This is a genomic window from Stutzerimonas stutzeri, assembly GCF_000590475.1.
Lineage (GTDB): Bacteria > Pseudomonadota > Gammaproteobacteria > Pseudomonadales > Pseudomonadaceae > Stutzerimonas > Stutzerimonas stutzeri_D.
The window spans coordinates 2582370-3043742 of sequence record NZ_CP007441.1 but is presented as its reverse complement, the minus strand read 5'-3'; the positions used below and the strand labels follow the sequence as shown (position 1 = coordinate 3043742).

The window sequence follows — 461373 nt, the reverse complement described above, 5'->3', positions numbered from 1 at the left end:
CGGCTGGTGGTTCTGGGATCCGGTGGAAAATGCCTCCTTCATGCCTTGGCTGGTGGGCACCGCTTTGATTCATTCGCTGGCGGTGACGGAGAAACGCGGGGTCTTCAAGAGCTGGACGGTGCTGTTGGCCATCGCAGCCTTTTCGCTCAGTCTGCTGGGCACTTTCCTGGTTCGCTCCGGCGTGCTGACTTCGGTGCATGCCTTTGCGACCGACCCGGCGCGTGGTGTTTTCATCCTGGCCTTCCTGCTGATTGTCATCGGCGGTTCGCTGACCCTGTTCGCGCTGCGTGCGCCGGTGGTGAAAAGCCAGATCGGCTTTGGTCTGTGGTCGCGTGAGACGCTGCTGCTGGTCAATAACCTGTTGCTGGTCGTTGCCACCTCGATGATCCTGCTGGGCACCTTGTACCCGTTGCTGCTCGATGCGATTTCTAATACCAAGCTCTCGGTCGGCCCCCCTTATTTCAATGCGATGTTCCTGCCGCTCATCGGCGCGCTGATGCTCGCGCTCGCCGTGGGTGTGCTAGTGCGCTGGAAGGACACGCCGGTGCAATGGCTGATCGGCATGCTGACCCCGGTGCTGATCACCAGCGCCGTCCTCGGTGGGTTGGGCTCGATGCTGTTCGGTGATTTCCACTGGGCCGTATTGGCAGTGTGTCTGCTGGCTGCCTGGGTGGTAACCGCCGGGGTGCGCGACATACTCGACAAGACCCGTCACAAGGGGCTGATGAAGGGGATCAGAAGCCTGGCGCCGAGCTACTGGGGAATGCAGCTGGCGCATTTCGGTCTGGTGGTCTGTGCGCTGGGCGTGGTGCTGACGAGCCAACAGAGCGACGAGCGTGATCTACGTCTGGCACCCGGGGAGTCGCTGCAGTTGGGTGGTTACAGTTTCGTTTTCGACGGCGCCGAGCATTTCGAAGGTCCCAACTTCACCTCCGATAAGGGCACCATTCGCGTTTTCGAGGGCGATGAGCAGGTAGCGACGCTGCATCCGGAGAAGCGCCTTTACACGGTGCAGCAAATGCCGATGACCGAGGCGGGCATCGATGCCGGCTTCACTCGCGATATCTATGTGGCCCTCGGTGAGCCGCTGGATAACGGTGCCTGGGCAGTGAGGGTGCATATCAAACCGTTCGTGCGCTGGATCTGGATGGGCGCATTACTGATGTCGCTGGGTGGCGTGCTTTCGGTCAGCGACAAGCGCTACCGGGTGAAAGTCAGATCCCGCGTCCGCGACGCGCTCGGCTTGGCCCGGCAAGGAGCCTGAAATGAAACGAGTATTGATGCTGCTGCCGTTGGCGATCTTTCTACTGGTCGCCGTGTTTCTCTATCGCGGACTGTTCCTCGACCCGACCGAGCTGCCGTCGGCACTGATCGGCAAACCGCTACCGTCGTTCTCGCTGCCTTCGGTCGAGGACCCACAGCGGCTGGTCAGCGCTGAGAACCTCAAGGGCAAGCCGGCGCTGGTCAATGTATGGGCGACCTGGTGCGTGGCATGCAAGGTCGAACATCCAGTGCTCAACAAGCTGGCGAAACAGGGCGTGAACATTTATGGCGTTAATTACAAGGACGACAACGCGGCGGCGCAGAAATGGCTGCGGGATTTCCACGATCCTTATCAGCTGAACATTCGTGACGAGCAGGGCAGCCTGGGCCTGGACCTGGGCGTATATGGCGCGCCCGAAACTTTCATCGTCGACAAGCAGGGCGTCATTCGCCACAAGTATGTTGGCGTTATCGATGAGCGCGTCTGGCGCGAGCAACTCGCGGCGCTGTATCAAGAACTGGTGGACGAATGAAACAGCTGATCCAGGGGATTGTGCTGGCGTTGTGTCTGGTAGGTGGCGTGCAGGCGGCGATCGACGCCTACGAATTCAAGACCGATGCCGAGCGGGAGCGTTACCGCACATTGGTCGAGGAACTGCGTTGTCCCAAGTGCCAGAACCAGAACATTGCCGATTCCAACGCGCCGATCGCCATGGACCTGCGTCGTGAAATCTATCGCATGGTGGAAGAAGGGCAGAGTAACGAGCAGGTCGTCGACTATCTCGTCGCCCGTTACGGCGACTTCGTGCGCTACAAGCCGCCCGTCAATGCCAAGACGTTAGTGCTCTGGTACGGCCCTTTTGCCTTGCTGGTACTCGGGTTCGGTGTGCTGGCGTTCATCTTGATCCGCCGTCGTCGAAGCGCTGCTGGCGTGGCGTCGAACACTCTTTCCGAGGCCGAGCGCGCGCGCCTTGCCATGTTGCTGGATAAAAAAGAACCATGATCGATTTCTGGATAGGTGCAGGCCTGCTGTTGTTGGTCGCCCTGGCGTTCCTGCTGCTTCCCCTGGCTCGGGGGCGTCGTGTACAGGCGGAAGAGGACCGGACGGCATTGAATGTCGCACTCTACGAGGAGCGGCTCGCTGAACTGGCCGCACAACAGTCGGCAGGGACGCTCACCCCGGAACAGTTCGAGGCGGGACGAGCCGACGCGGCGCGTGAGCTGCTAGACGACACCGAGGGTGACGATACCTCTCGGCGCAGCAACCTGGGCCGAGCGGTACCGTTGATCGCGGCTATTCTCATGCCGTTGCTTGGGTTCGGGCTGTACATGCATTGGGGAGCGAGCGACAAGCTGGAGCTGGCGCGCGAGTTCGCTGAACAACCTCGAACCATGGAAGAAATGACGACGAGGCTGGAGCGCGCAGTGAAGGCACAGCCCGAGTCCACCGAGGCCTGGTATTTTCTGGCCAGAACCTATATGCGCCAGGACCGACCAGTGGACGCAGCCGCGGCCTATGAGCAGCTCATCAAGCGGGCGGGCCGCCAGCCGGAGCTTCTGGGCCAATGGGCACAGGCGCTCTATTTTGCCGAAGGCCGCCAATGGTCGACGCAGATGCAGCAGCTGACCGACGAGGCACTCAAGGGGGATCCCCGCGAAGTCACCAGCCTCGGGCTGCTGGGCATTGTCGCCTATGAAGAGCAGCGTTTCGACGAAGCGATCGGATTCTGGGAGAGACTGGTCGCAACGCTGCCAGCCGAAGATCCCTCGCGAGAAGCCATTCAGAGCGGCATTGTCCGCGCCCGAGAACAACTTGGTGAGCCGGCTTCGCCAAGTGCGGAGAAACCTGCGAGCGAAACGGCTGGGGTTGTCGGCCCTGAGCTGACGGTCGATGTGCAACTGGGTGCCGCGCTGAACGATGAGGTGCGGCCTACTGATACGGTATTCGTCTTTGCTCGCGCGCTATCCGGTCCGCCGATGCCGTTGGCGGTGAAACGCCTGACGGTGGCCGATCTGCCTGCTACGGTCAGTTTGAGCGACGCCGATGCAATGACTCCGCAGCTTCGCTTGTCCAACTTCAAGCAGGTCAAATTGTTTGCCCGTATCTCCAGAGATGGAAATGCCACACACGGTGAGTGGCAGGGCAGCAGCGAGCCGCTGGCGCCGAGCACCGGCGGCTCGGTCAAGCTGACCATCGATCAACCTGAAGCGCCTTGATCGCAAAGCCTCAGGAGGCCAGTGACATGACGGATTTAGTTTCGACAGCGGTATATCGCCTGCCTCGGGTTGGCGGCGTAGTGATGCTGGCATTGCTGCTGGGAGCCTGTGCGGGCAATCCCTATGAGACATCTGAACCGACACGCGGACCAACCCCGCCAGTGTCAGATCCTAGCGAACCGGTTGTGAGCCCTCCGCCGGTGCGTACGCCCCCGGCTCCGCGCCCACCTCCTACACAAAAAAGCCATCCACGTTACGCACCGCCGCCGCATGCCGCTGCGCACTGGGACAATCGCTTGGGCGTCTATGTCGTTGAAGGGCAGGATATGTTCTACCGCGAGCGTCTCTACTACCGCTGGGACGGCGACTGGTATTGTGCTGGCCGGCCCGACGGTCCCTGGGAGCCGGTCGCGCCTCCAAGCGTTCCTACCGGCCTGCGCAGTTTGCACTGACGCGGCAAAGCCCGATTTTTTCCGTGAGAGCGTTAAAGACGATTTGAAGGTTGCCGATAAAGGTTCAGACACCGCCAGCAGTGCCGTGTGGCCGCTTAGGTTCGGCCTTGTAACCAGTTCATCCGGAGCGGATCCATGAGTGCAGCAGTCAAACGTCTTGAGGAAACCGGCAGCGCGCTACGCGATGCGATGGCGCAGCAGGACTGGACGGCGATTAGTGTCCTGGATCTGCAATGTCGCCAGGTCGTAGAGGCCGTAATGGTTGAGCCTCGTGAGGACGAGCCGGCACTCCGGCAACGCCTGCAGGAACTGGTGAATCTCTATCATGAGCTGGTCACGACCTGTCAGGCCGAGCAACAGCGCTTCGCGGACGAGTTGCTTCAGCTCAATCAATCCCAGCGCAATGCCAACGTTTATAAGCTTTTTGGCTGATATCGAGGCGATATCTGTTTATCGGGACCCTGAGCTCGATAGCTCGCGGTCAGCGTGACAGCATATGCCCGAATCCTATCCGAAGGGCCGTCTCGGCGCTGTGCCCGCCGCAACGCATACTTGCTTGGTTCTATGGGCTAGGCTGACAAGGTGCCGATAGTCTGTATGTCTGCAGTCGCTGCATTCCCCGCCCAACGCCGCCCTAGATCAGTCGGCAGCCAGTCGTTTTTTAGTCTTTTGTCGTTGAATCACGTCATAAATTTGACTCGAGGCGTTTTTTTTAATTAACTACTGGCTATCTGCCGATGGCGTAAGTGTTTCTATCGAGACGAGCGCGGCCCCTCCTTTCAGCCTCTAGAGCTATAAACAAGATGTGGCGTGAAACCAAAATTTTGTTGATAGATGACGATCAGGATCGCCGCCGGGATTTGGCGGTCATTTTCAATTTTCTGAGTGAGGATCATCTGGCCTGCGCCAGTAGCGAATGGCAGAGCATGGTCGATGCGTTGGAGTCGAGTCGTAGCATTCTCGGTGTGATGCTCGGTGACGTTTCAGCCAAGGGCGGTGCGGTGGAGTTACTCAAGCAGCTCAGCAAGTGGGACGAAAACCTGCCGTTGATGTTGATTGGCGAGCCTGTACCGACGGACTGGCCGGACGAAATCCGCCGGCGCGTACTGACCAGCCTCGAGATGCCGCCGAGCTATAACAAGCTGCTCGATTCGCTTCACCGGGCTCAGGTCTATCGGGAAATGTATGACCAGGCCAAGTCGCGGGGACGGCAACGCGAGCCCAACCTGTTCCGCAGCCTGGTTGGCACCAGCCGTGCAGTACAGCATGTTCGGCAAATGATGCAGCAGGTTGCCGATACTGAAGCGAGCGTGCTGATCCTCGGTGAGTCCGGAACCGGCAAAGAGGTCGTTGCGCGTAACCTGCATTACCATTCCAAGCGCCGCAGTGGACCTTTCGTTCCGGTCAACTGCGGGGCGATTCCGGCCGAGCTGCTGGAAAGCGAACTGTTTGGCCATGAAAAGGGCGCGTTCACCGGAGCGATCTCTTCCCGTGCCGGTCGTTTTGAACTGGCCGAGGGCGGGACGCTGTTTCTCGACGAAATCGGTGACATGCCGTTGCCTATGCAGGTCAAGTTGCTGCGGGTCCTGCAAGAGCGCACCTTCGAGCGCGTGGGCAGCAACCGTACGCAAAATGCCGATGTCCGAATAATTGCGGCGACCCACAAGGATCTGGAAAAGATGATTGTGGACGGCAGTTTCCGCGAGGATCTGTATTACCGCCTCAATGTTTTTCCCATCGAAATGGCTCCGCTGCGCGAACGCATCGAGGACATTCCGCTGTTAATGAACGAGCTGATCTCGCGTATGGAGCACGAGAAACGTGGCTCCATTCGCTTCAACTCGGCGGCAATCATGTCGCTCTGCCGTCACGATTGGCCGGGCAACGTGCGAGAGCTCGCCAATCTCGTCGAGCGCATGGCGATCATGCATCCATACGGTGTGATCGGTGTGATGGAACTGCCGAAGAAATTCCGCCACGTCGATGATGATGATGAGCAGTATGCCATCAGCGTGCATGACGAAATGGAGGAGCGTGCTGCGATCAATGCGCCAATTGTCGCTGCCGACGCGCACGCCATGCTTCCGGTGGAAGGCCTCGATCTGAAGGATTATTTGGGTAATCTGGAGCAGGGGCTCATCCAGCAGGCGCTCGAGGATGCGGGCGGAGTAGTTGCACGGGCTGCCGAACGCCTGCGTATTCGACGAACGACTCTAGTCGAAAAAATGCGCAAGTACGGCATGAATCGTCGCGACGATGACCTGGACGAATGAACGCTCCTCTATGCCGCTGATCTAGTCGGCGTGGATATCCCCTCCGGTCCTTTTCCTCTATCACTAGGGTTTGTTCCCGTTTTGCTGCTCGCCGCGACGTGGCGGGAACAAGATCCTAGGCATGATCCTTGCTGTCGTCACTTCACCGACCATCTTTTGACGGATACGAGTGCCAGTGCCTTCAGCGTCCTCTTCATCAGCGATAAATCAGCGCCTGACCAAGATCTCGGCAAGCAGTGAGCTTGCCCAGTCGCTCGAGCTGTTTACCCGCATGTCAGGTCGGCTGGGTGCGTCCCAGCAGTTTCTGCAGACGCGTGTAGCTGAATTGAAGGACCAGCTGGCCGAAACCAGCGCACAGCGCCGACGCGAGTTCGACGAGAAGGAGCGCCTGGCCAATCGTCTGCAGAGTCTGCTGGACCTGTTGCCAGGCGGCGTAATCGTCATCGACGGGCAGGGTGTAGTCCGCGAAGCCAATCCGGTTGCGTTGGAGCTGCTTGGCGGGCCGCTCGAAGGAGCGCTCTGGCGCGAGGTGATCGCTCGTAGCTTTGCGCCGCGCAAGGATGATGGCCATGAGATCTCGCTGAAAGATGGACGTCGCGTTTCCATCGCTACGCGTTCGTTGAATGGTGAGCCAGGACAGCTGGTGTTACTGACCGATCTGACCGAGACGCGGCTGCTGCAGGGGCAACTGGCCCGCCACGAGCGTTTGTCCGCGCTGGGACGGATGGTGGCTTCGTTGGCTCATCAGATCCGCACGCCGCTATCCACAGCATTGCTTTATGCCAGCCACCTGGAGCAGGGCGGCCTGGCCGCCGAGCAGCAGAAGCGCTTCGCCGGGCGCCTGAAGGACCGCCTGAATGAACTGGAGCACCAGGTCCGCGACATGCTGGTGTTTGCTCGCGGCGACTTGCCATTGGAGGATCGGCTGGCCCCGGCCGAACTGCTGGCTGGGTTGCGTGCTGCGGCCGAGACGAAAGTGGAGGGTGTCGCCGTTCGTTGGCAATGCGATGTTCCAGCCGGTGGGCTGCTGTGTAACCGCGACACGCTGGTGGGTGCACTGCTCAACCTGATCGAGAATGCGCTTCAGGCTGCCAGCAGCGACCCAAGGCTGAAAGTGCATGTCTACACACGAGATTCAATGTTGCGTATCAGCATCAGCGACAACGGCGCTGGGATGGATGCGGCAACCCTGGCTCGACTCGGAGAGCCCTTTTTCACCACCAGGGCGACCGGGACCGGCCTGGGCCTGGCCGTTGTCAAATCGGTGGCGCGCGCGCACTCCGGTGCGCTCGAGTTGCGTTCTCGGCCGGGCCGAGGGACTTGCGCCACCCTTCAATTGCCGCTGCTTCCGGCGTCCTTGCCGGCAATTTCGGAGTGAGGCCCATGGCTGCGAAAATTCTGCTCGTCGAAGACGACCGTGCATTACGCGAGGCGCTAGGCGATACGCTCGACCTTGGCGGTTATTCCTATCGTGCGGTCGATAGCGCCGAGGCCGCATTGCTGGCGCTGGGGCGGGAGGACTTCGGTCTGGTGGTCAGTGACGTGAATATGCCGGGCATGGACGGTCATGCCTTGCAAGTGCTGATCCGCCAGCGATACCCGCAGGTACCGGTCCTGCTGATGACGGCATTCGGTGCCGTTGAACGAGCGGTCGAGGCGATGCGTCAGGGAGCGGTAGACTATCTGGTCAAGCCATTCGAGCCGAACGTCTTGCTCGGGCTGGTTGCTCGGCATGCCTGCGGCCAGCTTGGTGCAGCCAGCGAGGAAGGTCCGGTTGCCGTCGAACCGGCAAGTCAACAACTGTTGGCACTGGCGGCTCGAGTCGCGCGCAGCGATTCGACCGTATTGGTCTCCGGCGAGTCCGGCACCGGCAAAGAGGTGCTGGCCCGCTATATTCACCAGCAATCAGCGCGCGCCGAAAAGCCGTTCATTGCGATCAACTGCGCGGCTATACCGGACAACATGCTCGAGGCGACCCTGTTCGGCCACGAGAAGGGTGCTTTCACCGGCGCCATCGCAACGCAGCCGGGCAAGTTCGAGCAGGCCGAAGGCGGCACGCTGTTGCTTGACGAGATTTCCGAGATGCCGCTGGGCCTCCAGGCCAAGTTGCTGCGTGTGCTGCAGGAGCGCGAGGTCGAGCGTGTCGGCGGTCGTAAACCCATCCCGCTGGATATTCGCATCGTTGCCACTACCAACCGTGATCTGGCCGAGGAGGTTCGAAGCGGGCGGTTCCGAGAGGACCTCTTCTATCGCCTCTCCGTGTTTCCGCTCGCCTGGCCGGCGTTGCGCGATCGACCTGCGGACATCGTGCCTCTGGCCGAACGACTGCTGGCCAATCATGCATTGAAGATGCGCCAGCCTAGCGCCACGCTCACGGCCGGGGCCCGTGATTGTTTGCTCGGTCACGCCTGGCCGGGCAATGTTCGTGAACTGGATAACGCGATCCAGCGCGCCTTGATTCTGCAGCAAGGCGGCTTGATCCGGCCGGACGATCTCTGTCTGAGCTCCACGGCTGGCTTCGCCTCGTTGGCGCGAAGCGCTGCGGCTGACCCCGCACCGGTGCGGTCAACGCCCGTATCTCCAGCGCCTGCCGAGGCCGCTGGAGCATTGGGTGACGACCTGCGCCGTCGTGAGTTCGAAGTGATTCTCGAAACTTTGCGAGCAGAGCGCGGCCGCCGAAAGCAGACTGCCGATCGGCTAGGGATCAGCGCACGTACCCTGCGCTACAAATTGGCGCAGATGCGTGATGCCGGCATGGACCCGGAAACGGTCTTGCATGCAGGCTGAACCGCCTAGAGGCGATCGCTACCGGTAGCTCTGATAAGCTCTGGCCGTCATCGCTCATGAGGGTCTGGATATGGATGAAGGGTTCTGGAAACGACGCTGGGCACGCAATGAGATCGGTTTTCACCTGAACGATGTCAATCCTTATCTTCGTCGCTATTGGCCGGATTTACAGCTGGCCAAAGGCGCACGTGTACTGGTGCCGCTGTGTGGCAAGAGCCTCGACATGGCCTGGTTGTCAGAACAGGGTTTTGCGGTGCTTGGCATCGAGCTGAGCGAGCGCGCGGTCGAAGATTTTTTCGCCGGGCGGCATTTGGCAGCCGAGGTAAGTGCCCAGGGTGAGTTCAAGGTCTATCGAGCCGGTGCGCTGGAAATCTTCTGTGGCGATTTCTTCGCTCTGACCCACCGCGACGTGGCTGACTGTCAAGGGCTCTACGATCGTGCTGCGCTGATTGCCTTGCCCCCAGATATGCGTCAGCGCTACGTCGCACATCTGATGAACATTCTTGCACCGAACTGCAAGGGCTTGCTGATCACTCTGGATTACGAGCAGGAGCAAATGGCCGGTCCGCCATTTGCGGTGAGTGACACCGAAATTCGGCAGTCCTTGGGCTCGAGTTGGCATCTCGAAATACTGGAGCGGGCAAACGTGCTGGACGACGACGGCAACTGGAAGTTTCTCCAGCGTGGTCTGACGCGTCTGGATGAAAGCTGCTATCGACTCGATGGCCGCTGGTAGAGCGGCCCCCGCTACGCTGGCGAAGTGTGTTCTAGAGCGCCTCGAAGAGAGGCTTTTGGGGTGTCGAGAACTTCGGGTCAACGTTCCCGTCTCAGCTTGCGCCTAGGCGCGATCTGGGCTGATGAGCGTCGAGGTTCGGGGCGTCGCTTTTGCATGTCAGGGCTGAGGGCGGCCGACACCGCCCTCGTGTTTGATCGCGCTTAACCGCGTTGGCGCAGGGCCTCGATGCGGTCTTCCAGCGATGGGTGCGTCATCAGCAGGCCCGCCAGGCCGTTACGCAGGGATCCGTTGATGCTGAAGGCCTTGAGACTGTCCGGCATATCCACCGGCACGCCCTGTTCCGTGCGCAACCGCTGCAGGGCACCGATCATCGCGCTGGTGCCGGCCAGTTGGGCGCCCGCTTCGTCGGCGCGGAACTCACGTTTGCGCGAGAACCACATGACGATGATGCTGGCGAGAATGCCTAGCACCAGTTCCGCAAAGATGGTCGCGACGAAGTAGCCGATACCATGGCCGTCTTCGTTTTTCAGGATCGCGCGATCGACGAAGCTGCCGAAGATCCGGGCAAAGAACATGACGAAGGTGTTCACCACGCCCTGGATCAGCGCCAGGGTCACCATGTCGCCGTTGGACACATGACCGATCTCATGAGCCAGTACGGCCTTGACCTCATCCGGCGAAAAACGCTCGAGCAAGCCTTGGCTGACGGCGACGAGCGCATCGTTTTTGTTCCAGCCGGTGGCGAACGCGTTGGCTTCGTAGGCGGGGAAGATACCCACTTCCGGCATCTTGATGCCGGCGTCGCGGGAAAGCTGCTCGACCGTTTGCAGCAGCCATTGCTCATGGCGCGTGCGGGGTTGGCTGATAATTTCTGTGCGTGTACTCATTTTCGCCATCCACTTGGAGATGAACAGCGAAACCAGTGCGCCTGCGAACCCGAAGACGGCACAGAACACCAGCAGGCTGCCGTAGTTCTGACCCGTGTAACGATCCACTCCGAGTAGCTTCAGGGTGATGCTGGCAACAACCAATACAGCCAGGTTAGTGGCCAGGAACAAGAAAATGCGCATCATGTTGCGGCAGACTCCAAGGGGAACAATAAAGAACGATAGGCTATATAAGGGGCGGGCCGGCGCGATTCAACCGGGCGACTATTTCAAGCTATGTCGCCTGTATCGCCGATGGGCTCAGGACTGGCTGGATAGGGTGCTGGCGAACAGCTGTCGAGTCAGCCGCGCGAGCCGTTCGCCATGACCTTCCTGTAACGCCTGGCGAAGCTGGTTAGCCAGGCTCGAGTGCACCCGGCGTACGCTGGGCGGTAGGGATTCGACGCCGTTCGGGATTTCGTCGAGCGTACGGGTCAGGCGCAGGAATGCCTTCTCGGTCAGCACAGCCTGATCGACGGCGAGAAATTGAATGGTGCTTTCGAAGCGCAGATAGCCTTCTTCGGCCAGCCACAGCAGCGCGCCGAGACAACTCTGGTGTCGCTTGCTGGGCAGGCCGAACTCGTCCGGCTCTTCATGGCCGATGAGGTCTTCTACATACAGGGTGATCTTCCGTGGAAACGCCTGATAGAGCATCAGCAGGCTTGCCGCGGCGTCCCGGTAGAAGTCATCGATCTGCAAATCCATCTAACTACTGACTGTAGGTCTTGAGAAAGCTGCCGATGCGGCCGATCGCCTGCTCGAGATCATCCACCCGGGGCAGGGTGACCACGCGGAAGTGGTCCGGCCATGGCCAATTGAAGGCGGTACCCTGGACAATCAGCAGCTTTTCGGACAACAACAGGTCGAGCACGAACTTCTCGTCGTTGTGGATCGGGCAGATCTTCGGATCGATTCGTGGGAACGCGTAGAGGGCGCCCATCGGTTTCACACAGCTGACGCCGGGAATGTCGTTAAGCAATTCCCAGGTGCGGTTGCGTTGCTCGAGCAGTCGGCCCGGCGGAAGCACCAGGTCGTTGATGCTCTGATAGCCGCCGAGGGCCGTCTGGATGGCATGCTGCGACGGCACGTTGGCGCACAGGCGCATGTTGGCAAGTATGTCGATCCCTTCGATATAGCTCTGCGCCTTGTGCTTGGGGCCAGAGATCATCACCCAGCCGGAGCGGAAGCCGGCGACCCGGTAGGACTTGGACAGGCCGTTGAACGTCAGGCAGAGCACGTCAGGGGCGAGAGATGCCGTGCACACGTGCACTGCATCGTCGTAGAGAATCTTGTCGTAGATCTCGTCGGAGAACAGCACCAGCTTGTGCTGACGGGCCAGTTCGACCATGCCTTCCAGTACTTCTCGCGGATAGACGGCGCCGGTCGGGTTGTTCGGATTGATCAGTACCAGCGCCTTGGTGTTGGGCGTGATCTTGGCCTTGATGTCCGCCAGATCCGGCCACCAGTTGGCCTGCTCATCACACAGGTAGTGCACCGGCTTGCCGCCGGCCAGGCTCACCGCGGCGGTCCAGAGTGGATAATCCGGTGCTGGAATCAAGACCTCGTCGCCGTTGTTGAGCAGCGCCTGCATGGACATCACGATCAGCTCGGACACGCCGTTGCCGAGGTAGATGTCCTCGATGGTCACGCCTTCTACCTGCTTCTGCTGGTAGTACTGCATGATGGCTTTGCGCGCGCTGAACAAACCTTTGGAATCGCTGTAACCTTGTGCCGTAGGCAGGTTGCGGATCACGTCCTGAAGGATTTCCTCCGGCGCTTCGAAACCGAACGGCGCCGGGTTGCCGATGTTCAGCTTGAGGATGCGATGGCCTTCCTCTTCCAGGCGTTTGGCGTGCTTGAGCACTGGCCCACGGATGTCGTAGCAGACATTGGCGAGCTTGTTCGATTTGCTGACCTGCATGATCCTGAATGTCCCGAAGTGAAGACGCGCCTGGCTTGTCGAAGGCTGGCGGCGTTTGGCATGAACCCGGGCGCCTTGGCAGCTTGAAAGCCCGCTGCCAGACTAGGCGTCTAAGAGCAACGCATCATACGTGCGGCCCGACCACCGGAAAAGGTACAGATCCGCCTTTTTTAACATCACGAGGTGTACCGATGGACAAGCTAGAAAAACCGCTCGAAACCTGGCGTGAAGAGCTCTCCGACGAGCAGTTTCAGGTCTGCCGGCTGGGCGCGACCGAGCGCCCTTTCACTGGCAAGTACAACGACACCAAGGTGCCCGGTATTTATCACTGCGCCTGTTGCGATACGCCGTTGTTCGACTCGGACGCCAAGTTCGATTCCGGCTGTGGCTGGCCGAGTTATTTCCAGCCCGTCAGCGACACAGCCATCACCAGCGTCGACGACTTCACTCACGGCATGCATCGTATCGAAGTTAAATGCGCTCGCTGTGATGCCCATCTGGGCCATGTATTCCCGGACGGCCCAGCGCCGACCGGTCTGCGCTACTGCATCAATTCAGCATCCCTCAATCACAAGCCGCGCGACGCCTGAAGGCACTTCGCAACGCGTCAACAGGATACCGCCATGCGCGATCCTCTGTTTGACATCCCCTGCGTCACCATTGACGGCCAGCAGAAGACTCTTGCCGACTTCGATGCAAAGGTTCTGCTGGTGGTCAATACGGCCAGCGAGTGTGGATTCACGCCCCAGTACAAAGGGCTGGAGGCACTCTGGAGGCGCTATCAGCAGCAGGGGCTGGTGGTGCTTGGGTTTCCCTGTGACCAGTTCGGCCATCAGGAACCGGGCGAGGAGGGGCAGATCGCGACCTTCTGCGAGCGCAATTTCGGCGTCAGTTTCCCCCTGTTTGCCAAGATCCAGGTCAACGGTGGGGACGCCCACCCGTTGTTCGTGCAACTGAAGAAGCGCGCCCCGGGCTTGCTTGGTAGCAAGGCGATCAAGTGGAACTTCACCAAGTTTCTGATCGCTGACGACGGGCGTTCGGTTGAGCGTTTCTCTTCGCGCACTCATCCGGAGGCGCTAGCAGCGCACATCGAAGCTCATTTGTAACCCATCGCAGCAGTGCCTGAAAGGGCGTGTGCATGCTCATCATGGAGTCGTTTAATGGATGCCGAGTTGAAAGCCTTTCTGCAACGCGCCGATGCACTGATGGCGCGTCTTGAACCTTTGCTTCCGGCGCCACGTGGTCCAATGGATTGGAGCCGTAGTTTGGCGGCGCGCTGGCACCGCGAGGGGCAGGGCGGCTATTTGCAGCCGCTGAACGTGTCGCTCGACCTGAACCTGGCGGATCTGATCGGTATCGATCGGCAGCGCGAGCTGTTGTCGAACAATACCCGCCAGTTCGTTTCCGGCTTGCCGGCGAACCACGTCTTGCTCTGGGGCGCGCGCGGGACAGGTAAGTCTTCGCTGATCCGCGCGCTACTGGCTGAGCATGCGCCTGCAGGCCTGCGCCTGATCGAAATCGAGCGCGACCATCTGGCAGATCTGCCAAAAGTCGTCGATCAGCTTGCCGGCCAGTCGCAGCATTTCGTGGTGTTTTGTGATGATCTTTCATTCGAGGCGGGAGAGGGCGACTACCGCGTTCTGAAAAGCGTGCTGGACGGCTCTCTAGAGCGTGCCCCGGAAAACGTTCTGCTGTACGCCACATCGAATCGCCGGCATCTGGTGCCTGAGCGTCAGAGTGATAACGAGAACTGGCAGATGATCGACGGCGAACTGCATCCCAACGAAGCGGTGGAAGACAAGATTGCCCTGTCGGATCGCTTCGGCCTTTGGCTGTCGTTCTATCCGTTCAGTCAGGAGCACTATCTGAACGTGGTGCGGCACTGGATTGGCTCTTTGGCCGAGCAGGCCGGGCTGAGTTGGCATTGGGATGATGCGTTAGAGAAGGACGCGATTCGCTGGGCTACCGCGCGGGGCAACCGCAACGGCCGCTGCGCCTATCAATTTGCTCGGCAGTGGGTGGGCATTCGCCTGCTTTAAATGGGCTAGGGCTCGCTGGTGTCTGGCATGCAGCCGCGCAGGGTGCCCTTGATCAGGTTCGGTCCCTGCATAAAGCTATTCGCCGCAGGGCGGCGCACCTCAGATCCAGTGCGCGTCCGCTGTCTTTGGAAGAGGCAGCCCGGGTGAAGCTCTTGCTTTCCGCTAACGCAGGCCCAGCGAAGTCAGTCGGGCTGCATCGCCTTCTTGCCCATTTCAATGAGCTTGGCAGTCATTCGCTGTTCGCTGGGAAGCAGGCTTTGCACCGAGGCGATTGCTTTCACCCGTGCAAAATGTCCTGCCAGCTTCGGCCAGCGATCGGCGTCGATGAGCTCGCCGCCATACTCCATGTTGATCAACTGGCAGGTGAAGGCGATGTCCGCCATCGAGAGTTGATCGCCAACAAAATAAGGTCGCTCGCCCAGCTGCTGTTCGAGATAGTCGAAGTGCGGTGGCAGTTTTTGGTTCAGCGCGGTTTGCACGCCTTCTTCATTGCACGGATGGCCGGCGCTCGGTTTCAGCACGCGGTTGCGGAAAACGCCGAAGGTAGTCAGAGGCGCGAGCTCGTAATCGGCGTATTTCTCCAGCCAGCGAATCCTTGCACGTGCCACTGAGGTGTTTCCGTACAGTCGCGTGGTCTGTTCGTAGGTCTCTTCAAGGTATTGGCAGATCACGCTGGAGTCGGCCAAGCACAACTCTCCGTCCTTCATGGCCGGAATGCGGCCAAGTGGGTTGAGTTGCAGATACCACTCGGGTGGGGTAAACGGCATGACGACTTCGAGCTGATAGTCCAAACCTTTCTCCAGCAGGCAAAGGCGGACTTTGCGAACGAATGGCGACAGGGGGGCACCGAATACGGTCAATGACATTGAGATTCTCCACGACAGGGGCAGCGGGCCGGGTGCGAGGATCAGCATTGCGTGGTTGTATGCAAGATCGCTGGTGCGTCTTGCTGCTTAGGCCACTGCCTGGCTACGTCCCGGCACACGCCTAGTAAATATTGTTCTTTTTCCAGTCATCTTCGCTTTCGAGATTTTTCAAACCATCGGTCAGCTCGCTGGGGTCGTCAAGCTTCGGTTGCTGCTGGGTCTGCTCCAGCTTATTGGCGTGGGCGTAGCTCGCTTCGAGCTGCGCCAACTGGGCCTGATAATCAACCGGGTTAGGTTGCTTGCGCACGTGCTGAATACCCCGTTCGAAGGCCAGACGCGCCTTGTGCGCACTGCCTTGCTGCAGGGCTTGCTGTCCGAGATTGGAGAAATACTCGATGTGCAGCATCACCATCATCCGTTGGATCTGCTGCATCCAGCGTTTGGCAGCTGCCGTATCCAGCTGATTCTGCTTGTTGGCCCAGATGATCTGAGCATGCAGGTCTTCCAGCAGTAAACGTATTTCCTTGGCTTGGGCCTCGGTGACCACCTTTACCGGCGCGTTCTGTAACGGAATTTCCTCGCCCTGGGCAACGGCTCCGCGCAGCGAGTCGACACGAGCGCTGACGGCCGCGTTCTTCTTGTCCAGGGGCAACAGCCGTTCGCCCAGATGTAGTTCCAGGCGCGTCAGCAGCAACTTGAGCGCGGGTGTCATCATCTGGCCAGGAAAACTCTCGGAGAGATTGGCACAGCGGCGCATACGATCAGTGAGCTCGGCTCGCAGGCGAGCCTTTTCCAGATTGTTTTTCTCAACGATCTGGTTGATAACGCCAATTGCTGTTAGTACGAACAGGCCAGCGATGACCAACCCTGCAATCAGAACTGGGGACACGAGACGCACCTCTCTCCGGCGGTTTTATGGCGAGTGTAGAGCGTTAGATGTCAACCTGATAGCTCAATGCGGTTTGCGGATTCAACTCTGAAATTTTTTTCAAATGGCGCTTGACGGCCCTACTTGGGCTCCATAGAATGCGCGCCACTTGCAGCGTGAAGCACATCGCAGACGCTGGAAGCCGGAATGAAAGCTGTAGTTTCCGGGCTGCGTCCCCTTCGTCTAGTGGCCTAGGACACCGCCCTTTCACGGCGGTAACAGGGGTTCGAGTCCCCTAGGGGACGCCATTTTTGTTGTAGATAGCGCGGGAATAGCTCAGTTGGTAGAGCACGACCTTGCCAAGGTCGGGGTCGCGAGTTCGAGTCTCGTTTCCCGCTCCAAATTTGCAGGCGAGAGGCTTAGGCCGATCGCAGGCACAAAAAAAGCGACCTTGAGTCGCTTTTTTTGTGCCTGAAATTCCTGTTCGCTGCCGTTCCATGCGCCCTGAGCCAGCCCCATCTGCAGCATCACTGCCGCTCCGTCCAGGGCCGGCATCCCATTGGACTCGAAGCGATGCATCGGCCGACGCCCCGCATCCAAACTCGGCGAGTCGGTTACGGTCCTATCCATAAGACGCTCGTCGTGCCTTGCGCATAGTGGTGTCCGCGGGCCGCTCGCAGTTTGGCCGCCCGTGCTCTCCATTGATTGCAGCAGGCGACAAAGACATCATTATCGGGGCCTTCATCATGGCAAGCACTCAAAGCGCGGCAGCGACGCTACGCTCGACATGGATCGCGCATGCACAGGCAAAGCCCGTTGTTACATTCGGCTTGGTAGGCACACTTCTAGTCGTACTGTTGTTGTCGATTGCAAGTGGCTATAACGCCTTCCAGAACGGCAACGAGAGTAACGTCCGCTACGCATTGCTCGGTGGTACGGCGGGCTTCGTTGCTACGGCGCTAGGTGCGCTGATGGCAATTGTGCTGAGCAATATATCTACGCGTACCCAGGACAGCATGCTGGGCTTCGCTGCCGGCATGATGCTCGCCGCCAGTTCGTTCTCGCTGATTCTCCCGGGCCTGGCCGCCGCCAGGGAGCTGTTCGGCAGCGGGCCCGCCGCCGCGTTAACCGTGGTGGTGGGGCTCGGCATTGGCGTGCTGCTCATGCTAGGGCTGGATTATTTCACGCCACACGAGCATGAAAGTGCGGGTGCCTTCGGGCCCAATCACCAGCGCATAAGCCGAGTGTGGTTATTCGTGTTTGCCATCATTCTGCACAACATTCCGGAAGGCATGGCAATCGGAGTGAGTTTTGCCAACGGCGACTTGAACGTCGGTTTGCCGCTCACCACCGCGATTGCCATACAAGATATTCCCGAGGGTCTGGCCATTGCGCTGGCCTTGCGAACCACGGGTCTCTCCGCCGGACGCTCGATATTGGTCGCTGCAGCATCTGGCTTGATGGAGCCGTTCGGCTCGTTGGTGGGGCTGGGAATATCCAGTGGTCTGGCCGTCGCTTACCCGATCAGTCTCGGACTGGCTGCCGGTGCGATGATCTTCGTGGTTTCGCACGAGGTGATTCCTGAAACCCACCGCAACGGCCATCAGACCCCGGCAACGGTCGGTCTGATGGGGGGTTTCGCGGTCATGATGTTTCTCGATACCGCGTTGGGCTAGGCTCGGCTCGATATGGTCCTTGAACAGGTTGGTATTATTGCGACGTAGTGATTGTCCCCGGGCCGTCGCTCTTTGGTCGACGGCCTGGGTCGGAACATCTGTCTGCTATAGCTGCTCGAGCAGCCGCCGCGCGGCTTCCTGGCCGCTGAGCCAGGCCCCTTCGACGCGCCCCGAGAGACACCAGTCGCCGCAGGCATACAGCCCAAGGTGGGCGTCGGCCAGCGCGCCCCATTCATGAGACTGGCTCGGGCGTGCGTAGAGCCAGCGATGGGCAAGGGTGAATTCCGGAGCGGGTACCACGCAGTCGATCAGTTCGGCAAACGCGCCGTGTAGATGTTCAATCACCGATTCCCTGGCCATGTCGAGGTGTTGCCGGCTCCAGGCACTACTGGCGTGCAATACCCACAGGTCGAGCGGGTCGTCACGTCCGGGTCTGCTGTGATGGCGGGCCAGCCAGTCGAGCGAGTCGTCCTGAACGAAACAAGCCTCGAGGCTGGTTTCGAGCGGCTTTGCGAAGCCCAGGGCGACGGACCAGGTGGGTTCCATTGCAACACTGGCGGCGACGGCAGCCAGCTTCGGTGCCGAAGCCAATAGCGTGCTGGCCTGGGGCGCCGGAATGGCGACGATCACCTGACTGAACGGACCATGGTTGTTTCCTTCGGCGTCGACGAGCTTCCAATATTCCTCGCCTCGAAAGGCTTCTGTTATACGGCAGTTAAGCTTGACCGGCAGATCGCCAAGCAGCCCGGCGGCAATCGCGCTCATGCGAGGGACGCCTACCCAGCGCAATTGTTCATCCGTCGAAAGCGACAACTGCCCGCTGCGGGACTGGTATAGGTTGGGGGACCATTCGGCGACCCAGCCCTGGGTCTGCCACTGGCGTACGGCCTCGGTGAAGCGCCGGTCGCGTGCGGTGAAATACTGAGTACCGAGGTCCAGATGGCCGGCGTCGCTACGCTTGCTGGCCATGCGTCCGCCCAGGCCGCGGCTCTTATCAAACAGCTGTACGGGTTGTCCGGCCGCATGCAGGGCTTGTGCGGCGGAAAGCCCTGCAATGCCGGTGCCGACGATGGCAATGGGAGCTTTGCTCATGCTTACCTCTTTCGATAGCGCCGCCAGTCTCCGCTGCGCGACAACTGCGCTGGTTCGTTCGGTCCTGGTGCCGTTTCGAGAGCAAACGGCAACGCTGATGCGTTCCCTATCCTCAAACAGACCGTTGGTTTTGCATAGGGGTTCGAGTCGATAGAGGACACATGGCGCGTATATTTTCCTTCGGGCTGACGGGCGGTGGCGAGGCGGGCGGCAACGGTCTGGTTGACGCTGCTCTGGAAGTGAAGGTGCTTCAAGCAGCACCGGGCTATGACTCCCATTCCGGCCGTGCGGTGATGTTCATCGAAAACTGCAGGCTGGTTTTTCGCCGATCTTTCCCGCTGCTTCATTCGCGATGGCGAGCCGCGGCTGTGCCGCGTTGTTCGTCGTGGGTAGAGGCGCTGATCCGGTGCGTTCGTTATGCCTGGCGACTCGATGCGTTAGCGCCTGCATGGATGGTTGTAAGTTGAGAATAAGCCGGTACAATGGCGCCGCTCGCCGCCAGGCGGGCTTTGTTATGGTGGGCCCTGCCGGTCCCCCCGCAACGATCAGCCGTGAACCCGGTCAGGCCTGGAAGGGAGCAGCCGCAGCGGTGACATTGTGTGCCGGGGTGTGGCTGGTAGGGTTCACCTCCATAACGCTATCTATCCCCATCGCCATTATCGCCCTGGTGTCTCATTGGCTCCGGCGAACGCTAGTGCCCGCCGTTTGCGCTCGTGCGGCCACTGAGCCTGTATTCTGCCCCTCAGAGTGCACATCAAAACGCGGTCCGGGCGTTCCTCGCTAAGGAGTAATGGGTTTGTCGGTCAGAGCCAGCTGGGACATCTTCTGCGTCGTCGTAGACAACTACGGCGACATCGGCGTGACCTGGCGCCTGGCGCGGCAGCTGGTCGTCGAGCACGGCCAGCGGGTGCGGCTGTGGGTCGACGACCTGGATACCTTCGCCCGGCTCTGTCCGGGTACCAGCGCTACAGCCAGCCAGCAATGGCACGAAGGCGTCGACGTGCGGCACTGGGCGCCGGACTGGCCGGGCGCCGAGCCTGCGGACGTGGTGATCGAGGCCTTCGCCTGCCAGCTGCCAGCTGCTTATATAGAGGCGATGGCCCGCAACGAACGTCGTGTCCTCTGGCTCAACTTGGAATATCTCAGCGCTGAAGACTGGGTGGTGGGCTGCCATGCGCTGCCGTCGATGCAGCCAGATGGCCTGCACAAGTACTTTTTCTTTCCAGGCTTCGAGCAGGGTACCGGTGGCTTGATTCGCGAAGGCGATCTGTTGGCGCGGCGGGAGGCGTTCCAGAAAGATTCGACGCTGCGTGAAGCCTTTCTGCAGAGCTTCGAGCTGGTCGTGCAACCCGGGGCGCGGTTGATTTCGTTGTTCGCTTACGAAAACCAGGCCGTTGCGCAGTGGCTCGATGCGTTGGCTGCCGATGCACGTGCAACGCAGTTGCTGGTGCCGGAGGGTCGGGTTCTCCGAGATGTTGCGCGCTGGCTGGGTCTGGAAAAGCTGCAAGCTGGTGACCGCCATGCCCGGGGTTCCCTGCAGGTCGCGGTGCTACCGTTCATGACGCAGAACCAGTACGACATGCTCCTCTGGTGCTGCGATTTCAACGCCGTACGCGGCGAGGAATCCTTCATTCGCGCGCAATGGGCGGGTCGCCCGCTGGTCTGGCATATCTATCCCCAGGAGGAAGATGCGCACTGGGACAAGCTCAATGCGTTTTTGGATCTTTATGTCCTCGATCTGTCTCCGCAGGCTACGGTTGCATTGCGTGAATTCTGGCGGGGCTGGAACGATGGCGTTGGCAGTGGCCCCGCTTGGAGCGGCCTGCTGGCACACGAGGCGGAGCTGAAGGCGCACGCAGACAGATGGACCCACAAGCAGGTCGCCAACGGCGACCTGGCCGGAAAGCTGGTGTTTTTTTACACAGATTGGCTATGATACGCGGCCTGTTTTTTGTCTCTAATTCCATTCGGATGTTCGTATGAAAACCGCACAAGAGTTCCGTGCCGGCCAAGTGGCCGTTATCAACGGCGCACCCTGGATTATCCAGAAAGCCGAGTTCAACAAGTCCGGTCGCAACAGTGCCGTGGTCAAGATGAAGCTGAAGAACCTGCTCAACGGTTCTGCGACCGAAACCGTGTACAAGGCTGATGACAAGCTGGAGCCGGTAATTCTCGAGCGCAAGGAAGTAACCTATTCCTACTTCGCTGACCCGCTTTACGTCTTCATGGACGAAGAATTCAACCAGTACGAGATCGAGAAAGACGACCTCGAAGGCGTGATGACCTTCATCGAAGACGGCATGACCGACGTCTGCGAAGCCACTTTTTACAACGACAAGGTGATTTCGGTCGAGCTGCCGAACACTATCGTTCGTGAAATCGTCTACACCGAGCCGTCCGTGCGTGGCGACACCTCCGGCAAAGTCATGAAGACCGCTCGCCTGAAGAACGGTGCCGAGCTGCAGGTTTCCGCCTTCTGCGAAATCGGTGACTCGATCGAGATCGATACCCGTACCGGCGAGTACAAGTCCCGTATCAAGGCCTGATTCAGCCTGCACGGATAACCCGGCCTGACGCCGGGTGACTCGATGACGAACCCCGCCTTGTGCGGGGTTTCGTGTTTCTGAGATGTGAATTTCTTCGGGGCCCGCATCGGTGAACCTTGCTCTTGGTTGCCCGAAAGTTTGCTGTTGCTGCGAGAAGCGCCTCCTGCTGGGCCGGCTAGCACGCCCGCAGCTGTTGTGGGAGGCCCGCCCCCGGGCCGAAGCTTTTTGATCGTTTCGCAGCCCCGGACGCAGGCGTCAAGTGCTGGCGGCTGCGGCGCTTCAACCGCCCCAAATCCATCCCACCAGTAAATAGCAGAGCAATGTAACCAGCACGACCCCGAACAGGTTCAAGGCGAATCCCGCCTGGATCATGGCCTGGATCGGTACTTGACCGGTGCCGAACACGATGGCGTTGGGAGGTGTCGCCACGGGCATCATGAAGGCGCAGCTGGCGGCAACGGCAGCGGGGATCGCCAACATTTCAGGCGACATGCCCTGTGCAACCGCCAGTGCGCCCAGCAAGGGCAGGAAGGCCGCGGCGGTTGCAGTGTTGGAGGTGATCTCCGTAAGAAAGATGATCACCAGCGCGACGAGCCCGATCATCAAGATCAGTGGCAAGGCCTCGAAGGCGCCGAGGCTTCCCGCGATCCATTCGGCCAAACCCGATGCACCAATCACGCCGGCCAGCGACAGGCCTCCACCGAACAGCAGCAACACGCCCCACGGCGCCTTGTTCGCCTGCTCCCAGTCCATCAGAAAGACCCGCTCGCGCAGGTTTACCGGGATCAGGAACAGCACTAGAGCCGCCGCGATGGCGATGCTGGTGTCGTTGACACCCTCTACATAGTCCGCAAGAAACGGCTGCAGGATCCACGCGGCTGCGGCCAGGGTGAACACGATGGCGACCAGTTTCTCCGCTCTAGACATCGGGCCCAGCTCGGCCATCTCCTTTTCCAGCAGACCACGGCTGTCGCCGCCGGCCAGCTTGAAGCCACCGCGCGTCAGCCACCACCAGATGAACATCAGCATACCGATGCTCAGCGGTAGCCCCAGCAGCATCCATTGACCAAAGCCGATCTGCACGTCGTAGTTCTCGCGCATGAATGCTGCCAACAGCGCGTTGGGCGGTGTGCCGATCAGCGTCGCGATGCCGCCCACGCTGGCGGCGTAGGCGATTCCCAGGAGCAGCGCGATGGCAAAACGGCCGCCTTCCTTTTCGTCGCTGCCGGCCACCAGCAGGCCGATGACCGACAGGCCGATGGGCAGCATCATGATGCTTGTCGCGGTGTTGCTGACCCACATGCTGATAAAGGCAGTGGCGATCATGAATCCGGCAATCTGTCGGCTGGGCTGGTTGCCCACGGCCAGCAGTGTCGCTAGTGCGATCCGCCGATGCAGATTCCAGTGCTGCATGGCCAGGCCGAGTACGAAGCCGCCGAAGAACAGGAAGATTGTCGGATTGGCATAGGGCGCAGTGGCCTTGGCCAGTGTGTCGATCCCCAGTAGCGGGATGAGCAGGATTGGCAGCAACGACGTTGCCGGGATCGGGATAGCCTCGGTGGACCACCATATCGCCATCAGGCCGGCCAGGCCCACCGTCAGCCAGGCTTCGTTCGACAGCCCGCCGGGAGGCTCGGTGAGCAGACAGACAAGCAACAGCAAGGGGCCGAGCGCTAGCCCGATCCACGCGGCCAGGGCGGCACCTTTGCTCTGAGATGATTCGGTCATGGCAGGCAATTCCTCTACGACACCGGCGATGAACATCGAGCCGCGCCCCTAATGCGCTCGGCTTCTATAACCGGACCAGGCCCAGAGCCGTTTGTTCGACATGCTACTCAACGCCAACGGACGAGGCGCCCGTACGCTGGGCCGGGCGGCGTACCGCTTCAGCCCATCATTTTCCTGGGCCACGCATTCAGCCCGTAGGGTGGGCTTCAGCCCACATATGTTCAAGCTCACCCATCTTTCGGAACAATACCCGGTGGGCTGAAGCCCACCCTACGGAGGGTAAAGGCTCCGGCGATCACGTCGTCGTGCAACATGAGGTTCTGGCCCTGGCTCATCGATCGAACCGCGTAGGCCGGGCCGGGCGGCGTACCGCTTCAGCCCAGCGTTTTTTCCGGGCTACAGCGCAGCGTAGTAACCATCAGTTCGGCCGCACCTGCTTCAGCGTCTCGGCGATCAAAAATGCCATTTCCAGTGACTGATCGGCGTTGAGCCGCGGATCGCAGTGTGTGTGATAGCGATCGGACAGGCCATCCTCGGTGATCGGGCGCGACCCCCCGATACACTCGGTGACGTTCTGCCCGGTCATTTCGATATGAATACCGCCCGGATAGCTGCCTTCGGCGCGGTGCACCTCGAAAAACTGCCGCACCTCGGCCAGCACCCGTGCGAAATCTCGCGTCTTGTAGCCGCTGGACGCTTTCATGGTATTGCCGTGCATCGGATCGGAGCTCCACAACACCTGACGGCCTTCGCCCTGTACGGTCTGGATCAGGCGTGGCAGCCCTTCCTGGACCTTGTCGGCGCCCATCCGCACGATGAGGTTCAAGCGACCCGGATCGTTATCCGGATTGAGGACGTCGATCAGGCGGATCAGCTCTTCGCTGTCCATGCTCGGCCCGACCTTCACGCCGATCGGGTTACCCACGCCGCGCAGGAATTCCACGTGGGCGCCGTCGAGCTGCCGCGTACGATCGCCGATCCACAGCATGTGCGCGGAGCAGTCGTACCAGCCGCCGCTGAGGCTGTCCTGGCGCACGAAAGCCTGCTCATAATTCAGCAGCAGTGCCTCGTGAGCAGTGAAGAAGTTGGTCTCGCGCAGTTGTGGCGCGTTGTCCATGCCACAGGCACGCATGAATTTCAGCGCCTGATCGATCCGCGCACCCAATTGGTGGTACTTCTCGGCCATCTGCGAATTGGCGATGAAGTCGAGGTTCCATTGATGCACCTGATGCAGGTCGGCAAAACCGCCCTGGGCGAAGGCGCGTAGCAGGTTCAGGCTGGACGTGGACTGGTGATAGGCCTGCAGCAGGCGCTCCGGGTCCGGTACACGGCTTTTTTCATCGAAGCCGATGCCGTTGACGATATCGCCGCGGTAAGCGGGCAGGGTGACACCGTCAATGGTCTCGTTGCCGGAAGAACGCGGCTTGGCGAACTGCCCGGCCATGCGGCCAACCTTGATCACCGGGCAGCCCGCAGCAAAGGTCATCACCACCGCCATCTGCAACAGTACCTTGAAGGTATCGCGGATCTTCGGTGCGGAGAACTCGGCAAAGCTTTCCGCGCAATCGCCGCCCTGCAGCAAGAACGCACGACCCTGGGTGACCTCGGCGAATTGCCGGCGCAGTTCCCGTGCCTCGCCGGCGAACACCAGCGGCGGCAGGCTCGCCAGCGTTTCCTCGACGCGCTGCAGATGCGCGGCGTCCGGGTATTCGGGCTGCTGCTGGATGGGTTTGGTTCTCCAGCTGGTGGGGCTCCAGGCATGGCTCATCGAAGTCGTATCCGTGGCGAAAAAGTGCGTCGATTTTACCTGATGCGCTGCCTCGACGCTGATTGGCCTTGCCAATCAGGCTGGTAAGATGCGCCGATCGGTTTGGAGTGAGCGCAATGGACAAGCAGGAAGTGTTGCTGGCCGAAGTGAAAGACGCGTTCGGTCTGATCCGTGTGCTTGAAGTGGGGGAGTACCGGTTTCTGGAATTCGGCGCGGCGGTCGAGCAGAGCTGTGTCTTTACCCGGGACCCCAGCTGGCTGGAGTACGACTATACGCGCGCCATGCTGATGGGCGGCCTGCTGCACGCGGTGCCGGAAACCGCACTGTTTCTCGGCCTGGGCGCCGGCACTTTGACCCAGGCGTGCCTGCAGTTCCTGCCCCTGGAGGACGTCGAGGCTATTGAGTTGCGTCCGGACGTTCCGGAGCTGGCGATGCGTTACCTGGGCTTGCAGAACGACTCGCGGCTCTATATCCGCATTGGCGATGCGGTGGAACTACTCGATTCGGCCGAAACCGCCGATTTGATCTTCGTCGACCTCTATACGGACGTTGGCCCGGCGGCAGCGCATCTGGCGTGGCGCTTTCTTGAGCGCTGTCAGCAGAAGCTGAATCCGGACGGCTGGCTGATCATCAACCAGTGGGGGACCGACGAAGACAAACCGCTCGGAGCAGCGCTGCTGCGTGGGCTGTTTCATCGCCACTATTGGGAATGCCCGGTGAAAGAGGGCAATGTCGTGCTGTTCGTGCCCGCCGATCTGGAACAGCCCCTTGATTTCGCCGGCTTGCGCGAACGCGCTGCCACCCTGGCGCCGCGCCTGGGTTATTCGCTGGACTCACTCATCGACGCGCTACGCCCGGCGAGCTGAGTGCCAGACCATCTTCTGCATCCCAGCAGCCAAAAGCATCGCCACGGGTCGGGACTCCCACGAAAGGCAGCGGTGCATCCCCGAAACAGCGATGCACCCTGAAACCCGGGGAGGTGCGCCCCGCTGCGAACGGTGCCTGCCTGGCAGCCCAGCAGCCAGAAGCATCGCCCTAGACCGGGCCAGAACAGCCCCCAGCCAAGCAGACGAGCGGGTCCTCACAAAACAGCTCTCCGCCGGTCTCCGAACTTAACCCGCAAGACAAATTACACGCACAGCTTCACAGAATTCCGGTATAGTACGCGCCGGCTGAAACTCAGCCTGCGTTAGGTACTGCAACACACGAAGCGCTGCTTCGGCTGCTGTCCGCTTCTCGCGGCTGTCCTTGACGATTCATCATTCATTACGTTTTCGCAAACCCCGCCGACCAGGCTGCCAGGGTGACCTTCGGGTTTTACATGGCATGCGCAGCCTCGGAACATGGGTCTTTGCGGAGCATCAGGAAAAGACCCATGACCCAGGAAATCGGCGGCTTTGCCGCACTCGGTATTCATCCATCCGTCCTCGCTGCAGTCATCGCAGTGGGCTACGAAGAGCCTTCGGCGATCCAGAGCCAGGCTATCCCGGTAATCCTCGGCGGCCACGACATGATCGGCCAGGCCCAGACCGGCACCGGTAAGACCGCAGCATTCGCGCTGCCCATTCTGTCCAAGATCGACCCGGCCAAGCGTGAGCCACAGGCGCTGATCCTCGCGCCGACTCGCGAACTGGCGCTGCAGGTCGCCACCGCGTTCGAAACCTACTCCAAGCAGATGCCAGGCGTTGGCGTTGTCGCCGTTTACGGTGGCGCGCCGATGGGCCCGCAGCTCAAGGCCATCCGTCAGGGCGCGCAAATCATCGTCGCCACTCCGGGTCGTCTGGTTGACCACCTGAGCCGCAACAGCGCGCTGCTGTCGACCATTCAGTATCTGGTTCTCGACGAAGCTGACGAAATGCTCAAGTTGGGCTTCATGGATGACCTCGAAGTCATCTTCGAGGCCATGCCGGAAAGCCGTCAGAGCGTACTGTTCTCCGCGACCCTGCCGCATTCGATTCGCGCAATCGCCGAAAAGCACCTGCGCGAGCCGCAGCATATCAAAGTCGCCACCAAGACCCAGACCGTCGCCCGTATCGAGCAGGCACACCTGATGGTCCATGCCGACCAGAAGATTGCAGCTGTGCTGCGCCTGCTGGAAGTCGAAGACTTCGACGCGCTGATCGCTTTCGTGCGTACCAAGCAGGCGACGCTGGATCTGGCCGCCGCATTGGAAGCCAAGGGCTACAAAGCCGCTGCACTGAACGGTGACATCGCCCAGAACCAGCGCGAGCGCGTCATCGAGTCGCTCAAGGATGGTCGTCTGGACATCGTCGTCGCTACTGACGTCGCTGCCCGCGGCCTCGACGTTTCGCGTATCACCCACGTATTCAACGTAGACATGCCATACGATCCGGAGTCCTACGTGCACCGTATCGGCCGTACCGGTCGTGCCGGTCGTGAAGGCCGTGCGTTGCTACTGGTTACGCCGCGTGAGCGCCGTATGCTGCAGGTCATCGAACGCGTTACCAACCAGAAGGTTGCCGAAGCTCGCCTGCCGAATGCTCAGCAAGTGCTGGATGCGCGCATCAAGAAGCTCACCAACAGCCTCGCGCCGTTGGTAGCTGATGCAGAAGCCAGCCATGGCGAACTGCTCGACAAGCTGGTAGCTGACATTGGTTGCTCCCCCCGCGCCCTGGCTGCCGCACTGCTGCGTAAAGCCACCAACGGTCAGGCGTTGACCCTGGCGGAAGTCGAAAAAGAGCAACCGCTGGTCCCGACCAGCAGTCCGCGTGAGCGCTCCGATCGTCCCGAGCGCAGCGGCGATCGTGAGCGTCGTGCCCCGATCCCGTTGGCTGAAGGCCGCGCCCGTTGCCGTACCGCGCTGGGTGCCCGTGACGGCATCGCTGCGCGCAACCTGCTCGGCGCCATCCTCAACGAAGGCGGCCTGGCTCGTGAAGACATCGGTCGCATTCAGGTGCGTGACAGCTTCAGCCTGGTCGAGCTGCCGGAAGAAGGGCTGGAACGCCTGCTGGGCAAGCTCAAGGACACCCGCGTCGGCGGCAAGCAGCTCAAGCTGCGCCGCTATCGCGAGGATTGATGCTTTAACCGCAGCGGTACGCGATGAGGCAAAGCCTCGTCAGTTATAAAAAGGGTGGACTTCGGTCCACCCTTTTTTGTATCTGCTATCTGCCAGAACGGTAGGGTGGATCACGCTTCCACCAAGCACGTCGGTCCCGCCGCTGCGGCTTATGGTGGATGAAAAAAGCGTCATCCACCCTACGGTAGTTGCCTGCTTATGCGGTTGGTTGGGCCACGCAAATGAAACCCATCGTCCTCGTAGCCGTACGCGCCGATGACGGAACGGTAGGGGTGGATCGCGTTTCAACGATTCACCAGCACACAGCTAAACGTCCAGAGCCTGCACCAAATCCAAAAACCTGACCCAAACGTTCAGGCTGTTCAAACTCTGAACAACATGCTACAAACGACCGCAACCCAAATGATCTAGCCGCTTGAAAACGAAGGGAAAACCATGACCAAGTCGGAGTTGATCGAGCGTATCGTTACCCAACAAGGGCTGCTTTCGTCCAAGGATGTGGAGCTGGCAATCAAAACCATGCTTGAGCAAATGGCCCAGGCTCTGGCAACCGGGGATCGCATCGAAATTCGTGGGTTCGGTAGTTTTTCCCTCCATTACCGCGCCCCACGCGTCGGCCGAAATCCCAAGACCGGCCAATCCGTCCCTCTCGACGGCAAGTTCGTCCCGCATTTCAAACCGGGGAAGGAGTTGCGGGATCGAGTGAATGAAGACGATTGAGGCGTCGCTCGTTCTTTTTGCTGAATAAGTAAGCCCCCGCCTGCGCCGGCCCAAACACTTCGTTTAAAAAGCCCTTCAACGATTGTTTATTTTTAGGCCCTTACTTGGAGTGGCGGTAAGTGCGTGGCAGAATGCCGGCCTTTTTGCGACCGCATCACATTTCCAGGTTAAAGGACTAACCGATGCTATTCCCGAATATCGTTCATCACGGAGCCGTCAACGGTGTGACCGGCTCGTGCCATGAACTGCATGCTGACGCCGCCAACAGCTATCTGATTGACTGTGGCCTGTTTCAAGGCGCCGATACTTCCAAAGGGGGGCAGGCAGGGCAAGGCAGTCTGAATATCGAGTTTTCCCTGGCTTCCGTGCGTGCATTGATCGCAACGCACGTTCACATCGATCACGTCGGTCGTATCCCTTATCTCCTCGCCGCTGGTTTCGAAGGCCCCATCCTCTGTAGCGAACCTTCAGCCAAGTTGCTGCCAATTGTGCTGGAAGATGCGTTTAAGCTGGGTGTCAGCCGTGACCAGAAGCAGGTTGAGCGCTATATAAAACTGATCGAGCAGCGCATCATCGCTTTGCCATACAAGGCCTGGTTCACGCTGCATGATTCAGACGACCTCGTATGTCGCATTCGCTTGCAGCGGGCGGGCCACATTCTCGGCTCGGCCTATGTTGAGTTCGATCTGGCCTATCCCAAAACAGGGGTAAAAAAGCGCGTCGTCTTTTCTGGTGACCTAGGCGCGCCACATGCGCCATTGCTGCCAGCTCCGAAACCGCCTCATTGCGCAGACATCCTGGTTATCGAAAGCACCTACGGTGATCGTCAGCACGAGAATCGTCGCACCCGGCGGCAGCGACTCGAGAGTGTCATCGAGCAAGCCCTTGAAGACAGCGGCACGGTGCTCATCCCGGCTTTCAGTATCGGTCGCACCCAGGAATTGCTATACGAACTCGAAGAGATCATCCACAACGCGAAAATCAAGTCCGCTCGCAAGGGGGGAAGGTTCAGTCGGGAGGATGAAAGCACTGCACGGCCCGAATTAGAAACCAATTGGCCGGAGCTCCCCATTATCCTCGACTCGCCATTGGCCAGCCGCTTCACTGCAGCCTATCGAGAACTCCAGCCCTTCTGGAATCAGGAGGCCCTCAAGCGTGTACAATCCGGCCGCCGTCCACTGGGCTTTGAACAGTTAATAACGGTAGATAGCCACAGTGACCACCTGCGCATGGTCCAGCACCTCGCACGCACCGCTCGTCCGGCTATCGTAGTTGCTGGCAATGGCATGTGCTCAAGTGGCCGTATCGTCAACTACCTGAAGGCTATGTTGAGCGATTCGAGGCACAACGTACTGTTCGTAGGCTACCAGGCGGCGGGAACGCCTGGTCGGGCCATTCAGTCCTATGGCCCGCAAGGCGGTTATATCGATCTCGAAGGTGAGCGGTTGGACATAAGGGCTGGCATTTCGAGCATTGGCGGCTATTCCGCACATGCCGACCAGGAAGGGTTGGTGACATTTGTAACCGGCATGCGCCGAAGGCCATCTCACATACGCATCGTTCACGGCGAAGAAAAAGCAAAACAAGCACTGGCCGCAAGGCTCGACGCTATTTATCAGAGCAAGCAACAACCGTTGCACCTAGAAATCCCGTAATAAGGCCCTCGCTCCGGCTCAAACTATGGATATGGTATGACAGTCAAAACCCTTTGCGTCTTCGGGACACGGCCGGAAGCGATCAAAATGGCCCCGTTGGCCCTCGCTCTGAATGCCGACCCGCGTTTTGACGCAAAGGTCTGTGTTACCGGGCAGCATAGGCAGATGCTTGATCAGGTACTCGACCTGTTCGATCTGATCCCAGATTTCGATCTGAACATCATGAAGCCCGGCCAGGACCTGTCGGATATCACTAGCGCGATTCTTAAGGGCATGAAGCATGTTTTTTCCGACTTCAAGCCCGATGTGGTGCTGGTCCATGGCGATACCGCCACGACTTTTGCCAGCACGCTTGCCGCTTACTATCACCAGATACCTGTTGCGCATGTCGAGGCTGGGCTGCGAACTGGCAACATGTATTCGCCCTGGCCGGAAGAGGGCAACCGCAAGCTAACAGGCGCGCTCGCCACGCTGCATTTCGCACCCACCGAAACCTCCCGCGAAAATCTGCTGCGCGAGGGCATCACGAATGGCATCGAGGTAACAGGCAATACCGTCATCGATGCGCTGTTGCAGGTGGTGACGAAGCTGCAGAAGGACGTGTTATTGCAGCAGAGCCTCGGTCGGCAATTCGACTTTATTCGCCCCGACAGCCGATTGGTTTTGGTCACCGGGCACCGACGCGAAAGCTTCGGTGGTGGCTTCGAGCGAATCTGCCAAGCGTTGGCCGAGACGGCGACGCATTTTCCGGATATCGAGATTGTCTACCCGGTCCACCTGAATCCGAACGTGAGAGAGCCGGTCAATCGGCTACTCGCAGGCGTCGACAATATCCATTTGATCGATCCGCTGGACTACCTGCCTTTCGTCTACCTGATGAACCGCGCCTATCTGATTCTTACCGATTCAGGTGGCATACAAGAAGAAGCCCCCTCGCTGGGCAAGCCTGTTCTGGTCATGCGTGACACCACTGAACGACCCGAAGCGGTCGAAGCCGGTACCGTAAAGCTTGTGGGTACGGATATAGCAGCGATCACAGGCGGGTTACGTACCCTGCTCACCGATGAGCGCACATATCAGTCCATGGCCTACGCTCATAACCCGTACGGGGATGGCAAGGCGTGCTTGCGGATCATCGACACACTCAATTCCGTGATTAAGAGACAGTAAATGACTTTTGGCACCATTGCCGTAGTCGGGCTTGGCTATATCGGCCTGCCCACGGCAGCTGTATTCGCGTCCCGCAAGCGTAAGGTGATTGGCATCGACGTCAACACCCACGCTGTTGAGACGATAAACCGAGGAGAAGTGCATATCGTCGAGCCTGACCTCGACATGCTTGTGCACGCCGCTGTTAACGAAGGATATTTGCGCGCCACGTCGGTGGCAGAACCCGCGGATGCATTCCTAATCGCAGTACCGACACCGTTTAAGACCAACCACGAGCCCGACCTGTCCTACATCGAATCGGCCAGCAAGGCGATCGCCCCAGTACTTAAGCGGGGGGATCTGGTGGTGCTGGAGTCCACTTCTCCAGTGGGCGCCACCGAGCAGATGGCGGCGTGGCTCGCTGAAGCTCGTCCTGATCTGACCTTTCCGCAAAGCGTAGGTGAAGCCTCGGATATCCGGATTGCTCATTGTCCAGAGCGCGTGTTGCCCGGGCGTGTGCTGAGCGAGCTAGTGCACAATGACAGAGTGATTGGAGGGATGACGTCGCGCTGCTCTGAAGTCGCGGCCAGTCTCTACAAAATATTTGTGGAGGGTGAATGCGTAGTCACAAATGCGCGTACAGCCGAAATGTGCAAGCTGACCGAGAACAGCTTTCGGGACGTGAACATTGCGTTTGCTAATGAACTGTCCATGATCTGCGACAGGCTGGACGTGGACGTTTGGGAGCTGATCCGACTAGCAAACCGGCATCCTCGCGTGGATATATTGCAACCTGGGCCAGGAGTTGGTGGGCACTGTATCGCCGTCGATCCGTGGTTCATCGTCAGCCAGGCGCCGGAGCAGTCACGCCTGATCCGAACGGCGCGAGAGGTAAATGATCATAAGCCCGCCTGGGTGCTCGCCAAGGTAAGAAGTCTCATCGACGATCTGACAGCCTGCACAGGAAAAAAACGCAGCTCCGTCCGCATCGCCTGCCTGGGACTGGCATTCAAGGCGAACATAGATGACCTTCGTGAAAGCCCGGCGTTGGCCATCACGCTGGAACTGGGCCGCCTATATCCGGGCCAAGTCGTCGCTGTTGAGCCCCACAGTGCTTCAAGCCCTGCTCCTCTGCTTGCCGTTGATATTCCACTCGTAGAACTGTCAGTTGCGCTTGAGGCTGACGTACTCGTCTTGCTTGTCGACCATAAAGTTTTTGCAGCCCAAACTCTTCAACTGCGTCAGGACCAGCGTCTGCTGGATACCCGCGGGTTTTTTGGCTGTGCCATATTTTCCTGACCTTACCTCGCATTTGCGCGGGCACACTCACTAGGAGTAAAAAATGAAGCAACAGCTTCTGGATAAGCTAAACAACAAAGATGCCGTCATCGGTATTGTTGGTCTCGGATACGTCGGTCTGCCCCTGGTTCTGCGCTACGCCGAGGTGGGTTACAAAGTCGTCGGATTCGATATTGATCAGTCAAAGATTGACCACATCGCGCAGGGAAAAAGCTACATCGAACACATTCCGGCTTCGGCAATCAGTGCCGCAGTGGATAGAGGTTTCGAAGCAACAACTGACTTCACTCGGGCAAGTGATGTCGACGCGCTTATTCTTTGCGTACCTACTCCGCTGAACAAATACCGCGAGCCTGACCTCAGCTTCGTTCTCGATACGACGGATTCGCTGGTGCCTTACCTGCGTCCAGGCCAGGTCATGTCTCTGGAAAGTACAACTTACCCTGGAACCACTGACGAAGAACTGCTCCCCCGCATCGAGTCTCGTGGCTTCAAGGTGGGGGAGGACGTATTCCTTGTTTATTCACCTGAGCGTGAAGATCCGGGCAACCCGAACTTCACCACTCGTACTATTCCAAAGGTATGCGGTGGTCATACGCCGGCCTGCCAAGAAATCGGAATAGCGCTCTACGGCCAAGTCATCGACCGCGTCGTTCCAGTCTCCAGCACTCGCGCCGCTGAAATGACCAAGTTACTGGAAAATATCCACCGCGCGGTGAATATCGGCTTGGTCAATGAAATGAAGATCGTTGCCGACAAGATGGGCATCGACATTCACGAAGTTATCCGTGCAGCTGCTACCAAGCCCTTCGGCTTCGTTCCGTACTACCCGGGCCCGGGTCTCGGAGGTCATTGTATTCCGATCGATCCCTTCTACTTGACCTGGAAGGCACGTGAGTACGGTCTGCATACGCGCTTTATCGAACTTGCCGGTGAAGTCAACTCCGCCATGCCAGATTACGTGGTCAGCAAGCTGGCCGCAGCGCTCAACCAGCGCAAGAAATCGGTTAACGGCAGCCGGATCCTTGTGCTTGGTATCGCCTACAAGAAGAACGTTGATGACATGCGTGAATCTCCCTCCGTATTCATCATGGAGCGCCTCCGCGATCTGGGTGCGGATGTCCAGTACAGCGACTCCCATGTGCCGGTATTTCCGAAGATGCGTGAACATCAGTTCGACCTGAGCAGCGTTGAACTGAGGGCAGAATCCATTGCCAGCTTCGATGCAGTCCTTATCGCGACGGACCACGATAGTGTTGATTACGAGATGCTGAAGGCAAATGCGCAGCTTATTGTGGATTCGCGTGGGCGCTATCTAGAGCCGGCTGAGACTATTGTCAAAGCCTAAACGAAGTCGATCAGCCCGCGCCTGTATAGTCGTGGGCTTTTGTTTTAACCAGAGGCGTTTCGATGGCAAGTCAGGATCTGATTACGCAGATCGGCGAATTACGCAACTCCCTTCGCAAGGACATGGGTGATTCGGTAAATGACATTCGGCTGAATGCGTTATACCAGAACGTAGAAGACGCGCTACGAAGTGCTCAGCAAGACCAGAATGAAGAACTGGTGCGATCTTTGATCGATTTATTTTGCCATGTGCGGGAGTGCAGTCTTGACGAAGCGAAGTTAAGAAATGCTGGAGTGGATGACAGATGCAAAGCTTTTGGAAAAGAAGCTTGTTCGCTAAAACAGGATCGTGCTTCTGAGCGGCTGCGCTGGTCAGAGCGAAACCAGCTTCTGGAGGCCGGTAACAACGAGCTAACGTTGGAGCTGGAGAGGCTGCAGGGACAGCTGGAGCAGACAGCCCGCGAGCGCGATGCTTTGAGGGTCGAGCTAAGGGGCTTATCCAAGGAATATGCGTCTGTTTACAAATCGTTGGTGTACCAGCTTGGCTTAGCAACTTACCGTCAGACTCGTAGCATTACCGGTTGGATAAAACTTCCACTTGCAATTAAACGGGTCTTGCGTCGTCACGCAGCCAGCGGCAACCACGATGTAATTGAGTACCAGACCCATCCTTCGCAGCGCGTCATGTGGGCGGGAAGTTCAAAAACTGTAGGTTCGCGACAGGCGAAGCCTACCGGTTTTTTTGCTCGCTCTGGCGCACTGCTGAAAACATTCCGACGCGGGAAAAGTGATTCTGTACTCTGGGCGGCCTCGAAGCTAGTCGACGAGGATGGATATCAAGCCGCTATACGGTTCGCGGAAAAGAATGCCGATCACACCCAGCGCCCTGCAATAAACATTCTGCGTGCGAACGCAAGCATGGGCTCTGAAAAGGACTGGATCAAATACATTAACAATTACTTAAAGTCTTTCGGGGTAGCCCCCGTCGATTTGGCTGCAAGTGCAGAATCACGCTTTTTACGTTTGAAGGTCGCTGCCCAACTGGCCTCGGTAGAAGGTTGTCTTGTCACTGTAATTATGCCTTCGTTCAATGCGGAGGCTACTCTCAAGCATGCCGCTGAGTCTATTCTTCAGCAGACCTGGCGTAACGTTGAGTTGATTATTGTTGATGATTGCAGCAGTGATAGCACCTTGGCCCTGGCAGGGGAAATTGCAAAGCGTGATAGTCGAGTTAAAGTTCTTCATAATCCAATTAACGTCGGTCCCTATGTGTCTAAGAACTTGGCTCTTCGGATATCTAGTGGCAGATATATCACTGGACATGATGCAGATGACTGGGCACACCCGGAGCGCCTAGCCAGGCATATGAAGGCTATTTATTCAGATCCGGAGGCACCTAAAGCGAGCCTTTCGGGAATGATTCGAGTTAACGAGTTCGGTGCTGTTACCCGGTTCTCGAAGTTAAGCCCAAATACGCAAGATGGGGTGCTGTCTAGCGCGTTTATCTCTTGCATGTTTGAAGCAAGGTTTCTGAAAGAAGTATTAGGTAGTTGGGAGGAGGTTAAATTTGCGGGCGACAGCGAGCTCATTAGACGGGCCGAGGCTATATTGGGTGGCCAGATTCCACGTTATAACTTTCTAGGCATGATTTGTCTGGATCAAGAGGGTAGCTTGACCAATGATCCTGAGCATGGGCATTCACCGGTCACTGGGGTTTCGCAGTCCCGACTAGCTTTTCGAAAAGAATTTAGTGCGAGGAATGCGAAGGCCACAATAGAAGAGTTGTTTCTCCCGTTTCCTCAGTCGCAGCGGATTCTTGATATACCAACAGCGGTAAGAGTTCCTGCTGAATCAGTGGCGGAGGTAATGAAATACCATGATGATCATTATGGAACGCGAAAGCTGATTTGCGATGTGTGCATAGTGACCGATTTACGCTTCCCCGGCGGAAATGCTTCATCGACTTTGGATGAGGTGAAGTTTTTCACATCAAAAGGAATGGCTGTACGATTAATTCACTGTCCGTCTCTGGTTAGCCAGGGTAAGGAAATCTCTGCGCGTTACGATCAATGGACAGGCCTGATTGATTATTTTCATGCGGTCACTAGCGTAGATGCACATTATCTGATAGTTCGTCACCCTACTGTCGTCTGCTCAGCTGGTTTTGAACAGTTGTTACCTAGACTTAAGGCCGGCTCGGCCATCGTGGTAATTAATAACTCGGTATCAAGGATTAGCGGGAGGGCCGTATATTCTTTCCAGACTTTGAGCGAGAGGGTTCGGTCGTTGAATGCAGGCGTAGTAAAGGTTTTTCCGCTCAGTCCTGCGATTCGTAAAGAGTTGAAGGGTGCTCTGAGCGAAGATCTCCTTGCTGATACTGATTGGAGTCCAAGTTTTGATGCGTCACAGTTCGCGTTCTCTCCGAGGCAAAGCTTTTCTAAGCCTTTTTTGATTGGTCGGCATGGCAGGGATGGCCATGAAAAATGGATTGAGTCTAAGCAGGAGATGAGTTTAGCCTACCCGGAGGATGGAGCCTTTAACATTAGGGTTCTTGGAGGTGCGGATAATGCTTATAAGGTTGTTGGATATAAGCCATCAAACTGGGAAGTATTTTCGTTCGGTGAGATTCCGCCAGAAAAATATCTAGCTGGTATTGATGTCTTTGTTTACTTTCCGCATACGCAACTTAACGAGGCTTTCGGAAGAACGATCATTGAGGCTATTTTTGTTGGGGTGCCGTGTATATTGCCCGAGCGTTTCAGTGAAGTTTTTTCGGAGATGGCGTTTTATTGCCCGCCTGAAAGCGTCCGTTTTCTAGTGGCGCGGTTGGCAGAAAGCCCCGGACATAGGCTTCTTTTTTTATCGGCTGTAAGGGATATTGCGGTCAATAAGTACGAGACAAGCGTGCTGGCAAAACGGCTCGTGGAGGTTGGGCGTGACTCCGCGAGCACATTGAGTCTTAATAGCGTATTGCTTCAATACAAACGATGGGTTGAGACGGGCGAGGGGGAAGGTTTCGAGTAGTTTGTAAATATTTTTATATGTCGAGTTGCATTTTGATTGTTAGTGCGGGCAGTATCTATTCCAGCTACAACTTGATCAATATTCCCTTGCGTTGCGTGCCGCTAGGAGTAAAAAGAAACCCAGCTTCTGGATAAATTGATCAGCAAAAGCTCTGTCATTGGTATTAGATGCTAGTCCTGCTTTCGGTATATCCCAAGATGCGTGAGCACTACTTCGATCTGGCCAGTGTCGAAATGCTGCAGAATCCATTACCAGCTTCATGCGTTCCTTATGGCGGTGGATCACTATGCTGGCGGCGGATGCGCAGCTCGTTTGGGATAGGCGTAACCTTATCTAGCGTAGTCGAGGAATTTTGTTAGAGCTTGAGCTGTAAAGGCCTGCCTTCCTTTGCGAAGAAAGGTCGCTCTTCGTATTGGTGCCAAGCGCTCTTTAATAATATGCGTGTTGGCTCGCCGTGTTATCGCTAAAGGGTTTGGGAATGGCTGTCGTAATATTGCTGACACGATATAGTGTTAAGAATGATTCGCTTGTTGCAAGTATTCGGGAGGATCTGCCCGAAACAATGCAACCTAACTGGCAACAGCTTGCTGATAATGTTAATTACAACAAGGCAGCTGGGGGCTTACGCGAGGGGGACCGTATTGATTGGCTTGTGGAGCGAAGCGAGTATTTTAAAGAATGCTCTCTTAGCTCGGTGTTAAGGCAGGAGCGTCGACCTGATTTCTGGTTTTTATTGTTTTCAAGTGGGGACGAATGGGCGGCCGCACATGTACTTCCAGAAGACGAACACTGGATTAAGCCAATTTTTTTAGCCCCCGGCCAGTCATATGAGAGCGCTATCTCTGAGGCCATTATTGGAGCTGTATATAGCAAGGACGATGACGCGATAATTGTTAGTAGGATGGATAACGATGATGCCCTTTCTCCATCCTATTTTTCTAAGCTTGAAGAGACAATAGAGAGTGCTGATTTTCAAACCGAGCCAGGGGCTATTTTATTCCCTGTTGGTGTAAGGTGGGATGGTCTCCAGGGGGAGGTGATTCAGTACCGATATGGGCCGTTCCTTAACTTTGTATATAGCCGTAAAACGATCTTGATGGGAACGTTTATTACGCCCTTGGACGTAAATCATGCCGCGGTGAGAGGGCTTGAGCATGTTTTTGTATCGCATGATTCGCCACTTTGGCTGCAGGTTATCCATGGGGGAAATGTTTCTAATAAAATGCACGTCATCAAGGCTCGGGAAATTCTCACTAGTGAAGCGGTCACGGAGATTTTTGGGGTTGGTGAAATTCGCTCCTTCAAAGTTTCACAGCTAGGTGCGGCGTTAAGTACTGTTCAAGAAAGACTTGATAAAGAACAGCGCTCTGTTACCGAGCTGCAGGAGCGTATTGGTTTCTGCGAGTCTCAGCTTGACGATGGTGCGCGGCGCCTCAGCGAGGCAAGAGAGCAACTCGAATTACAGACTAAGCTCACGGAGCTGAATGAACAGCGCTATTGTTCATCGCTTGACCATAGTGCACGACGTCTTAGCGAGGCAAGGGAACGGCTCAGGCTGCAGTGTCAGCTTACAAAGCTAAGCGAACAATGCTATCGATCATCGCTTAGCCAGCAATTAGCTATAGCGGTAGCGAAGCTGCTTCGCAGGCCCCTAGGAATACTCAAAATTCCGCTTGCGGTCTATCGTATTCTCCGTCGTCATCACCAAGGACGAGTTAAGCGTGTTGCTTTATTGGCAATGCGGCAGAATACTCGAAAAAAGCTAAAGAAAGCGATGCAACCTATCGTTGAGCAACGAAAGGGCCTTAAAGAGAGTTCGAGCTTACATAGTGCTACGCCGATTCCAATAACTAATCCATCCAGAGCCTGGGGCGCGGTCGAGGATATCTGCAAGCTCTCTGAGAGAAAAGCTAGTTTAGCGCTTTACAAAACGGTATTAAGAACCGGGTCGCTACAAGGTCGTGAGCTCATAGCCCATATCGCATCTAAGGGAAATTGCGATATGCAAAGGATCTATCGGGCCATTGAGGCCTACCGGGACCCCTCACTAAAGGATAAGGGGGAGGAGGTTCTGCGGTTATTGTCGCTGCCCAGCGCGAGACAGTTAGCCAGCGTCATGGCAGGGCAGTGCTACGAGCAGGATGATGAAATTAATGCACTTACCCTATTATCGGCAATGCGGGATATGTATGGGGAAAAAAAGCTTGGCATAGCCAGTTTAGAACTGCTGGGTGCATTAGCCGTTAATACGAACCAGCCAGAGCTATTAACCTCCGTGCTCCCGGATCTCGATAGAAACCGTCTAGCAGGCAGGTTTCTACACATAGATTCGCTGCACCCTGTATTTGGCAGCAATGAAGAGATCTGGTTGGGCGAGATTAACCAGCTATTCCAAAGCTATGCGCTCGAGCCAATCTTTTTTTCAAAGCCCGGCTCTTTGGCGTTTTCAAATTTAACCTGTAAGGCCACAAGTCTTGTCGCCGCCGGTCCATTGGTTTCAGTGATTGTGACCGCTTGGGAGCCAGACGAAGGATTGTTGCTGGCAGTTAAGTCTTTGTTGCAGCAAAGCTGGGTTAATCTTGAGGTCATCATTGTAGACGACGCTTCTTCATTAAGTTGTGCCGAGATTTTTAATGCGTGCATGACAATGGATAGCCGAGTTAAGGTAATCCGGCAGCCTGTAAATCTAGGTACATACTGCGCTCGTAACGTAGGCTTAAGAGAGGCGCGTGGCGTGTATGTAACATTTCAGGATTCCGATGACTGGAGCCATCCCCGCAGGATAGAGCTTCAGGTGCGGGCGCTAGAGGGCGATTCCCGGTTTGTGTCCTGTCATAGCTATTGCCTTCGTGTTTCAGAAAATCTTATGCTTTCGAAGCCAGAGCGGCCAGTTTTTTATAATAATGCATCTTCGCTCATGTTTGAACGGGAGCCCGTTGTTTCCCGGGTTGGATATATGGATGCTGTGCGGAAAGGGGCTGATACCGAGTATGCCTTAAGAATTGCTCTAATATTTGGGGATGATAGTTGCTGCCGAATAGAAAAGCCGCTGGCTTTTGTACGGCTGGGTGAAGGTTCATTGTCTCGCGATGAATTCAAGTTGGGATGGCAGCATCCGGCTCGATTAGCGTATAAAAATATATATAGATTTTGGCACGGTTTGATTCGAAAAGGGGAGGCTAGTCCTTATCTTGATGGATCTATAGAGGAGCGACAGTTCCCTGCTCCACTTCGCTTTCAGGTCGATAGGAATAAATCTCGGGAATTTATATACGACGTAGTATTTATTGGGGACTGGCGTAGTTTTGGTGGGCCTCAAAAATCGATGATCGAAGAAATAAAAGCTCTTCATCAACGGGGTTTGAAAATAGGTATCTGCGCGCTGGAGGCATATCGATTCATGGTTCCCTCCATAAGGGATCTGTGCGAACCGGTAACCGACCTGATCTACAGGCGTGTTGTCGATCAAGTGGTAATAGACGATGCCATTACTGTGCGGCTAGCTATCTTACGATATCCGCCTATTCTTCAGTGGATTCCGCATCAGCCCTTTACTTGGAGTATAGGTGAGATGTGGATTACTGCTAATCAGGCACCTCACGAACTGGATGGGCGCGACATTCGGTATCACGTGTCTGATTGCATCCGTAACGCTCAACAGCTTTTTGGACGAAATCCGTTGTGGGTGCCTCAAGGGCCCCAGGTCAGAAAAGCATTACTCCCATTGTTGCCTGCGAAATTGCTCGCGCCATTCGACAATCCCGGAATCATCAAAACAGAAGAGTGGGTTGTTAAACGCGAAGATCAATGTGGGCGGATCCCCGTCGTTGGTCGTTATTCGCGTGACAATCCCATGAAGTTTCCGTCAACTCTTCATGAGGCTTCTCTTGCGTACATGGCGGGAAAGGAGATCGATGTTAAAATTATGGGTGGAACGAAATCCCTAGCTGCTCTTCTTTCAGGGGCGCCAGTTCCAAAAAATTGGGATATATTGCCTTACGGTTCTATGCCTGTGGCAGAGTTCCTTTCGAATATAGATTTCTTTGTTTATTTTGATAATGAGCTCATTGTGGAGGCTTTTGGTAGATCTATTCTAGAGGCTATCACTGCAGGCGTTGTGGTTATTTTACCGCCTCATTTTCGTGAGGTTTTTGGGGATGCTGCGATTTATTGTAAGGCTGAAGAAGTTTTCGACCATGTTCTGCGGTATTTTAGCGATTGTGAGATGTATAAGAAGCAAGTTGAAATGGCGTCGCGCTATGTGCTGGAGAGTTTTAGTTATGATGCATTTTATGGTCGGGTGGCTGACGCACTGCTGGTTGCGGACACAAGGCGGGGCGGGAAATGACCGCCAATAAGAAAAGTTCCCCTTCTATGCTGCTGGAAATTCAGGGGCTTCGAGCGCTAGCAGTATTGGTCGTGCTGATCTTTCATGTGTGGCCCTCTTCCCTGGCAGGAGGTTACGTTGGAGTAGATGTTTTTTTCGTTATATCCGGCTATTTGATTACCGGTCTTCTGCTCAAAGAGGCGCAGCGTAGCGGTACAATCTCTTTGCTGGATTTTTATGGCAGGCGAGTTCGTCGATTGCTGCCTGCTTCCACCGTGGTGGTCGTAGCTGTCGCTGCTTCGGTGACGCTGCTGCCAACAGTGCAATGGGCGGACACCGCTAAGGAGATTTTGGCAAGCACGTTTTACGTTCAGAACTGGTGGCTGGCTTCGCAAGCTGTAGACTATCTGGCGGAAGATAACGCGCCCGGCCTGCTGCGACATTATTGGTCGCTATCCATCGAGGAACAGTATTACATCGTCTGGCCTTTGATCTTTATCGGACTGAGCGCAGTTATTCATAAGGCGAAAGCGCGACCTAGGCTGGTTTTCGGTGCGATAATTGGCTTAGTCGCCGTTTCCTCGCTGGCTTACTCAGTTTATTTAACAGATGCCAACCCAGGGCTGGCCTATTTTGCGACCACGACGCGGGCTTGGGAACTTGCTTTAGGCGGATTGTTGGCCGTTTGGCTGCAGGGCAGGGAAAGGAACTATGGAGTTTGGTCGCCGTTGCTGGGGTGGGCCGGGGTTATTGCGATAGCGCTGGCCTGTTTGGCTTTCAATGAAGCGACAAGCTTTCCAGGTTATGCAGCGCTGTTACCGACAGTTGGTGCTGCGCTGGTCATCGTGGCAGGGCAGTCGAATTTTTGGTGGTCTGCCTATCGATTGCTGGCTACCAGGCCGATGCAATATATAGGGGACATTTCCTACTCTTTATACCTTTGGCATTGGCCTGTTGTGGTCCTTTATGGCCTTCAGGTTGAAGGGCCGTTAAGCGTTTCAGATGGGCTCGCAGTAATTGGTATTTCGCTAGTTCTGGCGCACTTAACCAAGGTTCTCGTAGAAGATCCTTTCCGCCAAAAGACTTGGCGAAAGTTCGCAAGCGTCAATCAGCCTCTCTCAACAGGTGCATTGAGTTTTGCGATAGCGCTAATCGCGGCCAACTATATCTGGGTGTTGAACAGCCAGGCGTCGGATAATGATCCTAGCGCACTAACTGCTGGAGCGAATACGAAAGCATTGCTTATGCGAGCCTACGATCCGTCGCGCCCGACTATTCCAGCGGTGATAGACGCGAGGCGGGACAATCCAGACGTTTATCGTCTTAAGTGCCACGTCAATCAGATCAGTAGCGAGCCATCAAGGTGCGAGTTTGGTAGTGGCGATGCCAAGTATCATGTAGTGCTGGTAGGAGACTCCCACGCTGCGCAGTGGCTGCCAAGTCTGCAAGGCCTACTGGAAACCCGACAGTCGTGGCGCATTACAACCTTCACCAAATCGGCCTGTGCGTTCAACGCGTCCCCGGTGGCGCTGGGCAAGGACCGAGCGGAATATAAGTCGTGCACTGAGTGGAACCAGCGAGTAATGACCGAGTTGGCTGAAATCAAGCCTGATGTGGTTGTTACCAGTCAGTCCAGCGGACACCGGGCATTTGGCACTCGCGATAAGGCTGATAGCCAAAGGATGCTGGCAACGGGCTTGGTTACACGCTGGCATGAGTTGCGAGAGCTAGGATCCAAAGTGGTAGTGGTACGCGACACACCTTGGATGAACAAAAATCCGGTGGAGTGTATGTCCACTAAAAACGCTTCGCCCATCAAGTGTGCGACCAAAGCATCCAAAGCTTTTAAGCAGGATTCTATCCTCTTGGCTATGGAGCACAAGCCGGACGTTGCGCTGCTCGATCTAAGCGAGAAGATTTGCGAAACCGATCTCTGTGTACCGGTCAAGGGACAGATACTGGTTTGGCGCGACCGCCATCATCTCACTGCAACTTTTGCCAGGGCGTTGTCGCAAGAATTCAGAGAAATAATTAAGATGGTCGAGTAAACTGTGTCGATAAGAAATCTAGTTATTCGCTTTATTCGCTGGGCCTGGATTAGTTCCGGGGCGTTACTGCCTGGGATAATAGGGTTAAAAAAAGATTGCTATCTCTTTTTACCCATAAATGGCGCTGGCCTTGGGCATGTTAGCCGTGCTCTTGCCGTCGCAAAGGAACTGCGTACGCAGAAACCAGAAGCTCATATTGTTTTTCTAACTACCAGTATTGCAGTGCATCTGGTTTACCGCGAAGGCTTTGTTTGTCATCACGTTCCGCCTGCCGCTCTGCTTGAGGGATTGGGGGCGGTCCGTTGGAACGCTCACTTCTATCGTTGTGTCTCGGAGGCGGTCACGCTTCATCATCCAAGCGTTCTGGTCTTCGATGGAAGTGCTCCCTATATCGGGCTCCAGCGAGTTATGAGGCGGTTTAAGGCCGTGCGCTATGTCTGGGTAAAGCGCGGCCTTTACAAGGCGTCGGTTGACCAGGACCGCGTGGACGACCAGTTGCGGTGCTTCCAGAGTGTGATCGTTCCCGCTGAATTTGGTGACCCTGGCCAGACGGTGGCAACGCGAGCTCGGGTTTCGCTTGTTGCACCCATCGTTGGCATGGGGGCTGACGGTTTATTGTCCCCTCTGGATGCCTGTGCCCGTTTGCGCCTCGACCCGGCTCGCCCTCGGGTCTACGTACAGCTGGGCGCGGGCAATATCAATGGGATCGCAGATGTGCAGGTGCGCGTGGTGTGCACTCTGCAGCAGCGAGGCTATCAGGTAGTGGTTGGGCAGTCTCCAATCTCGCTGCGGCCGGTGCCTAGTGATGAAGCAGACAGGGAAATTGTGGACTATCCCAATAGCCGATATTTCGCCGCTTTCGATTTCGCCGTGTTGGCCGCCGGTTACAACTCGGTATGCGAGGCGGTAGCGTTGAACTTGCCAGCAATCTTTTTACCCAACCATGCAACGCAGGCGGATGATCAAACCCTTCGCGCGTCCATGGCTGCCCGCATGGGGCCGTGTGAGGTGGTCCCTGATTTCTCCGAAGCTGCCTTGCTAGAAGCCATCCAGAAGCTGCAGCAGCGAATTGAAGCGGGGGAGGTTTTTTCGGTGCCTGACGCTAACGGTGCGGCCCAGGCCGCGGCTTTGTTGATCGGTAGACGCTCTTGATTGCATTTGAAGGAGGCTCGCGTGGCGATGCTGAATGAATTTCGGTCCGCGATGCGCTGGATTGTCAGCTTGAGCCACCGTCTGCTTAATGTCGTGCCCTGGTTTACGGTCTCCAGTGTGGCGTCGACGCTTGTGAGCCAGCTTGCGCTATTGCTCGCTTTTGTCCTCCCGCTTAAGGTCATTCTACTGCTGGGGTCGGAGGGGGTTCCGCATTATTTTCCCGAGCAATTCAAGACATTCGACAGGCAAACCTTGATTCTCGGTTTAAGCGGCCTGGCTATAGCGCTTTTCTTTGTGCATTTGCTTGCGGAGCGATTCATCGAGGCTTCCGTCGCTGGCGGTTCGCGCAAGTTATTGCTGCACAGCCGGAAGATGGAGTTGTTTGAAAATCAGGACGAAATCGCAGCCAGAGCCTATCAGCGCTTCTCGCGGGGGTTCGCTAGCCTCGTTTTCCTATCCTTGTTCGGCCCTTTGCTGTTTGCATTGAGCCCATATTTGGGCATGTTGTTCTTTGGCTATGTTCTCGCGGCAACTGCAGGTTGCCTATTGCTTGCTGCATTCAATGACGAATTCCGAGCGAGATTGGGAAGTGGTGGAACAAACCTTCCGACACTTCTTGCAGGTGTTGGTTTTCTGTTGTGCTTTAGCTACATGGTGGCTGAGTTCCTCTGGCTCAAGGCTCCTAGCGTGCTGGTGGCGGTTATCTGCCTGCTGTTAACGCGTCAGTTGTTGAGGCACGTTGTAAATGTCGTCAACCATACTGTCGCTGTCGTTGAGCGTCGCCGTCAGTTATCCGCGCTCTTTTTTCACGGCCATCGGTTGATGGAGCCGCCTCGACATGGTCTGGAAGGGGTCTGGATGCTAGCAGAGCCCGAGGCCCGTGGGCGCTGGTTGCACCAGGCCTTGGCTGAATTGCTTGGTGGCCCGGTTAGCATACGCTCAGCTCAGTGGCTTCAACTCGGTATCAGCGATGTGCTTGTTTATCGCGTGGGTGCCACGTATGGGGCAGCAGAGCGTATGTTCATCGTTAAGGTCTTTGAGCGCAATCGGCGCTCAGCAGCCAAGCATGAGGCGACATTGCTGGTTAATCAGGCGGGTCTTCCGGCATTGGAGTTTATCGGCGTGACTGACTTGGCAGATCAGTTCCACTGCCATGTGTTTGCTTTTGACGATATGCACTCTGTCACTGGGGCCAAGCTTGCCGGCTGCTGCGAATCCGCACGGTCGGAATTACTCGCGTGTGATCCTGATCGCGAGCTCAAAGCCATCTATGTACGCTCAAAATCGACGTTGGCTCAGCGTCTTGGGCGGGACGTACTGGAGCGCTTGTATCATCTTATTGACCGTCCAGATCAATGCTTGGCGTTGAAACGGTTTGACGAGACATTCGACGACATCAAAGCTTTGCTCGGTACGCTCCCGTTGGGGTATGTAAATCCAGATATTCGTCGAGGACCGCTCTTTCGTGATGGGAAGGGGCAGGTTTTTGTAGGTCATTGGGTGCGCTGGTCGCTTGAGCCAGTTGGTTGTGGGTGGCCGGTTGACAAGCGCGGTCTCAATTCGCTTCTAGAAGCACACGTATCGACTGTTGCGCGGCGAGCTGACATGGCGGAGATCTCTGCCCCTCACTTAAAACTTGCAGCGCAGTTGTTTGCCTTCGAAAAAAGCTGCAAGCAACAGAACTATCAGGATGCTGCGGAGTTGCTCGCCGGCATCAATGAGGCCTTCGACGAAATACAAGTGCAACTAGTCGGCCAGCGCAAAACAGAACTCAGTAGTTAACTGCAAGCGAACTTAGAAATAACTTAGCTGGGAGCTGGCGTGATCAACATTGCTATGGTTGTCTGGAATGACTTCCGAAACGACGCACGGGTTCTGAAAGAGGCAGAGAGCCTTACGGCTGCAGGGTATTGCGTCACGGTTTTCGCTGTGCACAGCCCTGGTTTAACCCCATTACGGGAGCGGGTTTCCAATGGTGTTGCGGTCGTCCGTGTTCCTCGGCACCCGCTCTGGCGGATTCACGCATCACGAGGACGCACAGCCAACGTGGCGACGCCGGTCCAGCGGGGCGCGGTCGGCTTGGCCATGCTGGTTTTGAGTCGCGTTTGGGCTCACCTGATGTTGCTCTGGATGATTGCCAAACAGCGTGCGGATGTTATCCATGCTCATGATGTGAATACCCTACCCACGGGCTGGTTAGCTGCAAAGCTATCGGGCGCCAAGATGGTGTACGACGCCCACGAGATCAGCACCAGCCGCGAGGGATATTCCAAGGTACGCAGGCTGGTGGGCTGGATCGAGCGTACTTTGATGCCGCGTGTGCAAGGCACCATTACCACTACCGAGGCGCGGGCAAAGTATTTCGCACGCGCTTACGGCGTCGCGCGGCCAGTAGTGCTGCAGAATAGGCCGAGGGAACAGCAGGCGATGCGGTCCGACCGGATTCGTGCAGAACTCGAGCTGGACCAGCCTTGGCCAATCATTCTTTATCAGGGCGGCGTGCAGCAGGGGAGGGGCTTGGAGCGTCTGGCTCGCATAGCCGCTGATGTTCCGAATGCCTACTTCGTTTTCATCGGCGGCGGAAGGCTCGATGGCAGTTTGCGCCGCATTGTTGAAGAGCTGCAGTTGGAGCAGCGGGTTCGTTTCATCCCGACTGTGGCTTTGGCCGAGTTACCAAGCTATACGGCTTCGGCAGATATCGGCGTTCAGCCCATCGAGAACACCTGTCTAAACCACTACACAACCGACTCCAACAAACTGTTCGAGTACGTTCAGGCAGGCCTGCCGGTCGTTGCGTCTGATTTACCAGAGATACGTCGTGTTGTACGAGAACATGACCTGGGTGTGCTCGTGCCTGAAGGTGACAGCGTGGCGCTGGCTGCGGCCTTACGTGATCTCGTGGGCGATGAGAGTAAGCGCCGTTACTACGCAGCGCAGTCGCGGAAGGCTGCAAGCGTTCTTAACTGGGAAAGCCAGGAGCATGAACTGCTCGCATTGTATGGGCGGGTGTTGTCCAATCGCGCCTCGACCTGATCCGTGCTCCTGATGCGTAAACGAATTCTGCTGCTTAGCTTTTTCTATCCTCCTGATCTCTCCGCTGGCTCTTTTCGCGCCGAGGCATTGGTTGATGCGCTTTGTGAGCGGGCCGCCGGTGAGGTAGATATTGACGTGCTGACCACGCAGCCCAACCGGTATCACTCCCACGCCAGTGAAGCGTTAGCGGTCGACGTACAAGGTTGCGCACGCATCCGACGCGTCCAGTTACCGGTGCATAAGAGCGGTTTTGTCGATCAGGCAAAGGCGTTCGCTACGTTCGCCTTGCAGGCTAATCGTGTCGCTAGCGAAGGTCACTATGACGTTGTGGTGGCGACCTCATCGAGGTTGATGACGGCCGTATTGGGGGGCTGGATTGCTCGTCGCCAGCGCGCAAGATTGTACTTGGACATCCGCGACATCTTTGTAGAAAACCTGGGCGAGCTGTTCCCCTCGGCAATTGGCAGGTCCCTTGCCTTGTTTTTCGGGGTGCTGGAGCGATGGTCCATCAGGCGTGCGGACAAAGTGAACTTGGTAGCTGCCGGGTTCTTGGGTTATTTCCAGCCGAAATATCCCCAACAGCATTTTTCGCTTCACTCAAACGGTGTCGATGATGATTTTGCGAATATCCCGTTAACCTCATCTACTGATCGTTTTTGTCGGCCGCTGCGGATCCTTTATGCAGGAAATATCGGGGACGGGCAGGGATTGCATTTGATTGTCCCGGCGCTTGCGCAACGCCTCGGCCCTCGGGTGCATTTCTGTATCGTGGGTGCAGGGGGGCGCTTGCAGGCGCTGCGAGACGCAGTAGCCGAAAGTGGCGTAGGTACCGTGGATCTGGTTGCGCCGGTTGCGCGCGACCGATTGCTCGCTATCTATCAACAGGCGGATGTTTTGTTTTTGCATCTCAATGATTTCAAAGCCTTTCGGCGGGTTTTGCCATCCAAGTTGTTTGAGTATGCAGCTACTGGAAAGCCCATTCTTGCGGGCGTTGCCGGGTATGCTTCCGATTTTGTCAAAGCGGAGATCACCAACGCGTCCGTTTTTGCGCCCTGCGATATAGAGGGTGCAGTCGATGCGTTGGCTCAGTTGAGTCTCGAGCAGGTTCCGCGTCCGGTATTCGTAGAGCGTTTCGCTCGTAAGCGGATCATGCACTCCATGGCAGATGATGTGCTTGAACTTGTCCGGGAAGCGATTTGATGCGCGTACTTGTCACCGGTGCGGATGGCTTCGTAGGGCGGGCTTTGGTAACTCGGGTGGCGATGCACCCGGAATGTTCCGTTGTTGCGGCGGTAAGACAACGTTCATGTGCCGAGCGGGGCCCTGCTGACATTGAGGGCGCCGAAGCTGCCGTGCAGTGGATGGAAGTGGGCGACCTCGCAACGGCTCAGCTAAAGCCTGATCTACTCAGCGGAGTGGATGTGGTCGTCCATTGCGCGGCCCGGGTTCATGTGATGGATGAAATCCACCCTGACCCGCTTGCTGCCTTTCGGGCAGTAAACGTCAACGGCACGCTGAACCTGGCTCGCACCGCGGCGCGCTCAGGCGCCAAGCGCTTCGTTTTCCTTAGCTCGGTGAAAGTGCATGGTGAGTCCACTTCGTGCGGGCCGCCCTTCACGGACGATGATGCGCTATGTCCGGTCGATCCTTATGCCGTATCCAAGATGGAGGCCGAAAGGGCACTGCTGGCGCTCTCGGAGAAGACAGGATTGGAGGTGGTCATCATTCGACCGCCGTTGGTATACGGGCCGGGAGTGAAAGCGAATTTCTATAGCATGATGAGATGGTTGGATAAGGGGATCCCGCTTCCGCTCGGTGCAATACGAAACCGCCGCAGTCTTGTCGCACTAGATAATTTGGCCGATTTGATCATGTCGTGCCTGGCTCACCCCAATGCTGCCGGACAGGCATTTTTAGTCAGCGATGGCGAAGATCTTTCAACTACCGAACTGCTTCGGCGGCTCGGGGAGGCGCTTGGTAAGCCGGCTCGGCTAATCCCTGTTCCACCTCGGTTATTGGAGCGGGCAGGTGCTTTGCTTGGCAAGCGGGCCGTGATGGAGCGTATATGTGGTTCGCTGCAAGTGGATATTGAAAAATCTAGATTGCTGTTGGGGTGGGTACCGCCGGTAAGCGTGGACAGCGCAATTGCTTCGACGGCTGCTGCGTTTGTGGCGGAGCACTCCGCTGAAACCTCTAGGACGTGAGGCTGGGGCTAGTGATGATTGCGGTGTTCTGGCTGTCGGCCTTAGTGTTCTGCGCGTCGTTTATTCTGACGTGGGCGTTGCGGCGCTATGCGTTACACCGTGACCTTATCGATATTCCCAATGCTCGCAGCTCCCATGTGGAACCGACGCCGCGAGGAGGCGGGGTCGCGATTGTCGTCAGTTTGCTGGCCGCTTTGCCGCTCATCTCCTGGCTGGGGCTCATTCCTTGGCCTGCGATGTGGGGCTTATGGGGCGCTGGTTGCGGGGTGGCGATAGTCGGGTTCTTGGATGACCATGGCCATATCCCGGCGCGTTGGCGCCTACTCGGGCATTTCCTGGCTGCAGCGTGGGTTCTGTTCTGGCTCGGTGGGTTCCCGTCGCTGGAATTGTTTGGGCTTACTCTGGATCTAGGTTGGTGGGGCCATACCCTGGCGGCGATCTGGCTTGCCTGGCATCTCAATCTTTATAACTTCATGGATGGCATAGACGGTATCGCTGGTGTCGAAGCGATGACTGCTTGTCTTGGTGCCGCGATGATTTATGCCTTGTTGGGATTATCCGGCGATACGCTGGTGCCTGTTTTGTTGGCCGCCAGCGTTGCCGGCTTTCTGATTTGGAATTTCCCTACGGCGCGAATATTCATGGGGGATGCGGGCAGCGGATTCCTTGGTATCACGCTCGGCGCGTTCACTATTCAGGCTGCTTGGGTGGCGCCGCAGTTGTTGTGGTGTTGGTTGATCCTGCTAGGAGTCTTTATCGTGGATGCGACCTGGACTCTGATGCGGCGTCTATCGCGCGGCGTCAAGGTATACGAGGCTCATCGCAGTCACGCGTACCAAATCGCCTCACGACGCTTGGGCGCGCATTTGCCCGTGACCCTTGGTGTTTTGGCTGTGAACGTCATGTGGTTGTTGCCCATCGCACTGGCAGTAGGTCTGAACTGGCTGGATGGCACAGTGGGGCTGGCGATCGCCTATGCTCCACTGGTTTGGGTTGTTGTAAGACTCAAAGCTGGTCAGCCTGAGGATCTGCTGTCCAACGCTGGCTGACAGACCTTTGAATAATTCTGCTTTTTGTTGATCGTGTTTTTGGCAGATAAGAAAAAATTGAGGTGTTGCTGTGTTGAGATTGGCCGAGGAGCTGCGTGGGCGCCTTGTGAGATTGCCCCGGCAATATAAACGGCTCATCCAGGTGTCGACCGATATCGTGCTGGTGTGGGTCGCTTTATGGCTAGCGTTCGTGGTCCGCCTGGGCGACGCGAAGACTATCGATCCGTTCGGTGTGCATGCGTGGCTGTTCGCTGTCGCCCCGTTGATTGCGATTCCGTTGTTTATTCGTATCGGTATGTACCGTGCGGTAATGCGTTATTTCGGCAACGATGCGCTGATCGCAATCGCCAGAGCTGTGACGCTCTCAGCCTTGATGCTGGCGCTGGTCGTGTATTGGTATCAGGACGCACCCAAGGTCATTCCGCGTTCCTTGGTCTTGAACTATTGGTGGCTGAGCTTGGTACTGATTGGCGGGCTTCGGCTGGTCATGCGCCAATACTTCATGGGGCACTGGTTTGCGGCAGGGCAAACGCTGAACTTCAGGCGTCCAGATACTGGTCTGACGCGGGTGGCTATCTACGGCGCCGGCGCGGCAGGCAATCAGCTGGTTGCAGCTTTACGAATGGGCCGGACGATGCGCCCAGTCGCGTTCATTGATGATGATCCGAATATTGCCAATCGGATTATCTCGGGCCTAAGAGTTTACAAGCCAAAGCATATCCAGCAGCTGATCAACGAAACAGCTGCTCAACAAATTCTCCTGGCCATTCCTTCTACTTCTCGTGCTCGACGGCGCGAGGTGCTGGAAAGCCTGGAGCCATTCCCGCTTCACGTTCGAAGTGTTCCGGCTGTTATGGATTTGGCCAGCGGGCGAGTGAAGGTAGAGGACCTTCAAGAAGTCGATATCGCCGACTTGCTCGGGCGTGATGCGGTGCCTGCGCGCCAGGAGCTATTCGAGCGCTGCATTCGCGATCAGGTCGTGATGGTAACCGGCGCTGGGGGATCGATCGGCAGTGAGCTATGTCGTCAAATCATCCCCACTAAACCACGAACCTTGCTGCTATTCGAGCACAGCGAATTCAATCTTTATCGTATACATAGCGAGCTGGAGAGCCGAATCGAACGTGAATCGCTACCGGTGCGGTTGGTGCCGATTCTTGGCTCGATCCGAAACGGCGCTCGTATGGTTGAAATCATGCGCACCTGGAAGGTCAACTCCGTATATCACGCTGCTGCTTACAAACATGTCCCGATGGTCGAGCACAACATTGCGGAAGGGGTGCTGAACAATACGTTTGGAACGGTCTATACGGCGCAGGCAGCGATTCAGGCTGGCGTCTCGAACTTCGTGCTTATTTCGACTGATAAGGCGGTTCGGCCCACCAATGTAATGGGCAGTACCAAGCGTGTCGCCGAAATGATTTTGCAGGCGCTGAGTCGAGAGACTGCACCGGTTCTTTTCTCTGCTGAAGCAGGGGTCCACCACGTCAACAAGACCCGTTTTACCATGGTTCGCTTTGGCAATGTCCTGGGTTCGTCTGGTTCAGTAATCCCAAGGTTTTACGAGCAGATTCGGGCTGGTGGCCCGGTGACGGTTACCCATCCCAAGATCACACGCTACTTTATGACGATACCGGAAGCCGCCCAATTGGTGATCCAAGCGGGCTCCATGGGGCAGGGCGGTGATGTATTCGTGCTGGACATGGGGCAGCCGGTGCTGATTGCTCAGCTGGCTGAAAAGCTGATCCGCCTGTCAGGCCTGAGCATCCGCTCGGAGAAGTGCCCGCATGGTGATATCGCAGTTGAGTTCACCGGGCTGCGTCCGGGCGAGAAGCTGTATGAAGAGCTGCTGATCGGCGACAACGTGAGCCCGACCGAGCACCCAATGATCATGCGGGCCGATGAAGAGTACTTCACCTGGGACGTGCTGCGGGGTGTGCTTGCGAAGCTGCTCAAGGCTGTGGAGCAGGATGATTACCCTCAGGTTAGGGTGTTGCTGCGGGAAGTGGTGAGTGGTTATGTGCCGGAAGGAGAAATCGTCGATCTGATCTACCAGCAGCGGCGGGCGGGCCCTTCGGAGTAGTTATATCTTTGCACCGGCTCGCGCCTGAATTCGCCGCGGGGCGCGACTCCCACAAGAGCAGCCGTGTGGCGTGCTATCGCGAGGCTAAGTGATACATACCCGGTACGATTTCAGGTGAAGCGCTTGATCGAAGGGGTGCGTTAGTCCGTTGCCCTGTAAAACATCCTTCCGACTCTGGCGATGTGATCAAGTAGCTGCGGGTTGTCGAGCTGGTGATGTAAGGATAAATCGATCTTGTAGGGCAGGAGCAGGTCATCCAGTGCCAGCTCGATGTCGAGTAGCTCGTGGTGTGTGAGTTCATCGCCCTTGAGGGTCAAGTCGATATCAGAGCCGGGGCGGTAGTTTCCTTTCGCGCGGGAGCCGTAAAGGATCGCTTCGCTAATGTTGGGAAAACGTCGAAGGGTGTCACGGATAGATTGGACATCTTTTTCGGATAAACCGACGTTCTCCAGCGTCATGGGGTTAGCTCGGCCCTGCTGCGCATCGTGTTCTCAAGTTTCTTGAGTAGAGTGTGGTGCTGCAATCGGATATTGGCCAGGATCGCCTCGGCCGTTTCTTCATTGTATGTGTGAGAAGTACGGTTTCGGTCCGTGAGCATTTGCATCCAGGCATGACCATCGCCGATGAGCCCTTGGCTGAACGCTTCTCGAATGGTGTCGCGGGAGCCCACGATGCCGTCGATGCCCTGCCAGACGAGAAAGTCTTTCAGCGTATTCCAGCCAAGTTCATAGCAATATTCGAAGCGCTGGATGACGCCTTGTTTTTCCAGTTTCGATAGTTCGCGCTGCTGCATGAGCTCTATCGCTCCATCGAGCTGTAACAGAACCTTATGGAAGCTGCTCAGGCGCCGCTGCCAGTGCACGTCGATGTTGTCCATTAGCGAAGCCCTAGGTCGAGTCGGCAAATGCTACAACGTCTCTGCCGGCAGGGCCTATCGGGCGGCTTCCTGTTCCATCCACTTCGGCTTCGGGTACTGACGGTCCGCTTTACCGGCCTTGAGCACGGCACCTGGCACTTCATGCCCGACCAGTTCGGGCAGGCTGGCAGCGCACTGCAGCAGTTTGTCGAGATCGACGCCTGTATCCAGGCCCATGCGCTGGAACATGTGCACCAGGTCCTCGGTGCAGATGTTGCCGCTGGCGCCGGGTGCGTAGGGGCAACCGCCGAGTCCGCCGAGGGAGGCGTCGAAGCGGTCGATGCCGGCGTTCAGTGCGGCCAGGGCGTTAGCCAGTCCCATTCCTCGAGTGTTGTGGAAGTGCGCGGTGAACACCGCTTCGGGCCATTGGGTCACCGCGTGGCGGCAGATGCGTTCGACCTGGGCCGGATCGGCCATGCCGGTGGTGTCGCAAAGGGTGACGCCTTGAACGCCGATATCCAACAGGCGCTGCACCAGTTCATACACGCGTGGTTCGGGGATCTCACCTTCGAATGGGCAGCCGAAGGTGGTCGATAGTGAGGCGTTTATGAACACGTCGCTGCCGCGCGTCACCTCGATGATCTCGCGGAACTGCACCAGTGATTGCTCGGGTGTCATCCGCAAATTAGCCAGGCCGTGCGTGTCGCTGGCAGACATCACCAGGTTGATCTCGTCGACGTCACAGGAAAGTGCGCGCTCGCATCCCTTCACGTTGGGTACAAGTACGGTGTATTCGACGCCTGCTACGCGGCGGATACCGCGCATTACTTCTTCGGCGTCGCGCAGGTTCGGGATGGCCTTTGGCGAGGTGAAGGACGTGACCTCTATTTTTGCCAGCCCGGTGTCGGAGAGGCTGTCGATCAGCGTGATTTTGTCTTCAGTTGGGATGAAGTTGGGTTCGATCTGGAAGCCGTCGCGTGTCGCGACGTCTTGAATGTAGAGGCGTTTGGTCATGGATGTCTCCGGTCAGGCAGGCGCTGCGTTGTTGAGGAGGTAGGAGCCAAAAGTTCGCTTTGAGGGGCTCCGACAGAAAAAATCAAAGAGCGGATTCGTACCGAGCTGCTTTTGTTGGAAGAAGCGGATCTCCTGGCAGTCTGTAGGGTGCATGGCGCTCCACCCATCCACCGCTAACCGGTGTCGCGGTGGATGAGAAAAGCGCATCCACCCTACGAAGGCCGCAGCGCTCAGATGATTCCCCGTTCACGCAGCCCCTGGCGCTGCTCTTCGGTCAAGCCGAGCCCGGCCAGTACATCTTCGGTGTGCTCACCCAGCTGCGGACCGCCGGCACCGATGCGGCCGGGCGTGCGGCTGAGTTTGGGAAGCACGCCCGGGACCTTGAGCGGCCCGGCGAAGGTCTCTACCTGCTCAATCATCTGTCGCGCCAGGTAGTGCGGATCCTTGACGATGTCGGCGGCGGTGTAGGGGTAGCCGGCCGGAACGCGGGCTTCTTTCAACGCCTCGATCACTTCGTCGCGGCTGTGCTGCACGGTCCATTCGCCAATCGCGGCGTCGATCAGCTCGGCGTGCTGCGCGCGGCCATCGTTATGCGCGAAACGCGGGTCGTCGGCCAAGTCCTGGCGCCCCATCAGGGTCATCAATCGTTTGTAGATGCTGTCGCCATTGCCGGCGATCAGCACGTAGGCGCCGTCGCTGCACAGGTAGGAGTTGGACGGCGTGATGCCGGGCAAGGCGCTGCCGGCCGGCTCGCGCACATAGCCGAAGGCATCGTATTCAGGCACCAGGCTTTCCATCATGGCGAACACCGACTCGTAAAGCGCGACGTCGATTTCCTGGCCCTTGCCGCTGCGGTTGCGCTCCTGCAAGGCGAGCAGCACGCCGATGACGCCGTACAGCGACGACAGCGAATCACCGATGCTGATGCCCACGCGTACCGGTGGCTGGCCCGGATAGCCGGACAGGTGACGCAACCCGCCCATGGCCTCGCCGATCACGCCGAAGCCGGGCAGGTCGCGATAGGGGCCGGTCTGACCGTAGCCGGAAATACGCAGCATGATCAGGCGCGGGTTGAGCTTCGACAGTTCGTCCCAGCCCAGGCCCCAGGCTTCGAGCGTGCCAGGGCGAAAGTTTTCCACCAGCACATCGGCCTCGGCGACCAGTTGACGGACGATCTGCTGACCTTCGGAGGCCTTCAGATCGAGCGTGACGGATTGCTTGTTGCGTGACTGCACGTGCCACCAGAGCGAGGTGCCGTCCTTGAGTTTGCGCCATTTGCGCAGTGGGTCACCAACCCGTGGCGGCTCGATCTTGATCACTTCGGCGCCAAATTCACCGAGCATCTTGCTGGCGAAGGGGCCGGCGATCAGCTGGCCCATCTCGATGACCTTGAGGCCTTGCAACGGCAAGCTGGTTTCATTTTGTTTGTTCATCACCACACCTGTGCCGGGTCGATTCATGTACGGAGGATGACCGAGCGCCGCGCAGCGGACAATTGCTGAATAGCCAAGGATGGTTTCGTCAGCCACGAAGGCAACTTGCTGGTGCCTTTCTGGGCGTGCGGGTTTATGGTGATCGCTTCGTCAGTTGCGAATACGGAGTCAACCATGCGGCGTGTCGATTTCGTTACCCTGCGCCTCTTCGTTGCCGTTGCCGACGAGCGCAGCCTGACTCGCGCAGCGGAGCGTGAGCACTTGGCCCTCGCGGCTGTCAGCAAGCGTATCAGCGACCTGGAAGGCCAGCTCGGTGTCAGCCTGTTGTACCGCCAACCCAAAGGCGTGGAGCTGACGCCGGCCGGCCATGCATTGCTGCATCACGCGCGCAATCTGCTCGACGGTTTGCAGCAGATGGATGCCGACCTCAGCGAGTTCAGCCAAGGCGTGAAGGGGCATGTGCGCATTCATGCCAATACATCATCGGTGATCGAGTTTCTGCCTGAAGACCTGAGCGCCTTTGCGCGCCTGCATCCGGAAGTGAAGATCGATCTGGAGGAGCGAGTCAGCAACGATACGCTGCGCGCCCTGCGGGAAGGGTTGACCGACATCGGTGTCTTCGCGGGTCACATGCCGGCCGAGGATCTTCAAGTGTTCGGCTATCGCGAGGACTCGCTCGTGCTGGTCACGCCACGGGAGCACCCCTTGGCGGCGCTGAAGAGCATTGCGCTGCGCGATGCCGCCGGCTTCGATTTCATCGGTCTGCAGCAGGACGCCTCCTTGCATGTGTTGCTGCATCAATCGGCCCAACAGATGGGCATGCCCTTGCGATTGCGGATTCAGGTGCGCAGCTTCGAGGCGATCTGCCGGATGATTCACACCGGCATGGGCATTGGGGTTCTGCCAGAGCAGGTGGTGCGCAATTATTTGCCGGCGCTGGATGTCGCGATCATTCCCCTCGTAGATCCCTGGGCACGACGCGAACTGAAAATTGGCGTGCGCAGCCTGGAAAGCCTCTCGGTCACCGCGCGACAGTTGCTGGAGCACCTCACCACTCGCGAAGGCAATCGCTGAAAACAGGCTGAACTCCGCATGGTTTCGTAGATGCCTTCGCGAGGAGCGAAGGCTTGCTTGCTCAAATATGAATGTCAGTGGGAAACGGTGACGGCTAGAGTTCGGGTCAGCTACATGGCTCACACAACTACAAAACGGAGCTTCTCCATGGCACGACTCACCCGTGGTATCACCCATTTGCTCGCCGCGTCGGCCTTGTTCAGCGTATTCGCCGCTCAGGCGGCCGATCCGATTCTGATCAAGTTCTCCCACATTACCGCCGACAGCACACCCAAGGGGCAGGGTGCGCTGATGTTCAAAAAGCTGGTCGAAGAGCGACTGCCGGACCAGGTCGAGGTGCAGGTTTACCCCAACTCTTCGCTGTACGGCGACGGCAAGGAGATGGAAGCGCTGCTGCTCAACGAAGTCCAGATGCTCGCACCGGCGCCGTCAAAGCTGGAGCAGTACACCAAGCAATTGCAGCTGTTCGATCTGATGTTCCTGTTCGATGACGTGGCGGCGGCGCAACGTTTCCAGCAATCGGACAAGGGCAAGGCGATGCTCAAGTCCATGGAAGACAAGGGCATCACCGGGCTGGCCTACTGGCTCAACGGCATGCGTCAGTTCACCGCCAACAAGCCGCTGCGTGAACCTGCCGACGCGCGCGGGCTGAAATTCCGCGTGCAGCCTTCGGATCTGCAGGCCGCTCAGTACACCGCACTGCGCGCCGTGCCGCGCAAGATGGCGTTCGCCGAGATCTACCAGGGGCTGCAAACCGGCGTGGTCAATGCGCAGGACAATCCCTGGTCGAACATCTACAGCCAGAAGTATTACGAAGTGCAGAAGTACATGACCGAGTCCAATCATGGGATCGGCAACTATCTACTCATCACCAATACCCAGTTCTGGAATGGCTTGCCGGCACCGGTGCGGACCGAGCTCGAACAGATCATCGAGGAAGTCACTGCCGAGGTGAATCGCCAGGCCGAGGCGCTGAACGAGAAGGCCAAGCAGAACATCATCGATACCGGCAAGAGCGAGATCCTGGTGCTGACCGAAGAACAGCGCGACGCCTGGCGTGATGCTGTGCGGCCCGCCTGGAAGAAGTTCGAAGCGGAGATCGGCCCCGATCTGATCGAGGCTGCCGAAGCGGCGAACCAAGCGGAATAAGTTCCAACGCTACGCGCCTTCGCAAACCGGCGCGAAATGCTTTAGTGGGAGGTGCGCCCCGCGGCGAACGCGCACCTTCTGCCCGCTCAAAAACAATAAGCTTCGCCCCGGGGCGGGCCTTCCACAGGAAACGAAGACAGCTTTGCCCAGCGGCGCGAGGTGGCGTTCACGACTGGGCTTGCGACTGACGCTGCCGATCTACGGACAGGAGCGCTACGGCAGTCTGTGCGCTCTGGAATTTCGCCAGCCGCTCGAGTTCTTCGTTCACCGCCCGACGGTCGCGCGGGTTCTCCACCTTCGCGTCGGCTTCGTTGCGCAGGGCGAGGATTTCTTCATGGAAGGCGTCGAGCTGTGCTTCGCTCGGGTCGCCGTGCAAGGCATTCTTCAGGCACCGCAACAGCGTGATCAACACCTGCGGATCATGGCCGGCGTAGATGCGGATCGGTGCTATCACGTTCTGCAGCACACGCTGCATATCCGGTTGCGGATAAAAGAGGCGAGGTCGTCTGTTGTCGATGCAACCAATGTCGTAAGGCGGTATGCCGCTGAGCCTTTTCAACAATACGCCGATCAGATTGACCGCCCGCATTGCAGTGCCGGGGTCGTTGATGGCCGGGCTGATGGCCTTGACCGCTATCTCCGAGATCTGGCGCATGCCGTAGGAGACGTTGGAACCGGCGAACTCCCTGTCATGGAAATCGAAGCAATCCAGTACGTCACTTGCATCGTCTTCGCTCAGGGGCTCGCTGAGCTTGATCAACGGGTGACCTTCGATCAAGAAGAACCCTGGCTCTACCTGGATCACGGCCTGCAGGTCGTGTTTGCGCAGTATCTTGCCCAGGCGACGCTCATTCACCTCGCGCAGGTAGCCAGGCCGAGCTGCAGGCAGGCACCACCAATCGGCTGCGTCCGGAATCTCGGTGATGCCGGCGATCCGCTGCCTGCGCTTGTTCAGATTGGCCAAAGCGTCGCTGTAGAGCTGACTGAGTATCCAGTCGACCTGAATCGATTGTGATACCGAACGAATGAACACAACGAACAGGGCCATGCACAGCATGCCGAACAGCAGCGCCAACGGCTGAGAGAGCGTTGGAACGCTTTGCGGTTCGTTCTTGTTCAGGGTGCCGATCATCAGCAGGAAATAGACGATGCTGCCCAGGTAGATTCCGAGAATCACCTGGTTGCGCGTGTCGCTGACCAGCCCAGGCAGCACGCGCGGTGACAGGCGGGACGCTGCGCCGTTGAGCACGACCATCACCATGGAGAAGCTGAACACGGTAAGGGAAATGGCGCCGGTGATCAGTGTTCCAAGAATTTCACGGCTGTTATCGGCGTCTACCAGACCGGGTGGTAGATCGTCGCGTAATGCTGTGGCAAGGGAGGTCGACTCGAATGCCCAGACCAGAACGGCCACGACGACGTAAAAGACAGGAATCAGCACCGGGTAGAAGGCGATGCTTTCCCTGATGCGTTGAATGACACGAAAGAACATGTTCGCTGGATCTGACATCCTCGAATACCAACCTGGCAGGCTTTGGCCCTGGCATCTTTATGACCACGAGGGGAGATGAAGTGCGCCTTGGCCGAACCGTCTATGCTCTACGGAGAACGGCGTTTTTTCGACGACTAGCAAGCTAGCGGAACGCTTCGACCTCACATTGCTCGAACCTGAAGCCTTCCAAGCGCTTGGATTGATTTGTATGGTTTGCCTGTGAAGCACCGCTAGTCGAAACGATAACAAGACCAACGAGTTAGGAGTTTGCCCATGAGTGCTGCGTCCCTGTACCCCGTGAAACCGGAAGTTGCGGCTCGGTCGCTGACCGACGAGGCCGCCTACAAAGCCATGTACCAACAGTCGGTGGTCAATCCTGACGGCTTCTGGCGCGAGCAGGCGGAGCGCATCGACTGGATCAAACCCTTTTCGCGAGTCAAACAGACCTCCTTCGATGATCATCATGTCGATATCAAATGGTTTGCCGACGGCACGCTGAACGTATCGGCCAATTGCCTAGACCGCCACCTCGAAACGCGAGGTGACGAAGTTGCGATCATCTGGGAGGGAGACGATCCGTCCGAACAGCGCACCATCACCTATCGTGAGCTGCATCACGAGGTCTGTAAGTTCGCCAACGCGCTGCGTGGCCAGGATGTGCATCGGGGGGATGTAGTCACTATCTACATGCCGATGATTCCCGAGGTAGCGGTGGCGATGTTGGCGTGTGCACGCATCGGCGCGATTCATTCGGTGGTGTTCGGTGGTTTCTCACCCGAGGCCTTGGCAGGCCGCATCATCGATGGCAGCTCAAAAGTAGTCATTACGGCGGATGAAGGGCTGCGCGGCGGCAGGAAGATACCGCTAAAGTCCAATGTCGACGAGGCGCTGACCAACCCGCAGACCAGCTGCGTACAGAAAATCATCGTGGTGCGCCGCACCGGTGGCGAGATCAGATGGCACCAGCATCGCGATATCTGGTACGACGATCTGATGCGCGTGGCCGGCGACGTGTGCGCACCCAAGGAGATGGGCGCAGAGGAGCCGTTGTTCATCCTCTACACCTCCGGGTCCACCGGCAAGCCCAAGGGCGTGATGCACACCACGGGCGGCTATCTGCTCTACGCCGCGCTGACCCACGAGCGGGTCTTTGATTATCGACCCGGCGAAATTTACTGGTGTACAGCCGACGTGGGCTGGATTACCGGCCACAGCTACATTGTCTACGGGCCCTTGGCCAACGGCGCGACCACGCTGATGTTCGAAGGTGTGCCCAATTATCCCGACGTGACCCGGATCGGCAAGATCATCGACAAGCACAAGGTCAACGTGCTCTATACCGCGCCCACTGCAATCCGCTCGATGATGGCCGAGGGTGGCGCGGCGATGGAAGGCGCCGATGGCTCGAGCCTGCGCCTGCTCGGTTCAGTGGGCGAGCCGATCAACCCTGAAGCCTGGCATTGGTACTACGAGACGATGGGCAAGTCGCGCTGCCCGATCGTGGATACATGGTGGCAGACCGAGACGGGTGGCATCCTGATCAGCCCTCTGCCCGGTGCCACCGCATTGAAGCCGGGGTCTGCGACGCGGCCGTTCTTCGGCGTGGTGCCCGGCCTGGTGGACAACCTCGGCAACCTGCTCGAAGGCGCCACCGAGGGCAATCTGGTCATCCTCGACTCCTGGCCGGGGCAGATGCGCAGCATCTATGGCGACCACGATCGCTTCGTCGACACCTATTTCAAAACTTTCCGCGGGATGTATTTCACCGGTGACGGCGCCCGCCGCGACGAGGACGGCTACTACTGGATCACCGGTCGGGTGGACGACGTATTGAACGTTTCCGGCCATCGCATGGGCACGGCGGAAATCGAAAGCGCAATGGTGGCGCACCGCAAGGTGGCCGAAGCGGCGGTGGTGGGTGTGCCGCATCCGCTCAAGGGGCAAGGAATCTACGTATACGTGACGCTGCTGGCGGGCGAGGAGCCGTCCGATCAGTTGCGTCAGGAGCTGCAGCAGTGGGTGCGCAAAGAGATCGGGCCGATAGCCGTGCCGGACGTGATTCAGTGGGCGCCGGGCTTACCGAAGACCCGCTCGGGCAAGATCATGCGACGCATCCTGCGCAAGATCGCCACCGACGAGTACGACGCCCTGGGCGATATCTCGACGCTGGCTGACCCGGGTGTAGTGCCGCAGCTGATCGAAACCCACAAGCAGATGCGCCTGCGTTGAGTTGAGCGAGTGACGGCGCCGGTCGTTGTGGCCGTCGCCGTCGCCGCTGTCACCCGTTCGGCAGCGCGCTTTGGGCTTCCTGGTTGGCCGCAGGCGTTTCCTTCGGTAGCCCGGCGACGGTCAGCTCGGGGAAGCTGCCGCCAATGAACTCGACACTGCGGGTCGGGAAGGCGAACTGCAAGCCCATCTCGCGAATGCCATCGAGTAGCTGCAAATTGATTTCCTGCTGAGTGTCCATGTATGCGTTGTAGTCCGACACCTGCATGATGTAGACGACCTCGAACGTGAGCTGGCTGTCGTCGAAGGCGAGGAAGTGCGCACGGTCGAACTTGGCGTTATCCAGCCCGTCGATGATTTGCTTTACCAGCGCGGACACCTCGCGCACCTTGTCTGAAGGCGTGTTGTAGGTAATCCCGAACTTGAACACGATGCGCCGCGTGTTCATGCGCTTGTAGTTGTGCAGTATCTGCGTGAGCAGCTCGGAGTTGGCGCAGACGATCTGCTCGCCGCTCAATGCTCGGATGCGCGTTGTCCTGAGGCCGATGTGTTCGATGTTCCCGGCTACTTCACCGAATACCACGAAATCCCCGATCTCGAAGGGCTTATCCACGCCGATGGACAGCGATGCGAAGACGTCGCTGAGCAAAGTCTGCACCGCCAACGCGATGGCGATACCGCCGACGCCCAGGCTGGCGACCATGGCGGTGATATCCACGCCCAGATTGGACAGAATCGAGAGCAGCATCATCGTCCAGATGACGATGCGGATCATGATGCCGATGATCGTCGTGGTGACCGGGTTTCGTGCTTTGCCGTCACGATTCAGACTTTCCATCCACAGCCGAACGGCGGTATCCATCCACAACGCGATCTGAAAGGCGAGGGCGATGAACCAACCGTGGGACATCGCCGACTCCCAGCGATCTGGCAGTTTGACAACCTTCAATGCGATCAGCAGCGAAAGGGCTATCAACAGCAAATGGCTGGTGCGGCTGAGCATCTCCGCCGCAATGGCGACGAAGCCGCTCCTGGACCCTTTGCTCATCTTTCGCAGACGGTTGGTAATAATCCGCAGAATGGTCTGCAGGACGAGGTAGCTGACAATCGTGACGCCAGCGATTATGGCGATGTTGATCCAAAGCCTTTCGTTCAACATCACGTCCCAATTCATCGGTTGGAATCCTCCAGGTATGCGCGACCAAGCGCTGAAACAGTGGCTCCTTTTTCAGTAAGCCACTGTTGCGTATTAGTTCCCGCAAAAAATGAAGAGGAGGTGACTGTAGGGGGGCAGGCGAAGGGCGGTACTGGGCGTTGCGGCGAACCCTATGGCGCTGTCAGCGAGGCGGCACGACGGCTTTCAAGTCTTGATAACCGCCAGCGTTAATGACTTGGCTATAACCCAGTTCACGAAGCAGATCTTGCGCGCCAGATGAGCGACGGCCGCTGCGGCAGTAGAGTACGACCGGAGCGTCCTTGTCGGGCGCTACACTGGTAATGCGTTCGGCGAGATACTGGGTCTCGATTCGCGTTGCGCCGGGCAGGGCACCTTCGGCGTACTCCTTTTCGGTGCGAACGTCGAGCAGAACGACGTCAGCGCGTTGCAGTGCCATCAGCGCGGCCGGCTGATCGACTTCTCCGCCAAATACAGGTCCGGTCATCGCCATCAGCAACCAAAACATGCGATGCATAAGCGTATCTCCGCCGTTCCGTGCCGGTAGTCAACTGATTAAACGGGTCAGATTCGGCAGGATCAGAATGACTGCGGTGGCCAGCAGGATCATTGTCGCTTGCCTGATTTTCTTGTGCTTAAACATGGTAGCGGCCTTGTATTTTTTATTCAGACGCAGACTTCGGGAGTCCGAGTGCCATCGCACCTTAATGAAAGGGTTTGCGTCCTAGGTGTTGAAGTGTGCTGCACGGAAATAAACGAGGTGGCAAAGATCTGTTCCGCTTTACAGACTTGCTCAGCCTAACGCTTGCTTCTCCAGTGTCAGGAAGTTAACTAAGCAATTTGCGGACCAGGAGCATTCTTTAATAGGGCTGTGCCCCGCTGAGTTGCGTGTATGCCGCGCATAGCTTTGCTTTTTCCGTTGTCTATTAGGGTGAACTTCAAAACTGGAGACTCACCCATGAACAAGCTTGGCGTTCCGGCATTGCTGTTGACCCTGACCGTCTCAGGAGGGGTAGCTGCCGAAGAAGAGAACATGACGTTGCAGCAAGAGCGCGATCAGATTGGTGCCAACATGGAAGAGAATCGGCAACAGATCGGGCGCGATATCAATGCTGCGCGGGAGCCTGGCAATGCTGCCGATTCGAATACTGGTCTCGGTTCAGCAGGAGCAAACCCGCCGAACACTGCGATCGGTAATCGCTCGACGCAACCCAATCAGGCTCCGGTTGGTAATGACGCCACGTCGGGTGTCGCGCCACCGAACAACAATCGCGCACCCATCACTACCACTGGTCCAGGAAGCTCTACGGTGGAGCCCGGTCGCTCAACAACTACCGGCACTCCAGTACAACCGATCCCTAATAATGGTGCCAATGGAAACGCCACACCCAGCGGCGGAACGTCTTCGGGTGGAATCGGAACATCCGGCAGTAACGGCCGTGGTGCCGGCATTGGAGCAGGAAGTTCGGGAGGAGCTGCCGCCGGTGCGGGAAATTGAGCAGCAGGTCAGCTATCAATTGGATAGGGTCTGCTGTAAGCGCCTACATTGAGTGTTCTGATCACTGAACAGCGATGTGGTGGCCTGAAACGACAAAGCCCCGATAATCGGGGCTTTGTGTTCGATCTGGCGGTGAGGGTGGGATTCGAACCCACGATACGATTTCTCGTATACACACTTTCCAGGCGTGCTCCTTCAACCGCTCGGACACCTCACCGGATCTCGACGGGGTTTGATGTCTGTCGAGGCGCGCTAATGTAGCCGAAGAGCTTGCGGATGGCAAAAAGTTTTTTAGTTTTTTCATGTGGTTAAGGCGTCGTTGGAATACTGGTTAAGCGGTAGTGGCGATGAACCTATCGTTTCATTAGGGTTCCAACGCCTATGGCTTCGGTGCCAGCTTCAACGCAATCAAACTTAATGAATATGAAGAGCCAGGAAAGGCTTGATGAAGTTATTCAAAAGCAGGCGTAAGCGGCCCGACGTAGTGGAGGTCGCCACAAAGCGCCGTCTGCACGTCAGTCATCTGGAACTCGGCATGTACATCTGCGAGCTGGATAGACCTTGGCGTCAAACGGATTTTCTGTTCCAGGGTTTTCCCCTGCTCAAGTTCGAACACATCCAGGCGGTGCGCGAGCGCTGCGACTATGTGTTCGTCGATGACACCCGTCGAATGCTGGTCGACCAAGGCCAGGTAATCGCACCATCGGCAACACCGCTCCGGGTGAAACGTACGATGCCCCGTATTCCGCTCTCGCTGGAGGTTCACGAAGCGCGTGAGGCCTATCGCAGCAGCGCACTATTATTGGACCAGGTGCTGTTGGATGTTCAGCAGGGACGCGCGATCGACACCAAGGCTTGCCAGGCTCTGGTCAAGCGCAATCTTGAAAGCATGCTGCGTAACGAAAGTGCCATGCTTTGGCTGACGCGCTTGAAGTCACAGGATGTGTATACCAGCCTGCACTGTCTATCCGTTTCCATTCTGGCGATGGGCTTCGGTACCCATCTGGGACTGCCTGACGACAAAATAGAAATGCTGGGCATCGCCGGGCTGTTACACGATGTCGGCAAGATGAAGATTGATCCTGCCATTCTCAATAAGCCGGGCAAACTCACCCAGGAAGAATTCGATCACATCAAGCTCCACCCGGAATTCGGGTATCAGGCGCTGTGCAACCAGGATGACATACCCGCCGTAGCGGTCCAGGCTGCTTATGGCCACCATGAGCGCTTGGATGGCCGGGGCTATCCGCAAGGGCTCGCGCAGTATCAGATCCCGTTCATGACACGGGTTATTACCATTGTCGATGCCTTCGATGCGATCACCAGCCACCGCGCCTATGACGATGCGCGACCAATTCAGGCTGCCTACGACGTGCTTCGCAGCGGTTCCGGCCTACAATTCGACGAAAGCCTGGTACAGGAATTCATTCGTTGGCTAGGCGTCTTCCCCGTAGGGACGCTGGTTGAACTGCACACGGGTGAAGTCGCGCTGGTGCTAGAGAAGCATCAGCAGCTCCATCTCCGGCCCAAGGTAGTTGTCATGCGTGACGCGGATAAGAATCCATGTGAGCCACGTTATCTTGATCTTTCTCAGCTGACCGTCGATGCCGACGGAACGCCCTATCGGATTAGCAGCGGTATTTCTGATGGATCCTACGGTCTGTTCATCGCCGATCCGCAGTTGCAGACTATTTTGCACCCTGAGCTGCTTGCCGTGCTCGAACTCGAGCCCGAGCCAGCTGATAACTGAGCCAGCGCTCCCTGTACGCCGGCTTTCTCGCACATCTCAGTCTGCAATCCATGACTTGCCAGTCAGTCACGGCGCTTTACCTCGCGGGTCGCGCTGAGTAACGTCTGCGGACTTCTAACAAGGAATATTCGTCATGAGTGATCTGGTTTCTTACGAACTCGAAGACGGCATCGCCACGCTGGCCCTGAACAACGGCAAGGTCAACGCGTTGTCTCCCGCTGTATTCGACGCGCTCAATGCCGCATTCGATCGCGCCGAGCAGGACCGCGCCGTGATGATTCTCACCGGCCAGCCGGGGATTCTGTCCGGCGGCTATGACCTCAAGGTGATGACCTCGAGCCCGGAAAACGCGATCGCCCTGGTGTCCGTCGGTTCGACGTTCAGCCGACGGATGCTCGCTCACCCGTTCCCTATCATCGTTGCCTGTCCAGGCCACGCTATCGCCAAGGGTGCGTTTCTCCTGCTCTCGGCCGATTACCGCATTGGCGTCGAAGGTGCGTTCAATATTGGCCTCAACGAAGTCCAGATCGGTATGACGATGCATCATTCAGGCATCGAAATCGCACGGGATCGCCTGACCAAACCCGCGTTCCAGCGTTCGGTAATCAACGGCGAAATTTTCAATCCGCAGGCAGCGCTCGAGGCAGGTTTCCTCGACAAAATCGTGCCGGCCGGTGAACTGATCGACGTGGCCAAGGCGATCGCCGTTCAGTTGAAAAAGATCAACATGACGGCGCACAAGAATACCAAGCTAAAGGCGCGCAAGGCCTTGCTCGAAACTCTGGATCGGGCAATCGAGCTGGACCAGCAGCACTCGGTCGCGCCCTGAAGAGAATTTTCACCGGACCGCCCATTCCCGGCGGGCTGCGTTTAAACTGCGAATGCAACGCCCCGCCATGGTGGGGCGTTTTATTTCCTATTCGTGTCGCATCGCAGGAGAGTCCTGATGTCCGCCCCGCACACCCCGGTAGAACGCGCTGATTTCGACCAGGTCATTGTTCCCACTTTCGCACCCGCCGCTTTCATCCCCGTGCGCGGCGAGGGTTCGCGAGTATGGGATCAAAGCGGGCGAGAGCTGATCGACTTCACCGGTGGCATTGCCGTCAATGTGCTCGGCCACGCTCATCCGGCATTGGTGGCCGCGCTGACCGAACAGGCTGGCAAGCTTTGGCACATCTCCAATATTTTTACCAATGAGCCGGCGCTGCGTCTGGCAAAGAAGCTCACGGCCGCAACCTTCGCCGACCGGGCGTTTTTCTGCAACTCTGGCGCCGAAGCCAACGAAGCGGCTTTCAAGCTGGCTCGCCGCTATGCTCACGACAACCATGGGCCGGAAAAAAACGAGATCATCTCGGCGGTTAATAGTTTTCACGGCCGCACGTTATTTACGGTGACCGTAGGTGGCCAGCCGAAATATTCCGACGGCTTCGGGCCGAAAATTCAAGGCATCAGCCACGTTCCGTACAACGATCTCGATGCGCTCTCTGCTGCGATTTCGGACAAAACCTGTGCCGTGGTGCTGGAGCCGATCCAGGGTGAAAGCGGCGTTCTGCCGGCTGAGCAGGCGTATTTGGAAGGTGCACGCAAGCTGTGCGACCAGCACAACGCCTTGCTGATCTTCGATGAGGTTCAGACAGGCATGGGTCGCACCGGTGAGCTGTTTGCCTACATGAACTATGGTGTCACGCCAGACATCCTGACCAACGCCAAGAGCCTCGGTGGTGGGTTTCCGATCGGCTTGATGCTGACCACCGATGAGATTGCAGCCCATTTTAGCGTTGGCACCCACGGCACCACTTACGGCGGTAACCCGCTGGCGTGCGCCGTGGCTGAAGCAGTGGTCGATATCGTCAATACGCCCGAGGTGCTGAACGGGGTCAAGGACCGGCACGAACGTTTCAAGCACGGGCTGCTGGAAATCGGGCAGCGTTACGGGCTGTTCGGTCAAGTGCGCGGCATGGGCATGCTGATTGGCTGCGTGCTGGACGATGCATGGAAAGGGCGCGCGCGAGAGATCTTCGATGCGGCTGAACGAGAAGCCCTGATGATTTTGCAGGCCGGACCCGATGTGATCCGTCTGGCGCCGAGCCTGATCATTGAAGAAGCTGACATTGCGGAAGGCCTTGCACGCTTCGAGCATGCTGCTGCAAAACTGGCCCAGGCCTGAGGCGCAGGCCTTACTCTCGGCAGGGCAGTTGCCTGTCCTGCTTACTTTATTCATTAGGAATCTGACATGAGCGATAGTCTGCAACTGATCCTGGAAGACGTAGACGGCACCCAGCTGGAGACGTCCTGCACCCGTTTTGCCGTGATGTGGCAGGGCCGGGAAGTCTGGATACAACAGGTCGGCAACAACCAGCTGATGATCGGAGTCGATGTAGAAGATGGCGACACCGAATACGCCAACCTGCTGCTGCGTCCGCTGGCCACCAACCTCGTTAGTCTGGAGCTGGAGATGGAGCCGGTCGAGTCCGCCGATGATGATCACGTACACGGGCCGGACTGCGACCACGAGCATTAACGGCTCCGACGTGCTGACGCTGGGTCGCCTGCTCGAGCTGACACTGGCCGGACGTGAGCCGCTGGAAAAGATCCAATTCACCGCCGACGGTGCCAAGCTGCAATGGCTGGGCGAAGGCGTGCTTGAGGTCACGCCGGCGGACGGTCAAGACGCGGGGCTGGATCTCGTGTTTTCCGCCGGCGTGCACGGCTGCGAGGTCGTCCCGATCGAACTGCTCGATCGTCTGACACAAGCGATCGGATGCGGCGAAATCCGCCCTCGTGCCCGGCTGTTGCTGCTGTTCTGTAATCCGCCCGCGATGCGTCAGGGCGTGCGCCGGGCCGGTCAGGATCTGAATCGGCTTTTCTGTGGCAAACATGCTAACGGCTCCACTGACGAGGCTCGCCGTGCATCGCAGCTCGAAGCACTGGTGGCGGGATTCTTCCGCGAGCCGGGTCGTCGCCGCTGGCACTACGACCTGCACTCGGCCATGCGTGCTTCGAAGCTGCTGCAATTCGCGATCTGCCCGTGGGTGGCCGACAGAAAAGTTTCTCCTGAAAGCCTGATGCGTCTTCAGTACTCGGCGGTCGATGCGGTGCTGCTGCAAGAACAATCCTCCGCTACCTTCAGCGCCCACACCGCAACTTGTCACGGTGCCGAGGCTTTCACCGTAGAGTTGGCCGAGGCGCCTGGCAGCGTCTGGCCTGATTGTCTTGGTGACTTTCTGCGGGCCGCCCGGCATTGGATCGAGGCGACTGAGCCTGTGCAGACAAAGCCGCCACGACCCTTGATGAAGTTTCGGCTGGTGCGGGAGATCATCAAACGCAGCGAACAGTTCGTCCTGCGCCTACCGACCGATATCGAGAATTTCACCGCGTTACCACTCGGTACGCTGCTGGCAGAAGACGAAGGCGGTGTTCGCTGGGTCGTCGAAGAGGCGGGCGCGCATATCCTGTTTCCACTGGCCGACGTCTCGATCGGCGAGCGCGCCGGGCTGATTGTAGTGCCCCGCGGCTGAATGGGTTTGCTGCGTTGCTGTAGAAGGCCCGCCGGGCGGAGCTTTGGCTTTGGCTTTTTGAGAGGCCCGCTTCGAGGCGAAGCCTTTGCTTTGAGGCTATCGACGGTCCATTTCGCCGCGGGTCGCGCCTCCTACGAAAGCGGCTCGGTGTCAGCCTTGGCTTTTGGAAGGCCCGCCCCAGGGCGAAGCTTGCTTCGAGGTTGTCCGTCAGTCCGTTTCGTCGCGAAACATGTCTTCGCAGAGGCGGGGTCGCTGCGATTTAGTTGCCTAGCGAACGCTCGATCAGACGCCGGCTGGTGGGTTGTTGAGCGAGTCGTTACCGGTCACGGTAGCCGTGCCGGTGGCCGCCTGGGCGTTTGCTTTCAGGCGCGCATCGTCGGCTTCACTGCGCTCAAGTGGCATGCTTCGGGAGTTGCCTTCGGCCATATTGGCTTGCTCGCTCACTTCGCAGAGCACGCGCTTGGCTTCGCAGTGTCCGGTGAAGCCGCGCGTCAGGGCCATGCCTCCCATCGCCAGCTGAACCAGCCCGCCTAAGCCGCCCCGGCCGAGGCCTTTGCCGACGAAGTACAGCCCGCCGATGATCGATGCGGCGCGCTCCCAGCCATGCACGTTCTGCGATGTCCTGTTCATGCGTTATCACTCCAAACAGTGGTATGAGAAGTGACCGCGGCACGCAGGTGCCGTTCCGACCGCAAGTCGGCGAACGGCACCCGCGCCTGGATGTTCATCGGCTACGCCAGAACGAGCAGCCCGCCTATCGATCTGCCATGCCGAAGACTTTGAGGACGAACGCGTACTCCAGCGCAACATCCTTAAGCGCCTGGTAACGGCCGCTCATACCGCCGTGCCCGGCACCGAATTCGGTCTTGAGCAGCAGGAGCTTGTCGTCAGTCTTGCTGGCGCGCAGCTTGGCCACCCACTTGGCGGCTTCCCAGTACTGTACGCGGCTGTCGTTGTAGCCGGCCACAGCGAGAATTGCCGGGTAAGGCTGAGGACGCACGTTTTCATAGGGTGCGTAAGCCTTGATGCGCGCATGCACGTCGGGCTGGTTCGGATCGCCCCATTCGTCGTATTCGGTCACCGTCAGCGGCAGGTCGGCGTTGAGCATGGTGTTCAGCACGTCGACGAAGGGCACTTCGGCGACCGCGGCGCCAAACAGGTCCGGCCGTAGGTTGAGCACGGCACCGATCAGCAGGCCGCCAGCACTGCCGCCGCTGACGGCGAGTCGGGCCGGCTCGGTATGGCCGTCGGCAACCAGCTTTTCGGCGCAGGCGATGAAGTCGTTGAAGGTGTTCGGTTTGTGCTCCAGTTTGCCGGCGCGGTACCAGGCCTCGCCAAGGTCGCCGCCGCCGCGTACGTGGGCGATGGCGAAGATGAAGCCTCGGTCTAGCAGTGATAGGCGTGCATGAGAGAACCAGGGGTCGAGACTATGGCCGTAGGCGCCGTAGCCGTACAGGTAGAGCGGCGCGGGCTTGCCGAAGCTCTCATGACGACCGACCAGACTGATCGGCACCTGTGCACCGGCGGCAGCGATTGCCCAGATACGTCGGCTCTCATAGGCATCAGCATCGAAGGGACCTTCAACCGGCGTTTCCTTGAGGACCTTCTGTTCGCCGTTGGCCAGGTTCAACTGGCGAATCTGCGCGGGGCGATTCAGCGCTTCGTAGCGCAGGCGGATCACCGGGCTGTCGAACTCGAGCGTGTTATGCACGTGCAAGCTGTAGGCGGCGTCGGGCAGCTGCAACCGGTAGGGCGCGCCAGCTGTTGGGCGCACCTCAATGATCGGTAACCCAGCTTCACGCAGGCTCAGTGTGACTGCACTGGCGTTCAGGCTGACGTCTTCGAGCATCACCGCGTCGCGATGGCCGATCAGCTCCTGCCAGTGGTCGCGCTGCGGCGTGTGCTCGGGGGCCTGGTAAAGCGCGAAATTGATGCCGGCCTGGTTGCTGCGTATCAGCCAACACCATTGTCCGTCGAGCAGTCCATGATCGGGAAAGTATTCGTGATCGTCCTGACGCGGCGCCAAGCAGATCCATTCGCCCTTAGGCTCGTCGGCCGACAGCACCCAGGCTTCGCTGGTGGTCTTGCTGTTGGACAGGATCACCAGTTGGCGTTCCGAACTGGCGCGGTAGCAGTGGACGAAATAGCGGCCGTCCGGGTCGTGATAGACCTCGCTGCGGTCGCTACTACCCAGGCAGTGGCGGTAGATCTTGTGCGGTCGGTGGGTGTCGTCGAGTTCGCCGAAAAACAGGGTCTGGTTGTCGTTAGCCCACGTCATGCTGCCATCGCAGTTCTCGAAGAGCAGGGCAGTCACCTCACCCGTGGTCAGGTCTTTGACGAATAGTCGGTAAATCTCGTCGCCCTGGGTGTCGAGACTGTAGGCCAACTTGCTGTGGTCCTGGCTGACGCTGAAGGCGCCGAGCGACAAGAACCCGCCCGCGGCCAGTTCATTAGGGTCGAGTAGCAGTTGCTCGGCATTGTCATCCGCCATGAACGAGCCATCCGTCGGCCGCGGGCATCGGTAATGACGAGGGTATTCATCTCCTGCTGTGGTGCGCTGGTAGTAGAGCCAGGGCCCCCAGGGCGAAGGCAGCGACAGGTCTGTCTCGCGGATGCGTCCCTTAATCTCCTGGAAGAGCGTTTCGCGCAACCCGGCCTGATCCGCCAGTTGCTGGTCCAGATAAGCATTTTCCGCTTTCAGGTAATCGAGCACCTCGGAGGCGTCACGGTTCTCCAGCCATTTATAAGGATCCTGGCCTGTAGCGACACGGGCAATCGGGGCAGACATGCATAACTCCTGAGGCCGCGATCTGGCGCAGCTGAACGAGGTTGGGGGCAGGCGCCGATTGTACAAGGTGCCTCGTCAGTGTGTGACGGTGCAGGGCGGCATGGGTTCATCGGCCACGTGGCGGCAATCATCAGGCTGAATGGTTGTCGATGAATAAATTCGAGACCTCTGAGCGCAACATCGCGGTGCTTGGCTAGGCTTATCGGTCTCGTCGCGAGTGAGCGCCGCTATCCGATTGGTCAGCCGATTGACAACCGGTCGCTTTTCGATGAAGGTGTGCTCACCCAAATCAAACGGGCGTATGAATCGAGCGTTTGCCACGCAAATGCCGTCAGCCCGGTTTATCGTGTCGGTGGGTGTCGTTTCACCAATTGGTGACGGTCTTCGGGCCGGTGACGTGACACGTAACGTTCAGCTTCCATACCGTGGAGATCAGTTGATGATTTACGAAGGTAAAGCCATCACGGTTAAGGCTCTTGAGAGCGGCATCGTCGAATTGAATTTCGACCTCAAGGGTGAGTCCGTCAACAAGTTCAATCGCCTCACCCTCAACGACCTGCGCCAGGCCGTCGACGCCATCAAGGCCGACGCTTCGGTCAAGGGCGTCATCGTTACCAGCGGCAAGGACGTGTTCATCGTCGGCGCCGACATCACCGAGTTCGTCGACAACTTCAAGCTGTCCGACGAGGAGCTGGTAGCCGGCAACCTCGAAGCCAACAAGATCTTCAGTGATTTCGAAGACCTCGGCGTCCCGACCGTCGCTGCCATCAATGGCATCGCCCTCGGTGGTGGCTTCGAGATGTGCATGGCCGCTGATTACCGCGTCATGTCCACCGTCGCCAAGGTCGGCCTGCCGGAAGTCAAACTGGGAATCTACCCGGGCTTCGGTGGCACCGTCCGTCTGCCGCGCCTGATCGGCGTTGATAACGCCGTCGAGTGGATTGCATCAGGTAAGGAAAACCGCGCCGAAGACGCGCTCAAGGTTCGCGCCGTCGATGCCGTGGTTGCTCCTGATCAGCTGCAGGCCGCTGCGCTGGATCTGGTCAAACGCGCCATCGCTGGCGAGCTGGACTACAAGGCCAAGCGTCAGCCGAAGCTGGACAAGCTCAAGCTCAACGCTATCGAGCAGATGATGGCGTTCGAAACCGCCAAGGGTTTCGTGGCCGGTCAGGCAGGCCCGAACTACCCGGCCCCGGTCGAAGCGATCAAGACCATTCAGAAGGCCGCCAACTTCGGTCGCGACAAGGCCATCGAAGTCGAGGCCGCCGGCTTCGTCAAGCTGGCCAAGACCTCCGTGGCGCAGAGCCTGGTCGGTCTGTTCCTGAGCGATCAGGAGCTGAAGAAGAAGTCCAAGGCCTACGACAAGCAGGCTCGTGACGTGAAGCTGGCTGCTGTGCTCGGTGCAGGCATCATGGGCGGCGGCATTGCCTATCAGTCGGCCGTCAAAGGCACGCCGATCCTGATGAAGGATATCCGTGAAGACGGCATCCAGATGGGCCTGAACGAGGCCTCCAAGCTGCTCGGCAAGCGTGTCGAGAAGGGCCGCCTGACCCCGGCGAAAATGGCTGAAGCGCTGAATGCCATTCGCCCAACCATGTCCTACGGTGACTTCGGTCACGTCGACATCGTGGTCGAGGCGGTGGTCGAGAACCCGAAAATCAAGCAGTCAGTGCTGGCGGAAGTCGAAGGCCTGGTGCGTGATGACACGATCATCGCCTCCAACACTTCGACCATTTCCATCAGCCATTTGGCCCAGGCGCTCAAGCGCCCGGAAAACTTCTGCGGCATGCACTTCTTCAACCCGGTGCACATGATGCCGCTGGTGGAAGTGATTCGCGGTGAGAAAACCAGCGAAACCGCGATTGCTACCACCGTCGCCTACGCCAAGAAGATGGGCAAGAGCCCGGTCGTCGTCAATGACTGCCCAGGCTTCCTGGTTAACCGCGTGCTGTTCCCTTACTTCGGCGGCTTCGCCCGGGCCATCGCCCATGGTGTCGATTTCGTTCGCGCCGACAAGGTGATGGAGAAGTTCGGCTGGCCGATGGGCCCGGCCTACCTGATGGACGTCGTTGGCATGGACACTGGCCACCACGGCCGTGACGTCATGGCCGAAGGCTTCCCGGATCGCATGAAGGACGACACCCGTACGGCCGTCGATGTCATGTATGACGCCAACCGCCTCGGTCAGAAGAACGGCAAAGGCTTCTACGTCTATGAGATGGACAACAAGGGCAAGCCGAAGAAGGTGGTCGATCCGCAGTCCTACGAGCTGCTCAAGCCTGTCGTCAGCGAGACCCGCGAGCTGTCCGACGAGGACATCATCAACTACATGATGATCCCGCTGTGCCTGGAAACCGTCCGCTGCCTTGAAGACAACATTGTCGAAACCGCTGCCGAGGCCGATATGGGCCTGATCTACGGCATCGGCTTCCCACCTTTCCGCGGTGGTGCGCTGCGCTACATCGATTCGATCGGTGTTGCCGAGTTCGTGGCCATGGCCGACAAGTATGCCGACCTGGGTCCGCTGTACCACCCGACTGCGAAGCTGCGTGATATGGCTGCCAACGGCCAGCGCTTCTACGGTTAATTGAGGGAAAAGAGAATATGAGCCTTAATCCGAGAGACGTCGTCATTGTCGACTTCGGCCGTACCCCGATGGGTCGTTCCAAGGGCGGCATGCACCGTAATACCCGCGCCGAGAGCATGTCTGCGCATTTGATCGATGGCTTGCTGGCACGCAACTCCAAGGTCGACCCGGCCGAAGTGGAAGATGTTATCTGGGGCTGCGTAAACCAGACCCTGGAACAGGGCTGGAACGTCGCCCGCATGGCATCCCTGATGACCCGTATCCCCCACACCAGTGCCGCGCAGACCGTCAGCCGCCTGTGTGGTTCGTCGATGAGCGCGCTGCATACTGCCGCGCAGGCGATCATGACCGGCAACGGTGATGTGTTCGTCGTTGGTGGTGTCGAGCACATGGGCCACGTCGGCATGATGCACGGGGTCGATCCGAACCCGCAGCTGTCGCTGTATGCCGCCAAGGCGTCCGGCATGATGGGCCTGACCGCCGAAATGCTGGGCAAGATGCATGGCATCACTCGCGAGCAGCAGGATGCCTTCGGTGAGCGTTCGCATCGTCTGGCGCACAAGGCGACCGTTGATGGCCTGTTCAAGGATGAAATCATCCCGATGGAAGGGTACGACGAGAACGGTTTCCTCAAGGTCTTCGACTTCGACGAAACCATTCGCTCGGAAACCACGCTCGAGAGCCTGGCGGCGCTGAAGCCGGCATTCAACCCCAAGGGCGGCACCGTGACGGCGGGTACTTCCTCGCAGATCACCGATGGTGCCTCCTGCATGATCGTCATGTCGGCGCAGCGGGCTCAGGACCTGGGCATTCAGCCGATGGCTGTGATCCGTTCCATGGCCTTAGCTGGCGTCGATCCGGCAATCATGGGCTACGGTCCGGTGCCTGCGACCCAGAAAGCGCTCAAGCGTGCCGGTCTGACCATGGATGACATCGACTATGTCGAGCTCAACGAAGCCTTCGCTGCTCAGGCACTGCCGGTGTTGAAGGATCTCAAGCTGCTCGACAAGATGGAGCAGAAGGTCAATTTGCATGGCGGCGCCATCGCGTTGGGTCATCCGTTCGGTTGCTCTGGAGCTCGTATTTCCGGCACTCTGCTGAATGTGATGAAGCAGAACGGCGGTACCCTGGGCGTGGCCACGATGTGCATCGGTCTGGGTCAAGGTATCTCTACGGTGTTCGAACGCGTCTAAGCTGTTCGGTGACACGGAAACCGGGGCCACGTGCCCCGGTTTTCATTTTGATGGGTACGAACTTTTTTAGGGGCAGTCGAGATGCAGGTCACGCCAGGCCGTTATCGTCACTACAAAGGACCCGAATATCGGGTATATGCGGTTGCCCGCCATTCCGAAACGGAAGAGCAGGTGGTCTTCTACCAGGCGTTGTACGGGGATCTCGGGCTTTGGGTGCGTCCGCTCTCGATGTTTACCGAAACGGTTGAGGTCGACGGCGAAACCCTTCCCCGTTTCGCCCTGATCGAAGCCGAACCCAGTCGTTTTTGAGCGTTCTCCGGGCACGCTGGCTTAACCCTTGCGCTTGACCTCGGCTCTGTCGCCACTATATATAGCGGTGCTTTCGGACCGAGTGAAAGGGATTGCATTTGGGTCCGGACATAAAAACCTGCGCATGCAAACAGGTCGCTGCGTGGGGTATGAAAGTTTTCCGGAGCAATTGAATGCTCTTTGCAGTCCGGTAAAAGGGCTGCTTCGCTACTCTCTGGCAGATTGAGCGTCGTTTGTGGCGCTCGGCTACTGTCAGTTCACTATTTCTCAGTTCATCTCTCGATTCAGGAACTCTCCTCTCCATGGGTAAATCGCTGGTCATCGTGGAATCACCGGCCAAGGCCAAGACAATCAACAAGTATTTGGGCAACCAGTACGTGGTGAAGTCGAGTATCGGCCATATCCGCGACCTTCCTACCAGCGGTTCCGCAGCTCGCGAGCCGGCTAAGCGTGGCAAGGCGGTGGCGGCTGAAGCGCCTGCGCTTTCGCCGAAGGAAAAGGCCAAGCGTCAGCTCTTCACCCGTATGGGTATCGACCCCGAGCACGGCTGGAAGGCTAAGTACGAGATTCTGCCGGGCAAGGAAAAGGTCATCGACGAATTACGTCGTCTGGCCAAGGAAGCCGACACCATCTATCTCGCGACCGACTTGGACAGAGAGGGGGAGGCCATCGCCTGGCACCTGCGTGAATCCATTGGTGGTGACGACAGCCGCTACAAGCGCGTGGTGTTCAACGAAATCACCAAGAAGGCAATCCAGGAAGCGTTTTCCAAGCCAGGCGAGCTGGACATCAACCGAGTCAATGCGCAGCAGGCGCGGCGCTTTCTCGATCGGGTCGTGGGTTACATGGTCTCGCCGCTGCTGTGGCAGAAGATCGCCCGCGGTTTGTCCGCCGGCCGTGTGCAGTCGGTTGCGGTGAAACTGGTCGTCGAGCGTGAGCGGGAAATCCGCGCCTTCGTTCCAGAAGAATACTGGGAAGTCCATGCGGACCTCGCCACTGCCGAGAAGGCCAAGGTGCGCTTCGAGGTAGCGCGCGAGAATGGCGAGGCGTTCAAACCGCTGAATGAAGGCCATGCCATGGCCGCGCTGGAGCAGCTAAAGGACGCCAGCTACAGCGTGACCAAGCGCGAGGACAAGCCGACCAGCAGCAAACCCTCGGCTCCTTTCATCACGTCGACCCTGCAGCAGGCGGCGAGCAATCGTCTTGGCTTCGGCGTGAAGAAGACCATGATGATGGCCCAGCGACTCTACGAGGCCGGCTACATCACCTACATGCGTACCGACTCGACCAACCTCTCGGCCGATGCTTTGAGCATGGTGCGCGGCTTCATCGAAGATGAATTCGGCAACAAGTACCTGCCGGAGAAGCCCAACTTCTATTCGAGCAAAGAGGGCGCCCAGGAGGCTCACGAGGCGATTCGCCCGTCCGACGTCAATCTGCGCCCGACGCAGCTGTCCGGCATGGAGCGCGATGCTGAGCGTCTTTACGATCTCATCTGGCGCCAGTTCGTGGCCTGCCAGATGCCTCCGGCGCAGTATCTATCTACCAGCGTGACCGTCACCGCAGGCAGCTTCGAGCTGCGCGCCAAGGGTCGCATCCTCAAGTTCGATGGTTACACCAAAGTCATGCCGCAGCAGAGCAAGAGCGGTGAGGATGACGTGCTGCCCGAGATGAACAAGGGCGACGGGATGAAGTTGATCAAGCTCGATCCGAGCCAGCACTTCACCAAGCCGCCGGCGCGCTACTCCGAAGCGAGCCTGGTCAAGGAAATGGAAAAACGCGGTATCGGTCGCCCGTCGACCTACGCGGCAATCATTTCCACGATCCAGGATCGTGGCTACGTTTCCCTGCACAACCGCCGGTTCTATTCGGAGAAGATGGGCGACATCGTCACCGAACGTCTCTCGGAAAGCTTCAACAACCTGATGGACTATGGCTTCACCGCTGGCATGGAAGAAAACCTCGACGACGTCGCTCAAGGCGAGCGCGAGTGGAAACACGTGCTCGACGAGTTCTATGGCGACTTCAGGAAGAAGCTCGACGTTGCCGAGGCCAGCGACAACGGCATGCGCGCCAATCAGCCGACCTTGACCGATATTCCCTGCAAGGTCTGCGGTCGGCCGATGATGATTCGTACAGCCTCCACGGGCGTGTTCCTTGGGTGCTCCGGTTACAGCCTGCCGCCGAAAGAGCGCTGCAAGTCCACCGTAAACCTAATTCCCGGCGACGAGATTGCCGCTGACGACGAGGGTGAGTCCGAATCACGCGTGCTGCTTGGCAAGCATCGCTGCCCCATCTGCAGCACGGCGATGGACGCTTATCTGTTGGACGAAACTCGCAAACTCCACATCTGCGGCAACAACCCGGATTGCAGCGGCTATGAGATCGAAGAAGGTCAATACCGCATCAAGGGTTATGAAGGCCCGAGCCTGGAGTGCGACAAGTGTGGCAGTGAAATGCAATTGAAGACTGGCCGTTTCGGCAAGTTCTTCGGCTGTACAAACGCCGAGTGCAAGAACACACGCAAGCTCCTCAGGAGCGGCGAGGCAGCGCCGCCAAAGATGGACGCGGTGAAAATGCCCGAGCTCAAGTGCGAAAAGGTCGACGACACTTATGTGTTGCGCGACGGTGCATCCGGACTGTTTCTGGCCGCCAGCCAGTTTCCGAAGAATCGCGAGACTCGTGCGCCGCTGGTGCAGGAACTGATTCCGCACAAGGATGAGATCGATCCGAAATATCACTTCCTGTTGAGTGCACCGCAGAAAGATACAGAGGGCCGTCCAGCCGTGATCCGCTTCAGTCGAAAGACTAAGGAGCAGTACGTGCAGACCGAGATCAACGGTAAACCGACCGGCTGGAAAGCCTTCTTCGACGGCGGCAAATGGAAGGTCGAAGACAAGAGCACCGGTAAGTAAGCGCAGCGTTGGGTCGGAGCCGGACGGCTCTGATCCGTCACGTTCAACGCCTGGGAGAGCATCGCCATGGCTCATGAGCTGTACACCCGAACCAACCAGAAGATTTATTTCGCAGGTCTAGCGCTCGAGAGCTGGCGACGGGCCGAGGAAAAAGGCGCGATGAATGCGCCGGGCCTGATCCAGGCAGAGCGAGAGGCCTGCCTTTTTCATCTCTACGGCGCGTTGCTGGGGTTATGCCACGAAATTGCCGGTTATTACCGATTGCCCGGCGCCAGTGCACCTCGGGTGGAGATGCTGCTGGTGCGTTCGCCGAACAGCGCATCGCCGAGCCCGGAGTTAGCCGAGCTGATCGAACTGGCCGAGCACTCGGAAACCTGGCTTGCCCAGTTACTGAAGGCCTATGCCGCGCTGTTCGAGCCGCCACGTGCGCCGGCCAAGGCCAAGACCGATCCAACCATGGCCTTAATCGAGGCGGTCAGCGTGGAAGAAGAGGTGCCCGCGCTGGCGCGCGATGAGGTGGAGGCCTGGCGAGGCAACCTGAAGGAGCTGGCTTTACGCTTTCGCGAGTCGCTTACCGAGTGGTAGGCGACTAGCCGGCAGCATGCTGGGCTTGGCATTCACGCCCGGTGCTTGTACCGCAAGACCAGGGCAATGCCGCCCAGGATTGCGACCCCGACCAGTATCAATCTGCCTGTCAAGGTTTCGCCCAGCAGCAGGCTTCCTGCCAGCGCGGTGAGAAGCGGTACGCTCAGTTGCACGCTGGCCGCCTGTATGGCGGCCAGTCCGGGCATTGCCGCATACCAGATGGCGTAGCCGATACCAGAGGTGAGTCCTCCGGATAACAGTGCATACAGCACGCCGGCGCTGTCCCACTCGAGCGAGCCTAACGCCAGCAGGCACAGCATGACCACGATGGGCAACGTTCGGATGAAATTACCGGCAGTCGCGGCGAGCGGATCGGGCGTTCCTTTTCCCAGTAGCGAATACGCGCCCCAGGCGATGCCTGCCAGCACCATTAGAAAAGACGCCGACAGTGACGGTATGCTCGTGCCAGGTAGGAGAAGGGCGACCAGCCCTGCCGCCGCCAGCACCAGACCGACCCACTGCAAGCGATGCAAGCGTTCCCCCCTGATCAGCCCCCAGGTGACCATGCTCAATTGCACGGCGCCGAACAGCAGCAGCGCGCCAGCGCCAGCATCGAGGTGCAAATAGGCGTAGGAGAATGCCGCGGCATATATAAAAAGGGAGAGGGCGCCGGCCCAGTTGCCACCCACGGTGGCGGACCGCTTGCGTGTAAGCAGCAGCAACCACAACACCAGCGCGCCAGCGAACAGGCGCAGCGCAGTGAAACTGGCGGGATCGATCTGGCTGTCGCGCAACGCCGCCCGGCAAAGCAGCGAATTACCCGCGAAGGCGAGCATGGCCAGCGCTGTCAGTAGCAGGGTTCTTGCGGTCATTCTGCTGCCGGGTCCGGGATAGATGGCGCATCGTACTGTGCCATTACCGCATGCTGCCACCCTTCGCTGTGCGACGCAGTCCTTGCCTGGAAATGCCAAGGCTGCCTACGGGGCAGTCGGCTGGTACAATGCGCCGTTTAACGGGGAGCAGATTCATGCCAACGTCTTTTTTGGAAATCGTCGAGCTACCCGACGGCAGTATCGTTTTGCGCCGTGCTGAGGATGAAGGCGTACTGGTCACGTTGGACTTCTCGGACGATGCCAAGGTATTCCTGCAAGGTCAGCATGTAGAAATTGCCAAGGCGATGTTCAACATCGGTGTGCAGATGGCGGGGCGAGTGTCGGAGGGAGAGTTCGAGCGGGAAGAGGAAGGTCCACGCGTACTGCATTGAGGGGCGGGGTGTTCAATGGTTTGCGGCGTTGGGTGGGTTTCGGCACATCCATATGCCGAGTGGTTCGGGATTGCTTAGCCCAGCCGTATGTTCAAGCTTTGGGCGTTACCCTGAGCGGCCGCCACGCGAAGCTTCAGCCGACTGGCCTTGTCGAGGCGTGGGAACCAGGTGATCACCGTATGGCTGCAGCCTGACATCAGCGCTTTGCACGCCAATTCAAGGGTGGCCTGCGTCTCGCGGGCCTGTAATAAAAGAATGCGGTCACGGTTGAGTCCGGCTTCTCGTAGCCAGCTTTGCGAAAGCGAGGCAGGTGGAGCAATCAGAGTCAGCCAGCGCGTATCGACCGCCTCGCTGAATTCGCGCAGGATCGGCGCAAGCAGCAGGCGGCAGTGATCGCCACTGCCGCTCAGCGTCATTTCGCTCAGGCAATCTTCGGCGGGTTGCGGGGTGCTGGCCATATTTGCAAATGGTGCCAGACGATGCGCAATCAGCCCTTCGAACAACGAAAGCTGGGGTGCCTGGCCTGCGATGGGTTGGGGTTGGTACTGCATAAACCTCTCCTTAGCAGGCTGAAAGACTACCTGCGTTACCAATTCGTTAAAAACAGCTTGGTCTTACCTGCCTTACCCACGTATGCAGCGGCCTGTTAGCGGCGAATCACGCCGACGCTCAGACCCTCGATAATCAGTTCTTGCTGCTCAAGGTCGATTTCAATCGGAGCGAATTCCGGATTCTCGGCAAGTAACCAGACCTTGCTACCTTCACGTTTGAAGCGCTTTACCGTGACCTCATCATCGATGCGTGCCACCACCACCTGCCCGTTGCGCGCCTCACGTGTGGTATGCACCGCAAGCAAGTCGCCATCGAATATGCCGATGTCCTTCATGCTCATTCCTCGAACGCGCAATAGGTAATCGGCCTTGGGCTGAAAGAATGAAGGGTTGATCTGGCAAGACTCTTCGACATGTTGTTGCGCAAGAATCGGCGCGCCGGCAGCGACTCGACCGATAACAGGCAGGCCACTTTCTTCGGCTGCCGGTTCGAAACCGGGAATACGTATCCCGCGCGAAGCGCCGGGCGTCATCTCAATAGCGCCTTTACGGGACAGCGCCTTGAGGTGCTCTTCGGCAGCATTGGGCGATTTGAAACCCAGCTCCTGAGCAATCTCCGCACGGGTCGGCGGATAGCCGTTGTCTTCCAGGCAGCGCTTGATGAAAGCGAGAATTTCCGACTGGCGTGGGGTCAGCTTGATCATGAGCGGTCTCTGTTCTTTTATACAGTGACTGGGATTATATACAGTGCTTAGTGCTTGGCAATCTTTGTTTGGTTGAGGGCTGGGCCAGCTTGGTGCAAGCTTTGGGAGAGCCAAAAGAGCGTCCAGCCACTTTGTTGGTTGACTTGAGTTAGGTTGAAACGTAAGTTTCAAACGAGTGTTTGTCAGGGGAGGTGGCATGGCGCAGTCTGAAACAGTGGAGCGTATTCTTGATGCAGCAGAACAGCTGTTCGCTGAGAAAGGCTTCGCCGAGACTTCGTTGCGCTTGATCACCAGCAAGGCCGGGGTGAATCTGGCAGCGGTGAACTATCACTTCGGTTCGAAAAAAGCGCTTATCCAGGCGGTCTTCTCGCGGTTTCTCGGGCCGTTCTGCATAAGCCTCGAGCGTGAGCTGGACAGGCGCGAGGCCGAGTCCGACAGAAAGGAGAATCTCGAGGAACTGCTGGAGATTCTGGTTGAACAGGCGCTCGCTGTAACGCCACGCAGCGGTGACGACCTATCGATCTTCATGCGCCTGTTGGGCCTTTCCTTCAGCCAGAGCCAGGGCCACCTGCGTCGTTATCTTGAAGACATGTACGGCAAGGTCTTCCGCCGTTACATGCTTCGGGTGCATGAGGCCGCCCCGTCCATTCCCCCGATCGAGTTGTTCTGGCGTGTGCACTTCATGCTCGGCGCCGCAGCGTTCAGCATGTCGGGCATCAAGGCGCTGCGGGCCATCGCCGAAAACGATTTCGGGGCCAAAACCTCTATCGAACAGGTCATGCGTATGATGGTCCCGTTTCTCGCGGCTGGTATGCGGGCCGATTCGGGCGTGGAGGATCCGGGCCTGGTGAAGGCGCATCCGATCGCCCGACGTAACGCGTTAGCAATGCCCGCCAAGGGTTGAGGTGCATGGTCAGGGGTTGATCGGCTAAGCTTGCCGTCTATGCTCAATCTCGATTTCATCCATATTTCCATTGCCGACCAGCTGCTCTACGGGTTCTCCGGTGACAGGCTGTGCGTCCGGCTGCCGATCTCAACCGCTCGTAACGGTGTCGGTGAGCGCAACGGATCCGGCTGCACACCACGTGGCCGCCACCAGGTACGCGCGCGTATAGGCGAGGGATTGCCGTGCGGGGCCGTTCTGCGGGGCCGTCGATGGACCGGCGAAGTCTGGACCCAGGAATTACACGACCGGTTTCCCGGTCGCGACTGGATCCTGAGCCGAATTCTCTGGCTCAGCGGCTGCGAGCCTGGATTCAACCGCATGGGTGCGGTTGACACTTTCCGTCGTTATATCTATTTGCATGGCACGCCTGATCCAGAGCCCATGGGCGAGCCGCTTTCCCATGGCTGTATCAGGCTGCGTAATGCCGACTTGCTCGATCTTTTCCCGCGGGTGGCGGCTGGCTGCGCCGTGCAGATAGGCGAAGCGGCCTGTCCGGATTGGTCGAGCGCAACGCTGAATTAAGGATCTGCTCACTATCATGCAAGGTTCATTGATGCTGGACATCGCCGGCACCTGGCTGACCGCCGAGGATCGTCAGTTGCTGCGGCAGCCGGAAGTTGGCGGGCTGATTCTGTTTGCTCGCAATATCGAAAACCTGCGGCAGGTGGAAGAACTGTGTCGCGCGATCCGGGCCGTACGCCCCGACATCTTGCTGGCAGTCGATCAGGAGGGCGGACGCGTTCAGCGGCTGCGGCGCGACTTCATTCGCTTGCCGGCGATGCGCGAATTCGCGTTGCGCGCTGATGCGCAGGCGCTGGCAGAAGCCTGCGGCTGGGTGATGGCCACGGAAGTGTTGGCGGTTGGACTGGATTTCAGCTTCGCGCCGGTGCTCGACCTCGATCACCAGCGCAGCGCCGTGGTGGGCACCCGCGCGTTCGAAGGGGACCCACAGCGAGCCACCGAGCTGGCCGGGGCATTTATCAAAGGCATGCACCGCGCCGGGATGGCTGCAACCGGCAAGCACTTCCCAGGCCACGGCTGGGCCGAGGCGGATTCCCATGTAGCGATCCCCGTCGATGAGCGCGGGCTGGACGAGCTACGTCGTGGTGACCTGGTTCCGTTCCAGCGTCTGGCGAGCGAGCTCGATGCGGTAATGCCTGCGCATGTGATTTACCCCCAGGTGGATGACAAGCCGGCCGGCTTCTCTCGACGCTGGCTGCAGGACATTCTGCGTAAGGAACTGGCCTTTCGCGGCTTGATCTTCAGCGATGACCTGTCGATGGCCGGCGCGCATGTCGCTGGCGATGCGGCAAGCCGGATCGAGGCTGCGTTGATCGCCGGCTGCGATATGGGCTTGGTATGCAACGACAGAGGAGCGGCCGAGTTGGCGCTGTCAGCGCTGCAGCGACTCAACGCACAGCCATCACCGGCGCTGGCGAAGATGCGCCGCCGTGCGTCGGGCTCGCTGGAATACAAGCAGGATCCGCGCTGGCGCACATCTGTCGCTGCCCTCAAAGCCGCCGATTTGATCGTTTGACCAAGGAAACCAAAATGACTGTCCACGCCATTATCGGCGGCACCGGGCTCACGGAGCTGCCTGGGCTCACCCTGGATGAAGCGGTGCCGATGGAAACGCCCTATGGCGCGCCGTCGGCAGACATTCTGCGCGGCACCTATGCGGGTCGAGAGGTGCTGTTTCTCGCCCGTCACGGCCATCCGCACCGCATCCCGCCGCACCAGGTGAACTATCGTGCCAACCTGTGGGCGCTGAAGAAGGCCGGCGCGCAGGCGATTATCGCTGTGAATGCGGTCGGCGGCATTCATTCGGCGATGGGCGCTGGCCACCTGTGTGTACCGCACCAGCTGATCGATTACACCCACGGTCGCGAGCACACCTTCTTCGAAGGCGACATCGAGCATGTCACCCATGTCGACTTCAGCTACCCCTACGACGAAACGCTGCGCAAACGCCTGATTGCCGGCCTGGCAGCCGAAGGTTATCTGTTCAGCAGTCATGGCGTTTATGGCTGCACCCAGGGACCGAGGCTGGAGACAGTCGCCGAGATCGCCAGGATGGAGCGCGATGGCTGCGATATTGTCGGAATGACCGGCATGCCCGAGGCGGTCCTCGCCCGCGAACTCGAGCTGCCGTATGCCTGCCTGGCGTTGGTGGTCAACCCGGCCGCCGGTAAAACCTCAGGCATCATCACCATGGCGGAAATCGAGGCCGCGCTGGCTGAAGGAATCGTCAAGACACGGGCGGTGCTGGCGCGTGCGCTTGCAGGTTGAGAAAAAGCGGACGCGGTTCGCTGCGGCTCGGCAAAGCGATGCCGCTGCGATGGGAAGGCGCTAGCAGTTTCCGTGGGCCGCAATGAGAGCGGTCGCAAAGACGTAGCAGGGACGCGTTAATTTCGCCAAACAACCCATTGCAGGCAATCTGCCGCTTGCTACACTTGGCCGTCCTTTGGAGTACCGGAATGCTTTGCCACGCACCTATAAGAAGAATATCGAGAGCAGTGGTTTTGCTGGGGTTGCTGTCTGGCCTTGCGGGTTGTTCGACCTGGTTCAGCAGTGATTTCCAGGATCCTGGCGTCCGGCTCACCGATGTCGAGATCATCAAGGCGAGGCTCCTCGAACAGCAGTTTATGCTGCGTTTTCGCATCGACAATCCCAATGAGCAGAGTTTGCCGGTGCGCGGCCTCGTTTATACCGTCCACCTCAACGACATCGAGCTGGCGAGTGGTGAGTCCAGTGGTTGGACAACCGTCCCGGCGCATGGCTTCGAGTATTACGAAGTGCCGGTTTACACCAACCTGTGGCGGCATATGAAGTACATCGTGCGTTTGCTGGAAAAGCCGGACCGTCCGATTGCCTATCGTCTGGAAGGCGAGCTGAAAACGGGCCTGATGCTGGGGCGACGCGTGCACATTGCTACCAATGGCGAGATAATCCCCGGCAACTTTATCCCGGAGTGAGCGACATCGATGAACCAAGACACCCATGTGCACGGCCCTGATTGCAGTCACGACCACGATCACGACCATGCCCCTCATGTACACGGACCGCACTGCAATCATAGCCACGACCCGGTTCGAAATCCGCTGAAGGATGTCGGCCGCAACGACCCGTGCCCGTGCGGAAGCCAGAAAAAATTCAAGAAGTGCCACGGAGCCTGATCCGCTCATGACGCCCCTCGCCATAACGTTGCTGGTTGCCGCTCTGCTGCTGATCGCCGCATTGGCTGGATACGCGCTGCATCTATGGCGTCGGGTTTGGCGAAGGGAGCAGCAACTCGCCGATATGCAGGCGCAGCAGCATGCCGCGCTTGCGGCGGATCTGCGAGTGCTCGCTGGCAGCCTCCTCGACGAGCAGGTATCGCTGATCGAGGGCGCGATTCGGATCAAGGTGCTACTGGATAATTACGACTCGAAGCTTGGCCAGGATCCGCGCTGCCAGGTTTTCCAGTTACTGTTCGAGGCGACCGAGCAGGTGCCGACACACACCGCCTGGAAGGCGCTGGACAAAACCGAGCGGCGCCGCCACGAGGCCAACTTCAGTGCGCTCGAATTGCAGCACAAGGCCGAGGCTCGCCGGTCCGCCCGCTGGTTGCTCGATGAAGTCTTGCCAAAAAACCGCGAAGCTGCCTGAACGCGACGTCATCGCGTACCACACCCATCTATCCTTCTGTTCTGTAGTGCCCTGTCTGTAAGGAGCCGTTGATGTCGCTGCGTCTGCCGTTTGTTCTGGCCCGTCTGACCTTGGGCGTTGTGTTGGGAGCCGGTGGCCTTGGCGGCTGCCAGGCGTATCTGGATAGCCGCTACAGCGACAGCCTGCCGCCCGCGCACGGCGTCCAGGCGATCACCGGACTGGATAAAAGCGTGAGCATCAGACGCAACTCGTTGGGCATGCCTTTGATCGAGACGGCGACCTTTCACGATGCGCTGTTCGGTCTCGGCTACGTGCATGCCACCGATCGTCTGAGCCAGATGATCAGCTTGCGGCTCATGGCCGAAGGGCGCTTGGCGGAGATGGCTGGGCCGGGCGTGCTTGAGATCGACCGCTTCATGCGGGCGGTAAATCTTCGGCAAAGCGCCGCCGTGCTGTATCGAGAAAGCTCGCCGCGGATGAAGCGGTTTTTTGAGGTCTACGCCCGCGGTGTCAATGCCTACCTGTTCCGCCATCGAGACAAGTTGCCAATGGATCTGGCCGCTGCGGGTTACACCCCGGAGTACTGGAAAGCCGAGGACTCGGTACTGGTCTTCTGTCTGTTGAACTTCGGCCTGGCGGTCAATCTGCAGGAAGAAATCGCCTCGCTGGTCATGACACAGAAGGTAGGCAGCGAGAAGGTCGCCTGGCTGCTGCCGACCTATCCCGACGAGCCGCTACCCTTCGATGAAGCCGACAAGCTGAAGGGGTTGAAGCTGAGCGGCGAGATACCAGGGCTCGCCGCGCTCGACAGCGCCGCCTCAGAGGTGGCCGCGCTGAACATGTTGGGTGTCGCCGCCTCCAACAACTGGGCGATATCCGCCAGCCACACCCGCAGCGGCAAACCACTGATGGCCAACGACACGCATCTGCCATTATCGATGCCTTCGTACTGGAATTTCGTGCAGATCCGCTCGCCGAAATTCCAGGCCGCCGGGGTAACGATCGCGGGCGTCCCCGCGGTAATTGCGGGTTTCAACGGCAAACTGGGCTGGGGCATGACCATGGTCATGGGCGATACCCAGGACCTGTTTCTGGAACAGGTGCGTCGCGAAGGGGGGCGCTTGCTGTACCTCGCCGACGGTAAATGGGTGCCGGCGCGCGAGCGCCATGAGACGTTCTTCATCAAGGGCGAGCGGCCAATTCGCGAAACCCTTTATGAAACCCGCAACGGGCCGTTGCTGAACAGCGTACTTGGCGAGCGCAAGCACCCGTTACAACCGCTGCAGTTGAATAGCGGCTACGGACTCGCGCTGAAAACGACGCAGTTCGAGGCTGACCATTCGCTGGATGCGTTTTTTGACCTGACCCGCGCGCAATCGGTGGATCAGGCCTTCGAAGCAACTCGCGACATCCGCGCGGCTGCGCTCAATGTCGTGTTTGCCGACGAGCAGAGTACGGGTTGGCAAGTGACCGGCCGCTATCCGAATCGCCGTGAAGGCCTGGGCCTTATGCCGTCTCCGGGTTGGGACGGGCGTTACGACTGGGATGGCTTCGCCGATCCCATGTTGCATCCCTATGACCAGGATCCGCCGCAAGGCTGGCTGGCGACAGCCAATCAACGCACCGTGCCCAAGGGCTACGGTATGCAGCTGTCCAACTCCTGGTATTACCCCGAGCGGGCCGAGCGCATGGCCGAGCTGCTTGGGCAAGGTAAGCAGGACAGCCGCAGCGTGATCGCGATGCAATACGATCAGACGACGACTTTCGCCGCCAAGTTGCAGGTCATGTTTCAGGCGCCGGGAATGGCGGAGCCGCTGAAAGCCGCCATCAATGCGCTCGCTGAACCTGAGCGGGGCAGGGCGCGCGAGGCGCTTTCGCGATTGCTGAGCTTCGATGGCAAGCTCGCCGCGGACTCAGCCGATGCCGCTCTGTATGAAACCTTCCTGATGGAATCGGCGCGACAGACGTTTCTGGACGAACTGGGGCCGGAAAGCAGTGCTGCGTGGAAGGCACTGGTCGAAACCGCGAACGCCTCCTACTCAGCGCAGGCGGATCATCTGCTGGGCCGCGACGACAGCCCGTTCTGGGATGACCTGAACACGCCACGCCAGGAAGACAAACCTGCGATTCTGGCGCGCTCTCTGGCGGCGGCGGTCAGCCGTATGGAAGCCGCACAGGGGCCGGATCGCAATGCCTGGCGTTGGGGGCAGCTGCACACCTACACCTGGCGCACAGGTACGACACAGCTGGCGCCGTACATGTCCGCTAGCCAGCGTGGCGGTATCAATGCCATCAGTGGCTATCTGGATCGCGGCCCGTTCGCGGCGGGTGGCGATCACAGCACCCTGAACGTTTCGGCCTATCGTTGGGGGGAAAACTTCGACACCTGGCTGATACCAGCCATGCGCATCATCGTCGATTTCGGGCGCGACGAGCCGATGATCGGACTGAACAGTTCCGGGCAGTCCGGCAACCCGGCCAGTCCTCACTATGCCGACGGAATCGAGGCCTGGCTGAAAGGGGGGTACATGAGCTTCCCGTTCAAGTCTGAGAACCTGGACAAGGTCTACGGCACCGAACGGCTGCTGCTGACGCCGGCGCGCCAGTAGCCTTGCGGTGCCCAGCGTTACACCCGCACCACGTCCACGACCGTGATGGAGCTCGGGTCCGGGTAGTGCCAGCGTACCTCGACATCCCATAGCCGAGTGCCGTAGCGGCGCTCCGGTGACGGCGTCTGATAGGCCGGTCGCGGATCCTGCGCCAGGCATTGCTCGATCAGCGCCTGTAACGGTTCACCCAGCCGCAGCGCCTCGCTACAGGCCTGTTGCAGGCTGGTTGCGGTCCAGTTCACGGCGATGAGCGCCGGGGCGTTGTTGGCCAGGCCGTTACGCGCGTCGTCGATGACATCGGCGTAAGGGACGTAAGGCTTGATGTCCAATACCGGCGTGCCGTCCAGCAGGTCGATCCCTGATAGATGAAGACGTCCGGGCTCGATCCGCTCGAGTCTGACCACCGACTGGCCGATGCCATTGGGGCGGTGCGTCGAGCGGGTCGCAAAAACGCCGACCATGCGATTGCCGCCTAGGCGCGGCGGGCGGACCCGCAGGCGGGGCTCGGTCTCGAGCGACTGATGGAAAAGAAACAACAGCCAGACATGACTGACCTGTTCGAGCCCTTCGAGGGCATGTGCCTGATCGAAAGGCGGGTGCAACTCCAGCACGCCCCGCGCCGCCGGTGCCAGCTGTGGCTGCCGCGGGATGGCGAATTTTTCCTTGAAACAGGAACGAACGACGCCGATGGGCGTGACGGAATAAGACATGTCGAGGCTGCGGTGTAAAACGTGGGCAGCCATCTTACCTCCTCTCGTGGCAGGTGCAGCGCCGAGCCCACGTTCAAGGCACAGGAGGCGTCCGCCGAGAAGCGGTGCAGCGCCGGGAACGGTGCGCGTCTACAGCCTGCTACGAGCAACCATAGAATGGTCGCCCTTTTTTGGAATAGGCTATTTTCTGAGGTATCGCTGTTCCTCTCCCCCTTTCATGGGCCGCGCGCCTAACCCGGCAGACCCTGGCGTGCCGCAACGTAGGCCGTTTTTCAGACCGTCGTAGCGCTCTCCTTGCGACCATCCACATAGCCTGACGCTATTCATCGCGCTGCGATGTCAAAAAGGCCAGAACCAGTTCAGGAGATAGAACCGATGAACGAGGCTGAGCGCTCACCCGGAAACCCCGACGCATCCCACGACCGCATCAATCCAGTCGTGTTCTACAGCTCGGCCGTCGCCATCGTGCTCTTCGCGATCTGGGCCATGTTTTTCAATGAGTCGTCGCTCTCGGTCATCAACGCCGTGCTGGGCTGGATATCGAATTCTTTCGGTTGGTTCTACTTTCTTGCTGTGCTGGTGTATTTGCTGTTCGTGATCGTGATCGCCACCAGCCGTTACGGCAAGATCAGGCTTGGCCCCGATCATTCCAAGCCCGAGTTCAACGTGATCACCTGGGCGGCGATGCTGTTCTCGGCGGGCATCGGCATCGACCTGCTGTTCTTTTGCATCGCCGAACCCATCACCCAGTTTCTCGAGCCGCCCGTGGGCGAGGGCAGCACTGTGCAGGCGGCGCGCCATGCGATGGAGCTGACCTTTCTTCATTGGGGCCTGTCCGGTTGGGGCGTATATACGCTGGTAGGCATGTCGTTGGCGTACTTCAGCTTTCGTCAGGGGCTACCGCTTTCGATTCGCTCGTCGCTCTACCCGATCTTCGGTAAAGGCATCTACGGGCCTATTGGTCACACCGTGGACACGGCCGCGGTGCTGGGCACGGTGTTTGGCATCGCCACCAGCCTCGGCATTGGCATCATCCAGCTGAACTTCGGCCTGAACTACATCTTCGGGGTACCGGAGGGCACACTGACCCAGGCGGTGTTGGTGGTTTTGATCGTCGTGTTCTCGGCGATATCGGCCGCGACAGGGGTGGAGCGTGGGATCCGCCGGCTGTCCGAGTTCAATATGCTGCTGGCGTTCGTGCTGTTGCTGTTCGTGCTGTTCGCCGGCAAGACAACCTTTTTGCTCAACGCGCTGGTGATGAACATCGGAGATTATTTCTCCAACTTCATCAGCCTGTCGTTCGATACCTACGCTTACGACCAGCCCACCGACTGGCTGAACGCCTGGACCGTGTTTTTCTGGGCATGGTGGATCGCGTGGGGCCCCTTTGTCGGGCTGTTCCTGGCGCGAATTTCACGCGGTCGGACCATCCGCGAGTTCGTCGTCGGCACCTTGCTGCTGCCCCTGGCCTTCATGATGGCCTGGATGTCGATCATGGGTAACGGTGCCATCGACATGGTGATGAACGGTGCAGTGGAGTTCGGCGCGCAGGCTGTGAGCAATCCCGGTTCTTCCATCTATCTGTTTCTGCAAAGTATGCCCTGGGCCGGGCTGACCACAGCTGTGGCGACGGTTCTTGCCATTGTGTTCTTCGTGACTTCAGGCGACTCGGGCTCGCTGGTTTTGTCAAACTTCACGTCGATTCTGAAGGACGTCAACAGTGACGCGCCGGTATGGATGCGCGTGCTTTGGGCCGCGATCATCGGCGTACTGACGCTGGCACTGCTGGTCGCCGGTGGCCTGACTGCGCTGCAGGGGACCGTGGTGATCATGGGGCTGCCGTTCTCCATTGTCCTGCTGTTCATGATGTTCGGCCTGTTCAAGGCGTTGCACGTCGAGGGCGTGATGGCCGACAGCTACCAGAAAAGTCTTTCCGGCCAGCTGTCTGGCCGGGCCACGCTGGAGCATGCGCACATGAACTGGAGCCAGCGGCTTTCACGTGCAATGAGCTTCCCAAGCCTGCCGCAAATTCGCCGCTACCTGCAGGAGGTCTGCAAGCCCGCCATGGAGGAGATTCGCCAGGCGCTCGGCGAAAAGGGCGTTCCGGTAGAAATCATCGAAGGCGAGGAGGGCAACGAGCATCTGATGCTCAACGTCAATTTCGGCAGCGAGCAGGATTTCACCTATCAGATTTGGCCGGTGCGCAGCGCCATGCCGTCGTTTGCGGTGCGGACCCAGAGCAGCCGTGCTCACTACTATCGTCTCGAAGTGCATCTGCGCCAGGGCAGCCTTGGTTACGACCTGATGGGTTACTCGAAGCGCCAACTGATCGAAGACATTCTCGATCACTACGAACATCACATGCAGTTCCTGCATCTGCAGCGAGAGAAGGGCAGCGTTGCCGACGGCGCGTCTGAACCAGGCGCCGTACCCGGCACCAGCTGATCCGATGGCGCGGACCTACAGGTCCGCCATGTCTCGCCCAACCCGTGGCAGCGGCCCAATCGGCTACTGCCACCCGGATATTGAAAGAGGTAGATCATGGCCCGTTTTCCACGGCAACAGCTCTATATCGACGGCACCTATGTCGATGCCAGCGGTGGCGATGTATTCGAAAGCATCAACCCGGCCAACGGAGAGGTCCTCGCTGAAGTAGCCCAGGCGACTCGCGCCGACCTCGAACGCGCGGTGACTAGCGCCGAGAAAGGTCAGAAGATCTGGGCGGCGTTTACTGGCATGGAGCGTTCGCGCGTCATGCGCAAGGCGGTCGACCTGTTGCGCGAGCGCAACGATGAGCTGGCCCTGCTGGAAACCCTGGACACCGGCAAACCACTGATGGAAACCCGCAGTGTGGATATTGTCACCGGTGCCGACGTGCTCGAGTATTACGCGGGCCTCGCACCCGCCATTGAAGGCGAGCAGATCCCGCTGCGCGACACCAGCTTCGTCTATACCCGGCGCGAGCCGCTCGGCGTGGTGGCCGGAATTGGCGCGTGGAACTACCCGATCCAGATTGCGCTATGGAAGGCCGCACCGGCGCTGGCGGCTGGTAACGCAATGATCTTCAAACCGAGTGAAGTGACGTCGCTAAGTGCGCTCAAGCTTGCCGAAATTTTCACGGAGGCAGGGTTACCGGCCGGCGTGTTCAACGTGTTGACCGGCATTGGCGGGGAGATTGGCGCCATGCTTACCGAGCATCCGCGTATCGCCAAGGTGTCCTTCACCGGCGGCGTGGCCACGGGCAAGAAGGTCATGGCCAGCGCTGCCAGTTCATCGCTGAAGGACGTGACGATGGAGCTCGGTGGCAAATCGCCGCTGATCGTCTGTGATGATGCCGACCTGGACCGGGCGGCGGATATCGCCGTGATGGCCAACTTCTTCAGTTCCGGGCAGGTCTGTACCAATGGTACCCGCGTCTTCGTGCCGCGCAATCTGCTGAGCGAGTTCGAGGCCAAACTGTTGGAGCGGGTCAAGCGCATTCGCATGGGCGATCCGCAGGATGAGCAGACCACGTTCGGGCCCATGGTCAGCTTCAGCCATATGCAAAACGTGCTGGGCTACATCGCCAAAGGTAAGGCGCAGGGCGCCCGCCTGCTGTGCGGCGGTGAGCGGGTGACCAGCGGCGAATTCGGACGAGGTGCCTACATCGAGCCGACCATCTTCAGCGACTGCACCGACGACATGATCGTCGCCCGTGAGGAAATCTTCGGTCCGGTACTGAGCCTGCTGGCCTACGACGATGAAGAGGAAGCGGTGCGCCGCGCCAACGACAGCGACTATGGACTGGCCGCTGGCGTGGTGACGCGCGATCTGACGCGCGCCCACCGCATCATTCATCAGATGGAGGCCGGCATCTGCTGGATTAACACCTGGGGCGAATCGGCGGCGCAAATGCCGGTTGGTGGCTACAAGCAATCCGGCATTGGCCGCGAGAACGGTATTTCCTCGCTCGCCCATTACACCCGGTTGAAATCCGTGCAGGTGGAACTGGGCGAATTCGCCTCGGTTTTCTGAGCCGTCCGAAGATGCTCGGGTCAGCGCTGCGTTAGTACTGGCCCGCGCGACAGGAGGAATCATGGAATACGACTACATCATCATTGGCGCCGGCTCGGCCGGAAATACGTTGGCGGCGCGCCTCACCGAAGACGGGGACGTCAGCGTCCTGTTGCTCGAAGCCGGAGGCCCCGATTACCGCCTGGATTTCCGCACCCAGATGCCCGCCGCGCTGGCTTACCCACTGCAAGGCACGCGCTACAACTGGGCGTACAAAACCGATCCGGAACCGCACATGAACAACCGCCGCATGGACTGCGGTCGCGGCAAGGGGCTGGGTGGCTCCTCGCTGATCAACGGCATGTGCTACATCCGTGGCAATGCGTTGGATTACGACAATTGGGCAACCATGCCGGGCCTGGAGGATTGGACCTACCTCGATTGCTTGCCGTATTTCCGTAAAGCTGAAACGCGTGACATCGGCCCCAACGATTACCACGGTGGCGACGGACCGGTCAGCGTGACCACGCCCAAGCCGGGCAACAATGTGCTGTTCAATGCGATGGTCGAGGCGGGCGTGCAGGCCGGCTACCCGAAGACCGAGGACCTTAATGGTTATCAGCAGGAAGGTTTCGGGCCAATGGACCGCACCGTCACGCCAAACGGCCGTCGCGCCAGCACCGCCCGCGGCTATCTCGATCAGGCCAAGGACCGTCCGAACCTGACCATCGTTACGCACGCTGTGACGGACCGCGTGCTGTTCGAGAACAAACGTGCCGTTGGCGTTAAATATCTGCGTGGACGTGAACAGCCAACGGTTGCCCGGGCGCGCCGCGAAGTGCTGTTGTGCGGCGGCGCCATTGCCTCTCCCCAGGTACTACAGCGTTCGGGCGTCGGGCCGGCAGCTCTGCTCAAGCAACTGAATATCGAGATCGTGCACGACCTGCCAGGGGTTGGACAAAATCTGCAGGACCATCTGGAGATGTACCTGCAATACGAATGTATCCAGCCGGTCTCGTTGTCTCCCGCGTTGAAGTGGTGGAACCAGCCGGCCATCGGTGCGCAATGGCTGTTTCTGGGTTCGGGAGTCGGTGCCAGTAACCAGTTCGAGGCCGGTGGCTTCATTCGCAGCCGCGACGAGTTCGAATGGCCAAACATCCAGTTCCACTTCCTGCCGGTCGCGGTCAACTACAACGGCAGCAACGCCTATGACGGCCACAGCTTCCAGGCGCACGTCGGCTCGATGCGCTCACCCAGCCGTGGGCGTGTCCAGATCCGCTCGACGGACCCGAAAGTCGATCCAAGCATTCTGTTCAATTACATGTCACACGAGCAGGACTGGCAGGAATTCCGCGACGGTATCCGCCTGACGCGAGAAATCATCGGTCAACCTGCGCTCGATCCTTATCGCGGCAAGGAGCTCAGCCCAGGGGCGCACGCGCAGAGCGATGCCGAGCTGGACGCCTTTGTCCGCGAACATGGCGAGACGGCCTATCACCCCTCATGCTCTTGCAAGATGGGCACGGACGAGATGTCGGTGGTCGATGGGCAGGGCCGCGTGCATGGCGTCGAAGGGTTACGTGTAGTGGATGCTTCGATCATGCCGCAGATCATCACCGGCAACCTCAACGCCACCACCATCATGATCGCTGAAAAAATCGCCGACCGAATTCGCGGTCGGCAGCCGTTGCCGCGCAGTACAGCGGCTTATTACGTAGCCAATGGCGCTCCGGTGCGGCAATCGCCTCAGCGTAGCTGAGGCCAGCAATCGGAGCGTCTCATCCCGAGCGTCAAGTCCTGGCGGGAAAGCGCTTTACCCGCCAGTTCCGTCATCCTGATGGCCAGACGATATCCACTTTCTTTGCCCGATCATTCACGCTTCCCCGAGTCAGCGGTCGGTTCGCGTCATGGCAGGAATTAGCTTTAAAAAGTCGGCGGCTTCAGCATGCCTCAGCCACACGAGCCGCTGAAGAACGGCGTGCCAGTAGTCTGCATCGCACACTGAGCGACCCTGCCATCCCGCTGCTTTCCCAGTTGCTCCAATGATGGATTGGCCCGACAGACATTGTCGGTATTTTCCAAGGCAGCTTTCTCTACACGCTCTGCTGCACACCGAGACGGACAGTTGCGTTGACCACTGGTGATGCCGAACTTTTTGGCGTTAGGCGAAGCATCTTCTAGCTTTAAACGGATAAAAGCTCGCGCCGATAGGCGTAGGTTTCGGCAAAACGCGAAAGCATATAGGCGCTGCAACTAGTGTCCGAATATTTGGCTGGGTTGTCCGGCCCCTGGCAGCCGGGCAGACAGCTGATGACCGTATCGGGATTCGGCTCGGCGAAAAACGGCATCGAATAGCGATCCACGCCGAGCGGGCTGATAACCCGGTGTGGCGTGGACTTGTACCGGTCGTTACTCCAGCGAGCCATCATGTCGCCGATGTTGACGACATAGGTCCCCTCGATCGGCGGTGCGTCTATCCATTCGCCGCGCACATCCTGCACCTGCAGCCCGCCGGCCTGATCCTGGTAGAGCAGCGTGATGCAACCGTAGTCGGTATGCGCGCCGGCACCCTGTTGTTCGGGCGCGGTGGCGTTCTGCCGTGGCGGGTAATGGATCATGCGGAACACGCTGATGGGCTCGATGAAGCGCGTGTCGAAAAAGTCCCGCTCGATCCCGAGCGCCACGGTGATGGCCCGCAGCAGCGTGCAGGAGAGGGCATGCATATCCCGGTAATGCTGTTCGAACAAGGCTTTCCAGCCCTCGATGGCCGGATGCCGGTTGGGACCGCGCAGCGGCTTGCTGGCGAGAACATCCGGGTGATCGGCTGGCATATGGAAGCCCATGTCGAACGTTTCTTTCAGGTCACTCGGTTTGCTCGGGTCGAGCTGCTCGGTGGCGATCGCCCCGTAGCCGCGGTGGTGCTGGCTACGGGTAATGTCGATGGGGAGTTTTTCCTCGGTCGGTAAACCAAAGAAGGTTTCCGCACGATCCTTCAACTGGGCGATGCGTGTCGCGCTGATCGGGTGGTTGCGGATGTAGAAAAAGCCCCAGTCGCGGCAGGCCGCGTCGATCTCTTGGGCCACGGCTTGCCAACCGTTTTCATCGGAAGCATAGAGAGGGGCGATGTCGATGATAGGCAATTGAGTCATTCAAGTTATCTCGCTATCGGAGCCTGAAGCCTGAAGCCTGAAGCCTGAAGCCTGAAGCCTGAAGCCTGAAGCCTGAAGCCTGAAGCCGGTATGCCTCCGGCTTTCGCTTCGAGCCTCCGGCTTCACGCTTGCTTGTCTACTACTTCGGCAGCTCGGCGGTAATGCCCTGCACGTAGTAGTCCATCGAAGCCAGTTCACCGTTGCTGGCGGTTGCGCCTTCGGCGATGCGCACGGTGCCGGACTGGTCTTTGATCGGGCCGGTAAACGGGTGGAAATCGCCGCTGCGGATGTTGGCGATGATCTGTTCCGCCTCGCTCTTCACGTCCGCCGGCACCAGATCGCTGATCGGCAGGCTAATCGTGTCTTCGGCCAGGCCACCCCAGAAGTCTTGCGGTTTCCAGCTACCGTCGACTACTGCTTTTGCCGACTTCGCGTAATGCGGGCCCCAATCGTTGACGATGGACGTCAGCACAGCTTTCGGTCCGAAGTGAGCCATGTCCGATGCGTAGCCGACCGAATAGACGCCACGACGTTCAGCCGCCTGGATCGGCGCCGGGCTGTCGGTGTGCTGGAACACCACGTCGACACCCTGGTCGATCAGCGCATTGGCGGCATCGGCTTCCTTGCCCGGATCGAACCAGGAGTTCACCCATACCACCTTGATCTCGGTGCCGGGGTTGTATTTGTCCAATGCCAGCTGGATGGCGTTGATATCGCGGATCACCTCGGGAATCGGGAAGGAGGCGATGTAGCCGACCTTTTTGCTCTTGGTCATCTTCGCTGCGAGGAACCCCCCCACGTAGCGTCCCTCGTAGGAGCGAGACAGATAGGTGCCGAGATTCTTGTCCTGCTTGTAGCCGGTCGCATGTTCGAAGGTGACCTTGGGGAACTGTTTCGCCACCTTGAGCGTCGGGTTCATATAACCGAAGGAAGTGGTGAAGATCAGGTCATACCCGCCCTTGGCCATGTTGCGGATCACCCGCTCGGCGTCGGCGCCCTCGGCGACATTCTCGACGAAGGTGGTTTCGACCTGATCGCCGAGCTCCTTTTCCAGGTACTGACGACCCATTTCGTGCTGATAGGTCCAGCCGTGGTCGCCGATCGGGCCCACGTAAACGAAGCCGACCTTCAGCGGGTCGGCTGCCGCGGTGGTAAGGATGGTGCTGAAACCAATCGCCGCGGCGAGACCGCGAAGCAGGGTTGTCCGAGTGTTCTTCTTCTGCATGGGTGTTGCTCCTGGTAGCAAATCTTTTGCGTATCCGCCATGAGGCTGTGGTTTGGTTAGCAAAAAATTGACCAACTGGACAGTTACGCTCAATCGCTCATTGCCAGGCGCTCTTTCGGGCACCCACGTTCCGCCGTCGATCCGGCAAGGTGCAGCGTCAGGGATATTTGCAACCCTTTGGTGCGTCCGACTATCAGCCCCTTAAGAGATTGCAGAATGTTTCAGGTCGTTAAACAAGAAGTGTTCCTCATTGCTGCGCTGCTGATGGCGGCGCTCGCTTATGCCGTCGAAGGCAGCCTGTTGCATGGCGGACGTGCTGTTGCGCTGGTTGCTACGGGGGTCTTGGTTCTGACGATCATCCTGGCATCGGTAAGGGTGGCGCACCATGCGGAAGTCCTCGCTGAAAAGGTCGGCGATCCTTACGGCACCATGATCCTCACGCTGTCCGCCGTATTGGTGGAGGTCGTCATTCTGGCCATCATGATGTCTCATGAGCCCTCGGCCACGCTGGTACGCGACACCATCTACGCGGCTGTAATGCTCGACCTTAACGGCATTCTCGGCCTCGCCGCGTTAATGGGCGGACTGCGCCACGGTGAGCAGTCCTACAATGACGATTCGGCGCGTACCTACAGCGTGATGATCCTCACCGCGATGAGCGTTTCGATGGTTGTGCCCGAGTTCATTCCACGGGAGGACTGGCGGCTGTATTCGGGCTTCACCATCGGTGCCATGGTGCTGCTGTATGGCGTTTTTCTGCGTATGCAGGTTGGCGCGCACAGCTACTTCTTCAGCTACAGCTACCCGGAAAAGCGCCGTCGCAAGGGCCTGCCTGAAGCGCCACACGCGTCGGGCAGCCGTGGCCTTTCGATCGCCTTGCTGTGCGTCGGGGTAGTCATCATTGGCGCGCTGGCCGAGGTGATGTCGCAAACGATGAATGTCGGTCTCAAGGGCACAGGTGCACCGCCAATGCTGGCGGCCCTGCTGGTCGCGGCAATCTCGGCAAGCCCGGAAATCCTCACCGCATTGCGGGCCGCACTGGCCAACCGCATGCAGTCGGTGGTCAACATTGCGCTGGGTGCCTCGTTGTCGACGGTGATCCTTACCGTCCCGGTCATGGAAGCGCTGGCGCTGTATAGTGGCCAGCCGTTCCAGATGGCGATGACGCCGGTGCAGACGTTGATGGTGTTCATCACGCTGATCGTGGCCGCCATCAACCTGAACGATGGCGAGACCAACGCGATCGAGGGCATGACCCACTTCGTTCTGTTCGCCACCTTCATCATGCTTTCGCTGATCGGGCTCTGATGCCCGCCAACCAGACGGACCCTCATGGACGTACGAATCTACCTCGCCGGTCCCGGCGTATTTCGCACCGATGCGCTCGAGCATGGCGAGCGACTCAAGGCGCTCTGCGCCGACTTCGGCTTCATTGGGTTGTATCCGCTGGATAAGCAGGTGCCGCCTCACATCACCGACGCCCGCGAGCAGGCGGCCTGGATCTACCAGGCCAATCTGGACCTGCTCGACCAGGCCGACGCGGTGATTGCCGATCTGAACTTCTTTCGCGGCGGTGAGCCTGACAGCGGCACAAGTTTCGAAGTCGGCTTCGCGGTGGCGCGTGGCAAACCGGTGGTGGCTTACCTGGACGGCGATGGCAGCTATGCCGAGCGGTTGCACCGGCAGCATCCGAACCTGTGTGGGCAGCCGGGGTTCGATTGCGATGGCTTGCACCTGGAAGCCTTCGATCTGCCCATGAACCTGATGCTGGCCGTGCCTGCCCACGTGGTTACGGGCGGTCCGCATGAAGCGTTGCAGCGCTTGAGCGGTTTGCTTTCACGTTGAGGTTCGCCCTATAGCCGTACCGGTATTACCACGGCAGCTCATTGCCCTCGTAATCCAGATACCGATGCCCGCCTTGGCCGATGGCGTGGATCACCTGTTGCACCATGCCCCGGCAACTGGTTTCCACGTCCAGCGGAGCCTGATCCCCGCCCATCTCGGTGCGCACCCAGCCGGGGTGCATCAGCAGCACGGTGGGGCCATTCTCGAGCGCTTTGGCAAAGCTGTTCACCAGATGATTGAGGGCAGCCTTGCTGGCCCCGTACAACGGCATGCCCATGCCGGAGCCGGTCTCGACGCTGCCCATGATCGAGCTCATGAAGGTGAGCACGCCACCGGGCTTGACGTTATCCAGCAGGCGTTCGGCCAGACGCACCGGGGCGACGCTGTTGGTGATGAACAACGCAGCAACATCCGAGTCGGACGCGGCGCTGGCGCGGTCTACGCGAGGACCTGAAATGCCGGCGTTGACGAACACGACGTCAAACTGGCGGCCGCTAAGGCGACCAGCCAAGGCGTCGACACTGCCACCATCGGTAATGTCCAGGGTTTCGATCTCGACGTGCGGCACGGAATGCAGCGCTTCGGCGCCTTGACTGCGCACCGTCGCCGTGACGCTCCAGCCTTGCGCTGCAAACGCATTGGCCAAGCCCAGGCCAAGGCCACGTGAGGCACCGATGATGAGGACGGATTGGGTGGTCATGCGTTGTGCTCCTGTCGATGAGGTGCGCAAAGTCTGGACCCTGATGGGCTCGCGCGCGAATCGGTGGTGACAAAGCTGCTTATCGATACGGTTGATAACCGCTGGGATGATGGGGCGGTAGGGCGAAGTGCATGGCCACGGTGAGGCGATCGCAGGCAATGCCTGCCTTTAGCACGAGCAACGCGACTACGACGGGTATCGGCCCCATCGCAGTCATGATTGCCGGCGGTAAGAATCTGCTTTCCGCAGGCCCAAACGTTTATCTGCAGCGGAGCAAGATCAGTGGCCCGCCTTCCACGGCTGACCGAGTGAGACTGGCGCGTACAACCGTGTGCGGATAGCGTCGCGTGACAGCAGCACCAGCACGATGATGGTCGCGACGTAGGGCAGCATTGCCAGCAGGTTGCCAGGGATCGACAGGCCGATCCCCTGGGCGACCAGGTGCAGAATGCTCGCGAGACCAAACAGGTAGGCGCCCAGCAGAACGCGGCCCACCCGCCAGCTGGCAAATACCACCAGTGCCAGGGCAATCCAGCCGCGGCCGGCGGTCATGTTTTCCGCCCACATCGGCGTGTAGGCGAGCGACAGGTAACCGCCGGCCAGCCCGGCCATGGCGCCGCCAAACAGCACCGCCAAGGCCCGTACACGCAAGACTGGCAGCCCCATGGCGCTGGCGGCGTTGGGATTCTCGCCGACCGCCTGAATGATCAGCCCGACGCGGCTTTTCAGCAGCACCCAGGCAACCAGGGCGAAGAGAGCAAAGGACAGGTAGACCAGCAAGTCTTGAGCGAACAGCATGCGGCCAATCAGCGGGATCTCGCTCAGCAGCGGAATGGCGATCGGCTCGAAGCCCGCCAGTGGCTTGCCGACCCAACCCGCACCGATGAAGGACGACAAGCCAACGCCGAAAATGGTCAACGCCAGGCCAGTGGCAACCTGATTAGCGTTGAAGCCCAGCGCTACCAGCGCAAACAGCTGCGATAGCAGCATGCCGCCAAGGCAGGCAAACACCACGCCCAGCCAGAGATTGCCGGTGGCAAACGCCGCGATGAAACCGGCCACCGCGCCGAACAGCATCATGCCTTCCTGGCCGAGGTTGAGTACGCCGGACTTCTCGCAGACCAGCTCGCCGAGTGCCACCAGCAGAAGCGGCGTGCCGGTGCGGATCATGGCGTAGAAAATATTGGTGAGTAGATCGATGTCCATGGTTGTTCCTTAGCTGGAAGCCAGAAGCTGGGAGCTGGAAGTGAAAGCGGCAGCTGCATTGGCGGAGCGAGTCGCGGCGTTCATGGCTGCACCGCTGGCTTCAGGCTTTCTGCTATCGGCTTTCGGCTCCGTGCGAAGCGCGGCCGATAAAGAATCAGCACATCGCACGCCAGCAGGAAGAACAGCACCATGCCCTGGAACAGCTGGGTGATCGATTGCGGCAGGTTGGCCGCCATTTGCGCGTTCTCACCGCCGAGATAGAGCAGCGCCATCAACAGACTGGCAAAGACGATACCGAGCGGGTTGAGCCGGCCGAGGAAGGCCACGGTGATGGCCGCGTAGCCGTAGCCAGGCGATACCTGCGGCACCAGCTGGCCGATCGGCCCGGTGACTTCAGCGACGCCGGCCAGTCCGGCGAGCGCACCACTGATTAGCAGGGCGACCCAGACCAGGCGTTTCTCGCGAAAGCCGACAAAGCCGGCGGCACGCTTGTCGAGCCCGAGCACCTTGATCTGGAAGCCGAGAAAGCTCTTCTGCAGCAGCACCCACACCACCACCAGCGCCAGCAGAGCGAAGTAGAAACCGGCATGTACGCGCAGGTCCTCGAACAGCTGCGGCAGGCGCGTGGCGTCGCCAAACATCGCAGACTCGGGGAAATTGAAACCCTCCGGATCTTTCAGCGGGCCGTGCACGCCGAACAGCAGCAGGTTCAGCGCGATGTAGTTGAGCATGATGCTGGTGAGGATCTCGTTGGCGTTGAACTGCGTGCGCAGCCAGGCGCAAAGACCGGCCCAGGCCGCACCGCCCAGGGTGCCCGCAACAAGGGTAAGCACCAGCGCCCAGCGTGAATCCCAGTCGATGATGTTCACCGCCAGTGCGCTACCGGCCAGCGCGCCGATCAGCAGCTGGCCCTCGGCGCCGATGTTCCAGATACGTGCGTTGTAGACCACTGCCAGGCCTAGCGCGCAGAGCAGGATGGGCAAGGCTTTGACCAACAATTCGGAGACGCCATAGAGGTCGCTGACCGGATCGATCAGCAGCACGCGCAGGGTTTCCAGCGGCGGATGGCCAAGCGCGGCGAACAGCAAGGCGCCGCTGATCAATGTCAGCAGCGCGGCGAGCAGCGGCGAAAGCCAGAGCATCGGGCGCGACTGTTGGCCGCGTGGTTCGAGGGATAACAGCATACGAAGGCTCTCAGGCGGCGGTGGGCGTGGGTTGATCGAACTGGCCGGCCATCCAGCGGCCAACGTCGATCGCAGTTGTCTCGGCGGTGGCACGTAGCGGTGACAGACGTCCATGGCTCAGAGCGGCGATGCGGTCGCTGATCTGGAACAGCTCTTCCAGGTCCTCGGAAATCACCAGGATTGCGGCACCGGCGTCGCGTAGTTCGATCAGCTCGCGATGGATTGCCGCCGCTGCGCCGACGTCCACACCCCAGGTCGGGTGCGCCGCAATCAACAGCTTCGGTTGCTGGAGGATCTCCCGCCCGAGGATGAATTTCTGCAGATTGCCGCCGGACAGGCTGCGCGCTGGCGTGTGGGTGCCTGGGGTTTTCACTGCGAAGCGCTCGACGATGCGTTGAGCGAAGGCCTCGACCCGGCCATGACGGATCAGGCCGCTGGCGACCAATCCGTCCTGTTGGAAACCGGTGAGCAGGCCGTTGTCAGCGAGGCTCATGTCCGGGACGGCGCCGTGACCCAGCCGCTCGGCGGGGATGAAGGCCATGCCGTGGCGACGGCGCGCATCGGGACGCAGGTGCGCTACCGGGGCGTCGAGAAAGCAAATGCGCGATCGCTGTTCTCGCGATAGGCGCTCTTCGCCGCTGAGCAGTGCGAGCAACTCGTCCTGACCATTGCCCGCGACCCCCGCGATGCCGACGATCTCGCCAGCGCGTACGTCCAGCATCAGATCTTCCAGCGATACACCGAACGGATCGACGTTGCGCCAGGACAATCCCTCGACCCGCAAAAAGGGCGCACCGCCCTGGGCTTTCGGGTACTCGGCTTCGAGTCCTTCGGCGTCGCCGACCATCAGGCGCGCCAGGTCTATATCGGTGCAGTCGGCCGGGATGCACTTGCCCGATACTCGGCCGCCGCGCAGTACCGTGGCGCTCTCGCAAAGGGCCCGCACCTCGTTGAGCTTGTGGCTGATGAACAGGATGCTGCAGCCCTCGCTGGCGAGCCGGCGCAAGACGACGAACAGGTCGTCGGCCTCCTGAGGGGTGAGCACCGATGTCGGCTCATCGAGGATCAGGAGTTTGATGTCCTGCATCAGGCAGCGAACGATCTCCACCCGTTGGCGCTCGCCGATCGACAGGCTGTGCACCAGCCGCTGTGGTTCGAGCGGCATGCCATAACGTTGCGACACATCGCGAATTCTCGGCTCCAGCTGCTTTGGCGTGCCGGCGGCAGCGCCGAGGGCCAGAGCGATGTTTTCGGCGACGCTCAGGGTTTCGAACAGCGAGAAGTGCTGAAACACCATGCCGATGCCATGGTCACGTGCCTGCGCCGGGTCGCGCATCACCATCGGTTGGCCTTCCCAGAGGATCTGGCCGGCGTCCGGTTGGGTCACGCCGTAGATGATCTTCATCAGCGTGCTCTTGCCGGCGCCGTTTTCGCCGAGCAAGGCATGAATCTCGCCCGCGCGGATCGACAGGTCGATGCGGTCGTTGGCCAGGCAGCCTGGGTACTGTTTGGTAATGCCGGTCAGGTGCAAGCGTGCGGTCTGTATTTCGGGCATATCGGCGTTCGCTGAGTGGTTCATGCTTATGCCGTTAGCAAAAAACTGGCCAGGCAGTCAGGAAAAGCCAGAACGCATGGGTCTTCCGAGTTGCGCTGCCAGAAATTTCTGGGACGTGGCCCATCAGTGCTTCGCTTTGGTGCTGCTGGTCAAGGCGCGGGCTGCGCGTGCACCATTCTGGACGCGACGGCTATCGGGCATCGGCTTGGCGTGAAAAACGCTGCACCGGCTGGCGCAGCGTGTACGGCTGTGTTCACGGGTCGGCCGGGTCCGGTACTTCGCGCAGCGCCTGGGCTGCGTCGATGGCCCGAGGGAAACCGGCCGTGACGGTGGTCAGGTAAATCACTTCCTTGATTTCATCGCGCGTGACTCCGTGCTGTAGCGCATAACCGGCGTGGATTTGCAGATACGGCAGGTTGCCCTGTGCAGCGAACGCGGCGATGGCGGCCAGTTGCCGGGTGCGATCATCCAGCACCGTACGCCCCCAGACATCGCCCAGCGCGTAGCGGGTTACGCCCTCGGCGAGAAAGGGGTAATCGCGCTTCAGCGCTTCAAGCACGGGTTGTCCGGCACCGCCGGACAGATGATCCATCACCTGCAGGCCGCGTTCCTGTCGCTCACTGCCGACCGTATCCAGTGAGGCGAGCGTGAGTGGGCCGACAATTCCCAGCCAGGCGGTAGCCACCACTCCGTGAGTTCGGATTTTCATAGGGACGGCCTCAGTAAGGGCTGGCAGTGGGGCGCACCACCAACTCGCTGACGTCGACGTCCGCAGGTTGTTCTACGGCATACGCGATGGCGCGGGCGATGGCTTCGGCCGGGATGGCAATGCGGCGGAAATCGTTCATGACCTCACGGGCGCTGTTGTCGGAGATGCTTTCGGCCAGTTCCGACTCGGTGACGCCAGGGGAAACCAGGGTGACACGGATATCGCCGCCGACCTCCTGACGTAACCCTTCGGAGATGGCCCGCACCGCGTACTTGGTCGCGCAGTAGACCGCCGCGGTGGGGCTGACCGCGTAGGCGCCTATGGAGGCAATGTTGATGAACTGACCCGCTCGCTGGCGCTGCATCAGCGGCAGGCCCGCGGCGATGCCATGCAGGACGCCGCGAATGTTTACGTCGATCATTCGATCCCACTCGTCGACTTTCAACGCGTCGAGCCGGGACAGCGGCATAACGCCCGCATTGTTGACGATCACATCGACGCGGCCGAAACGTTGCTCGGCAAAATCCACGAAGGCCTGGGTGTCCTCGCGCCGGGTGACATCGAGCGGGCGGCAGGCCGCGACGCCGCCCGCTTCATTGATGCTGGCAACCAGTGTTTCAAGGCGCTCCAGGCGACGCGCGCCCAGTACGACCATAGCGCCACGTGCGGCCAGTAGACGCGCAGTTGCTTCGCCGATGCCGCTGCTTGCGCCGGTGATGAGTACGATTTTTCCGTTGATGTTCGACATGGTGACCTCCGCAGTTCATTGGGTCCGGCGTGAGTAATGCCGTGAAATGAATCTTGGCGCAGAGGACGCTCGCGGCGTTATGTCGATCCTGCCGCGGGCTTGCCTGATGCTGGCGGCGTGGCTTACCAGATCCCTTCATGCAGCGCGGCCGCTTCTGCTTCGAGCAGCGGGCCGACTACCTCGACCTTGCGTTGGCCCGCTTCGAACACGATGCGGCATGGCAGGTCGAGTGTCGGATTCTCCGGATGGTTGCCGGTGATTTCTTTCAGGCTGCGTTCGGACAGGCCATAAACGACCCGCCCGAGGCCCGCCCAATACGCGGCGCCAGCGCACATGGCGCAGGGTTCGGCAGAGGTGTACATGGTGCAGCGGGACAGGAATTCCGGGGTGTAGCGGGTCGATGCCCGGGTCATCAGGACACGTTCGGCATGGCCGGTCATGTCGTGATCGGGCATGTAGGCGTTGCCCTGCTCCAGCAGGGTTTCGCCATCGGGACCGACCAGAATGGCACCGAATGGGTGAGTGCCGTCGGCCAACGCGCGGCGGGCGACGTCGAAGCTTTTGCGCAGCAGGGCTGAATCGTCTAGAGGCATGGTAAGGGTCCGAGTGAGATTGAGTCGCGGCGAGACGCCTCGCCGCATCGATGGGGATGGACGGACGTCAGTGCTCGCCCTTAGGCAAACTCCAGCTGAACAACAGTCGCTGCATCAGCCCGACCAGTTGAAACAGCCCCAGGCTGATGATCACCAGCATCATCAGCGCGGCGAACGCCTGAGGCACCTGGAACATCGACGTCGAAAAGTTAATGAAATATCCCAGTCCCTTGTCCGCCGCGACGAACTCGGCGACTACCGCCCCGATCACCGCCAGGGTGATGGAGATGCGCAATGCCGAGAACAGGTGAGGGATGGCGTAGGGCAGGCGGATATTGCGAAATTCCCGGGCCCGCGAGGCGCCGAGCGAACGCGACAGCTCGATCAGCTCCGGCGGCGTCGCCAGCAGCCCGGTCACGGTCGATACCACGATCGGGAAAAAGGCGATCAGGAAGGTGATGAACACCCGCGGCAGATCGCCCGCGCCCATTACCACGACGATGATCGGCGCCACCGCAACGATTGGCGTTGATTGCACGATCACCAGCAGCGGATAGAGCGTGCGCGATAGCAGCCTGGACGAAGCCAGGGCAATGGCCAGCGGGATCCCGATGAGGATCGACAGCCCGTAACCGAGCAGGGTCACCCGCAAGGTTGCGAAGGTGTGCTCGAGCCAGATCGCCGGGTCGAGCTTCCATGCGGCGGTGAGGATGGCGCTGGGCGAGGGCAGGACGAAGGCCGGCAGGCTGAGCAGCCGGCACGCCGCTTCCCAGATCAATAGCAGGCCAAACAATGCCAGGCCAGGAGCGAAGCGTTCGCCCAACGCGCGATTAAAGGCCATGACGGCTGAATACCTTGCGACGGATATGGTTGGCGAGCTCATTGAAACGGGGCTCCGTGAGAGTATCCAAGGACCGTGGGCGAGGCAGGTCGACATCGATGATCTCGGTGACCCGGCCCGGGCGCGCCGACATCACCAGAATGCGATCGGCCAGTAGCAGGGCTTCAGGGATCGAGTGGGTGATGAACAGCACGGTCTTTGGGCGCTGGGTCCAGATGTTCAGCAACTCCAGGCTGAGCTCGTCCCGGGTCAAGGCGTCGAGGGCCGAGAAGGGCTCGTCCATCAGCAAGATTTCCGGATCGTGCAGCAGTGCCCGGGCGATCCCCGCCCGTTGCTGCATGCCGCCGGAAAGCTCATCCGGGCGCTTGTTGCCGAATTCCTTGAGGCCGACCAGCTCGAGCAGCTCTTCGCCACGCTCGCGTTCCTGCTGGGTGACCCGGCCATACTTGTGCTTCATGGGGAAGGTCAGGTTGTCGCGAATCGTCAGCCAGGGCAGCAGCGTCGGCTTCTGAAACACAATGCCAATCTCATCCCGCGGGCCGTCCAACGGCTTGCCATAGATGCTTACCTGACCACTGGTGGGATGGATCAAGCCCGCCAGGATGCGCAGCAAGGTCGACTTGCCACAGCCCGACGGGCCGATTACCGCGATGAATTCATGGCGCGCAATGTCGAAACTGGTGTCGTCGAGCGCCACCACCTCGCTGCCGTCCGACGAGGTAAAGACCTGCCGGACCTGCTCGAAGACGATGCTCGGCCGTACGGCCGAGCGGGGTTCAGTCTGATTCATGCGTTCACTCGACGAAGTCCTTGGCGACGACCTGCGCTGGGTCGAGACTGTCGGCCGGTAGATTCTGTGCGCGGGCGACCCATTGCCACGTGGTTTCCAGGCGCTTTTGATCAAAACGGGCAGTGCCTTCGGCTTCGCTGATTTCGTTCTGCATCAGCGGCACCGACGCGGTGAACTGCTCAACCGCCTGCTGCTCGTCAACTTCAGGAACGATTTTCTTCAGTGCAGCGGCGGCAGCGGCAGGATCAGCAATCGCCATTTCCTGGGCCTGGCGGTATGCCTTGATGAATTTCTTCGCCACTTCGGGGTTGTCTTTGAGGAAGCGCTCGGAGGCGATCAACGACAGGCCATAACCATCGAAGCCTGAATCCGACCAGGGAATGACCTTGAGCTGTTTGCCGGCTTCCTGCATCGAACGGGCAAAGCCAGGGGCCACGGTGACCCAGTTGATGGTCGCGTCAACCTTGCCGGTGGCCAGCATGGGCGCCAGCGCGCCGGGGTCGAGCTTGAGCAGCTGTACGCCGTCACGGTCGATTCCGTTGGCTTCGAGCACCAGCGGGAAAACCACATTGGAGGCGGAGAAGGTCGGGGTGGCAACGGTTTTGCCGGCGATGTCCTTGAATTGCTCGATGCCTGAGCCTTCAGCCGTGAAGAAGGCGTCCGGCTGCTTGTTGTAGATGGGCGCCACCGCGACCACCGGCACCGGTCCTTGGGCCCTGGCCTGAAGGACCGACGCCAGACCGGCGCTGCCAAAGTCCGCGCTGGCGGTGGCCAGCTTGGTCACCACGTCGCTGCCGCCGCGGGCACTGGCGATTTCCACTTCAATGTCCTGTTCGGCGAACAGGCCCTTGTCGACGCCCAGATAGATCACCGCTTTGTCGCCGGCAGGCAGCCAGTCATTCAGCCAGCGCACCGTGTCGGCCGCCAGCGCGTTTTGGGAAAGCAGGGCCAGCAGCGAGCTGGCGAGCAGGGTCTTCTTGAACATGGGGCGTTGCTCCTTGTTGGGCATTTACGAAAGTTGTCGGCTGGAAGAAGAGTCGGGGTGGCGCGAAAAGAAGGGCAGCAGGGCGGCGAGCAGTGCTTCGGGGGTAGCCAGTTGCGGCGCATGACCACAATCGAGCACGACCCGCTCGGCGCCGGGTACTTGCTCCTGCATCCAGCGTTGTACCGCTGGGACAACCGAGCGGTCGGTGGCACATTCGATATACAGGCGCGGCAGGCGGCCAAAGCGCTCGTTGCTCCAGCGCGCCATTACGGCGCGCCCACCATCGGGCTGTACGCCCAAACGCTGCGCCGCGGCGAGCGCCTGTGGCAGTGGCACGTCATGGAAGAACAGCGCACAGGCGATCTCCGCCGGTACGCGAGTGCCGAGGCCGTCGACGCTGCGTTGCAGAAACGGGCCGACTCCGGAAACCTCGGGAGCGGTGGACACCAGCTCTGCGCAGGCATCGGCGAAGGGCACACCGCTCGGCAACATCATGCCGGCGACATAGCTGACTCCGGCGATACGCTCGGCGCAGCGTTCCCCCACGGCCGTGGCGGTCAGCCCGCCGCCGGAATGGGCGACCAGATGCACGGGGCCGTCGAGCCTGTCGATCAGCGCCGCAATGTGGGCCGCATACAGGTCGAGACTTACTGCCGAGGCCGGCGTGTCGTCGCTGCCATTGCCAGGCAAGTCGATGGCGTGAGGCTTGAAACCGGCGTCCCGCAACCCATCGAGCAACCCGTCCCAGACCCAGCTGCCGGCCCAGGCGCCATGAATCAGCACCACATGACGGTCAGGCATAGGTCCTCCGGTACATCTCGCGGTAGTGCTCTTCGACAGTCACGCTCGGGTATCGCGGCGCTTCGCCGGGCTCCAGGCAGGTAGGAATGCAGCTCACTTGATGGTCGGGGTTGCCGCCGTAGAAGAACGGCACGCTGTAACGCTCACGACCGGACAGGTTGACGACCCGGTGCAGGGTCGAGCGGTAACGGTCATTGGTCCAGCGGGCGATCATGTCGCCGAGATTGACCACATAGGTCCCCGGCAGCGGCGGGGCATCGATCCAGGTCTCAGCGCGGTGATTCCAGACCTGCAGGCCAGGGTTGTCGTCCTGCAGCAACAGGGTCAGGCCACCGAAGTCGGTGTGCGCACCGCACCCCTTTTCGCCCGGCTCGGCGTTCGCTGGCTGCGGCGGGTAGTGCAACAGGCGCAGCGTCGCCATGGGCTCGTGGCAAAAGGCGGCGAAATAGTCTTCCGGCAGTTCCAGGGACAGCGCCAGGCCAGCCATCAAGCGTTCGGCAAGCCCAGTCAGGGCGGTGTGGTAGTGCTCCATCGCCGGGCGAAACGCGGGCAGCGTCGTCGGCCATTGATTCGGACCGTGGTTGAAGCGTCCAGCCTGTACTCGCGGATCATCAGGCGAGATCTCGCACCCGAGGTAGAAGCCCTCCTTCAGATCAGCCGGCGCGCCTGGCTCAAGGCGTTGGCCACGTAGCGCTTCATAACCGCGGTTGGCCGCCGAGGTGGCCTTGTCGAGCGCCTGTTTGGCCTCGCCAGGCAGATCGAACAGTTGCCGCGCCTGTTCGAATACCGCGGCTTGCAGCGAGACGTCGATGCCATGGTTATGGATGTAGAAGAATCCGGTGTCGCGGCAGGCCCGTCCGATCGCTTGGGCGACCGTGCTGCGTGCCTGCGGGTCGTCACCGAGCAGTCCGGCGAGGTCGATCAGCGGCAGGTTGGCCTCGTGAATCGGGCTGACGTGAGAAGCATGAGACATGGCGAAAACCTGTGGATTGCCAGGGCGTGTAGCCCGTTACGGCGCAGTATCAGGTCGCCTTTGGTGTACGCAAAAGCAGAGAATATCGAGCACTGCGATGCCTTTTCGGCATCAGCGAGCAATGCGCTCATGTGGGGCGTTGAGTGCTCTGGAATGGCGCTTTCAACGGCCCCGGCCGCTGGGCTGGCGAGCGGGTTGGACGACTTGGGCAACGGCTTCGGCGCACCGCTCTGGCGCACGAAATGCGGATTTTATCGTGACGAAAAAAATGCGAGACCAGGGGCTGGAGGCCTGCCTTGGCCGAGGTTCGCACTCTCGCAGACCGTCAATGCGGCCTGTTATGGCGGTGAACGTTCGATTGAATTGGCAGTGGGATAGACGATGTCGTCTGGCGGAGGCGGGCGGGTAGCACGTCAACCGAGCTCGGCGCGCTCTCGGCTCTCGCGGCTGGCGATTTCTTCGCAGAGCGCTCGGACGAACGCATCCACGGCCACCGGCAGGTAGCGTGAGCTTCGTACATACACGCCGAGGTCGCTAAGCACTTGGCCGTTGTCGTTCAGCGGCAGGTGAACCAGGGTGCCGGCTTGCAGTTCCGCCTCGATGCCGATGCGTGTCTGAAAGGCGATACCGGCGCCACGTTTGGCCATCTGCGCCGCGAGCTCCACCGAGCTGGTCTCCAGCGTCGCCTTGCGCGGCGAACGCGTCCGAGCGACGACCGGGGCCAGTTGGTGGTGAATCGACAGGTCGCTCTTGGCCAGGATCAAGCGGTGCTCGGCGCAGGTCGAAAAGCTCACCTCGCGGCGCTCGGCCAGCGGATGATCGGCAGCGACGATGGCACCGAGACGGAAATGCCCGACACCGAGTTGCTGCAGGTCAGCGGTGCGGCGCAAAGCGAAGGCGATGCCGATGTCGGCCTGGCCGCTGGTCACCGCATCCGGAATGCCTTGCGAGCCCAGGCTGGTGACGCCGACCGTGATATGCGGGTAGCGCACCGTCATGGCTTCTAATACCGATGGCAACAGATCGACGGTGACACCGGAGACGGTGGCGATCTCTACATGGCCTGTTCGCAAGCCCTGCAGCGCATCGAGTTCGGAACTGGCGCGCGCGGCATCCTGCAATACCACGAGCACGTGGCGGGCGAACACTTCGCCGGCGGCGGTCAGACGCAAGCCTGCCGGCAGACGCTCGAACAGAGGGGCGCCGATCTCGCTCTCCAATTTCAGAATCTGCCGGTTGACCGCTGACGAGGCCACGCTCAGCCGTCGCGCGGCCTCGCGAATCGACTGGCAACGCCGCACCATGTCGAAGTAGTGAATGGCAGGGGAATGGATACGCAGACGACGTGACATACGAGGGGCTCGCCTCAGTTCGGGTAGCCGGACGGAGGGCGACCTCCACGCCGGAGGGAAAATCAGGCGGGAGGCGTCAGACCACAGCCCTTGAGAATGACTCGGATCAGGGTCTCGGTGCCGCAAGCGAAATCATCCTTGGTCACCCGGCGCTGGCCCGTGATGCGGCGAATCTGGTCGGAAAAATCGGCATAGTGCTGCGTGCTGCTCCAGATCAGGAAGATCAGGTGCATGGGATCGATCGGGTCCATCTTGCCCGCATCGCTCCAGGCCTGAAGCACTGCGGCGCGACCGCGAAACCACTCGCGGTAGTCCTCGTTGAAGTGCGCCGAGAGGCATTCACAGCCGCTGATCACCTCCATGGCGAAGATCTTCGAGGCCTGTGGCTGCTTGCGCGAAAACGCCATTTTGGTGCGGATGTAGGCGGCCAGCGCGGTGGCCGGGTCGTCGTCGACCGTGAGGTGGTCGAAGGCGTTGTCCCACAATTCGAGGATGTGCCGCATGACCTCGACATACAGCCCGAGCTTGCTGGTGAAGTAGTAGTGCAGGTTGGCCTTCGGCAGCCCTGCGCGTAGCGCGATGGTATTCATGCTCGTGCCCTTGTAGCCGTGGTGCGCGAACTCTTCGGCCGCAGCCGACAGGATCAGCTCTTCGTTTTTCTGGCGAATCCGGCCGGTGCGTTTGCTGGCGATGGGCGTCTGGGTGAGCGTGGCGTCGAAGGTGTTCATAGGTCCGTTCCCTGTGGTGGCGACATCAGGCCCGATGCGCTTCCTAATGCTAGCGTAGGGTGGCGCCGGCCGATTTTCCTCACGACCGCAGCAGATCGTGCAGAATTCTCTTGGTGGTTCAGGTGTGTCGAGAGCTGCAAGAAGCTGACCAGCCACTTAGCTTTACCGGTCCAATGCTGGCCGCCTGCCCAAAAAGCCGATTTGACGCGGTTCCCCTTTCATTGCCTGGTCTGCTGACTGCCTACGCCGACGTCAGTTTGGCGTCCAGCCTGACCTATGCGTATCAAAACGGTGCCTTTGAGCGAAAACCGCCCCCTTTTGTAGCGCCTGCGCCCCCCAACCGAGCCGCTGCGCAACGGGCTGCCGGAGCGGGTCACGAGGTCGAGGGAAATGGCAGTCATCATCCGATAACGACTGCCATCTCTTCAGGCGAGGTCAGATGCAATTCCGAACCGAGCCGCCGTTTCGCATCAGAAGTGGGCTTTGACGATGAAGTTGGTGACGTTGTTATCGGTGTTGAAAGCGTCACTGTCCTCGATGCCGTACTTGTTCGACCAGTAGTCGTACTCGATACCGACATAGAGCTTGCCTGGCGTGTAGTCCATCGCTTTGCCCAGGTCGTATTTCACCTGCGGGTTGAAGTGGAAATTCTTCTTCAATTCAGTGTTGCCGTTCTTCTTATCGTTGACCACCCAGTCGATATAGCCATCGAACAAAATATCGGACTTGCCAACCGGTATTGTGATGGCCCACGTCGGAGTGATCTGCCATTGGCCGCTCGGCTTGTTGGTGATGCCGTCGGGCTTGCGGTAGTAAGTGTTGATGGCGAGGCGATCAAAACCTGGCACCTCCAGGTCTACAGCCGGGCCGAGCAAGTAGTTGCGATTGCGGCCTTCGCCACGTTCGTAGGTTGCCGAAATCAGCACGTCCTTGATCGGGCCGAAGGAGAGGTCGGCGCCGGTGATCTTGCCCAACGAAAGGCGCGGGCTGAACTCGCCGTAATAGGTATGGCCGTCGCTGCCGGAGATGCCGTTGTACCACTTGTTATCGACGAACAGGAACATGTCGCCCCAGGTCCAGCCACTGGCATGTTCGAAGGTGATGGTTTGCTGGATATCGCCTTCTTCGCCGCCGGCACTGTCCACGGAGAAGTTCTTACCGTAGAGATAGGTCAGGCTGTTGTTTTGCCAAAGCATAGGCGCGGCAGCCGCCTGACCTGCGAGCATCAGGCTGCCGACGAGTGCGGTGGTGGTCAAAATGGACTTCATAGAGGAGAGCTCCTGTTGCGTTATGTGTGCTTGATTTTTCTTGGCCAAATGGTCAGCTGCGGCTAACGAAGCAAGACGTGCGCCAATTATTATTTAGCGGCAGGAGCTCTTTGAATATCCTTTTTATTTCAAATAAATAGTTGAATTTACAAGGTGCAGGAACGGTTTCCATCGACGTCTTTCGGCAACCCTGCCCCGGAAAAAACCTGACCGTAGCGACAATGCCCCAAGATGATGCAGTCAGCTGGTCAATGGACGCTGCCTGAGAAACGAAAAACCCCGCCGTTTGGCGGGGTTCGTTTGTCACCTCGAGCCCCGCCGGGGCGAGGTTTTTTTCAGGCTTCGTCGACTCTGATCAGATCGTCTCGGCCCACAGGTCGTACTCGTCGGCGTTGGTCACGCGGACCCAGACCTTGTCGCCGGGTTGCAGCGGATGCTCGCTGTCGACGTAGACCATACCGTCGATCTCCGGGGCATCGGCGTAGGAACGACCGATCGCGCCGTCCTCGTCCACTTCGTCGATCAGCACTTCGATTTCCTGACCGACCTTGCGCTCCAGGCGCGCGGCGCTGATGGCTTGCTGATGGGCCATGAAGCGATCCCAGCGATCCTGCTTGACGTCGTCCGGTACCGGCTCGAGATCCATTGCCTCAGCCGGAGCGCCCTCGACCGGCGAATACTGGAAGCAACCGACGCGATCCAGCTGGGCTTCGGTCAGCCAGTCGAGGAGGTACTGGAAGTCCTCTTCGGTTTCGCCGGGGAAGCCGACAATGAAGGTCGAGCGGATGGTCAGCTGCGGGCAGATCTCGCGCCACTTCTTGATGCGCGCCAGGGTCTTGTCCTCGAAGGCCGGACGCTTCATGGCTTTAAGGACCTTCGGGCTGGCGTGCTGGAAGGGAATGTCCAGGTAGGGCAGCAGCTTTCCTTCGGCCATCAACGGAATGACGTCATCGACGTTCGGGTACGGGTAGACATAGTGCAAGCGCACCCACACGCCCATGCTCGACAGCGCCTGGCAGAGCTCCAGCATGCGCGTCTTGACCGGCTGTCCGTTCCAGAAGTCGGTCTTGTACTTCATGTCGACGCCATAGGCGCTGGTGTCCTGAGAAATCACCAGGATTTCCTTGACGCCCGCCTTGACCAGGCGCTCGGCTTCGCTCAGCACATCGCCTACCGGGCGGCTAACCAGCTTGCCGCGCATGGAGGGGATGATGCAGAAGCTGCAGGTGTGGTTGCAGCCTTCGGAAATCTTCAGATAGGCGTAATGGCGCGGGGTCAGCTTGATGCCCTGCGGCGGCACCAGATCGACGAAGGGATCGTGATCGATGTTTGGCGGCACCACTTCATGTACGGCGTTGACCACCTGCTCGTACTGCTGCGGACCGGTGACGGCCAGCACGCTGGGGTGCACGTTGCGGATACTGTCCTCGGCCACACCCATGCAGCCGGTGACGATCACCTTGCCGTTCTCGGCAATGGCTTCGCCGATGGCATCCAGCGATTCGGCCTTGGCGCTGTCGATGAAACCGCAGGTATTGACCACCACCACGTCGGCATCCTGGTAGGTGGGCACGATCTGGTAGCCCTCCATGCGCAGCTGAGTCAGGATGCGTTCGGAGTCCACCGTGGCCTTGGGGCAGCCCAGTGATACGAACCCGACTGTTGGCGTTTTGCTCATCGACAATGACCTCGGAACAGCGCATGAAAAAGGCGCGCGAGTATACAGTCATTGCAAAGCTTTCGGTGCCCCGCGTATCGACAAGTGCGGGGCTGTAGGCGTCAGTCGCTGTGCTTGGCATTACCCGGCTCAGACGGGTCGAACTGAGCGACCTCCGAACGATTGCGGCCCCTCTGTTTGGCCCGGTAGAGCGCTGCATCGGCCTGTTTGAGCACCTGCTCGATGCTTTCCGGGTGACCCGGCCAGGCCGCGATACCCAGCGATATGGTTACGTGCCCGACCTCGCTGATGGTGTCCTGCTCGACATACAGACGCAGACGTTCTGCAACTCGCCAGGCCGCCTCCAGATTGGCATCCGGCAGGAGCATCAGGAATTCCTCACCGCCGCTGCGACAGAGTGTGTCAGCCCCGCGCGAGCAGGTCGTCATTAGCCCGGCAATATGGCGGATGACCTGATCGCCGACGTCGTGGCCAAAGCTGTCATTGACCCGCTTGAAATGATCAATGTCGAGGGCAACCACTGCGAATTCGCGGCTTTCCACGCTCAGGCGTTCCAGCGCAAGAGTGAGCCCGCGCCGATTAAGCAGGCCGGTCAGAGGGTCGGTCTGCACGTCGAGATTGAGCTTGCCGATTCGCTGATGCATGAGGTTCACACCCACTTGCATTGCGCGTTTCAGCTGGGACGATTCGAAATACCAGGAACGAATCTGCTGGATGCGCTCCTGGCTGTCGGGTGCATCCATTTCGCTCGCGCTTCTTGCCAGCTGCCAGAGCGGGCGCGAGATCAGGCCCGACAGTAGCCAGACGCCAAAGAATGTCAGCAGGGCGAGCGGGGCAGTTTGGCGGAGGACTTCGAGCATCAAGTTGTCGAGCGGGTGCAGGGTCGCCGCGGTCGGGCGCTGGGCAACTATGCCCCAACCTGCAGTGGGGACCGGGGCAAAGCCGGCCAACATGTCCAGACCGCGGCTGTTGATGACCCGCTGGCTACCTGATTCGCCGCGCAGCACTTGATCGATAACCGCATTTTTTTTAACGACCTCGCCGAGCCGCTTCGGGTCCGGATGGTAGAGCAGGCGCCGACTCTGGTCGACCGCGTACAGGTAGGAACCGTCGTGGTAGAAGTGCTCGCCGAGCATGCTGCCCAGGATGTTCGGCTCCTTCAGGTTGATGATTCCAGCGATGTAGCCTAGATAAGTTCCCTCTTTATCGAAGATGGGCTGTGAAATAGAGACTATCAATTTGCCGATAGCCGACATGTAAGGACTGCTGACCAGCGGACGCCGTTCGCGCAGCGCTTCACGTGCGCCGGGCGAGTCCAACGGCTGGCCAATCAGGTTGGCGACGCGAGGAGAGGTCGCCCGCACGATGCCGTGGGCGTCGGTGATGACGGCGCTATTGAAACTGTCCGTCTGCAGGCGGAGTCGGTCGGCTTCTTCAGCCAGTTTGTCCGGATCGCCAAATTGTTCGGCCAGGATGTTCGCACTGTATTGCAGTTGTTGCTGCACCGAAGCGAAGAAGATTTCGGTGCCTGCAGCCAGTTTCACCGCGTAGGCTCGATTGGCCTCGAGCGTGTTGTCCATCAACGATCCGCGTTGCACCTGATAGCTCGCATAAAAGCTGATACTCAGCGTGACCAGTCCACCAACAATCGCAAGCAGCACGATGAGTCGTCGCAGGTCGATACGAAACAGGGAAGGCAGGGGCATGGATTTGGATTGGTCAGGAATTGGTCATGCATGGTAGGGCTTTCGGTTGAGAGACTCTACCTGCTGGTCCGAATTGCGCCGTGGTGCGTCTGGTGTACCGATCCGGTGCCGTCTGGCGCATCGGGCCATGAAAAGAGCGCAGTGATGCATGAACGTATCTGTTTAAAAAATGACCAATCAGTACGCTGGCCGACACTCACGCTGCCGCCGCTGATACCATTCAGCGCATTGTTTCGGACGGAAAACTGCTGTGACCGATACCTCGACTTTCGTGACAACGGCGCCAGACCGGGTTCGGACCGGCGTGCCTGGGTTGGATGCCGTGCTCAACGGCGGCTTGCTGCCGCGTGCCGTATACATCGTCCAGGGCGGACCAGGAGAAGGCAAGACCATTCTGGCCAACCAGATTTGCTATGGCTGGGCGGCGCGCGGTGAACGCTCGCTCTATGTGACGCTGCTGGCCGAGACTCACCATCGGTTGCTTCGGCATCTGCAGAACATGCGCTTCATGGACAACCAGTACGCCGGCTCCTCCGTCATGTATGAAAGCGCATTCGATATCCTGCGCAGCGACGGGCTGGAAGGCATCCTTCACTATCTCTCGCGCAACGGAAAGCGGCAAAAGGCTTCGCTGATCGTGATCGACGGGTTGTTCGCGCTTGAAGAAAACGCGGCTTCCGAGCGTGCCTTCCGCGAGTTCATCAACGACCTGTCGATCTACGCCGACGTGGTTGGCTGCACCATTCTGCTGTTGACCAACAGCAAGCGCGATTCGGGCAGCCCCGAATTCACTATGGTCGATGGCTGGCTGCACCTTGGTAGCGACGAAGATCACTTCCGCACCTACCGCTACCTTCAGGTCCGCAAGTTCAGGGGCAGCGATTTCATTTCCGGGCGCCACCTGAGTTCGATCACCAGCGACGGATTCCGGGTATATCCGCGACTCGAAGCCGTAACCGGCGAGCTGGAATCCGCGACGATGCGCGATGAGCGCTTGAGCACAGGCGTCAACGGGCTCGATCGCATCATCGAAGGCGGTATTCCCTATTCCTCTACGACGCTGCTGGTCGGGCCCACAGGCGTCGGCAAGACAACGCTTGGGCTGAGCTTCATCTGCAACAGCAGTGAAGCCGAGCCTGGCTTGATCTTCGGTTTCTACGAGGATGCCCATCGATTGCGGCGCCGTGCCGGCGCCCTCGGGCTGGAGTTGGGTGCGTTGATCGACAGCGGTGCGGTCGAGGTCGTTCATCATTCGCCAACGGAGCTGCTGCAGGACCAACTGGCTGAGGAAATCCTCGGGCATGTACGCCGCCGGGGAGTCAAGCGGCTGTTCATAGACGGCGTGGATGCCTTCAAGCAGGCCGCCGTACACGAGCAGCGGCTGGGCCGCTTCCTCAGTACGTTGACGGCGATCCTGCGCAGCGAAGGAGTTACCACGATGTTCACGGCTGAACTGGCAGAGATCGTCGGGGGCGATCAGGGCTTGCGCTTTACAACCGTCTCGTCGATCGCCGAGAACATAGTCCTGCTTCGGTATGCCGAACTCGAATCCAGGCTCTACCGCACGCTGGCGATCCTGAAGATGCGTGAAAGTGGATTCGATCCCTATGTCTACGAGTTTTCTCTGGGCCCGGGGGGGTTCAGGCTGGGCGAGCGCATGACCTGTACCGAGGGGGTGATGACGGGGCAAGCCCATCGCCAGCCTGCGGCGGGGGGCCAGGATGCGTGACCAGCACCCCGAACGACGCGCGCCACTAGTATTGCTGGTCGAAGATGAAGTCGGCCTCAGCAAACTGATGGTGATGATCCTAGAAGACGAAGGCTTCCGGGTCGTGGCGGCGGCAAACGGTGCCCAGGGGTTGGTTCGGCTCAAGGAGGAGCAGCCCGCGCTGATCCTTACCGACTACATGATGCCCGAGCTCAACGGGTATGAGATGGCGCGGGTTATTCGCAAAAACCCGGCGTACGACGACACACCTATCCTGATGACGAGCGCCGCGCTCCCTCAACAGCTGCAGCTCGACGGGCTGGTCGACGCGTTTCTGCCCAAGGGCAGCGGGATTGGTCCGCTGGTGACCACAATCCGCCAGCTCATCGAAGGCGCTGATGGCTCGGAGGATTCGGCCCCGTAGCAGGCGAAATACGGTCTGTCATGGAACTTGATTCAACACAGCCTCGTTCGGACGAGCACGACGATTGGGCAGGTAGCGCTTGAGACGCAACGCCGGCGACTCGATCAGATGCCACGACAATATCGCCAGCATGACACTGCCTGTCAGGCTGAGCGCCATGAAAGCCGGCAGCGACAACTGCGGGCTCAGCCAATGCATCAGCAACTGCTGGAACGGAAAGCTGTAAATGTAGATGCCGTATGAAAAATCTCCATAGCGGCCGAAGCGGGACAGTCGTGGTATCTGCAGATGTGCCAGATAAATGGTGAGGTACGGTAGCGTCAGGACGTGGACGAAAAACCACCAGTCGGTTCGCGCGCTGAGCAGCGAGACCGCCAGCAGCGTCAGCGCGATCTTCCAGTTCCACGGCACGCTCCGGCGAAACAGGTACAACGCCGAGCCTAGAAAGAAGAACATGCCCAGCCGGCTCGACTTGCGCAGAATGTCGCTTTCCAGGCCCAGGTTCGGTGCCAGATGGAAGTGAAGCAGTATCAGCGTGATGGGGAGTGTCAGTACAGCGATTCGGCCGAATACTCTGAGCAGCCCCATTATCAGCAATGAAACGTACATCAGCACTTCGTAGGGCAACGTCCAGACGGAGCCGTTGACGGTCTCGGGGAACGGATTGTTGGTAAACACCCCGGGCAGATGGAAATGGGTAATCAACGTCATATTGCCGAGGTAGCCCATAGTCTGACGGTTAAGAAAGTAGCCCTCGAGCGACAGCCCGGTTGCCAGTGGCCCGACAATGAGTACGGTCAATAGAACCGAAACGCACAACGCCGGGAAAATCCGCAGGGCGCGTTTGACGGCGAAGTCCAGCGGACTGCGACTGTTGATCCATGATGCAGCGATCAAAAAACCGCTCATGACGAAGAACAGGTTCACGGCAATGTCAGCGGTATCCATTGACCCGGTAAACAGCCGCACCGGTTCGATATCGCCGATGCCCGACAGCCAATAGCAGTGACCGAGGACGACTGCCGAAGCGGCAAAGAAACGCAAGAAGTCGAAGTTGTTCTGTTCGCGCTGAGTCGAAGCGATGTCCATGGGCAAATCCCTGGGTTGATCCGGGCGACAGCGCTGCTATAGGCAGGGGCTCAACGCAACGGGAAAGTTTTGCTCATCCCCAGAACGCCGTTTTCGCCGTCATGGATGGCTTGTTCGATAAGCAGCAGGCGCTGTCGGGTATTACGCAGCCGGGCAATCAAGCGCAGCAAGGTAAGAAAAATCGCCCGATTGAGGCGGTGCAGCCGGGGGGAGTCGGCCCAGACATTCTTGTCGAACCAGGCTTGATTGCGCGCGGCATAGTAGGCGCGGAAGTCCGAGTCACCGAGCAGAAAGGTCTCGTAGATGTTGCGGGTGCGGGCCTTGACGTTCCAGGACTGTTCGAGCTCGTCGATAACCGCATCGGTAAACAGGAGCAATTGCCCCCCGCCTGCGGTGATACGCCGGGTGTACTCGGTGTCGTCGACGTATAGCACCAGTTCTTTCAACGGCACACCGATGCGCTGGTACAGGCTGCGATGGGCGAGCATGCCGCCGTAGGGCGCGAATGGCAGGCTGATACTCGCCGGCCGTTTGCCGGGCCGTTTTGCCCAAGGGAGCCTGCGCCAGATCTTGAAAGGCAACTGGGCGATGTGAAAACCGAAATAGCTGGAGCGCTGCTGCACGATGTAGCGTGGCGGTATGCCCTGGGCAATGTCGGCCTGCTGCGTCGCCCGATAGCCCAGTACCGCCACCCGATCCGGACCGATCAGGCCGCCGAGACGCGCAATCTCGCGATGCAGGATCGACACTGCGGCGGCAGTCGGAGCGTTGTCGTCGTCCATCATCCAGATGTAGTCGGCGCCGCCGGCCAGCGCGGCTTCGAGCGCCACGGCATAGCCATTCGCCGAGCCGGTATTGTGTTGCAGCTGAATCAATCTGACCTTCCCAGGCCAGCGCTCTGATAGTTGTTCCAGCGGTGCGAGCGCGGCGTTGCTCACGACGATCACTTCGTCGATTTCGACGAACGTCAGCGCGCGCTCGATCAGCTGCTGCAAATAAGCCAGCCGATCTCCATAGGTCACAGTCACCAAGGAGGTTTTCGGAGTCATTGGGAGCTCTGCATGAGTCGGGAGGGGAGCGATCGCTATTTCAGCGACAGGAACGCCGTCTGACGAGGCGCTTGTGTCCCCGCAATGGTGAGCGTGGGGTCCGGCATTCAGCAGCCGCTGGAGGTTTCCATCCTCTTTCGCGCGATCGGATCGGTGTCGAGAATGTCGTTTTCTCGTTCTGCGGTAAAAAAGGCGTGAAATACGCTGACCAAACGGCTGCCGTTGGGCATTCCCGGTAGTTCGGGTGCCCGGAATACTTCGGTGTACGAATAGCCGTCTGCGTAAATCAGCGATTGCTTGTTCAGGTCTTCACTGTCCATGGAACCTCCAAAAGTCGCAGGGTTAGAACGAGTAGCGGATGCCGTCGCCGGAGCGAATGTACTGCCTATCGGATAGCGGCCTCGCCAGGTGCACAGGGGACGGAGCGAGTCTTGCGGGGCGACTGCTTTCATTGCAGGGGAGGGCAGTCTGGCGAACGCCATGATCCGATATGACCGCTCGGGATTCGCCGCTGGCGCAGCCAGACGTGTCCCGTGCCAGGCTTTCGTACCCCTTCGGATACAGCGGTCTCTGGGCGTGTTCGGAGATTTGTGTGGCGATGGTCGTCCCGCAGATCAGCAGGGCGAAGCTCAGCACGCAGGTGGTGCGGACGCATTGGGTTGCAGTGTTCATCCTTGAAACCTCGCAATTGAGATGAGGTTTTGGTCAGGCTTGCTTCATTGGCACCGCGGCGGGGTAAACCGGTGTGAGGCTTGCCGGAGTTACGGTCGTTCGGTGCAACAGCGCCTCCTGCCCTTGAAGCAACGAAACCTCTCGAACCCTAGTATCTACGAACGCCTTAATCTCCTGCCTGAATCGTTCGGTTGAAAAACGTTCTGCACTGGCTCGGCATGCGTCAGGAAAGATGTGATGTGCTTCCGATTCGAACTCTGCGATCGCGGCGATCAGCGACTCTGGCGTCTGCTCTGGGTAGAACACGCCAGTCGGCTCCGGATGATCGATGCCCCGAACGGTTTCAAGTACACCACCTCGTCCGTAGGCGATGACGGGCGTGCCACATGCCTGGGCTTCGATCGGTGCGATTCCGAAATCCTCTTCCGCGGCGAATACGAATGCCCGTGCGCGCTGCATGTGATGTAGCAGTACTGCAAAACTCTGATAACCCATCAGCGTCACGTTTGGCGTTGCGAGCTCCTTTGCCTTCTCCATTTCGGGCCCGGCGCCGATGACGATCAGCTTTTTGTCGGGCATTCGGGAAAATGCCTCGACGATCATTGGAATGCGCTTGTAGGGCACCATCCGTGATGCGGTCAGATAGTAGTCCTCCTTATCCGCATACAGCGTGAACTGGCGGGTATCGACGGGCGGGTAAATGACGGTTGATTCACGCCGATAGCTCTTGTTGATGCGCCGGCCGATGAAATGCGAGTTGGCGATGAACTCGTCCACGCCGCTGGCGGTGCGCTGGTCCCACATGCGCATGTAGTGCAGCAGCATGCGCGCCAGTTTGGCCTTGAAACCATGATCCAGGCTGGCTTCGTGCAGATACTGATGCTGAAGGTCCCAGGCGTAGCGGATCGGCGAGTGTACGTAGCTGATGTGCAACTGATTCGGCCCGGTGAGCACGCCCTTCGCCACGGCGTGGCTGCTGGAAATCACCAGGTCATAAGCCGACATGTCGAGTTGTTCGATGGCCAGCGGCATTAGTGGCAAGTACTTCTTGTAGTGCGTCTTTGCCTTGGGTAGCTGCTGAATGAAGGTGGTGGTGGCGCGCTTGCCACCGAGACTGCTGCGATCTTCATCGGAAAGAAAGTCGATCACGGCAAACAGGTCGGCTTCCGGCCAGGTGTCCAGCAGCCCGGCAAGCACCCGTTCGGCGCCGGCATAGGTCACTAGCCAGTCATGAACAATGGCGATTTTCATACGATTAGCCTTTCAGGATAGGAGGGGTATCAACAGGGATCAGTCGTCGAGATTCGGTGACTGGAATATTGAAGTGCCGCAGCGGTGTCGGGGGTCGCTGTGAATGCAGGTAACAGGCGACGCTGTCGGCGACCGCGTGGACTAGAGCTTCGGCTGGCTGAAGGGGAGTCGCTGCAGGTCTGCTTTATTGCCGTCGCGTACGCCGGTGAATGCCATGTCGATCAACCGGGAGACCTGTTGAGCCGACGAATTCCAGCAGTACCGCGCCACGTTCGCCTTGCCACGCCGACGCAGGTTTTGGCGCAAGGCCTCGTCGCGCATGACCCGCTGCATGCAGTCGGCGATGTCCTTGACCTTCAGCGGGTCGAAGTACAGGGCGCTGTCGCCCAGCACCTCGGGAATGGAGGCGGCGCGTGCTGCAATGACCGGGCAGCCGCAGGCCTGTGCTTCGAGCGGGGGAATGCCGAAACCTTCGTAGACAGATGGGAACACGAAGGCGGTTGCGCCCTGATAGGCCTCCACCAGTTCTTCATCGGTGAGTCGGCCAAGCATGCGGATGCGTCGGCTGCCGGCAACATCGTGGAGGCTGCCGGAGAATATTCGACTCGAGTCGCCAATGATGCGTAGCTCAACGTCCTCCAGGCCTTCCATTCGGATGAATGCCGCGACCATCCTGGCAAAATTCTTGTGGGCGCTGTGAGAGGACACGGCCAGGAGATAGGGCGCCGAGCTACGGGGGCATTGTTCTGCGCAGAAGGGTTGGAAGCGTGCATCGACTGCGTTGGGCACGACCCAGATATGGCGTGCCGGATAGCCGTAGAAACGCGCTATTTCTTTCCGGGAAAATTCACTCACGGTAATCAAGGCCTTGATTCGTTTGAATAAGAGTGGCGTCAGGTTGCGATAGGTGAACCGGAACGCTTTCGAGTAGCTTTCCGGGTGCCTGACGTAGGTGATGTCATGGTGGGTCGCGACCTGGTTGCTGTACGCCAGGGGGGCGGTATTGCATAGCGAGACCAGCGGTGGGCTGCCATTGCGTGCTAGCCACAGCGGGAGGTCAACCTGCTCCCAAAGATGGCCTCGATGGCGACCGATACGGCGCACTTGCAACTGCTCGGCACTGTCGTGCAGGCGGATATCCTTGGGCGCGACGAAAACCAGATCGTCGCGCAAGGTTTTGAGCTGCAGACTGATCTGCTCTGCGAAGCGCTGTACTCCTCGTATGTCCTGGGTCAAAAAGCGAGCATTGATCACAATCATCTGAAATTCCTCTTTTCAAACACAGTTCCGAATCGAGATCTTCTGCTAGGGATTGGTGCGAGCCGCAGCGGCAGCGGACTTGCCGAGGCTGATGATTTTGGGGAATCCATTGAGCTCGACACTGGCGGTACAGGTGCTCGCATCGGCCGTGCATGTCCACACCGTTTCGCCCTGCGTTCGGCCGTTCTCCGGGTGCGCGGTATCAATCAACTCCAGCGGGCCGGTGGCCTTGCCCGCGGATTCGATGCTTACGGTGCGGTCCTGGTCGGTGCTCCAGGCGACAAGAAGCTGCTCTTCTGCATTGCCGAAACGCATCAGGACGGTGTTATTCCCTGTTTTATCGCTATGGCCAAGGAACTGGTAATGCTGGACGATCGGGCTGATCGCCTCGAGCACCCGATACGCGGGTTTCAGGCTGTAGTCCTGGCGGACCAAGCCGAAGTTATGCTCTCGCTCACGCTTGTCGGTCCCGTCGTTTCGGAAGTCGTACCACCACATTCCTTTCACGTTGGGCAGCGTCCTGACAAGCAGTAAACTGCGCGCCAAGTAGGCGGCCTGCATGTTTTCGTCGATGCCGCAGGAACCCTGATAGGCCGGCCAGCTCATTTCCGTCAGGTACAGGGGCACCGGTTGGCCCGCAGCGCTGGACAGTTCCAGGTCGACTTCGGCGAGCCACTCGATCCACGCCTCCGGAGTGTTTTTGCCCCGGCCGCGGCAATGGACGTACGGGTGCAGCGAGAGGCCGTCGATCGATTGCATTACGCCGTTCTCGATCAGGCGCAGGGCGAAACCGGACTCGATGCCTTTGGTGGTTACCGCGCCGGCCAACACTTTGGCGTCGGGATCGTACTGGCGAATGATGCCTGCCGCATCGGCGATCAGCCGAGCATAGTCCTGAGTAAACTGAGGATCGCTCGGGTCCTCGACGTCCCACTCGTTCCAGATTTCGTAATGCTTGATGCGGCCCCGAAACTGCTGGGCAACGAACGCGACGTAACGGTTGAAGGCGGCGCGTACCGGTTCGCTGCGTGGCTTTTCTCCGTCGCCATGAAAACGATTGCCGTACCCCAGGATGAACATGTTATCGAGCCCCTGTGCCTCGGTACCGGCGAGATAGCGATCCCAGTGCGGCTCCACCTTGAGCTGGTCACGCTTACGTTCGATAAATGCCCAGTGCGCGTCGGTTCGTATCGACTCGATACCGGCGTCCCGCAACAACTGGTTGCCCTGGCTGCGACTGTCGCGCAAATGCAGGTCATGCGAGCCGACGCCGAGGATAAAGGGTTCTTCAGGTTCCAGTGCCGATGCCTGCAATGCCACGCCCGACATGGCCGCGACAATCGCCAAACGGCAAAAAAGAAGGCGGGTGTTCATGGCTGGCCGTCCCTGGGTCTATAGACATACGGTTTCTCGAGAGCGATCGGGTTGTGCATCCCTTGATGCTGCACCTCCCGCGGCATCAGGGCGTGGGCGATCGCCATGCCGAGGAACAGGGTGGCGGTGGTCACCTCCAATACGTCGGTCGCCCAGCCGATCAGGCAGGTACAGAAGACGATGCCCAGCAGGGCGTGACGGATGGGCGGGCCGCGATCGTGCAGGCGCAGCAGCAAGGGAAAAAACAGCAGATACAGCAGCACGCCGAACACACCGAGCATCCCCCAGAGATACAGCGCCGTGTTGTCGGCGATGCTCAGCAATTCCAGCCAGGCCAGCGGAAAGGCCGCTGCGCTGCTGCCGACCGCACCGAACCCCGCGCCCCACCAAGCCCAGCCTTCATGGGTGACCACGTCGATGAAGTTCGGCCAGCTGTTGATCAGGCGGTCGTTGAAGGACGCAAGCAAGCTGGCGCTATAGGCTTCGCTTTGCGGGATGTTCAGCAACAGGCTGGCAATTGGCAGAGCCATGCCCATCAGCACCGCGATGAAAAATGCCGTAGCGCTGGGCATGCGGTAGCCGGCAAGGAACAGCATCATCAAGGTCAACAGGTAAGCCGCCGCTGTGGACTTGTTGGTCGTGAGGAAGATCGCGCCAAAGGCCAGCGGGTAAAGCAGCATTCGCAGCAGGCGCGACTGCAGAAACGCTGCCAGATACAAGCTGTACAGCGCGATCATCACCGCCAGATTGGTCGACATCCGGGCAAAGCCGGCGAGACGATCGGTACTGCCGAAGGCCCAGGACTTGTTCGCGGTCAGCTCGACGTCGCCCATCATGTAGCTGTAGCCCTTCCAGGGCACGTTGGTGAACATGTCCAGTGCGATGCCGAGCAGCGAGGCCACCAGGCATAGCCCGGCCGCCCAACCCAGCAGGCCGGCTCTGCATTCCAGGTAGCGGCCGCAGAACAGCCCGAACAACAGCGGAATGTAGATGAACAAGCTGAAACCGACGTTGATCAGCGCGGCTCCGTGCAGCAATGCCAACAAGCCTGAGACCGCCAATGCAAACAACACCAGCCATACCCCTGGCTTGTTTCGCGCGCGCGGCAGTTCCAGCGCAACCGCGGCCAGGCATGCCAGCTTCGGCAGATAGAGCAGGGCGGAGATGCCGGCCATGTCCAGGTAATAGCGCAGCGCTCCAGCAAAGGTTTCGCTGACCAGCAGCGAGGCCGCGATCAACGTCAGCAGGGTTGGCTTGTCAATCGCCAGTGGGCTCGACCTGGGGCGCGTGATGGTCAGCGAACTCGGGGGCATCGTGGGCTCTCCGGCCGTGTAGCGCGGTATGCAGGATCGATTGGTACTGATCGAGCATTCGCTCCATGTTCAAAAAAGGCGCAACGCTGGCGCGTGCCTGTCGCGACAACCGCTGGCGCAGGCCGCTGTCCAGGTAGAGTTTGAGCATCGCTCGGCCGAGCGAGTCAGGGTCGGCCGGTGTACAGAGCAGCCCATTGTGGTTGTCCTCGATGATTTCCCGCAGGCCGCCCATGCTCGTCGCGATGACGGGCAGGTGCTGTGCGCAGGCCTCGACGGCGACCAGGCCGAAGGGCTCGGCCCATATCGACGGCACCACCAGCACATCGATATTGCGCATGAAGGCGTTGGCATTCTGGTAGCCGACAAAACGGACCTTGGCCGGATCGGCCTGCGCCTTGAGATGCGCCTCGTAGTCCAGCTTGCCGCGCCCGGCGATTTCCAAAGTGGCGTCGATCGAAAGCTGCTGGAATTGCTCGATCAGCCAGCCCACTCCCTTGTTTTCCGACAGCGTGCCGATATAGCCGAAACGCAGCAGCCCGCTGTGGCTGTGGCGCTCGGGAGGCGCACTGGCGCTCGGCACGATGCTGTTATGCACCACATGGCGGCTGGCTCGGCCGAAGTAGCCTTGAGCGGTGAGTCGGTCCAGAACGAAGCGGCTGACACCGATCACCGCATTCACTTGAGCCGACGCCGCGGCGTGATTCCGCCGAAAGGCCGAGCAGAGAGTGCACTGCCGCTCGCAGCTGCGGCCTTTGTTGAACATGGTGTCCTTAGGGCACAGCAAATAGAGATCGTGCAGCACTTGAACGATCGGCACACCCACAGCAGCGATTTCGTCCCACGCCGAGACCGACCAACCAGTCAGGTTGTGGCACATCACCAGGTCCGGTTGTTCGCGCGCGATTACCTCGCGAACATGCAGGCGCATGCTGCGGTTGTAACGATCCCGGTAATGCCAGCCGAGGCGCAGCAACGAGCTGGGCCTGTTCTGGGTGAAATGCCAGTAAAGGTTATGCAGGCCGGCGCGATAGATCCGTACGCCGCCTAACGTTTCCTCTTGAACGCCGGTATCCGGGCCGGTGACCAGCACCGCTACGTCAAAACCACGGACCTGCAGCCCTTCGGCCAGCTGCCGCACGACGATCTCCGCGCCGCCGCCCACATGGGGTTCATAGAGACTATGCAGAAATAAGATCTTCATGTTCACAGCCTCTGATTCAATCGGCGCCGCAGCCAAGCGCAAGCCCGGGAGCCACGCCGCAACCGCTGAGGTAGTGCGTTGGCACGCGGACTTTCTGCTCACGCTGCAACAGTTTCAGCAGGATCACTGAACGCTCTTGACCATCGGCGCTGACGAAGATCGCCTCGAGATCGCTGAAGCCGCCTCCCTGCAGTTGCACGCGTTCGCCGGGTTGGAACTGCAGCTTTTCGGGCGGGACCGCGAGGCGCTGACGCAGTTGTTCGATGAGCTCGTCCCTGACCGGCGTCGGTTCGCCGCCGAAGGACACCACCCGGGCGACGCCACGGGTCGAGCGAATCGGATACCAGTTGTCCAGCTTCCGATCGAGGCGGATGAACAGATAGCCCGGAAACAGCGGCTCTTGTGTCTTGCCGTTGCCGTTGCCGCTGGGCTGCTGCGGCCTGTAGCACTCGAATGCCTGGCGTTGCAGATGCTGTTCAGCACGCGCCTCTTGGCGGGGTTTGGTTTGAATCAGGTACCAGCGGGGATTGCTGCCAAGTGCTGTCATGTGAAACCTGCCTTCCATAGGGGAGGTTGCTGATGTCCGTATTTGTCGATACCGCTTATGCCCGCAGCGCCGACTGTTGCTCGATCCCTTCCACCAGCGAAAAGCGCTTGAGCAGGGCCTGTGCATCTTTCTGGCTGTTGAACATCAACACGTCGATGATCGACAGCGAAGGCACGAACGGCTGGTTGAACTGTGGATAGCTGAGGTCGTCCATGCGCAGAAATCGCAACGACAGCCCGTGAGCTCGGAAAAGGGCCGGGCAGTAAAGCGCCACGCCACCGATGGGGTTGATATAAAGCGCCGCACCCAGCTTTTTGGCGATGCTAATGACCCGCTCCTGCTTGTCCATGCGGGCCGGCAGCCCCATCTCGGAGCCGATACGGATCGGTGTCGTGATGTCCAGATAGGCGCAGATGCAACGGATGGCGTGCTCGGTAAAGCGGGCCAGGTTGCGATCCGGGTGCGTCAGGATCTGGCGGATCAGCGAAATCGCTTCGGCCCGGTACGGGGCGCGGGAGTAGGCGAGCTCCAGTGTTCTCAGCAACTTCTGGGCTTCACGTGGGAAGTCATCGCACAGCCAACGCTGATTGATCGGGTCGAATCCGCCACCTTTGCGCAAGGGAAAGGTGATCAGCTGCGGCTGCCCGTTCACCAGCACTCGGTTACGGTTTATCCACGAGCCCTTGACGTACTGCAGATCGTCACCCAACACGAAGACGTCGCTATGGGCGATCAGCTGAAAATAGCCAAGGTAGGGGAACAGATAAGGTTGCATCATGGCAGCGGTTCCGAACACGGCGTTTCCCTCGCATGTGTCAGACTTTCTGAGAATAGCTGTAATAACCGTAGGCGCCGGTTTCATAGGCGGTGCTCGAGGCCCTGCGCTTGACGCCATTCAAGATGGCGCCTTTGAGCAATACGCCGTTTTGTGCCAGACGCCGCTTTGACGTCTCGACCTGACTGGCCGTGCTCAGCCCGTAACGCGCGACCAGCAGACAGGTGCCAGCCAGCTGTGCGACCAGCACGGCATCGGTTACGGCCAACACTGGGGGCGTATCGATGATGACGAAGTCGTATTCCCGCTCCGCCTCCTTGAGCAACTTGGCGAAGTTGTCGTGCATCAGCAGCTCGGACGGGTTGGGTGCGGAAAAACCGCTGGCGACGAAGTGCAGGTTGGCCTGGTCGGTCTTGTTGGTCACCGCCGCGAGACGCAGCCCGCTGGCCAATGCGTCGGACAGACCTTGGCGTGGCTCCAGACCGAACATCCCGGCGAGATAGCCGCGACGCATGTCGGCATCGATCAGTAATACTCGCTGGCCCGCCTGGGCGATGACCGAAGCCAAGTTGCTGGAAACGAAGGATTTGCCCACTGAGGGGGTGGGGCTGGTGATCACCAGGGTCCGATTACGTGCCTCGAGCATGGCGAACTTGAGACTGGTGCGCAGGCTGCGCAGTGACTCGATGGCCAGGTCCGCCGGATCCGCTCCGCCCAGCAGCTTGCTTCGCCCATCGTGGATTTTCCTCAGGCGGTACAGGTGCTCCTGTTTCGCCGAGAACGGCAGCGCGGCATACACCGGAATACCCAGGTGCTCAATCGTCTCGGGGCTTTCGATGCCGCGATAGAACACCTGTCGTATCAGAATCACCAGCGCTGACACCAGCAACCCGACGAATATGGCGATCAGCACCACCAGGGGTTTGATGGGCTTGGCCGGCTTCTCTACCACGGCGTAGGCACTGTCGATGATGCGCACGTTGCCAATCGTACCCGCACGCAGGATGTCCTGCTCCTGAGCCTTGTCCAGCAGTAGCGTGTAGGTGCGGGTCGTGACCTGCATGTCGCGATTCAGGCGCAACAGTTCCTGCTGGGTCATCGGCAGGGTATCGATCTTGCTCATCAGCGCGCTTTTCTGTGCTTGCAGCTGACCGATCTTGGTCATCAACGTCTGATAGGTGGGGTGCTCAGGGGTATAGAGCTGGTTGTATTCCGTGCGCTTGAGGTTGTGCTCGGAGATTTGCGATTCCAGCGCGACGATCTGATCCAATACGCCTTTGGTCTCGATGCTGATGTCTACCGACTGGGCGCTGGTCTGATAAGCGTTGAGCGCGGCTTCGGCCTTTTCCAGCTCCTTGCGTACCAGCGGTACTTGCGAGCGCAGGAACTCCAGGCGTTGCGCGGCCTCGGCGGAGCTGCGCTCGATATTCTGGCGCACATAGAGGCGACTGATTTGGTCGAGCACGTGGTTGGCCTTGTCCGCGTCCGGGTCTTCCAGGGTGAGATAGATGATTCCCGAATCTTTGCCGGCTTCACCCACCTTCAACTGCCTCTGGTAGTCCAGCGCTGTGGTCTGCGGGCGGCTGCGCACGACGAAGAATTCCGTCCCCGGGCGGGCCTTGAGTTCGGCGATCTGGACGCGGAACCCCTCGTGTCTTATGGCCTCGTTGGTTTTACCGCTCAGGAGCAGTTGCTCATCCTCGTCATACAGGCCGAATGCGCCTGCAGTGCCGGCACGCAGGGTCAGCTTTTCACCTAGATAGGCTTCGGGTACGTCCAGCTGAAACACCACCAGCTTCTCTCCGCCCCAGGCGTAACTGTCCATGCCCAGCAGCGGCGTGGCGAGCTCGCCGTCCTTTTCCGGATCGTGTAGGCGCGCCATGTAGCTGCCGAGGATCGGGAAGTATTTGGGACGGGTGTTGATATAGAGTTTCAGGGCGCCAACCGTGCGTCCCAGGACCGACCTCGACTTGATCAGCTCGATTTCGGTCACCGCCTGGGAAACCGAGTTTGGCCTGGCGATGGCTTCCGGAACACCGGTTATCCCAGCCTTCTTCGGTTCGATCTGGATCATCGCGCTAGCCCGATAAACGGGCGTAGCGACGATCGCATAGGCAACGCCGACTAGGGCGAAGAAGGCGGTGATGGTGAAAATCAGTGCTTTGTGATCGAACGCCACGCGCAGAATGCGCGCCAGATCGATGCGATTGTCTCCCTCGTATTCCAGCGAAGAGCGTGCCATTACAGTCATTGCGGGTCCTTCCTTGAGTGTTGCGCCATCGGTGCGACAAAGGTCAGCCATCCCGGTCAGGCGCCGGGCGTCAGTCTGCGTATCAGATTGATGCTGATGTTCTGGAATATCTGGCCCAGCGCCTGAAGCTTGCTGAGCGGGGATATCGACGCCAGGGCCTGGGAGAAGACCTGGATCATGAAATATTCGTAGAGCGACTGGTTGCCGATCCGTTGGTAATAGCGCGCGAGGCTGTAATAGGCGTGCATGGACATCTGGATGCGTTGCTTGCTGCTGCGCATGGAAAAGATCCCGCCCTCGTGCACGCGATAGGCGGCGGGCTTTATTTCATCGATGAACTTGCCCTTGCCATAGGCGCCGAGCAGCGACCACCAGCAGATATCCAGCACCTCGACGCCGCGCAGTTCCGGCGGCAGCTCCTGCAGCAGATTACGAAAGCATGCCGTCAGGGTGGAGACAGGGCGGGCCTGCATCAGTTGGCGGGCACTGGCATCCCGGCGCAATTTGCCCTGCATATGCGGGCTACGGACCACGCCTTTATCGTTGAACATAAAGGCGTCGTGGTACGTCATCACGTAATCACGATGCTGTTCGAGAAAGTCGACCTGTATCTGCAGCTTGCGCGGATCTGTCCAGTAATCATCGCCTTCGCAATAGGCGATATACCTCCCCCGCGCCTGTGCGAACAGTTGCGTGCTGACCGTCACGCCCTGGCGATACTGGTTTTCGCGCTGATAAATCGGATTGATCAGACTCGGGTAGCGCGCCGCGTATTCACGGATGATCGCGGCGGTAGAGTCGGTCGAAGCGTCGTCATGGACGATCACCTCGAAGGGGAAATCCGTTTCCTGCTGGAGGAAGCCGTCCAGCGTTTCCCTTATGAAAGGTGCGTGGTTGTAGGCCAGGCAAACGATGCTCACCCGTGGTTCACATCCGGTGCCCCAGGCTGCCATCACCTCATCTTCACGCTTTGGTTGAATATCCATCAAACACTCGACTTGGTCATCAGTACGTAAAGCCGCAACACGACGGGCTTAGAGGTGAAAGCGACTAGCATCAGGCAGATCAGACCGCTGACGGCCAATCCCAAAAAGATGTCGAAGCGGTTTTCGCTGGCGATCGCCGCGAACACGGGTTCGCCGATCAATAAGCCCAGGCCGGTCATGGCCGTGATGCGCAGCAAATCCTGAAGCCATTGGCGGTGCACGCCGGCGGCAAAGCGCTTATGTACCACCGGCGGCCAGATCAGGAAGGTCAGCATGCGCAGCCCGAACCAGGCCAGCGCTGCGCCATAAACGCCATGCTCGAGTGCCGCATATACCACCAGCGGGATGCTGAGCGCAGCGCTGATCAGGCTGAACCAGACATGGAGGCGTAACTGACCGTGGGCGTATTGCAGATAGAACTGGAACGCGGTGACCGCCATGATTGCGCTGCCGAGCACATACCAGGGCAGCACCAGACGGCTCCATTGCGCCGCTTCTTCATCGCCGGTCCAGGCGAAGATCAGCTCGGCGGAATGAAAGGCGATGACGCCCGCTAACGGAAACAGAAGGCTGCAGACGAACCGGGTGGCATTCAGATAAAGCGCCTGCATGTCGGCGATCCTGCCTTCGGCGACCAGCATCGTCATGCGCGGCAGTAACGTCTGCACCAACGGGTTGGTGAGCGTCATGATTCCGGTGGACATGAGTGCGACCAGCGAGAAATAGCCGTATTCCTTGAGCAGCAACACGTTGGAAAGGAGCACTTTGTCCAGCTGCGTCAGGATGATCCACAGTACCGAGGTGAGCGACATGCCGGCGGCGAACGGCAGCACTGGCTTGACCACTGCCCAGTCGAAGCCGGTCAGCAATCTGGGGTTGGGCATCAACCTATAAGCCTTGGCCGCGAACAACAGCGTTTCGATCAGCGCGACCACCGTCTGGAAGAGAAAGAAATCCAGGGGGTCCTGGCTGATGTTGGCTACCAGAAACAGGCCTCCGAAATAGCGCAGGGTGGCGATCAGGATATTCGCGCCGTTCAGCCATGCATGCAGCTCGAGCCCCTGCAATCCACTTTTATAAAGGGTGGCGTACAGCTTCAGGCCAATCATCAGCCCCATCAGGCTGATGCAATGGACGATCGTGGCCGCGCTCAACTCCTGCGCTTGCAGCCACTGATGAGCGATCCAGCCGCTCGAAAAATGAACAGCCAGCACCGTCAGCGATGCCAGAGGCAGGAAAATAATTTCGAACGAGCGCAGCAGTTGCCCCGGTTCGTAGCGCTGTGCCGCGGTGTTCTGCCGTCCGCGGAAATGGGCGATCTGACGCACCAGCGAGGGCGACAGGCCCGCGTCCAGCAGTTGCAGCCAGGCTTGAAGCACCGCGAAGAAACCGATCAGGCCGTAGGCCTCCGCGCCCAGATGTCCGAGATAGAAAGGCAGAATGAGAATGCCGATGAGCAGCGCGTATGCCTGCCCGGCGTAGCTCAGGCCGGTATTGCGGATCATCGATAGCTTTCGATCTGACATGTAATCGGGCCGCCGAGAATGGATCAATAAATGTTCTTGAACTCGGTATCGGGCAGGCCGAGGTGCTGTTCCATCAACCCGCTTGCGTTTACCTGCGGCCAGAAACGCTCGGTTTGCCGCTGGGCACGTCCCGCTGCTTCGCGTAGCAACGTCTGGATCACGGTGTTCTGGATATGCCGCGGCAAGCCGGGATAGATCGGCAGGCATAGCACTCGGCGGCTCAAAGATCGCGACTGTATTTGCGGCGGTTGCGGCTGCAGATAGCCGAGGGTATCCAGGGAGGGATAGAAATAGCGTCTTGGGTTGATGCCCTTGGCATTCAGCGCTACGCGACAACGTAGCAATTGCTCTTCGTTCGCCAGTGCTATTGGGAAATAGCTATGGTTGCGTTGGGAGCCAGGCTGCTGGTGCTGCAGATCGAAGTGATCACCGAGCTGTTCTTCATAGCATCTGGCGATTTCCTCCCGCTGTTCGAGAATCATTGCCATGTCGTCGAGGATGCACAGGCCCATGGCGGCGGCAAATTCGTTGAGTTTGGCGTTGATGCCGATTCCGTCGACGATGTCGGTGTCGACGATGCCGAAGTTGCACAGCAGACGAATCCTGGCGGCCAACGCATCGTCATTGGTGACGATGGCCCCGCCTTCGATGGTGTGGAAGAGCTTGGTTGCGTGGAAACTGAGCGTGCTGATATCGCCCCAATTGAATACCGAGCGCTCTTTGTAACGCACACTGAATGCGTGGGCGCCGTCATAGACCACCTTGAGGCGATGCCGCTCGGCGATCTGCGCGATGCCTTCCACGTCACACGCATTGCCGAAAACGTGAGTGGCGACGATCGCGCAGGTGTCGTGGTCGATCCTAGCCTCTATCGCCTGTGGATCCATATTCCAGGTGGCTCTGTCGATGTCGGCAAAGATCGGCCGAATGCCTTCCCACTGCAGCGAACTGGTGGTGGCCACGAAGCTGAACGGGGTCGTGATGGCGCTGCCGGACAGGTTCAATGCCCGATAGGCGATCTGCAGCGCCAGCGTGCCGTTGTTGGTGAGGATGATGTTTCGGACACCCAGGTAATCGCGCAGGCGATCCTCCAGTTCGGTGACCAGCGGCCCGTGATTGGTCAGCCACCCGGATGCATAGATGCTGTCCACATAGCCTAGAAATTTGGTTTTGTTGCCCAGATACGATTTGGTGACATTGATCATCGCGATGTCCTTATCGGTTGTCGCATCGAGATCAGGAAGCGAAAGCTAATGGCGTAGCCGCGCTTCGGTCATGCGGTCGGCTGCGTGCCGAGGGCTGTCGCGCGCCGGGCACGGCGCTGGTTCAGCTTGAGAATCATGCGGGTCGCAAAGCTGCCGGCATGGGGATCGCCATAGTGCAAGATGGCGGTTGCGCGGCGGCTGGCGGGGTCGCAGGGCTCGTTTGCATGCAGCGTGCGGTAGCCCCAGAACAGATAGAGATTGCCCGGAACCAGTTGCAGTCTTTCCGGCTTCAACAGATGGTGGCGGATGGCAGTAGTTATCAGCTTTCGACTCAGTGCGTTCTGCAGCAGCGCTTTCTCAAACACGTTGAACAGCACATTCGAGCGCACGCGGCGAAGATTGGGAAAAATGATCAGATCGCCCCGATCAGTACCGTTCTGAGGGATTACGATGGGCAATAGCACCGTCACAAGACTTGCGTCGTAATGAAAGCAATTGGATTCGCGACGACCGGAATTGCCCTGTACGCAGCGAAGTACCTTGAGAATCTCGTCGCTGTAAGCGGCTTTTCCAGTGCCAGTCTGGTAAATGCTCGCCAGTAGCTCGCGAAATTCCGGCGCCGCGCCTAGGACGCCTATTAGAGAACTTTCTATCTCAGTTCCACCGTGGTGGGCGAAGTACTGGCCATTATGTTTGTCAGCATCGATCCCGACATATTGCTGCAATGAAGATAATTGTTCTTGAGTGAAAAAGTTTGCGATGCAGGAGCTTCCCTTTACGTTCATTTCCTTGGCGATTAATTGTTGCGCTTCGCTATTGAGGCTGCGGAATTGGATATTCACGATGAACTCCGAATGGATATACGGATGAACTAGTAAAGCCGGGAGCGGTGCTGTCTGCGCAAACCGAAATTAAAACTTAACAGTAATAGCGAACGCCAAATAATCACCGTAATGGCTGATTAATCGCTAATTCAAAAAGGATGTCCTGCGATGCCCGTTTTTTATTGGGCAATGCTACCGCCACTGCCGGTTTTGCCGTCATTTGGCTTGCTTCCAGAACGATGCCCCAACCCGGTATCCACTAGGTACGGCGTGGCTTCTAGGCAAAGCTACCGCACTCGGCTGGGGTTCGAGAGAAGCTAAGATGTAAAATATTGTTGGCGCAGAACAGCAAATAAGCTGTAACGGGGATGCCATCCCTGCGCACTTCTTGGCTGCAATACCTGGCTTTATCTGGCTTGCGGCTCGGGAAACGTCCTTTTCATTTGTGTGATCTAGTTATCATTCAGAACCAGGCGGCAGTCAAGATGAAAGCGTTGATTTTTTTATGGATCTTTTGACCGCTTGTCGTAATCCATTGATAGACAAATGAATAACAGCTGCGGTGAGCATCGACAATAAAGGAAGTTTTTAAGGGATATACGCCGATAGAACTAAGCCGAATGATCTATCCATATTGAGAACAAAGTAAGTAGCACGAGGCCGACTTTAAACGAGCGAAGCGGCGAGCGACTAGGCGGGTTAGAGACTAGAGAGTAGAGGAGGGGCTTCAGAACTGTTAAGCAGGTGCCTGCAGGCAGGAACGAAAAAGGCCACTCGCAAGAGTGGCCTTTTTCGTATTTGGTTGCGGGAGCCGGATTTGAACCGACGACCTTCGGGTTATGAGCCCGACGAGCTACCAGACTGCTCCATCCCGCGTCTGTGAGGCGGCATTCTACAGGCTAAGGTGCCTCTGTCAACCTCGAGCTGAAAAGAAAGCTTTTTTATTCAGTTGCTTAGCTGTTCCGCTCGCAACAGCAGCGTGGCTGTGCGGTGTTGCTTGCGGCCTGCCGAAACGAAAAAAGGCCACTCGCATGAGTGGCCTTTTTCGTAATTGGTTGCGGGAGCCGGATTTGAACCGACGACCTTCGGGTTATGAGCCCGACGAGCTACCAGACTGCTCCATCCCGCGTCTGTGGGGCGGCATTCTACAGCTTTCGGTGGTTCTGTCACGGCTTAATTGAGCGAAAGTGTATTTTCTTCAGGCGCTTAGCGAAACGTTGATGCCGGATTTCCCGTTACGGGTCGAATTCGCCGGTGTCGTGGTGCATCGAGTCCGGACCTGTGATGGTAGCGAGCGATTCGCAACATCCCCCAAAGCATGGCGAATGCGGCGGCGCTCCAGCCAATGATCATCAAGAGGATTACCAGTGCGGGTGCGATCATGTTGGATTCCTTTCTAACCCCGAGATCTACTGCTCTCAATAAATCGGACCCCAGGGTCGGCTCAACGGTTCCGCTTGCCATTGGTCGGTGGCATTGACTGATAGCGCACGGCTGATCGCTTGGGTTGCCTAAAAAGTGTCGCGATTCTGAAAAGGAGAACGTATGCGGACTTATTTGCTAATCGCGCTTGGATCCGTGGCTGGACTCGTCGCGGGCACAGGCGTTGCAGCTACCCCGGTCGACTCAGCCACGATCCAGCTGGCTCAGAACACCGGCGCTGCTGATCGCAGTTTGGGTAATGGCTCCATGGGACTGGGCGAGGGAATCGAGCGTTTACCCGAACGTCGCGAAGCGGATCGCAACGAACGTGAGGACCAACGAAGAAGCAAGGCCCACAGCGAATCAGGTCACGGTGACAACGATATCGACATGGAGCATCACCCGCGCCGGACCTTGGGCAATCAGAACGACGATTGATCGAACCGACGAAAGTGGAGAAAAACATGCTGATCAGATTCTGCTGATGAGCGCTGGTTTGATGGTTGTCTCTGGCATCGCGCTGGCCGACTGGTGGCGATTTGTCCAATCCATCCACCACGGGGACCGATGCGATGGAGCGGCCATCGTCCGAGATCCGGGATCCTACTCAGAACCAGCGGGACGGTATGGTCGACCGTGACGGAGAGACGAACAGTGACGCCGAATTAGGCACCATGGGCAACGGGGCCATGGGCGCCACAGGCGGTATGGGGGCAGCGAAAGGAACCGATACCATCGAAGACCGCGACGACGAAACGGACCCATAGGACGCCAGGCGGCGTCCGCCGGACCGTTCCTAAGTGCCCGTCGGCTCCGTACAATGCGGAGCTTTTCAAAGCGGACCGTTTTTGATGCAAATTGCTTTGGCACCGATGGAAGGCCTGGTCGATGAAATTCTGCGCGACGTGCTTACAGGCATTGGCGGTGTCGACTGGTGCGTGACCGAGTTCATTCGGGTGTCGGATCGTCTGCTACCGCCATCCAGTTTCCGCAAGCTTGCGCCTGAACTCGACAGCGATGCGAAAACCCGTGCCGGCACGCCGTTGCGGGTGCAATTGCTGGGTTCCGATCCGCTCTGCCTGGCCGATAACGCCGCATTCGCCTGTACCCTCGGCGCGCCCGCCATCGATCTCAACTTCGGCTGCCCGGCCAAAACCGTGAACAAGTCTCGCGGCGGTGCCGTGCTGCTCAAGGAGCCCGAGCTGTTGCATGCGATTCTGCGCGAGGTGCGCATGGCAGTACCTGCGCACATCCCGGTCACCGCCAAGATGCGGTTGGGCTTCGACAGCCCGGATGGCGCGCTTGATTGCGCCCGGGCGCTGGTTGACGGCGGTGCCGAGCAGTTGGTCGTGCACGCGCGGACCAAGGTCGACGGTTACAAGCCGCCCGCCCATTGGGAATGGGTCGCCAAAGTTCAGGATGTGGTCACGGTTCCGGTGTTCGCCAACGGCGACATCTGGTCGTTGGAAGATTGGCGCCGCTGCCGAGAAGTCAGCGGCGTGGAAGACATCATGCTGGGCCGCGGGCTGGTCTGTCGGCCGGATCTGGCGCGTCAGATCAGCGCGGCGAAGCAGGGTGTAACGGTCGCGCCGATGAGTTGGGAGGATCTTCAACCGCTGCTCGCTGACTTCTGGATGCAGGCGCGGCGCAAGATCGCTCCACGCTACGCGCCGGGTCGCCTCAAACAATGGCTGTCCATGCTCACGCGCAGCTATCCGCAAGCGGTTTCGCTGTTCGCCGAGTTGCGGCGCGAGAATGATTGCGAACGACTCGACGCCCTGTTGGGGCTCGATGGCACCGCGCCGGGTTTCCAAGCCGCCGTCTGAACAGTGGTTTCTGCGGTGCGCCTAGCGCCCTCCGCTGATATCCAGCAGCGCACCGCTGGCGTAGCTGGCCTTTTCACTGGCGAGCCAGAGAATCGCCTCAGCCACTTCTTCAGCCTCGCCGCCGCGGCCCATGGGCACGCTGGACTGGACTCGCTCGACGCGTCCCGGCTCGCCGCCGCTGGCATGGATTTCGGTGCGGATCACGCCTGGTCGCACGGCGTTGACCCGAATGCCTTCGGCGGCAACCTCCTTGGCCAGGCCTAGGGTCATGCTGTCGATCGCGCCCTTGGCAGCGGCGTAGTCGATGTATTCGTTGGGTGCGCCGAGTTTCGCGGCGATCGATGAGACATTGATGATGGCGCCACCGTGGCCACCGTAACGGGTCGACATGCGTTTCACTGCCTGGCGGGCGCAGAGAAAACTACCCATTACGTTGACCGCCAATACCCGCATCAGCCGCGCCGCGTCCATTTCGTCCAGGCGCATCTGGCGTTCCAGCATGCCCGCGTTATTGACTAACACGTCAAGTTGGCCGAACTCGGTGTCGATCGTAGCGAATAACCGGTCAACCTGTGCTTCTTCAGCAACATCGGCCGCTACCGCGATGGCGTGGGTGCCGGCGTCTTTAAGCTCGGCGAGCAATTGCTCTGCGGCGTCTTGGCGGTGATGGTAGTTCAGGCACAGGGCATAGCCTTGGGCAGCTGCTAATCTGGCGGTGGCGGCGCCTATGCCGCGGCTTGCGCCGGTGATCAACATGACTCTGGACATAAAAAGACTCCGACGAACGGTCTTGAATTAGGTCAGTTAGCTCCTATTTACGGCGATACAGGATGCCGAATTCGGGTCCTGCGGTAACCACTCGCTGAATATCAGGAGATAGCAAAATGACCAGTTTTTCGATGGCTCCACTGTTTCGCCAATCCATTGGCTTCGATCGTTTCAACGATCTGTTCGAGTCGGCCTCGCGTAATGAGGCGAGCAGCTCGTTTCCACCGTACAACGTGGAAAAGCACGGCGATGATCAATACCGCATCATCGTAGCAGCCGCAGGTTTTCAGGAGTCTGATCTGGACCTGCAGGTCGAGCGTGGCGTGCTGACGGTCAGCGGCGGAAAGCGGGAAAACGGTGGAGATCACGTTACCTACCTGCACCAGGGCATCGCCCAGCGGGCATTCAAGCTCTCGTTCCGCCTCGCTGACCATATAGAGGTCAAGGGCGCCGCCCTCAACAATGGGTTGCTGAACATCGAGCTTGAGCGCGTCGTGCCGGAAGAGGCCAAGCCCAAGCGCATCCCGATCAACGGTGAGCGTCTGGCGCTGGAAGAGGCCTGACCGCCAACGGGGCATCGTGAGCTGCCTCGGACTGATGATGAGCCCCGCCGATCTGGCGGGGTTTCGTTTTTTATCCCCGATAACCCGTTAGGCCTGTGAGTGCGATATCAAAAGCTCGTTGAATTCGGCCAACGGCAAGGGGCGACTGAACAGATAGCCCTGATAAAGATGGCAGTCCTGCAATTGCAGCAGGTCGAGCTGTGCCTGCAGCTCGACGCCTTCGGCGATCACCTCCAACTCCAGACTCCGGGCCATCGCGACGATGGCGCGGATGATCTCGGCGTCGTTGGGATCATCCAACGCGTCTCGAACGAAGGACTGGTCGATTTTCAGCAGGCTCACTGGCAGGCGTTTCAGATAGGTGAGCGAGGAGTAGCCTGTGCCGAAATCGTCCATTGCGAAACTCACGCCGCGCCGGCAGAGGCGACGCATCTTGGCGATGGTATCGTCCAGGTTATGGATCACGATGCCTTCGGTGATCTCCAGCGTCACCATCTTGGGTGGAAGTCCTGTTGTCTTCAGCGCATCGAGTATGCGTTCGACGAATTCGCTCTGCCGGAACTGACGCGGGCTGATGTTGATGCAGAGACTGAAATTGTCAGCGTGTACGAGACCGCTGGCCAATAGCGATGCACCGATTCGACAGGCTTCTTTTAGGACCCAGTTGCCGACTTCGACAATCAAGCCGCTTTCTTCCAGCACGTCGATGAACTGAGCCGGAGAGCGCGGGCCGTGCTCCGGCTGATGCCAACGGAGCAGAACTTCCGCGCCAATCACCGCACCGGAGAGGGCGTCCACCTGGGGTTGCAGCTGTAACTCGAATTCGTGACGCTGCAACGCCAGCCGCAACTCGCTTTCCATTTTCATACGTGCCATGGCGGCTTCTTGCATCGTCGTGCGGAACAGTTGAATAGCGTTGCGCCCGGCGTCTTTGGCTCGGTATAGGGCAATGTCGGCGCGCTTCAGCAGATCGGCCGGCGTGTCGCCGTGATCAGGCATCAGGGCGATGCCAATGCTTGGCGTGACCTGCAGTCTGTTGCCTTCGAAGACCATGGGCTCGGCGAGCAGCGTCCGTAGTTTTTCGGCCACCTGGCGAACGTGACGCGTCACCTCCGAGCGACGACCGCTCAGCCCGGTCAATAGCACAACGAATTCGTCGCCACCGAGGCGGGCGACAGTATCTTCCTGACGAATGCTGGCTTCGAGGCGAGCAGTGATCATCTTCAATACGCCATCACCCACCGGATGCCCGAGCGAATCGTTGATGTGTTTGAAATGATCAAGATCGAGAAACAGCAAGGCGCCGCGCAGGTTGTGTCGTTTGTGCAGGGAGGTTTGCTGAGTCAAGCGGTCCATCAGCAAGGCGCGGTTGGGTAGGTTGGTTAGCGGGTCGTGATAAGCCAGGTGATGAATCTGCGCATGGGCAGCCTTCAGCTGGCTGATGTCCCGTGCTGATAGCAACAGGCAGTCAACGTCATTAAGCGCGATTGGCTCGACCGAAACTTCAATGTGTTTGGGCCGGCCGTGACGATCCTGGCCGACCATTTCCCAGTTGGTCACGCGGCCGTCGCGCTCCAGCCGCTCCAGAATCTGCTGACGCTGCTCGACCGGCCAGATGCCTAATTCGGCGGACGTGCGGCCGATTGCTTCTTCTGGTCGGTAACCTGAAAGGCGGTAAAAACCCTCATTGACCTCAATGAGGCGGCCAGAGCGGCGCTCGCTGATGATGATGGCATCGGGGCTCGAATGAAATGCCATGGCGAATTTGGCCTCGCTGACCTTCAGCGCTGCCTCGGCCTGCTGCCGCTTGGTGATGTCGCGGAATGTCGTGACGATGCACAGTCGTCGATCAATTCGGATGAAGCGGCTGGAAACCACACAGGTAACGACCCGCCCGGTCTGGGTGCAAAATTGCGCCTCGACATTTTCCAGATGCTGATCGCGACTCAACTGTTGGTAGAGCGCCTGACGCTGTGTCTCGTCGCGCCAGATGCCCACTTCCGGGGCCGAGCGGCCAACGATGTCACGCCCCTCCCAGCCGAACACGGCGGTGAAGCTCGGGTTGACTTCGAGGAAGGTGCCATCGCGGATACGCGAGAGCGCAATGGGGTCAGGGCTGCCCTGGAACAGGGCCGAGAATTTCGCTTCGGATGCGGCAAGATGCTGTTCGCGCAGGACACGCTCGGTGGCGTCGATAATGATGCCAACCATCCGCAGTGGCACGCCGTGCTCGTCACGGTACAGCTTCGCAGTGCTCTCCAGGTGGCGGGCGGTGCCGTCCGCGTGTTCCGCCTGATAGGTCGTCTGATAGCTCTGGCGCCGCCCCAGGAGCAGGTCGCCGTAGGCCTCGCGCATGGTCTGACGGTTGTTGGCCGCGACGGTGCGGAAAAATTCGCGGAATGATCCGTCGAAGGGGCCGTCGACGATGCCGTGCAACTCGGAGGCTCGGGCGGAGGCATAGAGTCGGTCACTGGGGATGTGCCATTCCCAGTTGCCCAGCTCTGCCGATTCCAGCGTCAGTTCCAGCCGCTCCTGGCTATCTTCGAGGGCCTGGGCCTGGAGATGCTGATCGGTGATGTCTCGGATGATGCCCACCATCATCGAAGGCTGCGTGCCGCTGTCTTGCCGCTGGCCGACGACCTCCAGCCAGTGCACGCTGGCGTCCGGCCAGCGCACCCGGTGACGAAAGCTGAAGCGTGACTCGCCGCCCTTCAGCACAGAGAGAACGATGGTTTCGATGTCACGGCGGTCTTCCGCAACGATCAGCGTCAGGTAATCGTTCAGGCCCATTTCGACGAGCGGTTCCCTGAGCCCGAAAAGCCTGCCCGTACCGAGTGACCCATGCACGATCCCGCGTGACAAATCCCAGGACCATACGCCGACGCCAGCACCGTCGAGCACCGATAATAAGCGAGAGGCATCCTGCCAGGGTCTTTCCGCTTCGTGTGCGGTGGCGTTCTGAGGGGGCTCAGGAGGAAGCATGAATGGCCTCGATCAGAAGGGGCAGGGAATCGCGGGCCGGGCAATGAAAGGCGATGCTCATGGACGCTCTGTGATCTTATTCTTATGCCGCGAACTTATCCGTAGCTAATGGCAAAGTGCAAGTGCGGTTAGTCGGCATCCAATAACGCCATGAACGCTTTCGCTGCATTCGATAGGGTGCGTTCGGTATGGGTGATGTAGCCGAGTTGCCGTGATAGCTGAACCCCCGTCAGCGGCAGACGCACCACTTGCTCATCGAGCATGGTACGGGGCAGTACGCTCCAGGCGATGCCAATGGACACCATCATCTTGATCGTCTCCAGGTAGTTGGTGCTCATCGCAATATTTGGCGTGAGGCCTTCGCGCTCGAACAGCCGCCGAGCGATGTGGTGGGTAAAAGTGTTACCGCCTGGAAATACCGCGGGATAGCCGGCGATGTCCGCCAGCGTGATTTCACGTTTTTGTGCCAGCGGATGCTCGGGGGCAACGACGAAGTCGAGCGGATCGTCCCAGACCTTGCTGGCCAGAATCGGGGCCGCCGTTTGTGGTGCCAGGGTAATCACGGCGAGTTCGGCGCGACCGTGCAGAACTTCCTCATAGGCGATTTCCGAGTCGAGGAAGCGGATATCGAGATTCACGCGTGGGTAGGCGCGGGTGAAGGCCCTCAGCAACGGCGGTAAGCGATGCAGACCGATGTGGTGGCTGGTTGCTAGGCTCAGCCGTCCGCTGACGTCCCCGTTGAGGTTGGTCAGCGCGCGGCGGGTATCGTCCAGCACGTTCAAAATCTGGTAAGCCCGGGGAAGTAAGGCTCTGCCGGCTTCGGTGAGGCCGATCTCACGCCCCATACGATCGAACAGGCGCACGTTCAGCTGTGATTCCAGTGCAGCCAGCCGCTTGCTCACCGCTGGTTGGGTGAGATGCAGCCGCTCCGCGGCCATGGAGAAACTCCCCGTTTCGGCGATGGCAAGGAAGGCGTTGAGGTTGGCGAGGTCCACTGGTTTAACTCCCACGGTCGGCTAAGACGCGTATTGGTTGGATAGGACAGCCTACCGTTATTCCTGAAGGGAATGCTTTGGATGAAAAATATGAATTTGAGTAATTCGATGCAACCCCCTAGCATCAACCTCATAAAGCAAAAGGGCTTTAGCCCAACGCACTGATGAGGAAAGTCTGATGGCCGGCAAAACGCTCTACGACAAGCTCTGGGAAATGCATGAGGTCAAGCGTCGTGACGATGGCTCGTCGCTGATTTACATCGACCGCCATATTCTTCACGAGGTGACCTCGCCGCAGGCCTTCGAGGGGCTGCGTCTGGCTAATCGCAAGCCATGGCGCATCGACGCCAATATCGCAACTCCGGATCACAACGTGCCGACCACTAAAGGCGAACGTCTGGGGGGCCTGGAAGCCATCGCAGACGAAGTTTCGCGTATCCAGGTACAAACGTTGGACGAGAACTGCGATGACTTCGGCATCCTCGAATTCAAGATGAACGATGTTCGACAGGGCATCGTGCATGTCATCGGTCCGGAGCAGGGCGCAACCTTGCCGGGGATGACGGTGGTCTGTGGCGACTCGCATACCTCCACTCACGGCGCATTTGCCGCGCTGGCGCATGGCATCGGCACTTCAGAGGTCGAGCATGTACTCGCGACCCAGTGCTTGGTCGCCAAAAAGATGAAGAACATGCAAGTGCGTGTCGAAGGCAAGTTGTCCTTCGGCGTGACCGCCAAGGACATCGTCCTGGCGGTGATCGGCAAGATCGGCACCGCCGGCGGCAACGGCCATGCGCTGGAATTCGCGGGTAGTGCGATTCGGGATCTGTCGATGGAAGGCCGCATGACCATCTGCAACATGTCCATCGAGGCCGGCGCACGCGTGGGCATGGTGGCCGCGGATGAGAAGACTATCGCTTATGTTGAAGGTCGCCCGTTCGCCCCCAAGGGCGCCGATTGGGACAAGGCCGTCGAGCTCTGGAAAGGTCTGGTATCTGACGACGACGCGGTATTCGACACAGTCGTCGAGTTGAACGCCGAGGAAATCAAACCGCAGGTCAGTTGGGGAACCTCGCCCGAGATGGTTCTGGCAGTCGACCAGAGTGTGCCTGATCCGGCGGCCGAGGCTGATCCGGTCAAGCGTGATTCCATATCCCGCGCGCTGAAATACATGGGGCTGCGCGCCAATCAGCCGATCACCGATATCCAGCTCGACCGCGTCTTCATTGGTTCTTGCACCAACTCGCGTATCGAAGACCTGCGCGCCGCTGCCGAAGTGGCCAAGGGCCGAAAAGTGGCGACTACAGTGAAGCAGGCGATGGTCGTGCCGGGTTCCGGGCTGGTCAAGCAACAGGCCGAGGCGGAAGGGCTGGACAAGATTTTTCTTGAAGCCGGTTTCGAATGGCGCGAGCCCGGCTGCTCCATGTGTCTGGCGATGAATCCCGACAAGCTGGGCAGCGGCGAACATTGCGCATCCACCTCCAACCGCAACTTCGAAGGACGGCAAGGTGCTGGCGGTCGGACTCATCTGGTGAGCCCAGCGATGGCTGCCGCCGCCGCGGTGACCGGTCGTTTCGTCGATGTTCGTGAATTGATCCAGGCCTGAGGAGAACGACATGAAGGCATTCACCCAGCACACCGGTCTCGTCGCGCCACTCGATCGCGCCAACGTCGATACCGACCAGATCATTCCGAAGCAGTTTCTTAAGTCGATCAAGCGTACCGGCTTCGGCCAGAATCTGTTCGACGAGTGGCGCTATCTGGATGTGGGGCAGCCCAACCAGGATTGCGTGAATCGTCCGGTGAACCACGAATTCGTATTGAATTTTCCTCGCTACCAGGGCGCCAGCGTCCTGCTCGCGCGTGAAAACTTCGGCTGTGGTTCTTCCCGGGAGCATGCGCCCTGGGCGCTCGAAGAGTACGGCTTCCGCACGATCATCGCGCCGAGCTTTGCCGACATCTTCTACAACAACAGCTTCAAGAACGGCCTGCTGCCGATCGTGCTGAAGGAAGAAGAGGTCGACGAACTGTTCGAGCAGGCCGAGGCCGCCGAGGGTTACCAGCTCACCGTGGATCTGGCCGCACAGACAGTCACCCGTCCTGATGGCAAACAATACGGTTTCGAGGTCGATGCGTTCCGCAAGCATTGCCTGCTCAATGGCCTGGACGATATCGGCCTCACGCTGCAGGACGCGGATGCCATCAAGGCCTTCGAGATTCGGCATCAACAGAGCCAGCCCTGGCTGTTCGGCGCGATCAAGTGAGAGGGTGACGATGAAACGTTTTCATATCGCCCTAGCGGTGGATGACCTTGATGATTCAATTGCCGACTATAACCGCCGGTTAGGTCAGCCGGCTGATGTGGTGGTTCCCGGCCGGTACGCCATGTGGCGCACCGATCAACTGAACTTCTCTATCAACCAGCAGCCGGGACATGGCGGCCAGCTGCGCCACGTCGGCTTCGAGGACGATGGGGCGCAAGGTTTCACTAGCGAGACGGATGTCAACGACCTGGTTTGGGAGGCTTTCTCTGCCGACGAGCAGGATAGACGCATCAAAGCTATGTACGGTCAGCCGGTACCCTCAATGATTCCAGGTGGTCGCGATGGCGACCGCCTCACCGAACAACTCGAGAAAACACGATGAGTAAACAGATTCTGATTCTTCCCGGCGATGGTATCGGTCCGGAAATCATGGCTGAAGCGGTCAAGGTACTGCAGCTGGCCAATGACAAGTTTCAGCTCGACTTGCAGCTGAGCTACGACGAACTGGGCGGCGCGGCGATCGACAAGTACGGTGTGCCGCTGGCCGACGAAACCCTGGAGCGCGCCCGGGCCGCCGATGCCATTCTGCTTGGCGCTGTAGGCGGGCCGAAGTGGGACACCATTGACCCGGCTATCCGCCCCGAGCGCGGACTGCTGAAGATCCGCTCGCAGCTGGGTCTGTTTGGCAATCTGCGTCCGGCGTTGTTATATCCTCAGCTGGCTGAAGCCTCGAGCCTGAAGCCGGAAATCGTGGCAGGTCTGGATATCCTCATCGTTCGCGAACTGACCGGTGGCATCTATTTCGGCCAGCCACGCGAGAGCAAGGTACTAAAAAATGGTGAGCGTATGGCATTCGATACGCTGCCTTACAGCGAAAGCGAAATTCGCCGGATCGCCAAGGTTGGTTTCGATATGGCTCGCGTGCGGGGCAAGAAGCTCTGCTCGGTGGACAAGGCCAACGTGCTGGCGTCCAGTCAGCTGTGGCGCGCCGTGGTGGAAGAGGTTGCCAAGGACTATCCGCAGGTCGAGCTCAGCCACATGTACGTCGACAACGCGGCGATGCAACTGGTGCGCGCGCCTAAGCAGTTCGACGTGATCGTCACCGACAATATGTTCGGCGACATTCTGTCGGACGAGGCTTCCATGCTGACCGGTTCGATCGGCATGCTGCCGTCTGCTTCACTCGATTCGAACAACAAGGGCATGTACGAGCCCTGCCATGGTTCGGCGCCGGATATCGCGGGCAAGGGCATCGCCAATCCGCTGGCGACCATCCTCTCGGTTTCGATGATGCTGCGCTACAGCTTCAACCAGATCGCGGCGGCGGATGCGATCGAGCAGGCCGTCAGCAATGTGCTAGACGAAGGCTTGCGCACCGGCGACATCTGGTCCGAAGGATGCGAGAAGGCCAATACGCGAGCGATGGGTGACGCGGTAGTCGCGGCGCTGTCGAAGTTGTAATCTCTCTGGTCCCATTGCACCGGCCGTTGACAGAGCTTGCGGGCAACGGCTAGGCGGACACGCCGAGTAACGGCGGAGGCGCTGCTGTTCAGGACACAGCGTGCTCGCTTGGAACCCGAAAGCGCATTTCGTTATCGACGGCCTGACAGATGGGCCACATATATATAGGTGTAGTTGCGATGAAACGTGTAGGTCTGATCGGTTGGCGCGGCATGGTCGGTTCCGTGCTCATGCAGCGGATGCTGGAGGAGCGGGATTTCGACCTGATCGAGCCAGTGTTCTTTACCACTTCCAACGTAGGCGGTCAGGGCCCTTCGATCGGCAAGGAAACCGCGCCGCTCAAAGACGCCTATAGCGTCGATGAACTGAAGACGCTCGACGTGATTCTTACCTGTCAGGGTGGCGACTACACCAGCGAAGTCTTCCCGAAGCTGCGCGAAGCGGGCTGGAAAGGATACTGGATCGATGCGGCTTCGACGCTGCGCATGCACGATGATGCCGTGATCGTACTCGATCCGGTCAACCGCAAGGTCATCGACCATCAGCTGGACGCGGGCATCCTCAACTATATCGGTGGCAACTGCACCGTCAGTTTGATGCTGATGGGCCTTGGTGGCCTGTTCGAGCATGGCTTGGTCGATTGGATGAGTGCCATGACCTATCAGGCTGCCTCAGGTGCCGGCGCGCAGAACATGCGCGAGCTGATCAAACAGATGGGCAGCATCAATGCGTCGGTCGCCAGTGAGCTCGCCGATCCGGCCAGCGCTATCCTGGAAATCGATCGCAAGGTCGCTGAGTGTCAGCGCTCCGAAACCTTCCCGGTTGATAATTTCGGCGTTCCGCTGGCCGGTAGCCTGATTCCCTATATCGACAAGGAGCTGCCAAACGGCCAGAGCCGCGAAGAATGGAAGGCGCAGGCCGAAACCAACAAGATTCTGGGCCGCTTCAAGAGTCCGATACCGGTAGATGGCATCTGTGTCCGTGTCGGCGCAATGCGCTGCCACAGCCAGGCGCTGACCATCAAGCTAAACAAGGATGTGCCCATCTCGGATATCGAAGGCATGATCAGTCAGCACAATCCTTGGGTGAAGCTCGTCCCGAACCATCGTGACGCGAGTATGCAGGAGCTGAGTCCGACCTCCGTGACTGGCACCCTGAGTGTACCGGTAGGCCGCCTGCGCAAACTGAATATGGGTTCCCATTACCTAGGAGCGTTCACGGTCGGGGATCAACTGCTTTGGGGGGCTGCCGAGCCACTGCGCCGCATGCTGCGCATCCTTCTAGAACGATAAACCTATAAAAAGTTGGACAGAAGCGCCCCGGTACAGCCGCGGCGCTTTTTTTTATGGATATAGAAAACCGCTCGGTTTGCATGACCTTGCGGCGACGAAAGCGACGCTCTGCGTGGCGCGGTTCGTCGGGTTAAGCCTCAATTGCGCTGCGTGACGAGCGGTTTGGGCTACAGTGACGGCCGTTCCGGCCGATGCAGTTCACAAGTCCTGTTCAGCGGACTGGACCTCAGGCGGGATGGGCTGCGGTTTATAAGCGAATGGGCGAGGCTGGTGCGTGGGATGGATCAATGCCCACGCGGCGACTTGCCTTTGGCATGCGCAGCTAATTTGTGGATTGTGTCTGATAACGTGCGAAAAGGCGCGACAGGCAATGCCGCACGGTCTGGTGGGTTGTTGATAAAACACTATCTGTAAAAGATACTTACTGGAAATTCGAAGAACTATTCTAGCTAACATGCTGTTTAGGCTTATCGCTGACGGGGGAACCGCCACCTGGCGGGGCAGGCAGTGACTATAAGACCCTCTCGAAGATCCGAGAAAAGTTAAAAAACAAGGATTTACACAATGGTTCGGGTTCGCAATCTGGTGCTGGCAATCGCGGCTGCTACCGCGCTGACTTCCGAAATGGCTTACGCGCTGGGGCTGGGAGAGGTCACGCTGAAGTCCGCGCTGAATCAACCGCTAGTGGCTGAAATCGAATTGTTGGACGCGAAGACGCTGGCGCCGGGTGAGGTGGTTCCGGTTCTGGCATCCGCTGCAGATTTCAATCGGGCAGGTGTCGACCGCCAATATTTTCTGACGGACCTTACGTTTACCCCAATCCTGCGCCCAGACGGTAAAAGCGTTATTCGGGTATCGTCGACCAAGCCGGTTCGCGAACCCTATCTGAATTTCCTCATTGAAGTGCTCTGGCCCAGTGGCCGTCTCCTTCGCGAATACACCTTGCTGCTGGATCCTCCGTTGTATTCGCCGGAGATCGCTGCCGCCGTTGCACCTCAGCTACCGATTGCAGCTCCTGCTTCTCGTCCCGCCTCGACGCCGCGGCCGGCAAGCCCGTCTGCTCCGGTATCCTCCAGTCTGTCCGGGCAGCAAGGCGAGGGATACAAGGTCACGCCCAACGACACTCTCTGGGAAATCGCTGAGCGCACACGTCAGGGCGGCACCGTGCATCAGACCATGCTCGCCATTCAGGATCTGAACCCTGACGCGTTCATCGGCGGCAATATCAATCGAATGAAGAATGGTCAAGTGCTGCGCTTACCGAACGCCGAGCAGATTGGCAGTCGTTCGCAAGCCGAGGCTATTCAGCAGGTTGCCCAACAGAACGCCAGCTGGCGTCAGCCTACTGGCTCAGCTGCTGCAGGCGCTCGTCAGCTCGACGCCACCCAGCGTGGTTCGGCAGGTGCCGCACCCTCTCGAAGTGATCAAGGCGATAATCTGCGGCTGGTTGCGCCGGAAACCGGTAAATCCACCACTGGTAGCGATGCCGGCACCGGGGATGACGCGTCGGCATTGCGCGACAAGCTTTCTGTTACCGAGGAAAGCCTCGATTCCAGTCGTCGTGAGAACCTGGACCTCAAGGATCGCCTCAACGACCTGCAGAGTCAGTTGGATAAGCTGCAACGCCTGATGCAACTCAAGGATGATCAGCTTGCCAAATTGCAGGCTCAGTTGGCGACTGGAGCGGAGCCTGGAGCAGACACCGAGGCGCCTGCAAACCCTTCGGCCGATGAGCTTGAATCAAACGAGGCCGTTACTCCGGAAGCGACTGGAGTTGCGCCTGAGACGAATACCGAAACAGAAGCTGACGATTCGGCGTCGCCGGCACCTCTGAGCGAAGCAGCGGCTCCACAGAAGCCGGACGCTCAGCCGCCTGCTGTTGCAGCAGCTCCTGCGGCACCGGCTGCAGTTGCGCAGACGTCTGACAGCGATAGCTACGTCGATGAGTTGTTGGGAAATCCTGTTCTGCTCGGCGTTTTAGGTGGCAGTGCGCTGTTGCTGTTGTTGGTGGGGCTGATGGCACTGTCTCGCCGCAACGCCATGAAAGAGGCCGAACTGCAGGAAAGTCTGCTGGCTGATGACGCCCCGGACGCGTTTTACGTCGCGCAGCCGGATATCGACTCATCGGATGTCGAATCGGTCGGCCACGGCGCTGAGCAGGATGCCGATGGGCATTCCGAGGGTTCGCTTGCTGCCGCTGGCAACGATCCGCTTGCCGAGGCCGATATTTATATCGCATATGGTCGTTTCAATCAGGCTGCCGACCTGCTGCAGAACGCACTGAACGATGAGCCTCAGCGCAGCGATCTTCGTCTGAAGCTTATGGAAGTCTATGCCGAACTCGGAGATCGTGATGGCTTCGCTCGGCAGGAAGCGGAACTGCGTGATATTGGCGGCTCTACCGCGGCGATAGAGCAGACCAAGGCCAGATACCCAGCGATGGTCACCGCAACGGGCGCTGGTGCGGCAGCAGCGGCCTCGGCGAGTACCGATGATTTCGACAATTTCAGCCTGGACGACCTCGAGCTTGAGGAGCCTGCACCTGCAGCAGAACAGCGCACGGACGGCAGTTTTGATCTGAGCCTGGACGACCTCGAATTGGACGACGACCTCGCTGGCACAGCGGCGCCGACTAACGCTGCCACAGCAGAGCTCGACGAACTCAATTTCGACGAGCTCAGTCTCGAAACTGCGACTCAGGAACAAGGCGCAGACGACTTCTCTTTCGATCTGAACGAACCGTCCAAGTCGGACGAGGTTTCCCTTGAGGACGAGCTGGCCGGCTTCTCGCTCGATCTCGATGATCAGCCAGCGACCAGCCCTCGTAATGACGAATTGATCTCGGACCTCGAAGACGAACCATCGAAGTCCGATACCCTCGAGTCGGTCGATGATTTTGATTTCGAACTTTCCGACTCTGTGCAGCCCGCTGACATGCCTGATGAGTTCGATCTATCGCTGGCTGACGAGGCTACCGAGGACGCTACTCCTGAGCGTTTTTCGTCAGAACTGGATGAAGTCGAGGCCGAGCTTGAAGACCTGTCGCGAGACGTTGAGCCGCTTGATCAGCCCGAGCCGCTCGCAGCGATGGTCGCGCCTGTCGATCCGGCATCAGAGGCCGTGGACGATGATTTCGATTTCTTCTCCGATACCGATGAAACCACTACAAAGCTGGACCTTGCTCGCGCCTACATCGACATGGGGGATGCGGAAGGTGCTCGGGACATACTCGATGAAGTCATGAGCGAGGGGAGCGACACTCAGCAGCAAGAGGCGCGCGAGATGCTCGCCAAACTAGCCTGACCATGACTGAAGCAGTATCTGAAGCGGCAGCCCCATCGGCTGCCGTTGACGTTTTCAGAATCGCCCTCGGAGTCGAATACAAAGGTTCCCGTTATCGCGGGTTCCAGCGTCAGCGCGACGGCGTGCCGTCCGTTCAGCTTTCCCTGGAAAAGGCATTGAGCAAAGTTGCTGGCGGTCATCCCGTCGTGCTGAGTTGTGCCGGGCGTACCGATGCGCTCGTTCATGCTTGCGGCCAGGTGGTGCATTTCGACACGCCTGTGACGCGTTCCATGCACGCCTGGGTCATGGGTGCGAACATGAACCTGCCGGGCGATATCAGCGTGACCTGGGCCAAAGAGATGCCGAAGACTTTCGATGCGCGCTTCAGCGCTATGGCCCGTCGCTATCGCTACGTGATTTACAACGACCAGATTCGCCCCGCGCACCTTGCTGAAGAGGTGACCTGGAACCACCGCCCGCTGAATGTCGCGCTGATGCGCGAAGCGGCCAAGGCTTTCGTCGGGACCCACGACTTCAGTGCGTTTCGGGCGCGTCAGTGCCAAGCGAAGTCCCCGATCAAGACGATCCATCATCTGGAGTTGCTCGAATACGGCCGGCTCATCGTGATTGACGTTCGCGCCAACGCTTTTCTGCATCATATGGTGCGAAACTTCGCTGGCGTGTTGATGACCATCGGCGCGGGCGAGCGACCGGTGGAGTGGGCCAGAGAAGTGCTGGAATCACGGATCAGGCGAACTGGCGGAGTGACGGCGCATCCGTATGGCCTGTATCTGGTCCAAGTGGATTATCCAGAGCATTTCCAATTGCCTGAACGCTATCTCGGACCGCATTTTCTGTCTGGTTTGCCGGATGTTCGAAGTCAGCTGACGTAGTGTCCCAAAATCGAGTGGTTGCGGCGGGCGGGAAAGCATCGTTCTGGATATCGTCTGGTAGACCGATGCGGGTTGCAGCCTTCGGCGCTTTTGTTACCATCCAGCGTCTTCCCTCACAGGTGCCTGCCGTTGCCTATCGTTCGTAGCAAGATATGTGGAATCACGCGTATCGAGGACGCGCTTGTTGCTGCCGCTGCTGGTGCGGACGCTATCGGTCTGGTGTTTTACGCCAAAAGCCCGCGGGCGGTAAGTATTTCGCAGGCGCGGGCGATTATCGCCGCGCTGCCTCCTTTCGTCACGACTGTGGGCTTGTTCGTCAACGCATCGCGTTGCGAGCTCAACGAAATACTCGATGCCGTTCCGCTGGATATGCTGCAGTTTCACGGTGACGAAACACCGACTGATTGCGAGGGTTTTCACCGCCCATGGTACAAGGCGCTCAGGGTTCTGCCGGGCGAGGACATCCGGGCGCAGGCTACCCGCTATGTTGGAGCAAGCGCTATTCTGCTCGATACCTTCGTTGCAGGTGTTCCAGGAGGGACGGGCGAAGTATTCGACTGGTCGTTGATTCCCGCCGATCTGCCCAAGCCGCTGATACTTGCTGGCGGGCTAACCCCCCGGAACGTTCAACAGGCGCTGGCCGAAGTACGGCCGTTCGCCGTCGATGTCAGCGGTGGGGTGGAGGCAAGCAAGGGCATCAAGGATGCCGAGAGCGTGCGGGAGTTCGTTCGGCTGGTGCGGGCGACGATGTGACGAACCGAGAGTGATTGCCGTCCAGTTACCATTCGCTGGGTTGGCGGACCCACCATTGTTGCGCCCGTTAATGGATGGTGCGCCAGATTTCAGCGACAGCGCCCCTTTTGGGCTATCGCCTACGCGACGCGGGGAGCTCCGACCGGAGGCCGGTCGCAACGATAAATTTGCCGGTGCGTGCAGTCGTTACGCGCGGGACTGACAAGCTGTGGAGAATAAAAGCATGAGCAACTGGCTGGTAGACAAGCTGATCCCTTCGATCATGCGCTCGGAAACGCAGAAAAGCTCGGTGCCCGAAGGCCTGTGGCACAAGTGTCCGTCGTGCGAGGCGGTCCTGTATCGCCCGGAGCTGGAGAAAACGCTGGATGTCTGCCCGAAATGTCAGCATCACATGCGTATCGACGCGCGAACTCGTCTGGATATCTTTCTCGACAACGAAGGGCGCGAAGAGATCGCCGCCGATCTCGAGCCTGTTGACCGCTTGAAGTTTCGCGATAGCAAGAAGTATAAAGATCGTCTCTCCGCTGCCCAGAAGCAGACGGGCGAAAAGGATGCATTGATTGCCATGAGCGGGACATTGATGCGTATGCCGGTCGTGGCCTGCGCATTCGAATTCTCCTTTATGGGCGGGTCCATGGGGGCTATTGTCGGAGAGCGTTTCGTTCGCGCCGCCAATGCCGCGCTCGAGCAGCGTTGCCCTCTGGTCTGCTTCGCCGCGTCCGGTGGGGCCCGGATGCAGGAGGCACTGATTTCGCTCATGCAGATGGCCAAAACTTCCGCGGTGCTGGCCCGGATGCGCGAGGAGGGGGTGCCGTTCATTTCCGTTCTGACCGATCCGGTTTATGGCGGCGTATCCGCGAGTCTGGCCATGCTGGGCGACGTCATCGTCGCCGAGCCCAAGGCACTGATTGGCTTTGCGGGTCCACGCGTGATCGAGCAGACGGTACGTGAGAAGCTCCCAGAAGGGTTCCAGCGCAGTGAGTTCCTGCTGGACCACGGCGCCATCGACCTGATCATCCCGCGCGCCGAGTTGCGTGCTCGCATATCGCGTCTTCTTGCTCAGCTGCAACAACTACCGACTCCTGCGGAGCCGGCTCTGGTGACGGCGGACGCATGACTCGGCGGCGTCTGCAGGACTGGCTCGAGTATCTCGAGCAGCTGCACCCTACCGCCATCGATATGGGGCTTGATCGCTGCCGCGCGGTGGCGACAAGACTTGGACTCACACGTCCGGCTCCTCAGGTCGTTACCGTCACAGGCACAAACGGTAAAGGCTCGACCTGCGCCTTCATTGCCAAGATGCTGGCGGGGCAGGGCAAGACGGTGGGCGTTTACAGCTCACCGCACCTGTTGCGTTACAACGAGCGTGTGCGCCTCAATGGAGCTGATGTCAGCGACGATGCGCTATGCGAAGCTTTCGAGGCGGTCGAGCGCGCACGTGGCTCGGTCTCCCTGACCTATTTTGAGATGGGTACGCTGGCCGCGTTCTGGCTTTTCGAGCGCGAGGCACTGGATGCCGTGGTGCTGGAGGTCGGTCTGGGCGGGCGTCTCGACGCGGTAAACCTGATCGATGCCAATGTTGCGGTGGTCACCAATATCGGTTTGGATCATGCCGAATGGTTAGGGTTCACGCGCGAGAGCGTGGCGTTTGAAAAGTCTGGGATATTTCGCTCCTCCAAACCCGCCGTATGCGGTGATCCTTCACCACCAGAATCGATGCTGGAACACGCCAATCAGTCCGCCGTGCCGTTGTTGGTGCGCGGGTGCGACTTCGATCTGGTGAGAGAAGCCACCTGTTGGCACTGGCAGGGTAAAGACGGGGCCGGGAACGCGTTGGAATTGCGAAATCTGCCAATGCTTAGTTTGCCGCTGGAAAACGCCGCGCTGGCATTGCAGGCGTTTGCATTGATCGAGCCGTCCTGGAGCTCGGAGTCGCTCATCGAAGCGTTGCGGAATACGCGTGTTACTGGGCGTCTGGATCGGCGGACGGTTCGCTGGAAGGGCCGAGAGCTGGTGATACTGCTCGATGTCGGGCACAACCCCCACGCGGCCGCCTATTTGGCCACACAACTCCGACAGCAGCCGAAATCCGGTCGCCGACTGGCGGTGTTCGGCTTGTTGGCTGACAAAGACCTGTCCGGCGTGATCGACGAATTGCGGCCGGTCGTCGATACTTGGGCGGTTGCGCCATTAGCGACGCCTCGTTCGCGCTCTGCAGCCGAGCTGAGTTCGTCATTGATGGAACGGGGCGCGATCGTCACTATCTACCCTGGAATATCTCAGGCACTCGAACAGCAGTGTGATCAGGCTGCAGAGGGGGACGAGATATTGCTGTTCGGATCTTTTTATTGCGTGGCTGAGGCGTTGGCCTGGCTTGAGCGACACGCAACGGGTGGAGGGCATAGTCTTGGTGGATAGAGGTTTAGTTCAGCGTATCGTCGGTGCTCTGGTGCTTGTTGCGCTGGCAGTGATATTCGTTCCGATGCTTTTCAATCGTGACGATGCTGACCAACAGGTTGCCGTGGATGCGCCGCAAATGCCCGAAGCACCCGCTGTGCCTGCGATCGAGACACGGCCTGTCGATGTCCCGGATCCGCAGGTCGAGCCCTTTCCTGAAGAATTTGAAATCATCGACGAGGCGGGGCCCACAGCCGAGTCTGAGGCTCCAGCGGCCCCCATCAGTCCGGCCCCTGTTGAGCCGCAGCCAACGCCTCCAGTAGCGGCTGAGCCGACAACCGTCCAGGCTCCAGTATCCGCGCCGGCCACATCAGAAGAAAAACGCCTGGATACCGCGAACCTTCCGGTTAGCTGGTCGGTGCAGCTGGCCAGTTTGTCCAGTCGCGAGAACGCTGACAAGCTGCAGCAAACGCTGCGAACACAGGGCTATAACGCCTATATACGCACCGCGGACGGGATGAATCGTGTGTTCGTCGGGCCGTTGGTGGAGCGGGCGGAAGCCAATCGCTTGCGTGATCAGCTGCAGCGACAACAGAAACTGAACGGGTTCGTTGTGCGCTTCAAGCCCGAACAGGGCTGAAGCCGCTGCGCATCGGCATCCGGCTGGCTTACCTGATGGTGGCTCAGCCGGCTGCGGGCAAGAGCAAGCTCGTGGTGCTTACTCCTTGGCAGGTGCTCTGCTAAAATACGCCGCCTTTCTCCTTTGCAGGAAACCCCGTGACGCTCACCTGGGTCGATTGGGCGTTTATCGCCGTTGTGGTCATCTCCAGCCTGATCAGCTTGAAGCGCGGTTTCGTCAAGGAAGCGCTTTCCCTGCTCACCTGGATTATTGCTGGTGTCGTTGCCTGGATGTTCGGTGGTGCGCTGTCACATCATCTTGCCGAATTCATTAGCACTCCTTCCTTTCAAGTCATCGCAGCATGCGTGATTCTGTTCGTCGTGACCTTACTGGTAGGCGCACTGATCAATTTCCTCATCGGTGAGCTGGTTCGAGTAACCGGCCTGTCCGGCACGGATCGCTTTCTCGGAATGGTGTTCGGTGCGGCCCGAGGCGGGTTGCTGATCGTGGTGCTGGTGGGGCTCCTTAGCCTTGCGCCAGTACAGCAGGACCCATGGTGGCGCGAGTCGACACTGCTACCGCATTTTTTGTTGGTTGCCGACTGGTCGAAGAACCTGATCCTTGGGTTTGGAAGCCAGTGGGTGGCCGGCTCGCTCGACGCCTCAGGCTGAGACGAGCATTTTTACAACGGGCGCGCTCAAGGCTTTCAGGCCTGTGGCATGTCCGGATCAGCCTGTAATAACTGAGAGGTTCCTTGCATGTGTGGCATTGTCGGCATCGTCGGTAAGTCGAACGTCAATCAAGCGTTGTATGACGCGCTTACCGTACTGCAACACCGTGGGCAGGATGCAGCCGGAATCGTGACCAGCGACGGCGGCAAGCTGTTCCTGCGCAAGGACAACGGGTTGGTTCGCGACGTCTTCCAGCAGCGCCACATGCAGCGTCTGGTCGGCAACATGGGTATTGGCCACGTACGGTACCCAACCGCCGGCAGCTCGAGCTCTGCGGAGGCTCAGCCGTTCTACGTGAACTCGCCCTATGGCATCACCCTCGCTCATAATGGCAACCTGACCAACGTCGACCAGTTGACCAAGGAAATCTACGAGTCCGACCTACGTCATGTGAATACCAATTCCGATTCGGAGGTGCTGCTCAACGTGTTCGCACACGAGCTGGCCGTACGAGGCAAGCTGCAGCCCACCGAGGAGGATGTATTCGCTGCGGTGGCCAAGGTCCATGAGCGCTGCGTGGGTGGGTATGCGGTAGTGGCCATGGTGACCGGATACGGCATCGTCGGCTTCCGCGATCCTCACGCCATTCGCCCAATCGTCTTCGGCCAGCGCCACACCGACCAGGGCGTCGAATACATGATCGCCTCTGAAAGCGTCGCGCTGGACGTACTGGGCTTTTCGCTGATCCGCGATCTGGCACCGGGCGAAGCGGTTTACATCACGGCAGATGGCAAGCTTCACACCCGTCAGTGCGCACCGAATCCTCATTATGCCCCCTGCATTTTCGAGCACGTTTATCTGGCGCGCTCCGACTCCCTGATGGACGGCGTTTCGGTGTACAAGGCGCGCCTGCGCATGGGTGAGAAGCTGGCGGACAAGATTCTGCGCGAGCGCCCGGATCACGACATCGACGTCGTCATCCCGATTCCGGACACCAGCCGCACGGCGGCGCTGGAGCTGGCTAACCGCCTGGGTGTGAAGTTCCGCGAAGGTTTCGTCAAGAATCGCTACATCGGCCGAACCTTCATCATGCCGGGCCAGGCAGCACGCAAGAAATCCGTGCGGCAGAAGCTCAATGCCATCGATCTTGAGTTCCGTGGCAAGAACGTCATGCTGGTGGATGACTCCATCGTCCGCGGCACGACCTGCAAGCAGATCATTCAGATGGCTCGCGAAGCCGGGGCGAGGAACGTTTATTTCTGTTCCGCCGCGCCTGCTGTCCGTTACCCGAACGTCTATGGCATCGACATGCCCAGCGCGCACGAACTCATTGCGCACAACCGCAGTACCGAAGAGGTTGCAGAGTTGATCGGCGCCGACTGGCTGATCTATCAGGATCTCCCTGATCTGATCGACGCCGTCGGCGGTGGTAAGGTCAAGATAGAGAATTTCGATTGCGCGGTATTCGATGGCAAATATGTGACCGGCGATATCGACGATGTCTATCTGCACAAGATCGAGCAGGCGCGCAACGACATGAGTAAGAACAAGGGCGTCGCAGGCAGTGCCATCATCGATCTCTACAACAACTGATCGCCAAAATCCGGTGGCATTGCCGCCTCGAATCAGGTGGAAACGACTATGACAACCGACTGGGATGCGGGCCGACTGGACAGTGATCTGTCCGGCGTAGGCATGGACACATTAGCGGTTCGTGCCGGCCAGCACCGCTCGCCTGAGGGTGAGCACGGCGAGCCGCTCTTTTTCACGTCCAGCTACGTGTTTCGCAGTGCTGCCGACGCCGCCGCGCGTTTTGCCGGCGAAGTGCCGGGCAATGTCTATTCGCGCTATACCAACCCCACCGTGCGCGCGTTCGAAGAGCGCATTGCCGCCATGGAGGGTGCCGAGCAGGCCGTGGCGACCGCATCCGGTATGGCCGCCATCCTGGCAACGGTGATGAGTCTGTGCTCGGCCGGCGATCATGTGCTGGTGTCGCGCAGCGTCTTCGGTGCGACGGTTTCGTTGTTCGAGAAGTACCTCAAGCGCTTCGGGCTCGAAGTCGACTACGTTCCGCTCACGGATGTCGGCGTCTGGGAGCCGGCGTTCAAACCCAATACCCGCCTGGTGTTTGTCGAGTCGCCTTCGAATCCCCTGGCCGAACTGGTGGATATCGAAGCCTTGGCTTCGCTCTGCCATGCAAAGGGCGCCATGTTGGCGGTGGACAACTGCTTCTGCACGCCGGTGCTGCAACAACCGCTAGCACTTGGCGCGGACATCATCATCCACTCGGCCACCAAGTACATCGACGGGCAGGGCCGCTGCCTGGGTGGGGTTGTGGCTGGCAAAGCGGAGCAGATGAAAGAAGTGGTGGGCTTTTTGCGTACGGCCGGCCCTACGCTGAGCCCATTCAACGCCTGGGTCTTTCTCAAGGGGTTGGAAACCTTGCGGCTGCGCATGCAGGCCCATTGCGCCAGCGCGCAGGTGTTGGCCGAGTGGCTCGAACAACAGCCGGGCATTGAAAAGGTGTATTACGCCGGCTTGTCCAGCCATCCGCAACATGAGCTGGCCAAGCGCCAGCAGAAAGGTTTCGGAGCGGTGCTGAGTTTCGAGGTGGCTGGGGGTAAGGACAGTGCGTGGCGTTTCATCGATGCAACCCGTCTGATTTCCATCACGGCTAATCTGGGCGACAGCAAAACCACCATCACCCATCCGGGTTCAACCACCCATGGTCGGCTTTCCCCCGAAGATCGTGCGACAGCCGGTATTCGCGACAGCCTGATCCGCGTGGCGGTGGGCCTGGAAGATGTGGCCGATCTGAAAGCCGACCTCGCTCGAGGACTGGCCGCGCTCTGATGCGATCCTGGCGGCCCGAGCGGGTCGCCAAGATGGCACGGCTATCAGTTATCCCCGGATTCAAAATTCACTATGAAGCCGTCCAGGCGCTGTTCTTCGGCGAGCTGGTCGCGGAGCCGATTGGCTTCCTGGCGCTGACCCACCGGTCCGACGAAGACGCGATGAGTGCGGCCCGTTGACCTGATATAAGCATCGAAGCCTTCAGCACCCAGCTTTTCCTGCAATGCCTTGGCGCCGTCGCGGTTTTGCAGGCTGGCTACTTGTACGGCCCAGCCCGAACGCATCGCTGATTGTGGTTGTGCCTGTGCCTGTGGCGCGACAGTTGCTGGCGCCCGTTGGGTTGCGGGTGCCTTGGGTATTGCACGGCGCTGCGCCGGCTCGTTGGAGCGAAGGTCGATCGCTGGCGCAGGCTGGCCTTGGCCATCGAATAGTCGCTCGGGCGTGGCGGGAAGAATACTCGGGCTGTCAGATTCGGTTTCGATGACCCGGATGTCGCTGTATTTCTTGCCAGAAAGGGCCGCGAGTCCGGCGCGATCACGAACGACAGTCGGCCGCAGGAAGACCATGAGGTTGCGCTTGACATGGGTTTCCTGGGTGGAGCGAAACAGTCCGCCGAGCAGCGGGATGTCGCCGAGCAACGGAACCTTGGAGTTAGTCTGGGTCACGTCGTCCTGAATCAGCCCGCCGAGCACGATCACCTGGCCATCCTCGGCGAGAATGGTGCTCTTGATCGACCGCTTGTTGGTTACCAGATCAACCGCCTGTGCGGACAGGCTCGCCGAGGGCGCGATCGAGGAAATTTCCTGTTCGATTTCCAGGCGTAGCGTAGCGCCATCGTTGATGTGCGGCACGACCTTCAACGTCACGCCAATGTCCTGTCGTTCGATAGTGGTGAAGGGGTTGTTCGCCCCGGACGAGTCGGTCGTATAGCTGCCGGTCTGAAACGGCACGTTCTGTCCTACGAGGATCTCTGCTTCCTGGTTGTCGAGCGTCAGTAGGCTGGGAGTTGACAGCAGGTTGCTCTTGCTGTTTGCCGAAAGGGCAGTGATCAAGGCGCCAAAGCTGCGCGTGCCGATGCCGATGATGGCGCCATCGGGAAGGTCGGTGGGGATCTCGTCTTCCTGGATCGCATTGAGCACGCTGCCGATGGATATACCGGTATTGCCGAAGCTGACTCCGCCGGCGCCACCGGTGCTGCCGCGCGCATCGACTGCCCACTGAACGCCAAGGGCGTCGGAGATATCACCGGAGACTTCGACGATGGCCGCCTCGACCATGACCTGGGCGCGTGGGATGTCCAACTGCCGCACGATGGACTCAAGGGTGCCGATCAGCTCGGGCTCGGCGAGCATGACCAGGGCGTTGAGGCTTTCGTCGGCGCGAATGAGGATGTTCTGTTGTCTTCCGCCTTGGGCTTCGCCATCGGTTGGAGTTGCGAGGCTTTCGGAAATGTCGCCAAGGGTCTCGGCCAGGGCCTTGGCATCGTTGTGGCGCAGGCGAATGACCCGCGTGTTGGCCGAGCGGGTGCTCGGTGTGTCGAGCGTTTTCGCCAGGCTGGCGAGCTTCTGTCGCGCCTGCTCAGGCCCGGTAAAAACTAGTCGATTAGTGCGCGAATCGGCAATGATCTGCGCGCCCGCGGTATCACGCGCCTCGCCCCGGGCGAGTGTGTTGCGCAGCACCTCGGCGATATCCGCAGCCCAGCCGTACTGTAAGTTCACTACGCTGTGGTCGTCGGTTTGAGCGCGGTCGAGCTGGCGGACCAGGTCCTCGATGCGAGCGATGTTCGCGCTGCGGTCGCTGATGATCAGTGCATTGGCAGACGCTACGGCGGCGAGGTGGCCATACTGCGGCACCAGTGGGCGAATCAGCGGGATCAACTCGGTGGCGGACGTATGCTGGACTTGAATCACTCGGGTTTCCAGCAGATCGCCGCCGGTCGGCCCCCCGCCAGCCTCCGATTTCGCCTCGGCGTTGGGCACGATTCGTGTGATTTCGCCTTGGGTGAGGACGCTGTAGCCGTGCGTCGCCATGACCGAGAGGAACAGTTGATAAACCTCGGACAGGGAGAGGGTCGTCGACGACACCACACTGACCTGGCCTTTTACGCGCGGATCGACAATGAAGGTCTGCCCGGTCAATTGGCTGATCTGATCGACGAAGGCGCGGATGTCGGCATCCTTGAGGTTGATTGTCCAGCCGTCCTGCTGGGTGTTGCTCGGCTCGATTCCGGGGTCGGCCGCCAGCAAAGGCAGGGGAGCGGCGAGCATTCCGGCGGCGAGCAAGGCAATGAGCGGGCGGGAGGAAAAAGGCAGCATCGGTCAGTTGTCTTCCGTGGGCTGTTCGTCGGAGGGCATGGTATCTGGCGGGGTGTCAGCCCCTTCCATCTGTTGGCGGAGCGCTTCCATCTGCTGTTGAAGCATTTCCGCTTGCGGGTCCGGTTGATCCAATGCCGCAGGTTCACTGTAGTCCGGCAGGTTATCGGGTACAGCTGTCGCGGAGCGGACGCTTGGAAAATGCAGACTTTCAACGCGACCGCCGCGCAATATTTCGACTCTGTCTGGCTGCACATTGTGCAGGCGTACACCCGATTCCAGTTCCTGTTCGACCCGATAGAGCTGTGGCGGCTGGCCGCTCAACTTGATAATCGCCGTGGAACGAGCAGGGTCGGCATGAACGAAGCTGCCCAGCAAGGTTAGATCAGAACTCGATACGCCGGGGGAATAGGGTTGGCCTGCTGTCGCTGATGTGCCAAACAGGCCTTCCATGCGTTGCAGGTCCGGCGCGACTCCGGCGGGCTGATTGCTGTCCGCGGTTGCTGCGGTCGGCGCCTGGGTAAGCAGCAGCCATGTTCTGATCTGGCCGGCAAGGAAGAAACCGAAGAGCACGACGATAACTGCGCTGACGATAAGAGGCGCATGCTGGCGAACTTTCTGCAACGCTGCGGGGGAAGCCAAGCTAGGCACTCCGTGAATCTAAGGGATGACGGCTTGATCGCTGATCGTGGTAAGTAGTGCGGATTCCTACTAACGGTCGGCATCCTGGCAGTCTAGGCCGAGACCATGACAAAGAAGCACCTGAGTATGCTAGTGCAACTGACTGTTTTTCAGGCAAAAGGTGCCCAACGGATGGCTATTCCTCTCCCTGATCTTAGGTGATCGCTATTTTTTAAGAAAATTACCTTTTGCGCTGTTGACTTGATTGAGGGGGGTGCGTAAATTGCGCGCCTCGCAAGGCGATCAGCCGGATCGGTTCCACGGCTGGCTACTGCTTAAATGCAGGCCTTACGATTCGGACGAAAGTCCGGCCGACGCGCAGCGGTAGTTCAGTCGGTTAGAATACCGGCCTGTCACGCCGGGGGTCGCGGGTTCGAGTCCCGTCCGCTGCGCCATATCTGCTTCCAAGCCCGCTGAACGGCTGGATGCTTCGCTAAAAGCGGCCCTATGGCCGCTTTTTTCGTTTCTGCATCGTTGACTGTCGGTGCCTCCTACTCCTATGGCGCCCTGGCGATTCCTCTCGCTTGTTTCTTTAATAAGCTCACGGTGTAGCTTCGATGTCTGGGGCCTGCTGGGCTTCCCGTCCTCGTCCCGTCTCGTCACTCAGGGCTTCTTAACGCGCCGTCCATGTAGTTCCGCTCAGCCATCCGCGGCGACCGGTCACAGCGACTCGAGCGCACCCTTGTGTTTTCCTGCTGTCACTATTGCGTGACGACATCAACAGGCCAGGGGCACGCGGCTAACTGACGAGGGGCCATTAATGTTCGGTTTGGAAGCGCTCGAGCTTGCGCGGATCCAGTTCGCTTTCACCATCTCCTTTCACATCATCTTTCCGGCGATCACTATCGGGCTGGCGAGCTTTCTGGCCGTGCTAGAAGGGTTATGGCTTAAAACCAAGCGTCAGGTGTATCGCGACCTCTATCATTTCTGGCTGAAGATTTTCGCCGTCAACTTCGGCATGGGGGTGGTCTCCGGCATCGTTATGGCCTACCAGTTCGGTACCAACTGGAGCGCCTATTCGGAGTTCGCTGGCAGCGTTACCGGGCCGTTACTGGCCTATGAAGTGCTCACAGCGTTCTTCCTGGAGGCAGGATTTCTTGGCGTCATGCTGTTCGGCTGGAATCGCGTCGGTGCCGGGCTGCACTTCTTTTCCACGTTGATGGTGGCGGTCGGAACGCTGATTTCCACGTTCTGGATTCTGGCTTCGAACAGCTGGATGCATACACCACAGGGTCACGAGATCATCGATGGCATCGTAGTGCCGGTGGACTGGTTCGCCATTGTGTTCAACCCCTCGTTTCCGTACCGGCTGACACACATGGCGATCGCAGCCTTCCTTGCCACTGCCTTCATGGTCGGGTCGTCTGCAGCCTGGCATCTTCTGCGAGGAAACGATAATCCGGCCATTCGCAAGATGCTCTCCATGGCGATGTGGATGGCGTTGATCGTTGCGCCGATCCAGGCAGTTGTGGGTGATTTCCATGGCCTCAACACACTGGAACATCAACCCGCAAAAATCGCCGCGATGGAAGGGCATTGGGATAACTCATCAGGCGAGCCCACTCCGTTGCTTTTGTTCGGTTGGCCGGACATGGAACGGGAAGAGACCCGTTTCAAGGTCGAGGTTCCTTATCTCGGCAGCCTGATCCTCAAGCACAGCCTGACAGAGCAGATTCCGGCGCTGAAAGACTTCCCGCCTGAAGATCGCCCTAATTCGACCATCATCTTCTGGACGTTCCGGGTCATGGTCGCGCTGGGCTTGCTGATGATCCTCACCGGGTTCTGGAGCCTGTGGCTGCGGCGCGGTGGCAAGTTGTTCCACACCAAGCCTTTCCTGCGATTGGCGTTGTGCATGGGGCCGTCTGGCGTGCTCGCCATCCTGGCGGGTTGGTTCACCACTGAAGTTGGCCGGCAGCCGTGGGTGGTGTACGGCATCATGCGCACAGCCGACGCGGTGTCCAACCACGGGGCCGAGCAGCTCGGTCTGACGCTGGCGATGTTCGTGTTGATCTACTTCGCGGTGTTCGGCATCGGTTTCGTCTATGTGCTGCGGCTGATCGCCAAGGGGCCGATCATCAACGAGGGCAACGAGAAAGGTGCTGGTGGACCCGGCGAAAAGCGGACGCCGATGCGGCCACTCTCGGCTGCCGACGAGGCGATCCCGCACGAACACGGCGATCAACTGGGCGAGAGGAATTGAATATGGGTGTCGATCTTTCGCTGATCTGGGCCGTCATCATCATCTTCGGCATCATGATGTACGTGGTGATGGACGGGTTCGATCTAGGTATCGGAATTCTGTTTCCATTCCTGGCCGACAGCGCCGAGCGTGACGTCGCAATGAACACGGTAGCGCCGATCTGGGACGGCAATGAAACCTGGCTGGTGCTGGGTGGTGCCGGGCTGTTTGCGGCGTTTCCGTTGGCCTATTCCGTTGTGCTTTCCGCTCTGTACCTGCCAATTATCTTCATGCTGATGGGGCTGATCTTTCGAGGCGTCGCCTTCGAGTTCCGCTTCAAGGCGAGCGCTGCTCGCCAGCATATCTGGGACAAGGCGTTCATCGGGGGCTCTCTGGCTGCAACGTTTTTTCAGGGTGTCGCGCTGGGTGCCTATATTCATGGATTCCCGGTGGCTGACCGCGCCTATGCGGGTGGCCCGCTGGATTGGCTGACACCGTTTTCGGTGTTTTGCGGTCTGGCGCTGATCGCTGCCTATGCCTTGCTGGGTTGCACATGGCTGATCATGAAAACCTCGGGTGAGCTGCAGCGGCGTATGCACGACATCGGTATCCCGCTGGTCTGGGCGGTGTTGGCGGTGACCGGCATCGTGAGTATCTGGACACCCTTGACACATCCCGACATCGCCGAGCGTTGGTTCAGCTTGCCGAACCTATTCCTCTTCATGCCGGTGCCGATTCTGGTGCTGCTATGTACCTTCGGGCTGCTGCGGTCGATTGCGCGCTATGCGCACTATTCGCCGTTCCTGTTTACCCTCGCACTTATATTCCTTGGTTACAGCGGCCTGGGTATCAGTCTCTGGCCGAACATCATCCCGCCATCGGTCAGCATCTGGGAGGCCGCCTCGCCACCGCAGAGCCAAGGTTTCACGCTGGTCGGGGCGCTGCTGATCATCCCGCTGATCCTGATGTACACCGCATGGAGCTACTACGTGTTCCGGGGCAAGGTCAGCGCAGAAGATGGCTACCACTGAGTCGGTCTCGTTATGGAGCCCTCTATGCAGAAGAAGCACGAAAGCAGTGCATCAGGACCGAAGCCGCTATGGCAACGCATGACCTGGCTCGTGCTGATCTGGTCTGCCAGCGTGCTGGCGCTCGGCGTGGTCGCGTGGCTGCTGCGGCAGTTCATGACGGCAGCCGGCCTGGCGACGCCATAGCTGCCTGAGAGGCTCTGCGGCGGCATGTATAGCTGTGCGGCGATTAGGCGCGTTGTCGCTGTCGAGGCGTTGCGCTATTTCAGTCTGAAGCGCCGGTGCGAAGCGGTTCACGCTTTCGTCATCTTCCCGCGTTAGCTTGCCTGGCATGGACTTTGTTAGCACCGCTAGCAGGCTGCTGAAATGCAAAGGCGAAGGCGAGTCGACCTTGCCAGCGCAAAGGTTTTTAAACGGTGTAGATCCCAGCAAGAGGAGCCCTCCTATGGATGACTATCAGGACGAGATACTCGAATGGCACGCTTCAGAGCAGGACGGTCCTGAGCCGGCCGACGACGCCTTCGAGCTTTAAGATTGCATTGACGTTTCCCAGCAGACGATGAAACGTCACTGGATCACTCGGCGCGCCGCTGCGCGCGCCGGTACTCCCCCGGTGTTTGCCCGCTCCAGCGCTTGAACGCACGCTGAAAGGCTTCCGCCGAAGAGAATCCCAGTAGCCAGGCTATTTCGCCGAAAGCCGACTCGGTGTCCCGTATATAGGCCATTGCGAGGTCGCGCCGCGTGTCGTTGAGAATGACCCTATAGCTGGTGCCTTCTTCCTCGAGTTTGCGACGCAGGGTCCAGGACGGCAGCTGTAAACGGCTGGCGATCTGCTGCAGGTCAGGTTCCTGGCCCTTGAGCATCGGCCCCAGGAGCTGCGTGACCCGCTCGCGCAGGCTGCGGGTACGGGTGCGCTGCTCCAGTTCCGCCTCGCAGAGCTCCAACAGCTGGCGCCAGGTACCAGGGCAGTGTTCCGGGTTGCGCAACGCCAGCGTGGCTCTGTCCAATCGCAGCTGATTGTGTTCGGCCGCGAACTCCACCGGTTTCGTGAAGAATCGCTCGTAGGACGCTGCGTAGGCGGGTCGCTCGAACTCGATGTGGATCGCCGCGGGCACCAGCGAGAAGGCCGCGACCGCGCTCAGCTGAGTGATCCAGCTGGCCAATACCGTATCCACGACGAACCGGTTGTAGCTGTTGTAGGGGCTGATCGAATAGAACCGCAGCCAGGCTCCCTCGGTATCCTCATGGAACGCTGAGGCGCCGCGGTAGTTGGATGCGTATAGCGGTTCATAGCGAATCAGCGCGCGGGCCGCTTCGCGAACGGTCGGCGCCTGGGCTGCAGTCACGCCTACCAGGCCGAGCTGCCCGGCCTTGCGCAGTCGACCCATCTCCAGGCCCAGGCTCGGGTCGCCAGCCAGTTGTATGGCGGCACGGCCGAGGCGCATGTAACGCGGGATTGAAAGACGGGCACGCGGTTCCGAAAGGCGCGCGGAATCCAGTCCGTAAGCGTCGAGCAGCGGTTGCGGATCAATCTCCTTTTCCCGCAGGGCGCTGCTCAGGCTATGCACGAAGCCAACCGAGAGGTCACCCAAGCGCACTCTCTGCCGGTTCATGGTCGCTCCGGTAGCCAGAAGTTGGTCAGTTGCACCGGCTCGTTGTGGCGTTCGCGTACAGGTCGGCGAGGAGACCCGACCAGGTTCCACGGCAAGCCGAAGGTTCGCACCTCCATGCGCGGCAGGATTGTCTCCGGTGGGTTGTTGACTGCGCAGGTCACGGGCAGGTCATCGCGCGAGCCTGGCAGAACGAGTAGTTCGGCATCGGCGGGCGGGGACCGGGTGTAGCCATCGCAGCCGATCAGTACGGCCAGGCGGCCGGCGGGGGTCGGCAGTGCGGGCGACGGCGCATCCGGTGCCTGACTGTAGCGGCGTTCGTAGCGGCTGAGCGCCATCTTGTACTGCAACGGCCCGATGGGCTCACCATCGGCGGCAAAGCTCAGGCTGACCTGGCGGAGTGGCCCGTCGCCGATCTGCAGGCGTCCATCCTCAAGTCGCGGCTCGGGAAGCACGATGGACCCGGCGACCAGCGTCACCCCATAGTCACGTGCGAGGCCACCGAAAATGCGCTGATAGTCATCCGCCATCCGCTGACCCTTTATCTTCAGAACGGCCTCGGTGCGGTGATCGTCGCCCTCGTTATCGAATAGCGCGCGGAGATACTTCCACGGATTGCTCAGGGCCATCCAGTGCATGGCGTCGCGCAACGTTCGCGCCTGCTGCACTTCGGGCTTTTCTCCGAGGGCGAACAAACCGGTGCCGACATGCTCGGGCAGCACGACGATGGTGCGTGAACCCAGCAGGCCAGCGTCGCGCGCCTGATTGAGATAGGTGATGAATTTCAGCTGCAGCCGCTCCCTGCTCTGGTAATCAGCCGGTGTCAGACGGGTTTCCACGCCGAGCAGATTGCCAGCAGTGCCTGGTTGCCCGTGGCTGTTGATCGGCAGGGTGCGCAGATCAGACAGCAGCGGTCCGCTGCGCCGGTCATGCGTCCAGTCCAGGTAGAGAATGAGCGCGACGAGGACGAGTACCGTCAGGCCGAGTAGTTTGCTGTAGGTGCGCATGACTGAGGTTGGTTGAGCGTGTGGCGGGAGACTAGGCATATGACCGGAGATTGCCAAGTGCTTTTGCGCAATAGAGTCAGGCAGTTGTGAGTTTCGATCATTGAGCGAGGCGCGGGGCCTGTTTATCTTCAGGGCATAGCGACCGCGACCCCATGAGGCGTGGCAATCCTACCGTTGACCCTAGGCCGCCGCGACCGCGCTGCCTGATCGAGGAACGAACATGACCGCTTTTCCGCACCTGCTGGCTCCGCTGGATCTGGGCTTTACCACCTTGCGTAACCGCACGCTGATGGGCTCGATGCACACCGGTCTTGAGGAGATGCCCAACGGCTTCGAGCGTATGGCCGCATTTTTTGCCGAACGTGCTCGTGGCGGCGTCGGCCTGATCGTTACCGGCGGTGTGGGACCCAATGAAGAGGGTTCGGTGCGTGCAGGTGCGGCCAAGTTGTCTACGGTCGAGGAGGCTGAAGAGCACAAAATCGTTACCCAGGCGGTTCACGAGGCGGGTGGCAAGATTTGCATGCAGATCCTTCATGCCGGCCGTTATGCCTATAGTCCGCAGCTGGTCGCGCCGAGCGCCATTCAGGCCCCGATCAACCCCTTCACGCCGCGTGAGCTGGATGAAGAGGGGATCGAAAAGCAGATTCGCGACTTCGTCAATTGCGCCAGCCTGGCGAAGCGGGCCGGCTACGACGGCGTCGAGATCATGGGGTCGGAAGGCTACTTCATTAACCAATTCCTGGTCGCGCATACCAACCACCGCACCGATCGTTGGGGCGGCAGCTATGAAAATCGCATGCATCTACCTGTGGAGATCGTGCGGCGTGTGAGAGAGGCCGTGGGGCCGGAGTTCATTATCATCTATCGCCTGTCGATGCTCGACCTGATGGAAGGCGGCAGTATTTGGGACGAGGTGGTGCAGTTGGCCAAGGCCATCGAGCAGGCCGGCGCGACACTGATCAACACCGGCATTGGCTGGCACGAGGCGCGTATCCCGACCATCGCCACCAAGGTGCCGCGTGCGGCGTTCACCAAGGTGACGGCCAAGCTGCGTGGCGAAGTCGGTATCCCGCTGGTGACTACCAACCGCATCAATACGCCAGAAGTCGCCGAGCAGGTGCTGGCCGAAGGCGATGCCGACATGGTGTCGATGGCACGTCCATTTCTCGCCGATCCGGATTTCGTCAACAAGGCGGCGGCCGATCGCAGCGATACCATCAATACCTGCATCGGTTGCAATCAGGCCTGCCTTGACCATACGTTCAGTGGCAAGTTGACCACCTGCCTGGTCAATCCACGTGCGTGCTACGAAACCGAGCTGAATTACATTCCCACCGCGTCAGTGAAGAAAATTGCCGTTGTGGGCGCCGGCCCGGCGGGATTGTCCGCAGCGACCGTGGCCGCGGAACGTGGCCATCAGGTGACCTTGTTCGACTCGGCCAGCGAGATCGGCGGCCAGTTCAACGTCGCCAAACGTGTGCCAGGCAAGGAAGAGTTCTACGAGACCCTGCGTTACTTCAACAGCAAGCTCGAGAGCACCGGTGTCGCCGTCCGTTTGAACACGCGTGTCAATGCGGCAGACCTGCTGGCTGGGGGCTTCGATGAGATCCTTCTAGCCACCGGTATTGCGCCGCGAACGCCGGAAATTCCGGGTATCGAACATCCGATGGTGATCAGCTACCTCGACGCGATTTTGCAACGCAAACCAGTAGGGCAGCGCGTCGCGGTGATTGGCGCCGGCGGCATCGGCTTCGATGTGTCGGAATTCATCACCCACCAAGGGCAGTCGACCAGCTTGGACCGGGACGCGTTCTGGAAGGAATGGGGGATCGACCTCGGGCTCGAGGCGCGTGGCGGCGTCGCTGGAATTCAGCCGGCACCGCACGCACCGGCACGTCAGGTCTATCTGCTGCAACGCAAAAAATCCAAGGTCGGCAATGGCCTGGGCAAGACCACCGGCTGGATTCACCGCACCGGTTTGAAGAACAAGCAGGTGCAGATGATCAGCGCTGTGGAATATCTCAAGGTGGACGATCAGGGCTTGCACATCCGTGTCGCCGACGGCGAGCCTCAGGCGCTGCCGGTGGACACCGTGATCGTTTGCGCCGGACAGGACCCACTGCGCGAGTTGCAGGCCGAACTCGAAGCGGCGGGTGCCAATGTGCACCTGATCGGTGGCGCAGACGTGGCCGCCGAGCTGGATGCCAAACGCGCCATCAACCAGGGCTCGCGCCTCGCAGCCGAACTCTGAGTTCCCAGGTCCCGCTACGAGCGGGGCTTTTTCTTGCGCAACAAGGAGCTCCGCATGAATGTCTCCCTCGCGATGCAGCCGGCCGTTGCTGCGACTCTGCAGCGCTGGCATCGGATGATCGAATCCCAGGATCTCGGCCAACTATTGGATCTGCTGCATCCGCAAGCGGTGTTCCGTTCGCCGATGGCCTTCAAGCCCTACGAGAGCGCAGCGGCGGTCAACCTAATCCTCAATACCGTGGTGACCGTATTCGAAGAGTTCACCTACCACCGCCAGTTGGTCAGCGTCGATGGCTTGAACGTCGTGCTGGAATTCAGTGCGCGTGTCGGTGATCGGCAGCTCAAGGGCATCGACATGATTCGCTTCGACGAATCCGGGCTGATAACCGATTTTGAAGTCATGGTGCGTCCCATGAGCGGCCTGCAGGCGCTCGGCGAGGAGATGGGCAGGCGCCTGGAACTCCGGCTTGCCGCGCTGAAGCGCTGATCGCCTGGCTCCAAACCCGTCACAGTTTGCTGGCTGTACCTCGCTGCGGACAGGAAGGCCGAATTCGCTGCCAACCCAGTCACATCGCCCGCTGCGATTTTTCCCCTAAACTTGCGCCAACCATGGGATGGCGGCGTCGGTGCGATTGCTGTCTCGGAATTTTCGCTGGTCGATCAAGCCGTTGAGGGTGCGAGCATGCAGATCAAACCGCAGACGGTCGAAGCCGTGCTGTTCTTCAACGATGACGGCGTCTGCAAGGAAATGCTCTATCCGGAATTCGAGGCGATGCTCGATGGCGTCGTGAGCATGCCCGAGTTCGCCGATCAGCAGATGCGCGTCGCCTATGTACTGATCAACACCCGCTTGCAGATCCGCGCGGCGGTGTTCTTTTATCTCGATTTCAACGAAGACGGTTCGGCTGACAATGGCTGGAACATTCCGTTGCGCAATCTGGCCGAACGTACCGGGCGCGGGCCCGATCTAGGCGCGGGTCCCATTCGCCTGGCCTGCCGCAGTCAGTGCCCCGTGTCCTGGTACCAGATGCACCTCTGGGATCCGGAACTGACCCAGAGCAAGAACCACTTGGTCATGCTGCGCGATCGAGTCAAGCGCAACCAGCTCGGTCTGCTGGTCGAGGAAGAACTGCCTCAGTCGGTACCGGCCGGGCGGCTGCAGATGGTCGCCGAAGACACGTGGTATGCGGCCGATTCCGCCAAGCAAACCGCCACCCGGCGAGCTGAAAAGCTGGAACAGGAACAGCGACTCAAGGCCGCGCAACTGATCAAACAACAGCGTTTGCGCATCGCCAATCTTGAGCAGCAGCGCGAGGCAGACATCACCAGACTGCGCGAGCTGGCCGCGCAGCAGCAGGCCAAGCTTCAGGACGAGCTTGCCCAGTTGCGTCAGGAGTTGGGGCAGAAGGAACAGCTCGCCGCGGAATTGCGCTCTCAGATCAAAGAGCAGGCCGAGGGTTTTCAGAAAACGCGTGAGGAGATGAGCCGACAGTTGCGTGCGCTGGAACAAAACAGCCGCACTGAAGCGCAGGCCGCCCGCGCGGAATTCGATGACGAGCTACAGCGGCAAGTCGCAGCAGCCGTGGCCGAGTACAAGGAGCAGGTTTCCATCCGCGACGTCGAGTTGGCCTACCGCAACGAACTGGATAGCCAGCTGCAGGAAGAAATCGAGCAGCTCCAGAAGCAGCGTGATGCCCTCGTCGAACAGAGTGGTGAGCGCACGCTTGAACGTCTGTCAGCGCTTGGCATGGCGTTCATGGCTTATCATCCCGGCGCCGGTCACCTGACTATTCCACTGGCGGACATGGCGGGCTATCAGCAAAACCCGCTCGCATATGCAGCGGCCAAATGCGCAGTCTCGGAGGAGCAGTACGGTCAGTGGGTTCAGCATTACCAGCAGCCAACCTGCATCGCCACGCTGTCCAGCGGAGAGCGTTGCAATATGCCATTGGACAAGGTGGAGTCGCCGGGGCGTTTCCTCGTTGGGCAGTCCAATTGCTGTGCCAGACATCGTTCGCAGGACCGGCTACGCACGGGTAGCTGAATGCACGTGCCCGCATTTTCAACGCTTTCTCCAGAGGCATCTCTTGTGCCGTTGCAGCCCGTCGATTTGCCTTGGTTGCAGCAAGCGAACGTACAGCTCGCCGTGCTACGTCTGGATTTGATTGATCCCGAATTGTCTGGAAACAAGTGGTTCAAACTCGTCCATCACCTGCACGCGGCGCAGGCGGCCGGTGCGCCTGGACTGATCAGCCTTGGTGGTCCGCATTCCAATCATCTTCATGCGCTGGCGGCCTCGGCGAAGCGCTTCGGGCTGGCAAGCGTCGGCCTGGTACGTGGTCATCCCCAGAGAACCGCGACTGCGGAGGATCTGCAGGGCTTCGGCATGCAGTTGCACTGGCTGGGTTACGCAGGCTACCGCGCGCGGCATCAGCCGAACTTCTTCGACGCCTGGCGCCAGCGTTACCCGAACTATCACTGCATACCTGAAGGTGGTGGCGGGCTGGCCGGTGCTCTGGGCTGCTCACCTTTGGTGCTCCGCGTACGGGAGCAGCTTGCCGCGCTTGGCTGGAACGACTACGACGGTTGGTGGTTGGCTGCTGGCACCGGTACGACGCTGGCCGGGTTGGTGATTGGAGAGGCGGGGCAGGGTAACCGTCGGGTGCATGGAGCGATGGCGGGGCCGCCGTCTCATGGCGTCGCGCAAGAGGTCGGACGGCTGCTGGGCGAGGCCGGTCTCACCTGCGCAAACTATCAGCTGATCGATGCGAGTCGCGGTGGTTTCGGCCAATTCGACGAGGCGCTGGCGCGCTTCATGGTCGAAACCGAGCGTGCGACCGGGCTACCGCTGGAGCCGGTTTATACGGCTAAGGCGATGATGGCATTGCGCCTTTACGTGGAGCGCGGTTATTTTGCGCCCGGCACGCGGCTCATCTTCGTGCACACCGGTGGCCTGCAGGGTCGGCGCGATGCCCAGGCACAGCTGGACGAACTGCTGCGCTGACCCTTCGTACTTGGAAACCATGGATGAACAAGCCGCTACTCCCCGATCAGGTACGCCGTCTGACACCGCTTAACGCGCTCTCGCCTCGTCAGCTGCAGTCACTGCGCGACCAGTTGATTCCGCGCCCGCTGCTCGCTACCGAATGGCTGTTCGATGACAAGTCCGAGGTCGGGTCGAGCTATTTCCTGTTGACCGGTTCGCTGTCCATGCAAGGCCCGGACGGCGTGGCTCGGCGAATGTTCGCTGGCTCCCCGGAAAGTTGCCATGTGTTCAGTGCCGGCAGCCGACTGCTGCAGGTGCAGGCGCTGGAAGACTCCAGCGTGCTGGTATTCGATAGCGCACAGTTGGATCGTTTGTTGGCCTGGCGCCAGAGCCATTCCGATCTGCTTCTTCAACTGGCGACAGCTGGCGAGCTGACCGATTGGCTCGAGGAGCTGCTGGATAACCCTCTGTTCGCCAAAGTGCCGGCGGAGAACGTACGGAACATGCTGGGCAAGCTCGATTCAGTCGAGCTGTCTGCTGGCCATGTGCTGCTGCGTGAAGGCGATGTCGGGGACTGCTGTTATTTCCTCAAAAGCGGACGCGCGGAAGTGATGATCGGCTTTGGTAGGGATGAGCAGGTGGTGGCGGAGTTGGGCGTCGGTGCCTGTTTCGGTGAAGAAGCCTTGCTGACCGAGAGCCCGCGCAACGCCACTGTGACGTTGCTCGAAGACGCCTGTGTGCTGCGTCTGGCACGGCAGGATTTCATTGCGCTGCTGAAGGCTCCGGTGGTAGCCGAGCTGGGGCTGGCACAGGCGAACGAACTGATCGCTCAAGGCGCGCAATGGCTGGATGTCCGGCTGCTGGACGAGTACCAGCGTGGCCATGCGCCGCAGGCGCTGAATATGCCGCTGCATCTGCTGCGCCTGAAAACGCGCCTGCTGAAGCAGGACCGGGTCTACCTGTGCTATTGCGACAGCGGCAAGCGTAGCGCCAGTGCAGTCTTTTTGCTGACCCAGCTGGGCTATATCGCTTATCCGCTGCGTGGCGGGCTCGATGCTCTGTCGGCGGAGGATTACGCAGCCTTGATGTGCGAACAGGGCAGTGGTTATCTGGCGCGCTCGGGTGGGCGCACCGAGCGTAGCGGCTAGGCAGTTGGTGCTGACGGCCGTTAGAGCAATGCGGCAATCGCCCAGCCAGCGATGCCGCCGGCCAGCACCACCAGCCAGGGGGGCAACTTCCAGGCCATCAAGGCGACCAAGGCGACCAACGCCAGCGCAAAATCGCCAGGCCCGAATATCGCATTGGTCCAGACCGGATCGTACAGCGCCGCCAGTAACAGACCGACCACCGCGGCACTCACCCCAGCTAGCGCCGCCTGCACATGATGGTTGGTTCGCAGCCGGTCCCAGAATGGAATTACGCCGAACACCAGAAGAAACGAAGGAATGAATACCGCGACGAGGCATAAACCTGCGCTTAGCAAACGGGTGCCGCCCTCGTTCATCGACCCGCCGAGAAAGGCGGAAAAGGTGAACAGCGGCCCCGGTACCGCCTGGGCAGCGCCATAGCCGGCAAGGAAAATATCATTGCTGACCCAGCCGTTGGGCACGACCTCGGCCTGCAGCAGCGGCAGCATTACATGACCTCCGCCAAAGACCAGCGCGCCGGTTCGATAGAAGGTATCGAGCAATGCCGGCCACTGACTGGCCGAGGCGGCGGCCAGCGCGGGCAGCACAATCAGCAGGGCGAAGAACAGCAGTAGAAACAGGCTGGCGGTCGAGCGTCCCGCATAAGATTGTAGTGGAGCCGGAGAGGCCTTTATCGCCGGGCGAAACATCGACCACCCAACCACGCCGGCCAGTACGATGACCCCAAGCTGCGCCCATGCATTGGGCAGGACCAGTACCGCGCAGGCCGCCAACAGCGCGAGGGTTAGCCGCGCCCCAGTGGTACACAGATTTTTCGCCATCCCCCATACGGCCTGGGCCACGACCGCTACCGCGACGATTTTCAGACCGTGCAGGAATCCATCCGAAACGGCGTCGCCCCAGCTGGCGAGGCCAAGGGCAAACAGCGTCAGCGCGATCGCCGAAGGCAGGGTAAAACCGGTCCAGGCGGCTAGCGAGCCGCGGTAACCGCCACGCAACAGGCCGATGGCGATTCCGACCTGACTGCTGGCCGGCCCGGGTAGGAACTGGCAGAGCGCAACCAGATCCGCATACCGCGCCTCGTCCAGCCAGTGGCGGCGATGGACGAACTCTTCCCGGAAATAGCCAAGATGGGCGACCGGACCGCCAAACGAGGTCAGCCCCAGGCGCAGGAACACCAGAAATATCGCCCAGGCGGTCGAATGCGGTCGGTGGTCAGAGGTAACGGACATGAATGAAGTTTCTGTTGTTGGCGTGCCAACGTCGGGTGACCTGGCAGTATGCGATAGACAGATGACAGTTTGCGGTAACCGCCGCGTCATTCATCCCGGCCAACTATCGGGTACCACGAACAGGCGCTCGCGCTCGGCCCAGCGGCCAACCGTATCCATCTCGAGGCGTGCCATGAGCCTTGCCTGTTTGCCGTTGACTTCGGCTATCCAGCGCTCGACCTCCGCAGCTGGCCAAGGCTGCCCGCCATCCAACTGCGCCGGTGCCAACCAGGCCTGACGGTGCAGCGGCTGCCAGCGCGTCGCGCCCTCGGCGGTCGAGTTCACCCAATCGCATTGCCGCAGCCAATGCCCACCGAGATGCAGCGGATGGGCTCCGGTAGGCGGCTCGCAACCGGACGTTCCAGGCTGGAAAAGGTAACCGCCGAGCCAGAGGGCGCTGTCGATTTCACCGCAGGTCAACTCGGCGAGGAGCGCCTTGGCAGGTGGGCTCGACGAGAGCTTCAACTGATGCTGGCAGAGCCGTTGCAGTTTGATGTCCAGCCGGTCATGGCTGCCGGGCCCAAGCCAGTGATCGTGCCGACGGCGATCACCGGTTTCCAGGCCCAGGTAGAATTTCACCGCTAGCTCTATGTGGTGCACACCTTCTGCATCGTGCAGGATCAGGTCCAGTTCACCCAGCGTATGACCTGCCTGGCGAATCGGAAGATTGGCCACCAGCAGCTCGACGTCCGGCGCCTGGCCCAGCGCGAATTGCCAGAGGCGCTCGTAATACAGGCCCAGCCGGCGGATGCTGTGTTGTGCCAGCCACGCCTCGAGCACGCTTGGCTGGCTGTCGTGCGATAGCAGCCAGTCGGCGAGTTCGTCGGGGTGAGAGGCCCAGTGACTGGCTGCGAGCGGATGACGCTGGGGTGCTGGCGTATCGCTCAACAGCGGCGGCGACATCAGCACCCACGCGAGATCACGCACCTGAGGGTGCAGCAATCGGGGCATCAGTTCAGCGAGATAGGACGGGCTCATGCAACAAGCATAGCCGGGATGGTTTGCTGCCACTTCGAGCTTTCGCCCATAATCCCTGCGCCGCGTCGCAACGGGATTCCGCGTAGCGCGCAGCGTTGAACTCAGTCGTGCTCGCGCGACACCAATCTAGTGCCTGTTACGCTTCGGCCGGCCTGCGCCCCGATGCATGCCCGCCTGTTACCAGCCACGCCTATCAGGGAGCTTCAATGGATCAGTTCCGCAATATCGGCATCATCGGCCGCCTGGGCAGTTCTCAGGTGCTGGATACCATTCGCCGGCTGAAGCGGTTCCTCGTAGAGCGCCATCTGCACGTCATTCTCGAGGAGAACATTGCCGAGGTGCTGCCGGGCCATGGCATGCAAACCTCGTCGCGGCAGAGGCTGGGCGAGTCCTGTGATCTAGTCATCGTGGTCGGGGGGGACGGCAGCCTGCTCGGTGCCGCGCGGGCGATGGCCAGGCACCGTGTTCCGGTGCTCGGAATCAACCGTGGCAGCCTGGGTTTCCTCACCGATATTCGACCCGACGACCTGGAAGAGAAGGTCGCCGAAGTGCTCAGTGGGCAGTACACCCTAGAGAACCGCTTTCTGCTCGAGGCACAGGTGCGGCGCTTCGAAGAGTCCATCGGAGAGGGGGACGCGCTCAATGATGTGGTGCTACATCCGGGAAAATCGACCCGGATGATCGAGTTCGAGCTTTACATCGATGGCCAGTTCGTCTGCAGCCAGAAGGCCGATGGGCTGATCGTGGCCACCCCGACGGGCTCTACGGCCTACTCGCTGTCCGCCGGCGGGCCGATCATGCATCCGCGTCTGGATGCCATCGTCATCGTGCCGATGTATCCGCACACCTTGTCCAGCCGACCAATTGTGGTAGATGGCAACAGCGAGCTGAAAATTGTGGTCTCACCGAACATGCAGATCTACCCGCAAGTCTCGTGCGACGGCCAGAACCATTTCACCTGTGCGCCAGGCGATACCGTCACCGTGCGCAAGAAACCGCAGAAACTGCACCTCATCCATCCGCTTGACCACAACTACTACGAGGTCTGCCGTACCAAGCTTGGCTGGGGCAGTCGCCTTGGTGGAGGGGAATAGTGATCGTCGATCCGGAGCGCAGCTACGACCTCATTGGGGACGTGCACGGTTGCGCCCATACCCTGGCCCGTCTGCTCGAGCAGCTCGGCTATAGCCAGCATGGTGGCATCTGGCAGCACCCACGGCGGCGGGTGATTTTCCTTGGCGACATCATCGACCGCGGCCCGCGGATCCGCGAGGCATTGCACCTGGTGCACGACATGGTTGAAGCGGGGCAGGCCCACTGCATCATGGGCAATCACGAATTCAACGCGCTGGGGTGGTACACGCCAGCGCCGCCGGAGAGCGGCAAGCGCTTCGTTCGTGAACACACGCCGCGCTATGAAATGCTGTTGCAACAGACGTTCCAGCAGTTCGAGGATTACCCCGACGAGTGGCAGGCGTTTCGCGAATGGCTCATGGAGCTGCCGCTATTCCTGCAATGCGAGCGCTTCCGCGTGGTTCACGCTTGCTGGGATAACGCGGTGATCGACCAGTTGCGCCAGCGTTTGCAGCAAGGGCGGGTCGACCCCGAGTTTCTGCGTGACGCGGCCTTCGCCGATGGATTTGCCGCCAAGGCGCTGGATCGTCTGCTGCGTGGCACCGACATGCCGCTGCCGGAAGGTCTGACCCTGACCAGTGCCGAGGGCTTTACCCGCAGCTTCTTTCGCACCAAGTTCTGGGAAGAGGATCCCAAGACCTACGGCGATATCGTGTTTCAGCCTGACGGCTTGCCGGAGAAGGCGGCGCGCCTGCCACTCAGCGAGAGCCAGAAGAGTCGCCTGTTCCTTTACGGTCCCGACGAGCCATTGTTGTTCGTCGGGCATTACTGGCGTAGCGGCGAACCCGCTCCCATCCGTCATAACCTGGCGTGCCTGGATTACAGTGCGGTGAAATACGGCAAGCTGGTGGCCTACCGGCTCGACCAGGAAACCCGACTCGACCCGGCGAAGTTCGTCTGGGTGAATGTGGAGCGCTAGATGGTCGTTGTAGAGGCGTTGCGTCTGCCGTTGTCAGAAGACCTGAGCGGCTTCATCGCGTTGTTGCGGCGTCTGCAGGTGCCCTGCCGGGTCTCCGAGGAAGCGGGCGAGCAGGTGCTGAGGGTGCCGGTTGATACGGCTGAGCAGGTCCGTGAGCTCTATGAGCGCTATCCGCAAGGGGACGGAGCGGTCGTCGCCGAGCAGCCGCCGCGGCAAGGGGGTGGGTTTCTCGCCAGCCTAAGGCGTAGCCCGCTGACAGCGACGGTACTACTGCTGACGATGATCGCCGCGGCCATCACCATGCTGGGCGAGAATTACGACACCATCCGCTGGTTCAGCTTCAGCGATTTTCGCATCGACGGCGAATACGCCTATTTCGCGACCCTCGAACAGACCCTGACCGAAGGCCAATGGTGGCGGCTGATCACGCCGATTTTCGTGCACTTCGGCTTTCTTCATCTGGCGATGAACTCCATGTGGTATTGGGAGCTCGGCCGGCGCATCGAATATCGCCAGGGTGCCTTGATGCTGTTGGGGTTGACCCTGCTGTTCGGTGTTGTCTCCAACCTGTCGCAATATATTTTCGGCGGGCCCGGTATCTTCGGCGGACTCTCTGGTGTGCTCTACGGATTGCTGGGGCATTGCTGGCTGTTTCAGAAGCTATCGCCGGACGAGGCCTACCGGCTGCCACCCGGCGTCGTGGTGCTGATGCTGATCTGGCTGGTCATATGCCTGAGCGGCGTGGTCGATGTGCTCAGTTTCGGCGCGCTGGCAATCGCCAACGCGGCGCATGTCGGGGGGCTCGCCGCCGGCTGCCTGACCGGTATCCTTGGCGGGCTGCTATCGCGTCGCAGGGTGGCGGGCCGGCGCAATTGAAAGGCGGATCGGGTTTTCCCTAAAGCGATGGCGCTCGGTAGAATGATCGCTTGTTCTCCGGGAGCCGGCCATGTCGTCCTTTATCGAAGCCATCGAAAACATCACCCCCGAAATTTATGAAAGCCTCAAAACCGCCGTCGAACTGGGCAAGTGGAGCGACGGGCGCAAGCTGACGCCCGAGCAGAAGGAAACCTGCCTCGGCGCGATGATCGCCTGGGAAGCCCAGAATCTGCCGGAAGAAGAGCGCACCGGTTACATGGGTGGCCAGGAATGCGCCTCCAAGAGCAAGAACAAGGCGCCGATCGACACCAGTCTGTTCGCCCCGGCTTCCGGGACCCGACACTGATGCTTGAACTCGGACGCGGCGCCCTGAGCAAGATGTCGATTCAGCTGGGTGCGCCGGCGCAGTACTCCTTCCGCCTCGATGAACAGCGGGTGCCGGTCAATCCACTGATCGGCAAGACCCTGCGTCTGGAATACCTCGGCGCCATTCATTGCAGCCACTGCGGTCGCAAGACCAACAAGAGCTTCAGCCAGGGTTACTGCTATCCCTGCTTCAAGAAGCTGCCGCAGTGCGACATCTGCATCATGAGCCCGGAAAAATGCCACCACGATTTCGGCACTTGCCGCGACCCGCAGTGGGGCATGGACTTCTGCATGACCGACCACGTGGTGTACCTGGCTAACTCGTCGGGCATCAAGGTGGGCATCACCCGCGCCACTCAGTTGCCGACGCGCTGGCTCGACCAGGGTGCGAGCCAGGCGCTGCCGATCATGCGCGTCGCTACCCGGCAGCAATCGGGCATGGTTGAAGACCTGTTGCGCAGCCAGGTGGCCGACCGCACCAATTGGCGTGCGCTGCTCAAGAGTGATGCCGAACCCATCAATCTGATCGAAATGCGCGAGCAGATCTTCGATGCCTGTGCCGATGGCCTGCGAGACCTACAGCAGCGCTATGGTCTGCAAGCGATTCAGCCAATGACGGATGCCGAGGTGCTTGAAATCCGCTACCCCGTCGAGGCCTATCCCACCAAGATAGTCAGTCTAGACTTGGAAAAGACCCCCGTCGTAGAAGGCACCCTGCGCGGCATCAAGGGTCAATATCTGATCCTCGACACAGGCGTGATCAACATCCGTAAGTTCACCGCTTACCAGGTAGCCGCAAGCAGCACGCCATAAACCCATGCTTGTAGGTGGATCAGCTTCATCGATCCACCGAATGAACTATTCACTCGCAGCTTGAAGCCCGCCGCTTGAAGCTGCCTCGAAGAGGCCTTCCCGATGCGCACCGAACAACCGAAAGTCATTCATCTCAAGGATTACCAGGCGCCTGAGTACCTGATCGATGAAACCCATCTGACCTTCGAGCTCTACGAGGACCGCACTCTGGTCCATGCGCAACTGGTGATGCGGCGCAACCCGGACGCCGGTAATGGACTGCCCCGGCTCGAGCTGCATGGCCAGGATCTGGAACTGCTGTCATTGTCGATCAATGATCGTCAACTCGGTCTAGGCGACTACGAGGTGGCTGGGGAGTGTCTGACCCTGCAGCCCGGTGTGGCGAGCTTCACTCTCGACAGCACGGTGGTGATTCACCCAGAGAGCAATACTGCGCTGGAGGGCCTCTACAAATCCGGCAGCATGTTCTGCACCCAGTGCGAGGCCGAGGGTTTCCGCAAGATTACCTACTACCTCGACCGCCCGGACGTGATGAGCAAGTTCACCACCACGGTCAGCGCGCAGAAGCAGGCCTATCCGATTCTGCTATCCAACGGCAACCCGCTCGCCAGCGGTGAAGAGAATGACGGGCGTCACTGGGTGACTTGGGAAGATCCATTCAAGAAGCCCGCTTACCTGTTCGCGCTGGTGGCCGGGGACCTCTGGTGCGTCGAGGACAGCTTCACCACCATGAGCGGCCGCAACGTGGCGCTGCGCATCTATGTCGAGCCGGAGAATATCGACAAATGCCAGCACGCCATGGACAGCTTGAAGAAGTCGATGAAGTGGGACGAAGAGGCCTACGGTCGCGAGTACGACCTGGACATCTTCATGATCGTCGCGGTCAACGACTTCAACATGGGTGCGATGGAGAACAAGGGCCTCAATATCTTCAACTCCAGCGCCGTGCTGGCGCGCGCCGAAACCGCTACCGATGCCGCGCATCAGCGGGTCGAAGCGATCGTTGCCCACGAATACTTCCATAACTGGTCGGGCAACCGCGTCACCTGTCGCGACTGGTTCCAGCTGTCGCTGAAGGAAGGCTTCACCGTCTTCCGCGACTCGCAGTTCAGCGCTGACATGAACTCGCCGACGGTCAAGCGCGTCGAGGATGTGTCCTACCTACGGACCCATCAGTTCGCCGAGGATGCCGGCCCTATGGCCCACTCGGTGCGCCCGGAATCCTTCATCGAGATTTCCAACTTCTACACCCTGACCGTCTACGAGAAAGGCGCTGAAGTGGTGCGGATGATCCAGACGCTGTTGGGCGAGGAGGGCTTTCGCAAGGGCAGCGACCTGTATTTCGAACGGCATGACGGCCAGGCCGTGACCGTCGACGATTTCGTCAAAGCCATGGAAGACGCCAACGGCGCCGACCTGACCCAGTTCAAGCGCTGGTACAGCCAGGCGGGCACACCGCGCCTCGCCGTCAGCGAGCAATACGATGCAACCGCCAAGACCTACAGCCTGACCTTCCGCCAGAGCTGCCCAGCAACGCCGGGGCAGAGCGAAAAGCTGCCATTCGTGATCCCGGTTTCGCTGGGCCTGCTGGACGGCCAGGGCAACGAGATCGCATTGCGCCTGCAAGGCGAGCAAGCGCCCGCCGGTACTTCCCGCGTGCTGGCGGTCGACCAGGCGGAGCAGACGTTCACCTTCGTCGACGTTTCCGAGCAGCCGCTGCCCTCGTTGCTGCGCGGTTTCTCCGCGCCGGTGAAGCTTGAGTTTCCGTACAGCCGCGATCAGTTGATGTTCCTGATGCAGCATGACTCCGATGGCTTCAACCGCTGGGAGGCGGGGCAGCAGTTGTCGGTGCAGGTGCTGCAGGAAATGATCGGCCAGCATCAGCGCGGCGAGGCGCTGCAGCTGGATCAGCGTCTGGTCGAGGCGCTGCGTAGCCTGCTGGAGGACGAACGCCTGGATCCGGCGATGGTCGCCGAAATGCTCTCGCTGCCGAGCGAGGCCTACCTTACCGAGATCAGCGAAGTGGCGGACGTCGATGCCATTCACGCGGCGCGCGATTTCGCTCGTCAAGGCATCGCCACGGCGCTGTTCGATCTGCTCTGGAAGCGCTACCAGGCCAACCGCGAATTGTCCCGGCAGACATCTTACGTTGCCGAAGCCAGTCACTTTGCCCGTCGTGCCCTGCAGAACATTGCCCTGTCGTATCTGATGCTCAGCGGCAAATCTGAAGTCGTAGCCGCCTGCGTCGAACAGTTCGAGCAAGCGGACAACATGACCGAGCGCCTGACCGCACTCGCGGTGCTGGTCAATTCTGATTTCACGGCCGAGCGCGACAAGGCACTCGAAGCCTTTGCCGAACACTTCAAGGACAACCCGCTGGTAATGGATCAGTGGTTCAGCGTGCAGGCCGGCAATACCCAGCCGGGAGGGTTGGAGCGTGTTCAACGTCTGATGCAGCATCCGGCGTTCACGCTGAAGAACCCGAACAAGGTTCGCGCATTGATCGGAGCTTTCGCCAACCAGAACCTGGTCAATTTTCATCGGGAGGACGGTGCCGGCTACCACTTCTTGGCCGATCAAGTCATCGTGCTGAACACGCTCAACCCGCAGATCGCCTCGCGCCTGCTGGCGCCGCTGACCCGCTGGCGCAAGTACGACGCCAGCCGCCAAGCACTGATGAAGGCCGAGTTGGAGCGGATTCTGGCCTCGGGCGAGCTGTCCAGCGATGTCTATGAGGTGGTCAGCAAGAGCCTTGCTTGACGCCCTGACCGCCTGAGCCGGGCCGACGAGATAGCCCGAAACGAAATCCCGCGCATCGCCGCGGGATTTTCGTTTTCGAGACCCGAATCGGCTTCTTCGAAGCGGAACGCATCGCGCGGCGAACCCCCCGTGCCATAAGGCGTGCCTATCGGGCAACATCAATCAGCCCGGCTTAACAAAACATAACGTCCAGACAATTGCCGCCGCTTTCGAAAGCCCTATAGCATGGCCCAGCTTGATATCAACTCAGGCCTTACCTAATAAGAATAAAGGGGGTATGTATGAGTGAGCCCGTCATGTGGCGCACCCAGTTCGGCCGTGCGGCACAAACGCTTCGCAAGCCGATATTCAGCTCGTCGCTGGCAAGAACACTCTCGCTCTGCAGTGTGCTCTCAACTCTGGTTCTGATTGCGGCACCGGCTCAAGCGCAAAGCGCTACGGAGCCCGGCACTCGCTATGCGATCGAATCGCAAAAAGCCGCATCCTCACTTCTTCTTGACATTGCCTATGCCGGCTCGCGTCTGGTCGCGGCAGGGGATCGGGGGCACATCCTTTATTCCGATGACGGCGGCATCACCTGGTCGCAGGCCAAGGTGCCCACTCGTCAACTGCTCACTGCCGTGTATTTCGCTGATGACAAACATGGCTGGGCGGTCGGTCATGACGCGTTGATTCTGGCGACCAATGATGGTGGCGGGACCTGGACGCGGCAGTATGAAAACCGCGACGGCGAGGTGCCGCTGCTCGACGTCTGGTTCGAAAACCCGCAACACGGCTTCGCGACCGGCGCATACGGCGTGCTGCTGGAAACCATCGACGGTGGCCAGAATTGGGAAGACGTCGCCGACCGCCTCGATAACGAGGACGGCACTCACCTCAACGCCATTGCAGAAATCCCCGGCTCCGGCCTGTTCATCGTCGGCGAAATGGGCGGCATGTTCCGTTCCCCTGACCTGGGCGAGACCTGGGAGCGCGTCGAATCGCCATACCAGGGTTCCTTCTTCGGCGTTGTCGGTGGCGGTGAGCCCGGCGTGGTGGTGGCATTCGGGCTGCGTGGACACCTGTTCCGCTCCACCGATTTCGGTGACAGCTGGCAGCCGATCGAGTTGCTCGACGGGGGCGAGCCGATCGAGTCAGGACTCGCGGACGGCAATCTGCTGCCCGACGGGCGCATCGTGGTGGTAGGCCACGGCGGTACCGTGCTCAGCAGCGAGGACAAAGGGCAGAGTTTCAAACTGTTCAGTCGGCCGGATCGACGCTCGCTGTCAGGCGTGGTCGCCAACCCGGACGGCAACCTGGTCCTCGTCGGACAGAGCGGCGTCAGGGTCGTTTCGCCGAGCGGCGCGAACCTGCCCGTAAAACAACAATAAGCCGGAGCCACCATGACCAAGCATCAACAGAAACCGGCCTCTTTTCTCGAGCGCCTGATCTTCAACAATCGACCGGCAGTGATCCTCATCTGCCTGTTGGTCAGCGTGTTCCTGTTCTACCAGGCTGCCCAGGTTCGTCCTTCGACCAGTTTCGAAAAGATGATCCCACTGGGGCATCCCTACATTCAGAACATGCTGCAGCATCGCGATGACCTGGCCAACCTGGGCAACACGGTGCGGATTTCCGTCGCGGCCAAGGATGGCGACATCTTTTCCAAGGAGTACATGGAAACGCTGCGTCAGATCCATGACGAAGTGTTCTACATCCAGGGTGTCGACCGCTCCAACATGAAGTCGCTGTGGAGCCCGAGCATCCGTTGGACCGAGGTGACGGAGCAGGGCTTTGCCGGCGGTGAGGTGATTCCACAGACCTATGACGGGTCGCCACAGAGCCTCGGCGATCTGCGCAGTAACATCCTCAAATCCGGCCAGATCGGCCGCCTGGTGGCGAACGACTTCAAGTCCAGCATCATCGATGTGCCGTTGATGGAGTCCTATTCGGACCCGGATGACCGCAGCAAGCTGATCAAGCTCGACTACCAGAAGTTCTCCCACGAGCTGGAAGAGAAGATTCGCGACAAGTACGAGGCGCAAAATCCGAACGTCGAAATCCACATCATCGGCTTCGCCAAGAAGGTTGGCGATCTGATAGATGGTCTGGTCGGTGTCGCGTTGTTCTTCTTCGTCGCCATCGGCATCACCCTGGCGCTGCTGCTGTGGTTCACCCGCTGCTTCAAAAGCACCGTCGCAGTGGTGATCACCACGCTGATCGCGGTGATCTGGCAGCTGGGCCTGCTGCACACGCTCGGTTTCGGCCTGGATCCCTATTCGATGCTGGTGCCGTTCCTGGTCTTTGCGATCGGTATTTCCCACGGTGTGCAGAAGATCAACGGCATCGCCATGGCATCCGGCGAAACCGATGACCCGCTGTCGGCCGCGCGCATGGCGTTCCGCCAGTTGTTCATACCCGGCATGGTGGCGCTGGCATCTGACGCGGTTGGCTTCGTTACGCTCCTGCTGATCGATATCGGGGTGATTCGCGAGCTGGCGATCGGCGCATCGCTGGGCGTGGCGGTGATCATCCTGACCAACCTGATCCTGCTTCCGGTGGCGATCTCCTACATGGGCATCAGCCGTCGCGCGGTCAAGCAGGCCCGCGAAGAAGCGGCTCGCAACCATCCGTTCTGGCGCTTGCTGTCGAACTTCGCCAATCCGGTGGTTGCACCGATTTCCATCGTCATCGCGTTGCTGGCGGTCGGTGGCGGCCTCTGGTACGGCCAGAACCTGAAGATCGGCGACCTCGATCAGGGCGCCCCGGAGCTGCATCCGGACTCGCGCTACAACCTCGACAACAATTTCGTGATCCGCAACTACTCCACCAGTTCCGACGTGCTGGTGGTGATGGTCAAGACCGCACCTGAAGGTTGTGCCCACTACGACACGCTCGCCGCCATGGACGAGCTGATGTGGAAGATGGAAAACACTGAAGGCGTGCAATCGGCGGTTTCGATGGTCACCGTGGCGCGGCAGAGCATCAAGGGCATGAACGAGGGCAGCCTGAAGTGGGAAACGCTGTCGCGTAACCAGTTCGTCCTCAACAGCTCCATTGCCCGTGCTGAAGGCATGTACAACAGTGACTGTTCGCTGGCGCCGGTGTTGGTGTTCCTCAACGATCACAAGGCCGAGACGTTGGAGCACGTGGTATCTGCGGCGCGCGAATTTGCCGAGGAAAACAATCGCGAAGGGTTGGAATTCGTCCTTGCCGCCGGTAACGCCGGTATCGAAGCGGCCACCAACGAGGTCATCGCTGCGTCCGAAACCACCATGCTGATTGCGGTGTATGCCGCGGTGAGTTTCATGTGCTTGCTGACCTTCCGCTCCGTCGCGGCGACGCTCTGCGTGATTCTGCCGCTGGTGCTGACCTCGATCCTCGGCAACGCCTTGATGGCGTTCATGGGAATCGGCGTGAAGGTGGCGACGCTGCCGGTGATCGCCTTGGGTGTGGGTATCGGTGTCGACTACGGCATTTACATCTATAGCCGTCTGGAGTCCTACCTGCGCCAGGGTATGACGCTGCAGGAAGCCTACTACCAGACCCTGAAATCTACCGGTAAGGCTGTGATCTTCACCGGCATCTGCCTGGCGATCGGCGTGTTCACGTGGGTCTTCTCGGCAATCAAGTTCCAGGCCGATATGGGCCTGATGCTAACGTTCATGTTCCTCTGGAACATGGTCGGCGCGATCTGGTTGCTGCCGGCGCTGGCACGCTTCCTGATCAAGCCGGAGAAGCTGCGGCAAAAGGCGTGATGCGCTCATAGCGAAAAAAACCGCGACCTCAGGGTCGCGGTTTTTTTTGTAGGCAGCACAGGGTCCTTAAGCGCGAGCTATTTGGCACGGCTTTGCGCGCTGTTTGGCACTTGGTAGGGCTAGAGGCGCCTCGTGTTTTAGCGCTTCCTTTCGCATCGCGGGCCACTTGTGCGATGCATCGCGCATCAAATCGATGAGGACATGAGTCTTCGGGCGCGCGGGCTATCTCCATCTCTATCGAGACGAGCTCAGAGCCCAATGCAGAAACAGCAACGGGCCGTGCAGTTTCGATGGTGATGGTCTGGCTGGTCAGTTTGCAGTCGTAAGGTCCATGAGCTGTCATTGTGTGGCTCTGGAAATGGATGAGCGCCTATCGTCGCATCACGACCTCACCGGTTGCGCAAATGCCGCCTAGAACAACCCATCCATCACCTCTGGCCGCCAGGTCATGTTCAACCTATACAGCCGCGAGCCCCGCTTGCTGAACCAGTTCCAGCAGCGGCTGTGGGTAGACGCCGAGGAAAAAGGCCAGCACGGCAATCGCCAATAGCATGATGCCGCCGGCACGCTGCCCCCAGTTCGAAGGAGCATCGTGACGACGGATGCCCGGCTCGACCAGATACAGCGTCACCACGACCCGCAGGTAGTAGAACAGGCCCACGGCGCTGCCGATGATCAGCGCGCCCAGCAGCCACCATAGCTGTGACTCGACCCCGGATGCGATTACGTAGAACTTGCCAACGAAGCCCGCCGTCAGTGGAATCCCGGCGAGTGACAGCATCATCACGGTAAGCACCGCCGTGAGGTAAGGTCGCCGCCAGAATAGGCCGCGGTACTCATACAGCGCGTCCGCATCGCGCCCTTTGTAAGGGCTCGACATCAGGCTGACCACGCCGAACGCACCGAGGGTGGTGAGCAGATAGGTGACCAGGTAGACCCCGATGGCCTCGACGGCCAAACCCTTGCTGGCGATAAACGCGACCAGCAGATAGCCGAAGTGGGCAATCGATGAATAACCCAGCAGGCGCTTGAGATTGCTCTGGTTCAGCGCCAACAGGTTGCCCATCAGGATCGAAGCGATGGCGATCAGGCTCAGCGCATCGTTCAGCCAGCCACCGCTGGTGGCGGGCGACAACTGATACAGGCGCAGCAGTACCGCGAACACCGCAACCTTGCTGGCGGTCGCCAGAAAGGCCGCGACTGGTGCCGGCGCGCCTTCATAGACATCGGGTGTCCACAGATGAAAGGGCGCGAGCGAAAGCTTGAAGCACAGGCCGACCAACAACATGCCGATACCGGCCTGTACCAGCATGGACGAGCCTTGTGCCGCCAGGCTGGTACCGATGCTGGTGAAATCGAGACTGCCTGATTCGGCATAGAGCAGCGCCGTGCCGAACAGCATGAAGGCGCTGCCGGCACCGGAAAGCACCATGTACTTGATACCGGCTTCCAGCGAGCGCTTGTTGAAGAAGGCATAGGCAACCAACCCGTAGACCGGTACCGAGAGCAACTCCAGACCGATGAAGAGCCCAGCCAGGTGCTGAGTACTGACCAGCACCAATCCGCCCGCAGCCGACAACGACATCAGCAGGAAGAGCTCTTCGCGATTACCCGGAAAGCCTTCCGAATTGGCTTCGCCGAGGTAGGCATGCGCCAGCGTCACGCAGGCCAGGGTCGCCACCAGCACGAGAGCCGTATAGAAATAGGCAAAGGCATCCAGCCGCAGCATTGGCGTTACGTTCAGTGGGGCCACCTGCAGGGCTGGCACTATCGAAAGCAGCGCAAGCGTCAGGCCTGCGGAGGTAACGACGAAGGTGAGCCCGTAATGACGCCGCCAGGCAATCGTCAGCATGACCGCGATGGCAGTGGCACCGGTAATCAGCAGAGGTAGCAAGGCGATGATGTATTGCTGAGTCAATTGCATAGCAGTTACTACCGGGCCGAAACGGTTGGGGAGAAAGCGGCATCAAGCCATTGCTGCACGCCGCTGATGGTGGCGTGCGAGGTGTCGAACACGTGCTGTGGGAACACACCCAGCAGGACCAGCAGCAGCGCCAGGACCAGCACCATGGACACTTCGCGCCCATCCAGGCCCTGTAGCAGCCCTTCGCCACGAGACGGACCGAAGTAGGCCCGGTGGATCATCGCCAACGAGTAAACCGACGAGAGCACCAGGCCGAACGTAGCGATCACCACGACCCAGGGCGAATCGGCAAAGGCGCCGAACAGCACCACGAACTCGCCGATAAAGTTGCCGGTGCCCGGCAGGCCCAGTGAGGCGGCAGCGAAGAACAGGCTCAGTGGAGGAAGCCACGGCAGGCGCGACCAGAGGCCGCCCATTTCGCGCATGTCCCGGGTATGCAGGCGTTCATAGAGCTGACCGCTGAGGATGAACAGCGCTGCAGCCGAAATCCCATGGGCGATCATCAGCACCACGGCACCCTGCAATGCGAGCTGGCTGCCCGAGTAGATCCCGATCAGCACGAAGCCCATGTGGGAGACGCTGGAATAGGCGATCAGTCGCTTGATGTCATTTTGTCCGAACGACAGCAGCGCGCCGTAGAAAATGCCGAGCAAGCCCAGGCCCATGGCGATCGGTGCGAAGTCCATCGAGGCTTCTGGAAACAGGGGGAGGGCAAAGCGGATCATGCCGTAGGCGGCCGTTTTCAGCAGGATGCCGGCCAGGTCGACTGAGCCCGCTGTCGGTGCCTGAGCGTGTGCATCGGGTAGCCACGAATGCAGCGGCACGATGGGAAACTTCACTGCAAAGGCGATGAAGAAACCCAGCATCAGCAGGTACTCGGTGCCCGGCGCCAGGTCGGCCTTGAGCAGCAGCTCATAGTCGAAGGTCAGGGTGCCGGTGTTGTGGTAATTGACCAGAACCAGGCCAAGGATCGCCACCAGCATGATCAAACCGCTGGCCTGGGTGTAGATGAAGAATTTGGTCGCCGCATTGATCCGCGAACGCTTGCCTTCGGCGCTATGGCCCCAGAGTGCGATGAGGAAATACATCGGCACCAGCATCATTTCCCAGAAAAAGAAGAAAAGGAACAGGTCGAGGGCGAGGAAAACCCCGACGACTCCGCCGAGAATCCACATCAGATTGAGGTGGAAAAATCCGACGTGACGCTGGATCTCTTTCCAGGAACAAAGCACCGAGAGCACGCCGAGAAGGCCGGTCAGAATGATCATCAGCAGCGACAGGCCATCGAGCGCAAGGTGCAGATTGATGCCGAAGCGCTCGATCCAGACGTGCTTGAACTGCAGCGCCCAGTTAGCCTCGGCGCCAGGGGCAGGGGCCAGCTGGTAATCGCCGGTCGCCCACAGCCAGAGGCCGATCGCGAGCAGCAATGCCATGGTGAGCAGGGCGATCCATCGCGGCATGCTTTTGTCGAAATGTTCGACGAGCCAGCAGAGCAGGCCGCCGATGAAGGGGATCAGGATTAACCAGGGCAGAATCACGGGTTCGAGTCCTTGCGCAAATTCAGAGCAGAACGACGCCGAGCAACAGCACGGCTCCGCCAACGATGGACAGGGCGTACCAGCGCAACTGGCCGGTTTGGCTGCGGCTCAATAGTGCATGGCTGCCACGCGCTGTACGCGGGATCAGGCCGATGGTGGCATCGACAGGATCACGGGCGAGCAATCGGCAGAGCCACAGATACGGCTGCACGAAGAGCTTGTCGTAGAGCCAGTCGAAACCCCAGGCGGCGTACCACCAGCCAATCAGGAATCGTCCCGGCGCGCTCTGGGCTATTACGGTGACCAGGCCTCGCTTGCCGAGGAACAGCATGGCGGCGAGCAGGATGCCGGCCAGGGCGATGGCGCCCGACGCGATCTCCAGTTGGTGCTTGGCTTCACCGCCGGCATGCCCGACGCTTTCCGGCAGGACACCCACCAGCGGCGGCGCGATCAATGCGCCGACAAACGTCGACAACAGGATCAGGACCATCAGCGGCACGCTGTGAGCAATACCTCGCCCGGCATGGGCCTCGACCTTCGCTTCGCCGTGGAAGGCGATGAAGATCAGCCGGAAGGTGTACAGCGAGGTCAGGAAGGCACCCGCCAAGCCGGCGTAAAGCAAACCGCTGTGACCGCTGGCGAAGGCTTCCCAGAGAATCTCGTCCTTGGAATAGAAACCGGCGGTGATCAACGGCAGCGCCGCCAGGGCCGAGCCGCCAACGATGAAGCTCGCGTAGGCCAGCGGCAGTTTCCTCCATAGGCCGCCCATCTTGAAAATGTTCTGCTCGTGATGGCAGGCGTGGATTACCGCGCCGGAGGCGAGAAACAGCAGGGCTTTGAAGAACGCGTGGGTCATCAGGTGAAAAATCGCCGCATCCCAGGCACCGACACCGAGAGCCAAAAACATGTAGCCGATCTGGCTCATGGTCGAGTAGGCAAGGATGCGCTTGATGTCGGTCTGCACCAGCGCGGCGAAGCCAGCCAGTACCAGCGTCACGCCGCCGACGATGCCGACCAGTTCGTGCACGTCCGGTGCGAGCAGGAACAGGCTGTGGGTGCGGGCGATCAGGTAGACACCCGCGGTGACCATGGTCGCCGCGTGGATCAGCGCGGACACCGGGGTCGGACCGGCCATGGCGTCGGCCAGCCAGGTTTGCAATGGCAGTTGCGCCGACTTGCCGACCGCCCCGCCTAACAGCGCCAAGGTCGCCAAGCTAATCCAGAGATCGCCGCTGGCGAACTTCTGTGGCGCCAGCACCAACAGCTCCTGGATATCCAGCGTACCGAGCTGAACGAAGAGGATGAACAGACCGAAGGCCATCAGCACGTCGCCGACACGGGTGACGATGAAGGCCTTGAGCGCCGCGTTGCCGTTCTTGCGTTCCTTGAAGTAGAAGCCGATCAACAGATACGAGCACAGCCCCACACCTTCCCAGCCGAAGTACAGCAACAGCAGGTTGTCACCCAGTACCAGCAGCAGCATGCTGAAAATGAACAGGTTGGTGTAGGCGAAGAAGCGCGAGTAACCCTCTTCACCACGCATGTACCAACTGGCGAACAGGTGGATGAGAAAACCCACCCCGGTGACTACGCCAAGCATCGTCAGCGACAGGCCGTCCAGGTGCAGGCCGAAGGCGACCCTGAAGCCCGCGACGTCCAGCCATTGCCAGAGGTGCTGGGTAAACACTCCATTGGCGGGCGGCGCGGTGTTGAACTGCCAGATGCACAGCGCAGCGATCAGTGCAGACAGGCCGACCGAGCCAACGCCGATCACGGCGGCCAGATTTTCGGATATCCGGCCGCGCGAGAAGGCCAGCAGGAAGTAGCCGAGCAGCGGAAAAACGAAGGTCAGGAATAGTAGGCTCATCCGTGCATCTCGCTTGCAGCATCGACATCGAGGGTGTTGAAGCGGCGGTACAGCTGCAGCAGGATCGCCAGGCCAATGGCGGCCTCGGCGGCAGCCAGTGTGATCACCAGGATGAACATGATCTGCCCGTCAGGCTGCTCCCAGCGGCTGCCGGCCACGACGAACGCCAGGCCGGTGGCGTTCATCATCACCTCCAAGCTCATCAGCATGAACAGGATGTTGCGCCGTACCATCAGGCCGACCAGCCCCAGGCAGAACAGCACGGCGGCAACGGCCAGACCGTGTTCCATCGGAATCGAATGCATGGCGTTACTCCTTCGCCTCGTGGCGGCCAAGGTGGAAGGCGGCGACCAGCGCCGCCAGCAGCAGCATGGAGGCCAGCTCGACGGCCAACAGGTAAGGCCCGAAGAGGGCGATGCCGACTTCTTTGGGGCCTACGGTGGTGAGGCCGGCCGGCGCGTATTCGGATGCTGAGAACAGCGCCCAGAGCAGCTGCGCCAGCAGGATGGCTGCCAACAGCGAGGGGCCGAGCCACACGCGAGGCGCCATCCAGCCGCGCTCCTGGCTGACGGTGTTGCGCCCCAGATTGAGCATCATCACCACGAAGACAAAGAGCACCATGATGGCGCCGGCATAGACGATGACTTCCAGCGCGCCGGCAAAGGGCGCGCCCAGGCTGAAGAAGCACATCGACACGGCCAGCAGTGAGGTGATCAGGTAAAGCAGGGCGTGCACCGGATTGCTACCGGTTATGACTCTCAGCGTGGCGACCACGGCTACGCCGGAGGAAAAGTAGAAAGCGAATTCCATTAACGCATCCTCGACCGGTGAGCATCTGGCGCGAAGCCGGTGTGCGGGAAACCTGCGAATCGAGATGGCGTCATGGCAACAATCCCTTGACGTTGATCGGCTCCGCCTCGTTCTGCGCGGCACCCTTGGGCTTACCGGCGATGGCCAGGCCGGAGACGCGGTAGAAGTTGTAGTCGGGGTATTTGCCAGGGCCGGAAATCAGCAGGTCTTCTTTCTCGTACACCAGGTCCTGACGCTTGTACTCGCCCATCTCGAAATCCGGGGTGAGCTGGATCGCGTTGGTCGGGCAGGCTTCTTCGCACAGGCCGCAGAAGATGCAGCGCGAGAAGTTGATGCGGAAGAACTCCGGGTACCAGCGGCCTTCGTCGGTTTCGGCCTTCTGCAACGAGATGCACCCCACTGGGCAGGCCACTGCACAGAGGTTGCAGGCCACGCAGCGTTCCTCACCGTCGGGGTCACGGGTCAGCACGATGCGACCGCGATAGCGGGGCGGCAGGTAGACCGCTTCTTCCGGGTACTGCAGGGTGTCGCGTTTGCGAAAGCCGTGGCTGAAGATCATCACCAGGCTGCGTAGCTGGGTGTAGGTGCCATGCAGCACCGCGCCAATGTATTTGAACATGGTGTTTCCTCCTTACTGGGCCGCGGCCAGCACGAGTGCGCCGGTCACCAGCAGGTTGATCAGGGTCAGCGGCAGGCAGAATTTCCAGCCGAAGGCCATCACCTGGTCGTAGCGCGGGCGCGGCAGAGAGGCGCGCAGCAGCACGAACAGCATGATGAAAAAACCGGTTTTGATGGCGAACCAGAAGAACGACAGCCAGGGCAACGTGTCGAGAAACGGGCCATGCCAGCCACCGAAGAACAGCGTGGTCAGCAGCGCCGAAATAGTCACGATGCCGATGTATTCACCGACGAAGAACATGCCCCACTTCATGCCCGCGTACTCGACGTGGTAACCGTCGGCCAGTTCCTGCTCGGCTTCCGGCTGGTCGAAGGGATGGCGGTGGGTGACCGCGACACCGGCGATGAAGAATGTGCAGAAGCCGAGGAACTGCGGAACGATGAACCAGAGGTGCTGCTGCTGGTATTCGACGATGTCGCGCATGTTGAACGAGCCGACCTGAGCGACGATGCCCATCAACGACAGGCCCAGAAACACCTCGTAGGACACCGTTTGCGCCGAAGCACGCAGGGCGCCGAGCAGGGCGAACTTGTTGTTGCTCGCCCAGCCGGCGAAAAGCACGGCATAGACGGTGAGGCCCGCCATGGCGAAGAAGAACAGCAGACCGATGTTCAGATCCGCCACGCCCCAGGTCGGCGTTATCGGCACGATGGCGAAGGCGATCAGCAGTGAACTCATCGCCACCACCGGCGCCAGGGTGAAAATCAGGCGATCGGAGAACGGCGGATTCCAGTCCTCCTTGAAGAACATCTTCAGCATGTCCGCGGCGATCTGGAACATGCCGAACGGCCCGACGCGGTTGGGACCGTAGCGGTCCTGCCACCAGCCCAGCAGGCGCCGCTCGACGAAGCTCAGCAGCGCCCCGCAGACCACCACTGCGAGCATGATCACCAGCGCCTTGACGACAGCGACAATCACATCGATCACCTCGGGAGTCAGCCAACTCATCGGGCGCCCCCCAGTTCAGTGGCGAGATTGCCGGCGAACACAGGAACGCCAGCCAGACCGACCGGTAGGCCTACGAGACCGAGGCCCAGCGATTCGTCGATGCGGACCGGCAAGCGCAGGTGCTGATCTGCGACATGCAGACTCAGTAGCTCGCCTTCGGTCACGCCTGCACGGCTGGCTTCGGCTTCGGCCAGGGCGACGTAGGGTTGCGGGATGCGGCTCTGGATCGGGGCGGCGAGAGACGAGGTTTCCTCGCTACCGAACAGATGATGAATTGGCACTACCTGCCAGGTACCGGGCGCAGGCGCGAATGCGTCGGGTGCAATGCTCCAGTGCAGATCCTGGCGTGCATCATCGAGCAGGCGAACGCCCGGGTCGCCAGCGCGTAAGTGACCCCCCACTTCATCCTGGAACTTGTTCCAGGCCTGCGGCGAGTTCCAGCCCGGCGACCAGGCGAACGGGATCTGTTGACGGTCCTCGGCGCTGCCGGAATAGCCTTCCATCGAATAAGCGAACGGCGAGTCCGGATCCTGCGGCTGACGCGGCTCGTGCACGCTGATATTGGCGCGCATGGCGGTGCGTCCGCTGTAGCGCAGCGGCTCGCGTGCCATTTTCAGGCCCTTGATGCGGAACGAGGCGAGCGGGGCGGCATGGAGGATGCTAGCCAGTTGCGGGTTGGTTGCCGCGCAGTCTGCGGTCACCTGATCCAGATTGGTCCAGTCCACAACCTTGCCCTGAAGCGTGCATTGCAGCGCATGCATCCAGCGCCAGCCTTCGCGCACCAGAATCTTGCTGTCGTAATAGCTGGGCTCAAAGACTTGGAAGAAGCGCTGCGCGCGGCCCTCCTGGCTGACCAGCGTGCCATCAGCCTCGGCAAAGCTGGCGGCCGACAGCACGAGGTGAGCCTTGGCCGTGGTCGCCGTCTGCTGGTGATCAGCGACGATGACGGTTTTTGCCGCGGCAAGGGCGGCGTCGACCTTGGCCTGGCTGGCGCGGCGATACAGATCGTTCTCGAGCACGATCACCGCGTCGGCACTGCCTGCAATCAAGGCATCCAGCGCGGCGTCCACGGACTCGCCGCCGAGCAGCGCGACGCCGAGGCTGTTGGCTTCCGGCACGATGAGACTGATCGAGGCGTTCTTCTCACGATTCTTCAGCGCCTGGGCGATGTTGCCCGCCGCTTCGATCAGGCTCTTCTCGCCCAGCGAGGCGCCGCTGATCAGCAAGGGCCGCTTGGCGGCGAGTAGCGCGTCGGCGATCTGTTGCGCCAGTGCTCGGCCCTCGGCTTCCAGACCCTGGACAGCCGGTGCGCTGGGATCGATGGCGTGCGCCACGGCGAAACCAAGACGGGCAAGATCGGCCGGTGCGGCATGTACGCTCTGCTCGGCAATGTCATCGAGGCGGGTCTGGGCGACGCTGGCGATGAATACCGGATGCAGGGCGCCCTGTGCGACGTTCTGCACCGCCGCGATGTGCCAATCCTGAACTTTCATCGAGGCGGCGATTTCAGTGGCCTTGCCCTTGGCGGCCTGACGCACGGCCAGCGCCATGCGCGCGGCCGTCTGGGTCAGGTCTTCGCCGAGAATGAACACCGCATCGTGGCTTTCGATCTCGCGTATCGATGGCACCGGCAGCGGGCCGTTCTGCATCAACTGGCGGATCAACCGGATGTTTTCCAGCTCAGCGGCGGCGATGCCGCTGTAGAAGTTCTCCGCACCGACCAGCTCGCGCAGCGCATGGTTGCTCTCCAGACTGGCGCGCGGCGAGCCGATACCGATCACGCGTTTGCCTTCCAGCAGCCTGGCAGCCGTGTCGAGGGCAGCGTCGACGCCGAGTTTATCCGCGCCCAGCAATGGCTGGCGGGGCCGGTCGGAGCGGTTGACGTAGCCGTAGCCGAAACGACCGCGATCACATAGAAAGTAGTGGTTTACTTCGCCGTTGAAGCGGTTCTCGATACGACGCAGCTCACCGTAGCGTTCGCCGGGGCTGGTGTTGCATCCGGACGCGCAGCCATGGCAGATGCTCGGCGCAAACTGCATGTCCCATTTGCGGTTGTAGCGCTCGGAGTGAGTCTTGTCGGTAAACACACCGGTTGGGCAGACCTCGGTGAGATTGCCGGAGAACTCGCTTTCCAGCACGCCGTCTTCGACACGGCCGAAATACACGTTGTCGTTGGCGCCGAATACGCCCAGGTCGGTGCCGCCCGCATAGTCCTTGTAGTAGCGCACGCAGCGATAGCAGGCGATGCAGCGGTTCATCTCGTGGGCGATGAAGGGGCCGAGCTCCTGATTCTGGTGGGTGCGCTTGGAGAAGCGGTAACGGCGTTGGTTGTGGCCGGTCATCACCGTCATGTCTTGCAGATGGCAGTGACCACCTTCTTCACACACGGGGCAGTCGTGCGGGTGGTTGATCATCAGCCATTCGACGACGCTGGCACGGAACGCCTTGGCTTCCTCGTCCTGGATGGAAATCCAACTGTTGTCGGTGGCGGGGGTCATGCAGGACATGACCAACCGGCCCCGGGTGTCGTTTTCATCGGAATACTGCTTGACCGCACATTGGCGGCAGGCACCGACGCTGCCCAGCGCCGGGTGCCAGCAGAAATAGGGGACATCGAGGCCGAGCGACAGACACGCCTGCAGCAGGTTGTCCGCCCCATCGACTTCGTAGTCTTTGCCGTCTACGTGGATAGTGGCCATTTCTAGGTCTTCTCATCCGCTTGCGCGGGTCTGGCTAATAGGAAATCTTTTCGCTTCAGGCGGGTGTTGCCTGTGCAACCAATGCGTTCAGGCTTCAGCGCCTGCAACCCTTCATGCCGGCAGCGCCGGGGCGATTGCCGTCTGGGCGACGCCCGCTTCGAACTCATGTCGGAAATACTTGATCGCGGCGCCGAGCGGCTCCACTGCGCCCGGCGCATGAGCGCAGAAGGTTTTGCCGGGGCCGAGGAAATCCACCAGTCGCAACAGGATGTCGAGGTCCTGGGCGGTCCCTTGGCCGCGCTCCAGCGCACGCAGGGTCTTCACGCTCCAGGGCAGGCCGTCGCGGCATGGGGTACACCAGCCGCAGGATTCGCGGGCGAAGAACTCTTCCATGTTGCGTAGCAGCGAAACCATGCTGATGGTGTGGTCCACGGCCAGCGCCAGGCCAGTGCCCATGCGGGTGCCGTACTTGGCGACGCCGCCGGCGTACATCTGCGCTTCCAGGTGCTCGGGTAGCAGAAAGCCGGTGCCGGCGCCGCCGGGCTGCCAACATTTGAGCGTATAGCCGTCCTTCATGCCGCCGGCGTAGTCCTCGAACAGCTCACGGGCGGTGATGCCGAAGGGCAGCTCCCATATGCCGGGATTCTTCACTTTGCCTGAGAAGCCCATCAGCTTGCTGCCATGGTCTTCACTGCCGGGGAGGGCCAGGGATTTGTACCAGTCCACGCCGTTGCCGATGATCGCCGGCACGTTGCACAGGGTTTCGACGTTGTTGACGCAGGTCGGCTTGCCCCACACGCCGACCGCAGCGGGAAAGGGTGGCTTGGCGCGCGGGTTGGCGCGGCGGCCTTCCAGCGAGTTGATCAGCGCGGTTTCCTCGCCACAGATATAGCGGCCGGCACCGGTGTGTACGAACAGCTCGAAATCGAAGCCGCTGCCGAGGATGTTCTTGCCCAGCAGACCGGCGGCTTTTGCTTCGTCGATGGCGCGTGTGAGGTTGCGCGCCGCATCGACGTATTCGCCGCGAAGGAAGATGTAGCCGCGATAGGCCTTGAGCGCGCGGGCACTGATGATCATGCCTTCGATCAGCAAGTGCGGCAGCTGCTCCATGAGCAGGCGGTCCTTCCAGGTGTTGGGCTCCATTTCGTCTGCGTTACATAGCAGGTAGCGGATGTTCAATGATTCGTCGGCGGGCATCAGGCCCCACTTCACGCCGGTGGGAAAGCCGGCGCCGCCACGGCCTTTCAGTCCGGAGTCCTTCACCGTCTGCACAATATCGGCTCCGGCCATTTCGGCCAGCGCCTTGCGCAGCGCGTCGTAGCCGGCCTTCTGGCGATATTCTTCGAGCCATACCGGCTCGCCGTCGTCGCGCAAGCGCCAAGTCAACGGATGGGTTTCTTCGCTGCGCTCGATGCGGTTGGCCGGGCCGATGGATGCCAGTCGCTTGATGACGCTCATTGATAGGACTCCAGCAGAGCAGCGACACCGCCAGACTGGATGTCGCCGAAAGTGTCGTCATCGATCATCAGCGCCGGGGCCTTGTCGCAGTTGCCCAGGCAGCACACCGGAATCAGCGTGAAGCGGTTGTCGGCGGTGGTCTGGCCGGGCTGGATGCCGATCTGGTCGCGGATGCTGTCCAGTATCGACTCGTGGCCGCCGATGTAGCAGGTCATGCTGTCGCAGACGCGGATGATGTGGCGGCCCACCGGCACGCGGAAAATCTGGCTATAGAAAGTGGCGACCCCTTCGATATCGCTGGCCGGGATGCCAAGGACTTCGCTGATAGCATCGCAAGCGCCGTCCGGCACCCAGCCGCGGGCTTTCTGCACGACCTTCAGGGCCTCGATGGACGCGGCGCGCGGATCTTCGTAATGGTGCATTTCACGCTCGATGGCCGAGCGTTCGGTTTCGCTGAGAACGAAACGGTCAGTCTTGATCAGAGTGCTCATATCAGCGGTCCACGTCGGCCATAACGAAATCGATGCTGCCCAGGTAGGCAATCAGGTCCGGGATCATGCTGCCGCGGATCACCGAGGGGATCTGCTGCAGATGCGGGAAGCTGGGCGTGCGGATGCGTGTGCGGTAGCTCATCGTGCTGCCATCGCTGGTCAGGTAATAGCTGTTGATGCCCTTGGTCGCTTCGATCATCTGGAAGCTTTCGTTGGCCGGCATTACCGGGCCCCAGGAAACCTGCAAGAAGTGCGTGATCAGGGTTTCGATGTGTTGCAGCGTGCGCTCTTTCGGCGGCGGCGTGGTCAGCGGATGGTCGGCCTTGTAGGGCCCTTCCGGCATGTGCTTGAGGCACTGCTCGATGATTTTCAGGCTCTCGCGCATCTCGCCCATCTTGACCATGCAACGGTCATAGGCGTCGCCGTTGACCGCCAGTGGCACTTCGAAATCGAAATGTTGATAGCCGGAGTAGGGGCGAGCCTTGCGGATGTCGAAGTCGAGGCCGGTGGCGCGCAGGCCAGCACCGGTAACGCCCCACTCAAGCGCCTCTTTGGTGTTGTAGGCCGCAACACCCTTGGTGCGGCCCACGAGAATGCTGTTTTTCAGCGCCGCCTTTTCATATTCCTTGAGACGCTTGGGCATCCAGTCGAGGAATTCGCGGACCAGCTTGTCCCAGCCGCGCGGCAGGTCGTGTGCGACGCCACCGATGCGATACCAGGCCGGGTGCATACGGAAACCGGTGATGGCTTCGATGACTTTGTAGGCGCGCTGGCGGTCGGTGAAGGTGAAGAACACCGGGGTCATCGCGCCGACGTCCTGAATATAGGTGCCCAGGTACAGCAGGTGGTTCTGGATGCGGAAAAACTCGGCCATCATCACGCGGATGAAGTCGACCCGGTCCGGCACGGTGATGCCGGCCAGTTTCTCCACGGCCAACACGTAGGGCAGGTTGTTCATCACCCCACCGAGGTAATCGATGCGGTCGGTATAGGGGATGAAGCTATGCCAGCTCTGGCGCTCGGCCATCTTCTCCGCGCCGCGGTGGTGGTAGCCGATCTCCGGGACGCAATCGAGGATTTCCTCGCCGTCGAGTTGCAGGATGATGCGGAAGGCACCGTGCGCCGAGGGATGGTTAGGGCCGAGGTTGAGGAACATATAGTCCTCGTGCTCGCCGTGGCGCTGCATGCCCCAGTCTTCGGGCTTGAAGCGCAGGGCTTCCTGCTCCAGGTCCTGCTTGGCGGCGTTCAGGCTATAGGGATCGAATTCGGTGGCCCGCGCGGGATAATCCTTGCGCAGGGGGTGACCTTCCCAGGTCGGCGGCATGAGCATACGGGTGAGGAGCGGGTGGCCCTCGAACGTGATGCCGAACATGTCCCAGATTTCGCGCTCGTACCAGTTGGCGTTGGGCCAGATGGCGACGGTAGTGGGCAGGTTGAGATCACCTTCCTTGAGCGCGACCTTGATCATCACGTCGCTGTTTCGCTCAAGGGACATCAGGTGATAGAACACGCTGAAATCGGCAGGTGGCAGGCCACGGCGATTAGTGCGCAGGCGCTCATCAGTGGCGCTCAGGTCATAGAGCATCACGTAGGGCTTGCTGAGCTGGCGCAGGAACCCCAGCACTTCGATGAGCTTTTCGCGTGGCACCCAGAGCACCGGCATGCCGGTCAGGCTGGGTTGCAACGTGAAGGTTTCGGCGCCAAAGCGCGTGTTCAGCTCGACCACGATATCCTGGTCGTCAGCCTTGTAAGGCGGGATGTACAGAGCATTGCCTGCAGTCATGATCTCGGTCACTTTCGGTCAACGGTTGGGTGTGGAGAGGCTTTCCAGGCGGAAAGCTGGGCTCACACGTCGTCGGGGCTGCGCAGGTTGGTGACCTGGATACGCTGTTCGCGCCGCTGTTCCTTCTGCGACGGCATCTCGGCGCGGTAGACGCCTTGATCGCCGACGACCCAGGAAAGCGGGCGACGCTCCTTGCCGATGGATTCCTGCAACAGTTGCAAACCGTGCAGGAACGCCTCGGGGCGGGGCGGGCAGCCGGGTATGTACACGTCCACGGGGAGGAACTTGTCGACCCCCTGAACGACCGAGTAAATGTCGTACATACCACCGGAGTTGGCGCACGAACCCATAGAGATGACCCATTTGGGTTCGAGCATTTGTTCGTAGAGACGCTGGATGACGGGTGCCATCTTGATGAAGCAGGTACCGGCGATGACCATGAAGTCGGCCTGGCGCGGCGAGGCACGGATGACTTCGGCACCGAAGCGGGCGATGTCGTGAGGCGCGGTGAAGGCTGTGGTCATCTCCACATAGCAGCACGACAGGCCGAAGTTGTACGGCCAGAGGGAATTCTTGCGCCCCCAGTTGACCGCGTCACTCAGCACGTCTTCCAGCTTGCCCATGTAGATATTGCGATGAACCTGGTCTTCTAATGGATCGGCAACAGTCTCCTGCTGGCCGATCGGATAACGGTCATTGACCGCATCCGGATCGATCCGGGTAAGTTTGTATTGCATGCGAAGAGCCTCATTGTTTTAGCTTCGCCTGTCGCTCGCGACGGCTGGATGGCGCCCAATCGAGCGCACCCACCCGCCAAAGGTAGACAAGACCCGCCAACAGAATTGCTATGAATACGGTAGCTTCAATGAGGCCCGCCCAGCCGCTTTCGCGTACCGAGACAGCCCAGGCAAAGAGATATAGGGCTTCAACGTCGAAGATCACGAAGAGCATCGCGACCAGATAGAATTTTGCAGAAAAACGCAGCCGTGCATTGCCCGTAGGCAAAATACCGGACTCGAAAGGTTCGTTCTTGGCGCGACCCCAAGCCTTGCTGCCGAGCAAGCTGGAAGCGCCGAGCATGAACGCGCACAGCGCGATGACGCCGAGAAGAAATACCGCGAAGCCCCAGTTGTGGGGCAGAGTGACATCAGGCATGCCGGACTCCTTGGAGGAACGGCTTTATTGCAGCTGCGGCTAAGCGTCGCAACCTTGTGATGGGTGCACATACTATGCCCATAAAAAGTGCACGTACATGTTTCTAATGAAACTTATTGAAATATTTTTGTTGTTTGGTCTATTTCGGCCTGAAACGAGGGTTAGGCTCTAGACCGGCCGGTCAAGCATGATCACGAACCCGCAGGGCTGACTCGGTTGCTTCCCTCACGCCGCACTGCCAGCACTGCCATTGGCTTGTTTCACTTGTTCATCGCCATAGGCCCTCTGTGTCGCTGCCACTTCACCGATCACCAGAATCGCCGGGCTCTTGAGCTGGAAGCTTGCCGCGTCGGCGCACATGGCGGCGAGGGTAGAGCGGCATTCGCGCTGCTGTGGCAGGGACGCGTTTTCAATCATGGCCACCGGGGTGCTGGCCGGCAGGCCGCCTTCGGTCAGGCCGCTCTGTACCTGCTGCAAACTGCTCACGCCCATGTAGACGACCAGTGTCGTGCCGGTCTTCGCCAGCGCATGCCACTCGGGGCTGCTGCCGTCGAGCGTATGCGCGGTAACCAGCGTCACGCCACGGGCAATGCCGCGCTGGGTCAGGGATATCCCGCACTGAGTGGCGCCGGCCAGCCCGGCGGTAATGCCGTTGACCATTTCGACTTCAATGCCGCGCTGGGCCAGCCATTCGGCCTCTTCGCCGCCGCGGCCGAAGATGCACGGATCCCCGCCTTTCAGACGTACCACGCATTTGCCCTGCCGGGCGTAGCGCAGCATCAGCCGATGAATGAAGGCCTGCGGCGTCGAGCGGCAGCCGCCGCGCTTGCCCACAGGGATCACCCGCGCGTCCGGGCAATGTTCGAGTACGGCAGGATTGACCAGATCATCGATCAATACCACCTGCGCCTCACCCATGGCTCGCACGGCCTTGAGCGTCAGCAGTTCCGGGTCACCAGGGCCGGCGCCAACCAACCAGACTTTTGCGCTCATGTTTCTTCCTCTCATGCTGCTGTAATGGTGTTGGCGACACGCTATGCATCGCCATTTGTCCCTACTTGTGGGCCGTTCATGCCACCGCCGGCTGCTTCGCCAGCAACCGCTTGATTTCCGGAACACAAGACCCGCAGCTGGTGCCGCAGCCCAGCTCTCGCTTCAGTCCATCCAGATCGAGCCCCCTTTCGATGCCCCCGCAGATCGCGTCCTCGCTCACGTTCATGCAGTTGCACAGGGTCCTGGCCGCACGAGCTCCTCCACCCGGCGGTGTGCTCAGCGGTGCCAGCAGCCAGCGACGCAGCGCCTGATCGGCTGTGCCGTCGTGCCAGAGCTGCTTCAGCCAATCGCGTGCGGCGGTTTCGCCGGACAGGCTGAGGGCGACGATGCGGCCATCCTCGATGCGCACCCGCTTGCCGACGCCGCGCCGTGGATCGTCGTAAGCCACTACTGGGCCTTCATCAAGCGCCAGCATTTGTTCGATTTGAGCCAGCTGCGTTGCATCCGGGGCTTCGTTACAGGCGGCGCGGATGACCAGCGCCGGTCGGTCTCGCCCGGTCAGGCTGAAGCTGGCATAGGCGAAGCCTTCGAATAATGGCCGCAACGCCTCGAAGCGCTTCTGCACCTGGCCTTCGACCAGAGCAAAGAACTGCCAGGGCAGTTCGACCTTTTCCACCTCGATTCCGGCGTGCTTGAGCTCCGGCTGTTTGGAGACCGGATCGAAGTCGGGCAGGGTCAACACATTCACGCCCATGCCCTTGAGGAAACGATCACCCCAATGCATCGGCATGAAGGCCTGACCGGGCCGCAGGCTGTCATCCTTCTGCACCGGCAACAGCAGTTCGCCACGGCGGCTACGGACCTTGACCAGCTGGCCGTCGAGTAGACGGCGACGGCGCATGTCGTCGGTGCTCATGCTGAGCAGCGCCTCCTCGACGTGACCGAACAGCCGCGCTGCGGTGCCGGTGCGGCTCATGCCGTGCCAGTGATCACGCAGGCGGCCGGTGTTCAGCGTGAGCGGGAAGCGCGCTTCGCGTTTCTCCTTCGGTGCCTGGTACTGCTCGGCGAGAAAGCGTGCGCGCCCGTTGTCGGTGGGGAATATCCCGTCGCCATAAAGACGCGTGGTGCCCTCTGTGCTGCCGGCGGGGAAGGGCCACTGCTGCGGCCCAAGCCTGTCGATCAGTGCGTGGCTGAGTCCGGACAGATCCAGGTCGCGGCCCGCAGTGAGGAGCTTGTATTCCTCGAAAATCGCTGACGGCTTATCGAAGGCGAACAGGCTGTCCTGGCCCGGACGCATCAGCGTTTCCAGCCGGCGAGCGAAGTCGCAGGTGATCGACCAGTCGGCACGCGCCTCGCCTGGCGCGACGATGGCGGGGCGCACGTGGCTGACGCGACGCTCAGAGTTGGTCACGGTACCTTCCTTCTCGCCCCAACTGGCGGCGGGCAGAAGGACATCGGCGTAGCGACAGGTTTCGGTGGTGAAAAAAGCTTCCTGCACCACTAAGAAAGGGCAGGCTGCCAGGGCTTCGTGAACCTTCTGCTGGTCCGGCATGGATTGCGCGGGATTGGTACAGGCGATCCACAATGCCTTGACCTTGCCGCTGCGCACGGCCTCGAACAGCTCGATCGCGGACAGGCCTGGCGCCTCCGGCAATGTCGGCACGCCCCAGTAGTCAGCCACTTCGGCGCGATGCGCAGCGTTGCCCGCTTCGCGATGGCCGGGCAGCAGGTTGGACAGGCTGCCGGTTTCGCGACCGCCCATGGCATTGGGCTGACCGGTCAGGGAGAAAGGGCCGGCGCCGGGTTTGCCGATCTGACCGGTGGCCAGGTGCAGGTTGATCAGGGCGCTGTTCTTGGCGCTGCCGGCGGTGGATTGGTTGACTCCCATGCACCACAGGGACAGAAAGCTGGGCGCGTTGCCGATCATCCGTGCGGCGGTATGCAATTCGTTGACGCTTATGCCGCACAGGCCCGCCACCATCGACGGGTTGTAGTCGCGCACAAGGTTCTTCAGCTCATCGAATCCATCGGTATGAGCGTCGATGAAGTCACGGTCGATCCAGCCTTCCCACAGCAGGATGTGCAACAGGCCGTGGAACAGCGCAACGTCAGTCCCTGGCAGGATCGCCAGGTGCAGGTCCGCCAGGTCGCAAGTGTCGGTGCGCCGCGGATCAACGACGATGACCTTCATTTCCGGGCGCTTGGCCTTGGCTTCTTCGAGGCGACGGAACAGCACCGGATGCGCATAGGCCATGTTGCTGCCGACGATGAGCAGACAATCGCTCTGCTCGATGTCCTCATAGCTGCACGGCGGGGCGTCGGCGCCGAGGCTGCGCTTGTAGCCGACCACGGCGGACGACATGCACAGCCGCGAGTTTGAATCGATGTTGTTGGTGCCGACCAGCGCGCGGGCAAGCTTGTTGAAGGCGTAATAGTCCTCGGTCAGCAGCTGGCCGGAGATGTAGAAAGCGACGCTGTCCGGGCCGTGCTCGGCGATGGTTTCGGCGAACACGTTTGCCGCGTGGTTCAGCGCGGTGTCCCAATCCGAGCGAGTGCGGGCCAGGCCCTTGCCCAGCCGCAATTCGGGGTAGAGCGCGCGGGCGTCCAGGTCCCCGGTCAGGTGCAGCGTTGCTCCCTTGCTACACAGTTTGCCGAAATTGGCGGGATGATTCGGGTCGCCGGCAACATCGAGGATGCGCTCGCCATCGTGCTCGATCAGCACGCCGCATCCCACCCCGCAGTAGCAGCAGGTCGAAGCGGTTGTCTGGCGCATGGCGTCGTCTCCTGGCTGTTTGTTCATGAATGGCTCGCTGGCTGTAGGAGCTGCATTTGTAGGGTGGGCTTTAGCCCACCGTTAACACGGTGGGCATGGCGGCGCTTTGCTTCACCCTGCGTTTCTCTAGCGTTGCCGTGCGGCAATGGCCTCAGGATCGGGATCTTGGTTTGCTACAGCGAGAGGTCCGCTCGCTCTGCTTGGTGGGCTGAAACGGAACGCCGCCCGGCCCACCCTACGGTTGTCGGCACGCTCAGGCGCACTCGGTTGCGTTGTTCAGCGAAAGCAGCACGCGGCCGTTCTCGATCCGCGCTTCGTGTCGATGCGCGCAGCCCACATCCGGCGCCACGGCTTCGCCGCTGTCGAGGTTGATCTGCCAGTTGTGCAGCGGGCAGGCAACCTGCTTGCCGAAGACGATGCCCTGGGACAGCGGGCCGCCCTTGTGCGGGCAGCGGTCGTCCAGTGCGAACACCTGATCGTCGGCGGTGCGGAAGACCGCGATGTCACCCTTCGGCCCGGCGACGATGCGTGCGCCGAGCGGGTTGATCTCGTCCAGGGAGCAGATGTCGAACCAGGTCATGGCTGTTTTCCTTGCAATTCGGTTGATCAAACGGCTTTTCCATGGGGGCGAATTTATTCGCCTGACTCATACAAGCCAGGGCTAACACGTTCGCCCCTACATGACGGTTAGGCCGGTTCAATCTGGGCCAACTGGATCGTCTCGTACTCTTTCTTCAGCGACTGCTCGGCGATGGCCTTCTTCCAGCCGTCACCCTCGAAACTCAGCGAGAACATCAGCCTCTGGGACAGCGCCTTGCGCCGGGCTTCGTCTTCCAGAACTATTTTCTTGATGTATTCCAGGCCGACGCGCTGCATGTAATGCACGGTGCGCTCGAGGTAGAAGCCTTCCTCACGGTAGAGCTGGAGAAAGGCGAAGCTGTATTCGGCAACTTCCTCGGCGGTCTTGACCTTGACGAAGAACTCGCCGGCTTCGGTCTTGATGCCACCATTGCCGCCGATGTAGAGCTCCCAACCGGAATCCACGCCGATGATGCCGACGTCCTTGATGCCGGACTCGGCGCAGTTGCGCGGGCAGGCGGAAACGGCCAGCTTGACCTTGTGTGGCGAGTACATGCCGAACAGTGCCTTCTCCAGATCGATGCCCAGCCCGGTCGAATTCTGGGTGCCGAAACGGCAGAATTCCTTGCCCACGCAGGTCTTCACGGTACGGATGGATTTGCCGTAGGCGTGGCCATCGGGCATGTCCAGGTCCTTCCAGACGTTTGGTAAATCATCCTTTTTAATGCCCAGCAGATCGATCCGCTGGCCGCCGGTGACCTTCACCATCGGCACCTTGTACTTGTCGGCAACGTCAGCGATGCGGCGCAGCTCGGCGGCATTGGTCACGCCGCCGAACATCCGCGGGATGACCGAGTAGGTGCCGTCCTTCTGGATGTTGGCGTGGGCGCGCTCGTTGATGAAGCGCGACTGTGGGTCGTCCTTGGCTTCGCCGGGCCATGAGGAAATCAGGTAGTAATTCAGGGCCGGACGGCAGGTGGCGCAGCCGTTGGGTGTGCGCCAGTTCAGATAGCTCATCACGTCCGGGATGCTGATCAGGTGCTCATCGACGATGGCTTTGCGCACCTGGCCATGGTTGAGATCGCTGCAGCCGCAGATCGCTTTTTCGCTTTTTGGTTTGACGTCCGCGGCACCGCCGACGGTGCTCATCAGGATCTGTTCCACCAGCCCGGCGCAGGAGCCGCAGGAGCTGGCGGCCTTGGTGTGCTTCTTTACATCGTCGACGGAGAACAGTCCGTGCTCCTGAATCGCCTTGACGATGGTGCCTTTGCACACGCCGTTGCAGCCGCAGACCTCCATGCTGTCGGGCATCGCCATGGCCTTGTTCTGGCCCTGGTGGCCAGTGTCGCCGATGGCGCCTTCGCCGAACATCAAGTGATCGCGGATGCCGCTGACGTCCTGACCTTCGCGCACTTGGCGGAAATACCAGCCGCCGTCGGCGGTGTCCCCGTACAGGCAGGCACCGACGAGGATGTTGTCCTTGATGACCAGCTTCTTGTACACGCCGCCGATGGGGTCGGACAGGGTGATGGTTTCCGTGCCTTCACTGCCGAGGAAGTCGCCAGCGGAAAACAGATCGATACCGGTGACCTTGAGTTTGGTCGAGGTCACCGAGCCCAGGTAACGCGAGAAGCCCAGCATGGCCAAGTGATTCGCGCAGACCTTGGCCTGCTCGAACAGCGGTGCGACCAGACCGTAGGCGGTGCCGCGATGGTTGGCGCATTCGCCGACGGCGTAGATGCGGGGGTCATAGGTCTGCAGGGTGTCGTTGACCAGAATGCCGCGGCTGCAGGGCAAGCCGGCTTTTTCCGCCAGTTCGCTGTTGGGACGAATGCCGGCCGCCATCACCACTAAATCGGCGTCAATCACCTCGCCATCGGCGAAGCGTACCGCCCGTACGCGGCCCTGCTCGCTGCCAATCAGTTCGGCGGTCTGCTTCCTCATTTTAAAGTTCAGGCCGCGCGCTTCCAGCGCCTGCTGCAGCAAGAGCCCGGCAGTTTTGTCGAGTTGACGCTCCATCGGCCATTCGCCGATATGCACCACGGTGACCTCCATGCCGCGCAGCTTTAGACCATTGGCCGCTTCCAACCCGAGCAACCCACCGCCGATGACCACGGCGTGCTTATGGGTCTTGGCGGCGTCCATCATCGTCTGGGTATCGGCGATATCGCGGTAGCCGATCACGCCGTCGAGCTGGTTGCCCGGTATCGGCAGAATGAATGGATTCGAGCCGGTGGCAATCAGCAGCCGGTCGTATTCGGCTTCGCTGCCGTCCTCGGCGATCACGCGGCGCTTGGCGCGGTCGATCTCGACCACCTTGCGATTGAGCATCAGGCCGATGTTGTTCTCGGCGTACCAGCTGAGATCGTTGAGGACGATTTCCTCGAAGGTCTGTTCGCCAGCGAGTACCGGGGAAAGCAGAATACGGTTGTAATTCGGATGGGGCTCGGCACCGAACACCGTGATGTCGTAGAGCTCGGGGGCGAGCTTGAGTAGCTCTTCCAGGGTGCGCACCCCAGCCATGCCGTTGCCAATCATCACAAGCTTGAGTTTCTTCATGCCGTTCTCCGTGCCGGGCCGACGCGCTGAATGCTGTTGGGCCATGCCGTTGAAATATCCAACAACGAAAAAGGCGTCCCACTGATCTCCCAGTGAGGACGCCTTTGTCCTTGTTTTCCGTATTCGGAGCCTGACCCTCCACGTTGAAGGTCCGGCTTGATGTAAGCCTGACAATGCAGAGGCTGTGCCAACCTTATCGCGGTTCAGCGGCTGGCCGCGGTCAGCCGTAGCGCGCATGCCGCACTGCGCAACGTCTTCGTCGCGCAGCCCAGCACTGACGGGCGCCTGGCACGGAGCGAACCGGCACAGCGCACGTAATACTGCGCTGTCTTATCGTTTCGCCAAGCCTACGCAACCGGGCCGAAGCGACTTGCAGCTGCACTCCTATATAGCAAGCTGCGCAGTACTGGTGCGTCGGTGGACTGCTGCGAGTCTTTTTGGTGGGCTGAAGCCCACCAAAAAGGAGGGGGTCCGCGAGCCGCATGGCAAAATTCCCCGTTGACAGCGGTCGTGCTGCTTTTCTATTGTTTCGCCCATGCGCCGATTTAGTCAGCTACTTGCGGGGCGCCTGGAGCCGAAGGCTTCGAAATACCGCTAAAGCGCTGGTTCGGTGTCGCCTCCCACCGCTGCCCAGCGGAATCCTCGAGGCGGGACTTCTCCCGATGAATGCACTAGAACGCGCTCCTTTACGCCTGGCCCCGATCACCAGTGGGCTGGCTTGCAGCAATCCCAAAATCCTCCTTGGCGGCAGCCATCAACCCTCGCTGTTGCGCTACCTCGACGGCTGGCCGAAGCGCTGGGGCAAGCCGCACGCCTTTCTCGTCCAGTTCACCGGTGCCGATGAATCGCTGGCGCACTTCGCTGCGGATAGCTTCGACTTGGCCGTGATCCAGGCGCCCAGCGCCGAACGCCTCGAAGACTGCGTGCGCGAACTGACCCGTGTTGCGCGGCAAGGTCTGATTGTTCGTCGTTGATCGCGCTTGCCCAACTAGCCGCCTTTGGCCAGCCAAACGAGCAGCAACAGATTCAGCAGCAGCGACAGCAGCGCAAGGCCGCGCCAGACTTTCAGTGGCTCGCGTTCCAGCAGCGGTAGGCTGGGTGTGCTGCTGGTCAAGCGCTCGCCCTGTTCCAGCGTCAGCAGCCATTCCTCTGCTGTTTCGAACCGCTGCGCAGGGTCGGCTGCGACGGCGCGCCTGAGCATGTCATCCAACCACTGCGGCAGGTCGGGCCGATAGCGGCTGGCTGGCACCGGTGTGCCGAAACGCGGACGCTGAAAGGCTTCGACCTCGCCGTAGGGGTAGTGGCCGCTGAGCAGGTAGTAGAGCGTGACGCCCGCTGCGTAGAGATCCTGCTCACGGCTCGGCGCTGCGCCGCTGAAGGCTTCGGGCGCGATGTAGCTTGGCGTACCCGGAAGATGATGCGGCAAATCTCGGGACAGGCCCGGGCAGTAGGCGAGGCCGAAATCCAGCAGGCGCAACTCGCCGTCATCGTCCAGATGAAGATTCTCGGGCTTGATATCGCGGTGCAGAATGTTGCGCCGGTGGAGCATGCCCAGTGCGCGGATCAGGCGTGGGGCCAGCTGCAGGCAATCGGTCAGCGCCATCGGCCCCTGCTGGCGAAATTGCTGGGCGAGGGTCTGGCCACTGTATTCACGCTGCACGTAATACAGGTGTTGGCGCTGCGGCAGGCCGTGGGTCTCGGGAAAATGGCGGCCGGCGACGCGGCGCAGAAACCACTCCTCTTGCAGCAGGGCCGGGCCGGCTTCAGGTTCATCGTCGCGGCAGGCCGGCAATGTTTTCAGCAGCCAGGGTTGATCTGATTGGTCCCGCACGCGGTAGACCAGTGATTGGCGCGACTCGGCCAGCAGCGCTTCAACGGTCCAGCCTTCGAATATCTGTCCGGGGCGCAACTTGGGCGGTAACGGCCAATCCGCCAGTTGGGCGAGCGAGTCGGCCAATGCCGCTTCCGGCAGTTCGTCGACCCGCAGCAGTAGCGCGCTGGCATTGTCCTGGCTGCCGGTCTGATGCGCGAGGTGGACCAACGCACGGGCGGCGTTGGGCAGATCGGGCTCGGCACGCAGGATGTTTTGAATGTCGCCTTCGGTAATGCTGGCCCAGACGCCATCGCTGAGCAGCAGGAAGCTTTCGCCGAGGCGCAGCTCGCCGTCGAGGTAGTCCACCACCAGATGCTGGTCCAGGCCCATGGCACGTTTGAGCACGTGCTGCATGTTCGGCTGTTCCCAGACATGGTCTTCGCTGAGCCGCTGCAGCTCGCCGTCGAGCCAGCGATAGGCGCGACAGTCGCCGACATGGGCGAGGGTGAAGCGCCGGCCGCGCAGCACCAGCGCCGTGAGTGTGGTTAGCAGCGGCTGCCCGCCACCATTGGCCTGGAGCCAGCGGTTGTGCGCCACTAGTAGCCGGTCCAATGATTGCGCGACGGTCCAGGTTTCGGGCGTGGCGTAGTAGTCGGTCGCCAATGCTTGCAGGGTCGCCCGTGCCGCCAGGGCCCCATCGGCGCACTGGCTGACGCCGTCGGCAATCGCAAACAGCGCGCCCTTGCTTGCGGCGAGCCCTGGCATTGGCGTGACGATCCGCAGCGCGTCCTGATTTTCCTCACGTGGGCCGGTTGCGGTGGCTTCGCCGAAGGAAAGGGTCAGGGGCATGGGGAGTTCCTTGGTGGGTTGGAAGCCGAAAGCTTTTAAGCTGAAGCCAAAGCTAAAGCCCCGAGCCCTGGCTTCCAGCTTCCAGCTGCTCTTATACCCGTGCCGCCGTCATCGCCGCAGAGCCCCAGGTCGTTCTCCAGCGGCGCTTGACGCCATAAAGGCCGAACCAGGCCAACGCACCCAGACTGGCGAACAGCCAGAGGCCCATCTGGTAGTCGCCGGTGGCTTGCTTGACGGCGCCCAGGCCTGCGGTGAGCAGAAAGCCACCGATGCCGCCAGCCATGCCGACCAATCCGGTCATCACCCCGATCTCTTTGCTGAAGCGCTGCGGCACCAGTTGGAACACTGCGCCATTACCCGCGCCGAGGCTGAGCATGGCAACGACGAACAGCGCCAGTGCCGCCGTCGAGCTTGGCAGATTGAAACCAACGATGAACAGACAGCCAGCCGCGACGGTGTACATCACCAGCAGCGAGCGAATGCCGCCGATACGGTCGGCCATTGCACCACCGAGCGGACGCAACATGCTGCCGGCGAATACACACGCGGCGGTGTAGTAGCCGGCCTTGACTGGGTCGAAGGCGTACTGGTCATGGAAATAGCCGGGCAAGGTGCTCGCAAGGCCGAGAAAGCCGCCGAAGGTCACGCTGTAGAAGAACATGAACCACCAGCTGTCACGATCGCCCAGTGCTTTCATGTAGTCGGCGAACGATTTTGGCGCAGGGCGGTTCGGTGCGTTTTTGGCCAGGCTGGCGAAGATGATCAGGGTCAGCGTTAGCGGGATCAGCGCCAGCCCGAACACGTTACTCCAGCCGAACATTGTGGCCAGCACCGGCGCGAACAGCGCTGCGAAGACAGTACCGGAGTTGCCGGCACCGGCGATGCCCATGGCCTTGCCCTGATGCTGCGGTGGATACCACTGCGAGGCCAACGGCAGCGCTACGGCGAAGGATGCGCCGGCCATGCCGAGAAACAGACCAAGCAGCAGCGCCTGCTCATAGCTATGAACGCCATTGAACCAGGCTACGAACAAGGCGGCGATCACCGTAATCTGGCCGAACAGGCCGGCGGTCTTTGGCGAAGTGCGGTCGGCCAGCACGCCCAGCACCAGGCGCAGGACCGCGCCGGAAAGAATAGGCGTGGCGACCATGAAGGCACGCTGCTGGGTGGTCAGTCCGAGATCGGCGGCGATTTGCACGCCCATCGGGCCGAGGATGTACCAGACCATGAAGCTCAAATCGAAGTAGAGAAAGGCGGAGAACAGCGTCGGCGTGTGGCCGGATTTCCAGAAGCTTGTATTCATCGAACACCTCACTAGACAGATTGTGCCGGCGCGCCAGACGGGCGTCGGGGAATGCCGCGCTGCCGTGCGGCAGCCTCGAATCCGTGCGGGCCATGCCCGCGCCCCTGTTCATTGGGGCGAAACGAAAAGGCGCCGCGCACCACCGCTCTTCGAACGGGGCAACGCGACGCCTTTGTCATGTCTGTGAGTAACCGCCTTTGGCTACCTGCCTTTACCTAAGCAGAAGCTGTGCCAAGAGCCGAATCGGCGAAACTGGCTGCTGCGGGGCATTTGATGCGCCTGAGTGGGGCTGGAAGCGCGCGGCGGTGGTGCGCGGCGCTTCGAAACGGGGCGCATCAGTCGATGCGATTGACCTTCGGAAATTTCGCCTCGAACTCAGCGGGCATGGGGACCACGCGGGTTTCCACGTAGTTGTAGAAAACGAAGCCGGACTTGGCCATGGCGATCAAGGTGCCATCGGCAGGGCGGGTGATGCGAAAGGTGATGTCGCCACCGTATTTGTTGAAATCCATCACGCCGACTTCGAACAGCAGCACGTCGCGCGCATGAGCCTCGGCTTTGTAGGTGGTGGCGAGGTCGGTGACGATGATACCGCCACCGTCCTTGCGGGTCTCGGCGATGCCGTAGGCAAATAGAAAGCGTGCACGGGCTTCGGAAATCATCGAGATCATCGAGTCGTTCGCCAGATGATTGCCAGCGTTGATATCGGTGATGCGTACGGTGAGCTGGGTCGTGAAGCAGAACTGGTCTTCGGGAAACTGCAGGGTCAGGCGGGCCATGGTGCTCTCGTGGGCTGGATGCGTGGCGCCGTTTCAGCGCAACGTGCGGGACGCGAATTGTACGCGTCCCGCACGCCGGGCCCGAATCCGACAATCGTCGGGAGTGGCCGCTGCATTTCTTGCCGTCATAACCATCAGGCGATGCTATGGCGGATACCTTGCAGGCGCTCATCGATGATCGGTGTGATCAGTGCGTAACATTCGGCCGGTGCCAGGCTGATGCACGAAGCATTGATCAGATTGCGCTCCAGGTGCTCGATGAGGTTGCCCAGCGTTTTTCCGCCAACCGGGTCGGCCAGTCGCTGGCAGAGGTAGCGCATCTGGATTTGCATATCCAACGGACAGGTGTCGAAGTTCGCCGCTCGCACCGCCAGGCCGCGTAAACGACCGAGGTCCTCCAGCGCGCGGCACGCTTCGCATATGCCGGTTACCTGAGGATTGCCCTGATAGGCCAGGCGCAGCTCCAGTATGTGAATGCTTTCGAGCACCTGTTCGATAAGCATGCAGTGCGGCTCGAAATCGGCCGGGTTCTGGCGAATCTGCTGCCATAGGGCGCGCATTGCGGAGCTGTTTTCGTCGGCTTTCCATTCCAGCCAGAGCTGCTCGAGGCGGCCCGCAACCTCCATTCGCTGGGCGTTTGCTGCGGCCTCGCGCTGGCCGCCGAGGCCACGGTGCTTCTGGACGAATTGCAGGACCTCCAGCGCCTGCTGCAATGCCTGTACATCGGTTGTGCTGATACGTTTGCGATGTCGGTCGCCTGCGAGGCGGCTCAGATGGTTGCCAAGCAGGACCAGGCAGGCGGCCAGGGTCAGGGCGATCGATACTTCCATGGTCAGGATTCCGTGCGGCTAAGGCGAGTGAGGTAGAGGGTCAGGCTGTGCAGCTCTTCGGCCTGGGAGCGCTGGGAGCTAACTCCGGATTCGACCTGATCGAGCTGTTCGCGAAGCAGGCGGTTGCCTTGTCGCTGCGCCTCGAGTGCGGTTTGCAGGTGCTCGAGTTCTGCCAGGCTCTGTTGGCTGCGCTGTGCCAGCTGGTCGAGCTCGGCCGCCAGGGCGCTGCTCTTTGCGCTGCAGTGCTCAAGCAGTTGCTGGTGCTGATCGACTTCGGCTTCGACGCGGCGAACCGCCTGGCCTGTCGTCGCGACCACCAGGGCGATGTCCTGAGCGGCGCGGTCGCTGGTTAGGGCCAGCTGGCGGACTTCATCGGCGACTACTGCGAAACCGCGGCCCTGCTCGCCGGCCCGCGCCGCTTCGATGGAAGCATTAAGGGCCAGCAACTGCGTCTGTTTGGCCACGTTCTGGATACTCAGCGCGGCCTTGCCGACGGTGGCGGTGTCCTCTCGCAGCTGGCCGACCGCATCAGCGGTTCGCTGCATGCTCGCGCGCACCTCCGTCATGCTGTGGCTGACAGCCAATGCACTGTCTCGACCGGTCTGGCTTTCCCGATGGGTTTCGGCAAAGGCGTGCATGGCTTGCTGTCCCAGCGTGTCGACCCGCTCCAGGTTGTTGCCCAGCGCCTTGCTGGCATCGCTGATTGCGAGGACGCGCTGGCCCTGGTCGATACTGCTGTGCTCGGCCGCGCCGGCCATCCGCTCCAGGGCATCGCTGGCGAACTGCACCTCGCTGCGCAGACGTTCACTGCGTAGTGCCTGGGCAGCAAAGGCTGCCACCACCTCCTCACGCGTGCTGACGATTCCTTGCTGCCGGCCAAGCAGTGCCAGCAGATGATCACTGTGGCGCTGATCCATGCGCTGCTTGCGTTGCTGTGTCAGTTGCAGGCCGGCAGCACAGCAGGCGACTGGCAGAGACAGCATCGGTTGTTGCCAAAGTGCAGCGATACAGGCTGCGGCCCATGCTGCGAGTACCAGCCAGCCCAGATGTGGGTTCGCCGTAGCGATTGGCGTCACTTCAAGGGAGTGAGTCGCAGGATTGGCACCGATCAATGTTCTATCCATGTCTTAAATTCCTAAAGGCCGTGCGAAACCGAAAAGTTTCGCGAGCAAGCTCGCTCCTACGAAAAGCATCGGTGCGGCCAGGCGAAGCGCGTGTGCGATGCAGAACCTGGGTTGCGTTGCGGTCACGCCGCAGGCCGTTGCTGCCGCTGGTAGAGAAATTCGAGGACTTGCGCTCGATAGGTGTGGTAACCGGCGTCATGGGCTAGCGTCATGCGATCGCGCGGACGCGGGAGCTCGACGCGCAGTATTTCGCCGATGGTGGCAGCGGGACCATTGGTCATCATTACGATGCGGTCGGAAAGCAGCACGGCCTCGTCGACATCGTGGGTGATCATGATCACCGTGTTGCCGAGGTCGGCGTGGATCTCCATCAGCGAGTCCTGCAGGTGTGCACGGGTCAACGCGTCGAGCGCGCCGAAGGGCTCGTCCATCAGCAGCACCTTGGGCTGCATGGCCAGCGCGCGGGCAATGCCGATGCGCTGTTTCATACCGCCGGAGATTTCGCTGGGACGTTTGTCGCGGGCGTGGGTCATGTGCACCAGTTCGAGGTTGTGCTCGATCCAATCACGCATTTCGCGTTTGCTTTTTTTACCGTTGAAGACCTGACGTACCGCCAGTTCGACATTTTCGTAACAGGACAACCATGGCAACAGGCTGTGGTTCTGGAATACCACCGCACGCTCCGGACCGGGCGCGTTCACTTCACGGCCGTCGAGGATGACGCCGCCGGTAGTGGCCTGATAAAGCCCGGCGACAATGTTCAGTACGGTCGACTTGCCGCAGCCTGAATGGCCGATCAGCGAGACGAACTCGCCCTTGTCAATGCGCAGGTTGACGTTCTGCAGTGCGCAGTAGAGCCCCTTGTCGGTAGGGAAGCTGATACCGACGCCGGTGAGTTCGAGGTGAAAATTGTTCATCGTGATTTCCTCAGCGCAGGTCTGCATTTTTGTCCCAGCTCACGCGGCGCTGGAGCATCAGCATGATGCGATCCAGGGCGAAGCCGATCAGGCCGATGACGATCACCGCGACCATGATCCGGCCCAGCGAGTTGGAGCTGCCGTTCTGGAACTCATCCCAGATGAATTTCCCGAGGCCGGGGTTCTGCGCCAGCATTTCCGCAGCGATCAGCACCATCCAGCCGGTCGCCAGCGACAGGCGCAGGCCAGTAAAAATCATCGGAATGGCGGCGGGCAGGACGATGCGGCGCACATGGCTGAGCGGCGACAGGCGCAGCACGCGGCTGACGTTCTGCAGGTCCTTGTCGAGGTTGGCGACGCCCACGGTGGTGTTGATCACCGTGGGCCACAGGCAGCACAGCGCGACGGTCAGTGCCGAGGTGACGAAGGATTTCGCCATCAGCGGGTCTTCACTCACGTACACGGCGCTGACCACCATGGTCACCAGTGGTAGCCAGGCCAGCGGCGACACCGGCTTGAAGATCTGGATCAGCGGATTGATGGCGTTGTACACCGGCTTGCTCAGGCCACAGATGATCCCCAGTGGCACCGCGATCAGCGAGGCGATGGCGAAGCCGGTCATCACCGTGTAGAGGCTGGTGAAGATCTGCTCGAAGAAGGTCGGCTTGCCGGTGTAAGGGCGAATCTTCACCTCGGCTTCGGGGTTCTTCGCCAGTTTCGCGGTGTTGCGTTCTTCCTGGCGCTGGTAGAAGGCTTCGGCTTTCTGCCGCGATTGAAGATGCGCATCGACCAGCCCGTTGAACTGCTCAGCCACCTGACTCGGGCCGGGAAATTGACCGAGACTGGTCTGGATGTTCGATACCACCAACTGCCAGAACAGCAGGAAGGCGAAGATGCCTACCAGTGGCATGATCACCTGCGGCAGCCAGCGTTTGAGCCGGGCCTGACGACCGGCCTCAAGCGTTTCCTTGATGCTTTTTGCGACGGCGGGATTGCTCATCGGCATGTCCTCTCCGGGTATCGGGAGCCGCAACGGCTCCCATGGGCGGAATCAGAGCGTGGTATCGCCTTTCAGGCCGATCGCGAACTGTTCGAGGTAGGCGTTGGGCGTGTGGCCGTCATAGGTGATGCCGTCAATGGTGTCGGCCAGCGGCTCGCGGATGCCGTCTTCATCGGCTGCGGGAAAATCCTCGGCGCTGAGCATGCCGTCCTCGATCAGCGCGGCGGCGGCTTCGCGGTAAATGTCGGGGCGATAAACCTGTTTGGCGGTCTCCAGGTACCAGCTGTCCGGCTTGGCTTCGGCGATCTGGCCCCAGCGGCGCATCTGTGTCAGGTACCAGATGGCGTCGGAGTAGTAGGGGTAGGTCGCGTTGTAACGGAAGAACACGTTGAAGTCCGGCACCTCGCGCTTGTCGCCTTTCTCGAACTCGAAGGTGCCGGTCATGGAGTTGGCGATGACCTTGGCGTCGGCACCCACGTACTCAGGCCGCGAGAGAATCTCCACCGCTTCCTGGCGGTTGGCGTTGTTGTCTTCATCGAGCCACTTGCCGGCTCGGATCAGCGCCTTGACCAGACGCTTGTGGGTTTCCGGATTGGCTTCGGCCCAGGCTTTGGAGACGCCGAAAACCTTCTCCGACATGTTCTTGCGGATCGCGTAATCGGCCACTACCGGCACGCCGATACCCTTGAACACCGCCTGCTGGTTCCACGGCTCGCCGACGCTGTAGCCATGGATGGTGCCGGCCTCCATGGTTGAAGGCATTTGCGGTGGTGGGGTTACCGAAAGCAGCGCTTGGGCGTCGATTTGACCGCTAATATCGCCTTTCTTCGGTGCGTAGTAGCCGGGATGAATGCCGCCAGCGGCGAGCCAATAGCGCAGCTCGTAGTTGTGCGTGGAGACCGGGAACACCATGCCCAGGTTGAACGACTTGCCGTTGGCATTGAGCTGCTCGATCACAGGTTTCAGCGCGTCGGCCTTGATCGGGTGCTGCGGTTTGCCATTTACCATCGGCACGTTGGGCTTCATCTGTTCCCAGATCGCGTTGGACATCGTAATGGCATTCCCATTGAGGTCCATGGTGAAGGCCGTGATGATGTCGGCCTTGGTACCGAAGCCGATGGTGGCGCCGATCGGCTGGCCAGAGAGCATGTGCGCGCCGTCCAGCTCGCCGTCGATGACGCGGTCCAGCAGCACCTTCCAGTTGGCCTGGGCCTCGAGCGTGACGTAGAGACCTTCGTCCTCGAAGTAGCCCTTCTCGTAGGCAATCGCCAGGGGCGCCATGTCGGTGAGCTTGATAAAGCCGAGCTTTAGCTCTTCCTTCTCCGGCTCGGCTGCCCAGGCGGCCATCGGCACCACGTGCAGCAGGGCGGAGCAGCCCACGCTGGCCACCAGGGTTTTCAGCAATGTACGGCGGGTCTTGCGCATGATTTATCCCTCAATCGCGAAACGAAAAAAGGCGTAACGGACGCCCCTCTGCATGAGCAGAGCGAGCACCGTTGACGCCTTTGTCAATTCGTCCCGATCACCGCCGTTGGCGACCTGAAGACGTGGTATTCGAAGGATTGCAAGCGGCTTGCCAGAAAGCAGGGTGCTTGGTTGTGTTTTGAAAAAAGTGCTTATTAATTAGATAGATAGTGATTTCCGTAATGTCGAGATCCGCTATTTCTTTCGCATGCTTGCGAAGCGGTTGAGCAGGTGCCGGCTCGATTCTGTGCGGCTGAACGACTGCGGGGCGCTGTTTTGGTTCACGCCGCTCGGTGCTGCTCGCTATGAATGGATCGGGAGCGGGCCATCTCGAATGGCGTGACGGCATAGAACCCATTCTGCGCAAGGGGAAGCCCGCCGGAGAGGCATCTGTTGTTCTGGGAAGACAAAGGCCCCAGTCTGGTCGGGCTCGCAAGAATCGCAAGAAAGTGGCGGAGGTATATCCGATCGGCGAGAGTCCGCTTGGCCGCGAAAGCGATCACGCGCCGCCCGATCCAGAAGCGCCGAGCTGTCATGGCGCGGCTGGCCAGACAGCAGCTATGGCCGACGAAAGCAGCGGGTCTACTGCCCCAGCAGATCGTTCATCGCAATGATCTGCTCGGCCACCTGGATCAACTTCTGCTGACGGCTCATGGCCTGACGGCGCATCAGGGTGTAGGCCTCTTCCTCGTTGAAGCTGCGCATCTTCATCAACATGCCCTTGGCCAGTTCGATGCGCTTGCGCTCGATCAGTTGCTGGTCGCGGGCGTGCAATTGGGCGCGGATGGCCTGGTCGCTTTCGAAGCGGGCCATGGCAACATCAAGGATCGGCTTGAGGCGCTGCGACTGGATGCCTTCGACGATGTAGGCGCTGACACCGGCGCGGATCGCCTGGCGCATGGCGTCCGGATTGCTGTCATCGGTGAACATGACGATGGGGCGCGGCTGGTCACGGCTGACCATGACCACTTGTTCCATCACGTCGCGGCCAGGGGAGTCGGTGTCGATCAACACCACGTCGGGACGTATCGCCTCGACCCGCTCGGGCAGATCGATGGTCAGGCCGGATTCCTCGATGACCTCGAAGCCGGCTTCCATCAGGGCGGTGCGCAGACGGCCGACCTTGCGTGGGGTGTCGTCGATCAGGAGGACGCGAAGCATGGCTGTCTCCCTTAGCAGAGTATTGGAGGCACGGCGGAATCCGCCAAAGCATGCAGGGCGAAACCGCGGGCGTAGGCGGCCGGGTCGCTGCCATCCCAGCGGCTGCCGTCCATCAAAACGGCGCTGCGCATGAGGGTATCGGGCAGGGGGATATTCAGCGCTGTCGCCGCATCGCGATAGAGACTGGTCTGCTGCACGCTCTGCGCTACGGCAAGGTAGTCGGGGTCTTCGCGCAGCAGGCCCCAGCGCCGCAGCTGCGTCATAAACCACAGGCCGTCGGAGTGGTAGGGCATGTTCACTTCGCCGCTACCGAAGAAGCGAAGCGGATGTTTGTCCAGCCAGGCGTGGCCAAGACCGTCTTCGTACTGGCCGAGAAAACGCGGCTCGATGGCCGCTACCGGTGCGTCGACATAGTCGCTACCGGCGATCAGGTGCGCGGTGCTGCGCCGGTTCTCCTGGCTCTCGTCGATGAAACGGCTCGCCTCGAGGACGGCCATGACCAGGGCGCGGGCGGTGTTGGGATTCTCCTCGACAAACGCGCGGGTGCAGCCCAGAACCTTTTCCGGGTGGTCGGGCCAGATCGATTGGCTTGTCGCCAGCGTAAACCCCATGTCCTCCTGGATCGCCTGGGCGCCCCAGGGCTCTCCGGCGCAGAAGCCGTCGATGCGTCGTGCCCGCAGGTGCGCAACCATCTGCGAGGGCGGCACCACCAGGGTGCGCACATCTTTCAGCGGGTGGATGCCGTAGGCCGCCAGCCAGTAGTAGAGCCAGAGGGCATGCGTGCCGGTGGGGAAGGTCTGGGCCAAGGTGAGTTTTGCACCGCTCTGGCGCACGCACGTACTGAGTGCCTCCGGATCGGTCACGCCCGCCGCCTTGAGCGTGCTCGACAGGCTGATGCTCTGGCCGTTCTGGGCCAGGCCCATGAGCACCGCCATGTTCACCGGTGCGCTACCGCCAATGCCCAGATGCACGGCGTAGATCAGCCCGTACAGACCATGAGCGGCATCCAGTTCACCTTCGATCAGCTTGTCCCGCACGTTGGACCACGACGCCTGGCGCTGCAGATTGAGCGTCAGGCCGTAAGGCTGCGCGAAGCCCTGGGTGGCAGCGACGATCAGCGAGGCGGCATCGGTCAGGGCCATGAAGCCGAGATTGACGACGCGCTTTTCCGGTGCATCGCTGCCTGCGACCCAGGCCAGCGGATCGGGTCGTGAGGGTGTGTTGGGATGGGGCATGCGGACGAGAACCTTTGGCAATGCTGAACGCGTGGATCGACGCGGGGAGGGCGATCAGCGCGCAGGGAAATCATATGCCTGGCGAAGCAAGCCACATGCCAAAGGAGTGACGTCGATGTCAGCGGGCCAGCGATTGCAGGTGGCAGCTTTTGCTTCAGTGGCTCAGCCGATGTGCTCAGGCTGCCTGCCGTAACGATGCCCTGCGTAACGAAGGTTAGCGTGGATACAAGGGCGGCAAGGCGCCTGTTTCCTGCTCGGTGGTGTCGGGCTGAGCAGTCGGCAGGCTCTGGATAGCCTGCCATAGCGCTTCACCCTGCCAGCGCTGGCCGGTCTCGCTGTAGAGCGCACCGTTCAAGCCGTCGAGTGCGTCTGACAGCGGAACGAAGCGCGCCGCCATGTCCGCCAGGGTTTCAGGCTGCTGACGTGCCCAGGCATCGAGCGCATGACGGGTGGTCTGCGTGTCGTTGGCCAGGCAAGCACGTTTTAGGTCGTCGAGCAGACTGCGTGGCGTGGGGCCGCTCTGGACGGTGCGAATCACTGCCGGCTGGCTGCGGGCACGCAGCCACAGGCCGAAGCCGAGCAGGGTTGTCAGGGCCAGCAGTGCGCTGCTCAGCTGCCAAGGCCACAGCCGGTGCGCCTGGGCCTGCGGTTGAGGGGTCTCGCCGTCTTCTGGCGAGGGTTGTTGAAGCTCGGGATTGTCTGCGATCTGAAGCGCTCGTTCGGGTAGCGTGCTGCGCTCCAGCCGGTCTTCGACGGTGTTCCACCAGACCAGCTCCACGGGTGGCAGCAGAAGCTCACCGGCTCGCGTCGCTACGAGCGCCTCGCGCTGCTCGCGGCTGCCGCTGACGCCGTTTTCGCTGACCGCATCGTTCAGGCTCGGTTGGTCGGGATAACGGCGCAGGCCCGAAACCGCCGGCGATTCGACCGGGGGCAGCTGTGCGCTGGACAGCCCCTCTGCTTTTACCAGCAGGCTGCGTGTCAAGGCCTCGCCGAGTTGCGCATCCTGCGGCTGCGGGCTCCAGGCTTCTACGAGGGTCAGGTTGGTTGCCGGCAGCCAGGGAGCATCGGCAGGATATCCGGCCGGTTTCGGTTTGACCTGCAGCGGGATCTCCGGGGATTTCACCTGGGTGGATTTGCCAAAGCGAGATCCATAGTAGTCGCCATTGCCAGCGACCGTGGTTGCGCTGAACAGCTGAGCCGGAATGTTCAGCGTGCCGCTTTTCTGCGGAAACAGCGCATAGCGGATTTCGATCACGCCATGACGGATGCCATTGATGTCCTTCTCATAGGTACGCGGCTCGCCGAGCCGCTCGACCAGCGCGTCGCTCATCTGCAAGGGGGAGAGCGTGCTGTCGTCATACAGCGAAACGGAGTGGTAGATGCGCAAGGTCAGCACTACCTGTGCTTGTACGTAGACGCTGTCGTGGTCGAGGCTGGAGTCGATGAATATCGGGGCGAGGGTGTCGCCGCCCTCGGTGTTGGGTTCGCTGACGTTGAGGGTGATGGGCTCGCTGTGCCAGTCACCCAGTTGCAGGGGGGGAATGATTACGTAGCCGGTCTGTCGGGGCTGCAGGGTGATCAGCCAACGCGTGATTGCGCGCGCCTCGCCGTTAGCTCCGGATAGCTGATTGTCCTGGCGGGTGCCGAGCACCTTGAAGAGGCTGTCGAGTGGCTGCAGGTCGGGTTTGCCGAATACCGTGGCGTCCGCGGTTTCGAGGGTCAGCTCGACCATTTCGTCCAGGCTCAATTGCGTGCGGTCGACTCGGGCGGTCAACGCAGCGGCGCTCGCCTGACAACCGAGCAGGAGCAAAAACACCAGTGTCATCAGCCGCATCATCGATTCATTTCCTGGCGCTTGCGTTGTTCGTAAAGAAATTTGCGACGCAGCAGTTCGCCGGGGTTGTCGGGAATCTTGCGCAGCCACTGGTTCATCGCCTGGTCCTGCTCGGGATCGAGGGGCGCTTCCCGGGGCTGGGCAAGCGCCTCGTTCGTTTCGTCCTGTTCGTCTGGCGCGGGGGAGTCAGTTGGCGCAGCGTCTGCTGCCTCGTTGCCCTTGCCAGGCTCGTCCTGCTCGGATGCCTTGGTCACATCAGGCTGCGCGGCAGCCGCGCCGTTGCTCGATGTTTTCTGCTCGGTTTGGCGCGTATCAGGCGAGGCATCCTGCGCGGGCTGATCATTCGACGCCTGCTCCTGCTCCTGCGCCTGCTGCTGTCGTTGGCGCAGGGCAGCTTCGACGGTAGCCTTGTTGCGACGGGCTGATTCCAGCTCCGGGTCGAGTTCCAGCGCCTGATCATAGGCTTCCATGGCTGCCTCCAGTTCCTCGTTGCGCGCCAGCGCGTTACCGCGGTTGTAATGGGCCGCTGCGGTATCGCCTTTGGCAAACTGCTTGGCGGCACCGGCAAAGTCACCCGCCTGGTAGCGGGCGTAGCCTTGCCATTGCGGGTCTTCGAAGCGCTCCGCAGCCTCGGCTGGACGTTGGGATTCCAGCAGGCGCATGCCTTGCTGATCCGGGCGTAGCCATAGGTCCTGCATGCTCAGCGCGCTGGCCGGTTGCGGCATGAGGATCAACAGCGGCAGGCAGAAAAGCCAACCGCGGCGCCCCCCACACGCGGCCAGCAAGAGCAGCGGCAACAGCAGCCAGTAGCCTTGATCGAGCCAAGTGTCGAGACGGGTCGAGTCATCCTGAGCCACTAGCGCGCCGCTGCGCTCCAGCAAACCGAGGCCCGCCAAGTCGTCTTCATCGATACGTGCCTGCTGATAGCGGCCTTCGATGCTGTTCGCGAACCGACGCATCGCAGCATCGTCCAGCCGTGGGATCAGAATTGCGCCTGTTTCGTCCTTGAGGAAGCTGCCATCTTCGGTGGCGATGGGAGCGCCTTGCGCAGTACCGACGCCCAGAATAAGCAGTTGCTGATCGCTGTCCTCAAGCACGCTACGAATCGCGGTGCGCTCCTGTTCGTTCAGGCTGCTGCCGATCAATAACAACCGGCCGCGCCCATTCGCCCCTCGTTCGAGGAGTTCGATGCCGTGCGCCACGGCCAGATCTGCGTGGTGGCCGGGCTCTGGCATCAGGTTGGGCTGAAGGGCGTCCAGTAGGTTCTGCGTCGTGGCGATGTCGTTGGACAGCGGCACCAGGGTGTGGGCACTGCCGGCGAACGCCACGATCGCTGTCTGGGCGTCGTCACGCGTGTGCAGCAGGTCGAGGATCTTGCGCTTGGCCTGCTCCAGGCGATTGGGACGGACATCGGCCGCGAGCATGGCTGGCGTGGTTTCCAGCAGTATCACCAGCGGATCGACGCGTGACAGGCTGGGTTGTTGGGCATGCTGCCAACTCGGTCCCAGCAGCGCCACGCAGGCGAGTAGCCACGCCGAACCGAGCAGCAGCCAAGGGCGTCTGCTGTTGCGCAATTTGCCGCGGGTCAACAACGCAGCATGGAAGGCTTCGGGCAACAGACGCTGCCATCGGCCGACCTGCCGTTGGCGGTGCCAGAGTCGCCACAGCAGCCAGATGAGCAGCGGCAGAATCAACAGCCAGAAGGGCCTTAGCAGGTGCGGCAGCGCATCGATCACAGTCGTTCCCCGCGCCAGATGAGGCGTTGCAATGCCGGCCGCCAGAGGCTTGTCGCTACCAGCAGCAGGCTGATCAACAACGCGGCTGACAGTGGCCAGGCATAGAGCGCATCGGCGACACGTGCCTGTGCCGGCTGCTGTGCGGCTGGCTCGAGTTGATCGAGCGTGTCGCCGATGCTCTTGAGCTCGCTGCTCGAACGTGCTCGGAAGTAGTCGCCGCCGGTTCGCTCGGCGATCGCCCGCAGAGTCGGTTCGTCCAGCTCGGCGCCCACGAAGCCGAAGCGCTGGAGCACACCGCCAGCCTCCGCGTCAGAGCCAATGCCGATCGTATGGATCCTGATGCCTTCTTCTGCCGCCAGACGAGCAGCCAGCAGGGGCTCGATTTCTCCGCCGTTGTTGGCGCCGTCGGTGATCAGCACCAGCACTCGGCTTTGTGCCGGACGTTCGCGCAAACGCTTGACTGCCAGGCCAATGGCATCGCCGATGGCGGTGTTGCCGCCGGCGATACCGATCGCGGCCTCGTCGAGCCAGGTGCGAACGGTCTGTCGGTCGAAAGTCAGCGGTGCCTGCAGGTAGGCGTTGCTGCCGAAAAGGATCAGCCCGACGCGGTCGCCGCGCCGCTCGATGATGAAGTCACCGAGCAAATGCTTGACCAGGTCCAGCCGACTGACCTCGTCTCCCTCCCATTGCATGTCCGGGTAGTCCATCGAACCGGAGACATCTACGGCCAGCAATAGATCGCGGCCACTGGTGGGCAGCGGCAGGGGTTCGCCAAGCCATTGCGGCCGGGCGGCGGCAAACAACAGCAGCAACCAGACCACAAGGTAAGGAAGTTGCTGACGCCAAGCGGGAAGCGCGACGGCGGCGCGACGACCCGCCAGCGGTTCCAGTTCACCGATGAAGCTGACCTTCAGAGCGGCATCGCCACTGTCGGCGACCGGCAGCAGCCAGCGCAACACCCAGGGCAGAGGCAGCAGAAGGAAAATCCACGGCCACGCCAGCTCAAACATGCTTGCGAATCCAGATCTGCACGGCCTGTTCCAAGCCCTGGATGGCCTTGTCGTCCAGTCGGCATTCGGCGCGGTACAAGCCTTCGACCAGTACCATCCAGCGCGTCAGGCCAGCTGCCGGACAACGATTGTCGAGAAACGCCAGCCAGGCACGACCGCTGAGGGTATGCGGGTGATCATCCGGATAGCGGGTGCGGCAGAGGCGCTTGAGCAGCGCGTTAAGCTGTTGCAGCCACTGGTTGGCGGGCTGTCCCCCGTAGGGCTTGTTCAGCTGGGCGAGTTCGTCCAGGGCAATCTGTCGCTGGGGATCGACGGTCACTTCGGCTTCAACTTTTACTCGCTGCCACCGTTGCCACGGGCGCAAACGCAGCAGCAGAAGAACGCTAAGCATCAGCGCGGCGAGGAACCACCAGCCGGGCGCCGGCGGCCATCCGCTGATTGGGGCGGGTGCGATCAGCGGCTCGAGTTGATCGAGTGAGCTCATCGGTGCGCTCCGGGATGTTGCACGCTGAGGTGCTCGCGCAGCTGGTCGACCAGACCATGCTGGGTATCCAGCGGCATCAGGGGCAGCCGCAGGCGATCGGCCAGGCGTCGCCAGCGGGCGGTTCGGGCTTCGCCCTGGAGACGGTAGGCCTGTCGTATGGCCGCATCGTGGCTGTCCAGTTCCAGCCGCGCACCGAACTGGGCAAAGCGCAGCAGGCCGGCGGCAGGCAAGGCATGGTCGAGTGGATCGAAGACCGGGACCAACAGCAGGTCGACGTGGCGGGCAAGCAGGGTCAGCTGCTGTTCGGCTGCATCGCTCAGGGCGCGCTCGTCACAAATGATCACCGCCAGACTGCCTGGACGCAGCACTTCGCGAGCACGTCTCAACGCCAGCCCGAAGGCATCCGCATCACTGCCCTGGTCGGCATTCAGGCCGGCATTGGCGCGGGCCAGACGATCGAGTAGCTGCAGCAGGCTCTGCTTGCTGCGTCGAGGTTTGATCTCATGATGTTCGCCGTGGCCGAACACCAGCCCGCCGACACGGTCGTTGTGGCTTAGCGCGGCCCAGCCGACCAGGCTCGCTGCCTGCGCGGCGAGCACGGATTTGAAGGCCAGGCCGCTGCCGAAAAACAATCGCGAGCTCTGCTCAACGAGAATATAGATCGGCCGCTCGCGCTCCTCGTGAAAGAGTTTGGTGTGCGGTTCCTGGGTACGCGCCGTCACACGCCAGTCGATGGTGCGGACGTCATCACCCGCCTGATAAATACGTACCTGATCGAAATCCACCCCACGTCCGCGGAGCTTCGAATGATGGAGCCCGACCAGCGGACTGCGACGGTGCGGGCTGGAAAACAACGGGACTTCGCGGACCCGGTGACGAATATCGATCAGTTCGGCCAGGCTCACGTGTACACCGGCACCTGGCGAGGGCGGAGCGTGGCGACTGGCCGAAGGCGAGGGGTGCATCAGGCCACCGCCACGACATCGAGGATGCGTTGCAATACCCGATCCTGGTCGATGCCGGCGGCTTCCGCTTCGAACGAGAGAATCAGGCGATGGCGCAGCACGTCGAACAGCATGGCCTGGATGTCTTCCGGGCTGACGAAATCGCGTCCCGCCAGCCAGGCGTGAGCGCGGGCACAGCGATCCAGCGAGATCGAGCCACGGGGGCTCGCGCCATAGGCGATCCAGCCGGCCAGCTCGGCATCGAATTTGGCGGGGGTGCGGGTCGCCATTACCAACTGCACCAGGTATTCCTCCACCGCATCGGCCATGTACAGGCCAAGGATCTCCTTACGCGCGGCGAAGATCGCCTGCTGCGAGACACGGTGGTCGGGCGGTGTTTCGCCGTGAATGGCCTCGCCACGGGCTTGCTGAAGAATCCGCCGTTCCACCGAAGCATCAGGGAATCCGAGCTTTACATGCAGCAGGAAGCGATCGAGCTGGGCTTCGGGCAGCGGATAAGTGCCTTCCTGTTCGATGGGGTTCTGCGTGGCCATCACAAGGAATAGCGGCGACAGGTCATAGGTACTGCGACCCACGCTGACTTGGCGTTCGGCCATGGCTTCGAGCAGCGCCGATTGAACCTTTGCCGGGGCGCGGTTGATTTCGTCGGCCAGCACAAGATTGTGAAAGATAGGACCCTGCTGAAAAACGAAGCTGCCCGTTTCCGGGCGATAGATTTCCGTGCCAGTGATGTCAGCCGGCAGCAGGTCCGGGGTGAACTGGATGCGGTGAAACTCGGCCTCTAGACCTCCGGCCAACTCCTTGATCGCGCGGGTTTTGGCCAGGCCCGGAGCGCCTTCGACGAGTAGGTGGCCGTCGGCCAGCAACGCAATCAGCAGTCGCTCGATCAGCCGTTCCTGGCCAAGAATCTGAGTTGAAAGAAACTGTCGCAGAGCGACTATTGCTTCACGGTGGTCCATCGCTGGGCTCTTCTGCTGGGGCGTGTCTGGGCGGGCGCTCGACGGTCACGACTTTAATTCATTTGCCGAGTGACAGGCTATGCGCGGCTCGGCAACTTCGTCACGCCAGGTTCGGCTTACGGCCGCTCAGGGAGGCGCATGCATCTATCGTCACATTGACGAATTAAATGTGACGGCGCGCCCGTTGGCGACGCCAGACAAGGTAGGCACGCGTGGATGCAATCCGTGCCTTCTGAACTAACGTTGAACTTACACGTTGCGTTGCCAGTCAGGTGCCGCGACTGCCTTAGTCGAATCCCAAGCCAGAATGGAGCGAAAAAATGGCGTTCTTTACAGCTGCCAGCAAAGCCGACTTTCAGCAACAACTGCAAGTGGCGTTGGCGCAGCATGTCGACGAAAAACTCCTGCCACAAGTGGGGCTTTTCGCCGAGCAATTCTTCGGGATCGTTGCGCTGCCCGAGCTCACCGAGCGGCGCATGACCGATCTTGTCGGTTCGACGCTGGCCAGTTGGCGTCTGCTGGAGCGGTTCGATCCGGGCAGTCCGGAAGTTCACGTGTTCAACCCTGATTATGAGAAACATGGATGGCAGTCGACCCATAGCGTGGTCGAGGTGTTGCATCCGGACATGCCGTTCCTGGTCGACTCGGTGCGCATGGAACTGACCCGCCGCGGCTACGCGATCCACACTCTGCAGAACAGCGTGCTGCAGGTCCGTCGGGATGCCGATGGCAGCCTGCTCGAATTATTGCCCAAAGGCAGTTCCGGCGAAGGCAGCGAGGCCGAGTCGCTGATATTCGTCGAGATCGATCGCTGTGCCAGCGCCGCTGCCTTGCGCGAACTGGAACAGTCGCTGCACGGCGTACTCGCCGATGTACGTATCACCGTAAACGATTTCCCGTCCATGAGGGCCAAGGCGGAGGAGCACTACGCCCGGCTGAGCACATCACAGCAGCAGGCCGGTGACGAGCAGCTGGTCGAGATCATGGATTTCATGCGCTGGCTCGCTGACAATCACTTCACCTTCCTCGGCTATGAGGAATTCACCGTGGTTGATCAGGGTGAGGGCGGTCGCATCGTCTATGACGAGTCTTCGCTGCTGGGATTGTCACGCACGCTGCGTACAGGCCTAGAGGAACGCGATCAACTGATCATGCCGCCGGCGCTGGCCTATCTGCGCCAGCCGCTGCTGCTGTCGTTCGCCAAGGCGGCGACGCCCAGCCGGGTGCATCGGCCGGCCTATCCGGATTTCGTCTCCATTCGGGAGTTCGACGAGCAGGGCCGTGTGGTCAAAGAGTGCCGCTTCCTCGGTCTGTTCACTTCTTCGGTCTACACCCAGAGCGTGCGCCGAATCCCCTATATCCGCAGTAAGGTTGCGGAAGTCGTGGAACGCTCCCATTTCGACAATTCGGCGCACCTGGCCAAGGAACTGATTCAGGTCCTTGAGGTGTTGCCGCGTGACGAGCTGTTCCAGATGACCATCGATCAGCTTTTCGACACGGCGATCGCCATCGTGCAGATTCAGGAGCGCAACAAGCTGCGTCTGTTCCTGCGCATCGATCCCTATGGCCGTTTCTGCTACTGCCTGGCCTACGTGCCGCGCGACAGCTATTCGACCGAAACCCGATTGCGTATTCAGCAGGTCCTGGTTGATCGGCTGGAAGCCAGCGACTGCGAATTTTCCACCTACTTCTCCGAATCCGTGTTGATCCGCGTGCAGTTCCTGCTGCGCCTGGATCCGAACAAGCAGGTCCAGTTCGATCCGGTGCAGCTGGAGCGGGAAGTGGTACAAGCCTGCCGCACCTGGCAGGACGATTACTCAAGCGTTGTGGTCGAACGTTTCGGCGAGGGGCAGGGGACCGGCATCCTCGCCGATTTCCCCAAGGGTTTCCCGGCCGGTTACCGCGAGCGCTTCACCCCGCATTCGGCTGCCGTCGACATGCAGCACGTGCTCAGCCTGAACGAAGAGCGCCCCCTGGTGATGAGCTTCTACCAGCCGATCACGGCGGTGGAAAATCGCCTGCACTGCAAGCTTTATCACCTAAATGCGCCGCTGCCGTTGTCGGACATGTTGCCTATTCTGGAAAACCTCGGCCTGCGGGTATTGGGTGAATTTCCATTCCGTCTGCGCCGCAAGGACGGCCGCGAATACTGGATTCACGATTTCGCCTTCACCTATGCCGAAGGTCTGGAAATCGACCTGATGGAAATCAATGAGCCGCTGCAGGATGCGTTCATTCATATCCACAATGGCCAGGCGGAAAACGATGCCTTCAATCGGCTGGTACTCACCGCCGGTCTGACCTGGCGCGAAGTGGCATTGCTGCGGGCCTACGGGCGATATCTCAAACAGATCCGCATGGGCTTCGACCTCGGTTACATTGCCAGCGCACTGGTCAATCACACCGATATCGCTCGGGAACTGGTGCGTTTGTTCAAGACTCGTTTCTACCTTGCCCGCAAACTCGGTGAAGAGGATCTCGCCGACAAGCAGGCACGGCTCGAGCAGGCGATCATCACCGCTCTGGATGATGTGGCGGTGCTCAATGAGGACCGCATCCTGCGCCGCTATCTGGCGCTGATCAAAGCGACCCTGCGAACCAACTTCTACCAGACCGACGCCAGCGGCAAACCGAAGAGCTACTTCAGCTTCAAGCTCGATCCGCGGTCGATTCCGGAAATGCCACGCCCGGCACCGAAGTTCGAGATCTTCGTCTACTCGCCGCGTGTCGAAGGCGTGCACTTGCGCGGCGGCAAGGTGGCGCGCGGCGGGCTGCGCTGGTCGGATCGTGAAGAGGACTACCGCACTGAAGTGCTCGGGCTGGTCAAGGCGCAGCAGGTGAAAAACGCCATCATCGTGCCGGGCGGGGCCAAAGGCGGTTTCGTACCGCGCCGGCTACCGAGCAGCGGCTCACGTGATGAGGTGCTGGCTGAAGGTATCGCCTGCTATCGGATCTTCATCAGTGGCTTGCTGGATATCACCGACAACCTGAAGGACGGCAAGGTCGTCCCGCCGGTAAACGTGCTGCGCTACGACGAGGACGATCCCTATCTCGTAGTCGCAGCCGACAAGGGCACCGCAACCTTCTCAGACATTGCCAACGGTATCGCCGCCGAGTATGACTTCTGGCTGGGCGATGCCTTTGCCTCCGGTGGCTCGGCGGGTTACGACCATAAGAAGATGGGGATCACCGCCAAGGGCGCCTGGGTGTCGGTACAGCGGCATTTCCGAGAACGCGGCATCGATGTCCAGCGCGACCCAGTCAGCGTGATCGGGATTGGCGACATGGCCGGCGATGTCTTCGGTAACGGCTTGCTGATGTCCGAAACCTTGCAGCTGGTAGCGGCCTTCAACCACCTGCACATCTTCATCGATCCTGATCCGGATGCGGCACGCAGCTTTATCGAGCGCAAGCGTCTGTTCGATCTGCCGCGTTCATCCTGGACCGATTACGATGCGTCGCTGATTTCGGCGGGTGGTGGTGTCTTCCCGCGCTCGGCCAAGCGCATCGAAATCACCCCGCAGATGAAGGCGCGCTTCGAGATCGAAGCGGACCAGCTCACTCCGGCCGAACTCATCCATGCGCTGCTCAAGGCTCCGGTGGATCTGCTCTGGAACGGTGGCATTGGCACCTACGTCAAGAGCACCTCCGAGAGTCACACCGATGTTGGCGACAAGGCCAACGACGTCTTGCGCGTTAACGGCAATGAGCTGCGAGCGAAAGTAATTGGCGAGGGCGGCAATCTGGGGATCACCCAGCTGGGGCGGGTTGAGTACTGCCTGCACGGCGGTGCGGCGAACACCGACTTCATCGATAACGCAGGCGGGGTCAACTGCTCTGACCACGAGGTCAATATCAAGATCCTGCTCAACGAGATCGTAGGCGCGGGCGACATGACTGGCAAGCAACGCGATCAGTTGCTGTTCGAGATGACCGACGCGGTGGCTGAGCTGGTGCTGCATGACAACTACAAGCAGACCCAGGCGCTGTCCCAGGCGGAGCACCGAGCCCGTGAGGGTGGTGGGGAATACAAGCGGCTAATCAGTGCGCTCGAAGCCGACGGGCTGCTGGACCGTGCGCTGGAATTCCTGCCCGCTGATGAAGCCCTGGCAGAGCGTGCGAACCTGGGCAAGGGGCTGACCCGCGCGGAGCTGTCGGTCCTCATCTCCTACAGCAAGATCGATCTGAAGGATGCGCTCCTGCAATCTCGCGTACCGGACGATGCCTATCTTGCGCGGGAGATGGAAAGTGCCTTCCCGCAATTGCTGGCAGAGCAGTATCGCGAGGCGATGCTGCAGCATCGCCTCAAACGCGAGATCGTCAGCACGCAGATCGCCAACGACTTGATCAACAATATGGGCATCACGTTCGTTCAGCGGCTCAGAGAGGCTACGGGCCTGAGCGCTGCGAACGTGGCGGGTGCCTACGTGATCGTGCGCGATATCTTTCATTTGCCGCACTGGTTCCGCCAGATCGAGGCGCTGGACTACAAGGTGCCGGCCGAACTGCAGCTCAATCTCATGGAAGAGCTCATGCGACTGGGGCGTCGCGCGACCCGCTGGTTCCTGCGCAACCGCCGCAACGAACTGGACGCGGCGCGCGACGTCGGGCACTTCGGCCCACGTGTCGCGGCGCTCGGGCTGAAGCTCGATTCGCTGTTGCAAGGTGGTACGCGCGAGCTTTGGCAGGCCCGATACGAGCGTTACACTGAAGCAGGTGTCCCCGAATTGCTGGCGCGAATGGTGGCCGGCACCAACCATCTGTATACGCTGCTGCCGATTCTGGAAGCTGCGGATGAAACCGGTCAGCCCCCGGCTGAGGTGGCCGCGGCTTATTTTGCCGTTGGCGGCGCGCTGGAGTTGCCTTGGTATCTGCAGCAGATCACCGGGCTGCCGGTCGAAAATAATTGGCAGGCACTGGCGCGGGAAGGCTTCCGCGATGATCTGGACAGCCAGCAGCGCGCCATCACCGTGTCGGTACTGCAGATGAGCGACGCGCCTGACGACCTGGACGCCCGGGTTCAGCTCTGGATGGAGCAACGGGAATATCAGGTCGAGCGCTGGCGGCGGATGCTGGTCGAGCTGAGAGGGGCCAGCAGCGTCGACTATGCGATGTATGCCGTCGCGGGGCGTGAGCTGCAGGACCTGGCGCTGGACAGCGCGCGACGTTAGTACGCAACAGCCGCCTGATGCTTTGGGCGGCGAGTCGGCTGACAGTGAAACGCCGGTGCATTTGCACCGGCGTTTTGCGTTCAGCTGCTGATATTTACACCGCGCGCCGCGCAGGCTTATCCGCAGGGCCCGACGCTCAGTTGCCGAACCGATCCTTCAGGATCAGTCCGCTTGCGCCGTCCAATTGCCGAGGCGAAATCGGGTTATCTGCGGCAGGTCGCGCAGATAGCGAACCAGATCAGGCGCGCCGGCGAGCTTGAGCCCCTCGCCGAGGGCATGGGCGGCGGATTGCCGCTTGTCCAGCAGAAGCAGCTCGGAGTTGTTGGCGTTGCGTAGCAGCGTCAAGCGCGCATAAGGAATTTTGGCATCGAGCAGCAAGCCCATGAACTCGCGATCATTCCAGGCTTGCGCCGGCATGGTCACGGCGTGGTACTCACTATCCAACGCGTGCAGTCCAGCGGAATCGAGCCGGTAGTCGGTTAGCTCGCAAGGCAGGCTCACCTCGAGCCCCCGCAGTCGTGCATAGGCGATGGCACAGGCGAAGGCTTCGGCATGATGCTCCCCTGACCAGTAAATGCGCTCGCCGAGCCAACTGGCCTGACGAAGCTCGATCGGCGCCTGGGACTGAAAATCGGGCAGGGCGGCAGTTATGGTCCGCACGAAATCTTTGTAACTGATCACGCGTAGCTGGCGGCAGGCTTGCGTGGCGGCAAAGGCTTCGAACGTTGGATAGATCGTTCCATCGATACCTTGCCCGCCGAGCCCGTCGATCTGCCGCAAATCGAGTGCAGGATGGACGCTTTGCTCCCGGCGCACGAGCCGCGTCAAGGCCGCGCGAGCTTTGGCCTTGTCTTCCTGGATGGGACCGGAAAGCGCGCTTCTGGGGAGGTCGACGAATCGCTGCAGGCAGGGCCCGTCATGCCAGAAGATGCTCGGCGCCGGCTCGCAAAGCGGAGCGAAGGGCAGTTGGATCTGGCTGGCGCGCTCAAGGATTTGGCGCGGCGATTTGCCAGTCAGCCCGAGGCGTTGGGCAAATTTGACGATTCGGGAGGTCACGGGCGGCATCGGCTCGGGCAAATTCATCATTGTGGATGAACGCATAGGACAACGGCACGAGTGTGGCAGAGCCGACGAAGCTGCGCACTGGGTTTGCCGAGCTTTTGTTCGTGAATGAGAGGTTTGGATAGCCTTGGTGTGCTACTGGCCGAGCGCCAATGTGGCAGAATCGCTGCGCTGATCAATTGAGGAGCCTCCATGCCAAGCCTCGTGCTGGATATTGCGCTGCCTGCAGAAAAATTGCTGGCTGTCTATCAGGGGCGCGCCAATCGTATCCTAATCAAGAGCCGGGAAGGGACGAGCGTCAGCTTGCCGGCACATCACCTGCGACCCTTTCTGACATCCGAGGGCGTATTTGGTTCATTCGAGATGGAATTTGCTCCGGAAGGCAAGCTGATTCGCTTGCGTCGCCTCGATTAGGCGGCTTTCTCAATCGGTGTTTTCGCGGTGTTGGGCGTCACCTTCAGCCCGCTGAGAATGCCACCCTCCTGCTATACTCCCGCGCCACACTCTCCAGGATCTAGGCTGCGTATGTATAACCTGGCCCGCCAGTTGCTCTTCAAATTCACTCCTGAGACTTCACATGAGCTCTCGCTCGATCTTATCGGCGCGGGCGGCCGTCTGGGGCTTAACGCCATGCTGACCAAAGCGCCGGCCAGTTTGCCGGTGCGAGTGATGGGATTGGACTTTCCCAACCCAGTGGGGCTCGCGGCCGGCCTGGACAAGAACGGCGAGGCGATCCATGGCATGTCCCAATTGGGGTTTGGCTTTGTCGAAGTGGGGACCGTGACGCCGAGGCCGCAGCCGGGCAATCCGAAACCGCGCATCTTCCGTCTGCCTGAAGCCGAAGCCATCATCAACCGCATGGGTTTCAACAACCATGGTGTCGATGCGCTGCTGGAAAGGGTCGATGCGGCTCGTTTCAAAGGCATTCTGGGCATCAATATCGGCAAGAACTTCGATACCCCAGTCGACCGTGCTCAGGATGATTATCTGCTGTGTCTCGACAAGGTCTATCACCAGGCGAGCTATGTCACCGTGAACGTCAGCTCACCGAATACGCCGGGGCTGCGTAGCCTGCAGTTCGGTGATTCGCTCAAGCAGTTGCTCGACGCGCTTGGGCAGCGCCGTGAAGATCTCGAGGTGCTGCATGGCAAGCGAGTACCGCTTGCGATCAAGATCGCGCCGGACATGACTGATGAGGAAATCGTGCTGGTCGCCGAAGCCGTATTTCAGGCTGGGATGGACGCCATCATCGCGACCAATACGACGCTCGGTCGTGACGGCGTCGCCGGGCTTGCGCATGCTGACGAAACTGGCGGACTGTCGGGGGCTCCAGTGCGCGAAAAGAGTACCCACACGGTGAGAGTGCTGGCTGAAACCTTGGCGGGCCGGCTGCCGATCATCGCTGTCGGCGGCATCACCGAAGGGCGGCATGCGGCGGAAAAGATCGAAGCTGGCGCGAGCCTGGTGCAGCTGTATACGGGCTTTATCTACAAAGGACCGGCGCTGATACGCGAGGCCGTGGATGCGATCGCCGCGCGGCAATCCCGGAAGGAAATGAATCGCTGAGGTGTTTGCTCGGTGGGGCTCCCTGAGGGAGCCCCGGGCTTCAAGCCCGCCGCCCGGGTGGGGCGTGCCAGTCGAAGTCGGTTTGATCGTGTCAGCCGACCGCGTGAAGTTCGTTTAATCGATGAAGACCGGCCGCACCGGTCAGACCGTCCCAGTTGTCGCCGCGACCCTCCCGCCAGCCGTTAATCCAGGCTTGGCGTACTTCGGGATGAGAAAAAGGACAGAGATCGCGAGATTTACCGTGTATGCCATGCTGATAACCGCGTAGAAATGCTCGTTCCATCGGATCACGCTTGAGTCTTCTCATTGGGTATTGCCCTCAGTGGTTGACTGGTGTTCCTTTATGACCTCCTAGGGAGGTCGGCAGATAGACTGCCAACGAAGCCCGCTGCCGGCGTGGCGAGCCTCTACCGAACATCGTTGCGATGCCGGGTTGAGTCGAGTTCTAACCCAAATGGTTCCGATGCGGGAATGATCGTTTTGTAATAAGCAAGTAACCAAACCGTAGTGCTGCCCATAAGCCACGCGAGACGCGCGTCTCGCGATGTCTGTTTCCGCACTGTTGCCTCTGCTTCTCGACGAATGCAGTCGGAACCGCTCAACTATCGAAGAGAGATCCGGAAGGGCTATCCGACCGGATTGAACAATTTTGGACATGTCATGACTGATCGCCACGAACTCATCCTCACCTGCCCCAAGGGGCTGGAAGGTCTGTTGCTTGAAGAGGCCATTGGCCTCGGACTTGAGGAGGCGCGCGAGCAGACCGCAGCGATCCGAGGGTTTGCCAACATGGAGGTTGCGTATCGGCTGTGCCTCTGGTCGCGTCTGGCCAATCGAGTGTTGCTGGTGATCCATCGTTTCGCCACGGTAAATGCCGAGACTCTGTATGAAGGCGTTCACCAGGTGGACTGGTCGGAACATCTCGAGGCTACCGGCAGCCTGGCCGTCGAATTCAGCGGTCATGGATCGGGAATCGACAATACTCACTTTGGTGCGCTGAAGGTAAAGGACGCGATCGTCGATCGCCTTCGAACGGCATCCGGCGAGCGCCCGAGTGTCGACAAGCTGAATCCGGATCTTCGTGTACATCTGCGGCTCGATCGCGGTCAGGCGATCCTTTCATTGGATCTTTCCGGGCACAGCCTGCACCAGCGCGGCTACCGCCTGCAGCAGGGCGCCGCGCCCCTGAAGGAGAACCTGGCGGCCGCCGTGCTGATTCGCGCGGGCTGGCCCCGTATCGCCGCAGCGGGTGGCGCGCTGACGGACCCGATGTGTGGCGTGGGTACCTTTCTTATCGAAGGTGCGCTGATGGCCGCTGATGTCGCGCCCAATCTGCGTCGTGAGCGCTGGGGGTTCAGTGCGTGGTTAGGGCATGTTCCAGCCATTTGGAACCGTCTGCATGCCGAAGCGAAGGCGCGCGCCGAAGCGGGACTGGCCAGAAAGCCGTTGTGGATACGGGGTTACGAGGCGGATCCGCGGCTGATACAGCCGGCCAAGAACAATATCGAGCGCGCCGGCCTGGCGAACTGGATCCGTGTCTACCAGGGCGATGTCGCCACGTTTGAGCCGCGCCCCGATCAGCACCAGAAGGGATTAGTGATCTGCAACCCGCCCTACGGCGAGCGGTTGGGCGATGAAGCGAGCCTGGTCTATCTCTATCAGAATCTCGGAGAACGCCTGCGACAAGCCTGCCTCGGTTGGGAAGCTGCGGTGCTGACATCTGCACCGGATCTTGGCAAGCGCACGGGTATCCGCAGTCACAAGCAATACGCCTTCTGGAATGGTGCGCTGCCGTGCAAGCTGTTGTTGATCAAGGTCGAGTTGGATCAGTTCGTTACCGGACAGCGCAAGGCTTCGGTTGAGAGCACGATCGAGGAGCAGCCCGCCGCGGAGCTGGCGCGCCTCAGTGAAGGTGGTCAGATGTTCGCCAACCGGCTGCAAAAGAATCTGAAGCTGCTCGGCAAGTGGGCTCGTAGGGAAGGCATCCAATGCTATCGGCTATACGACGCCGACATGCCCGAGTATGCCCTGGCCATCGATCTGTATGGTGACTGGGTGCATGTGCAGGAATATGCACCGCCGCGTTCGATCGATCCGGAGAAAGCGCAGGCGCGTCTGTACGACGCGCTGGGTGCGATCCCCCAAGCGTTGGGTATTTCCCGCGACCGTGTGGTGGTCAAACGCCGCGAGCGTCAGAGCGGGACGCGCCAGTACGAGCGCCAAGCCAGTCAGGGCGAGTTCCTCGAAGTGAGGGAGGGCGACATCAAGTTACTGGTGAATCTCACCGATTATCTCGATACCGGACTGTTTCTCGATCATCGCCCGCTGCGCCTGCGCATCGCGCGCGAAGCGGCTGACAAGCGCTTTCTGAACCTGTACTGCTATACGGCCACGGCCACCGTGCACGCTGTCAAAGGTGGCGCTCGCAGCACTACCAGCGTCGATCTATCGAAAACCTATCTGGACTGGGCACGGCGCAATCTAGCCCTCAACGGCTTGTCCGATCGGCAGCGTCTGGAGCAGGCGGATGTGATGGCATGGCTGGAGGAGGATCGTGGCGAGTACGATCTGATCTTCATCGACCCGCCGACCTTCTCCAATTCGAAGCGAATGGAAGGTGTTTTCGATGTCCAGCGTGATCATGTCGCCTTGCTCGATCTCGCCATGGCGCGGCTGGCAACCGGCGGTACGCTGTATTTTTCCAACAACTTCCGCAAGTTCGTGCTCGACACGGGCATCACCGAGCGCTACGCGGTGGAGGAAATCACCGGCGCCACACTGGACGAGGATTTCCGGCGCAACAGCAAGATCCATCGCGCCTGGAAGCTCCAGGCGCGATGACCGGCGATGCGGGACGACTGCCCGCATCGCGATGTCGGCACGCGTCGCATGGCCAAGGTTCTACGATGGGTGGCGCTGATGCCTGACTTATATGCCGGCGGCATCGAGCGCCGGCATGCATGGGTTAGCGTTGCGCGGTGCTTTCGTTGCTCGGGCGGTTATAGAGGTTGACCAGAACCTGATCCAATACCGAAGAAGCGCCCCACGGACGCGGGTGGTTGAGAATGGCGACGACAGCCCAGGTATTGCCGTCGTTGTCGCGGCTATAGCCGGCGATCGCCCGCACCGTATTCAGCGTTCCCGTCTTGATATGTGCCTTGCCAGCCACGCCAGTGTTGTGCAGGCGCTTGCGCATGGTGCCGTCTATGGCTGCGAGCGGCATCGAGGAAATGAACTCCGCCGCATACGGGCTCTGCCAGGCCGCCTGCAGCAGGCTGGCCAGCTCTCGGGCGCTGACACGCTCGGCACGCGACAGGCCGGAGCCGTTCTCGATGACCAGGTGCGGTGAAATCAATCCCTTTTTCGCCAGCCACTGGCGGATCACCCGCTGCGCGGCTATCGAATCATCGGCGTCCGTTTCGTTGCGAAATTCTGCGCCCAGGCTCAGGAACAGCTGTCGCGCCATGGTGTTGTTGCTGTACTTGTTGATGTCGCGAATGATCTCGGCCAGATCCGGTGAATAGGCGCGAGCGATCATCCGCGCATCCTTGGGTACCTGGGCGACTCGGTCGCTGCCCAGAATGCTGCCGCCCAATTCCTTCCAGATTGCTCGGACGGCGCCGGCCGCGTAGCGCTGATGGTCGAGTAAGGACAGATAGGTCTGGCCGCTGCATCCGGCCGGAAGTTTGCCGGTGACCACGACCGTAACGCCGTCAGCCTTCTCGATGGGGTTGTAGCGTATATCGGGCCAGCCGGGGCACTTGGCCTTCGGTAAAGCCTGGATGCGATTGTCGACGCGAACCGTGGCGATCGGCGGCTCGACCGTGACGTTTACCTTGCCGCCATCGTTGCGTGCAATAAAACGAAGTGCCTTGAGATTGACCAGCAGGGAATCCGGTCCGACGAGGAACGGCTTGTTCTTGTCGTTGCCATCGTCGTTGAAAATCGGCAATGAAGGTTGCACGAAATGACTGCGGTCGAGTACCAAATCGCCGGTCACGGTCTGAACCCCATTGGCGCGCAGATCACGCAGCAACAACCAGAGTTTCTCCATGTTGAGCTTGGGGTCGCCTCCACCCTTGAGATAGAGGTTCCCGTTGAGAGTACCCTTTTCAATAGGCCCGTCAGCATAGAATTCCGTCTTCCACTGATGGTTGGGGCCCAGCAATTCCAGCGCAGCGTAGGTCGTGACCAACTTCATGGTCGAGGCAGGATTGACCGACACGTCGGCGTTCACAAAGGTCGGCGACGCGTTGCTGTTGAGTGGCAGCATGACGACGGACAGGGCACTGCTTTCTATCTTGTTCGCTTTGAGCGCCTGCGCCACCCGGGGTGGCAGGGTCTGGTTAACTGTTTCGGCGACGGCCGCAAATGCCAGCGGAAGCGTCAGCGTGGCGATCGCGACACGGCCGAGGAACTTGTTGATGACTCTGTTCCGATCGGCTGCAACAGAGAGAGTAGAAATCAAGGGCATGGACGTTCCCTACTGCGTTCAGGGAAAAAGGCGGGCTCATTATGCCCACGTCTGAGAAGTGACGTGCTTCTCATCCGACAAGCGTAGCTGGCGATCTGCGATCTCCGCAAAAAGAATCCACCACTGCCATGGAATTGAATGAATAGGGCAGCAGACTGGCGCCTTCAATCGCACAAGCGTGGCATTGCTGTTAGAGTGCGCGCCGTCAATACGTTAGAAAAAGGACCGGTTCAATGGCTACCAATCGCTCGCGTCGCCTGCGTAAGAAACTCTGTGTCGATGAATTTCAAGAACTGGGTTTCGAAGTCAATCTGACCTACCGTGACGGCCTCGATGCCAAAGCCGTCGACGACTTTCTCGAGGCCTTCCTGAACGAAGCCATCGAAGCCAACGGTCTGGGCTACATCGGGGGTGAGGATTACGGTTTCGTGTGCCTGGCCAGTCGTGGCTCGGTCAATGAAGAGCAGCGCGGGCTGGTCGAGGCGTGGCTTAAGGGTCGCAACGAACTATCCGAATTCAACGTAAGCCCGTTGATGGACGTCTGGTATCCGGAAAACGAGATCAACGCTAAGGCGTGATCGAATCGTTCCTGTCCTGCTCGGTCGCGGTTGTTTGTCGGGATTTGCGCAATGCAATCCGGGCAATCAACCGGCGCAACATGTAAATCAGCAAGGTGACGCCCAGCGCCACACCCACGCCAATGGCAGCATTGATCAGGCGTATCTGCGGCAATTCCCAGTCTTGTGCCAATGTTTCTGCCAACAGCAAGAAGCTCAACGTCGTCTGCAGGACGAAAAGCCCATAGTGATGTGCCTGAAAAGCCCGACTCAGCATCACTAATGGCAGCATGATCATCACCATCATTGGCGGATCCGCCAGGCTATGCCCCATGTATATCAGTACTGCAGCTGCACAGAAAATTCCTATGCTGGCTTGCAGGGCACGAACGAGGCTACGCTGCAGATCCATCTGTAGGCTGGTGAAGACAGCCAGCGTCAACCAATACCCCCGAGGAAGCTCGGCAAGGGTCACTATCAGACCGCCGGCGGCCGCTGCGATTATGTAAGTCAGGGCATGCAGACGCCATTGATGAATTGGCGTACGCCGCGCGCGGCGACGCAGCACTTTCATCAAGCTGAATAACCGAGGCATGTACGGCCACATGCGCAAGCCATGCATGCCGCGTAATCCGAAAGCCAGCAAGGTGACCCAAAGACCTCCCAGGGCGAACAGTGCCGCAATCGCCTGCGGATTGTTGAAGTCACCGATGCCATGCTGACCTTGGCCAAGGCATAGGCAGATCGCCAGGCCGATCCCGAGCTTGCCGGCCTCACTGCCATAGCGCTGCAGCCATGCCAATAACAGGCCGTAGAAAGCAAACAGGCCAAGGCTGATCAGAGGGTGCGTCGCTGACCAGAATCCCAGCCCGGCGCTACCGGCACCGAGGCCTATCAACAACAGCATTCGTAGCATGCCGAGGCGGTGCAGCGGGTTCGCCTTGGCCGCCTGAAAGGCCCCGACCGTGGCCCATAGAAAACCGGGGTGGCCACTGAACAACCCGAGCAGAAGCGGTAACGCACAGCCGAGGCCGGCGACGGCCGCTGCGCCCCAGGCGGGGCGGCCAGGCTGCCAACCGACGATTTTCCATAGCGGTTTCTTCATCTGTCTCACGTCGGGCTTGAGCGTCCTGTCATTTCGCCGGCCATCTCGGTCGCGTAGCTGTCGGTCATGCCGGCGATGAAATCGATCATCCGCACAAAAGAGTGATACAGCGGCCAGTCAGGGTTCGGTGCGTTGCTACCGAGCAGATCCAGTATGCGGCGATTCTTAAAGGACGGCGTCCTTCCGCCGTGCTGTTCCAGTGCGGCGCCACAGAAGGCGTTAAGGAGGATTTCGAGCGTGGTATAAGCGCCGATTTCGTGAAGCGTCTTGCGCTTGTCTTGAAAGATCTTTTCCCGTGCCATGGCTTTGGCTTGCAGCACGCACTGTTTGGCCGGGCCGTGCATATGCTCGACCAGATCGCCGGCGAGTTTCCCGCTCAGCAATGCCTGCTGCTGCTCGACGAAGGCGCGTGCCGCAGCGTTGGTGAGATGCTCGATGGCCTTGCCTCTGAGAATTGCCAGCTTGCGCCTGCGCGAATCCCCGGGACCGAGCTGCCGGTAGGTCTCCGGGAGGTCGTCGCCCACCAAGTTCAGCAGCAGGGCCTCGACCTCAGCGTAATCGAGCAGGTCCATTTCCAGCCCATCTTCCAGATCGATGAGGCCGTAGCAAATATCGTCTGCCGCCTCCATCAGATAGACCAGCGGATGACGCGCCCAGCGCTGCTCGTCCAGCTTCGGCAGGCCGAGCTTCGAGGCGATCTGTTCGAGCAGAGGCAACTCGCACTGATAGCAGCCGAACTTGTGTTTCTTGTAGCCGAGCGCCTCGGCATGACGCGATGTCCAAGGGTACTTGAGGTAGGTGCCAAGCGTTGCATAGGTCAGTCGGGTACCACCGTCGAACTGGTGGTACTCAAGCTGCGTAAGCACCCTGAAGCCTTGCGCGTTGCCCTCAAAATTCAAGAAATCGGCTCGTTCAGCATTGCTCATGCTATCCAGCCAGCCACGTCCGGCAGCCTGTTGAAACCAATGGCGAATCGCATCTTCTCCCGAGTGGCCGAACGGGGGATTGCCGATATCGTGAGCGAGGCAGGCAGACTGAATGATCATGCCGAGGTCTGCTGGGCTGCACCATTCCGGCATATCGTCACGCAACACTTCGCCTACACGCATACCGAGTGAGCGCCCGACGCAACTCACCTCCAACGAATGAGTAAGACGAGTGTGTATATGGTCGTTACTGGAGACGGGATGCACTTGGGTCTTGCGCCCGAGCCGACGGAACGCTCCGGAAAAGATGATCCTGTCGTGATCCTTGTGAAACGGACTTCGACCAAGCTCTTCATTACTGTGGACGGATTTCCCGAGCCGTTCACGATTGAGCAACGTGTGCCAATCCAAAGAGCAATCTCCTAGATGTCGACAGTGGGCCGGTTTGCCAGGCAATTGCACCCCCTCGCTGCGAATGCGGAGGGTTCGTTCTGCGGGCATCCCAGAGTATCACTGCAGCCTACAGCACTTGCTGACTGCGTGGCACGCACGCATCGCATGAACTGGCGGTCAGCTACCCGCTGAGCTTTTGCTGGACTAATGTCGCAGCTTGCGGACCACCGGATATAGCATGATGCCCAGTCGGGCGAGTTTGCCTACCTTGCCTAGGCGGCGACCGAACAGGGTCAGTGCCAAGGTGGTAGCAATCATCAGCGGGCCCTTTCGAATATGATGATCGGAAGAATTACCGCGGCTCGCGACCATGCCCTTAATCCGCTGGAAGGGGTGGGCTAGCGGCTGCGAGTGATAGAGGAGTTGCTGACGGTTCATCTCCATGCGCAACCGAACAAGGTCCTTGCGCATGGCTAGATCGCTGGAGCTGCTAAGGGGAAGGCTCATGGCAGTAAACGCTCTCGATTGCGGGCCAGTTCTTCAACCGTCGCTTGGAAGGGTGAAGCGCTCTCTTTGGCAAGGCGGATTGCTCGGCTGATACATACCGCCAAGGCAATTGCATAGAGCACGCAGAGCACCAGAATCGCCGTGATAGGGTTGCTGTCCCAGAAAGCAATCACAATCGCCGCCGAGAGACCAACCAGAATCAACAGCCCGAGTATCAGACTGATACTGGCGAGAAGAAAGAGTTTGAACACCCGCGCTCTTTCTTCCTGAATCTCGATACCGACCAGCTCCAGATGCCCTTGTACGAGACCAGCAAGCGCACTACCCATCTTCTTGATGGAGGGCGCTGGGGCTTCGTCAGCGTGCTTGGTTTCCATTGGATCCGTCCCCCACATCAGCGGCGGGTGATCAAGCCGAAGAGAAAACCGACGCCTGCGGCAATACCGATCGACTGCCATGGATGAGTATGGACATATTCCTCGGTGCACTGGATGGCTGCCTGACCTTGCTCACGCAACGTACCTTCCTGTTCTTTGAGCATTTGACGGGCGCGACCCAGGTTAGCGTTGATCTTGCCGCGCAATTCCTCGGTCTGCGCACCTGCGGTGTCCTGCGTATGCTTCAGCAGGCGCTCGGTATCGCCGATCAACGTGTGGAACTCTTCGATGAGTGCGTTCTGAGCGGCTTGTAGGTTGCGGCGGTGTGCGGATTTGTCCACCAGTGGTCCGGTCGCTCCGGTGGATGCATTGGGGATAGGGGTATCGTCGCTGGTGCCGAAAGTTGATTCGGTAGACATCTGCAGCTCCTCTTCAGTCACGCTGGGACAAAAGGTCCCAGTGCCTCAAGTTTCGAGCACGCTGATGACGCAAGGTTCCCGCTCCGTTTGAGTCGTTTTGCGGAGGCGATCGGCGTTAGCTAATACGCCAGTTTCCAATTGCTCCGCGCTACTAGGAAAAATCCGGAAAAAGAAAACCCGCCGAAGCGGGTTTTCTAGATCTACTGCATTTGCATGCCCGTAGCCGCTATTACATCAGCGGAATGGTGTAGCTGACGATCAGGCGGTTCTGATCGATATCCTTATCGTTGTTATTGCTGCTGCGGTATGTGCCGTTACGCCATTTCACGCCGAGGTTCTTCAGGGTGCCTTCCTGGAAAACGTAGCCGATGTCGGTGTTACGTTCCCACTCCTTGCCATTCCCGCCAACCCCAAAGTCGTCGCCGGTAACATAGCGAGTCATGAAAGTCAGGCCAGGAATGCCCATGGCAGCGAAGTTGTAATCATAGCGCGCTTGCCAAGACTTTTCGTCAGCGTTGGCAAAGTCTGCAGAAAGCATTACGTAGTTGACCAGATAGGGGTCAGTACTGGCGCCGGTATAGGCGAAACCAGTATCGCCACTCATCTTCTGATAACCCAATCCGAAGCTATGACCGGTTATGGAGTAGGTGACCATTGCTCCGATGGCTTTGTTGTCTACAGAGGACGAGCCGTCATCCGTCGAACGCGCATAGCGCAGGTCAGTTTTCAGAGATTGGTTTTCGCCGAGCGGCAGGACGTGAATGAGGTTAAAGGAATGCTGTTTGTAAACTTCCTCAAGGTTGCTGTAATAGTACGCGCCCTTCAGGTCCTTCGTGAACGAATAGGTCGCACCCGCAAAAAGGAAGTCTTCGGGCTCGTCGCCGGTAGCCCCGCCCTTACCGCTAAACTTCAGATCTTCATAGTTCGTGGAATCGCGATCGTTTTCTTCCGTCAGATAGCCGGCGTCCAAAGTGAGACCATCGATCTCATTGGAAATAATCTGACCACCCTTGAAGGTCTGTGGCAGTAGGCGCGAGTCGCTACGCGAAATTGCCATGTTTTTCGGTTCGATCGTGCCGACTTTCAATACAGTCTTGGAGATTTTTGCTTTGGCGGTCAGACCCAGCGACGAGAAGTCATCAGGGGCTTCGTTTCCGAAAGAGCTCGGCATCAGGCCAGTGCCGCCTGTGTCTTCGCTGGAATACAGCTTGAGACCCATGAGTCCCAGCGCATCAACGCCGAAGCCTACAGTGCCTTCGGTATAGCCAGATTCAGCGCGAAGAATGAAGCCTTGCCCCCATTCTTCGGACTTCGATTGAGCGGTGGATGCGTTGGAGCGGTTGTCACTGTTGTAATAAAAGTTACGCAGCTCCAAGTTGACTTTGCTGTCGTCAACAAATGCAGCTTGAGCCATGGTAGGGATGGCCAGTGTTGCTCCCAGAGTGGCTAGGGCCACGCCCCGGGCGATTGGGGTCTTGAGCATTTCTTATTTCTCCTCGTTGGATGATGCTCTGAAGTCGCTCTTACGGCGCCATGCAATAAAGCACTACATAAGTAATTGAGCCCTTAGACCTTAGTCTTTAAGGCTTAAGCATGAAAGTGTCGGCTAAACCACTCGGCAGTTGGTTTACTTCAATTTGATGCAGGCATCAAGTGTTGCTGCCGATACGCACCTACACATCCGGCCCTACGGCTCTATGGCCGCTTGGGTTGCCGCATCCTAGCTGTTTGCCAGCGTCGCGTCGATTGTCTAAATCAAACCATCGTTTGAGTGGGGTGGAGGTCACACTTTTTCTAACTGAGTAAACCGAAAGAACGAGACTAGCGGCTCCCAGCTGCATCATGTCGGGCCTGCTAGAATGGCATGGCATGTTTCAATGAGCCGTACTTATGTATCTGCCTGAATGCCAACTGTTTGGGACGCTGGGGTGCCACCTGTGTGAACAGGCCGAGGCGGAGCTTCTGCCGCTGGTGGACAATGGGCTGCTGGTGGAGTTGCTGGATATAGCGGAGCGACCTGAATGGATCGACGAATACGGCTTGCGTATACCCGTGTTGCGGCGAATCGATACGGGTGCCGAGTTGGACTGGCCATTTGAAGCAGAACAAGTCGTTTGGTTTTTGCGGTGATGATAAGGGCCCGCTAGTCGAGCGGTCGTCGTCGAGGTCAGTGATAGGGGGAGTGGTCGCTGAGCCCCGATGGTGGTGGGCTACAGAATTTGCGCGATGGAATGAGTCTAGGCGCAGAGGGTCGGGCTACAAAAAAACCGGCCAGTGGCCGGTTTGTACATCAGGCTTGTTTAGCCTGGTGTCGGGATTTGGTCGGAGCGACTGGATTCGAACCAGCGACCTTCTCGTCCCGAACGAGACGCGCTACCAAGCTGCGCTACGCTCCGAAGATGGCGCGCATTTTACAGAAAAAGTTTTGCTTCACAAGCGTTTAGCAGGCGCTTTTTTTGACGGTGCCGGGCAGTGTGCTCGGCACCAGAGCGGAGGGCAATTAGAGTTCCTTGACTGTACGAACCTGATCCTTATTGACCGTGCCTGGCTTACCATCGATGCCTTCAAATTCATAAAAGCCCGCTTCTTCGTCAAATTCCGGACTGTCCAGTGTCTGGATTTCTCGGCCATCGTTGAGCGTGATGACGCTGGGGCTCGAGCAGCCCGCAAGGGAGGCCAGTCCGACCAGTAATGCCAAGGCGGGTCCGGTTGCTGCGCGCATGATAATTCTCCTATGGGTGGTTGCGTCTGTGACGGTGATCGTCGGCGCTAAGTTCCCTGAGGCGGTGTTTGCTCCGAAAGCAGCTCAGGTGAGTTCAGATTGGCTAGACGAGGATCGTCTATGTCGAGGTCCAGTGCCCATGCACGCAGCGTCAGCAGTATCTTACGGTTGCTTCGCTCACCCGCCTGCCATGCACCTTCAACAGCGGGCGCGAGGCAGGTGGGAATGATGCAGAACAGCGGTTCCCACTGCGCGCCACGGCGAGCCATTACCGCGGTATCCGGCACCGCTTGAGCTTTCTCGTACAGCTGTATAAGCAGTGCCTCGTCGATCAGCGGTGCGTCGCAGGGCACTACCATGAGCCAAGGGTGGCGAGCGGCCGCGAGACCCGCACGAATACCCGCTAGGGGACCGGGGAAATCCGGTTCGTTATCGCTGACCAGCCGATCGGCGAACGCTGCGTAATGCTGCTGGTTACGGTTGCAAGAAATGAGCAGGTCGTCGGTCAGCGGGCGGGCGACGCGATAAGGCCAGGCTACGAGTGGCTGGCCGTGCCACTCCATCAGCCCCTTGTCTCGCCCGCCCATTCGCTGTCCGCGGCCGCCGGCCAGCAGCAGAATCGAGCAATCCGCTAGCCTTTGTCGTTGCATCAACTGCTCCTTTAAAAGCCTGTGATATAACACCCCCGAACTGAATTCACCAATCGGGAAGCCTGTATGAGTCACCTCGCTGATCAATCTTTCGTTCCGTTGAATATCGCCGTCCTGACGGTCAGCGATACCCGCTCGGTAGAGACCGATACCTCCGGACAGTTGCTCGTCGATCGGCTGCTGGCTGCCGGGCATCGGCTCGCATCGCGGGTGCTGCTCAAGGATGATCTGTACCGGATTCGCGCGCAGGTTGCGAATTGGATTGCGGAGGACGGGGTGCAGGTTGTGTTGATCACCGGTGGAACGGGATTCACTGCGCGGGACAGCACGCCGGAAGCGGTGGCGTGCCTGCTGGACAAGCAGGTCGACGGTTTTGGTGAGCTGTTTCGCCAGATTTCGGTTGGCGATATCGGAAGCTCCACCGTTCAGTCGCGGGCCCTGGCCGGATTGGCGAACGCCACACTGGTTTGTTGCCTGCCCGGATCGACCAATGCCTGCCGGACCGCCTGGGATGGCATTCTCGCCGAGCAGCTCGATGCGCGTCATCGTCCATGCAATTTCGTGCCTCATCTCAAGCAGGCCGAGCACTGCGAGAGCCGCACCTGATGGCTGGCGAAGCTCAAGCGCTGATGCCGGTGGAGCAAGCGCTGGAGGCGTTGCTTAGGCAGGCGCAGGCTGCTCCGATCACCGGCGTCGAAACCATATCGATCGAAGAGGCGGCTGGGCGAATACTATCTGAGCCGCTGAGGGCTACCTTGGATTTGCCGCCATGGCCGAATAGTGCGATGGATGGTTACGCCGTCTGCACAGCGGATCTGGAAGGGCAGCCACTAAGTGTCTGCCAGAAGATTTTTGCCGGTACCCAGCCCAAGCCGCTGGAGGCAGGTCGTTGTGCGCGGATTTTCACTGGCGCGCCGATGCCCGAAGGTGCCGACAGTGTGGAGATGCAGGAAAACGTCGAGCTGCTCGATGATGGTCGAGTGCGCTTCATCGAGCCGATACGGGCTGGGCAGCATGTTCGCCCGCAGGGTGGTGAAGCTCGAGCGGGTGACGAGGTGCTGGCAGCTGGGGTGCGCTTGGGGCCGATCGAGCTGGGGCTGGCCGCGTCATTGGGCGCGGCGCAGCTGCGTGTGAGCCGGAAGATCAGGGTTGCTCTGCTTTCAACGGGGGACGAGCTGGTCGATCCCGGCGAATCGCTTCGGCCGGGACAGATCTATAACAGTAATCGCGTGCTGTTGCGTCACTGGCTGCACCGTTTGGGATGCGAGGTCATTGATGCCGGAATCGTGCGCGATGACGCCGAGCAGGTTCGCCAGTGTCTAGCAGGCCTTGCCGACGTCGACCTGATTCTTTCCACGGGTGGCGTATCGGTAGGCGAGGCGGATTTCCTCGGCCAGGTGCTGCGCGAAGAAGGTGAGCTGACACTTTGGAAGCTGGCGATCAAGCCAGGCAAACCGCTGACTTGTGGCAGCTACCGTGGCGTCGCGGTTATCGGCTTGCCGGGCAATCCCGCCTCGACGTTGGTCACCTTTGGTTTGCTGGCCCGGCCTTATCTGTTGCGCCGGATGGGCGTCACCGAGGTGACACCTTTGAGCATTCAGGTGCCCGCAGGTTTCAGTTGGACCAAGCCTGGCAAGCGCCGCGAATACCTTCGGGCACGCCTCGAGTCAGGCAGGGCGGTGCTCTATGCGAACCAGAGCTCTTCGATTCTGCGCAGTGCGGCCTGGGCGGACGGGTTGGTTGAGGTGCGTGAGCACAGCCAGCTGAGTGAAGGTGACCTCGTCTCTTTTATTTCCTTTACCGAACTGCTGGGCTGAAGGCGCGCCCCCTGAATCCCCGTCCAGGAGTCGGCGCATTCGGCCGGGCTCACCGCTGGTCCCTGCATCACGTCGGGCGGGGTGGGTGGCTCGGCGCTGGCAATAAACTGATCAGGTTTTTCATTGTCTACCTTTCCCGTCTGCGCCAGATGTGGCGGTGATGTGTCTGGTCATAACAAGGAGAAACCTGATGCAGGAGAGAAACGCCTGGGTCGATTACGCCAAAGCCATCGGAATCATCTTGGTCGTCTACGGGCATGTCGCGCGCGGGGTGTTCAACGCCGGTTTGCCGATGGAAGAGGGTACCTATCTTCTCGTCGACAGCATCATCTATAGCTTCCACATGCCGCTGTTTTTCTTTTTGTCGGGCTTGTTCTTCTACGACTCGCTGATTAAGCGCGGGACGACCGGGCTGATCGTCAACAAGGTGGACACGGTCGTCTACCCCTTCATCGTGTGGTCCCTGTTGCAAGGCCTGATCGAAGTGATGCTGTCGAACTACACCAATGGTGAAGTCACGTTAGGGCAGGTGTTTTCGCTGCTCTGGTCACCGCGAGCGCAGTTCTGGTTTCTCTATGCGCTGTTTCTGGTGTTTGTGGTCTGTTCGTTCGTCTACGCCAAGGCGGATCGCCGTTACTTTCTTCCCATATTGTTGGCGTTCGGTGCGTTTTATGTGTTCAAGCAGGATCTGGCGATGGGTAATATCGGCAGGTTCATCTTCGGCAATGCGGTATTTTTTGCGCTCGGCGTCTGGTTCAACGAGATCAAGGCCTATTTCCTCACTCGTTATGTTCCGCTCACTTGGTTGCTCGGGTCGCTATTCGTGGTTGGTCAGTACCTGTTCCACATTACCTTTGGTTTGAACTGGGAAGTCGGTGGCTTGCCCGTACTTGCGCTTGCAACCATTTCGATCCTTTTCGTGGTGTCGCTATCGATGTGGTTGGGCCGGATTCGTATCGAATGGTTGCTTTTCGTCGGCGCTTCTTCGATGACTATTTACCTGATGCACATTCTCGCTGGAAGCGGGGTTCGGGTGATTCTCAGCAGCTTCCTGGGCATCGATTCGATCCCGGCGCACCTGCTGCTTGGAACTCTGACCGGGCTCGCGGCGCCGTTACTGGCGCAAGTGGTTATCAAGCGCTACGACTTGTATTTCTTGCTAGCCCCGCCGAAGTCCTTCTCTGCAACCAGTCTGCGAACCCGCAGGGCGGTGGCGCACTGAGCTGTCGCCAGGCGGGCTTCGCTGCGGTCTGCCCGTCTGGCTGCGGTCGTTTCGCTTGACCGCCCGCCTGATTGCGGGTCGCTCATCGAAGCGTGTCGATTAGCCGCAATTGATTTGCTGGATTTTCAACGCATCGTCGGTCATCAGGTTCAGTCGGCCGGCGTTATATTCGAGAGTCACCACATCTCCAGGCCTGAGAATGCGTGCGACGGAGGCTCCGCTTTCCCGGCGCGCCTGATCGAGCAGCGCTGGAGTCGCCTGCTCCCCGACGAGCTTCTCTATAGCAGACGCGGTGCACCGGTTGGTTGCGTTCTGAGGTGCTTGCGCCTGTTCGGATGGCGATGATTGGCAGCCGAGCAGAATGGAACCGCACCACATCACTGCAATCAGGCGGCTGGCTCGCATGTTGGTCTCCTTTAACGAGATGGGTTATCGGCTAAGGCTTCTTGGAGGTCAGAGCCGCTCGAGGTCTAAACCATAGCGTGTAGGGAACCGGTGGAACAGTGCCTCGTCTTACTTCTGACGGCCCGTCGCTAACTGCACTGGCTACCGAACAAAAAGATAAGGAGTTCCGCCATGTTCAACTCTTCCCTGATGAAGCGTGTGGCCGCCCTATTGGCAGCGATGCATTTCATGCTGTTCGCGCAGATTCCAATGGCCCAGGCGGCGATGATTGGTACACCTGAAATCATTGCCGAACAACAGCAGCAGGTGGATCGCCAGCAGTTGCTAACGATGCTCGAAGATAAAGATGTCCAGAAAAAATTGGTATCGATGGGGGTCGAGCGCGATCAGGTTGAGCAGCGAATCAACAGCCTGACACCGGCGGAACTCGCGCAATTCAATCAGCAACTGGATCAGGCGCCAGCCGGTGCTGGGGTGGTCGGGATCATCGTTCTGTTCCTGGTGATCTTCATCATTACCGACCTGCTTTGCGCGACTAACATCTTCAACTTCGTCAACTGCATCAACCGTTGATACATCGACTAATCCTGCTGTTTGCGGTCTTCGCTCTCGGGGGGTGCGCGCGGTCTCCAATCGTTCCGGTTGGGTCTGCCGGACTTCCTGAGCGGGTTGAGCTAGTAGAAGTTCCGTTCTTCCCGCAGGAAGACTATCAGTGCGGGCCGGCTGCGCTTGCCACGATGCTTGTCCAGCGTGGCATCGATACGGGACCGGACCAGCTCGTCAAGCGGGTTTATCTTCCGCAGCGCAAGGGCAGTTTGCAGATTGAGATGGTGGCTGCTGCCCGCGCGCACGATCTGCTGGTCTATCCATTGGAGCCTCGGCTGGAATCGGTGCTCTCCGAGGTTGCGGCAGGAAATCCTGTTTTGGTCCTGCAGAACCTTGCCTTCGATCGCTGGCCTCAATGGCATTTTGCAGTTGTGGTGGGATACGACCTGACAGATCAGACGCTTGTGCTGCGGTCCGGGACCACCCGGCGCTGGACCGGAAGTTTTCGTCAGTTCGAGCGCAGCTGGGCCAAGGGCAAGCGGTGGGCAGTGGTAACGGTTCCGCCTGATCGACTGCCGCGAACCGCCCAGGAAACGGTCTGGCTGGAGGCTGCGAATGACCTTGAGCAAACCGGGCACGGTGGGGCGGCGCTAACCGCCTACGAAACGGCTGCGGAACATTGGTCGAGTGGCTTGTCTTGGTTCGTGCTGGCCAACGCTCGGTACGCACAGGGCGATAAGCGTGCAGCGGAGCGCGCCCTGCGGACGAGTGTTCAACGTGACAATTCCTTCGCGCCTGGCTGGTTTAACCTTTCGCAGGTATTGGCGGAGCAGGGATGCAGTGCTCGGGCATCCGCAGCGCGCATTTGCGCGGGGCAACTCGCACCGGAGGACGAGCGATTCAAGGCCGAGTTACCCAAGGGGGGCGAAGAGCCCAGCACTTGCGAGGCGCTTCCGTCATGTCCCGTTCGGTGACGCGTCAAAAGCCGATTTTGTCGCGCAGGCTGTAGTAGAGCGCACCCAGTGCGCTCAGTGGTGCGCTGAATGCCTGTCCTCCGGGGAATGGATAATGCGGCAAACTGGCAAAAGCATCGAAGCGCTCGGCCTGTCCTCGCAAGGCTTCGGCGATGACTTTCCCTGCGACATGGGTATAGGTGACCCCGTGACCACTGCAGCCTTGTGAATAGTAGAGATTGCCATCGAGCCGCCCGACCTGAGGTAAACGCGATAGCGTCATTAGAAAATTGCCGGTCCAGGCGAACTCCGTTTTGATGCCTTGCAACTGCGGAAACGTTTGGAGCATTTTCGGCCGAATGATCGAATCAATATCGGCCGGATCGCGGGCGCCATAAACCACTCCGCCCCCATAGATCAAACGTTTGTCGGCGGAAAGGCGAAAGTAGTCCAACAAATAATTGCAGTCCTCGACGCAGTAATCCTGCGGCAGCAGCGTCGCCGCGAGCTCAGGTTCGAGCGGCTCTGTGGCGATGACCTGAGTGCCGCAGGGCATGGATTTGGCTGCCAGCTCTGGAACCAGTCCACCTAGATAGGCATTTCCGGCGACGACCACGAATTTAGCGGTCACCTGTCCATGTTGGGTGTGTACTCGCGGTGTGTTGCCTCGGTCTATACGAATCGCTGGGCTCTGTTCGTAGATGACGCCACCGAGCGATTCGACCGCTAATGCTTCGCCCAGCGCAAGGTTGAGCGGGTGGATATGTCCGCCGCCGTGATCCAGCATGCCGCCAATGTATCGCTCGCAAGCCACGACGTTTCGAATGCCGGAGTTATCGAGCATTTCCAGTTGATCGTAGCCGTAACGCTCCCAAAGATTCTTCTGCGCTTCGAGATGGCGCATCTGCTTGGCGTTGAAAGCGGCGAACACGCCCCCGTTTTTAAGATCGCAGTCGATGCCGTAGCGCGCGACGCGCTCGCGAATGATCCGTCCACCCTCGAAGGCCATCGCGCCGATCAGCCGCGCTTCGTCACTCCCGGCGCTGCGCTCGACAGTATCGATATCGCGGCTGTAGCTGTTGACGATCTGCCCGCCATTGCGTCCGGAGGCGCCGAAGCCGACCTTTGCGGCCTCTAGAGCGATGACGCGGAAGCCTTGTTCAAGCAGGAACAGCGCAGTCGACAGCCCAGTGTAGCCAGCACCGATCACGCAGACGTCAGTCTCGATATCGCAGCCTAACGCGGCGCGATCTGGCGCCGGATTCGCCGAGGCTGCGTAGTAGGACGACGGGTAGGGGGTGTGCGACATTCTGTTTGCCCTGTTTTGAATATTTGACGCCGATGCTATCTCTACAAGCCTTCCGATGCCATAGCGGCGCCAGAGACCTTTCGGAAACCAAAAATTACGTATATCAGTGGCTTAGCGAAAAAATCGCTTGACTCTCTCAGGCGTATCTCTAAAATGCGCGTCCATCGGAGGCACATAGCTCAGTTGGTTAGAGCACCACCTTGACATGGTGGGGGTCGTTGGTTCGAATCCAATTGTGCCTACCAATTCCGAAAAGGGTCGCGCTAGCGACCCTTTTTTTATGCCTTGCTTGTCAGCGCGGCGGCTTTCTGAAAGCATCCGTGATCCATATTTTCCAGTGAGTTCGGTCCGTGTCGATCAGCCTCAGGGCTCCTGCCAACGTGCGGCAGGTAATTTCGGCGGGTCGCTTTCCTGGCTCATCCCAACCCACGTGGCCTTTGGTAGGGGTCACCACTAGGAGAGGAGGCGCCATGCCCACCATTACTCTTCCTGACGGTAGTCAGCGTTCGTTCGATCACCCGGTATCCGTTGCTGAAGTGGCTCAGTCCATTGGCGCTGGCTTAGCCAAGGCCACTCTTGCCGGCAAGGTAGATGGTCGTCTGGTCGATGCGTGCGATCTGATCGAGAGCGACGCGAGCCTGCAGATCATCACACCGAAGGATGAAGAGGGACTGGAGATTATTCGCCACTCCTGTGCGCACCTGGTCGGGCATGCGGTCAAGCAGCTTTATCCATCCGCGAAAATGGTTATCGGCCCGGTGATCGCCGAAGGCTTTTATTATGATATCGCCTTCGAGCGGCCGTTTACGCCGGACGATATGGCTGCAATCGAGCAGCGCATGAAAGAGCTGATCGACACCGAATACGACGTCGTCAAGAAGGTTACGCCGCGTTCTGAAGTCATCGAGGTGTTCCAGTCCCGCGGTGAAGATTACAAGCTGCGTCTGGTCGAGGACATGCCTGACGAGGAGGCGATGGGGCTGTATTACCACGAAGAGTACGTCGACATGTGCCGTGGCCCGCATGTGCCGAATACCCGCTTCCTCAAGTCTTTCAAGCTTACCAAGCTGTCCGGCGCCTACTGGCGTGGCGATGCGAAGAACGAACAGCTGCAACGTGTCTATGGCACCGCATGGGCGGATAAGAAGCAGCTTGCGGCCTACATCCAGCGCATTGAAGAGGCCGAGAAGCGCGACCATCGCAAGATCGGCAAGCGCCTGGACCTGTTCCATACCCAGGAAGAAGCGCCTGGCATGGTGTTCTGGCATCCAAATGGCTGGACCCTGTACCAAGTGCTCGAGCAATACATGCGCGTGGTGCAGCGTGAGAACGGCTACCAGGAAATTCGCACACCTCAGGTTGTTGATCGCAGCCTGTGGGAGAAGTCCGGTCACTGGGCAAACTATGCGGAAAACATGTTCACCACCGAGTCGGAAAGCCGCGATTACGCGATCAAGCCGATGAACTGCCCCTGCCATGTGCAAGTGTACAACCAAGGCTTGAAGAGCTATCGCGAGCTGCCGCTGCGCCTGGCTGAATTCGGTGCCTGTCACCGTAACGAGCCGTCGGGTGCGCTGCACGGCATCATGCGGGTGCGTGGTTTTACTCAGGACGACGCGCATATTTTCTGTACCGAAGAGCAGATGCAGTCCGAGTCGGCAGCGTTTATCAAGCTGACCCAGGCGGTTTATGCGGATTTCGGTTTCCAGGACATCGAGCTGAAGCTCTCTACACGACCCGAAAAACGTGTTGGCTCCGATGAGCTCTGGGATCGCGCCGAAGCGGCGCTAGCGGCGGCGCTCGACAGTGCCGGACTGCCATACGACCTGCAACCGGGTGAGGGTGCCTTCTATGGCCCGAAGATCGAGTTTTCCCTGAAGGATTGCCTGGGGCGTGTCTGGCAGTGCGGTACCCTGCAGCTGGACTTCAACTTGCCGATCCGACTTGGCGCCGAATACGTCAGTGAGAACAATGACCGTCAGCATCCAGTCATGTTGCACCGAGCCATTCTCGGGTCGTTTGAGCGTTTCATCGGGATTCTGATCGAGCACTACGAAGGCGCATTCCCAGCCTGGCTGGCACCGACTCAGGCCGTGGTGATGAATATCACCGACAAACAGGCAAATTTCGCACTGGAAGTGGAGAAAACACTCAACCAAAGCGGCTTCCGTGCCAAGTCCGACTTGAGAAACGAAAAGATCGGCTTTAAAATCCGCGAGCATACCTTGCTCAAGGTTCCCTATCTCTTGGTTATCGGAGACAGGGAAGTAGAGACACGAGCCGTTGCTGTGCGCACCCGTGAAGGCGTCGATCTGGGCTCCATGCCCCTAGATGACTTTGCGCAGCTGCTGACACAAGCGGTTTCCCGGCGTGGTCGCCAAGAATTGGAGTAATGACTATTAAGCGTGAAATGAGACAGGATAAACGAGCTGCACCCAAGGCCCCGATCAACGAGAATATCTCGGCTCGTGAGGTCCGTTTGATTGGTGCTGATGGCGAGCAGGTTGGCATCGTCTCGATTGATGAAGCGCTTCGTATAGCTGAAGAAGCCAAGTTGGATCTGGTGGAAATTTCCGCCGACGCGGTTCCTCCTGTATGCCGGATCATGGATTACGGCAAGCACCTCTTTGAAAAGAAGAAGCAGGTCGCTGCAGCGAAGAAGAACCAGAAGCAGATCCAGGTTAAAGAAGTAAAGTTTCGTCCAGGGACGGAAGAGGGCGACTACCAGGTCAAGCTACGCAACCTGGTACGTTTCCTGAGTGACGGGGACAGGGCCAAGGTTTCGTTGAGATTCCGCGGCCGTGAGATGGCGCATCAGGAGTTGGGGATGGAACTGTTGAAGCGGGTCGAAGGTGACCTGGCTGAATACGGTTCGGTCGAACAGCATCCAAAGATGGAAGGACGCCAGCTGATCATGGTCATCGCTCCCAAGAAGAAAAAGTAACCACCAGGGCACTGGCAGGCCTTGCGGTTATTTGAAATCACCCACACTGTGGAGTACCGAACATGCCAAAGATGAAGACTAAAAGCGGCGCTGCGAAGCGCTTCAAAAAGACGGCGAATGGCTACAAGCACAAGCACGCTTTCAAGAGCCACATCCTGACCAAAATGTCTACCAAGCGTAAGCGTCAGCTGCGTGGTACATCTCTGATGCACCCGTCTGATAACGCAAAAGTAGAGCGCATGCTGCGCGTTCGTTAATTCGGTCAAGACTCAGAGGAATAACTCATGGCTCGTGTTAAGCGTGGCGTCGTCGCTCGTCGCCGTCACAAGAAAATTCTGAAACTCGCTAAAGGCTACTACGGCGCTCGCTCGCGCGTGTTCCGTGTTGCCAAGCAGGCAGTGATCAAGGCTGGCCAGTATGCCTACCGTGACCGCCGTCAGCGGAAGCGTCAGTTCCGCGCTCTTTGGATCGCTCGTATCAACGCTGGCGCTCGTGTAAACGGTCTGTCCTACAGCCGTTTCATCGCTGGTCTAAAAAAAGCAGCCATCGAGATCGACCGTAAGGTTCTGGCCGAGTTGGCAGTGAACGAAAAAGCAGCTTTTGCTGCGATTGTCGAAAAAGCCAAAGCTTCTCTGGCCTAAGCCCATCGACAATCGAATCCTCGGATTCGTAGCGTCACCGATAGGGGAAGAGCCTTGCGCTCTTCCCCTATTTCGTATCTGAAGGGGCATTTGCAAAAATGCATCTGGCCAAAGCCCACGCGTTGCTCGCCTGGTGCGGTTCTGCAAGAACCTCTGGAGGTTGTACATGGAAAACCTGGATGCACTGGTCTCGCAAGCGCTTGAGGCGGTGCAACATAGTCAAGACATCAATGCCCTGGAGCAGATCCGGGTTCAGTATCTCGGCAAGAAGGGCGAGCTGACCCAGGTCATGCAAACCCTGGGCAAGCTCTCCGCGGAGGAGCGTCCTAAAGCGGGTGCGCTGATCAACGCTGCGAAGAGTCAAGTCCAGAACGAATTGAATGCCAGGAAGGCAGATCTTGAACAGGCTGCCTTGAGTGCCAAGCTGGCCGCTGAGCGGATCGACGTGACCTTACCTGGCAGGGGGGAGGTCTCCGGTGGGCTGCATCCGGTAACGCGTACGCTTGAGCGGATCGAGCAGTTCTTCAGTCATATCGGTTACAGCGTTGCCGAGGGCCCGGAGGTCGAAGACGACTACCACAACTTCGAAGCGCTCAATATCCCAGGCCACCATCCGGCCCGGGCGATGCATGACACCTTTTACTTCAACGCCAACATGCTTCTGCGTACCCATACCTCGCCGGTTCAGGTGCGCACTATGGAGTCGCAGCAGCCACCCATCAGGATCGTCTGCCCGGGTCGTGTCTACCGGTGTGATTCAGATATCACCCACTCGCCGATGTTCCATCAGGTCGAAGGCTTGCTCGTCGATGAGAGCATCAGCTTTGCGGACCTGAAGGGCACCATCGAGCAGTTCTTGCGGGTGTTCTTCGAAAAGCCGCTGGGTGTCCGTTTCCGTCCATCGTTTTTTCCGTTCACCGAGCCGTCTGCCGAAGTGGACATGCAGTGCGTCATGTGCAGCGGAAAGGGATGTCGCGTATGCAAACAGACCGGCTGGCTCGAGGTGATGGGCTGCGGCATGGTCCATCCAAATGTGCTGCGCATGTCCGGTATCGATCCGGAAAAATACCAAGGCTTCGCTTTCGGTATGGGAGCCGAGCGGCTTGCCATGCTGCGTTATGGCGTCAACGACTTACGCCTGTTCTTCGATAACGACCTGAGGTTCCTGGCGCAATTTCGCTAGGTTCAGAGTCCAGTCAAAGAAATTTTAGGAGAGCAGGATGAAATTCAGCGAGCAGTGGTTGCGTACGTGGGTCAATCCGCAAGTTTCCCGTGAGGAACTGGTAGCGCGGCTGTCGATGGTAGGCCTCGAAGTGGATGCGGTCATCCCGGTGGCTGGTGAGTTCAAAGGCGTGGTCGTAGGTGAGGTACTGAGCACCGAGCAGCATCCTGATGCAGACAAGTTGCGCGTGTGTCAGGTCAGTGACGGAATTCAGGCGTTTCAGGTGGTCTGCGGTGCGCCCAATGTGCGCCCCGGCCTGAAGATTCCGTTCGCCATGATCGGAGCTCAACTTCCGGGCGACTTCAACATCAAAAAAGCCAAGCTTCGCGGCGTCGAATCCAACGGTATGCTCTGCTCGGAAACCGAGCTGCAGGTGGGGGCCGATGACAGCGGGCTGATGGAGCTGGCCGAGGATGCGCCGGTCGGTAGCGATTTTCGCGATTATCTTGGGCTCGACGATGCGTGTATCGAGATCGGGCTGACGCCGAATCGTGGTGACTGTCTTTCTATCGCCGGGCTTGCGCGCGAGGTAGGCGCTATCTACGGCGCGGCGGTTACTTCTATTGATATCGTTCCGGTGGCTGTCAGCCACGACGAAGTGCGCCAGGTCGAAGTGCTCGCTCCTAAGGCCTGTCCACGCTACCTCGGGCGCGTGATCCGGAACGTTGACCTGTCGCGACCCACTCCGCTGTGGATGGTCGAGCGGTTGCGTCGTTCCGATATCCGCAGCATCGATGCGGTGGTGGACGTCACTAACTATGTGATGCTCGAACTTGGCCAGCCGCTGCATGCGTTCGATCTTGCCGAGCTCAATGGCGGAGTCAGGGTTCGGATGGCAGAGGAGCAAGAGAAACTAGTCTTGCTCGACGGCCAGGAGGTGACCCTGAGAGGCGATACGCTGGTCATCGCCGACCACCAGCGTGCCTTGGCGATTGCGGGTGTGATGGGTGGTGAGCACAGCGGTGTCAGCGCCTCGACCCAGGATCTGTTCCTTGAAAGCGCTTTTTTCGACACCATTGCGCTCGCTGGCAAGGCTCGTTCCTATGGCTTGCACACTGATGCGTCGCATCGCTACGAGCGTGGGGTGGATTCGCAATTGGCCCGTCGAGCCATGGAGCGGGCCACTGCGCTACTGTTGGAGATTGTCGGAGGCAGCGCCGGCCCCGTAATCGAAGCCGCCAGCGAAGCCGATCTCCCCCGCGTTGCACCGATTCTACTGCGCAAGGATCGAATCGAGCAGATGCTGGGGTTGAGCATGGCGGGCGATCAGGTCGTCTCGCTTTTGTCGGCCCTGGGTTTAGATGTCGTCGAGCTGGGCGAGGAATCCTGGGAAGTCAGTGTGCCCAGTCACCGATTCGACATCAGTCTAGAGGTAGACCTGATCGAGGAACTGGGCCGTCTGTATGGCTACGACCGCTTACCGGTGCGTTACCCCCAGGCTCGTCTAGCGCCCGAAGCCAATCCTGAATCCCGCGCCGAACTACCGGCTTTGCGTCGCTTGCTGGTTGCCCGTGGCTACCAAGAAGCAATTACCTACAGCTTCATCGATCCGAAAATGTTCGAGCTGTTCAGTCCAGGTGTCGAGCCGCTGCAATTGGCCAATCCGATTTCCTCGGACATGGCGGCAATGCGCGCGACGCTCTGGCCAGGGTTGATCAAGGCGCTGCAGTACAACCTCAATCGTCAGCAGACGCGCGTGCGCCTGTTCGAAAGCGGGCTGCGTTTCGTTGGCCAACTGGGCGAGTTGAAGCAGGAGCCGATGCTGGCGGGAGTCATCACCGGAAGTCGCCTGCCAGAAGCCTGGAGCAACGAACGAACAGGGGCTGACTTTTATGACATGAAAGCCGACGTCGAAGCGTTGCTCGGGTATGCCGGAGATGCTGCCGCATATGGCTTTGTCGCTGCCGAGCATCCGGCTTTGCATCCTGGGCAGACTGCTCGAATCGAGCGGGAAGGGCGCCTGGTCGGCTACATTGGAAGTCTTCATCCGGAGTTGGCCGCCACTCTTGGCATCGATCAGCCGGTCTATCTGTTCGAGCTGCTGGTTTCTGAAATCAGCGAAGGCCGGCTGCCGCATTTCAACGAGCTGTCCCGTTTCCCCGAAGTGCGCCGCGACCTGGCTATTCTGGTTGCACGTGAAGTTCCGGCTGACGATGTGTTGCTGTGCATCCGTGAGGCCGCAGGCGAGAACCTGAAAGACCTCAAGCTATTTGATGTGTATCAGGGTAAAGGTATTGATCCTCTTAGCAAAAGTGTGGCAGTAGGCTTGACCTGGCAACACCCTTCGCGCACTCTGAACGACGATGAGGTGAGTGGTGCGATGCAGCAAATCCTCTCCTCCCTGGAAGAAAGGTTCAACGCCACGTTAAGGAAATAGCGTATGGGGGCTCTGACGAAAGCTGAAATGGCGGAACGTCTATATGAAGAGCTAGGCTTGAATAAGCGCGAGGCCAAGGAACTGGTCGAACTGTTTTTCGAGGAAATCCGTCAGGCGCTCGAGCACAACGAGCAGGTAAAGTTGTCCGGTTTCGGCAACTTCGATTTGCGCGACAAGCGACAGCGCCCGGGGCGTAACCCGAAAACCGGTGAGGAAATTCCAATCACGGCGCGTCGTGTCGTGACATTCCGGCCAGGGCAAAAACTAAAAGCCAGAGTCGAAGCGTATGCTGGAACCAAGTCATAACGACGAACTGCCTACGATACCCGGCAAACGCTACTTCACCATTGGTGAAGTAAGCGAGCTATGCGCGGTCAAGCCGCACGTGCTGCGTTACTGGGAGCAGGAGTTTCCTCAACTGAATCCGGTGAAGCGTCGCGGTAATCGGCGCTATTACCAGCGCCAGGATGTGCTGATGATCCGGCAGATCCGATCATTGCTGTATGAGCAAGGTTTTACGATCGGCGGCGCTCGGCAGCGGATGTCCGGCGATGAGGCTCGTGAAGACACTACGCAATATAAACAACTGATTCGGCAAATGATCACTGAGCTTGAAGATGTGCTTCAGGTGCTCAAGAACTAAGCACTGGCATAAAAAACTTTCACATATTCAGTCGCTTAATGTATAGTTCGATCCGCTTTCAGCACAGTTGAAAGCATCGTCGGGGCGTAGCGCAGCCTGGTAGCGCACTTGCATGGGGTGCAAGGGGTCGAGTGTTCGAATCACTCCGTCCCGACCAAAAAACCCTAAAAAATCCAGTCACTTAGCGGTGACTGGATTTTTTTATGCCTGCAGATTTTTCGGTGCCCCCCTAGAAAACGGCTTTCTGGTTGCCAATTGGTTGCCAATTGAGATTGACTAGGCTGTAGAGGCTTCCGGCAGATCTGCAGGTGATCAGGGGCTGTCTCTACCTGATCGAGGGATGGCGCTTTCCGGAGAGCGTCAGCACCGCAGCCCGTGTGTGCTTGCCGATGCTTTCGGAGCAGGTGTGCCGCTAAAGCTATAACCGAACGGTATAGCGGAATATGATAAGCAGTTCGAATTTTGCAGATGTGTGAGTGTCGCCCACGTCAGCCGATTAACAAGGATGGCCATTGATGGACAAACTCTGGAAGCAGATCACCCAATCCGATTACGCATGGGAACGGGAAGCGCTGGAGTTTGCCAGGCAACTGCTCCCTGACCACGATCCTTATCGTGCTTGGGCCAACTTCGAGTTCATTGCTCAGGATGGCTCTATCAACGAAGTTGATCTCATGGTGTTGACGCCCAAGGGCATGTACGTCATTGAGATCAAGTCCCACCCCGGCGTGATTCGGGGTGATGCTGCCAACTGGGTTTGGGAAAGGCCTTTGCCCAAAGGTGGGCAGAAGATCTTCGACAATCCCCGTTTGCTTGCTCGTCGCAAAGCGCAAAAGCTGGCGTCCCTGCTGAAGCTGCAGCCTTCATTTCATCGAAGCAAGGAAACCGTGCCTTTTATTGATGCTTTGGTGTTCCTCTCTGCAGAGGACCTGGTCATCAAGCTGGAAGGTAACGCGCGCCAAGGTGTGGTCAATCGGCAAGAGCTGCTCCGCGAGATCACCCTAATCGATGAGAACTGGAGGCATCGGCAGATTACCGCTTATGCAGCCAAAGTCATCTCACGCGCTGTAGAGGAAGCGGGCATTAAAGAGTCCGTGCGCATGCGTCGTGTGGGTAGCTATGAGCTTCAGAGCCTACTCGACGAATCCGATACCTATCAGGATTGGCTCGCTTTGCACCCGGATCTTGGGGTGCAGCGCAAGGTTCGTATTTATCTGACCCAGGGTAAAGCACAGGAAGAGGTTTCTCGGCTCGAAAAAGCGGCCAAGCTTGAGTTCCGTCTGCTTGAGGGTATTGAGCATCCAGGAATTCTGCGAGCGCACGAATTTCAGAATCATGACAGCGGCCCCGCACTGGTCTATGAGCACGATCCCAAGGCATTTCGTCTTGACCACCTTCTCATGCATCTGGGTAAGGATCGGCGCCTGGATACAGTTCAGGCCACCTACCTGCTTCGTCTAATTGCCGAGGCTGTGCAGTACGCACATGGGCAAAAGCTTTATCACCGAGGCCTGAGTCCTCAGTGCATCTGGGTCAAGCCACTGGGCGATGAGAAGTACAGTGTCAAAATCAGCAACTGGGCCACTGCCGAGCGGGTATTTGAGAGTGAGTCGCGCAATATCAGCGCGCTGACCCGTTTGAGTAACCTCGTGCATGAAGAGGCAGGGCCTTATGTCGCGCTGGAAGCGCACACTGGCGCTGCAGACGGCGTGCACTTAGATGTCTTCTCCCTGGGTGCGATCGCCTACCACTTATTTACTGGCAAGAAGCCCGCGCAAACTGACATCGAGTTACTGGACAAGCTGCGCCGAGGCAGTGGCCTGCAGGTTACTGATGAGATCAACGGTGCAAGCGAGGCTATGCAGTACCTGGTGCAGTACGCCACGCACCCTGATGTCGGCAGCCGGTTGGAATCGGTCAGTGAGTTCATCAAACGGCTGGACGACCTTGAGGACGAGGTTAGTCAGCCGAACACGCTTCGAACTAACCCAACTGAAGCTCGCAAAGGGGACCTCCTGCCGGGAGGCTTCCAGGTTATTCAGCCGCTTGGCAAAGGTGCGTGCTCAGTCGTATTCCTGGTCGATTACCAGGGGCAGTCTCGCGTTCTGAAGATCGCTTCGACACCTGACCACAATAGCCGTCTTACGAAAGAGGGTGAGGTGCTGGCCAGATTGCGTCACCAGGCCATTGTTCCTTACTACAAAACCCTGGATATCGTTGGCCATACCGCTCTGCTGCTCGACTACGCGACCGAGGGCACCCTGGCTCAGCGCCTCCGCCATGTCGGCGCTGTGCAGCTGGAGTTGCTTGAGCGCTTCGGTGACGACTTGCTCAGTGCGGTTGTGCATCTAGAAGACCAGGCGTTGGTGCATCGTGATATCAAGCCAGAGAACATCGGCTTGGTGATGCAAGGCAGCGTTCTTCACCTCATGCTTTTTGACTTCTCCCTGTCCAGTGTCGGTGCTGACAATATCAGTGCTGGCACGCTGGCCTACATGGATCCGTTCATCCGTGATCCTGGCCGCCGTCGTTGGGACGACCATGCCGAGCGATTCTCTGTTGCGCTGACCCTTTACGAGATGGCCGCAGGCGCGTTGCCCGGGTGGACTGCCTCTGAAGGGCTGCCGCATCAGCTCGAAGGTGAGCTGGAGGTCGACCGAACCGTCTTCGATCCGAGCATTCGCGACCGCATGGTTGAGTTCTTCAAGCGAGCCTTGGTTCGTGATGTGCGCAAGCGCTTTGCCAGTGCCGGCGAGATGCTGCGTGAGTGGCGCAAGACGTTCCATGATGCGCGCACTGAGTCTCTGCACACGACCCAGCAGCCACAGGAGCGTACGTGCCCCATCAGCGAGGCTCAGTTGGATACGCAGATCGGCCTGTTGGCTCTGAGCCCACAAGCGCTGGATACCCTCAGTCGCCGGAATATCAATAGCGTTGCTGACCTCATCAGGCTGAATCGCTCCCGGGTCCGAGTCTGGATGGGAGTGGGTGTGAAGACTCGTAATGAGCTGTCCGATGTGATTGGTCAGCTTCAGACGCGTCTTTTGGACGGTCATCAAGTTCAGCAATTGGATAGCGGTGACACCAGCGTTGTGAGTGTCGACCGTCTGTTCCAGCAGGTCCTGCCGAAGTCCACTGATCAGACTCGGTTGAGCTTTCTTAACGAATATCTGGGTCGACTGGACGAGGATGCGCCCAAGGGCACTCACAACGTTCATTGGCCTACGCCGGCAGCCATCAGCGGCCACCTCGGCATTGAGACTCTGCTGGTGCGCGAGCTGATCGATAAAGTTCTGACCCAGTGGGGCAAGACCAAAGCGATTACGGACTTGAGAGAAGACATCGTCGGTCTGCTGGAAGATAACGGCGGCGTAATGACTGCGGTCGAAGTTGCTGACGCAATCCTGCTTCGTCGTGGCTCGGTACAAGACAGCCCACTGCGAGAGCGCTGGGCCTATGCTGTCGTGCGGGCAGCCGTGGAAACGGAATTGAGTAAGCAGGAGCCTCGTTGGCTTTTGCGTCGCTCCGGTAACCGCTTCTTGATTGCCGATAATCGCCAGGGGCGAGGAGAGGAGCTGGCCGATTACGCTTGCGACCTTGGCAGCCTGGCAGATGAGTGTGCTCGCCAGCTGCCGCTGCTTGCTCCCGTTCGTACGCTGGAGAAGATCCGCGCTGTGCCAGCGCCAGAATCATTTGCAGGTCTGAGTAACCATCGACTTTTGCGTTTAGCTGCAGCTGCATCCGAGAGTGCAGCTCTATCCAGTCGTGTGGAGTTCTATCCGCGAGGGATGCCCGCCAAGCTTGCTTTGGAGTTGGCCCAGGGCGCGCTGCTAGGCAGTAAGGCGCTTACTGTCAAAGATATTCAGACCCGAGTAGCCGGCCGCTATCCCGCAGCGCAGGAGCTACCCGGCCGCCCTGAACTGGATGAGCTGGTGCGCTCACTGGATATCGGTTTCCAGTGGAATGGCAGCTTTGAGTTTGCCAATGGCGATAGGGGCGGTTACTGCCTGCCAAGCGCGGGGATGACCAGCTTCGCATCAGCCGGCTCTACTCACTACAGCCAGACTCAACAAGGCGAAGACGACACCACCACACTCAAGTCGGTTAAAGAACTGAGCTTGATGCTGGAGAAGGCAGTGACTGCCTCCCACTTCCTCGCGCTAACCGTCCGGCCGCGTCAGTGGTGGCAAGCGCAGGAAAAACTCTGCCGAGACTATCCGTTTAAGCGCATCAGCTTTGATGAGCTACTCCTTCGCCATGTACAGGCTGTATGCGCCAGCATGCCCAAAGCGCCGGACTGGCAGGTGGTGCTCAAAGCAGACGCCTGTGAGCACAGTTCTCGTGATTGGCAGAACCTGCAGCGTCTGGTGCAGCGTGCGTTACCGGGCATGGCTGAGGAGATTCTGCAGGCCGGTCAACCAGTGCTTCTGACGGAGCCAGGGCTGCTGGCGCGCTATGAGCTGGTGACAACATGGCTGAATGACCTGCGACAACAGCTGTTCAGCGTGAGTGGCGGCAGAGGTATCGCAGTGCCTGGGTTAGTTCTGCTGATAGCCGTCGATGCGCAGCGTTCCGCGGCCATGATCGATGACGTATTGGTGCCTACAGGCGCCGGTAGCAAAGAGTTTGCCCATATTCCCAGTAGCTGGCTTGACGATTCCCAGTCACTACCTCAGGCAGTCAAAACCACTGCCTAAGAAAAATTGATAGCAGGTCCAGTGCCTTCAGGTAATGGGCCACATGCACAAGGATTTACCTGTGATTAACCGTGCCGATCTTCTGAAAAACCTGCAGTCCCTGTTACCGCATATTGAGAAGGACATCCTCGCCTATAGCGAGTCCAACGCGGAGCTCAGTGAGCATTTGCAGAGCGAATATCGCACGGCGGTTGAGGCTGAACGCACCGCCGAGCACTTCGTTTCCTGGCGAGCAGCGCAAATAACCCAGGCCGCAGTGGCCTGGGTTTTGACCTGTGTGTTCGTGCGTTTTCTGGAGGACAATGGCTTACTGACTGAGCCGGTGTTGGCTGGGCCGGTGAAGGATACGCAAGGGCGAAATGCCTTACAGCAGGCCAAAGAGCGCATGGTGGCTTACTTCAACGAGAACCCCACCTTTGAAGAACGCCACTACCTGCTCGATCTATTCGCGGAGCTGGAAAAATATCCGGTGATCGCGGAGCTCTTGGATCATCGTCATAACCCCCTCTGGCAGATTCCGGTTTCGGCTGATGGTGCCAAACGTCTGATCGACTTCTTCCAGAAGATCGATGCAGACAGCGGTGAGATCCTCCACGACTTTACCGACAAGGAATGGGATACCCGCTTCCTTGGCGACCTCTACCAGGACCTTTCTGAATCCGTGCGCAAGCGTTATGCGCTGCTGCAAACCCCGGAATTCGTTGAGAGCTTTATTCTCGATTACACCCTGGAGCCGGCGATTGAGACTTTCGGTTTGCCGGGGCTGCGCCTAATCGATCCGACATGCGGTTCGGGGCACTTCTTGCTGACGACCTTCGAGCGAGTGTTCAACCAGTGGCTGAAGCGCGAGCCGGGTACCAACACTCGTGAGCTGGCACAGCGAGCACTGGATGTAGTGCATGGTACCGATATCAACCCCTACGCCATTGCCATCTGCCGATTCCGTCTGTTGATTGCTGCCATGAAGGCAGCGGGCAGTACCAAGATCAAGGATGCGCCCAGCTTTCATTTCAACCTAGCCTGTGGCGATTCGTTACTACACGGTCGTCGATTTGAGTGGCAGGGGCAGGGCATCCAGGGGGGCTTACTGGATGAGGAAAGGAAACACGTTTATGAAGTTGAAGATCCAGAAAAACTGAGCAGGATTCTTGGGCAGCGCTATCACGTGGTGGTGGGCAATCCACCCTACATTACAGTGAAAGACAGAGCACTGAGTCAGGCTTATCGTGATAAATACCCCACCTGCCATCGCCAGTATTCTCTAGGTGTACCCTTCACCGAGCGTTTTTTTGATCTCACGCTATTGGCTAAAGACAGTCAGCCGGCAGGTTTTATGGGGATGATTACTGCCAATAGCTTTATGAAGCGTGAGTTCGGTAAAAAGCTGATAGAAGATTATCTGCCGCGTAAAGATCTGACCCACGTTATTGATACCTCAGGGGCTTACATCCCAGGTCACGGCACCCCAACCGTGATTATGTTCGCGCGAAATCAGGCCCCAAAATCTGATGAGATTAAGGTGGTACTTGGAATTCGTGGTGAGCCGGACACTCCTAGCAATGCCGCAGATGGAAAAGTTTGGTCCTCTATCGTTGCTTTGCTATCTAAGCCAAAGGCTGAAAGTGAATTCATTAGCGTGCTTGGGCAGACTAGGCAGTCATATGCAAGTCATCCGTGGAGTCTTGGCGGAGGCGGCGCTTCCGAACTAAAAGAGCTGCTCGAGTCAAGCGGGAAAACCCCGCTAGATTCCCACGTCGTCGAGATAGGGCGCACTACGCATACGGGAGAAGACTCTGTTTTCTTTATGCCTCGGCATACAGTAGTAACACTTGGATTGAAAGATTATTCAGTGCCGCTTTGTGTTGGTGAAAATGTTCGGGATTGGGCTATTAGCCAAGACTTAAACTCGTTGATGCCGTATGACCTTTTAACTGCAGAGCCTGTGGAGGTTTTAGATGGCGGCCAAGCACGCCACTATTGGACCTATCGTAGGGTTTTGAAGAATAGGAAAGATTTTGGTCAGTTTATCGAGGAGCGTGGTCTGCGGTGGTATGAGCACTCTATGTTCTTTCCTGGCCGTTACCTCAATAGACTGTCAATAGCCTTTGCTTTTGTTTCCACCCATAATCATTTTGTTTTGGATCGTGGGGGCAAGGTTTTTAAGCAGACTGCGCCTGTGATCAAACTGCCTTTATGTGCTGCGGAGGCGGATCACTTTGCCCTTATGGGCTTGCTGAATAGCTCCGTTGCCTGTTTCTGGATGAAGCAGGTTTTCCACAATAGAGGTGACTCGACGGATTCAAAAGGCGCTCGGGTGACGGGTGATCCTGCTTTTGACACCTTTGAGTTTACCGGCACAGGCTTAAAAAATTTCCCGGTATCTGAGGATGCCAATGATGTTGTGCTGAAGTTTTCGCAGCGAATCGACGAATTGGCGCAGCAGTTAAGAAGTTGTAGTCCGGAGCATGTGCTCGAGACAGATGGGGCCGGATTTGTCGATGCCCTGAGCTCTGCTAAGGTGCAGGACTCTGAGCTGTTTTTCCAGATGATTGCATTGCAGGAAGAACTGGACTGGTACGTTTATGCACTATATGGCCTGACCGAAGTCGCTATTTTTTCTGAAGTCGACATGCCCAGTATAAAGCCTGGTGAGCGCGCATTTGAAATTAACCTTGCTCGCAATATGGCAGCCGGTGAAATTGATTCTGCGTGGTTTATGCGTCATGGCAGCACGCCTATTACTGAAGTTCCCTCCCACTGGCCAGCAGATTACAAGGCGCTGATCGAGCGTCGTCTACAAGCTATTGAGCATAATCACTGGGTCAGACTGGTTGAGCAGCCGGAATATAAGCGCCGCTGGAGTCGTGACAGCTGGGAGAGCCGACTACATTCTGCAGCCAAAGAGTGGCTTCTTAACCGGATGGAAAAGGTATGCCAACTCCCAGAGTTACAAACCTGTGCTCAGCTGGCTGACCGCCTGCGCAGCGATGCGGACGCTGTCCGTGTTACGGAGCTCTATTGTGGCGACAACCTGTTGGACTTGCAGGCGTTAGTTTGCGAGCTGATAGATGGAGATAACGTGCCACAAATGGCCGCCGCTCGTCTCAAGCCTGATGCCATACCGAAATTCAGAGCCTGGCAGGAAACCTGGGACAAGCAGCGCCTGGAGGATGCCATTGACGCCAAGTATGGTGTCGACCAGCCGCTGTCTGAGGAAAATGCGTTGGATCCTGAAAAGAAAGCCAAGTGCGACCTGGCTTTAACCCAGGCGAAGCTTGAGAGGGCAGAGACGGTAGGCGATATCCCATTGCCACCGCAGTACAAATCCAGCGACTTCCAAAAGCCCAGCTTCTGGTCGCTTCGCGGCAAGCTGGACGTGCCTAAAGAGCGCTTCTTCTCGTTGCCTGGCGCCGAAAAAGGTGGTGATAGCACGCTGGTCATCGGTTGGGCGGGCCTAAACCATCTGCAACGTGCTCAGGCTATCGCTGCCTGGTACTTAGAGCGCAAGGATGGTGAGGGATGGGAGCCCGAGCGCCTGATGCCGATGCTAGTGGCGCTGGATGAGCTGATCCCCTGGTTAAAGCAGTGGCATAACGAGGTGGATCCGGAATTCGGCGAGCGCATGGGCGATTATTACGAGGGCTTCCTGCTTGAGGAGCTACGTAATCTGGGGATCACTCGGGCCGACCTTTTGAGCTGGCAGCCGGCTGCAGCGGCTGGAAAACGTGGCGGTCGCAAAAAGAAAGTGGCCGAGCAGAACTGATTCTGGGGTTTGACGCATGACATTAATTAAAGAGCTGATCGAGATCCCAGAAAAGGTTCAACGGGGTGATTTCGTTCTCAACCTGTCCAGTGGTCTGGCTGATGCAGCTGTCAGCCAAACCCTGGAGCAGTATGTGGTGACGCCGCAGCTGCAGCGTTCGTTCGACGATGCCTTGAGCTTTATCAAAAGTACCGTGGTGGGCAACCAGAACCGTCAGAAGGGCGCTTACCTTCACGGCAGCTTCGGTAGCGGTAAGTCGCACTTTATGGCGGTGCTGCACCTGCTGTTGCAGGGCAATTCCCAAGCCCGGGCGATCAACGAGCTGGCGCCGGCTGTAGCTAAGCACGATGAGTGGCTGCAGCAAACCAATATCCTGCTGGTGCCCTACCACATGATCGGCGCAGCCAGCATTGAGGCGGGTGTGTTGGGTGGCTATGCGCGACATATCAAACACCTGCATCCCGATGCCCCGGTACCTGGCTTCTACATGAGCGACCGGTTGTTCCGTGATGCTCGGCAACTGCGCAGCAATATGGGTGATGCGAATTTCTTCGCCACATTGAACAAAGGCGCAGCAGCGGCCGAGGACGATGGCTGGGGTGACCTATCGACTGGTTGGGATGCAGCCAGCTTCGATGCAGTGCTCAATGACCAAGCTGGCGCGGACGATAAGGCTCGCTTGGTCGGGGACCTGATCGGCACCTTCTACAGCTCCATGGCGGATATGGCCAACAGCGAGTACGGCGGTTACGTCGATTTCGATGAGGGCCTGCGCATCATGACTGAGCATGCCAAAGCGCTCGGATACGACGCGATCATCCTGTTCCTCGATGAGCTGATCCTCTGGCTGGCCAGCCATCTTTCTGACCAGCGCTTTATCGCCAACAACATTCAGAAAGTGGTGAAGCTGGTTGAAGCCAGTGAGCAACGTGCACTGCCCATGGCCAGCTTTATCGCACGTCAGCGTGATCTGCGTGAGTTCGTGGGTGATCAGTACAACGGCGCTGAGCAGCAAGCACTGAGCGACTCGCTCAAGTACTGGGATGGTCGTTTCCACACCATCACCCTGGAAGACCGGAACCTGCCAGTGATTGCTGAGCGCCGCTTGCTCAAGCCGATCAATGCAGCTGCCAAGGCTGAAATCGACAATGCCTTTGCGGCCATGGATGCCGGTTTACGCAGCGAGGTGCAGGAAATCCTGCTGACCAACCAGGGTGACCGCGAGATGTTCCGCTCGCTGTATCCCTTCAGTCCTGCTCTGGTGCAGGCGCTGGTTGCGCTTTCTTCCGCGCTGCAGCGCGAGCGTACTGCGCTCAAGGTCATGCTGATGCTGTTGGTCGATCAGCGCGAAACCCTGGAGCTCGGCGGCTGCATTCCGGTCGGTGACCTTTACGACGTAATTGCCTCCGAGGCCGAGCCGTTCTCAGAAGTGATGCGTATGCATTTCGACAATGCTCGCCATCTGTTCGAGCGCAAGCTGGTGCCGCTACTCGAGGAAGAACACAACCTCAAGCTGGATCAGCTGCTGGAGCTGCCTGCGAACGATCCAGGCCGTCGCGCCTTTATCAACGACATGCGCTTGATTAAGACCTTGTTGCTGTCGGCGCTGGTTCCGGAGGTGGAGTGCTTCAAGCAGCTCACGGCCAATAAGCTCGCTGCGTTGAACCACGGCACCATCAAATCACCGATCCCAGGGCGTGAAGCGCAGACGGTTTTGCAGAAGTGCCGCAAATGGGCGGGGCGAGTCGGTGAGATCAAGATCAGTGATGACTCCAACCCGGTTATCGCGATTCAGCTTTCCGGCGTCGATACCGAGAGCATTCTTGAGCAGGCGAAAATCCATGACAACGATGGCGCACGTCGCAAGCTGACCAAGGATTTGCTGTTCGAGGCATTCGGCGTTCAGGATGACAATCAGCTGTTTATTGAGCATCCCTTCGCCTGGCGCGGCACTCGTCGTACCGTAGAGGTGATGTTTCAGAACATTCGCGAGATTTCCGACTTCACCACCTTTGAGGCGCGTGGTGATGATTGGAAGGTGCTGGTCGACTTTCCGTTTGACCAGGGCAACCATTCTCCCGCGAGCGATAGGGCACGCATCCAGGAGTACGAAGCCACTGGTAATGCGACACAGACGCTGTGCTGGTTGCCGTATTTCTTTAGCCAGTCGGCGCAGCGTGATTTGGGAACCTTGGTGACGCTTGAGCACGTACTGAAAAGCGAAGATCGCTTCGTCTCCTTTAGTAAGCATCTGAGCCCACTTGAGCGGGCCCAAGCGCGGACGCTTCTCGATAACCAGCGCAGCCAGCTGCGCCAGCGCATTCGTGATTACCTCATGGGTGCATTCGGTGCTGCACAACCGATCCCGGGCTCGCTGGATGATTCGGTACAACTGGACAGCCAGGTTTATTCGCTGGAGCCTGGATTTACTCCGCAGCTGCCGGTGGGCAGTAATCTGCGTGCGGCCTTCGAGCACCTGCTTAACCAGGCGCTGAGCTTCCAATATCCGGATCACCCCGAGTTTGACGGTGAGGTCAGGCTGGCTGACCTAGGTAAGGTGATGGAGCAGCTGCGTCGGGCTGTGCATGCCAGTAATGGTCGCATCGATATCGACACGCCGTTGCGCTCGATCATGCGTTCGATTGCACAGCCACTGAAGCTTGGCGAGATGCACGAGCGGCATTTCATCTTTAAGGATGATTGGCCGAAGCATATGACTCGTGAGCTGGCCAAGGATGAATACGCCGGGGATCCAGTGACGGTGAAGCGCCTACGTTCGGCCATTGATCAGCCGACACCCAAAGGGCTGCCGGACATTGTGCAGAACTTGCTGATCATGGTGTTTGCCGAGCATGGCCAGTACGCCTTCTCGTTGCATGGTCAAGACTATGAGCCGACGCTCAAGGACATGCCGGATAACCTGTTGCTGACCAAGCAGGATCTGGCCGAGCCAAACATCTGGAAGCTGGGCGTAGATAACGCTTCCGCCATCTTCGGCCTGACGCCTAACAAGCTGCGCACCGCCAACCATCAGAATGCACTGGAAAAAGATGTGCAGGATGAGGTTAAGCGCCAGCTTGGGCATTGTGAGGAACTGGTTACTGAGCTCAGAGGTGCATTGAGCCGGGTTAATCAGGGGACGCAATGCAATCGTCTGCGTAATGCCGAGTATGCAGTGAGCCTGTTGCAGACCTTGCAGGGTAAGCAGGGTGCAGATCTGATCACTGCGCTGTCGGATATTCAGCCGCCCACCAACGCGATGGCTCTCGCCAAAAGTATCGTCAGCGCTGCCAGCGTGACCCAGGCGATCCAGGACAATAACTGGCAACTGCTGGAAACCGTTTGGAAGTCAGGGGCAGCTGAGGCGCTGCAGATTAAGCAGCGTGTTAGTGCTGCATTGACCGCGGATGAGCTGGTGACGGCGCTGGCCCAAGCGCTTCGACAGGCTCAGGCCGATGCTACATCGCAGTTGACGCGCAACGTCGTTCCGCCGACCAGTCCGGATGTGCCGCCTGCCGATACCGGTGTCAACAAAGGTGCCGGTGGCAGAAAGGTGCTGGAGCAGGTTCAGCAGAGTGGTTTGACCAGCAAGCAGGCGCACAACTTGTTCGCAGAGATTGAGAGCAAATTGCAGGACGGCTATGTGCTGGATGTGAGCTACAGCATTGTGCGCATGGATGGGGCAGAGGATTGAGGTGATGTCGATCATGCAGGCGAGCGCGACATTGCCGATGCCGGTGGTGACCCAACTGCAGGCAGTTTTTCAGCGTGACGCTGAGGCTGACTGCGTGGCATTAGTGTGGCCAAACCCTTTAGCGGCTTTAGCTGTAGAGCAAGTTGTTGAAGGGCGAAAAGTCAGGGCCGTCTACTGCGTCTCTGAGTTGGCGATGCGTGAGGCCTTGGTCAAGCATCACCAGGATCGGAAGGAAACCTCAGAGCGTCTTGTGCTGCTGTCGGGCTTTGCCGAGACGGATCTGGCCATGGACGTGTTGGCCAGAATCTGGCGCAACGAGCCGCAGCGCATAAGCCCTTGGAAGACCCTGCAGCAGCTGATTCGTGTCAGGGACATTGATCCTCGTTTAACACGCAAGCAGAGCCGTTGGGTAGCTGAGGCGATGCTCAATGGTGTTGAACGCTATCAGGGGAAAATCAGCTTCGGAGAGATTCTGGATGAGGAGACAGCCTGGCGCGCTATCGCCATGGCTCATCTGAACTACCAAGAAGCCACGTTGGATCTGCAGTCGGTGTTGAGTTGGAGCACTAAGGGTGATGTCAATGCACTGATTACGGCTCTGCCAGGCGATATTCGAGACAACCTTGGGGATTGGTTGGCCCGAGGCCTGCCCGACACTCATGAGGTGGTATCGACGCTGCTTCTGAATGATCAGGGGAGTGATCTGCTCGCCGTCGCCTTGGCGTGCTCCGTGCTGTTTTCCTCGGATATTGAACGTCTGCAAGCGCTTGATTTAACTCAGCTGCATATCAGTCGTGGGATTTTCCGTGAGCGCTTTTTGGGTGGGAAGAAGATCGAATTCCGAGTCCTGCAGCCACTGGGTGAGGTCGCAGTTGTCCTGGTCAGGCAATGGATAGGTGCTCTCGGTTTCCCTAGCTATGCACGCTTCTTGTCGAAAGCAGAGCAGATTCTTGCAAGCTTGGATATGCAGGCTGCTGCCGAGCATTCCTCGCTGTTGCCTTGCGGTTTACATGCTCGCTTTAGCGCTTTTGCTTCAGCCCTGGATATAGCTCTGGACGGCGGCGAATCCATGGCTGCGGAGTCGGCTTTGCAGCAGATAGAGGGGCATCGTCTGGCTGGCTTGGATCGCTACAGCGAGACTGTTGCTAGGGCCAATATGGCCATGCGCCTTCTACGTTGGCTCAAGCAGGCGCCGAACGTGGACGGAACTGCAGTTAGCCTGATCGGCGATTACATCGAGCAGGGTGGTTTTTGTGATTGGGCACGAACCGAAATTTGGGCGGGAGATGCTGAGGAGTCCCTGAGTACGGTGTACCAGAAGCTCTCGCAGCACGTTGGGCGTTACAGGGAACGGCAAAACCAGGCTTTCGGGCAGCAACTGGCAAGCATCGCTCGCGGTGATCATCTGCCTGCTCGATTCATTCCCGTCGAGCGGGCCCTGGATGATCTGGTTGCACCATTGGCCGAGCAGGGGCAAGTGCTTTTGCTTGTGCTGGATGGGATGAGCGAAGCCGTCTACAGGCAGTTAAGCGCAGACCTCACCCGTAATCATTGGTTGGAGCTACAGCCCGTTGGCGCACAGGGCGATGCATGTCTGGTCGCAGCCTTGCCCACTGTGACTCAGGTCAGCCGTTGCTCGCTGCTATCGGGGGCTCTGTGTGAGGGCAATGCCAACGACGAGAAGAAGGCTTTCAGTAGCCACCCTCAGTTAAAAAAGCTGGCCTCCACCAAGTTTCCACCGCAAGTTTTCCATAAGCAGGATTTGTCCCAGTCTGGATCTGGCAGTTTGCATAGCAACGTTCGGGGGGTAATTGCGGGTACGGAGCACCGAGTTCTGGCGGTGGTGATCAATGCGATCGATGATCAGCTGTCCAGTAGCTCGCAAGTTAAGGTCGATTGGTCCTTTGAAACCGTGGCCTTACTGCGGCATGTCATGGAGGCCGCTCGCGAGGCGGGTCGCGTGGTGATCATTACCAGTGATCACGGCCACGTACTGGATCATGATTCGGTTTACCAGCAGTCCGCCGACGAAAACGGCGAGCGCTATCACCCGGTTGCTCCCAGCATCACACCCTCTGAGCTGGAAGTCCTGTTGTCGGGGGAGCGTGTCGTGACGACCAATAAACAGGTGATCCTCCCTTGGTCAGAGCGTCTGCGTTATACCAAAAGTAGGAGCCATGGCTATCACGGTGGTGGTTCGCTCCAGGAGGTGGTGATACCGCTTGGGGTCTATATCAATGCCGCCACGCGGCAAAGGGTAGAGGGTTGGCGTGAGGTGCCTCGACGATTGCCAGCCTGGTGGTATTCGACAAAAGCCATTGAGGCAGAAACGCCGAGCGCGGTTAATGAGGCCGCTGTCTCTGTCGAAGCACCTGCCAAGAAAGCAGCCGGCAAGAAGCAGGCTGTGGCTGAGGTTGTCGAGGACATGTTCGGCTTTGCATCGCCAGCGAAAGCCTTGAGCAAAAGCGCTCCGGTGGTCGCTACAGGCGATTGGGTTGCTGAGTTGCTCAGTTCGCCGGTCTATGGTCAAGTTCGCGACAGAGCAGGCCGCACAGCGATAAGCGATGAACAAATGCAGACGCTGCTGAGGCTGTTGGAGAAGCATCGCTGGCAGGTGATGGAGGCGGTGCTTTGTTCCGAGTTGCTGATCCCAAAACTGCGGATTCGTGGGTTTCTCGCGGGAGCACAGAAACTGCTTAATGTGGATGGCTATCCGATCCTTTCAGTCGAGCGTGATTCCCAGACAGTGCGTTTGAACGTTGCAGATCTGAAGAAGCAGTTTGAAATTCAATAACTACAGGGTGTAGGCATGTCGATTAGCCAACAACGTCGTCAGGATATTCTGGACGCTCTGCGGCGTGGAACTGTGCCGCAGTATGGTTTGGATGCCTTAGCTGTTGGCTTGTTGCCCTTCGAGCGCGCCTTTGATGAGGAGCTGGAAAAGGTCAGTCGAGGCGGGGCGGTATTCAAGGCTATTCGTGGCGAGTACGGCAGCGGTAAAACCTTTGCGTCACGTTGGCTCCGTGAAAAAGCACACCGACTCGGCTTTGCCTGTGCCGAGGTACAAATTTCCGAGACTGAGACGCCGCTGCACCGTCTGGAGACGGTTTATCGGCGTCTGATGGAGCGTTTGACGACGCCAGATATGCCCTCTGGCGCCTTTCAGAATATCGTCGAAGCCTGGTTCTACACCCTTGAAGAGGATGTACTGGCCCAGCATGACATCGATCCGAACGACTCCGAAGCGTTGATCGATGCCACTGATTTACTCATGGAAAAGCGCTTGGGCGAAGTAGTGCGCTCTGCACCTGCATTTGCCCTAACTCTACGTGCCTACCGGAGAGCTCTCCTAGAAGGCCAGGAAGAGATCGCCAACGGGCTTTTGGCCTGGATGGCAGGTCAGCCGAACATTTCTGCTGCTGTTAAGCGCTATGCAATGATCAAGGGCGACATCGATCATTTCGGCGCGTTGAGCTTCCTGCAAGGTGTTCTAACCATACTCAAGGATTCAGGGCATCCTGGTCTGCTGCTGGTGCTCGACGAGGTTGAAACACTTCAGCGAATGCGCGGAGATGTTCGCGACAAGAGCCTGAACGCCCTGCGTCAGTTGATGGATGAGGTGGACTCTGGGCGATTCCCTGGCCTTTATCTGGTTATCACAGGTACTCCAGCCTTCTACGATGGCCCTATGGGTGTCCAGCGGCTGTCTCCTCTAGCTCAGCGTCTGGCAGTCGACTTCACCACTGATGCTCGGTTCGATAATCCTCGCGCCGTGCAAATTCGTCTCCGTGGTTTCAGTCAGGAGTCTCTGGAGGAGGTTGGTCGCAAGGTGCGCAACCTGTATGCCGATAACAGCGCTACGGCTGACCGCATTCTGCGCCTGGCAGACGATGATTACATCGCTGAGCTGGCAAAGGCGGTGACCGGTAAGCTGGGCGGCAAGGTCGGAATTGCACCGCGGATTTTCCTGAAAAAGCTGGTGGGTGAGGTCCTGGATCGTATTGACCAGTTCGAAGACTTCAATCCGCGACAGCACTACGCATTGACCATTTCAGATACCGAGCTGACATCGGTCGAGCGCGCTACCAGTGCGGCAAGCTCGGTAGATGATATCGAGCTCGATCTTTGAGCTGCCTGATTGGAGCTTTGCTGCATGAGTGAGTTCGACAAGCTCCACCCTGCCTTGCAGCACCACATCGTCAACTCTCTAGGTTGGAACGGTTTGCGGCCTTTGCAAGAGGCCACCATTCAGCCCGTTCTGGATGGCGAGCACGCGATTCTGCTGGCGCCAACGGCTGGTGGAAAAACCGAAGCGGCAAGCTTTCCGGTGTTTTCACGCATGCTCAGTGAGAGCTGGGAAGGCCTTTCTGTTCTCTATATCTGCCCGATCAAGGCGCTGCTCAATAACCTTGACCAGCGCTTGAGTTATTACGGGCATCTCCTGGGGCGAAGCGTTGCCCTGTGGCACGGCGATATCAGTGCTTCTCGTAAGGCCAAGATTGTGGCATCGCCACCGGACATTCTGCTGACAACACCAGAGTCGCTGGAGGTCATGCTGGTCTCCAACAAGGTTGATCATCAGCAGCTTTTTGCCAACGTGCGGACAGTGATTATTGATGAGGTGCATGCCTTTGCCGGTGATGACCGTGGCTGGCATTTGCTGTCTGTCCTGGAGCGAATCAGCGTTCTAGCAGGCCGAGAGATCCAGCGCTTAGGACTCTCAGCAACCGTAGGTAATCCTGACACGCTCTGCGATTGGCTTGCCGGTAGCTGTAATGCCCGAAGAAGCGTGATCAACCCTCCTGCTGAGAACAATGTGATTCCTGACGTCCAGGTCGATTGGGTTGGGTCGCTGAAGAACGCAGCAGTTGTGATTTCAAGATTGCACAAGGGCGAGAAGCGTCTCGTCTTCGTGGATAGCCGCTCCAAGGTTGAGGAGCTTGCAGTTGAGCTGCGTTGCCTAGGTGTTGCCACCTACATCTCGCACAGTTCCTTAAGCCTGGAGGAGCGGAGAGCTGCTGAAGAAGCGTTCTCCCAAGGTAATGACTGCGTCATCGTTTCTACTTCGACGTTGGAGTTGGGTATCGATGTGGGCGACCTCGATCGGGTGATTCAGATCGATGCCCCGTACACGGTTGCTTCGTTCCTGCAGCGTATTGGCCGCACTGGCAGACGCTCGGGCAGCTCGCGAAACTGTCTGTTTCTGGCTACCAAGGAAGATGCGTTTCTTCGCGCTTTGGCATTGTTGCAGCTATGGCGGAAGGGGTATGTCGAACCTATCGAACCCCCCGCGAGGCCAATGCACATCTATGCCCAGCAAACGATGGCATTGGCGCTTCAGCAAAAAGGCATCATCGCAGCCGACGTCGATCAGTGGGTGGGGCGCATGCCTGGTTTTGCTGGAGTCACGCCCGATGACCGGGCTGGTGTTATCAGCTACATGCTTGGGGCCGGGATATTGCACTCTGATGAGGGACTCATCGGGATTGGCAAGGCCGGCGAGAGGGCGTTTGGTGAGAAGAACTTCATGGAGCTCTTTTCGGTCTTCACGACGCCCCCCATGGTCAAGGTTTTTTGGGGTAAGCAGGAGCTAGGTGAGGTTCACCAACTGACCTTCGCTGTCCGTGATAACGGCCCGGCGCTGCTTACGCTAGGTGGGCGCAGCTGGCAGACGACCTATATCGACTGGCCGCGGAAAAAAGCCTTTGTCGAGCCTTCAGAGGTACGCGGTAAGTCGCAATGGGTTAGTGATGCGCAGCCGCTGAGATATGAGCTGTGTCGTGCGATTGCTGATGTGTTGATTTCAGATCTCGTTCCAGAAGGTCTTTCATCCAGGGCTCAAGGGCTGCTTGCCGATCTCCGTGATCAGTACGGATGGATGGAGTCGGGTAGAAGCACTCTGATCTTTGATGCCGATGGCAATGCAGTTTGGTGGAACTTCGCAGGTAAGCTGCTGAATTCGGCCATGAAGGATCTGCTGGCTGATGAGGCAGATAAGCTCATCGCGGACAATGAGTGCATGACTTTTCGGCACGTCTATTCAGCCGAGGCGTTGGTACGTGCTATTCGAGAGATTCTTGCAGGTGACGCGCATAATTTAGCGGTGCTGCTGGATGAAGCCTTTGTACAAGAGCTGAAATTTGCTGAGTGCTTAAGCCAGAAGGAAATTGATCGTGAGCTGGGAGAACGGTACTCCGTGGATAGTGATTTCAAGCAGTTCAGTCGAATCTCGCTCGCCGTTCTGTGGGTGAAGGAAGAAGCCTGATATGAAAATTATCCGTCTCAGCGGAGTTATCGAGACGACCGGCCTTGCTCGATCAACAATCTACAAGCTCATCAGTGAGGACGGGTTTCCGAGGCCCGTCCCATTGGTAGGCCGCAGTGTTGGTTGGCTTGAGAGCGAGGTCCAGGAGTGGATTAAGGGCAGGATTGCCCTGCGTGATCAACGGATACACTAATAACCTGAAGCTAGCCCTTTTGCCTGCTTTACAGGATGTATTAGTGTTGCTAGCTGGGGACAGGGAGCTATTGAGTGGGACGGATATTCGCATTCGTCGATGAGTCAGGTAACCACGACCTAGATACGTCGAAATCTGGCAGCTCCGCTTTCTTTGTTGTTTGCTCGGTTATTGTTGCAGAGAAAGATCTGCAACAGGCTTATGAGCTTGCCGAAGCCGTGAGGGCACGTAACTTCCAAACTGGCGAAATCAAGTCCAGTAACTTGAGAGCCAAGGACTCAGATCGTCGCAAGCGAATCCTACTGGAGCTGGCTGAGCTTCCCCTGAGGCTTTATGTCACGGTCGTAGACAAGGCTCGAGTGCATCGCGATGGCGGCCTTCGTTTCAAAAAATCGTTCATTAAGTATGTAAATGGGCTGCTATATCAACGCCTGTTTAATCACTGTGATTACCTGCAAATGACGGTTGATGAACATGGCGGGCCTGAATTTCAGGCTAGCCTGAAAGACTATGTCGAAGCACGCTATGTGGACGATCTTTTTGGCGAAGAAGCATTTCAGACTAAAAGCAGCAAGGATGACGTACTTATTCAAGTTGCTGATTTTTTCGCTGGCTCTATTGCTCAGGTCTACGAGGGTAAAGCTTCTGCAGAAACTGAGGAGGCCTACAAGGCCATCCTGCGTGGCATCACTTTAGGTATTTTAGAGTGGCCACCTAAGTATCAATCGCTTTTGCCTCAAATGGACACGTCTACCTACTTAGACTATTGGGTACATCAAGCGGCGATGAAACAAGCAGATAGATTTGCTGAGAAGATTGGCTTCAACCCAGATGAGGATCAGCGGCTTCAACTCTGCATCTTGGATTACTTACGCTTTCGAAGCGAATTCATAAGCGACGAGTATGTCTCAACTGCCGAAATTGCTAATCACCTTGTTGAGAGAGGATTCAGCGGCCTTAGTGATCAGAAGATCAGGTCAAGCGGGATCGCGAAGTTGCGAGATGCCGAAGTCATTATCGCCAGCGCACCCAAAGGCTATAAATTTCCTAAAGTGCATGCTGATATCAAGGACTTTCTAGAGCTTGCAGCGAGCCAAGTCGTGCCGCTTCTAGATCGAGTAAAGAAAGCCAGGGACGTATACCTTCTAAGTAGCGTAGGTGAGTACGACATTTTGGAAGGAGAGAGTCTTGCGCAGCTAAAAAAGTTGCTGTCTTCTCTTGAGGCTTTACGCGAATAATACCACCAGTATGAATAATCTTGGTGCTTTGCGCATCTAGTTGGCACTTTCTCAAGATTTAATTGATAGATATAAATGACTGGATATTTCAAAGTTCTTCCTGCTAGCTCTGCACTTCCATCAATAGGAAAGGATCAGGTATACCTTTGGACGGATAACTGGGACGACTGGTTTACTTTCAATACCCAGTACATAGTTTATGTCTTTGATTCAAATGCCGTGCGCCACCGAATCGGCAACGTGAAAATTGGCGAGTTCGGTATGAAAAAGGATCAGCGCCGGCCTGAATTGCGGGATGAGTTTGACCAGCTTGGCGATAGATTTTTCTCGCTTGGGCAAGACGATGAATATTACGAAAACCTCAACAAGCTAGGGCCGAACATTCGTGACCGAGTGCTGCAGGGTCTAGGGGATATTGCATTGGACTCTGACCGATGCCTCAGGGCGATGGAGGAAAAAGTCACCGGCATTTCACTTTTGAGGTCGGTCACACGCTCAACGGTCGAAGGACAGTTTCGGCGTCTAGCTACCGGGGGCGCCAGGCTTAACGAATTCCGCTTCGTTTACACCACGCCTAGCGTTCGCAGCTCTCGCGTTGACCAGGCCACATTGTCGTTTGAGGTCAAGCCAGCCTCCATGCCTCCGACAAACATTCATGTGTTAATCGGCCGAAATGGCGTGGGCAAGACACACATGCTCAACAACATGTCCAGAGCAGTAATTGACAAAGAGCCGGACGAGAGCCAGGTCGGTATCTTCGAGTGTGTCACTGACGACAAATCCTCGTTTGCCAACCTAGTATCTGTGACCTTCAGCGCCTTCGATCCGTTCGAGCCTTTGCCTAACCGCAAAGATCGCTTAGACGGATTGCCCTGCGCTTATGTTGGGTTAAAACGCCCTGGTAAAACGAAAAATGGAAGCCCACTTCCACCCAAATCCCCTGAAAAATTATCCGAAGAGTTTGGGGCGAGCGTTTTGGTATGTACTCAAGGCGCACGTCTCTCCAGGTGGCGCCGTGCCTTGCAGATGCTTGAAACGGATCCGATTTTCCAATCCAACGATGTCGCGTCCTTGGCAGATGACACTCTGGACGAAAAGGAGATCAGGTTCGCGGCCCGCAAGCTGTTTGGAAAGTTGAGCTCCGGCCACAAGATCGTACTGCTCACCATCACCAGACTGGTGGAAACGGTGGAGGAGCGCACACTCGTTCTTCTGGATGAGCCAGAAGCTCACCTTCATCCCCCGCTGCTTTCGGCGTTTGTCAGATCGCTGTCTGACCTGCTGGTCAACCGCAATGGTGTGGCCATCATCGCTACTCACTCACCAGTGGTTGTTCAGGAGGTACCTGCAAGCTGTGTCTGGAAAATAAGACGAAGCGGACGCGCTGTTGCAGCTGAGAGACCCGATATTGAAACGTTTGGGGAGAATGTGGGAATCCTCACTCGAGAGATTTTCGGTCTAGAGGTAACCGATGCAGGTTTTCACAGGCTGTTGAGGGAGTCGGTCCAAAGCAGCGATACGTTAGAGCAAGCTCTGGCCAGGTTTGAAGGTGAGCTGGGTGGCGAGGCTCGGGCGCTGATCCGGGCGCTCGTGCTGAACCGAGGGGGCAAGCCATGATTTCTGTAGACTGCCCAGAGTTGGATGCCGGCGACGTCTTTACCACATGCATCAGTCGGGTAAGAGATGCGGATTTGAAAGCGCGTTTGACCGCTATCACAGGGGATGTGACCGCAGCTTCCACCGACTATATCGATAAAGCGCGTAATAACCGTCTTCATGAGTTCGTCCGCCAGGCAATTATTGGTGGCGTCACCACGGCGGAAATGGAAAAGGTATACACCCAGCGGATGGCGAGTAAGAAAGCGCCGGGTAGAGCGGCCTACGACGAGATCTTTAATTCTTCTGCCAAATGCTTGCTATGTACCCAGCGTAAGGTGGATACACTTGATCATCATTTGCCTAAGGCTCACTACCCCGTTCTGGCGGTAACCCCTGCGAACCTAATTCCAGCGTGTGCCAGTTGTAACAAGGCGAAGCTTGCTAGCATCCCTACTACTGCAGATGAAGCGGCGCTGCACCCTTATTTTGACTGCATTGAAAATGAACGGTGGCTGCATGGGGAAGTTGTACCTGGTACCCCTGCTGTGGTTCGATTTCATGTCGAGCCTCCAGCGCAATGGACTCAACAGCTATGCAATCGTGTCCAAGTGCATTTCGATGCACTAGGCTTGGGTGATCTTTACTCCGCCGAAGCCGCTGATGAACTTCTATCGATACGTCATCAGTTGACCGGCATTTATCAGGGTGAGGGGCCTCGTGGCGTTAGGGCTGAGTTGGTAGCCCGTAGCGAAAGTGCTCGTGCTGCCCGGCTGAATGGGTGGCGTGCGGTGACCTTCGAAAGCTTCGCTTCAAGTGACTGGTTTTGTGAGGGCGGGTTCGCCGCTTTGTAAACCAGAACCCTTGAACGTGTCGCTACTAACGACATGTGCTGATGACGTGTTCTCGGAATGAGTTTTGAGCGACATGAAATATGTTTCACTGTGTCACCCGCCAAGATCTGAAGTTTTCAGCGCTTCCAGACCTTCAGTCGAAATGCGGTGGAACCCGACCGAGTGGTGTGTGCTGTATTGAGGCACGGGATAGGTCCTGAATGGATCTGTACGCCTAGGTGGACCTGCGCATGAGTTTTCTAGCGGGCTTTTGCCACCATTAACTCAGACCAGCGAGTGGTGTAAGCCGGGTAGAGCAATTCTCTTCGCATAGCCCACTCGACTGGTTTAGCGATGCGTCCTGGTTGTAGTGTTCCACGGCCCCAGCGATTGTTGATCGCGTCCAGGGTGCTCATCAGTCGCTCGGTTTTCACGGGCTGTTCAGGGGCGAACAGATCCGGCGTGTACTCATTCTTGCGACACAGATTCAACAGCATCACCTGAGCCTTAGCGTAGCTGAAGCCCTCTCTGTAGACCTGCTGCAATCCAGCCTGAACAGCCTTGATGATCAATCGGCTGTCGTCGGTTGGGTAGGGCAGTTGGCAGAGGTCGACAAGGCAGCAGGTAAGCGTTAGCTAGCAGAGCAAAAGAAAAAGGTGAGAGCCATTGCAGGCAGTCTTTCGACTACCCACGCTGGCTCACCGTTCAAGGGTTCATTCTTACTTTCTGCTCCCGGTAGATCCAGCACGCTAACACCACGGCGATCAGCAATGGTGGAAAGCGCACCATCAGAATCACCAGCAGCAATTTCGCCAGACAACCGGCCAAGATCCCGGCAAACATGGATGCCGAGGCAAAAGTTCGTAACTGCAGTTTCATTGGCAGCTCCTTACAGGTAGCCGCGCTCAGCCAACGACAAACAATCCTCCTGTCCTACCACGACGTGATCGAGCGTTCTGACTCCGACCAGATTCAGTGCGTCCTGCAGTTTCGTGGTGAGATTGCGATCCGCCTGGCTGGGCTCGGGATCACCTGAGGGGTGGTTGTGCACCAGGATGATTGCGGCTGCGTTGTGTGCCAAGGCGATCTTCACGATTTCCCGTGGGTAGACGCTGGCTCCGTCCAGGGTTCCGCGAAACACTTCCTCGAACGCAATCACCCGGTGTCGGCTGTCGAGCATGAGCAGTGCGAAAACCTCGTGCTCATAATCAGCCAGCAGCGCCTGCAGGTGATTGAACACCTCCTTGGGAGACGTCAGGGCACGTCCCTTGCGCAGACGAAGGCTGGCCAGTTGCTTGGCCATCAGCAGGATGTCGTTTTCCGTCACCGGGGACTCGACCAGGTAGGTGCCGGTCGTTTCACTGGCTTTCAGCTTGTGCAGGCGCATGGCGGCCTCCTTGGTTTTGGTCTGTGGATAGGGTTTGACGAGCAGCCTGTGCATCGAGCTTTTCAGTCAGGCTCGGTTTGGTGGGATTGACTGGAGAGGTCGTTGCTGCAGCAGGTGCTTGACCCTCGGGGTAGAACTCTTCAACGATGGCGCTGACATCCTCCTCGCTGTCTTCAAAGGCTCCGTTGCCGAAACCGCGTCGCGCAGCCTCATCCAAAGCAGCTTGATCGAATCCTGCAGCCTGGCGCCGTGAATCGAGTTCACTGGCTGTTACCAGCGCCTCGGCCATGTCCATGCCTCCGCGTACCGTCAGGTCGGTGTAGAAGATCGGTGTGCCATGGCTCTGTCGTGTCGACTTGCCACGCAGGCGCAGCTCAAGCGGCAGACAAGCCAGGCGGTTACCCGAGATGGCCTGGAAGTAATGCAGGCGAGCCGCCAGGGTGCGGATGCTATTGAAGCCAGTGGTGCGAAACACAAAGCTGCCCAGCGGATCCTCATCACCAATGACCACATTCAGTCGGCCATAGGGCTTGCAGGCACCGCCTTTCGCCAGCGGGCAGGCATCCGGTGAAGGGCAGGGCAGCGACTGCATGCCGTCTTGGGTAACTCGCTTACAGGTCTCGCCATTGCCGACGCAAACCGGACGTCCGGACTGCCGGTTGAACAGTGTGTAGTCGGCTCGGAGATTCAGCTCCGGCTCGTTGAACAGTAGGCGTACCGGGATGCTGCGCAGCTTGTCGTCCTTGCCCGGACGCAGCTCGTCATTGAGCGGGTGCAGCAGCCAGCCGTCCTTACCCTGCACCTGGGACGTGATGGTGAATTGGTCATCCTTCTCTGGTAGTCGCTTGCCGTTTTTCTCGATGACCTTACCAATGGAAATCCGCCCGAGTACCGGCGGAGTGATAGCCAGACCTTTGAGCATGGTGATTCTCCTGGAAATGAAAAATGGCCAGCCACGCAGCGCGAACTGCATGGACTGGCCAAGGGGAGGGAAGGGATAAAAGTGTTGGGTTTCAGCCGACCAGGAATCGCCGCGCACCTGGTTTCAGCAACGGATACTTGGCCTGCAGGTAGGGCTTGTCCTTGAGCAACTGAGCTACATCGAGGCCGATGCTGTCCTTGGCCTTGCGCCAACTGACGTAACCGTTAGAAAACTCCGCCCGACTTGCATCGCCCATGGCTTGCTGCAGCATCTGCTTGAGTTCGGCCTCGCGCTTCTCCTTGTCGGCAATCGACTGACGCACGGCTTTCAGCTCGATGTATGCAGCAGAGAGCCGAGCATGCTGGCTGAAGTCGACGACCTGGCCGTTGTCCTCCTGATAGAGGCAGCGCAGGGCTGATTCAGCGGAAGCGGTGCCATCAGCCGGTGGTGGCGTGTCGGTTTCCACGTAGTGCCAGAACTTACGCTCCAGTTCGATCAGGCGAGCGATCATCTGCTCGTCTCGTTCGATGCGATGTATCTCCAGCGTCTGGCCACCCAGCAGTACCGCCACATCCGCCGCTTGCTTGCCGGTGACGGCGAGCTGGTGCATTACCTGAAGCTGTACATACTCAGGCACGCCCTCTTTCCAGAGGCGTGCCCCGTTTATGCCGGCTGTCTTGCACTCCAGGATCTGCACATCGTCGGCCCCGATCACCTCGCGGTCGATGTTGGCCAGCATCCACGACAGCTCCGGATCCGGGTGCTGCAGCACAGCGTTGATGCGCCGTACCTTGTTCTTCGTGCGCTTGCTGTAATGCCAGGCCACGATGGGCTCCAGCACGTTGCCCCAGTACATCGGGCTTCCCTCATCGTGCGGATCAGCCTTGGGCAGGCCGGCATTGCGGCCTGTCTTCTCCATCCAGAGCTCTAGCTGTGACTTGTAGGGACTCAGTCCAACTGCTGCGGCTGCATCCGAGCTGCCGATACCTTGCTTGCGGATCTGCATCCAGTCTTCGCGAGGCAATTCCTTGGTGCTGATCAGGCGTAGAGCGGGGCGCGGTTTGCTGGGGCTGCGATTCAATGAGGTGGCTTTCATTATGCTTCTCTTGCAGACATAAAAACGCCCAGCCAGCGCGAAGCTGACCGGGCGATACGGTTGAGGTGGGGTGACGGGTTAGGCGGCGAGTTGCAGCGCTGCATCCAGGGCGCGTTGCTTGATCTGCGCGCCTTGGCCGAACCAGGCAGAATCCAGCCGGTATTCGGTGCTGCGTGCACGCCGCTCGTGATCTACGTATTCGGTCACGGCATTAAGCAAGCCCCAGGCGGTGCCTTTGGCCGATTCCAGCTGACTGCCCCGGCCACGGCCTTCGTACAGCTCCTGAACCTTGCGTAGGGCGCGCTCGTTGGGTAGCTGTTCAGGAAGCTGGCCGGTCGGACTGACCTCGCACATGACGTTCATAAAGAAGCCCATTGCTTCATGCCACTGCACCTTGCGTTCAGCCAGATGGCGCATGCGATACATGAAGTCGTCCCATTGCGAGACTGCTATACCGAGCTGCTTCTTCACCAGATTCGGATCGAAGCGAGTGTTGTGCGGCACCTTGATCGCTCGGCTGGTGCCGTCCAGAGCGATGGTCAGGGTGTTGTTGCACACGACACGCACCGTGGTCGGCGTTGCGGTGGTGGCCAAGGTGCCGTCGCACGACGTAGCCAACAGTAGGTAGCCGTTGACCTGGTCGTTACCCTTGATCGCCGTGCCTTGCCGGTGCGTGCGAGCGCCCAGAACTTGCGACCACCCTTGAGCACGCCAGCGGTTTCCAGCTCGTAGCCAGAGACCTCGGTGAGATCCCGGTAGAACTCCAGTACCTCGCGTGGCTGCACGGTGTGATAACGCTGGGAGACCACCGAAAGCGGGGCTTTGGTGTCCGAGCGGAACAGCACCTTCTGCTCAGGGAAGGAATGAATGGTGCCCAGATGGCCGATGGAATCCGACTTGAAATGAACGGGGCTTTCCAGGATCCGCCAGTCCATACCGGCTTCACGTTGCCAGACCTCGATAGGTTGTTTTTGCGGAAGGTTGTTGCCCAGTCCATGCCACGGGGTAGCACCGACATAGGCCATTTGTTCTATGAGATGAGCCATGATATTTCCTTACTAAGCAAACATATGTAATAGCGTCCAATCACCAAGGCTAAGCGGAATCAATACTCTGTTTGCGAAAAAGCAATACCGCAGTGATGACACTCATAGTTGTCGAGTACATGTGAGTCGAACTCCTCACCCATCTTCGCCCCGGCTAGTCCTCCGGCAGTCCCGCCGGCCAGACCGCCTAGAATTGCGCCGGCCAGACTGCCGATAGTAATTCCTATAGGCCCAGCGAAAGCTCCGATTAGTGCGCCACTCTGTGCTCCTGCCATAGCTCCGGCAGCTCCGCTGGCTGTGCCGCCAACGGCACCAATAGCACCTCCGATCTTCCGGCCCTGATTACGTGCAACCACTCGAAGAGAACCGCAGGAAGGACAGCAAATACTCATTATCTAAGCTCCTTTAATAGTCATTGGGCGTGCGGGTATGTATTGCCCGGCTGCCAATGAGTAATACAGGTCTGAAATATTTTTTAATGCGCATCGCTATCCTCACTGAGCCTATCCGGATACGGGGGGCTGGACGGCGTGCACCAGCCGCAGCTAGACGCTTCCTCCGCTTTTTAAGTTGGTACCTTTCCAAGCAAAAGTTAGTTCCTGGGCGCTGCTGGCGGGCCCTCCAGTAGGCTGGATCGAGTCGGCGGTACGAGTCCCGGTTACGCCTGTAGACCCCAATCTAGAGCGCCCACGTTGGTGTGCTTGCTTTCAGTATTTTTTTACACGAAGCACACGTAAAGACATCTCCCCGGCCGGTTTCTATAGTCCGGCCCCATCAGCTTTTGCACACGAAGAGGAGCAGCGACCATGGATCAGAGGAACTCGCAGATGAGAATTCTTAGAGTTAAGCAGGTTCAAGAACGTGTGGGACTTTCGAGGTCAACTATCTATGACCGAATTAACGAGAGGTCCCCTCGATATGATCCTGAGTTCCCAAAACCGGCGAAGCTAGGCGCCTATGCGGTTGGATGGCTAGAAGAAAGTATCAATGAGTGGATAAATAAGCGTGTGAAGGGATCTGTATGACTAAATCGCACTCGCTGCGAGCCTAACTATTTGCTGTGATTTAAGTTTTGTGCTTTAGGGTTGTGGTGCTGTTTGTTGTCGAATGGCTTGCCTTAAGGAGGTTTCCTTAATGTCGAATATTGGTTTATTTGTTATTAATTAATTAATTTGAGAGTTGCTTGTTTGGCTACTATGAGTCAGTTCGTCTTCTTGAGTCTGAGTATATGTGAATTCATACTTTTAGGCGTAAGCACTGAGTAATAACGACAGGCACTCAATGCCTGTCGTAAAGCTAACGAAAGAGGCTGTTAATAAATGAGTGATAAAACAAGCAAGGCATGTGAATGGAGCAGGGAGGGTGTAATCGAAGGGCTTCATGATGGTTGCTACGATTACTTTGAAGGTGGTTACGTCTATGTCTGTCCAGAAAGGACTGTCTGTGCTCATCTGGTAAGATTAGAGCGCTTGGTAAAGGAAGTGGTAGCACATGGTCAGGAAGTATTCAAAATACAAACGAAAGGTTGGAATAAATATTTAGTTTACGATGTTTTAGGGCGGGATATTCTGAAATTTATATGGCGAGAAGAATGGATGAGATATCATTATCCACTTCATAGGTTTAGTCCTCATGTCGAAGCTTTTTTCAGGTGCTCAATAGCCTTTCGGCAGAAATACTGTGATCCAGGAGTTTCTGGATACCCGAGCGAAGATGTGTGTTGCGTTGCCGAATCATTGAGCAAAATGATCGAGGATCTTAAAAAAGTAGTATCTAGTGACAATTTTAAGAGCGAAATCAGCCAGCATAATCGTTCCTCAAACAAGAATCGCAGAAGCATTGTTAAGTATATAAATGCTCTCTTTGATTCGAAGTCTAGGCTGCTTGTTGTTAGGGTGGATCTAGGGTATGAAGCAAGAACCAAAAGAAATGGTGGGGATGTTAGCTATGCTCAGGCGAAAGAGCACAGAGAGGAATTTTTCAAGGAGCTAAAAAAGTTATTTCCTAAGGGGGATTTGGTTGGTTATTGCTGGAAGTTAGAGTTCGGTATTTCCAAGTCTTATCATTATCATGTGATGGTATTTTTAGATGGCGCAAAAAGAAGAGAGGATGTTTCGTTAGGAAGGTTGATTGGAGAGATTTGGCAGGAAAATGTTACGCTTGGGAAGGGTGTATATTTTAATTGTAACTCTAAAAAATCAGCTTACAGGTCTTGCGGGATAGGAATGATAAACCATGGTGAGCTTGAGAAGCGAGAAAGCCTTTTAAAGGCTGCGACATATTTAACTAAGCAAGATGTCTATATCAAGATTGCTCTTGACGGTGGAGGGCGATGCTTTGGTCGAGGCGAATTACCAAAGGTTGGCTCAGTAAGGAAAGGCAGGCCACGAAAAAGCGCTGCCAAACCTAAGGTAACGTTGTGATATCAGTGGTTATTATAAAATTCCAATTCGCGTGCGGGCCTCGGTGGATAAGGTTTTCTCCAGAGCTGATCTAAGTTCTGTATCTTTCCTCGTCCACCTTCGCAGGGTTTCCGGAAGTGCTGCCTGTTTCAGCGGTATCCTCTGCGCCCTTATGAATTCGTACAATTTTTTATCTATTTCGTCAATGGCTTGGGCGATGCTCATCCAGCCGTTGGCAGGTTTGCATGATTCAAAGAGTCTTGCTGCCTCCTGTTTTGCTGGGTGGTAAATGTGTGAGCGCGCCTTTCCGCCGGTTGACGCTATGAATTTTTGCTGGCCAAGCTCATGGTACAGCGGGTGGTAATATGGGGTGCCAGCCAGCCTTAATAAGTACTCAATGTATGGGATGATATCGTCTGGAACCCTTAGGTCCTTTTTCTATGAATCCTTCGATCTGCTTCAGTATGACATAGGATCCTTTTATTAGCTCTAAGCAGATGTTCCATGGTTGCTGTGTTCGAAACAGTGAATCGATTTCCTGTTGTGTAGTTTCAATACATTCGTTTTCGATTTTTCGTGCCCCGGGCTCCACAATTACTTTGTCGTAATCCATTTCGGGGAACTTGGAGCTAAACAAGTGTTTATTCTGTTGCTTTGCATGGATGAGGAACTCAGAGAGTTCAATATTTGAAATTGACATGCTTTAACCTAGTTAATATGTTTCAGGTCTGATATTTTATCGCCAAGCACCTCCCAGGCATGAGCCATTTCTTTTGAATAGTTGTGTCTTTGATATGTCCGCTTGACCTTGTTTTCTTCGGTGTGGTTAAGGCACCGCTCTGCTACTTCTGGTAATACGCCTAGAGCTGTCATCAGTGTTGCACCAGTACGACGAAGGTCATGGGGTGTCCATTTTCCACCTGGTAGTAATAGGGCCTGTGCCTTTGCGCTGCGATTGCTCATAATGCCTATATCTGGGCGTCGCTGCCTGTCGCCGAGTTGCTTGGTCACCGTTTTGGAGCAGACTGGACCCGTGTTTGTGCTATTGGGATAACACCATTCGCTATCACCGCTTAGTGATTCAACTATCTCAAACTGCGCGGTCGCAAATTTCGAGAGTGTCACGGTATGGGCTTTGCCATTTTTGCTATCTTCAGCAGGTATGAGCCACCTGCCTGCTTTTAGGTCGATGTTGTTCCAACGGGCGTTCATCAGCTCTCCGATGCGACAGCAAGTCGAGAGGGCTATCCAGATAGCGGCCTCAGTTGACGGAAGCAAGCCAGCCTCGGGGGCAAGCCTGGCCAATGTTCGGATTTCATCTTCATTGAGAACTCTGTCCCGCTCCGTGTCTTTCCCTCCGATCTTGGCTTTGCGGATGCTTGCAGTTGGATCATGGTCAATCATGTCCCGATCCACAGCGAACCTAAACATCTGACGCATTAGACTGAAGATCATCTTAGCCATGCGGTTGACGCCGCGGGCGAGCAATGCATCGGTGACTCCAGTGATGTGCCCTTTTTTCACATCTTCCAGAGGCAACTCTCCCAGAAATGGCAGGACGTCCTTTTTGAACATGCGGCGAACCTCATCCCCGCCATCTTTGCGATTGATAAGGTCAACCTTTGCCCAGCGGTCAAACAGATCTTGGACTGTTTTCCTGGCTGCTAGTCGAGCGTTTGCCTCTGCAATAGCAGCTTTTTCAGCGGCAGCTCTTGCAAGCTCGGCGTCGCGAGCTGCAATACGCGAGGCTTCCTCTGCCTCGAGGTGTTCTTTTATATCCTTGGTGCCCGACTTGTGAATTCCGGCAAGCTCTTTAGCCCGTTGCCCGGCTTCGGCGAGCGTCATGGTGCCCTCGCTCCCATCTCGGCTGTAGGTACCGAAGGGGAGGGTCACTCGCTCACCGCGACTATTGGTATAGCGAAAGTAAAAGAGGCGTTCACCGCTTGGCGTGATGCGAGCCACGAGGCTCCCGTGACCCCATATAGCTACTTCGCTCAACCATTTGTCGCTTAGTCCGGGTTTGCCAGTCATCTGGCGATCTGTAATCTTGGCCATTAGGTCGAGTTCCCCGTTGCCAATTGGTTGCCAATTGCGATCGTCTGGTTGCCAATTCGTTGCCAAATGAGATCGGCTTGATTCGAATCGCTTTGGGCTAGTTTGGACGAGAAACTGGCTGAAAGCCAGTAGCATCAAGGGGTTAGGGGAGCCGCTTCGGATTAGCTTGGAACTGCTCAGACAGGTTATTACCTGTATGGGGTGCAAGGGGTAGAGTGTTCGAATCACTCCGTCCCGACCAAAAACCTTAGAAAATCCAGTCACTTAACGGCGACTGGATTTTTTTATGTCTGATGGTTTTTGAGCGCCGCCGAATTTTGCGGCATTTTTTGCCCCACCTACATTTTTGCCCCATTCCTTCCCGGACTTCATTCAGTTTGGCCTGTCGCAGAACTCCTCACGATGGCGCCGACGTCTTCCTCGCTTTCTCAAACGCTCCGAGGATCCCACCATGCGCCTGCATAAGCTGAATGCTAGCGAGCCGACCAGTACCTACTGGTCGACTCGCCCGTCACCGAAGCCAACATCCTGCTGATGGCCCGGCAGTTGCAGCCGCGTCGTTGGACCGGCTCGAGATGCGCCCGACGGTGAGCTAAGGATTTCTGCACCGCTTCGCTTCGGCGCCTATCTCGCGCCAGCGTTGGCACCGGTGTTGGCGGACTGGCCGCGACTTCGTCTGAGTCTGATCGTCGATGACGCTCTGATCGATATATTCGATTCGTGGATCGACATTGCCCTGCGCGTCGGCGAGCTCCGCGATTCCAGCTGGATAGGGCGTAAGCTGTGCGAGATGGACACGTTGCTTTACGCGTCCACGAGCTATCTGGCGCGTCAGGGAATGCCGGATTCGCCCGCGATCTGGAAGACCACCACTGGCTCGCGCTGATGCGTGATTTCAGGGAGCGCCCCACGTCAGCCTCTGATGTGGCGGGCGCAGCGATACCAACCTTTCCACTTGAATGGAGCCAAGTGAACGGGAAGGCTGAGCGGATCGTGCTTCAGGCGCGTACCAACCACCAATCAGGTAGCCTTGCGGCAGATGTGCGAACAAGGGATGGGCATTGCCCGCTTGTACATGCAGATGTGCGCTTAGCAGTTGAGCACGGGATTCTGGCTAGGGTGCTGCCGAAGCTGCGCTTTGACAGCTATCCACTTACGATGCTCACCGCCAGGTGCGACAGGGAACCGGCGAAGGTTCGCGTTACGGCGACAGCGCTGAAGGATTACTTCGCGTCGTTATCACAAACCTAAGTGGAGCCAAGGCAGGCAACCGTCGCCATAGCGGTACCGCAATCGCGAGCATCAATGGACTAACCCAGCGCTGGGCCAGCGTTCAGAGTCCACCTGAATCCGATGGGGACGGCCCAGCCCGATCCTGATTGCGGAACGTCTGGGGCGATAGTCCCATGAGGCGTTTGAAGAATCGGGAAAAGTAAGCTGCCTCAGAAAATCCGAGACCTTCGGCGATCTGTTTGGCACTGAGCGCGGTGTAGATCAATTGTCGTTTTGCTTCGAGCAGCAGCCGCTGATGCACCACCTGCTGCGCGGTACAACCGGCGAACCGGCGCGTCACATTGTTCAGGTGTGCAGGCGTTATGCCTATACGGTAGGCATACTGTTCGATGGACAGTTGTTCGCGGAAATGCGCCTCGACCAACGCAGAGAATGCCTGCAGATAATCCTGTCCGGGCAATGGACGCTCCTGCCGCTGCCGATCATGTGCTTGTCGCCTCAACCAGGTGCCTACCAGGCCGATTAGCGAGTGGAGCTGCAGTTCACGTGCTGGGGCTGGATAAAGGTATTCTCGATTGATGGCTTCGAAAAGCCCGTCGAGATATTGCAGATCCTCGCCAATGGGGTAGAGGCCGGGCGTAGCGAGAATGGGCTGTGGCGCATCAAGCTGTGCATCGAGCAGGCCGGCCAACGGAGCCGCCAAGGTAATGACGTAGCCCTCTACTCGATCGGAAAAATGGAAGCCGTGGATGCACATGGGAGGCACTACCTGAATCGCCGGATGTTCCAGCCGAGTCTGCGCACCCTCGATCTCGATCATGGCCCAGCCGCTGCGAACGTACAGCAGTTGCACCAGATCGCTATGACGGTGGGGCTTGATTTCCCAGTCGTGCAGGCGACTGCGCTCGGGGATCGATTCGCAATGCAGCAGGTCCGGCGTGGTCCATTCGAGTCGATCTCCGTAGAGCTTGAACACCGGAACGTTCACCGGACGGGCTTCCATCGCGTGGCCTCTGCGCAAAGCATTAACGCTAGCACCGCCTGTCGGCATTGCCCAGCCTGCCAGCATTAGTCGACCGGCTCGTAGGGCAGGCCTACGTAGTTTTCCGCAATGGTGGTCAGCCCGGCGACGGTACTGGTGTAGTAGTCCAACTCGCTCTGCTGGATACGTTGACTGAAACCATCAGTATCCGGGAAACGATGCAGTAACGAAGTCATCCACCAGGAGAAGCGTTCGGCCTTCCATACGCGTCGCAGGCAGATCGGTGAATAGCGGTTAACGAGATCACGTCGACCTTCCTGGAATACCTTGCAAAGGATTCGGTACAGCGTGCTGACATCGCTTGCCGCGAGGTTCAATCCTTTCGCGCCAGTGGGCGGGACAATGTGCGCGGCGTCGCCGACGAGGAACAACCGACCATATTGCATGGGTTCGGTCACGAAGCTACGCAGCGGGGCGATGCTCTTTTCCAGCGACGGGCCTGTCACCAATTGAGTGGCGACGTCTTCAGGCAGACGGCACTTGAGCTCGTCCCAGAAACGCTCATCCGACCAGTCCTCCACCTGTTCTTCCAGACCTACCTGGAGGTAATAGCGCGAGCGGGTGGTGGAGCGCATGCTGCACAGGGCAAATCCGCGCTCATGGTTGGCGTAGATCAACTCCTCATGGACCGGAGGCGTATCGCTGAGCAGCCCCAGCCAGCCGAACGGGTAGACCCGCTCGAAGATTTCCAAGGACTGTGCGGGGATGGTCTTGCGCGATACACCGTGGAAGCCGTCGCATCCGGCGACGTAGTCGCAGTCCAGACGCAGCTGTTCGCCGCTATACGTGAAGGTGACATAGGGCGCATCGGACTTCAGATCATGCAGCTGCACGTCGCTCGCTTCGTAAAAAGCTGGAGCGCCGCTGTCACCACGGGCATCCATCAGGTCACGGGTGACCTCGGTCTGGCCGTAGACCATGACCGTATCGCCACCCGTAAGGGCTTTTAGATCGATCCGTTCGCGCCGTCCGGCAAAGGCCAGCTCGACGCCTTCATGGACAATTCCTTCACGGTCCATGCGCTCGGCTACACCAGCCTCGCGCATCAGATCGACCATGCCCTGTTCAAGCACGCCGGCACGGATGCGGCTCAGCACGTAGGTCGCGCTCTGGCGTTCGATGATCACATTGGAAATCCCGGCCTTGTGCAGAAGTTGGCCGAGTAACAGGCCGGAAGGCCCGGCGCCGATGATGGCAACACTGGTTTTCATGAATGGCCTCTCGTTTGTTGTTCGTGGCGTGTTGCGCCTATAGATTCGAGATGACCTACATTCTTGCCGCACCGGAGGGCCAAGTTAATGGCGGTACTCGGCTTTAACTTGGACTTTTATAAACTGCGTTCGGTAATCGGCCAGACTCGCCCTATGCCTAGCCGACTCTGGCCGCAGCTGGGATTGGTGATTGCGCTCCGTCGGTTGCGATTATCTATGGCGCCTAGCGTCGCATGATGCAGGAAGTACCAGCCATGGGTGTTCCGGTAGCCGTCTCCATAAAAAGCCCGTCATCTGTTGGGCCGAGTAAGCGCGCGCAGGAGAGGGCGCGTACAACGGGAGCAATCGAGCCCAGCTTTAAAAGATAGACAGCGGATGAAGATCAGCCAGTTCTCCTCCAGATCTCGTGAGCGCCACTTGATCTTGAGGTCTTCGCCGGACCGTTTTGGATGGTTGTGACCAGTTCGGTTTTGCGGCCCGTTCCCTGCAGTCGCTCATTGTCGCGGTGTGAAGGTTAAGGGCTCCCCATCGCCGTTGCGGAATTCGAAAGCGCAGGGGAGTGATGCAGCCGCCGCAGGCGGCAATTCGATTAGCCGGTCGAGGTCATGACAGCCACCGCACCAGGCACAGGGTGATCGACGGGAACAGCACCAGGATCACCACGCGAACGATGTCGGAGATGAGAAAAGGCACCACGCCGCGGAAGGCGTCGCGCAAGCTCACGTCGCGGGCCATACTGCTGATCACGTAGACGTTCATGCCCACCGGCGGGGTGATCATGCCGATTTCCACCACCATCAGCGCCAGGATGCCGAACCAGATAGCCTTTTCGGTCTGGTCCAGGCCGTAGAAATCCAGGCCCATGATCAGCGGGAAGAAGATCGGGATGGTCAGCAGGATCATCGACATGGTGTCCATCACGCAGCCGAGGATCAGGTACAGGATAAGGATCCCCGCGAGCACCACGAAGGGCCCGACGCCGCTGTTGGTGATGGCTTCGGCCAGCGCCACAGGCAACTGGGAGACGGCCAGGAAGGAATTCATGATGTCGGCGCCCAGCAGGATCATGAAGATCATGCCGGTAGTCACCGCGGTGCCGTAGAGCACTTCCTTGAAGCCGGCCCAGCGCATGCCGCCCAGCACCACGGCGAAGAAGCCGGTGCCCACGGTGCCAATCGCGGCTGCCTCGGTTGGAGTGAACCAGCCGCTATAAATACCGCCCAGAACCAGAACGAAGATGAGGAAAACCGGCCACACGCCTTTCTGCGCGGCAAGACGTTCACGCCAGGTCATGCGCGGTTGGGCGGGCCCTGCGTCGGGGTTCATGCGTACGTAAATGGCGATCGCGATCATGTAGCCGATTGCAGCCAGCACGCCGGGAATGAAGGCGGCCATGAACAGCGCCGAGATGTTTTCCTGGGCCAGGATGGCGTAGATCACCAGCACCACCGAAGGCGGAATGAGTATGCCCAGTGTGCCGCCAGCGGCCAGGCTACCGACCGCCAGCGAGCCGGAATAGTTGTACTTTTTCAGCTCGGGCAGCGCGACCTGGCCCATGGTGGCTGCGGTGGCAATCGAAGAACCGCAAACTGCGCCAAAAGCGGCACAAGAGCCTATCGCGGCCATTGCCAGGCCACCGCGCCAGTGGCCGATCATTGCCGCTGCGGAGCGGAACAGGCCGGACGCGAGCCCACCCCGCGAGGCAAATTGGCCCATCAGCAGAAAAAGCGGAATGACCGACAGGTCATAAACGGTGAATCGACCGTAGGCGACGGTCTTGATGTAGCTCAGCAGGGGCGCCCAGCCACTGATGGCGACGTAGCCGCCGACGCCGGTCAGCAGCATGGCGATGGCGATCGGGATGCGCACCACCAGTAGGACGAGAAGGATGGCGAGGAAAAGTCCGCCGATTTCAACACTGCTCATGCGGGTTTACCCTCACCACGAAAATCCTGCCAGGCGGTGTACAGGGCCACCAGCGCCAGCAACGCAAAACCAGGCGCGAAGGCGGTCATCGACCACCAGATCGGCACGCCCATGATGATCGACTCCTCACCGGTGCTGTAGGCATCGAGCATGCCCACCAGTGACCGCCAGGCCAGCAGTGCTGCGGCCAGGGCCATCAGCAGGCCGCCCAGGGCATCGAGTCCATTGCGCACCTGCGCCGAGGCATGCAAGGTGAAAACATCGACGATGACATTGCCGCGGCGCAGCTGGCACAGCGGCAGGAAGAAGACGATGGCGATGCCGCAGCCCATCTGCACCAGCTCGACGTCGCCGAGCAGCGGCTCGTCGAACAGCGCGCGCATGGCAATGCTGTAAGTCGCCATCAGGGTCATGGCCACCAGCAGCAGGCCGCCGAGGAAGGCCAGCAGACGGGAAAGGACATCGAGCAGGCGGCCGAACGCACCTTCAGGCACGGCTGGAGCCTGGAGTACGGGTTCACTCATGGTAAATCTCCAGGGCAGTACCGCATTGGCACTGCCCGTGTATCAGCGGGGTAGCTTTGCGTTGTATTGTTCAATCAGTTGGCGGGCTTCGTCCAACAGCGCCTTGCCGTTCTCGTAACCCTTGCTTTCAACGTCTTTGATCCAGTCTTCACTGACCTGACTGGTGGTTTCCATCCATTTGGTCTGTTCTTCCGGAGGCAGTACGTAGATTTCGTTATTGCGCGACTGAGCGAGCTTATGGCCCGTTTCGACCACTTGGTTGTCCCAAATGCGTCCTGCCTCGCGAGAGAGTTCGCGACCACTGTTGGCATCGATAACCTGCTTTAGGTCAGCGGGGAGCTTGTTGTAGGTGTCCTTATTCATCCCGACGATTAGCGCGGTGTGCATCAGCGCCGGCGTGCCAGCAGCGGTCTCGGTGTGGTACTTGACCAGTTCGTGCAGTTTGAGCGCCGGCACTACGTCCCATGGCAGCACCGCACCATCCACAACGCCTTTGGACAGGGCCTCGGGAACCTGCGGGACGGGCATCGCTACAGGCGTGGCGCCGAGCAGGCCGATGGTCTTGGCGGCAGTGCGGTTGGCTGCGCGCAGCTTCTGGCCGCGGAAATCCTTCAGCGTATGAATGGGCTTTTTCGTGGTGTGCACCAGGGCGCCGTCAGTCAGGTGCGTGGCCAGCAGATGCATGTCGGCGAACTCGTCCTGTCCATGTTTCTGAATGAAGTCCCACATGGCCTGGCTACTGGCTTCCGAGGAGCTGCTCATGAAGGGTAGTTCGAACGCCGCGGTGAGCGGAAAGCGGCCGCTGCTATAGCCCGGCAAGGTCCAGACGATATCGGCAACCCCATCGCGTACCTGATCGACCAACTGCGGCGGTGTGCCGCCGAGCTGCATCGAGGGATAGAACTGGAACTGAATGCGTCCGTTGGACTGTTGAGTGATGCGCTGCGCCCAAGGTTCGAGAAATTGCGCCTGGGTCACCGAATGCGCCGGAAGGAAGTGGGCCAGTTTCAGCGTGACTACTGATTCGTCGGCCTGGGCCGCGCCATTCGCCATGAGGGACCCGAGCGTAAACATGGACAGCAGCAGTTTGGGGAGCTTGAGCATCACGTCATCCTTTTTATTCATTGTTATGTTCGAACAGCGTGTCTCGAGGACATGCTCGAAAGACAGCAGATCGTATCGCCGACGAATCGTGCAAGCTCCCGTCTGCTCAATCAATCAGCCATTCCGCTTACTGTGCGATTATCGAACGCCATCCTTGCCGTTTCTTTTATCCGTCAGCTTCCAATCACTGGTCAGGCGTCCTGTGCTGTTCGCATTGATACGCGTGCTGGGCGAAGCCTGGCCGGTAGACGTGTCGCGTCGCACCCTGATTCAACACGCATTCCGCATCCAGGCAGTACATGAGTCACATAGGGCTCGGTTGCGTGTTAAATCACCCAGCTACCCGAACGGCAAATCACGGCAGGGCTGGCCAGCATGGCCGATTAGCCCTATCACGCGCGCTTCGCTGTTCCGACTGATGGTTCAGCACCAATCGCAGCTTCATCGTTCGAATTTTCAGAGGCCATTGGGGCCTCGACGCGAGGTGATGTATGCAAGTTAAATCAATGATGGCTTCGGGCGTGCTGGCCGCTAACGATCCTGACGCAGCTGCGCCCCTACCCGGAGACCCGGACGGAGCCACTATCAACGACACCCCGATGTCAGAGCCTGAAGAGACGGAGCTCAGCGATGAAGACATCGACATGTTTGAAGATGATCCGACTATCCCCACCGAATAGTCGGTCACCGTCTTTCCCTTAGCGGTGATTGCCTTTCGGCGCGTGGCCGGAACGCAAACCTGTATCTAGCGAAGGGGCTGGCGGGTAACGGGAGATTGCACGGAGGCTCGCCGCGTGGGGCGAAGCCTTTTGTATGTGGACATGAGCAACTGCTGGACTCAGACCCGGACATAAAAAACCGCAGCCGCCCATGGGGCTGGCTGCGGTTCAGTTCATCAGGCCTCGCTGGACCTGATGTTTTTCACGTCATTAACGGTTGAATGCTGCACCGGTTCCAACGAACGATGCCGACGGCAGCAGCTGGCTGATGAAGCGGTTCCAACGGGTGATCCCGGCTGGCCCCACGAACACCACGTCCTGCGGCTGGAGCGGGAAGCTCTTAGCCAAGGCGAAGGCAGTTGGGGACTGGGCGTTCAGCTGAAAAACCTTGGCCTGCTCGGTGGCAATGTTCTCCGCGCCGCGAATCACATATACCGCTTCACCGTCCGCGGTTTCCTGGCGAATACCGCCCGCGGTGCCGATGGCATCCATAAGGTTGTAGCTAGTTGTTTTAAAGCTCAGTGCCTGTGGATTCGTGACTTCACCCAGCACGTAGATTTTCTTCTGATCGTTATAGGGCAGGTGCAGTTGGTCGCCGTCCTTCAGATAAACCTGATGCAGCCAGGAGTCCGGGCGGTTCAGGTCGTCGAGGTTCAGCATGTACTCACGGCCGCCGCGCTTGAGCATCAGGCCGGAGAGATCGGCAGTATCGGTGTTGACACCCGCCTGGCTGATCGCCTGCACGATGGTCATCGGTGCGGTGGTTACCGGTATTTCACCGGCGGTATTGAATGCGCCGGAAAGCACGATGCGCTGGCTACCATAGCGCAGCAGGCTGACGTCTACCTGTGGGCTGTCGATGTAATTGGCGAGGCGGCGCGCGATATCGATTCGCAGTTCTTCAATCGTACGGCCTGCAGCATTGACGGTGCCGATATAGGGGTAGAAGAGGGTGCCATCAGGGCGAACCAGGCGGCCGTTGGCATCGAGTTGCTGCTGCGGACCGGACGGCGCTGTCAGCTCTGGGTGATCCCATACGGTGATATAGAGAAGATCGTTGGCGCCGATACGGTACGCCTCCGGTTTGTAGTCGATCAGTTCCTGCTTGCTGGAAGTGCCCCTGTCCGAGGACAGCTCGCCCTTGAGCATGTCGGGAGTGATGCGAATAAGCTGTACGGTACCGTCTTCTGATTCCGCGCCGTCCTTGAATTCATCCGGATCAAGGTATTGGCCGGGCGCAAACACACATCCCTGAAGCACCAGCACGGAAGAGAAAGCGAGAGCAAATAATGGTTTCATAGTTCTTCATCCTTGACGGAATAGTTGTTTTTACGAAGTGAAACAGCGGATTCACTTTTAGCTGAAGGAATGAGCGAAATTGATTCGTCCATAGACAACCGGCGGTGTCTTTTCGAAAGAGCAAGAACGAATCAATATCTGCTTCTCCTGGTGTCGCTACCGCAAAGCTCTGGAAGTAATACTTCTTGTCTCGACATGAGACCTGTTCGGGAAAGCCACTGATGAGGTTTTACTCAAGCTGATTAGCGCTTTTCACGAAACGGCTACAGGCGCTTGTCGCTCACAGTAGCCATAGACCGCTCCGTTTCTCGGGGGTTCAAGATGATGAGCACAAATCCAGCATCGATATAGAGGAGGCTGCGGTGTGAGGCGGTAGAGCGCGTCTAGAACGGGGGATTTGATAATTTGCAGCCTGAACTTGATTTCGTCACGCGTCCAGGCAACGGTGCAAATAACGCTTTTGGCAGCGTCGCGGGCTGTTCGGTACCTGTATCGGTGCGCCGAAATAAATAAACAAAGAATAGTTTCACGGCCTTTTGGACCAATCGCGATGCCGCCGTGATTTATGGCGACGCTGCTGATATCGATCAAGTATTAATTCGTGAATGGCTGTTCGATCATCCAGCGCAACGTTTCTTTTAGCTCGATCTCAGGCAGGTCGCCGATAAGCGTGTCCAACTTGGTTCTGCAGCCGAACAGATTTTTCACATCGGCGCTGCGTACGAAGGAGGGATTAACCCTGACCTCCATACGATGTCCGGATATGGCTGCCGCCTGCTCAAGAACATATTCAAGCGTATACGCCGAGCCTGAGCAGATATTGACCGTTTCGCCGATCGCGGCGGGAGTCTCCAGTAGACGCCGATAGGCTTGCACAACCTGGCGGACATCGCAGAAGTCCCGGGCGATATCCAGGTTTCCCAGCTCAATGACGTCTGCGCGACGACGCGTATGCGCAACGATCTTTGGAATAAGGAATTGCTCAGCCTGACCGATTCCCGTGTAATTGAATGGCCTGCTGATAATCAACGGCAATCGTCCGTAGTACAGCCGCGCCAAGAGCTCCATCGCCGCTTTGCTCACCGCGTAATCATTGGCCGGGGCAAGAGGTGAAGACTCGTCCAGGACGCCTTCGGTAGCGTTCCCATACACATTCGCACTGCTGGCCAGAAGCACGCCTTCAAGACAGGTTGCTGTTGTGCGTAGCGCTTCGAGCAGATGACGGGTGCCGAGCAGGTTGGCGTTGTAGATCGCGTCCGCGTCGGTATGTGCGACGAACGACACCGCAGCCAAATGAACGACATAGCTTGGCCGTATTTCCATCAACAGGGTTCGTAGCGTCTCGGTGTCGTTCAGCGAGCAGCAATGAATGGCTGAAACCGCCACAGGCAGTTCGCTGACAGGCTGGCGATAGCTGAGGCCATGGACCTCGTAGCCGTGGGCTGCGAATTCTTCCGCCATATAGCGTCCCGTGAAACCGGTGACGCCGGTAATCAGCACTTTACGCATGTTCTTCCCGATAGGATGAAATTCCAATTTTCAGCGGAGCGGTCTGTCCCGGGTATAAGCATGGGATGTTGCGTCCAAGTTACGGTCGGCTGGCCGATTACAAGGCGCTGCTCGAACAGCGCCTATTGCTGCTGATCAGTTCGACCAGCGCTGACCGCGAATCACCGGGATAAACGAGTTGGCCGTAGTTCAGGGGAAGACGAACTCAGAGAACAGGCCGAGTGCCCTGCGTGTTTATCCGACGGAGTGTGCCGGTACTCCATGTAGGGCATCCGGTACGCTCACATCCAGTGATCGATCAATCTTCCTTAGAACGAAAAACCCTGCTGATTGCGGCGCAGATCGGCGTCGACCATCATGCGGCACAGCTGTTCCAGGGAAGTCTTGGGTACCCAGCCCAGCACGTCTTTGGCCTTTTGTGGATCGCCGATCAACAGGTCGACTTCTGCCGGACGGTAGAACTTCGGATTGACTCGCATAACGACCTTGCCCGTCGCCGTGTCGATGGCCTGCTCTTGCTCGCCGCTGCCTTCCCATTGCAGTTCGGTATCAACTGCCTTGAATGCCAGGGTCACGAAGTCACGCACGGTTTCAGTGCGGTTGGTCGCCAGTACGAAAACGTCAGGCTCCTCTGCCTGCAGCATGCGCCACATTCCTTCGACGTATTCCTTGGCATAGCCCCAATCACGCTTTGCGTCGATGTTGCCCAGTTCGAGCACATCCAGCTGGCCCAGTTTGATCTTGGCCACTGAATCGGTAATTTTCCGGGTCACGAACTCTCGGCCGCGTAGAGGCGATTCGTGGTTGAACAGGATGCCGCTGCAACCAAAAATGTCGTACGACTCCCGGTAGTTGATAGTCATCCAGTGCGCATAGAGCTTCGCGACGCCATAGGGGCTGCGAGGGTAGAAAGGCGTGGTTTCCACCTGCGGAATGGCTTGGACCTTACCGAACATTTCCGAGGTAGACGCCTGGTAATAGCGAATCTTTGGGTTGACGATACGAATGGCTTCCAACAGGTTCACAGCGCCTGCGCCAGTGATGTCCAGCGTGGTCAACGGTTGCTCGAATGAAACCCCTACGAAACTCTGCGCAGCGAGGTTGTACACCTCCGTTGCACCGCTGGTCTCAAGTAATCGAATGCTGGACGACAGGTCGGTGAGGTCGTATTCAACGAGATGCAGATTGGGGTGTTTGTCGATACCCAACTCTTCAATTCGCCAGAAATTGACCGAGCTGGTACGCCGAAAAGTTCCATATACGGTGTAGCCTTTTTCTAGCAGAAGCTCTGCCAGATAAGCGCCGTCTTGCCCTGTGATGCCCGTGATGATCGCTTTCATTTTCTTCCCTGTTTGAGGTTAGATTTTCAGAATTGCCTTTGCTCCGCTACTGGCTGGAAAGCAGCAGCGAAGCATTATTCGATAGCCTGTTTCGTTAGTTACCAACCAACTGATTAACAAACGTAACGGAACGACGGTGATATGCCCTTTGGCAGCCGTCGATATTCGATCACGACTCCTGTTTTGCCGGGCTGGCTTTTTGCCTGGAGCTTTTTTCTCGTAGAAAAGCGGGCACGATATAAAGTGCATCGATCCAATAACGTTTGGCCAATCTGCGGGGCTCCATGCACATGCGATGCAGCCACTCGAGCTTGTATTCGCGCATCCATTTTGGCGCGCGCTTGATTGTGCCCGTCGCAAAGGAAATGGAGGCGCCAATACAAAAGCCCATGCCCGAGCGTTCATGAGACTGAGTCGCTGCAGCCAGAACTTCCCCTCGTGGTGTCCCTACAGCATACAAAACCAGTTCCGATGGATTTTCTCGGACGAACTGTAGGCAGCGCTGCACTTCTTCGGGCTTTTTGATGAAACCCATCGGTGGGTTGTAGTGATACAGATCGATGCCGGGATAGAGTGCCCGAAGCTTGTCGGCTTCCGAGTGTAACGAACCGATCAGAACGACGCGCAAGCGATCCTTGTCGGCCCATCTGAGGATGTCCAGGGTTAGATCGCTACCAGGAATGGCCTCGTCCAGATGCACGCCCAGCCGTCCCAGCAGCGATAGCAGAATACGGCTGTCACAGAGCCTCCAACGCGCTTTGGCGTAGGCATCTCGCAGCTCTTCGTCATGCTCCAATTGAACGAGGTGATCTACGTTTGGCGTTACTACAAACGAATAGGGCTGTTTGACGCCCTCTCGGATGTAGGTCAATAACGTCTTCTTATTGCCGGAGTAGAAGTCTATTCCGAACGCATTAGTATCACTTGACACTCATTGCTACTCCCTTGAAAGCGCCCTTGATACCCGACCAGGCGAGGGTGGGATTTCTGAATTCCTTTATCGTTGTAACAGCTGAAAGCAAGAACGCGGAAGTGAGCGCGAAGAGCGGTCCATAGAATCGCTTATTGAAACGAGTTGCCGCGCGGTTGCGATAGTAATGGTAGAAAGCCGAGCGGTTTCCCAAGCTAAGGGAGCCATAGTGGAACAGACGGCTTTCCGGGATTACCTTGATCGAGATGCCGAAGCGTCTAGCGCGATACTGCCAATCCACTTCTTCGAAATACATAAAGTAGCTTTCATCCATCAGACCGATTTCTTCGGTCAGCGCTGCTGAAAATGCGAGGCTACAGCCCATTATGTAGTCCGGGGCATGTTGATGGACCTGCTGCTTTAAAGCTTCGAGGCTTTGGTCCTTTCCGAGCAGGCGTGCCTTGCCCAAGATTGGATACAGTTTTCCACCTCCGTAACACTCCAGTCGTCCAGAGTCTGCGCTCAATACGAGTGAACCGACAAACTGGCGGTTGTTACGCTGCAACGCTTCGAGTAATGGCGAGAAGGCATCACTGTCGACATAGGTATCGTTATTAACGACCCAGAAGTAGGTGGGTTGGAGATGTTCCATCGCCCAGCGCAGGCCATAATTGTTGCCACCCGCATAGCCGTTATTTTCCGGATTGCAAAGCAACGTTACCTTCGCATACGCCTTTTCATCCAGCCATTGCTGAAAGGCAAGAGCTGACCCATCCTGGGAATCATTGTCAACAATGACAATATGGTCGATTGTCGAGCAATGAGTGAGCAGGCTTTCTGCGCAGCTGATAGTTTCAGTAGCAGCTTTGTAGTTGAGAATAAGTGCGACGTTCATGTACTCGTTCCTTGCTGCGAAGATGGCGTGCGCGTAAAGCATGTACAACGAAAAGCATGACAACGATCGGTTGCGCATATTCGAATAGGCCGCTGAGCGGCCATATTACGAAGAGTGCCAGCATGACCGCGTAGTTGAAGCCCATGTCCGGGTTTATGTTGCGGGCAATGCGCTGATAAATAAACAGCGACATTGGCACAACCAGGAAGGTCAGAAACCCGAAGCGAAACATGGTTCCGATGATTCCTACGTCCGACAGAAAAAAATGTTCGCCAAAATAGGGGATGAACCCATCCTGCCACATCAGCGACAGTGAGCCACTGGGGAGCCAGTTGACCAAGTCCAGATGATTGAATATGGCAGCGATGGTGTAGGGGCGCACGCCGTCGTCAACATCGCCTTCAAGACTGTTTTGATAGAACTCGATGTTCAATCCCAGTGTTTTGAGAAGCTCTGGATAGAAATAGAAAGGGGATAAGAGAATGCATAACGAGGCGGCCCAAATGATGGCCTTTGCCCTTAGACAGAAAATTGTGAACGCAAGGCAAAGCACAATGAGCTGGCGAGTTTGTGTTGCAAAAACCAGTGTCATGAGGAGTATCGCAGCCATTATGAGGTAAAGGTTGCGTGATCGATTTTCTCCACTGATTGGGGATTTTCCTTTCGCCCAAGTCTGAATGCAGTAGAAATAGACAAAGCAAATCAGAAATGGGCCTATGGACGAACGATCTGGGCGGTCCCAGGCCGTTTGTTCTGTACGCAGATCAGGCAGCAGGCCGAACTTGAAGCACCAAGACAGGAATACTGCTAGCAGTGCCGCACACAAGAGCGAGTGCTCGAACTGTCGGGTTGTCAGCTTTTTTGCGAGTAATAAAAGAGGTGCGAAGCCAAAAGCGAACAGGATTCTTCGCTCTTCGATAAGCCCATAAGCAATGGGTTGTCCGAAGGTATAGAACGAAAATATCGCCGGCAGAACGGTAAATACCAGAACACTGTATAAGGCGTAGTACATTAAAACGCGCAGTTCTCTGGACGCATCTTCTGCGGCTGCGAGTATGAGGAGCAATGACGCACCCAGACAAACCGCCAAATAAGCTTCGTTGAGAAATTTTATTCCGATCGGGTTGTGCGTGCTGTCGCCGAAGACGGAGAAATGCAAAACGAGCGCCAACACCGTCACGGGTAAATAAAAGAATCTTGAGCTGATGTTTGTCATCACCTGAGTCCTTAGGTGCTTTTCCATTGTCCAGATCAACTACGCCCCAACAAACTCAAGCCACTGAACGCTGTCGTACCGATGCCGTCGATGCGTCGTCCTACGTATCTGTGTTTGCGGGTGTGTCAATTCAAATCTCGGCAGCGCGTCGGTAACCAGACGTTTTCGATAGCCGTCAGATCATTCTGAGTTCCGCTCGCATTCACCCGCTGATGCTCGGTCGAAACGTTGGACAATCTGTTAGTGGTTGGGTTGCGTGTGATTTTCAGGTTTCGCCAAAAATTCTGACCGCCATCACAACACCGCGCTGCCAAAAACTGGCCTACGTCAGGTACGGCAAGGGCAACGATCAAGGCCGCGACATCGGGCCATATTCTGTACAGCTATTGGCAATGTTCTTTTGCAGCACGTCCATTTGCGGGCGGTCCTTGCCATCGATGGGTTCAACGGCCAGTACGTATTTGCCCCAACCCGGACCGCCTGCCCAATAGGCGCTGGGAATGCACTGTTCGTTGAGGTAGCTGAGAAGGTTATCCATGGCGACCAACATTGTCTCGGAATGGCCGGGTACGCCGTATTCGCCCAGGAAGCCTTTCAGGTTGTGCTCCTGCAGCCACTCGACGAAAGGCCGAGCACGTTCCACACCTAGCATCGGGGCGACGTTTTCGTCGGCTGCGTAACGTCCGGAAAAATCTTTGTCGAAGTACAGATGGCCTTCGTACATGAGTTTGTCCGCCGGGTCTTCGATTAAGAAGTCTTCGTTCACCTTGCGCCAGTGGAAGGTGCTGGCCCAGCGGTCGCCTTCCAGGAATATCAGGGTGTTCATGTCCACCTGACGGATCGCATCGACCGCTGCCTGGGCCGCGGCTGGCCAAAGGCCTTTGGTGGAGTGGGGCTCGTTCATGATGTCGTAGCCCAACAGGGCAGGATGGTCCTTGAATTCTTCGGCAAGTTTTCTCCAGACGCTGGCGTAGGCCTCGTATGGGACTTCGGCAGAGCCGATCAACTTGCCTTTATATCGACCGTAGTTGTGCATATCCAAAATGATTTTCTGGCCATGCGTTGCGGCGTAATCGAGGGTTCTTCTTAGCAGGCGGATCTGATCGAAGTTAACGCCTTTGTACAGGTCGTGCTGCAGGCGCTCCCAGATGAACGGAAAACGAATCAGGCGGATGTTCTTGTCCGCGTAATACTTGAAGTGCTTTTCCTCTGGATAGAAATAGTTAGTGCCAACCTTGCCGGGCGTTATGTGCGGTGCGAAATTGGCGCCGGACATATTGATGCCGATCAGGTCGATACCTGTACTCTTTTCGCTGGATTGGGCCTGCACAAGCGACACACAGCTGACCAGTGTCAGGCCTGCAGCCAACCGTATCGCGCCAAATATGGGCGAAAGAAAGCGACGTACCATATGTACCTTGATCTCCGATTGAGTCATCTGGCGATTGGGCTGGTATTGACTGCGCAGCGGACCAACCGGCGGGCTCCGTTCGCCGAATTAATGCGAGCGAACGGGGCCGAGCGGCCGATGCGGGTCAACGAGTGGCAAGCTGTTGCTTGTGCGTCCGGCATGCGATACATGCCGGGGACACTTACTTGCTCTGATAGTCGTACTGGTAGTAACCGTACTCGCTGTAATTCGACGCTTTGCGAATAACGGCGTTGAAGATCACGCCTTTGACCAAAAGCCCATTCTGCTCGAGACGGCGCTTGGCGACCTCGATCTCCTTGACCCCGTTCAGACCGTAGCGGGTGACCATCAGAGTGGTGCCGGCCTGGCTACCGACCAGGGCGGCATCGGTGACCGCGAGGATCGGCGGCGTGTCGAAGATCACCATGTCGTACATGGTGCTGATTTCTTTGACGAAGCGAGAGAAGTTCTCATGCATCAGCAGCTCGGACGGGTTGGGTGGCAACTGGCCGTGAGCAATCACGTGCAAATTGTTTAGCTGGGTCTTCTGGATGGCATCGAACAGCGTAATGCGGCCGGACAGGATGTCCGAAAGTCCCTTCTCACCCTGGCAACGCATGACTTTGTGCAGGTAGCCCTTGCGCATGTCGGCGTCGACCAGCAGTACTTTCTTGCCGGATTGCGCGATCACCGCGGCCAGGTTGCTGGTGACAAACGATTTGCCGACGGCCGGGCTGGGGCCGGTGATCATCAGGATGTTGTTCTTAGCTTCGATCATGGCGAAGTGCAGGCTGGTGCGCAGGCTGCGCATGGCTTCGGTCGCCAGATCCGCGGGATCGTTGATCGTCAGCAGATAAGAGGCACTGCTCTTGTCACGCTTGAAGTTGGCCAGGCGTTTTTCCAACGCTCCCTGCTTTTCGCTGAACGGGATTGCGGCGTATACCGGAATGCCGACGCGCTCGATCTCTTCCGGATTCTCCACACCGCGCTTGAGCGCCTCACGAACATAAACGAAGGCGATCGCGAGCAGGCCGCCGAGCAGGATGGCCGCGATGACGATCAGCGGTTTGTTCGGCTTGACGGGCTCGTCGATGTCGGCGGCCGCATGGTCGATGATGTGCACGTTGCCGACGGTACCGGCCCGGATGATGTCCAGTTCCTGGGTCTTGTTCAACAGCATGGAATAGGTTTCGGATGACACTTCGACATCACGGTTCAGGCGCAACAGTTCCTGCTGGGTCGAGGGCAGGGTGCCGATCTGTTTCTCCAGCTCGGCCTTTTGTGCCTGTAGCTGATTGATCTGGTTCATCAGCGCCTGGAAGTTCGGATGCTGACGGGTGAAGCGGCGTTCCATCTCGGTGCGCTTGAGGTTCTGCTCGGAAATCTGTTTTTCCAGATCGACGATGCGATCCAGTACCGATTGGGTTTCGGCCGAGATGTCTACCGAGCGATTACCGGTCTGATACTTGTTCAGCGCTGTTTGGGCGGCGTCGAGCTTCTTGCGGACTTCCGGTACCTGTTCGCTGAGAAATTCCAGGCTCTGTGTCGCTTCGGCGGCGTTGCGTGCGACGTTCTGGTCGACATAGCGCTGCGCCACTTCCTCCAGTACTTGAATGGCCTTGTCCGGGTCCGTGCCTTCCAGGGTCACGTTGACGATGCCGGACTGCTTGCCGAGTTCGCCGGCGGAGAGGCGGTTCTGGTAGTCCTCGGTGGTGGCGTAGGTGCGGTTCTTGATAACCGTGAACGTAGTACCTGGACGCGCGTTGAGCTCGGCGACGGTAATACCGTAGTCCGGTGTTTCGACCGGCTCGCCAACAATGCCCTGAGCGACTACTTCGTCGTCGGGGTCACGCAGGATGAAACCGTTGTTCTCAGCGGCTTCCAGGGTCAACTCTTCGCCGTGCATCTTGTCCGGCACGATTAACTGAGAGACGCGCAGCGACTCGCCGCCCCAAGCATAGGACTCGAAACCGTCCGGGTACCAGCCCAGCTCGCCTTCTTCAGATGGCTCGAAGCGACGAAACACGAAACCGCCAATCAGAGGGAAGTGGTGCGGCTCGATGATGATGTCGAGATTGAGTGAATCCACCGCGCCGCCTACAACGGACCGCGATTTGAGCAGTGCAATCTCGGTCTGTGCCGGAGAGACTGCCGGCGCGTTGCCCACCACATCGGTAAGGCTGGGCAGGCCATTTTTCGGCTCGATCTGGATCATCGCGCTGGCGAGGTACACCGGAGTGGCAAGCAGCGCATAGGCGACACCCAGTGCAGCGAAAAAGCCTGTGATAACGAGGATCAGGGTTCGATTGTTGATGAGCGTGTCAAAGAGGTGGGCCAGGTCAATGTCCTTGTCCTCTTTGGTTTCATAGATGGGGCGGGGCATGGTGGTCATTGAAGTTCCTTCTTCTTATTTCAGGTAAGGAAGCCAGCTTTCGACGGACTGCGTCAGAAGGCTGTGAACATGTTCGAATGCGGGCTTGGATTGACGAAAGGGATCGGGGATTTCCATGTTGTCTAGCCATTTGCCCATCAGGAAGGTCTTGCCATGCACTTCGGGCGCTATTTGGCGGATGTGCTGGACGTGGCTCTGCTCCATGGCGAGGATCAGGTCGGCCTGGTGCAGTATCTCGCTATCGACCTGTCGAGCACGGTGGGACCTATGTTCCAAGCCGTGATCGGCAAGCACCTCATGTGCGGTCTTGTCCATTGGATTGCCCACTAATGCGCCTATGCCTGCCGAGCTAATCGTCAGGCCTTTTCCTTGGAGTCTGTTCGTCAGCAATGCTTCGGCCGCCGGGCTTCTGCATACGTTGCCGACACAAACGATCAATATGTTCTGGAACATGGTACTTAGCCTCTCAGCCCCGGATTCATGGACGGATGGGCATGCGTGTCACAGAACGCAAATCTGATATTTGCTCGCTTCATTAGTTCAATCTTCCTGCTGTGCTCGCGCATGAAGTGGCGTGTTGCCGTGGTGGGGCCGGTCAATGCGTGCTGCAGTCAGTAGACGTCCCTATTGAATAGCAAAGCGGGAATGGTTCGAGCGAGGATGTAGATGTCGAACCAGACCGACCAGCGCTCGATGTAGTCCAGATCGAACTCGACGCGCTTTTCGATCTTTTCGAGGGTGTCGGTTTCGCCACGATAGCCATTGATCTGTGCCCAACCGGTGATGCCGGGCTTGACGCGATGGCGCGCGGAATATTCCGAGACGGCGTCTTCGAACAGCACGCCAGCGGCCTTGGTTGCGGTTGCATGGGGGCGCGGGCCCACCATGGACATGCTGCCGAGAAACACGTTGAGCAGCTGGGGCAGCTCGTCGAGGCTGGTCTTGCGGATGAAGCGACCCACACGGGTAATGCGGTCGTCGTCACGGGTGGTCTGGCGCTCGGCGTTGGCATCCGATTTGGCGTGGTACATCGAGCGAAACTTGAACACCTCGATCAGTCGGTTGTTGTAGCCGTAGCGCTTTTGCTTGAACATCGGCGACCAGCCGCGCAGCGGCAGATCGGAGGCGATCAGGGTTGGCAGCCCGCCGACCTCGGTGATGCGTTTGTTGGCGTGACGGAAGGCGACCATGTCCGGCACCAGCAGCACGTTGACCGGCAGCTTGCGCAGCTCATTGATCACCTGGCCGATGCGGCTGTCGGCGAACCAGGGCAGGGCGACCAGAACCTGGGTGACCTTCTCCTCACGAATCATCTGTTCCAGATCACGCGTATTGCCCAGCAAGGGTAGGTCAGCGAGTGTCTTGGGCAGGCGCTCCAGACGGTCATCGATAAAGCCGAGTACGCCGGTACGGATGTCGCGGTGATGGGCCAGATACTCGGCGACGCGCAGGCCGTTATCGGTACCGCCGAGGATCACCGCGTTCTGCAGATAGACGCCTTTAGCCATCAGCCGACGAAACAATGCGAGCATCATCAGTCGCTCGGCGCCGAACAGGACGCCACTGGAGATGAACCAGAAGGTCAGGTGCTTGGCTTCCAGGTAGCTGAACATACCCAGTCCCTGGTGCATGAATATCAGTAGGCTGAACGCTGCGGCCCAGGCCACCAGCATGGTGCGAAAGCGCAGCAGCGTGCTGAACACTTCTTCGCTGTAGATGCCAACCGATTGGAAGATGACCACGCTGATCACGCCGAAGAACATCAGGAACGTACTGAAAGTCCCGCCACCCGCAGGAAGCTCGAGCGGCAGAAAAAGCAAAAGCAGGACGCCCGGCAATACAGCGGTAAGCCCGTGAATCAGGCGAACGCTGGCTAGAAAGTAATCAACGAAACTGGGGTGGGCGTACTCAAGGGTTCCAACGGACTGTAAGCGCATACAAGGCTCCTTCCTATGGCTATTGCTAGCTCAATACTCGTTTTGATCGCCGCGATCCGCGGTTCTGATGGCAGGCCGCTATCGCAACCCTCACCTGGACAAGTGCTCCGACCGCCTTGCATGGAATGAGTTCACCGTCAGGATGCAAAGTGCTTAGTCAGTAGACAGGATTAAAATCGTCACTAAAGGGTTGATATTAAAGGGGGTAGACGTAAGAGCTCGCTCGGTATCGAGTGTTTTGACGCGCGCGCTCCTGACCGATGGTCAACGCAATCTGCCGCTCGGCTTAAGTCGCACTCGGTCGCTTACTCACAACTTTCCGGTGACGAAACAGGTCTATTTGTCGATAACGAAATGGAAGCGATTGGAATGAATGAACCCAAGGCACTACTTGTTCTTCACGGGAAACAGGCGCTCAACGACGAGCTGCGTACGGCAGTCAACGAATGGCGTCAACTCGGAAACGAACTTGCCGTACGGGTGACGTGGGAGCGCGGGGATACTGCGCGTCTGGTGAAGGAAGCACTCGCGGCGGGATACCGAACCCTGATCGCCGGTGGCGGAGACGGTACCGTGCGGGAAATGACACAGGCTTTGTTGGACAGCGGCTCGGATGCCAGCCTGGCCGTGCTGCCGCTTGGGACTGCCAATGATTTCGCCCACGCCGCCGAAATTCCATTGACACCCTTCGAGGCACTGACCCTGCTCAATCGCGAGCCGGTGAGGGTCGATGTCGGAGAAATGAACGGTGAAATCTTCCTCAACATGGCCACCGGTGGCTTCGGTTCCAAGGTCACCGCTACGACTTCCGAAGAGTTGAAGCGGGTGCTGGGAGGCAGCGCATATCTGTTGACCGGCTTATCGCGCTTCAGTGAACTGCGCGCTGCCTGGGGGCGCTTCGTTGGGCCTGACTTCGCCTGGGAAGGCGATTTTTTAGCACTGGGTATCGGCAACGGTCGTCAGTCGGGCGGAGGGCAACAGCTGTGTCCGCAGGCTTCGATCGATGATGGCTTGCTCGATATCTGCATCGTCCCGGCGCCTGCCGATACGGTGGGCACCTTGGGTACGCTGTTAAGCGGTGGGCTGCTGGGAATCGATACCGTTTCAGTAACCGCGCGCGTGCCGTGGATCGAGGTTGAAGCGCCGGATGAGATCGACATCAACCTTGATGGTGAACCCTTCGCAGCTAAGCGTATGCGCTTCACGGTGAAGCGTAGGGCTTTGCGGCTGCATCTTCCCGAAGGCAGCCCGTTACTGCGGGATGAGCCGCTGTCTCGAGCTGCTCGCACGCCCGCCTGACCGTGGCGTACCGGCTGCCGGCTGATCAATCGGACGGCTCGCCGCGGGCCGATAAAATACTTGTTCCGATGAATAAAGCGCGAAGCTTTGCGGCCGATAGCTTGTTACATCCCTTATTCGCAAGGAGCCCGCAAAATGGCCGGCATTCTAGAGTCAGTCGATCAACGCACCCGCTTGGTGGGGCAAAATCGTCTGGAAATCCTCATGTTCCGGCTCTCGGGTCGCCAGCAATTCGCGATCAACGTGTTCAAGGTCCAGGAGGTGGTACAACTGCCGAAGATGACGCTGATGCCACACCGTCACGGCTCGGTCTGCGGGGTCGTCAATCTGCGTGGGCAGACGCTGCCGGTGATCGATCTGTCACGCGCTATCGGCCTGCGTCCGCTAGTGCCGGATGAGCGCAGCACCATCATCGTGACCGAATACAACCGTTCGATTCAGGCGTTTCTGGTCGGCGGTGTGGACCGCATTCTCAACCTCAACTGGGAAGAGGTGCTGCCGCCGCCATCCACTGCGGGACGTCAGCATTACCTCACGGCGATTACCAAGGTCGAGGACAAGCTCGTCGAAGTCATCGACGTGGAGAAGGTGCTCGCCGAGATCGTCCCGTATAACACCAGTATCGCACCAGAGCGTCTGGCGGATCCGTTGCTCGAGCGTGCGAGGGGACGTGAAGTCCTCTGTGTCGATGACTCGACCGTTGCCCTGGCGCAGCTTCGCGAGACCCTCAGCCAGCTCGGCATAACCGTGCATGCTGCCAGCGACGGCATGAAAGGGCTGAACAGGCTCAGGGCCTGGGCTGATGCTGGAGAAGTGCTTACTGATCGCCTGCTGATGGTCTTTACCGATGCGGAAATGCCGGAGATGGACGGTTACCGGCTTACCACCGAGATCCGTAACGATCCGCGCCTGCGCGATCTGTATGTGGTGCTTCACACATCTCTTTCCGGAAATTTCAACCTGGCGATGGTGCAGAAAGTCGGCTGTGACAACTTCCTTTCCAAGTTCCAGCCGGAGAAACTGGTGGACATTGTCCGGGAACGCCTGTTGCTGGACGAAGCTCGCTGACCCGTCCATCCGATCAAGGCACCTGCATGCATCTTTCTTCGCTGTACCGTTTTCCGCTCAAGTCCGGTTCCGCTGAAGCGCTCGAGGAAGGACGATGCGACGAGCTCGGTCTGAGCGGCGATCGCCGCTGGATGGTCGTGGATGCCGCGACCGGAAAATTCCTGACGCAGCGAGTACTGCCGCAGATGTCACTGCTGAGTGCGCGCTGGCAGGGCGAAGCAGCACTGTTGCTGAGCGCCCCTGGGATGGACACGCTGCGAGTATCGGTTCCTGGCTCGCAAAGCCTTATGCGTGGCGTTCTGATCTGGCGCGAAACCTTGCAGGCACCGGATGCCGGTGACGCTGCAGCGGCCTGGCTGACATGCCTGCTTGGGCGTCCGTGCCGGCTGGTGCATCTACCGAACGCACGGGGCATCCAGATCGACCAGGACTATGCCCGCCCTGGCGAGCTGACGGGATTCAGCGATGGCTTTCCGTTTCTACTGATCGGCCAGCGTTCGCTCGATGACCTTTCGGCGCGAGTGGGGCAATTGCTCGATGTGCGACGGTTTCGGCCGAATCTGGTGATCGCCGATGCGGCCCCTTACGCCGAGGATGGTTGGCGGCGCATTCGCATCGGCGATATGACGTTTCGCGTGGTCAAGCCGTGCTCGCGCTGCATCATTCCGACCATCGATCCGCTCAATGGCGTCCAGAGTCCGACCCGCGAACCACTGGCTACGCTGATGAACTACCGAAAGGTGAAGGGCGGCGTGTTCTTCGGACAGAACCTCATTGCCGAGGGCACCGGCGAGCTGAAGGTGGGCATGCCAGTAGAAGTACTCGAATAAGCAAAACCGCAGCACCGCAGAATGGGGCAGCGCAACACGCCGGAGGTGATGGGCTAAAGCAGTCTACAGCCAGCTTCTTCGACTACACGCTATCGTCATCACTGCCCTTCGAAATAGCGCTCGTGCCACTCGATCAGTGGCTGCGGTGAGTTGAGCTTTTGTCCGTAGATCACCGAGTAGGTCAGCACGTTCTGCACGTACTGGCGGGTTTCATCGAACGGGATATTCTCGACCCAGACGTCGAACGGCAAATGTTCGGCGTTCTTCAACCATTGACGAACCCGCCCGGGGCCGGCGTTGTAAGCCGCTGACGCGAGCACCCGGTTGCCGTTGAATTGACCGTAGATCTGACTGAGATAGGCGGCACCGAGCTGGATGTTGATGTCGGGGTTGAGCACCTGCTGCGGCGATGAAAGCGCAATGCCAAAGCGCCTGGCGGTTTCCTTCGCGGTGCTCGGCATCAACTGCATCAAACCCGTGGCTCCAACCTGTGAGCGGGCGTCGGCCATGAACGCACTTTCCTGACGTGTGATGGCGAAGACCCAGCTCGGGTGAATTTCCCGCGCTTTCGCCGCCTTCACTAAGCTGTTGCGATGGGCCATGGGGAAACGGACGTCCAGATCGTCCCAGTACTTCGCCTGGCTGATGGTGCGAATAGCGGGGAAATACCACTCCATCTCGTAGGCCAGCCGCGCCTGGGCGACCAGTTCATCTCGGCTGAACAGGCGACTGACGTGATACCACTCACGGCGACCGTCGACGATCTGTCCGCGTGCATGGAATTCCATCGCGCGACGGATGCCCGCGGTGTTGCGGACTTTCTGAATCACCTTTGGATCCAGCGCGAGTGGCTGATGGTTGAGCTTGTAGGGCGCCTGGATGCGATCGGCCGAGAGGAAACCATAGAAGTCTCGTTCGCTGGCGACCGGCCGATAGAGCTGAGCGGTGCGTTCATCGTTGGGTTTCGCCAGCTCCAGGCTGCGTGCTTTCCAGTAACGCCACCGGTTGGTGTTGGCGAGCTCCTCGGGGAATCGTTGGGTCAGCGCGTAGGCGTCGTCCCAGCGTCCCAGACGCAACAACAGGCGGGCCCGCCATTCACTGACGGTATCGTCACGCAGCTCGGGATCGTATTCGGCCATGACCTTTAACGCGCGCGCATCGAAACGTTTGGCCAAGGTGAGGCCGATCTGGCGGGCGATCGCGACCTTTTCGTCCTTCGAAAACGACAAGCGCTTGGCGTAGCTCTCGAGCAGCCCGAGGGCTTTTTCCGGATCTTTGCGCGCAAGCCGGCGCAGGCCGACCGAGACGATATCCCCCATGGTCTGGGTTGGCGTCATGAAGCGGCCGGTCTGATCAAGCATCTGAGGTTTTTGAGCGACGTCGATCAGCAGCTCGCCCTGCGTTTTCAGCGTCGGCAGGCTTTTGACGAGGAAGCTAGCGAGGCCGTAGTTACCCCTCTCGACCGCCAGTTTGGTGCGCTTCCAGCGTAGCTCTTCGGTAAGCTGTCCCGCGCCTTCCCAGCGGTCGAACAGTGCATCGCACGCGTTGTGCTGTGATTTTCCAACCAGCCAAAGCCGCTCGGCGGTTTCGTAACCTTGCTTCGTCTGGCCACTGGCGAGTTGGTATTGGCCGAACAGACAGTCCAGTTCGGCAAAGTTCATCTTCGGATCATAGTGCGCAACGAACGGCTGCCAGTCGCCACGGGCTGCGAGCAATCGCAGCCAACGCAGTTTCATCCAACTTGCCTGGGGCAAGTCGCCATGCTCAGCCAGAAATTTCTCGACTTCGTCATTGCTGGCGGTCTTCAGTCGTGCCGTCAGTTCGTCATAAGCCAGGTAAGGTTCGAGCGGGTAGTCCCGCAGTGCGCTGGCGTAGCGGCGATATGGGCCACTGTCGCCCTTGGCCAGGGCTCGCTTGGCTTCGTCGTAATATTGCCGTTGCTGTTGAAGGCTGGCGGCTTGAGTGGTTTCGAGGGTGAGGGCAGTGAACAGAAAGCACAAAAAGATACTGGAGAGTCGACCGCGCATGAGACTTCCGAAGACGGGGGCATGGGAGTTGCTGCGACTAGCTTAGCTTGGCCACGCGAGCAGTTAAACGAGGATTAAGCTCTTGAAACCAACAAAGCGGTACGTTCCGACGAACGTACCGTGGGCTGGCGCAGCGCTCTCGAATCGGTGGTGGAATCATGATAGAAGGCCGCGGATGAGGCCCCTGACTGAATGCTCGAAAAGCTCGGTGACGCCCGTCTGACGGGCGCATTCTGCTAGACTGCGCGCCCTGTTTTCCGGAGGTAGTCATGACCCTGCTCAAGTTGACCAATGTGTCCCTCGCCTATGGCACCAATCCATTGCTCGATGGCGTGTCCTGGCAGATTGCGCGGGGTGAGCGGGTGTGCATCATCGGCCGCAACGGCACCGGCAAATCCAGCATGCTGAGCCTGGTCAAGGGTAGCCAGCTGCCGGATGATGGGGAAATTTGGCGCGCGCCGGGGCTGAAGATCGGCGAGCTACCGCAGGAGCTTCCGCTCGCTGACGAGCGCACCGTGTTCGACGTAGTGGCCGAAGGCTTGTCCGGGGTCGGCCAGTTGCTGGCCGAGTACCATCACCTCAGCCAAAACATCCAGAACGAAGCCGACCTGGATAAGCTGATGCATGTTCAACAGGAACTCGAAGCCAAGGATGGCTGGCGTCTGCAGCAACTGGTCGATAGCACCCTTAGTCGTTTGCAGCTGCCGGCCGACAAGACCCTCGCTGAGCTTTCCGGCGGCTGGAGGCGGCGCGTTCTGTTGGCGCAGGCGCTGGTGTCCGAGCCCGACCTGCTGCTGCTGGACGAGCCGACCAACCACTTGGATATTGGCGCAATCGCCTGGCTGGAAGAAGCGCTGACCGGTTTTAACGGTGCCGTGCTGTTCATCACGCACGACCGAGCGTTCCTGCAGAATCTGGCGACGCGTATCCTCGAACTCGATCGAGGCCACATGATCGACTGGAACGGCGATTACGCCAGCTTTCTGGTACACAAAGAACAACAGTTGGCGGCTGAAGAAACGGCCAACGCCTTGTTCGACAAGAAGCTCGCGCAGGAAGAAGTCTGGATTCGCCAGGGCATCAAGGCTCGCCGTACTCGTAATGAAGGCCGCGTTCGTGCTCTCAAGGCTTTGCGAGCCGAGCGCAGCGAACGCCGTGAGCATCAAGGCAAGGCCAACATTCAGGTCGATGCAGCCGAAAAATCCGGCAAGCAGGTCATCGTCGTCGAGCATGCAAGCTTCGCTCACCCAGGCGGCGAGCCGCTGATCCGCGATTTCTCGATGGTTCTGCAGCGTGGCGATCGGATTGGTTTGCTCGGAGCCAACGGCACCGGCAAGACCACGCTGCTCAAGCTGCTGTTAGGAGATCTACAGCCCACCAGCGGCACGGTTGAGGCGGGTACAAAACTGGAAGTGGCGTATTTCGACCAATTGCGTCACCAGTTGGAACTGGAAAAAACCGTCATCGACAACGTCGCAGAGGGGCGCGACTTCATCACCATCGACGGCCAGAATCGCCATGTTCTCAGCTACCTCGGTGATTTCCTGTTCAGCCCGCAGCGGGCCCGCACACCAGTAAAAGCGCTGTCTGGCGGCGAACGGGCACGCCTCTTGCTCGCCAAGCTGTTCAGTAAGCCGGCCAACCTCTTGGTACTCGACGAGCCGACCAATGATCTCGACGTAGAAACTCTCGAACTGCTCGAGGAGGTTTTGCTCGGGTTCCAGGGCACGGTATTGATGGTCAGCCATGACCGGGCGTTCCTCGATAACGTGGTCACCAGTACGCTGGTTTTCGAGGGTAATGGCGTCGTTCGCGAATATGTCGGCGGCTACCAGGATTGGCTGCGACAAGGCGGCTCGGTAAAACTGCTCGGCGTAGCCGAGTCCAAGGAATCCAAGGATGCGAAAGCCGGAACGCAACCGAGCAAGCCCGCGACACCCGTCGCCGAAGTTGTCCCGGCGAAGAAGAAACTCAGCTACAAAATCCAGCGCGAACTGGAGGCATTACCGGGGAAAATAGACGCAGTCGAAAAAAACATCGCCGCGTTGCAAACCGAAATTGCGCAGCCGGCGTTCTACCAGCAGACTGCGGAACTTACTGGCGAAACGATATCGCGCCTCGAGGCGTTGCAGGCTGAACTCGACGCATTGCTGGAACGCTGGGCGGAACTGGAAGGCTGAAAGCGCACCCGTGGCCAGATCGCCACGGTCTGGCCAGCGTATCGCTCGGTGCGATAGGGCGGCCCTCGGTGTTCCGTATGGCGTGACCTGCGCACTAAGACAAAACGACACCTGTCAGCATTCTAGACGGAGCTTAGATGGCAATTGATTACCGCATCGTCTTGGACGACGAGCATGAGTTCAGCTACCGGATCGAGCTGGACCGCGTCTACGATCCGGAGGCCGCCATCCAGGCACCCAAATGGACGCGTCTGGATCATCAGCAGTGCAACAACTGCCCGCTGAGCCGGGACAGCTTCAGCCATTGCCCTGCCGCGGTCGACCTGCATCGGGTCATCGAAGACTTCCAGGGCCTGCCCGCGGTGAAGAAAGCGCAAGTGCGAGTGCGCACGCCGGAGCGCGAATATAACAAGCTGGTTGGGCTGGATGAGGGACTGCGGGCGCTGCTCGGCGTGATCATGGCCACTAGCGCCTGTCCGGTTCTGGGTAAGCTTAAGCCGATGGCGCATCAGCATTTGCCGTTCGCCAGCAATCAGGAGTTCGTGCTGCGAGCGGTTTCGTTGTATCTGGCTCGGCAGTACTTCAATCTGCGGGAAGGGCGCCATGCCGACTGGGAGTTGCGCGGCTTGGTGCGGTCATTCCAGCAGCTGCAACTGGTCAACCAGGCGTTCTGGCAGCGCATCCATGACACGTGTCACGGCGATTCGAATCTGAAGGCGTTCCTGACGTTCTTTTCCATGGCGACCAGCCTGACCTACTCGCTGGAAACCCAGCTGAAGAAGATCAGGCCGCTGGTGATGAGTGCGGGCGAGGGTGTCGAAACGGCCTGAGCCCAAGCGGTTGTGGGGCTCATGGCAGGATTGGTTACTCGGACTTCTTCAAGCGTACCGCCAGTACGTCACAAGGTGCTCCATGGAGGATGTCGTTGGCGGTAGACCCCAACAGGAGTGCCAGGCCATGACGTCCATGGCTGCCGACAACTACAAGATCGCAACCTTGTTCCTTGGCCAGCCTGTGTATTTCCTGACGAGGCTGCCCGTAGGCCAGATGACGCTGCTCAACGGTCAGGCTGGGGTAGCGCTCAGCGAACCCGGTCAAGCGCTCACGGGCCTGGTCGAACTGCTGCTGCTGAAGCATCGATAGATCCATCGGCACGTCTCCACCGAAGGCCATGGCCATCGGCTCGATGACGTGGACCAACGCCAGTCTCGCGCCGCTGGCGTTGGCCAATGCCTCGGCGCGGGCTACGACCGGGTGGCATTCGTCGTTCAGGTCGGTAGCGACCAGAATATGCTGGTAGGTCATGATGGCTCTCCTAATGTATCCGTGTGACAAGTATGGCTTCTCGGCACGCTATTGGCGCGGTCTAGCCTTTTTTGTTTTCAGCGTTTATACGGCGTTACATGAATGATGACCAGTGTGTCATTGCATCGCGAACTGGCAGCCGGCAGCCTCGTGACTGTTATCATGCGTGCCATCACACGCCGGTAAGCACGGCTGGCCTACACACGAGATCGTCATGTTTCTATTCGCCAACGATTACCTACTCGCCTGGACAGCTTATGGAGTGGCCGCGCTAGGGAGCCTGCTGGTGTGGTTCCGCGTCACGCGACCATTGTGGCGCTGGCTGCGCGAGCCGCTGCGACTGATGGCCGCCGTACTGCTGCTGACGCCAACCATTGTCGACCCCGCTCGGGAACTGTTCGCCCCGGCCGTGGCGATCACTGCGCTGGATGTGCTGTTCAAGGTTGGTAACATCGCCTGGCGTGCCGTTGCGGATCTGGCACTCTACGGGCTGATCGCATTCGCCCTGTACGCGGTGTTGGTAGCGTTGCGCTGGCTGATCGAGCGTCGGCTCGCGCAGCGGCGAGAGGCATCTGCAGACGAGGAAGACTCTCGTACGTTGCGCGAGCGGCTCGAGGACGATGAGCAGGATGACCAGCGCCCCGGTCGCTACCAGGCACGTACCGAGCCCAGGTTATGAGCGAATCGACCGACTGATCCCAGGACATCCGGACAGCAACAGGACATAACGGGAGATCATGCATGTGTGAACTGCTCGGCATGAGCGCCAACGTACCGACCGACATTCATTTCAGCTTCACTGGGCTGATGCAGCGCGGGGGGCGCACCGGGCCGCACAGGGATGGATGGGGCATCGCCTTCTACGAAGGCCGCGGTTTACGCCTGTTCCAGGATCCGGTGGCCAGCTGCGAGTCGGAAGTGGCGAAGATGGTCCAGCACTACCTGATCAAAAGTCATGTGGTGATCGGCCACATCCGTCACGCCAACGTAGGCAAGGTCGCGCTGGTTAATACCCATCCTTTCGTGCGTGAGCTGTGGGGGCAACACTGGTGTTTTGCCCACAACGGCCAACTAGCAGATTTCAGTCCGGTGCGCGGCTTCTATCAGCCGGTAGGGGATACCGACAGCGAAGCGGCATTCTGCGATCTGCTCAATCGGACACGCGGGGATTTTCCCGAGCGAGTTGCTGCGGAAGATCTAATCCCTCATTTGCTCGATGCCTGCGCTGGTTATCGTGCCAAAGGCGTATTCAACTGCTTGCTCAGCAATGGTGAGTGGCTGTTCAGCTTTTGCTCGACCAAGCTGGCGCAGATTACCCGTCGTGCCCCTTTCGGCCCGGCGCAACTGAAAGATGCCGAACTGACGGTGGATTTCAATGCGGAGACGACGCCAAACGACGTCGTGACAGTGCTGGCGACCGAGCCGTTGACGGATAACGAGCAGTGGCTAGTTCACCAGCCGGGCGCGTGGACGCTCTGGCGATTGGGCGAGTGCGTTGCGCGCGGGCAGGTGCACTAATGCTACGAAGCTATCTGCGACTGACCCTGTTCGCCTTTGGCTTGCTCATCGGAATTCAGGTGCCGGGCTTTATCCAGGCATATGAACGTCACGTTGAGGCGCGCCGGATCGAGGCGCAGCATGGGCTTTTGGGTTTTCGGGAAACGGCGGGGCGCTTCTTCAAGGGCGATTTGAATGCGCTGGTGGCGCACTATCGTGCCAGCGATGATCCGGTCATCCAGAGCGACGCACGCAGTGTCGCGGCGCTCGTAGAGCGCGCCCGCCTGCTCGATCGTGAGTGGCGAATCATGCAGGGTCCCTGGTATGCACAAGCCTGGCATGTGTTCGTCGGGGCCGACCAGGACATTCGCCATCAGGTCTGGAGCAGTTACCGCTTTCAGGTCCTGCTGGCGCCCGAGGCGATCGCTTGGGGGATCGGTTGTGCATTGCTGTTGGCCTGGATCGCCGAGAGCATTTTTCTGCTGATTCGCCGACTGCTGTTTCCGCAGCGTCGGCCACGCAAAGCGCGTCGTGTCGACCGATCGGGGCGCCCAGGCGACACCGCATAGCGAGCCTCGAGCGGGTTCGCTATTGCGGGTGACGGTGATCGGCCGGCTTCTATTTCGCCAGAAATTTCATGCCTTCTTCTAATCCGCTCAATGTCAGCGGATACATCCGGTCTTCCACCAGCTCGCGAATGATGCCGGTCGAGGTGGTGTAGCCCCAGGTGTCCTTGGGATATGGGTTGATCCAGATGAGCTTCTTGTATTTCTCCATGAAGCGCTGCATCCAGACGTATCCCGCTTCCTCGTTCCAGTGCTCGACGCTGCCGCCGGGCTGGGTCACTTCATAGGGCGCCATGGCCGCGTCGCCAACGAATACCACTTTGTAATCAGGGCCGTACTTGTGTAGCAAGTCGAGTGTCGAGGTGCGCTCGGAGGTACGACGGAAGTTGTTCTTCCAGACCGACTCGTATATGAAGTTGTGAAAGTAGAAATATTCCAGGTGTTTGAACTCGGTCTTGCAGGCGGAGAAGAGTTCTTCACAGACCTTCACATGAGCGTCCATCGAGCCGCCGATGTCGAACAGGATCAGCAGCTTTACCGCGTTACGCCGTTCCGGGCGCATCTGAATGTTGAGTAGGCCGCCGTCTCGGGCGGTGTGGTCAATGGTGCCGTCGAGGTCCAGCTCGTCCTGCGCGCCTTGGCGGGCAAATTTGCGCAGGCGGCGCAGGGCCACCTTGATGTTGCGGGTACCCAATTCAACTTGGTCGTCGAGGTTCTTGTACTCGCGTTGATCCCAGACTTTTACCGCCTTGCCCTGGCGCTTGCCGGCGTCACCGATACGGATGCCTTCGGGGTTGTAGCCACCCGAACCGAAAGGGCTGGTGCCGCCGGTGCCGATCCATTTGTTGCCCCCAGCGTGTCTTTCCTTCTGCTCTTCCAGGCGCTTCTTGAACTCCTCGATCAGCTTGTCCAGCCCTCCGAGCGATTCGATCTTGGCGCGCTCTTCATCGCTCAGCGAGCGTTCGAATTCCTTGCGCAGCCATTCCTCGGGAATCAACGCCTCAATGTGCTGATCGAGGTGTTCCAGCCCCTTGAAGTAGGCGCCGAAGGCTCGGTCGAACTTGTCGAAGTGGCGCTCATCCTTGACCAGGATGGCCCGGGATAGAAAATAAAACTCGTCCATGTCGGCGAAAACGACGTTGTGTTTCAGCGCGTTGATCAGATCGAGCAATTCGCGCACCGACACCGGTACCTTGGCGGCGCGCATCTCATTGAACAGGCCAAGCAGCATGGCAGAACCTCGGGGTGCCGTCGTGGCAGCACATTGAATTGTGATGAGTCAGAGGTCTTCGTCGTGCTCTGCGAGCCCGTCGCTGATTTCATACCAGTCCGCCTTGGAGCCAACGAAAATGTGCTCTTGGGGCGGGACTGGCAGGGAAGAGTCGAGCGTGCCGGCCGCAACGCCGACCTCGTGCTCGCGATTGTCGACGAATTGCAGGTTGGATCCGCAGCGAATGCAGAACGTCCGCGTCACATGTTCGGAAGAGTGGAAGACGCCCAGTTGGTCCTTGCCGGACAGGAAGTGGAACGTCTCCAGCGGCACACTCGCGTAGGTCGCGAATGCAGCCCCGTGTGCCTTGCGGCACATCTTGCAGTGGCAATGGGTCAGCTGGTTGATCGGTGCATCGATGCGGTACCGCACGACACCGCAGAGGCAACTACCGGTATGCGTTTGCATGGTTCTTCCTCCAGTAAGGCAAGGCGGTCGGCTCGCGGGAGCCTCCTCCGATCAGCGACCGGCGCGACGACTCATGAACGCTAGACGCTCAAGCAATTGCACGTCTTGTTCGTTTTTTACCAAGGCTCCGGCCAGCGGCGGAATCGCTCGAGTCGGATCACGTTCGCGCAGCACGGCTTCGCCAATGTTGTCGGCCATCAGCAGCTTTAGCCAGTCGACCAGTTCGCTGGTGGATGGCTTCTTCTTCAGCCCCGGTACCTTGCGGACATCAAAGAACACGTCGAGGGCTTCGGCCACCAGATCCTTCTTGATGTTCGGATAATGCACGTCGACGATCTTTTGCAACGTTTCCCGATCTGGGAACGCGATGTAGTGGAAGAAGCAACGGCGAAGGAAGGCGTCCGGCAGCTCCTTTTCGTTGTTCGACGTAATGATGATGATTGGGCGCTGCTTGGCTTTGATGGTTTCATTGGTCTCATAGACGTAGAACTCCATCTTGTCGAGTTCCTGCAATAGGTCGTTGGGGAACTCAATGTCGGCCTTGTCGATTTCATCGATCAGCAGGATGACGCGCTGTTCGGATTCGAACGCTTCCCACAGCTTGCCTTTTTTGATGTAGTTGCGCACGTCGTGCACTCGGTCAGAGTCCAGCTGCGAATCACGCAGACGGCTCACCGCGTCGTATTCATATAGCCCCTGGTGCGCCTTGGTGGTGGACTTGATATGCCAGGTAATCAATTGCGCACCGAAGGATTCGGCCAGTTGCTCGGCGAGCATGGTTTTGCCGGTGCCCGGCTCACCCTTCACCAGCAGTGGACGCTCCAGGGTAATGGCCGCGTTGACTGCAAGTTTCAGGTCGTCGGTAGCGACATAGGACTGGGTGCCTTCGAACTTCATCGGGTTTTCCTTGCTCAGGCCTGGCACGCAGGCATTTCATGTTTGGTTAGACGATCGACTATAAGGGATGGGATCGTTACTGTGAACGCGAGTCGATCATTCAGTCACTGAATGGGCGAAGGCAGCTCACTCGTGCTCCGTTATTCCTCGTCTTCGCCCAATGAGCGCTCGAAGCGGGCAGAAAACGCTTCGACAAAGGCGTTTCGCAGAATCGCGATAAAGGCTTGAAAAGGGCTGACGTCGGTATTCTTGGTGCTGCCCGAAAGCTCTACCCGAGTGGCGAACTGTTCCTTGCTCTGGTTCTGCAGCACTTCCTCGCCACCGCCAACCACGGCTTCCCAGATTCCACGAAAGAAGCCCTTATCCTCGTTTTCGACATCCTGCTCGAAGTTAAACACCTCGACATTTCGCAGCAAAGGCTTGATATAGCCGTCCAGCTGGCTGTCATTGGCCTCGACCTCGACCACCAGATCACCGGTCCCTGCTGCGAAATCGAATTTTCCATATGCGCTGGCGAAGTCATTCAACTTGGTCAGGTCCACATCGGTCATTCGCAAACTCAACTCGAAGTCTTCCCAGTTCGTATAAGGATCAAACTGCGCATTGGCTTCTATTGGGGCTTGGTTGAAAAGTTTGGCCTGTCCCTCGAATCGGGCGACGCGCCCCTGGTCCTGTTCCGCCGCGTTGGTGAGGTTGTACAGGCTGGCGTTTATCGCGTTGGCATAAACGTGCACTGGCGGATCGGCCTGGAAGTTGCGAAACGACACTTGGCCGTCAATAACTTTCAGTTCATTAAGGGTAAAAGGCACCAGCTCGTTGAGTTGGTCGCGCCAATCAACACCATCACCCGTCTGCGAGTCGTCAGCCTGTTGGCCATCGACGAAGTTCAGGTGGGGTTGCTCAAGGACCACTTCGCCCACAAGCGCCTGGTCCTTCCAAAGTGCTCGCCAGCTCAGGCCGATATCGATCGTGGAGGCGGTGAACAGCGGCGCCTGGACCTGTTCATTCTTCTTTTCGATAAGTACGCCGTCGGCTCGATAAGCACCACGCCACCAAGCCAGATCGACGTCATCGACATGGCCTCGATACTCGCCCATGTCTGCCAGCTTGTCGTTCAGGTAGTTGAGCACCAGGTGGGGCAGGGCGAGGTGAATGATCAGCAGTAGCAGAGCAATTGACAGCAATATCCATAGCGGGAGTCGGTAGCGTTTTTTCATGACGGGCCTGGTCTGCTTGAGGAGTCATCATTGAGTTGCTTGCTTGTGGGTGGACCCTGACACGCATAGGTGAGTTCGGCTGGACGAGCCACGAGACTGGGCTTAGGCTGATCAGTCTGATTTTCCACTCGCAGGGACACTGTCATGAGCCGCATCTTCGCTGACAATGCGCAGGCCATCGGGAACACCCCGTTGGTGATGATCAATCGGTTAGGCCCGAAGGGCGTCACTATCATGGCCAAGATCGAGGGTCGTAATCCGGCCCATTCGGTAAAGTGCCGGATCGGCGCGGCCATGATCTGGGACGCCGAGAAAAGCGGACTCCTCAAGCCGGGCATGACGATCATCGAGCCGACTTCCGGCAATACCGGTATAGGCCTGGCGTTCGTCGCCGCGGCACGGGGCTACAAACTAATGTTGACCATGCCGGCTTCGATGAGCCTGGAGCGCCGCAAAGTGCTCAAGGCGCTTGGCGCGGAGCTGGTGCTCACCGATCCGGCGAAAGGTATGAAGGGTGCTATCGAAAAGGCGACGGAAATCGCTGCATCGGATCGTGAGCACTACTACTTGCCGCAGCAGTTCGAGAACCCATCCAACCCGGCGATTCATGAGAAAACAACCGGGCCGGAAATCTGGAACGACACCGAAGGCAACATCGACGTACTGGTTTCGGGCGTTGGGACCGGTGGCACTATCACCGGGGTTTCGCGTTACATCAAAGATACCAAGGGCAAGAAGATCCTCAGTGTGGCGGTCGAGCCGGCCAGCTCTCCGGTGATCAGCCAGACGCTCGCGGGAGAGGAGCTCAAACCCAGCCCGCACAAAATTCAGGGCATCGGTGCCGGCTTCGTGCCGAAGAATCTCGATCTGTCCGTCGTCGATCAGGTCGAACTGGTCAGTGACGAAGAATCAAAGGCCATGGCGCTGCGCCTGATGCGCGAAGAAGGCATCCTCTGCGGCATCTCTTGCGGCGCCGCCATGGCTGCTGCGGTGCGCATGGCCCAGCATCCGGAAATGCAGGGCAAGAACATCGTGGTGATTCTTCCCGATTCCGGCGAGCGTTATCTGTCCACGATGCTGTTTGCGGACCTGTTCGGTGAACAGGAATTGCAGCAGTGATCTGCGCTGCGCCGGTCTGCCTTGGCAGAACCGGCGCAGCACCGCTATAGTCTGGAGCCGCTTCTCCACCGCTTCGAGACTGGTATGAACCATACAGGCTGCTGCAACGTTGCTGACCACGGACGCCCGTACGCTACGGGTGGTTTCGCAGCCTTTGCATGCATGCCGATCGCACCTCCCTGCCATCATCCTGCGAGCCCACCACCGGGCTTGTTTCTGGCTCCGCCACCGCCACCCGCGCTGGCCTGAGTCACGCCGGTTCGCCGGCATTCCCGTCACTGCGTTTGCCATTCGCTGGCGCAGGTTTGTATGCCTATTCAAAGGTGGCAGGATGATCTTGTTTTCACGCAACAACCTGGTCGCGTATGCGACCACGGGTCTTTTCGTGCTGCTCTGGAGCAGCGGGGCAATCGTGTCGAAATGGGGCTTGGCGTACGCATCGCCGTTCGCTTTTCTGTTGGTTCGTTTCGTTATTGCGCTGGTGGCGTTGGCGGGGGTGGTTAGGCTGGCCTCCCTATCGCTGCCTGATGGGTGGAAGACGCGTCGGTATGCCTTGGCCACCGGTCTGGTGCTGCTGGGCAGCTACCAGATCTTCTATCTGCTGGCACTGGATCTGCAGATGACTCCGGGCGTCATGGCGACTCTGCTCGGCGTGCAGCCGATCCTCACGGCTGTGTTACTCGAGCGCAAACGGCTGAGACCGCTGCGGCTGTTCGGGTTGCTGCTTGGTTTGAGCGGGCTGGTGCTGGTGGTCTATCAGAGCCTTGGCGTAGGCGGGTTGTCGGTGGCGGGCGTGGCGTGTGCTTTGCTGGCACTTTCGAGCATCACGCTGGGTTCGATGATGCAGAAGCGAGCCAAAGGTGATCCGCTTCGCGCCATGCCCTTGCAGTATCTCGCCGGGCTATTGCTTTGTTCGCTATTCGCGCCGTTCCAACCTTTCGAAATCACGCTCGCCCCAGGTTTCTGGCTGTCCGTGTTGTGGATGGGGTTGGTGATCTCGGTGGCCGCCACCTTGTTGCTGTATCGCCTGATTGCCCAGAGCGACCTGGTCAACGTGACCAGCTTGTTCTATCTGGTGCCGGCGGTAACGGCGGTAATGGATTACCTGGTGTTCGGTAACCGGTTGGCGATGCTCAGTCTGGTCGGCATGTTGCTGATCGTGCTTGGTCTCGTTCTGGTATTCCGGCCAGCGCCGGACCGTCACTAGTCTCTTTTGGGGCGGGTGCCGCCACGGCCGTGGCCGGCGCCTGTTTCAGTACGAGCCAGAGCGCCACGGCAATCAGCGCGCCGCCATAGACATAGGCCCAGTCCAGCGGTTCATCAAGAAACAGAGCGCCCCAAAGCACACCGAACGGTGGAATGATGAAGGTCACCGTAAGGGTACGAACCGGGCCGATGTCCGCAAGCAAGCGGAAATACAGAATATAGGCGAAGGCGGTACAGACGATGCCGAGCGCGACAAGACTGAGCCAGACGGTACCGTCACCCCAGGAGGTCGGGGGCGCTGTCAACAGTGACAGGGCGAACAGCGGCAGCAGACAGAATGCCGCTCCCGCCTGACTGCCGAAGGCAACCAGTTCACTGTTTAGTCCGCCGTGCTGGTTGATCCAGCGACGGGTCAGGAAACCACCGAATCCATAACACGCGGTCGCGCCCAGGCAGGCGAGCGCGCCAATCAGCAGCTGTGCGTCGAACGCCACGGGGCCGGTGCGCGTCAGCAGCGCCACGCCACTCAGGCCGAACAGCACGCCTACGATTTTCGCAACCGTTAGCGCTTCAGCGAAAAATACTGCGCCAATGATTACACCCATCATCGGTGTGGTTGCGTTGAAGATCGCTGAATAGCCGGTTGGCAGAAACTGCGCGGCCAACGCATAAAGCGCGAACGGGACGCCGGAATTTATCATCCCGAGAAGCAGGCACAGCTTCAGCTTGCCGCGAAAATCCCAGCGGATGCGCATCATCATCAGAATCGCTGACAGGCCAGCGCAGGCGAACAGCACTCTGAAGAACGCGGTGGGAAATGTCCCGAGTTCCGGTGCGATGATTCGCATGAACAGAAAACTGGCGCCCCAGATAGCAGCGAGACCGAGCAGGCGCAGGAGGTCTGAAGAACGCATGAGAAAACTCCGGTGACGGGACATCGGAGTGTTAGCGAGGTTTGCGTGTCTAGCAATTCGAATCACGCTTTCAAACTGGCTTTCGATCCACCGTGCCTTTCATTGCATTCGGGCGATGGATAAGCTCGGGCTTCCACCGCTGGAGATGATCGATATGTTGCCAAAATCGACGGAAGCCGCTATTGCACGGCAGATCCTGCTGGGGTTCGATAACTATCGTGAACATTTCCGGTTGATCACCGAGGGCGCACGGCCTCGTTTCGAACAGGCAAAGTGGCAAGACGCCCAGCACGCCTCGGCAGCGCGTATCAACCTGTATGAACAGAAGGTCGGTGAGACAGCGGCGGATCTGTGCCCGACATTCGAGCCGGATGTACTGCTGGATGTGCAGCGATGGCCGCAGATCAAGAGTGCCTATATCGATCAGATCAACCCCCGCTTCGACGATGAGTTGTCCGAAACTTGGTACAACTCGATCTTTTGCGCACTGTTCAGCCACGACTGCATCAGTGACGGCACCATGTTCATCCATACCACCCGTCCATCGAGCCGGGCCCATGATCGGGTGGCACAGACGCGTCGGTATCAACCCGGCGGTGATCTTCATCGCATGCTCGCGCAGATCTTCGAGGACTTTGCCTTCTCCATACCCTACGCGGACCTGAGCGGCGACCTACTGCGACTCGAGGCGCAGCTTCAGGCATCCCTGCCAGACTGGGTGTGCAAGGATCCTGAACTTACTGTGGAACTCTTTCGTTCGGTGCTCTACCGCAACAAGGGTGCATATCTGGTTGGGCGGATCTTTACCCGCGACGAACAATGGCCGCTGGCGATACCGCTGTTGCATCACGAGGGCGTGGGGATCGTCGCCGATGCGTTGATCACCGACGAAGCGGAGGTTTCGATCATCTTTTCTTTCACGCGCTCGTACTTCATGGTCGAGGTGCCGATACCCGCGGAGTTCATCGGGTTTCTCAAACGCATCATGCCGGGCAAGCACGTTGCGGAGCTGTACACCTCCATTGGCTTCTACAAGCACGGCAAATCGGAGTTCTACCGCGCCTTGATCAATCACCTCGCGACCACCGACGACCGTTTCATCATGGCGCCGGGTGTGCGCGGCATGGTCATGAGCGTGTTCACGTTGCCGGGCTTCAATACGGTCTTCAAGATCATCAAGGACCGGTTCTCTCCGACCAAGAATGTCAACCGAGCTACCGTCATCGAGAAGTATCGGCTGGTGAAGAGCGTCGATCGGGTTGGGCGCATGGCCGATACACAGGAATTTGCCGATTTCCGCTTCCCTAAATCCAAGTTCGATCCCGAATGTCTGGCAGAGCTGTTGGAGGTCGCGCCGTCAACGGTCGAGGAGCAGGGCGATACGGTGCTGGTGCGCCACTGCTGGACCGAGCGGCGGATGACGCCATTGAACATTTACGTGGAGAGCGCCAGCGAACAGCAGGTGCAGGAAGCGCTGGAAGACTATGGACTGGCGATCAAACAACTCGCTGCGGCCAATATATTTCCCGGAGACATGCTGTTAAAGAACTTCGGCGTGACCCGCCATGGCCGCGTGGTGTTCTACGACTACGATGAGATCTGCTTTCTTACCGAGGTGAATTTCCGCTACATCCCCGAGGCGCGTTATCCGGAAGATGAAATGTCGTCCGAACCTTGGTATTCGGTGGGACCGAACGACGTGTTCCCTGAAGAGTTTCCACGTTTCCTATTCGCCGATATCAAGCAGCGTCGGCTATTCGCCAAGCTGCACGGCGAGCTATACGACGCCAATTATTGGAAGGGTCTGCAGCAAGCGATAATCGATGGAAAAGTGATCGATGTCTTTCCATACAGGCGCAGGTTGGAAACTACCCAGTAAAGGGCGCGGTGAACGCTCACGGCCAGTTTGGGTCGCAATTATAGAGCCGAAACATAGGGCTCCAGAGGCTGATAATCAGCAACATTTGTTGCAGGCAACGGCGCTTTTCTTGGGTTATGCTGGCTACGAAGCCCATGGCTCACAAAGGCCCGTTACCAAGTAGGAGGGTTCATCATGAAAGCATGGCTCAGTAGTGTGTGCTGGAATCTTGCAGTGGCGCTTGGCTTCATTGACCCGCCTCGCCTGCAACCCATTCCGGTCCGCGCCCAACGAGGTGAGTCAGCGCGACGCTGACTCTAACAATCGGGGGCTGACTCTAGCGCCCAGGCATTACCGGACCACCCCGTTCTACGGCTCGCTGATAAGCGGGGCGGTCACGTATCCTTTGCAAAAATGCAGTCAGTTTCGGGCGGCTGGCATCCAGGCCTGCGCGCGATTGAGCGGCTTCGAGCGGGAAGCTCATCTGAATATCCGCGACGCTGAATTCCCCCCCGGCAAACCATTGGCTTTTCCCTAGCTCGCTCTCCATGTAGTCCAGGTGGAGCTTTAGCTGTGGACCGATAAAAGCCTTGTTGGCACCTTTGGCGATTGCTCGGGCCACTGGACGAATGAAAAATGGCATCGGCCCGTTACCGATACGATCGAATATCAACTTGAGAAGCAGCGGCGGCATCGCTGAACCTTCGGCGTAATGCATCCAGTAGCGAAATCGAAGGTGTTCAGGTGAACCTCTGGGTGGGGTCAGTTGGCCATCACCATAGCGCTCGACCAGATACTCAAGGATTGCAGCTGACTCGGCCAGAGTCAGCTCGCCGTCGGTGATGACGGGCGATTTGCCAAGCGGATGCACATTCTTCAGTTCAGGCGGAGCCAGCATGGTCTGCGGATTTCTGGCGTAGCGCTTGATCTCGTACGGTAGTTGCAGTTCTTCCAGCAGCCAGAGCACGCGTTGCGAGCGGGAATTGTCCAAGTGGTGCAGGGTGAGCATCGGTGCAGCCTCTTCGCTATAAGTGACCGCGACTAGCTTAGTTCACCGTTACGTTTCTGCTGGTTGTGGCAGACTTCGCCTCCATCCAGGAGAAGCCATGTCTCGTCCGCAATGCCCGCGTTGCCAGCGCCCGTTGAGTCACTGTCTCTGCGCTTTGATCCCCTCGCTTGCCAGCACCACCGCTGTGCTGATCCTGCAGCACCCCAGCGAAACCGGGCATGCGCTGAACACGGCGCGGTTGGCAGCACTTGGTCTAACCAATGCCGAGCTTCGAACAGGAGAGCTGTTCGAGGATCTTCCAGCCGACGAACGCCTCGAAAGCTATCTGTTGTTTCCGGGAGAGCGAGCCGTGTCACTTGGACAATTGGCGGAGAAGGGCGAGCCGCTGCGATTGATCGTGCCGGACGGCACCTGGCGCAAGGCCCGCAAACTGCTGCATCTCAATCCGCACCTCGCCAGTCTGCCGCGAGTAGCGCTACCAGAAGGCCTGACCTCCCGTTATCGATTGCGTAAAGCTCCAATGCCCGGTGCGCTGTCCACGCTAGAAGCGATAGTGGTCGCACTGAACACGCTTGAAGGCAATGGTCGATTCGACGCGTTGTTGAGGCCGTTCGAAGCCTTGGTCGAGGGGCAGATAGCGGCCATGGGCGCAGAGGTTTTCCAACGTAATCATGGAAGCCGCTAGCCGGGGTGACCCGCCACCATGGCTTAGCGCGGCGAAAGGGTTTTCAGGCGGAGGATGTAAAGCGTTACCAGCGTCGCGCTGGTCAACATGCCGATTCGTGCCCAGAACATAGGTACTAACCAGCAGGACAGGCTGATGCTCAGCCACATCGTTATGATCGAATAGATTTTTGCCTTCAGCGGAATCCCGTTACCTTCCAGATAATCCCGGAACCAGGGGCCAAGCCTTGGGTGCATCACCAGCCAGTTGTAGAAGCGCCGTGAACTGCGGACGAAGCAGGCAGCGGCAAGAAGGAGGAAAGGGGTGGTCGGCAGAACCGGCAGGAAGATTCCAACGACGCCGAGCGCAACGCTCAACCAACCGATACCCAGCAGCGCGTAGCGCACTACCGGATTGCGATACGTCGGAATATCGCGGTGCGCCAAGAGGTTACCCGAGCTTCAGTGTTTGCGCGGTTTGAGAAGCGCCGGCTTCTCTTCGGGAGCATGGCAGATCAGGTACAACGCGGTAAGGATTTCAGGTATCTGCGCGACCATTTCTCCGACCAGATCCTGGTCTTCGGCGATGTCGCTGAACTCGGGTTGTTCATCGAATAGCCCGGAGCCGACCATGATCGGCAGGAGCAGCTCGCTGACTTCTTCCTCGGAATCTTCGAACCACACCGACTCACGCATGAAAACGCCTTCCATGAAGCCGATGCACCAGCCACGCAGGTCGGACTCGTCTGGCTCGTCGCCCATGTCGAGTTCGCAAGGCAGTTCCATATCTTCGTCGCTGGCCAACTGCCGGGCGATATGCGCCTTGAGCTGAATCAACGTCGCCTCGATGGCTTCGCGCTCGGTGTCGTCGGCGTACTTCGGCGGCTCGGCGAACAGCGCATCGATCCACTCGCGTTCGGGCACCTGCTCCGAGCAGATGCACAGCGCAGTCAGGTAGCCGTGCGCGGCGATGTAATCCAGCGCCTCTTCGTGCAGGTCATCTGCATCCAGAAACACTTGCAAGCGGGTGAGTTGCTCGGCGAATGACATCGATGACTACCTTGGAATAGAAAACAGCGGTGATTCTAGACGAGCCGCGGGTCTCCGGCTACCGCGCGCTATCACGCTGCAGTGGTCGGGTCAGCTTTTGCGCGCCGTCGTCCTTCGACAGATAGAAAAGCGCGGCCGGAGTTCCACTGTAATAGCGCTGACCGCCCGGCTATCGAGTCATCGTGGTGTTCAACCTGAACCCTGCGCCCGTGTCGCGTATACTCGCGCGTCTTGTTTCGGAGACCGGCATGCTCGATCAGGCACAGCGCATTCTAAAAGATGTTTTCGGCTACGACGCGTTTCGTGGCAATCAGGGTGCGATCATCCAGCGCGTGGCCGGTGGCGAAGATGCGTTGGTGCTGATGCCGACCGGTGGCGGCAAGTCGCTCTGCTATCAGGTGCCGGCATTGCTTCGTGATGGCTTGGCTGTGGTGGTATCGCCGCTGATCGCGCTGATGGACGATCAGGTGGCCACGCTCGAAGAGCTCGGTGTTGCGGCGGCAGCGCTCAATTCGACCCTGACGGCCGATCAGCAGCGAGACATCGCCGATCGCCTGCGGCGCAACGAAATCAAGATGCTCTATCTCGCGCCTGAGCGGCTGGTCCAGCCGCGCATGTTGGCGTTTTTGCAGCGCTTGGATATCGGCCTGTTTGCCATCGACGAGGCCCATTGCGTCTCGCAGTGGGGCCATGATTTCCGTCCCGAGTATCTTCAACTGGGGCAGCTTGCTGAACTTTTCCCTAGCGTTCCGCGAATCGCACTGACCGCCACAGCGGACAAGCGAACGCGCGAAGAAATCGTTCAGCGGTTGCATCTGGAGAATGCCGAGCGTTTCCTTTCCAGCTTCGATCGCCCGAATATCTTTTATCGCATCGTGCCCAAGGAGCAGCCGCGCAAGCAGCTGATGGCCTTCCTGGCGGAGCGCCGCGGTGATGCCGGTATCGTCTACTGCATGTCGCGCAAGAAAGTCGATGATATTGCCGCCTTCCTCACCGAGCAGGGGTTTCCTGCGCTGCCTTACCACGCCGGGTTGCCGAACGACCTGCGAGCATTCCATCAGAAGCGCTTTCTCAACGAGGAAGGCCTGATCATGGTGGCGACCATCGCCTTCGGTATGGGTATCGACAAGCCCAACGTGCGTTTCGTCGCCCATCTGGATCTGCCCAAGTCGCTGGAGGCCTACTACCAGGAAACCGGTCGCGCGGGTCGTGATGGTCTGCCTGCCGATGCCTGGATGGCGTACGGCCTGCAGGATGTGATTTTTCTCAAGCAGATGCTCAATAACTCCGAGGGCGATGAGCGGCACAAGCGCATTGAGCAGCACAAGCTCGATGCCATGCTCTCGCTGTGCGAGGAAACCCGCTGCCGTCGGCAAGTTCTGCTGGCGTATTTCGATGAGCAGATGCCGGAGCCTTGCGGTCATTGCGACAATTGCGTCGACGGCGTGCAGACCTGGAATGCCACCGAACCGGCACGGCAGGCGCTGTCGGCGATCTACCGCAGCGGACAACGCTACGGCGTCGGGCATCTGGTCGATATCCTGCTTGGACGCGACAACGAGAAGATTCGCAGCTTTGGACATCAACAGCTATCGGTGTTCGGCGTTGGCAAGGCGCTATCGGAAGGGGAGTGGCGTTCGCTGTTCCGTCAACTGGTCGCACGCGGGCTGGCGGATGTGGACCTTGAAGGTTTTGGTGGGTTGCGACTCAGCGACAGCTGTCGTGCCTTGCTGCGTGGCGAAGTGACCTTGGAGCTGCGCCGCGAACTGACGGCCAAAGCGCCGAAAACCTCTGTCAGTGCAGCCAGCCAGTTGGTGCGCAGCGAGGAGCGCGAGACTTGGGAGGCGTTGCGCACGCTGCGCCGCAAGCTCGCAGAAGAGCATGGCGTACCGCCTTATGTGATTTTCCCGGACGCGACATTGCTTGAAATGCTCCGCAGCCAGCCGGGTTCGCTCAGCGACATGGCGCGCATCAGCGGTGTGGGTGCGCGCAAGCTTGAGCGCTACGGCCAATCGTTTCTGGAAGTTCTGCAAGGTACGGCGAACGCGGTCAGATCCCCTGCCGATGTGCGTCATGAGCTCATCACACTGGCGCGCGCCGGCATGACACCGGCGCAGATCGCTCGGCAGCTCGATTGCAGCGAGAAGAATGTGTACGCCATGCTCGCCGAAGCGATTGGCCAGCAGCAGCTTAGCCTGGAACAGGCGCTGGATCTGCCCGAAGCATTGTTGGGCGAGATCCAAGAAGCGTTTCTAGATGGCGAGGGCGAGCTCCCTCCCGTTGCGGCGATTGCCGAACACTTTAGCGGGCGGGTCCCGGAAGCGGTGTTGTTCTGCGTTCGAGCATCGCTGCAGGCCGAATTCGAACTCTGATCGCCATGCGCGGCATCGGCGTCGCTTGCTGACCGCCTCGCTTGCTGCCCGTTGTGCTCGGGCTGGGGCGTATTCTGCAACTCACGGTTACGTTCGCGAATAGAGGGCGGCTTGCTACCGTTTTGGAGCTGTGGTTAGCTCACTAATAATTAGTTTTGCAGGAACGCCGCTCCATGTACCCAGACCAACACCGCTTCGCCATGCAATTGGCGCAACTTTCGCGTGGCTGGCGCGCCGAGCTCGATCGTCGGCTGGCCGATCTCGGTTTGTCCCAGGCTCGGTGGCTGGTTCTCCTGCATCTGGCCCGGTTCGACCACGACCCAACCCAACGCGAGCTTGCACAAAGCGTGGCGGTTGAGGGGCCGACGCTGGCCAGGCTGTTGGACAGCCTCGAAGCGCAGGGGCTGGTGCATCGCCAGCCCGCGCCGGGGGATCGCCGGGCCAAGCTCATCACTCTTGGCGCGTCGGCCCGCCCACTGATCCAGAAGATCGAAGCGATTTCCACTCAGGTACGGGAAGAGCTTTTTGATGGCATCGACGAGCAAGACCTGCGCAAATGCCAGCAAGTGCATGAGCGCATTCTTGCCAACCTGGTCAAGGTCAAGCGTTAACGCCACATGAGGGTCATTCTTTAGACCAGAGCTGCGACCGTCCCGTAGCTACGCCGCGGTGGTTTCTGGGTTCCATTTCTCCACGCATCCCAACTTCCGAACGCGCTAGTAGATGGCGGCGAGCACCGTCCATTACCTGCCGCTAGGCTAGATTGACCGAATGATGTCACAATGCCTTCACTCGCTCCCCGACGAAATGCATCAACCTATCGCCATTTCTGTCGATAACCGCGTCACAGTTCAGTAATCGAGCAGTGGCCAGCGGTCGAGCGTGCCGAGAGCCACCTTGGAGGTCATATGGCACTAGGTCGTCAAGTCTTGTTAATAGTGGCCTCTGGCTCACTTCTCTATTCGGGCATGGTTTCCGCGTTTGGAATGGGCGGCATAAAGCTCCATTCCGCATTGAATCAACCATTAAATGCCGAAATCGAGCTGCTCGACGTGGCCGACCTATCAGCAGATGACATTCGCGTCGTACTGGCTTCCAACAGCGACTTCGCGCGCGCAGGGGTAGAGCGTCTGGCCTTCTTGCAAGACCTGAGCTTTACACCTGTGGTGGACGGTAACCGCAGCCGGATACGCGTGGCGTCCAACCGGCCCGTCCGTGAGCCTTATCTGAATTTTCTGGTGGAGATCACTCGCGCGAAGAGCCGTCTGTTGCGTGAATATACGGTTCTGCTTGATCCGTTGCCGAGCACCGGCGAGGCTACCGGTGAAGTGGCCGTGAGCGTCCCGCAAGTGTCAGCGTTATTTGAGTCCGCCAAGCCAGAGAGTTTCGTGCCGCCGGCTGAATTACCGCAGGTGTCTCAGGGCAAGCACCATCGGGTCATGAGCGGAGAGAGTCTCTGGACGATTGCAGGTGCATACGCGGGGGGCGGCGCGCAGGCTTTGCAAGCCCAATTCATGCGCGATATCCAGGCGCTGAATCCTGACGCTTTTTCGGGAGGTGATCCAGGCCGTCTCAAGGCTGGTTCGAATCTGCTGCTGCCAGATACGGCGAAAACGGATTCAACCCGAAACGCCGAGCCTGGCAACGCGGTGCCAGTGACTGAGGCGACAATCCAGAGTCAGTCAATACCCGATTCCGAGCTTGCTGATCCGGCTTTGTTGAATGAGCAGGTCGCGACGTTACGCCGCCAGTTGTTCGATGAGCTGGCAGCCAGCCGCGACGAAAATCAGCAGCTCAAGCAAATGCTGACAGATATGCAGGGCCAGCTTGAGGCCGTTACCGCACAACTGATCGAGCAGCGGCGTTCGCAGACGGTTGCTTTGCCGCAGCTCGATCAGTCGGCCTCGGAGACGGATGCCGACAAGCGATCAGTCGCAGGGCCAGCACCTGACCATATGGCTGTTGCCAAGCCTGCGTCTTCTTTCAGATGGCAGGATTGGACGCTGCCAGGCGGTGGCGTGCTGGCTTCCCTGTTGCTTGGCGGTCTGTGGTTCGGTCGTCGCCGTAAGGCCCACGCCGCGTCGCCGGAATCCGTAGCCGCAGCGGTTGCGCAGCCCATGCGCGTGCCACCGGTGGCCGCAGCGGCAGCGTTGGAAATGCCTCGTCAGCCAGCCCACGCATCCGTCAGCGAGACTGACGTGCTGGAGGCGGCTGATATCTACCTCACCTATGGTCGTCGCGATGAGGCGCTCGATGTGCTGCAACGCGGTATTGAGCGAGCGCCTGAGCAGCTCGATGTTCGCTTGCGCCATCTCGGACTTCTCGCGGAGTCTGGCGATGTCGACAGCTACAGCACGTCTGCCGATGGCTATCTGCAAGCGGGTGGCAGCCAGGCTCAACTGGACCAGTTGCTGACTCTGCATCCCGCCCTGGCTTCGGCGTTTGCCTCCGTCGACCCTTCTTCCGACTCCCCTCTGGATTCAGACGTCACGTTCGTACTGAATGAGTTCTCTCCGGTGCCGTTGGTTGGCCTGGCGTCCACGCCCGTTGAGCCATGCTCGTCGGCGGATGGCGAGCAGGTCTCCTCTGTCGATTCGCAGCCCTGGCTGGATGACTTTGACGATAATGCACTGACGCTCGGAAACCTGCCCACCCTATTCGAGGACTCCTGTAGCTTCGCTTCGATGTCGACGACTGAAGAGTTGCGCCAGCTGGAACCGAACCCGGAGCATCTGGTTCGCCTCAATCAAGCCGTCGCTTATATCAAGCAGGGCGACATGGATAGCGCGTGCATCATCCTTGAAAGCCTTGCCGTTGAAGGCGACGAGCAGCAGCGACAGCAGGTCAACGAGTTGCTTGCGCAAATCGCCTGATGGCGGTTTCGATTTGGCCTCCGGGCGAGGCCATCAAAAGCTGCGCCCAAGATTCATATACAGGGCGCGCTCGGCTTCATCGTTCAGGCCGTAGCTGAAATTCAGCGGTCCCAGCGGCGTTTCGTAGCCGATGAATATGCTGCCGGCGTTGATGTAGCCGCTGTCGAACGCGTTGTCGTTGTTCCAGGCGCGGCCACGTTCCAGTGAAGCTCCCAGATACAGCGGAAAGTCCAGCGGCAGGAACGAGCGTGGCGTCATCCGGCGGAAATAGATCATGCGGGCCAGGCTGATGTTCTGACCGGAGAGGGCATCCTGGCGGAAGCCCGACAGCTGCCGCGCGCCACCGAGCAGGAAGCTCGACGTAACGATCTCGGCGTCGTCCAGCGTGCGTCCATAGCGGCCACCAAAGACCAGCGTATCCAGACCGAAGCTGACGGCCTTGTCCATACGGAACTCCCATTGGCGATAGCGCTGATCCGAGCCGAGGCTTGGGTCATATTGGCGCAGGGTCAGTCCGATATCTTCGCCCTCGCGCGGAAAGTCGACGTTGTCCACCGTGTCGAACGAATACTGCAGCTGGTAATAGCCTTCCTCGAAGGTGAAGTTCGGTAGCTCTTGGTCACCGACGCGAACGTCTGCCTCGCCCCATGCCCGGCCCACGCCGAAGCGGATTTCGCCGTTGTTGGCAATCTGACGACCCAGGTTCATTCCAAAGCCGTAGCGCTGCAGGCGGTACTCGGCGATGGGGTCGTTATCGATGATCGCCTCGATGTTCTGTGTCTCGGCGAAAAGATTGGGCGCGACGAACCAGCGCGAACCCGCGTCTAGCGGCTGATAGAACTCGCTGAACAGCTCTTGGCGATCGCCCAACTGCAAGCGCGTCAGCCACTCGGCGCCCAATTCGTTGATGCCGTTCTTGCGGTAGCTGGCGCCAATGTTGAATGCACTGTCGCCGCGAAAATCATCCGAGAGGTTAATGCCCAGGCGCAGGTAGTCGGTGCCGGAGCGCTTTTCACGGGTAGTAACGACCAGTGTATTGCCCGGATTGCCATGCACCACGCGGTACTCGACCTGCTCGAAGTAGTCCAGCCCGTACAGCGTGCCCATGTCATTCTGCAGGTCCTGTAGGTCAAGAGGTTTGCCTACCTGCTGGCGGATGTGTCTGCGAATGACTGCGTCGCCCACTTTCGAATCGTTCTCGATGCGCACCGCGGTGATCAGCGGCGTGCGGGGCTCGGCTGAGCGGGCGAGGCTCAGTGCAAGGTTGCCACCGCTTTCGCTACGCATGGCGTTAAGCCGGGCGTCCAGCGCGGTGGCGGCACGATATCCGGCGTCTATGAGGGCTTCGGTGCGGCCGAAATCGGTTGAGCCGAACCCCGCCAGCATCGGCTGAACCAGCAGGTCTTCCTGACGCAGGGTCGCCAGCTGCGCCTCGGAGTTACGTCGGGTCATCATGGTGATCGACTGATTGAGCACATCGACGACCGTAAGTAGCTGCTCGCGAGGCTGCAGTGGGGTGCCGATGTCCACCACGATCAGCCGGTCCACGCCCATGTCGCGGGCGACATCCATGGGAATATTGTCGACCATGCCGCCATCGACGAGCAGACGGCCTTCGATCTCCACCGGGGCGAACACCGCCGGGATCGACATGCTGGCGCGAATGGCCTGGGGCAGATGGCCGCTGCGAAAGATCACTTTCTTGTCGTTGGCAATGTCGGTCGCCACCGCACGGAAGGGTATCGGCAGGCGGTCGAAATCACGGATGTCGCTGGTGTGCACGAGCAGGCGCTCCAGCAGCAGGGCTAGGTTCTGCCCTTGAATGACACCAAGAGGGAGTCCAAGGCTGCCATCGTCGCGGAAACTGAGCTTGCGTTTGACCAGGAAATCGCGGTCGTCCTGTTTGCGCCGGAAGGGCACGTCCTGCCGCGGCGGATCGTCTGATAGCACCTGTTGCCAATCGAGACGGAGTGCCAGCTTTTCCAGCTCTTCGACGCTATAGCCTGCCGCGTAGAGCCCGCCGATCACCGCGCCCATGCTGGTGCCGGCGATTGCGTCGATACGCACACCGTGCTCCTCCAGGGCTTTCAGTACGCCGATATGCGCTAATCCTCTCGCAGCACCGCCGGAAAGTACCAGGCCGGTGGTGGGCTGGGAATCGGCGAATCCTGTCAGCGGCATCAGGAGGATCAGCAGAAAGAGTAGGCGGGACATGGCAACACCGGAGGGAGGACTGCGAAATGGCGGCTATTATAGGCGTCCCGTCAGTCAGCGAGCGTCCTGTCATGCCCGATAGCAAGCCGGAGATCGTCATTACCTACTGCACCCAGTGTCAGTGGCTGCTGCGCGCGGCCTGGCTGGCGCAGGAGCTTCTATCCACCTTTGCCGACGAGCTGGGAAAGGTTTCGCTGGTGCCGGCCACTGGCGGCACATTCCATATTGCCTGTGACGGCGTGCAGATATGGGAGCGCAAGCGCGACGGTGGCTTTCCCGAAGCCAAGGAGCTGAAACAGCGCGTGCGTGATCAGATCGATCCGCAGCGGGATCTCGGGCATAACGACAGATAAGTTATCGGGCTGTGCTGTTGCGCGAGGATGGTGCCCATGACCTGTCCCGCGTGTCTGCAACCCTGAATGGACTGTTCGAAGAGCCGTGCTGATGCAGCGTCTGCAATGACTGGACGCACCACGGTGGCGGGCATCGAAGCCCCTAGAGGTCCGGGGCCGGAAAATTTCATCAAGGCGCCAAGGCTGACGGATGGCTATAGCCGCTCTCGTCCTGCAGTTCTTCGAGCAATAGCCGCGCCGCTGGCGACAGGCTGCTCCCGTGCCGGGCGATGACGCCATAGGGTTCGCTGCGCGAGTGCAGCGTCAGCGGCAGCTGACGGATCATGCCGAAGCATTCGCCGAAACGGGCCACCGACAGCGGCATCACGGCGACCAGTTCCGGATCCTCCTGCAGCAGGCTGAGGGTGGTGAAGGTGGAGGCGGTTTCGACCGGGTACCGTGGGAATTCGAGGCTGGCTTCGCTGAATTCGCGCTCGAGCAACTGGCGCATTGGCATATTCGCCGGGTAGATGACCCAGCGATAGCCGCTCAGGTCGGCCAGGATCAGCGGCGTCGCGGCTTCGGCCATCGGATGGTCAGGATGGGCGACCACGGCCAGCTGCTCCTCGTGCAGGGTCAGGCAGTCATAAGCGTCCGGGCGCCGGCTGACACTGCTCCGGCAGATCGCCAGGTCCAGCCGGCCTTCGTCTAGCAGGCCGAGCAGGCGAGCACTGGTGTCTTCGACGATTTCCACTGACAGCTCCGGCTGCTTGCGCCGCAACCGGCCCAGCACGCGCATCAACAGCGGCACGGCGCCCATGATCACGCCTACCGACAGACGCCCACCGTGCCCCTGCAGGATGCCGACCATCTCTTCACGCAGGTGCGCCAGATCGCTGTGGATCAGCCGTGCATAGCGGATCACGCAACGGCCCAGATCGTTGGGCTGCAAGCCTTGGCTGCTGCGGGTGAACAGCTCGGCAGCGAACGTCGACTCAATCTCATGCAGCGCCTTGGTGGCGCCGGGTTGGCTGATCGAGACCTGTTCGGCGGCGCGGTGCAGCGAGCCCTGTTCATCCAGAGCGATGAGAAGGCGCAGCTGCTTGAGGCGCAGGCGAGAAACGATGGAGGGCAGGGCGGCGATCATGGGGATGACTGGAAGTTATCACTCAATCAGAAGCTTTCATTAGGCACCACCTACGGTGCTTTTTAAAGTGGCCGCAGCAGATGCCTGCGATTGCAGGCCCTTCAATAAGAAGAGGAAGCCTCATGCGGTTGATTCAATTCGAGAACGAACAGGGCCAGCGTCAGGTAGGCGTGGTGGTTGGCGAGCGCATCGACATGTTGCGCAGCGTGAGTAGTACCCGCGAGCTGGCACTGGCGGCGATTCGCAACGGTAACAGCCTGGCGGCTCAGATCGACGCGCAGGGCTGCGATGCCGGACCGTCGTATAGGCAATTGCTGGACGCCGGGCGGGTGCTGCCGCCGCTGGATCATGAGGACCCTGCGCATTGCCTGGTCAGCGGTACGGGCCTGACTCACCTGGGTAGCGCTTCGACACGAGACAAGATGCATCAGCAGGTCGAACAGAGCGACGAAAAGCTCACCGATTCCATGCAGATGTTCCGTTGGGGCATGCGGGGTGGCAAGCCACAACCGGGAACCGTCGGCGCGCAGCCGGAGTGGTTCTACAAGGGCGATGGCAGCATCGTGGTGCGTCCCGGCGCGGATTTTCCGGCACCCGATTTCGCCGAGGATTTCGGCGAAGAGCCTGAGCTGACCGGTCTGTATGTCATCGGCGACGACGGCCAGCCATACCGACTCGGTTTCGCCCTGGGCAACGAATTCTCCGATCATGTGACCGAACGCAAGAACTACCTGTATCTGGCCCACTCCAAACTCAGGTTCTGTTCATTCGGGCCGGAGCTGCTCATTGGCGAGCTGCCTGCCAACCTGGCAGGCATTAGCCGAATCCGCCGGGACGGACAGCTGCTTTGGGAAAAGGAATTTCTGTCCGGCGAAGAGAACATGTGCCATAGCTTGGAAAATCTTGAGTACCATCATTTCAAGTATTCGCAGTTCCTATGTCCCGGTGATGTGCATGTGCATTTCTTCGGGACGGCGACACTGTCGTTCGCAGACGGTATCAAGGCGCAGCCGGGTGACCAGTTCGAGATCAGTCTCGATGCGTTCGGTGAACCCCTGCGCAACGGCATCTCCATCCGGCAGCCCGGCATCGAGGCCGGAGGGGTAAAAGCGCTCTGATTTGGAACTGAAGAGCGGTACTGTCGTACGTGACGAGCCGCTGGCCTTGCCATCAAGGGCGACGCTGCCTCGTTAACGGGCCGTCGGTCATCTCCGCATGCCATGCGGAGCCCCCTGAACCTACAGGTAGAGGAGAGATTCCATGTCCGCCATTCTCGGCCACAACTACATTGCCGGTGCGCGTAGCGCCGCCGGTACCCAAAAGCTGCAGAGCCGTGATGCCAACAGTGGCCAGGCGCTGCCGTTCGAATTCATACAGGCTACCCAAGACGAAGTGAATTCCGCGGCCGAAGCCGCTGCCGCTGCCTACCCAACCTACCGCGCCCTCCCGGCCGAAAAGCGCGCCGAATTCCTCGAGGCCATCGCCGACGAGCTCGACGCGCTGGGCGACGACTTTGTCGCACTGGTTTGCCAGGAAACAGCGCTGCCGGCTGGGCGCATCCAGGGTGAACGCGGACGCACCAGCGGCCAGATGCGGTTGTTCGCCAAGGTGCTGCGTCGCGGCGATTTCTACGGGGCGCGTATCGATCGGGCCTTGCCGGAGCGCAAGCCGCTTCCGCGTCCCGATCTGCGCCAGTGTCGTATGGGGCTCGGCCCGGTCGCGGTGTTCGGTGCCAGCAATTTCCCATTGGCATTCTCCACTGCCGGAGGCGACACCGCCTCGGCGCTGGCCGCAGGTTGCCCGGTGGTATTTAAAGCGCACAGTGGGCACATGGCGACGGCTGAGCAGGTCGCCGATGCGGTCCTGCGTGCCGCCGAGAAAACCGGCATGCCCAAGGGTGTGTTCAACATGATCTACGGTGGCGGTGTTGGCGAGTGGCTGGTCAAACATCCTGCGATCCAGGCGGTCGGCTTCACCGGCTCGCTGCGCGGCGGGCGCGCGCTGTGCGACATGGCGGCGGCGCGCCCGCAGCCGATCCCGGTATTCGCCGAGATGTCCAGTATCAACCCGGTGCTGGTATTGCCCGAGGCGCTGAAAGCGCGTGGTGACGCCATCGCCAACGAGCTGACGGCCTCCGTGGTGATGGGCTGTGGCCAGTTCTGCACCAATCCGGGCATGGTTATCGGGATTCGCTCGCCAGAGTTTTCCAGTTTCCTTGAGCGGCTCACCGGCTTCATGTCCGAGCAGCCGGCTCAGACCATGCTCAATGCCAGTACGCTGACGAGCTACGCCAAGGGGTTGGAGCATATGCAGGCGCATCCAGGCATCAACCACCTGACCGGTGTTGCTCAGGACGGCAACCAGGCACGGCCGCAGTTATTCAAGGCGGACGCGCAGTTGCTCATCGACGGCGACGAATTGCTGCAGGAAGAGGTCTTCGGGCCCACGACGGTCGTTGTCGAGGTCGCCGACAAAGCGGAGTTGCTGCGTGCGTTGCACGGTCTGCGTGGGCAGCTCACCGCTACCTTGATCGCCGACGAGGCGGACCTCAGCGCCTTTGCCGATCTCACTCCGGTGCTGGAGCAGAAGGCCGGACGCTTGCTGCTGAATGGCTATCCGACCGGCGTTGAGGTGTGTGACTCGATGGTGCATGGCGGGCCGTATCCGGCAACTTCCGATTCGCGAGGCACCTCGGTGGGCACCTTGGCGATCGACCGTTTCCTACGGCCGGTGTGCTATCAGAACTTCCCCGAAGCAGTGCTGCCGGAGGCGCTGAAAAACGCCAATCCGCTGGGTATCAACCGTCTCGTGGATGGCGAAATGACCCGGAGTGCGATCTAGCTCAACCTAATGGCTGGTGTGCTGCCATCAGCCAGAACGACATCTGGGTGCCATATCAATGGCACCCTTTTACTAATGGCTATCCGGCGTTAACAGGTGGTCTGTCTTCTCCATGCGGCTTGTGGCGGCGCCATTTCGTTCAGCGTTATGCCAGCGCCGTCTGTTGGGCGACGTCGCGTAGCAGTTCCAGCACGTTGCGTGCGGCCGGGGAAAGCAGCCGCTGGTCCTTGATGATGATGCCAAAGTCCATCAAACCCTGATTCAAATCGGTGTCGATGCTGGCGCCGACATCTATCTCAGCGAGCATCCCATAACGTGCGTAGTGCGCCAGTACATCGCGTGGTAGCACGGTCAGCATGTCGTTCTTTTCCGCCAGCGTCGTCACCATCAGCAGGTTCTCCGCATTGACGACCTTGCTCGGCGGTCGCATGCCGACGCGCTGAAACAACGCATCGAACTCCTGACGCAACACACTTCCGGCCGGCGGTAGCACCCAGTCTGCGGCGTTCAACTCCGCGCGCGACATGGGGGCCACGACCAGCCCGGCGCGCGCGCAGATCTTCAGTGGCTCCTTGGCCAGTGGCTCGAAGTGCAGGTCGTCCTGCTGACTGCCGGCATAAAATCGCGCCACCAGAAAATCCAGCTCTCCATCATCCAGGGTTGCCAGCAAGTCGCGACTCGAGCCCGTACGAATGGTCACCTCCAGGCCCGGGAAGCGCTGCTTCGCGCGGCGCACGGTTTCCGGCAGCAATTCCGCACAGGGGGTGAGGATGGTGCCGATGCGTACATGCCCCTGCTGCCCCAGACGCAGTGCGTCGACCTCAGTGTATGCGTTGTCCAGCGTGTTCAGCAGGCGCCTGGCGTGGCGGATCATTGCTTCGCCATACAACGTCGGGACGACGCCGCGCGCATGGCGTTCGAACAGTTCGACGCCAAGCCCGTCTTCCAGCTCCTTGAGCAACTTTGAAATCGCCGGCTGGGAAATGCCCAGGCCGATGGCGGCGCGATTGAGATTCCCGGTATCGCCGAGGGCCGCCAACAGCGGGATGTGGCGGTTCTTCAAGCGCGCTCGGACAAACCAGTTGCTGTTGATAGGCTTCATTCAGCTATATCCATCCGTGTATCGGTCAGGCTGAAATATATATTTGTTGATGATGCCTTGTCTCTTTACGCTCTGGGTCAACAACGGGGCATCGGCTTGGAGTTGCGATCGCCGATGCCTCGAGCGGGACCCATGCCTTATAAAAATAATCGGAGAGGCATCCATGCAATCGAATACCCAGCGTTTCGGGTTGGGCCTTGCGGCCACCCTGGTTCTCGCGTCCGGCAGTGCCGTCGCTCAGCAGGACTGGATGTTCCAGATCAACGTCAATGCCGGCGATGACGAGTACCGCATCGCCCAGCAATGGGCCAAGCCATTTTCATGCCCATCATTGTCGAACTGGGCTATGACCCGGTGTGGTTCGGCATTCTGTTCGCGGTGAGCATGCAGGTGTCCTACATCTCGCCACCCTTCGGCCCTGCTGCCTTCTATCTCAAAAGCGTGGCGCCGACGGATATCACGCTGACCGACATCTTCCGTTCCATGGTGCCCTTTATCGTCATCCAGATCGCGGTACTCGGCCTGCTGCTGTATTTCCCGGCCATCTTGACCTGGCTGCTGTAATCAACCCGAACGTTCAATCTGGCGGGCCCGGCAGGTCAGCCGCTGAAACAGGTGCATCGCAAATGACCGACAAACGCCCCCTACGCTCCGCTCAATGGTTCGGCACCACCGACAAGAACGGTTTCATGTACCGCAGCTGGATGAAGAATCAGGGCATCCCGGATCACGAATTCCAGGGCAAGCCGATCATCGGCATCTGCAACACATGGTCCGAACTGACCCCTTGCAACGCGCATTTTCGCAAGATCGCCGAGCACGTGAAGAAGGGCGTGTTGGAAGCAGGCGGATTTCCGGTGGAGTTTCCGGTGTTCTCCAATGGCGAATCGAACCTCCGGCCGACTGCCATGCTCACCCGTAATCTGGCCAGCATGGATGTGGAGGAGTCGATTCGTGGCAATCCCATCGATGCGGTGGTGCTGCTCACTGGCTGCGACAAGACCACTCCGGCGTTGCTCATGGGGGCGGCAAGTTGCGACGTTCCTGCCATCGTCGTTACCGGCGGTCCGATGCTCAACGGCAAGCACAACGGCCGTGACATCGGCGCCGGGACCATCGTTTGGCAGATGCACGAGGCGTACAAGGGCGGCCTGATCAGTCTCGATGAGTTCCTCTCGGCTGAGGCCGGCATGTCGCGCTCGGCCGGCACCTGCAACACTATGGGCACGGCCTCGACCATGGCCTGCATGGCCGAGGCGCTGGGCACTTCGCTGCCGCACAACGCCGCGATTCCCGCCGTGGATTCGCGGCGCTACGTGCTGGCACACCTGTCCGGCATGCGCATCGTCGAGATGGTCGAGGAAGACCTGCGGCTGTCCAAGGTGCTGACCAAGCAGGCGTTCGAGAACGCCATTCGGGTCAATGCCGCGATTGGCGGTTCGACCAATGCGGTGATCCATCTCAAGGCCATCGCCGGGCGCATTGGCGTCGAACTCGATCTGGATGATTGGACGCGCATCGGGCGGGGCATGCCGACCATCGTCGATCTGCAACCTTCCGGTCGCTTCCTGATGGAGGAGTTCTACTACGCCGGTGGGTTGCCCGCAGTGATTCGCCGGCTGGGTGAAAACCAGCTGTTGCCCAACCCCGATGCGCTGACCGTCAACGGCAAGTCGCTATGGGACAACTGCGCCCAAGCACCGATCTACGGGCAGGACGAGGTGATCCGTGCGTTGGACAATCCGCTGCGCGAGGACGGCGGCATCTGCGTGCTGCGCGGCAATCTGGCACCCAGCGGGGCGGTGTTGAAACCCTCCGCGGCGACCCCTGAGCTGATGAAGCACCGGGGGCGTGCGGTGGTCTTCGAGGACTTCGACGATTACAAGGCGCGCATCGCCGATCCGGAGCTGGACGTCGATGAAACCTGCGTGTTGGTGATGAAGAACTGTGGGCCCAAGGGTTATCCGGGCATGGCCGAGGTCGGCAACATGGGGCTGCCGCCGAAGGTACTGGCGAAGGGAATTACCGACATGGTGCGGATCTCCGATGCGCGGATGAGCGGGACTGCTTACGGCACCGTAGTGCTGCATGTCGCCCCGGAAGCGGCTGCAGGCGGGCCTTTAGCCGTGGTGCGAAACGGTGACTTCATCGAGCTGGATTGCATCGCTGGGCGGCTGCATCTGGATATCTCAGATGCAGAGCTGCAAGAGCGCCTGGCGACCTGGCAGCCACGGCAGGGCTTGCTGTGGGACGGTGGGTATCGGCGGCTGTTCGTTGACCATGTACTGCAGGCGGACAAAGGCTGCGACTTCGACTTCCTCGTCGGATGCCGCGGTGCCGAGGTTCCGCGTCATTCCCACTAACAGGTCGTTGGACAGCAAAGGAGAGGCGGGCAGGGCAAATGGCTGGCCGCCGTTTGGAGGTGGCTGAATCGTCAAGGCATCTTATGAGCGGGGCGCTGCAGGTCTTTCCGCGAGTGGCGTAACAGCTGCCGGCGCAGCTGGGACCTTGAGACGGCTGGTGATCACCGTCGCCAGAATGATCAATGTGCCGCCGAGCAGCATGCGCAGGGTGGGTTGCTCATTGAACAGCCACCACGCGAACGCAATGCCATAGACCGGTTCAAGGGCAAATATAACCGCGGTGGTCCGAGCCTTCAGCACCTTGAGGCTCGCCACGAACAGGCTGTGTGCAAGCCCCGTGCAGAACACGCCGAGCAGGGCCAGCCATAGCCAATCCAGCGCAGGCACCGCGGGAAGTGAGGTCCAGGTGACAGGCAGCAGACACAGCAGGATGGTGCCGTTTTGCCAAAGTGCGGCCTGTACCGGGTCGACGCCGCGGGTAACGGCACGGTTGAGCAGCGAGAGCAGGGCGAACGTAAGCCCCGAGAAGATGCCGTAGAGCAGCCCTACGGTGCTCTCACTGGCCAGATCGAAGTGTGGCGTCACCAGCAGCAGGCCTGCGCATACCAGGCCCACCATGGCGAACTCGACCGGACGGGTGCGCTCGCGGAACAGTAGCCCTTCAAGCAGCACCGTGAAGGCCGGGAAGCTGGCGAAGCCCAGCGTGGCGATGCCGACCCCTCCGATCTTTACGGCCATGAAGAAGGTGAGCCAGTGCCCGCCCAACAGCACGCCGCCGAGCAACAGGCCAACACGCTGCCGCCCGCTTGGACGGTTGCCGCCGACACGCAAGAACTGCGCTGCCAGCAACAAGGCGATGACGGCGAACAGTGCGCGGCCAAAGGTGATGAGCAGGGGCGGACTTTCGGCCAGCTTGCCGAATACTCCCGAGAGGCCAAACATCAGCGCGCCGAAGTGGATCGCCAATAAGGCATTGCGGTGGGTCACGGTCGATCCGCCTGCTTTGAGCGGAGTCGTTGAAAAGGGGACGCAAGAGTGTCGAACAAGGTGATCATGGAGCCTCGCGATATACGTTAGGGCTTCGCCCACAGCGTTGAGCAACTAGGTTAAGTCGTGCGGGGCGGCTCGTCTGTCGCGTCAGTCTCGTGATTTGTCGAGCGGCTCGCGGCGGATGGCGCGAGGCGTGGTGCCGTATTGGCGGTTGAGAGCCGCCGTGAAGGCGCTTTGCGAGGCATAGCCGACGCGTGCGGCGATCTCGCCGACCGCCAACTGGGTACTGCTCACTAACTCTCGGCCTTGTTGCAGGCGGCGCAATCGGATGAATTCTTGTGGTGTCAGGCCCGTTTCGCTGACGAAACGCACGTGGAAGCGTTGTACCGAGAGGCCGGCCAATCGCGCGAGATCCTTGACTTCAAGTGGATGTGCCAGATGGCGGTCGACATGGGCATGGAGCGCGGCCAGCGGAAGCGACTGCAGTCGGCCGATTGGCTCGCAGCCTGTCGCCAGGCTGGCCAGCAGCAAGGTTGCACCTTGTGCGCCGATAATCGAATCGTTGATCGGGCTCGCGGCAAGCCAACTGACGAGCTGACTTTGGGATGGCGTCAGCTGTAGTGCTGCGGACTGCTCCAGAAAGCGCTGAGTGGAGCTGGCGTGATGACCAAGGTGCTGTTGCAACCAGCCGCCATCGGGTATGTCCACGACCAGGCAGAGGCTGCCATCGGTGCTACCGCATGCGTGGCGCGCATCACTGGGTACTACAGCAAGGCGTTGTTGTTGAATGCGGCTACCGTGTCCATCAATCTCGAAATCCAGCTGTCCACGCAGGCCGAATACCAATTGCGTATGTTGATGGCTGTGAATGACCTGGTCCTGGTTGTAATGACGCAGGGACAGGATGGGCGACATGTTGACCTCGACTGCAAGCGGATGGCGTGGCCGGCAGCGGCGGAATCCGACGCGTGCCGTTGGCACTACATGATGACTTTATCGCGCAGTTTGTCGGCGGCCTGGTTGAGGGCCTGGATCACGCGCTCCTTGTCGAAGTTCTGCACGCCGTTGGTATCCAGGTACATCGAGAATCCTGGCAACTCATGCTCGACGAAGCTGTTGGTCGCGCCCAGATCGCGGCGGAAATCTACCACTTGATAGATCTGCACGGGTCGCGAGAAGCCCTTGACGCTGATCTGACCTTTGTCGCGGCACATGATCACGTCTTTGACGAGCGAATAGGTCTCGTGAGAGATCAGAATCTCGCCGGCTTCGGCGGAGCTTTCCAGTCGACTGGCCAAATTCACTTCGCGACCGATGATGGTGTAGTCCATGCGGGTATCGGCGCCAAAGTTACCTACCGTGCAGTAGCCGGTATTGATTCCCATGCGGATTTCCATCGGCTTCGTGATGCCTTGCGCTCGCCATTGCTGGCGCAGCACCTTCATGTGCTTGCGCATGGCAATAGCCATCGATACCGCAGCAACCGCGTCCCTTTTCGCGCCCTGGCTGGTAGGGTCGCCAAAGAACACCATCACGCAGTCTCCAACGAACTTGTCGATAGTGCCGCCGTACTTGAGGGTTATTTTCGACATCTCGTTGAGATAATTGTTGAGCAGGTCGGTCAGGGCTTCGGCTTCCAGCTCTTCGGCGAGCTCGGTGAAGCCCTTGATGTCGGAGAAGAAAACGGTGAGTTTTTTGCGTTGGGTTTCGAGCCGTACACTGCGCTTGCCGGAAAAGATCGATTCCCACACCTGCGGAGACAGGTATTTGGCCAGATTACGGGCCAGCCGCGCGGCTTTGGCCTGCTGGGCTTCCACTTCGCGACGCGCCTGCGCCAGCCGTATCCCCTGCTGGTGCACGTAGTAGGCCGTGACACACACATACATGCTGGTGAACAGAATACTGACCGCGGCCACCAGAATCGGGGTCGCGCCGTCGAAGCGCAAAGGCACCAGCAGGCTGGTGAGCCCGACACCGATAGTCACCATCAGCATGGTCATTAATAGATGGCGCAGGCTGCCAATAACCAACGCGCTGAAACCCAGCGTCAGTAAAAACATCATGCTCGGTACCAGGATGCAGCCGAGCAGCACGATCCCAGCGCCTGCATTCAAGGCGTCGAGGCACAGTAGAGTCTGCGAAGTCTGTTCCGGATATTCGCGCTTGAAGCGATAACTCAGGTGATAGGCGAAATGCGGATAGAGGAGGGTGTAAGGAACCATCCATAGCAGGTCGAGCGCGAATTGCTGGGTATAAACACCGGCGGCGAGTGTGGCGGCGCAGGTCAGATAAGCGAAAACCCGGGCGTAGTATTCGCGCAAGGGGCGAGTCGCGAGGCCGTTACGCCGTTCACCGGTCACGGTTGGCATGAAGGTACTATCCCTGAAAGGTCTCAGCGCTCTGGCATGCGCCGTTGGAAGCAACAGCGCATCGAACGTCGCTGACCGGCGATCATAACTAAGTCATTGCCGTTGCGCCAAATCGCCCGTCCAATCCGTGACGGGTTGCCAGTATCGGCCAGGCATTATCCGGGCCAGCCATCAGAAGCGAACTTTTCCGGTGAGCATGTCCTTGAGCATGACCCAGTCGCCCAAAAAGCTGTACAGCGGATACTGGAATGTCGCAGGCCGGTTCTTCTCGAAAATGAAATGGCCGACCCAAGCAAATCCGTATCCAGCCACCGGCATTGCCAGTAGCCACAGCCATTGCTGACTGATGAGCGCATAGGCAAGGATGGCCAGCACCAGCAGGCTCCCCGCGTAGTGCAGGCGGCGACAGGTGCGGTTGTTATGCTCAGCCAGGTAGAACGGATAAAAATCAGCAAAGCGGGTAAAGCGTTCGGCGGTTTGCGTGCTCATGCTGCACCTCCTGTTATTGTCATCGTCGCAGTCTAGATTCACTGGCGCTTGCTGGCCACGCCTTTCAGGTTGAGAGTTGCGACCCGGCATTGGGGACGCTCTGCTGCCATACTGGCTGGCCGTGGCGGTACCGCCAGCGCTGTTGCATGTTGTGCCGGAACTTGTGCTACGGCGCGAGGGCCTTAGTTTCCAATGCCTATACGCACGCCGCTCTTTTGTAACCTCCGAAAAAGGACACCCAGCGTTGGCCAGTAGCCTGCTTGCCCTGATTGACGATATCGCGACGGTTCTCGATGACGTTTCCGTCATGACCAAGGTTGCCGCGAAAAAAACCGCGGGTGTACTGGGCGACGATCTCGCGCTCAATGCCCAGCAGGTCACGGGCGTCAAGGCCGATCGGGAATTGCCCGTCGTCTGGGCCGTGGCCAAGGGATCGTTACGTAATAAATTGATTCTGGTACCGGCCGCTCTGCTTATCAGTGCGTTCATCCCATGGGCGATTACGCCGTTGCTGATGCTGGGTGGCGCGTTTCTGTGTTTCGAGGGGTTCGAGAAGCTGGCGCATCGCTTTTTGCATCGGGACGACAATCACCATGAACAACAGTTGCAGGCGCTGGCAGATCCGCATGTCGACATGGTCGCCTTCGAGCGGGACAAGATCAGCGGCGCGGTGCGCACCGACTTCATCCTCTCGGCTGAGATCATCGCCATTACCCTAGGAACCGTGGCTGCCGCGAGTTTCACTGAACAACTGGCGGTGCTGGCAGGCATAGCAATCATCATGACCATCGGTGTATACGGACTGGTTGCCGGTATCGTCAAGCTGGACGATGCCGGTCTGGCGTTGAGCAAGACCGCGAGTGGCGCTGCGCAGGCGATCGGCCGTGGCATCCTGACGCTGGCGCCCTGGTTGATGAAATCGCTATCGGTGATCGGTACCGCGGCGATGTTCATGGTCGGTGGCGGCATTCTCACCCATGGCATCAAGGCGATTCATCATTTTATCGAGGACAGCGCTGAGCACACGGTGGCGCTGCCCTATGTCGGCTCGGTATTGGCAGGGTTGCTGCCAACCGTGCTCGATGCAGCCTTCGGCATACTCGCCGGTGGGCTGGTTTTTGCGGTGGTTACCTTGGGTGGACGGCTGATCAAGGGCAAGACTGACGCGGCTTGAGCGTTCACGTTGAGTGCGCGCGGTCCGGTCTTTGCGTCAGCCTGATTATTGGTTGTGAATATCAGCGGAGCAAAAGCGGATGGATGCATTCATGCAGGCGGCAATCGACGAGGCAACGATGGGGCTGGCCGAAGGCGGCATCCCGATCGGCTCGGTAATCGTCCATCGGGGCCAAATCATCGGCCGTGGGCACAACCGGCGCGTTCAGCAGGGCAGCGCGGTGCTGCACGGAGAGATGGATGCCTTCGAGAATGCCGGACGGCAACCGGCCAGTGTTTATGCCGAATCGGTTCTTTATACGACTCTGTCGCCTTGCTCGATGTGTAGCGGGGCCATTTTGCTCTACGGGATTCCCAAAGTCGTGATTGGCGAAAATCAGACATTTTTGGGCGAAGAGCTATTGCTACGCGGTCGCGGCGTCGAGGTCGAAGTGCTGCAGGATGCGCGCTGCATTGAGATGATGCGCAGCTTCATCGCCAACAGCCCTGAGCTGTGGAATGAGGATATCGGCGAAACGTAACGGCATCAGTGGCGCCAAAACGACGGGGTCAACATCACCAGGACGGTGATGATTTCCAGACGTCCAAGCAGCATACCGACCGAGAGCAACCATTTGGCGGCGTCTGGCAGAGTCGAGAAGTTGCCGGCTGGACCAATGATCGGCCCTAGTCCAGGCCCAACGTTGCAGACCGCTGAAGCCGCGCCTGTGAGTGCGGTGATCGGGTCTAAGCCAAGCAGCGCCAAACATAGGGCCAGCACGCCGATGGTCATGGTGATAAAGAAAGAGAACGTCAGAATCGAACGGACGATTTCTTCGTCGAGGTTGTGCCCGTTGTACTGCTGGCGGATCACTGCTCGCGGGTGAACAAGTTGCTTGAGGTTCGAACGCAACAGGGCGTAGGCGACCTGGAAGCGGAACATCTTCAATCCGCCTGAAGTGGAACCGGAGCATCCACCGAGGAAGGTGAGGTAGAAGAATGCCATCACGGCGAAACCACCCCATTGGGTGTAATCGGTAACGGCGAAGCCAGTGGTGGTGATCACAGATACCACACTGAACGTCACGATTCGCAGCGAGTCGAGCAAGTTGTCGTCATGGTTGAGCCAGTACCAGCCGCTAAACAGCAAGCTGGTGAGGGTCAGCATCACAAGAAAGCCCCTTACTTGCTGATCGCGCAACAACGCTCCGCGATTGCCTCTTGCTGTGGCGACGTACAGGGTAAACGGCAAACTGCCCAGGACCATGAAAAAGATCGCAACCCAATGCGATGCCGGGCTGAATTTGCCAAGGGAGGCGTCTGACGTCGAATACCCTCCCGTCGACACGGTCGACATCGCATGGTTGATGGCGTCGAAGCCGCTCATCCCTGCCAGCCAGAATGCCACGAAGGCCGCCAGCGTAAACGTCAAATAAATTACGATCAGGTACTTGCCAGCCATGTGCGAGCGGGGCATGACCTTCTCCGACCAGTCTGATGACTCGGTCTGGAACAAGCGCATGCCACCGACTCGCAGCAATGGCAGAATCGCCACCGCCATGCCAATAAAGCCGATGCCGCCAAGCCAGTGCAGCAACGATCGCCACATCAACAGGCCCGGCGAGGCACTATCCAGCCCTGAAAGCACAGTCGCGCCAGTAGTGGTAACGCCGGACATGGTTTCGAAAAACGCATCGGTATAGCTGATGTGCTGAATGAGCATCAGTGGTAGGGCGGCGAAGCAGCACACGATCACCCAGCTTATGGTCGTCAGGAAATACATGTCGCGAGGGCGCAGCTGGGTGTTTGCCGGGCGGCCTGGCGCCACCAGAGCGAAGCCGCAGCTGAAGGTAATGAGGCTGGCCCAGATGAACGCTTGGAGGTCATCGGTGCGCTCGAAGGCGAACAACGTGATCATCGGAATGACCATGCTGACTGAGAGGGTGATTAGAAAAATGCCGAGGATAAAACCGATAATGCGCAGCGTCGGCAAGGCCATTTTTGATTGATGCTCGGCTCGAAAATGAGGCCGCCATTCTACGCCTGTCGAAGCGGCAGTAAACCGGCTATCGACCTGCAAAAAAATCTTTTGTGGCGCACCCTTGAAGGCTCTTCCCAAGTTCGTTGCGATGATTAGAATAGCCGCCCGGGCGCCGGCCCTTTCCCGGTTTCTGGATGTTCACCTTCCATGTCGATCGACAATCCCTGCCTCACGTGCGGTGCCTGCTGCGCGTATTTTCGTGTGTCTTTTTTCTGGGGCGAATGCGCCTCTTCCGGCGGAACAGTTCCCGACGGTGCCACCGTGCAGGTCGGCCCGTTTCACGTCGCGATGCTCGGGACAGAATCCAAGCCGGCGCGCTGCGTCGGGTTGATCGGCGATGTGGGATGCGGCGTGCGATGCACGATGTACGAGCAGCGCTCGAGCACTTGTCGCGAATTCGAAGCGTCTTGGGCTGATGGTCAGTACAACGCCCATTGTGACGCGGCTCGGGCAGCCCATGGCCTGCCGCCGTTGACGCCTCCATTAGAGCCGCAATTGTCGCCCGACAGGGTCGCCTGACGCTCTTCTGCTAGCGATTTCAACTATTGGCGGTTGCCAAAAGAATGCCGCGTGGTCGCGATGAAACCCCAACAGCCCTAGAATGTCCGATTCGTTTTTGGAGGTTTTGGATGGATGCTCTCGACCTGCTACTCAACCGCGTTTCCGTTACGCGACTCGCCGATCCGGCGCCGACTGCCGCGCAATTGGACGTGTTGTTCCGTGCTGCGCTGCGCGCACCGGATCACGGTCAGCTTCGGCCGTGGCGCTTTCTGACCATTCAGGACGACGCGCGCGACGAGTTGGGCGACCTGTTCGTCGAGGCGCTTCGTCTGCGCCAGCCGGATGCGCCCGAGGAAGCGCTACACAAGGCGCGCAAAATGCCGCTGCGCGCGCCGCTGCTGGTCGTCGCTATCGCTCGGGTATCGCCGCATCCGAAAATTCCCGGATCCGAGCAGGTGCTCGCTGCCGCCTGTGCGGCGCATGGTTTATTGCTGGCCGCCCATGCTCAGGGGCTGGGTGCAGTCTGGCGTACCGGCGAATTCTCCTATGACAATCACGTGGCGCAACAGCTGGGGCTGGAGGAAAACGAGCAGGTGATCGGCTTTATCTACCTGGGCACTCCGGAGGGCAATGTGCGGACTCCGTCGGGCTTGGATCCTCAGCAATTCGTTAGCCGATGGGGTCGAGCTCAATAGTGCTCAAACCGGGCGCGGTAGAGCGGGTCTGGTCGGGTTCAATGGCAGCTTCAAGCTGGCGATGAAACCACCATCTGAATGATTACCCAATAGCAATTCACCGCCGTGTCGCTCGGCAGCACGACGGGCGATGGCCAATCCGAGACCATGACCAGCGGTGGTTTGCCCTGGCGCGCGAAAGAATGGCTCGCTCAATTGCGCGAGATGGGCTTGATCCACGCCAGGGCCATGATCGCGGATGCTCAGTAGAAGCCAGTCGCCATCTCTATCGGCGCTCAGCTCGATTGGCTTACCTTCTGGGTTGAAGCGCAGGGCGTTGCGCAACAGATTGTCCAGCGCTCGCTCAAGCATGTCCGGCCAGCCGAGCAACTCAATAGTTGCCCCCATTCGGGTATCAATGCGCTGGGTTGGGGCGACGATGCGCGCATTCTCTTCGAGCTGTTGAAAGATCGACGGGAGATCGATGGTGATGGACTCGCCTGGATCGGCATCAAGGCGGGCCAGTTCCAGAATTTCGCTGATCAGCGCTTCCAGCCGGTCGCACTCCTTGGCCAATCGCGGCCAAATGACCTCCCGCTCCGCGGGGGTCGCCCGTTCGGCAAGTGCCAAAGCGATACGCAGACGTGCAAGGGGCGAGCGTAACTCATGCGAAACATCACGCAGCAGCTGCCTCTGACTGCCGATCAGGCTTTGCAGTCGAGCGCCCATGCGGTTGAAGTCATTGGCCAGTACACCCAGCTCATCGCGACGCTTGGCCAGTCGGGCGAGCGAATTTTGCTGATACGTAGTTTGCCCAAGATCATGCACAGCGCTGCGTAGACGGTCGAGCGGGCGAGTAATTGACAAGGTCAGCAATAGGCTGAAACCGGTTAGCACGACCAAGGCGATCGCTATCGCACTCAGGGGCCAGAACAGACTTCCCCGATGCCAGGCCTGTAATTCCTGATTGGGGATGCGGTAGATGAACAGATAGGTAATGCCGGTATCGGGACTGGTGTAGTCACTGGTCAGGCGTCGCCAGGGCAGGCGCCCCTCCCGATTTTCCTGTCTTGCCTCGAACGCGGCGGCGCGAGCCGGAAAGGTCCCGCGGATGATGGGCTGGCCGTTTTCGGCTAATACCTGTACGTCGACATCGAAGCGTTGACGGTGACGTTCGAGCAGAAACTGCGCCGTTATCGGACCTTGCCGCTCGTAGACTTTAGTCCATATTTCGGCCAGCCCATTCACGCCGGGATGACGGTTAAGGATCCAAGTGTCCTGGTTAAGGGCGTGAGCGAGGAGCACGGCCAGCGCTGCCACCAGTGCAATGGCTAACCAGAACGTTGCGAGAATACGCCAGAACAGTGATCGCACCGCTGAATGCTCCACGGTAAAGCCCGGCACGCGTTCCCCTTGTATGGCGCGAGCCGGGAAAATGTTTAGTCGTGATCAGTTCTTCTGATCGCGCTCGGCTTTCCACTGCTTGAACTCGGCGCGCTCAGCTCGCTTGGCTGCCATCTTTTCTTGCATTGCGTCGAACTTCTTCTGCTGTTCTGGCTTCAGCAGGTCGCGTATCTGCTTCTGTGATTTTTCCTTGTTGCTCTTAAGCTCATTCTGCATGGATGTGCGCTCGGCTTCGGGCAGCTTGTCCAGGTAGCGCTGGGTGATTTCACGATGGCTTTTCATCTGCTCGCCCATCAGCTCGCGCATTTTCTGCTTCTGTTCCTTGGTCAGGTCCAGCTGTTCAAAAGGTGCATGCTTGCCGCCGTGCTGGCGATGCCCTTCGTCGGGCATGGCCATAGCGATAGCGGGAAGAGTGGAAGCGAACAGCATTGCAATAAGGGTCTTGCGCATCATGAGGTCTCTCCTAGTGTGAAAACCGATCGCCAGAAGCGCTGCTGCGCATTGCTGGCTTGGATCGGATGAGCTCAGTCTAGGGCGCGCAAGGTCAAGGGCGGTCAGCTCAGGGTAAAGGCTCGGTAAAGCCGCTCAGGAGGCGTAGAGGTATCCGCGGCTGCGCAGTGCGACGATGCGTTGACGACCGTCCGGGTGCGGGCCCAGCTTGCGGCGCAAGTTGCTGACATGCATGTCAAGGCTGCGGTCGTACAGGGTCAGCTTGCGCCCGAGGGCCAACTGCGCCAGTGCCTGCTTGTCTAAAGGCTCGCCAGGCTGGCTGAGCAGCGCTTCTAGAATGCGGCCTTCGGAAAGCGTCAGGGTGACTTCGTGCTCGCCGATGCTGGCAACGCCGCGCGCCGGGCTATAACAAAGATCGCCTAGTTCCAGTTGGCTCGGTGTGCTTGCCGGCTGGCTGCGCCGTAACACGGCACGTAGTCGAGCGGTAAGCTCGCGAGGATCGCAGGGTTTGGCCAGATAATCGTCTGCGCCCAGTTCCAGGCCGAGGATACGATCCAGCGGTTCGCCGCGTCCGGAGAGCATCAACACCGGGAGGTCAGGGTGTTCGCTGCGCAGTTGTTTGAGTAATTCGAGGCCACTGCCGTCTGGCAGCATCACATCGAGCACTACCGCTGCCGGCTGATGTTCGGCCAGCGCCGCACGGGCGCTCTGACCGTCATGGCAGGCATGTGCGATAAAACCCTCCTGGGCCAGCCAGCTCACCAGCAGCTCGCAAAGTTCCTCGTCGTCGTCGATCAGTAACAGTTCGCTCATGCCTTCGCTCGTATCCGCTTCAGTTCAGCCATTGCCGACGGCGACGTCCGCGCGTAGCCAGGACGCCCAGTAAGAAACCCAGCACACCGACGCCACCGCCTACGGCGAACCACTGCTGCTGGTCACTCAACAATTGCGGTTGCGCCTTTGAGGGTGCCTGCTGCAACTGCATACGTAGCTGATGGTTCTCCTGGCGCAGGTGCGCCAGCTGCGCCCGTTCGGCATCGGTGATGGCCGTGCTGAGGCTATCGTCGGGCGCTTCAGGCGTTAGTTCGTTGTCGAACCGACGTCCTTCGGGCTCCACCTGTTGTCGTTCGGGAGGTGGATCGATTGCACTTTCATCGGCATTCACGAGCGGCGAGGCAACACTCAGGACAAACAGCAGGGCTAGCGAACCTTGGCGCATCGGAACTCCTTTTTCCTTAACGGCCGTAGAAGCCCTACGGCCAAACGAATACCTGACAGCGTCAGCCGATCAACTCAGGGAAAGACCCGCTTGAAAGGTTTTACCACCACTTCGCCGTAGACGCCGGCAGCCTTGTACGGGTCAGCTGCTGCCCATGCTTCGGCGGCTTGCAGGGATTCGAACTCGGCGACCACCAGGCTTCCTGTGAACCCGGCAGCGCCCGGGTCGTTGCTGTCGACCGCTGGATGCGGACCAGCCAGAATCATACGGCCTTCGTTTTTCAGCTGTTCGAGACGCACCAGATGGGCCGGGCGGGCGGCCAGACGCTTCTCCAGCGAGCCGGCTACGTCCGTAGCGATAATGGCGTAGAGCATATTTACTCCTATGATTCTTCAGGTTCGGGTTGCATGTGACGGGTCAGGTAGACGGCCTGGCCCGCCATGAAAAGTAGCGTCAGTCCCAGGCTGCCAAACACTTTGAAGTCGACCCAGATAGAGGGATAGACGAAAGCCACGAAAAGATTGGCGAAGCCGCAGATGAGAAAGAACAGGATCCAGGCGACATTAAGCTTTGTCCATTGCGCGGGTTGCAACCGCACGGCGTGTCCCATCATGCGCTGGATAAGGGTTTTCTCGCCGATGAAATGGCTGCCGGTGAACGCCAGCGCGAACAACCAGTTCAGCACCGGAGCCTTCCATTTGAGTATGGATTCGCTGTGCAAGGCCAGGGTCAGTCCACCAAACAGCAGGCATGCGCCAAGTGTTAGCCATTGGCTCTTGGTCAGCCGGCGCTGGTGAATGAACAGCGCGGCATATACGACCACCGAACTGGCAATGAGCACAGCCGTCGCGTTAAAAATGCCGCCCACAGTGACATTCAGATCCGCCATTTCAAAGGTTCTGGGCTCAAGCTTGTACACCAAGAAAAACAGCAACAGCGGAATGAAGTCGACGATTTGTTTCACGAAGAGAGCCAGAAGCGGGATGTGGCCGGCATAATAGCAAACCGCGCTTTTGGCGGAACGTTGTCCGCTGACCATTTCCTGGACGCGGCGCAAGCTTTGGCGAAATGTATGACGGCACGAGCGCCGATAGCGACTGTCAGAAAAATATGCCGCCAAGCCCTGGAGAGTAGGTCCGAATGATTGTTGATTTGCATTGCCACAGTACTGCGTCGGACGGCGTGCTTTCGCCTGACGCGTTAGTTGAGCGGGCACATGCACGCGGCATCGAATTGCTCGCGCTGACCGATCACGACACGTTGGAAGGCCTCGATGTCGCTCGTGCCAAGGCGGCCTCGTTGGGTGTCCAGCTGGTCAACGGTATCGAGCTTTCGTGCGTTTGGAGTGGCGCCACCGTACACATCCTCGGTTACGCCTTTCGCCGTGACGCCGCTGCGCTGCAGCAGGCCATCGCGGAACTGCACGAGGGCCGGTGGCGTCGCGCGGAGCTGATTGCTCAGCGTCTGGAGGCGAAGGGCATGTCGGGCGCGCTGGAAGGCGCGCGGGCCGTGCAGCAGGAACTGGGTGACAGCGGCAACGCCCCGGCACGTCCACACTTTGCCGAATTTCTGGTGCGCGCCGGCCACGTCCGCGACCGTGCCGACGCGTTTCGCAAGTGGCTCGGCTCGGGCAAACTCGGTGACGTCAAACAGCACTGGCCGAGCCTTGAGCAAACCGTATCTACGCTGCGCGACGCGGGTGCCTGGATCAGCCTGGCGCACCCCTGGCAATACGAATTCACTCGTAGCAAGCGGCGCCGCCTGATCACCGAGTTCGCCCAGGCCGGTGGACACGCGTTGGAAGTCGTCAATGGCATGCAGCCGCTGGAGCAGGTTGGTGGATTGTCAATTCTCGCTCGCGAGTTCGGCCTGATGGCCAGTATCGGCAGCGATTTCCATGCGCCAGGCGACTGGTCGGAGTTGGGTATGTATCGGACCTTGCCGGAGGATCTGCAGCCATTGTGGAGGCATTTCGATCATGAACCATGCGAGTCTGCTGCCCGCTGAGCAGGGAGTTTTCATGAGCCAGTTTTTCCAGATTCATCCGGACAACCCGCAGGCCAGGCTGATCAAGCAGGCCGTGGAGATCATTCGCAACGGCGGTGTGGTGGTTTATCCCACCGACTCGTCCTACGCCATCGGCTGCGCGATGGGCAACAAAGCCGGCATCGAACGTATTCGCCGCCTGCGCCAGCTCGATGACAAGCACAACTTCACGCTGGTCTGCCGTGATCTGTCCCAGCTCGGCCTATTTGCCAAGGTGGACACCGCGGCTTTCCGTCTGCTCAAGACGCACCTGCCAGGCCCGTACACCATCATCCTCAGTGCTACCCGAGAAGTGCCACGGATGCTCCTGCACCCCAAGCGTCGCACCATTGGCCTGCGTGTCCCGGCACAGCCGATCGCTCAGGCGCTGCTTGCAGAATTGGGCGAGCCGTTGATGAGCGTCAGCCTGATTCTGCCCGGCGAGACCGAGCCGATGAGCGATCCCTATGAAATGCGCGATGCGTTGGAGCATCAGGTGGACCTGATCATCGACGGAGGTTACGGTGGCGTCGAGGCCTCGACGGTCATCAGTCTGGTGGACGGCGATCCGGAAGTGGTCCGCGTGGGGTGCGGTGATCCCGCGCCCTTCGCCGCCTGACCCGATTCGCCTTTTCGACAACTACGAAGGAAACCCTTTTGAGCTCCATGGATTCGCAGCGACGTGTGGTCTCTGGGATGCGGCCCAACGGTCGCCTTCACCTTGGCCATTACCATGGCGTACTGAAGAACTGGGTCAGGATGCAGCATGAATATCAGTGCTTCTTCTGTATCGTCGACTGGCATGCCCTGACTACCGATCACGCGGTCGGTGCCGATATCGCCCGCAACGTGCAAGACATGGCAATCGATTGGTTGGCGGCCGGCGTCAGCCCCAGCTCAGCGACTCTCTTCATTCAGTCTCAGGTACCTGAGCACGCCGAACTGCACCTGCTTTTGTCAATGATCTGTCCATTGGCTTGGCTGGAGCGCGTGCCGTCTTACAAAGAACTGCAGCTCGATTCACAGCAAAAAGAGTTCGGCACCTACGGCTTCCTGGGTTACCCACTGCTACAGGCGGCCGACATCCTCGCCTATCGTGCCGGGGTCGTACCGGTAGGTGCTGATCAGCTGCCGCACATCGAATTCGCGCGTGATGTGGCGCGGCGCTTCAACCATCTGTACGGCAGCGAAGACGACTTCGAGATGAAAGCCGAAGCGGCGATACGCAAGCTTGGCAAGAAAAGCGCCAAGCTTTACGCCAGCCTGCGCAGGAGCTACCAGGAGCAGGGCGACCTCGAGGCGCTGAATACCGCCCGCGCACTGCTCAAGGATCAGCAGACCATCACCATCGGTGATCAGGAGCGCCTCTACGGATATCTGGAAGGGAGCGGCAAGTTATTGCTCCCTGAGCCGCAGGCCCTGCTGAGCGATTCCCCGAAACTGTCTGGCCTGGATGGCGGCAAGATGGCCAAATCGGCAAGTAACTCAATCTTTCTGCGCGATTCGCCTGAGGAGATCGAAGAGAAGATCAAGCGCATGCCTACCGATCCGGCACGCGTGCACCGGCACGACCCGGGCGAGCCGACGCGCTGCCCGGTCTGGCAGATGCACCTGGCTCATTCGGGGAAAGATGTGTGTCAGTGGGCCGAGCAGGGCTGCCGCAGTGCTGGAATCGGTTGTTTGGAATGCAAGGCGCCGCTGATCGAGGCGATCAAACTCGAGCTGGCGCCGCTTCAGGAGCGGGCTCAGGACTACGAACAGAATCCGGACCTGGTGCGTAGCATTCTTGCTGAAGGCGCCGAGCAGGCTCGCGACGAAGTCCGCGACACCCTGGTAGTCGTCCGCCAGGCCATGGGCCTGAATTACCGCTAGAGCCCATGCGGCGACCGGCATAAGCTGTCGCCGCCATTAACATTCGTTCTTCCCGTGGAGTGAGCATGCTGGAACCCCAGGCCGAGGCGGCGATCGATCCGCCCGGCGAGCAGCTGCGGCTGGCCCTGGTCTATGGTGAGGCGTTCAATAACCTGCCGCAGGATCTCTATATTCCGCCAGACGCGCTGGAAGTATTTCTCGAGGCATTCGAGGGACCGCTGGACCTGCTGCTCTATCTGATCCGCAAACAGAACATCGACATCCTCGATATCCCGGTCGCGGAGATCACTCGCCAGTACATGGGCTACGTCGAGCTGATGAAAGCGGTGCGTCTGGAGCTGGCTGCCGAATACCTGGTAATGGCCGCGATGCTGGCTGAGATCAAATCGCGCATGTTGCTACCGCGCTCGGCCGAGGTGGAGGAGGACGAGCTCGACCCGCGCGCTGAACTGATCCGTCGGTTGCAGGAGTACGAGCGCTTCAAGGCGGCTTCCGAAGATATCGATCAATTGCCGCGTGTCGGCCGCGAGCTGCATGTGCCGAGAATCGATGCGCCGGACGCGCGGGCGCGCAAGCTGCTGCCCGAGGTGAGCCTCGAGGAGTTGCTGATCTCCATGGCTGAGGTGCTACGCCGGGCCGATATGTTCGAGAGCCATCAGGTCACGCGCGAAACACTGTCGACCCGAGAACGGATGAGCGATGTACTGGAGAGACTCAAGGGCGGTGCCTTTGTACCCTTCGTTGCGCTGTTCACTGCTGAAGAAGGGCGTTTGGGTGTGGTGGTGACCTTCATGGCGGTGCTGGAGCTGATCAAGGAGTCGCTGGTCGAGCTGGTGCAGAACGAGCCGTTCGCGCCGATTCATGTCAGAGCCCGTAGCGAGGAATCGTCACTGCTGGCTCAGGAGTCAACGGAGCCAAGTCTGTGAATCTGACCGATCCAAAGGATCTTGCTTCGTTGCTCGAAGCGTTTTTGCTGGCCTCAGGCAAACCAATGTCTGTTGAGCGTATGGCCGAGCTGTTCGACGAGGTCGAGCGTCCAGCGCCGGCGCTGCTGCGTAAGGCGCTCGATGTGCTCGGCAAATCCTGCAAGGGGCGGGCGTTCGAGCTGAAAGAAGTCGCCAGCGGCTACCGCCTGCAGGTGCGTGAACGTTTCTCGCCCTGGGTGGGGCGGCTCTGGGAAGAGCGGCCACAACGCTATTCGCGCGCTTTGTTGGAGACTTTGGTTCTGATCGCCTACCGTCAGCCGATAACCCGTGGAGAAATCGAGGATATCCGCGGCGTCGCGGTCAACAGCCAGATCGTCAAAACGCTGCTAGAGCGCGAGTGGGTGCGCGTGGTGGGCCATCGCGATGTTCCGGGGCGACCGGCTATGTTTGCTACCACCAAGCAGTTTCTCGATCACTTCAACCTGAAGAACCTGGATGAACTACCGCCGTTGGCGGTATTGCGCGAGATGGAGCCCGAGGCGTTACCGGTCGATGTCGAAGAGGCGCCCGTTCCGGCGGCATTGCAGGCCCGCGTTGACGCTGAACTCGAATCGGAAACGCCACGTGAGCAGACCAGCTTCCGCAGCCTACTCGCGGAGTTGGACAGCATGGAAACCGGGCTCAAGACCGACTTCGACGATTTGCGCGACGAGGCGGAAGATGAAAGCCAAAGCGTTCCAGACGAGGCTCGCCGCGACTATTGATCCGCATGCCGACTTGACAGATAGCTGTCATAGTCCGGGATACTCAAGCAGTGGGCCTCATCAAGGAGCGGACTCGAAAGCAGATAGTCGGCGCTGCTCTCGTTGGCTGCCAGCGGGATGTTCCACACGGCGGCAACCCGCAGCAGCGCTTTCACATCTGGATCATGGGGCTGCGGTTCGAAGGGGTCCCAGAAGAACACCAGCATGTCGATACGCCGTTCGGCAATGCGCGCACCGATTTGCTGATCTCCACCTAGCGGACCGCTAATCATGCATTCCACCGGCAGTTCCAGGCGACGCCCGAGTAGCAGGCCGGTGGTACCGGTGGCAAGCAGTTCGTGGTTCGCCAGTTTCTGTTTCTGCCGATCCGCCCAGTCCAGCAGGCGCTCCTTACAGTGATCGTGCGCGACCAGCGCGATGCGTTTGCGTGCGGGCAGTGTCGCGGTAACGAAATCGATGCGGTTCATGTTCTTCCCTGGGATTGCTGAGTAGTGGTTGAGCCGAATTGCCGGTTACGGTACTTCGTGCAGGGCGCGGCAGGTGTCCAGCATGCGGTTGGAAAACCCCCACTCGTTGTCATACCAGGCCATCACCTTGAGCAAGCGTCCGCTAACCTTGGTGTGGTTGGTGTCGAAAATCGAAGACATCGGGTTGTGGTTGAAATCGCAGGAAACCAGCGGTAGCGAGTTACAGGCCAGTATGGGCGAGCGTCGGCTGGCGTCCAGCATCAGTGCATTGACTTCCTCTGCGCTGGTTTCCCGGCTGAGCTCCAGGGTCAGGTCCACCAGCGAGACATTGATCACTGGCACTCGGACCGCCATGCCGGTCAGCTTGCCGGCCAGCTCTGGCAAGACCAGGCCAACGGCTTCGGCTGCGCCAGTCTTAGTCGGGATCATCGACTGCGTGGCCGAGCGCGCGCGGTAGGGATCGCTGTGGTAGACGTCAGACAGGTTCTGGTCGTTGGTATAGGCATGAATGGTGGTCATCAGCCCGTGCTCGATACCGTACTCGCGAGACAGCACCTGGGCGACGGGGGCCAGGCAGTTGGTGGTGCAGGACGCATTGGAGATGATCTGGTGCGACTGGCGGAGTATGTCGTGGTTGACGCCGTAGACGATGGTGGCATCGGCACCGGAGGCCGGAGCGGAAATAATGACCTTGCCGGCACCTGCTTCCAGATGGGCGCTGGCTTTTTCGCGGGAGGTAAAGAGACCGGTACACTCGAAGACCACATCGACTTCGTGCTGGCGCCAAGGCAGTTCCGCCGGGTTGCGGATTGCCGTCACGGCGATCGAGTCTCCATTGACCACCAGCCGATCATCACCGACCTCAATTTTTGCGTCGAAATGACCATGGACGCTGTCGTACTGCAAGAGGTGGGCATTCATCGCCGAGCTGCCGAGGTCGTTGATCGCCACGACCTGCAAATGTTCGCGGTAGCTCTGGCTGTACAGGGCACGGAGGACATTGCGTCCGATACGGCCGAAGCCGTTGATGGCGATGCGAATAGTCATAATGGGACCTGGTGGAATTTGTTGTAGGAATTACAAGATTATTCCTGTCAAAATAGAAATCAAGCCCAAATACATGTTGTTTTGTAGGTAAAACTACAGATTCACGAGCAGGAGTGATGGCATGCACCCGCGGATTCAAGAAGTTACCGAACGTTTGATCGAGCGCAGCCGGCCGTCGCGGCAGCGTTACCTTGCCCAGATGGCCGGCGCGGCGAGCGACGGACCTCAGCGCGGCAAGCTGCAATGCGCCAACTTCGCGCATGGTGTCGCGGGTTGTGCGTCAACCAGCGACAAGCAGCAGCTGCGCCTGATGAACGAGGCCAACGTGGCCATCGTATCGGCGTACAACGACATGCTGTCGGCGCACCAGCCGTATGAGCATTTCCCGGAGATCATCAAGCAGGCGCTGCGCGATGTCGGCTCGATCGGCCAGTTCGCCGGCGGTGTACCGGCCATGTGCGATGGTGTGACCCAGGGCGAGGCGGGGATGGAAATGAGCCTGGCCAGTCGCGAGGTGATTGCCATGTCGACCGCCATCGCACTGTCACACAACATGTTCGATGCGGCGCTGTATTTGGGCATCTGCGACAAGATCATCCCGGGCCTGATGATCGGCGCCCTGCGCTTCGGCCATCTGCCGGCGGTGTTCGTGCCGGGCGGGCCGATGCCGTCGGGTATTCCCAACAAGCAGAAGGCCGAGGTTCGCCAGCGCTACGCCGAAGGCAAGGCCAGTCGCGAAGAGCTGCTGGAGTCGGAAATGCTGTCCTATCACAGCCCGGGCACCTGTACCTTCTATGGCACGGCAAACACCAATCAGGTGGTGATGGAAATCATGGGGCTGCACCTGCCGGGCTCGTCCTTCGTCAATCCCTATACCCCGTTGCGCGACGAGCTGACCCGCGAGGCGGCGCGTCAGGTCGCGCGCCTGACCCCGCAGTCCGGCAACTACCTGCCGATGTGCAAGATCGTCGACGAGAAGGCGATCATCAACTCGGTGGTGGCGTTGAACGCCACGGGCGGCTCGACCAATCACACCTTGCACATTCCGGCGTTTGCCCAGGCGGCGGGCATCCAGCTGACCTGGCAGGACATGGCCGACATCTCGGCGGTGACGCCGACGCTGGCCAAGGTCTATCCCAATGGCCAGGCGGACGTGAATCATTTCCATGCCTGTGGCGGGGTGCCGTTCATGGTGCGTACGCTGCTCGATGCCGGCCTGTTGCACGAAGACGTTTATACCGTGATGGGCCAGGGGCTCAAGCAATACACCCAGGAACCCTTCCTAGAAGACGGACGGCTGGTATGGCGGGAGGGGCCGCAAGATAGCCTCGACGAAGCCATCCTGCGTCCCACCGATCGTCCGTTCTCGCCGGAGGGCGGCTTGCGTGTACTGGAAGGCAACCTCGGGCGTGGCGTAACCAAAATTTCGGCGGTCGCGCCGGAGCACCGCGTAGTCGAAGCGCCTGCGAGAGTGTTCAGCGACCAGTCCGAGTTGGCGCAGGCGTTCAAGAACGGCGAGCTGGAGAAGGATTTCATCGCCGTGGTGCGCTTCCAGGGACCGAAGGCCAACGGCATGCCGGAGCTGCACAAGCTGACGCCGTTTCTCGGTGTGCTGCAGGATCGCGGCTACAAGGTGGCGCTGGTCACCGATGGACGCATGTCGGGCGCGTCGGGCAAAGTGCCGGCCGCAATTCACGTGAGCCCCGAGGCGCTCGACGGTGGTCCGTTGTGCCGAGTGCGCGACGGCGACATCATCCGCGTCGACGGCGACACGGGCGAGCTGCGTATATTGGTCGACCAGGCCGAGTTCGACAGTCGTGAGCGGGTGATGGCCCCAAGCGATCTGGGGATCGGCTGTGGGCGCGAGCTGTTCGGCTTCCTGCGTTCGGCGTTCAGCCCGGCGGAGAAGGGCGCCAGCGTATTTACCGAGGAGCTGGAGGCGCTCAAGTGACGGCACTGGTAGGCGATATCGGCGGCACCAATGCCCGCTTCGCGCTGTGGCGTGATCAGCAGATCGAGTCGGTGAGGGTACTGCCGACCATCGATTATCCGCGTCCGGAAGACGCCATTCGCGCCTATCTTCGAGACGTAGGCCAGAGCGTCGAGGCGCTGCAGGCGGTCTGCCTGGCCTGTGCCGGTCCGGTTTCGGGCGACGAGTTCGTATTCACCAACAATCACTGGCGCCTGAGTCGTAAGGCCTTCTGTCAGGACCTTGGGTTGAGCGATCTATTGCTGATCAACGACTTCACGGCGATGGCGCTGGGCATGACACGTCTGCGTGACGGCGAGCTGATCAGCGTCTGCGAAGGGCAATCCGAGCCGGGTCGTGCGCGTCTGGTGATCGGGCCGGGGACTGGCCTCGGTGTTGCTACGCTGCTGCCGATGCCAGACGGTAGCTGGCATGCTTTACCCGGCGAAGGGGGGCACGTTTGCCTGCCGATCGGCAGTGTCCGTGAGGCCGCGCTCTGGGGATGCCTGCACGAAAAGCTCGGCCATGTGAACGCCGAGGCTGTGCTCAGCGGCGGGGGCCTGCTGGAGCTCTACCGAGCGAGCTGCGTGCTGGATGGCGAGCTTGCGACCCTGACGACCCCGGCAGAAGTGACAGCGGCTGCGTTGAGCGGTGATACAACCGCTGCAGCGGTGTTGGAACAATTCTGTGTATGGTTGGGTCGGATTGCTGGCGATAATGTGCTGACCACCGGTGCACGCGGCGGTGTCTATCTGGCCGGCGGTATAGTGCCGCGGTTTGTCGAGCTCTTCATGCGCAGCGGCTTTCGTCAGAGCTTTCGCGACAAAGGTTGCATGAGCCGTTATTTTGACGACGTTCCGGTCTGGATAGTGACGGCCGATTATCCTGGCCTGGACGGCGCGGGTGTCGCATTGCAGCAGTTGTTGGAGGACGTGCCAAGCGGGCCCTGATCCGCCTTGAAACGATAAATAACAAGAGAAGGGATGCCGGGTGAGCCAGAGTGGAAGATCGATTCTGCTGGTCGATGACGACCAGGAAATTCGCGAATTGCTGGAAACCTATCTGAGCCGTTCGGGCTTTCGAGTGCGCACCGTTGCTGACGGCGCGCAGTTTCGCGAAGCCATGGGCAACGATACGGCGGACTTGGTGATTCTCGACGTTATGCTGCCCGACGAAGACGGCTTCAGTCTGTGCCGCTGGGTGCGTGGCCATCAGCGGCTGGCACAGATGCCAATTATCATGCTTACCGCCAGTTCCGACGAGACCGATCGCGTCATTGGCTTGGAGCTGGGTGCGGACGACTACCTGGGCAAACCCTTCAGCCCTCGGGAATTGCTGGCCCGAATCAAGGCCCTGCTGCGCCGGGTCAGCTTCGCTCACGAACGCGGCAGCGACGTGCTGGCCTTCGACGAATGGCGGCTGGATATGGTCAGCCACCGGCTCTTCCATCAGGACGGCGAGGAGGTGCTTCTGTCCGGCGCCGATTTCGCCTTGCTCAAGCTTTTTCTCGATCACCCACAGCAGATACTTGATCGCGACACCATCGCCAACGCGACTCGTGGCCGCGAGGTGATGCCGCTCGATCGGATCGTCGACATGGCGGTCAGTCGTCTGCGCCAGCGCCTGCGTGATACCGGCAAGTGCCCGCGATTGATCCGTACCGTTCGCGGCAGTGGCTACCTGCTCGCCGCCCAGGTGTTACCGCATCATGACTCGCTCAGCTAGACGTCGGTGGTTGCCGGTGCCGCGCTCGCTGCTCGGACGAATGCTTTTTCTGACCCTGCTGGTGGTGTTGCTGGCACAGGCGCTGTCGAGCTTCATCTGGGTGTCGCAACTGCGCGCCAGTCAGATGGAGGGGTTGCTGACCAGCGCACGCAGTCTGGCGCATTCAATGGCCGCCAGCGTCAGCTATTTTCGTTCGCTGCCGCTGGGCTATCGGCCGCTGGTGCTCGATCAATTGCGCAGCATGGGCGGTACGCGCTTTTTCGTATCGCTGAACGACAAGCCGCTGGAAATGCAAATTTTGCCGCCCACCGAACGCAAGCAGGCGGTGCTGGCGCAGGTCGACGAGGTGCTGCGTGAACGCTTGGGCAAAAATGTCGATATGTCGGTCAACTTTGTCAGCCCGGACGACCTGCGCATTTTCAATGGCGGGCTGAAGCTCGACGAACTGCCGCGATCCTGGGCACATTACGCATTGAGCCTGGAACCGCTGAATCCGCCCGTACTGGTAACGCAGATCCAGATCGCCCCTGACGAGTGGCTCTATCTTGCATCGCTGATGCCGGCACCCTACGTCAGCCTCGAAGATCAAGGGATTCCTAACCAGCAACTCTGGTTCATCGTTCTCACGACCAGCTTTCTGCTGTTGTTTATCGGCATCCTCGTTCACTGGCAGAGCCGACCACTCAAACACCTGGCGCGCGCGGCGCGAGAAATGTCGCTGGGTAGCGAGGTGGAATTGCTGCCGGAAGCGGGCGGCAGCGAGGTGGTCGAGGTCAGTCGGGCATTCAACAGCATGCGTGAACGCATCGGTCGCTACCTGACCGAGCGTAGCCAGTTGTTCAGCGCGATCTCCCATGATTTGCGTACTCCAATCACCCGGCTGCGGCTGCGTGTTGAACTCCTGGATGACGAGACGCTCCAGGGGAAATTCAGCCGGGACCTCGACGAGCTGGAGTTGCTGGTGAAAGGCGCTCTGCAATGCGTCAAGGACACGGATATTCACGAAAACATCGAACCGCTCGACCTCAATTTGCTGCTTGATTGTGTCACCGAACCTTACCTTGCACCCGCCGGCAACGGGCGCGTTACAGTTCAAGGCAGAGCGCTCGCGCCCTATGCCGGCAAGCCGTTGGCCCTCAAGCGCTGCATCGGCAATCTGCTGGACAACGCGTTGAAGTATGGCGAGCGGGCGCATCTGTTTATCGAAGATGACAAGAACATCTTCGTTCTGCACGTTGATGATGAAGGCCCCGGCGTGCCTGAAACCTGGCTGAAGCAGGTGTTCGAGCCGAACTTCCGTCTGGCAGCCAAGCAACCCGGCTATGGTCTCGGGCTCGGTATCGCACGCAATATTGCCCACAGTCATGGCGGCGAGGTCAGCCTTTGCAATCTGCGGAAAGGCGGGCTTCGTGTGACCTTGTGTCTACCCCGCAAGCTCGAGTGAATGTCACTGAGTTGTGACAATGGCGGGCATGTTCGTTACCCGGCTGGTTCTGAGTGCCCTCTAGACTCCTTCAGTGGGTCGATGAGTTGGTAGTGCCCAGTGACGCGCCAATCGCACGCGTATCACGCTTCCGCCTTTGAACGATCCGGACGTCACAGAATGCTCACAGTCGCCACGCTGCCCGCTCATGCTGCCTGGCAACGAGACACTCGCTCGCATGGAACAAAAGTAATGAAAACTGCTGAATTACCCTCGGGCAGCTGGCTGCATAAGCCTGCTCACATGGCCTGGCTGGCTGGCGAAGGCATGCGCCTGCTTCCGTTCGCCTGGGCTTCGCGAGTCGACGAAGGATTCGCCCCACTCGATGCGAGCGGGCATCTTCCGCAACACGCCTGCGCTGAGTTGATCCATACCACGCGCATGACTCATTGTTTTGCCCTGGCGCACATTCAGGGTATTCCTGGGTATGCCGAGCTGGTCGACCACGGGCTCGCCGCGCTGCAAGGCGCCTTGCATGATGCTGAGTTCGGCGGTTGGTTCGCCGATGCAACGCGCAAGGGTGACAAGTCGGCGTACCTGCATGCCTTCGTCGCCCTGGCTGCCAGTTCCGCAGTGGTCGCTGGCCGTCCTGTGGCTCCTGCCTTGCTGGATGAGGCGATCGCGGTCCTAGAGACGCGCTTCTGGAGCGAAGAGGAGGGCGCCTTGCGTGAAAGCCTGAGCCACGACTGGCAGCAGGAAGAGGCTTATCGGGGCGCCAACAGCAACATGCACGCTACCGAGGCCTTTCTCGCCCTGGCCGACGCCACTGGCAACACGGTGTGGCTGCTTCGCGCCCTGCGCATCGCGGAGCGCCTGATCCATGGTCATGCAGCGGCAAGTGAACATGTAGTGATCGAGCATTTCGATCATGAATGGCGTCCGCTGCCGGACTATAACGACGATAACCGTGCCGACCCGTTCCGCCCCTACGGCAGCACGCCGGGCCATAGCTTCGAGTGGGCGCGCCTGCTGCTGAACCTGGAAGCCGCCTTGGAGCATGCCGGGCTCGCTGCGCCGGGATGGCTGCTCGAAGATGCCTGTGGGTTGTTCGCCAAGGCCTGCCGTGATGCCTGGCACGCAGACGGTGCCCCTGGGTTGGTGTATTCCCTCGATTGGGCGAGCCAGCCGGTGGTGCGCGCGCGCTTGCATTGGGTACACGCCGAAGCCAGCGCAGCGGCTGCGGCGCTGCTCAAACGCACAGGGGCATCGTTTTATGAGGGTTGGTACCGTTGTTTTTGGGAGTTCTCTGCGAGCCATCTCATCGATCTGCAAAACGGCAGCTGGCACCATGAACTCAATAGCGAAAACCAGCCAGCAAGTAGCATCTGGCCGGGCAAACCCGATCTCTATCACGCCTACCAGGCCGTGTTGTTGCCGCGCCTGCCACTGACGCCGAGCCTTGCGACGGCCCTCATTGCTATGTAACGAAGCGGTGACACATACGCATCCCTTCGTTACGTCCAAAGGTATTTATCCGACTTAGAATCCAATGCAGCGCAAGCCTTGTGCTTGCATGCATAACAACAAGAAAAGGTATCCAAATGAACGCGATGACTCGCCTCGCCACAGTTGTTTCTCTTGCCTCCTTGCTCCCCCTTTCGGCACTGGCTGCTGATTCCAAGGGCACTGTCGAAGTGGTCCACTGGTGGACGTCTGGCGGTGAAGCCGCCGCTGTGAATGTTCTGCGCGACCTGGTCAACAAGGACGGTTTTACCTGGAAAGACGGTGCAGTCGCCGGCGGCGCAGGTTCTGCAGCCATGACCGTGCTGAAGACTCGCGTGGTGTCCGGTAATCCGCCGGGCGCAGCGCAGATCAAGGGCCCTGATTTGCAGGAGTGGGGCGCTCTCGACCTCCTCAGTCCGCTCGATGAAGTAGCCGAGGCCAACGACTGGGATGGCCTGCTGTCGAAGACTGTATCCAACACCATGAAATACGATGGCCACTACGTCGCGGTGCCGGTGAATATCCACCGCGTCAACTGGCTGTGGATCAATCCACAGGTGTTCGAGAAGGCCGGGATCGACAAGGCGCCCACTACTCTCGAAGAACTCTATGCTGCGGGTGACAAGCTCAAGGCTGCCGGCTTCGTACCATTGGCCCATGGTGGCCAACCATGGCAAGACAGCACTGTTTTCGAAGGTCTGGTGCTGGCCATCATGGGCGCCGATGGCTTTCACAAAGCGTTCGTCGAGCATGACGAGGCGACCCTTACCAGCGCGCAGATGACCGAAGTGTTTACCGCGCTGAAGAAACTCTCCACCTACATGGACGACAATCGTGCCGGCCGTGACTGGAACCTCGCCACTGCACAAGTGATCGACGGCAAGGCCGGGATGCAGATCATGGGTGACTGGGCGAAGAGCGAATGGACGGCCGCCGGCAAAGTGGCAGGCAAGGATTATCAGTGCGTACCGATGCCCGGCACTGCTGGTAGTTACACCTACAACATCGACTCCATCGCCATGTTCAAGCTCAAGGACGAAGGTGACGTCGCGGCGCAGCATGCCTTGGCACGGATCGCTCTGGAGCCCGAATTCCAGTATGTGTTCAACCAGAACAAGGGTTCGATTCCGGTGCGCTCCGACTTGGACATGAGCAAGTTCGACAGCTGCGCACAAGCGTCGATGAAGGACTTCAAGGAAGCCGACAAAAATGGCCATTTGGAGCCGAGCATGGCGCATAGCATGGCCACCAACCTGGCGGTGCAAGGTGCCATCTTCGATGTGGTGACCAACTTCATGAGCGAGAAGAGCGCCGATCCGAGCAAAGCTGGGGCGCAGCTCTACGCGGCGATCAAGTCGGCCCAATAGGTTGAGCGGGGCCGATATTCCGCGGCCCTTTCTCCTTCGTCAAAACTCCTTGCGACAGGACTGCGGACCTGTCGTAGGGGGCGTTTGGCCCGGATTTCACTTTTGACTGGTAATGCCCGATGAGTGTCGCGACGGTAATGACCAAGCCCTCACCCATGGATGCGCTTCAGCGCTGGCTTCCTAAATTGGTGGTGGCGCCGACCATGTTGGTGGTCTTGGTCGGCTTCTATGGCTACATCCTCTGGACGCTGGTGCTGTCCTTTACCAACTCCAGCTTCATGCCCAGCTACAAGTGGGTCGGCTTGCAACAATACGCCCGCCTGATGGAGAACGACCGCTGGTGGGTAGCGAGCCAGAACCTGCTGGTATTCGGCGGCCTGTTTATTGGCATCAGCCTCGTGATCGGCGTGTTTCTAGCGGTGTTGTTGGATCAGCGAATCCGCCGTGAAGGCTTCATCCGGACCGTCTATTTGTACCCGATGGCATTGTCGATGATCGTCACCGGCACCGCCTGGCAATGGTTGCTCAATCCAGGTCTTGGCATCGACAAGATGCTCCGTGATTGGGGCTGGGAAGGTTTTCGCTTCGACTGGTTAGTCGACCCGGACCGCGTCGTTTATTGCCTCGTGATTGCGGCGGTATGGCAGGCCTCCGGCTTCGTCATGGCGCTCTTTCTCGCTGGGCTACGCGGCGTCGACCAATCCATCGTACGCGCCGCGCAGATCGACGGCGCCAGCCTGCCGAGCATCTACATGCGCATCATCCTGCCGAGCCTTCGGCCAGTATTTTTTAGCGCAGTGATGATCCTTGCTCACATCGCTATCAAGAGTTTCGATCTGGTGGCGGCCATGACCGGGGGAGGACCCGGGTACGCCTCCGACCTGCCCGCGATGTTCATGTACAACTTCACGTTCAGCCGTGGACAGATGGGCATTGGCTCCGCCAGCGCGATGATGATGCTGGGCGCGATCCTGGCGATCCTGGTGCCGTATCTCTACTCGGAACTGCGGGGCAAGCGCCATGACTAGAACATTCAGCCCGAGCCGCCTGGCCATCCACGCCACGCTGTTGCTGGCGGTTGCGTTGTACCTGGTGCCGCTGGTGGTGATGTTGCTGACCAGCTTCAAGACGCCCGACGATATCCGCACCGGCAACCTGTTGTCCTGGCCTGAGGCGTTCACCGTAATTGGATGGGTCAAGGCCTGGGGCGTGGTCGACGGTTTCTTCTGGAACTCGGTGAAAATTGCCGTACCCGCCGTGCTGATTTCCACAGCGATTGGTGCCTTGAACGGTTATGTCCTGTCGATGTGGCGCTTCCGCGGATCACAGCTGTTCTTCGGGTTGTTGCTGTTCGGCTGTTTCCTGCCGTTCCAGACCGTGTTGCTGCCAGCCTCTTTCACGCTCGGGAAGTTCGGTCTGGCCAACACCACGGCCGGCCTGGTGCTGGTACATGTGGTCTACGGGATCGCCTTTACCACACTGTTCTTCCGCAACTACTACGTGAGCGTGCCAGATGCCCTAGTCCGTGCAGCGCGGCTGGACGGTGCTGGATTCTTCACTATTTTCGGACGAATTCTGCTGCCCATGTCGACCCCGATCATCATGGTCTGCCTGATTTGGCAGTTCACTCAGATCTGGAACGACTTCCTTTTCGGCGTGGTGTTCGCCAGCGGCGACGCCCAGCCCATCACCGTGGCGCTGAACAATCTGGTCAACACCAGCACGGGCGCCAAGGAATACAACGTCGATATGGCTGCGGCAATGATCGCCGGGCTGCCAACGCTGGTGGTGTACATCCTCGCCGGCAAATATTTCCTGCGCGGGCTTACGGCCGGCGCGGTCAAGGGTTAGGAGACGACCATGGCTGCACTCGAACTTTGCAATGTCCGCAAAAGCTATCCCGGAAGCGCTCATGAAACACTAAAGGACATCGACCTGAAGATCGATGACGGCGAGTTCCTTATCCTCGTCGGACCTTCGGGTTGCGGAAAATCCACCTTGATGAATTGCATTGCCGGTCTGGAAGAAATCTCCGGCGGAGAGATTCGCGTCGACGGTGCCGATATCAGCGGCGCAAGCCCTAAGGATCGTGACATCGCGATGGTGTTTCAGTCCTACGCGCTATACCCGACCATGACCGTTCAGGAAAACATCGCCTTCGGCCTGAAAATGCGCAAGGTGCCGGCGGCAAAGATCGACGAAGAAGTGTCTCGGGTCGCCAAGCTGCTACAAATCGAACATCTGCTGGGGCGTAAACCGTCACAGCTGTCCGGTGGGCAGCAACAGCGTGTCGCCATGGGGCGAGCATTAGCGCGGCGGCCAAAGATCTATCTGTTCGACGAGCCGCTATCCAACCTCGACGCCAAGTTGCGGGTGGAGATGCGGACTGAAATCAAACTGATGCACCAGCGGCTGAAGACCACCACCGTCTACGTCACGCACGATCAGATCGAGGCGATGACGCTTGGCGACAAGGTGGCGGTAATGAAGGACGGCATCGTCCAGCAGTTCGGCACGCCGAAAGAGATTTACAACAACCCGGCCAATTTATTCGTCGCGAGCTTCATCGGGTCGCCGCCGATGAATTTCATCCCGCTGCGCCTGAGTCGCGATGCGGGTGGCTGGCGAGCCCTGCTTGAAAGTGGTCAGGATCGCTGCGAACTACCGCTGAACCTGACGGATACCGACTCGCTGGACGGGCGCGACGTCCTTCTTGGGATCAGGCCTGAGCAGATCAGCGTGGGAGAGCAGGGCAGCCTGCCGGCATTGCGAGCTGAAGTGCAGATCATCGAGCCGACAGGACCGGATACGATGATTTTTGTCAGCCTCAACCAAACCAAGGTTTGCTGTCGCTTAGCACCGGATGCAGCGCCCAGCCCGGGCGAGAGCCTGATATTGCGGTTCGAGCCCGACAAAGTGCTGCTTTTCGATGCCCAGACCGGCGAGCGTTTGGGTGTAAAGCCTGACAACGGTTCAACGGGCCGCAACGGAACGGTCACGCGGCTGGTTGCCCGCTGAGCGGAGTCAGCGGATCGATGTGGAAAAAAGGCTTGGTCGCGGGACGTCAGCGTACCGGCGCGATAGCCGTCTGAATGTTATTGATGAATCTGATTTCAGCGGCTTGAGGCGAACGCCTTGGGCCGCAAAAATTCGAACCGCAGCACGCAATAGCTGGCATGCGGATCGTAAGGAGAGCCATCAACGGCTCGATCCAACGGCAGTAACAACAATAAGAGCTAATTGGAGCGGATATGAAAAAAACCACACGCCTGGGCCTCGCGGTATCGCTGGCGAGTCTCGCCATGCCATTCACCGTTCAGGCATTGGATTTCAACGGTTACGTGCGCAGCGGCGTAGGCGAGTCGAGCGGTAGCGCTTCGCAAGCCTGTTTTCAGTTGCCGGGAGCCCCTTCCAAGTTCCGTCTCGGCAATGAGTGCGAGCAGTACGCGGAGCTGGGGCTGCGTCAGGATCTGTTCACGCTGAGCGATGGCTCGGTGCTGAGCCTCGAGGGTATGGCGGCGCTATACAACGAATATGACCACACGCCGAAATTCACGGGTGATCATGGCTGGGCGCGGATGGTGCAAGCCTACGCCGAGTGGAGCAAGGTGCCGGCACTCAATGGTGGTTCGTTGTGGGCGGGGCGGCGTTTCTACAAGCGGAACGACATCCATATCTCCGACTTCTACTATTGGAACCAGAGTGCCACTGGTGCCGGTATCGAGGATATGGAGATTGGCGGGCTGAAGTACAGCTACGCCTTTTCACGCAAGGACAGTGTTTTCCAGGACAATTACATCAATCGTCACGACTTCAACGTCGGTGGCTTCGATACTAACCCTGGCGGAGAACTCGAATTCGGCGTCAGTTATATCGACGAGCCGGATCGCGAGGACGCCCACAGCGGTTGGTCGGTTACTGCCCAGCACAAACAGATCGGCTTTCTCGGTGGTAGCAATACCTTCGCGCTGCAGTATGGCGAGGGGCCTGGGACCGGCTTGGGCTACACCGGCGATGTCACGCTGGGCAGCAGCGACAAGAGCTGGCGTGTAGTGGAATATTTCGATTGGCAGGTGACGCCGCGTTTTGGTGGTCAGATCCAAGCGGTCTATCAGAAAGACAAACGCCAAGACGGCGGCGATCAGGACTGGATCTCGGTTGGTGTGCGCCCGGTCTACGCCCTGACCGATCAATTCAAGCTGGTCGCAGAGATCGGCCACGATCAGATCGACGCGCCGGAAGGCACCCGCAAGCTGACCAAATTTACCGTGGCGCCCACCTGGTCACCGGCAGGTCCCGACTTTTGGGCACGCCCCGAAGTGCGTTTGTATTACACCTATGCCCAGTGGAACGAAGCGGCTCAAGCCGCGGCCAACCTGATGGCAGCCGGTAGTGCGCTGTCCGACACCGGCGCCTTTGGTGGCGATCAGCACGGTTCGAATTTCGGGGTGCAGGTCGAGTACTGGTGGGATTGATCAAGCCGATAGTCCGATTCCGTTAGAACCTCCAGGCGAAGAGGGCCTCTACTTAGCCAAGGCGGTAGGGTCCTCAAGCTGAATCGGAGGTGGTTTTGGGCGACAAGGCGAAGAACCCGTGCGTCAGTATTTGCAAGCTCAAGGACGACGTCTGCATCGGCTGCGGACGCAGCCGGGACGAGATGAAGGCCTGGAAGGGCATGAAGAACAAGGAGCGCAAGGCGGTCAACGCGCTGGCCGTCGAGCGGCTGAAAGCGTTGAACAAAGCGCGGAAGAAAAAGAGGTGATCAGCTTTCTTCGGGCGGATAGCGGGTCGCCATCAGGCTCTCCTTGATCTTGCGCAGATGTGGCTGGAAATCGACCCCACGCCGCAGGGTGACACCAGCAGCTAGCGCATCGAGCACGGTCAGTTGAATGATCCGCGAGGTCATTGGCATATAGATGTCCGTGTCTTCCGGCAAGGGTATGTCCAGGCTCAGCGTGCAGACCTTGGCCAATGGCGAGTCAGCAGCGGTCAGCCCCAGGACTGAAGCCCCGTTGTCACGCGCGATTGTCGCGGCCTCCACCAGCTCGCGAGTGCGTCCGGTGTAGGAGATGATCACGAATAGATCGCCGGTATGCGCCACCGACGCCAGCATCCGCTGCATGAGCACGTCGCTATGAGCTGTCACCGGTAGGTTGAATCGAAAGAACTTGTGCTGGGCATCCAGCGCGACTGACGCAGACGCACCAAGGCCGAAGAAATGGATCTGCCGCGCCTGGATCATCAGGTCCACGGCATGGCTGATGACTTGCGGATCGATCGCCTGACATGCGCTGTCCAGTGACGCAATGGCGCTGCCGAAGATCTTTCGAGTGTAGGCCTCAGGACCATCATCCGCCTCAACGGCGCGGCTGACATAGGCCGCGCCACTCGCCAGGCTCTGGGCCAGCTGGATCTTGAGTACGGGATAACCGGCCGCGCCGAACGATCGGCAGAAACGATTGACCGTCGGCTCACTGACCTTCGCCGCTTGTGCCAGCGCCGCAATGCTGTAGCGAGTGGCCTGTTGCGGGTCGCTCAGTATCACCTCGGCGACCTTCCTTTCCGCTTTGTTCAGCTCGTCGAGCCGATTTTTTATCTGTTCCAAGAGATTTTTCATGCGATCCATGTCTCTTCTTTCAAGGGTCCGTGCTCGCGGCGGCTGGGAAATGCCATCCGGAGTGCGAAAAAAACAGGTTATGTTGTTTTAATAACAACATTATGCGCTTAAACTGCGCGAACGAATCTGTCACGCAGCTTAATTTGGTTAGTATAAAAAACATGCCTGCTATTACTGTTGACGCGACCACCTTTGCTTTGTTCGGAGCCTTGGGCGATTTGGCTCTGCGTAAGCTGTTTCCTGCACTTTACCAGCTAGACCGAGCGGGGCTCCTCCATGGCGATACGCGCATATTGGCGCTTTCGCGGGATAAAGGAGAGCCTGCCGTCCATCTGGAGCGGATCGATCAGGCACTGCGCCGTTACATTCCTGGTGCGCAACTGGACGAAACGGCGCTTGCGCGCTTTGAGGCTCGACTTGAATACTTCACCATGGATTTTCGCAATGCGCATGATTATGTGGCGCTGGCTGAAGCGGTGTCGTCTGACGTGCCCCTGATTGCTTATTTCGCCACGCCTGCGTCGGTTTACGGTTCTATCTGCGAACACCTCGCTGCGGCCGGATTGGCCGAGCAGACCCGCGTCGTGCTGGAAAAACCCATCGGCCACGATCTTGAGTCCTCGCAGGTGGTCAATGACGCGGTCGCCCAATACTTTCCCGAAACACGGATCTACCGGATCGACCACTATCTTGGCAAGGAGACGGTGCAGAACCTGATTGCACTGCGCTTCGCCAACAGCCTGTTTGAGACTCAGTGGAATCAGCACCACATTTCTCACGTCGAGATTACCGTCGCCGAGACGGTCGGTATCGAAGGACGTTGGGGGTATTTCGATCAGGCCGGACAGCTGCGCGACATGATCCAGAACCATCTGCTGCAGCTGTTGTGCCTGATTGCAATGGATCCGCCGAGCGACCTCACCGCCGACAGCATTCGAGACGAGAAGGTCAAGGTACTCAAGGCGCTGGCACCGATCACGCCGGAACGCCTCGGTCAGCAAGTGGTACGCGGCCAATATGTGGCCGGTTCGGTCGGCGGCAAGGCGGTGCCAGGGTATCTGGAGGAGGAAAACTCAAACGCTGAAAGCAGCACCGAAACCTTCGTCGCGCTGCGTGCCGATATCTGCAACTGGCGCTGGTCGGGTGTACCGTTCTATCTGCGCACCGGCAAGCGTATGGCCGAAAAAGTCTCGCAGATCGTCATCCATTTCAAAGAGCCGCCATTTTATATTTTCGCGCCTGAGCAGCGCTCGCTGATCAGCAACCGGCTAATTATCCGCTTGCAGCCGGACGAGGGTATCTCGTTGCAGGTGATGACCAAAGAACAAGGGCTCGACAAGGGCATGCACCTCCGCAGTGGGCCGTTGCAGCTGAACTTCTCCGAAACCTACAAAAGTTCGCGCATCCCCGATGCCTATGAGCGCTTGTTGCTTGAGGTCATGCAGGGCAATCAGAACCTGTTCGTGCGCAAAGACGAGATCGAGTACGCCTGGAAATGGTGTGACCAGCTCATCGATGGCTGGTCACGCCTCGGTGACGCACCGAAAGCCTATCCCGCCGGGTCGTGGGGGCCTGTCGCGTCCATCGCCTTGATCACACGTGATGGGAGGTCTTGGTATGGCGATCTCTGAACTTGAGCTGCCATCGGGCGTAGTTACACATAGTCTTCCTGATCCCGATCAGTTGGCCCGGGTGTTGGCTGATCGGGTCGCCGAGGCACTGCGCTACGCCATAAACAATCATGGCTGCGCCAGTCTGGTGGTGTCTGGCGGACGCAGCCCCATCGCCTTTTTCGAGGCATTGTCGACGCGCCAACTGGACTGGGCGAAGGTGCAGGTGAGTCTCGCTGACGAGCGCTGGGTCGATGTCAACGACGCCGACAGCAACGAAGGCCTGGTACGCCGCCATCTGTTGCAGAACACAGCGGCCGATGCGCAGATGCTCGGGCTGTACCAGCCGGCCGAAACACTGGAGGAGGCCGCCCGGCTAGCAGGTCAGCGATTGAATGATCTACGCCAGCCTATCGATGTACTGGTGCTCGGCATGGGTAGTGACGGCCATACCGCTTCGCTGTTTCCGAACAGTCCATTGCTGGCCCAGGGGATCGATCCCGATGGAGCAGCTCATTGCCTGCCAATGCGGGCACCTGTCAATCCAGAACAACGCATCAGCATGACCTATTCGCTGCTGGCCTCCGCGCGCGTTCAGTGTCTGGCCATTCAGGGTTCAGCCAAGCTGGAAACCCTGTGTCAGGCAATGCAGCTCGAAACCTGGCAGATGCCCATCCGCGCATTCCTGCATTCCCCGTTAGAGATCTACTGGTGCCCGTGAGGCCCGAGGACTTTTCCATGACCATGGACCAGAAAAACGCACTGATCGAAAAGATCTGCACCGAAGCCCGAATCCTTCCAGTCATCACCATCGGCAGCGAGGAGCAGATCTTGCCGTTGGCCGATGCACTCGCCGCGGGCGGCCTGAAGGCGCTGGAGATCACGCTACGCTCGGCGCACGGTCTCACCGCCATACGGCGCCTGCGCGAAGAGCGACCCGAACTATGCGTGGGCGCAGGCACGGTGCTAGACAAGCGGATGATGGACGAAGTCGAGGCAGCAGGCGCGCAATTCATCGTCTCGCCGGGTTGCACGGATGAGTTTTTGCAAGCGGGCGTGAACAGCTCGGTACCGTTGTTGGCTGGCATCAGCAACGCGTCGGATATCATGCGCGGCTACGCGCTCGGCTACCGCCGTTTTAAGCTTTTCCCAGCCGAGGTATGCGGTGGTGTTGCGGCAATCAAGGCACTCGGTGGTCCCTTCGGTGATGTTCGCTTCTGCCCGACTGGGGGCGTCAATGCGAGCAACGCTGCGCAATACCTGGCATTGCCCAACGTGATGTGCGTTGGCGGAACCTGGATGATTGACGGCGCGGCCCTGAAGAACGGCGATTGGTCCGGTATTCAGCAAGCCACGGCCGACGCGCTGGCGGCGCTGGACAAGCGCTAAGCCTGTTGTCACAAGGCGCGCCGACACCGTGCGCGCCTTGATTCGGGTTGCTAAGCTCACTAGTGCTTTGGCGAACCGGTCCGCGTATAGTGCGCGGCCTTTCTATCGGAACTGCCACACCGGGAGGTGCTCAGATGACCGAACACGACGATAAAACCCCTCATATTGCCCATGGCGAAAAGCTGCAGAAGGTCCTGGCCCGAATTGGCCTGGCCTCGCGGCGCGACGTGGAGACCTGGATTTCCGCTGGCCGAGTCAAAGTCAACGGCGCCGTAGCGACGCTGGGTCAGCGCGTCGATCTGCATGATGCAATCGCTATCGATGGGCGCTTGCTCAAGCGCGAAGAAGCTGCCGAAGTGGTCCGCCGCGTCCTGATCTACAACAAGCCGGATGGTGAGATTTGCACCCGTGACGATCCAGAGGGTCGTCCGACCGTTTTCGATCGTCTACCCCGCCCGAAAGAAGGGCGTTGGATCAATATCGGGCGTCTCGATATCAATACAACCGGTCTGCTGCTCTTCACCACAGACGGTGAGCTGGCCAACCGCTTGATGCATCCGTCTTACGAGATGGATCGTGAATATGCAGTGCGTGTGCGTGGTGAAGTCGACGACGAGATGATCGAGCGCCTGAAGACGGGCGTCATGCTTGAGGACGGGCCGGCGCGATTCACTGATATTCAGCAAGCGCCCGGTGGGGAAGGCTTCAATCATTGGTACCACTGCGTGGTGATGGAGGGGCGGAACCGCGAGGTTCGCCGTCTTTGGGAATCGCAGGGGCTGGTTGTCAGTCGGTTGAAGCGTGTGCGCTTCGGGCCGGTGTTCATGACTTCGGACCTTCCGATGGGGCGCTGGCGCGAGATGTCCCAGAGCGAAGTCGACATCCTCAGCGAAGAGGTGGGACTCAAACCGGTGGCGCTGCCGGGCATGAAAGCGAAGACCAAGGACAAGCTCGACCGTATGCAACGCAAGGTGGCCAAGCCTATCGGACGCGGCGAGCGCCGCCCGAGAGTTCTACGGTCGGCTCATGAAGCGGATGTATCAAGTGGTGGCAATACAGATCGTCGTTCGCGCGACGATCAGCCGGCGCGCAAGCCGCGTGATGCCGACGAGCGCAGCAAACCAGGTCGTGGCACACCGGTGGCGGAGCGGCCGAGTACTGTCGGGCGCAATCGCGGCAAGCCGTCGCCCGACAAGCGCAGTGGACCGCCTGCCTCCGAAGGGCAGCGTCCGGGTTTCGGACGCGGTGGTCGCTCCAAGCGTCCTTGAGTTGCTGGGTGCAATGTCTAGTCCTGAAATAGGTTTACACCTGTTTCACCCAAACGTCCGGTGCATCGCATTGGGCGTTTGATATTTCAAAGATTGGTGCGGGCGCTCGCGGTTGTATATTGCTACCGACTCGCTCACCATCTTCTTCGCTTGGGTTAAATCCTGTGGTCTCTGGAGCAAAAGCTCGGTCTTCAATATCCCGTTGACCCGCTCTGCCAGGGCGTTTTGATAACAGTCATAGCCGTCCGTCATCGAGCACCTGATGCCATGTTTGGCATGCAGTGCCTGGTACGTTCCCGAACAGTACTGGCTACCTCTGTCCGAGTGGTGGATCAGCGGCTGCACGGTTTGACGCTGACTCACTGCTCGACGCAGCGCCTGAGCTACCGACTCGGCGTGCAGGCTTTCATGGGCGTGATAGCCCATGATTCTGCGCGAAAAAGCATCCGTCACAAGGCTCAGATAGGCCACACCTTCTTGGGTGGGCAGATAGGTAATGTCAGCCACCCAGACTTGCTCCGGGCCGCTTGGAACCACCTGATCAGGACCCGCTTTGAGCAGGTTCGGATGCCGCCGAAAGCGATGATGGCTATCGGTCGTCTTGTGATACGCCCGCTTGCGGGCCACTAATAAACGTCTCTCGCGCAAAATTGAAAACAAACGGTCTCGACCCACTCGCAGCTCATACTGTGGCTGGCAATGCAGTAAATAATGCAGCTTCCGCGTCCCCATGCGGGGTTGCCGCAGGCGTTTTTGCGTAACGAAATCAGCTACTTTCTGATCCAGAACCAGACGCGTAATGTCGGCGCGATTGCGCTTGTAGTAAGCCTGTCGGCTTATCCCCATGAACTGGCAAGCCCTGCTGATGCTCAGGTTTTGGATGCGCTTTTGCGAGAGGACTTGCCGGGACGCTTTTTTACGACAGACAGACCGTAGTCAGTTTGCAAGACATCCACCACAGCTTGGAAAACTGCGCTTTCTGATTCGACAGCTTGAGCTGCTCTTCAAGCTCTTTGATGCGTTGCTCTGGCGTTAAAGGGCGGTCTTGATCGGGCATGTTCCCCATCCTCGGCGAGCCAATGTATGCGCCTGGATCCCAGTTTTGCCGACCGTGCTTGCGTAACCATGTCAGAACGGTCGTCTTGCCTTGAATTCCGTAACGCTCCTGAGCCTCTCTGTAACTCAGCTCGCCTTTTTCGACCTGATCGACGACCGATAAATTAAAAGTCATCGTGTAGTCCCGCTGGCTACGCCTTTCTGCTGATTCCATCGCATCCTCCTAAAAAACAGGTCAGAAGGTGTAAACCCTATTCAGGACGGGACACAAATCAAATAAGAGGGCGAGGCCGTAATGGCCCCGCCCTTTTTATTTCGCCAGTCGGTCAGGTGAATGCTATGCCGAGGCTGCACGTATCCGATTGCGTCCTTCGCTTTTTGCTTTGTAAAGCGCCTGATCAGCCCGAAGCAGCAGCGCTTCCTGAGACTCGCATGATTGATAGCTGGCGCAGCCAAGGCTAGCCGATAACCGGACCTGGCTTCCCCCAACGAAAAAACACAGGTTCTGTATGGCGGCCCTGATTCGCTCGGCAACAACTGCCGCCGCCTCAAGCCCTGTGTTGGATAGCAGCAGAACGAATTCTTCACCGCCAAATCGGAAAACCATATCCACGTTGCGTAATTGCTCTTTGAGCAGGAGGGCGGTCGCTTTCAGTGCGGCGTCTCCTGCTTGGTGTCCGTGGGTGTCGTTAAGTCTCTTGAAATGATCCATGTCTAACATGATGACCGACATGGCCTGATCATGGCGTCGGGACAGTTCAAGCTCCCGGGCCAGGTTTTGCTCCAGTGCCATGCGATTTCCCGCACCCGTCAGCGAATCCTTGAGCGAGGCCTGAAGGGCGTGCCGGTAAAGCAGAGCATTGCGCAACGGAAATAGCATGCAGCTAACAGCACTTTCGAGTCGCTCCAGCGCCAACGCGGATAATCGATCTTGGCTGAACAGACGGAGCTCGCCGAGAGAGTCGGCTTGGTTGGACAGCGAATAGTTCACGTCGAACCCTTCGCCTTCGCCTTCGCCTTCGCCGAGTTGAAAATAGAAGTCGGTGCCGGTATGGCGATAGGACAGGGCGCGTAATGGGATCAGGTCGCAGACTTCACCAAAAAAGAATCCTAATAGCCTGTCAATCTCCAAGCTGGTTTGCAGACGCGATGTCAGATTGCATAGCAGCTCGGAAAGGTCTAGCTGACGTATCGATAACGGCTTGTTGAAATTGACTTCCAGACGCCGGACGCGAGCGGTCTCGATATCAACTGTGGTGTTGTCCTGCTTCTCTGGCAGCATGAAAATGAACCTCGAAACGCAATCAGCGCTGATAGAGGCTCTAAAGCGAATTTAATGCCAACTTATAAATATGATTATTTATCAATTGCTTACCTTAATTTTTCATGGCGCTGTGGTTAGGAGTAGCCAGCGGAACGGCGGAGTGATGCCAATATGACATGTCCGCTAGGGAGGAGCGCCAGGAAACAGGCGCTCTTGCATGGTGTGAGTTATTGAGCGTTCAGTGCCTGGCCATTGATGCTCGTGCTGTCTGCGCCCATCAAGTAGAGATAGACCGGCATGATATCTGCCGGTAATGGATTGACCGCGGGATTTTCACCTGGGTAAGCCTTTGCGCGCATGTCCGTACGAGTCGCGCCCGGATTGACGCTATTGCTGCGCACGGATGCGGTGCCATCAAGTTCATCAGCCAGCACCTGCATCAACCCTTCGGTCGCGAACTTCGATACGGCATAACCGCCCCAGTAGGCGCGGCCTTTCCGCCCGACGCTGCTAGAGGTGAAAACAACCGAGGCGTCGTTCGACAATTTGAGCAGGGGTAGCAGAGTGCTGGTAAGCATGAAGGCAGCGTTGACGTTCACCTGCATGACTCGCATGAAGTTGTCGCCCGACAACTGTTCGATCGGTGTGCGCGGGCCGACGATACCTGCATTGTGCAACAGGCCATCGAGTCGTCCGAACTCTCGCTCGACGGTCGCAGCTAGTTCGTCGTACTGGTGCGGTAGGGCGGTTTCCAGGTTGAGCGGTATGACTACTGGCTGTGGCCCGCCGGTGGCTTCGATCTCGTCGTATACCCTGTTGAGGTTGTCCTCGTTCTTTCCCAGCAACAGGACGGTTGCACCGTGCGCGGCGTAGGCTTTAGCGGCGGCTTCGCCAATCCCGCGGCCTGCGCCGGTGACCATGATGATCCGATTCTTGAGCAGGTCGGGGCGGGCCGAGTATTCGAACATCTGAAGCCTCATGTTAAGCGTGGGTGTCACTCACCCACCGGTTGTTATCAATAAGATTGGTCGGACGACGAGCTCAGTTATTCCCAATCGTGCGATGAAGCAAGGCAAGCAATTCAAGGGGATGATCAACGACTACGTCCGCCCCCCAGGTATCCGGGTCGTCATCGGGATGGATATATCCATAACGCACCGCGGCCGTACGGCTGCCCGCTCCGCGTCCGGACTCGATGTCGCGCAAATCGTCACCCACGAACATCACGGTCGACGGGTCGAGGTCCAATTGGCTACATGCCAAAAGCATCGGCTCCGGGTCGGGTTTGCTCTTGCTGACGTGGTCGGGGCAGACCAGCACGGCAGAGCGCGAAGCGAGGCCCAGCTGATGCATGATCGGCTCGGCGAAGCGCAACGGCTTGTTGGTAACCACGCCCCAGATCAGGTCTGCCTTCTCGATCTCGGCCAGCAGCTCTTCCATGCCGTCGTACAGTCGGCTTTCGACAGCACAATGTTGCTGATAGCGGTCCAGGAACTCGAGCCGCAACACCTCGAATTCATCGGACAGTGGATCAACATCGAAGGCGCTGAGCACCATGGCTCGAGCGCCGCCGGAAACCACCTCGCGGACCTGTTGGTCCGGAACGCGATCAAGGCCGCGTGCCAGGCGCATGGCCTGGGCGACGGCGATGAAATCCGGAGCGGTGTCCAGAAGCGTACCGTCCATGTCAAATAACACTGCGCGCAGACGCATCAGGCCTCCCGAAGCGTCTGGATCATGTAGTTGACATCCACGTCCGGGGACAGCTTGTAGTGTTTCGTCAGTGGGTTGTATGTCAGGCCGATAATATCCTGAACTGCAAGCCCCACCTCGCGGCTCCATGCGCCGAGCTCCGGCGGGCGAATGAACTTGCGAAAGTCATGCGTGCCGCGCGGCAACAGTTGCAGCAGATACTCGGCACCAATAATGGCGAACGCGTATGCCTTCGGGTTGCGGTTGATGGTCGAAAAGAACACCTGTCCGCCAGGCTTCACCATCCTGTGGCAAGCGCGAATGACCGAGGCGGGGTCGGGTACGTGCTCAAGCATTTCCAGGCAGGTCACGACATCAAATTGTTCTGGTGATTGTTCGGCCAGCGCTTCAGCCGTAATCTGTCGATAATCAATTTCCAGGCCAGACTCGAGCAAGTGCAGCCGGGCAACGGACAGAGGGGCTTCGCCCATGTCAATTCCAGTCACCGTAGCGCCGCGCTGTGCCATGGCTTCACTGAGAATTCCGCCGCCGCAGCCCACGTCCAAGACCTTCTTGCCGGCCAGCGAGACATGCTCGTCGATCCAGTTAACCCGCAGCGGATTGATCTCATGCAGCGGCTTGAACTCGCTTTCGCGGTCCCACCAGCGGTGAGCCAGGGCTTCGAATTTAGCGATTTCGGCATGGTCGACGTTGCTCATGATCTGTTCCGTTTGAAAGCTTGAGGGAGAAGCTTGAGCCGCAAATGCTCATGTTGCCAGCTTATGTCTGACGAAGACGCTTGGTGGAGCGCTTCGTGTACGTCAGTTTGTCGGAGCACCGCATGAGCGGCGTTCAATGTTTAGCGCCGATCTTTGCTCCCCACTCCTTAGCTGTGGCAATGAGGCGCTCTTCATCCATGCGGGTCAGTCGACGATCATCGACCAGTTGCTTGCCGCCTACCCATACATGGCGTACGCAGTCTCGACCACTGGAGTAGATTAGCTGGGAGACAGGGTCGTAGACGGGTTGTTGTGCAAGGCGCGATAAATCGAATGCCACCATGTCGGCGAACTTTCCTATCTCCAGCGATCCGGTGTGATCATCCAGTCCAAGTGCGCGGGCGCCATTGAGCGTAGACATGCGTAACGCGCGATGGGCATCGAGTGCGGTCGCTGATCTCGCGACGGCTTTCGCAAGCAGGGCGGCGGTGCGGGTTTCGCCCAGCAAGTCGAGGTCGTTGTTGCTGGCTGCACCATCGGTCCCAATGCCAACATTGATGCCGGCTTCCCATAGCTGTTCAACCGGGCAAAAACCACTGGCCAGTTTCAAGTTCGATTCCGGGCAATGAATCACGCTGCAATTATGCTCAACCAGCAAAGCGATATCGTCGTCGTCGATCTGCGTCATGTGAACGGCTTGAAAGCGTGGGCCCAATAGCTGCTGGCGAGCCAGGCGAGCCAGCGGACGTTCACCATGCTTATTAAGCGCTTCTTCCACTTCATGCGCTGTTTCATGGACGTGCATATGAATGCCGATGTCCATTTCCGCGACGAGTGTCCGAATACTTTCCAGTGTGGTGTCCGCGACGGAGTAGGGTGCATGTGGGCCAAATGCAATACTCAGGCGAGGATGGTGCTTGAGGTCGTCGTACAGCGCGACACCTTTGCGAAGCGCTTCATCAGCGTCGCGTGCGCCTGGGATAGGAAAGTCCAACACCGGAATCGCTATCTGTGCTCGAACTCCATGCTTATGAACAAGCTGGCTGACCACATCTGGGAAAAAATACATATCGGAAAAGCAGGTAATGCCACTTTGGAGCTGCTCCGCGATAGCAAGCTCACTTCCTGCTTGTACGAACGCTTCGTCTACCCACCTGCTTTCGGCTGGCCAAATGTGCTCGCGCAGCCACGTCATCAACGGCAGGTCGTCAGCCAGTCCGCGAAACAAGGTCATGGCAGCGTGGCCATGCGCGTTGACAAGTCCAGGAGTTAGAAGCATTCCGGTGAGGTCCCGTGTTTCCCGGGCAATATATTGAGTAGCTTCCTCACGAGGGACTATTAGTGCGATGCGCCCGTCACGGATGCCCACTGCATGGTTCTTTAAAACAACACCAGCTGGCTCGACCGGGACGAGCCAGGTAGGGAGTAGTAATAGATCGAGGGGATCGGCAGGCGTATGCGACATGTGGGGTCATCGGCTGATCAATGAAGGAGTTCAGTGTAAAGCCTGTCGAAGCCGGTTTGAAGGAAGCAGAGATAAACTCTGGAGGATGCATCTATATATGTGGACATATTCGGCCAAGCGAACCTTTTCCAAACAAAACTGAAAACAACCGTTGACGTGAGATTCTGAGTGCCTATAATGCGCACCTTCTCCGGCGCAGGCTGTTGGCAAAACCTCTTGTAAATCAAGAAGTTAGCTAAATAAAAGGCTTGCACGGACGGCAGATTCGAGTAGAATGCGCCGTGCTGACAGGGTGGTGGTTGAGGCCTGTTGGCAGCTTCGATCGGGTTGATCGGAAGCGGTGAAGGAGGTGGTTGACAGCAGTTTTGGACGCTGTATGATTCGCCTCCCGCTGACGAGAGACGCTAGGTTGATCGGAAGCGCAAGCGGTTGAGAAGAAAGAAAAACTTCTTCAAAAACAGCTTGACGAGACACAAGGCTGCTGTAGAATGCGCGGCCTCGATTGAGACGAAAGACTTGATCGAAACGCTCTTTAACAACTGAATCAAGCAATTCGTGTGGGTGCTTGTGAGGTAAGACTGGTAGTCAGCAAGATTATCAGCATCACAAATACTCAACGAGAAATCATTGAGTGCTCTTCTTTTAGGAGAAGAGATTGCGATTGCTGAGCCAAGTTTAGGGTTTTCTCAAAACCCAAGCAGTATTGAACTGAAGAGTTTGATCATGGCTCAGATTGAACGCTGGCGGCAGGCCTAACACATGCAAGTCGAGCGGATGAAGGGAGCTTGCTCCCTGATTCAGCGGCGGACGGGTGAGTAATGCCTAGGAATCTGCCTGGTAGTGGGGGACAACGTTTCGAAAGGAACGCTAATACCGCATACGTCCTACGGGAGAAAGCAGGGGACCTTCGGGCCTTGCGCTATCAGATGAGCCTAGGTCGGATTAGCTAGTTGGTGAGGTAATGGCTCACCAAGGCGACGATCCGTAACTGGTCTGAGAGGATGATCAGTCACACTGGAACTGAGACACGGTCCAGACTCCTACGGGAGGCAGCAGTGGGGAATATTGGACAATGGGCGAAAGCCTGATCCAGCCATGCCGCGTGTGTGAAGAAGGTCTTCGGATTGTAAAGCACTTTAAGTTGGGAGGAAGGGCATTAACCTAATACGTTAGTGTTTTGACGTTACCGACAGAATAAGCACCGGCTAACTTCGTGCCAGCAGCCGCGGTAATACGAAGGGTGCAAGCGTTAATCGGAATTACTGGGCGTAAAGCGCGCGTAGGTGGTTTGTTAAGTTGGATGTGAAAGCCCCGGGCTCAACCTGGGAACTGCATCCAAAACTGGCAAGCTAGAGTATGGCAGAGGGTGGTGGAATTTCCTGTGTAGCGGTGAAATGCGTAGATATAGGAAGGAACACCAGTGGCGAAGGCGACCACCTGGGCTAATACTGACACTGAGGTGCGAAAGCGTGGGGAGCAAACAGGATTAGATACCCTGGTAGTCCACGCCGTAAACGATGTCGACTAGCCGTTGGGATCCTTGAGATCTTAGTGGCGCAGCTAACGCATTAAGTCGACCGCCTGGGGAGTACGGCCGCAAGGTTAAAACTCAAATGAATTGACGGGGGCCCGCACAAGCGGTGGAGCATGTGGTTTAATTCGAAGCAACGCGAAGAACCTTACCAGGCCTTGACATGCAGAGAACTTTCCAGAGATGGATGGGTGCCTTCGGGAACTCTGACACAGGTGCTGCATGGCTGTCGTCAGCTCGTGTCGTGAGATGTTGGGTTAAGTCCCGTAACGAGCGCAACCCTTGTCCTTAGTTACCAGCACGTTATGGTGGGCACTCTAAGGAGACTGCCGGTGACAAACCGGAGGAAGGTGGGGATGACGTCAAGTCATCATGGCCCTTACGGCCTGGGCTACACACGTGCTACAATGGTCGGTACAAAGGGTTGCCAAGCCGCGAGGTGGAGCTAATCCCATAAAACCGATCGTAGTCCGGATCGCAGTCTGCAACTCGACTGCGTGAAGTCGGAATCGCTAGTAATCGTGAATCAGAATGTCACGGTGAATACGTTCCCGGGCCTTGTACACACCGCCCGTCACACCATGGGAGTGGGTTGCTCCAGAAGTAGCTAGTCTAACCTTCGGGAGGACGGTTACCACGGAGTGATTCATGACTGGGGTGAAGTCGTAACAAGGTAGCCGTAGGGGAACCTGCGGCTGGATCACCTCCTTAATCGAAGACTTCAGCTTCTTCATAAGTTCCCACACGAATTGCTTGATTCACTAGCGAAAAGCGATTGGGTTTCGACCCGAGAGAGACGATTGGGTCTGTAGCTCAGTTGGTTAGAGCGCACCCCTGATAAGGGTGAGGTCGGCAGTTCGAATCTGCCCAGACCCACCAATTGTCATGGGATGTGGCCGATCTGTAGATGGGGCCATAGCTCAGCTGGGAGAGCGCCTGCTTTGCACGCAGGAGGTCAGCGGTTCGATCCCGCTTGGCTCCACCATTAACTCGATAATCGCTGAAAGCACAGAAATGAATCCGTTCCGGATGGAGCGTATTGATTTCTGGTCTTTGCGCCAGTAACTGTTCTTTAAAAATTTGGGTATGTGATAGAAGTAGATTTGGGTAATTACTTTCACTGGTAGTTATTCAAGTCAAGGTAAAATTTGCGAGTTGCTCGAAAGAGCGAAATGCGGATTTTCGGCGAATGTCGTCTTCACGTTATGAGACAGTAACCAGATTGCTTGGGGTTATATGGTCAAGTGAAGAAGCGCATACGGTGGATGCCTTGGCAGTCAGAGGCGATGAAAGACGTGGTAGCCTGCGAAAAGCTTCGGGGAGTCGGCAAACAGACTGTGATCCGGAGATGTCTGAATGGGGGAACCCAGCCATCATAAGATGGTTATCACACACTGAATACATAGGTGTGTGAGGCGAACCAGGGGAACTGAAACATCTAAGTACCCTGAGGAAAAGAAATCAACCGAGATTCCCTTAGTAGTGGCGAGCGAACGGGGACTAGCCCTTAAGCTTCTTTGATTTTAGCGGAACGCTCTGGAAAGTGCGGCCATAGTGGGTGATAGCCCTGTACGCGAAAGGATCTTAGAAGTGAAATCGAGTAGGACGGAGCACGAGAAACTTTGTCTGAATATGGGGGGACCATCCTCCAAGGCTAAATACTACTGACTGACCGATAGTGAACCAGTACCGTGAGGGAAAGGCGAAAAGAACCCCGGAGAGGGGAGTGAAATAGATCCTGAAACCGTATGCGTACAAGCAGTGGGAGCCTACTTTGTTAGGTGACTGCGTACCTTTTGTATAATGGGTCAGCGACTTATTTTCAGTGGCGAGCTTAACCGAATAGGGGAGGCGTAGCGAAAGCGAGTCTTAATAGGGCGTCTAGTCGCTGGGAATAGACCCGAAACCGGGCGATCTATCCATGGGCAGGTTGAAGGTTGGGTAACACTAACTGGAGGACCGAACCGACTACCGTTGAAAAGTTAGCGGATGACCTGTGGATCGGAGTGAAAGGCTAATCAAGCTCGGAGATAGCTGGTTCTCCTCGAAAGCTATTTAGGTAGCGCCTCGTGTATCACTGCTGGGGGTAGAGCACTGTTTCGGCTAGGGGGTCATCCCGACTTACCAAACCGATGCAAACTCCGAATACCAGCAAGTGTCAGCACGGGAGACACACGGCGGGTGCTAACGTCCGTCGTGAAAAGGGAAACAACCCAGACCGTCAGCTAAGGTCCCAAAATCCTGGTTAAGTGGGAAACGATGTGGGAAGGCTCAGACAGCTAGGAGGTTGGCTTAGAAGCAGCCACCCTTTAAAGAAAGCGTAATAGCTCACTAGTCGAGTCGGCCTGCGCGGAAGATGTAACGGGGCTCAAACCAGGTACCGAAGCTACGGGTTCAACGTAAGTTGAGCGGTAGAGGAGCGTTCTGTAAGCCTGTGAAGGTGAGTTGAGAAGCTTGCTGGAGGTATCAGAAGTGCGAATGCTGACATGAGTAACGACAATGCGAGTGAAAAACTCGCACGCCGAAAGACCAAGGGTTCCTGCGCAACGTTAATCGACGCAGGGTGAGTCGGTCCCTAAGGCGAGGCTGAAGAGCGTAGTCGATGGGAAACGGGTTAATATTCCCGTACTTCTAGTTACTGCGATGGGGGGACGGAGAAGGCTAGGCCAGCTTGGCGTTGGTTGTCCAAGTTTAAGGTGGTAGGCAGAGATCTTAGGTAAATCCGGGATCTTAATGCCGAGAACTGATGACGATCCTTCTTTTAGAAGGAGAAGTGGTTGATGCCATGCTTCCAGGAAAAGCCTCTAAGCTTCAGGTAACTAGGAACCGTACCCCAAACCGACACAGGTGGTTGGGTAGAGAATACCAAGGCGCTTGAGAGAACTCGGGTGAAGGAACTAGGCAAAATGGCACCGTAACTTCGGGAGAAGGTGCGCCGGTGAGGGTGAAGGGTTTACCCCGTAAGCTCATGCCGGTCGAAGATACCAGGCCGCTGCGACTGTTTATTAAAAACACAGCACTCTGCAAACACGAAAGTGGACGTATAGGGTGTGACGCCTGCCCGGTGCCGGAAGGTTAATTGATGGGGTTAGCGCAAGCGAAGCTCTTGATCGAAGCCCCGGTAAACGGCGGCCGTAACTATAACGGTCCTAAGGTAGCGAAATTCCTTGTCGGGTAAGTTCCGACCTGCACGAATGGCGTAACGATGGCGGCGCTGTCTCCACCCGAGACTCAGTGAAATTGAAATCGCTGTGAAGATGCAGTGTATCCGCGGCTAGACGGAAAGACCCCGTGAACCTTTACTATAGCTTTGCACTGGACTTTGAATTTGCTTGTGTAGGATAGGTGGGAGGCTTTGAAGCGTGGACGCCAGTTCGCGTGGAGCCAACCTTGAAATACCACCCTGGCAACTTTGAGGTTCTAACTCTGGTCCGTTATCCGGATCGAGGACAGTGTATGGTGGGTAGTTTGACTGGGGCGGTCTCCTCCTAAAGAGTAACGGAGGAGTACGAAGGTGCGCTCAGACCGGTCGGAAATCGGTCGTAGAGTATAAAGGCAAAAGCGCGCTTGACTGCGAGACAGACACGTCGAGCAGGTACGAAAGTAGGTCTTAGTGATCCGGTGGTTCTGTATGGAAGGGCCATCGCTCAACGGATAAAAGGTACTCCGGGGATAACAGGCTGATACCGCCCAAGAGTTCATATCGACGGCGGTGTTTGGCACCTCGATGTCGGCTCATCACATCCTGGGGCTGAAGCCGGTCCCAAGGGTATGGCTGTTCGCCATTTAAAGTGGTACGCGAGCTGGGTTTAGAACGTCGTGAGACAGTTCGGTCCCTATCTGCCGTGGACGTTTGAGATTTGAGAGGGGCTGCTCCTAGTACGAGAGGACCGGAGTGGACGAACCTCTGGTGTTCCGGTTGTCACGCCAGTGGCATTGCCGGGTAGCTATGTTCGGAAGAGATAACCGCTGAAAGCATCTAAGCGGGAAACTTGCCTCAAGATGAGATCTCACTGGAGCCTTGAGCTCCCTGAAGGGCCGTCGAAGACTACGACGTTGATAGGTGGGGTGTGTAAGCGCTGTGAGGCGTTGAGCTAACCCATACTAATTGCCCGTGAGGCTTGACCATATAACACCCAAACAATTTGATGTTTGCGTGTCAGACGGTTGAAGTCGACAAACAAACCGAAAAGACGCATCGCTCGCAAAGCGAAAGCCACATCGAAGCACCATCACATACCCAATTAGGGGAAGCGACTCAACACCGACTCCCCAACCGAATTGCTTGACGACCATAGAGCGTTGGAACCACCTGATCCCATCCCGAACTCAGAAGTGAAACGACGCATCGCCGATGGTAGTGTGGGGTCTCCCCATGTGAGAGTAGGTCATCGTCAAGCTTCTACACCAAACCCCCGATCATCGTAAGATGGCCGGGGGTTTGTCTTTGGGCGAAGAAAAATACTTCTTTTCGTCTGCCGTGGTAATGCGCGCGAGCTGCTTATGTTGACAGACCTTGCGGGGCTAAGCGGATAACCGCTGTGATGAGCCGCCGCGTGTCTAATCGTCTAGGGAGTAGACCGCCGCGGCCACGTTGCCCGGGAGGTGAATCAGAGGTAGTCCGCAATAGCGCAAGCAAGCTAGTGGCTTACGTAAACCGTTGAACACAGCGTCAACGCGGCGAGCACAATCTGTAGTGGTCTACTAAACCCGGACACCCATTTAAGGCGAGAATAGCCGCCATAGAGAGGTGTCTGATGACCAAACAACGTCGTACGTTTACGCCTGAGTTCAAACGAGAGGCAGCCAGCTTGGTTCTCGACCAGGGCTACAGCCACACCGATGCAGCCCGTTCGCTTGGGCTAGTTGAGTCGGCCCTGCGTCGATGGGTAAGCCAGCTCCAACAGGAGCGAAACGGTGTTACCCCGACCAGTAAAGCGCTGACACCCGAGCAGCAGAGGATTCAGGAATTGGAAGCCCGCATCAATCGTCTGGAACGGGAAAAGTCGATCCTAAAAAAGGCCACCGCGCTCTTGATGGCCGAGGAGCACGAGCGCTCGCGTTGATTGATCAGTTCCGCTCTGAAGAGCCGGTTGAACTGTTGTGCTCGGTATTTGAAGTCCCCCGTTCCTGTTATTACGCGCATTGCCGCAAGCACCGATCTCCATGCGATGAGCGGCTTGTTTTGCGTAGCCGTGTGAATGAGTTATTCACCCAAAGCCGCAGTGCTGCGGGCAGCCGGAGCATCATGTTCATGATGCGCGAAGACGGGATCGAGATTGGACGATTCAAGGTGCGCAAGCTGATGAGAGAGATGAAGCTGGTCAGCAAGCAGCCTGGTTCGCATGCCTACAAAAAGGCGACGGTAGAACGGCCGGATATCCCGAACGTGTTGGATAGAGCGTTCACCGTATCGGCGCCAAACGAGGTCTGGTGTGGCGACATCACCTATGTTTGGGCCCAGGGCCAATGGCACTACCTGGCTGCGGTGATCGATCTTTACGCGCGCCGCGTAGTGGGCTGGGCCTTCTCGCCGAAGCCAGATGCTGATCTGGTCATCAAAGCGTTGGACATGGCCTACGAGCTACGGGGACGGCCAGAGGGCGTGTTGTTTCACAGCGATCAGGGTAGCCAATATGGCAGTCGGAGCTTTCGCCAGCGACTGTGGCGTTATCGCTTCAAGCAGAGCATGAGTCTCCGTGGGAATTGCTACGACAACGCCCCAATGGAGCGGCTGTTCCGCAGCCTAAAGACCGAGTGGATACCGACCACCGGCTACATGAGCGCTTCACTTGCCCAGCAAGATATCAGTCGGTTCCTGATGCAGCGGTATAACTGGGACGACCGCATCAGTTCAACAATGGACTCCCGCCTGCGTTGGCCGAGGAAAAACTTAACGCAGTGTCCGGGATTAGTTGACCACTACAATCATTGAGACACGCTAGGATGTAACCTGCCTAGAGAAATCACCTCCATGCATGTTAAACACGTCCATTTGTACACATCGATAAGCTGTATTTTTGGTCAAAAGCTTGCGGAATCCGGGTATGGAAAGCCGAGCCGCAGCACAAACAATAAGATAGATGAGCGGGCCCGTAAGCCCGCCGCTATTAGGTCAGTTACCTCGATATTCACACCCGCTCGTACAGGTTTCATGAATGCGAATTCGTGATAATTCGGGGAGCAGCGGCTTCAGTTCGTGCCAGATCCATTTCGCCAGGTTTTCACTGGTGGGGTTTTCCAGGCCTGGCAGATCGTTTAGATAGTTGTGGTCGAGGCGTTCGTAGATTGGCTTGAACATCTGCTTTATCTCACCAAAATCTCGAATCCAACCCGTATGGGAATTCACTTCACCCTCTAGGTAAATTGCGACCCGGAACGAATGACCATGCAGACGACCGCATTTATGGCCCTCGGGTACGTGCGGCAGGCGATGGGCGGATTCGAATGTAAACTCTTTGAATATTTCCACTGATTCATCCAAAAGGTGAAAGTTGGGCTCATCTTACCGTCCTGTACTAGGCATCATAGCTAAACACGTCGCTTAAAAGGCGCGTCTAAGTTGTTCTGTTTATCGCGCTTTGACAACTCCCGCGAACTTAGGGCAAAGTACCCGGCTTTTTTATCGGGCATGCGCCACTTTGGGGGGTTAAGATGAATGCAGTAGTGGCAGCAGTCGGCATTATGCTGGTTCTTAGCCTGTGTCGAGTCCATGTAGTAGTGGCATTGATTACTGGAGCTATTGTTGGCGGCGTCTTGGGCGGGCTAGGGCTTGAGGGGAGCCTTTCTGCCTTTAACAAGGGCCTTGGTGGCGGCGCGACGGTAGCGCTTTCATATGCATTGCTTGGTGCATTCGCAGTCGCGATCGGGAAGAGTGGGCTAGCCCATGCGCTCGCAGACCGGGCACTGGCCATGGTGGGTAAGCGCGAATCCCAGTCTGGCGGGGCGGTGAAGTGGACGATGATCGGGCTACTGTTAGCGGTCGCAGTGTCGTCACAGAATATCGTCCCTATACATATTGCCTTTATTCCTTTGCTGGTCCCGCCGCTGCTGTATGTGTTGAGCAAGTTACAAATAGACAGACGGTTGATTGCCTGTGTTCTGGCATTTGGCCTGGTAACGCCCTATATGTTTCTGCCCGTCGGCTTCGGAAGCATCTTTCTGAATGAGATCCTTCTTGCTAACGTCGCCAAGAGCGGTGCTGATATCGCGGGGATAAATGTAAGCCAGGCCATGTTGATTCCTGCCCTCGGAATGGGCGCAGGTCTGCTGATGGCCATGTTCAGCTATCGCAAACCGCGCGCTTATGACCTAGCCAAGGTCGATCAAACTAAAACGACCAGCGTCAGCTACAGCCCCCTTACCTTATTAGTTGCAGCACTGGCTGTTGCCGCTGCGTTCGTGGTGCAGCTGTGGCTGGATTCGATGATCATCGGGGCGTTGATCGGTTTCGTTATTTTCTCCGTTTCTGGGGTGGTTCGCTGGAAGGAGGCTGATGATCTGTTCACCGAAGGCATGAAGATGATGGCTATGATCGGCTTCATCATGATTGCCGCAGCTGGCTTCGCGGAAGTCATGCGTGAAACCGGTGAAGTCAAAACCCTGGTTGATGCGTCTGCAGAGTGGATCGGGAACAGCAAGGCTATTGGCGCCTTGATGATGCTGCTGGTTGGTTTGTTGGTAACCATCGGGATCGGATCGTCGTTCTCCACCGTTCCGATCATCGCAGCCATTTTCGTTCCACTCGGGCTTGAGCTCGGGTTCAGTCCATTGGCTATCGTCAGCCTGGTAGGTACAGCCGGTGCATTGGGGGACGCAGGCTCGCCGGCGTCAGACTCGACGCTGGGTCCAACTGCCGGATTGAACGCGGACGGCCAGCATAACCACATCTGGGATACCGTGGTGCCGACTTTCCTCCATTACAACCTGCCACTCCTTGCATTTGGCTGGGTTGCAGCAATGACGCTGTGAAGAATTAAGCACGGACCTTACCCGCATTAGCGCCGTCGCAAGGACGGCGCGTTCATCACGCTCTTCCTGTTGTCGAATCGGCACTCCTAACGGCAATTGCTGACTAACAAATACAGCCGCAGCGATAGGAAGCAGATTGTGAAATCAACTCTTGAGCAGAAAGTCTTTCTTGCTCTGTTGCTCGTCGTAACCCTTGCATTCGGCTGGATACTCTTCCCGTTCTATGGGGCCGTATTCTGGGCCATCATTCTCGCCATTATTTTTGCGCCTCTACAGCGCCGTCTATATGGTCATCTCGACAATCGACGAAATCTGACTGCACTGATTACCTTATCGATATGCCTGGTGGTTGCGGTTCTCCCGGTTATTCTGATTACCGGCTTGCTGGTTCAGGAAGGCTCTTCACTTTATAAACAGATCGAAAGTGGCGAGCTTGATATAGGCAGTTTCGTAGGCAGCGCAAAGGAGTTGTTACCTACATCGTTTCAGCTGCAGTTGCAGAGGTTTGGCCTTGGTGACATGGACCAAATACGCGAGCGGCTTGCAAGTGGAGCGCTAGAGGGCAGTCAATTTCTTGCTACCAAGGCATTCAGTTTTGGCCAAGGAACGTTTCAGTTCCTGATCAGCTTTTTCGTGATGCTATATCTGCTGTTCTTTCTCATTCGGGACGGACGAGAACTGGTAGCGATGCTCAGGCGTGCGCTGCCTTTGAGCGACAATCAAAAACGTAGGCTGTTCAGCAAATTTACACGTGTGGTCAGAGCTACGGTTAAAGGCAATATCGTGGTGGCGGCCACTCAAGGATTTCTCGGTGGTGTGATCTTTGCTGTGCTAGGGATCCCTGGTGCGTTGCTTTGGGGCGTACTCATGGCGTTCTTGTCATTGCTGCCAGCGGTGGGGGCAGGACTGATATGGACTCCAGTAGCGATCTACTTCCTGATGAAAGGAATGATCCTGCAGAGCGTAATTCTCACCCTTTACGGCGTTCTCGTGATTGGCTTGGTAGATAACATCCTTAGGCCGATTCTGGTGGGGAAGGACACCAAGATGCCCGACTATCTGGTATTGATCTCGACACTGGGCGGGCTCGCTCTGTTTGGCCTGAATGGCTTTGTGATCGGCCCGCTCGTTGCCGCGCTATTCATGTCTGCATGGGGGCTGTTTATTGCGCCCGAATCCAAACCGTCGATTTAGGTGTAGCCGGTCGTATCGGGCGCACATTGGAATCAGAGCACTCGTCCACCATCGTCACGGGTGATAATCACCGTCGCCGAACGGGGTCTGCGCCCAGGCCCGTCGGGCCAGACGCTGGTGTATTCGGTAGAGGTCGAGCCTTCGCCTGGGTGCTGGATATTGATGAACAGCGTGCGGAAGTCAGGTGTTGCTGTAATACCTGTCACTTCAGCCCCGCTCGGTCCAACCAGGAATCGCTTGGTTTCACCCGTTTTTGGATCCGACACCAGCATCTGGTTGTTGCCAAAAGGTCCGCCGCTCAGCTGGCTTCCGCTCATGTCGGTTTGGATCCAGAGACGTCCTTCATCGTCGAACCAGAGTCCGTCCGGGCTCGCCAGGATATTCGTTTCGTTCAGCGATTTTCCATGCGGGTCGTGGCTGTCATTCTGCGGTCCGGCGAGCAGGTATAAGTCCCAGTGAAACTGCGTGCCGATGTGATTTCGTCCAGCTTCGCGCCAGCGGATGATATGTCCGTAGGGGTTCGGTGCGCGGGGGTTTGCTGCATCGGCCTCTTGTCGAGCGCTGTTGTTGGTCAGTGTGAAATACACTTCGCCCGTGTCAGGATGCACAGCGCCCCATTCCGGGCGATCCATCTTTGTCGCTCCGACAATATCCGCAGCGAGTCGAGTATTGATCATCACATCGCCTTGATCGGCGAATTCGACGCCAGCGGCGGCACAAGCCTGCTGAAACGCCGCATCGTCAATGTCCAGCGGTAACCAGTCGCCGCTTCCGTCCGGATTGAAACGAGCGACGTACAAAGTGCCTTCATCGAGAAGGCGGCTGTCGCCGCGCATTGGGCGGTACTTGTCGCGGCTGACGTATTTATAGATGTATTCATTTTGCGAGTCGTCTCCCGAATAGCAGACGACAGGCCAGCCCGGTTTGGCAGGTGCGAACACTAATCCTTCATGAGCAAAACGGCCCAGCGCGGTGTGCTTGACCGGCGTGGAGTCGGGATCGAAAGGATCAATCTCGACGATCCAGCCAAATGTATTGGGTTCGTTGCGATAGTCGGCGCGGGCATCTTCGGCTGTTACCGTTGCATCGAAGCGTTGGAATTCGTCACCCTGAATCGTTTCCCAGCCGTAACGGCTTGTCGAGCGGAGTCCGTAGCGCTCCAGGTGGCGAGGGAGCTCTGCGTCACGAGTCGCGAAATAGCCCGCCCAGTTTTCTTCGCAGGTCAGATAGGTTCCCCAAGGCGTGTAACCATTCGAGCAGTTGTTCAACGTTCCACGAGTGGATGTACCGCTTGGGCTATAGCGGGTCTTCATCAAGTCATGACCGCGCGCAGGGCCTTCGATCCGCATCGGCGTTGCGCCAGTAATGCGTCGGTTGCGGGCTGATGGCAGTATGGTCCAGTCGCCGCGAGCACTCCGACGGACTTCTACGATCGACACGCCGTGGGCGTTGATTTCCTTTCGGACCTCGTCGGCATCGACGCGTTTGTCGCCTACGATGGTGGGCCCGTTTCGATGCAGCAACGGCGGGTCTATATATTCATGATTCAGCGCGAGTAGGCCATGGTCGCTCTTTCGTCCTTTGAACTTTGTGTCCATTGGGAAGAAGTGCATGCCATCGTGGTGCATACCGGTCTGTTGCGCCTGATGTTCGGCGCTGTTGCTAGCGTCTTCCAGATACGCTGGATAGCTTCCGCAAATAGGTGTGCCCCAGGGAATGAACACCTGTGTAGAAAAGCCGGACGGGACCGTAACAGTGTCTGCTCTGGTGACATTCACGGCACCGAACGGGAGGCGAGTGCGGCGCTGAAAGGGCAATTTATTGCCAGCGCCTGCAGGCTCGGCTGCCCTCGCTATTGCGGGCAAACCACCTAGAAAGGCCAGCGCGCCAAGCGCCGCGCCGCCGGCCAGTACTGTACGCCGACCCGCGCTGACGACATCTTGGATATGGCAGTTGTTTGAACGGTTGCTCGGCAATTCATCGCCATCGCCGAACATGATGTTTTGATTATTGTCTGTCACGACACAGCTCCATAAGTAATCGACGGAACTGTGACGCTAAGCTGAGCTTACGACAGGTTAATGACAGGTGGGCGGCTACCGACAAGCGGCTCGCTTGTTTGATCTCTTGCGCGAGACATCCATGGGAAGCGCGGTCCTACGGGGCGGCGCATCACCTTCAGAGCCGGGCGATCAGCTCCGACCGTAATCATCGGTTGGCTTGCCCTGTGATTCAGACGTGCCTGCGTTACCATCGCGATCCCTATCACCAACGACCTGTTTTTCATGGAACACAGCTCCCCGCTTGCCTTGTACCAGCAGGCCATCGCGCATCAGGACTTTGTCCGTGACGCTGCTCAGCTGCGCGCTGTCGATTTGCTGCAGCGCTGCCACGAAGCCTTGCATGGCACGGCCGTGGCGTCGCCGCGCGGCGTCTATATGTGGGGGCCGGTAGGACGCGGCAAAACCTGGCTGATGGATATGTTTCACCGCAGCTTGCAGGTGCCGTCACGCCGGCAGCACTTTCATCACTTCATGCGCTGGGTGCACATCAGATCGTTCCAGCTCACTGGCAATGCCGATCCGCTGCAGCTGCTCGCCAAAGAATTGAGCCAGGAAGTCCGTGTACTATGCTTCGATGAGCTGTTCGTTGGCGATATCGGCGATGCAATCATCCTTGGACGCCTGTTCCAGGTCATGTTCGAGCACGGGGTGGTCATCGTCGCCACGTCCAATCAGCCGCCTGGTCAGCTATACGCTGATGGCTTCAACCGGGAGCGATTCGTGCCGGCCATCGATGCCATCGAGCGGCACATGCTGGTGGTCGAGGTGAATGGCGGCGCGGACCATCGACAGCGTCCCGGCGCCGCGCTGCAACGCTTTTGGATTAGCACGCCAGACGGCCCGAGCGCGCTGCGGTCCGTATTCGACAAGCTGATTGGCGGCGAGGCTTCCAATGCTGATCTGGCGATCATAGGCCGCCGTCAACTGCAGACGGTGCGCAGTAGCGAGTCGGTGATCTGGTGTCGTTTTGCCGACCTTTGCGAACAGCCTTTTTCTGCGCTGGATTTCATCGAGCTGTGCGATCGCTTCTCTGCAATCCTGATCAGTGAAATCCCCCAGCTCGGTAGCGAGCAGAGGGAAGGGCGTATTGCCCGTGGCACCGAAGATGCTGCGGCGCGGGTGGAGGCGGGGGACCGCGAGCTACCGAAGCTGGCCGCGCGCGACGATGCGGTCAGGCGTTTTATTGCGCTGGTGGATGAGTGTTACGACCGCGGCGTGCCTCTATATCTGGAGGCGCAGGTGCCGCTGGACGCGTTGTACACCCAGGGATATTTATCGTTCGCGTTTCGTCGCACCCTGAGCCGACTGCGGGAAATGCAGTTACAGCGGTTCGGCGCGCTCGAGCCGAGCCCTGTTCAGTCGCGGTAGAACACCTGAACCAGGTGATAACCGAACTGGCTTTTTACCGGGCCATGAATCTCGCGCAGCGCTTTCTTGAAAATGATCTGGTCGATGCTTCGGACCATCTGGCCTGGGCGCACCTCGCCCAGGTCGCCACCTTTCTTGCCAGACGGGCAAGTCGAATATTTCTTTGCAAGCACGTCGAAAGCCTCGCCGTTGGCGATGCGTTTTTTCAGCTGTGCGGCTTCGGGCTCGGTCTTCACCAGGATATGGCGGGCCATGGCTTTGGGCATTGCGGTACTCCTTGCGTGCGGCGGCGATTGTAGTCAGAACGGGTGTAGAACCGAAGCGGCATCGCTAGACGTCGACCGTTCGTCCGCGATTTGGACCGACGAACGGTAGTTATGGATGTTGCATGTTAGCGCTACCATTCGGCCAACAATCATAACGCAGCACTTCGATGCTGCCGGAGAGCCGATAGTGGATTTCCACTCCAACAGCGATTTTCCTGCGACTTGTCGAGCGTTGGTGGTCATGGGCGTCAGCGGATCGGGCAAGACCGATACCAGCCATGCCGTCGCCGATGCATTGGGTTTTCGACATATCGAAGCCGATCACTATCATCCTGAAGAAAACGTCGCCCGAATGCGTGCTGGCACTCCATTATCGGACGCCGACCGGGTCGAATGGCTGCGCAAACTCATCACTGAGATGCAACGGGCTACCGAAGAGGGCGTCGGCTTCGTGCTCGCTTGCTCGGCACTCAAGCGCCGCTACCGCGACCTGCTACGCGACGCGGTTCCCTCGTTGCGTTTCGCTCATCTTTCCATCGATTACGACACCGCCGTTCAGCGGGTCGGTGGTCGCGCCGGGCATTTCATGCCGATCTCCCTAGTGGACAGCCAGTTCGCCACGCTTGAATCACCGGAAGGCGAGCCCGGCGTGCTGGTTGTGGATGCCAGCCAACCACGCGAGCGGGTGCTTGAGGAGATCGTCGCCTGGATGCAAAGCGCACCCGGTCTGGACATCGCCAGTCGTGAGGATCTTTCCACGCGACCGCTTGATAGCGCTAACAAAGCGATCAAGCACGGCGCTGAGTTAACCACTCCTCCGATCTATACCGGAAAGGTTGCGCAGGGCTTCGATCGGGTCACCGACTGGCTGATGGCCGCGTTGCTGGCGTTCATGGTGATCGTCGTGTTCAGCAGCGTGGTGCTGCGTTATGCGTTCGGAACCGGCTGGACCGGTGCCGAGGAGCTCTCGCGGTTGGCTTTCGTCTGGCTGGTTTTCGTGGGCGTCGCCTCCAGCATGCGCCGCGGCGAATTGATGGCGTTCAGCATGATCCGTGACCGCTTTCCAATGTTATTCCGCCGTCTGGTCGACTCGGTCAGTTGGTTAATGGTGGCTGTTGCCAGTGGCATGGCCGCCTTGGGTGGATGGAACCAGATGCAGTTCGGCTGGAATATCAGCAGCCCGGTGGTCGGCTACCCACTGGCGGTGGCAATGCTGCCCGTGATGGCCAGCATGGTGGCTTTGGCGGTGTTGGCGCTGTTGCAGTTGGTCAATGTCTGGCGCGGGCGACCCCAGCCGCATGCGGCCGACGCCAACATCACAGCTGACTGACTTCCGATAACAACAGGGCAACGCCCGCCGAGGTTCTTGCATGACTGTCGTCGTTTTCCTTTCTTCATTGTTTGGCTTCATGGCATTCGGCATGCCGATCGCCTTCGCGCTGATTCTTACCGGCGCGGTGTTGATGTGGTATCTGGATTTCTGGGATGTCCAGCTGCTGGCGCAGAATCTGCAGGCCGGTGCCGACAGCTTTCCGCTCTTGGCGGTGCCGTTCTTTATTTTGGCGGGTGAATTGATGAATGCCGGCGGGATTTCGCGGCGAATCATCAATATGGCGCAGGCCTATTTCGGCCATAAGCGTGGCGGGCTCGGCTACGTCGCGATCGCCGCCTCGGTGCTGCTGGCAAGTATGTCCGGCTCGGCACTGGCAGACACTGCGGCGTTGGCGACCCTGCTGCTGCCAATGATGCGCGAACGCGGCTATCCGTTGAGCTCCTCGTCGGGCCTGGTGGCGGCTGGCGGCATCATCGCGCCGATCATTCCGCCTTCCATGCCGTTCGTGATCTATGGTGTCGTGACCAATACCTCCATCAGCCAGCTGTTCCTGGCCGGCATGGTGCCGGGCCTGATGATGGGTGCCGGACTGGTCATCGCCTGGACGCTGATCGCTCGCAAGATCGACGAGCCAAAGCAGGAAAAGGCCACGGGGGCCGAGCGACGCAAGGCCCTGGTCGACGGCGCCGCAGCGCTGATGCTGCCGGTAATCATCGTCGGCGGTTTGCGCGGTGGATTGTTTACCCCCACCGAAGCGGCTGTCGTCGCCGCAGTTTATGCATTGCTCGTGTCGACGCTGCTGTACCGCGAGCTCAGTTGGGGCGGCGTGGTCGAGGTCCTTACGCGCGCCAGCCGCACCACGGCGTCAGTGATGTTTCTCTGTGCCGCGGCCATCGTCTCGGCGTACATGATCACCCTGGCGCAGCTCCCGGACGAAATAGCCTCGATGCTCGGCCCGCTGGCTGAAGATCCGAAGTTGCTGATGGTTGCCATCATGCTGCTGATGATTGCGGTTGGCATGGTGCTCGATCTGACGCCGACCATTCTGATCCTTGGGCCCGTGTTGGCGCCCATCGCGGTCAAGGCCGGTATCGATCCGGTGTACTTCGGCGTGATGTTCGTGCTGATCGGATCGATCGGACTGATCACACCACCGGTCGGCACGGTGCTCAACGTCGTCGGCGGGATAGGTCGGCTACGCATGGAGACGCTGGTGCGCGGCGTGATCCCGTTCTTCTTCATCTATCTCGCCATCGTCGTGCTGCTGGTCGCGGTACCGTCGATCATCACCGTGCCGTTGCAATGGCTCCGGTGACCAGGTGAGACATCAATCGCTTCACCCAACCCTCCACAACAACAAAAGGTACGTCAGCATGAAACGTTTTCTCATCGCGGCCCTGGCCGTTACCACCCTTGGCAGCGCCATCACCGCCGTTACCGCACAGGCGGCCGACGACATCCGGCCGCGGATGATCCGCTTCGGCTACGGCCTCAATGAAGACAGCAACCAGGGCCGCGCGGCGAAGGTACTCGTCGACGAGATCGCCAAGGCCTCGGACAACAAACTCAAGGTTCGCACCTTCGGTTCGGCCAGCCTCGGCTCGGATGACCAAATGCAGAATGCCTTGATGGGCGGGGCGCAGGAAATGATGGTCGGCTCGACGGCGACACTGGTTGGTATCTCCAAGGAAATGGCCGTCTGGGATACACCTTTCCTGTTCGAAAATGAGAAGCAGGCGGACTACGTGCTTGACGGCCCGGTCGGTCAGAAGGTCATGGATGCGCTGGAAGCGAAGGGTTTGGTCGGCCTCGTCTATTGGGAGAATGGCTTCCGCAACCTGACCAACAACGTGCGTCCGGTAGAGAAGATGGAGGATTTCAACGGCATCAAGCTGCGCGTGATGCCCAACCCGGTATTCATCGATACCTTCAAGCAGATGGGCGCCAACGCGGTGCCTCTGCCGTTCTCCGAGCTGTTTACGGCGCTGGAAACCAAGGCGGTCGACGGCCAGGAAAACCCGTACAACACGATCCTTTCTTCGAAATTCTACGAAGTGCAGAAGTACCTGAGCGTGACCAATCACGTCTACAGCCCGTGGATTGTCACGGCGTCCAAGCGCTGGTGGGATGGCCTGTCCGAAACCGAGCAGAACATCATCATGGAAGCGGCGAAGAAATCGCGCGATTCGGAGCGTGCGGACACTCGTGCCGAAGCGCAAGAAGCCTTGGCCAAAATCAAGGAGCAGGGCATGGAAATAAACAAGGTCAGCCCTGAAGAGATTCAGCGCATGCGCGAGAAGGCCAAGCCAGCGATCCAGACCGTGGTCGACACAGTGGGTGAGCCGCTGTTCAAAGAAGTTCAGGCGGAAATTGCAAAAGCACCTAAGTGACCAGGAGCGCCCCTGCGGGGGCGTCATCCCGTTATAGAATTTTCGCCCTTGGTCGCTGGATGCCGTTATGAGTTCTCGCCGTCGTCGTTCTCTGGAACGGGCCACGCTCTCCGATGTTGCCCGCAGCGCAGGCTGCTCGCTAATGTCCGCCTCACGTGCGTTGTCTCAACCCGAACGGGTGTCTGATGCGCTGCGCGAGCGCGTGATGACGGCTGTCAAGGCGCTGGGTTACGTCCCGCATACTGCCGCGCGCAACCTCGCCAGCGCCCGATCGAATCTGGTCGCGGTGATCATCCCGTCGCTGTCGAACGCGGTGTTCGTCGATACGGTCGAGGCCATTCAGCGCGTGCTGATGCCGGCTGGCTATGAGCTGATGATCGGCGTCAGCCATTACCATCCCGAAGAAGACGAGCGCTTGTTACGCGCCTATCTGGCGCATCAGCCGGCTGGACTGCTGGTAACCGGATTCGAACGCAGTGACGCCGCACGCGAAGTGCTCGGGAGCTACACCAGCCCGATCGTGACCCTGATGGAGCTGAGCGATGCGGAGGAAGACTACTGCGTCGGCTTCTCGCAGTACGAGGCGGGCGCGGAGATGACTCGCAAGCTGCTCGAGCGCGGCTATCGCCATATCGCCTTCGCTGCTGCCCAACTCGACCCCCGCACGCTTCAGCGCGCCGAAGGTTACCGCCAGGCCATGCGCGACGCGTCGCGTTACGCTGCCGCGCTGGAACTGCTGACACCGGAGGTATCGTCCATCGGCTTGGGCGCGCAATTGCTCGACCGCCTGTTAGCGCAGCACCCGCAGATCGATGCGATCTTCTTCAACAACGACGATTTGGCACTGGGCGCGCTGTTCCGCGCGCGTCAGCTGCAGCTTGCCGTGCCACAGCGCCTGGCGATCGCCGGCTTCAATGACTTGCCAGCGGCGGCCTGGATGCATCCGGCACTGACCACCGTACGCACCATCCGCAGTGAAATTGGCAAGCTGGCCGGGCAAATGCTGCTCAGCTTGATGCGTGGCGACACACCGCCGCAACGACGGATCGATGTCGGCTTCGAAGTGGTAATGCGCGAAAGCGCGTGATTGGCGACCGGCAAGTAAGTCTTGCCGGCGGTATTGCTATTCGGCGTGTTGCGCCGCGGTGACCTGCTGGGCAATTTCGATCATCTGTTCACGCATCCAGCGGTTGGCAGGGTCCTGATCGGTGCTTTCGTGCCAATAGATGTGTGTCTCCAGTGGTGGAATGTCCACTGGCAAAGGGATCTGGTGCAAGTCGTGACGACGGGCGAAACGCTCCGGCACGGTAACGGCCATGTCGGTCTGCTGAATCACCTGAGTAGCCATCATGTAGTGCTGCGAGCGCAGGGCAATCTTGCGCTGCTGGCCCATCTTGCCCAGGGCCAGATCGACCATTCCCAGGCCGCTGCGCCGGCTGGAAATATGTATGTGCGACAGCGACAGGTATTCCTCGACGTTGAGTTTGTCCTTCGCTAACGGGTGTCCGCGGCGCATGGCACAGACGTAGCGGTCTTCCAGCAGCTTGACATGGCGTACTTGTGGATCGGTATTGAGCGGCGCGTCCATCGCGAAATCCAGGCGGCCGGCAGCCAGCTCCTTGGTGGTTTCGCGGCGCTTGGCCAGCATGCTTTCGATCTTCACGTTCGGCGCCAGCCGCCGCAGCCGCTGGAACAGCGGTGGCAGTACCACGGCCTCGGTCAGGTCGGTCATGCTGATGCGGAAGGTCTTGTTCGCCTGTAGCGGATTGAAGGTACGGCTTTCCTGCACCGAAACCCGCAGCAACTGCAGTGCATTACGCACCGGCCCGATGATGTTCTGCGCCATCGGCGTCGGCACCATACCTTGGGCGGTACGCACGAAGAGTGGGTCGTTGAAAGTCTCGCGAAGGCGCGCCAATGCATTTGAAACGGCAGGTTGGGTAATGCCGACGATCTGCCCGGCGCGGGTCAGGTTCGCCTCGGTATAGATGGCATCGAAGACGATAAATAGATTCAGATCGACCTTGTTCAGGTTCATTGTTGTGCTCTCTGGCGTGTATCGGAATTGGCCGATCATATATCGGTGATGAATGTTTATACACGAGGAAAATAGCTTAGATAAATCGTTGGCCGTCCTCTAGCATTCAAAACTACAAAACATTACGTGCAGAAGGTCGCCATGAATTTCGCCTATTTCCCCAAGGTTCAAGAGCTGCGTGAGCGCGTCCAGGCGTTCATGGATGCGCATGTCTATCCTGCTGAAAAGATCTTCTACCAACAGGTAAGCGAGGGAGACCGCTGGCAGCCCACCGCGATCGTCGAAGAGCTCAAGGCCAAGGCGAAAGCCGAAGGATTGTGGAACCTCTTTTTGCCCGATTCCGAACTGGGCTTTGGGCTGACCAATACCGAATACGCGCCGCTGGCCGAAATCATGGGCAGCTCCGGCCTTGGCCCAGAGGCATTCAACTGCTCGGCGCCGGACACCGGCAATATGGAAGTGCTGGTTCGTTACGGCAGCGAAGAGCACAAGAAGCAGTGGCTTGAGCCACTGCTGCGTGGGGAAATCCGCTCCGCCTTCGGCATGACTGAGCCGGGTGTGGCGTCTTCCGATGCCACCAATATGGAGGCCCGCGCGGTTCGCGAGGGTGACGAGTGGGTTATCAATGGTCGTAAATGGTGGACGTCCGGTGCCTGTGATCCACGCTGCAAGGTCATGATTTTCATGGGCCTCACCAACCCGGATGCACCGCGCCACCAGCAGCATTCGATGATCCTCGTACCGATGGACGCACCGGGTCTGAAGGTGCTGCGTCCGCTACCGGTGTTCGGCTACGACGACGCACCGCACGGCCACGCCGAAGTGTTGCTGGAAAACGTGCGGGTGCCGTACGAGAACGTGCTACTCGGCGAAGGCCGCGGCTTCGAAATTGCACAAGGCCGCCTCGGCCCGGGCCGCATTCACCACTGCATGCGTTCCGTGGGTGTCGCCGAGCGCGCGCTGAAACTGATGTGCGAACGTTCGGTGAACCGCACCGCATTCGGTAAGCCGTTGGCGCGATTGGGTGCCAACCTGGACCATATCGCCGAATGCCGCATCGAGATCAACATGGCGCGCCTGCTAACGCTCAATGCGGCGTACATGATGGATACCGTGGGCAACAAGATTGCCGCCAGTGAGATAGCGCAGATCAAGGTCGTTGCACCAAACGTGGCGTTGAAGGTTATCGACCGCGCCATTCAGATCCATGGTGGTGCTGGTGTTTCCGAAGACTTCCCGCTGGCGCACTGGTGGGCGATGCAGCGCACCCTGCGTCTGGCCGATGGCCCGGACGAGGTGCATCGCGCATCGATCGCCAAGCATGAGTTAGGCAAGTATTTCCCACGGGAAATGCTGCGCAGCCGCTGATATAAGCTTGGCTTAACCGAAAAGGCAGATCCATGGCGCATGGGTCTGTCTTTTTTGTTGTTTGCGGTCGGGGAAGGGCCTTATCGCCCGGTATTGCGAACGTCTGCTGACTTCTGCGGTGCGGTGAAAATTGATTCGCGAGCCAGTTCGCTCCGACAGGGCATGTGGTGGCATCTGGCATCTGTAAGGAGCGAGCTGGCTCGCCATCAGGAGGCTCGAAGCTTGGCAGCGCAGCGGACGGCATCGCAGCTCTGGGATTTCGCACCTCAGCTTAAGGGCAATGGCTGGCTCATTACGGCGCGACCGTCGTCAGATCCGGCGGCGTGCGCTGACCGTAGCTGGCGATGACCAGATTTCGATAGCGCCGGTAGGCCTGTTCATAAGCCTGAACTGCGTTGGCATCAGGCTCGACGGCGGTTGCTTCGTCAACGCTGACGCAACGTTCACAAATCTCGACAAGGCTGGCCTGTGGCTGGATTTGCCTGGCGTGGCACCAGGCCGCCTGGATCGCGCCACCGAGCGCCGCGGCCTCGCTATGAGAGGTGCAGACCACTGGCGTGGCCATCATGTCGGCGACGATCTGCCGCCACAGCGGATTTTTCGCACCACCGCCGATCAACTGGATCCGCTCGCTGCGAATCCCGCTCTCACGGAGCAGATCCAACCCGTACCGCAAGCCGAAGGTCACGCCCTCGACCACGGCGCGGCAGAGATTGGCACGGGTCATGTTGTCCGCAGTCAGGCCGTGCAGGCTGGCTGTCGCCTGGGGCAGGGCGGGCACGCGCTCGCCATTCAAAAAAGGCAGCACGGTTACGCCTTCGGCACCAATGGGAGCCTGTGCCACCAAGGCATTGAACTGATAGAGGTCGAGTTGCAGCAGCTCGCGAATGGCGCCGTTCGCGTTGGTCATGTTCATGGTGCAGATCAGCGGCAGCCAGCCACCGCTGGACGAGCAGAAGGTCGCCACTGACGGCTGGGGACTGATGTGTGGTTCCTCGGCGAAGGCATAGAGTGTGCCCGAGGTGCCAAGGCTCATGGTGATCGCCCCGGGGCGGATATTACCGGTGCCGATGGCACCCATCATGTTGTCGCCCCCCCCGCTGGCCACGATGGCTTGGGGGTTCAGTCCCAGCCGGGCGGCCAGATCAGAGCGTATCCGCCCGATCGGTTGATAGGGCTCGATCAGATCAGGCAGGGCGCGCTCCAGTCGGCCGCTTGGATCGATATGGCGCAGCAGCGCATGGTCCCACTGACGGGTACGGACATTGAAATAACCCGTCCCTGACGCATCACCGTGTTCGCTTGTGCAACGGCCGGTCAGCCAGTAATTCACGTAGTCATGGGGCAGCAGGATATGCGCGATGCGGGCGAACAGTCGGGGGTGCTGCTCCTTCATCCACAACAATTTGGATACCGTGTAGCCAGGGGCTATGACCACCCCGAGGCGCTGCAGCGAACCCTGTTCACCGCCCAGCCATTCGAGCAGCCGTTGGTTCTCCGCTGCAGATTCCGTGTCGCACCAGAGCTTGGCCGGGCGAAGCACCTGACCCTCGGCATCGAGTGTCACGAGACCATGCTGTTGCCCTGAAACACCGATGCCCAGCACGGTGCGACCGTCGACACCTGCTTCGGCAAGAGCAGCTGCAGTGGCAGCTGTGAAGGCAGAGATCCACTGCTCGGTATCTTGCTCGCGTCGCCCGTTTGCGCCACTTATCAGCGCATGGCTAGCCGAGCCCTGGCCCAGCACGCGACCGCTGGCAGCGTCTAGCAGCAGCGCCTTGGTGCCCTGGGTGCCGCAATCGATACCTAGAAACATGGCGGCTCCTTCAGCGGGTCAGCAGCAGATCGAGCGTTCCGCTGACACCGAGTGTCTTCAACCGCAGCAGGTTGCGCTCGAAGGCATCGCGGAACGCCGCCGAGCGAGGGATCTGAGCGCCGAAAATCTCCTCCCGACCAAGTAAGCGATCGACGAGCCCCTCGTCTTCCTCCACCAGCGACTGGCAGAACTCGGCGCGCGGGTCCGGAATCCGGTATGTATCTTCGTTCTCGTCTACGCCGCGCAGATACAGCGCCCACGCCGCCACCACCAGCGCGGCGCGGTCCAGTTCGGCACCGTCGGCGATCAGACGGTTGATCGTCGGCACGGTGAACTTGGGAAATTTCGATGAGCCGTCGGAGCAGACGCGCTCCAGCTGATCAGCGATGGCGCAATTGGAGAAGCGATCGATCAATGTCTGTTTGTACTGCGTCAGATCGATGCCTGGCACGGGCGCCAGCTGCGGCGTGACATCCTCATCCATGTATTGGCGGATGTACTCGACGAACAGCGGGTCGGCCATGGTTTCGTGCACGAAGCGATAACCGCGCAGGAAACCCAGGTAGGTCAGGGCGAGGTGGCTGCCGTTGAGTAGCTTGATTTTCATTTCTTCGTAAGGTGATACATCTCCGGTGAACTGCACGCCAACCTTTTCCCAGGCCGGACGCCCGGCGACGAATTTGTCTTCCAGGACCCATTGCACGAAGGGTTCGCAGACCACGGGCCAGGCGTCATCGATACCGTGTTTCTGCCGGAGATCCTTGCGGTGCGCTGCGCTGGTCATTGGCGTGATGCGGTCGACCATCGCGTTGGGGAAGCTGACGTTTCGTTCAATCCAGCCTGCTAGCTCGGTATCGACCAGATGGGCGAAGGCCAGGGTCGCCTTGCGAGTGACATCGCCGTTGTGCGGCAGGTTATCGCAAGACATCACGGTGAACGGGCCGATCCCCTGGCCGCGACGCCGGGCCAGCGCGGCGCACAGCAGGCCGAAGACACTGATCGGCGAGCGTGGATTTTCCAGGTCATGCTTGATTTGTGGCAGCGCGGCGTTGAACTCGCCGGTGCTATCGTCCATGCAGTAGCCGCCCTCGGTTATGGTCAGCGACACGATACGAATCGCCGGATCAGCCAGCCGAGTGACCACCGTATCGGAACCGTTCTCGCCGACCAGCAGCATGTCGCGGATGCTGCCGATGATCCGCACTTCGGTATCAGGTCGGTCGTCGAGCTCGACCAAGGTGTAGAGATAGTCCTGCGAGGCCAGGGCGTCGCGCATGCTCAGCTCGTCGCCCCGTGTACCGATACCGCAGATGCCCCAGTCGAGGCCTTCACCGGTGTTCATCAGCGCATCGGTATAGGCTGCCTGATGCGCGCGGTGAAAGCCGCCGACGCCGATGTGCGCGATACCGGCAGTGACCGCCTTGAGGTCATAACTCGGGCGGGCAATGTGCGCTGATAGCTGCGGCAGATTCTGTCGTTTCAACTTCATGTCAGGCCTCGCAGGGCGTGAGAAAGGGAAAGCCGGAGCGTAATCGCAACCTCGGCGGCAGCGATTCGCCAGTAATAGTGGCTCCAGTAGGCGCGGGTGCCGTCAGGCGACCTGCTGCAACGGCTGGCCGACGGCCAGGCCGTTGCTGTCGAACAGGTGGCAATGGGCAGCGTCCAATGTCAGCGACAGCGTCTCGCCGTAACGCGGGGTAAAGTCTCCACGGATGCGCATGGTCAACGGCTCGTTGTTCTGCGTGATCACGTGGCAGTAGGTGTCGCTACCCAGCCGCTCGCTCACGTCGGCTTTTACGGTGAGCTGGCAATCGTCTTCACTGCCGCGGTTGAGGTGCTCCGGACGGATGCCCAGCGTGACCGGATCGCCGGCAGACAGTGCCTCGCCACCTAGGGGTAGATACAGTCGGCAGCCAGCTTCTAACTCGACTTCGACGCCGGCCGCTTCGGTCCGGCTGACACGGCCCTTGAGAAAGCCCATCTTCGGCGTGCCGAGAAAGCCCGCGACGAACAGGTTGGCCGGATTATGGTAGAGCTCCATCGGTGAGCCGACCTGTTCGATACGACCACCGTTGAGCACCACCACCTTGTCGGCCAGGGTCATGGCTTCGACCTGATCATGGGTCACGTAAATCATTGTGGCTTGCAGTTCCTGATGCAGACGCGACAGCTCAAGACGCATCTGTACACGTAGCGCCGCGTCAAGGTTCGATAGCGGTTCGTCGAACAGAAATACCTTGGGGTTGCGCACGATGGCGCGGCCGATGGCGACACGCTGGCGCTGACCGCCGGAGAGCTGACGCGGTTTGCGCTCAAGCAGCGGCTCCAGTTCAAGTGTGCGGGCGGCGGCCTCGATCTTGCGCGCGACTTCCTGTTTGTCGGCGCCGGCCAGGTCGAGCGCGAAGGACATGTTCTTGCGCACCGTCATGTGCGGATACAGCGCGTAGGTCTGAAACACCATGGCCAGGTCGCGCTTGGCCGGGCCGAGGTCGGTGATGTCGCGACCATCGAGCTCGATCTTGCCGCTGCTGACTTCCTCGAGCCCGGCGATCAGGCGCAGCAGGGTCGATTTGCCGCAGCCGGACGGGCCGACGAAGACGACGAATTCGCGGTCGCGAATGTCCAGGTCGATGCCCTTGATGATGTCGTTGCCGTCGAAGCTTTTCTTCAGGTTGTGGACTTTCAGGTCTGCCATGTTCGAATCCTTTTAATCTCGTCGATCTTGTTGATACCGCGGCGGCGCTATTTCACGGCGCCGAACGACAGGCCTCGGACTAGCTGCTTCTGGCTGATCCAGCCGAATATCAAGATGGGCGCACAGGCGAGAGTGGACACAGCCGAGAGCTTGGCCCAGAACAGTCCTTCAGGACTGGAGTAGGAGGCGATCAGTGCGGTCAGCGGGGCGGCGTTGGAGGAGGTGAGGTTCAATGACCAGAATGCCTCGTTCCAGCACAGGATCAGCGACAGCAGCATCGTTGAGGCGAGCCCGCCCTTGCTGATCGGCAAGAGCACGCGAACCATCTCCTGCATCAGGGTCGCGCCGTCCATTCGCGCCGCTTCGAGGATGTCGCGGGGGATGTCCTTGAAGTAGGTGTAGATCATCCAGACCAGAATCGGCAGGTTGATCAGCGTGTAGATGACGATCAGTACCGTGCGGCTGTCGAGCAGGCCAAACTGCTTGGCCAGCAGATAGATCGGCACAAGCACGCCCACCGGCGGCAGCATCTTGGTGGAGAGCATCCACAACAGCGTGCCCTTGGTCCGCTTGGTCTCGTAGAAGGCCATGGAGTAGGCGGCGGGAATGGCGATCAGCATGCCCAGCGCGGTGGCGCCAAAGGAAATCGTCACCGAGTTCCAGGCGTACTTGAAGTAGCCGCTGCGGTCCTGGATGTGCAGGTAGTTCTCCAGCGTCGGCGTGAAGATGAACTGCGGCGGGGTGGCGAACGCGTCGATCTCGGTCTTGAAGCTGGTCAGGATCATCCAGAAGATTGGAAAGAACAGCAGCAGCGCCACGGCCCACGCGAAAAGCCCGACGACGAGGGTATTGAGGCGGCGACTTTGTTTGAGCGTAAGCATCGGTCTGTCCTCAGTATTTTTCGGTGAGATTCTTGCCGAGCATCCGCACCAGGATGATCGCCGCGATATTGGCGATCACCACCGCAATCAGCCCGCCGGCCGATGCCATGCCGACGTCGAACTGCAGCAGCGCCTGGTTGTAGATCAGATAGGCAAGGTTGGTCGATGCGTATCCGGGACCCCCACTGGTGGTAGTGAAGATCTCGGCGAACACGGAGAGTAGGAAGATGGTTTCGATCATCACCACCACCGCAATCGGCCGCGCCAGATGCGGTAGGGTCAGGTGCCAGAAAATGGCGATCGGGCCAGCGCCATCGAGGCGGGCGGCTTCCTTCTGCTCCTGGTCGAGGGACTGCATGGCCGTCATCAGGATCAGGATCGCGAAGGGCAACCATTGCCAGGACACGATGATCACGATCGAGGCCAGCGGATGTTGGGCCAGCCAGTCGATTGGCTGCGCGCCAAAGGACTTCCAGACGGCGGCCAGAATGCCTGACACCGGGTGGTAAATCAGGTTCTTCCAGACCAGGGCGCTTACCGTGGGCATGATGAAGAACGGCGAAATCAGCATGACGCGCACGATGCCGCGACCGGCGAAGTCCGCCGCCTCCAGCAGGGCGGAAATCAGCACGCCGAGGACCACGCTGATCAGCAGTACGCTGCCGACCAGAATCAGCGTGTTGACCATGCCGGGGATGAAGCCGGCGTCGGTCAGGAAATACTCGAAGTTTTCCAACCCGACGAAATCGTTTTCGCCGGGATAGAGCAGGTTGTAGCGAATCGTCGAGAAGTAGACGGTCATCGCCAGCGGCACCAGCATCCATAGCAGCAAGAGCGCAACGGACGGGCTGACGAGGAACCAGCTGGAGCCGAATCGTCGTGGCTTGCGCTCGTTCGACTCGCTTGTCGTGTCGGTGAGAGGGGCCTTGGGGATGGCTGTGGTAGAGGTGGCCATGGGCGTGCTCCAGGGAAAGAAGGCCATGAGGGCTCAGGCGAGCCCTGTCCGGTGGGAGTGCCTACTTAATCCCTACTTGGGGTAGCCGGCGCGCTTCATCTCTCGGGCTGTGGACTGCTGGACCGCAGTGAGCATCTGCTCGACCGGCATCTGCCCGGTCAGTGCGGCAGAAAACATCTTGCCGACCTGGGTGCCTATGGCCTGGAACTCGGGAATGGTCACCAGCTGGATGCCTACATAGGGCACCGGCTTGGCGGACGGCGATGCCGGGTCAGCCTGCTTCAGCGACTCCAGGGTGATCTGGGCGAAGGGTGCAGCGGCCATGTACGCGTCGTTGTAGGTCGACTCGCGAGTGCCCGGCGGCACGTTGGCGACGCCATCGGTTTCGGCGACGAGCTTGGCGTAATCCTTCGAAGTGGCCCAGGCGGCAAAGGTCTTGGCGGCTTCCTTCTGTTGCGAGCTGGTCGGAATCGCCAATGCCCAGGAATACAGCCAGGCCGAGCCCTTATCTGTTTCCTGCTGCGGGGCGAAGGCGAAGCCGACTTTATCGGCGACCTTGCTCTGCGAACTGTCGGTGACGAATGAGCCGGCAACCGTCGCATCGACCCACATGGCGCACTTGCCGCTGTTGAACAGTGCCAGGTTCTCGTTGAATCCGTTGCTGGACGCACCCGGCGGGCCGTATTTGCTCAACGTGTCGACATAGAAACTGGCCGCCTTGGTCCACTCCGGACCGTTGAATTCGGGTTGCCACTTTTCATCGAACCAGCGTGCGCCGAACGAATTGGCCACGGTGGTCACCAGCGCCATGTTTTCGCCCCAGCCGGCCTTGCCGCGCAGGCAGATGCCGTACTGGTCCTCGCCCGGCTTGTGCAGCTTTTTGGCGAACTCTGCCATCTGCGTCCAGGTGGGATGCTCCGGCATGTCCAGACCGGCCTGCTTGAACAAGTCGGTGCGGTAGTAGGTCATCGAGCTTTCGGCATAGAAGGGCAGGGCGTACAGGGCGCCATCGACCGACAACCCCTCACGTACCGAGGGGAAGACATCGTCGAGGTCGTAGGTGTCGGGCAGATCGCTCATCGGTGCGAGCCAACCCTTCTGGCCCCAGAGCGACGCTTCGTACATGCCGATGGTCAACACATCGAACTGGCCGCCGTCAGTAGCGATATCGGTGGTCAGTCGTTGGCGCAGAACGTTCTCTTCCAGCACCACCCAGTTGAGTTTGATGTCGGGGTTCTTTTCTTCGAAGGTCTTGGACAGGCGCTGCATGCGAATCATGTCCGCGTTGTTGACCGTCGCGACGGTCACGGTTTCGGCGGCCTGCGCCATGCCGAACGAGGCGATGCAGGCCGTACCGAGCAGCAAGCGTGAAATCTTCATTCCTGAACTCCTCTTCCACGGCAGAGCGGTGGAAGTCGCTTATTGTTTTTGTTGTTGCTCGCGTACTGCGCTACGAGCGGCTCGCGAGCATTACAACGCCGGCAGTATGCGGGCGACAAAGCCCTGACCACACTTCGAACGATACTTTTTTGCACAGGGTCTGAACGTGATTGTCTCTCGGATATACGCAGCATTAAGCCGCGCCAACCGCTCAAGCGCGAGGGTTTTCCGTGCTCGGTCGGGGATTGGCGAACGAATCGGAGTGCGAGAGTGTGGTGGGAGACAGCGTCCGGAAGCGTATCAGCTGGCCAGGTTCTGCTCGGTCAGACGCTGCTCGATCAGGCGGCGATAGCACGACGGCGTCATGCCCTTGAGCTGCTGGAAGCGGCGGTTGAAATTGGACAGGTTGTTGAAGCCCGACTCGAAGCAGACGTCGGTGACAGGCTTGTCCTGATCCAGCAGCAGCTCGCAGGATTTGCTGATGCGCAGGCTGTTGACGAACTCGACGTAGCAGCGGCCGGTTGCGCGCTTGAAGAAGCGCGAGAAGTAGGTGGGCTTCATACCGAGGTGGCTGGCCACCTCTTCAAGGGGCAGCTCGCGCATGTAGTTGTCGAAGATGTAGTTGACCGCCATGTTGGTGCGATCGGCATGGTGCTCGTCGCTCAGTTGCGCCGAGGTCGCGCCGGAGAGCAACTGGTAGTCGTCACAGCGCGCGAGGAGCTCGAGCATGATCAGGAAATAGCCGAGGCGGGTGGCGCCGCGGCTGTCGGCGATCTGCTGCATCAGCTGGCGCGCCTGGGCGATGGTTTGCGGGCAACGGAACTCGATTCCGTAGCGGGAGCGTTCGAGCATCGGTGTGAAGCTGCGCAGTTCGGAAAAAACGCTGTGGCCCGCCTCGAACAGCTCGTCGGTGAAATTCACCAGCATGTCGCGCTTGGTCACCACTTCGCCGTCCTCGACCTGGCTGATCCAGTTGTGCGGCAGGTGCGGCCCGGTCAGGAACAGGCTGTCCGGACCGAAGTTACCGACGTAGTCGCCGACGAAGACCTTGCCCGAGCTGGCCACGATCAGGTGCAGCTCGTACTCTTTATGGTTGTGCCAGCGAACCAGTGGGCAAGGGAACCCGTGCTCCCGGTAGATCAGCGAGTTGCCGTGGTGATCGTCCATCAGTTCATAGGATGGATCGGTGATCTTCAACGCTTTCATGCAGGTTCCGTCGTCCTAAAGTCCTCTGGGGTTTATAGACGCTCGTGGAGCTACGGCCAACCGGTCAGATGATTTCGTATCGGTAAGGCAGCTCGGGACCTTGTCTGGAACAGGTGATCGATGCCGCCTGCATCGCGAAACTCAACATCGCTTCCAACTGACCAGGCTCTATGTCTGCCAATGCGCCTGGGGAATTCAGGCCGTGCTCATGGAGGTAGCTCAGCAACGCCGCTTGAAAGGTATCGCCGGCACCGACGGTGTCGCGCACCGTGACGCTTCTGGCCGCCGCATACCGCGCGCCATGACGCCGACTGAACAGCTGCGCGCCAGCGCCCCCGCGAGTCAGCAGCACCAATGCGCAGCTTCCTTGCAGCCACCGCTGGGCAATGGCTTCGGGCGCTTCACCGGGGTAGAGCAGCGCCAGGTCTTCATCGCTGACCTTGATCACGTGCGCGCGCTCGGCAAAGGCTTCGACCCGCTCGCGCCAGCGCAGCACGTCCGGCTCGACGTTGAGTCGGATATTCGGGTCCAGGGAAATCAGACGATTACCGCTTTCGCGGCGTATTAGCGCCAGCAGGGTATCGGCAACCGGTGCGGTCACCAGCGAATAGGAGCCGACATGAATGCCTTGGATGTCCTCGCCAAGCGGGGCGAGATGCTCATCACGGGGTAAGCGGTCGGCGCATCCTTCTCCGCGAAAACTGTAGATCGGCACGCCGTTGGCCCCGAGCGCGACCATCGCTAGGGTGGTCGGCGCGTCGAAAGCCGCCAGATAGCGGCAATCAACGCCTTCCTCTTCGAGCACCTGGCGCAGCTGCTGGCCCAGATGATCGTTGGATATGCCGGTGAAGAGTGCGCAGGGCGTGCCCAACCTGGCCAGCCCGACGGCAACGTTGAAGGGCGATCCACCGGCTACCGCCTCGAGATTCAAGCGGTTGCTACGGGTGCCCGAGGGCGTCGCAAATACGTCGAACAGGGCTTCGCCACAGACCAGGTACATAGGATATTTCCGATGCCGTAAATCCTCAGAGCTTAGTCGCGGTACGTGCCGTGTAACAGTACGCCACAGGCTTTCCGCCAATACGATTTTGCACTGATTGTTGGCGGTTCAGTACACCCAGACTTCGACCCGCCGGTTCTTGATGCGGCCGCTCTCGCTGTTCGACGCCACCGGAAGTTGGTCGCCTAAACCATTGATATCTTTAACGAGTATGCCTCCACGGGACAGCTCGCGACGGACCGCCATCGCTCGCAGTTTGGACAGAAGAGCGGTGCGTGTCGGGTCGCCTTTCGCATCACCGAAGCCCACCAGCACCGCTGCGTTCATTATTTTGTCCGTGCCTCGGAGATAATCGATCAGGCGACCTATATCGCGCTGAGCCTTGTTGTCCAGACGCGCGCTCCCTTCGTCGAAGCGAAAATTGACCGTCAGTCGCTGCGCGGTATTGGACAGCTCCTGGTAAAGCGGCGGCATATCCGCCTGGGCTGGCAGCTTGATCGCGGTAATCGCCTGCGCGATGTAGCCGGATTGCGCGACGATGGCTTGGCCAGCGGCGCTGTGGACGAAGTCGAGGTAGGCGCGGGTCCACTCCGACTGCCGACCCGGATCGGCATAAAAGAACAGGCGACGCGACAATGGATAATCTTCGGTTGCGACAAGCGCCGTGGAGGGCAGCATCGGCTGCGAATTGCCATCGGCAATTGCCAAGGCTTTCGAACTCCCGACCGAGGCGAGACCGACGAAACCGATCGCGCCGGGGCGACTGCTGACCGTGTTCGACAGCTGGTCGTTGGATTCGTAGCGCGCGGCACTGCCGGCCAGCGTCTTGCTTTGCCTGGCGAGCACCAACTCCTTGAAAGTGTCATAGGTACCGGACTGATCATCGCGTGCGTGCAGCTCGACCGCGAGATCATCGCCGCCCAACTCGCGCCAGTTACGAATCTCGCCGGCAAAGAGATTGGCGACCTGCTCGACGCTGAGCGAAGTGATTCGGTTGCTCGGGTGAACGATGATTGCCAAGCCATCGATGGCGATGATCTGTTCGGCCTCTGCACTGCGCAGATTGCCCAGAGCGGCAAGGTTGTCGAATTCACTGTCCTTGATCGGTCGCGACGCGGCCGCGAGATCGGCGGAGCCGTCCTTTAGCCCGGCAAATCCGGTTCCTGTCCCGTGGGCCGCGACCAGCGCATGCAGCGTACGACCGGAACTGTCAGTGGCGCTAATGCGCTGCTCATTCTCGCGCCCAGCGGAAGCAATCCGTACTGCACCCAGACCCTGCGCTTCGAACAGCCCGGCGATCAGCATCGGGGCGAGCTTCGCGCCAACGGTGTTCGACCCTTGGATGCGCAGGACCGGACTATCGCTTACAGGCGGCGTCGGCGTGGCTTCGCTCGCTGAAATCGAACCGATGCTGAGCAGGCCGAGTAACGCCAGGCGCAGCGCCCGTTTCCCTATAGTGCGTGCGGACGCAGAAAATGCCATGCAGCGACTCCCTTTCAAAGAAGCGGGGAGATTAAGAAGCTTTGTTTACCGTTATGTGACGGCCGACCAAAATAGGGACGATGTGAGCGATGTTCCGCAGTTTCAGTAGCGCGGCTCGATGCTCGGTGCTGGATGCACTAAGGCGAGCCGGCGCTGCTACCTCAGTTCGATCCAGACCGGACAGTGGTCGGAGGGCTTCTCCATACTACGAATGTCATAATCGACGCCGCAATCGGTGACGCGGTCATGCAGGCCGGTGGTAGTCAGAATCAGGTCGATGCGCAGGCCTCGGCGTGGATCGTCTTCAAAACCTCGGCTGCGGTAGTCGAACCAGCTGAAGCGGTCGGCAACCTCGGGATTGAGCGTGCGGAAGCTGTCCTGTAGACCCCAGTTCTTCAGGCGCGCCAGCCATTCGCGCTCCTCCGGCAGGAAACTGCATTTGCCTGTACGCAGCCAGCGCTTGGCGTTCGCTTCACCGATGCCGATATCGCAGTCTTCCGGTGAGATATTGAAATCGCCCATAACCGCAACTGACTGGTCGGGCGTGAAGCGCGCTTCCAGCAGGGCTTGCAAGTCCGCGTAGAACTTTGTTTTGGCGGGAAACTTGGTGGGGTGGATGCGACTTTCTCCCTGCGGAAAATAACCGTTCATGACCGTGACCGGCTCCCCGTCACCATCGGCGAAGCGCCCCCAGATGAAGCGCCTCTGTGACTCTTCGCCATCGCCAGGAAAGCCTTTATGGATCTCCAGCGGAGCCTGACGCGAGAGCAGCGCGACGCCGTAATGGCCCTTCTGGCCATGGAAATGCACGTGATAACCCAGGGCTTCGATCTCGGCCTGAGGAAACTGCTCGTCAGCCACCTTGGTTTCCTGCAGCCCGATAACGTCCGGTCGGTGTCTATTGATTAACTCAGCCAGTTGATGAGGTCTTGCACGTAACCCGTTGATATTGAATGAGACAATTTTCATATTGGTCAGGCTCTGGCAAAACTGAAATTCTAATCGTATCGAGCAGCCCGTTGCGAGCCGTATCAGCGAGCCGCCGATAAACTCACGCAGAGGCGGCACGGCAGTTATGCCAGTGCTAACGTGAGATCAGGCTCTACAACAACAAATATCAAAGAGAACCGCCATGCCGATGCCTGCTGAAGTACGAATGCTGGACAGTGGTTACGCTAGGGAAGCTCGCTCGCTCTTGTACAACGCCTATCGACACGAACCCACCTTTGCCTACCTGTTCGAATCCGATCGGCCTGGCTATGACCAGCGTGTACGTGCGACGGTACGTGAGTTGGTGAATCAGCACCTTCTACAGGATCAGCCCTCGCTGGGATTGTTGCTGGACGATCGGCTGATCGCCGTCGCGCTGATCGCCCCGCCTCAACGGCGCCTGGATGTCACAGAGAGCTGGGCATGGCGCATGCGGATGTTGCTGACCGCTGGCTTTCGCTGCACCCGACGTTACCTCGATTATCACGCCGCAGTGCTGGGTTGCCTGCCGCCGGGTACCTTCCATGTATTACCGATGATGGCCGTCCACCCGCAATATCAAGGGCAACACTATGGCGAGCAGCTCCTTGAAGCGTTGCACAACTGGTGCGCCGCAGACACCGCCTCGAAGGGATTGGTGATCGACACAGGGAATCCGCGTTACCTGCATTTCTATGCGCGGCAGGGCTATCAGGAGATCGGCCAGGTGGCCATCGGGCCGGTGGTTGAGCATGTGTTTTTCCATCCTGCTCCTCGTCAGGTTGAAGCCAATAGCGGTTGAAGCCGAATTTTGTCGGTTGCTCAAAGTCCTACTGGTGGATGTCCGACGAAGTTTCCCAATGCCCTGCCTGACGCTGTATGTGCCGTGCCAAACGCCTCGCTGCCAGCCCCGAGCTTCGGCGCGCATCGTGCTAGCATCGCTCGCCATGCGCATATTCTCAATGGGTCGAATCGTTCCGGCCGCCCTTGCCTTGTTTGTTTCTACTGGCCTCTGCGCCGCGGAGCTCGACGTCACCGTCGAGCCTTCCAATCGTGCGCTGCGTGAAAATGTCGAAAGCTACGTCGGCGACTTGGGCGATCGCAACGAGGCGCAATTGCTGCGTTATAGCCGTATCGCCCTTGAGCAAGCGCAAAAGGCGCTACAGGCCTTGGGGTATTACAACGGTGAAATCGAATCTCAGGTCAGCGGCGGCGAGAAGCCGCAGCTGAGGTTGCGCATTCAGCCCGGCGAGCCGGTTCGCCTGCGCAACATTACTGTGCGTGTGGATGGCCCGGCGGCCGAGTTGCAGGTATTCCGAGTGCCTCGCGAGGCACTCACGACCGGCGATGTGCTAAACCATGGCCAGTATGAAGAGGTGAAGCAGCAGATCCTCAATCAGGCGTCACGCTATGGATTTTTCGATGGCCGCTTTAAACGGCAGCGCCTGGCCATCGACCCGGCGGCGAACGCCGCCGATGTCGAATTGGTGTTCGACAGCGGCCCACGCTACGTGTTGGGGGACGTGCGGTTCGAGGGCGACTCGCCCTTCGAACCGGATCTGCTGGCCCGCATGGTGCCGTTCGACGCGGGTACGCCGTACGACTCGGAACTGGTCGCTGATCTGAATCAGGCGATGCAGTCCAGTGGTTACTTCGAAGGAGTGCGGGTCGATGCCAATCCGGCCAATGCCGAGCAGCAACGCATTCCCGTTGCGGTTCAGCTGACCACACGCGACCCCAGAACCCTTGGGCTCGGGCTGGGTTTTTCCACCGACGTGGGCCCACGCATGCGTCTGGATTTTCTGCGCCACTGGGTCAATCCGCAGGGCCATAGCTACGGTCTCGAAACGGAGCTCTCGGCGCCGCGGCAGAACATCGGGCTCTGGTATGACGTGCCGCTGGATCCGCCGCTGACCGATAAGCTTCGCTATGCCGCGGGTTATCAGTTCGAACAGCTGGCCGACAGCGACAGCGAGAGCCGCCTGCTGACGGTCGGTCCTGAGTGGCACCGTAAGCTGCCCAGCGGGTGGAAGCGGGTCTGGGCGCTGAAATGGCGACATGAACAGTACGAGCTCGGGGATGATTCCGGCAGTAGTACGCTGCTGATGCCTGGGGTTGCTTACAGTTACCTGCGCAGCGACAACCGCATTGATCCCAGCCGCGGCTATCGCTTGGAATTCGAATTGGCAGCCGCCAAGGAGGGGCTGCTGTCCGACGCGGATCTGATTCATGCAAATACCACGGCCAAGGGATTGATCACCCTTGCTGGACGCCATCGATTCCTGGGGCGCGTTCAGGTCGGCGGCAACTGGACGGACGAATACACCAACGTACCGCCATCGCTGCGCTACTTCGCCGGCGGAGACCAGAGCGTACGCGGCTATGACTATCAGAGCCTGTCGCCGACCAACTCCGATGGCGACAAGATTGGCGGGCGCTATCAGTTGGCGGTCAGTGCCGAATACCAGTACTCGCTGACGGATAAGTGGCGGGTCGCGACCTTCATCGACCAGGGCAACGCATTCAATTCCTTGGAATTACCTTCGCTGAAAAGCAGCGTCGGGCTCGGCGTTCGCTGGGTTTCGCCGGTCGGGCCGATCCGTATCGACCTGGCGCACCCGCTTGATGAGGAGGGCGGCGTGCGGCTGCATTTCTCAATGGGGCCAGAACTTTGAAGTCTACGGCGCGAATCATCGGTTGGACGCTGTTAGGTATTCTGATCTTGCTGCTGCTGATTCTGCTGGCCGGAGGTGCGGTACTTGGCACCAACGCGGGCAGTCGCTGGGCTTTGAGTCAGGTTCCTGGAGTGCAGGTCGATCAGTTCCGCGGGCGCCTTGGTGGCGTTTGGCAGGCGCAGCGGCTGATCTGGGAGCAGGACGGCAATCGCGTCGAAGTGCAATCACCGCGGATGGCGTGGTCACCGCTGTGTCTGTTGCGCATGACGTTGTGCGTCGAGGAGCTGGTCGTCGGAGATATTGCTCTGCAATTCCCTCCGGCGCCGGAGGATGCGACGCCAGGTGAGCCGTTCAGCCTGCCTGACATCCAATTGCCGCTGCGATTGCGAATCGAACGGGTCGAGACAGGCAGGCTTCGGCTGAACGATGTCGAGCAGTTGCAGCGCGTGCAGCTACGTGCGGACTGGCGTCAGGAGGGCCTGGATATCGAGGCGCTGCAACTGCGCCGCGAAGACCTGTCGCTGGACATGGCTGGTCGCTTGAAGCCGAGCGGGGACTGGCCGCTGCAGCTGGCCGGCGACGCGGCGGTGCGGTCGCCCGATGGGCAACCTTGGGCGCTGAAGATTGCGCTGGAAGGCGAATTGCGCGAGCGGCTGATGCTGGATGTCGAAAGCCAGGGCTATCTCGACGCTAAGCTCCGAGGTTGGGTACGTCCGTTGGAGCCGGAGTTGCCGGCGAATCTGCTGCTGACGGTGGAGCGCTTCAAGGCTGCGGCGGAACTGCCTGATGCGCTGCGTCTGGACACGCTTGAACTGACCGCGGTTGGCGATCTGCAGCGTGGCTATCGGCTGGTCGGCGAGGGTAGCTTGCAAGGGGAGGGTGGTGCGGTTGGCATCGCCCTGAATGCGCTGGTTGATAAAGTCCATGCGCAGGTCGAAGCATTGCAGCTGGCTGCCGGCGAGGGGCGGCGGCTCAGCCTGAGCGGGCAGGCGGGCTGGCAGGACGGACTGCAGGGCGAGGGAGAACTGGCCTGGCGCGACTTCCCCTGGCGCCGGCTGTACCCGGGTGTAGACGAGCCGCCCGTGACACTGCGCACGCTGAATGCGCAGCTGCAATACGACGATGGCAACTATCTGGGCAACTTCGATGCGGCGCTGACCGGCCCGTCAGGCGATTTCACCTTGAAGAGCCCCATCAGTGGCGACCTCGAAGGGGTGCATCTACCGCAGCTCGAACTGCGCGCCGGACAAGGGCGAGCCGACGGAAATCTCAGCGTGGGCTTCGCCAGCGGCGTCGACTGGAACACCACCTTAGCCCTTAGCGAGCTCGATCCGTCGTATTGGATCGCGGAACTGCCAGGTCGGCTGAAAGGCACGCTCAGCAGTCGCGGTGCCATGCGGGATGAGCAGTTGCAGGCCGAGGCGAGCCTGGATATGGATGGCACGTTGCGCAAGCAACCGCTGAAGCTGCAGCTCGAGGCAAGCGGACAGGGCGCCACTTGGAATGTCCCGCGCATGGACTTGCGTCTCGGCGACAACCGGATTCAGGGCGGCGGGCGCTGGGCCGAAACCTTACAGGCAAGCCTCGAACTGGATTTGCCGCGCTTGGGCCAGCTTTGGCCAGACTTGCAGGGGCAACTTGCTGGAAACCTTCGCCTGGCGGGTACGCCGGCGGCCCCCCAGGGCGAATTGACGCTTGATGGCCGCCAAGTCGCGTTCCAGGACAATCGCTTGGATCGCCTGCAACTGGCCGCCAACCTCAAGGAAGGCGAGCGCGGCCAACTGCAACTCACCGCTGCGGGGCTGCAGGCGGGGGATACCGATCTGGGACAGCTGCGAATAGATGCCGAGGGCACTCGGCAGGCGCACCAGGGCCGTCTGAGTCTGCAGGGCCCGCTATTGGATCTTTCTTTGGCGCTGGATGGCGGATTGCGCGGCGAGGATTGGCGAGGGCGGTTGCTGCGGGCCGAGCTGGATGCCAAAGGCCAACAGTGGGCACTTCAACAGCCGGCCACCCTGCAACGCCTGGCCAGTGGTCGGGTGACATTGGGCGCGCATTGCTGGGGGGCGGGTCAGGCCACGCTCTGTGCCGAAGATCAGCGCCTTATGCCAGATCCGCAACTGCGCTACCGACTGCGTGATTTTCCACTGGAATCGCTGGCGCCTTATCTGCCTGACAACCTGGTCTGGCAAGGGGAGGTCAATGCCGATCTCGCGCTCGATCTGCCGAGTGCTGGTCCTAGCGGCAGTGTTCGAGTCGATGCGGGCCCTGGTACGTTGCGTATGCGTGAAGGCGGACAGTGGCTGGACTTTCCTTATACAACCCTGGCATTGGACAGCGAGCTTGCGCCACAACGAGTCGACGGCCGCTTGCGCTTCGAGGGCGGTGAGCTCGGCGAGATCGACGTGCAACTGCACGTCGATCCAAGCACCGAAGCCAAGGCCATCTCCGGCTCATTCCGTCTGAGCAATTTCAATCTCTCCGTAGCCAGGCCCTTGGTGGCTCAAGTCGAGCGATTAAGCGGGCAGCTGAACGGCAATGGCGAGTTGTCCGGCAGCTTGCAGCGGCCGCAGGTCAATGGTGAGCTGAGACTGAGCGATGCCGAGATTGCAGGCAGTGAATTGCCCGTCAGTTTCGAGCAGCTCGAGGTTCTTGCCGCCATTGAGGGCGAGCGCATGCGAATCGATGGAAACTGGCGCAGCGGTGAACAGGGACGAGGGGAGATTGTCGGCGCCCTGGATTGGCGTGATGCACTGGATATGGAACTGCGCGTGAAGGGCGCCCGGCTGCCAGTGATCGTCGAGCCTTACGCCGAACTGGAGGTCGAGCCGGATCTGCGCTTGGAGCTGGCCGGTGACCAATTGGCAGTGAGTGGCAAGGTACGCGTGCCACGTGGTGATATCACCGTTCGCGAATTGCCGCCTTCGACCGTCAGGGTTTCCGAAGACGCCGTGATCATCGGTGCGGAAGCCGAAGAAGCCCAGACACCGATGGCTGTTCGCATGGATATCGATGTTGAGGTGGGGGAGGACCGCCTGCGATTCACAGGCTTCGGTCTCACTGCCGATCTGGCGGGCTATGTGCACATCGGCGACAACCTCGACACCCGCGGCGAGCTCAATCTCAACAATGGCCGATATCGTGCTTACGGCCAGCGTTTGACCATTCGCCGTGCTCAGCTGTTGTTTACCGGTGTGCTGACTCAGCCATTTTTGAATATTGAGGCCATACGACGAATCGAGTCAGACAACGTCATCGCCGGCCTGCGCATCACCGGCAGCGCTGAGCAGCCAAGGGTCGACGTGTTCGCCGAGCCGGCGATGAGCCAGGAGCAAGCGTTGTCGTACCTGGTGCTCGGCCGGCCGCTGGGTGCCGATTCCGGTGAAAACAACATGCTGGCGCAGGCGGCTCTGGGGCTTGGCCTGGCGGGTAGCTCGTCGATTACTGGAAATGTTGCCCAGCGTCTGGGCATTCAGGACTTCCAGCTCGACACCGAAGGCCGCGGCACGGAAACCAGCGTCGTCGCCAGTGGCCGCCTGACTGATCGTTTAACGCTTCGGTATGGCGTCGGGGTGTTCGAGTCGGCCAACACCGTTGCCCTGCGCTATCAATTGACCAAGCGGATCTTTCTCGAGGCCGCGAGCGGACTCGCCAGTTCCCTCGACATCTTCTATCGCCGCAACTTCTAATCATTCATGCAGCGAGTTCGCCGGCAAAAAAACCGCCTCGAATTTGCTGGCGGCATTGCAGCGCTAAGCTACGCTGATGAGCTTACGTAACCGGTAATCAGGGTGCCGTCATTCGGTGACTTGCGAGTCGCTCGAGGCCGCGAATCCTACCTGCCAATGATGTCGCGCCAAGCACTTGTGGTGATGGTAGGATCGCTCGGTCGCTCCTCGCATGACGGCTGACGCAGGGCTCTAGCATGAGTTTTGCAAGTTGTCGGTAGTACCCAGCACATTGAAGTCGGGGTCATACCGAGTCGCTTCGGCAGGGGGATGGAAATATGGCGTGTGCGCTGTATTTGTATTCCACTCCGGCGCGGGCCGCTCGGGCAAGGATGTCTAACATAATTAAGAAGGGTGCCTTGAATGGAATTCCTGCAAAACCTGGTCAATAGCATTAACGGGCTCGTCTGGGGCCCACCCATGCTGGTGCTGATCCTCGGCACTGGTCTCTTTCTGATGGTGATGCTCAAGTTCATGCCGCTGGGGCGTATCGGCACCGGCTTCGCGCTGATCTGGCGTGGGCGCGTAAAAGGTGACGAGGAAACGGGTGAGATCAGCCCGTTCCAAGCGCTGATGACCTGTCTGGCCGCCACCGTCGGCACCGGCAACATCGCAGGCGTGGCCACGGCGATCTTCCTCGGCGGCCCGGGCGCGCTGTTCTGGATGTGGTGTACCGCGCTGGTTGGCATGGCCACTAAGTACTGCGAAGTCGTTCTGGCGGTGCATTACCGCGAGAAGGACGACCGTGGCGAGCATGTTGGCGGGCCGATGTATGCCATCAAGAACGGTCTTGGCAAACGCTGGTTGTGGCTAGGTACCGCATTTGCCATCTTCGGTGGTCTGGCCGGGTTCGGTATTGGCAACATGGTACAGGTAAACAGCATGGCGCTCGCGCTTCAGGCCACGTTCTCCATACCGCTATGGGTCACCGGTCTGGTTGCCATGCTGTTCGTGGGGCTGGTGATCCTGGGCGGCATCAAGCGGATCGGCGCGGTGGCCGCGGCACTGGTGCCGGTCATGTGCGTTGCGTACATCATCGCCGGCATCACGGTACTGGTGGTGCACGCGTCGGAGATTCCCGCAGCGTTCGGCCTCATCTTCACTCACGCGTTTTCGCCCATCGCGGCCACAGGCGGCTTTGCCGGCGCGGCGGTCATGGCGGCGATCCGTTTCGGTGTCGCGCGCGGTATCTTCTCCAACGAGGCGGGTCTCGGCACCGCGGGAATCGCTCAGGCAGCCGGCACTACCAACAGCTCGGTACGCTCGGGCATGATCGGCATGATGGGCACATTCATCGATACCCTGATCATCTGCACCATCACGGGGCTAGCAATTATTTGTTCCGGAGTCTGGACCGGGGGCGAAAGCGGTGCTGCTCTCTCCGCCGCAGCCTTTGAATCGGCCATGCCGGGAATTGGCGGAGCGCTGCTCACCATCGCACTTGTGGTGTTTGCCTTCACTACTGTTCTTGGCTGGAGCTATTACGGTGAAAAATGCTGGGAATTCCTGGTTGGGACCAGGGCGATCTGGCCGTTCCGTATCATCTGGGTGCTGGCCGTGCCGTTCGGTGCGATCGCCCAGCTGGATTTCGCCTGGCTACTGGCGGATACCCTCAACGGCCTGATGGCGATTCCCAACCTGGTAGCCCTGCTACTGCTGAGTCCGGTAGTGGTCAAGTTGACCAAGGAGTATTTCGCCCGTAATCAGGCGGCATGATCAATCCGGGCCGCGAGTATCACCCTCGTGGCCCACGAACCAAATTAGGAGCTCACATGACTGAAGTAACCCTCAGAGGCAACCCGATACAGGTCTCTGGTTCTTTCCCACAAGCCGGTCAGAAAGCCAAGCCGTTCGCTCTGGTAGGTACTGATCTCGCTGATGTCGCGCTGACCGACTTTGCCGGCAAGCGCAAGGTGCTGAATATTTTTCCGAGCATTGATACGCCGACGTGCGCCACCTCGGTGCGCACGTTCAACGCTCAGGCCAACGATTTGAGCAACACGGTAGTGCTGTGTGTCTCCGCCGACTTGCCATTCGCGCAAAAGCGCTTCTGCGGTGCCGAAGGGCTAGAGAACGTAATCAATCTGTCGACCATGCGTGGTCGGGAGTTTCTCGAGGATTATGGCGTACTGATCGCGACCGGCCCGCTCGCAGGAGTAGCCGCTCGGGCTGTTGTCGTGCTGGACGAGCAGGATCAGGTTCTGCATACCGAGTTGGTTGCCGAGATCGGTACCGAACCGGATTATGAGGCGGCTATCGCAGCCCTCAAGTAATCGATATCGATAGGAAGCGGCGCAACGCCGCTTCTTTTTCGCCCCACAATCTGGCGACAAAAATATAACCCGCGCGCCCCTTTCGCCCGCCATTAATCAATTGGCTGAATCGCGCTCCTAACGCTTAGCTTGGAGCTATCAAACGCTCAGAGATGCAACGGCGTCGGACGATGGCGTTAGGCCAGATTTTTTATTTTTGCTACAAAATCTTTTCGTGCCGCTGCGGTCAGAGCATTCGTTGCTATTGAATGGATTCGCCCCTATGTCTACTTCGCATACAAAAAAGAAGATCGGTGTATCCGGCACAGGAATGATCGCTCACTGCCTCATCCGACTGATCAAGCAGCACTATCAGGATCTGGAAATTTCCGGCGTGCTGACACGGCGTCCTCTGAATTCCTTCAGCGATTTCCCCCTGACTGATCGGCTTACGAACTCCATCGACCAACTGATCGACGGCGCTGATCTGATCGTTGAATGCAGCGGTGATGTCTTTCACGGCACTGAAGTTGTTGAGCGCGCTTTCGAGGTTGGATTGCCGGTAGTGACCATCAATGCTGAACTGCAGGTCACCACGGGCTCTTATCTGGCGGGCAAGGGTTTTATCACCGAAGCTGAGGGCGACCAGCCAGGATCGCTGGCGGCATTGCATGAAGAAGCGCTGATGATGGGCTTCAAGCCGTTGGTGTACGGCAACATGAAGGGCTATCTGAACCATGACCCATCGCTCGAAGACATGACGTACTGGTCGAAGCGCCAAGGTATTAGCATCGATCAGACCACCTCGTTTACTGATGGCACCAAGGTGCAGATCGAGCAAGTGATCGTTGGGAATGGTCTGGGCGCGACCATTACCAAGCGGGGGCTGGAAGGCCTGGCGTCGACCAATTTGACCGATACAGGCAATCTGCTCGGCATGATGGCGGAGCGCCTCGGTCAGCCCTTCGTCGATTACATCATCCCCTCCGGGTATCCTGCCGGCGGAGTATTTCTGGTCTGCGGACATGACGAAAGCCAGCAGGCCGCCATCGAATATTTCAAACTGGGATCAGGCCCTTACTACACGTTGGTGCGCCCGTTCCATCTGTGTTCATTGGAAGTGGGCAAAACCATACGCCGTGTTCTCAATGGCGGTGGCGTGCTGCTGAACAACTCCACCGCGCCGACGTTGGGTGTAGGTGCAATTGCCAAGCGGGCGATGCGTGCTGGTGAGCTCATAGAACGCGGGATCGGTGGTTTTCAATTCCGTGGGGAGGCGCTCAAGCTCGATCAGAATCCGGATCACGTTCCGATCGGCCTGCTGCGCAAGACGGCACTCAAGCGAGCGGTAGAGCCGGGTCAGTTGATCACGTTCGATGATGTCGATCTTCTACCGAGCCGAGCGCTGGATATCGTCATGCAGCAACGTGCGGAGCGTGCTGCTACGGTTACGCAGAAGCCGGAAGCTAGCCTGCAATCCGTCGGACGGGTAGCGGTAGGCGGTTGAGTTCGTTGCCCTATAAATAGGGGCGATACGCTATTTTGTGCCGTTCCCTACCTGCGCGCTGGCCAGGGTTGCCGTAGGGGCAGGGTGTATTAGTTGCGGAGCAGACGATACCGGGTGCATGGCCTGGAAATGTTACGGCACGGCATTGCCGAGCCGTAACATCTATCAATATGGACGGTCTCGTTCAACGCGACAGCTTATCGCTACGCCGATAAACCGACGCGTGCCCATGGGCGCCATCCGATAGCTTGCTTCCTCGATTTCCTTCTGCTCGTCCCGCTTGCGGAAGTAACGTGTAATCTGCCGGTCGATCCGCAAACCAGGATACGCCGGTTAAGACTATGCCTGGCCGGAACGAGGGCCGGGACCGCATTCAGATTGCTGGGCTTCGTCTGCGTTAGCGTAACCCGTGCAACATACTGGGCCGATGGTGCAAGCGTAGGCATAGCCCGATTCACACCGCATAACCCAGCACCCGCGGCAGCCATAGCGCTATCTCCGGGAAGATCGCTACCAGCACCAGTGCGCTGCCCATCACCAAAACGAACAGCATGGCCCAACCCACCGTCTGCTCCAGGCGGATCTTCGCCACTTCGGCAGTGACCATCAGATTGATCGCAACCGGCGGTGTGAACTGGCCTATGGCGATATTCATAGCCAACAGGATGCCGAACCACACCGGGTTCCAGCCAAAGTGCTGCATTACCGGAATCAGGATTGGCATGAGGATCAAATAGATGGAAATCGCATCCAGCAACATGCCGGCCAATAGCACGGCGATCATTACCAGAATCAGTAACACAGCGCCGTTGTCGGATAGCGAGATCAACCATTCGGCCAGATGACGGAACGTGCCGAGCATCGTGCCCGCCCAGGCGAAAATGCCGGCCAGCGCGATGATTAGCATGACCACGCCGGAGATCACCGCGGCCTCGCCGCAGAGCCTCCAAAGGTTGCGCCAGTCCAGTTCACGGGTGACGAACAAACCGATCAGCACGCCATAAGTAACCCCGGCCACGGCTGCTTCGGTCGGGGTGAACAGGCCGCTGCGCAGGCCGCCAAGGATGAGCACTGGTGCGAACAGTGCCGGCAGCGCCAGGCGGAAACTTTCGCCGAGCGGAGGCCGTTCGGTGTCTTCCGGGTTTTCCCAGCCGTAACGGCGTGCCAACAGCCAGGCAGGCAGCAACAGAACCAACCCCGCGATGATGCCTGGAAACAGCCCGGCAGCGAACAGCGCCCGTAAATCCACGCCCGGCACGACGATGGAGTAGAGAATCAGCGCGATGGAAGGGGGAATCAGGATCGCGGTGGAGGCCGATGCGGCGATCAGCGTAGCCGAGAACGGCTTGGGATAGCCGGCGCGGGTCATGCTTGGAAGCATCACCATGGCCACTGCTGCCGCATCTGCCGGGCCCGATCCGCTCATGCCGCCCATGATGAGGCAAACCAGAATGGCAACCATTGCCAGGCCGCCGTGCCGCGGGCCGATCAGCGCCTGAGCGAAGCGCACCAGACGCAATGCCACACCGGATTTTTCGAATACCAGGCCGGTTAGAATGAACAGCGGGATGGCGATCAGCGGATATTTGGCGATACCGTTGTAGGTATTGGTGCCGAGTGTAGCCAGCATGTCCGGCGAGAGGCCGGCAAGAATGCCGATGGCGCCGGATAGTGCGAGGGAAAACGCCACCGGTACGCCGATCAACAACAGCAATAGAAAGCTGACAAGCATCCAGAAGTCAGGGCTCATCCGAAAGCCTCCCACGCAGCCGGTCGAGGGTCATCTGGCTCAGCCGTACGGCCATCGCCAACGCAAGCAACGGCAGCCAGATCACGTACCACCAGTTCGGCAGACCAAGGCCGGGGGACTCCGATTCCCACTGATATTCCTCCAGCGCAAACTGACCGCCGAACCAGGTCACCATCCCGAGCACCAGTATGCTGGCGAGCCATTGAACGATGATCAACGGCATGCGCAGACGGGGGAACAGTCGCTCGACCATGCCGATACGAATATGTCGGTTGCTACGCATGGCTACTGAGGCACCGGCGAACGTCAGGATGACCAGCAGAAATACGGAAAGCTCTTCGGTGAAGGCAAAGGAGGCGTTGGTGAAGTAACGCACCACTACGTTGGCCAGGCTAATCAGGCCGATAATCATCAGCGCTAGGGTGGCCAACACGCGCTCTAAGCGCGCGTCCTGTCGATTGTTCATGGAATTCCTCGAATCCCGGCGGCGACTTCGCGCCGCCGGGCAAAACGGTTTTACTTTGCAATGGCCGTACGGGCCGCTTCGAGCAGTTCAGCGCCGATCTTCGGCGCCCATTTCTCGTGCACCGCATGGGTTGCCTCGACGAAAGCTTGGTGTTCTTCGTCGCTGAGCTCCGTCACTTCAACGCCACGTGAGCGAATGTCATCCAGGCGCTTGGCCTCACCGCTTCGCGAAAGCTCGATTTCCCACTCGCCAGCATCGATGGCCGCTTGGCGCAGGAGCTCCCGGTCCGCTTCCGGCAGTTGCTTCCAGATGCGCTGGTTGACCGCAAAAATCAATGGGTCGGCCATGTAATGCCAGAGCGTCAGGTATTTCTGGCCGACCTGATCGACACGAGCCACATCGAACACCGACAGCGGATTTTCCTGGCCATCGACGGCACCTGTGGTGAGCGCTGGCTTGGCATCGGCCCAGCTCATCTGGGTGGGGTTTGCGCCCAGTGCGGTGAAGGTGTCTTGAAACAGCGGCGAGCCGACCACGCGTATCTTCAGGCCGGCCAGATCAGCCGGAGTCTTCACCGGTTTGGCCGAATTGGATAATTCGCGGAAGCCATTTTCACCCCAGGCCAGCGGGACGATCCCGCGCTTTTCTATGGCATCGAAGGCCAGTTTGCCAGCCTCGCCTTGCGTAATGGCGTCGAGATCGGCGCTGTCGGCCATCAGAAATGGCAAAGAGAACAGATTCAACTCCGGCACCTGCGGCGACCAATTGATGGTCGAACCGACCGCCATGTCGATCAATCCAGAGCGCATCGCGGAGAATTCCTTCGTCTGGTCGCCGGCAACCAGTTGCGCGTTGGGATAAACGCGCAAGGTAATCTCACCCTTTGAGCGTTCCTCGACGAGGTCGGCCCACTTTTGCGCGGCTTGTCCCCAAGGGAAGGCATCGGGGAGCACAGTGGAAACGGAATATTCGCGGGCCGCGGCGGAGAAGCTAGTGGATAGGGCGGCAGCGACGGCCAGCGCAGTAAAGCAACGGGTCAGTTTCATGGGGGCGTCCTTGTTCGGATCGGTCTTTTGGTTGTTATTGGCGAACAGCCAGACGCTGATGGACAGCGGCCGGCACTACGATGGCCGATGAGCCATTAGGGACGCGCGGGTAGCGCGAAAAAGGACGCGGTAGGCTGCGGATGGATAAGCTGCAGCGCAGCGAACGGGGCGTCACCGGCGCCGAGTGCCTTTTGAGCGAACGGCGTACCAGCCGCACCGCGACTGGTCGTACAACTATCGCAGAAGGCGCCATCGAGCGCTATTGTCGGATCCGGCGGGCTCAGGCATCGCGCAGCAAGTCGTGGGCATCGAGCAGCCTGTAAGCGATTTCCGGCTGCTTCTCCAATGCGCGCCGAATCGCGGCGGGAATGGATTGGCGAGTCTTGCGGCACAGTCCAGGCAGTTCGGCGATATCAATTCGGATACCGCGCATGCTGCGTACTTCGTTGAAGCTCGGCGCAATCTGCATGCGAATGCCCAGCTGTTGGTAGATCCGCTGTTGCATATATTCGAGGTCATCCAGACTGGTCAGATTCTCCAGCCGTTCCAGCAGCCGGTTTTCCTCATGCCGGGTCAGGCGAAGGATGCGCAAATCGCTGTCAGGTTTATCCAGCAATTGCTCGCGCCCACAGTTACAGGAGGCAGGCGGGCAGGGTTGGCGTATCGGAACCGGAGCTGTCATAGGGCGTGATCATAGCGGGCGCCGCGGGCTGTTGCTCGTCTCCTCGACGAAGCGGCTGGGCCGGTTGGCGAGCAAAAGTGCATGGGCAACGCCAGTGTTGAGCTCTATGCATCATGAAGTTCGACATAGGTTGCGTTATCAGAGGCGACCTGAAAACAGGGCGCCCCGGATCGCGATTCGTTCAGTGCCAACCGCAGCAGGAAGGCAACTGCGCTCCTTGCGGGGAACGCACGGCGCCTTAATTGAACCGCCCATTGATCCCGCCAACGCTGTATCTGCCGGCACCGAGCAGCGCGATCGCTATCGAACCGAAGAGGAACATCCCTTGCAGCTCTAGAGCCCAGCCCCCCATCTGACCGAGTGAGAACAGGTCCCCCATATGAGCCAGGGCAAAGGCGAAGAGCATGTTGCCGACCATGAACAGTGCTCCAATGCGCGTAAACAACCCGATAATCACTAATATCGGCCCAACTACTTCACCGAGGTATACGCCGTACGCAAGAAACGTGGGCAACCCATGACCGCTCAGCATTCCGGCAACACCGTCGATGCCGCTTTGTAGCTTGGCGATTCCGTGCAAAAGGATCAGTACACCTACCGATACCCTCAGTAGCAATTTTCCAATATCGTCAGTCATGATTCGTCTCGTCCTATAGGGCACCAGGGCTCTGGCATCGTCGTTTTCTATAACATAGACCAGCGAAGAACGTGCTGCTTTTGGCATAAGCAGCCAGCCGAGCCCAGATGACCCAATTGCCCAGTACCTCAGATCAGCTGACCCCACCGCATCGTCAGCTTCGCGTACCTAATTACGCTACAAGGCGGCGCGAGGCTCCTTTTAAAAGCACCTTGTCGGGCGGGGTGACTTCTGCGATACGAGCCACTAGAATGCTTGCCCATTCTGGGGCCGGAATGCCGGCTTATGTCTGTGCAACGAGGAAAATCCATGCAAGTTTCTGTTGAAAGCACCTCCGCTCTTGAGCGTCGCATGACCATTGGCGTGCCGGTCGAGCGCATCGAGACCGAAGTCAACAAGCGTCTGCAACAGACCGCCAGCCGTGCAAAAATCCCAGGTTTCCGTCCCGGCAAGGTGCCGATGAGTGTGATTCGTCAGCGTTACGAAGCTGCTGCTCGTCAGGAAGCGCTGGGCGATCTGATCCAGGCTACCTTCTATGAGGCCGTGGTTGCGGAAAAGCTGAACCCCGCCGGCGCACCTGCAGTCGAGCCGAAGGTGTTCGAGAAGGGCAAGGATCTGGAATACGTCGCGACTTTCGAAGTTTTCCCCGAGTTCAAGGTTGCCGGTTTCGAAGGCGTCGAGATCGAGCGTCTGCAGGCTGAAGTAGCCGATACGGACGTCGATAACATGCTCGATATCCTGCGTAAGCAGAACACCCGCTACGAAACAGTGGACCGCGCCGCCGAAGACGGCGATCAGCTGAACATCGATTTCGTCGGCAAGATCGACGGCGAGGCGTTTGCAGGCGGTTCGGCGAAGGGCACCCAGCTCGTACTGGGTTCCGGTCGCATGATCCCGGGCTTCGAATCCGCTCTGGTTGGCGCTAAGGCCGGTGAAGAGCGGGTCATCAACCCGACGTTCCCCGAGGACTACCAGAACCTCGACCTTGCCGGCAAAACAGCCGAATTCACCGTGACGGTCAATAGTGTCGAGGGCGCTCAACTGCCGGAGCTGAACGAGGAGTTCTTCGCTCAGTTCGGCGTTCAGGAAGGTGGCATGGAAGGTTTCCGCGCCGAGGTCAAGAAAAACATGGAGCGTGAGCTGCGCCAAGCCATCAAGACCAAGGTGAAGAATCAGGTCATGGAAGGCCTGGTCAGCGCCAACCCGATTGAAGTGCCGAAAGCGCTGATCGACAACGAAGTGAACCGCTTGCGCGTTCAGGCCGTTCAGCAGTTCGGTGGCAACATCAAACCGGACCAGTTGCCGGCAGAATTGTTCGAAGAGCAGGCCAAGCGCCGTGTCGTGCTGGGTCTGATCGTCGCCGAGGTGGTCAAGCAGTACGAGCTCAAGCCTGACGATGCGCGCGTTCGCGAGCTGATCGAAGAAATGGCGTCTGCTTATCAAGAGCCTGAGCAGGTCGTTTCCTGGTACTACAAGAACGACGAGCAGTTGAACGAAGTCCGTTCTGTTGTGCTCGAAGAACAAGTTGTAGATACTGTCCTGCAGCAGGCTAAAGTGACCGACAAATCGGTCTCCTACGAAGAAGCAGTGAAGCCTGCGGAAGCCCCGCAAGCTGCCTGAGTCTCTTTAACCGTTTAATGCACATTCATAAGCCAGCCTCGTGCTGGCTTATGTCTTTGCGGCGTGACATAGGGAGTATCGTTGGACATGTCCGGCAATTCGTTTATGCAAACTCCAGACATCCAGGCAGCTGGTGGCCTGGTGCCAATGGTCATCGAGCAGTCTGCTCGTGGCGAGCGCGCGTATGACATCTATTCCCGTCTCCTGAAGGAGCGGGTGATTTTCATGGTCGGCCAGGTGGAAGATTACATGGCCAACCTGATCGTCGCGCAGATGCTGTTCCTCGAGGCTGAAAACCCTGAGAAGGACATCCACCTTTACATCAACTCCCCGGGCGGTTCGGTTACGGCAGGCATGTCGATTTACGACACCATGCAGTTCATCAAGCCGGACGTTTCTACCATTTGTATCGGGCAGGCTTGCAGTATGGGCGCCCTATTATTGACTGGCGGCGCAGCGGGCAAGCGTTATTGCCTGCCACATTCACGAATGATGATTCACCAGCCGCTGGGTGGCTTCCAGGGTCAGGCGTCAGACATCGAGATTCATGCGCGCGAGATCCTCACGATCCGTGAGCGCCTGAACAAGGTGATGGCTGCGCATACCGGCCAGCCGATGGAAGTGATCGCCCGTGACACCGACCGTGACAATTTCATGAGTGGCGAAGAAGCCGTCAAGTATGGACTGATCGACCAGGTCCTGGCTCAACGGCAAATGGCGGTCTGATCTCACCCGCGTGGCGATATCCGGCTATAGCGTGGGCTTGAAAAAGCCCTCGATTGCCTTCATCTTGTGTTTCAAGCCTTCCCGATTGGATCGATCGAATGACTGACACCCGCAACGGCGAGGATTCCGGCAAGCTGCTTTATTGCTCTTTCTGCGGCAAAAGCCAGCATGAAGTACGCAAGTTGATTGCCGGGCCCTCGGTCTTTATCTGCGACGAGTGCGTCGACTTGTGCAATGACATCATCCGTGAGGAGGTGCAAGAAGCACAGGCCGAGAGCAGCGCGCAAAAACTGCCTGCGCCCAAGGAGATCAGCGGCATTCTCGACCAGTACGTCATTGGTCAGGAACGCGCCAAGAAAATCCTCGCAGTGGCTGTTTACAATCACTACAAGCGACTCAACCAGCGCGACAAGAAAGAAGAAGTCGAGCTGGGCAAGAGCAACATTCTACTGATCGGGCCGACTGGCTCCGGCAAGACTCTGCTCGCCGAGACTCTTGCTCGGTTGCTGAATGTGCCGTTCACGATCGCCGACGCCACCACCCTGACAGAGGCTGGTTATGTGGGCGAGGATGTCGAAAACATCATTCAGAAGCTGTTGCAGAAATGCGATTACGATGTCGAAAAGGCCCAGATGGGCATTGTCTACATCGACGAGATCGACAAGATTTCTCGCAAATCTGACAACCCGTCGATCACTCGTGATGTGTCTGGTGAGGGCGTGCAGCAGGCATTGCTCAAACTGGTTGAAGGTACGGTCGCTTCGGTTCCGCCGCAGGGCGGGCGCAAGCATCCGCAGCAGGAATTTTTGCAAGTCGACACGCGCAACATTCTGTTTATTTGCGGCGGGGCATTTGCCGGCTTGGAGAAGGTTATCCAGGGTCGTTCGACCCAGGGTGGCATTGGCTTCAATGCCGAAGTCCGCAGCAAGGATCCTGGCAAGAAGATCGGTGAATCGCTGCGTGCGGTAGAGCCTGACGATCTGGTTAAGTTTGGTCTGATTCCTGAGTTCGTTGGGCGGCTGCCGGTCATCGCCACCCTCGATGAGCTGGACGAGGCCGCGCTGATTCAGATTCTGACCGAGCCCAAGAATGCGCTGACCAAGCAGTATGCCAAGCTGTTCGAGCTTGAAGGTGTGGACCTCGAGTTCCGCACCGACGCGCTCAAGGCCGTCGCGACTCGCGCTCTGGAGCGTAAGACCGGAGCCCGTGGGCTGCGTTCGATCCTCGAAGGCGTTCTATTGGACACCATGTACGAGATTCCTTCGCAAAAGGATGTTAGTAAGGTGGTCATTGACGAGAGCGTTATCGAGGGGACGTCTCAGCCGCTTCTGATTTATGAGAACAGCGAGCCGCCTGCAAAGGCTGCGCCAGACGCGTGACAGCACAAGGGGCCTCCGGGCCCCTTTGCTTTTCTCTAGCATCCTTGTTTTTTGCCCTGCATGCCCTCATCTTGATTGCCAGAGTGTCTCCCGTTTACCGCCGTATGGCCGTCGTAGAGCTGAATTTATGAAGACAACCATCGAATTGCCCCTTTTGCCGCTGCGCGACGTAGTGGTCTACCCGCACATGGTGATTCCGCTGTTCGTTGGCCGGGAAAAATCCATCGAGGCCCTCGAATCCGCAATGGCCGGTGACAAGCAGATACTGCTTCTGGCCCAGAAAAATCCGGCCGATGACGATCCGGCCGAAGAGGCTCTGTACCGTGTGGGTACGGTTGCCACCGTGCTTCAGCTGCTCAAGCTGCCGGATGGCACCGTCAAGGTGCTCGTCGAAGGTGAACAGCGTGGTGTTATCGACCGCTTCTTCGACGTGGACGATCACTGCCGCGCTGAAGTCTCGCTGATCGACGAATCGGAAATCGAAGAGCGCGAGGCGGAAGTCTTTACCCGCAGTCTGCTAAGCCAGTTTGAACAATACGTACAGCTCGGTAAGAAGGTTCCCTCCGAGGTGCTTTCATCGCTGGCAAGCATTGATGAGCCCGCACGCCTGGTAGATACCATGGCTGCGCACATGGCACTGAAGATCGAGCAGAAGCAGGCCATTCTCGAAATCACCGACCTGCCTGCCCGTGTCGAACATGTACTCGCGCTGTTAGACGCCGAAATCGACCTGCTGCAGGTGGAGAAACGCATCCGCGGCCGCGTCAAGAAGCAAATGGAGCGCAGCCAGCGCGAGTACTACCTGAATGAGCAGATGAAGGCCATTCAGAAAGAGCTGGGCGATATCGATGAAGGCCACAACGAAGTCGATGACCTGAAGAAACGCATCGAAAATGCCGGTCTTAGCAAAGATGCGCATGCCAAGGCGACAACCGAACTGAACAAGCTCAAGCAGATGTCTCCGATGTCGGCTGAGGCTACCGTGGTCCGGACTTACATCGACTGGCTTGTGAATGTGCCGTGGAAAGCCGCCAGCAAGGTGCGTCTGGACTTGGCCAAGGCTGAGGAAGTGCTTGATACCGACCACTACGGTCTAGAGGAAGTGAAAGATCGTATTCTGGAGTACCTCGCAGTCCAGAAGCGTGTGAAAAAACTCAAGGGGCCTGTCTTGTGCCTGGTCGGTCCTCCTGGTGTGGGTAAGACCTCGCTGGCAGAGTCCATTGCGCGCTCGACCAATCGTAAGTTCGTGCGGATGGCACTGGGTGGCGTGCGGGACGAGGCTGAAATTAGGGGCCATCGCCGGACCTACATCGGCTCGATGCCTGGCCGGTTGATCCAGAAAATGAGCAAGGTCGGGGTTCGCAATCCGCTGTTCCTGCTTGATGAGATCGACAAGATGGGCAACGACATGCGAGGCGATCCGGCTTCCGCACTGCTCGAAGTGCTTGATCCAGAGCAGAACCATAATTTCAATGATCATTACCTCGAAGTCGATTACGACCTGTCCGACGTAATGTTTCTCTGCACCGCAAACTCCATGAATATTCCGGCGCCGCTGCTGGACCGCATGGAGATCATCCGTCTTCCCGGGTATACCGAGGACGAAAAGATCAATATCGCGATTCGCTACCTGGTTCCGAAGCAAGTTCAGGCCAATGGACTGAAAAAGGCCGAGCTGCTCTTTGACGAGGAAGCCATCCGCGACATCATCCGTTATTACACCCGCGAGGCGGGCGTTCGTGGTCTGGAGCGCCAGGTTGCGAAGGTCTGCCGCAAGGTAGTCAAGGAGCATGCGGCGGAAAAGAGCTTCGAAGTGAAGGTTACCGCTGATTCGCTGGAGCATTTCCTTGGCGTACGCAAATTCCGCTATGGGCTTGCAGAGCAACAGGACCAAGTCGGCCAGGTCACTGGTTTGGCATGGACTCAGGTTGGCGGCGAGTTGCTTACTATCGAGGCGGCTGTAGTTCCAGGCAAGGGCCGGCTGACAAAGACGGGCTCGCTGGGTGATGTGATGGGAGAATCGATCACCGCGGCACTTACGGTTGTACGTAGCCGAGCCAAGAGCCTGGGCATTCCGGTAGATTTCCACGAGAAGCAGGACATACACATCCATGTACCCGAGGGTGCAACGCCCAAGGATGGTCCAAGCGCAGGAATCGGGATGTGTACCGCGCTCGTATCGGCGCTGACGCAGATTCCTGTTCGCGCTGAAGTGGCGATGACCGGGGAGATCACGTTGCGGGGGCAGGTCTTGGCTATCGGGGGGCTGAAGGAGAAATTGCTTGCCGCACATCGCGGTGGAATCAAGACGGTGATCATTCCTGAAGAAAATCAACGTGATCTAAAAGAGATTCCTGAGAATATTAAGCAGGACCTCCAGATTAAACCGGTGAAGTGGATTGACGAAGTCCTCCAAATTGCGCTGCAATACGCGCCGGAGCCCTTGCCCGATGCGGCTCCCGATATTGTTGCAAAGGACGACAAGCGCGAGTCTGATTCCAAGGAGCGAATCAGCACGCATTAGTCTGAAAGGCTTTGTTGACACATTTTCGGTGGCCTTGATATAAGCCGGCCCTCTGTGTTGCTGCTATTTCAGCACCGCTTTGCTTAACACCCAAAAAATTAAAGATACGACTCAACAGAAATAAGGGGACTTAGAGTGAACAAGTCGGAACTGATCGATGCCATCGCTGCATCTGCTGATATCCCGAAAGCTGTTGCTGGCCGCGCGCTGGATGCAGTGATTGAATCCGTCACTGGCGCCCTGAAGGCTGGTGATTCCGTGGTGCTGGTTGGTTTCGGTACTTTCGCTGTCAAGGAACGTGCTGCTCGTACTGGCCGTAACCCGCAGACTGGCAAGCCAATCAACATCGCTGCGGCCAAGATCCCGGGTTTCAAAGCTGGCAAGGCTCTGAAAGACGCTGTCAACTAAGCGTTTTCGATCCGGCCGGTTGCCAGTTAGCGCTGGCCTGGCTTGGAGCGGTTAGTCGAACAGGCAGTTGCCTGTTGCGTTCGGGCTTGGGGGATAAAGCTCAACCGCTCCAAAAGCTCCGAGAAGGCGCATCCCTGGATGCGCCTTTCTTTTATCCGGATTCCACCCGTGCTGCAGAAAACATTGCGCAGCTGACTCCTGGGGGACGCATGCTTCAGAACATCAGGGACAATTCACAAGGCTGGATTGCCAAAACCATCATCGGCATCATCGTTATGCTACTGGCGCTGACCGGCTTTGATGCCATCTTCAATGCCGCCAGCAACAGCCGGAATGCCGCTGAGGTCAACGGTGAGGAGATCTCGCTGGGCGAGCTCAACCAAGCCATGAACATGCAGCGTCGGCAGCTGGCTCAGCAGTTGGGGAGCAATTTCGATCCCTCGCTGTTGGATGACAAACTGGTACGCGAGTCATCCCTGCGCGCGCTCATTGATCGTGCGCTGTTGCTGCAAGGTGCGCGTGACGCCGACTTCGCCTTCTCCGAGACCGCGCTCGATCAGCTGATTTTGCAAACACCGGAATTTACCGTAGACGGCGCTTTCAACGCAGCGCGGTTCGATCAGGTCATTCAGCAGATGGGCTACACACGCCTCCAATTCCGCGAGCTGCTGAAACAGGAAATGCTGACTGGCCAGTTGCGCGCTGGTATTTCCGGTTCCGGCTTCGTTACGGATGAGCAGATCGAAGCCTTTGCTCGCCTGGAGCAGCAAACCCGCGATTTCGCCACCATTACCGTGCAGGCAGATGCGGCTGCGGTTGAGGTCAGTGACGAAGAGACGCGTGAATACTACGAGCAGAACACTGATCGTTTTCGCTCGCCGGAGCAGGTTGTTCTCGAATATGTCGAATTGAACAAGGAATCGTTCTTTGATCAGGTCGACGTCTCGGATGAGCAAGTGAATGACCTTTATCAGCAGCGCATCGCTAGTCTGGCGGAGCAGCGCCGTGCGGCGCATATTCTGATCGAGGCCGATGACGCCAGCGACGCCGATGCGAAGAAAAAGATCGAGGAGATTGCCAAGCGCTTGGCTAGCGGTGAGGATTTCGCGGCACTGGCCAAAGAGGTCTCACAGGATCCTGGCTCGGCCAATGATGGCGGCGATCTGGGCTTTGCCGGGCCGGGCGTTTATGACCCGGCTTTCGAAAAGGCGTTGTATGCACTCAATGAAGGCCAGGTGTCGGCTCCGGTGCGTTCCGATTTCGGCTGGCATCTGATCAAGTTGTTGGATCTGCAGTCACCCGAAGTTCCGACGCTGGAGAGCCTGAAGCCGGAGCTGGTACGTGAGCTCAAGGCGCAGCAGGTTGAACAGCGTTTTGTCGAGGCGAGCAAGCAATTGGAAGACACCGCATTCGAGTCATCCGATCTTGCCCAGCCGGCGCAGGAGTTGGGCTTGTCCGTGCAGACGACAGAGGCGTTCGGACGTGAGGGTGGTACTGGCATCGCAGCCAATAGGCAGGTTGTTCAGGCGGCGTTCAGCGACGAGGTTCTGATCGATGCTGCCAATAGTAGTGTTATCGAACTGGATCCGGACACCGTCGTTGCGGTGCGTGCGAAAGAGCATCTGCAACCGGAAGTGCTGCCTTTCGATTCTGTGAAGGATGACATCGTTGCCCAGCTACAGCGCAGCAAGGCAGCCGAACAGGCGCGTGAAGCGGGTGAACGAATGATCGCGACGCTGCGTGATGGAGGAGAGCAGGCGGATCAGCCATGGAATCTGGTGGAGGCCGCTTCGCGCAACCAGGAAGGCATGGAACCGGCGGTGCTTCAGCAGGTGTTCCGCATGCCGAAGCCTGAGGCGACCGATAAACCGACTTACGGCAGTGTTCGTCTTGCGGATGGGGATTTCGTCGTTGTACGTCTGAATGGTGTCAGCGAGCCGAAAACCGAGCTTTCGGAAGAGGACAAGCAGAACTACAGGCGCTTCCTGGCCTCGCGCAGCGGTCAGCAAGACTTCGCGGCTTACCGTGAGATGCTGCATACCGACGCCGAGATCGAAACCTTCTGATCAAGCGTGGATAACGGCAAGACAAAAAAAACCGCATCCTGGATGCGGTTTTTTTGTGAGCGGTAAAAATCAATCTTCCATCGCGCCCATTGCGGTAGTGTTGAAGCCGCCGTCGACGTAAAGAATTTCTCCGCTGATACCAGATGCTAGATCAGAGCAGAGGAACGCGCCGGCATTGCCGACTTCCTCGATGGTGACGTTGCGGCGCAGGGGTGTCTGCTTTTCATTGGCCGCCAGCATCTTCCGAAAGCTTTTGATCCCGGAGGCTGCCAGCGTGCGGATGGGGCCGGCGGATACGGCGTTGACGCGAGTGCCTTCCGGGCCGAGGCTGCCTGCCAGATAACGAACACCTGCCTCGAGACTGGCCTTGGCCATGCCCATTACGTTGTAGTTGGGCATGGTGCGCTCGGCACCCAGGTAGGAGAGCGTCAGGATGCTGCCATTGCGGCCCTTCATCATTGGGCGCCCGGCCTTGGCTAATGCGACCAGGCTGTAGGCGCTGATGTCGTGCGCGATGCGGAACCCTTCGCGGGTCGTTACGTCGGTGAAGTCACCGTCGAGCTGATCACCCGGGGCGAAGCCTACTGAGTGAACGATACCGTCCAGGCCGTCCCACTTTTGGCTCAGCTCTTCGAAAACCTTGGCGATTTCATCGTCGCTGGCGACGTCGCACGGGAAGCACAACTCCGGACCCGAGCCCCAGCCTGCGGCGAACTCTTCGACGCGACCCTTGAGCTTCTCGTTCTGATAGGTGAATGCCAGTTCGGCGCCTTCACGATGCATGGCGGCGGCGATGCCTGAGGCAATCGACAGCTTGCTGGCGACGCCGACGATCAGTACGCGCTTACCGGTAAGAAAACCCATGTGCTTGTCCCTCTTCTGGTTGTTCATCAGTTGCTGGAACCATAAAGGCAGATTCCAGCAACTGCTGTGTATACGGATGTTGGGGAGCAGCAAAGATAGCCTCGGCTGCTCCCTGTTCAACGACCTTGCCTTGCTTGACCACCATCATCTGATGACTGAGCGCCCGTACCACCGCCAGATCATGGCTGATGAACAGGTAGGTCAGGTTGTACTTGGCCTGTAGCGAGCGTAGTAGCTCCACCACCTGCCGTTGTACGGTTCGATCCAGTGCCGAGGTTGGCTCATCAAGCAGGATCAGCTCAGGCTTGAGTACCAGTGCCCTGGCTATGGCGATTCGTTGCCGCTGCCCCCCGGAAAATTCGTGAGGGTAGCGATGGCGGCTTTCCGGGTCGAGTCCAACCTCGACGAGCGCATCGATGATCGTCTGCGCTTGTTCCTCGGCAGAACCCTTTCCATGGATACTGAGCCCCTCTCCGACGATCTGGCTGACTGACATCCGTGGGCTGAGACTGCCGAAAGGATCTTGGAACACCACCTGCATCTGGCGTCGTAAAGGGCGTACCGCCCGTTGGGACATCTTCTCCAGAGCTTGATCCTGAAATCTAATCTGCCCGGTGCTGGACAACAGTCGCAAAATTGCTAATCCCAGTGTCGATTTTCCCGAGCCGCTTTCACCGACGATGCCCAGCGTCTGACCCTTTGGCAGACTGAACGTGACCCCATCAACCGCCTTCACATGGTCGACGGTGTGCCTGAATAGCCCCTTTTTAATGGGAAACCAGACTCGCACGTCCTTTACTTCCAGCAGCGTCGGCGACGAGCCGTCAACCGCTACCGGCCCGCCGCTAGGTTCCGCCGCGAGCAGTTCCTTGGTGTAAGGATGCTGCGGTGACTCGAACAGTTCTTCGCAAGATGCTTGTTCGACGACGCGACCGCTCTGCATGACACATACGTGATCAGCGATTCGGCGAACGAGGTTCAGATCATGGCTGATCAGCAGCAGAGCCATGCCCAGGCGTGCCTGTAATTCCTTGAGCAGCTCAAGTATTTTCAGCTGTACCGTCACGTCCAGCGCGGTGGTCGGTTCGTCGGCAATAAGTAACTCGGGTTCGTTCGCCAATGCCATGGCGATCATCACACGCTGACGCTGGCCGCCTGACAGCTCGTGGGGATAGGCTCGGATCCGCTTGGCCGGCTCCGGTATTCCGACCAGTTCGAGAAGTTCGAGCGTGCGTGCCGTGGCTGCCTTGCCGTTGAGCCCCTTGTGAATCTGCAGCACTTCGTTGATCTGTTTGCCAATGGTGTGCAACGGGTTGAGCGAGGTCATCGGCTCCTGGAACACCATAGCGATGCGGTTGCCGCGTATGGCGCGCATGCGCTTCTCGCTTGCTTTGATCAGGTCTTCACCGGCGTAGCGAATTTCACCGGCCGGGTGCTGCGCGAGCGGGTAGGGCAGCAGACGCAAGATCGAATGAGCAGTGACGGACTTGCCAGAGCCGCTTTCACCGACCAACGCCAGGGTCTCGCCTTTGCGGATATCGAAGCTCACCGCCTCGACGACTCGCTGTGCCTGACCGCCGGTTATGAACTCGACAGCCAGATCGCGGACCTCTATCAGATTCTCAGTCATGCTATTTCCTGGGGTCGAAGGCGTCGCGAGCAGCCTCACCGATAAATACCAGCAAGGTCAGCATGATCGCGAGGACCATGAATGCACTGATGCCTAGCCATGGCGCCTGCAAATTCGCTTTCCCTTGCGCCACCAGCTCTCCCAGAGATGGAGCGCCTGGTGGCAGGCCGAAGCCAAGGAAATCCAGGGCAGTCAGCGTGCCGATCGCGCCGGTCAGGATGAACGGCATGAAAGTCATGGTCGAAACCATCGCGTTGGGCAGAATATGACGGAACATGATCGCGCCGTTGCGCATACCAAGGGCTCGCGCCGCGCGTACGTATTCAAGGTTGCGGCCGCGCAGAAACTCGGCGCGGACCACGTCGACCAGGCTCATCCAGGAGAACAGCAGCATGATGCCTAGCAACCACCAGAAGTTGGGTTGCACGAAGCTTGCGAGAATGATGAGCAGGTAAAGCACGGGCAGTCCTGACCATATTTCCAGCACTCGCTGCCCAACGAGATCGACCCAGCCGCCATAGAACCCTTGCAGTGCACCGGCAATGACGCCGATTACCGAGCTGATCAGCGTCAGCGTTAGCGCAAATAGGACCGAGATACGAAAGCCGTAGATGACCCGTGCAAGCACATCCCGGCCCTGGTCGTCGGTACCCAGCCAGTTATCCCACGAGGGGGGGGCGGGAGCGGGGACCTGAAGATCGTAATTGATGCTGGAATGGTGAAACGGAATCGGTGGCCAGATCATCCAGCCGCCCTTATTTTCGATCAGCTCCTGGATGTAGGGGCCCTTGTAATCAGCCTGCAGCGGAAACTCACCGCCGAACACCGTCTCTGGATAACGTTCGAACACCGGGAAATACCAACCGCCATCGAAACGAATCACGATCGGCTTGTCGTTGGCGATCAGCTCGGCGCCCAGGCTCAGGATAAACAGCGTGAGGAACAGCCACAGCGACCACCAGCCGCGCTTGTGAGCTTTGAACAGGGCGAAGCGGCGCTGATTCAGTGGCGACAACGGCATATGTCAGGCCTCCCTGCTTTCGAAGTCGATTCGCGGATCAACGAGCGTGTAGGTCAAATCGCCGATCAACTTGACCACCAGGCCGAGCAGGGTAAAGAGAAACAGCGTGCCGAACACGACGGGATAGTCGCGGTTGATGGCAGCTTCGAAGCTGAGCAAGCCAAGTCCGTCGAGCGAGAAAATCACCTCGATCAGCAGCGAGCCGGTGAAGAACATGCCTATGAAAGCTGATGGAAAGCCAGCGATGATGATCAGCATTGCATTGCGAAATACGTGACCGTAGAGCACGCGATTCTTGCTCAGGCCTTTCGCCCGCGCTGTGATTACGTACTGCTTGTTGATCTCGTCGAGAAAGCTGTTCTTAGTCAGCAGGGTCAGGGTCGCAAAGTTGCCGATCACCAGGGCCGTGACCGGAAGCGCCAGGTGCCAGAAGTAATCGACAATCTTGCCAGTGAGGGTCAGGTCGTCGAAGTCGCTTGAGGTCAGCCCCCTTAGTGGAAACCAGTTCCAATAGCTACCGCCTGCGAACAGGACGATCAACAGAATCGCGAACAAAAACGCCGGTATCGCATAACCGACGATAATCGCCGAGCTGGTCCACACGTCGAACGGGCTGCCATGGCGGGTCGCCTTGGCGATGCCAAGTGGTATCGACGCTAGATACATGATCAGCGTGCTCCAGAGACCCAGTGAGATCGACACCGGCATCTTTTCGACAATCAGTTCTGTCACCGTGGCATCGCGAAAAAAGCTTTCGCCGAAATCCAAGCGCAGGTAATTGCTGAGCATGATCCAGAAACGTTCCGGCGCCGGCTTGTCGAAGCCGTACAGGCGCTCGATCTCGGCGATCAGATCCGGATCCAGGCCTTGTGCGCCCCGGTAACTGTTGCTGCCGGTGGCCACTTCGGAGCCGCCGCCGGCGATGCGGCTTGTCGCTCCTTCGAACCCTTCAAGCTTAGCGA

At 59.0% G+C, this 461373-nt stretch carries 382 protein-coding genes, 11 tRNA genes, 3 rRNA genes, 1 other RNA gene and 5 pseudogenes (2 of these 402 running past the window's edge); 210 read left to right on the top strand and 192 right to left on the bottom strand.

Annotated features, from left to right (window positions below; translation table 11 throughout):
* From CH92_RS13835 to CH92_RS13795, 10 genes are all read left to right on the top strand, one after another.
* Positions 1–1264, top strand: partial view of a heme lyase CcmF/NrfE family subunit gene (locus tag CH92_RS13835; protein ID WP_025242362.1) — the 3' portion only. Its footprint begins 710 nt before the window's first position; 1264 of the gene's 1974 nt are visible here — the last part of the coding sequence; its start codon lies beyond the left edge, outside the window; its stop codon occupies positions 1262–1264.
* Between the two features lies 1 nt (position 1265).
* A complete protein-coding gene (locus CH92_RS13830) occupies positions 1266–1796 on the top strand; it encodes a DsbE family thiol:disulfide interchange protein (protein WP_025242361.1) in 531 nt (176 codons plus the stop codon).
* Positions 1793–2266: a cytochrome c-type biogenesis protein gene (locus CH92_RS13825; protein ID WP_025242360.1), complete on the top strand. Its 474-nt coding sequence runs from the start codon at positions 1793–1795 to the stop codon at positions 2264–2266. The genes CH92_RS13830 and CH92_RS13825 overlap by 4 nt, the downstream gene beginning before the upstream one ends.
* The gene (ccmI, locus tag CH92_RS13820) at positions 2263–3480 is read left to right on the top strand and encodes a c-type cytochrome biogenesis protein CcmI (protein ID WP_025242359.1); all 1218 of its coding nucleotides are present in this window, start codon (positions 2263–2265) and stop codon (positions 3478–3480) included. Before CH92_RS13825 ends, ccmI begins: the two co-directional genes overlap by 4 nt.
* Before the next feature lie 83 nt (positions 3481–3563).
* A complete protein-coding gene (locus CH92_RS22305) occupies positions 3564–3932 on the top strand; it encodes a hypothetical protein (RefSeq protein WP_423833181.1) in 369 nt (122 codons plus the stop codon).
* Between the two features lie 135 nt (positions 3933–4067).
* Entirely contained in the window at positions 4068–4364 is a 297-nt protein-coding gene (locus CH92_RS13815) for a flagellar protein FliT (RefSeq protein WP_025242358.1), read from the top strand.
* A 371-nt stretch (positions 4365–4735) separates the two neighbouring features.
* Positions 4736–6205: a sigma-54 dependent transcriptional regulator gene (locus CH92_RS13810; RefSeq protein WP_025242357.1), complete on the top strand. Its 1470-nt coding sequence runs from the start codon at positions 4736–4738 to the stop codon at positions 6203–6205.
* Positions 6206–6476: 271 nt separating this feature from the next.
* Complete coding sequence (locus tag CH92_RS13805) at positions 6477–7583, top strand: sensor histidine kinase (RefSeq protein ID WP_080690007.1); 1107 nt, start codon at positions 6477–6479, stop codon at positions 7581–7583.
* A 5-nt stretch (positions 7584–7588) separates the two neighbouring features.
* Positions 7589–8992: a sigma-54-dependent transcriptional regulator gene (locus tag CH92_RS13800; RefSeq protein ID WP_025242355.1), complete on the top strand. Its 1404-nt coding sequence runs from the start codon at positions 7589–7591 to the stop codon at positions 8990–8992.
* 70 nt (positions 8993–9062) lie between these two features.
* Positions 9063–9728: a thiopurine S-methyltransferase gene (locus CH92_RS13795; protein WP_025242354.1), complete on the top strand. Its 666-nt coding sequence runs from the start codon at positions 9063–9065 to the stop codon at positions 9726–9728.
* A 200-nt stretch (positions 9729–9928) separates the two neighbouring features.
* Here CH92_RS13795 and htpX read toward each other — a convergent pair whose 3' ends face one another.
* The 3 genes from htpX to CH92_RS13780 form a co-directional block, all read right to left on the bottom strand.
* Positions 9929–10801 (bottom strand): protease HtpX, encoded by an 873-nt coding sequence (htpX, locus tag CH92_RS13790; protein ID WP_025242353.1) that lies wholly within the window; start codon positions 10799–10801, stop codon positions 9929–9931.
* 114 nt (positions 10802–10915) lie between these two features.
* Complete coding sequence (locus tag CH92_RS13785) at positions 10916–11359, bottom strand: hypothetical protein (protein ID WP_025242352.1); 444 nt, start codon at positions 11357–11359, stop codon at positions 10916–10918.
* 4 nt (positions 11360–11363) lie between these two features.
* Positions 11364–12575, bottom strand: coding sequence for a pyridoxal phosphate-dependent aminotransferase (locus CH92_RS13780; RefSeq protein WP_025242351.1), 1212 nt, complete (start codon positions 12573–12575; stop codon positions 11364–11366).
* 191 nt (positions 12576–12766) lie between these two features.
* Between CH92_RS13780 and msrB the strand changes: the two genes are divergently transcribed.
* The 3 genes from msrB to CH92_RS13765 are packed head-to-tail and all read left to right on the top strand — an operon-like array spanning position 12767 to position 14614.
* On the top strand, positions 12767–13165 hold the full coding sequence (msrB, locus tag CH92_RS13775; RefSeq protein WP_025242350.1) for a peptide-methionine (R)-S-oxide reductase MsrB: 399 nt from the start codon (positions 12767–12769) through the stop codon (positions 13163–13165).
* Between the two features lie 33 nt (positions 13166–13198).
* Positions 13199–13681, top strand: coding sequence for a glutathione peroxidase (locus tag CH92_RS13770; RefSeq protein WP_025242349.1), 483 nt, complete (start codon positions 13199–13201; stop codon positions 13679–13681).
* Positions 13682–13735: 54 nt separating this feature from the next.
* Positions 13736–14614: an ATP-binding protein gene (locus CH92_RS13765; RefSeq protein WP_025242348.1), complete on the top strand. Its 879-nt coding sequence runs from the start codon at positions 13736–13738 to the stop codon at positions 14612–14614.
* 182 nt (positions 14615–14796) lie between these two features.
* On the opposite strand, the gene CH92_RS13760 is transcribed toward CH92_RS13765, so the two are convergent.
* The gene (locus tag CH92_RS13760) at positions 14797–15480 is read right to left on the bottom strand and encodes a glutathione S-transferase family protein (RefSeq protein ID WP_025242347.1); all 684 of its coding nucleotides are present in this window, start codon (positions 15478–15480) and stop codon (positions 14797–14799) included.
* A gap of 121 nt (positions 15481–15601) precedes the next feature.
* Positions 15602–16369 (bottom strand): hypothetical protein, encoded by a 768-nt coding sequence (locus CH92_RS13755; protein ID WP_025242346.1) that lies wholly within the window; start codon positions 16367–16369, stop codon positions 15602–15604.
* Between the two features lie 211 nt (positions 16370–16580).
* Between CH92_RS13755 and CH92_RS13750 the strand changes: the two genes are divergently transcribed.
* From CH92_RS13750 to CH92_RS13740, 3 genes are all read left to right on the top strand, one after another.
* A tRNA-Glu gene (locus CH92_RS13750) sits at positions 16581–16656 on the top strand.
* Positions 16657–16673: 17 nt separating this feature from the next.
* Positions 16674–16749, top strand: a tRNA-Gly gene (locus CH92_RS13745).
* A 345-nt stretch (positions 16750–17094) separates the two neighbouring features.
* A complete protein-coding gene (locus tag CH92_RS13740) occupies positions 17095–18024 on the top strand; it encodes a ZIP family metal transporter (RefSeq protein WP_025242345.1) in 930 nt (309 codons plus the stop codon).
* A 105-nt stretch (positions 18025–18129) separates the two neighbouring features.
* Here the strand turns inward: CH92_RS13740 and CH92_RS13735 are convergent, their stop codons facing one another.
* On the bottom strand, positions 18130–19116 hold the full coding sequence (locus CH92_RS13735; RefSeq protein WP_025242344.1) for an NAD(P)/FAD-dependent oxidoreductase: 987 nt from the start codon (positions 19114–19116) through the stop codon (positions 18130–18132).
* A gap of 525 nt (positions 19117–19641) precedes the next feature.
* Here CH92_RS13735 and ffs point away from each other — a divergent pair.
* From ffs to efp, 3 genes are all read left to right on the top strand, one after another.
* Positions 19642–19738: signal recognition particle sRNA small type (gene ffs / locus CH92_RS21695), an RNA gene on the top strand.
* A gap of 174 nt (positions 19739–19912) precedes the next feature.
* Positions 19913–21052, top strand: coding sequence for an elongation factor P maturation arginine rhamnosyltransferase EarP (gene earP / locus CH92_RS13725; RefSeq protein ID WP_025242342.1), 1140 nt, complete (start codon positions 19913–19915; stop codon positions 21050–21052).
* 43 nt (positions 21053–21095) lie between these two features.
* Positions 21096–21662: an elongation factor P gene (gene efp, locus CH92_RS13720; RefSeq protein WP_025242341.1), complete on the top strand. Its 567-nt coding sequence runs from the start codon at positions 21096–21098 to the stop codon at positions 21660–21662.
* 279 nt (positions 21663–21941) lie between these two features.
* On the opposite strand, the gene CH92_RS13715 is transcribed toward efp, so the two are convergent.
* A complete protein-coding gene (locus CH92_RS13715) occupies positions 21942–23390 on the bottom strand; it encodes an SLC13 family permease (RefSeq protein WP_025242340.1) in 1449 nt (482 codons plus the stop codon).
* A gap of 418 nt (positions 23391–23808) precedes the next feature.
* Complete coding sequence (locus CH92_RS13710) at positions 23809–25158, bottom strand: class II 3-deoxy-7-phosphoheptulonate synthase (protein ID WP_025242339.1); 1350 nt, start codon at positions 25156–25158, stop codon at positions 23809–23811.
* A 116-nt stretch (positions 25159–25274) separates the two neighbouring features.
* Here CH92_RS13710 and CH92_RS13705 point away from each other — a divergent pair, with 116 nt between their 5' ends.
* From CH92_RS13705 to CH92_RS13625, 17 genes are all read left to right on the top strand, one after another.
* A complete protein-coding gene (locus CH92_RS13705; protein ID WP_025242338.1) occupies positions 25275–26024 on the top strand; it encodes a spermidine synthase in 750 nt (249 codons plus the stop codon).
* Between the two features lie 509 nt (positions 26025–26533).
* Complete coding sequence (locus tag CH92_RS13700; protein ID WP_025242337.1) at positions 26534–28195, top strand: DEAD/DEAH box helicase; 1662 nt, start codon at positions 26534–26536, stop codon at positions 28193–28195.
* 435 nt (positions 28196–28630) lie between these two features.
* Positions 28631–28915, top strand: coding sequence for an integration host factor subunit beta (gene ihfB / locus CH92_RS13695; RefSeq protein ID WP_003299501.1), 285 nt, complete (start codon positions 28631–28633; stop codon positions 28913–28915).
* 182 nt (positions 28916–29097) lie between these two features.
* A complete protein-coding gene (locus CH92_RS13690) occupies positions 29098–30570 on the top strand; it encodes an MBL fold metallo-hydrolase RNA specificity domain-containing protein (RefSeq protein WP_025242336.1) in 1473 nt (490 codons plus the stop codon).
* Between the two features lie 36 nt (positions 30571–30606).
* The gene (gene wecB / locus CH92_RS13685) at positions 30607–31740 is read left to right on the top strand and encodes a non-hydrolyzing UDP-N-acetylglucosamine 2-epimerase (protein ID WP_025242335.1); all 1134 of its coding nucleotides are present in this window, start codon (positions 30607–30609) and stop codon (positions 31738–31740) included.
* Complete coding sequence (gene wecC / locus CH92_RS13680; protein WP_025242334.1) at positions 31741–33018, top strand: UDP-N-acetyl-D-mannosamine dehydrogenase; 1278 nt, start codon at positions 31741–31743, stop codon at positions 33016–33018.
* Positions 33019–33061: 43 nt separating this feature from the next.
* Positions 33062–34366, top strand: a complete 1305-nt coding sequence (locus CH92_RS13675; RefSeq protein WP_025242333.1) for a nucleotide sugar dehydrogenase — start codon at positions 33062–33064, stop codon at positions 34364–34366.
* 62 nt (positions 34367–34428) lie between these two features.
* Positions 34429–37389 (top strand): glycosyltransferase, encoded by a 2961-nt coding sequence (locus CH92_RS21485; protein ID WP_025242332.1) that lies wholly within the window; start codon positions 34429–34431, stop codon positions 37387–37389.
* 478 nt (positions 37390–37867) lie between these two features.
* Positions 37868–41737 (top strand): glycosyltransferase, encoded by a 3870-nt coding sequence (locus tag CH92_RS13665; protein ID WP_080690006.1) that lies wholly within the window; start codon positions 37868–37870, stop codon positions 41735–41737.
* On the top strand, positions 41734–43764 hold the full coding sequence (locus CH92_RS13660; RefSeq protein WP_051517562.1) for an acyltransferase family protein: 2031 nt from the start codon (positions 41734–41736) through the stop codon (positions 43762–43764). The genes CH92_RS13665 and CH92_RS13660 overlap by 4 nt, the downstream gene beginning before the upstream one ends.
* A gap of 3 nt (positions 43765–43767) precedes the next feature.
* Complete coding sequence (locus tag CH92_RS21885) at positions 43768–44916, top strand: glycosyltransferase (protein WP_144381003.1); 1149 nt, start codon at positions 43768–43770, stop codon at positions 44914–44916.
* A gap of 21 nt (positions 44917–44937) precedes the next feature.
* Complete coding sequence (locus tag CH92_RS13650) at positions 44938–46698, top strand: hypothetical protein (RefSeq protein ID WP_144381001.1); 1761 nt, start codon at positions 44938–44940, stop codon at positions 46696–46698.
* A 39-nt stretch (positions 46699–46737) separates the two neighbouring features.
* On the top strand, positions 46738–47949 hold the full coding sequence (locus tag CH92_RS13645; protein WP_167332188.1) for a glycosyltransferase family 4 protein: 1212 nt from the start codon (positions 46738–46740) through the stop codon (positions 47947–47949).
* A 12-nt stretch (positions 47950–47961) separates the two neighbouring features.
* On the top strand, positions 47962–49149 hold the full coding sequence (locus CH92_RS13640; protein WP_025242326.1) for a glycosyltransferase family 4 protein: 1188 nt from the start codon (positions 47962–47964) through the stop codon (positions 49147–49149).
* On the top strand, positions 49149–50153 hold the full coding sequence (locus tag CH92_RS13635; protein WP_025242325.1) for a UDP-glucose 4-epimerase family protein: 1005 nt from the start codon (positions 49149–49151) through the stop codon (positions 50151–50153). Before CH92_RS13640 ends, CH92_RS13635 begins: the two co-directional genes overlap by 1 nt.
* 17 nt (positions 50154–50170) lie before the next feature.
* Complete coding sequence (locus CH92_RS13630; protein ID WP_025242324.1) at positions 50171–51202, top strand: MraY family glycosyltransferase; 1032 nt, start codon at positions 50171–50173, stop codon at positions 51200–51202.
* A 70-nt stretch (positions 51203–51272) separates the two neighbouring features.
* Positions 51273–53285, top strand: a complete 2013-nt coding sequence (locus tag CH92_RS13625; RefSeq protein ID WP_025242323.1) for a polysaccharide biosynthesis protein — start codon at positions 51273–51275, stop codon at positions 53283–53285.
* 140 nt (positions 53286–53425) lie between these two features.
* On the opposite strand, the gene CH92_RS13620 is transcribed toward CH92_RS13625, so the two are convergent.
* The 4 genes from CH92_RS13620 to CH92_RS13605 all read right to left on the bottom strand — a co-directional run bounded on the left by CH92_RS13620 (position 53426) and on the right by CH92_RS13605 (position 56588).
* A complete protein-coding gene (locus CH92_RS13620) occupies positions 53426–53743 on the bottom strand; it encodes a nucleotidyltransferase domain-containing protein (RefSeq protein ID WP_038623020.1) in 318 nt (105 codons plus the stop codon).
* Positions 53740–54162: a nucleotidyltransferase substrate binding protein gene (locus CH92_RS13615; RefSeq protein WP_025242321.1), complete on the bottom strand. Its 423-nt coding sequence runs from the start codon at positions 54160–54162 to the stop codon at positions 53740–53742. The genes CH92_RS13620 and CH92_RS13615 overlap by 4 nt, the downstream gene beginning before the upstream one ends.
* A 54-nt stretch (positions 54163–54216) precedes the next feature.
* Positions 54217–55155, bottom strand: coding sequence for a hydroxymethylglutaryl-CoA lyase (locus tag CH92_RS13610; protein ID WP_025242320.1), 939 nt, complete (start codon positions 55153–55155; stop codon positions 54217–54219).
* A gap of 230 nt (positions 55156–55385) precedes the next feature.
* Positions 55386–56588, bottom strand: a complete 1203-nt coding sequence (locus CH92_RS13605) for a CaiB/BaiF CoA transferase family protein (RefSeq protein WP_025242319.1) — start codon at positions 56586–56588, stop codon at positions 55386–55388.
* 174 nt (positions 56589–56762) lie between these two features.
* On the opposite strand from CH92_RS13605, the gene CH92_RS13600 reads away from it, so the two are divergent.
* A complete protein-coding gene (locus CH92_RS13600; protein WP_025242318.1) occupies positions 56763–57662 on the top strand; it encodes a LysR family transcriptional regulator in 900 nt (299 codons plus the stop codon).
* A gap of 147 nt (positions 57663–57809) precedes the next feature.
* Complete coding sequence (locus CH92_RS13595; RefSeq protein ID WP_025242317.1) at positions 57810–58811, top strand: TRAP transporter substrate-binding protein; 1002 nt, start codon at positions 57810–57812, stop codon at positions 58809–58811.
* A 166-nt stretch (positions 58812–58977) separates the two neighbouring features.
* On the opposite strand, the gene CH92_RS13590 is transcribed toward CH92_RS13595, so the two are convergent.
* Positions 58978–60321, bottom strand: coding sequence for a DUF2254 domain-containing protein (locus CH92_RS13590; protein ID WP_025242316.1), 1344 nt, complete (start codon positions 60319–60321; stop codon positions 58978–58980).
* A gap of 255 nt (positions 60322–60576) precedes the next feature.
* Between CH92_RS13590 and acs the strand changes: the two genes are divergently transcribed.
* Entirely contained in the window at positions 60577–62532 is a 1956-nt protein-coding gene (gene acs, locus CH92_RS13585; protein ID WP_025242315.1) for an acetate--CoA ligase, read from the top strand.
* A 49-nt stretch (positions 62533–62581) separates the two neighbouring features.
* On the opposite strand, the gene CH92_RS13580 is transcribed toward acs, so the two are convergent.
* Positions 62582–63703 (bottom strand): mechanosensitive ion channel family protein, encoded by a 1122-nt coding sequence (locus CH92_RS13580; protein ID WP_025242314.1) that lies wholly within the window; start codon positions 63701–63703, stop codon positions 62582–62584.
* 163 nt (positions 63704–63866) lie between these two features.
* Positions 63867–64220 carry a rhodanese-like domain-containing protein gene (locus CH92_RS13575; protein ID WP_025242313.1) on the bottom strand — a complete coding sequence of 118 codons (354 nt, stop codon included), beginning with the start codon at positions 64218–64220 and terminating at the stop codon, positions 63867–63869.
* Positions 64221–64661: 441 nt separating this feature from the next.
* Between CH92_RS13575 and CH92_RS21690 the strand changes: the two genes are divergently transcribed.
* Entirely contained in the window at positions 64662–65201 is a 540-nt protein-coding gene (locus CH92_RS21690; RefSeq protein ID WP_080690005.1) for a hypothetical protein, read from the top strand.
* A 127-nt stretch (positions 65202–65328) separates the two neighbouring features.
* Here the strand turns inward: CH92_RS21690 and CH92_RS13570 are convergent.
* Positions 65329–65418, bottom strand: a tRNA-Ser gene (locus tag CH92_RS13570).
* 228 nt (positions 65419–65646) lie between these two features.
* Between CH92_RS13570 and CH92_RS13565 the strand changes: the two genes are divergently transcribed.
* The 5 genes from CH92_RS13565 to CH92_RS13545 all read left to right on the top strand — a co-directional run bounded on the left by CH92_RS13565 (position 65647) and on the right by CH92_RS13545 (position 70469).
* On the top strand, positions 65647–66951 hold the full coding sequence (locus CH92_RS13565; RefSeq protein ID WP_025242312.1) for an HD-GYP domain-containing protein: 1305 nt from the start codon (positions 65647–65649) through the stop codon (positions 66949–66951).
* Positions 66952–67084: 133 nt separating this feature from the next.
* A complete protein-coding gene (locus tag CH92_RS13560; protein WP_025242311.1) occupies positions 67085–67780 on the top strand; it encodes a crotonase/enoyl-CoA hydratase family protein in 696 nt (231 codons plus the stop codon).
* A 117-nt stretch (positions 67781–67897) separates the two neighbouring features.
* Complete coding sequence (locus tag CH92_RS13555; RefSeq protein ID WP_025242310.1) at positions 67898–69118, top strand: aspartate aminotransferase family protein; 1221 nt, start codon at positions 67898–67900, stop codon at positions 69116–69118.
* A gap of 66 nt (positions 69119–69184) precedes the next feature.
* Positions 69185–69472, top strand: a complete 288-nt coding sequence (locus CH92_RS13550) for a topoisomerase II (RefSeq protein ID WP_025242309.1) — start codon at positions 69185–69187, stop codon at positions 69470–69472.
* A 10-nt stretch (positions 69473–69482) separates the two neighbouring features.
* Positions 69483–70469: a succinylglutamate desuccinylase gene (locus CH92_RS13545; RefSeq protein ID WP_025242308.1), complete on the top strand. Its 987-nt coding sequence runs from the start codon at positions 69483–69485 to the stop codon at positions 70467–70469.
* Positions 70470–70751: 282 nt separating this feature from the next.
* Here the strand turns inward: CH92_RS13545 and CH92_RS13540 are convergent, their stop codons facing one another.
* Positions 70752–71099 carry a YgaP family membrane protein gene (locus tag CH92_RS13540; protein ID WP_025242307.1) on the bottom strand — a complete coding sequence of 116 codons (348 nt, stop codon included), beginning with the start codon at positions 71097–71099 and terminating at the stop codon, positions 70752–70754.
* A gap of 124 nt (positions 71100–71223) precedes the next feature.
* On the bottom strand, positions 71224–73257 hold the full coding sequence (locus CH92_RS13535; protein ID WP_025242306.1) for a S9 family peptidase: 2034 nt from the start codon (positions 73255–73257) through the stop codon (positions 71224–71226).
* Positions 73258–73696: 439 nt separating this feature from the next.
* Between CH92_RS13535 and fadB the strand changes: the two genes are divergently transcribed.
* The 5 genes from fadB to CH92_RS13510 all read left to right on the top strand — a co-directional run bounded on the left by fadB (position 73697) and on the right by CH92_RS13510 (position 80846).
* Entirely contained in the window at positions 73697–75844 is a 2148-nt protein-coding gene (gene fadB / locus CH92_RS13530) for a fatty acid oxidation complex subunit alpha FadB (RefSeq protein WP_025242305.1), read from the top strand.
* Between the two features lie 17 nt (positions 75845–75861).
* Positions 75862–77037, top strand: a complete 1176-nt coding sequence (gene fadA / locus CH92_RS13525; RefSeq protein ID WP_025242304.1) for an acetyl-CoA C-acyltransferase FadA — start codon at positions 75862–75864, stop codon at positions 77035–77037.
* Positions 77038–77118: 81 nt separating this feature from the next.
* Positions 77119–77346, top strand: a complete 228-nt coding sequence (locus CH92_RS13520) for a DUF1653 domain-containing protein (protein WP_025242303.1) — start codon at positions 77119–77121, stop codon at positions 77344–77346.
* Between the two features lie 302 nt (positions 77347–77648).
* Complete coding sequence (gene topA / locus CH92_RS13515) at positions 77649–80261, top strand: type I DNA topoisomerase (RefSeq protein WP_025242302.1); 2613 nt, start codon at positions 77649–77651, stop codon at positions 80259–80261.
* A 66-nt stretch (positions 80262–80327) separates the two neighbouring features.
* On the top strand, positions 80328–80846 hold the full coding sequence (locus CH92_RS13510) for a DUF6586 family protein (RefSeq protein WP_025242301.1): 519 nt from the start codon (positions 80328–80330) through the stop codon (positions 80844–80846).
* 32 nt (positions 80847–80878) lie between these two features.
* Here CH92_RS13510 and CH92_RS13505 read toward each other — a convergent pair whose 3' ends face one another.
* Positions 80879–81718: a DMT family transporter gene (locus CH92_RS13505; RefSeq protein ID WP_025242300.1), complete on the bottom strand. Its 840-nt coding sequence runs from the start codon at positions 81716–81718 to the stop codon at positions 80879–80881.
* A 155-nt stretch (positions 81719–81873) separates the two neighbouring features.
* Here CH92_RS13505 and CH92_RS13500 point away from each other — a divergent pair, with 155 nt between their 5' ends.
* Positions 81874–82110 carry a hypothetical protein gene (locus tag CH92_RS13500; RefSeq protein WP_025242299.1) on the top strand — a complete coding sequence of 79 codons (237 nt, stop codon included), beginning with the start codon at positions 81874–81876 and terminating at the stop codon, positions 82108–82110.
* Positions 82111–82184: 74 nt separating this feature from the next.
* On the opposite strand, the gene sulA is transcribed toward CH92_RS13500, so the two are convergent.
* Both sulA and lexA read right to left on the bottom strand, forming a co-directional pair.
* Positions 82185–82661: an SOS-induced cell division inhibitor SulA gene (sulA, locus tag CH92_RS13495; RefSeq protein WP_025242298.1), complete on the bottom strand. Its 477-nt coding sequence runs from the start codon at positions 82659–82661 to the stop codon at positions 82185–82187.
* 95 nt (positions 82662–82756) lie between these two features.
* A complete protein-coding gene (lexA, locus tag CH92_RS13490) occupies positions 82757–83365 on the bottom strand; it encodes a transcriptional repressor LexA (protein WP_025242297.1) in 609 nt (202 codons plus the stop codon).
* 196 nt (positions 83366–83561) lie between these two features.
* Here lexA and CH92_RS13485 point away from each other — a divergent pair, with 196 nt between their 5' ends.
* The 8 genes from CH92_RS13485 to CH92_RS13450 all read left to right on the top strand — a co-directional run bounded on the left by CH92_RS13485 (position 83562) and on the right by CH92_RS13450 (position 90568).
* On the top strand, positions 83562–84269 hold the full coding sequence (locus CH92_RS13485) for a TetR/AcrR family transcriptional regulator (RefSeq protein ID WP_025242296.1): 708 nt from the start codon (positions 83562–83564) through the stop codon (positions 84267–84269).
* Positions 84270–84308: 39 nt separating this feature from the next.
* Positions 84309–84833 carry a L,D-transpeptidase gene (locus CH92_RS13480; protein WP_025242295.1) on the top strand — a complete coding sequence of 175 codons (525 nt, stop codon included), beginning with the start codon at positions 84309–84311 and terminating at the stop codon, positions 84831–84833.
* 16 nt (positions 84834–84849) lie between these two features.
* The gene (gene nagZ / locus CH92_RS13475; protein WP_025242294.1) at positions 84850–85848 is read left to right on the top strand and encodes a beta-N-acetylhexosaminidase; all 999 of its coding nucleotides are present in this window, start codon (positions 84850–84852) and stop codon (positions 85846–85848) included.
* Positions 85849–85862: 14 nt separating this feature from the next.
* Positions 85863–86600, top strand: a complete 738-nt coding sequence (locus CH92_RS13470) for an S-methyl-5'-thioinosine phosphorylase (protein ID WP_025242293.1) — start codon at positions 85863–85865, stop codon at positions 86598–86600.
* Between the two features lie 188 nt (positions 86601–86788).
* Complete coding sequence (locus CH92_RS13465; protein WP_025242292.1) at positions 86789–87286, top strand: LEA type 2 family protein; 498 nt, start codon at positions 86789–86791, stop codon at positions 87284–87286.
* 9 nt (positions 87287–87295) lie between these two features.
* The gene (locus CH92_RS21685) at positions 87296–87487 is read left to right on the top strand and encodes an SEC-C metal-binding domain-containing protein (RefSeq protein ID WP_025242291.1); all 192 of its coding nucleotides are present in this window, start codon (positions 87296–87298) and stop codon (positions 87485–87487) included.
* 7 nt (positions 87488–87494) lie between these two features.
* The gene (locus CH92_RS13455; RefSeq protein WP_025242290.1) at positions 87495–87959 is read left to right on the top strand and encodes a DUF2489 domain-containing protein; all 465 of its coding nucleotides are present in this window, start codon (positions 87495–87497) and stop codon (positions 87957–87959) included.
* A 71-nt stretch (positions 87960–88030) separates the two neighbouring features.
* The gene (locus CH92_RS13450) at positions 88031–90568 is read left to right on the top strand and encodes a penicillin acylase family protein (protein ID WP_025242289.1); all 2538 of its coding nucleotides are present in this window, start codon (positions 88031–88033) and stop codon (positions 90566–90568) included.
* A gap of 17 nt (positions 90569–90585) precedes the next feature.
* Here CH92_RS13450 and tsaA read toward each other — a convergent pair whose 3' ends face one another.
* The gene (gene tsaA, locus CH92_RS13445) at positions 90586–91278 is read right to left on the bottom strand and encodes a tRNA (N6-threonylcarbamoyladenosine(37)-N6)-methyltransferase TrmO (RefSeq protein WP_025242288.1); all 693 of its coding nucleotides are present in this window, start codon (positions 91276–91278) and stop codon (positions 90586–90588) included.
* Between the two features lie 375 nt (positions 91279–91653).
* Here tsaA and betT point away from each other — a divergent pair, with 375 nt between their 5' ends.
* The 3 genes from betT to betA all read left to right on the top strand — a co-directional run bounded on the left by betT (position 91654) and on the right by betA (position 97030).
* A complete protein-coding gene (betT, locus tag CH92_RS13440; RefSeq protein ID WP_025242287.1) occupies positions 91654–93723 on the top strand; it encodes a choline BCCT transporter BetT in 2070 nt (689 codons plus the stop codon).
* A gap of 96 nt (positions 93724–93819) precedes the next feature.
* Entirely contained in the window at positions 93820–95292 is a 1473-nt protein-coding gene (betB, locus tag CH92_RS13435) for a betaine-aldehyde dehydrogenase (protein ID WP_025242286.1), read from the top strand.
* Between the two features lie 61 nt (positions 95293–95353).
* On the top strand, positions 95354–97030 hold the full coding sequence (betA, locus tag CH92_RS13430) for a choline dehydrogenase (protein WP_025242285.1): 1677 nt from the start codon (positions 95354–95356) through the stop codon (positions 97028–97030).
* A 424-nt stretch (positions 97031–97454) separates the two neighbouring features.
* Here betA and CH92_RS13425 read toward each other — a convergent pair whose 3' ends face one another.
* On the bottom strand, positions 97455–98420 hold the full coding sequence (locus CH92_RS13425; RefSeq protein WP_025242284.1) for a 2-oxoglutarate and iron-dependent oxygenase domain-containing protein: 966 nt from the start codon (positions 98418–98420) through the stop codon (positions 97455–97457).
* 139 nt (positions 98421–98559) lie between these two features.
* Positions 98560–99645, bottom strand: a complete 1086-nt coding sequence (locus tag CH92_RS13420) for a BMP family ABC transporter substrate-binding protein (RefSeq protein ID WP_025242283.1) — start codon at positions 99643–99645, stop codon at positions 98560–98562.
* 216 nt (positions 99646–99861) lie between these two features.
* Here CH92_RS13420 and CH92_RS13415 point away from each other — a divergent pair, with 216 nt between their 5' ends.
* Both CH92_RS13415 and CH92_RS13410 read left to right on the top strand, forming a co-directional pair.
* On the top strand, positions 99862–100953 hold the full coding sequence (locus tag CH92_RS13415; RefSeq protein WP_025242282.1) for a calcium:proton antiporter: 1092 nt from the start codon (positions 99862–99864) through the stop codon (positions 100951–100953).
* Between the two features lie 24 nt (positions 100954–100977).
* Positions 100978–101490: a nucleoside 2-deoxyribosyltransferase gene (locus CH92_RS13410; protein ID WP_025242281.1), complete on the top strand. Its 513-nt coding sequence runs from the start codon at positions 100978–100980 to the stop codon at positions 101488–101490.
* 25 nt (positions 101491–101515) lie between these two features.
* Here the strand turns inward: CH92_RS13410 and CH92_RS13405 are convergent, their stop codons facing one another.
* The 17 genes from CH92_RS13405 to CH92_RS13325 form a co-directional block, all read right to left on the bottom strand.
* Positions 101516–102190, bottom strand: a complete 675-nt coding sequence (locus CH92_RS13405; RefSeq protein ID WP_025242280.1) for an SDR family oxidoreductase — start codon at positions 102188–102190, stop codon at positions 101516–101518.
* Positions 102191–102469: 279 nt separating this feature from the next.
* On the bottom strand, positions 102470–103396 hold the full coding sequence (locus CH92_RS13400) for an ABC transporter permease (RefSeq protein ID WP_025242279.1): 927 nt from the start codon (positions 103394–103396) through the stop codon (positions 102470–102472).
* A gap of 80 nt (positions 103397–103476) precedes the next feature.
* On the bottom strand, positions 103477–104580 hold the full coding sequence (locus CH92_RS13395) for an ABC transporter permease (RefSeq protein WP_025242278.1): 1104 nt from the start codon (positions 104578–104580) through the stop codon (positions 103477–103479).
* Positions 104581–104590: 10 nt separating this feature from the next.
* A complete protein-coding gene (locus CH92_RS13390) occupies positions 104591–106135 on the bottom strand; it encodes an ABC transporter ATP-binding protein (protein WP_025242277.1) in 1545 nt (514 codons plus the stop codon).
* A 253-nt stretch (positions 106136–106388) separates the two neighbouring features.
* Positions 106389–106844: a carboxymuconolactone decarboxylase family protein gene (locus tag CH92_RS13385; RefSeq protein WP_025242276.1), complete on the bottom strand. Its 456-nt coding sequence runs from the start codon at positions 106842–106844 to the stop codon at positions 106389–106391.
* 10 nt (positions 106845–106854) lie between these two features.
* A complete protein-coding gene (locus tag CH92_RS13380; RefSeq protein WP_025242275.1) occupies positions 106855–107592 on the bottom strand; it encodes an SDR family oxidoreductase in 738 nt (245 codons plus the stop codon).
* A 122-nt stretch (positions 107593–107714) separates the two neighbouring features.
* A complete protein-coding gene (locus CH92_RS13375) occupies positions 107715–108185 on the bottom strand; it encodes a nucleoside deaminase (protein ID WP_025242274.1) in 471 nt (156 codons plus the stop codon).
* A gap of 67 nt (positions 108186–108252) precedes the next feature.
* The gene (locus CH92_RS13370) at positions 108253–109026 is read right to left on the bottom strand and encodes an ABC transporter permease (RefSeq protein ID WP_025242273.1); all 774 of its coding nucleotides are present in this window, start codon (positions 109024–109026) and stop codon (positions 108253–108255) included.
* Positions 109016–109816 carry an ABC transporter ATP-binding protein gene (locus CH92_RS13365; RefSeq protein WP_025242272.1) on the bottom strand — a complete coding sequence of 267 codons (801 nt, stop codon included), beginning with the start codon at positions 109814–109816 and terminating at the stop codon, positions 109016–109018. The genes CH92_RS13370 and CH92_RS13365 overlap by 11 nt, the downstream gene beginning before the upstream one ends.
* Positions 109817–109820: 4 nt before the next feature.
* Positions 109821–110801, bottom strand: coding sequence for an ABC transporter substrate-binding protein (locus CH92_RS13360; RefSeq protein WP_025242271.1), 981 nt, complete (start codon positions 110799–110801; stop codon positions 109821–109823).
* Between the two features lie 24 nt (positions 110802–110825).
* Positions 110826–111602: an alpha/beta fold hydrolase gene (locus CH92_RS13355; RefSeq protein WP_025242270.1), complete on the bottom strand. Its 777-nt coding sequence runs from the start codon at positions 111600–111602 to the stop codon at positions 110826–110828.
* Entirely contained in the window at positions 111595–112575 is a 981-nt protein-coding gene (locus CH92_RS13350; RefSeq protein WP_025242269.1) for an isopenicillin N synthase family dioxygenase, read from the bottom strand. The genes CH92_RS13355 and CH92_RS13350 overlap by 8 nt, the downstream gene beginning before the upstream one ends.
* Positions 112576–112988: 413 nt before the next feature.
* On the bottom strand, positions 112989–113927 hold the full coding sequence (locus CH92_RS13345) for a LysR family transcriptional regulator (RefSeq protein ID WP_025242268.1): 939 nt from the start codon (positions 113925–113927) through the stop codon (positions 112989–112991).
* A gap of 62 nt (positions 113928–113989) precedes the next feature.
* Positions 113990–114655, bottom strand: coding sequence for a TetR family transcriptional regulator C-terminal domain-containing protein (locus CH92_RS13340; protein ID WP_025242267.1), 666 nt, complete (start codon positions 114653–114655; stop codon positions 113990–113992).
* A gap of 470 nt (positions 114656–115125) precedes the next feature.
* A complete protein-coding gene (locus CH92_RS13335) occupies positions 115126–115923 on the bottom strand; it encodes an outer membrane protein OmpK (protein ID WP_025242266.1) in 798 nt (265 codons plus the stop codon).
* Between the two features lie 355 nt (positions 115924–116278).
* Complete coding sequence (gene rimO, locus CH92_RS13330) at positions 116279–117601, bottom strand: 30S ribosomal protein S12 methylthiotransferase RimO (RefSeq protein ID WP_025242265.1); 1323 nt, start codon at positions 117599–117601, stop codon at positions 116279–116281.
* Positions 117602–117702: 101 nt separating this feature from the next.
* Complete coding sequence (locus tag CH92_RS13325; protein ID WP_025242264.1) at positions 117703–119307, bottom strand: sensor domain-containing diguanylate cyclase; 1605 nt, start codon at positions 119305–119307, stop codon at positions 117703–117705.
* Positions 119308–119557: 250 nt separating this feature from the next.
* Here CH92_RS13325 and CH92_RS13320 point away from each other — a divergent pair, with 250 nt between their 5' ends.
* Both CH92_RS13320 and CH92_RS13315 read left to right on the top strand, forming a co-directional pair.
* A complete protein-coding gene (locus tag CH92_RS13320; protein ID WP_025242263.1) occupies positions 119558–121036 on the top strand; it encodes an RAD55 family ATPase in 1479 nt (492 codons plus the stop codon).
* Positions 121029–121439 carry a response regulator gene (locus CH92_RS13315; protein ID WP_025242262.1) on the top strand — a complete coding sequence of 137 codons (411 nt, stop codon included), beginning with the start codon at positions 121029–121031 and terminating at the stop codon, positions 121437–121439. Before CH92_RS13320 ends, CH92_RS13315 begins: the two co-directional genes overlap by 8 nt.
* An 18-nt stretch (positions 121440–121457) precedes the next feature.
* On the opposite strand, the gene CH92_RS13310 is transcribed toward CH92_RS13315, so the two are convergent.
* From CH92_RS13310 to CH92_RS13225, 17 genes are all read right to left on the bottom strand, one after another.
* Complete coding sequence (locus CH92_RS13310; RefSeq protein ID WP_025242261.1) at positions 121458–122528, bottom strand: acyltransferase family protein; 1071 nt, start codon at positions 122526–122528, stop codon at positions 121458–121460.
* Between the two features lie 50 nt (positions 122529–122578).
* Positions 122579–123577: a glycosyltransferase gene (locus tag CH92_RS13305; RefSeq protein ID WP_025242260.1), complete on the bottom strand. Its 999-nt coding sequence runs from the start codon at positions 123575–123577 to the stop codon at positions 122579–122581.
* Positions 123578–123684: 107 nt separating this feature from the next.
* Complete coding sequence (locus CH92_RS13300; RefSeq protein WP_025242259.1) at positions 123685–123897, bottom strand: hypothetical protein; 213 nt, start codon at positions 123895–123897, stop codon at positions 123685–123687.
* Between the two features lie 385 nt (positions 123898–124282).
* A complete protein-coding gene (locus CH92_RS13290; RefSeq protein WP_025242257.1) occupies positions 124283–125500 on the bottom strand; it encodes a glycosyltransferase family 4 protein in 1218 nt (405 codons plus the stop codon).
* A 141-nt stretch (positions 125501–125641) separates the two neighbouring features.
* Positions 125642–126760 carry a glycosyltransferase family 4 protein gene (locus CH92_RS13285; RefSeq protein WP_025242256.1) on the bottom strand — a complete coding sequence of 373 codons (1119 nt, stop codon included), beginning with the start codon at positions 126758–126760 and terminating at the stop codon, positions 125642–125644.
* Between the two features lie 45 nt (positions 126761–126805).
* A complete protein-coding gene (locus tag CH92_RS13280; protein ID WP_025242255.1) occupies positions 126806–128134 on the bottom strand; it encodes a hypothetical protein in 1329 nt (442 codons plus the stop codon).
* Positions 128131–129447, bottom strand: coding sequence for a hypothetical protein (locus CH92_RS13275; protein ID WP_051517561.1), 1317 nt, complete (start codon positions 129445–129447; stop codon positions 128131–128133). The genes CH92_RS13280 and CH92_RS13275 overlap by 4 nt, the downstream gene beginning before the upstream one ends.
* Positions 129392–130648 (bottom strand): glycosyltransferase family 4 protein, encoded by a 1257-nt coding sequence (locus CH92_RS13270; RefSeq protein ID WP_025242253.1) that lies wholly within the window; start codon positions 130646–130648, stop codon positions 129392–129394. The genes CH92_RS13275 and CH92_RS13270 overlap by 56 nt, the downstream gene beginning before the upstream one ends.
* 16 nt (positions 130649–130664) lie before the next feature.
* Complete coding sequence (rfaH, locus tag CH92_RS13265; RefSeq protein ID WP_025242252.1) at positions 130665–131195, bottom strand: transcription/translation regulatory transformer protein RfaH; 531 nt, start codon at positions 131193–131195, stop codon at positions 130665–130667.
* A 55-nt stretch (positions 131196–131250) separates the two neighbouring features.
* Positions 131251–131991 carry a WbqC family protein gene (locus CH92_RS13260; protein ID WP_025242251.1) on the bottom strand — a complete coding sequence of 247 codons (741 nt, stop codon included), beginning with the start codon at positions 131989–131991 and terminating at the stop codon, positions 131251–131253.
* A gap of 19 nt (positions 131992–132010) precedes the next feature.
* Positions 132011–134221: a polysaccharide biosynthesis tyrosine autokinase gene (locus CH92_RS13255; protein WP_025242250.1), complete on the bottom strand. Its 2211-nt coding sequence runs from the start codon at positions 134219–134221 to the stop codon at positions 132011–132013.
* Positions 134222–134277: 56 nt separating this feature from the next.
* Positions 134278–135207 carry a glycosyltransferase family 2 protein gene (locus CH92_RS13250; RefSeq protein ID WP_144380997.1) on the bottom strand — a complete coding sequence of 310 codons (930 nt, stop codon included), beginning with the start codon at positions 135205–135207 and terminating at the stop codon, positions 134278–134280.
* Complete coding sequence (locus tag CH92_RS13245) at positions 135207–136733, bottom strand: oligosaccharide flippase family protein (protein ID WP_025242248.1); 1527 nt, start codon at positions 136731–136733, stop codon at positions 135207–135209. The genes CH92_RS13250 and CH92_RS13245 overlap by 1 nt, the downstream gene beginning before the upstream one ends.
* Before the next feature lie 23 nt (positions 136734–136756).
* The gene (locus CH92_RS13240) at positions 136757–137938 is read right to left on the bottom strand and encodes a DegT/DnrJ/EryC1/StrS family aminotransferase (protein ID WP_025242247.1); all 1182 of its coding nucleotides are present in this window, start codon (positions 137936–137938) and stop codon (positions 136757–136759) included.
* A 68-nt stretch (positions 137939–138006) separates the two neighbouring features.
* Positions 138007–138723: a hypothetical protein gene (locus tag CH92_RS13235; RefSeq protein WP_051517608.1), complete on the bottom strand. Its 717-nt coding sequence runs from the start codon at positions 138721–138723 to the stop codon at positions 138007–138009.
* Between the two features lie 838 nt (positions 138724–139561).
* Positions 139562–139638 (bottom strand) — tRNA-Met (locus CH92_RS13230).
* Between the two features lie 176 nt (positions 139639–139814).
* Positions 139815–139891, bottom strand: a tRNA-Met gene (locus tag CH92_RS13225).
* Between the two features lie 416 nt (positions 139892–140307).
* Here CH92_RS13225 and CH92_RS13220 point away from each other — a divergent pair.
* Together CH92_RS13220 and CH92_RS13210 are read left to right on the top strand one after the other, a co-directional pair.
* Complete coding sequence (locus tag CH92_RS13220) at positions 140308–140622, top strand: hypothetical protein (protein WP_025242245.1); 315 nt, start codon at positions 140308–140310, stop codon at positions 140620–140622.
* 413 nt (positions 140623–141035) lie between these two features.
* Positions 141036–142010 (top strand): tRNA dihydrouridine synthase, encoded by a 975-nt coding sequence (locus CH92_RS13210; protein ID WP_025242243.1) that lies wholly within the window; start codon positions 141036–141038, stop codon positions 142008–142010.
* Between the two features lie 21 nt (positions 142011–142031).
* Here CH92_RS13210 and CH92_RS13205 read toward each other — a convergent pair whose 3' ends face one another.
* A complete protein-coding gene (locus tag CH92_RS13205) occupies positions 142032–142778 on the bottom strand; it encodes an SDR family oxidoreductase (RefSeq protein ID WP_025242242.1) in 747 nt (248 codons plus the stop codon).
* 116 nt (positions 142779–142894) lie between these two features.
* On the opposite strand from CH92_RS13205, the gene CH92_RS13200 reads away from it, so the two are divergent.
* Entirely contained in the window at positions 142895–143341 is a 447-nt protein-coding gene (locus CH92_RS13200) for an Hsp20 family protein (protein ID WP_025242241.1), read from the top strand.
* Between the two features lie 87 nt (positions 143342–143428).
* Here the strand turns inward: CH92_RS13200 and CH92_RS13195 are convergent, their stop codons facing one another.
* Positions 143429–146323: an EAL domain-containing protein gene (locus CH92_RS13195; protein ID WP_038623012.1), complete on the bottom strand. Its 2895-nt coding sequence runs from the start codon at positions 146321–146323 to the stop codon at positions 143429–143431.
* Between the two features lie 128 nt (positions 146324–146451).
* The gene (locus CH92_RS13190; protein ID WP_025242239.1) at positions 146452–147318 is read right to left on the bottom strand and encodes a LysR family transcriptional regulator; all 867 of its coding nucleotides are present in this window, start codon (positions 147316–147318) and stop codon (positions 146452–146454) included.
* Positions 147319–147496: 178 nt separating this feature from the next.
* On the opposite strand from CH92_RS13190, the gene leuC reads away from it, so the two are divergent.
* From leuC to CH92_RS13120, 15 genes and pseudogenes are all read left to right on the top strand, one after another.
* Complete coding sequence (gene leuC / locus CH92_RS13185) at positions 147497–148924, top strand: 3-isopropylmalate dehydratase large subunit (protein ID WP_025242238.1); 1428 nt, start codon at positions 147497–147499, stop codon at positions 148922–148924.
* Between the two features lie 10 nt (positions 148925–148934).
* The gene (gene leuD, locus CH92_RS13180; protein WP_025242237.1) at positions 148935–149582 is read left to right on the top strand and encodes a 3-isopropylmalate dehydratase small subunit; all 648 of its coding nucleotides are present in this window, start codon (positions 148935–148937) and stop codon (positions 149580–149582) included.
* Between the two features lie 10 nt (positions 149583–149592).
* Positions 149593–149964, top strand: a complete 372-nt coding sequence (locus CH92_RS13175; RefSeq protein ID WP_025242236.1) for a hypothetical protein — start codon at positions 149593–149595, stop codon at positions 149962–149964.
* The gene (gene leuB / locus CH92_RS13170) at positions 149961–151043 is read left to right on the top strand and encodes a 3-isopropylmalate dehydrogenase (RefSeq protein ID WP_025242235.1); all 1083 of its coding nucleotides are present in this window, start codon (positions 149961–149963) and stop codon (positions 151041–151043) included. The genes CH92_RS13175 and leuB overlap by 4 nt, the downstream gene beginning before the upstream one ends.
* 179 nt (positions 151044–151222) lie before the next feature.
* Positions 151223–152335 carry an aspartate-semialdehyde dehydrogenase gene (gene asd / locus CH92_RS13165; RefSeq protein WP_025242234.1) on the top strand — a complete coding sequence of 371 codons (1113 nt, stop codon included), beginning with the start codon at positions 151223–151225 and terminating at the stop codon, positions 152333–152335.
* Positions 152336–152650: 315 nt separating this feature from the next.
* A pseudogene (locus tag CH92_RS21880) lies at positions 152651–152749 on the top strand (aspartate-semialdehyde dehydrogenase); the annotation flags it as partial.
* Between the two features lie 150 nt (positions 152750–152899).
* Positions 152900–155638, top strand: a complete 2739-nt coding sequence (locus CH92_RS13160; protein WP_025242233.1) for a FimV/HubP family polar landmark protein — start codon at positions 152900–152902, stop codon at positions 155636–155638.
* 2 nt (positions 155639–155640) lie between these two features.
* Positions 155641–156510, top strand: coding sequence for a tRNA pseudouridine(38-40) synthase TruA (gene truA, locus CH92_RS13155; protein WP_025242232.1), 870 nt, complete (start codon positions 155641–155643; stop codon positions 156508–156510).
* Positions 156511–156639: 129 nt separating this feature from the next.
* Complete coding sequence (locus CH92_RS13150; RefSeq protein WP_025242231.1) at positions 156640–157263, top strand: phosphoribosylanthranilate isomerase; 624 nt, start codon at positions 156640–156642, stop codon at positions 157261–157263.
* A 223-nt stretch (positions 157264–157486) separates the two neighbouring features.
* Positions 157487–158380, top strand: a complete 894-nt coding sequence (gene accD, locus CH92_RS13145; RefSeq protein WP_025242230.1) for an acetyl-CoA carboxylase, carboxyltransferase subunit beta — start codon at positions 157487–157489, stop codon at positions 158378–158380.
* The gene (gene folC, locus CH92_RS13140; protein ID WP_025242229.1) at positions 158377–159681 is read left to right on the top strand and encodes a bifunctional tetrahydrofolate synthase/dihydrofolate synthase; all 1305 of its coding nucleotides are present in this window, start codon (positions 158377–158379) and stop codon (positions 159679–159681) included. Before accD ends, folC begins: the two co-directional genes overlap by 4 nt.
* The gene (locus tag CH92_RS13135) at positions 159665–160300 is read left to right on the top strand and encodes an SPOR domain-containing protein (RefSeq protein ID WP_025242228.1); all 636 of its coding nucleotides are present in this window, start codon (positions 159665–159667) and stop codon (positions 160298–160300) included. The genes folC and CH92_RS13135 overlap by 17 nt, the downstream gene beginning before the upstream one ends.
* Positions 160301–160437: 137 nt before the next feature.
* Complete coding sequence (locus CH92_RS13130) at positions 160438–160950, top strand: CvpA family protein (protein ID WP_025242227.1); 513 nt, start codon at positions 160438–160440, stop codon at positions 160948–160950.
* An 87-nt stretch (positions 160951–161037) separates the two neighbouring features.
* On the top strand, positions 161038–162543 hold the full coding sequence (purF, locus tag CH92_RS13125; RefSeq protein WP_025242226.1) for an amidophosphoribosyltransferase: 1506 nt from the start codon (positions 161038–161040) through the stop codon (positions 162541–162543).
* 48 nt (positions 162544–162591) lie between these two features.
* Positions 162592–163803, top strand: coding sequence for an O-succinylhomoserine sulfhydrylase (locus CH92_RS13120; protein WP_025242225.1), 1212 nt, complete (start codon positions 162592–162594; stop codon positions 163801–163803).
* A gap of 44 nt (positions 163804–163847) precedes the next feature.
* Here CH92_RS13120 and gspD read toward each other — a convergent pair whose 3' ends face one another.
* Together gspD and CH92_RS13110 are read right to left on the bottom strand one after the other, a co-directional pair.
* The gene (gene gspD, locus CH92_RS13115; protein WP_025242224.1) at positions 163848–166118 is read right to left on the bottom strand and encodes a type II secretion system secretin GspD; all 2271 of its coding nucleotides are present in this window, start codon (positions 166116–166118) and stop codon (positions 163848–163850) included.
* Between the two features lie 3 nt (positions 166119–166121).
* Positions 166122–166766 carry a type II secretion system protein N gene (locus CH92_RS13110; protein ID WP_423832380.1) on the bottom strand — a complete coding sequence of 215 codons (645 nt, stop codon included), beginning with the start codon at positions 166764–166766 and terminating at the stop codon, positions 166122–166124.
* Between the two features lie 348 nt (positions 166767–167114).
* Here CH92_RS13110 and CH92_RS13105 point away from each other — a divergent pair.
* The 4 genes from CH92_RS13105 (at position 167115) to CH92_RS13090 (ending at position 170189) form a co-directional block, all read left to right on the top strand.
* A tRNA-Asp gene (locus tag CH92_RS13105) sits at positions 167115–167191 on the top strand.
* Between the two features lie 365 nt (positions 167192–167556).
* Positions 167557–168996, top strand: coding sequence for a cytochrome ubiquinol oxidase subunit I (locus CH92_RS13100; RefSeq protein ID WP_025242222.1), 1440 nt, complete (start codon positions 167557–167559; stop codon positions 168994–168996).
* Between the two features lie 2 nt (positions 168997–168998).
* The gene (gene cydB, locus CH92_RS13095; protein WP_025242221.1) at positions 168999–170006 is read left to right on the top strand and encodes a cytochrome d ubiquinol oxidase subunit II; all 1008 of its coding nucleotides are present in this window, start codon (positions 168999–169001) and stop codon (positions 170004–170006) included.
* A gap of 24 nt (positions 170007–170030) precedes the next feature.
* Positions 170031–170189, top strand: coding sequence for a DUF2474 domain-containing protein (locus tag CH92_RS13090; RefSeq protein WP_038623009.1), 159 nt, complete (start codon positions 170031–170033; stop codon positions 170187–170189).
* 389 nt (positions 170190–170578) lie between these two features.
* On the opposite strand, the gene CH92_RS13085 is transcribed toward CH92_RS13090, so the two are convergent.
* Both CH92_RS13085 and CH92_RS13080 read right to left on the bottom strand, forming a co-directional pair.
* A complete protein-coding gene (locus tag CH92_RS13085) occupies positions 170579–171616 on the bottom strand; it encodes an AraC family transcriptional regulator (protein ID WP_025242220.1) in 1038 nt (345 codons plus the stop codon).
* Positions 171613–172620 (bottom strand): carbon-nitrogen hydrolase, encoded by a 1008-nt coding sequence (locus CH92_RS13080; RefSeq protein ID WP_025242219.1) that lies wholly within the window; start codon positions 172618–172620, stop codon positions 171613–171615. Before CH92_RS13080 ends, CH92_RS13085 begins: the two co-directional genes overlap by 4 nt.
* A 220-nt stretch (positions 172621–172840) precedes the next feature.
* Between CH92_RS13080 and CH92_RS13075 the strand changes: the two genes are divergently transcribed.
* The 5 genes from CH92_RS13075 to CH92_RS13055 all read left to right on the top strand — a co-directional run bounded on the left by CH92_RS13075 (position 172841) and on the right by CH92_RS13055 (position 179004).
* Positions 172841–174871 carry an NADPH-dependent 2,4-dienoyl-CoA reductase gene (locus tag CH92_RS13075; RefSeq protein WP_025242218.1) on the top strand — a complete coding sequence of 677 codons (2031 nt, stop codon included), beginning with the start codon at positions 172841–172843 and terminating at the stop codon, positions 174869–174871.
* Between the two features lie 54 nt (positions 174872–174925).
* Positions 174926–175357 (top strand): nuclear transport factor 2 family protein, encoded by a 432-nt coding sequence (locus CH92_RS13070; protein ID WP_025242217.1) that lies wholly within the window; start codon positions 174926–174928, stop codon positions 175355–175357.
* A gap of 195 nt (positions 175358–175552) precedes the next feature.
* Positions 175553–176914 (top strand): chromosome partitioning protein ParA, encoded by a 1362-nt coding sequence (locus CH92_RS13065; protein ID WP_025242216.1) that lies wholly within the window; start codon positions 175553–175555, stop codon positions 176912–176914.
* Positions 176915–177874, top strand: coding sequence for a 1-aminocyclopropane-1-carboxylate deaminase/D-cysteine desulfhydrase (locus CH92_RS13060; RefSeq protein WP_038623008.1), 960 nt, complete (start codon positions 176915–176917; stop codon positions 177872–177874).
* 23 nt (positions 177875–177897) lie between these two features.
* Positions 177898–179004 carry a cyclic nucleotide-binding domain-containing protein gene (locus tag CH92_RS13055; protein ID WP_025242214.1) on the top strand — a complete coding sequence of 369 codons (1107 nt, stop codon included), beginning with the start codon at positions 177898–177900 and terminating at the stop codon, positions 179002–179004.
* A gap of 20 nt (positions 179005–179024) precedes the next feature.
* On the opposite strand, the gene chrA is transcribed toward CH92_RS13055, so the two are convergent.
* Both chrA and CH92_RS13045 read right to left on the bottom strand, forming a co-directional pair.
* A complete protein-coding gene (gene chrA / locus CH92_RS13050) occupies positions 179025–180236 on the bottom strand; it encodes a chromate efflux transporter (RefSeq protein WP_025242213.1) in 1212 nt (403 codons plus the stop codon).
* A gap of 90 nt (positions 180237–180326) precedes the next feature.
* A complete protein-coding gene (locus tag CH92_RS13045; RefSeq protein WP_025242212.1) occupies positions 180327–181253 on the bottom strand; it encodes a DUF1853 family protein in 927 nt (308 codons plus the stop codon).
* Between the two features lie 206 nt (positions 181254–181459).
* On the opposite strand from CH92_RS13045, the gene CH92_RS13040 reads away from it, so the two are divergent.
* The 8 genes from CH92_RS13040 to CH92_RS13005 all read left to right on the top strand — a co-directional run bounded on the left by CH92_RS13040 (position 181460) and on the right by CH92_RS13005 (position 191858).
* Positions 181460–182347 carry an NAD(+) kinase gene (locus CH92_RS13040; protein WP_025242211.1) on the top strand — a complete coding sequence of 296 codons (888 nt, stop codon included), beginning with the start codon at positions 181460–181462 and terminating at the stop codon, positions 182345–182347.
* Positions 182347–183306: a metallophosphoesterase gene (locus CH92_RS13035; RefSeq protein ID WP_025242210.1), complete on the top strand. Its 960-nt coding sequence runs from the start codon at positions 182347–182349 to the stop codon at positions 183304–183306. The genes CH92_RS13040 and CH92_RS13035 overlap by 1 nt, the downstream gene beginning before the upstream one ends.
* Positions 183307–184182, top strand: a complete 876-nt coding sequence (locus CH92_RS13030; protein ID WP_025242209.1) for a rhomboid family intramembrane serine protease — start codon at positions 183307–183309, stop codon at positions 184180–184182.
* Positions 184183–184252: 70 nt separating this feature from the next.
* Complete coding sequence (locus tag CH92_RS13025) at positions 184253–184528, top strand: YeaC family protein (RefSeq protein WP_025242208.1); 276 nt, start codon at positions 184253–184255, stop codon at positions 184526–184528.
* Positions 184528–185361, top strand: coding sequence for a DUF2797 domain-containing protein (locus CH92_RS13020; RefSeq protein WP_025242207.1), 834 nt, complete (start codon positions 184528–184530; stop codon positions 185359–185361). The genes CH92_RS13025 and CH92_RS13020 overlap by 1 nt, the downstream gene beginning before the upstream one ends.
* Positions 185362–185463: 102 nt before the next feature.
* A complete protein-coding gene (gene pepN / locus CH92_RS13015) occupies positions 185464–188121 on the top strand; it encodes an aminopeptidase N (protein WP_025242206.1) in 2658 nt (885 codons plus the stop codon).
* Positions 188122–188402: 281 nt separating this feature from the next.
* On the top strand, positions 188403–189491 hold the full coding sequence (locus CH92_RS13010) for a YCF48-related protein (RefSeq protein ID WP_025242205.1): 1089 nt from the start codon (positions 188403–188405) through the stop codon (positions 189489–189491).
* A gap of 12 nt (positions 189492–189503) precedes the next feature.
* Positions 189504–191858 (top strand): efflux RND transporter permease subunit, encoded by a 2355-nt coding sequence (locus tag CH92_RS13005; protein WP_025242204.1) that lies wholly within the window; start codon positions 189504–189506, stop codon positions 191856–191858.
* A gap of 457 nt (positions 191859–192315) precedes the next feature.
* Here the strand turns inward: CH92_RS13005 and nuoN are convergent, their stop codons facing one another.
* The 17 genes from nuoN to nirB all read right to left on the bottom strand — a co-directional run bounded on the left by nuoN (position 192316) and on the right by nirB (position 214114).
* Positions 192316–193782 carry an NADH-quinone oxidoreductase subunit NuoN gene (gene nuoN, locus CH92_RS13000; protein WP_025242203.1) on the bottom strand — a complete coding sequence of 489 codons (1467 nt, stop codon included), beginning with the start codon at positions 193780–193782 and terminating at the stop codon, positions 192316–192318.
* Positions 193783–193790: 8 nt separating this feature from the next.
* Positions 193791–195320, bottom strand: a complete 1530-nt coding sequence (gene nuoM / locus CH92_RS12995; protein WP_025242202.1) for an NADH-quinone oxidoreductase subunit M — start codon at positions 195318–195320, stop codon at positions 193791–193793.
* Positions 195321–195342: 22 nt separating this feature from the next.
* Complete coding sequence (nuoL, locus tag CH92_RS12990) at positions 195343–197187, bottom strand: NADH-quinone oxidoreductase subunit L (RefSeq protein ID WP_025242201.1); 1845 nt, start codon at positions 197185–197187, stop codon at positions 195343–195345.
* Positions 197184–197492 carry an NADH-quinone oxidoreductase subunit NuoK gene (gene nuoK / locus CH92_RS12985; protein WP_025242200.1) on the bottom strand — a complete coding sequence of 103 codons (309 nt, stop codon included), beginning with the start codon at positions 197490–197492 and terminating at the stop codon, positions 197184–197186. The genes nuoL and nuoK overlap by 4 nt, the downstream gene beginning before the upstream one ends.
* Positions 197493–197496: 4 nt before the next feature.
* On the bottom strand, positions 197497–197997 hold the full coding sequence (gene nuoJ, locus CH92_RS12980) for an NADH-quinone oxidoreductase subunit J (protein WP_025242199.1): 501 nt from the start codon (positions 197995–197997) through the stop codon (positions 197497–197499).
* 70 nt (positions 197998–198067) lie between these two features.
* On the bottom strand, positions 198068–198616 hold the full coding sequence (nuoI, locus tag CH92_RS12975; RefSeq protein ID WP_025242198.1) for an NADH-quinone oxidoreductase subunit NuoI: 549 nt from the start codon (positions 198614–198616) through the stop codon (positions 198068–198070).
* A 12-nt stretch (positions 198617–198628) separates the two neighbouring features.
* Positions 198629–199624, bottom strand: a complete 996-nt coding sequence (gene nuoH, locus CH92_RS12970; protein ID WP_025242197.1) for an NADH-quinone oxidoreductase subunit NuoH — start codon at positions 199622–199624, stop codon at positions 198629–198631.
* Positions 199621–202323 carry an NADH-quinone oxidoreductase subunit NuoG gene (nuoG, locus tag CH92_RS12965; protein ID WP_025242196.1) on the bottom strand — a complete coding sequence of 901 codons (2703 nt, stop codon included), beginning with the start codon at positions 202321–202323 and terminating at the stop codon, positions 199621–199623. The genes nuoH and nuoG overlap by 4 nt, the downstream gene beginning before the upstream one ends.
* Before the next feature lie 111 nt (positions 202324–202434).
* Positions 202435–203772: an NADH-quinone oxidoreductase subunit NuoF gene (gene nuoF / locus CH92_RS12960; RefSeq protein ID WP_025242195.1), complete on the bottom strand. Its 1338-nt coding sequence runs from the start codon at positions 203770–203772 to the stop codon at positions 202435–202437.
* Positions 203773–203777: 5 nt separating this feature from the next.
* On the bottom strand, positions 203778–204272 hold the full coding sequence (nuoE, locus tag CH92_RS12955; protein ID WP_025242194.1) for an NADH-quinone oxidoreductase subunit NuoE: 495 nt from the start codon (positions 204270–204272) through the stop codon (positions 203778–203780).
* Between the two features lies 1 nt (position 204273).
* Positions 204274–206055, bottom strand: a complete 1782-nt coding sequence (gene nuoC, locus CH92_RS12950) for an NADH-quinone oxidoreductase subunit C/D (RefSeq protein WP_025242193.1) — start codon at positions 206053–206055, stop codon at positions 204274–204276.
* Between the two features lie 62 nt (positions 206056–206117).
* On the bottom strand, positions 206118–206792 hold the full coding sequence (locus CH92_RS12945; RefSeq protein ID WP_025242192.1) for a NuoB/complex I 20 kDa subunit family protein: 675 nt from the start codon (positions 206790–206792) through the stop codon (positions 206118–206120).
* A 10-nt stretch (positions 206793–206802) separates the two neighbouring features.
* The gene (locus tag CH92_RS12940) at positions 206803–207210 is read right to left on the bottom strand and encodes an NADH-quinone oxidoreductase subunit A (RefSeq protein WP_025242191.1); all 408 of its coding nucleotides are present in this window, start codon (positions 207208–207210) and stop codon (positions 206803–206805) included.
* Positions 207211–207435: 225 nt separating this feature from the next.
* On the bottom strand, positions 207436–208203 hold the full coding sequence (cobA, locus tag CH92_RS12935; RefSeq protein WP_025242190.1) for a uroporphyrinogen-III C-methyltransferase: 768 nt from the start codon (positions 208201–208203) through the stop codon (positions 207436–207438).
* A 76-nt stretch (positions 208204–208279) separates the two neighbouring features.
* Positions 208280–210976, bottom strand: a complete 2697-nt coding sequence (locus tag CH92_RS12930; RefSeq protein ID WP_025242189.1) for a nitrate reductase — start codon at positions 210974–210976, stop codon at positions 208280–208282.
* Positions 210977–211229: 253 nt separating this feature from the next.
* Positions 211230–211556, bottom strand: a complete 327-nt coding sequence (gene nirD / locus CH92_RS12925) for a nitrite reductase small subunit NirD (protein WP_025242188.1) — start codon at positions 211554–211556, stop codon at positions 211230–211232.
* Positions 211557–211663: 107 nt separating this feature from the next.
* Positions 211664–214114 (bottom strand): nitrite reductase large subunit NirB, encoded by a 2451-nt coding sequence (gene nirB, locus CH92_RS12920; RefSeq protein ID WP_025242187.1) that lies wholly within the window; start codon positions 214112–214114, stop codon positions 211664–211666.
* Between the two features lie 662 nt (positions 214115–214776).
* Between nirB and CH92_RS12915 the strand changes: the two genes are divergently transcribed.
* Positions 214777–215088 (top strand): hypothetical protein, encoded by a 312-nt coding sequence (locus tag CH92_RS12915; RefSeq protein ID WP_025242186.1) that lies wholly within the window; start codon positions 214777–214779, stop codon positions 215086–215088.
* 14 nt (positions 215089–215102) lie between these two features.
* Here CH92_RS12915 and CH92_RS12910 read toward each other — a convergent pair whose 3' ends face one another.
* The 16 genes from CH92_RS12910 to CH92_RS12835 all read right to left on the bottom strand — a co-directional run bounded on the left by CH92_RS12910 (position 215103) and on the right by CH92_RS12835 (position 233577).
* On the bottom strand, positions 215103–216776 hold the full coding sequence (locus tag CH92_RS12910; RefSeq protein ID WP_025242185.1) for a bifunctional protein-serine/threonine kinase/phosphatase: 1674 nt from the start codon (positions 216774–216776) through the stop codon (positions 215103–215105).
* Between the two features lie 91 nt (positions 216777–216867).
* On the bottom strand, positions 216868–218079 hold the full coding sequence (locus CH92_RS12905; protein ID WP_025242184.1) for a nitrate/nitrite transporter: 1212 nt from the start codon (positions 218077–218079) through the stop codon (positions 216868–216870).
* A gap of 335 nt (positions 218080–218414) precedes the next feature.
* Positions 218415–218858 (bottom strand): thioesterase family protein, encoded by a 444-nt coding sequence (locus CH92_RS12900; protein WP_025242183.1) that lies wholly within the window; start codon positions 218856–218858, stop codon positions 218415–218417.
* Positions 218859–218992: 134 nt separating this feature from the next.
* Positions 218993–219688, bottom strand: coding sequence for a hypothetical protein (locus CH92_RS12895; RefSeq protein WP_038623007.1), 696 nt, complete (start codon positions 219686–219688; stop codon positions 218993–218995).
* Between the two features lie 2 nt (positions 219689–219690).
* On the bottom strand, positions 219691–220812 hold the full coding sequence (locus CH92_RS12890) for a methyl-accepting chemotaxis protein (protein WP_025242181.1): 1122 nt from the start codon (positions 220810–220812) through the stop codon (positions 219691–219693).
* A gap of 122 nt (positions 220813–220934) precedes the next feature.
* On the bottom strand, positions 220935–221729 hold the full coding sequence (locus tag CH92_RS12885) for an ABC transporter ATP-binding protein (protein WP_025242180.1): 795 nt from the start codon (positions 221727–221729) through the stop codon (positions 220935–220937).
* A gap of 10 nt (positions 221730–221739) precedes the next feature.
* Positions 221740–222729 carry an ABC transporter permease gene (locus CH92_RS12880; RefSeq protein ID WP_025242179.1) on the bottom strand — a complete coding sequence of 330 codons (990 nt, stop codon included), beginning with the start codon at positions 222727–222729 and terminating at the stop codon, positions 221740–221742.
* Between the two features lie 51 nt (positions 222730–222780).
* Entirely contained in the window at positions 222781–224154 is a 1374-nt protein-coding gene (locus CH92_RS12875) for a CmpA/NrtA family ABC transporter substrate-binding protein (RefSeq protein ID WP_025242178.1), read from the bottom strand.
* Positions 224155–224775: 621 nt separating this feature from the next.
* Entirely contained in the window at positions 224776–225354 is a 579-nt protein-coding gene (locus CH92_RS12870) for an ANTAR domain-containing response regulator (protein WP_025242177.1), read from the bottom strand.
* Positions 225355–225365: 11 nt separating this feature from the next.
* Positions 225366–226589: a CmpA/NrtA family ABC transporter substrate-binding protein gene (locus CH92_RS12865; RefSeq protein WP_025242176.1), complete on the bottom strand. Its 1224-nt coding sequence runs from the start codon at positions 226587–226589 to the stop codon at positions 225366–225368.
* A 214-nt stretch (positions 226590–226803) separates the two neighbouring features.
* Positions 226804–228426, bottom strand: coding sequence for a BatD family protein (locus tag CH92_RS12860; protein WP_025242175.1), 1623 nt, complete (start codon positions 228424–228426; stop codon positions 226804–226806).
* Positions 228423–230159 (bottom strand): VWA domain-containing protein, encoded by a 1737-nt coding sequence (locus CH92_RS12855; RefSeq protein ID WP_025242174.1) that lies wholly within the window; start codon positions 230157–230159, stop codon positions 228423–228425. Before CH92_RS12855 ends, CH92_RS12860 begins: the two co-directional genes overlap by 4 nt.
* Positions 230156–231169 carry a vWA domain-containing protein gene (locus tag CH92_RS12850; protein ID WP_025242173.1) on the bottom strand — a complete coding sequence of 338 codons (1014 nt, stop codon included), beginning with the start codon at positions 231167–231169 and terminating at the stop codon, positions 230156–230158. The genes CH92_RS12855 and CH92_RS12850 overlap by 4 nt, the downstream gene beginning before the upstream one ends.
* The gene (locus CH92_RS12845) at positions 231162–231653 is read right to left on the bottom strand and encodes a DUF4381 domain-containing protein (protein WP_025242172.1); all 492 of its coding nucleotides are present in this window, start codon (positions 231651–231653) and stop codon (positions 231162–231164) included. The genes CH92_RS12850 and CH92_RS12845 overlap by 8 nt, the downstream gene beginning before the upstream one ends.
* A complete protein-coding gene (locus CH92_RS12840) occupies positions 231650–232618 on the bottom strand; it encodes a DUF58 domain-containing protein (protein WP_025242171.1) in 969 nt (322 codons plus the stop codon). The genes CH92_RS12845 and CH92_RS12840 overlap by 4 nt, the downstream gene beginning before the upstream one ends.
* A complete protein-coding gene (locus tag CH92_RS12835) occupies positions 232618–233577 on the bottom strand; it encodes an AAA family ATPase (protein WP_025242170.1) in 960 nt (319 codons plus the stop codon). The genes CH92_RS12840 and CH92_RS12835 overlap by 1 nt, the downstream gene beginning before the upstream one ends.
* 320 nt (positions 233578–233897) lie before the next feature.
* On the opposite strand from CH92_RS12835, the gene CH92_RS12830 reads away from it, so the two are divergent.
* Positions 233898–238748, top strand: a complete 4851-nt coding sequence (locus tag CH92_RS12830) for an NAD-glutamate dehydrogenase (RefSeq protein ID WP_025242169.1) — start codon at positions 233898–233900, stop codon at positions 238746–238748.
* 162 nt (positions 238749–238910) lie between these two features.
* Here the strand turns inward: CH92_RS12830 and CH92_RS12825 are convergent, their stop codons facing one another.
* A complete protein-coding gene (locus CH92_RS12825) occupies positions 238911–239834 on the bottom strand; it encodes a DUF6685 family protein (protein ID WP_025242168.1) in 924 nt (307 codons plus the stop codon).
* A gap of 168 nt (positions 239835–240002) precedes the next feature.
* On the opposite strand from CH92_RS12825, the gene CH92_RS12820 reads away from it, so the two are divergent.
* Both CH92_RS12820 and CH92_RS12815 read left to right on the top strand, forming a co-directional pair.
* Positions 240003–240224, top strand: coding sequence for a DUF2835 domain-containing protein (locus CH92_RS12820; protein WP_025242167.1), 222 nt, complete (start codon positions 240003–240005; stop codon positions 240222–240224).
* Between the two features lie 111 nt (positions 240225–240335).
* The gene (locus tag CH92_RS12815; protein ID WP_025242166.1) at positions 240336–241376 is read left to right on the top strand and encodes a quinone-dependent dihydroorotate dehydrogenase; all 1041 of its coding nucleotides are present in this window, start codon (positions 240336–240338) and stop codon (positions 241374–241376) included.
* Between the two features lie 91 nt (positions 241377–241467).
* Here the strand turns inward: CH92_RS12815 and rmf are convergent, their stop codons facing one another.
* On the bottom strand, positions 241468–241683 hold the full coding sequence (gene rmf, locus CH92_RS21680; RefSeq protein ID WP_021207445.1) for a ribosome modulation factor: 216 nt from the start codon (positions 241681–241683) through the stop codon (positions 241468–241470).
* A 353-nt stretch (positions 241684–242036) separates the two neighbouring features.
* Between rmf and rlmKL the strand changes: the two genes are divergently transcribed.
* Positions 242037–244217 carry a bifunctional 23S rRNA (guanine(2069)-N(7))-methyltransferase RlmK/23S rRNA (guanine(2445)-N(2))-methyltransferase RlmL gene (gene rlmKL, locus CH92_RS12810; protein WP_025242165.1) on the top strand — a complete coding sequence of 727 codons (2181 nt, stop codon included), beginning with the start codon at positions 242037–242039 and terminating at the stop codon, positions 244215–244217.
* 124 nt (positions 244218–244341) lie between these two features.
* Here the strand turns inward: rlmKL and dacB are convergent, their stop codons facing one another.
* Positions 244342–245850 (bottom strand): D-alanyl-D-alanine carboxypeptidase/D-alanyl-D-alanine endopeptidase, encoded by a 1509-nt coding sequence (gene dacB / locus CH92_RS12805; protein WP_144380993.1) that lies wholly within the window; start codon positions 245848–245850, stop codon positions 244342–244344.
* Positions 245851–246083: 233 nt separating this feature from the next.
* Here dacB and CH92_RS12800 point away from each other — a divergent pair, with 233 nt between their 5' ends.
* Positions 246084–246428, top strand: a complete 345-nt coding sequence (locus tag CH92_RS12800; RefSeq protein ID WP_025242163.1) for a YggL family protein — start codon at positions 246084–246086, stop codon at positions 246426–246428.
* On the opposite strand, the gene CH92_RS12795 is transcribed toward CH92_RS12800, so the two are convergent.
* From CH92_RS12795 to CH92_RS12770, 6 genes are all read right to left on the bottom strand, one after another.
* Positions 246418–247512 carry an FUSC family protein gene (locus CH92_RS12795; RefSeq protein WP_025242162.1) on the bottom strand — a complete coding sequence of 365 codons (1095 nt, stop codon included), beginning with the start codon at positions 247510–247512 and terminating at the stop codon, positions 246418–246420. The two genes, CH92_RS12800 and CH92_RS12795, sit on opposite strands and share 11 nt — an antisense overlap.
* A 5-nt stretch (positions 247513–247517) precedes the next feature.
* The gene (locus tag CH92_RS12790; protein WP_025242161.1) at positions 247518–248849 is read right to left on the bottom strand and encodes a deoxyguanosinetriphosphate triphosphohydrolase; all 1332 of its coding nucleotides are present in this window, start codon (positions 248847–248849) and stop codon (positions 247518–247520) included.
* A 186-nt stretch (positions 248850–249035) separates the two neighbouring features.
* Positions 249036–249338, bottom strand: a complete 303-nt coding sequence (locus tag CH92_RS12785; RefSeq protein WP_025242160.1) for a hypothetical protein — start codon at positions 249336–249338, stop codon at positions 249036–249038.
* Complete coding sequence (locus CH92_RS12780; protein WP_025242159.1) at positions 249335–249715, bottom strand: phage holin family protein; 381 nt, start codon at positions 249713–249715, stop codon at positions 249335–249337. Before CH92_RS12780 ends, CH92_RS12785 begins: the two co-directional genes overlap by 4 nt.
* Before the next feature lie 17 nt (positions 249716–249732).
* The gene (locus CH92_RS12775) at positions 249733–250134 is read right to left on the bottom strand and encodes a DUF883 family protein (RefSeq protein ID WP_025242158.1); all 402 of its coding nucleotides are present in this window, start codon (positions 250132–250134) and stop codon (positions 249733–249735) included.
* 229 nt (positions 250135–250363) lie between these two features.
* The gene (locus tag CH92_RS12770; RefSeq protein ID WP_025242157.1) at positions 250364–251617 is read right to left on the bottom strand and encodes an OprD family porin; all 1254 of its coding nucleotides are present in this window, start codon (positions 251615–251617) and stop codon (positions 250364–250366) included.
* Between the two features lie 407 nt (positions 251618–252024).
* Here CH92_RS12770 and CH92_RS12765 point away from each other — a divergent pair, with 407 nt between their 5' ends.
* The gene (locus CH92_RS12765) at positions 252025–252264 is read left to right on the top strand and encodes a glutaredoxin family protein (RefSeq protein WP_025242156.1); all 240 of its coding nucleotides are present in this window, start codon (positions 252025–252027) and stop codon (positions 252262–252264) included.
* Positions 252265–252453: 189 nt separating this feature from the next.
* Here CH92_RS12765 and CH92_RS12760 read toward each other — a convergent pair.
* The 3 genes from CH92_RS12760 to mobA all read right to left on the bottom strand — a co-directional run bounded on the left by CH92_RS12760 (position 252454) and on the right by mobA (position 253506).
* Positions 252454–252530, bottom strand: a tRNA-Pro gene (locus CH92_RS12760).
* Between the two features lie 104 nt (positions 252531–252634).
* The gene (locus tag CH92_RS12755; RefSeq protein WP_025242155.1) at positions 252635–252856 is read right to left on the bottom strand and encodes a YgdI/YgdR family lipoprotein; all 222 of its coding nucleotides are present in this window, start codon (positions 252854–252856) and stop codon (positions 252635–252637) included.
* A 47-nt stretch (positions 252857–252903) separates the two neighbouring features.
* Positions 252904–253506, bottom strand: a complete 603-nt coding sequence (mobA, locus tag CH92_RS12750) for a molybdenum cofactor guanylyltransferase MobA (RefSeq protein ID WP_025242154.1) — start codon at positions 253504–253506, stop codon at positions 252904–252906.
* A gap of 66 nt (positions 253507–253572) precedes the next feature.
* Between mobA and moaB the strand changes: the two genes are divergently transcribed.
* From moaB to CH92_RS12735, 3 genes are all read left to right on the top strand, one after another.
* Entirely contained in the window at positions 253573–254112 is a 540-nt protein-coding gene (gene moaB, locus CH92_RS12745; RefSeq protein WP_025242153.1) for a molybdenum cofactor biosynthesis protein B, read from the top strand.
* Positions 254112–255323, top strand: coding sequence for a gephyrin-like molybdotransferase Glp (gene glp, locus CH92_RS12740; RefSeq protein ID WP_025242152.1), 1212 nt, complete (start codon positions 254112–254114; stop codon positions 255321–255323). Before moaB ends, glp begins: the two co-directional genes overlap by 1 nt.
* A gap of 190 nt (positions 255324–255513) precedes the next feature.
* Entirely contained in the window at positions 255514–256545 is a 1032-nt protein-coding gene (locus tag CH92_RS12735) for an acyltransferase family protein (RefSeq protein WP_025242151.1), read from the top strand.
* 99 nt (positions 256546–256644) lie between these two features.
* Here the strand turns inward: CH92_RS12735 and CH92_RS12730 are convergent, their stop codons facing one another.
* A complete protein-coding gene (locus CH92_RS12730; protein WP_025242150.1) occupies positions 256645–256950 on the bottom strand; it encodes an I78 family peptidase inhibitor in 306 nt (101 codons plus the stop codon).
* A 171-nt stretch (positions 256951–257121) separates the two neighbouring features.
* On the opposite strand from CH92_RS12730, the gene CH92_RS12725 reads away from it, so the two are divergent.
* Together CH92_RS12725 and CH92_RS12720 are read left to right on the top strand one after the other, a co-directional pair.
* A complete protein-coding gene (locus tag CH92_RS12725; protein WP_025242149.1) occupies positions 257122–257523 on the top strand; it encodes a PA2779 family protein in 402 nt (133 codons plus the stop codon).
* Entirely contained in the window at positions 257520–258470 is a 951-nt protein-coding gene (locus CH92_RS12720) for a PA2778 family cysteine peptidase (RefSeq protein WP_025242148.1), read from the top strand. The genes CH92_RS12725 and CH92_RS12720 overlap by 4 nt, the downstream gene beginning before the upstream one ends.
* Before the next feature lie 4 nt (positions 258471–258474).
* Here CH92_RS12720 and CH92_RS12715 read toward each other — a convergent pair whose 3' ends face one another.
* Positions 258475–259758 (bottom strand): NAD(P)/FAD-dependent oxidoreductase, encoded by a 1284-nt coding sequence (locus tag CH92_RS12715; RefSeq protein ID WP_025242147.1) that lies wholly within the window; start codon positions 259756–259758, stop codon positions 258475–258477.
* A gap of 168 nt (positions 259759–259926) precedes the next feature.
* Between CH92_RS12715 and CH92_RS12710 the strand changes: the two genes are divergently transcribed.
* The 20 genes from CH92_RS12710 (at position 259927) to CH92_RS12615 (ending at position 289885) form a co-directional block, all read left to right on the top strand.
* Positions 259927–260003: transfer RNA gene (locus tag CH92_RS12710), tRNA-Val, on the top strand.
* Positions 260004–260228: 225 nt separating this feature from the next.
* Complete coding sequence (gene thrS, locus CH92_RS12705; protein WP_025242146.1) at positions 260229–262151, top strand: threonine--tRNA ligase; 1923 nt, start codon at positions 260229–260231, stop codon at positions 262149–262151.
* Positions 262151–262702, top strand: coding sequence for a translation initiation factor IF-3 (gene infC, locus CH92_RS12700; protein WP_019339385.1), 552 nt, complete (start codon positions 262151–262153; stop codon positions 262700–262702). Before thrS ends, infC begins: the two co-directional genes overlap by 1 nt.
* A gap of 62 nt (positions 262703–262764) precedes the next feature.
* Entirely contained in the window at positions 262765–262959 is a 195-nt protein-coding gene (rpmI, locus tag CH92_RS12695; RefSeq protein WP_019339386.1) for a 50S ribosomal protein L35, read from the top strand.
* Between the two features lie 27 nt (positions 262960–262986).
* Positions 262987–263343 carry a 50S ribosomal protein L20 gene (gene rplT, locus CH92_RS12690; protein WP_019339387.1) on the top strand — a complete coding sequence of 119 codons (357 nt, stop codon included), beginning with the start codon at positions 262987–262989 and terminating at the stop codon, positions 263341–263343.
* Positions 263344–263509: 166 nt separating this feature from the next.
* On the top strand, positions 263510–264526 hold the full coding sequence (gene pheS / locus CH92_RS12685; protein ID WP_025242144.1) for a phenylalanine--tRNA ligase subunit alpha: 1017 nt from the start codon (positions 263510–263512) through the stop codon (positions 264524–264526).
* Positions 264527–264563: 37 nt separating this feature from the next.
* Positions 264564–266942 carry a phenylalanine--tRNA ligase subunit beta gene (gene pheT, locus CH92_RS12680; RefSeq protein WP_025242143.1) on the top strand — a complete coding sequence of 793 codons (2379 nt, stop codon included), beginning with the start codon at positions 264564–264566 and terminating at the stop codon, positions 266940–266942.
* Positions 266943–266945: 3 nt separating this feature from the next.
* Complete coding sequence (gene ihfA, locus CH92_RS12675) at positions 266946–267248, top strand: integration host factor subunit alpha (RefSeq protein WP_003282572.1); 303 nt, start codon at positions 266946–266948, stop codon at positions 267246–267248.
* Positions 267229–267585, top strand: coding sequence for a MerR family transcriptional regulator (locus CH92_RS12670; protein WP_025242142.1), 357 nt, complete (start codon positions 267229–267231; stop codon positions 267583–267585). The genes ihfA and CH92_RS12670 overlap by 20 nt, the downstream gene beginning before the upstream one ends.
* 80 nt (positions 267586–267665) lie before the next feature.
* A tRNA-Pro gene (locus tag CH92_RS12665) sits at positions 267666–267742 on the top strand.
* A 358-nt stretch (positions 267743–268100) separates the two neighbouring features.
* The gene (pglW, locus tag CH92_RS12660) at positions 268101–272282 is read left to right on the top strand and encodes a BREX system serine/threonine kinase PglW (RefSeq protein ID WP_025242141.1); all 4182 of its coding nucleotides are present in this window, start codon (positions 268101–268103) and stop codon (positions 272280–272282) included.
* 43 nt (positions 272283–272325) lie between these two features.
* A complete protein-coding gene (gene pglX / locus CH92_RS21675) occupies positions 272326–276045 on the top strand; it encodes a BREX-2 system adenine-specific DNA-methyltransferase PglX (protein WP_144380991.1) in 3720 nt (1239 codons plus the stop codon).
* Between the two features lie 16 nt (positions 276046–276061).
* The gene (locus tag CH92_RS12650) at positions 276062–279739 is read left to right on the top strand and encodes a hypothetical protein (RefSeq protein WP_025242139.1); all 3678 of its coding nucleotides are present in this window, start codon (positions 276062–276064) and stop codon (positions 279737–279739) included.
* Between the two features lie 4 nt (positions 279740–279743).
* Entirely contained in the window at positions 279744–282533 is a 2790-nt protein-coding gene (pglZ, locus tag CH92_RS12645; RefSeq protein WP_025242138.1) for a BREX-2 system phosphatase PglZ, read from the top strand.
* A gap of 15 nt (positions 282534–282548) precedes the next feature.
* Positions 282549–283868, top strand: a complete 1320-nt coding sequence (gene brxD, locus CH92_RS12640; protein ID WP_025242137.1) for a BREX system ATP-binding protein BrxD — start codon at positions 282549–282551, stop codon at positions 283866–283868.
* Positions 283869–283892: 24 nt separating this feature from the next.
* The gene (locus CH92_RS12635; protein WP_025242136.1) at positions 283893–286004 is read left to right on the top strand and encodes a DEAD/DEAH box helicase; all 2112 of its coding nucleotides are present in this window, start codon (positions 283893–283895) and stop codon (positions 286002–286004) included.
* Between the two features lies 1 nt (position 286005).
* Positions 286006–286197, top strand: coding sequence for an AlpA family phage regulatory protein (locus CH92_RS12630; protein WP_025242135.1), 192 nt, complete (start codon positions 286006–286008; stop codon positions 286195–286197).
* Between the two features lie 74 nt (positions 286198–286271).
* Positions 286272–287435: a DUF3800 domain-containing protein gene (locus CH92_RS12625; RefSeq protein ID WP_025242134.1), complete on the top strand. Its 1164-nt coding sequence runs from the start codon at positions 286272–286274 to the stop codon at positions 287433–287435.
* A 75-nt stretch (positions 287436–287510) separates the two neighbouring features.
* Positions 287511–289052: an AAA family ATPase gene (locus CH92_RS12620; protein ID WP_025242133.1), complete on the top strand. Its 1542-nt coding sequence runs from the start codon at positions 287511–287513 to the stop codon at positions 289050–289052.
* Positions 289049–289885: an HNH endonuclease gene (locus CH92_RS12615; protein ID WP_025242132.1), complete on the top strand. Its 837-nt coding sequence runs from the start codon at positions 289049–289051 to the stop codon at positions 289883–289885. Before CH92_RS12620 ends, CH92_RS12615 begins: the two co-directional genes overlap by 4 nt.
* A gap of 239 nt (positions 289886–290124) precedes the next feature.
* Here the strand turns inward: CH92_RS12615 and CH92_RS12610 are convergent, their stop codons facing one another.
* The 6 genes and pseudogenes from CH92_RS12610 to CH92_RS12590 all read right to left on the bottom strand — a co-directional run bounded on the left by CH92_RS12610 (position 290125) and on the right by CH92_RS12590 (position 294315).
* Positions 290125–290436, bottom strand: coding sequence for a DUF4113 domain-containing protein (locus CH92_RS12610; protein ID WP_025242131.1), 312 nt, complete (start codon positions 290434–290436; stop codon positions 290125–290127).
* 133 nt (positions 290437–290569) lie between these two features.
* Positions 290570–290743 carry a hypothetical protein gene (locus tag CH92_RS22125; protein WP_167332187.1) on the bottom strand — a complete coding sequence of 58 codons (174 nt, stop codon included), beginning with the start codon at positions 290741–290743 and terminating at the stop codon, positions 290570–290572.
* A 10-nt stretch (positions 290744–290753) separates the two neighbouring features.
* A complete protein-coding gene (gene radC, locus CH92_RS12605; protein WP_025242130.1) occupies positions 290754–291251 on the bottom strand; it encodes a RadC family protein in 498 nt (165 codons plus the stop codon).
* On the bottom strand, positions 291223–292173 hold the full coding sequence (locus CH92_RS12600; RefSeq protein WP_025242129.1) for a hypothetical protein: 951 nt from the start codon (positions 292171–292173) through the stop codon (positions 291223–291225). The genes radC and CH92_RS12600 overlap by 29 nt, the downstream gene beginning before the upstream one ends.
* Positions 292174–292264: 91 nt before the next feature.
* On the bottom strand, positions 292265–293269 hold the full coding sequence (locus CH92_RS12595) for a YqaJ viral recombinase family protein (RefSeq protein WP_025242128.1): 1005 nt from the start codon (positions 293267–293269) through the stop codon (positions 292265–292267).
* 78 nt (positions 293270–293347) lie between these two features.
* A pseudogene (locus CH92_RS12590) lies at positions 293348–294315 on the bottom strand (DUF932 domain-containing protein).
* A gap of 806 nt (positions 294316–295121) precedes the next feature.
* Here CH92_RS12590 and CH92_RS21665 point away from each other — a divergent pair.
* Both CH92_RS21665 and CH92_RS21660 read left to right on the top strand, forming a co-directional pair.
* On the top strand, positions 295122–295340 hold the full coding sequence (locus tag CH92_RS21665) for an AlpA family phage regulatory protein (protein ID WP_080690003.1): 219 nt from the start codon (positions 295122–295124) through the stop codon (positions 295338–295340).
* A 294-nt stretch (positions 295341–295634) separates the two neighbouring features.
* Complete coding sequence (locus CH92_RS21660; RefSeq protein WP_080690002.1) at positions 295635–296738, top strand: YagK/YfjJ domain-containing protein; 1104 nt, start codon at positions 295635–295637, stop codon at positions 296736–296738.
* A 687-nt stretch (positions 296739–297425) separates the two neighbouring features.
* Here CH92_RS21660 and CH92_RS12585 read toward each other — a convergent pair.
* A complete protein-coding gene (locus tag CH92_RS12585) occupies positions 297426–298772 on the bottom strand; it encodes a tyrosine-type recombinase/integrase (protein WP_025242127.1) in 1347 nt (448 codons plus the stop codon).
* 598 nt (positions 298773–299370) lie between these two features.
* Here CH92_RS12585 and CH92_RS12580 point away from each other — a divergent pair.
* Complete coding sequence (locus tag CH92_RS12580; protein WP_080690001.1) at positions 299371–299658, top strand: LysR substrate-binding domain-containing protein; 288 nt, start codon at positions 299371–299373, stop codon at positions 299656–299658.
* Positions 299659–300105: 447 nt separating this feature from the next.
* Here CH92_RS12580 and CH92_RS12575 read toward each other — a convergent pair whose 3' ends face one another.
* From CH92_RS12575 to CH92_RS12555, 5 genes are all read right to left on the bottom strand, one after another.
* A complete protein-coding gene (locus CH92_RS12575) occupies positions 300106–301008 on the bottom strand; it encodes a helix-turn-helix domain-containing protein (protein ID WP_025242124.1) in 903 nt (300 codons plus the stop codon).
* A gap of 65 nt (positions 301009–301073) precedes the next feature.
* The gene (pobA, locus tag CH92_RS12570; RefSeq protein ID WP_025242123.1) at positions 301074–302258 is read right to left on the bottom strand and encodes a 4-hydroxybenzoate 3-monooxygenase; all 1185 of its coding nucleotides are present in this window, start codon (positions 302256–302258) and stop codon (positions 301074–301076) included.
* Between the two features lie 603 nt (positions 302259–302861).
* Positions 302862–304184 (bottom strand): TRAP transporter large permease, encoded by a 1323-nt coding sequence (locus CH92_RS12565; RefSeq protein WP_025242122.1) that lies wholly within the window; start codon positions 304182–304184, stop codon positions 302862–302864.
* Positions 304181–304708, bottom strand: coding sequence for a TRAP transporter small permease (locus CH92_RS12560; RefSeq protein WP_025242121.1), 528 nt, complete (start codon positions 304706–304708; stop codon positions 304181–304183). The genes CH92_RS12565 and CH92_RS12560 overlap by 4 nt, the downstream gene beginning before the upstream one ends.
* A 42-nt stretch (positions 304709–304750) precedes the next feature.
* A complete protein-coding gene (locus CH92_RS12555) occupies positions 304751–305812 on the bottom strand; it encodes a TRAP transporter substrate-binding protein (RefSeq protein ID WP_025242120.1) in 1062 nt (353 codons plus the stop codon).
* Positions 305813–305996: 184 nt separating this feature from the next.
* Between CH92_RS12555 and CH92_RS22295 the strand changes: the two are divergent.
* Positions 305997–306143, top strand: a pseudogene (locus tag CH92_RS22295) (helix-turn-helix domain-containing protein); the annotation flags it as partial.
* Between the two features lie 160 nt (positions 306144–306303).
* Positions 306304–306492: a hypothetical protein gene (locus CH92_RS21865; protein ID WP_025242119.1), complete on the top strand. Its 189-nt coding sequence runs from the start codon at positions 306304–306306 to the stop codon at positions 306490–306492.
* Between the two features lie 249 nt (positions 306493–306741).
* On the opposite strand, the gene CH92_RS12545 is transcribed toward CH92_RS21865, so the two are convergent.
* The 10 genes from CH92_RS12545 to CH92_RS12500 form a co-directional block, all read right to left on the bottom strand.
* Positions 306742–307830 carry a polysaccharide biosynthesis/export family protein gene (locus tag CH92_RS12545; protein ID WP_025242118.1) on the bottom strand — a complete coding sequence of 363 codons (1089 nt, stop codon included), beginning with the start codon at positions 307828–307830 and terminating at the stop codon, positions 306742–306744.
* Positions 307831–308424: 594 nt separating this feature from the next.
* Positions 308425–309339 carry a GDP-mannose 4,6-dehydratase gene (locus CH92_RS12540; RefSeq protein ID WP_038623000.1) on the bottom strand — a complete coding sequence of 305 codons (915 nt, stop codon included), beginning with the start codon at positions 309337–309339 and terminating at the stop codon, positions 308425–308427.
* A 308-nt stretch (positions 309340–309647) separates the two neighbouring features.
* Positions 309648–310679 (bottom strand): GDP-mannose 4,6-dehydratase, encoded by a 1032-nt coding sequence (gmd, locus tag CH92_RS12535; RefSeq protein ID WP_025242116.1) that lies wholly within the window; start codon positions 310677–310679, stop codon positions 309648–309650.
* A 169-nt stretch (positions 310680–310848) separates the two neighbouring features.
* Positions 310849–311610, bottom strand: a complete 762-nt coding sequence (locus CH92_RS12530) for a WecB/TagA/CpsF family glycosyltransferase (protein WP_025242115.1) — start codon at positions 311608–311610, stop codon at positions 310849–310851.
* A complete protein-coding gene (locus tag CH92_RS12525) occupies positions 311600–312484 on the bottom strand; it encodes a glycosyltransferase family 2 protein (protein WP_025242114.1) in 885 nt (294 codons plus the stop codon). The genes CH92_RS12530 and CH92_RS12525 overlap by 11 nt, the downstream gene beginning before the upstream one ends.
* Positions 312444–313700: a hypothetical protein gene (locus CH92_RS12520; RefSeq protein WP_025242113.1), complete on the bottom strand. Its 1257-nt coding sequence runs from the start codon at positions 313698–313700 to the stop codon at positions 312444–312446. Before CH92_RS12520 ends, CH92_RS12525 begins: the two co-directional genes overlap by 41 nt.
* 349 nt (positions 313701–314049) lie before the next feature.
* Positions 314050–315111 (bottom strand): glycoside hydrolase family 5 protein, encoded by a 1062-nt coding sequence (locus tag CH92_RS12515; RefSeq protein WP_025242112.1) that lies wholly within the window; start codon positions 315109–315111, stop codon positions 314050–314052.
* 181 nt (positions 315112–315292) lie between these two features.
* Complete coding sequence (locus CH92_RS12510; protein WP_025242111.1) at positions 315293–317503, bottom strand: polysaccharide biosynthesis tyrosine autokinase; 2211 nt, start codon at positions 317501–317503, stop codon at positions 315293–315295.
* A gap of 15 nt (positions 317504–317518) precedes the next feature.
* Positions 317519–317956: a low molecular weight protein-tyrosine-phosphatase gene (locus tag CH92_RS12505; RefSeq protein ID WP_025242110.1), complete on the bottom strand. Its 438-nt coding sequence runs from the start codon at positions 317954–317956 to the stop codon at positions 317519–317521.
* Positions 317957–318114: 158 nt separating this feature from the next.
* Complete coding sequence (locus CH92_RS12500; protein ID WP_025242109.1) at positions 318115–319440, bottom strand: sugar transferase; 1326 nt, start codon at positions 319438–319440, stop codon at positions 318115–318117.
* Between the two features lie 369 nt (positions 319441–319809).
* On the opposite strand from CH92_RS12500, the gene yegS reads away from it, so the two are divergent.
* From yegS to CH92_RS12485, 3 genes are all read left to right on the top strand, one after another.
* Positions 319810–320739 carry a lipid kinase YegS gene (gene yegS / locus CH92_RS12495; protein WP_025242108.1) on the top strand — a complete coding sequence of 310 codons (930 nt, stop codon included), beginning with the start codon at positions 319810–319812 and terminating at the stop codon, positions 320737–320739.
* A 135-nt stretch (positions 320740–320874) separates the two neighbouring features.
* On the top strand, positions 320875–321807 hold the full coding sequence (locus tag CH92_RS12490) for a chemotaxis protein CheV (RefSeq protein ID WP_025242107.1): 933 nt from the start codon (positions 320875–320877) through the stop codon (positions 321805–321807).
* A 26-nt stretch (positions 321808–321833) separates the two neighbouring features.
* The gene (locus CH92_RS12485; protein ID WP_025242106.1) at positions 321834–322637 is read left to right on the top strand and encodes an MOSC domain-containing protein; all 804 of its coding nucleotides are present in this window, start codon (positions 321834–321836) and stop codon (positions 322635–322637) included.
* 98 nt (positions 322638–322735) lie between these two features.
* Here CH92_RS12485 and CH92_RS12480 read toward each other — a convergent pair whose 3' ends face one another.
* Entirely contained in the window at positions 322736–324664 is a 1929-nt protein-coding gene (locus tag CH92_RS12480) for a transglycosylase SLT domain-containing protein (protein ID WP_025242105.1), read from the bottom strand.
* A 269-nt stretch (positions 324665–324933) separates the two neighbouring features.
* Between CH92_RS12480 and CH92_RS12475 the strand changes: the two genes are divergently transcribed.
* Entirely contained in the window at positions 324934–326844 is a 1911-nt protein-coding gene (locus tag CH92_RS12475; RefSeq protein WP_025242104.1) for an ATP-binding cassette domain-containing protein, read from the top strand.
* Between the two features lie 137 nt (positions 326845–326981).
* The gene (locus tag CH92_RS12470) at positions 326982–327674 is read left to right on the top strand and encodes a DUF6901 family protein (RefSeq protein WP_025242103.1); all 693 of its coding nucleotides are present in this window, start codon (positions 326982–326984) and stop codon (positions 327672–327674) included.
* A 34-nt stretch (positions 327675–327708) separates the two neighbouring features.
* Here CH92_RS12470 and CH92_RS12465 read toward each other — a convergent pair whose 3' ends face one another.
* Positions 327709–328149 carry a universal stress protein gene (locus CH92_RS12465; RefSeq protein ID WP_025242102.1) on the bottom strand — a complete coding sequence of 147 codons (441 nt, stop codon included), beginning with the start codon at positions 328147–328149 and terminating at the stop codon, positions 327709–327711.
* Positions 328150–328363: 214 nt separating this feature from the next.
* Between CH92_RS12465 and CH92_RS12460 the strand changes: the two genes are divergently transcribed.
* The 3 genes from CH92_RS12460 (at position 328364) to CH92_RS12450 (ending at position 330215) form a co-directional block, all read left to right on the top strand.
* Positions 328364–328828 (top strand): hypothetical protein, encoded by a 465-nt coding sequence (locus CH92_RS12460; protein ID WP_025242101.1) that lies wholly within the window; start codon positions 328364–328366, stop codon positions 328826–328828.
* 62 nt (positions 328829–328890) lie between these two features.
* Positions 328891–329667 carry a class II glutamine amidotransferase gene (locus CH92_RS12455; RefSeq protein ID WP_025242100.1) on the top strand — a complete coding sequence of 259 codons (777 nt, stop codon included), beginning with the start codon at positions 328891–328893 and terminating at the stop codon, positions 329665–329667.
* Positions 329667–330215, top strand: a complete 549-nt coding sequence (locus CH92_RS12450; RefSeq protein WP_025242099.1) for a DUF2937 family protein — start codon at positions 329667–329669, stop codon at positions 330213–330215. The genes CH92_RS12455 and CH92_RS12450 overlap by 1 nt, the downstream gene beginning before the upstream one ends.
* A 49-nt stretch (positions 330216–330264) precedes the next feature.
* Here CH92_RS12450 and CH92_RS12445 read toward each other — a convergent pair whose 3' ends face one another.
* From CH92_RS12445 to CH92_RS12430, 4 genes are all read right to left on the bottom strand, one after another.
* Entirely contained in the window at positions 330265–331443 is a 1179-nt protein-coding gene (locus tag CH92_RS12445) for a vWA domain-containing protein (protein ID WP_025242098.1), read from the bottom strand.
* A 48-nt stretch (positions 331444–331491) separates the two neighbouring features.
* On the bottom strand, positions 331492–331890 hold the full coding sequence (locus CH92_RS12440; protein ID WP_025242097.1) for a GFA family protein: 399 nt from the start codon (positions 331888–331890) through the stop codon (positions 331492–331494).
* A gap of 51 nt (positions 331891–331941) precedes the next feature.
* Positions 331942–332787, bottom strand: a complete 846-nt coding sequence (locus tag CH92_RS12435) for an AAA family ATPase (RefSeq protein ID WP_025242096.1) — start codon at positions 332785–332787, stop codon at positions 331942–331944.
* Between the two features lie 140 nt (positions 332788–332927).
* Positions 332928–334004, bottom strand: coding sequence for a DUF748 domain-containing protein (locus CH92_RS12430; RefSeq protein ID WP_025242095.1), 1077 nt, complete (start codon positions 334002–334004; stop codon positions 332928–332930).
* A 144-nt stretch (positions 334005–334148) separates the two neighbouring features.
* On the opposite strand from CH92_RS12430, the gene cysK reads away from it, so the two are divergent.
* Both cysK and CH92_RS12420 read left to right on the top strand, forming a co-directional pair.
* Positions 334149–335123 (top strand): cysteine synthase A, encoded by a 975-nt coding sequence (cysK, locus tag CH92_RS12425; RefSeq protein WP_025242094.1) that lies wholly within the window; start codon positions 334149–334151, stop codon positions 335121–335123.
* A gap of 331 nt (positions 335124–335454) precedes the next feature.
* Entirely contained in the window at positions 335455–336330 is an 876-nt protein-coding gene (locus CH92_RS12420) for a DMT family transporter (protein WP_025242093.1), read from the top strand.
* Here the strand turns inward: CH92_RS12420 and CH92_RS12415 are convergent.
* Positions 336257–337243 (bottom strand): DMT family transporter, encoded by a 987-nt coding sequence (locus CH92_RS12415; protein WP_025242092.1) that lies wholly within the window; start codon positions 337241–337243, stop codon positions 336257–336259. The genes CH92_RS12420 and CH92_RS12415 overlap by 74 nt on opposite strands.
* Positions 337244–337397: 154 nt before the next feature.
* Here CH92_RS12415 and aceK point away from each other — a divergent pair, with 154 nt between their 5' ends.
* Both aceK and CH92_RS22440 read left to right on the top strand, forming a co-directional pair.
* Entirely contained in the window at positions 337398–339122 is a 1725-nt protein-coding gene (gene aceK / locus CH92_RS12410) for a bifunctional isocitrate dehydrogenase kinase/phosphatase (protein ID WP_025242091.1), read from the top strand.
* A 174-nt stretch (positions 339123–339296) separates the two neighbouring features.
* Positions 339297–339416 (top strand): PA1414 family protein, encoded by a 120-nt coding sequence (locus tag CH92_RS22440; protein ID WP_336433988.1) that lies wholly within the window; start codon positions 339297–339299, stop codon positions 339414–339416.
* A 22-nt stretch (positions 339417–339438) separates the two neighbouring features.
* On the opposite strand, the gene CH92_RS12405 is transcribed toward CH92_RS22440, so the two are convergent.
* Complete coding sequence (locus tag CH92_RS12405) at positions 339439–340110, bottom strand: glutathione S-transferase (protein ID WP_025242090.1); 672 nt, start codon at positions 340108–340110, stop codon at positions 339439–339441.
* 97 nt (positions 340111–340207) lie between these two features.
* Between CH92_RS12405 and CH92_RS12400 the strand changes: the two genes are divergently transcribed.
* The gene (locus CH92_RS12400) at positions 340208–340795 is read left to right on the top strand and encodes a tRNA-uridine aminocarboxypropyltransferase (RefSeq protein ID WP_025242089.1); all 588 of its coding nucleotides are present in this window, start codon (positions 340208–340210) and stop codon (positions 340793–340795) included.
* Between the two features lie 23 nt (positions 340796–340818).
* Here the strand turns inward: CH92_RS12400 and CH92_RS12395 are convergent, their stop codons facing one another.
* On the bottom strand, positions 340819–341220 hold the full coding sequence (locus CH92_RS12395) for a YbaN family protein (protein ID WP_025242088.1): 402 nt from the start codon (positions 341218–341220) through the stop codon (positions 340819–340821).
* Between the two features lie 15 nt (positions 341221–341235).
* The gene (locus tag CH92_RS12390; protein WP_025242087.1) at positions 341236–341823 is read right to left on the bottom strand and encodes a YecA family protein; all 588 of its coding nucleotides are present in this window, start codon (positions 341821–341823) and stop codon (positions 341236–341238) included.
* Between the two features lie 248 nt (positions 341824–342071).
* Here CH92_RS12390 and recQ point away from each other — a divergent pair, with 248 nt between their 5' ends.
* The 3 genes from recQ to CH92_RS12375 all read left to right on the top strand — a co-directional run bounded on the left by recQ (position 342072) and on the right by CH92_RS12375 (position 347068).
* Positions 342072–344195, top strand: coding sequence for a DNA helicase RecQ (gene recQ, locus CH92_RS12385; protein ID WP_025242086.1), 2124 nt, complete (start codon positions 342072–342074; stop codon positions 344193–344195).
* Positions 344196–344368: 173 nt separating this feature from the next.
* Entirely contained in the window at positions 344369–344806 is a 438-nt protein-coding gene (locus CH92_RS12380) for a MarR family transcriptional regulator (protein ID WP_025242085.1), read from the top strand.
* 402 nt (positions 344807–345208) lie between these two features.
* Complete coding sequence (locus tag CH92_RS12375; RefSeq protein WP_158491124.1) at positions 345209–347068, top strand: FimV/HubP family polar landmark protein; 1860 nt, start codon at positions 345209–345211, stop codon at positions 347066–347068.
* Positions 347069–347101: 33 nt separating this feature from the next.
* Here CH92_RS12375 and CH92_RS12370 read toward each other — a convergent pair whose 3' ends face one another.
* The gene (locus tag CH92_RS12370; RefSeq protein ID WP_025242083.1) at positions 347102–349282 is read right to left on the bottom strand and encodes a patatin-like phospholipase family protein; all 2181 of its coding nucleotides are present in this window, start codon (positions 349280–349282) and stop codon (positions 347102–347104) included.
* A 71-nt stretch (positions 349283–349353) separates the two neighbouring features.
* Between CH92_RS12370 and CH92_RS12365 the strand changes: the two genes are divergently transcribed.
* Entirely contained in the window at positions 349354–349635 is a 282-nt protein-coding gene (locus CH92_RS12365; protein WP_025242082.1) for a SelT/SelW/SelH family protein, read from the top strand.
* A 169-nt stretch (positions 349636–349804) separates the two neighbouring features.
* On the opposite strand, the gene CH92_RS12360 is transcribed toward CH92_RS12365, so the two are convergent.
* A complete protein-coding gene (locus tag CH92_RS12360; protein ID WP_025242081.1) occupies positions 349805–350761 on the bottom strand; it encodes a LysR family transcriptional regulator in 957 nt (318 codons plus the stop codon).
* A gap of 122 nt (positions 350762–350883) precedes the next feature.
* On the opposite strand from CH92_RS12360, the gene araD1 reads away from it, so the two are divergent.
* On the top strand, positions 350884–351879 hold the full coding sequence (gene araD1 / locus CH92_RS12355) for an AraD1 family protein (protein ID WP_025242080.1): 996 nt from the start codon (positions 350884–350886) through the stop codon (positions 351877–351879).
* Positions 351880–352021: 142 nt separating this feature from the next.
* The gene (locus CH92_RS12350) at positions 352022–353602 is read left to right on the top strand and encodes an aldehyde dehydrogenase (NADP(+)) (RefSeq protein ID WP_025242079.1); all 1581 of its coding nucleotides are present in this window, start codon (positions 352022–352024) and stop codon (positions 353600–353602) included.
* Positions 353603–353747: 145 nt separating this feature from the next.
* Here the strand turns inward: CH92_RS12350 and CH92_RS12345 are convergent, their stop codons facing one another.
* Positions 353748–354704 (bottom strand): LysR family transcriptional regulator, encoded by a 957-nt coding sequence (locus CH92_RS12345; RefSeq protein ID WP_025242078.1) that lies wholly within the window; start codon positions 354702–354704, stop codon positions 353748–353750.
* Between the two features lie 163 nt (positions 354705–354867).
* Between CH92_RS12345 and CH92_RS21860 the strand changes: the two genes are divergently transcribed.
* The 3 genes from CH92_RS21860 to CH92_RS12335 all read left to right on the top strand — a co-directional run bounded on the left by CH92_RS21860 (position 354868) and on the right by CH92_RS12335 (position 357067).
* Positions 354868–355086 carry a hypothetical protein gene (locus CH92_RS21860; protein WP_200869683.1) on the top strand — a complete coding sequence of 73 codons (219 nt, stop codon included), beginning with the start codon at positions 354868–354870 and terminating at the stop codon, positions 355084–355086.
* Complete coding sequence (locus CH92_RS12340) at positions 355026–355268, top strand: TRAP transporter large permease subunit (RefSeq protein ID WP_235206154.1); 243 nt, start codon at positions 355026–355028, stop codon at positions 355266–355268. Before CH92_RS21860 ends, CH92_RS12340 begins: the two co-directional genes overlap by 61 nt.
* A gap of 62 nt (positions 355269–355330) precedes the next feature.
* Complete coding sequence (locus tag CH92_RS12335; protein WP_025242076.1) at positions 355331–357067, top strand: IlvD/Edd family dehydratase; 1737 nt, start codon at positions 355331–355333, stop codon at positions 357065–357067.
* 81 nt (positions 357068–357148) lie between these two features.
* Here the strand turns inward: CH92_RS12335 and CH92_RS12330 are convergent, their stop codons facing one another.
* The 4 genes from CH92_RS12330 to CH92_RS12315 form a co-directional block, all read right to left on the bottom strand.
* Entirely contained in the window at positions 357149–358054 is a 906-nt protein-coding gene (locus CH92_RS12330) for a DMT family transporter (protein WP_025242075.1), read from the bottom strand.
* A 150-nt stretch (positions 358055–358204) separates the two neighbouring features.
* A complete protein-coding gene (locus tag CH92_RS12325) occupies positions 358205–358972 on the bottom strand; it encodes an AraC family transcriptional regulator (RefSeq protein ID WP_025242074.1) in 768 nt (255 codons plus the stop codon).
* A gap of 65 nt (positions 358973–359037) precedes the next feature.
* On the bottom strand, positions 359038–360426 hold the full coding sequence (locus CH92_RS12320) for an adenylate/guanylate cyclase domain-containing protein (RefSeq protein ID WP_025242073.1): 1389 nt from the start codon (positions 360424–360426) through the stop codon (positions 359038–359040).
* Positions 360427–360597: 171 nt separating this feature from the next.
* Positions 360598–360915 carry an Mpo1-like protein gene (locus CH92_RS12315; protein ID WP_025242072.1) on the bottom strand — a complete coding sequence of 106 codons (318 nt, stop codon included), beginning with the start codon at positions 360913–360915 and terminating at the stop codon, positions 360598–360600.
* Between the two features lie 244 nt (positions 360916–361159).
* Here CH92_RS12315 and CH92_RS12310 point away from each other — a divergent pair, with 244 nt between their 5' ends.
* On the top strand, positions 361160–362089 hold the full coding sequence (locus CH92_RS12310; RefSeq protein WP_025242071.1) for a DUF808 domain-containing protein: 930 nt from the start codon (positions 361160–361162) through the stop codon (positions 362087–362089).
* 79 nt (positions 362090–362168) lie between these two features.
* Positions 362169–362609, top strand: coding sequence for a nucleoside deaminase (locus CH92_RS12305; protein ID WP_025242070.1), 441 nt, complete (start codon positions 362169–362171; stop codon positions 362607–362609).
* 5 nt (positions 362610–362614) lie between these two features.
* On the opposite strand, the gene CH92_RS12300 is transcribed toward CH92_RS12305, so the two are convergent.
* Entirely contained in the window at positions 362615–364066 is a 1452-nt protein-coding gene (locus CH92_RS12300; RefSeq protein ID WP_025242069.1) for a TrkH family potassium uptake protein, read from the bottom strand.
* A gap of 189 nt (positions 364067–364255) precedes the next feature.
* Here CH92_RS12300 and CH92_RS21650 point away from each other — a divergent pair, with 189 nt between their 5' ends.
* Together CH92_RS21650 and CH92_RS12295 are read left to right on the top strand one after the other, a co-directional pair.
* Entirely contained in the window at positions 364256–364627 is a 372-nt protein-coding gene (locus CH92_RS21650) for a YkgJ family cysteine cluster protein (RefSeq protein ID WP_080689998.1), read from the top strand.
* A gap of 110 nt (positions 364628–364737) precedes the next feature.
* Entirely contained in the window at positions 364738–365304 is a 567-nt protein-coding gene (locus tag CH92_RS12295) for a nitroreductase family protein (RefSeq protein ID WP_025242068.1), read from the top strand.
* 3 nt (positions 365305–365307) lie between these two features.
* Here the strand turns inward: CH92_RS12295 and CH92_RS12290 are convergent, their stop codons facing one another.
* From CH92_RS12290 to ispZ, 6 genes are all read right to left on the bottom strand, one after another.
* Positions 365308–366657: a sensor histidine kinase gene (locus CH92_RS12290; protein WP_025242067.1), complete on the bottom strand. Its 1350-nt coding sequence runs from the start codon at positions 366655–366657 to the stop codon at positions 365308–365310.
* Positions 366658–366732: 75 nt separating this feature from the next.
* Positions 366733–367137, bottom strand: a complete 405-nt coding sequence (locus tag CH92_RS12285) for a Spy/CpxP family protein refolding chaperone (RefSeq protein ID WP_025242066.1) — start codon at positions 367135–367137, stop codon at positions 366733–366735.
* A 135-nt stretch (positions 367138–367272) separates the two neighbouring features.
* The gene (locus CH92_RS12280; RefSeq protein WP_025242065.1) at positions 367273–367950 is read right to left on the bottom strand and encodes a response regulator transcription factor; all 678 of its coding nucleotides are present in this window, start codon (positions 367948–367950) and stop codon (positions 367273–367275) included.
* A 19-nt stretch (positions 367951–367969) separates the two neighbouring features.
* A complete protein-coding gene (locus CH92_RS12275; RefSeq protein ID WP_025242064.1) occupies positions 367970–368356 on the bottom strand; it encodes a hypothetical protein in 387 nt (128 codons plus the stop codon).
* A gap of 74 nt (positions 368357–368430) precedes the next feature.
* Entirely contained in the window at positions 368431–368730 is a 300-nt protein-coding gene (locus CH92_RS12270) for a YciI family protein (protein ID WP_025242063.1), read from the bottom strand.
* An 8-nt stretch (positions 368731–368738) separates the two neighbouring features.
* Positions 368739–369320 (bottom strand): septation protein IspZ, encoded by a 582-nt coding sequence (ispZ, locus tag CH92_RS12265; RefSeq protein WP_025242062.1) that lies wholly within the window; start codon positions 369318–369320, stop codon positions 368739–368741.
* A gap of 176 nt (positions 369321–369496) precedes the next feature.
* Between ispZ and CH92_RS12260 the strand changes: the two genes are divergently transcribed.
* The 5 genes from CH92_RS12260 (at position 369497) to scpB (ending at position 373943) form a co-directional block, all read left to right on the top strand.
* Entirely contained in the window at positions 369497–370363 is an 867-nt protein-coding gene (locus tag CH92_RS12260; RefSeq protein WP_025242061.1) for a PHP domain-containing protein, read from the top strand.
* A 13-nt stretch (positions 370364–370376) separates the two neighbouring features.
* Positions 370377–371000 carry an L-threonylcarbamoyladenylate synthase gene (locus CH92_RS12255; RefSeq protein ID WP_025242060.1) on the top strand — a complete coding sequence of 208 codons (624 nt, stop codon included), beginning with the start codon at positions 370377–370379 and terminating at the stop codon, positions 370998–371000.
* A 77-nt stretch (positions 371001–371077) separates the two neighbouring features.
* Positions 371078–372253: a tryptophan--tRNA ligase gene (locus tag CH92_RS12250; protein ID WP_025242059.1), complete on the top strand. Its 1176-nt coding sequence runs from the start codon at positions 371078–371080 to the stop codon at positions 372251–372253.
* A gap of 65 nt (positions 372254–372318) precedes the next feature.
* Positions 372319–373179: a segregation and condensation protein A gene (locus tag CH92_RS12245; protein WP_025242058.1), complete on the top strand. Its 861-nt coding sequence runs from the start codon at positions 372319–372321 to the stop codon at positions 373177–373179.
* Complete coding sequence (scpB, locus tag CH92_RS12240; protein ID WP_025242057.1) at positions 373176–373943, top strand: SMC-Scp complex subunit ScpB; 768 nt, start codon at positions 373176–373178, stop codon at positions 373941–373943. The genes CH92_RS12245 and scpB overlap by 4 nt, the downstream gene beginning before the upstream one ends.
* Here scpB and CH92_RS12235 read toward each other — a convergent pair.
* Both CH92_RS12235 and gap read right to left on the bottom strand, forming a co-directional pair.
* Entirely contained in the window at positions 373937–374410 is a 474-nt protein-coding gene (locus tag CH92_RS12235; RefSeq protein WP_025242056.1) for a methylglyoxal synthase, read from the bottom strand. The two genes, scpB and CH92_RS12235, sit on opposite strands and share 7 nt — an antisense overlap.
* Positions 374411–374455: 45 nt before the next feature.
* A complete protein-coding gene (gene gap / locus CH92_RS12230) occupies positions 374456–375457 on the bottom strand; it encodes a type I glyceraldehyde-3-phosphate dehydrogenase (RefSeq protein WP_025242055.1) in 1002 nt (333 codons plus the stop codon).
* Between the two features lie 121 nt (positions 375458–375578).
* On the opposite strand from gap, the gene edd reads away from it, so the two are divergent.
* The 11 genes from edd to CH92_RS12175 all read left to right on the top strand — a co-directional run bounded on the left by edd (position 375579) and on the right by CH92_RS12175 (position 388206).
* Positions 375579–377408, top strand: a complete 1830-nt coding sequence (gene edd, locus CH92_RS12225; RefSeq protein ID WP_025242054.1) for a phosphogluconate dehydratase — start codon at positions 375579–375581, stop codon at positions 377406–377408.
* Entirely contained in the window at positions 377405–378376 is a 972-nt protein-coding gene (locus CH92_RS12220; protein ID WP_025242053.1) for a glucokinase, read from the top strand. Before edd ends, CH92_RS12220 begins: the two co-directional genes overlap by 4 nt.
* Before the next feature lie 40 nt (positions 378377–378416).
* Positions 378417–379151 (top strand): response regulator, encoded by a 735-nt coding sequence (locus CH92_RS12215; RefSeq protein WP_025242052.1) that lies wholly within the window; start codon positions 378417–378419, stop codon positions 379149–379151.
* Positions 379135–380595 carry an ATP-binding protein gene (locus tag CH92_RS12210; protein ID WP_144380989.1) on the top strand — a complete coding sequence of 487 codons (1461 nt, stop codon included), beginning with the start codon at positions 379135–379137 and terminating at the stop codon, positions 380593–380595. The genes CH92_RS12215 and CH92_RS12210 overlap by 17 nt, the downstream gene beginning before the upstream one ends.
* 231 nt (positions 380596–380826) lie before the next feature.
* Positions 380827–382059 carry an AGE family epimerase/isomerase gene (locus CH92_RS12205; protein ID WP_025242050.1) on the top strand — a complete coding sequence of 411 codons (1233 nt, stop codon included), beginning with the start codon at positions 380827–380829 and terminating at the stop codon, positions 382057–382059.
* A 116-nt stretch (positions 382060–382175) separates the two neighbouring features.
* The gene (locus CH92_RS12200; protein WP_025242049.1) at positions 382176–383444 is read left to right on the top strand and encodes an ABC transporter substrate-binding protein; all 1269 of its coding nucleotides are present in this window, start codon (positions 382176–382178) and stop codon (positions 383442–383444) included.
* 119 nt (positions 383445–383563) lie between these two features.
* Positions 383564–384472, top strand: coding sequence for a carbohydrate ABC transporter permease (locus tag CH92_RS12195; protein ID WP_025242048.1), 909 nt, complete (start codon positions 383564–383566; stop codon positions 384470–384472).
* Entirely contained in the window at positions 384465–385295 is an 831-nt protein-coding gene (locus CH92_RS12190; protein WP_025242047.1) for a carbohydrate ABC transporter permease, read from the top strand. The genes CH92_RS12195 and CH92_RS12190 overlap by 8 nt, the downstream gene beginning before the upstream one ends.
* Before the next feature lie 9 nt (positions 385296–385304).
* On the top strand, positions 385305–386462 hold the full coding sequence (locus tag CH92_RS12185) for an ABC transporter ATP-binding protein (protein ID WP_025242046.1): 1158 nt from the start codon (positions 385305–385307) through the stop codon (positions 386460–386462).
* Between the two features lie 233 nt (positions 386463–386695).
* Positions 386696–387919, top strand: a complete 1224-nt coding sequence (locus CH92_RS12180; protein WP_025242045.1) for a maltoporin — start codon at positions 386696–386698, stop codon at positions 387917–387919.
* 95 nt (positions 387920–388014) lie between these two features.
* Positions 388015–388206: a DUF1289 domain-containing protein gene (locus tag CH92_RS12175; protein ID WP_025242044.1), complete on the top strand. Its 192-nt coding sequence runs from the start codon at positions 388015–388017 to the stop codon at positions 388204–388206.
* On the opposite strand, the gene CH92_RS12170 is transcribed toward CH92_RS12175, so the two are convergent.
* Positions 388207–389070, bottom strand: a complete 864-nt coding sequence (locus CH92_RS12170; RefSeq protein WP_025242043.1) for a MurR/RpiR family transcriptional regulator — start codon at positions 389068–389070, stop codon at positions 388207–388209. It lies immediately after the preceding gene.
* Between the two features lie 152 nt (positions 389071–389222).
* Here CH92_RS12170 and zwf point away from each other — a divergent pair, with 152 nt between their 5' ends.
* The 4 genes from zwf to rluB all read left to right on the top strand — a co-directional run bounded on the left by zwf (position 389223) and on the right by rluB (position 393328).
* Positions 389223–390692: a glucose-6-phosphate dehydrogenase gene (gene zwf, locus CH92_RS12165; RefSeq protein WP_025242042.1), complete on the top strand. Its 1470-nt coding sequence runs from the start codon at positions 389223–389225 to the stop codon at positions 390690–390692.
* Positions 390679–391392 (top strand): 6-phosphogluconolactonase, encoded by a 714-nt coding sequence (gene pgl, locus CH92_RS12160; protein WP_025242041.1) that lies wholly within the window; start codon positions 390679–390681, stop codon positions 391390–391392. The genes zwf and pgl overlap by 14 nt, the downstream gene beginning before the upstream one ends.
* 17 nt (positions 391393–391409) lie before the next feature.
* On the top strand, positions 391410–392060 hold the full coding sequence (locus tag CH92_RS12155) for a bifunctional 4-hydroxy-2-oxoglutarate aldolase/2-dehydro-3-deoxy-phosphogluconate aldolase (protein WP_025242040.1): 651 nt from the start codon (positions 391410–391412) through the stop codon (positions 392058–392060).
* A gap of 134 nt (positions 392061–392194) precedes the next feature.
* A complete protein-coding gene (gene rluB, locus CH92_RS12150) occupies positions 392195–393328 on the top strand; it encodes a 23S rRNA pseudouridine(2605) synthase RluB (protein ID WP_025242039.1) in 1134 nt (377 codons plus the stop codon).
* 45 nt (positions 393329–393373) lie between these two features.
* Here the strand turns inward: rluB and CH92_RS12145 are convergent.
* From CH92_RS12145 to CH92_RS12115, 6 genes and pseudogenes are all read right to left on the bottom strand, one after another.
* Positions 393374–394598, bottom strand: a pseudogene (locus CH92_RS12145) (IS3 family transposase).
* A gap of 123 nt (positions 394599–394721) precedes the next feature.
* Complete coding sequence (locus CH92_RS12135) at positions 394722–395666, bottom strand: GGDEF domain-containing protein (RefSeq protein ID WP_025242037.1); 945 nt, start codon at positions 395664–395666, stop codon at positions 394722–394724.
* Between the two features lie 209 nt (positions 395667–395875).
* Positions 395876–396616, bottom strand: a complete 741-nt coding sequence (locus tag CH92_RS12130; protein ID WP_025242036.1) for a YciK family oxidoreductase — start codon at positions 396614–396616, stop codon at positions 395876–395878.
* 73 nt (positions 396617–396689) lie between these two features.
* Complete coding sequence (gene mupP, locus CH92_RS12125) at positions 396690–397361, bottom strand: N-acetylmuramic acid 6-phosphate phosphatase MupP (protein ID WP_025242035.1); 672 nt, start codon at positions 397359–397361, stop codon at positions 396690–396692.
* Positions 397361–398059 carry a bifunctional 2-polyprenyl-6-hydroxyphenol methylase/3-demethylubiquinol 3-O-methyltransferase UbiG gene (gene ubiG / locus CH92_RS12120; protein ID WP_025242034.1) on the bottom strand — a complete coding sequence of 233 codons (699 nt, stop codon included), beginning with the start codon at positions 398057–398059 and terminating at the stop codon, positions 397361–397363. Before ubiG ends, mupP begins: the two co-directional genes overlap by 1 nt.
* Before the next feature lie 133 nt (positions 398060–398192).
* Entirely contained in the window at positions 398193–399524 is a 1332-nt protein-coding gene (locus CH92_RS12115; RefSeq protein WP_025242033.1) for a TRZ/ATZ family hydrolase, read from the bottom strand.
* A 705-nt stretch (positions 399525–400229) separates the two neighbouring features.
* On the opposite strand from CH92_RS12115, the gene CH92_RS12110 reads away from it, so the two are divergent.
* The 6 genes and pseudogenes from CH92_RS12110 (at position 400230) to CH92_RS21640 (ending at position 406974) form a co-directional block, all read left to right on the top strand.
* Positions 400230–401766: ribosomal RNA gene (locus tag CH92_RS12110) — 16S ribosomal RNA — on the top strand.
* A gap of 91 nt (positions 401767–401857) precedes the next feature.
* Positions 401858–401934: transfer RNA gene (locus tag CH92_RS12105), tRNA-Ile, on the top strand.
* 30 nt (positions 401935–401964) lie between these two features.
* Positions 401965–402040, top strand: a tRNA-Ala gene (locus CH92_RS12100).
* Positions 402041–402293: 253 nt separating this feature from the next.
* A 23S ribosomal RNA gene (locus CH92_RS12095) occupies positions 402294–405184 on the top strand.
* 155 nt (positions 405185–405339) lie between these two features.
* Positions 405340–405455 (top strand): 5S ribosomal RNA (gene rrf, locus CH92_RS12090).
* Together the 16S, 23S and 5S rRNA genes with 2 tRNA genes alongside form the textbook arrangement of a ribosomal RNA operon.
* A gap of 357 nt (positions 405456–405812) precedes the next feature.
* A pseudogene (locus CH92_RS21640) lies at positions 405813–406974 on the top strand (IS3 family transposase).
* 196 nt (positions 406975–407170) lie between these two features.
* Here the strand turns inward: CH92_RS21640 and queD are convergent.
* Positions 407171–407527 (bottom strand): 6-carboxytetrahydropterin synthase QueD, encoded by a 357-nt coding sequence (gene queD, locus CH92_RS12075; protein WP_025242031.1) that lies wholly within the window; start codon positions 407525–407527, stop codon positions 407171–407173.
* A gap of 182 nt (positions 407528–407709) precedes the next feature.
* On the opposite strand from queD, the gene CH92_RS12070 reads away from it, so the two are divergent.
* Together CH92_RS12070 and CH92_RS12065 are read left to right on the top strand one after the other, a co-directional pair.
* Complete coding sequence (locus CH92_RS12070; RefSeq protein WP_025242030.1) at positions 407710–409026, top strand: Na+/H+ antiporter family protein; 1317 nt, start codon at positions 407710–407712, stop codon at positions 409024–409026.
* Between the two features lie 135 nt (positions 409027–409161).
* Positions 409162–410220, top strand: coding sequence for an AI-2E family transporter (locus CH92_RS12065; RefSeq protein ID WP_025242029.1), 1059 nt, complete (start codon positions 409162–409164; stop codon positions 410218–410220).
* 32 nt (positions 410221–410252) lie between these two features.
* Here CH92_RS12065 and CH92_RS12060 read toward each other — a convergent pair whose 3' ends face one another.
* Positions 410253–412217, bottom strand: coding sequence for a PhoX family protein (locus CH92_RS12060; RefSeq protein ID WP_200869673.1), 1965 nt, complete (start codon positions 412215–412217; stop codon positions 410253–410255).
* Between the two features lie 288 nt (positions 412218–412505).
* On the opposite strand from CH92_RS12060, the gene zapE reads away from it, so the two are divergent.
* Positions 412506–413651 (top strand): cell division protein ZapE, encoded by a 1146-nt coding sequence (gene zapE / locus CH92_RS12055; RefSeq protein ID WP_025242027.1) that lies wholly within the window; start codon positions 412506–412508, stop codon positions 413649–413651.
* On the opposite strand, the gene CH92_RS12050 is transcribed toward zapE, so the two are convergent.
* On the bottom strand, positions 413639–413917 hold the full coding sequence (locus tag CH92_RS12050; RefSeq protein ID WP_025242026.1) for a peptidylprolyl isomerase: 279 nt from the start codon (positions 413915–413917) through the stop codon (positions 413639–413641). The genes zapE and CH92_RS12050 overlap by 13 nt on opposite strands.
* A 241-nt stretch (positions 413918–414158) precedes the next feature.
* Between CH92_RS12050 and CH92_RS12045 the strand changes: the two genes are divergently transcribed.
* The 4 genes from CH92_RS12045 (at position 414159) to CH92_RS12030 (ending at position 418727) form a co-directional block, all read left to right on the top strand.
* Complete coding sequence (locus CH92_RS12045) at positions 414159–415247, top strand: gluconokinase, GntK/IdnK-type (RefSeq protein ID WP_038622988.1); 1089 nt, start codon at positions 414159–414161, stop codon at positions 415245–415247.
* Between the two features lie 40 nt (positions 415248–415287).
* Positions 415288–416565 carry a TRAP transporter large permease gene (locus tag CH92_RS12040; RefSeq protein WP_025242024.1) on the top strand — a complete coding sequence of 426 codons (1278 nt, stop codon included), beginning with the start codon at positions 415288–415290 and terminating at the stop codon, positions 416563–416565.
* Between the two features lie 58 nt (positions 416566–416623).
* Positions 416624–417640: a TRAP transporter substrate-binding protein gene (locus tag CH92_RS12035; RefSeq protein WP_025242023.1), complete on the top strand. Its 1017-nt coding sequence runs from the start codon at positions 416624–416626 to the stop codon at positions 417638–417640.
* 67 nt (positions 417641–417707) lie between these two features.
* Complete coding sequence (locus CH92_RS12030) at positions 417708–418727, top strand: LacI family DNA-binding transcriptional regulator (RefSeq protein ID WP_025242022.1); 1020 nt, start codon at positions 417708–417710, stop codon at positions 418725–418727.
* 36 nt (positions 418728–418763) lie between these two features.
* Here CH92_RS12030 and CH92_RS12025 read toward each other — a convergent pair whose 3' ends face one another.
* Positions 418764–419678 (bottom strand): LysR family transcriptional regulator, encoded by a 915-nt coding sequence (locus tag CH92_RS12025; protein WP_025242021.1) that lies wholly within the window; start codon positions 419676–419678, stop codon positions 418764–418766.
* 141 nt (positions 419679–419819) lie between these two features.
* Here CH92_RS12025 and CH92_RS12020 point away from each other — a divergent pair, with 141 nt between their 5' ends.
* On the top strand, positions 419820–421046 hold the full coding sequence (locus CH92_RS12020; protein WP_025242020.1) for an acyl-CoA dehydrogenase: 1227 nt from the start codon (positions 419820–419822) through the stop codon (positions 421044–421046).
* Positions 421047–421338: 292 nt separating this feature from the next.
* Here CH92_RS12020 and xylB read toward each other — a convergent pair whose 3' ends face one another.
* From xylB to xthA, 10 genes are all read right to left on the bottom strand, one after another.
* Positions 421339–422862: a xylulokinase gene (xylB, locus tag CH92_RS12015; RefSeq protein ID WP_025242019.1), complete on the bottom strand. Its 1524-nt coding sequence runs from the start codon at positions 422860–422862 to the stop codon at positions 421339–421341.
* Between the two features lie 10 nt (positions 422863–422872).
* Positions 422873–424351 carry a mannitol dehydrogenase family protein gene (locus CH92_RS12010; protein WP_025242018.1) on the bottom strand — a complete coding sequence of 493 codons (1479 nt, stop codon included), beginning with the start codon at positions 424349–424351 and terminating at the stop codon, positions 422873–422875.
* Positions 424352–424453: 102 nt separating this feature from the next.
* Complete coding sequence (locus CH92_RS12005) at positions 424454–425557, bottom strand: ABC transporter ATP-binding protein (protein ID WP_025242017.1); 1104 nt, start codon at positions 425555–425557, stop codon at positions 424454–424456.
* A gap of 47 nt (positions 425558–425604) precedes the next feature.
* Entirely contained in the window at positions 425605–426438 is an 834-nt protein-coding gene (locus tag CH92_RS12000; RefSeq protein ID WP_025242016.1) for a carbohydrate ABC transporter permease, read from the bottom strand.
* Positions 426439–426448: 10 nt separating this feature from the next.
* Positions 426449–427393 (bottom strand): carbohydrate ABC transporter permease, encoded by a 945-nt coding sequence (locus CH92_RS11995; protein WP_025242015.1) that lies wholly within the window; start codon positions 427391–427393, stop codon positions 426449–426451.
* Between the two features lie 72 nt (positions 427394–427465).
* Positions 427466–428773 carry an ABC transporter substrate-binding protein gene (locus tag CH92_RS11990; RefSeq protein ID WP_025242014.1) on the bottom strand — a complete coding sequence of 436 codons (1308 nt, stop codon included), beginning with the start codon at positions 428771–428773 and terminating at the stop codon, positions 427466–427468.
* Positions 428774–429073: 300 nt separating this feature from the next.
* Positions 429074–429979, bottom strand: coding sequence for an AraC family transcriptional regulator (locus tag CH92_RS11985; RefSeq protein ID WP_025242013.1), 906 nt, complete (start codon positions 429977–429979; stop codon positions 429074–429076).
* Between the two features lie 64 nt (positions 429980–430043).
* Entirely contained in the window at positions 430044–430979 is a 936-nt protein-coding gene (locus CH92_RS11980) for a carbohydrate kinase family protein (protein ID WP_025242012.1), read from the bottom strand.
* A gap of 108 nt (positions 430980–431087) precedes the next feature.
* Positions 431088–432461, bottom strand: a complete 1374-nt coding sequence (locus CH92_RS11975; protein ID WP_025242011.1) for a substrate-binding domain-containing protein — start codon at positions 432459–432461, stop codon at positions 431088–431090.
* 156 nt (positions 432462–432617) lie between these two features.
* Positions 432618–433430, bottom strand: coding sequence for an exodeoxyribonuclease III (gene xthA / locus CH92_RS11970; RefSeq protein WP_025242010.1), 813 nt, complete (start codon positions 433428–433430; stop codon positions 432618–432620).
* Between the two features lie 163 nt (positions 433431–433593).
* Here xthA and CH92_RS11965 point away from each other — a divergent pair, with 163 nt between their 5' ends.
* The 6 genes from CH92_RS11965 to CH92_RS11940 all read left to right on the top strand — a co-directional run bounded on the left by CH92_RS11965 (position 433594) and on the right by CH92_RS11940 (position 443592).
* On the top strand, positions 433594–434232 hold the full coding sequence (locus tag CH92_RS11965) for a GNAT family N-acetyltransferase (RefSeq protein WP_025242009.1): 639 nt from the start codon (positions 433594–433596) through the stop codon (positions 434230–434232).
* 160 nt (positions 434233–434392) lie between these two features.
* Positions 434393–436105 carry an autotransporter assembly complex protein TamA gene (locus CH92_RS11960; RefSeq protein ID WP_051517606.1) on the top strand — a complete coding sequence of 571 codons (1713 nt, stop codon included), beginning with the start codon at positions 434393–434395 and terminating at the stop codon, positions 436103–436105.
* Positions 436102–439794, top strand: coding sequence for a translocation/assembly module TamB domain-containing protein (locus CH92_RS11955; protein WP_025242007.1), 3693 nt, complete (start codon positions 436102–436104; stop codon positions 439792–439794). Before CH92_RS11960 ends, CH92_RS11955 begins: the two co-directional genes overlap by 4 nt.
* 402 nt (positions 439795–440196) lie before the next feature.
* Complete coding sequence (locus CH92_RS11950; RefSeq protein WP_025242006.1) at positions 440197–441549, top strand: alanine/glycine:cation symporter family protein; 1353 nt, start codon at positions 440197–440199, stop codon at positions 441547–441549.
* 56 nt (positions 441550–441605) lie between these two features.
* The gene (gene tpx / locus CH92_RS11945; RefSeq protein ID WP_025242005.1) at positions 441606–442106 is read left to right on the top strand and encodes a thiol peroxidase; all 501 of its coding nucleotides are present in this window, start codon (positions 441606–441608) and stop codon (positions 442104–442106) included.
* A gap of 310 nt (positions 442107–442416) precedes the next feature.
* The gene (locus CH92_RS11940; protein ID WP_025242004.1) at positions 442417–443592 is read left to right on the top strand and encodes an NAD(P)-dependent oxidoreductase; all 1176 of its coding nucleotides are present in this window, start codon (positions 442417–442419) and stop codon (positions 443590–443592) included.
* A gap of 454 nt (positions 443593–444046) precedes the next feature.
* Here CH92_RS11940 and CH92_RS11935 read toward each other — a convergent pair whose 3' ends face one another.
* From CH92_RS11935 to CH92_RS11915, 5 genes are all read right to left on the bottom strand, one after another.
* Positions 444047–445342 (bottom strand): TRAP transporter large permease, encoded by a 1296-nt coding sequence (locus CH92_RS11935; protein WP_025242003.1) that lies wholly within the window; start codon positions 445340–445342, stop codon positions 444047–444049.
* Positions 445332–445808 carry a TRAP transporter small permease gene (locus tag CH92_RS11930; RefSeq protein WP_025242002.1) on the bottom strand — a complete coding sequence of 159 codons (477 nt, stop codon included), beginning with the start codon at positions 445806–445808 and terminating at the stop codon, positions 445332–445334. Before CH92_RS11930 ends, CH92_RS11935 begins: the two co-directional genes overlap by 11 nt.
* Before the next feature lie 50 nt (positions 445809–445858).
* On the bottom strand, positions 445859–446854 hold the full coding sequence (locus CH92_RS11925; protein WP_025242001.1) for a DctP family TRAP transporter solute-binding subunit: 996 nt from the start codon (positions 446852–446854) through the stop codon (positions 445859–445861).
* A 280-nt stretch (positions 446855–447134) separates the two neighbouring features.
* On the bottom strand, positions 447135–447536 hold the full coding sequence (locus CH92_RS11920; protein ID WP_025242000.1) for a hypothetical protein: 402 nt from the start codon (positions 447534–447536) through the stop codon (positions 447135–447137).
* Positions 447537–447774: 238 nt separating this feature from the next.
* Positions 447775–448173 (bottom strand): DoxX family protein, encoded by a 399-nt coding sequence (locus CH92_RS11915; protein WP_025241999.1) that lies wholly within the window; start codon positions 448171–448173, stop codon positions 447775–447777.
* 309 nt (positions 448174–448482) lie between these two features.
* Here CH92_RS11915 and tig point away from each other — a divergent pair, with 309 nt between their 5' ends.
* The 6 genes from tig (at position 448483) to CH92_RS11885 (ending at position 456896) form a co-directional block, all read left to right on the top strand.
* Complete coding sequence (tig, locus tag CH92_RS11910; protein ID WP_025241998.1) at positions 448483–449793, top strand: trigger factor; 1311 nt, start codon at positions 448483–448485, stop codon at positions 449791–449793.
* Between the two features lie 87 nt (positions 449794–449880).
* A complete protein-coding gene (gene clpP / locus CH92_RS11905) occupies positions 449881–450519 on the top strand; it encodes an ATP-dependent Clp endopeptidase proteolytic subunit ClpP (RefSeq protein ID WP_038622985.1) in 639 nt (212 codons plus the stop codon).
* A 98-nt stretch (positions 450520–450617) separates the two neighbouring features.
* On the top strand, positions 450618–451898 hold the full coding sequence (gene clpX, locus CH92_RS11900) for an ATP-dependent Clp protease ATP-binding subunit ClpX (RefSeq protein WP_025241996.1): 1281 nt from the start codon (positions 450618–450620) through the stop codon (positions 451896–451898).
* Positions 451899–452025: 127 nt separating this feature from the next.
* Complete coding sequence (gene lon / locus CH92_RS11895; protein WP_025241995.1) at positions 452026–454422, top strand: endopeptidase La; 2397 nt, start codon at positions 452026–452028, stop codon at positions 454420–454422.
* Positions 454423–454557: 135 nt separating this feature from the next.
* Positions 454558–454830 carry a nucleoid-associated protein HU-beta gene (gene hupB, locus CH92_RS11890; protein ID WP_003282502.1) on the top strand — a complete coding sequence of 91 codons (273 nt, stop codon included), beginning with the start codon at positions 454558–454560 and terminating at the stop codon, positions 454828–454830.
* Between the two features lie 209 nt (positions 454831–455039).
* Positions 455040–456896, top strand: a complete 1857-nt coding sequence (locus CH92_RS11885) for a SurA N-terminal domain-containing protein (RefSeq protein WP_025241994.1) — start codon at positions 455040–455042, stop codon at positions 456894–456896.
* Positions 456897–456965: 69 nt separating this feature from the next.
* Here the strand turns inward: CH92_RS11885 and fabI are convergent, their stop codons facing one another.
* The 4 genes in view from fabI to CH92_RS11865 are tightly spaced (at most 3 nt apart) and all read right to left on the bottom strand, a layout consistent with a single transcriptional unit that may run on beyond the window.
* Complete coding sequence (gene fabI / locus CH92_RS11880) at positions 456966–457760, bottom strand: enoyl-ACP reductase FabI (protein ID WP_025241993.1); 795 nt, start codon at positions 457758–457760, stop codon at positions 456966–456968.
* A complete protein-coding gene (locus CH92_RS11875) occupies positions 457741–459390 on the bottom strand; it encodes an ABC transporter ATP-binding protein (RefSeq protein ID WP_025241992.1) in 1650 nt (549 codons plus the stop codon). The genes fabI and CH92_RS11875 overlap by 20 nt, the downstream gene beginning before the upstream one ends.
* Position 459391: 1 nt before the next feature.
* Positions 459392–460411 (bottom strand): ABC transporter permease, encoded by a 1020-nt coding sequence (locus tag CH92_RS11870; protein ID WP_025241991.1) that lies wholly within the window; start codon positions 460409–460411, stop codon positions 459392–459394.
* Between the two features lie 3 nt (positions 460412–460414).
* Positions 460415–461373, bottom strand: partial view of a microcin C ABC transporter permease YejB gene (locus CH92_RS11865; protein ID WP_025241990.1) — the 3' portion only. The gene runs 115 nt beyond the window's last position; only the last 959 of its 1074 coding nucleotides appear in the window; its start codon lies off the right edge, out of view; its stop codon occupies positions 460415–460417.

What these genes read in the sequence shown, in the direction of transcription:
- CH92_RS13830 (WP_025242361.1), top strand. Translation starts at nt 1,266, where the DNA reads ATGAAACGAGTATTGATGCTGCTGCCGTTGGCGATCTTTCTACTGGTC.
- CH92_RS13825 (WP_025242360.1), top strand. Translation starts at nt 1,793, where the DNA reads ATGAAACAGCTGATCCAGGGGATTGTGCTGGCGTTGTGTCTGGTAGGT.
- ccmI (WP_025242359.1), top strand. Translation starts at nt 2,263, where the DNA reads ATGATCGATTTCTGGATAGGTGCAGGCCTGCTGTTGTTGGTCGCCCTG.
- CH92_RS22305 (WP_423833181.1), top strand. Translation starts at nt 3,564, where the DNA reads ATGCTGGCATTGCTGCTGGGAGCCTGTGCGGGCAATCCCTATGAGACA.
- CH92_RS13815 (WP_025242358.1), top strand. Translation starts at nt 4,068, where the DNA reads ATGAGTGCAGCAGTCAAACGTCTTGAGGAAACCGGCAGCGCGCTACGC.
- CH92_RS13810 (WP_025242357.1), top strand. Translation starts at nt 4,736, where the DNA reads ATGTGGCGTGAAACCAAAATTTTGTTGATAGATGACGATCAGGATCGC.
- CH92_RS13805 (WP_080690007.1), top strand. Translation starts at nt 6,477, where the DNA reads ATGTCAGGTCGGCTGGGTGCGTCCCAGCAGTTTCTGCAGACGCGTGTA.
- CH92_RS13800 (WP_025242355.1), top strand. Translation starts at nt 7,589, where the DNA reads ATGGCTGCGAAAATTCTGCTCGTCGAAGACGACCGTGCATTACGCGAG.
- CH92_RS13795 (WP_025242354.1), top strand. Translation starts at nt 9,063, where the DNA reads ATGGATGAAGGGTTCTGGAAACGACGCTGGGCACGCAATGAGATCGGT.
- htpX (WP_025242353.1), bottom strand. Translation starts at nt 10,801, where the DNA reads ATGATGCGCATTTTCTTGTTCCTGGCCACTAACCTGGCTGTATTGGTT.
- CH92_RS13785 (WP_025242352.1), bottom strand. Translation starts at nt 11,359, where the DNA reads ATGGATTTGCAGATCGATGACTTCTACCGGGACGCCGCGGCAAGCCTG.
- CH92_RS13780 (WP_025242351.1), bottom strand. Translation starts at nt 12,575, where the DNA reads ATGCAGGTCAGCAAATCGAACAAGCTCGCCAATGTCTGCTACGACATC.
- msrB (WP_025242350.1), top strand. Translation starts at nt 12,767, where the DNA reads ATGGACAAGCTAGAAAAACCGCTCGAAACCTGGCGTGAAGAGCTCTCC.
- CH92_RS13770 (WP_025242349.1), top strand. Translation starts at nt 13,199, where the DNA reads ATGCGCGATCCTCTGTTTGACATCCCCTGCGTCACCATTGACGGCCAG.
- CH92_RS13765 (WP_025242348.1), top strand. Translation starts at nt 13,736, where the DNA reads ATGGATGCCGAGTTGAAAGCCTTTCTGCAACGCGCCGATGCACTGATG.
- CH92_RS13760 (WP_025242347.1), bottom strand. Translation starts at nt 15,480, where the DNA reads ATGTCATTGACCGTATTCGGTGCCCCCCTGTCGCCATTCGTTCGCAAA.
- CH92_RS13740 (WP_025242345.1), top strand. Translation starts at nt 17,095, where the DNA reads ATGGCAAGCACTCAAAGCGCGGCAGCGACGCTACGCTCGACATGGATC.
- CH92_RS13735 (WP_025242344.1), bottom strand. Translation starts at nt 19,116, where the DNA reads ATGAGCAAAGCTCCCATTGCCATCGTCGGCACCGGCATTGCAGGGCTT.
- efp (WP_025242341.1), top strand. Translation starts at nt 21,096, where the DNA reads ATGAAAACCGCACAAGAGTTCCGTGCCGGCCAAGTGGCCGTTATCAAC.
- CH92_RS13715 (WP_025242340.1), bottom strand. Translation starts at nt 23,390, where the DNA reads ATGACCGAATCATCTCAGAGCAAAGGTGCCGCCCTGGCCGCGTGGATC.
- CH92_RS13710 (WP_025242339.1), bottom strand. Translation starts at nt 25,158, where the DNA reads ATGAGCCATGCCTGGAGCCCCACCAGCTGGAGAACCAAACCCATCCAG.
- CH92_RS13705 (WP_025242338.1), top strand. Translation starts at nt 25,275, where the DNA reads ATGGACAAGCAGGAAGTGTTGCTGGCCGAAGTGAAAGACGCGTTCGGT.
- CH92_RS13700 (WP_025242337.1), top strand. Translation starts at nt 26,534, where the DNA reads ATGACCCAGGAAATCGGCGGCTTTGCCGCACTCGGTATTCATCCATCC.
- ihfB (WP_003299501.1), top strand. Translation starts at nt 28,631, where the DNA reads ATGACCAAGTCGGAGTTGATCGAGCGTATCGTTACCCAACAAGGGCTG.
- CH92_RS13690 (WP_025242336.1), top strand. Translation starts at nt 29,098, where the DNA reads ATGCTATTCCCGAATATCGTTCATCACGGAGCCGTCAACGGTGTGACC.
- wecB (WP_025242335.1), top strand. Translation starts at nt 30,607, where the DNA reads ATGACAGTCAAAACCCTTTGCGTCTTCGGGACACGGCCGGAAGCGATC.
- wecC (WP_025242334.1), top strand. Translation starts at nt 31,741, where the DNA reads ATGACTTTTGGCACCATTGCCGTAGTCGGGCTTGGCTATATCGGCCTG.
- CH92_RS13675 (WP_025242333.1), top strand. Translation starts at nt 33,062, where the DNA reads ATGAAGCAACAGCTTCTGGATAAGCTAAACAACAAAGATGCCGTCATC.
- CH92_RS21485 (WP_025242332.1), top strand. Translation starts at nt 34,429, where the DNA reads ATGGCAAGTCAGGATCTGATTACGCAGATCGGCGAATTACGCAACTCC.
- CH92_RS13665 (WP_080690006.1), top strand. Translation starts at nt 37,868, where the DNA reads ATGGCTGTCGTAATATTGCTGACACGATATAGTGTTAAGAATGATTCG.
- CH92_RS13660 (WP_051517562.1), top strand. Translation starts at nt 41,734, where the DNA reads ATGACCGCCAATAAGAAAAGTTCCCCTTCTATGCTGCTGGAAATTCAG.
- CH92_RS13640 (WP_025242326.1), top strand. Translation starts at nt 47,962, where the DNA reads ATGCGTAAACGAATTCTGCTGCTTAGCTTTTTCTATCCTCCTGATCTC.
- CH92_RS13635 (WP_025242325.1), top strand. Translation starts at nt 49,149, where the DNA reads ATGCGCGTACTTGTCACCGGTGCGGATGGCTTCGTAGGGCGGGCTTTG.
- CH92_RS13620 (WP_038623020.1), bottom strand. Translation starts at nt 53,743, where the DNA reads ATGACGCTGGAGAACGTCGGTTTATCCGAAAAAGATGTCCAATCTATC.
- CH92_RS13615 (WP_025242321.1), bottom strand. Translation starts at nt 54,162, where the DNA reads ATGGACAACATCGACGTGCACTGGCAGCGGCGCCTGAGCAGCTTCCAT.
- CH92_RS13610 (WP_025242320.1), bottom strand. Translation starts at nt 55,155, where the DNA reads ATGACCAAACGCCTCTACATTCAAGACGTCGCGACACGCGACGGCTTC.
- CH92_RS13605 (WP_025242319.1), bottom strand. Translation starts at nt 56,588, where the DNA reads ATGAACAAACAAAATGAAACCAGCTTGCCGTTGCAAGGCCTCAAGGTC.
- CH92_RS13600 (WP_025242318.1), top strand. Translation starts at nt 56,763, where the DNA reads ATGCGGCGTGTCGATTTCGTTACCCTGCGCCTCTTCGTTGCCGTTGCC.
- CH92_RS13595 (WP_025242317.1), top strand. Translation starts at nt 57,810, where the DNA reads ATGGCACGACTCACCCGTGGTATCACCCATTTGCTCGCCGCGTCGGCC.
- CH92_RS13590 (WP_025242316.1), bottom strand. Translation starts at nt 60,321, where the DNA reads ATGTCAGATCCAGCGAACATGTTCTTTCGTGTCATTCAACGCATCAGG.
- acs (WP_025242315.1), top strand. Translation starts at nt 60,577, where the DNA reads ATGAGTGCTGCGTCCCTGTACCCCGTGAAACCGGAAGTTGCGGCTCGG.
- CH92_RS13580 (WP_025242314.1), bottom strand. Translation starts at nt 63,703, where the DNA reads ATGAATTGGGACGTGATGTTGAACGAAAGGCTTTGGATCAACATCGCC.
- CH92_RS13575 (WP_025242313.1), bottom strand. Translation starts at nt 64,220, where the DNA reads ATGCATCGCATGTTTTGGTTGCTGATGGCGATGACCGGACCTGTATTT.
- CH92_RS21690 (WP_080690005.1), top strand. Translation starts at nt 64,662, where the DNA reads ATGAACAAGCTTGGCGTTCCGGCATTGCTGTTGACCCTGACCGTCTCA.
- CH92_RS13565 (WP_025242312.1), top strand. Translation starts at nt 65,647, where the DNA reads ATGAAGTTATTCAAAAGCAGGCGTAAGCGGCCCGACGTAGTGGAGGTC.
- CH92_RS13560 (WP_025242311.1), top strand. Translation starts at nt 67,085, where the DNA reads ATGAGTGATCTGGTTTCTTACGAACTCGAAGACGGCATCGCCACGCTG.
- CH92_RS13555 (WP_025242310.1), top strand. Translation starts at nt 67,898, where the DNA reads ATGTCCGCCCCGCACACCCCGGTAGAACGCGCTGATTTCGACCAGGTC.
- CH92_RS13550 (WP_025242309.1), top strand. Translation starts at nt 69,185, where the DNA reads ATGAGCGATAGTCTGCAACTGATCCTGGAAGACGTAGACGGCACCCAG.
- CH92_RS13540 (WP_025242307.1), bottom strand. Translation starts at nt 71,099, where the DNA reads ATGAACAGGACATCGCAGAACGTGCATGGCTGGGAGCGCGCCGCATCG.
- CH92_RS13535 (WP_025242306.1), bottom strand. Translation starts at nt 73,257, where the DNA reads ATGTCTGCCCCGATTGCCCGTGTCGCTACAGGCCAGGATCCTTATAAA.
- fadB (WP_025242305.1), top strand. Translation starts at nt 73,697, where the DNA reads ATGATTTACGAAGGTAAAGCCATCACGGTTAAGGCTCTTGAGAGCGGC.
- fadA (WP_025242304.1), top strand. Translation starts at nt 75,862, where the DNA reads ATGAGCCTTAATCCGAGAGACGTCGTCATTGTCGACTTCGGCCGTACC.
- CH92_RS13520 (WP_025242303.1), top strand. Translation starts at nt 77,119, where the DNA reads ATGCAGGTCACGCCAGGCCGTTATCGTCACTACAAAGGACCCGAATAT.
- topA (WP_025242302.1), top strand. Translation starts at nt 77,649, where the DNA reads ATGGGTAAATCGCTGGTCATCGTGGAATCACCGGCCAAGGCCAAGACA.
- CH92_RS13510 (WP_025242301.1), top strand. Translation starts at nt 80,328, where the DNA reads ATGGCTCATGAGCTGTACACCCGAACCAACCAGAAGATTTATTTCGCA.
- CH92_RS13505 (WP_025242300.1), bottom strand. Translation starts at nt 81,718, where the DNA reads ATGACCGCAAGAACCCTGCTACTGACAGCGCTGGCCATGCTCGCCTTC.
- CH92_RS13500 (WP_025242299.1), top strand. Translation starts at nt 81,874, where the DNA reads ATGCCAACGTCTTTTTTGGAAATCGTCGAGCTACCCGACGGCAGTATC.
- sulA (WP_025242298.1), bottom strand. Translation starts at nt 82,661, where the DNA reads ATGCAGTACCAACCCCAACCCATCGCAGGCCAGGCACCCCAGCTTTCG.
- lexA (WP_025242297.1), bottom strand. Translation starts at nt 83,365, where the DNA reads ATGATCAAGCTGACCCCACGCCAGTCGGAAATTCTCGCTTTCATCAAG.
- CH92_RS13485 (WP_025242296.1), top strand. Translation starts at nt 83,562, where the DNA reads ATGGCGCAGTCTGAAACAGTGGAGCGTATTCTTGATGCAGCAGAACAG.
- CH92_RS13480 (WP_025242295.1), top strand. Translation starts at nt 84,309, where the DNA reads ATGCTCAATCTCGATTTCATCCATATTTCCATTGCCGACCAGCTGCTC.
- nagZ (WP_025242294.1), top strand. Translation starts at nt 84,850, where the DNA reads ATGCAAGGTTCATTGATGCTGGACATCGCCGGCACCTGGCTGACCGCC.
- CH92_RS13470 (WP_025242293.1), top strand. Translation starts at nt 85,863, where the DNA reads ATGACTGTCCACGCCATTATCGGCGGCACCGGGCTCACGGAGCTGCCT.
- CH92_RS13465 (WP_025242292.1), top strand. Translation starts at nt 86,789, where the DNA reads ATGCTTTGCCACGCACCTATAAGAAGAATATCGAGAGCAGTGGTTTTG.
- CH92_RS21685 (WP_025242291.1), top strand. Translation starts at nt 87,296, where the DNA reads ATGAACCAAGACACCCATGTGCACGGCCCTGATTGCAGTCACGACCAC.
- CH92_RS13455 (WP_025242290.1), top strand. Translation starts at nt 87,495, where the DNA reads ATGACGCCCCTCGCCATAACGTTGCTGGTTGCCGCTCTGCTGCTGATC.
- CH92_RS13450 (WP_025242289.1), top strand. Translation starts at nt 88,031, where the DNA reads ATGTCGCTGCGTCTGCCGTTTGTTCTGGCCCGTCTGACCTTGGGCGTT.
- tsaA (WP_025242288.1), bottom strand. Translation starts at nt 91,278, where the DNA reads ATGTCTTATTCCGTCACGCCCATCGGCGTCGTTCGTTCCTGTTTCAAG.
- betT (WP_025242287.1), top strand. Translation starts at nt 91,654, where the DNA reads ATGAACGAGGCTGAGCGCTCACCCGGAAACCCCGACGCATCCCACGAC.
- betB (WP_025242286.1), top strand. Translation starts at nt 93,820, where the DNA reads ATGGCCCGTTTTCCACGGCAACAGCTCTATATCGACGGCACCTATGTC.
- betA (WP_025242285.1), top strand. Translation starts at nt 95,354, where the DNA reads ATGGAATACGACTACATCATCATTGGCGCCGGCTCGGCCGGAAATACG.
- CH92_RS13425 (WP_025242284.1), bottom strand. Translation starts at nt 98,420, where the DNA reads ATGACTCAATTGCCTATCATCGACATCGCCCCTCTCTATGCTTCCGAT.
- CH92_RS13420 (WP_025242283.1), bottom strand. Translation starts at nt 99,645, where the DNA reads ATGCAGAAGAAGAACACTCGGACAACCCTGCTTCGCGGTCTCGCCGCG.
- CH92_RS13415 (WP_025242282.1), top strand. Translation starts at nt 99,862, where the DNA reads ATGTTTCAGGTCGTTAAACAAGAAGTGTTCCTCATTGCTGCGCTGCTG.
- CH92_RS13410 (WP_025242281.1), top strand. Translation starts at nt 100,978, where the DNA reads ATGGACGTACGAATCTACCTCGCCGGTCCCGGCGTATTTCGCACCGAT.
- CH92_RS13405 (WP_025242280.1), bottom strand. Translation starts at nt 102,190, where the DNA reads ATGACCACCCAATCCGTCCTCATCATCGGTGCCTCACGTGGCCTTGGC.
- CH92_RS13400 (WP_025242279.1), bottom strand. Translation starts at nt 103,396, where the DNA reads ATGGACATCGATCTACTCACCAATATTTTCTACGCCATGATCCGCACC.
- CH92_RS13395 (WP_025242278.1), bottom strand. Translation starts at nt 104,580, where the DNA reads ATGCTGTTATCCCTCGAACCACGCGGCCAACAGTCGCGCCCGATGCTC.
- CH92_RS13390 (WP_025242277.1), bottom strand. Translation starts at nt 106,135, where the DNA reads ATGCCCGAAATACAGACCGCACGCTTGCACCTGACCGGCATTACCAAA.
- CH92_RS13385 (WP_025242276.1), bottom strand. Translation starts at nt 106,844, where the DNA reads ATGAAAATCCGAACTCACGGAGTGGTGGCTACCGCCTGGCTGGGAATT.
- CH92_RS13380 (WP_025242275.1), bottom strand. Translation starts at nt 107,592, where the DNA reads ATGTCGAACATCAACGGAAAAATCGTACTCATCACCGGCGCAAGCAGC.
- CH92_RS13375 (WP_025242274.1), bottom strand. Translation starts at nt 108,185, where the DNA reads ATGCCTCTAGACGATTCAGCCCTGCTGCGCAAAAGCTTCGACGTCGCC.
- CH92_RS13370 (WP_025242273.1), bottom strand. Translation starts at nt 109,026, where the DNA reads ATGGCCTTTAATCGCGCGTTGGGCGAACGCTTCGCTCCTGGCCTGGCA.
- CH92_RS13365 (WP_025242272.1), bottom strand. Translation starts at nt 109,816, where the DNA reads ATGAATCAGACTGAACCCCGCTCGGCCGTACGGCCGAGCATCGTCTTC.
- CH92_RS13360 (WP_025242271.1), bottom strand. Translation starts at nt 110,801, where the DNA reads ATGTTCAAGAAGACCCTGCTCGCCAGCTCGCTGCTGGCCCTGCTTTCC.
- CH92_RS13355 (WP_025242270.1), bottom strand. Translation starts at nt 111,602, where the DNA reads ATGCCTGACCGTCATGTGGTGCTGATTCATGGCGCCTGGGCCGGCAGC.
- CH92_RS13350 (WP_025242269.1), bottom strand. Translation starts at nt 112,575, where the DNA reads ATGTCTCATGCTTCTCACGTCAGCCCGATTCACGAGGCCAACCTGCCG.
- CH92_RS13345 (WP_025242268.1), bottom strand. Translation starts at nt 113,927, where the DNA reads ATGTCACGTCGTCTGCGTATCCATTCCCCTGCCATTCACTACTTCGAC.
- CH92_RS13340 (WP_025242267.1), bottom strand. Translation starts at nt 114,655, where the DNA reads ATGAACACCTTCGACGCCACGCTCACCCAGACGCCCATCGCCAGCAAA.
- CH92_RS13335 (WP_025242266.1), bottom strand. Translation starts at nt 115,923, where the DNA reads ATGAAGTCCATTTTGACCACCACCGCACTCGTCGGCAGCCTGATGCTC.
- rimO (WP_025242265.1), bottom strand. Translation starts at nt 117,601, where the DNA reads ATGAGCAAAACGCCAACAGTCGGGTTCGTATCACTGGGCTGCCCCAAG.
- CH92_RS13325 (WP_025242264.1), bottom strand. Translation starts at nt 119,307, where the DNA reads ATGCCCCTGCCTTCCCTGTTTCGTATCGACCTGCGACGACTCATCGTG.
- CH92_RS13315 (WP_025242262.1), top strand. Translation starts at nt 121,029, where the DNA reads ATGCGTGACCAGCACCCCGAACGACGCGCGCCACTAGTATTGCTGGTC.
- CH92_RS13310 (WP_025242261.1), bottom strand. Translation starts at nt 122,528, where the DNA reads ATGGACATCGCTTCGACTCAGCGCGAACAGAACAACTTCGACTTCTTG.
- CH92_RS13305 (WP_025242260.1), bottom strand. Translation starts at nt 123,577, where the DNA reads ATGACTCCGAAAACCTCCTTGGTGACTGTGACCTATGGAGATCGGCTG.
- CH92_RS13300 (WP_025242259.1), bottom strand. Translation starts at nt 123,897, where the DNA reads ATGGACAGTGAAGACCTGAACAAGCAATCGCTGATTTACGCAGACGGC.
- CH92_RS13290 (WP_025242257.1), bottom strand. Translation starts at nt 125,500, where the DNA reads ATGAAAATCGCCATTGTTCATGACTGGCTAGTGACCTATGCCGGCGCC.
- CH92_RS13285 (WP_025242256.1), bottom strand. Translation starts at nt 126,760, where the DNA reads ATGATTGTGATCAATGCTCGCTTTTTGACCCAGGACATACGAGGAGTA.
- CH92_RS13280 (WP_025242255.1), bottom strand. Translation starts at nt 128,134, where the DNA reads ATGAACACCCGCCTTCTTTTTTGCCGTTTGGCGATTGTCGCGGCCATG.
- CH92_RS13275 (WP_051517561.1), bottom strand. Translation starts at nt 129,447, where the DNA reads ATGCCCCCGAGTTCGCTGACCATCACGCGCCCCAGGTCGAGCCCACTG.
- CH92_RS13270 (WP_025242253.1), bottom strand. Translation starts at nt 130,648, where the DNA reads ATGAAGATCTTATTTCTGCATAGTCTCTATGAACCCCATGTGGGCGGC.
- rfaH (WP_025242252.1), bottom strand. Translation starts at nt 131,195, where the DNA reads ATGACAGCACTTGGCAGCAATCCCCGCTGGTACCTGATTCAAACCAAA.
- CH92_RS13255 (WP_025242250.1), bottom strand. Translation starts at nt 134,221, where the DNA reads ATGACTGTAATGGCACGCTCTTCGCTGGAATACGAGGGAGACAATCGC.
- CH92_RS13250 (WP_144380997.1), bottom strand. Translation starts at nt 135,207, where the DNA reads ATGGATATTCAACCAAAGCGTGAAGATGAGGTGATGGCAGCCTGGGGC.
- CH92_RS13245 (WP_025242248.1), bottom strand. Translation starts at nt 136,733, where the DNA reads ATGTCAGATCGAAAGCTATCGATGATCCGCAATACCGGCCTGAGCTAC.
- CH92_RS13240 (WP_025242247.1), bottom strand. Translation starts at nt 137,938, where the DNA reads ATGATCAATGTCACCAAATCGTATCTGGGCAACAAAACCAAATTTCTA.
- CH92_RS13235 (WP_051517608.1), bottom strand. Translation starts at nt 138,723, where the DNA reads ATGAACGTAAAGGGAAGCTCCTGCATCGCAAACTTTTTCACTCAAGAA.
- CH92_RS13220 (WP_025242245.1), top strand. Translation starts at nt 140,308, where the DNA reads ATGCGGACTTATTTGCTAATCGCGCTTGGATCCGTGGCTGGACTCGTC.
- CH92_RS13210 (WP_025242243.1), top strand. Translation starts at nt 141,036, where the DNA reads ATGCAAATTGCTTTGGCACCGATGGAAGGCCTGGTCGATGAAATTCTG.
- CH92_RS13205 (WP_025242242.1), bottom strand. Translation starts at nt 142,778, where the DNA reads ATGTCCAGAGTCATGTTGATCACCGGCGCAAGCCGCGGCATAGGCGCC.
- CH92_RS13200 (WP_025242241.1), top strand. Translation starts at nt 142,895, where the DNA reads ATGACCAGTTTTTCGATGGCTCCACTGTTTCGCCAATCCATTGGCTTC.
- CH92_RS13195 (WP_038623012.1), bottom strand. Translation starts at nt 146,323, where the DNA reads ATGCTTCCTCCTGAGCCCCCTCAGAACGCCACCGCACACGAAGCGGAA.
- leuC (WP_025242238.1), top strand. Translation starts at nt 147,497, where the DNA reads ATGGCCGGCAAAACGCTCTACGACAAGCTCTGGGAAATGCATGAGGTC.
- leuD (WP_025242237.1), top strand. Translation starts at nt 148,935, where the DNA reads ATGAAGGCATTCACCCAGCACACCGGTCTCGTCGCGCCACTCGATCGC.
- CH92_RS13175 (WP_025242236.1), top strand. Translation starts at nt 149,593, where the DNA reads ATGAAACGTTTTCATATCGCCCTAGCGGTGGATGACCTTGATGATTCA.
- leuB (WP_025242235.1), top strand. Translation starts at nt 149,961, where the DNA reads ATGAGTAAACAGATTCTGATTCTTCCCGGCGATGGTATCGGTCCGGAA.
- asd (WP_025242234.1), top strand. Translation starts at nt 151,223, where the DNA reads ATGAAACGTGTAGGTCTGATCGGTTGGCGCGGCATGGTCGGTTCCGTG.
- CH92_RS13160 (WP_025242233.1), top strand. Translation starts at nt 152,900, where the DNA reads ATGGTTCGGGTTCGCAATCTGGTGCTGGCAATCGCGGCTGCTACCGCG.
- truA (WP_025242232.1), top strand. Translation starts at nt 155,641, where the DNA reads ATGACTGAAGCAGTATCTGAAGCGGCAGCCCCATCGGCTGCCGTTGAC.
- accD (WP_025242230.1), top strand. Translation starts at nt 157,487, where the DNA reads ATGAGCAACTGGCTGGTAGACAAGCTGATCCCTTCGATCATGCGCTCG.
- folC (WP_025242229.1), top strand. Translation starts at nt 158,377, where the DNA reads ATGACTCGGCGGCGTCTGCAGGACTGGCTCGAGTATCTCGAGCAGCTG.
- purF (WP_025242226.1), top strand. Translation starts at nt 161,038, where the DNA reads ATGTGTGGCATTGTCGGCATCGTCGGTAAGTCGAACGTCAATCAAGCG.
- CH92_RS13120 (WP_025242225.1), top strand. Translation starts at nt 162,592, where the DNA reads ATGACAACCGACTGGGATGCGGGCCGACTGGACAGTGATCTGTCCGGC.
- gspD (WP_025242224.1), bottom strand. Translation starts at nt 166,118, where the DNA reads ATGCTGCCTTTTTCCTCCCGCCCGCTCATTGCCTTGCTCGCCGCCGGA.
- CH92_RS13100 (WP_025242222.1), top strand. Translation starts at nt 167,557, where the DNA reads ATGTTCGGTTTGGAAGCGCTCGAGCTTGCGCGGATCCAGTTCGCTTTC.
- cydB (WP_025242221.1), top strand. Translation starts at nt 168,999, where the DNA reads ATGGGTGTCGATCTTTCGCTGATCTGGGCCGTCATCATCATCTTCGGC.
- CH92_RS13090 (WP_038623009.1), top strand. Translation starts at nt 170,031, where the DNA reads ATGCAGAAGAAGCACGAAAGCAGTGCATCAGGACCGAAGCCGCTATGG.
- CH92_RS13085 (WP_025242220.1), bottom strand. Translation starts at nt 171,616, where the DNA reads ATGAACCGGCAGAGAGTGCGCTTGGGTGACCTCTCGGTTGGCTTCGTG.
- CH92_RS13080 (WP_025242219.1), bottom strand. Translation starts at nt 172,620, where the DNA reads ATGCGCACCTACAGCAAACTACTCGGCCTGACGGTACTCGTCCTCGTC.
- CH92_RS13075 (WP_025242218.1), top strand. Translation starts at nt 172,841, where the DNA reads ATGACCGCTTTTCCGCACCTGCTGGCTCCGCTGGATCTGGGCTTTACC.
- CH92_RS13070 (WP_025242217.1), top strand. Translation starts at nt 174,926, where the DNA reads ATGAATGTCTCCCTCGCGATGCAGCCGGCCGTTGCTGCGACTCTGCAG.
- CH92_RS13065 (WP_025242216.1), top strand. Translation starts at nt 175,553, where the DNA reads ATGCAGATCAAACCGCAGACGGTCGAAGCCGTGCTGTTCTTCAACGAT.
- CH92_RS13060 (WP_038623008.1), top strand. Translation starts at nt 176,915, where the DNA reads ATGCACGTGCCCGCATTTTCAACGCTTTCTCCAGAGGCATCTCTTGTG.
- CH92_RS13055 (WP_025242214.1), top strand. Translation starts at nt 177,898, where the DNA reads ATGAACAAGCCGCTACTCCCCGATCAGGTACGCCGTCTGACACCGCTT.
- chrA (WP_025242213.1), bottom strand. Translation starts at nt 180,236, where the DNA reads ATGTCCGTTACCTCTGACCACCGACCGCATTCGACCGCCTGGGCGATA.
- CH92_RS13045 (WP_025242212.1), bottom strand. Translation starts at nt 181,253, where the DNA reads ATGAGCCCGTCCTATCTCGCTGAACTGATGCCCCGATTGCTGCACCCT.
- CH92_RS13040 (WP_025242211.1), top strand. Translation starts at nt 181,460, where the DNA reads ATGGATCAGTTCCGCAATATCGGCATCATCGGCCGCCTGGGCAGTTCT.
- CH92_RS13030 (WP_025242209.1), top strand. Translation starts at nt 183,307, where the DNA reads ATGGTCGTTGTAGAGGCGTTGCGTCTGCCGTTGTCAGAAGACCTGAGC.
- CH92_RS13025 (WP_025242208.1), top strand. Translation starts at nt 184,253, where the DNA reads ATGTCGTCCTTTATCGAAGCCATCGAAAACATCACCCCCGAAATTTAT.
- CH92_RS13020 (WP_025242207.1), top strand. Translation starts at nt 184,528, where the DNA reads ATGCTTGAACTCGGACGCGGCGCCCTGAGCAAGATGTCGATTCAGCTG.
- pepN (WP_025242206.1), top strand. Translation starts at nt 185,464, where the DNA reads ATGCGCACCGAACAACCGAAAGTCATTCATCTCAAGGATTACCAGGCG.
- CH92_RS13010 (WP_025242205.1), top strand. Translation starts at nt 188,403, where the DNA reads ATGAGTGAGCCCGTCATGTGGCGCACCCAGTTCGGCCGTGCGGCACAA.
- CH92_RS13005 (WP_025242204.1), top strand. Translation starts at nt 189,504, where the DNA reads ATGACCAAGCATCAACAGAAACCGGCCTCTTTTCTCGAGCGCCTGATC.
- nuoN (WP_025242203.1), bottom strand. Translation starts at nt 193,782, where the DNA reads ATGCAATTGACTCAGCAATACATCATCGCCTTGCTACCTCTGCTGATT.
- nuoL (WP_025242201.1), bottom strand. Translation starts at nt 197,187, where the DNA reads ATGAGCCTACTATTCCTGACCTTCGTTTTTCCGCTGCTCGGCTACTTC.
- nuoK (WP_025242200.1), bottom strand. Translation starts at nt 197,492, where the DNA reads ATGCATTCGATTCCGATGGAACACGGTCTGGCCGTTGCCGCCGTGCTG.
- nuoJ (WP_025242199.1), bottom strand. Translation starts at nt 197,997, where the DNA reads ATGGAATTCGCTTTCTACTTTTCCTCCGGCGTAGCCGTGGTCGCCACG.
- nuoI (WP_025242198.1), bottom strand. Translation starts at nt 198,616, where the DNA reads ATGTTCAAATACATTGGCGCGGTGCTGCATGGCACCTACACCCAGCTA.
- nuoH (WP_025242197.1), bottom strand. Translation starts at nt 199,624, where the DNA reads ATGAGTTGGCTGACTCCCGAGGTGATCGATGTGATTGTCGCTGTCGTC.
- nuoG (WP_025242196.1), bottom strand. Translation starts at nt 202,323, where the DNA reads ATGGCCACTATCCACGTAGACGGCAAAGACTACGAAGTCGATGGGGCG.
- nuoE (WP_025242194.1), bottom strand. Translation starts at nt 204,272, where the DNA reads ATGAGCACTCTGATCAAGACTGACCGTTTCGTTCTCAGCGAAACCGAA.
- nuoC (WP_025242193.1), bottom strand. Translation starts at nt 206,055, where the DNA reads ATGACTGCAGGCAATGCTCTGTACATCCCGCCTTACAAGGCTGACGAC.
- CH92_RS12945 (WP_025242192.1), bottom strand. Translation starts at nt 206,792, where the DNA reads ATGCAATACAAACTTACCCGGATCGATCCGGATGCGGTCAATGACCGT.
- CH92_RS12940 (WP_025242191.1), bottom strand. Translation starts at nt 207,210, where the DNA reads ATGCCTGATGTCACTCTGCCCCACAACTGGGGCTTCGCGGTATTTCTT.
- cobA (WP_025242190.1), bottom strand. Translation starts at nt 208,203, where the DNA reads ATGAGCGCAAAAGTCTGGTTGGTTGGCGCCGGCCCTGGTGACCCGGAA.
- CH92_RS12930 (WP_025242189.1), bottom strand. Translation starts at nt 210,976, where the DNA reads ATGCGCCAGACAACCGCTTCGACCTGCTGCTACTGCGGGGTGGGATGC.
- nirD (WP_025242188.1), bottom strand. Translation starts at nt 211,556, where the DNA reads ATGACCTGGTTCGACATCTGCTCCCTGGACGAGATCAACCCGCTCGGC.
- nirB (WP_025242187.1), bottom strand. Translation starts at nt 214,114, where the DNA reads ATGAAGAAACTCAAGCTTGTGATGATTGGCAACGGCATGGCTGGGGTG.
- CH92_RS12915 (WP_025242186.1), top strand. Translation starts at nt 214,777, where the DNA reads ATGAATGCACTAGAACGCGCTCCTTTACGCCTGGCCCCGATCACCAGT.
- CH92_RS12910 (WP_025242185.1), bottom strand. Translation starts at nt 216,776, where the DNA reads ATGCCCCTGACCCTTTCCTTCGGCGAAGCCACCGCAACCGGCCCACGT.
- CH92_RS12905 (WP_025242184.1), bottom strand. Translation starts at nt 218,079, where the DNA reads ATGAATACAAGCTTCTGGAAATCCGGCCACACGCCGACGCTGTTCTCC.
- CH92_RS12900 (WP_025242183.1), bottom strand. Translation starts at nt 218,858, where the DNA reads ATGGCCCGCCTGACCCTGCAGTTTCCCGAAGACCAGTTCTGCTTCACG.
- CH92_RS12895 (WP_038623007.1), bottom strand. Translation starts at nt 219,688, where the DNA reads ATGGAAGTATCGATCGCCCTGACCCTGGCCGCCTGCCTGGTCCTGCTT.
- CH92_RS12890 (WP_025242181.1), bottom strand. Translation starts at nt 220,812, where the DNA reads ATGGATAGAACATTGATCGGTGCCAATCCTGCGACTCACTCCCTTGAA.
- CH92_RS12885 (WP_025242180.1), bottom strand. Translation starts at nt 221,729, where the DNA reads ATGAACAATTTTCACCTCGAACTCACCGGCGTCGGTATCAGCTTCCCT.
- CH92_RS12880 (WP_025242179.1), bottom strand. Translation starts at nt 222,729, where the DNA reads ATGAGCAATCCCGCCGTCGCAAAAAGCATCAAGGAAACGCTTGAGGCC.
- CH92_RS12875 (WP_025242178.1), bottom strand. Translation starts at nt 224,154, where the DNA reads ATGCGCAAGACCCGCCGTACATTGCTGAAAACCCTGGTGGCCAGCGTG.
- CH92_RS12870 (WP_025242177.1), bottom strand. Translation starts at nt 225,354, where the DNA reads ATGCTTCGCGTCCTCCTGATCGACGACACCCCACGCAAGGTCGGCCGT.
- CH92_RS12865 (WP_025242176.1), bottom strand. Translation starts at nt 226,589, where the DNA reads ATGCCCCATCCCAACACACCCTCACGACCCGATCCGCTGGCCTGGGTC.
- CH92_RS12860 (WP_025242175.1), bottom strand. Translation starts at nt 228,426, where the DNA reads ATGATGCGGCTGATGACACTGGTGTTTTTGCTCCTGCTCGGTTGTCAG.
- CH92_RS12850 (WP_025242173.1), bottom strand. Translation starts at nt 231,169, where the DNA reads ATGTTTGAGCTGGCGTGGCCGTGGATTTTCCTTCTGCTGCCTCTGCCC.
- CH92_RS12845 (WP_025242172.1), bottom strand. Translation starts at nt 231,653, where the DNA reads ATGAGCTCACTCGATCAACTCGAGCCGCTGATCGCACCCGCCCCAATC.
- CH92_RS12840 (WP_025242171.1), bottom strand. Translation starts at nt 232,618, where the DNA reads ATGCACCCCTCGCCTTCGGCCAGTCGCCACGCTCCGCCCTCGCCAGGT.
- CH92_RS12835 (WP_025242170.1), bottom strand. Translation starts at nt 233,577, where the DNA reads ATGGACCACCGTGAAGCAATAGTCGCTCTGCGACAGTTTCTTTCAACT.
- CH92_RS12830 (WP_025242169.1), top strand. Translation starts at nt 233,898, where the DNA reads ATGGCGTTCTTTACAGCTGCCAGCAAAGCCGACTTTCAGCAACAACTG.
- CH92_RS12825 (WP_025242168.1), bottom strand. Translation starts at nt 239,834, where the DNA reads ATGATGAATTTGCCCGAGCCGATGCCGCCCGTGACCTCCCGAATCGTC.
- CH92_RS12820 (WP_025242167.1), top strand. Translation starts at nt 240,003, where the DNA reads ATGCCAAGCCTCGTGCTGGATATTGCGCTGCCTGCAGAAAAATTGCTG.
- CH92_RS12815 (WP_025242166.1), top strand. Translation starts at nt 240,336, where the DNA reads ATGTATAACCTGGCCCGCCAGTTGCTCTTCAAATTCACTCCTGAGACT.
- rmf (WP_021207445.1), bottom strand. Translation starts at nt 241,683, where the DNA reads ATGAGAAGACTCAAGCGTGATCCGATGGAACGAGCATTTCTACGCGGT.
- rlmKL (WP_025242165.1), top strand. Translation starts at nt 242,037, where the DNA reads ATGACTGATCGCCACGAACTCATCCTCACCTGCCCCAAGGGGCTGGAA.
- dacB (WP_144380993.1), bottom strand. Translation starts at nt 245,850, where the DNA reads ATGCCCTTGATTTCTACTCTCTCTGTTGCAGCCGATCGGAACAGAGTC.
- CH92_RS12800 (WP_025242163.1), top strand. Translation starts at nt 246,084, where the DNA reads ATGGCTACCAATCGCTCGCGTCGCCTGCGTAAGAAACTCTGTGTCGAT.
- CH92_RS12795 (WP_025242162.1), bottom strand. Translation starts at nt 247,512, where the DNA reads ATGAAGAAACCGCTATGGAAAATCGTCGGTTGGCAGCCTGGCCGCCCC.
- CH92_RS12785 (WP_025242160.1), bottom strand. Translation starts at nt 249,338, where the DNA reads ATGAGCCTTCCCCTTAGCAGCTCCAGCGATCTAGCCATGCGCAAGGAC.
- CH92_RS12780 (WP_025242159.1), bottom strand. Translation starts at nt 249,715, where the DNA reads ATGGAAACCAAGCACGCTGACGAAGCCCCAGCGCCCTCCATCAAGAAG.
- CH92_RS12775 (WP_025242158.1), bottom strand. Translation starts at nt 250,134, where the DNA reads ATGTCTACCGAATCAACTTTCGGCACCAGCGACGATACCCCTATCCCC.
- CH92_RS12770 (WP_025242157.1), bottom strand. Translation starts at nt 251,617, where the DNA reads ATGCTCAAGACCCCAATCGCCCGGGGCGTGGCCCTAGCCACTCTGGGA.
- CH92_RS12765 (WP_025242156.1), top strand. Translation starts at nt 252,025, where the DNA reads ATGTATCTGCCTGAATGCCAACTGTTTGGGACGCTGGGGTGCCACCTG.
- CH92_RS12755 (WP_025242155.1), bottom strand. Translation starts at nt 252,856, where the DNA reads ATGCGCGCAGCAACCGGACCCGCCTTGGCATTACTGGTCGGACTGGCC.
- mobA (WP_025242154.1), bottom strand. Translation starts at nt 253,506, where the DNA reads ATGCAACGACAAAGGCTAGCGGATTGCTCGATTCTGCTGCTGGCCGGC.
- moaB (WP_025242153.1), top strand. Translation starts at nt 253,573, where the DNA reads ATGAGTCACCTCGCTGATCAATCTTTCGTTCCGTTGAATATCGCCGTC.
- glp (WP_025242152.1), top strand. Translation starts at nt 254,112, where the DNA reads ATGGCTGGCGAAGCTCAAGCGCTGATGCCGGTGGAGCAAGCGCTGGAG.
- CH92_RS12735 (WP_025242151.1), top strand. Translation starts at nt 255,514, where the DNA reads ATGCAGGAGAGAAACGCCTGGGTCGATTACGCCAAAGCCATCGGAATC.
- CH92_RS12730 (WP_025242150.1), bottom strand. Translation starts at nt 256,950, where the DNA reads ATGCGAGCCAGCCGCCTGATTGCAGTGATGTGGTGCGGTTCCATTCTG.
- CH92_RS12725 (WP_025242149.1), top strand. Translation starts at nt 257,122, where the DNA reads ATGTTCAACTCTTCCCTGATGAAGCGTGTGGCCGCCCTATTGGCAGCG.
- CH92_RS12715 (WP_025242147.1), bottom strand. Translation starts at nt 259,758, where the DNA reads ATGTCGCACACCCCCTACCCGTCGTCCTACTACGCAGCCTCGGCGAAT.
- thrS (WP_025242146.1), top strand. Translation starts at nt 260,229, where the DNA reads ATGCCCACCATTACTCTTCCTGACGGTAGTCAGCGTTCGTTCGATCAC.
- infC (WP_019339385.1), top strand. Translation starts at nt 262,151, where the DNA reads ATGACTATTAAGCGTGAAATGAGACAGGATAAACGAGCTGCACCCAAG.
- rpmI (WP_019339386.1), top strand. Translation starts at nt 262,765, where the DNA reads ATGCCAAAGATGAAGACTAAAAGCGGCGCTGCGAAGCGCTTCAAAAAG.
- rplT (WP_019339387.1), top strand. Translation starts at nt 262,987, where the DNA reads ATGGCTCGTGTTAAGCGTGGCGTCGTCGCTCGTCGCCGTCACAAGAAA.
- pheS (WP_025242144.1), top strand. Translation starts at nt 263,510, where the DNA reads ATGGAAAACCTGGATGCACTGGTCTCGCAAGCGCTTGAGGCGGTGCAA.
- pheT (WP_025242143.1), top strand. Translation starts at nt 264,564, where the DNA reads ATGAAATTCAGCGAGCAGTGGTTGCGTACGTGGGTCAATCCGCAAGTT.
- ihfA (WP_003282572.1), top strand. Translation starts at nt 266,946, where the DNA reads ATGGGGGCTCTGACGAAAGCTGAAATGGCGGAACGTCTATATGAAGAG.
- CH92_RS12670 (WP_025242142.1), top strand. Translation starts at nt 267,229, where the DNA reads ATGCTGGAACCAAGTCATAACGACGAACTGCCTACGATACCCGGCAAA.
- pglW (WP_025242141.1), top strand. Translation starts at nt 268,101, where the DNA reads ATGGACAAACTCTGGAAGCAGATCACCCAATCCGATTACGCATGGGAA.
- pglX (WP_144380991.1), top strand. Translation starts at nt 272,326, where the DNA reads ATGCACAAGGATTTACCTGTGATTAACCGTGCCGATCTTCTGAAAAAC.
- CH92_RS12650 (WP_025242139.1), top strand. Translation starts at nt 276,062, where the DNA reads ATGACATTAATTAAAGAGCTGATCGAGATCCCAGAAAAGGTTCAACGG.
- pglZ (WP_025242138.1), top strand. Translation starts at nt 279,744, where the DNA reads ATGTCGATCATGCAGGCGAGCGCGACATTGCCGATGCCGGTGGTGACC.
- brxD (WP_025242137.1), top strand. Translation starts at nt 282,549, where the DNA reads ATGTCGATTAGCCAACAACGTCGTCAGGATATTCTGGACGCTCTGCGG.
- CH92_RS12635 (WP_025242136.1), top strand. Translation starts at nt 283,893, where the DNA reads ATGAGTGAGTTCGACAAGCTCCACCCTGCCTTGCAGCACCACATCGTC.
- CH92_RS12630 (WP_025242135.1), top strand. Translation starts at nt 286,006, where the DNA reads ATGAAAATTATCCGTCTCAGCGGAGTTATCGAGACGACCGGCCTTGCT.
- CH92_RS12620 (WP_025242133.1), top strand. Translation starts at nt 287,511, where the DNA reads ATGACTGGATATTTCAAAGTTCTTCCTGCTAGCTCTGCACTTCCATCA.
- CH92_RS12615 (WP_025242132.1), top strand. Translation starts at nt 289,049, where the DNA reads ATGATTTCTGTAGACTGCCCAGAGTTGGATGCCGGCGACGTCTTTACC.
- CH92_RS22125 (WP_167332187.1), bottom strand. Translation starts at nt 290,743, where the DNA reads ATGAAACTGCAGTTACGAACTTTTGCCTCGGCATCCATGTTTGCCGGG.
- radC (WP_025242130.1), bottom strand. Translation starts at nt 291,251, where the DNA reads ATGCGCCTGCACAAGCTGAAAGCCAGTGAAACGACCGGCACCTACCTG.
- CH92_RS12600 (WP_025242129.1), bottom strand. Translation starts at nt 292,173, where the DNA reads ATGCTCAAAGGTCTGGCTATCACTCCGCCGGTACTCGGGCGGATTTCC.
- CH92_RS12595 (WP_025242128.1), bottom strand. Translation starts at nt 293,269, where the DNA reads ATGAAAGCCACCTCATTGAATCGCAGCCCCAGCAAACCGCGCCCCGCT.
- CH92_RS21665 (WP_080690003.1), top strand. Translation starts at nt 295,122, where the DNA reads ATGGATCAGAGGAACTCGCAGATGAGAATTCTTAGAGTTAAGCAGGTT.
- CH92_RS21660 (WP_080690002.1), top strand. Translation starts at nt 295,635, where the DNA reads ATGAGTGATAAAACAAGCAAGGCATGTGAATGGAGCAGGGAGGGTGTA.
- CH92_RS12585 (WP_025242127.1), bottom strand. Translation starts at nt 298,772, where the DNA reads ATGGCCAAGATTACAGATCGCCAGATGACTGGCAAACCCGGACTAAGC.
- CH92_RS12575 (WP_025242124.1), bottom strand. Translation starts at nt 301,008, where the DNA reads ATGGAAGCCCGTCCGGTGAACGTTCCGGTGTTCAAGCTCTACGGAGAT.
- pobA (WP_025242123.1), bottom strand. Translation starts at nt 302,258, where the DNA reads ATGAAAACCAGTGTTGCCATCATCGGCGCCGGGCCTTCCGGCCTGTTA.
- CH92_RS12565 (WP_025242122.1), bottom strand. Translation starts at nt 304,184, where the DNA reads ATGAGCAGTGTTGAAATCGGCGGACTTTTCCTCGCCATCCTTCTCGTC.
- CH92_RS12560 (WP_025242121.1), bottom strand. Translation starts at nt 304,708, where the DNA reads ATGAGTGAACCCGTACTCCAGGCTCCAGCCGTGCCTGAAGGTGCGTTC.
- CH92_RS12555 (WP_025242120.1), bottom strand. Translation starts at nt 305,812, where the DNA reads ATGCTCAAGCTCCCCAAACTGCTGCTGTCCATGTTTACGCTCGGGTCC.
- CH92_RS21865 (WP_025242119.1), top strand. Translation starts at nt 306,304, where the DNA reads ATGCAAGTTAAATCAATGATGGCTTCGGGCGTGCTGGCCGCTAACGAT.
- CH92_RS12545 (WP_025242118.1), bottom strand. Translation starts at nt 307,830, where the DNA reads ATGAAACCATTATTTGCTCTCGCTTTCTCTTCCGTGCTGGTGCTTCAG.
- CH92_RS12540 (WP_038623000.1), bottom strand. Translation starts at nt 309,339, where the DNA reads ATGCGTAAAGTGCTGATTACCGGCGTCACCGGTTTCACGGGACGCTAT.
- gmd (WP_025242116.1), bottom strand. Translation starts at nt 310,679, where the DNA reads ATGAAAGCGATCATCACGGGCATCACAGGGCAAGACGGCGCTTATCTG.
- CH92_RS12525 (WP_025242114.1), bottom strand. Translation starts at nt 312,484, where the DNA reads ATGAACGTCGCACTTATTCTCAACTACAAAGCTGCTACTGAAACTATC.
- CH92_RS12520 (WP_025242113.1), bottom strand. Translation starts at nt 313,700, where the DNA reads ATGACAAACATCAGCTCAAGATTCTTTTATTTACCCGTGACGGTGTTG.
- CH92_RS12515 (WP_025242112.1), bottom strand. Translation starts at nt 315,111, where the DNA reads ATGGTACGTCGCTTTCTTTCGCCCATATTTGGCGCGATACGGTTGGCT.
- CH92_RS12510 (WP_025242111.1), bottom strand. Translation starts at nt 317,503, where the DNA reads ATGACCACCATGCCCCGCCCCATCTATGAAACCAAAGAGGACAAGGAC.
- CH92_RS12505 (WP_025242110.1), bottom strand. Translation starts at nt 317,956, where the DNA reads ATGTTCCAGAACATATTGATCGTTTGTGTCGGCAACGTATGCAGAAGC.
- CH92_RS12500 (WP_025242109.1), bottom strand. Translation starts at nt 319,440, where the DNA reads ATGCGCTTACAGTCCGTTGGAACCCTTGAGTACGCCCACCCCAGTTTC.
- yegS (WP_025242108.1), top strand. Translation starts at nt 319,810, where the DNA reads ATGAATGAACCCAAGGCACTACTTGTTCTTCACGGGAAACAGGCGCTC.
- CH92_RS12490 (WP_025242107.1), top strand. Translation starts at nt 320,875, where the DNA reads ATGGCCGGCATTCTAGAGTCAGTCGATCAACGCACCCGCTTGGTGGGG.
- CH92_RS12485 (WP_025242106.1), top strand. Translation starts at nt 321,834, where the DNA reads ATGCATCTTTCTTCGCTGTACCGTTTTCCGCTCAAGTCCGGTTCCGCT.
- CH92_RS12480 (WP_025242105.1), bottom strand. Translation starts at nt 324,664, where the DNA reads ATGCGCGGTCGACTCTCCAGTATCTTTTTGTGCTTTCTGTTCACTGCC.
- CH92_RS12475 (WP_025242104.1), top strand. Translation starts at nt 324,934, where the DNA reads ATGACCCTGCTCAAGTTGACCAATGTGTCCCTCGCCTATGGCACCAAT.
- CH92_RS12470 (WP_025242103.1), top strand. Translation starts at nt 326,982, where the DNA reads ATGGCAATTGATTACCGCATCGTCTTGGACGACGAGCATGAGTTCAGC.
- CH92_RS12465 (WP_025242102.1), bottom strand. Translation starts at nt 328,149, where the DNA reads ATGACCTACCAGCATATTCTGGTCGCTACCGACCTGAACGACGAATGC.
- CH92_RS12460 (WP_025242101.1), top strand. Translation starts at nt 328,364, where the DNA reads ATGTTTCTATTCGCCAACGATTACCTACTCGCCTGGACAGCTTATGGA.
- CH92_RS12455 (WP_025242100.1), top strand. Translation starts at nt 328,891, where the DNA reads ATGTGTGAACTGCTCGGCATGAGCGCCAACGTACCGACCGACATTCAT.
- CH92_RS12450 (WP_025242099.1), top strand. Translation starts at nt 329,667, where the DNA reads ATGCTACGAAGCTATCTGCGACTGACCCTGTTCGCCTTTGGCTTGCTC.
- CH92_RS12445 (WP_025242098.1), bottom strand. Translation starts at nt 331,443, where the DNA reads ATGCTGCTTGGCCTGTTCAATGAGATGCGCGCCGCCAAGGTACCGGTG.
- CH92_RS12440 (WP_025242097.1), bottom strand. Translation starts at nt 331,890, where the DNA reads ATGCAAACGCATACCGGTAGTTGCCTCTGCGGTGTCGTGCGGTACCGC.
- CH92_RS12435 (WP_025242096.1), bottom strand. Translation starts at nt 332,787, where the DNA reads ATGAAGTTCGAAGGCACCCAGTCCTATGTCGCTACCGACGACCTGAAA.
- CH92_RS12430 (WP_025242095.1), bottom strand. Translation starts at nt 334,004, where the DNA reads ATGAAAAAACGCTACCGACTCCCGCTATGGATATTGCTGTCAATTGCT.
- cysK (WP_025242094.1), top strand. Translation starts at nt 334,149, where the DNA reads ATGAGCCGCATCTTCGCTGACAATGCGCAGGCCATCGGGAACACCCCG.
- CH92_RS12420 (WP_025242093.1), top strand. Translation starts at nt 335,455, where the DNA reads ATGATCTTGTTTTCACGCAACAACCTGGTCGCGTATGCGACCACGGGT.
- CH92_RS12415 (WP_025242092.1), bottom strand. Translation starts at nt 337,243, where the DNA reads ATGCGTTCTTCAGACCTCCTGCGCCTGCTCGGTCTCGCTGCTATCTGG.
- aceK (WP_025242091.1), top strand. Translation starts at nt 337,398, where the DNA reads ATGTTGCCAAAATCGACGGAAGCCGCTATTGCACGGCAGATCCTGCTG.
- CH92_RS22440 (WP_336433988.1), top strand. Translation starts at nt 339,297, where the DNA reads ATGAAAGCATGGCTCAGTAGTGTGTGCTGGAATCTTGCAGTGGCGCTT.
- CH92_RS12405 (WP_025242090.1), bottom strand. Translation starts at nt 340,110, where the DNA reads ATGCTCACCCTGCACCACTTGGACAATTCCCGCTCGCAACGCGTGCTC.
- CH92_RS12400 (WP_025242089.1), top strand. Translation starts at nt 340,208, where the DNA reads ATGTCTCGTCCGCAATGCCCGCGTTGCCAGCGCCCGTTGAGTCACTGT.
- CH92_RS12390 (WP_025242087.1), bottom strand. Translation starts at nt 341,823, where the DNA reads ATGTCATTCGCCGAGCAACTCACCCGCTTGCAAGTGTTTCTGGATGCA.
- recQ (WP_025242086.1), top strand. Translation starts at nt 342,072, where the DNA reads ATGCTCGATCAGGCACAGCGCATTCTAAAAGATGTTTTCGGCTACGAC.
- CH92_RS12380 (WP_025242085.1), top strand. Translation starts at nt 344,369, where the DNA reads ATGTACCCAGACCAACACCGCTTCGCCATGCAATTGGCGCAACTTTCG.
- CH92_RS12370 (WP_025242083.1), bottom strand. Translation starts at nt 349,282, where the DNA reads ATGTCCCGCCTACTCTTTCTGCTGATCCTCCTGATGCCGCTGACAGGA.
- CH92_RS12365 (WP_025242082.1), top strand. Translation starts at nt 349,354, where the DNA reads ATGCCCGATAGCAAGCCGGAGATCGTCATTACCTACTGCACCCAGTGT.
- CH92_RS12360 (WP_025242081.1), bottom strand. Translation starts at nt 350,761, where the DNA reads ATGATCGCCGCCCTGCCCTCCATCGTTTCTCGCCTGCGCCTCAAGCAG.
- araD1 (WP_025242080.1), top strand. Translation starts at nt 350,884, where the DNA reads ATGCGGTTGATTCAATTCGAGAACGAACAGGGCCAGCGTCAGGTAGGC.
- CH92_RS12350 (WP_025242079.1), top strand. Translation starts at nt 352,022, where the DNA reads ATGTCCGCCATTCTCGGCCACAACTACATTGCCGGTGCGCGTAGCGCC.
- CH92_RS12345 (WP_025242078.1), bottom strand. Translation starts at nt 354,704, where the DNA reads ATGAAGCCTATCAACAGCAACTGGTTTGTCCGAGCGCGCTTGAAGAAC.
- CH92_RS21860 (WP_200869683.1), top strand. Translation starts at nt 354,868, where the DNA reads ATGCAATCGAATACCCAGCGTTTCGGGTTGGGCCTTGCGGCCACCCTG.
- CH92_RS12340 (WP_235206154.1), top strand. Translation starts at nt 355,026, where the DNA reads ATGCCCATCATTGTCGAACTGGGCTATGACCCGGTGTGGTTCGGCATT.
- CH92_RS12335 (WP_025242076.1), top strand. Translation starts at nt 355,331, where the DNA reads ATGACCGACAAACGCCCCCTACGCTCCGCTCAATGGTTCGGCACCACC.
- CH92_RS12325 (WP_025242074.1), bottom strand. Translation starts at nt 358,972, where the DNA reads ATGTCGCCCATCCTGTCCCTGCGTCATTACAACCAGGACCAGGTCATT.
- CH92_RS12320 (WP_025242073.1), bottom strand. Translation starts at nt 360,426, where the DNA reads ATGCCAACCGTGACCGGTGAACGGCGTAACGGCCTCGCGACTCGCCCC.
- CH92_RS12315 (WP_025242072.1), bottom strand. Translation starts at nt 360,915, where the DNA reads ATGAGCACGCAAACCGCCGAACGCTTTACCCGCTTTGCTGATTTTTAT.
- CH92_RS12305 (WP_025242070.1), top strand. Translation starts at nt 362,169, where the DNA reads ATGGATGCATTCATGCAGGCGGCAATCGACGAGGCAACGATGGGGCTG.
- CH92_RS12300 (WP_025242069.1), bottom strand. Translation starts at nt 364,066, where the DNA reads ATGGCCTTGCCGACGCTGCGCATTATCGGTTTTATCCTCGGCATTTTT.
- CH92_RS21650 (WP_080689998.1), top strand. Translation starts at nt 364,256, where the DNA reads ATGTCGATCGACAATCCCTGCCTCACGTGCGGTGCCTGCTGCGCGTAT.
- CH92_RS12295 (WP_025242068.1), top strand. Translation starts at nt 364,738, where the DNA reads ATGGATGCTCTCGACCTGCTACTCAACCGCGTTTCCGTTACGCGACTC.
- CH92_RS12285 (WP_025242066.1), bottom strand. Translation starts at nt 367,137, where the DNA reads ATGCGCAAGACCCTTATTGCAATGCTGTTCGCTTCCACTCTTCCCGCT.
- CH92_RS12280 (WP_025242065.1), bottom strand. Translation starts at nt 367,950, where the DNA reads ATGAGCGAACTGTTACTGATCGACGACGACGAGGAACTTTGCGAGCTG.
- CH92_RS12275 (WP_025242064.1), bottom strand. Translation starts at nt 368,356, where the DNA reads ATGCGCCAAGGTTCGCTAGCCCTGCTGTTTGTCCTGAGTGTTGCCTCG.
- CH92_RS12270 (WP_025242063.1), bottom strand. Translation starts at nt 368,730, where the DNA reads ATGCTCTACGCCATTATCGCTACGGACGTAGCCGGCTCGCTGGAGAAG.
- CH92_RS12260 (WP_025242061.1), top strand. Translation starts at nt 369,497, where the DNA reads ATGATTGTTGATTTGCATTGCCACAGTACTGCGTCGGACGGCGTGCTT.
- CH92_RS12255 (WP_025242060.1), top strand. Translation starts at nt 370,377, where the DNA reads ATGAGCCAGTTTTTCCAGATTCATCCGGACAACCCGCAGGCCAGGCTG.
- CH92_RS12250 (WP_025242059.1), top strand. Translation starts at nt 371,078, where the DNA reads ATGCGGCCCAACGGTCGCCTTCACCTTGGCCATTACCATGGCGTACTG.
- CH92_RS12245 (WP_025242058.1), top strand. Translation starts at nt 372,319, where the DNA reads ATGCTGGAACCCCAGGCCGAGGCGGCGATCGATCCGCCCGGCGAGCAG.
- CH92_RS12235 (WP_025242056.1), bottom strand. Translation starts at nt 374,410, where the DNA reads ATGAACCGCATCGATTTCGTTACCGCGACACTGCCCGCACGCAAACGC.
- gap (WP_025242055.1), bottom strand. Translation starts at nt 375,457, where the DNA reads ATGACTATTCGCATCGCCATCAACGGCTTCGGCCGTATCGGACGCAAT.
- edd (WP_025242054.1), top strand. Translation starts at nt 375,579, where the DNA reads ATGCACCCGCGGATTCAAGAAGTTACCGAACGTTTGATCGAGCGCAGC.
- CH92_RS12210 (WP_144380989.1), top strand. Translation starts at nt 379,135, where the DNA reads ATGACTCGCTCAGCTAGACGTCGGTGGTTGCCGGTGCCGCGCTCGCTG.
- CH92_RS12205 (WP_025242050.1), top strand. Translation starts at nt 380,827, where the DNA reads ATGAAAACTGCTGAATTACCCTCGGGCAGCTGGCTGCATAAGCCTGCT.
- CH92_RS12200 (WP_025242049.1), top strand. Translation starts at nt 382,176, where the DNA reads ATGAACGCGATGACTCGCCTCGCCACAGTTGTTTCTCTTGCCTCCTTG.
- CH92_RS12195 (WP_025242048.1), top strand. Translation starts at nt 383,564, where the DNA reads ATGAGTGTCGCGACGGTAATGACCAAGCCCTCACCCATGGATGCGCTT.
- CH92_RS12190 (WP_025242047.1), top strand. Translation starts at nt 384,465, where the DNA reads ATGACTAGAACATTCAGCCCGAGCCGCCTGGCCATCCACGCCACGCTG.
- CH92_RS12185 (WP_025242046.1), top strand. Translation starts at nt 385,305, where the DNA reads ATGGCTGCACTCGAACTTTGCAATGTCCGCAAAAGCTATCCCGGAAGC.
- CH92_RS12180 (WP_025242045.1), top strand. Translation starts at nt 386,696, where the DNA reads ATGAAAAAAACCACACGCCTGGGCCTCGCGGTATCGCTGGCGAGTCTC.
- CH92_RS12170 (WP_025242043.1), bottom strand. Translation starts at nt 389,070, where the DNA reads ATGGATCGCATGAAAAATCTCTTGGAACAGATAAAAAATCGGCTCGAC.
- zwf (WP_025242042.1), top strand. Translation starts at nt 389,223, where the DNA reads ATGCCTGCTATTACTGTTGACGCGACCACCTTTGCTTTGTTCGGAGCC.
- pgl (WP_025242041.1), top strand. Translation starts at nt 390,679, where the DNA reads ATGGCGATCTCTGAACTTGAGCTGCCATCGGGCGTAGTTACACATAGT.
- CH92_RS12155 (WP_025242040.1), top strand. Translation starts at nt 391,410, where the DNA reads ATGACCATGGACCAGAAAAACGCACTGATCGAAAAGATCTGCACCGAA.
- rluB (WP_025242039.1), top strand. Translation starts at nt 392,195, where the DNA reads ATGACCGAACACGACGATAAAACCCCTCATATTGCCCATGGCGAAAAG.
- CH92_RS12135 (WP_025242037.1), bottom strand. Translation starts at nt 395,666, where the DNA reads ATGCTGCCAGAGAAGCAGGACAACACCACAGTTGATATCGAGACCGCT.
- CH92_RS12130 (WP_025242036.1), bottom strand. Translation starts at nt 396,616, where the DNA reads ATGTTCGAATACTCGGCCCGCCCCGACCTGCTCAAGAATCGGATCATC.
- mupP (WP_025242035.1), bottom strand. Translation starts at nt 397,361, where the DNA reads ATGCGTCTGCGCGCAGTGTTATTTGACATGGACGGTACGCTTCTGGAC.
- ubiG (WP_025242034.1), bottom strand. Translation starts at nt 398,059, where the DNA reads ATGAGCAACGTCGACCATGCCGAAATCGCTAAATTCGAAGCCCTGGCT.
- CH92_RS12115 (WP_025242033.1), bottom strand. Translation starts at nt 399,524, where the DNA reads ATGTCGCATACGCCTGCCGATCCCCTCGATCTATTACTACTCCCTACC.
- CH92_RS12070 (WP_025242030.1), top strand. Translation starts at nt 407,710, where the DNA reads ATGAATGCAGTAGTGGCAGCAGTCGGCATTATGCTGGTTCTTAGCCTG.
- CH92_RS12060 (WP_200869673.1), bottom strand. Translation starts at nt 412,217, where the DNA reads ATGTTCGGCGATGGCGATGAATTGCCGAGCAACCGTTCAAACAACTGC.
- zapE (WP_025242027.1), top strand. Translation starts at nt 412,506, where the DNA reads ATGGAACACAGCTCCCCGCTTGCCTTGTACCAGCAGGCCATCGCGCAT.
- CH92_RS12050 (WP_025242026.1), bottom strand. Translation starts at nt 413,917, where the DNA reads ATGCCCAAAGCCATGGCCCGCCATATCCTGGTGAAGACCGAGCCCGAA.
- CH92_RS12045 (WP_038622988.1), top strand. Translation starts at nt 414,159, where the DNA reads ATGGGCGTCAGCGGATCGGGCAAGACCGATACCAGCCATGCCGTCGCC.
- CH92_RS12040 (WP_025242024.1), top strand. Translation starts at nt 415,288, where the DNA reads ATGACTGTCGTCGTTTTCCTTTCTTCATTGTTTGGCTTCATGGCATTC.
- CH92_RS12035 (WP_025242023.1), top strand. Translation starts at nt 416,624, where the DNA reads ATGAAACGTTTTCTCATCGCGGCCCTGGCCGTTACCACCCTTGGCAGC.
- CH92_RS12030 (WP_025242022.1), top strand. Translation starts at nt 417,708, where the DNA reads ATGAGTTCTCGCCGTCGTCGTTCTCTGGAACGGGCCACGCTCTCCGAT.
- CH92_RS12025 (WP_025242021.1), bottom strand. Translation starts at nt 419,678, where the DNA reads ATGAACCTGAACAAGGTCGATCTGAATCTATTTATCGTCTTCGATGCC.
- CH92_RS12020 (WP_025242020.1), top strand. Translation starts at nt 419,820, where the DNA reads ATGAATTTCGCCTATTTCCCCAAGGTTCAAGAGCTGCGTGAGCGCGTC.
- xylB (WP_025242019.1), bottom strand. Translation starts at nt 422,862, where the DNA reads ATGTTTCTAGGTATCGATTGCGGCACCCAGGGCACCAAGGCGCTGCTG.
- CH92_RS12010 (WP_025242018.1), bottom strand. Translation starts at nt 424,351, where the DNA reads ATGAAGTTGAAACGACAGAATCTGCCGCAGCTATCAGCGCACATTGCC.
- CH92_RS12005 (WP_025242017.1), bottom strand. Translation starts at nt 425,557, where the DNA reads ATGGCAGACCTGAAAGTCCACAACCTGAAGAAAAGCTTCGACGGCAAC.
- CH92_RS12000 (WP_025242016.1), bottom strand. Translation starts at nt 426,438, where the DNA reads ATGCTTACGCTCAAACAAAGTCGCCGCCTCAATACCCTCGTCGTCGGG.
- CH92_RS11995 (WP_025242015.1), bottom strand. Translation starts at nt 427,393, where the DNA reads ATGGCCACCTCTACCACAGCCATCCCCAAGGCCCCTCTCACCGACACG.
- CH92_RS11990 (WP_025242014.1), bottom strand. Translation starts at nt 428,773, where the DNA reads ATGAAGATTTCACGCTTGCTGCTCGGTACGGCCTGCATCGCCTCGTTC.
- CH92_RS11985 (WP_025242013.1), bottom strand. Translation starts at nt 429,979, where the DNA reads ATGAAAGCGTTGAAGATCACCGATCCATCCTATGAACTGATGGACGAT.
- CH92_RS11980 (WP_025242012.1), bottom strand. Translation starts at nt 430,979, where the DNA reads ATGTACCTGGTCTGTGGCGAAGCCCTGTTCGACGTATTTGCGACGCCC.
- CH92_RS11975 (WP_025242011.1), bottom strand. Translation starts at nt 432,461, where the DNA reads ATGGCATTTTCTGCGTCCGCACGCACTATAGGGAAACGGGCGCTGCGC.
- xthA (WP_025242010.1), bottom strand. Translation starts at nt 433,430, where the DNA reads ATGAAAATTGTCTCATTCAATATCAACGGGTTACGTGCAAGACCTCAT.
- CH92_RS11965 (WP_025242009.1), top strand. Translation starts at nt 433,594, where the DNA reads ATGCCGATGCCTGCTGAAGTACGAATGCTGGACAGTGGTTACGCTAGG.
- CH92_RS11960 (WP_051517606.1), top strand. Translation starts at nt 434,393, where the DNA reads ATGGGTCGAATCGTTCCGGCCGCCCTTGCCTTGTTTGTTTCTACTGGC.
- CH92_RS11950 (WP_025242006.1), top strand. Translation starts at nt 440,197, where the DNA reads ATGGAATTCCTGCAAAACCTGGTCAATAGCATTAACGGGCTCGTCTGG.
- tpx (WP_025242005.1), top strand. Translation starts at nt 441,606, where the DNA reads ATGACTGAAGTAACCCTCAGAGGCAACCCGATACAGGTCTCTGGTTCT.
- CH92_RS11940 (WP_025242004.1), top strand. Translation starts at nt 442,417, where the DNA reads ATGATCGCTCACTGCCTCATCCGACTGATCAAGCAGCACTATCAGGAT.
- CH92_RS11935 (WP_025242003.1), bottom strand. Translation starts at nt 445,342, where the DNA reads ATGAGCCCTGACTTCTGGATGCTTGTCAGCTTTCTATTGCTGTTGTTG.
- CH92_RS11930 (WP_025242002.1), bottom strand. Translation starts at nt 445,808, where the DNA reads ATGAACAATCGACAGGACGCGCGCTTAGAGCGCGTGTTGGCCACCCTA.
- CH92_RS11925 (WP_025242001.1), bottom strand. Translation starts at nt 446,854, where the DNA reads ATGAAACTGACCCGTTGCTTTACTGCGCTGGCCGTCGCTGCCGCCCTA.
- CH92_RS11920 (WP_025242000.1), bottom strand. Translation starts at nt 447,536, where the DNA reads ATGACAGCTCCGGTTCCGATACGCCAACCCTGCCCGCCTGCCTCCTGT.
- CH92_RS11915 (WP_025241999.1), bottom strand. Translation starts at nt 448,173, where the DNA reads ATGACTGACGATATTGGAAAATTGCTACTGAGGGTATCGGTAGGTGTA.
- tig (WP_025241998.1), top strand. Translation starts at nt 448,483, where the DNA reads ATGCAAGTTTCTGTTGAAAGCACCTCCGCTCTTGAGCGTCGCATGACC.
- clpP (WP_038622985.1), top strand. Translation starts at nt 449,881, where the DNA reads ATGTCCGGCAATTCGTTTATGCAAACTCCAGACATCCAGGCAGCTGGT.
- clpX (WP_025241996.1), top strand. Translation starts at nt 450,618, where the DNA reads ATGACTGACACCCGCAACGGCGAGGATTCCGGCAAGCTGCTTTATTGC.
- lon (WP_025241995.1), top strand. Translation starts at nt 452,026, where the DNA reads ATGAAGACAACCATCGAATTGCCCCTTTTGCCGCTGCGCGACGTAGTG.
- CH92_RS11885 (WP_025241994.1), top strand. Translation starts at nt 455,040, where the DNA reads ATGCTTCAGAACATCAGGGACAATTCACAAGGCTGGATTGCCAAAACC.
- fabI (WP_025241993.1), bottom strand. Translation starts at nt 457,760, where the DNA reads ATGGGTTTTCTTACCGGTAAGCGCGTACTGATCGTCGGCGTCGCCAGC.
- CH92_RS11875 (WP_025241992.1), bottom strand. Translation starts at nt 459,390, where the DNA reads ATGACTGAGAATCTGATAGAGGTCCGCGATCTGGCTGTCGAGTTCATA.
- CH92_RS11870 (WP_025241991.1), bottom strand. Translation starts at nt 460,411, where the DNA reads ATGCCGTTGTCGCCACTGAATCAGCGCCGCTTCGCCCTGTTCAAAGCT.